Origin of the sequence: Streptococcus sp. SN-1 (assembly GCF_041154385.1) — a bacterium.
In the GTDB taxonomy this organism is placed as follows: Bacteria; Bacillota; Bacilli; order Lactobacillales; family Streptococcaceae; genus Streptococcus; species Streptococcus mitis_CT.
The window spans coordinates 57,672-519,044 of sequence record NZ_AP028929.1 but is presented as its reverse complement, the minus strand read 5'-3'; the positions used below and the strand labels follow the sequence as shown (position 1 = coordinate 519,044).

General features: G+C 40.7%; 383 protein-coding genes, 1 other RNA gene, 16 pseudogenes and 3 riboswitches (2 of these 403 running past the window's edge). Of the genes and pseudogenes, 74 read left to right on the top strand and 326 right to left on the bottom strand.

Annotated features, from left to right (window positions below; translation table 11 throughout):
- Positions 1 to 260: the end of a TVP38/TMEM64 family protein gene (locus ACAM22_RS02285; protein ID WP_000076168.1), read on the top strand. Its footprint begins 358 nt before the window's first position; 260 of the gene's 618 nt are visible here — the last part of the coding sequence; the start codon falls outside the window, past its left edge; the stop codon is at positions 258 to 260.
- A 42-nt stretch (positions 261 to 302) separates the two neighbouring features.
- On the opposite strand, the gene scrK is transcribed toward ACAM22_RS02285, so the two are convergent.
- Positions 303 to 1,190, bottom strand: coding sequence for a fructokinase ScrK (gene scrK / locus ACAM22_RS02280; RefSeq protein WP_000164310.1), 888 nt, complete (start codon positions 1,188 to 1,190; stop codon positions 303 to 305).
- A gap of 149 nt (positions 1,191 to 1,339) precedes the next feature.
- Complete coding sequence (locus ACAM22_RS02275) at positions 1,340 to 3,226, bottom strand: sucrose-specific PTS transporter subunit IIBC (protein WP_045604751.1); 1,887 nt, start codon at positions 3,224 to 3,226, stop codon at positions 1,340 to 1,342.
- 378 nt (positions 3,227 to 3,604) lie between these two features.
- Between ACAM22_RS02275 and ACAM22_RS02270 the strand changes: the two genes are divergently transcribed.
- Positions 3,605 to 5,059, top strand: a complete 1,455-nt coding sequence (locus ACAM22_RS02270) for a sucrose-6-phosphate hydrolase (RefSeq protein ID WP_369606886.1) — start codon at positions 3,605 to 3,607, stop codon at positions 5,057 to 5,059.
- The gene (locus tag ACAM22_RS02265) at positions 5,040 to 6,005 is read left to right on the top strand and encodes a LacI family DNA-binding transcriptional regulator (protein WP_369606885.1); all 966 of its coding nucleotides are present in this window, start codon (positions 5,040 to 5,042) and stop codon (positions 6,003 to 6,005) included. The genes ACAM22_RS02270 and ACAM22_RS02265 overlap by 20 nt, the downstream gene beginning before the upstream one ends.
- Before the next feature lie 231 nt (positions 6,006 to 6,236).
- On the opposite strand, the gene ACAM22_RS02260 is transcribed toward ACAM22_RS02265, so the two are convergent.
- The 29 genes from ACAM22_RS02260 to ACAM22_RS02120 form a co-directional block, all read right to left on the bottom strand.
- Entirely contained in the window at positions 6,237 to 7,511 is a 1,275-nt protein-coding gene (locus ACAM22_RS02260; protein ID WP_261050521.1) for a hydroxymethylglutaryl-CoA reductase, degradative, read from the bottom strand.
- Complete coding sequence (locus tag ACAM22_RS02255) at positions 7,511 to 8,683, bottom strand: hydroxymethylglutaryl-CoA synthase (protein ID WP_261050584.1); 1,173 nt, start codon at positions 8,681 to 8,683, stop codon at positions 7,511 to 7,513. The genes ACAM22_RS02260 and ACAM22_RS02255 overlap by 1 nt, the downstream gene beginning before the upstream one ends.
- A 113-nt stretch (positions 8,684 to 8,796) precedes the next feature.
- The gene (locus ACAM22_RS02250) at positions 8,797 to 9,246 is read right to left on the bottom strand and encodes a threonine/serine exporter family protein (protein ID WP_049550918.1); all 450 of its coding nucleotides are present in this window, start codon (positions 9,244 to 9,246) and stop codon (positions 8,797 to 8,799) included.
- Position 9,247: 1 nt separating this feature from the next.
- Entirely contained in the window at positions 9,248 to 10,006 is a 759-nt protein-coding gene (locus ACAM22_RS02245) for a threonine/serine exporter family protein (protein ID WP_261050523.1), read from the bottom strand.
- A gap of 88 nt (positions 10,007 to 10,094) precedes the next feature.
- Positions 10,095 to 11,996, bottom strand: a complete 1,902-nt coding sequence (gene pknB, locus ACAM22_RS02240; RefSeq protein WP_369606884.1) for a Stk1 family PASTA domain-containing Ser/Thr kinase — start codon at positions 11,994 to 11,996, stop codon at positions 10,095 to 10,097.
- On the bottom strand, positions 11,993 to 12,733 hold the full coding sequence (locus tag ACAM22_RS02235) for a Stp1/IreP family PP2C-type Ser/Thr phosphatase (protein WP_153192268.1): 741 nt from the start codon (positions 12,731 to 12,733) through the stop codon (positions 11,993 to 11,995). Before ACAM22_RS02235 ends, pknB begins: the two co-directional genes overlap by 4 nt.
- A 14-nt stretch (positions 12,734 to 12,747) precedes the next feature.
- Positions 12,748 to 14,061, bottom strand: coding sequence for a 16S rRNA (cytosine(967)-C(5))-methyltransferase RsmB (rsmB, locus tag ACAM22_RS02230; protein ID WP_369606883.1), 1,314 nt, complete (start codon positions 14,059 to 14,061; stop codon positions 12,748 to 12,750).
- Positions 14,054 to 14,989 carry a methionyl-tRNA formyltransferase gene (gene fmt, locus ACAM22_RS02225; protein ID WP_101784412.1) on the bottom strand — a complete coding sequence of 312 codons (936 nt, stop codon included), beginning with the start codon at positions 14,987 to 14,989 and terminating at the stop codon, positions 14,054 to 14,056. The genes rsmB and fmt overlap by 8 nt, the downstream gene beginning before the upstream one ends.
- A gap of 12 nt (positions 14,990 to 15,001) precedes the next feature.
- Entirely contained in the window at positions 15,002 to 17,398 is a 2,397-nt protein-coding gene (locus ACAM22_RS02220) for a primosomal protein N' (RefSeq protein WP_261050526.1), read from the bottom strand.
- A gap of 65 nt (positions 17,399 to 17,463) precedes the next feature.
- Entirely contained in the window at positions 17,464 to 17,778 is a 315-nt protein-coding gene (rpoZ, locus tag ACAM22_RS02215; RefSeq protein ID WP_000979235.1) for a DNA-directed RNA polymerase subunit omega, read from the bottom strand.
- A 24-nt stretch (positions 17,779 to 17,802) separates the two neighbouring features.
- Positions 17,803 to 18,429: a guanylate kinase gene (gene gmk / locus ACAM22_RS02210; protein ID WP_369606882.1), complete on the bottom strand. Its 627-nt coding sequence runs from the start codon at positions 18,427 to 18,429 to the stop codon at positions 17,803 to 17,805.
- A 129-nt stretch (positions 18,430 to 18,558) separates the two neighbouring features.
- Complete coding sequence (locus ACAM22_RS02205; protein WP_000404936.1) at positions 18,559 to 20,172, bottom strand: ribonuclease Y; 1,614 nt, start codon at positions 20,170 to 20,172, stop codon at positions 18,559 to 18,561.
- Positions 20,173 to 20,295: 123 nt separating this feature from the next.
- Positions 20,296 to 23,268, bottom strand: a complete 2,973-nt coding sequence (locus tag ACAM22_RS02200) for a type I restriction endonuclease subunit R (protein WP_369606881.1) — start codon at positions 23,266 to 23,268, stop codon at positions 20,296 to 20,298.
- Positions 23,269 to 23,302: 34 nt separating this feature from the next.
- On the bottom strand, positions 23,303 to 26,044 hold the full coding sequence (locus ACAM22_RS02195) for an SIR2 family protein (RefSeq protein WP_369606880.1): 2,742 nt from the start codon (positions 26,042 to 26,044) through the stop codon (positions 23,303 to 23,305).
- A 53-nt stretch (positions 26,045 to 26,097) separates the two neighbouring features.
- Positions 26,098 to 27,354, bottom strand: a complete 1,257-nt coding sequence (locus ACAM22_RS02190) for a restriction endonuclease subunit S (RefSeq protein ID WP_369606879.1) — start codon at positions 27,352 to 27,354, stop codon at positions 26,098 to 26,100.
- Positions 27,347 to 29,455, bottom strand: a complete 2,109-nt coding sequence (locus ACAM22_RS02185; RefSeq protein WP_369606878.1) for an N-6 DNA methylase — start codon at positions 29,453 to 29,455, stop codon at positions 27,347 to 27,349. Before ACAM22_RS02185 ends, ACAM22_RS02190 begins: the two co-directional genes overlap by 8 nt.
- 215 nt (positions 29,456 to 29,670) lie before the next feature.
- On the bottom strand, positions 29,671 to 29,925 hold the full coding sequence (locus ACAM22_RS02180; protein ID WP_369606877.1) for a Txe/YoeB family addiction module toxin: 255 nt from the start codon (positions 29,923 to 29,925) through the stop codon (positions 29,671 to 29,673).
- Between the two features lie 3 nt (positions 29,926 to 29,928).
- Positions 29,929 to 30,183: a type II toxin-antitoxin system Phd/YefM family antitoxin gene (locus ACAM22_RS02175; protein ID WP_180375037.1), complete on the bottom strand. Its 255-nt coding sequence runs from the start codon at positions 30,181 to 30,183 to the stop codon at positions 29,929 to 29,931.
- A gap of 131 nt (positions 30,184 to 30,314) precedes the next feature.
- On the bottom strand, positions 30,315 to 31,412 hold the full coding sequence (locus ACAM22_RS02170; RefSeq protein ID WP_261050538.1) for a nucleotidyltransferase: 1,098 nt from the start codon (positions 31,410 to 31,412) through the stop codon (positions 30,315 to 30,317).
- Positions 31,413 to 31,421: 9 nt separating this feature from the next.
- Positions 31,422 to 32,162 carry a class I SAM-dependent methyltransferase gene (locus ACAM22_RS02165; RefSeq protein WP_261050540.1) on the bottom strand — a complete coding sequence of 247 codons (741 nt, stop codon included), beginning with the start codon at positions 32,160 to 32,162 and terminating at the stop codon, positions 31,422 to 31,424.
- A 111-nt stretch (positions 32,163 to 32,273) separates the two neighbouring features.
- Positions 32,274 to 32,627, bottom strand: a complete 354-nt coding sequence (gene rsfS / locus ACAM22_RS02160) for a ribosome silencing factor (protein ID WP_261050542.1) — start codon at positions 32,625 to 32,627, stop codon at positions 32,274 to 32,276.
- 11 nt (positions 32,628 to 32,638) lie between these two features.
- A complete protein-coding gene (locus tag ACAM22_RS02155) occupies positions 32,639 to 33,139 on the bottom strand; it encodes a cysteine hydrolase family protein (RefSeq protein WP_369606876.1) in 501 nt (166 codons plus the stop codon).
- Positions 33,140 to 33,733: a bis(5'-nucleosyl)-tetraphosphatase (symmetrical) YqeK gene (yqeK, locus tag ACAM22_RS02150; RefSeq protein WP_369606875.1), complete on the bottom strand. Its 594-nt coding sequence runs from the start codon at positions 33,731 to 33,733 to the stop codon at positions 33,140 to 33,142.
- A complete protein-coding gene (locus ACAM22_RS02145; RefSeq protein WP_261050546.1) occupies positions 33,733 to 34,362 on the bottom strand; it encodes a nicotinate-nucleotide adenylyltransferase in 630 nt (209 codons plus the stop codon). The genes yqeK and ACAM22_RS02145 overlap by 1 nt, the downstream gene beginning before the upstream one ends.
- 51 nt (positions 34,363 to 34,413) lie before the next feature.
- Complete coding sequence (gene yhbY / locus ACAM22_RS02140) at positions 34,414 to 34,725, bottom strand: ribosome assembly RNA-binding protein YhbY (RefSeq protein ID WP_000060169.1); 312 nt, start codon at positions 34,723 to 34,725, stop codon at positions 34,414 to 34,416.
- A 212-nt stretch (positions 34,726 to 34,937) separates the two neighbouring features.
- Positions 34,938 to 36,044 carry a ribosome biogenesis GTPase YqeH gene (gene yqeH, locus ACAM22_RS02135; RefSeq protein WP_261050549.1) on the bottom strand — a complete coding sequence of 369 codons (1,107 nt, stop codon included), beginning with the start codon at positions 36,042 to 36,044 and terminating at the stop codon, positions 34,938 to 34,940.
- A gap of 2 nt (positions 36,045 to 36,046) precedes the next feature.
- Positions 36,047 to 36,574: a YqeG family HAD IIIA-type phosphatase gene (locus ACAM22_RS02130; RefSeq protein WP_261050550.1), complete on the bottom strand. Its 528-nt coding sequence runs from the start codon at positions 36,572 to 36,574 to the stop codon at positions 36,047 to 36,049.
- A 14-nt stretch (positions 36,575 to 36,588) separates the two neighbouring features.
- Positions 36,589 to 37,497: a magnesium transporter CorA family protein gene (locus ACAM22_RS02125; RefSeq protein WP_219599671.1), complete on the bottom strand. Its 909-nt coding sequence runs from the start codon at positions 37,495 to 37,497 to the stop codon at positions 36,589 to 36,591.
- A 51-nt stretch (positions 37,498 to 37,548) separates the two neighbouring features.
- Positions 37,549 to 38,115 (bottom strand): mechanosensitive ion channel family protein, encoded by a 567-nt coding sequence (locus tag ACAM22_RS02120; RefSeq protein ID WP_369606874.1) that lies wholly within the window; start codon positions 38,113 to 38,115, stop codon positions 37,549 to 37,551.
- A 151-nt stretch (positions 38,116 to 38,266) separates the two neighbouring features.
- Between ACAM22_RS02120 and sstT the strand changes: the two genes are divergently transcribed.
- Both sstT and ACAM22_RS02110 read left to right on the top strand, forming a co-directional pair.
- Positions 38,267 to 39,472, top strand: coding sequence for a serine/threonine transporter SstT (gene sstT, locus ACAM22_RS02115; RefSeq protein ID WP_261050557.1), 1,206 nt, complete (start codon positions 38,267 to 38,269; stop codon positions 39,470 to 39,472).
- A gap of 67 nt (positions 39,473 to 39,539) precedes the next feature.
- Positions 39,540 to 40,493: an aromatic acid exporter family protein gene (locus ACAM22_RS02110; protein WP_369606873.1), complete on the top strand. Its 954-nt coding sequence runs from the start codon at positions 39,540 to 39,542 to the stop codon at positions 40,491 to 40,493.
- A gap of 50 nt (positions 40,494 to 40,543) precedes the next feature.
- Here ACAM22_RS02110 and ACAM22_RS02105 read toward each other — a convergent pair whose 3' ends face one another.
- The 19 genes and pseudogenes from ACAM22_RS02105 to ACAM22_RS02015 all read right to left on the bottom strand — a co-directional run.
- Positions 40,544 to 40,768 (bottom strand): accessory secretory protein Asp5, encoded by a 225-nt coding sequence (locus ACAM22_RS02105; protein ID WP_050230870.1) that lies wholly within the window; start codon positions 40,766 to 40,768, stop codon positions 40,544 to 40,546.
- A gap of 4 nt (positions 40,769 to 40,772) precedes the next feature.
- A complete protein-coding gene (asp4, locus tag ACAM22_RS02100; RefSeq protein WP_001287962.1) occupies positions 40,773 to 40,952 on the bottom strand; it encodes an accessory secretory system protein Asp4 in 180 nt (59 codons plus the stop codon).
- A 1-nt stretch (position 40,953) separates the two neighbouring features.
- Positions 40,954 to 42,291, bottom strand: coding sequence for an accessory Sec system glycosylation chaperone GtfB (gene gtfB / locus ACAM22_RS02095; RefSeq protein ID WP_369606872.1), 1,338 nt, complete (start codon positions 42,289 to 42,291; stop codon positions 40,954 to 40,956).
- Positions 42,284 to 43,795, bottom strand: a complete 1,512-nt coding sequence (gene gtfA / locus ACAM22_RS02090; RefSeq protein ID WP_000158475.1) for an accessory Sec system glycosyltransferase GtfA — start codon at positions 43,793 to 43,795, stop codon at positions 42,284 to 42,286. The genes gtfB and gtfA overlap by 8 nt, the downstream gene beginning before the upstream one ends.
- A 13-nt stretch (positions 43,796 to 43,808) precedes the next feature.
- Positions 43,809 to 46,181 (bottom strand): accessory Sec system translocase SecA2, encoded by a 2,373-nt coding sequence (secA2, locus tag ACAM22_RS02085; protein ID WP_369606871.1) that lies wholly within the window; start codon positions 46,179 to 46,181, stop codon positions 43,809 to 43,811.
- Positions 46,174 to 46,614, bottom strand: a complete 441-nt coding sequence (gene asp3 / locus ACAM22_RS02080) for an accessory Sec system protein Asp3 (protein ID WP_369606870.1) — start codon at positions 46,612 to 46,614, stop codon at positions 46,174 to 46,176. The genes secA2 and asp3 overlap by 8 nt, the downstream gene beginning before the upstream one ends.
- The gene (gene asp2, locus ACAM22_RS02075) at positions 46,611 to 48,146 is read right to left on the bottom strand and encodes an accessory Sec system protein Asp2 (RefSeq protein WP_261077491.1); all 1,536 of its coding nucleotides are present in this window, start codon (positions 48,144 to 48,146) and stop codon (positions 46,611 to 46,613) included. Before asp2 ends, asp3 begins: the two co-directional genes overlap by 4 nt.
- Positions 48,130 to 49,710: an accessory Sec system protein Asp1 gene (gene asp1 / locus ACAM22_RS02070; protein ID WP_369606869.1), complete on the bottom strand. Its 1,581-nt coding sequence runs from the start codon at positions 49,708 to 49,710 to the stop codon at positions 48,130 to 48,132. The genes asp2 and asp1 overlap by 17 nt, the downstream gene beginning before the upstream one ends.
- A gap of 9 nt (positions 49,711 to 49,719) precedes the next feature.
- A complete protein-coding gene (secY2, locus tag ACAM22_RS02065) occupies positions 49,720 to 50,937 on the bottom strand; it encodes an accessory Sec system protein translocase subunit SecY2 (RefSeq protein ID WP_369606868.1) in 1,218 nt (405 codons plus the stop codon).
- A 236-nt stretch (positions 50,938 to 51,173) separates the two neighbouring features.
- On the bottom strand, positions 51,174 to 53,813 hold the full coding sequence (locus tag ACAM22_RS02060; protein WP_369607013.1) for a glycosyltransferase family 2 protein: 2,640 nt from the start codon (positions 53,811 to 53,813) through the stop codon (positions 51,174 to 51,176).
- 71 nt (positions 53,814 to 53,884) lie between these two features.
- A complete protein-coding gene (locus ACAM22_RS02055) occupies positions 53,885 to 55,711 on the bottom strand; it encodes a glycosyltransferase family 2 protein (protein WP_369606867.1) in 1,827 nt (608 codons plus the stop codon).
- Positions 55,712 to 55,714: 3 nt separating this feature from the next.
- A complete protein-coding gene (locus ACAM22_RS02050) occupies positions 55,715 to 56,620 on the bottom strand; it encodes a glycosyltransferase family 2 protein (protein ID WP_369606866.1) in 906 nt (301 codons plus the stop codon).
- 14 nt (positions 56,621 to 56,634) lie between these two features.
- Entirely contained in the window at positions 56,635 to 58,692 is a 2,058-nt protein-coding gene (locus ACAM22_RS02045) for an SP_1767 family glycosyltransferase (RefSeq protein ID WP_369606865.1), read from the bottom strand.
- A gap of 26 nt (positions 58,693 to 58,718) precedes the next feature.
- Entirely contained in the window at positions 58,719 to 59,585 is an 867-nt protein-coding gene (locus tag ACAM22_RS02040; protein ID WP_369607012.1) for an SP_1767 family glycosyltransferase, read from the bottom strand.
- Positions 59,586 to 59,954: 369 nt separating this feature from the next.
- Positions 59,955 to 60,956 (bottom strand): annotated as a pseudogene (locus tag ACAM22_RS02035) (sugar transferase); the annotation flags it as partial.
- Positions 60,957 to 61,067: 111 nt separating this feature from the next.
- Positions 61,068 to 61,949 carry a glycosyltransferase family 2 protein gene (locus tag ACAM22_RS02030; protein ID WP_369606864.1) on the bottom strand — a complete coding sequence of 294 codons (882 nt, stop codon included), beginning with the start codon at positions 61,947 to 61,949 and terminating at the stop codon, positions 61,068 to 61,070.
- 29 nt (positions 61,950 to 61,978) lie between these two features.
- Positions 61,979 to 62,857: a DapH/DapD/GlmU-related protein gene (locus tag ACAM22_RS02025; RefSeq protein WP_369606863.1), complete on the bottom strand. Its 879-nt coding sequence runs from the start codon at positions 62,855 to 62,857 to the stop codon at positions 61,979 to 61,981.
- Positions 62,854 to 64,938 (bottom strand): glycosyltransferase, encoded by a 2,085-nt coding sequence (locus ACAM22_RS02020; RefSeq protein ID WP_369606862.1) that lies wholly within the window; start codon positions 64,936 to 64,938, stop codon positions 62,854 to 62,856. The genes ACAM22_RS02025 and ACAM22_RS02020 overlap by 4 nt, the downstream gene beginning before the upstream one ends.
- A gap of 155 nt (positions 64,939 to 65,093) precedes the next feature.
- Positions 65,094 to 66,854: pseudogene (locus ACAM22_RS02015) on the bottom strand (LPXTG cell wall anchor domain-containing protein); the annotation flags it as partial.
- Between ACAM22_RS02015 and ACAM22_RS02010 the strand changes: the two are divergent.
- Both ACAM22_RS02010 and ACAM22_RS02005 read left to right on the top strand, forming a co-directional pair.
- Complete coding sequence (locus ACAM22_RS02010) at positions 66,787 to 75,894, top strand: hypothetical protein (RefSeq protein ID WP_369607025.1); 9,108 nt, start codon at positions 66,787 to 66,789, stop codon at positions 75,892 to 75,894. The pseudogene ACAM22_RS02015 and the gene ACAM22_RS02010 overlap by 68 nt on opposite strands.
- Before the next feature lie 669 nt (positions 75,895 to 76,563).
- On the top strand, positions 76,564 to 76,869 hold the full coding sequence (locus ACAM22_RS02005; RefSeq protein ID WP_369606861.1) for a hypothetical protein: 306 nt from the start codon (positions 76,564 to 76,566) through the stop codon (positions 76,867 to 76,869).
- Between the two features lie 704 nt (positions 76,870 to 77,573).
- Here the strand turns inward: ACAM22_RS02005 and ACAM22_RS02000 are convergent.
- Positions 77,574 to 79,469 (bottom strand): annotated as a pseudogene (locus ACAM22_RS02000) (hypothetical protein); the annotation flags it as partial.
- A gap of 472 nt (positions 79,470 to 79,941) precedes the next feature.
- On the opposite strand from ACAM22_RS02000, the gene ACAM22_RS01995 reads away from it, so the two are divergent.
- A complete protein-coding gene (locus tag ACAM22_RS01995; RefSeq protein WP_369606860.1) occupies positions 79,942 to 80,112 on the top strand; it encodes a hypothetical protein in 171 nt (56 codons plus the stop codon).
- A gap of 839 nt (positions 80,113 to 80,951) precedes the next feature.
- Here the strand turns inward: ACAM22_RS01995 and ACAM22_RS01990 are convergent.
- Positions 80,952 to 83,045, bottom strand: a pseudogene (locus tag ACAM22_RS01990) (sialoglycan-binding domain-containing protein); the annotation flags it as partial.
- A 52-nt stretch (positions 83,046 to 83,097) separates the two neighbouring features.
- On the opposite strand from ACAM22_RS01990, the gene ACAM22_RS01985 reads away from it, so the two are divergent.
- The gene (locus ACAM22_RS01985) at positions 83,098 to 83,391 is read left to right on the top strand and encodes a hypothetical protein (RefSeq protein ID WP_369606859.1); all 294 of its coding nucleotides are present in this window, start codon (positions 83,098 to 83,100) and stop codon (positions 83,389 to 83,391) included.
- Positions 83,392 to 83,945: 554 nt separating this feature from the next.
- Here ACAM22_RS01985 and ACAM22_RS01980 read toward each other — a convergent pair.
- Together ACAM22_RS01980 and ACAM22_RS01975 are read right to left on the bottom strand one after the other, a co-directional pair.
- Positions 83,946 to 84,140, bottom strand: a pseudogene (locus tag ACAM22_RS01980) (accessory Sec-dependent serine-rich glycoprotein adhesin); the annotation flags it as partial.
- 799 nt (positions 84,141 to 84,939) lie between these two features.
- Positions 84,940 to 85,302, bottom strand: coding sequence for an LPXTG cell wall anchor domain-containing protein (locus ACAM22_RS01975; protein ID WP_369607011.1), 363 nt, complete (start codon positions 85,300 to 85,302; stop codon positions 84,940 to 84,942).
- 226 nt (positions 85,303 to 85,528) lie between these two features.
- On the opposite strand from ACAM22_RS01975, the gene ACAM22_RS01970 reads away from it, so the two are divergent.
- Positions 85,529 to 93,709 carry a hypothetical protein gene (locus tag ACAM22_RS01970; RefSeq protein ID WP_369606858.1) on the top strand — a complete coding sequence of 2,727 codons (8,181 nt, stop codon included), beginning with the start codon at positions 85,529 to 85,531 and terminating at the stop codon, positions 93,707 to 93,709.
- A 41-nt stretch (positions 93,710 to 93,750) separates the two neighbouring features.
- Here ACAM22_RS01970 and ACAM22_RS01965 read toward each other — a convergent pair.
- The 3 genes and pseudogenes from ACAM22_RS01965 to ACAM22_RS01955 form a co-directional block, all read right to left on the bottom strand.
- Positions 93,751 to 97,776 (bottom strand): annotated as a pseudogene (locus tag ACAM22_RS01965) (accessory Sec-dependent serine-rich glycoprotein adhesin); the annotation flags it as partial.
- 836 nt (positions 97,777 to 98,612) lie between these two features.
- Positions 98,613 to 100,157 (bottom strand): peptide chain release factor 3, encoded by a 1,545-nt coding sequence (locus tag ACAM22_RS01960; protein ID WP_001025438.1) that lies wholly within the window; start codon positions 100,155 to 100,157, stop codon positions 98,613 to 98,615.
- A gap of 298 nt (positions 100,158 to 100,455) precedes the next feature.
- A complete protein-coding gene (locus ACAM22_RS01955; RefSeq protein WP_232610068.1) occupies positions 100,456 to 100,530 on the bottom strand; it encodes a hypothetical protein in 75 nt (24 codons plus the stop codon).
- A gap of 403 nt (positions 100,531 to 100,933) precedes the next feature.
- On the opposite strand from ACAM22_RS01955, the gene gatC reads away from it, so the two are divergent.
- From gatC to nusB, 6 genes are all read left to right on the top strand, one after another.
- Positions 100,934 to 101,236, top strand: a complete 303-nt coding sequence (gatC, locus tag ACAM22_RS01950) for an Asp-tRNA(Asn)/Glu-tRNA(Gln) amidotransferase subunit GatC (RefSeq protein WP_369606857.1) — start codon at positions 100,934 to 100,936, stop codon at positions 101,234 to 101,236.
- Complete coding sequence (gene gatA, locus ACAM22_RS01945; protein WP_369606856.1) at positions 101,236 to 102,702, top strand: Asp-tRNA(Asn)/Glu-tRNA(Gln) amidotransferase subunit GatA; 1,467 nt, start codon at positions 101,236 to 101,238, stop codon at positions 102,700 to 102,702. Before gatC ends, gatA begins: the two co-directional genes overlap by 1 nt.
- Positions 102,702 to 104,144, top strand: coding sequence for an Asp-tRNA(Asn)/Glu-tRNA(Gln) amidotransferase subunit GatB (gatB, locus tag ACAM22_RS01940; RefSeq protein ID WP_001008656.1), 1,443 nt, complete (start codon positions 102,702 to 102,704; stop codon positions 104,142 to 104,144). The genes gatA and gatB overlap by 1 nt, the downstream gene beginning before the upstream one ends.
- 130 nt (positions 104,145 to 104,274) lie before the next feature.
- Positions 104,275 to 104,835: an elongation factor P gene (gene efp / locus ACAM22_RS01935; protein WP_000568643.1), complete on the top strand. Its 561-nt coding sequence runs from the start codon at positions 104,275 to 104,277 to the stop codon at positions 104,833 to 104,835.
- A 21-nt stretch (positions 104,836 to 104,856) separates the two neighbouring features.
- Positions 104,857 to 105,246 (top strand): Asp23/Gls24 family envelope stress response protein, encoded by a 390-nt coding sequence (locus ACAM22_RS01930; RefSeq protein ID WP_261051358.1) that lies wholly within the window; start codon positions 104,857 to 104,859, stop codon positions 105,244 to 105,246.
- Complete coding sequence (gene nusB, locus ACAM22_RS01925; RefSeq protein ID WP_049552713.1) at positions 105,239 to 105,664, top strand: transcription antitermination factor NusB; 426 nt, start codon at positions 105,239 to 105,241, stop codon at positions 105,662 to 105,664. Before ACAM22_RS01930 ends, nusB begins: the two co-directional genes overlap by 8 nt.
- A gap of 266 nt (positions 105,665 to 105,930) precedes the next feature.
- Here the strand turns inward: nusB and ACAM22_RS01920 are convergent, their stop codons facing one another.
- The 13 genes from ACAM22_RS01920 to ACAM22_RS01860 all read right to left on the bottom strand — a co-directional run bounded on the left by ACAM22_RS01920 (position 105,931) and on the right by ACAM22_RS01860 (position 116,492).
- The gene (locus ACAM22_RS01920; protein WP_261051351.1) at positions 105,931 to 106,698 is read right to left on the bottom strand and encodes an acetyl-CoA carboxylase carboxyl transferase subunit alpha; all 768 of its coding nucleotides are present in this window, start codon (positions 106,696 to 106,698) and stop codon (positions 105,931 to 105,933) included.
- On the bottom strand, positions 106,695 to 107,561 hold the full coding sequence (gene accD, locus ACAM22_RS01915; RefSeq protein ID WP_261051350.1) for an acetyl-CoA carboxylase, carboxyltransferase subunit beta: 867 nt from the start codon (positions 107,559 to 107,561) through the stop codon (positions 106,695 to 106,697). The genes ACAM22_RS01920 and accD overlap by 4 nt, the downstream gene beginning before the upstream one ends.
- A 36-nt stretch (positions 107,562 to 107,597) precedes the next feature.
- Positions 107,598 to 108,965: an acetyl-CoA carboxylase biotin carboxylase subunit gene (accC, locus tag ACAM22_RS01910; protein ID WP_261051343.1), complete on the bottom strand. Its 1,368-nt coding sequence runs from the start codon at positions 108,963 to 108,965 to the stop codon at positions 107,598 to 107,600.
- Positions 108,966 to 108,976: 11 nt separating this feature from the next.
- Positions 108,977 to 109,399, bottom strand: a complete 423-nt coding sequence (gene fabZ / locus ACAM22_RS01905) for a 3-hydroxyacyl-ACP dehydratase FabZ (RefSeq protein ID WP_000565514.1) — start codon at positions 109,397 to 109,399, stop codon at positions 108,977 to 108,979.
- Complete coding sequence (gene accB / locus ACAM22_RS01900; RefSeq protein WP_261070518.1) at positions 109,396 to 109,881, bottom strand: acetyl-CoA carboxylase biotin carboxyl carrier protein; 486 nt, start codon at positions 109,879 to 109,881, stop codon at positions 109,396 to 109,398. Before accB ends, fabZ begins: the two co-directional genes overlap by 4 nt.
- Before the next feature lie 2 nt (positions 109,882 to 109,883).
- On the bottom strand, positions 109,884 to 111,119 hold the full coding sequence (gene fabF / locus ACAM22_RS01895; RefSeq protein ID WP_261070517.1) for a beta-ketoacyl-ACP synthase II: 1,236 nt from the start codon (positions 111,117 to 111,119) through the stop codon (positions 109,884 to 109,886).
- A gap of 21 nt (positions 111,120 to 111,140) precedes the next feature.
- Positions 111,141 to 111,872 (bottom strand): 3-oxoacyl-[acyl-carrier-protein] reductase, encoded by a 732-nt coding sequence (fabG, locus tag ACAM22_RS01890; RefSeq protein ID WP_261070516.1) that lies wholly within the window; start codon positions 111,870 to 111,872, stop codon positions 111,141 to 111,143.
- Positions 111,873 to 111,912: 40 nt separating this feature from the next.
- The gene (gene fabD / locus ACAM22_RS01885) at positions 111,913 to 112,836 is read right to left on the bottom strand and encodes an ACP S-malonyltransferase (protein ID WP_261070515.1); all 924 of its coding nucleotides are present in this window, start codon (positions 112,834 to 112,836) and stop codon (positions 111,913 to 111,915) included.
- Positions 112,829 to 113,803 (bottom strand): enoyl-[acyl-carrier-protein] reductase FabK, encoded by a 975-nt coding sequence (gene fabK, locus ACAM22_RS01880; RefSeq protein WP_369606855.1) that lies wholly within the window; start codon positions 113,801 to 113,803, stop codon positions 112,829 to 112,831. The genes fabD and fabK overlap by 8 nt, the downstream gene beginning before the upstream one ends.
- A gap of 117 nt (positions 113,804 to 113,920) precedes the next feature.
- Complete coding sequence (locus ACAM22_RS01875) at positions 113,921 to 114,145, bottom strand: acyl carrier protein (protein ID WP_000257838.1); 225 nt, start codon at positions 114,143 to 114,145, stop codon at positions 113,921 to 113,923.
- A gap of 59 nt (positions 114,146 to 114,204) precedes the next feature.
- A complete protein-coding gene (locus tag ACAM22_RS01870) occupies positions 114,205 to 115,179 on the bottom strand; it encodes a beta-ketoacyl-ACP synthase III (protein ID WP_153210574.1) in 975 nt (324 codons plus the stop codon).
- Entirely contained in the window at positions 115,179 to 115,613 is a 435-nt protein-coding gene (locus ACAM22_RS01865; protein ID WP_000386355.1) for a MarR family winged helix-turn-helix transcriptional regulator, read from the bottom strand. Before ACAM22_RS01865 ends, ACAM22_RS01870 begins: the two co-directional genes overlap by 1 nt.
- A gap of 93 nt (positions 115,614 to 115,706) precedes the next feature.
- A complete protein-coding gene (locus tag ACAM22_RS01860; RefSeq protein ID WP_369606854.1) occupies positions 115,707 to 116,492 on the bottom strand; it encodes an enoyl-CoA hydratase in 786 nt (261 codons plus the stop codon).
- 209 nt (positions 116,493 to 116,701) lie between these two features.
- On the opposite strand from ACAM22_RS01860, the gene ACAM22_RS01855 reads away from it, so the two are divergent.
- The 3 genes from ACAM22_RS01855 to serS all read left to right on the top strand — a co-directional run bounded on the left by ACAM22_RS01855 (position 116,702) and on the right by serS (position 119,928).
- A complete protein-coding gene (locus tag ACAM22_RS01855; RefSeq protein ID WP_261049193.1) occupies positions 116,702 to 118,066 on the top strand; it encodes an aspartate kinase in 1,365 nt (454 codons plus the stop codon).
- A gap of 2 nt (positions 118,067 to 118,068) precedes the next feature.
- The gene (locus tag ACAM22_RS01850; RefSeq protein WP_000079349.1) at positions 118,069 to 118,440 is read left to right on the top strand and encodes a DUF956 family protein; all 372 of its coding nucleotides are present in this window, start codon (positions 118,069 to 118,071) and stop codon (positions 118,438 to 118,440) included.
- A gap of 213 nt (positions 118,441 to 118,653) precedes the next feature.
- Positions 118,654 to 119,928, top strand: a complete 1,275-nt coding sequence (serS, locus tag ACAM22_RS01845) for a serine--tRNA ligase (protein WP_369606853.1) — start codon at positions 118,654 to 118,656, stop codon at positions 119,926 to 119,928.
- A gap of 24 nt (positions 119,929 to 119,952) precedes the next feature.
- On the opposite strand, the gene ACAM22_RS01840 is transcribed toward serS, so the two are convergent.
- The 6 genes from ACAM22_RS01840 to zapA form a co-directional block, all read right to left on the bottom strand.
- Positions 119,953 to 120,852, bottom strand: a complete 900-nt coding sequence (locus ACAM22_RS01840; RefSeq protein WP_369606852.1) for a TDT family transporter — start codon at positions 120,850 to 120,852, stop codon at positions 119,953 to 119,955.
- A gap of 109 nt (positions 120,853 to 120,961) precedes the next feature.
- On the bottom strand, positions 120,962 to 121,510 hold the full coding sequence (locus ACAM22_RS01835; RefSeq protein WP_000206768.1) for a carboxymuconolactone decarboxylase family protein: 549 nt from the start codon (positions 121,508 to 121,510) through the stop codon (positions 120,962 to 120,964).
- Positions 121,511 to 121,642: 132 nt separating this feature from the next.
- Positions 121,643 to 122,965: a sodium:alanine symporter family protein gene (locus ACAM22_RS01830; protein WP_261070510.1), complete on the bottom strand. Its 1,323-nt coding sequence runs from the start codon at positions 122,963 to 122,965 to the stop codon at positions 121,643 to 121,645.
- A 90-nt stretch (positions 122,966 to 123,055) separates the two neighbouring features.
- A riboswitch (glycine riboswitch) is annotated at positions 123,056 to 123,144 on the bottom strand.
- A 163-nt stretch (positions 123,145 to 123,307) separates the two neighbouring features.
- Positions 123,308 to 125,644, bottom strand: a complete 2,337-nt coding sequence (locus ACAM22_RS01825) for an endonuclease MutS2 (protein ID WP_024057190.1) — start codon at positions 125,642 to 125,644, stop codon at positions 123,308 to 123,310.
- A gap of 218 nt (positions 125,645 to 125,862) precedes the next feature.
- On the bottom strand, positions 125,863 to 126,411 hold the full coding sequence (locus ACAM22_RS01820; protein WP_000624513.1) for a CvpA family protein: 549 nt from the start codon (positions 126,409 to 126,411) through the stop codon (positions 125,863 to 125,865).
- The gene (gene zapA / locus ACAM22_RS01815) at positions 126,408 to 126,710 is read right to left on the bottom strand and encodes a cell division protein ZapA (RefSeq protein WP_088778823.1); all 303 of its coding nucleotides are present in this window, start codon (positions 126,708 to 126,710) and stop codon (positions 126,408 to 126,410) included. The genes ACAM22_RS01820 and zapA overlap by 4 nt, the downstream gene beginning before the upstream one ends.
- An 86-nt stretch (positions 126,711 to 126,796) precedes the next feature.
- Here zapA and rnhC point away from each other — a divergent pair, with 86 nt between their 5' ends.
- The 3 genes from rnhC to ACAM22_RS01800 all read left to right on the top strand — a co-directional run bounded on the left by rnhC (position 126,797) and on the right by ACAM22_RS01800 (position 130,922).
- A complete protein-coding gene (gene rnhC / locus ACAM22_RS01810) occupies positions 126,797 to 127,678 on the top strand; it encodes a ribonuclease HIII (protein ID WP_369606851.1) in 882 nt (293 codons plus the stop codon).
- Positions 127,679 to 127,681: 3 nt separating this feature from the next.
- A complete protein-coding gene (lepB, locus tag ACAM22_RS01805; protein WP_247947692.1) occupies positions 127,682 to 128,296 on the top strand; it encodes a signal peptidase I in 615 nt (204 codons plus the stop codon).
- Between the two features lie 259 nt (positions 128,297 to 128,555).
- Complete coding sequence (locus tag ACAM22_RS01800; protein ID WP_369606850.1) at positions 128,556 to 130,922, top strand: ATP-dependent RecD-like DNA helicase; 2,367 nt, start codon at positions 128,556 to 128,558, stop codon at positions 130,920 to 130,922.
- Positions 130,923 to 130,969: 47 nt separating this feature from the next.
- On the opposite strand, the gene tig is transcribed toward ACAM22_RS01800, so the two are convergent.
- From tig to ACAM22_RS01720, 16 genes are all read right to left on the bottom strand, one after another.
- A complete protein-coding gene (gene tig, locus ACAM22_RS01795; RefSeq protein WP_261051247.1) occupies positions 130,970 to 132,253 on the bottom strand; it encodes a trigger factor in 1,284 nt (427 codons plus the stop codon).
- A gap of 160 nt (positions 132,254 to 132,413) precedes the next feature.
- Positions 132,414 to 133,046, bottom strand: a complete 633-nt coding sequence (locus ACAM22_RS01790; protein ID WP_369606849.1) for a response regulator — start codon at positions 133,044 to 133,046, stop codon at positions 132,414 to 132,416.
- A 13-nt stretch (positions 133,047 to 133,059) separates the two neighbouring features.
- Positions 133,060 to 134,055 carry a sensor histidine kinase gene (locus tag ACAM22_RS01785; RefSeq protein ID WP_369606848.1) on the bottom strand — a complete coding sequence of 332 codons (996 nt, stop codon included), beginning with the start codon at positions 134,053 to 134,055 and terminating at the stop codon, positions 133,060 to 133,062.
- Positions 134,052 to 134,750 carry a cell wall-active antibiotics response protein LiaF gene (liaF, locus tag ACAM22_RS01780; protein ID WP_369606847.1) on the bottom strand — a complete coding sequence of 233 codons (699 nt, stop codon included), beginning with the start codon at positions 134,748 to 134,750 and terminating at the stop codon, positions 134,052 to 134,054. Before liaF ends, ACAM22_RS01785 begins: the two co-directional genes overlap by 4 nt.
- 76 nt (positions 134,751 to 134,826) lie before the next feature.
- Positions 134,827 to 135,837: a type 2 isopentenyl-diphosphate Delta-isomerase gene (gene fni, locus ACAM22_RS01775; protein ID WP_369606846.1), complete on the bottom strand. Its 1,011-nt coding sequence runs from the start codon at positions 135,835 to 135,837 to the stop codon at positions 134,827 to 134,829.
- Complete coding sequence (locus ACAM22_RS01770; RefSeq protein WP_261051203.1) at positions 135,821 to 136,828, bottom strand: phosphomevalonate kinase; 1,008 nt, start codon at positions 136,826 to 136,828, stop codon at positions 135,821 to 135,823. Before ACAM22_RS01770 ends, fni begins: the two co-directional genes overlap by 17 nt.
- Positions 136,815 to 137,768, bottom strand: coding sequence for a diphosphomevalonate decarboxylase (gene mvaD, locus ACAM22_RS01765; RefSeq protein WP_261051201.1), 954 nt, complete (start codon positions 137,766 to 137,768; stop codon positions 136,815 to 136,817). The genes ACAM22_RS01770 and mvaD overlap by 14 nt, the downstream gene beginning before the upstream one ends.
- On the bottom strand, positions 137,750 to 138,628 hold the full coding sequence (gene mvk, locus ACAM22_RS01760; protein ID WP_261051198.1) for a mevalonate kinase: 879 nt from the start codon (positions 138,626 to 138,628) through the stop codon (positions 137,750 to 137,752). The genes mvaD and mvk overlap by 19 nt, the downstream gene beginning before the upstream one ends.
- Before the next feature lie 122 nt (positions 138,629 to 138,750).
- On the bottom strand, positions 138,751 to 139,692 hold the full coding sequence (locus ACAM22_RS01755; protein ID WP_369606845.1) for an N-acetylmuramoyl-L-alanine amidase family protein: 942 nt from the start codon (positions 139,690 to 139,692) through the stop codon (positions 138,751 to 138,753).
- Between the two features lie 99 nt (positions 139,693 to 139,791).
- Complete coding sequence (locus ACAM22_RS01750; RefSeq protein WP_261030145.1) at positions 139,792 to 140,481, bottom strand: response regulator transcription factor; 690 nt, start codon at positions 140,479 to 140,481, stop codon at positions 139,792 to 139,794.
- 11 nt (positions 140,482 to 140,492) lie between these two features.
- On the bottom strand, positions 140,493 to 141,917 hold the full coding sequence (gene gndA / locus ACAM22_RS01745) for an NADP-dependent phosphogluconate dehydrogenase (protein ID WP_000158778.1): 1,425 nt from the start codon (positions 141,915 to 141,917) through the stop codon (positions 140,493 to 140,495).
- Between the two features lie 75 nt (positions 141,918 to 141,992).
- Entirely contained in the window at positions 141,993 to 143,396 is a 1,404-nt protein-coding gene (locus ACAM22_RS01740; protein WP_261051176.1) for a cell division site-positioning protein MapZ family protein, read from the bottom strand.
- A gap of 13 nt (positions 143,397 to 143,409) precedes the next feature.
- On the bottom strand, positions 143,410 to 144,567 hold the full coding sequence (locus tag ACAM22_RS01735; protein ID WP_369606844.1) for a class I SAM-dependent RNA methyltransferase: 1,158 nt from the start codon (positions 144,565 to 144,567) through the stop codon (positions 143,410 to 143,412).
- An 84-nt stretch (positions 144,568 to 144,651) separates the two neighbouring features.
- Positions 144,652 to 145,032, bottom strand: an RNA gene (gene rnpB / locus ACAM22_RS01730) — RNase P RNA component class B.
- A gap of 20 nt (positions 145,033 to 145,052) precedes the next feature.
- Entirely contained in the window at positions 145,053 to 145,382 is a 330-nt protein-coding gene (gene gpsB, locus ACAM22_RS01725; RefSeq protein ID WP_023945225.1) for a cell division regulator GpsB, read from the bottom strand.
- A gap of 69 nt (positions 145,383 to 145,451) precedes the next feature.
- Entirely contained in the window at positions 145,452 to 145,979 is a 528-nt protein-coding gene (locus ACAM22_RS01720) for a DUF1273 domain-containing protein (RefSeq protein ID WP_153193548.1), read from the bottom strand.
- A gap of 66 nt (positions 145,980 to 146,045) precedes the next feature.
- Between ACAM22_RS01720 and recU the strand changes: the two genes are divergently transcribed.
- Entirely contained in the window at positions 146,046 to 146,645 is a 600-nt protein-coding gene (gene recU, locus ACAM22_RS01715) for a Holliday junction resolvase RecU (RefSeq protein WP_153193550.1), read from the top strand.
- Positions 146,638 to 148,803 carry a penicillin-binding protein PBP1A gene (pbp1a, locus tag ACAM22_RS01710; RefSeq protein WP_369606843.1) on the top strand — a complete coding sequence of 722 codons (2,166 nt, stop codon included), beginning with the start codon at positions 146,638 to 146,640 and terminating at the stop codon, positions 148,801 to 148,803. Before recU ends, pbp1a begins: the two co-directional genes overlap by 8 nt.
- A gap of 204 nt (positions 148,804 to 149,007) precedes the next feature.
- Here pbp1a and ACAM22_RS01705 read toward each other — a convergent pair whose 3' ends face one another.
- The 24 genes and pseudogenes from ACAM22_RS01705 to ACAM22_RS01590 all read right to left on the bottom strand — a co-directional run bounded on the left by ACAM22_RS01705 (position 149,008) and on the right by ACAM22_RS01590 (position 176,074).
- Positions 149,008 to 150,987, bottom strand: coding sequence for a peptide ABC transporter substrate-binding protein (locus ACAM22_RS01705; RefSeq protein ID WP_060805239.1), 1,980 nt, complete (start codon positions 150,985 to 150,987; stop codon positions 149,008 to 149,010).
- Positions 150,988 to 151,187: 200 nt separating this feature from the next.
- Positions 151,188 to 152,291: a UDP-galactopyranose mutase gene (glf, locus tag ACAM22_RS01700; RefSeq protein WP_060805240.1), complete on the bottom strand. Its 1,104-nt coding sequence runs from the start codon at positions 152,289 to 152,291 to the stop codon at positions 151,188 to 151,190.
- A 63-nt stretch (positions 152,292 to 152,354) separates the two neighbouring features.
- Positions 152,355 to 153,206, bottom strand: coding sequence for a dTDP-4-dehydrorhamnose reductase (gene rfbD / locus ACAM22_RS01695; RefSeq protein WP_033680692.1), 852 nt, complete (start codon positions 153,204 to 153,206; stop codon positions 152,355 to 152,357).
- Between the two features lie 80 nt (positions 153,207 to 153,286).
- Positions 153,287 to 153,493, bottom strand: a pseudogene (locus ACAM22_RS01690) (dTDP-glucose 4,6-dehydratase); the annotation flags it as partial.
- 48 nt (positions 153,494 to 153,541) lie between these two features.
- On the bottom strand, positions 153,542 to 155,116 hold the full coding sequence (locus ACAM22_RS01685; protein WP_101781619.1) for a hypothetical protein: 1,575 nt from the start codon (positions 155,114 to 155,116) through the stop codon (positions 153,542 to 153,544).
- 71 nt (positions 155,117 to 155,187) lie between these two features.
- Positions 155,188 to 156,237 (bottom strand): dTDP-glucose 4,6-dehydratase, encoded by a 1,050-nt coding sequence (rfbB, locus tag ACAM22_RS01680; protein WP_033680695.1) that lies wholly within the window; start codon positions 156,235 to 156,237, stop codon positions 155,188 to 155,190.
- Positions 156,238 to 156,249: 12 nt separating this feature from the next.
- Entirely contained in the window at positions 156,250 to 156,843 is a 594-nt protein-coding gene (locus tag ACAM22_RS01675; RefSeq protein WP_033680696.1) for a dTDP-4-dehydrorhamnose 3,5-epimerase family protein, read from the bottom strand.
- Positions 156,844 to 157,713 (bottom strand): glucose-1-phosphate thymidylyltransferase RfbA, encoded by an 870-nt coding sequence (rfbA, locus tag ACAM22_RS01670; protein ID WP_101781621.1) that lies wholly within the window; start codon positions 157,711 to 157,713, stop codon positions 156,844 to 156,846.
- A 156-nt stretch (positions 157,714 to 157,869) separates the two neighbouring features.
- A complete protein-coding gene (gene tagD, locus ACAM22_RS01665) occupies positions 157,870 to 158,262 on the bottom strand; it encodes a glycerol-3-phosphate cytidylyltransferase (RefSeq protein ID WP_060956150.1) in 393 nt (130 codons plus the stop codon).
- A gap of 27 nt (positions 158,263 to 158,289) precedes the next feature.
- On the bottom strand, positions 158,290 to 159,102 hold the full coding sequence (locus ACAM22_RS01660; RefSeq protein WP_060956151.1) for a phosphorylcholine transferase LicD: 813 nt from the start codon (positions 159,100 to 159,102) through the stop codon (positions 158,290 to 158,292).
- A 9-nt stretch (positions 159,103 to 159,111) separates the two neighbouring features.
- Entirely contained in the window at positions 159,112 to 160,551 is a 1,440-nt protein-coding gene (locus ACAM22_RS01655; RefSeq protein ID WP_083501010.1) for a lipopolysaccharide biosynthesis protein, read from the bottom strand.
- Between the two features lie 17 nt (positions 160,552 to 160,568).
- Positions 160,569 to 161,729, bottom strand: coding sequence for a CDP-glycerol glycerophosphotransferase family protein (locus ACAM22_RS01650; RefSeq protein WP_060956153.1), 1,161 nt, complete (start codon positions 161,727 to 161,729; stop codon positions 160,569 to 160,571).
- Positions 161,707 to 162,948: an O-antigen ligase family protein gene (locus tag ACAM22_RS01645; protein WP_369606842.1), complete on the bottom strand. Its 1,242-nt coding sequence runs from the start codon at positions 162,946 to 162,948 to the stop codon at positions 161,707 to 161,709. The genes ACAM22_RS01650 and ACAM22_RS01645 overlap by 23 nt, the downstream gene beginning before the upstream one ends.
- 6 nt (positions 162,949 to 162,954) lie before the next feature.
- The gene (locus ACAM22_RS01640; RefSeq protein WP_101781625.1) at positions 162,955 to 163,833 is read right to left on the bottom strand and encodes a glycosyltransferase family 2 protein; all 879 of its coding nucleotides are present in this window, start codon (positions 163,831 to 163,833) and stop codon (positions 162,955 to 162,957) included.
- The gene (locus ACAM22_RS01635) at positions 163,834 to 164,526 is read right to left on the bottom strand and encodes a DapH/DapD/GlmU-related protein (protein ID WP_060956156.1); all 693 of its coding nucleotides are present in this window, start codon (positions 164,524 to 164,526) and stop codon (positions 163,834 to 163,836) included.
- The gene (locus ACAM22_RS01630) at positions 164,516 to 165,787 is read right to left on the bottom strand and encodes a glycosyltransferase family 4 protein (RefSeq protein ID WP_101781626.1); all 1,272 of its coding nucleotides are present in this window, start codon (positions 165,785 to 165,787) and stop codon (positions 164,516 to 164,518) included. The genes ACAM22_RS01635 and ACAM22_RS01630 overlap by 11 nt, the downstream gene beginning before the upstream one ends.
- On the bottom strand, positions 165,784 to 166,956 hold the full coding sequence (gene cps2T / locus ACAM22_RS01625) for a beta 1-4 rhamnosyltransferase Cps2T (protein ID WP_033680706.1): 1,173 nt from the start codon (positions 166,954 to 166,956) through the stop codon (positions 165,784 to 165,786). Before cps2T ends, ACAM22_RS01630 begins: the two co-directional genes overlap by 4 nt.
- A 30-nt stretch (positions 166,957 to 166,986) precedes the next feature.
- Entirely contained in the window at positions 166,987 to 168,354 is a 1,368-nt protein-coding gene (locus ACAM22_RS01620; protein ID WP_369606841.1) for a sugar transferase, read from the bottom strand.
- A gap of 15 nt (positions 168,355 to 168,369) precedes the next feature.
- Positions 168,370 to 169,053 carry a tyrosine-protein kinase gene (locus ACAM22_RS01615; RefSeq protein WP_101781629.1) on the bottom strand — a complete coding sequence of 228 codons (684 nt, stop codon included), beginning with the start codon at positions 169,051 to 169,053 and terminating at the stop codon, positions 168,370 to 168,372.
- A 9-nt stretch (positions 169,054 to 169,062) separates the two neighbouring features.
- Positions 169,063 to 169,755: a capsular polysaccharide biosynthesis protein CpsC gene (gene cpsC, locus ACAM22_RS01610; RefSeq protein ID WP_101781631.1), complete on the bottom strand. Its 693-nt coding sequence runs from the start codon at positions 169,753 to 169,755 to the stop codon at positions 169,063 to 169,065.
- Positions 169,756 to 169,763: 8 nt separating this feature from the next.
- A complete protein-coding gene (gene cps4B, locus ACAM22_RS01605) occupies positions 169,764 to 170,495 on the bottom strand; it encodes a capsular polysaccharide biosynthesis protein Cps4B (protein ID WP_261052782.1) in 732 nt (243 codons plus the stop codon).
- 1 nt (position 170,496) lies between these two features.
- Entirely contained in the window at positions 170,497 to 171,942 is a 1,446-nt protein-coding gene (locus ACAM22_RS01600; protein ID WP_101781635.1) for an LCP family protein, read from the bottom strand.
- A gap of 370 nt (positions 171,943 to 172,312) precedes the next feature.
- Positions 172,313 to 174,271, bottom strand: coding sequence for a peptide ABC transporter substrate-binding protein (locus ACAM22_RS01595; protein WP_261051060.1), 1,959 nt, complete (start codon positions 174,269 to 174,271; stop codon positions 172,313 to 172,315).
- A gap of 195 nt (positions 174,272 to 174,466) precedes the next feature.
- Positions 174,467 to 176,074, bottom strand: a complete 1,608-nt coding sequence (locus ACAM22_RS01590) for an alpha-glucosidase (RefSeq protein ID WP_261051049.1) — start codon at positions 176,072 to 176,074, stop codon at positions 174,467 to 174,469.
- Positions 176,075 to 176,226: 152 nt separating this feature from the next.
- On the opposite strand from ACAM22_RS01590, the gene ACAM22_RS01585 reads away from it, so the two are divergent.
- Positions 176,227 to 177,711 carry a DUF1846 domain-containing protein gene (locus ACAM22_RS01585; RefSeq protein ID WP_261051044.1) on the top strand — a complete coding sequence of 495 codons (1,485 nt, stop codon included), beginning with the start codon at positions 176,227 to 176,229 and terminating at the stop codon, positions 177,709 to 177,711.
- A 94-nt stretch (positions 177,712 to 177,805) separates the two neighbouring features.
- A complete protein-coding gene (locus ACAM22_RS01580; protein ID WP_000032549.1) occupies positions 177,806 to 178,288 on the top strand; it encodes an S-ribosylhomocysteine lyase in 483 nt (160 codons plus the stop codon).
- A gap of 166 nt (positions 178,289 to 178,454) precedes the next feature.
- On the opposite strand, the gene ACAM22_RS01575 is transcribed toward ACAM22_RS01580, so the two are convergent.
- From ACAM22_RS01575 to rsmH, 5 genes are all read right to left on the bottom strand, one after another.
- Entirely contained in the window at positions 178,455 to 180,560 is a 2,106-nt protein-coding gene (locus ACAM22_RS01575) for an ATP-dependent Clp protease ATP-binding subunit (protein ID WP_261051040.1), read from the bottom strand.
- A 339-nt stretch (positions 180,561 to 180,899) separates the two neighbouring features.
- Positions 180,900 to 181,880 carry a phospho-N-acetylmuramoyl-pentapeptide-transferase gene (gene mraY / locus ACAM22_RS01570; RefSeq protein WP_261051037.1) on the bottom strand — a complete coding sequence of 327 codons (981 nt, stop codon included), beginning with the start codon at positions 181,878 to 181,880 and terminating at the stop codon, positions 180,900 to 180,902.
- A 1-nt stretch (position 181,881) separates the two neighbouring features.
- On the bottom strand, positions 181,882 to 184,134 hold the full coding sequence (gene pbp2X, locus ACAM22_RS01565) for a penicillin-binding protein PBP2X (RefSeq protein ID WP_369606840.1): 2,253 nt from the start codon (positions 184,132 to 184,134) through the stop codon (positions 181,882 to 181,884).
- A gap of 3 nt (positions 184,135 to 184,137) precedes the next feature.
- Positions 184,138 to 184,455, bottom strand: coding sequence for a cell division protein FtsL (ftsL, locus tag ACAM22_RS01560; protein ID WP_000227822.1), 318 nt, complete (start codon positions 184,453 to 184,455; stop codon positions 184,138 to 184,140).
- Between the two features lie 9 nt (positions 184,456 to 184,464).
- The gene (rsmH, locus tag ACAM22_RS01555) at positions 184,465 to 185,415 is read right to left on the bottom strand and encodes a 16S rRNA (cytosine(1402)-N(4))-methyltransferase RsmH (RefSeq protein WP_261051027.1); all 951 of its coding nucleotides are present in this window, start codon (positions 185,413 to 185,415) and stop codon (positions 184,465 to 184,467) included.
- Positions 185,416 to 185,581: 166 nt separating this feature from the next.
- On the opposite strand from rsmH, the gene ACAM22_RS01550 reads away from it, so the two are divergent.
- The 6 genes from ACAM22_RS01550 to ACAM22_RS01525 are packed head-to-tail and all read left to right on the top strand — an operon-like array spanning position 185,582 to position 188,107.
- Positions 185,582 to 185,776: a helix-turn-helix transcriptional regulator gene (locus ACAM22_RS01550; protein WP_001082470.1), complete on the top strand. Its 195-nt coding sequence runs from the start codon at positions 185,582 to 185,584 to the stop codon at positions 185,774 to 185,776.
- Positions 185,777 to 185,791: 15 nt separating this feature from the next.
- Positions 185,792 to 186,334: a DUF3278 domain-containing protein gene (locus ACAM22_RS01545; protein WP_261051024.1), complete on the top strand. Its 543-nt coding sequence runs from the start codon at positions 185,792 to 185,794 to the stop codon at positions 186,332 to 186,334.
- 10 nt (positions 186,335 to 186,344) lie between these two features.
- Positions 186,345 to 186,671 (top strand): hypothetical protein, encoded by a 327-nt coding sequence (locus ACAM22_RS01540; protein ID WP_369606839.1) that lies wholly within the window; start codon positions 186,345 to 186,347, stop codon positions 186,669 to 186,671.
- 31 nt (positions 186,672 to 186,702) lie between these two features.
- Positions 186,703 to 187,029: a hypothetical protein gene (locus tag ACAM22_RS01535; RefSeq protein WP_261051016.1), complete on the top strand. Its 327-nt coding sequence runs from the start codon at positions 186,703 to 186,705 to the stop codon at positions 187,027 to 187,029.
- Positions 187,030 to 187,055: 26 nt separating this feature from the next.
- A complete protein-coding gene (locus ACAM22_RS01530; RefSeq protein ID WP_369606838.1) occupies positions 187,056 to 187,634 on the top strand; it encodes a DUF3278 domain-containing protein in 579 nt (192 codons plus the stop codon).
- Positions 187,631 to 188,107 carry a glutathione peroxidase gene (locus ACAM22_RS01525; protein WP_369606837.1) on the top strand — a complete coding sequence of 159 codons (477 nt, stop codon included), beginning with the start codon at positions 187,631 to 187,633 and terminating at the stop codon, positions 188,105 to 188,107. The genes ACAM22_RS01530 and ACAM22_RS01525 overlap by 4 nt, the downstream gene beginning before the upstream one ends.
- A 142-nt stretch (positions 188,108 to 188,249) precedes the next feature.
- Here the strand turns inward: ACAM22_RS01525 and ACAM22_RS01520 are convergent, their stop codons facing one another.
- From ACAM22_RS01520 to ACAM22_RS01440, 17 genes are all read right to left on the bottom strand, one after another.
- Positions 188,250 to 188,543 (bottom strand): DUF5960 family protein, encoded by a 294-nt coding sequence (locus ACAM22_RS01520; protein ID WP_125393558.1) that lies wholly within the window; start codon positions 188,541 to 188,543, stop codon positions 188,250 to 188,252.
- Entirely contained in the window at positions 188,536 to 188,898 is a 363-nt protein-coding gene (locus ACAM22_RS01515) for a hypothetical protein (RefSeq protein ID WP_261038704.1), read from the bottom strand. Before ACAM22_RS01515 ends, ACAM22_RS01520 begins: the two co-directional genes overlap by 8 nt.
- Positions 188,895 to 190,310 (bottom strand): Y-family DNA polymerase, encoded by a 1,416-nt coding sequence (locus ACAM22_RS01510; protein WP_261038830.1) that lies wholly within the window; start codon positions 190,308 to 190,310, stop codon positions 188,895 to 188,897. Before ACAM22_RS01510 ends, ACAM22_RS01515 begins: the two co-directional genes overlap by 4 nt.
- A 3-nt stretch (positions 190,311 to 190,313) precedes the next feature.
- The gene (locus tag ACAM22_RS01505; protein ID WP_261050984.1) at positions 190,314 to 191,000 is read right to left on the bottom strand and encodes an XRE family transcriptional regulator; all 687 of its coding nucleotides are present in this window, start codon (positions 190,998 to 191,000) and stop codon (positions 190,314 to 190,316) included.
- A 417-nt stretch (positions 191,001 to 191,417) separates the two neighbouring features.
- Positions 191,418 to 192,890 (bottom strand): peptide MFS transporter, encoded by a 1,473-nt coding sequence (locus ACAM22_RS01500; RefSeq protein WP_261050982.1) that lies wholly within the window; start codon positions 192,888 to 192,890, stop codon positions 191,418 to 191,420.
- Positions 192,891 to 193,398: 508 nt separating this feature from the next.
- Complete coding sequence (locus ACAM22_RS01495) at positions 193,399 to 195,612, bottom strand: TIM-barrel domain-containing protein (RefSeq protein ID WP_369606836.1); 2,214 nt, start codon at positions 195,610 to 195,612, stop codon at positions 193,399 to 193,401.
- Between the two features lie 15 nt (positions 195,613 to 195,627).
- Entirely contained in the window at positions 195,628 to 195,969 is a 342-nt protein-coding gene (locus ACAM22_RS01490) for a hypothetical protein (RefSeq protein WP_261050976.1), read from the bottom strand.
- On the bottom strand, positions 195,969 to 196,145 hold the full coding sequence (locus ACAM22_RS01485) for a hypothetical protein (protein ID WP_023946673.1): 177 nt from the start codon (positions 196,143 to 196,145) through the stop codon (positions 195,969 to 195,971). The genes ACAM22_RS01490 and ACAM22_RS01485 overlap by 1 nt, the downstream gene beginning before the upstream one ends.
- Before the next feature lie 696 nt (positions 196,146 to 196,841).
- Positions 196,842 to 197,225, bottom strand: coding sequence for a protein-export chaperone SecB (locus ACAM22_RS01480; RefSeq protein ID WP_000433820.1), 384 nt, complete (start codon positions 197,223 to 197,225; stop codon positions 196,842 to 196,844).
- 9 nt (positions 197,226 to 197,234) lie between these two features.
- Entirely contained in the window at positions 197,235 to 197,528 is a 294-nt protein-coding gene (locus ACAM22_RS01475; RefSeq protein ID WP_000054455.1) for a hypothetical protein, read from the bottom strand.
- The gene (locus ACAM22_RS01470) at positions 197,516 to 198,082 is read right to left on the bottom strand and encodes a hypothetical protein (RefSeq protein WP_000800050.1); all 567 of its coding nucleotides are present in this window, start codon (positions 198,080 to 198,082) and stop codon (positions 197,516 to 197,518) included. Before ACAM22_RS01470 ends, ACAM22_RS01475 begins: the two co-directional genes overlap by 13 nt.
- Before the next feature lie 678 nt (positions 198,083 to 198,760).
- Positions 198,761 to 198,943, bottom strand: coding sequence for a transposase (locus ACAM22_RS01465; protein WP_261050971.1), 183 nt, complete (start codon positions 198,941 to 198,943; stop codon positions 198,761 to 198,763).
- A gap of 53 nt (positions 198,944 to 198,996) precedes the next feature.
- Complete coding sequence (gene tnpB / locus ACAM22_RS01460; protein ID WP_000152345.1) at positions 198,997 to 199,347, bottom strand: IS66 family insertion sequence element accessory protein TnpB; 351 nt, start codon at positions 199,345 to 199,347, stop codon at positions 198,997 to 198,999.
- Between the two features lie 22 nt (positions 199,348 to 199,369).
- Complete coding sequence (locus ACAM22_RS01455) at positions 199,370 to 199,513, bottom strand: hypothetical protein (RefSeq protein WP_001136126.1); 144 nt, start codon at positions 199,511 to 199,513, stop codon at positions 199,370 to 199,372.
- 185 nt (positions 199,514 to 199,698) lie between these two features.
- Positions 199,699 to 200,682 (bottom strand): DUF4435 domain-containing protein, encoded by a 984-nt coding sequence (locus ACAM22_RS01450; RefSeq protein ID WP_000508732.1) that lies wholly within the window; start codon positions 200,680 to 200,682, stop codon positions 199,699 to 199,701.
- A 15-nt stretch (positions 200,683 to 200,697) separates the two neighbouring features.
- The gene (locus tag ACAM22_RS01445) at positions 200,698 to 202,167 is read right to left on the bottom strand and encodes an AAA family ATPase (RefSeq protein WP_000705474.1); all 1,470 of its coding nucleotides are present in this window, start codon (positions 202,165 to 202,167) and stop codon (positions 200,698 to 200,700) included.
- Between the two features lie 195 nt (positions 202,168 to 202,362).
- Positions 202,363 to 202,701 (bottom strand): helix-turn-helix domain-containing protein, encoded by a 339-nt coding sequence (locus ACAM22_RS01440; protein ID WP_000397427.1) that lies wholly within the window; start codon positions 202,699 to 202,701, stop codon positions 202,363 to 202,365.
- 840 nt (positions 202,702 to 203,541) lie between these two features.
- On the opposite strand from ACAM22_RS01440, the pseudogene ACAM22_RS01435 reads away from it, so the two are divergent.
- Both ACAM22_RS01435 and ACAM22_RS01430 read left to right on the top strand, forming a co-directional pair.
- A pseudogene (locus tag ACAM22_RS01435) lies at positions 203,542 to 203,838 on the top strand (cytoplasmic protein).
- Positions 203,839 to 203,886: 48 nt separating this feature from the next.
- Positions 203,887 to 204,000, top strand: a pseudogene (locus ACAM22_RS01430) (integrase); the annotation flags it as partial.
- 105 nt (positions 204,001 to 204,105) lie between these two features.
- Here ACAM22_RS01430 and rpsI read toward each other — a convergent pair.
- The 10 genes from rpsI to ACAM22_RS01380 all read right to left on the bottom strand — a co-directional run bounded on the left by rpsI (position 204,106) and on the right by ACAM22_RS01380 (position 212,944).
- Entirely contained in the window at positions 204,106 to 204,498 is a 393-nt protein-coding gene (gene rpsI / locus ACAM22_RS01425) for a 30S ribosomal protein S9 (protein WP_000075964.1), read from the bottom strand.
- An 18-nt stretch (positions 204,499 to 204,516) separates the two neighbouring features.
- A complete protein-coding gene (gene rplM, locus ACAM22_RS01420; protein ID WP_001044624.1) occupies positions 204,517 to 204,963 on the bottom strand; it encodes a 50S ribosomal protein L13 in 447 nt (148 codons plus the stop codon).
- A 215-nt stretch (positions 204,964 to 205,178) separates the two neighbouring features.
- The gene (locus ACAM22_RS01415) at positions 205,179 to 206,378 is read right to left on the bottom strand and encodes an ABC transporter permease (protein WP_261050946.1); all 1,200 of its coding nucleotides are present in this window, start codon (positions 206,376 to 206,378) and stop codon (positions 205,179 to 205,181) included.
- Positions 206,375 to 207,268, bottom strand: a complete 894-nt coding sequence (locus ACAM22_RS01410; protein ID WP_000895303.1) for an ABC transporter ATP-binding protein — start codon at positions 207,266 to 207,268, stop codon at positions 206,375 to 206,377. The genes ACAM22_RS01415 and ACAM22_RS01410 overlap by 4 nt, the downstream gene beginning before the upstream one ends.
- 695 nt (positions 207,269 to 207,963) lie before the next feature.
- On the bottom strand, positions 207,964 to 209,229 hold the full coding sequence (locus ACAM22_RS01405) for a site-specific integrase (protein ID WP_261073153.1): 1,266 nt from the start codon (positions 209,227 to 209,229) through the stop codon (positions 207,964 to 207,966).
- A 92-nt stretch (positions 209,230 to 209,321) separates the two neighbouring features.
- Positions 209,322 to 209,570, bottom strand: a complete 249-nt coding sequence (locus ACAM22_RS01400) for a MerR family transcriptional regulator (protein ID WP_001083626.1) — start codon at positions 209,568 to 209,570, stop codon at positions 209,322 to 209,324.
- Positions 209,571 to 209,575: 5 nt separating this feature from the next.
- Positions 209,576 to 210,772, bottom strand: a complete 1,197-nt coding sequence (locus ACAM22_RS01395; protein ID WP_153193688.1) for a Rep family protein — start codon at positions 210,770 to 210,772, stop codon at positions 209,576 to 209,578.
- 189 nt (positions 210,773 to 210,961) lie between these two features.
- Entirely contained in the window at positions 210,962 to 211,504 is a 543-nt protein-coding gene (locus tag ACAM22_RS01390) for a hypothetical protein (RefSeq protein ID WP_261074552.1), read from the bottom strand.
- Positions 211,501 to 212,610 carry a DUF87 domain-containing protein gene (locus tag ACAM22_RS01385; RefSeq protein WP_000154971.1) on the bottom strand — a complete coding sequence of 370 codons (1,110 nt, stop codon included), beginning with the start codon at positions 212,608 to 212,610 and terminating at the stop codon, positions 211,501 to 211,503. The genes ACAM22_RS01390 and ACAM22_RS01385 overlap by 4 nt, the downstream gene beginning before the upstream one ends.
- Before the next feature lie 10 nt (positions 212,611 to 212,620).
- Positions 212,621 to 212,944, bottom strand: coding sequence for a hypothetical protein (locus tag ACAM22_RS01380; protein WP_000144757.1), 324 nt, complete (start codon positions 212,942 to 212,944; stop codon positions 212,621 to 212,623).
- Positions 212,945 to 213,471: 527 nt separating this feature from the next.
- Between ACAM22_RS01380 and ACAM22_RS01375 the strand changes: the two are divergent.
- Positions 213,472 to 213,768 (top strand): annotated as a pseudogene (locus tag ACAM22_RS01375) (amino acid transporter); the annotation flags it as partial.
- Between the two features lie 128 nt (positions 213,769 to 213,896).
- On the opposite strand, the gene ACAM22_RS01370 reads toward ACAM22_RS01375, so the two are convergent.
- Positions 213,897 to 214,826, bottom strand: coding sequence for a helix-turn-helix domain-containing protein (locus ACAM22_RS01370; protein ID WP_369606835.1), 930 nt, complete (start codon positions 214,824 to 214,826; stop codon positions 213,897 to 213,899).
- Positions 214,827 to 215,015: 189 nt separating this feature from the next.
- Here ACAM22_RS01370 and ACAM22_RS01365 point away from each other — a divergent pair, with 189 nt between their 5' ends.
- From ACAM22_RS01365 to ACAM22_RS01350, 4 genes are read left to right on the top strand one after another with little or no spacing between them, the layout of a single operon-like run.
- Complete coding sequence (locus ACAM22_RS01365; RefSeq protein ID WP_369606834.1) at positions 215,016 to 217,856, top strand: CAP domain-containing protein; 2,841 nt, start codon at positions 215,016 to 215,018, stop codon at positions 217,854 to 217,856.
- 33 nt (positions 217,857 to 217,889) lie between these two features.
- Positions 217,890 to 218,588 carry a hypothetical protein gene (locus tag ACAM22_RS01360; protein WP_261054769.1) on the top strand — a complete coding sequence of 233 codons (699 nt, stop codon included), beginning with the start codon at positions 217,890 to 217,892 and terminating at the stop codon, positions 218,586 to 218,588.
- 52 nt (positions 218,589 to 218,640) lie between these two features.
- A complete protein-coding gene (locus tag ACAM22_RS01355; RefSeq protein ID WP_153193966.1) occupies positions 218,641 to 219,201 on the top strand; it encodes a hypothetical protein in 561 nt (186 codons plus the stop codon).
- Between the two features lie 40 nt (positions 219,202 to 219,241).
- Complete coding sequence (locus ACAM22_RS01350; protein WP_261054770.1) at positions 219,242 to 219,628, top strand: hypothetical protein; 387 nt, start codon at positions 219,242 to 219,244, stop codon at positions 219,626 to 219,628.
- 317 nt (positions 219,629 to 219,945) lie between these two features.
- Here ACAM22_RS01350 and ACAM22_RS01345 read toward each other — a convergent pair whose 3' ends face one another.
- The 13 genes from ACAM22_RS01345 to ACAM22_RS01285 all read right to left on the bottom strand — a co-directional run bounded on the left by ACAM22_RS01345 (position 219,946) and on the right by ACAM22_RS01285 (position 240,951).
- On the bottom strand, positions 219,946 to 228,738 hold the full coding sequence (locus ACAM22_RS01345) for a DUF1542 domain-containing protein (RefSeq protein WP_369606833.1): 8,793 nt from the start codon (positions 228,736 to 228,738) through the stop codon (positions 219,946 to 219,948).
- Between the two features lie 468 nt (positions 228,739 to 229,206).
- Positions 229,207 to 231,612, bottom strand: coding sequence for a phenylalanine--tRNA ligase subunit beta (gene pheT, locus ACAM22_RS01340; protein WP_369606832.1), 2,406 nt, complete (start codon positions 231,610 to 231,612; stop codon positions 229,207 to 229,209).
- 76 nt (positions 231,613 to 231,688) lie between these two features.
- Complete coding sequence (locus tag ACAM22_RS01335; protein WP_033681280.1) at positions 231,689 to 232,198, bottom strand: GNAT family N-acetyltransferase; 510 nt, start codon at positions 232,196 to 232,198, stop codon at positions 231,689 to 231,691.
- Positions 232,198 to 233,244, bottom strand: a complete 1,047-nt coding sequence (pheS, locus tag ACAM22_RS01330; RefSeq protein WP_031237702.1) for a phenylalanine--tRNA ligase subunit alpha — start codon at positions 233,242 to 233,244, stop codon at positions 232,198 to 232,200. The genes ACAM22_RS01335 and pheS overlap by 1 nt, the downstream gene beginning before the upstream one ends.
- Positions 233,245 to 233,514: 270 nt before the next feature.
- Entirely contained in the window at positions 233,515 to 233,964 is a 450-nt protein-coding gene (locus ACAM22_RS01325; protein WP_025171450.1) for a GNAT family N-acetyltransferase, read from the bottom strand.
- A 4-nt stretch (positions 233,965 to 233,968) separates the two neighbouring features.
- Positions 233,969 to 234,388, bottom strand: a complete 420-nt coding sequence (locus ACAM22_RS01320) for a chromosome partitioning protein ParB (protein ID WP_369606831.1) — start codon at positions 234,386 to 234,388, stop codon at positions 233,969 to 233,971.
- A gap of 27 nt (positions 234,389 to 234,415) precedes the next feature.
- Positions 234,416 to 235,066: a phosphatase PAP2 family protein gene (locus tag ACAM22_RS01315; protein ID WP_024056908.1), complete on the bottom strand. Its 651-nt coding sequence runs from the start codon at positions 235,064 to 235,066 to the stop codon at positions 234,416 to 234,418.
- Positions 235,056 to 235,619, bottom strand: a complete 564-nt coding sequence (locus tag ACAM22_RS01310; protein ID WP_000185822.1) for an ECF transporter S component — start codon at positions 235,617 to 235,619, stop codon at positions 235,056 to 235,058. Before ACAM22_RS01310 ends, ACAM22_RS01315 begins: the two co-directional genes overlap by 11 nt.
- A 163-nt stretch (positions 235,620 to 235,782) precedes the next feature.
- Positions 235,783 to 236,001: riboswitch (FMN riboswitch) on the bottom strand.
- Between the two features lie 59 nt (positions 236,002 to 236,060).
- A complete protein-coding gene (locus ACAM22_RS01305) occupies positions 236,061 to 236,564 on the bottom strand; it encodes a tRNA (cytidine(34)-2'-O)-methyltransferase (RefSeq protein ID WP_203175544.1) in 504 nt (167 codons plus the stop codon).
- Between the two features lie 192 nt (positions 236,565 to 236,756).
- Positions 236,757 to 237,587: an energy-coupling factor transporter transmembrane protein EcfT gene (locus ACAM22_RS01300; protein ID WP_261027081.1), complete on the bottom strand. Its 831-nt coding sequence runs from the start codon at positions 237,585 to 237,587 to the stop codon at positions 236,757 to 236,759.
- On the bottom strand, positions 237,572 to 239,254 hold the full coding sequence (locus ACAM22_RS01295) for an ABC transporter ATP-binding protein (RefSeq protein WP_261053509.1): 1,683 nt from the start codon (positions 239,252 to 239,254) through the stop codon (positions 237,572 to 237,574). Before ACAM22_RS01295 ends, ACAM22_RS01300 begins: the two co-directional genes overlap by 16 nt.
- Positions 239,255 to 239,535: 281 nt before the next feature.
- Complete coding sequence (locus tag ACAM22_RS01290; RefSeq protein WP_000403160.1) at positions 239,536 to 240,084, bottom strand: ECF-type riboflavin transporter substrate-binding protein; 549 nt, start codon at positions 240,082 to 240,084, stop codon at positions 239,536 to 239,538.
- Between the two features lie 18 nt (positions 240,085 to 240,102).
- The gene (locus tag ACAM22_RS01285) at positions 240,103 to 240,951 is read right to left on the bottom strand and encodes an S-adenosyl-l-methionine hydroxide adenosyltransferase family protein (protein WP_261014657.1); all 849 of its coding nucleotides are present in this window, start codon (positions 240,949 to 240,951) and stop codon (positions 240,103 to 240,105) included.
- 188 nt (positions 240,952 to 241,139) lie between these two features.
- Between ACAM22_RS01285 and trkA the strand changes: the two genes are divergently transcribed.
- Together trkA and ACAM22_RS01275 are read left to right on the top strand one after the other, a co-directional pair.
- Entirely contained in the window at positions 241,140 to 242,489 is a 1,350-nt protein-coding gene (trkA, locus tag ACAM22_RS01280) for a Trk system potassium transporter TrkA (RefSeq protein WP_261063898.1), read from the top strand.
- A 3-nt stretch (positions 242,490 to 242,492) separates the two neighbouring features.
- Entirely contained in the window at positions 242,493 to 243,932 is a 1,440-nt protein-coding gene (locus ACAM22_RS01275) for a TrkH family potassium uptake protein (protein ID WP_369606830.1), read from the top strand.
- Positions 243,933 to 244,252: 320 nt separating this feature from the next.
- On the opposite strand, the gene pflB is transcribed toward ACAM22_RS01275, so the two are convergent.
- Positions 244,253 to 246,577, bottom strand: coding sequence for a formate C-acetyltransferase (pflB, locus tag ACAM22_RS01270; protein WP_000260628.1), 2,325 nt, complete (start codon positions 246,575 to 246,577; stop codon positions 244,253 to 244,255).
- A 237-nt stretch (positions 246,578 to 246,814) separates the two neighbouring features.
- Here pflB and dinB point away from each other — a divergent pair, with 237 nt between their 5' ends.
- Positions 246,815 to 247,876: a DNA polymerase IV gene (gene dinB, locus ACAM22_RS01265; RefSeq protein WP_369606829.1), complete on the top strand. Its 1,062-nt coding sequence runs from the start codon at positions 246,815 to 246,817 to the stop codon at positions 247,874 to 247,876.
- 139 nt (positions 247,877 to 248,015) lie between these two features.
- Here dinB and ACAM22_RS01260 read toward each other — a convergent pair whose 3' ends face one another.
- Together ACAM22_RS01260 and ACAM22_RS01255 are read right to left on the bottom strand one after the other, a co-directional pair.
- The gene (locus ACAM22_RS01260; protein WP_261068650.1) at positions 248,016 to 248,861 is read right to left on the bottom strand and encodes an undecaprenyl-diphosphate phosphatase; all 846 of its coding nucleotides are present in this window, start codon (positions 248,859 to 248,861) and stop codon (positions 248,016 to 248,018) included.
- Positions 248,862 to 248,921: 60 nt separating this feature from the next.
- Entirely contained in the window at positions 248,922 to 250,811 is a 1,890-nt protein-coding gene (locus ACAM22_RS01255; RefSeq protein ID WP_261068651.1) for a DUF2207 domain-containing protein, read from the bottom strand.
- Positions 250,812 to 250,949: 138 nt separating this feature from the next.
- Between ACAM22_RS01255 and ACAM22_RS01250 the strand changes: the two genes are divergently transcribed.
- Entirely contained in the window at positions 250,950 to 252,515 is a 1,566-nt protein-coding gene (locus ACAM22_RS01250) for an ABC transporter substrate-binding protein/permease (RefSeq protein ID WP_101785466.1), read from the top strand.
- Positions 252,515 to 253,255, top strand: a complete 741-nt coding sequence (locus tag ACAM22_RS01245) for an amino acid ABC transporter ATP-binding protein (RefSeq protein ID WP_033680755.1) — start codon at positions 252,515 to 252,517, stop codon at positions 253,253 to 253,255. Before ACAM22_RS01250 ends, ACAM22_RS01245 begins: the two co-directional genes overlap by 1 nt.
- A gap of 90 nt (positions 253,256 to 253,345) precedes the next feature.
- Here the strand turns inward: ACAM22_RS01245 and ACAM22_RS01240 are convergent, their stop codons facing one another.
- From ACAM22_RS01240 to ACAM22_RS01175, 14 genes are all read right to left on the bottom strand, one after another.
- The gene (locus ACAM22_RS01240; RefSeq protein WP_001130036.1) at positions 253,346 to 253,561 is read right to left on the bottom strand and encodes a hypothetical protein; all 216 of its coding nucleotides are present in this window, start codon (positions 253,559 to 253,561) and stop codon (positions 253,346 to 253,348) included.
- Positions 253,562 to 254,392: 831 nt separating this feature from the next.
- Positions 254,393 to 255,643, bottom strand: coding sequence for a threonine ammonia-lyase IlvA (gene ilvA / locus ACAM22_RS01235; RefSeq protein WP_000952975.1), 1,251 nt, complete (start codon positions 255,641 to 255,643; stop codon positions 254,393 to 254,395).
- A 114-nt stretch (positions 255,644 to 255,757) separates the two neighbouring features.
- Positions 255,758 to 256,780 (bottom strand): ketol-acid reductoisomerase, encoded by a 1,023-nt coding sequence (ilvC, locus tag ACAM22_RS01230; RefSeq protein ID WP_000290683.1) that lies wholly within the window; start codon positions 256,778 to 256,780, stop codon positions 255,758 to 255,760.
- A gap of 169 nt (positions 256,781 to 256,949) precedes the next feature.
- Complete coding sequence (gene ilvN / locus ACAM22_RS01225) at positions 256,950 to 257,426, bottom strand: acetolactate synthase small subunit (RefSeq protein ID WP_001253803.1); 477 nt, start codon at positions 257,424 to 257,426, stop codon at positions 256,950 to 256,952.
- Entirely contained in the window at positions 257,419 to 259,119 is a 1,701-nt protein-coding gene (locus ACAM22_RS01220; protein ID WP_000411736.1) for an acetolactate synthase large subunit, read from the bottom strand. Before ACAM22_RS01220 ends, ilvN begins: the two co-directional genes overlap by 8 nt.
- Positions 259,120 to 259,319: 200 nt before the next feature.
- Complete coding sequence (locus tag ACAM22_RS01215; RefSeq protein WP_369606828.1) at positions 259,320 to 260,987, bottom strand: DAK2 domain-containing protein; 1,668 nt, start codon at positions 260,985 to 260,987, stop codon at positions 259,320 to 259,322.
- 2 nt (positions 260,988 to 260,989) lie between these two features.
- Positions 260,990 to 261,355: an Asp23/Gls24 family envelope stress response protein gene (locus ACAM22_RS01210; RefSeq protein ID WP_000216437.1), complete on the bottom strand. Its 366-nt coding sequence runs from the start codon at positions 261,353 to 261,355 to the stop codon at positions 260,990 to 260,992.
- 156 nt (positions 261,356 to 261,511) lie between these two features.
- Positions 261,512 to 261,700 (bottom strand): 50S ribosomal protein L28, encoded by a 189-nt coding sequence (gene rpmB, locus ACAM22_RS01205; protein ID WP_001140948.1) that lies wholly within the window; start codon positions 261,698 to 261,700, stop codon positions 261,512 to 261,514.
- A gap of 109 nt (positions 261,701 to 261,809) precedes the next feature.
- Positions 261,810 to 262,484, bottom strand: a complete 675-nt coding sequence (locus tag ACAM22_RS01200; protein WP_369606827.1) for a hypothetical protein — start codon at positions 262,482 to 262,484, stop codon at positions 261,810 to 261,812.
- 4 nt (positions 262,485 to 262,488) lie between these two features.
- Positions 262,489 to 262,935: a LytTR family DNA-binding domain-containing protein gene (locus ACAM22_RS01195; protein ID WP_172931855.1), complete on the bottom strand. Its 447-nt coding sequence runs from the start codon at positions 262,933 to 262,935 to the stop codon at positions 262,489 to 262,491.
- 113 nt (positions 262,936 to 263,048) lie between these two features.
- Positions 263,049 to 263,552 (bottom strand): phosphatase PAP2 family protein, encoded by a 504-nt coding sequence (locus ACAM22_RS01190; protein WP_369606826.1) that lies wholly within the window; start codon positions 263,550 to 263,552, stop codon positions 263,049 to 263,051.
- A 95-nt stretch (positions 263,553 to 263,647) separates the two neighbouring features.
- Positions 263,648 to 265,408 (bottom strand): ABC transporter ATP-binding protein, encoded by a 1,761-nt coding sequence (locus tag ACAM22_RS01185; protein WP_369606825.1) that lies wholly within the window; start codon positions 265,406 to 265,408, stop codon positions 263,648 to 263,650.
- The gene (locus ACAM22_RS01180; protein ID WP_369606824.1) at positions 265,398 to 267,167 is read right to left on the bottom strand and encodes an ABC transporter ATP-binding protein; all 1,770 of its coding nucleotides are present in this window, start codon (positions 267,165 to 267,167) and stop codon (positions 265,398 to 265,400) included. Before ACAM22_RS01180 ends, ACAM22_RS01185 begins: the two co-directional genes overlap by 11 nt.
- Positions 267,142 to 267,612 carry a MarR family winged helix-turn-helix transcriptional regulator gene (locus tag ACAM22_RS01175; protein ID WP_369606823.1) on the bottom strand — a complete coding sequence of 157 codons (471 nt, stop codon included), beginning with the start codon at positions 267,610 to 267,612 and terminating at the stop codon, positions 267,142 to 267,144. Before ACAM22_RS01175 ends, ACAM22_RS01180 begins: the two co-directional genes overlap by 26 nt.
- A 224-nt stretch (positions 267,613 to 267,836) precedes the next feature.
- Between ACAM22_RS01175 and ACAM22_RS01170 the strand changes: the two genes are divergently transcribed.
- The gene (locus ACAM22_RS01170; protein ID WP_369606822.1) at positions 267,837 to 268,478 is read left to right on the top strand and encodes a DUF4190 domain-containing protein; all 642 of its coding nucleotides are present in this window, start codon (positions 267,837 to 267,839) and stop codon (positions 268,476 to 268,478) included.
- A 55-nt stretch (positions 268,479 to 268,533) separates the two neighbouring features.
- On the opposite strand, the gene ACAM22_RS01165 is transcribed toward ACAM22_RS01170, so the two are convergent.
- The 11 genes from ACAM22_RS01165 to rpoB all read right to left on the bottom strand — a co-directional run bounded on the left by ACAM22_RS01165 (position 268,534) and on the right by rpoB (position 284,265).
- Positions 268,534 to 269,250, bottom strand: coding sequence for a YebC/PmpR family DNA-binding transcriptional regulator (locus ACAM22_RS01165; RefSeq protein ID WP_261053480.1), 717 nt, complete (start codon positions 269,248 to 269,250; stop codon positions 268,534 to 268,536).
- A gap of 96 nt (positions 269,251 to 269,346) precedes the next feature.
- Positions 269,347 to 270,717 (bottom strand): MATE family efflux transporter, encoded by a 1,371-nt coding sequence (locus ACAM22_RS01160; RefSeq protein ID WP_261053479.1) that lies wholly within the window; start codon positions 270,715 to 270,717, stop codon positions 269,347 to 269,349.
- A gap of 115 nt (positions 270,718 to 270,832) precedes the next feature.
- Entirely contained in the window at positions 270,833 to 271,999 is a 1,167-nt protein-coding gene (gene recA / locus ACAM22_RS01155; protein WP_084890945.1) for a recombinase RecA, read from the bottom strand.
- Positions 272,000 to 272,053: 54 nt separating this feature from the next.
- Positions 272,054 to 273,310 carry a competence/damage-inducible protein A gene (locus ACAM22_RS01150; RefSeq protein ID WP_261053476.1) on the bottom strand — a complete coding sequence of 419 codons (1,257 nt, stop codon included), beginning with the start codon at positions 273,308 to 273,310 and terminating at the stop codon, positions 272,054 to 272,056.
- A gap of 86 nt (positions 273,311 to 273,396) precedes the next feature.
- Positions 273,397 to 274,413: an LCP family protein gene (locus tag ACAM22_RS01145; protein ID WP_261053475.1), complete on the bottom strand. Its 1,017-nt coding sequence runs from the start codon at positions 274,411 to 274,413 to the stop codon at positions 273,397 to 273,399.
- A 7-nt stretch (positions 274,414 to 274,420) separates the two neighbouring features.
- Positions 274,421 to 274,939 carry a GNAT family N-acetyltransferase gene (locus tag ACAM22_RS01140; protein WP_261053474.1) on the bottom strand — a complete coding sequence of 173 codons (519 nt, stop codon included), beginning with the start codon at positions 274,937 to 274,939 and terminating at the stop codon, positions 274,421 to 274,423.
- Positions 274,929 to 275,372 (bottom strand): tRNA (adenosine(37)-N6)-threonylcarbamoyltransferase complex ATPase subunit type 1 TsaE, encoded by a 444-nt coding sequence (tsaE, locus tag ACAM22_RS01135; RefSeq protein WP_261053473.1) that lies wholly within the window; start codon positions 275,370 to 275,372, stop codon positions 274,929 to 274,931. The genes ACAM22_RS01140 and tsaE overlap by 11 nt, the downstream gene beginning before the upstream one ends.
- Before the next feature lie 84 nt (positions 275,373 to 275,456).
- A complete protein-coding gene (locus tag ACAM22_RS01130) occupies positions 275,457 to 276,077 on the bottom strand; it encodes a hypothetical protein (RefSeq protein WP_049520987.1) in 621 nt (206 codons plus the stop codon).
- Between the two features lie 345 nt (positions 276,078 to 276,422).
- Positions 276,423 to 276,836 (bottom strand): nucleoside-diphosphate kinase, encoded by a 414-nt coding sequence (ndk, locus tag ACAM22_RS01125; protein ID WP_261053461.1) that lies wholly within the window; start codon positions 276,834 to 276,836, stop codon positions 276,423 to 276,425.
- A 107-nt stretch (positions 276,837 to 276,943) separates the two neighbouring features.
- The gene (rpoC, locus tag ACAM22_RS01120) at positions 276,944 to 280,621 is read right to left on the bottom strand and encodes a DNA-directed RNA polymerase subunit beta' (RefSeq protein WP_000228746.1); all 3,678 of its coding nucleotides are present in this window, start codon (positions 280,619 to 280,621) and stop codon (positions 276,944 to 276,946) included.
- A gap of 32 nt (positions 280,622 to 280,653) precedes the next feature.
- Complete coding sequence (rpoB, locus tag ACAM22_RS01115; protein WP_261023953.1) at positions 280,654 to 284,265, bottom strand: DNA-directed RNA polymerase subunit beta; 3,612 nt, start codon at positions 284,263 to 284,265, stop codon at positions 280,654 to 280,656.
- 491 nt (positions 284,266 to 284,756) lie between these two features.
- On the opposite strand from rpoB, the pseudogene ACAM22_RS01110 reads away from it, so the two are divergent.
- From ACAM22_RS01110 to ACAM22_RS01100, 3 genes and pseudogenes are all read left to right on the top strand, one after another.
- Positions 284,757 to 285,866 (top strand): annotated as a pseudogene (locus ACAM22_RS01110) (IS30 family transposase).
- 439 nt (positions 285,867 to 286,305) lie between these two features.
- The gene (locus tag ACAM22_RS01105; protein WP_261053038.1) at positions 286,306 to 287,784 is read left to right on the top strand and encodes a M protein trans-acting positive regulator PRD domain-containing protein; all 1,479 of its coding nucleotides are present in this window, start codon (positions 286,306 to 286,308) and stop codon (positions 287,782 to 287,784) included.
- Between the two features lie 113 nt (positions 287,785 to 287,897).
- Positions 287,898 to 291,815 carry a pullulanase gene (locus ACAM22_RS01100; protein WP_369606821.1) on the top strand — a complete coding sequence of 1,306 codons (3,918 nt, stop codon included), beginning with the start codon at positions 287,898 to 287,900 and terminating at the stop codon, positions 291,813 to 291,815.
- 99 nt (positions 291,816 to 291,914) lie between these two features.
- Here the strand turns inward: ACAM22_RS01100 and ACAM22_RS01095 are convergent, their stop codons facing one another.
- The 9 genes from ACAM22_RS01095 to ruvB form a co-directional block, all read right to left on the bottom strand.
- The gene (locus ACAM22_RS01095) at positions 291,915 to 292,964 is read right to left on the bottom strand and encodes an LLM class flavin-dependent oxidoreductase (protein ID WP_369606820.1); all 1,050 of its coding nucleotides are present in this window, start codon (positions 292,962 to 292,964) and stop codon (positions 291,915 to 291,917) included.
- Positions 292,965 to 293,082: 118 nt separating this feature from the next.
- Positions 293,083 to 294,891, bottom strand: a complete 1,809-nt coding sequence (gene glmS, locus ACAM22_RS01090; protein ID WP_369606819.1) for a glutamine--fructose-6-phosphate transaminase (isomerizing) — start codon at positions 294,889 to 294,891, stop codon at positions 293,083 to 293,085.
- A gap of 191 nt (positions 294,892 to 295,082) precedes the next feature.
- Positions 295,083 to 296,462: a 6-phospho-beta-glucosidase gene (bglA, locus tag ACAM22_RS01085; RefSeq protein WP_369606818.1), complete on the bottom strand. Its 1,380-nt coding sequence runs from the start codon at positions 296,460 to 296,462 to the stop codon at positions 295,083 to 295,085.
- A gap of 98 nt (positions 296,463 to 296,560) precedes the next feature.
- Entirely contained in the window at positions 296,561 to 298,414 is a 1,854-nt protein-coding gene (locus ACAM22_RS01080; RefSeq protein ID WP_033682387.1) for a proline--tRNA ligase, read from the bottom strand.
- 12 nt (positions 298,415 to 298,426) lie between these two features.
- Entirely contained in the window at positions 298,427 to 299,686 is a 1,260-nt protein-coding gene (rseP, locus tag ACAM22_RS01075) for an RIP metalloprotease RseP (protein ID WP_369606817.1), read from the bottom strand.
- Positions 299,687 to 299,707: 21 nt separating this feature from the next.
- Positions 299,708 to 300,511, bottom strand: a complete 804-nt coding sequence (locus ACAM22_RS01070) for a phosphatidate cytidylyltransferase (RefSeq protein WP_265472048.1) — start codon at positions 300,509 to 300,511, stop codon at positions 299,708 to 299,710.
- Between the two features lie 8 nt (positions 300,512 to 300,519).
- Positions 300,520 to 301,278 carry an isoprenyl transferase gene (locus ACAM22_RS01065; RefSeq protein WP_261053067.1) on the bottom strand — a complete coding sequence of 253 codons (759 nt, stop codon included), beginning with the start codon at positions 301,276 to 301,278 and terminating at the stop codon, positions 300,520 to 300,522.
- 345 nt (positions 301,279 to 301,623) lie between these two features.
- Complete coding sequence (locus ACAM22_RS01060) at positions 301,624 to 302,196, bottom strand: nucleotidyltransferase family protein (protein WP_261053068.1); 573 nt, start codon at positions 302,194 to 302,196, stop codon at positions 301,624 to 301,626.
- The gene (gene ruvB / locus ACAM22_RS01055; protein WP_080982914.1) at positions 302,177 to 303,175 is read right to left on the bottom strand and encodes a Holliday junction branch migration DNA helicase RuvB; all 999 of its coding nucleotides are present in this window, start codon (positions 303,173 to 303,175) and stop codon (positions 302,177 to 302,179) included. The genes ACAM22_RS01060 and ruvB overlap by 20 nt, the downstream gene beginning before the upstream one ends.
- Positions 303,176 to 303,308: 133 nt before the next feature.
- On the opposite strand from ruvB, the gene ACAM22_RS01050 reads away from it, so the two are divergent.
- Positions 303,309 to 303,401, top strand: coding sequence for a type I toxin-antitoxin system Fst family toxin (locus tag ACAM22_RS01050; RefSeq protein ID WP_000969508.1), 93 nt, complete (start codon positions 303,309 to 303,311; stop codon positions 303,399 to 303,401).
- A gap of 142 nt (positions 303,402 to 303,543) precedes the next feature.
- Here ACAM22_RS01050 and ACAM22_RS01045 read toward each other — a convergent pair whose 3' ends face one another.
- Genes ACAM22_RS01045 through ACAM22_RS01035 form a run of 3 tightly spaced genes read right to left on the bottom strand, consistent with a single transcriptional unit; the run spans position 303,544 to position 305,941 of the window.
- The gene (locus tag ACAM22_RS01045; protein ID WP_369606816.1) at positions 303,544 to 304,224 is read right to left on the bottom strand and encodes an ABC transporter permease; all 681 of its coding nucleotides are present in this window, start codon (positions 304,222 to 304,224) and stop codon (positions 303,544 to 303,546) included.
- A gap of 48 nt (positions 304,225 to 304,272) precedes the next feature.
- The gene (locus ACAM22_RS01040) at positions 304,273 to 305,022 is read right to left on the bottom strand and encodes an ABC transporter permease (RefSeq protein ID WP_265491968.1); all 750 of its coding nucleotides are present in this window, start codon (positions 305,020 to 305,022) and stop codon (positions 304,273 to 304,275) included.
- Positions 305,006 to 305,941, bottom strand: coding sequence for an ABC transporter ATP-binding protein (locus ACAM22_RS01035; protein WP_261053079.1), 936 nt, complete (start codon positions 305,939 to 305,941; stop codon positions 305,006 to 305,008). The genes ACAM22_RS01040 and ACAM22_RS01035 overlap by 17 nt, the downstream gene beginning before the upstream one ends.
- Positions 305,942 to 306,477: 536 nt before the next feature.
- Here ACAM22_RS01035 and ACAM22_RS01030 point away from each other — a divergent pair.
- The 3 genes from ACAM22_RS01030 (at position 306,478) to ACAM22_RS01020 (ending at position 308,283) form a co-directional block, all read left to right on the top strand.
- Positions 306,478 to 307,338: a helix-turn-helix domain-containing protein gene (locus ACAM22_RS01030; protein ID WP_261053080.1), complete on the top strand. Its 861-nt coding sequence runs from the start codon at positions 306,478 to 306,480 to the stop codon at positions 307,336 to 307,338.
- A gap of 441 nt (positions 307,339 to 307,779) precedes the next feature.
- Positions 307,780 to 307,872 (top strand): type I toxin-antitoxin system Fst family toxin, encoded by a 93-nt coding sequence (locus ACAM22_RS01025; protein ID WP_000969509.1) that lies wholly within the window; start codon positions 307,780 to 307,782, stop codon positions 307,870 to 307,872.
- A gap of 318 nt (positions 307,873 to 308,190) precedes the next feature.
- A complete protein-coding gene (locus tag ACAM22_RS01020; RefSeq protein WP_247932529.1) occupies positions 308,191 to 308,283 on the top strand; it encodes a type I toxin-antitoxin system Fst family toxin in 93 nt (30 codons plus the stop codon).
- A gap of 721 nt (positions 308,284 to 309,004) precedes the next feature.
- Here ACAM22_RS01020 and ACAM22_RS01015 read toward each other — a convergent pair.
- The 52 genes from ACAM22_RS01015 to spx all read right to left on the bottom strand — a co-directional run bounded on the left by ACAM22_RS01015 (position 309,005) and on the right by spx (position 344,668).
- A complete protein-coding gene (locus tag ACAM22_RS01015; protein ID WP_173304378.1) occupies positions 309,005 to 309,421 on the bottom strand; it encodes a GNAT family N-acetyltransferase in 417 nt (138 codons plus the stop codon).
- 11 nt (positions 309,422 to 309,432) lie between these two features.
- On the bottom strand, positions 309,433 to 310,128 hold the full coding sequence (locus ACAM22_RS01010) for a GNAT family N-acetyltransferase (RefSeq protein ID WP_173304380.1): 696 nt from the start codon (positions 310,126 to 310,128) through the stop codon (positions 309,433 to 309,435).
- Between the two features lie 94 nt (positions 310,129 to 310,222).
- The gene (locus ACAM22_RS01005; RefSeq protein ID WP_173304382.1) at positions 310,223 to 310,642 is read right to left on the bottom strand and encodes a DUF3021 domain-containing protein; all 420 of its coding nucleotides are present in this window, start codon (positions 310,640 to 310,642) and stop codon (positions 310,223 to 310,225) included.
- Between the two features lie 9 nt (positions 310,643 to 310,651).
- Positions 310,652 to 311,107, bottom strand: coding sequence for a LytTR family DNA-binding domain-containing protein (locus ACAM22_RS01000; protein WP_173304384.1), 456 nt, complete (start codon positions 311,105 to 311,107; stop codon positions 310,652 to 310,654).
- An 18-nt stretch (positions 311,108 to 311,125) separates the two neighbouring features.
- Positions 311,126 to 311,968 carry an ABC transporter permease gene (locus ACAM22_RS00995; RefSeq protein WP_173304387.1) on the bottom strand — a complete coding sequence of 281 codons (843 nt, stop codon included), beginning with the start codon at positions 311,966 to 311,968 and terminating at the stop codon, positions 311,126 to 311,128.
- Entirely contained in the window at positions 311,968 to 312,834 is an 867-nt protein-coding gene (locus ACAM22_RS00990) for an ABC transporter ATP-binding protein (RefSeq protein WP_173304389.1), read from the bottom strand. The genes ACAM22_RS00995 and ACAM22_RS00990 overlap by 1 nt, the downstream gene beginning before the upstream one ends.
- A 166-nt stretch (positions 312,835 to 313,000) precedes the next feature.
- Complete coding sequence (gene leuS, locus ACAM22_RS00985) at positions 313,001 to 315,502, bottom strand: leucine--tRNA ligase (RefSeq protein ID WP_049540605.1); 2,502 nt, start codon at positions 315,500 to 315,502, stop codon at positions 313,001 to 313,003.
- Positions 315,503 to 315,658: 156 nt separating this feature from the next.
- Entirely contained in the window at positions 315,659 to 316,354 is a 696-nt protein-coding gene (locus ACAM22_RS00980) for a histidine phosphatase family protein (protein ID WP_049540602.1), read from the bottom strand.
- 244 nt (positions 316,355 to 316,598) lie between these two features.
- Positions 316,599 to 317,936 (bottom strand): PFL family protein, encoded by a 1,338-nt coding sequence (locus ACAM22_RS00975; RefSeq protein WP_369606815.1) that lies wholly within the window; start codon positions 317,934 to 317,936, stop codon positions 316,599 to 316,601.
- 9 nt (positions 317,937 to 317,945) lie between these two features.
- Positions 317,946 to 318,212, bottom strand: a complete 267-nt coding sequence (locus tag ACAM22_RS00970; RefSeq protein ID WP_000644120.1) for an ACT domain-containing protein — start codon at positions 318,210 to 318,212, stop codon at positions 317,946 to 317,948.
- A 264-nt stretch (positions 318,213 to 318,476) separates the two neighbouring features.
- Positions 318,477 to 318,863 carry a 50S ribosomal protein L17 gene (gene rplQ, locus ACAM22_RS00965; protein WP_000331493.1) on the bottom strand — a complete coding sequence of 129 codons (387 nt, stop codon included), beginning with the start codon at positions 318,861 to 318,863 and terminating at the stop codon, positions 318,477 to 318,479.
- Positions 318,864 to 318,874: 11 nt separating this feature from the next.
- Positions 318,875 to 319,810, bottom strand: a complete 936-nt coding sequence (locus ACAM22_RS00960; RefSeq protein ID WP_000568988.1) for a DNA-directed RNA polymerase subunit alpha — start codon at positions 319,808 to 319,810, stop codon at positions 318,875 to 318,877.
- Positions 319,811 to 319,852: 42 nt separating this feature from the next.
- On the bottom strand, positions 319,853 to 320,236 hold the full coding sequence (gene rpsK / locus ACAM22_RS00955) for a 30S ribosomal protein S11 (RefSeq protein WP_001118385.1): 384 nt from the start codon (positions 320,234 to 320,236) through the stop codon (positions 319,853 to 319,855).
- Positions 320,237 to 320,253: 17 nt separating this feature from the next.
- Complete coding sequence (rpsM, locus tag ACAM22_RS00950) at positions 320,254 to 320,619, bottom strand: 30S ribosomal protein S13 (protein WP_000090781.1); 366 nt, start codon at positions 320,617 to 320,619, stop codon at positions 320,254 to 320,256.
- Between the two features lie 17 nt (positions 320,620 to 320,636).
- On the bottom strand, positions 320,637 to 320,753 hold the full coding sequence (gene rpmJ / locus ACAM22_RS00945) for a 50S ribosomal protein L36 (protein ID WP_001808836.1): 117 nt from the start codon (positions 320,751 to 320,753) through the stop codon (positions 320,637 to 320,639).
- Between the two features lie 24 nt (positions 320,754 to 320,777).
- Positions 320,778 to 320,996 carry a translation initiation factor IF-1 gene (gene infA / locus ACAM22_RS00940; protein WP_001029883.1) on the bottom strand — a complete coding sequence of 73 codons (219 nt, stop codon included), beginning with the start codon at positions 320,994 to 320,996 and terminating at the stop codon, positions 320,778 to 320,780.
- Positions 320,997 to 321,112: 116 nt separating this feature from the next.
- Positions 321,113 to 321,751, bottom strand: coding sequence for an adenylate kinase (locus ACAM22_RS00935; RefSeq protein WP_001050436.1), 639 nt, complete (start codon positions 321,749 to 321,751; stop codon positions 321,113 to 321,115).
- Positions 321,752 to 321,900: 149 nt separating this feature from the next.
- Complete coding sequence (gene secY / locus ACAM22_RS00930; protein ID WP_369606814.1) at positions 321,901 to 323,211, bottom strand: preprotein translocase subunit SecY; 1,311 nt, start codon at positions 323,209 to 323,211, stop codon at positions 321,901 to 321,903.
- 12 nt (positions 323,212 to 323,223) lie between these two features.
- Positions 323,224 to 323,664 (bottom strand): 50S ribosomal protein L15, encoded by a 441-nt coding sequence (rplO, locus tag ACAM22_RS00925; RefSeq protein WP_000766087.1) that lies wholly within the window; start codon positions 323,662 to 323,664, stop codon positions 323,224 to 323,226.
- 144 nt (positions 323,665 to 323,808) lie between these two features.
- Positions 323,809 to 323,991, bottom strand: a complete 183-nt coding sequence (rpmD, locus tag ACAM22_RS00920) for a 50S ribosomal protein L30 (RefSeq protein WP_000057241.1) — start codon at positions 323,989 to 323,991, stop codon at positions 323,809 to 323,811.
- A 13-nt stretch (positions 323,992 to 324,004) separates the two neighbouring features.
- Positions 324,005 to 324,499, bottom strand: a complete 495-nt coding sequence (rpsE, locus tag ACAM22_RS00915; RefSeq protein WP_000874202.1) for a 30S ribosomal protein S5 — start codon at positions 324,497 to 324,499, stop codon at positions 324,005 to 324,007.
- A gap of 17 nt (positions 324,500 to 324,516) precedes the next feature.
- Positions 324,517 to 324,873, bottom strand: coding sequence for a 50S ribosomal protein L18 (rplR, locus tag ACAM22_RS00910; RefSeq protein WP_000624044.1), 357 nt, complete (start codon positions 324,871 to 324,873; stop codon positions 324,517 to 324,519).
- A gap of 83 nt (positions 324,874 to 324,956) precedes the next feature.
- A complete protein-coding gene (gene rplF, locus ACAM22_RS00905) occupies positions 324,957 to 325,493 on the bottom strand; it encodes a 50S ribosomal protein L6 (RefSeq protein ID WP_000086637.1) in 537 nt (178 codons plus the stop codon).
- A 188-nt stretch (positions 325,494 to 325,681) separates the two neighbouring features.
- On the bottom strand, positions 325,682 to 326,080 hold the full coding sequence (gene rpsH / locus ACAM22_RS00900) for a 30S ribosomal protein S8 (RefSeq protein ID WP_000245504.1): 399 nt from the start codon (positions 326,078 to 326,080) through the stop codon (positions 325,682 to 325,684).
- Positions 326,081 to 326,364: 284 nt separating this feature from the next.
- A complete protein-coding gene (locus ACAM22_RS00895; RefSeq protein WP_001085697.1) occupies positions 326,365 to 326,550 on the bottom strand; it encodes a type Z 30S ribosomal protein S14 in 186 nt (61 codons plus the stop codon).
- A 17-nt stretch (positions 326,551 to 326,567) separates the two neighbouring features.
- Positions 326,568 to 327,110 (bottom strand): 50S ribosomal protein L5, encoded by a 543-nt coding sequence (rplE, locus tag ACAM22_RS00890; protein WP_000013542.1) that lies wholly within the window; start codon positions 327,108 to 327,110, stop codon positions 326,568 to 326,570.
- A gap of 23 nt (positions 327,111 to 327,133) precedes the next feature.
- Positions 327,134 to 327,439, bottom strand: coding sequence for a 50S ribosomal protein L24 (rplX, locus tag ACAM22_RS00885; RefSeq protein ID WP_000497691.1), 306 nt, complete (start codon positions 327,437 to 327,439; stop codon positions 327,134 to 327,136).
- A 77-nt stretch (positions 327,440 to 327,516) separates the two neighbouring features.
- Positions 327,517 to 327,885, bottom strand: a complete 369-nt coding sequence (gene rplN, locus ACAM22_RS00880) for a 50S ribosomal protein L14 (protein WP_000616545.1) — start codon at positions 327,883 to 327,885, stop codon at positions 327,517 to 327,519.
- A 25-nt stretch (positions 327,886 to 327,910) separates the two neighbouring features.
- On the bottom strand, positions 327,911 to 328,171 hold the full coding sequence (rpsQ, locus tag ACAM22_RS00875; RefSeq protein ID WP_000440801.1) for a 30S ribosomal protein S17: 261 nt from the start codon (positions 328,169 to 328,171) through the stop codon (positions 327,911 to 327,913).
- Between the two features lie 24 nt (positions 328,172 to 328,195).
- On the bottom strand, positions 328,196 to 328,402 hold the full coding sequence (gene rpmC / locus ACAM22_RS00870; RefSeq protein WP_000772918.1) for a 50S ribosomal protein L29: 207 nt from the start codon (positions 328,400 to 328,402) through the stop codon (positions 328,196 to 328,198).
- Between the two features lie 9 nt (positions 328,403 to 328,411).
- Complete coding sequence (gene rplP, locus ACAM22_RS00865; protein WP_000960946.1) at positions 328,412 to 328,825, bottom strand: 50S ribosomal protein L16; 414 nt, start codon at positions 328,823 to 328,825, stop codon at positions 328,412 to 328,414.
- A 3-nt stretch (positions 328,826 to 328,828) separates the two neighbouring features.
- Complete coding sequence (rpsC, locus tag ACAM22_RS00860) at positions 328,829 to 329,482, bottom strand: 30S ribosomal protein S3 (protein ID WP_000529936.1); 654 nt, start codon at positions 329,480 to 329,482, stop codon at positions 328,829 to 328,831.
- Between the two features lie 12 nt (positions 329,483 to 329,494).
- Positions 329,495 to 329,839, bottom strand: a complete 345-nt coding sequence (gene rplV, locus ACAM22_RS00855) for a 50S ribosomal protein L22 (RefSeq protein ID WP_000818137.1) — start codon at positions 329,837 to 329,839, stop codon at positions 329,495 to 329,497.
- An 11-nt stretch (positions 329,840 to 329,850) separates the two neighbouring features.
- Entirely contained in the window at positions 329,851 to 330,132 is a 282-nt protein-coding gene (gene rpsS / locus ACAM22_RS00850) for a 30S ribosomal protein S19 (protein ID WP_000533766.1), read from the bottom strand.
- A gap of 103 nt (positions 330,133 to 330,235) precedes the next feature.
- On the bottom strand, positions 330,236 to 331,069 hold the full coding sequence (rplB, locus tag ACAM22_RS00845; protein WP_000512911.1) for a 50S ribosomal protein L2: 834 nt from the start codon (positions 331,067 to 331,069) through the stop codon (positions 330,236 to 330,238).
- A gap of 17 nt (positions 331,070 to 331,086) precedes the next feature.
- Positions 331,087 to 331,383: a 50S ribosomal protein L23 gene (locus ACAM22_RS00840; RefSeq protein ID WP_001055347.1), complete on the bottom strand. Its 297-nt coding sequence runs from the start codon at positions 331,381 to 331,383 to the stop codon at positions 331,087 to 331,089.
- Entirely contained in the window at positions 331,383 to 332,006 is a 624-nt protein-coding gene (gene rplD / locus ACAM22_RS00835; RefSeq protein WP_000024537.1) for a 50S ribosomal protein L4, read from the bottom strand. Before rplD ends, ACAM22_RS00840 begins: the two co-directional genes overlap by 1 nt.
- 24 nt (positions 332,007 to 332,030) lie before the next feature.
- Complete coding sequence (gene rplC / locus ACAM22_RS00830) at positions 332,031 to 332,657, bottom strand: 50S ribosomal protein L3 (RefSeq protein WP_000160199.1); 627 nt, start codon at positions 332,655 to 332,657, stop codon at positions 332,031 to 332,033.
- An 82-nt stretch (positions 332,658 to 332,739) separates the two neighbouring features.
- Positions 332,740 to 333,048, bottom strand: a complete 309-nt coding sequence (gene rpsJ, locus ACAM22_RS00825) for a 30S ribosomal protein S10 (protein WP_001284513.1) — start codon at positions 333,046 to 333,048, stop codon at positions 332,740 to 332,742.
- 253 nt (positions 333,049 to 333,301) lie between these two features.
- A complete protein-coding gene (gene nrdG / locus ACAM22_RS00820; protein ID WP_369606813.1) occupies positions 333,302 to 333,892 on the bottom strand; it encodes an anaerobic ribonucleoside-triphosphate reductase activating protein in 591 nt (196 codons plus the stop codon).
- Positions 333,885 to 334,391: a GNAT family N-acetyltransferase gene (locus ACAM22_RS00815; protein WP_369606812.1), complete on the bottom strand. Its 507-nt coding sequence runs from the start codon at positions 334,389 to 334,391 to the stop codon at positions 333,885 to 333,887. The genes nrdG and ACAM22_RS00815 overlap by 8 nt, the downstream gene beginning before the upstream one ends.
- A 42-nt stretch (positions 334,392 to 334,433) precedes the next feature.
- Positions 334,434 to 334,574, bottom strand: a complete 141-nt coding sequence (locus ACAM22_RS00810) for a hypothetical protein (protein ID WP_000521618.1) — start codon at positions 334,572 to 334,574, stop codon at positions 334,434 to 334,436.
- 11 nt (positions 334,575 to 334,585) lie between these two features.
- Positions 334,586 to 336,793, bottom strand: a complete 2,208-nt coding sequence (gene nrdD, locus ACAM22_RS00805; RefSeq protein WP_261053106.1) for an anaerobic ribonucleoside-triphosphate reductase — start codon at positions 336,791 to 336,793, stop codon at positions 334,586 to 334,588.
- A 119-nt stretch (positions 336,794 to 336,912) separates the two neighbouring features.
- Positions 336,913 to 338,451, bottom strand: coding sequence for a damage-inducible protein CinA (locus ACAM22_RS00800; RefSeq protein WP_261053108.1), 1,539 nt, complete (start codon positions 338,449 to 338,451; stop codon positions 336,913 to 336,915).
- Positions 338,452 to 338,705: 254 nt separating this feature from the next.
- Positions 338,706 to 340,238, bottom strand: a complete 1,533-nt coding sequence (gene cls / locus ACAM22_RS00795) for a cardiolipin synthase (RefSeq protein ID WP_369606811.1) — start codon at positions 340,236 to 340,238, stop codon at positions 338,706 to 338,708.
- 139 nt (positions 340,239 to 340,377) lie between these two features.
- The gene (locus tag ACAM22_RS00790) at positions 340,378 to 340,842 is read right to left on the bottom strand and encodes an SP_0198 family lipoprotein (protein WP_000769800.1); all 465 of its coding nucleotides are present in this window, start codon (positions 340,840 to 340,842) and stop codon (positions 340,378 to 340,380) included.
- A gap of 84 nt (positions 340,843 to 340,926) precedes the next feature.
- Positions 340,927 to 342,177 (bottom strand): folylpolyglutamate synthase/dihydrofolate synthase family protein, encoded by a 1,251-nt coding sequence (locus ACAM22_RS00785; RefSeq protein WP_369606810.1) that lies wholly within the window; start codon positions 342,175 to 342,177, stop codon positions 340,927 to 340,929.
- Positions 342,178 to 342,537: 360 nt separating this feature from the next.
- Complete coding sequence (locus ACAM22_RS00780; protein ID WP_000017620.1) at positions 342,538 to 342,843, bottom strand: DUF1292 domain-containing protein; 306 nt, start codon at positions 342,841 to 342,843, stop codon at positions 342,538 to 342,540.
- Between the two features lie 15 nt (positions 342,844 to 342,858).
- The gene (ruvX, locus tag ACAM22_RS00775) at positions 342,859 to 343,278 is read right to left on the bottom strand and encodes a Holliday junction resolvase RuvX (RefSeq protein WP_004239076.1); all 420 of its coding nucleotides are present in this window, start codon (positions 343,276 to 343,278) and stop codon (positions 342,859 to 342,861) included.
- A gap of 3 nt (positions 343,279 to 343,281) precedes the next feature.
- Positions 343,282 to 343,548, bottom strand: coding sequence for an IreB family regulatory phosphoprotein (locus ACAM22_RS00770; protein ID WP_000507059.1), 267 nt, complete (start codon positions 343,546 to 343,548; stop codon positions 343,282 to 343,284).
- Positions 343,549 to 343,634: 86 nt separating this feature from the next.
- Positions 343,635 to 344,204: an SP0191 family lipoprotein gene (locus ACAM22_RS00765; protein ID WP_261053119.1), complete on the bottom strand. Its 570-nt coding sequence runs from the start codon at positions 344,202 to 344,204 to the stop codon at positions 343,635 to 343,637.
- Between the two features lie 65 nt (positions 344,205 to 344,269).
- Entirely contained in the window at positions 344,270 to 344,668 is a 399-nt protein-coding gene (gene spx / locus ACAM22_RS00760; RefSeq protein ID WP_000591165.1) for a transcriptional regulator Spx, read from the bottom strand.
- A 207-nt stretch (positions 344,669 to 344,875) separates the two neighbouring features.
- Here spx and ACAM22_RS00755 point away from each other — a divergent pair.
- A pseudogene (locus ACAM22_RS00755) lies at positions 344,876 to 346,042 on the top strand (IS30 family transposase).
- Positions 346,043 to 346,347: 305 nt separating this feature from the next.
- Here the strand turns inward: ACAM22_RS00755 and mgtA are convergent.
- The 3 genes from mgtA to uvrA form a co-directional block, all read right to left on the bottom strand.
- Positions 346,348 to 349,008: a magnesium-translocating P-type ATPase gene (gene mgtA, locus ACAM22_RS00750; RefSeq protein ID WP_369606809.1), complete on the bottom strand. Its 2,661-nt coding sequence runs from the start codon at positions 349,006 to 349,008 to the stop codon at positions 346,348 to 346,350.
- 193 nt (positions 349,009 to 349,201) lie between these two features.
- Positions 349,202 to 349,354, bottom strand: a riboswitch (M-box (ykoK) riboswitch).
- A gap of 56 nt (positions 349,355 to 349,410) precedes the next feature.
- A complete protein-coding gene (locus ACAM22_RS00745; protein WP_049502620.1) occupies positions 349,411 to 350,472 on the bottom strand; it encodes a Xaa-Pro peptidase family protein in 1,062 nt (353 codons plus the stop codon).
- Positions 350,465 to 353,296: an excinuclease ABC subunit UvrA gene (gene uvrA / locus ACAM22_RS00740; RefSeq protein WP_261150205.1), complete on the bottom strand. Its 2,832-nt coding sequence runs from the start codon at positions 353,294 to 353,296 to the stop codon at positions 350,465 to 350,467. The genes ACAM22_RS00745 and uvrA overlap by 8 nt, the downstream gene beginning before the upstream one ends.
- Before the next feature lie 131 nt (positions 353,297 to 353,427).
- Here uvrA and ACAM22_RS00735 point away from each other — a divergent pair, with 131 nt between their 5' ends.
- The 4 genes from ACAM22_RS00735 (at position 353,428) to ACAM22_RS00720 (ending at position 356,606) form a co-directional block, all read left to right on the top strand.
- The gene (locus ACAM22_RS00735) at positions 353,428 to 354,372 is read left to right on the top strand and encodes a magnesium transporter CorA family protein (RefSeq protein WP_000815623.1); all 945 of its coding nucleotides are present in this window, start codon (positions 353,428 to 353,430) and stop codon (positions 354,370 to 354,372) included.
- An 11-nt stretch (positions 354,373 to 354,383) separates the two neighbouring features.
- Entirely contained in the window at positions 354,384 to 355,061 is a 678-nt protein-coding gene (locus ACAM22_RS00730) for a DUF1129 domain-containing protein (RefSeq protein ID WP_004269735.1), read from the top strand.
- A gap of 141 nt (positions 355,062 to 355,202) precedes the next feature.
- Positions 355,203 to 356,237: a S66 peptidase family protein gene (locus ACAM22_RS00725; protein WP_369606808.1), complete on the top strand. Its 1,035-nt coding sequence runs from the start codon at positions 355,203 to 355,205 to the stop codon at positions 356,235 to 356,237.
- A gap of 105 nt (positions 356,238 to 356,342) precedes the next feature.
- A complete protein-coding gene (locus ACAM22_RS00720; RefSeq protein ID WP_000166114.1) occupies positions 356,343 to 356,606 on the top strand; it encodes a SemiSWEET family transporter in 264 nt (87 codons plus the stop codon).
- A gap of 84 nt (positions 356,607 to 356,690) precedes the next feature.
- On the opposite strand, the gene ACAM22_RS00715 is transcribed toward ACAM22_RS00720, so the two are convergent.
- From ACAM22_RS00715 to mutL, 3 genes are read right to left on the bottom strand one after another with little or no spacing between them, the layout of a single operon-like run.
- The gene (locus ACAM22_RS00715) at positions 356,691 to 357,254 is read right to left on the bottom strand and encodes a DNA-3-methyladenine glycosylase I (RefSeq protein WP_369606807.1); all 564 of its coding nucleotides are present in this window, start codon (positions 357,252 to 357,254) and stop codon (positions 356,691 to 356,693) included.
- A 9-nt stretch (positions 357,255 to 357,263) separates the two neighbouring features.
- A complete protein-coding gene (gene ruvA, locus ACAM22_RS00710) occupies positions 357,264 to 357,857 on the bottom strand; it encodes a Holliday junction branch migration protein RuvA (RefSeq protein WP_261052975.1) in 594 nt (197 codons plus the stop codon).
- Between the two features lie 15 nt (positions 357,858 to 357,872).
- Positions 357,873 to 359,822: a DNA mismatch repair endonuclease MutL gene (gene mutL / locus ACAM22_RS00705; protein WP_261052976.1), complete on the bottom strand. Its 1,950-nt coding sequence runs from the start codon at positions 359,820 to 359,822 to the stop codon at positions 357,873 to 357,875.
- Between the two features lie 205 nt (positions 359,823 to 360,027).
- Between mutL and ACAM22_RS00700 the strand changes: the two genes are divergently transcribed.
- The 3 genes from ACAM22_RS00700 to ACAM22_RS00690 all read left to right on the top strand — a co-directional run bounded on the left by ACAM22_RS00700 (position 360,028) and on the right by ACAM22_RS00690 (position 362,508).
- Positions 360,028 to 360,468, top strand: a complete 441-nt coding sequence (locus ACAM22_RS00700; RefSeq protein ID WP_261052978.1) for a LytTR family DNA-binding domain-containing protein — start codon at positions 360,028 to 360,030, stop codon at positions 360,466 to 360,468.
- A complete protein-coding gene (locus ACAM22_RS00695; RefSeq protein ID WP_261052979.1) occupies positions 360,465 to 360,923 on the top strand; it encodes a DUF3021 domain-containing protein in 459 nt (152 codons plus the stop codon). The genes ACAM22_RS00700 and ACAM22_RS00695 overlap by 4 nt, the downstream gene beginning before the upstream one ends.
- Positions 360,924 to 361,245: 322 nt before the next feature.
- Positions 361,246 to 362,508: an NRAMP family divalent metal transporter gene (locus ACAM22_RS00690; protein WP_219967137.1), complete on the top strand. Its 1,263-nt coding sequence runs from the start codon at positions 361,246 to 361,248 to the stop codon at positions 362,506 to 362,508.
- A 293-nt stretch (positions 362,509 to 362,801) separates the two neighbouring features.
- Here ACAM22_RS00690 and nrdI read toward each other — a convergent pair whose 3' ends face one another.
- The 5 genes from nrdI to ACAM22_RS00665 all read right to left on the bottom strand — a co-directional run bounded on the left by nrdI (position 362,802) and on the right by ACAM22_RS00665 (position 367,504).
- A complete protein-coding gene (gene nrdI, locus ACAM22_RS00685) occupies positions 362,802 to 363,272 on the bottom strand; it encodes a class Ib ribonucleoside-diphosphate reductase assembly flavoprotein NrdI (protein ID WP_000849611.1) in 471 nt (156 codons plus the stop codon).
- Positions 363,273 to 363,349: 77 nt separating this feature from the next.
- Positions 363,350 to 363,883, bottom strand: a complete 534-nt coding sequence (locus ACAM22_RS00680; protein ID WP_369606806.1) for an ABC transporter permease — start codon at positions 363,881 to 363,883, stop codon at positions 363,350 to 363,352.
- A gap of 60 nt (positions 363,884 to 363,943) precedes the next feature.
- A complete protein-coding gene (locus tag ACAM22_RS00675; RefSeq protein WP_369606805.1) occupies positions 363,944 to 365,230 on the bottom strand; it encodes a response regulator in 1,287 nt (428 codons plus the stop codon).
- Positions 365,231 to 365,241: 11 nt separating this feature from the next.
- A complete protein-coding gene (locus ACAM22_RS00670; protein ID WP_369606804.1) occupies positions 365,242 to 366,912 on the bottom strand; it encodes a sensor histidine kinase in 1,671 nt (556 codons plus the stop codon).
- Positions 366,890 to 367,504, bottom strand: a complete 615-nt coding sequence (locus ACAM22_RS00665) for a DUF624 domain-containing protein (protein ID WP_261052982.1) — start codon at positions 367,502 to 367,504, stop codon at positions 366,890 to 366,892. Before ACAM22_RS00665 ends, ACAM22_RS00670 begins: the two co-directional genes overlap by 23 nt.
- Before the next feature lie 134 nt (positions 367,505 to 367,638).
- On the opposite strand from ACAM22_RS00665, the gene ACAM22_RS00660 reads away from it, so the two are divergent.
- Positions 367,639 to 368,208 carry an MptD family putative ECF transporter S component gene (locus ACAM22_RS00660; RefSeq protein ID WP_261052984.1) on the top strand — a complete coding sequence of 190 codons (570 nt, stop codon included), beginning with the start codon at positions 367,639 to 367,641 and terminating at the stop codon, positions 368,206 to 368,208.
- A 40-nt stretch (positions 368,209 to 368,248) separates the two neighbouring features.
- Here the strand turns inward: ACAM22_RS00660 and ACAM22_RS00655 are convergent.
- From ACAM22_RS00655 to ACAM22_RS00560, 20 genes and pseudogenes are all read right to left on the bottom strand, one after another.
- Positions 368,249 to 368,470 (bottom strand): annotated as a pseudogene (locus ACAM22_RS00655) (ABC transporter permease); the annotation flags it as partial.
- 22 nt (positions 368,471 to 368,492) lie between these two features.
- Entirely contained in the window at positions 368,493 to 369,737 is a 1,245-nt protein-coding gene (locus ACAM22_RS00650; protein ID WP_261052986.1) for a transporter, read from the bottom strand.
- 184 nt (positions 369,738 to 369,921) lie between these two features.
- Positions 369,922 to 370,791, bottom strand: a complete 870-nt coding sequence (locus ACAM22_RS00645) for an Rgg/GadR/MutR family transcriptional regulator (RefSeq protein ID WP_261052989.1) — start codon at positions 370,789 to 370,791, stop codon at positions 369,922 to 369,924.
- 129 nt (positions 370,792 to 370,920) lie between these two features.
- Positions 370,921 to 371,613: a methionine ABC transporter permease gene (locus tag ACAM22_RS00640; RefSeq protein WP_000444647.1), complete on the bottom strand. Its 693-nt coding sequence runs from the start codon at positions 371,611 to 371,613 to the stop codon at positions 370,921 to 370,923.
- A gap of 1 nt (position 371,614) precedes the next feature.
- Positions 371,615 to 372,676 (bottom strand): methionine ABC transporter ATP-binding protein, encoded by a 1,062-nt coding sequence (locus ACAM22_RS00635; protein WP_061088505.1) that lies wholly within the window; start codon positions 372,674 to 372,676, stop codon positions 371,615 to 371,617.
- Positions 372,669 to 374,042 carry a M20/M25/M40 family metallo-hydrolase gene (locus ACAM22_RS00630; protein ID WP_369606803.1) on the bottom strand — a complete coding sequence of 458 codons (1,374 nt, stop codon included), beginning with the start codon at positions 374,040 to 374,042 and terminating at the stop codon, positions 372,669 to 372,671. The genes ACAM22_RS00635 and ACAM22_RS00630 overlap by 8 nt, the downstream gene beginning before the upstream one ends.
- 96 nt (positions 374,043 to 374,138) lie before the next feature.
- Positions 374,139 to 374,993, bottom strand: coding sequence for a MetQ/NlpA family ABC transporter substrate-binding protein (locus ACAM22_RS00625; protein WP_061088507.1), 855 nt, complete (start codon positions 374,991 to 374,993; stop codon positions 374,139 to 374,141).
- A gap of 153 nt (positions 374,994 to 375,146) precedes the next feature.
- On the bottom strand, positions 375,147 to 375,977 hold the full coding sequence (locus ACAM22_RS00620; RefSeq protein ID WP_061088508.1) for an amino acid ABC transporter substrate-binding protein: 831 nt from the start codon (positions 375,975 to 375,977) through the stop codon (positions 375,147 to 375,149).
- Between the two features lie 103 nt (positions 375,978 to 376,080).
- Positions 376,081 to 376,404 (bottom strand): AzlD domain-containing protein, encoded by a 324-nt coding sequence (locus ACAM22_RS00615; protein ID WP_023945155.1) that lies wholly within the window; start codon positions 376,402 to 376,404, stop codon positions 376,081 to 376,083.
- Positions 376,394 to 377,089: an AzlC family ABC transporter permease gene (locus tag ACAM22_RS00610; protein WP_000659743.1), complete on the bottom strand. Its 696-nt coding sequence runs from the start codon at positions 377,087 to 377,089 to the stop codon at positions 376,394 to 376,396. The genes ACAM22_RS00615 and ACAM22_RS00610 overlap by 11 nt, the downstream gene beginning before the upstream one ends.
- 240 nt (positions 377,090 to 377,329) lie before the next feature.
- The gene (locus ACAM22_RS00605) at positions 377,330 to 377,842 is read right to left on the bottom strand and encodes an HdeD family acid-resistance protein (RefSeq protein ID WP_023945158.1); all 513 of its coding nucleotides are present in this window, start codon (positions 377,840 to 377,842) and stop codon (positions 377,330 to 377,332) included.
- On the bottom strand, positions 377,842 to 378,468 hold the full coding sequence (locus ACAM22_RS00600) for a TetR/AcrR family transcriptional regulator (protein ID WP_001224323.1): 627 nt from the start codon (positions 378,466 to 378,468) through the stop codon (positions 377,842 to 377,844). The genes ACAM22_RS00605 and ACAM22_RS00600 overlap by 1 nt, the downstream gene beginning before the upstream one ends.
- A gap of 143 nt (positions 378,469 to 378,611) precedes the next feature.
- A complete protein-coding gene (locus ACAM22_RS00595; protein ID WP_004254988.1) occupies positions 378,612 to 379,838 on the bottom strand; it encodes an MFS transporter in 1,227 nt (408 codons plus the stop codon).
- A gap of 71 nt (positions 379,839 to 379,909) precedes the next feature.
- Entirely contained in the window at positions 379,910 to 380,575 is a 666-nt protein-coding gene (locus tag ACAM22_RS00590) for a lysostaphin resistance A-like protein (RefSeq protein ID WP_369606802.1), read from the bottom strand.
- Between the two features lie 66 nt (positions 380,576 to 380,641).
- Complete coding sequence (locus tag ACAM22_RS00585) at positions 380,642 to 380,830, bottom strand: peptide pheromone VP1 (RefSeq protein WP_088777920.1); 189 nt, start codon at positions 380,828 to 380,830, stop codon at positions 380,642 to 380,644.
- 290 nt (positions 380,831 to 381,120) lie between these two features.
- The gene (locus ACAM22_RS00580; RefSeq protein ID WP_369606801.1) at positions 381,121 to 381,984 is read right to left on the bottom strand and encodes an XRE/MutR family transcriptional regulator; all 864 of its coding nucleotides are present in this window, start codon (positions 381,982 to 381,984) and stop codon (positions 381,121 to 381,123) included.
- Positions 381,985 to 382,087: 103 nt separating this feature from the next.
- The gene (tsaD, locus tag ACAM22_RS00575; protein ID WP_369606800.1) at positions 382,088 to 383,098 is read right to left on the bottom strand and encodes a tRNA (adenosine(37)-N6)-threonylcarbamoyltransferase complex transferase subunit TsaD; all 1,011 of its coding nucleotides are present in this window, start codon (positions 383,096 to 383,098) and stop codon (positions 382,088 to 382,090) included.
- The gene (gene rimI / locus ACAM22_RS00570; protein ID WP_369606799.1) at positions 383,088 to 383,525 is read right to left on the bottom strand and encodes a ribosomal protein S18-alanine N-acetyltransferase; all 438 of its coding nucleotides are present in this window, start codon (positions 383,523 to 383,525) and stop codon (positions 383,088 to 383,090) included. The genes tsaD and rimI overlap by 11 nt, the downstream gene beginning before the upstream one ends.
- On the bottom strand, positions 383,522 to 384,205 hold the full coding sequence (gene tsaB / locus ACAM22_RS00565; protein WP_369606798.1) for a tRNA (adenosine(37)-N6)-threonylcarbamoyltransferase complex dimerization subunit type 1 TsaB: 684 nt from the start codon (positions 384,203 to 384,205) through the stop codon (positions 383,522 to 383,524). Before tsaB ends, rimI begins: the two co-directional genes overlap by 4 nt.
- Positions 384,206 to 384,309: 104 nt before the next feature.
- Entirely contained in the window at positions 384,310 to 384,525 is a 216-nt protein-coding gene (locus tag ACAM22_RS00560) for a hypothetical protein (RefSeq protein WP_023945171.1), read from the bottom strand.
- Positions 384,526 to 384,804: 279 nt separating this feature from the next.
- Here ACAM22_RS00560 and ACAM22_RS00555 point away from each other — a divergent pair, with 279 nt between their 5' ends.
- Together ACAM22_RS00555 and ACAM22_RS00550 are read left to right on the top strand one after the other, a co-directional pair.
- Positions 384,805 to 385,038 (top strand): DNA-dependent RNA polymerase subunit epsilon, encoded by a 234-nt coding sequence (locus tag ACAM22_RS00555; RefSeq protein ID WP_000639572.1) that lies wholly within the window; start codon positions 384,805 to 384,807, stop codon positions 385,036 to 385,038.
- A gap of 1 nt (position 385,039) precedes the next feature.
- Positions 385,040 to 386,719: a ribonuclease J1 gene (locus tag ACAM22_RS00550; protein ID WP_004263010.1), complete on the top strand. Its 1,680-nt coding sequence runs from the start codon at positions 385,040 to 385,042 to the stop codon at positions 386,717 to 386,719.
- Positions 386,720 to 386,860: 141 nt separating this feature from the next.
- Here the strand turns inward: ACAM22_RS00550 and mnmG are convergent, their stop codons facing one another.
- The 12 genes from mnmG to ACAM22_RS00490 form a co-directional block, all read right to left on the bottom strand.
- Complete coding sequence (gene mnmG / locus ACAM22_RS00545; protein ID WP_125458047.1) at positions 386,861 to 388,774, bottom strand: tRNA uridine-5-carboxymethylaminomethyl(34) synthesis enzyme MnmG; 1,914 nt, start codon at positions 388,772 to 388,774, stop codon at positions 386,861 to 386,863.
- The gene (locus ACAM22_RS00540; RefSeq protein WP_369606797.1) at positions 388,764 to 389,192 is read right to left on the bottom strand and encodes an NUDIX hydrolase; all 429 of its coding nucleotides are present in this window, start codon (positions 389,190 to 389,192) and stop codon (positions 388,764 to 388,766) included. The genes mnmG and ACAM22_RS00540 overlap by 11 nt, the downstream gene beginning before the upstream one ends.
- A gap of 11 nt (positions 389,193 to 389,203) precedes the next feature.
- Positions 389,204 to 389,659: an NUDIX hydrolase gene (locus ACAM22_RS00535; RefSeq protein WP_369606796.1), complete on the bottom strand. Its 456-nt coding sequence runs from the start codon at positions 389,657 to 389,659 to the stop codon at positions 389,204 to 389,206.
- A 140-nt stretch (positions 389,660 to 389,799) separates the two neighbouring features.
- A complete protein-coding gene (gene mnmA, locus ACAM22_RS00530; RefSeq protein ID WP_369606795.1) occupies positions 389,800 to 390,921 on the bottom strand; it encodes a tRNA 2-thiouridine(34) synthase MnmA in 1,122 nt (373 codons plus the stop codon).
- A 159-nt stretch (positions 390,922 to 391,080) separates the two neighbouring features.
- The gene (argH, locus tag ACAM22_RS00525) at positions 391,081 to 392,472 is read right to left on the bottom strand and encodes an argininosuccinate lyase (protein WP_369606794.1); all 1,392 of its coding nucleotides are present in this window, start codon (positions 392,470 to 392,472) and stop codon (positions 391,081 to 391,083) included.
- A gap of 28 nt (positions 392,473 to 392,500) precedes the next feature.
- Positions 392,501 to 393,697 carry an argininosuccinate synthase gene (locus ACAM22_RS00520; RefSeq protein WP_369606793.1) on the bottom strand — a complete coding sequence of 399 codons (1,197 nt, stop codon included), beginning with the start codon at positions 393,695 to 393,697 and terminating at the stop codon, positions 392,501 to 392,503.
- Between the two features lie 16 nt (positions 393,698 to 393,713).
- Positions 393,714 to 394,520, bottom strand: a complete 807-nt coding sequence (locus ACAM22_RS00515) for an ABC transporter substrate-binding protein (protein ID WP_001038480.1) — start codon at positions 394,518 to 394,520, stop codon at positions 393,714 to 393,716.
- Between the two features lie 206 nt (positions 394,521 to 394,726).
- Positions 394,727 to 395,368 (bottom strand): ABC transporter ATP-binding protein, encoded by a 642-nt coding sequence (locus ACAM22_RS00510; protein WP_224218115.1) that lies wholly within the window; start codon positions 395,366 to 395,368, stop codon positions 394,727 to 394,729.
- Complete coding sequence (locus tag ACAM22_RS00505; RefSeq protein ID WP_224218114.1) at positions 395,365 to 397,473, bottom strand: bacteriocin-associated integral membrane family protein; 2,109 nt, start codon at positions 397,471 to 397,473, stop codon at positions 395,365 to 395,367. The genes ACAM22_RS00510 and ACAM22_RS00505 overlap by 4 nt, the downstream gene beginning before the upstream one ends.
- Before the next feature lie 285 nt (positions 397,474 to 397,758).
- A complete protein-coding gene (locus tag ACAM22_RS00500; RefSeq protein WP_369606792.1) occupies positions 397,759 to 398,346 on the bottom strand; it encodes a hypothetical protein in 588 nt (195 codons plus the stop codon).
- A 506-nt stretch (positions 398,347 to 398,852) separates the two neighbouring features.
- Positions 398,853 to 399,581, bottom strand: coding sequence for a hypothetical protein (locus ACAM22_RS00495; protein WP_369606791.1), 729 nt, complete (start codon positions 399,579 to 399,581; stop codon positions 398,853 to 398,855).
- A 15-nt stretch (positions 399,582 to 399,596) separates the two neighbouring features.
- Positions 399,597 to 400,442: an ABC transporter ATP-binding protein gene (locus ACAM22_RS00490; RefSeq protein ID WP_369606790.1), complete on the bottom strand. Its 846-nt coding sequence runs from the start codon at positions 400,440 to 400,442 to the stop codon at positions 399,597 to 399,599.
- A 180-nt stretch (positions 400,443 to 400,622) separates the two neighbouring features.
- On the opposite strand from ACAM22_RS00490, the gene ACAM22_RS00485 reads away from it, so the two are divergent.
- Positions 400,623 to 401,486 carry a helix-turn-helix domain-containing protein gene (locus tag ACAM22_RS00485; protein WP_369606789.1) on the top strand — a complete coding sequence of 288 codons (864 nt, stop codon included), beginning with the start codon at positions 400,623 to 400,625 and terminating at the stop codon, positions 401,484 to 401,486.
- 50 nt (positions 401,487 to 401,536) lie between these two features.
- Here ACAM22_RS00485 and ACAM22_RS00480 read toward each other — a convergent pair whose 3' ends face one another.
- Positions 401,537 to 402,157, bottom strand: coding sequence for a LysM peptidoglycan-binding domain-containing protein (locus tag ACAM22_RS00480; protein WP_369606788.1), 621 nt, complete (start codon positions 402,155 to 402,157; stop codon positions 401,537 to 401,539).
- 241 nt (positions 402,158 to 402,398) lie between these two features.
- Between ACAM22_RS00480 and sdaAB the strand changes: the two genes are divergently transcribed.
- The 3 genes from sdaAB to ACAM22_RS00465 are packed head-to-tail and all read left to right on the top strand — an operon-like array spanning position 402,399 to position 404,605.
- Positions 402,399 to 403,070: an L-serine ammonia-lyase, iron-sulfur-dependent subunit beta gene (sdaAB, locus tag ACAM22_RS00475; protein WP_000838912.1), complete on the top strand. Its 672-nt coding sequence runs from the start codon at positions 402,399 to 402,401 to the stop codon at positions 403,068 to 403,070.
- A gap of 8 nt (positions 403,071 to 403,078) precedes the next feature.
- A complete protein-coding gene (sdaAA, locus tag ACAM22_RS00470; RefSeq protein ID WP_000500043.1) occupies positions 403,079 to 403,951 on the top strand; it encodes an L-serine ammonia-lyase, iron-sulfur-dependent, subunit alpha in 873 nt (290 codons plus the stop codon).
- A gap of 21 nt (positions 403,952 to 403,972) precedes the next feature.
- Positions 403,973 to 404,605, top strand: coding sequence for an HAD-IA family hydrolase (locus tag ACAM22_RS00465; protein ID WP_369606787.1), 633 nt, complete (start codon positions 403,973 to 403,975; stop codon positions 404,603 to 404,605).
- Positions 404,606 to 404,721: 116 nt separating this feature from the next.
- On the opposite strand, the gene ACAM22_RS00460 is transcribed toward ACAM22_RS00465, so the two are convergent.
- The 3 genes and pseudogenes from ACAM22_RS00460 to ACAM22_RS00450 form a co-directional block, all read right to left on the bottom strand.
- A protein-coding gene (locus ACAM22_RS00460; RefSeq protein WP_115262387.1) for an IS3 family transposase occupies positions 404,722 to 406,070 on the bottom strand; the annotation gives its coding sequence in 2 pieces (ribosomal slippage) (positions 404,722 to 405,629 and positions 405,629 to 406,070; 1,350 coding nt in all).
- An 87-nt stretch (positions 406,071 to 406,157) separates the two neighbouring features.
- Complete coding sequence (locus tag ACAM22_RS00455) at positions 406,158 to 408,008, bottom strand: nucleoside-diphosphate sugar epimerase/dehydratase (protein ID WP_045605200.1); 1,851 nt, start codon at positions 408,006 to 408,008, stop codon at positions 406,158 to 406,160.
- Positions 408,009 to 408,061: 53 nt separating this feature from the next.
- A pseudogene (locus tag ACAM22_RS00450) lies at positions 408,062 to 409,113 on the bottom strand (glycosyltransferase family 2 protein).
- Positions 409,114 to 409,263: 150 nt separating this feature from the next.
- Between ACAM22_RS00450 and ACAM22_RS00445 the strand changes: the two are divergent.
- From ACAM22_RS00445 to ACAM22_RS00425, 5 genes are all read left to right on the top strand, one after another.
- Positions 409,264 to 410,430, top strand: coding sequence for an MFS transporter (locus tag ACAM22_RS00445; RefSeq protein WP_024057315.1), 1,167 nt, complete (start codon positions 409,264 to 409,266; stop codon positions 410,428 to 410,430).
- Between the two features lie 138 nt (positions 410,431 to 410,568).
- Complete coding sequence (locus ACAM22_RS00440; protein ID WP_000273858.1) at positions 410,569 to 410,895, top strand: PadR family transcriptional regulator; 327 nt, start codon at positions 410,569 to 410,571, stop codon at positions 410,893 to 410,895.
- Positions 410,882 to 411,475 (top strand): DUF1700 domain-containing protein, encoded by a 594-nt coding sequence (locus tag ACAM22_RS00435; protein ID WP_223340155.1) that lies wholly within the window; start codon positions 410,882 to 410,884, stop codon positions 411,473 to 411,475. Before ACAM22_RS00440 ends, ACAM22_RS00435 begins: the two co-directional genes overlap by 14 nt.
- Positions 411,468 to 412,379: a DUF4097 family beta strand repeat-containing protein gene (locus tag ACAM22_RS00430; RefSeq protein ID WP_369606786.1), complete on the top strand. Its 912-nt coding sequence runs from the start codon at positions 411,468 to 411,470 to the stop codon at positions 412,377 to 412,379. Before ACAM22_RS00435 ends, ACAM22_RS00430 begins: the two co-directional genes overlap by 8 nt.
- A gap of 57 nt (positions 412,380 to 412,436) precedes the next feature.
- Positions 412,437 to 413,501: a DUF6574 domain-containing protein gene (locus ACAM22_RS00425; protein WP_153192725.1), complete on the top strand. Its 1,065-nt coding sequence runs from the start codon at positions 412,437 to 412,439 to the stop codon at positions 413,499 to 413,501.
- Between the two features lie 70 nt (positions 413,502 to 413,571).
- Here the strand turns inward: ACAM22_RS00425 and ACAM22_RS00420 are convergent, their stop codons facing one another.
- The 11 genes from ACAM22_RS00420 to ACAM22_RS00370 form a co-directional block, all read right to left on the bottom strand.
- Positions 413,572 to 414,432: a DUF4299 family protein gene (locus tag ACAM22_RS00420; RefSeq protein WP_369606785.1), complete on the bottom strand. Its 861-nt coding sequence runs from the start codon at positions 414,430 to 414,432 to the stop codon at positions 413,572 to 413,574.
- A gap of 121 nt (positions 414,433 to 414,553) precedes the next feature.
- On the bottom strand, positions 414,554 to 415,540 hold the full coding sequence (locus ACAM22_RS00415; RefSeq protein WP_004263106.1) for a rhodanese-related sulfurtransferase: 987 nt from the start codon (positions 415,538 to 415,540) through the stop codon (positions 414,554 to 414,556).
- Between the two features lie 132 nt (positions 415,541 to 415,672).
- On the bottom strand, positions 415,673 to 415,969 hold the full coding sequence (locus ACAM22_RS00410; protein ID WP_023947358.1) for a bacteriocin immunity protein: 297 nt from the start codon (positions 415,967 to 415,969) through the stop codon (positions 415,673 to 415,675).
- A gap of 55 nt (positions 415,970 to 416,024) precedes the next feature.
- A complete protein-coding gene (locus ACAM22_RS00405) occupies positions 416,025 to 416,714 on the bottom strand; it encodes a CPBP family intramembrane glutamic endopeptidase (protein ID WP_023947356.1) in 690 nt (229 codons plus the stop codon).
- 231 nt (positions 416,715 to 416,945) lie between these two features.
- On the bottom strand, positions 416,946 to 418,430 hold the full coding sequence (locus ACAM22_RS00400; RefSeq protein WP_000800391.1) for an ABC transporter substrate-binding protein: 1,485 nt from the start codon (positions 418,428 to 418,430) through the stop codon (positions 416,946 to 416,948).
- A 104-nt stretch (positions 418,431 to 418,534) separates the two neighbouring features.
- Positions 418,535 to 419,458: a carbohydrate ABC transporter permease gene (locus ACAM22_RS00395; protein WP_000818353.1), complete on the bottom strand. Its 924-nt coding sequence runs from the start codon at positions 419,456 to 419,458 to the stop codon at positions 418,535 to 418,537.
- Positions 419,459 to 419,471: 13 nt separating this feature from the next.
- Positions 419,472 to 420,401, bottom strand: coding sequence for a sugar ABC transporter permease (locus ACAM22_RS00390; protein ID WP_004254906.1), 930 nt, complete (start codon positions 420,399 to 420,401; stop codon positions 419,472 to 419,474).
- Positions 420,402 to 420,610: 209 nt separating this feature from the next.
- A complete protein-coding gene (locus tag ACAM22_RS00385; RefSeq protein WP_084928737.1) occupies positions 420,611 to 422,491 on the bottom strand; it encodes a beta-N-acetylhexosaminidase in 1,881 nt (626 codons plus the stop codon).
- Positions 422,485 to 423,354 (bottom strand): ROK family protein, encoded by an 870-nt coding sequence (locus tag ACAM22_RS00380; RefSeq protein ID WP_261090641.1) that lies wholly within the window; start codon positions 423,352 to 423,354, stop codon positions 422,485 to 422,487. The genes ACAM22_RS00385 and ACAM22_RS00380 overlap by 7 nt, the downstream gene beginning before the upstream one ends.
- Before the next feature lie 83 nt (positions 423,355 to 423,437).
- On the bottom strand, positions 423,438 to 426,083 hold the full coding sequence (locus ACAM22_RS00375) for an alpha-mannosidase (protein WP_261090640.1): 2,646 nt from the start codon (positions 426,081 to 426,083) through the stop codon (positions 423,438 to 423,440).
- A gap of 98 nt (positions 426,084 to 426,181) precedes the next feature.
- The gene (locus ACAM22_RS00370) at positions 426,182 to 427,462 is read right to left on the bottom strand and encodes a glycoside hydrolase family 125 protein (RefSeq protein ID WP_369606784.1); all 1,281 of its coding nucleotides are present in this window, start codon (positions 427,460 to 427,462) and stop codon (positions 426,182 to 426,184) included.
- A 170-nt stretch (positions 427,463 to 427,632) separates the two neighbouring features.
- On the opposite strand from ACAM22_RS00370, the gene ACAM22_RS00365 reads away from it, so the two are divergent.
- On the top strand, positions 427,633 to 429,729 hold the full coding sequence (locus tag ACAM22_RS00365) for a GH92 family glycosyl hydrolase (RefSeq protein WP_369606783.1): 2,097 nt from the start codon (positions 427,633 to 427,635) through the stop codon (positions 429,727 to 429,729).
- 113 nt (positions 429,730 to 429,842) lie between these two features.
- On the opposite strand, the gene ACAM22_RS00360 is transcribed toward ACAM22_RS00365, so the two are convergent.
- From ACAM22_RS00360 to ACAM22_RS00330, 7 genes and pseudogenes are all read right to left on the bottom strand, one after another.
- Positions 429,843 to 441,275 carry a DUF1542 domain-containing protein gene (locus ACAM22_RS00360; protein WP_369606782.1) on the bottom strand — a complete coding sequence of 3,811 codons (11,433 nt, stop codon included), beginning with the start codon at positions 441,273 to 441,275 and terminating at the stop codon, positions 429,843 to 429,845.
- Between the two features lie 419 nt (positions 441,276 to 441,694).
- Positions 441,695 to 442,075 (bottom strand): annotated as a pseudogene (locus ACAM22_RS00355) (hypothetical protein); the annotation flags it as partial.
- A 7-nt stretch (positions 442,076 to 442,082) separates the two neighbouring features.
- On the bottom strand, positions 442,083 to 443,009 hold the full coding sequence (locus ACAM22_RS00350) for an Rpn family recombination-promoting nuclease/putative transposase (protein WP_265472227.1): 927 nt from the start codon (positions 443,007 to 443,009) through the stop codon (positions 442,083 to 442,085).
- A gap of 100 nt (positions 443,010 to 443,109) precedes the next feature.
- Positions 443,110 to 444,798, bottom strand: a complete 1,689-nt coding sequence (locus tag ACAM22_RS00345) for an alpha-L-fucosidase (protein WP_261052211.1) — start codon at positions 444,796 to 444,798, stop codon at positions 443,110 to 443,112.
- Position 444,799: 1 nt separating this feature from the next.
- The gene (locus ACAM22_RS00340) at positions 444,800 to 448,588 is read right to left on the bottom strand and encodes a sugar-binding domain-containing protein (protein WP_101776905.1); all 3,789 of its coding nucleotides are present in this window, start codon (positions 448,586 to 448,588) and stop codon (positions 444,800 to 444,802) included.
- A gap of 236 nt (positions 448,589 to 448,824) precedes the next feature.
- On the bottom strand, positions 448,825 to 453,495 hold the full coding sequence (locus ACAM22_RS00335; protein WP_369606781.1) for a ZmpA/ZmpB/ZmpC family metallo-endopeptidase: 4,671 nt from the start codon (positions 453,493 to 453,495) through the stop codon (positions 448,825 to 448,827).
- A gap of 308 nt (positions 453,496 to 453,803) precedes the next feature.
- A complete protein-coding gene (locus tag ACAM22_RS00330) occupies positions 453,804 to 454,688 on the bottom strand; it encodes an SPFH domain-containing protein (protein WP_004237018.1) in 885 nt (294 codons plus the stop codon).
- 258 nt (positions 454,689 to 454,946) lie between these two features.
- Between ACAM22_RS00330 and ACAM22_RS00325 the strand changes: the two are divergent.
- Positions 454,947 to 455,803 (top strand): annotated as a pseudogene (locus ACAM22_RS00325) (5'-nucleotidase, lipoprotein e(P4) family).
- Positions 455,804 to 456,232: 429 nt separating this feature from the next.
- Here the strand turns inward: ACAM22_RS00325 and adcA are convergent.
- The 7 genes from adcA to dltB form a co-directional block, all read right to left on the bottom strand.
- On the bottom strand, positions 456,233 to 457,738 hold the full coding sequence (adcA, locus tag ACAM22_RS00320; protein WP_173876681.1) for a zinc ABC transporter substrate-binding lipoprotein AdcA: 1,506 nt from the start codon (positions 457,736 to 457,738) through the stop codon (positions 456,233 to 456,235).
- A 9-nt stretch (positions 457,739 to 457,747) separates the two neighbouring features.
- The gene (locus tag ACAM22_RS00315; protein ID WP_045612455.1) at positions 457,748 to 458,554 is read right to left on the bottom strand and encodes a metal ABC transporter permease; all 807 of its coding nucleotides are present in this window, start codon (positions 458,552 to 458,554) and stop codon (positions 457,748 to 457,750) included.
- Positions 458,547 to 459,251: a metal ABC transporter ATP-binding protein gene (locus ACAM22_RS00310; RefSeq protein WP_042901817.1), complete on the bottom strand. Its 705-nt coding sequence runs from the start codon at positions 459,249 to 459,251 to the stop codon at positions 458,547 to 458,549. The genes ACAM22_RS00315 and ACAM22_RS00310 overlap by 8 nt, the downstream gene beginning before the upstream one ends.
- On the bottom strand, positions 459,251 to 459,691 hold the full coding sequence (gene adcR / locus ACAM22_RS00305) for a zinc-dependent transcriptional regulator AdcR (protein WP_001249311.1): 441 nt from the start codon (positions 459,689 to 459,691) through the stop codon (positions 459,251 to 459,253). The genes ACAM22_RS00310 and adcR overlap by 1 nt, the downstream gene beginning before the upstream one ends.
- 151 nt (positions 459,692 to 459,842) lie before the next feature.
- Complete coding sequence (gene dltD, locus ACAM22_RS00300; protein WP_000919879.1) at positions 459,843 to 461,111, bottom strand: D-alanyl-lipoteichoic acid biosynthesis protein DltD; 1,269 nt, start codon at positions 461,109 to 461,111, stop codon at positions 459,843 to 459,845.
- Complete coding sequence (dltC, locus tag ACAM22_RS00295; protein ID WP_000351967.1) at positions 461,104 to 461,343, bottom strand: D-alanine--poly(phosphoribitol) ligase subunit DltC; 240 nt, start codon at positions 461,341 to 461,343, stop codon at positions 461,104 to 461,106. Before dltC ends, dltD begins: the two co-directional genes overlap by 8 nt.
- A gap of 13 nt (positions 461,344 to 461,356) precedes the next feature.
- Positions 461,357 to 461,373, bottom strand: partial view of a D-alanyl-lipoteichoic acid biosynthesis protein DltB gene (gene dltB, locus ACAM22_RS00290; protein ID WP_369606780.1) — the end only. Its footprint extends 1,228 nt past the window's final position; the window shows 17 of its 1,245 coding nt (coding positions 1,229-1,245); the start codon falls outside the window, past its right edge; its stop codon occupies positions 461,357 to 461,359.

Sequence of the window (461,373 nt, the reverse complement as noted above, 5' to 3'; positions counted from 1 at the left end):
TTGTTCAGTCTGTCGTCAGCAAGCGTACCTACGACAAGTATATCGGCTGGTTGGATAAAGGAAATCGTTTTGACCGTTTCTTTATTTTTATGATGATTTGGCCCATTAGTCCAGCCGACTTTCTCTGTATGCTGGCTGCCCTGACCAAGATGAGCTTCAAGCGCTATATGACCATCATCATTCTGACCAAGCCCTTTACCCTCGTGGTTTATACCTACGGTCTGACCTATATTATCGACTTTTTCTGGCAAATGCTTTGACATGTAAAAAATCCGTTTGGTTTCCCAAGCGGATTTTGTGCTTTATTTTGAAACTTCTTTTGCAAGGACAAAGTTCCCAAGAGTAGCAGAACCATTTCCTGCGACTGCTGGCGTCACAATGTAATCACGCACATCAGGTACTGGTAGGTAACCATTAAGAAGAGATGTAAATTTCTCACGGACACGGTCCAGCATATGTTGTTGAGCCATGACCCCTCCACCAAAGACAATCACATCTGGGCGGAAAGTCACTGTCGCATTAACCGCAGCTTGAGCGATATAGTAGGCTTGGACATCCCAAACAGGGTTGTTGAGTTCAATGTTTTCCCCACGAACACCTGTACGAGCTTCCAAACTTGGACCAGCTGCATAGCCTTCCAGACATCCCTTATGGAAAGGACAAACACCCTTAAACTCTTTTTCAATATCCATTGGGTGTCTAGCAACATAATAATGACCCATCTCAGGATGACCCACACCGCCGATAAACTCACCACGTTGGATGACACCTGCACCGATACCTGTACCGATTGTGTAGTAAACCAAGTTTTCGATACGACCACCAGCATTGTTACGGGCAACCACTTCACCATAAGCAGAGCTGTTTACGTCTGTTGTGAAGTACATTGGCACGTTTAGGGCACGACGAAGGGCACCAAGCAAGTCCACATTTGCCCAGTTTGGTTTTGGAGTCGTTGTGATAAAGCCATAAGTTTTTGAGTTTTTATCAATATCAATCGGACCAAATGAACCAACTGCAAGACCAGCAAGGTTGTCGAATTTTGAGAAGAACTCAATAGTTTTATCGATTGTTTCGATTGGAGTTGTTGTTGGAAATTGTGTTTTTTCTACAACGTTAAAGTTTTCATCACCGACAGCACAGACAAATTTTGTACCGCCCGCTTCCAAGCTTCCATATAATTTTGTCATGATAAACCTCTTGTTTTTATTTTCTTTATTATAGCATATTTCGAAAGGCTAAATTTCTCTATTTTTTAGATTTTCCTCTGTAAATCTTACCATTCAAGCAAAAACGAACAAACATGTCATTTGTTCGTTTTCACATTAGAGAGGATTGATTAGATTTTCACTTCAATAACGGCATCTCCCTTCGCAACTGAACCTGTTGCGACTGGAGCTACTGAAGCGTAGTCAGCTGTATTTGTAACGATAACCATTGTTGTATCATCAAGTCCAGCTGCAGCGATTTTGTTTGAGTCAAATGTTCCAAGAACATCGCCAGCTTTAACCTTATCACCTTGGGCAACTTTTGCTTCAAAACCTTCACCATTCATAGATACAGTGTCAATACCAACGTGGATCAAAACTTCAGCACCATCAGTTGTTTTCAAACCAAAAGCGTGTCCTGTTGGAAATGCAATTGAAACTTCAGCATCAGCAGGTGCATAGACCACACCTTGACTTGGTTTCACAGCGATGCCTTGTCCCATAGCACCACTTGAAAAAACAGGGTCATTAACATCAGCAAGAGCTACAACATCACCAACGATAGGAGTTACAAGTGTTTCATTTTGAAGAGCTGCTGGAATGTTACCAGTTGTTTCTTCTTGGACCAAACGTTCTGTCTCTACTTCAGTAGCAACTTCTTTTTCATCCTCATAACCAAACATGTAAGTAAGAGCAAAACCAAGTGCAAATGATACAGCTACCATAAGAAGGTATAGTGGAAGTTGTCCATTACCTGCATAAAGCATTGTACCAGGGATGATAGTGATACCACTACCAGTACCAGCAAGTCCAAGGATTGAAGCCAATCCACCACCGATTGCACCAGCAATCAATGAAAGGAAGAATGGTTTACGGAAACGCAAGTTCACCCCGAAGATAGCAGGCTCTGTAATACCGAGGAAGGCAGAAAGAGCAGCTGGGAAAGCAAGTGTTTTCAGTTTTGGATTTTTAGTTTTAACACCAACCGCAACAGTCGCAGCACCTTGGGCTGTCATAGCCGCAGTGATGATCGCGTTGAATGGATTAGCATGGTCAGCAGCAAGCAATTGCACTTCAAGCAAGTTGAAGATGTGGTGCACACCTGACACGACAATCAATTGGTGAACCCCACCAATCAAGAAACCACCAAGACCAAATGGCAAGCCAAGAATTGCTTTTGTACCAATAAGGATGTAGTTTTCAACAACGTGGAAGACTGGTCCGATAACAAAGAGTCCAAGGATAGACATGACCAAAAGTGTCACGAATGGTGTTACCAAGAGGTCAATGACATCTGGAACAACCTTGCGGACAGCTTTTTCAAATTTAGCTCCGACAACCCCGATGATGAAGGCTGGAAGAACAGAACCTTGCAAACCAACAACAGGGATGAAACCAAAGAAGTTCATAGCTGTTACTTCACCACCTGAAGCGACTGCCCAAGCGTTTGGAAGTGAGCCAGAAACAAGCATCATACCAAGAACGATACCAACGGCAGGATTTCCACCAAATACACGGAAGGTTGACCACACAACCAAACCTGGCAAGATGATAAAGGCTGTATCTGTCAAGATTTGAGTGTAAGTTGCAAAGTCACCTGGAAGTGGCATTTCAAGAGCGTTGAAAAGACCACGCACACCCATAAAGAGACCTGTCGCTACGATAACTGGGATGATTGGAACAAAAACGTCACCGAAAGTACGGATAGCACGTTGGAACCAGTTCCCTTGTTTCGCAGCTTCTGCTTTCATGTCATCTTTAGATGATGTTGGCAAACCAAGCGCAACAACTTCATCGTACATTTTGTTTACTGTACCAGTACCAAAGATGATTTGGTATTGACCTGAGTTAAAGAAAGCACCTTGAACTTTTTCCAAGTTCTCAATCACTTCTTTATTGATTTTTCCTTCATCTTTGACCATGACACGAAGACGAGTCGCACAGTGAGCTACACTGTTGACATTTTCACGTCCGCCCAAGGCATCGATGACTTTTTTTGCAATTTCCTGATTGTTCATTTGCAAAAATCTCCTTATATAAAATTTTGTTATTGTTTGAAAGCGATTTTATTCGCCCTACGACTATTATTTTATCATGTTTTAGAAATATGTCAAGCGTTTTGCAGAAAAATATTCTATCCACTTAGTGGACACGCTTTAGATTGATTGTTTTTGACTCTTTTATCAGGTATTCCTTGAAAAAATAAGTTTAAAATCTTGGTTTAAAAGGATTTCGCTTCATTTTCTTTCATTTTTTGTAGATAGATGATTGATTTTCTAGTTTTTATTTGTGATAAACGTTTGACAGTTTTTTCTCTTTTTTAACATAAAAGGCTTGCATTTTTTATCGAAAACGGTTACTATTAAAAGTGATAAGATTTTTGGAGGAATGAAAGAATGGAATGGACAACTGAGCGTCGTTACAGACTTTATCAAGATTGGACGCAAGAAGAAATTAAGAATATTAAGGAAAATATGGCACAATCTCCATGGCATACTCATTACCATGTTGAGCCAAAAACAGGACTTCTCAACGACCCAAATGGCTTTTCTTACTTTGATGGAAAGTGGATTGTTTTTTATCAGAACTTTCCTTTCGGTGCCGCCCACGGTTTGAAATCTTGGGTGCAATTGGAAAGTGAGGACTTAGTTCACTTCACGGAAACTGGTGTCAAAGTTTTGCCTGATACTCCATTAGATAGCCACGGTGCCTACTCTGGTTCTGCCATGCAGTTTGGCGATAACTTGTTCCTATTTTATACAGGAAATGTTCGTGATGAAAACTGGATCCGTCACCCTTACCAGATTGGAGCTTTGATGGATAAGGATGGCAAGATTACAAAGATTGACAAGATCTTGATCGACCAGCCAGCAGACTCTACTGACCACTTCCGTGATCCGCAAATTTTTAACTTCAAGGGCCAATACTATGCTATCGTCGGTGGACAGGACTTGGAGAAAAAAGGCTTCGTCCGTCTCTACAAGGCTGTAGACAACGACTATACAAACTGGCAAGCCGTTGGCAACCTTGACTTTGCTAACGACCGTACTGCCTACATGATGGAATGTCCAAATCTGGTCTTTGTAGGGGAACAACCTGTCCTTCTCTACTGCCCACAAGGATTGGATAAGAAAATTCTAGACTACGATAATATCTTTCCAAATATGTATAAGATTGGGGCTTCCTTTGACCCTGAAAATGCTAAAATGGTAGATGTATCTCAACTTCAAAACATGGACTATGGTTTCGAAGCCTATGCAACTCAAGCCTTCAACGCTCCTGATGGACGTGCTCTAGCTGTTAGCTGGCTTGGTTTGCCAGATGTTTCTTACCCTTCTGACCGTTTTGACCACCAAGGAACCTTCTCTTTGGTCAAGGAACTCACTATCAAAGACGGCAAACTCTACCAATACCCAGTCGCAGCTATCAAGGACCTTCGTGCTACTGAAGGAACTTTCTCAAACCGTTCCAAAACCAATAACACTTACGAACTCGAACTCAGCTTGGAAGCTAATAGCCAGAGCGAGATTGTCTTACTAGCTGATCAAGAAGGCAAGGGACTTTCCATCAACTTTGACCTTGTAAATGGTCAAGTGACAGTGGATCGTAGCCAGGCTGGTGAACAGTATGCCCAAGAATTTGGAACTACTCGTTCTTGCCCTATCGACAATCAAGCTACTACTGCAACGATTTTCATCGATAACTCTGTCTTTGAAATTTTCATCAATAAAGGAGAAAAAGTATTTTCCGGTCGTATCTTCCCACATGCGGACCAAAATGGGATCCTCATCAAATCTGGAAACCCAACTGGAACTTACTATGAATTAGATTATGGTCGCAAAACTAACTGATGTCGCCAAACTTGCAGGCGTCAGCCCTACTACCGTTTCTCGGGTTATCAATAAAAAAGGTTATCTCTCTGAGAAAACCATCCAAAAAGTCAATGAAGCCATGCGAGAATTGGGCTATAAACCCAACAACCTGGCTCGCAGTCTACAAGGAAAATCAGATAAGTTAATCGGTTTGATTTTCCCCAATATTTCTAACGTTTTCTATGCAGAATTGATTGATAAGCTGGAACACCAACTCTTCAAAAATGGTTATAAGACCATCATCTGCAACAGTGAGCATGACTCTGAAAAGGAACGCGAGTACATCGAAATGCTCGAAGCCAATCAGGTGGACGGCATCATTTCAGGTAGTCACAACTTGGGAATCGAAGACTACAATCGCGTGACGGCACCGATTATTTCCTTTGACCGAAACCTGTCACCAGATATTCCTGTCGTCTCCTCTGACAACTATGCTGGTGGGGTTCTTGCTGCCCAGACCTTGGCTAAGACAGGCGCCCAGTCTATCATCATGATTACAGGGAATGACAATTCAAATTCTCCAACTGGACTACGCCACGCTGGTTTTGCTTCTGTACTCCCAAAAGCTCCTATTATCAATGTTTCCAGTGACTTTTCTCCAGTCAGAAAAGAAATGGAAATCAAGAATATCTTGACCCATCAAAAACCAGATGCCATCTTTGCTTCGGATGATTTGACTGCTATTCTAGTCATTAAAATTGCTCAAGAACTAGGCATTTCTGTCCCGGAAGAGCTCAAGGTCATCGGCTACGATGGTACCTACTTTATCGAGAATTACTACCCTCATTTGACGACTGTGAAGCAACCTATGAAAGAGATTGCCCAACTCACTGTTGATCTCCTCTTGCAGAAGATCGAAGGTAAAGAAGTTGCGACAACTGGTTACTTTTTACCGGTTACTCTATTACCAGGAAAAAGTATTTGATACTCTTCGAAAATCTCTTCAAACCACGTCAACGTCGCCTTGCCGTAGATATGGTTACTGACTTCGTCGGTTCTATCCACAACCTCAAAACAGTGTTTTGAGCTGACTTCGTCAGTCTTATCTACAACCTCAAAGCAGTGCTTTGAGCAGCTGCGGCTAGCTTCCTAGTTTGCTCTTTGATTTTCATTGAGTATAAGCACAAGAAAACTCAGACCAATTCGTCTGAGTTTTTTATAATCTTAAATTTTCGAGATAGCGCTGGGCTGTCTCTAGGTTAAAGGTTTTATCTGCTATGAGGCGCTCAACTAGGGGAGCAACTTCAGACTCACTAGCACCTGCTAGGAGAGCCAAAGATTTGGCCTGCAATTTCATGTGACCTTGCTGAATCCCTGTACTCACCAAGGCTTTGAGGGCCGCAAAGTTTTGGGCGAGACCGATAGACACGATAATCTGAGCTAATTCTTTGGCAGAAGGATTTCCCAGTAATTCATGACTAAGGGCTACACGAGGGTTGAGACCGATAGAGCCACCTTTGGTCGCTACAGGCATAGGTAGGATCAGCTCACCGATCAATTCTTCTCTTTCAACGTCCAGTGTCCATCGACTAAGACCTTGATAACGGCCATCTCGACTGGCAAAGGCATGGGCTCCAGCTTCGATGGCACGCCAGTCATTACCAGTGGCAATCAACATGGCATCAATACCGTTAAAAATTCCTTTATTGTGGGTAGTGGCTCGATAAGGATCAGCCTGTGCAAATTGGCTAGCCAAAGCTATTTTCTCCGCAATCTCTCGTCCTTTGTCCTTCTGGCGGCTCAAGTAGCGAAAGGCGATGCGACAGCTTGCTGTCACCAGAGAATCGGTCGCGTAATTAGACAGAATTCCCATGAGACTCTGTCCCTGACTGAGTTCTTCTAATATTGGTTTCAAGGCTTCCAACATGGTGTTGAGCATATTGGCTCCCATGGCTTCCTGGGTATCGACATGAAGATAAACGACTAGAAAGTCTGTTTCGCTTTTGAGCTGTTCTACATGTAAATCACGCGCCCCACCCCCGCGTTTAACAATGGAAGGATAGGCTTGATTAGCAAGCTCCAAGAGTTCTGCCTTCTTGCTGGCAATCTTCTCTAGCGCTTGTTCAGGATCAGCAACTTGATAAAGGGCTACCTGCCCAATCATCTTGCGCTCATGGACTTGAGCAGTAAAACCGCCTGCTCGCTTGATGATTTTGCTGGCATAGCTGGCCGCAGCAACCACAGAGGGCTCTTCCGTCACATAAGGAACTGTGTATTCCTGACCATTGACAAGAACCTCTGGAACCAGCGAATAAGGCAGAGAAAAAGTTCCCACTACATTCTCACTCAGCTGGTCTGCCACAGTCACACTCATCTGTTCATCCTGCTCCAAACTCTCTTGTCTCTCAGGACTAAGGAGCGCCTGAGCTTTTAACAGCTCGAGGCGCTCTTGGTATGATTTTTTAGAAAATCCATTCCAACTTATCTTCATTATTTTTCAACCTTGCTATAACGGCGTTGGTGGTCCACAATTTCAACCAAGGCAAAATCTTGATTTTCATAGCCAGCAAACTGGGCAGAGTTTGTTTCATCTAAGTCTACTTCCTCAAAGAAGACTTTTTCATAGTCTGCAACGGATAGGGCAGTTCGTTGGTTGAGTTTGTTCAAGCGGTCTTTATCTAGATATGCTTCATATCCTTCAACCAATTCACCACTGAAGAACTCAGCCACAGCACCACTTCCGTAACTATAAAGGGCAATTTTATCCCCAGCCTTCAAGCTATCTGTATTTTCCAAGAGAGACAAAAGTCCAAGGAAAAGTGAACCTGTGTAGATATTCCCCACCTTTTGACTGTAGAGAATAGACTGGTCAAAATGCTTTTGCAAGAGGTCTTTTTTCTCTTGAGGCAAGCTCTTATCCATAATTTTTTTCAAGCCTTTTAGCGCTAATTTAGGATAAGGCAAGTGGAAGCAAACCGCCGCAAAATTATCCAAAGTAAGCTGGTAGCGTTTTTGGTATTCAAGCCAAGTCGTTTTCAAACTATCCAAGTATTGTTGGGTAGAATAAACACCATTTACATAAGGGGTTGTTGAGTAATTTGGACGCCAAAAATCCATGATATCACGAGTTTGAGCCACATTGTCATTATTAAAGGCCATAATGCGTGGATTTTGTGTAATCAACATAGCCACACTTCCAGCACCCTGAGTTGGTTCTCCTGGAGTTTCAATACCATATTTGGCAATATCACTGGCAATGACCAAGACTTTGGACTCTGGAGAATTTTCCACATGTAATTTGGCATAATGGAGAGCAGCTGTCGCACCATAGCAAGCTTCTTTAATCTCGAAACTACGAGCAAAGGGCTGGATACCCAGCAAACCATGAACAAAGACGGCTGCAGCCTTACTCTGGTCAATTCCTGACTCGGTAGCTACAATGACCATATCGATTTCTGATCTTTCTTGCTCAGTTAAAATAGAGTCACTTGCACTGGCTGCCAAGGTCACAATGTCCTCAGTTAGGGGCGCAATACTCAATTCCTTGAGCAAGAGTCCTTTACTTAATTTTTCAGGGTCAATTCCCCTCGCTTCTGCTAAGTCTTGTAATTTCAAGACATATTGACTGGTCGCAAAACCAATCTTATCAATACCGATTGTCATATTTACCTCTGTTTTATCATTCATTGTAAAAAATCGTTCTATACTATTTTATCACAAATGGCAGTAAAAGAGAGAAAAAAGACTTGATTCACCAAATCAAGTCGCTTAGTAATCTAACTATTATGCTGTTTTCGTAAGTAAGAATAAAGTCTGAGAATCACTGTTCCACTAGCCATTCCAATAGAAATCACCAGAGCCAACATGACAACTAAAGTTGCACTGGCAATGGCATGACTATAATCCCCTGTCACAAAAAAGGCAGTTGTTCGATAGGAAAGATAACCCGGAACCAGAGGTGCCAAGATTGCTAAGATAAAGACTACAGCAGGAGTCTTATAAAGGATACTCAAAATCTGGCTGACACATGAACCGATAATGGCCGCAATGAAGGTAGCTACAATGACATTGGTCGGTTCTTTAAGTAAGAGATAAATTAGCCAGACAGCCATGCCCAAAATCCCTCCAGGTAAGAGCATAGAGCGTTGCACATTGAGTACGATTAGAAAAGTGATAATAGCAAGAAGACTTGCCACTGCTTGTAATAAAAAGGTTGTTAGTGTCATATTAGTTCATCAATACCAAGGCGACAGAAGTTCCCGCCCCTAAAGCAAGAGTAATGAGCAGGGATTCAAACATCTTGCTCATACCAGAGTTTATGTGGTTAGTCATAATATCACGGACCGCATTGGTCAAGGCAATTCCTGGTACAAAAGGCATGACCGCACCAGCTATAATCAAATCTGCCGTTGAAGGAAAGCCTGTGTAGCGAGCCCAAAACTGGGCTATCATCCCAAAGACAAAGGCTCCAGCAAAGGCCGTCACAAAGGGAATTCGGATAAATTTTTCCACATAAAGGGAAAAGGTAAAACCAAATAAGGTAGCCACTCCTGCCCCAAGTGCGTCGTAAATATTTCCACTAAACATAACCGAAAAGAAAGGAGCACTAAAGGTAGCAGCCAGAGTTACCTGCAACTTGGTATAAGGAAGGGGTTGGGCTTGCAAGGCCGTCAATTGCTTGAAGGCTGTCTCTAAATCAATCTTCCCCCCAACCAGCTGTCGAGAAATCTGGTTCACATCGCAGACTTTTTCAATGTTATAAGAAGAGGAAGTCACGCGCTTCATACGCGAAATATTGGTATTTTCAATCGAGAAAAAGATAGCGGCAGGCATGGCAAGAACATTACAATCCATAATCCCCTGCGAATGCGCAATACGAATCATGGTATCTTCTACACGATGAATCTCTGAACCACTTTTGAGAAGAATAGTTCCAGCTAACATAATCACATCGATGACGGCATTTAATTCTTTTGATTCTTCCATGCTTTCCTCCTTTTATCAACTCCCTCTATTCTATCACAAATCCGGACTCAAAAAAAATCTTTGCCATGAAATCATGACAAAGATTCGTTTAATCACGTGAATTTTCGTGGTTGCCTTCACTACTTGATTGAGTATTAGCAGGTGCATTCTCTCGTTGATTTCCTTGTTGGTTCCCCTGACTTGGTGTTGTAGTAGAACCTTGGTTTCCACGTTGGGCTGGTGCCGATGATGACGTTGACGGCGGTGTTTTTGGCTTGTAGATTGAAATCTTGACACGCGTCTTAGTCAAATCAACCTTTTCACCTGCTTTTGGACTCTGTTCAACGACTGTACCTTCAGCAGTTCCAGCGGGAGCTGTCGACACTTCTACAACTTCAATATTGGCTTCTTTAATACCGACAATTTGAACGAGATTGTTTTTAGTAAATTCAAGACTAGATCCTGTATAACTTGGCATGGCAACGCTGGTTACTTTCTTAGCAACGGTTAAGGTAATCGTTGATACCTTGCTTAAATCATAGGTTGTACCGGCAGCTGGACTCTGTCTGAGAACAGTTCCTGCTTCACTCTCACTTGATTCTTCTTCCTCGATCTTGATGAGATTTTCAGGAACCTTCTTCTGCTTGAGTTCTGCGATAACATCTGTCGATTTACGGCCGATATAGTTACTCAATTGGAAAGATTGCTTGCCTGATGAGACAACCAAATTGATTTTCGTTCCTTCTTTTCGACCAGTTCCAGCGTCAGGATCTGTACGAATAATCCGCCCTTCTTCCACCTTTTCACTAGCCTCTGATTTCTCCTCGCCAATCTCAAAATTGGCTTTCTTGAGAGTTTCCTTGGCCTCCGCAACTGTCTGACCTGCCACATTTGGAATAGCAATGGTTGCAGGAGTTCTGGATAGTATCCAAACAAGAGAAGCTGCTACCAATACAATGCTGGCCAACAAAATCATATAGCGAACTCTAAATTTCCGTTTCTTAACAGGCTTGGTTGCGTAATCGTCTTCTGAAACCTGCTGACTCGGCTTCGCAGCCTGTGGCTTCGGACTTTGTGTTTGTACCTTAGGAATCGAGGTCAGAGTACTCTGGGATACCTTTGGTAGAGTCTTGGTGTCTGCCTTAGTAGTATCATTAAATACCAGTTTAGGCTCATTGCGACGATTGTAAGACAAGCTACTAGACAAGTCTACATACATCTCTGCAACTGACTGATAACGATCTGTCAATTTCTTGGCAGTTGCCTTGATGACAACATTCTCCAAAGCCTGAGGCACAGATGGATTTTCAGCTATAACTGACGGCAGTGGTTTCTGGAAATGCTGAAGGGCGATGGTCACCGCACTATCCCCGTCATAAGGGATATGGCCTGTCAGCATCTCATAGAAAATAATCCCCATGGCATAGATATCACTCTGTACAGTCGCCTTAGAACCACGCGCCTGCTCTGGTGACAAGTAATGAACTGACCCCAACATTGAGTTTGTCTGAGTAAGGCTTGTCTCTGCAAAGGCTACAGCAATCCCAAAGTCTGTGACCTTGGCAGTCCCATCTGGTGTCAAAAGGATATTTTGAGGTTTCAAGTCCCTATGGACAATTCCTCTAGTATGGGCCAAACGCATAGCCAAGAGAATTTGTCCCATAATACGGACTGCTTCTTCATTAGAAAGAGGATAGTGTTCCTTGATATAGCGTTTGAGGTCTAGTCCAGCAACATACTCCATTGCAAGATACTGTTGACCGTCTTCCTCACCAATATCTGTTATCCGAACGATATGAGGATGGTCTAGATCTGCCATAGCTCTCGCTTCACGCTGAAAACGAGCTACAGCTATCGGGTCCGTCTGGTAGTTGGTCCTCAGGACCTTCACTGCCACTTCTTCTCCGTCTAGAATTAAATCCTTGGCCAAATAGACATCCGCCATGCCTCCTCGGCCAATCTGTTTCACAATCCGATAGCGTCCGGCAAAAATCTTGCCGATTTGGATCATTCTGCATCCTCCTCGTTCATAGAAACAAGGGCAACCGTAATGTTGTCTAAACCTCCTGCATTGTTAGCAAAACGCACGAGCGTCGCTGTTTTATCTGCCAAAGGAATATCACTAGTTACAATATCACAAATCTCACTGCCTGAAATCATGTTGGTCAAACCATCACTATTGAGCAAGAGATAGTCTCCTGGCTCAAGGGTAATCATTCCAAAATCAGGTTGAATTTCATCTTTTTGACCGATAGATTGAGTAATAATATTTTTCTGTGGATGACTGGCTGCTTCTTCTGGCGTCAATTGACCAGCCTTGAGCAATTCATTGACCAAAGAATGGTCGCTCGTTAACTGATGGTATTCTTCCCCACGAATCAAACCGATACGAGAATCTCCAATATGAGCATAGATAGCCTGATTACCAATAATAGCAACAGCCTCAAGAGTTGTTCCCATTCCTTTATAGGCATCATCTTGTCCAAGTTGATGAATCTTTTGATTTTCAATTTCTAAGTAATTGGCGAACCATTCACGCACTTCATTGACTGTATCAATCTGGGTGTCAACCCAAGCTATACCTAGGTCTGTTACCGCCATTTCACTGGCGATATTCCCTGCGCGATGACCTCCCATCCCATCAGCTAAAATAATCATAGTACGTCCAGCTCTATTGACATAGTGGTTGACATAGTCTTGGTTATTTGTTCGTTTCTGACCAACATCTGTTAATAATGAAATTTCCATGTGTCAGTTCCTTCCTAATCCGATATCTTACGAAATTGACTGATGAAGAATCCATCACTTCCATACAATTCAGGTGTAATGAGGATACAGCCGTCTTTCATGATATCCTTACATTCATGTTCTAGTTTTACCTGCTCGAACTCAGGATGACTTTCTAAAAACGCCTCAACGACTTGGAAATTCTCCTCTGAGACAATAGTACAGGTACTATAAGTTATTATACCACCTTTGCCTAGTGTTTGACAAACACTACCTAATATTTCTAGCTGAATTTCCTGCAAGGACGCGAAATCTGCCGTTTCTTTATTGTATTTGATGTCTGGTTTTCGGCGCAAAAGACCTATTCCTGAACAGGGAGCATCTACCAAAATCTTATCAAATGAATCCTGACCAAAAAACTCATGCACCTTTCTGGCATCTAATTTTTGCCTTTGAACCCGATCTGCAACCCCTAAACGCTCCGCATTTTCTTGGATTAAGTCCAACTTGTGATCGTAAAGGTCCAGAGCAGTAACCTGACCTGTCGTGAGATAAGAGGCTATATGGGCTGTTTTCCCACCCGGAGCCGCACAGGCATCTAGAACCTGCTCATTGCCTTGTAAATCAAGCGTCGGAGCAACCAGCTGACTGGACTCGTCTTGGATGGTAATGGCTCCCTCCGCAAACAAATCATGGCCTGCAAAATGCCCCTGCTCCTTAACCAAACCAGAAGGAGACAAGGATGAATCACTGGCCTCCAACAAGGTTTGGATTTCCTCTTTTCGGCTTAAATCAGTCACACGAATACTGGCTTTGTTTCGCACCAAAAGGCTTTCAAAAATAGCTTGCGCTCGCTCTTCTCCGTATTCTTCCTTAAGTTTAGACACCAACCAAACCGGAAGGGAATAGGCAATGGAATCACGCTTGTTTTTTCGTTTGATGCTAGCAATATCTGGCCACCCTTCACGCAAGATACGGCGAAGGACGGCGTTGACCAATTTTTCACTGCCTTTTTTACGGACTTTGGCCAATTCTACTGCTTCATTGACCACAGCATGGTCTGGGATCTTGTTCAAATAGCGGATCTGGTAGGCACTCATGAGAAGAAGGACATAAAGCCAACTGTCTAACTGGTCTCTGTCTTCGATAAAGTGTGATAGATACCATTCTAAGGTGAGTTTGCGGGCTACCGTTCCATAGACCAGCTCGGTTACCAAACCCTTGTCTGCTGCAGAGAGCTGACTTCCCTTGAGATGCTTATTTAAGGCGATATTTGAGTATGCTTGATTGATAAAGACATCTTCTAATACCGCTAGGGCTAAACTTCTAGCCGTTTCTACTTTAGTCACCAAATCGTTCTCCTACAGTCAATGTACGTCCAACTCCGTTGAGGAAGGAAGCAATGTCCATCTTAGGTTTACCCGCTGGCTGCACTTGTTTGAGAGATAAAGCTCCTTCTGCCGTTGCAACAATCAATTCTTTCTTGCCAATAGAGAGGATCTCACCTGGATTTCCCTGACCTTCTACAGCTAGAGCTTCATAAATCTTAAAGCGGTCGCCCTTAAGGAAAGTATGGGCAACAGGCCACGGGTTCATCCCACGGATCTGGTTAAAAAGTTGACGATTGGTTTTGTTCCAGTCCAGTTTTTCTTCCTCTGGCTTGATATTTGGCGAGAAAGTAACCTGACTTGGATCCTGTGGTTCAGGTTTGATTTCCCCAGCAATATAGGCCGGCAGAGTGTCTAAAAGCAAAGCGCGACCAACTAACGCTAATTTCTCAAACAAGGTGCCAACATTGTCCTCATCCATGATTGGAATACTGCGACGAGAAATCATATCTCCTGCATCCATTTCCTTAACCATTTCCATAATGGTCACACCAGCTTCCTCATCACCTTGAATCAAGGCATAATGGATAGGCGCACCACCACGATGTTTAGGAAGGAGGGAAGCGTGAACGTTGATCGCAAAATCCATGCTATCAAGGAGTTTACTTGGGAGAAACTGCCCAAAAGCAGCAGTCACAATTCCATCTGCTCCTAGCTTCATAATAGCTTCCATCTCTGGACTTCCAGATAATTTTTCAGGTTGATAGATAGGAAGACCTGCTTCCTTGGCAGCCTGCTTGACTGGTGTTTCTTGGATAACTTTTTTACGGCCTACAGCACGGTCTGGCTGGGTCACAACGGCTAGAATTTCGTAACGGTCATCTGTCAAAAGTCCTTTTAAGACTGTTGCTGAAAAGTCGGGGGTCCCCATAAAGATTAATTTTGTCATATCTTCTCCTTCTTATAAAAATTGCTGTGGCTCATGGTCAATGCTGAGACGGAGCTCACTATTTTCCCGTTCTTGAGTCAGGGCCAAGACCTGGTTAAGGGTCGGCCCCAGCTCATCTTCTAAACGGTATTTAATTAAAATCTGGTAATGATAGAGGTTGTGGGTACGGGCAATCGGTTTGGGCGTTGGCCCGAGGATGTTACTGGTTTCAGACAAACCTGACCGCAAAATATTCATGACTTCATAAGCACGTTTGACAACCTCTTCTTCCTTCTTGTGAGAAAGGGTAATGCCAATGGTGAAATAGTAAGGTGGATAGCCTAGTTGTCGTCTGATACCCATTTCATAAGCATAAAAGCCTTCGTAGTCCTGGTCTTTTGCAAATCGAATAGCGTAGTGCTGAGGATTGTAAGACTGAATCAAGACCTGCCCAGCTTTTTCAGCACGTCCTGCCCGACCTGCCACCTGAGTCAAGAGTTGAAAGGTTCTTTCAGAAGAACGGAAATCAGGCAAATTCAAGGCCGTATCTGCATTGAGCACTCCGACTAAGGTAACATTGGGAAAATCCAATCCCTTGGCAATCATCTGAGTACCTAGTAAAATATCTGCTTCCCCTCGACCAAACTGGTCAAGCAGAGCTTGATGGCTACCTTTCTTACGAGTCGTATCCACATCCATGCGCAGAATGCGAGCCTGGGGAAAGAGTTCTGCCAGCTCGTCATAAGCCTTCTGAGTTCCTGTCCCATAGTAACGAATACTTCGGCTCTTACAGTTAGGACAGACCTGAGGAATGTCCTTAGAAAAGCCACAATAATGGCAGTTCATGGTCTTGGTATCCATGTGCAAGGTCAAGGAAATGTCACAGTTAGGACAAGTATCCACAGTTCCACACTCCCGACACATAACAAAGCTAGAATAGCCACGACGATTGAGCATGAGAACTACCTGCTCTTTTTTAGCTAGACGGTCCTGAATAGCTTCTAACAAAGGTGGCGTAAAGTTTGACGTCTCATTTTGTCCGATATAGTCCCGAAAGTCAATCACTTGAACCTCAGGGATCCTAGCTAAAGGATTGGCGCGTTGGGTCAGACGTAAATGTTGATAAACGCCTTTTCCAGCACGCGCCCGGCTTTCCAGACTTGGTGTCGCAGATCCAAGAACCAGGGCCGCTTGATTATACTGGGCCCGTAAAATGGCCACTTCTCTAGCATGGTAACGGGGATTGCTGTCCTGCTTATAAGTCGCTTCATGCTCCTCATCAATAATCATAACACCTAGATTTTTCAGCGGAGCAAAGATGGCCGATCTGGCGCCAACAACAACTTGGGCGTCTCCACGCTCGACCTTGCGCCATTCATCATACTTTTCACCATTGGACAGGCCTGAGTGAAGAATGGCCACTTTCTCACCAAAACGAGCAATAAAACGCTCCGTCATCTGTGGAGTCAAGGAAATCTCAGGCACCAGCAAAATAGCTGTCTTGCCCTTGTCCAAAGCTCCTTGGATAATCTGCAAGTAGACCTCGGTCTTCCCACTTCCTGTAATCCCTTGAAGGAGGAAGGGAGGCTGATGACTGCCAATCGCACTGACAACCGCATCACGCGCCTGCCTTTGTTCTGGATTCAACTCCAAAGGCTGACTTGCCTCAATGCCTTCAAAATAAGCAGCCGAGCGTTGAACTTCCTTTTGGACTATGGTAACAGCACCTTGTTCCACAAAAAAGTTGACTTGCTCCCGCGAGTAGGACTCTAACAAACTAGCCAAGGGAGCACTCTCAGGATGAGACAGCAAATAACCTCTCAATTCCAACTTTTTCTTGGCGCGTGTAGAAATCTCTACACTTTCTAATTGAGCAAGGTCTACCTCATACCAAGACTGGGTCTTGACCTTCTTTTGATCAATCGCCTGATATTCTAGACCAAGCAGGCCTTTTCTAGTCAAACGCATCATTTCAGCTTGTTTATCTAAATCTAGAGAAGAAAAGGCAAGCGAATCTTCTGAACCAAACAAGCGCTCTCGGTCTTCCTGACTCAGACCTGCCTTAGGATAGAGAATTTTATCATAGCTAGAGTTCAGAAACCCTGGTAACATAGCCTTGAGGATAGAGATTTTATAGGAAAAGACGGACTTGCGGAGCTCTTCAGCTAGCCAGAGTTGTTCTTGCGTGAGAACAGGAGAAAAATCCAGTACCTCTGCAATATCTTTTAAATCTTGCTCCATCTCTTCTTCATCTGGTTGGGACTCCAAACCAAGAACAATCCCTTGAATCAGGCGATTGCCCTTACCAAAAGGCACATGAACCCGCATCCCAACTTCCAGCATTCCCTCAAACTCCTCAGGAATCCTGTAACTATAGGGCTGGTCCGTCTGCATCAAAGGCACATCTACAATAATCTTGGCTATGGCCATCTTCTCACCTCCTCCTTGTCAGTACATTCTTGCAATAGAAAAAATAAGATTGAGTCCCCCCAACCTTAAATTTTTTCACCATCTTCTTTTTCTTTAGCTATTTGCTCTTTGATTTTCTTTTCTTCCTCTTCTTTGCGGCGTTTTTCTTCTTCGATACGGCGACGCACTGCTTCACGTTTCCCTTCTGGATCTGGGTGAATTGTAACGTTTCCTGATTCGATTTCTTCTAAAGCGCGAAGAGTTGATTTTTCAGACTTGAAACCTTGAGTTGCTGGCGCACCTGCTTCCAATTCGTGGGCACGTTTTGCTTCCAAGATTACGAGTGAATATTTTGAAGGAACCTTGTCGAGCAAGGTATCAATAGAGGGTTTTAACATCATTTGCTTGTACCTATTTTCTAAATTTTATCGAGTAGTTGGAGATTTTGGTAACATCTCCTGATAGTGACCAATGACACGATCCACACGGAAGTGTTCTGCTTCGATCACACGTTTGACACGCTCAGCAGCTAGGGGCACCTGATCGTTGACAATCGCATAATCATATTCACGCATGAGAGCAATTTCTTCCTTGGCCTTTTCGATTCGTTGGGCAATCACTTCTGCACTGTCTGTTCCACGTCCTACCAAACGATCTTGCAATTCATCCAAATCTGGTGGTGTCAGGAAGATAAAGACAGCATCTGGAACCTTTTTCTTGACCTGAAGAGCGCCCTGAACTTCAATTTCAAGGAAAACATCGATTCCCTTGTCCAAGGTTTCATTGACATAGGTCAGAGGAGTTCCATAGTAGTTGCCGACATATTCTGCGTATTCCAACATCTGTCCTTGACGAATCAGCTCTTCAAACTCTTCACGAGTACGGAAGAAATAGTCAACACCGTCCACTTCTCCAGGACGTTGTGCACGTGTCGCCATCGATACAGAGTATTGAAATTGGTTTTCAGAACTCTCAAAAATCTCTCTTCTAACCGTTCCTTTTCCAACCCCTGAAGGACCAGAAAAAACGATTAGTAAGCCTCGGTCTGCCATTGTGTCTCCTTTTAGTCAGTCTGTGAAATAACATTTCTCTAGAATAATGGCAAAAAGCCAGATTATCCTTTACAGTCTTTCTATCTAGTGTAACAAAAAAGCAGTAATTTTTCAACTGCTCTTTCTTATTTATTTAGCATAATCTACTGCACGAAGCTCGCGAATCACGGTTACCTTGATATTTCCTGGGTAATCGAGATTGTTTTCAATTTTCTCACGAACTTTGTGAGCCAAGATTGTGACTTTGTCGTCCTTGATTTGTCCTGGATTTACCATGATACGAATTTCACGTCCTGCTTGAAGGGCAAAGCTAGTTTGCACTCCCTCAAAGCCGTTCGCAATTTCTTCCAAATCATGAAGACGCTTGATGTAGCTTTCAAGAGACTCACTACGAGCACCTGGACGTGCCGCACTCAAGGCATCTGCTGCAGCAACAATCACTGCAATGACGCTCTCAGCTTCAACATCGCCGTGGTGGCTAGCAATCGTATTGACCACAACTGGATGTTCCTTGTACTTACGAGCCAATTCCATACCGATTTCAACATGGCTACCTTCAACCTCGCGGTCAATAGCTTTCCCGATATCGTGAAGGAATCCGGCACGACGGGCAAGAGCCGCATTTTCACCAAGCTCACTAGCCATGATACCAGCCAACTTAGCAACCTCAATCGAATGGCGCAAGACATTTTGTCCATATGAAGTACGGAACTGCAAACGTCCCATAATCTTCATCAAGTCCGGATGAAGGTTTGGCGCACCAATTTCATAGGCAGCAGCCTCACCGTATTCACGGATCTTATTGTCAATCTCTTGACGGTTTTTCTCAACCAACTCTTCGATACGAGCTGGGTGGATACGACCATCTTTGAGCAACATTTCCATAGTCATACGGGCAATCTCACGACGAATCGGGTCAAAACCTGACAAGGTCACCACTTCTGGCGTATCGTCGATAATGACATCAACCCCTGTCAAACTTTCAAAGGTACGAATGTTACGACCTTCGCGACCAATAATGCGGCCCTTCATAGTATCGTCTGGCAGATGAACCGTTGAGTTTGTTGACTCCGCTACATATTCACCAGCGATACGTTGCATAGCTTGAACCAAGATGTCCTTGGCCATCTTGTCAGAACGTTCCTTGACCTCTTGCTCAGCTTCGCGAATGCGGCTAGCAATCTCCTTGGTCAAGTTTTCCTCTGTCTGTGCCAAGATAATATCTCGTGCTTCTGCCTGAGACAGGGCACCAATACGCTCTAACTCTGCTTCTTTTTGTCTTTCGACTTCCTCTAATTGCTCTTCACGCGCATCAAGGTTTTTCGCTCTATCAGAAATACTTTGTTCTTTTTGTTCAAGTGTTTGTTCTTTACTCGTCAAATTGTCGTCTTTACGGTCAAGGCTAGTAGCTCTCTCTGTCAAACGACTTTCGATTTGTTTGAGTTCTTGACGTTCTGATTTGAATTCAGCGTCCACTTCTTCACGGTATTTTCTGGCTTCTTCTTTGGCCTCCAATAGTGCTTCTTTTTTAAGAGACTTGCTTTCACGTTTGGCTTCATTAACAAGTAAATCTGCTTCACGTTCAGCTTGTCCACGTAAATTAGTTGCTTCTTGTTCAGCATTTAAAAGCATCAACTCTGCAGCTTCCTGAGATGATTTCATCTTAGCTGAGATGCTGACATATCCAATGACTAAACCAATGATGACGGCAAAAACAGCAATCGCAAGCGACATGATTTCCATGTTTTTACCTCATTTTATTGTTATTCCGAATGACATACATTCTTTTACATTCTACCATAAAAAAGTGATTTTCACAAACCTAAAATAGAATATGTTTTGAGGAAATTAGTGTGAATTTTAGGATTACACTTCTTCGGATCCCTTCAAAATTTTGAACACATCATCAATAAATATATCTGCTAATCTCTTCTTGAAAGAATCATTATTTAATAGAGCACCAAATAAATCTTGACTCTGAGAGTATCCTTCTATAAGAGCATTGTCAATCTCTTCTTCAAAAGCAAAAACGAAGTCTTCTCTAGAGTTGACACGGGCAGATTGCTTTAGTCTTGGATTCTTTTTCATCAGTTCACGAATGGATACCGCTCCACTTAGACCGACTTGGTGATCGATATCCAAATCCAACTGTTCGTTAATTTCATCTAAGATTTCAGATAAACGCTTCTCCTGGTCAGTCGTAACACCTCCAGTACTTGGCTTGGTAAGTATTAACTCTGGATGATATTCCAATTCAGAAACTGACCTGAAGGAACCTGTTTTCTTATGTTTCATATAGTCCACTACGATCTTATCTGCGATTGTAAAATCATCTCCTCCAATGCGAACATCAATCATCTTGACAAGACCTTGCAGATAATTATAACGTTCGTGTAGAACTTCATTTTGATAAGCAGTTGCCTGAATCAAGAAAGTATACATTCTAAGAAAACCTCGAATAACCTTTCGAATAGAAAGTTGTTCTTTCTCATCAAACCGTCTAACTTTATCATAACCTTGATTTAACAGAGAAACCATCTTTTGCTTTTCTCTGCTGCTTCTCTTTTCTTGGTATAAGAATTGATTAAACTCATGAATAACATCACTGTCCAAGATACCATACTCATCAATTTTCCGATCCAAGGTCAAGACATCACTAGGTGTGACTGTATCTGCTAAAATAGTCTCACGGTAGTAGGGAGAAAAAGCTGAGCGAATATCGTCATAAGTATTTTTAAAATCAAGGATAAAGGTCTTCTTGTTGTATCCTCTATAGATACGATTCAAACGAGACAATGTTTGCACCGCAGCAACACTTCGCAACTTTTTATCTACATACATAGCAACCAGTTTGGGTTGGTCAAACCCTGTCTGATACTTATTTGCCACAATCAGGATTTGGTAGTCTTCCGTATCAAAATGATCTTTCAAATAATCTTCCTTGACCTGATTCATTTGCGACTCAGTATATTCACCACCTTGGTAATCAACCTTGCCAGAAAAGGCAATCAGTGTTCCAATACTAGTGATACTGTGGTCTTTGAAATACTTTTGAAAGGCCAATTGATACTTAACTGCTACCTCACGACCCGAAGTCACAATCATAGCCTTACCTTGACCACCCAATTCAGCCATAATATCATGACTGATAAAGTGATCCATGATAATTTCAACCTTTTGATTGATATTTTCATCAGATAATTCTACAAACTTTGCAATCTTACGCTTAGCAAGAGTCGTTTTTAGCTCAGGATCTTCTTCGACTGCTTTATTGAGCTTGTAATAGGTCTTATAAGTCGTATAGTTATCTAAAACATCTAGAATAAAACCTTCCTCAATAGCTTGCTTCATACTATAAACATCAAAAGGAGCTTTAGAACCATCTGCTTGTGTTGTACCAAATAGCTGTAGAGTTGTCGCCTTTGGAGTTGCGGTGAAGGCAATGATTGAGACATTGTCCTGCTTACCTGTCCGAGCAATCTCCTGCTCGATAGCATCCGCAACACTTACTTCTTGAATCTCATCGATAGTTCCATCTTCTGTATCTGTTTCTGTCAAGACTTGACTAACCGAACTCATATAGGATCCTGTCGTTGAACTGTGGGCTTCATCAATCAGGATGGCAAATTTCTTTTTCGCAGTGTTCCCTACAGACATCCAGTTGGATTGGTTAATCTGGGCAAACTTATGAATAGTCGTAGCTATGATTTTTGTATTTCCTGCAATCGCATCCGCTAAGTCACTGGAGGTTTCTTTGTCGCCCATTACCTTGACCACTCCAGGCTTGTGGGAAATTTCCTTGACTGCTTCTTGTAACTGACGATCAACTACGATACGGTCTGTAACGATTAATACAGTATCCACGATGTTTTGATTCTGATCATCATGAAGAGAAACTAAACTATGAGCCAACCAGGCAATGGTATTGGTTTTACCTGAACCAGCCGAATGCTGAATCAGATAATTACTGTCAGTATGGTTGACTTTCATGTCTTCTAGGAGACGGCTAACTGCTCTTCGCTGATGGTATCTCGGGAAAATCAGGGTCTTCTTTTTATGCTTATCCATCTCAAAAAAGATAAAACTCTCTATTAACTGGAGAATACTATCCTTGGTCAAGACATCAAGCCACAAATAGTCTGTATCGGCACCATCAGGGTTGTGAGGGTTGCCACTTCCCATCTCAATACCTTCCCCTTTCCCCACATTAAAAGGTAGAAAATAGGTTTCTTGTCCTTTCAATTGCGTCGTCATATAGACTTCTAGGGTATCCACCGCAAAGGAAGCCAAGACTCCCTGTTCAAAACGGAAAAGACGGTTCTTAGGATTGCGCCTCTTGAGCTGCTTGATGGCATCCTGAACAGACTGACCACTGGGATTAAACTTAAGTTCGATAGCAAATAGTGCTAATCCATTGATAAAGATAACAAGGTCAATGCGGTCGCTCTCCTCATAAACCACTTCTTCCATAACAGACAGACAATTGGCTTGGTATTGCTGAACAGCTTTTTCATTAAAACTAGTAGCAGGTTTACGATAAAGAAGACGAAGTTGTTTATTTTCAATAAAAACTCCTTCTTTCAAAGCGAATAAAAAGCCACCCTTGACGATTTCTTTATTAATCAGATTGACTATTGTCTCCTTGCTAAGCTTTTTAAGGAGATAGTCCATGGTCTCCTCTTGGGTCTCCATCAGAAAATCCCACAGGAGTTCCACATCCATGGCTAATCTAGGATCGTAGCAAGTAGCGTCCCGCTGAATATAGTCATTCTTATCTCTCAAATCTTTGATAATCCACTGCTGGAAATCATAGCGCTCCTTCAAGCCCAAATTTGCCATAGTTTCTCACTTTCTAACATTTCGTTGGTTCAGTTCATTTCTTAAACGTAATTTTTTCTTCATTGAGAGTTCTGATTATATACTCATCAATCAATTTATTATCTTCTTCATTTTTTGAAAAATAAGTTTTAATATTAATTGGAGTTCTGTACTCTAATAAACGATGAATTACCTCATCACTTCTATCATCGTACCAAGTCCAGTCTACTTCAGGGTAGAGTCCTCGAATATTTTCTTTGATATCTTTTAAAATGTCAAACTCTGAAAAATATCCCTCTCTGCTTAGATTGTATAAATCACCTACTGACTGTTCTCTTGGATCTGGTATTGTTATTATGCCATCTTCATGCCCCTCATTAATTCTTTTAATTAAGTGTTGATAGATTTTGTTTTGTAGCTTAGGAAAATCATACACTTTTGAAAACATCAGTTCAATTACTTTGTAATAAAAGATATTTTCTGAGTCCTCATAAGCACTTAGGATTTCTAGAACATCTTTTTTAGTATCCTCTTCAAGATTGTTAAATAAATGACGTAACAAATCAGAATACTCCATAATATTTTCAACATCATCATTTTGATATTTAATTTTTAGAATATCTATATTGAGCTTTTCAAGCACTACTCTTGCAGTTTCTTCTTCAGTTGAGCAGTATTCTAATAACTGAGAATATAAAGGATACGATGAATGATATAAAGAAAAATTATTTTTCAAAATTATATTTAAATGTTTATTAACAATATCAACTATCTTAGATTTCAACAAATCATCATTAATAGCGCCTTTATTATCACGGACAACTCTAATGAGACCCTTAATTTCTTTAGCTAAATTAAAGTATAGTGTTTGAGAGTCTAAAATATTTATTATTCTTGATACGTCTACATCATCAATAAAAGGCAGAAAATTTAGCATATTTCTAAGTTCATGGAAATGAGTATCTACATGAGATTTAACCTTTTCTTGCAGATAAGTTATTCTGTTAAATAAAAATTCTTCTGCTTCTACAGTAACTTTAATTTTACTAAATGAGTAATTTCTAAAATATAAATCTACTACTTTAAAATCGATACTAGGAAGAATCAATTGAACATCGTCCAAATCAAGTTCCCTAATTATTGATGCTGTCCCTTCAGAAATAAATTTTTCATGATTTACATATGAATTATCATAACTGAGTAATAACATTTCTAAGTATCTATTAATGATTGATTTAAACATCTTATAATGTTCAACACACAAACAGTTTAGTTTTATAAAGTTATAAAGATTTTTCACTTCAAATTCAGCATTATAGAGATGGTTATTAAAAGACTGTCCTCCCCTCCTATAGTTTTCATGCTCTTCACGAATTTTATCGAATAATTCATTAATCGTTTCTAATTTTCTGTATAAAAAATTGAAGTTAAGGATTGAATCTCTAAAAAATTCTATAATTTTTTTCTCATCACCTGTAACCGAGTTAATGATTTGTTCCGTGAGTTCATTTAGTTCTCCACTATATAATGATTCAGCATAATTAGGTGCTTCTTCAAAAAAATTTATGGGGATGTGTTGAAAATTAAATTCACACACAAGAAAATTAAAATAGTCTTTCTGGCGAAATGCTATATTCGCTAACTCTCTAAACTTTGCTTTTGCGAAAGCATATTGTCTTTCCTCATATAACTCGAACGCCTCCATTAAAAATCTATTTGCTTTGAATTCTCTTGTTTCTTCTAATTCAATATCAAAAAAATGTTTTAAGAGAGATTTGTTAGTGACCATATTTCGTAACTCTTCATGATCCTCAAGTTCAAATCTTAAGCTATCATTTTCAAACCAGCTATAGCTATCATCCCTGTTTAAAGCTCTTCTCTTTAAAGTGGAGTATGTCGAAAAATCTTTCGAATCGATAAAACTAAGCCTATCTAAAAAAGCAAGTTGATTCCATAAATCTTCAGCATTCTTTACCGTGTTATTCCTATTTTCAGAAAGAGTCTCTAAAAATCTCTTTGTACTAATATACTTTTTGTTCTGATTGTCCGTTTCTTCAACTGAAGAAGTTTCGTTAGAAACAATGATAATGCCTTGTTTTTTATAATACTCTCTAATAATCATCGAAGGTTCTTCAGGTGTATAAAAATAGGCGAATTTAGCATCTAATTTAAATGTGTTTTGAATCAATCGAAATATAGAATTAAAAGTCGAATCACCTAAAGAATAGCCTACGAACAATAAGGTATGGTTCATTATCAACGACTGAATTAAAGTAGAAACCATTGGAAAATTTAACGCATAGTCTAAATAATCATCTTCTTTCAAAACAATATTTTTTTTGCTGAAGTCACCATGCATTTTAATTAAATATCTTTCAGAACTTGTATATGGAATATCTTTATCCTCAGCGACGACATTGTACTTTAACAAGCCATTTTCAAACTGATCTTCCAGTAGAGAATCATAGTTTGTCGTAATAATATGTTTCGGAGCTATTTTCTCTATTAGTGTATGTAACTCGTTTGGTTTACTTGTTCCCTTACTAAAAAAAATTTCCTCTATCTTTTTTGTATACTGATTTTTCCCAAATGTATCATAATAATACTGAGCAACTCGTAAATAATCATCCGAATCGCCATCTGGCAAATCCAATTCTTTTTTAAATGATTGAATCAATTCTTTCCAAGTAGGTAAATTTGAATTAGCAGATATCCCCGCACCAACAAATAAGATTAAAGAATTTTCCTTAATCGATTTCTTTATTTGAGATACAGATAGACTATAATTTTCTTTCATATTTTAGGACCATCCTATCATTCACTTGTTTCAACCAGATACAAGTTACACTTCTAAACTCTCCTCTTTCCTGTTACATAATCATAAATAAGAGTTTGTCGTTGTTTGTTAATATTTTTAATTTGTTGGTTCTTGATTTGAATTAATTTATCAATTTGAACCGTTTTTTCGTCTAAGAAATCAGCGATTTTTTTCTGTTCTACATATGGTACATTTGTAAAGATAAGTTCCCCTAACATTTGAATTGTTAATTGTGAAACTGCTGTTTGATTTTTCTCAATTATAGCTGAATTTATCCAATACGTTACAAATCTACAATCCACCTGACTTTTTGGAACACAAACCAATAAGCGAACAACAGGATAAAATTTAATATTCCTATACACTGCTTTTCCAACATCTCCCCTACCAGTCACAGTGACACAATTATTTTTAAATCGATATTTATTAGTGTACCCCAACACACCGTCATTTTCGAGAGAATTAGAAAGAACGGGATAAGGATGACTTTCTGTGTATTCCTCAACTGTATTTCTTTCGTCTATATCCCCTCCAGCATATATATCAAAATAATATTTTAGGCGACTCACTCCCCACCCTTCAGGCACCTGTCCGATCCAGTCGATACCTGAATATTTCATGGGGACGTTTTTATCCAATCCTTTTGTGACAGTCTCATAAATCAAGCTAGCACGGTAGTCTTTGAGTTTTTGAATTTGCTCCTCTAGTAAACTTTTTACCTTATCCAACTGAGCAGTTTTCTTATCAAGATAATTTACAATTTGATGTTGCTCAATATTTGAAGGCAAAGTTACTCTTAGTTTATTAAGAACATTAAATGGAGGTATGTTCTTAATTGCACTTCCGTTACTATATTTGATAGCAGCATACGATAAAACAATATCGAAAATATAAAGAAAATACTCTAAATTAACGCTTTTATTTACTCTCACTCTCATTAGAGCCTGATTAATAATTCCTTGTTCACAGTCTTCAGGTAAAATATAGCATTTTCCAATTGTTCCAGCACAACTAACTATAATATCCAGAGGATATACTGAAAAATTTTTCAGATTATTATAAACACTTTTAGGAATATAAGCTTCACCTATTTCACAATTGCCTCTTATTGCATTTTTCTGCTCGTAAACTTTATATGAGCAAGGACTTTTTTCGATAAACATATCAATAGTAATCGCACTTCCAAATGGACCTTTTCTATAGTTCCCTATATCTTGAAGTCTCACTACTTCCCACTCTTCTGGTATCTGTCCGATCCAGTCGATACCACTCTCTTTCATCCTAGTCATGTTTGAGTTCCTCCAAGAGAGTCTGTAGTTCTGCTTCTAAGTCATAGAACTCTGCCAATAACTTCTCAGCACTTTCTGGTGCTTGGTAGTGATAGAAATAACGGGTAAAAGGAATCTCAGCTCCATAGCCTTTTTCCTCATCAAACCAGTAGTGGGCGTCAGGTACATGAGGATAAACCTCACGCGCAAAGTAGGTTTCCACATCCTCTGTCAGCTTAACGATTTCACTGTCCTTGGTTGTCTTATCATAGACAATCCCATCGGCAATCTCATTTGCCTTATCTTTCCTCTTGGTTCGGATAACCTCTGCTGTCTTGTCCATTTCACTCATAGCTAAGGCTAGCGCATTGATATTAGCAGGCGTAAGCTTAAACTCTCCCAGCAAGTCCTTGATGACTTGGACAAAGTTCTCAAAGTTAGGATAGGTCTTGTCAGAGCTTCCCTTAGCAAGAGCTGTCAGGATAGCTTCTTGCTTGGTCTTGCCAGCTACAAAGTCCTGTAATTTTTTCTCATCCTTGGCTGAACGTGGTTCCATCTCTAGCAATTCTTGGTACTTGTATTCATCAAATAGTTTAGCTAGGAAAGGAACACTTTTCGCTTTCTCAATTGTTTCTTCGCTTATCTGGCCACGACGTTGCAGAGGTTGCATAACTGTAAACTCTCGATAGAGAAACTCTTGATTGTCAAAGATTTTTACATGGTCATTTTCTTGAAAATCATCGTACCAGCGAAGGATCTGACGGATATTATCTTGGGACAACTCACGGCGTTTTTGACCTAGAGATTTACGTAGAGGAACAAACTCCTCCGTCGCATCGATAAACTGAACCTTGTTCTGGCGCTCAGGAGACTTGTTTTTATTATAAATCCAGATATAAATCCCAATTCCTGTATTATAGAAAAATTGACCTGGAAGGGCGACTATAGCTTCTAGCAAGTCATTCTCTAGGATATAACGACGAATCTGACTCTCCCCAGATGAAGTACCACCAGAAAATAGAGGAGACCCATTTGAAATGATAGCAGCTCGACCGTTTTCTTCTAATTTTGCAAGAGCATGAAGATGGAAAAGCAGTTGGGCATCGCCAGTTCCTGGAGTCGCAACAAAACGACCTTGACGACCTTCTGTTTTATCAAAGAGTTGCTGATCTTTCTTAACTGCATCCTCAACCCCATCATCCGCATCCTTACCACCCCAAGCTTGACCGAAGGGAGGGTTAGCGATGACAAAGCTCATCTTAGTATCTGGGAAAGGATCTGGATCTTTTAAGGTATCCACCTTCACAAAATAGTCAGAATCTTCCTGACGAATTAGCATATCTGCACGACCAATCCCAAAGGTTTCAGGCAAAACTTCCTGACCAAAGAGTCGGACAGTGGCTCCTGTATTCAACTGACGGATATAGCTTTTAGCCGTAGCCAGCATTCCCCCAGTTCCAGCCGCCATGTCTAGTATTTTCAACTCTTTTTTATCAACAAAAAGTTCTTCGTCTGCCTCAATCAAGAGGAGATTGACCATCAGAGCAATAACTTCACGAGGGGTATAGTGAGACCCCGCTTCCTCATTTTCAGAAAATCGGCGGATGATATCCTCAAACATGTATCCCATACGCATAGAGTCGACTGAACTTGGAGACAAATCAATTTGAGAGAACTTTTTAATAACCGTGAAAAGGCGACCACTCTGGGCCAGGGTACGGACTTGTTCTTTAAATTTTAGGTTTTCAATGATGTCCTTGACACGACAGGAATAGCCATCCAGATAGGCTAGAAAATTCTCCTCGATTGCATTTGGATCGTTTTGAAGATTTTCCAACGTAAAAGGACTAACATTGTAGTAACGATAGCCTGAAAGTTTCTCCAACACTTTCTCAGGTGTATTGGGATTTGCTTTGTATTGTGCTACCACCTGATCCTTGGTTGGCAGCAAGGCAGCTTCTAAACGAGTCAGGACAAACATTGGAATAATGACATCGCGATACTTATCTGCTCGATAAGCTCCTCTAAGAGTGTTAGCGATAGACCAAACCGTATTGACATCATTAGAAATTTGGATGTCATTTGCTTGGAATAGTGGTAATTTTTCTTTGAAATTAGACATTTACTTCCCCTGTTTTTATTATTAACAATTCTCTTCATTATACCACAAAATACGAGTTATAAAGCGTATTCAAGGGTAAAGATCGAAGTTCATATACTAAATTTCTTTACTGAGTTTTTGTCTTTTGTACTAGGGCTTCTGTCATTTTCCAAAAAACTTTATCTTAAACTTACTAATAAAAATTTAAAAAATAAAAAGCCTACTTCGCAGTAGACTTAGTAATGATCTTTAAAGGACAAGAAAGCCACGCTATCTCCATCCATCATATAAATCAAGCGATTTTCTGCGTCGATACGACGTGACCAGGCTCCTTGGTAGTCATACTTGAGTGGTTCTGGCTTACCTATTCCTGTAAAGGGATCACGTTGAATATCCTTGATTAGGTTATTGATTCTTTTTAACGTTTTCTTGTCCTGAGTTTGCCAGTAGCAATAATCTGCCCAGGCATCTTCTGTAAACTTGAGCAGCATTCCTCACTCCTCAATAACATGGACTTGAGTGCTTCCAGCACGGACTTGAGCCATTCCTCGCAAAACCTTATCAGATAGTTCCTTGTTTTGAGCGATTCTCAGAGTTTCTTGAATACTATCCCACTCGCTCTTTGAAAGAACTACAATGTCCTCGTTTGGATTTTTATTGACCACCGTCAAAGGCTCAAATTCATCATTTACCTTTTTCATGTAGTCTTTTAAATGATTTCGGAATGTTGAGTAAAGAACTGCTTCCATAACCATACCTCGTTTTACCTCTTTTCCACTATTATACACGAAAAGAAAGAAATTGTCAGGAACTTGTACAAGATTTTCTTTTCTATCTATTTATTCGTAAAAAATCTCAAAAAGTCCACCTTTCAGTAGACTTAGTTCTTTTCTATTCTTATCGGCACTCTTCCAAAATTCTGCTCTGCTATACTTGGATTTCCCAGTTGGTAAATCTGGTCTACCTTTTGGGTCATAGCATCCCAAGATTCTTTACCAATTCGGCTGACTAGATTGACCTGCCCTTTCAGAGACTTGAGATGTTGTCTGCCTTTTTCGGTAAAGCCAAGGACATGGATGCCTTCTGGCAAGTCACTTTCTCTAACTTGAACCAAAATATAGGTCAAGAGGCGTCTAACACGCGCCTTAGTATACCGCTTGGTCGCAACAGCCTCGGCCAATTCTTCTACAGACTGAGCTGTCTTGATAGCATCCTTGATGCGCACAGCCATTTCTTGATTGACCTGATAGATGGTAGTTAGGTCTGGATTGGACAAGATTTGATAGCGCAGCAAGGGAAAATAATCTTCCCAGCTCACCTTACTAGCCTGCTCAAAGAGGGCAACAGAAGGCATAAAGCGTTTTAAAAAATCTTGGTCTAACTGATGCTGACGGAGGGCTGTCGCCGAAGCAAAGGCCACATTCTTGTCCACAGAATGATAACCTGCCCCCTGACGCTGAATCGGCTGGAGTTTGATGTTGCGTCCCGCTACTGCCTTAGCATAAGCAAGCGCAAGAACATGATTGGGCGTATTGCCAGAAAAATCAAGACCTGCAAATTCCTTCCACATGGCTTGAGTTTTCTGAGGATAAGAGAGAGAATCTGGCAGATTTTCCACAAATTTCTCCATCTTAGTACCTTGCTCTGTGTATAAGTCAGCAATTTTCTGGTAGTCCAGAACTTCCTCTGTTCCAAAAGCTAGAGTATCAATCCCCAAACGAGCCAAGATATCCACAGCTCCTTGACCAAAGAAATCTGCTGCCTGAACACTGACTAAAAAAGGCAACTCTACTACCAAATCTGCTCCATTTTCCAGTGCCATCTGGGCCCGAGTCCACTTATCTACAATGGCTGGTTCTCCACGCTGCATGAAATTCCCAGACATAGCCACGATTTTCAGCCCCTCAACCTGTTCCAGCAGGTATTTATGCCCATTATGAAAAGGATTAAACTCCACGATAATACCTGTGATAGTCATAGACTTCTCCTACTTCTGCGCCACAAAAAACCAACGGGTGCTGGTTTCTGTTGGCTCCTTGTCCTCAAAGTCCGCATAGAGTTTAAAAGACTTGAAACCAGCCTGTTCCAGCAAAATATCATAGGTCAAGACTTCATAGGTCCGCTCCTCATGCACTTCATCGTGGCGACTAAAGGAACCGTCCGCCTCCTTGATAAAGAAAGTCAGCTCATGGACGATGGAGTGAGGCGCTTCATCCTCATAGGTATCCCAGAGCATAGCAAAATCTTCCGCATTTTCATGGTAGGAATAACCCGGGAATACTTCATCTGTCTGGTAGGTCGAGTGCACGTCAAAGATAAATACACCATCTTCGTTGAGGGAATTATAGACTTCTTTAAAAACGTCCCCTACTTCCACCTCATCCTGCATATAGCAGATAGAGTCCGAATAACACGTGACAAAGTCGTATTGACCTGCCTTGGACAAATCCAGCATATTGCCTTCTATAAAGGCAATCTTTTGCTTGGAGGAAGTTGCTCTATTTTCCGCAATTTTCAACATATCCCCACTCAAGTCAAGTCCAGTTACATCAAAACCAGCTTGAGAGAAGCGCACAGATTGAATTCCTGTCCCACAAGCCAGTTCCAAGAGTTTCTTTCTCTCCTTTGTCTTAGGCAAGTGACGCAGGGAAAAATCCGTCCATTTATCATATAAACTATCGTCCATGACCGCATCATAGATCGCCGCAAAGGTTTCATAAGTTGCCATAAAACATGATACTAAGAGCTCCATGGTAAACACCAGTAGCCCTCACCTTTCTATCCATTTTCTTCTAATAATAAGCAAAGAAACCCAGTTGACTACAACTGAGTTTATCTCCTATGCTAAGATTTCTGAAATATCTACAGAATCCGCCTCATGCCATAGTTTTTCTAGGTTATAGTGGGCACGCATTTCTTCTGAGAAGATATGCACAACAACCCCACCGAGGTCCAGCAAGACCCAGCCTCCAGCTGCATCGCCTTCGACATGGCTACCTTTAAAGCCTGCTTGAGCTACTTTTTCACGGATATTATCAGCGATAGCGTCCAACTGACGGCTATTCATTGAGCTAGTGATGACAAAGTAGTCCGTCACGCTGGTCAAATCTTGTACATCAAGTGCGAGGATATCCTCCGCACGTTTCTCATCAGCCGCTTTCACGACTAGCTCTAGTAATTCTTTTTCGTTCATTTAGTCCTCTTTCAAAAAATATTTTTATAATCTAGGACATCTGCAAAGCGATCCTCCCAAATGTCCTCATAAAATTCATTTATCGTTTCTGCTGGAATGTCATCCCCATCAAAGGTTGTGACAGCACCTTCTGGAATAATAAGCTGATAGCCATATTCAAAGGCAACCTTGACAGAGGTATCCACACAATATTCTGTCTGCATACCACATAAAACTAATTTTTCAATCCCCTGTTTATCCAAGTATTCTTTTAAGCCAGTTTCTTTGAAAATACTATTATACTTCTTCTGAATGACCTTTTCATCAGGTTTTCGATTTAAAAGCGCAGATAACTGCCAATCTTCTGATGTTTGGGCTTCAGGATTCTCAATATGTTGAACATAGATAATTTCGATATTCTTACTTCTAGCCTGGTTTTGTAAATAAGAAATTTTTTCCAATAGACTATTTGTCTGAAAACCGGTTTCCACTAAAATATTCTGAACATCAATGATTATAAAAGCCGTCTTCATTTAGTCCTCTTCCAAATAGTGCACAAAGGCGTTATAGGTTTCAAGGGTTTGGGGATAGATAGGGAATCCCTGATGAGCTAGATGCTCCACGGTACGAGCTGTTTCGTAGGCCACTGCCTTATCAAGCGATAGACTTGCAATCTCACGTGCCACATCCACTCCTGGAAAGACACGATTGTGCTCGATATAGTCTGCGACATAGATTATCTTATCAAGATAGGTCATCTGACCAGCCCCAACTGTATGGATTTCAATAGCTCGTAGAATTTCAGAATCATGCAAATCCAAATCTTCCTGAATCTTGTAGATGCCGACCATGCCATGCCAGACATTATTGCCCCAGTTTTTGAGGTCGGAATCTAGCTGATAACGGTCAATTAATTCAAGAAATTCCTGATCTGACAGCTTCTTAGCATAATCATGGAGAAGACCTGCAAGACCTGCTTTCTCGGTATCAACTCCAAATCGCTGAGCCAGCTCTATGGCTGCACGCTCCACACCCAAGCAATGGGTTAAGCGTTTTTCGGGTAGAAGCTCTGCCATTTTTTCCAACAAAGCCTCACGGGAGCAGTTGATATAGTCTTGATAGGCCATCAGTAGAGTCCCTCCTTCTCGATGTAGTTTAGCACAGGCTGAGGCAGGAGAAAGTTGGGTTTCCGACCTTGGGCAATAAAATCACGCACCATGCTGGATGAGATATCCATGAGAGGCACATCCACCCAGATAACGGGATAGGAAGTCCCTGCCTTGTAGCGTGGGCGCTGAACCCCCACAAACTGAACCATGTCTACCAGCTCATCAATTCGATACCACTTAGGCAGATAGTCCACCATATCAGCTCCGATAATAAAGTAATAATCCGTGTCAGGATGTTGCTCTGTCAAGATTTTCATGGTGTCGTAGGTGTAGGAAATACCCTTACGCTCCAACTCGATGGTTTCAATGGCTAGTCCTTCAATCCCCTCAATCGCCAATTCAAGCATCTTGAGACGATGGTGCTCAGGGATGGTTTCCTTTTTATCTACGTGAGGAGGTTGGTACTCAGGCATGAGCAAGACTTGATCCAGTCCTAACTGCTGGCGTACTTGGTCCGCAACGATCAGATGGGCATTGTGAACAGGGTTAAAATTCCCCCCTAAAATCCCGACTTGTTTGCGTTTTTTCTCCTTGATTTCTGGCTCCAACTCTACCTTAGTAAAGGGAGTCAATAATTCGATTGCCATAGGCTAGTCTCCTTTATTTCTCTGTAAAAACAGTTATTTGGAGTAGGTTTCCTAGATTTCTTTGACTTTTTTAGAAATCTTGCGATTCTCTTTCTTGCTAGACTGTTTAAACAAAATCAAGATGCGTCCGATTTTTTGGACTGTATCCACACCGATTTCTTCTTCCAAGATTTCAGCGACTTCGTGGATATTTTCATCTGTATTTTGCAAGAGAGTTACCTTAATCAATTCGCGGGCGTCAAGTGCCTGACGAACGCTGGTTTTGATTTGGTCGTTGAGACCATTTTTTCCAATTTGGATGATGGGTTTGAGGGTGTGTGCCTGGCTGTTGAGGAAGGCACGTTGTTTTGATGTTAATGACATAATTTCTTCCTTGTTTTTTTGATAGTTATTTTAGGTGGTGAGGGACGGTCGGAACTAATTTTCCAAAGATCTCATCTTTGAAAAATGGATTTCCTGACCTCACAATTGAGCCTTGGTCTCAATTGTGTCCCTTGCCAATCTATCGATTGGCAAGACACCACGGCAATAACTATCTTTGTATGAGCTCACTTTGTTCGCTCAGTGATTTTATTTTAAATAATCGCTTTTCGTGCGACGACTGCGACGCCTTCTGGTGCCCAGACGGCGACTTTGGCAGTGCCTATTACACGGATCCAGCCGAGTCCAGAGATGACTAGGTCTGTCTTTTCCTTGATATTAAAGACATGTTGGACCAATTTTGGAAAATCTTCTTTTTCCTTGCTATTTGGTGGTGTCAGAAGAGTTCCGACGTGCTTATCGTAAAAGGCACTAGCGCCTTCTAGCTTGGTACGGTGGAGTTTGAGTTCATTGTCAAAGAAGGCTGTGAAACCTTGCTTCTCACCTGCAATGAAGTCAAAACGGCCCAAACCACCTAAAAACAGAGTTTGTTCAGGATTAAGCTGATAGGTTTTGGGCTTGATTTCCTTTTTAGGGCTGACATACTTGAGGTTTTTGGCCGTCAAGTAGTGAGCCATCTGGTGACGGTGGATAATCCCCGGTGTATCGTAGATATAAGATCCGTCGTCAAGCGGAATCTCAATCTTGTCCAAGGTCGTCCCTGGGAAGCGTGACGTCGTAATGACATTCTGGTCACCCGTGATTTCTTGGATAATAGCATTGATAAGAGTTGATTTTCCAACGTTTGTCACGCCAACGACATAGACATCACGGCCCTTACGGTAGTGCTCGATTTTGTCAATGACTTCCTTAATGGCATGTTTGTTTTGTGCCGAAGTTAGGACGACATCCACAGGACGAAGCCCTTCTTCGTGGGCACGTTCCATGAGCCACTGGCTAATCTTGCCTGGTTTAACAGACTTGGGCAAGATATCTTTTTTATTTCCCACCAAGAGGACATCATTGCCCGAGACAAAACGTGGCAAACCTGGGATGACAGAGCCATTAAAATCAAAGATATCAATGACATTGACCACTAAGGCATCACTGTCTCCCACCTCGTGCAAGAGCTTGAGGAAATCATCATCCGTCAACTGGACATCCGTGATTTCATTGTAGTGGCGGAGACGGAAACAGCGTTGGCAATAGACTTCGCCTGTCTCCAAACCTTTTTCAAGTGCCGACTGGGGGGTAAACCCAAGACCAGCCTTGTCTGTCGTCTGAATGGTTGCTCCACAACCAATACAGAGAATTTCTTCCATAGTTAAATTCCTTTTTTATATGTAATCGGTCCGTACTTTTCAGTGATCTTTCGCATGACACGGCGCTCACGGGCTCGGTTAATCTGCGTTTTGATCGAGTCATGTTGGACCAAGGGTTTGACTAAAATCGAGCGAATGCCAGCACGGTGGGCTGCTCGAATATCTGTCATGAGCTGGTCGCCGACCATGGCCACTTCACTTTTCTCATAGTGGAATTCCTTCATGGCACGGTCAATCCCAAATGTGAAGGGCTTCAGAGCCCAATAAACGTAATCAATCCCAAATTTCTCAACTGCGCGTTGAACTCGTTTTTTGGTATTATTTGAGACTACGATAATGCGAATGCCCGCGTCCCGAAGATCATGTAGCCATTGCTTCATCTCTGGCGTCCCGTCAGGGTTGTTCCAAGCAATGAGGGTATTGTCCAAATCGACCAAAACAGCCTTGATTCCCTGCGCCTGCAGGCTTGGAACTGTCAGATCATAGACTGCTTCCACAGCAAAATCTGGCATGTAATTTTCAATCGCCATTCTGGCTCCTTTTCTTAACTTTTTTTCGCAATTTTCCTTAGTAGTAATGACAGGATAATCCACAAGCCTGCACTAGCCAAACTGATGTAGAGCCAAGCATGGGGTTCATCTGTTAAAGGTAGGGGAACATTCATTCCGAAAAAGCCTGTCACGACTGCCAAAACCGCTAGCAAGACTGAAATGATGGTCAAGGTTGTCAAATTATCATTCAGATTATTGTTTAGGATGTTGTTGTAAGATGCTGATAGTTGTTGGAGGACTTGAGAAATCAAGTCTGTCATGGACACCAGCTGATGAGCCTCAATCATGGCATCATCAAACTGCTCTCTCTCAATCTCGTTAAAACTGCGATAGAGGGCATGCCCTTGAATATGTTCCAGCAACATGCGATTTTGCTTGGCAGCCGCAGTAAGATAAACCATACCAGTTTCCAAGTCGGAAAGTGCAAAGAGGTTTTTCTTAGTCGTCCGCTGGCGCAAGAGCCCATTGACCTCATCCTTACTCTTGTCCATCTGCTCGATGACAGGGTAGTAGGCATTGCTGATGATTTCCAGACTGGCAAAGAGAAACTTGTAAATCGAAAGCGTGTCATGACTCTCCAGATAACGGGTCATCTGTTCAATGACATAGGCGTTCTTGGTATTACTAATGGTAATCAGGCGACGATGTTCCACGATAAAGGTCATGGGAAAGGCTTCGTAGTAGGCCTTATCCTTTTTCAAGTTCAAGACATTGTAGATAAAGGTCACAGTCCCATTTTCGCGGTGATAATCCATGTGGGCACGCTCATTCCTATCCAGTGCGTACTCAATGGTTTCCTTGTCCAAACCGTAGATTTCAGAAAGGTCCTCTAGTTTTTTCAACTTGTCCAAATCTAGGTTAATCCAGGTACAACCATTGCCCAACTGTTTTTCTAAAAACATCTTCTCTCCTTTACCAAACTCTTCCCATTGTACCATAAATCTACTAAAATTTCAGGCCTGGTCTGTACGAGAGAAATTGCTAACGACGGTGATATTCCGATTGGGAACGAAGTGTAGAACCTGGTCTTCTCCTCTGAGTTGCGTTGTTCGAATGCCAACGCTGACGACCTTGCCCGATACAGTAATAGGCCCATTTGTCAGAACAACCTCATCTCCCACATCCAGTTGACGTTCAAAGAGGATGAAAAATCCATTGATGACATCAGACAGAAATCCTTGGGCTCCCATCCCAATAGCCACCCCAGCGATCCCAGCTCCAGCCAGCAAACTAGAAACAGGTAAGCCTAAAATAGACAAGATACAATAAAGTAAAAAGAAATAAAGAGTATAATTAAACACATTTTCTAACAGACGTGAGATGGTTTTCTGACGCCCGACATCGTGGTGAGACATTTTTAGAGAAGGTTTGACAATTCTCTGCACCATAGTATGGAGCATTTTCTTAGCTATGTAGAATAGCAAAAATAGGAATAACAGAGAAATTAACTTGGTTAAGATATTCTCGATAATCGCTGTTATATCAAGCTTATTGAGGTAGGTTTGAATAAATTCTTGCATAGAAAACTCCTTTCATTTATTATACCATACTTTCATAAAGTGTCATTCTCCATAAATATTCAAAAATAATTTCAAAAATAGACAGAAAATTCTTGATTTTAGTTCATATTTATACTATAATCATAAACATTACACAACAAAGGAGATTGTTATGAAAAAATTTATTCATGCTTGGAATAAGGCAAGCCTAATCAAACGTATCTTGATTGGCATGCTTGTTGGAGGAATCCTTGGACTGACAATTCCTACTGTTTCAGGAATTGGCCTACTAGGAGATCTCTTTGTTGGTGGCCTCAAAGCCATCGCACCCATTCTGGTCTTTGCCCTCGTTGCTAATGCCCTTTCCCAACATCAAAAGGGACAAGATAGCAATATGAAAACCGTTATCTTCCTTTACTTGGTGGGAACCTTTGCCGCTGCCCTTATCGCTGTACTAGCAAGTTTCATTGTACCTGTTGAAATTACCCTAAATAGCGCTAATACCGATATTGCTCCACCAGATGGGATTGGACAGGTCCTCAGCAACCTCTTGCTCAAACTGGTTGACAATCCAGTCAATGCCCTCATTACTGCCAACTACATCGGTATCCTGTCATGGGCAGTTGTTTTCGGGATTGCTATGAGAGAAGCCAGCAAAAATAGTAAAGAATTGCTAAAAACCATGGCTGATGTAACTTCTAAGATTGTCGAATGGATCATCAACCTAGCTCCATTTGGAATTCTTGGCCTTGTCTTTAAAACCATCTCTGATAAAGGAATCGGAAGCCTAGCCAACTATGGAATCTTGCTTGCCCTCTTGGTAACAACTATGTTCTTTGTGGCTCTGGTAGTCAATCCATTGATTGCCTTCCTCTTTATGAAGAGAAACCCTTATCCTCTCGTTTGGAAATGTTTGCGTGTCAGCGGTGTGACAGCCTTCTTCACTCGTAGTTCTGCGGCTAACATCCCTGTCAACATGAAACTTTGCCATGACCTTGGACTAGATCCAGATACCTACTCTGTTTCTATCCCACTTGGTTCTACTATCAACATGGCCGGAGCAGCGATTACTATTAACGTTTTGACCCTTGCTGCAGTAAATACTCTTGGAATTCCTGTTGACTTTGCAACAGCCTTTGTCCTTAGTGTGGTAGCAGCTATCTCAGCCTGTGGTGCTTCTGGTATTGCCGGAGGATCTCTCCTTCTTATCCCAGTTGCTTGTAGCCTTTTCGGTATTTCTAACGATATTGCCATGCAAGTTGTCGGGGTTGGATTTGTGATTGGTGTCATCCAAGACTCATGTGAAACAGCCCTCAACTCTTCTACAGATGTCCTCTTTACTGCCGTTGCCGAATACGCAGCAGCCCGTAAAAAATAACTCATAAAGGCAAGCCTGCTCAGGTCTTGTCTTTTACGCTTTTATTCTAACCTATTAGGAAATTCTTATGTCTATTAGCCAACGTACGACCAAGCTCATCTTAGCTACCTGTCTTGCCTGCCTTATTGCTTATTTTCTCAATCTTTCCTCAGCAGTTTCGGCCGGAATCATCGCTCTCTTGAGCCTATCTGATACACGTAGAAGTACTTTAAAACTAGCTCGCAATCGTCTTTTTTCTATGCTTCTAGCTCTGGCTATTGGTGTTTTGGCTTTTCACTTGAGCGGATTTCATATCTGGAGCCTCGGCCTCTATCTAGCCCTATACGTTCCTCTGGCCTACAAGATGGGCTGGGAAATTGGCATCACACCAAGCACGGTTTTGGTTAGCCATCTCTTGGTGCAAAAGTCAACCTCTCCAGACCTCCTAGTCAACGAATTCCTTCTCTTTGCTATCGGTACAGGATTTGCCCTACTGGTCAATCTCTACATGCCTTCACGAGAAGAGGAAATCCAGCACTACCACACACTGGTGGAAGAAAAGTTAAAAGATATCCTCCAACGCTTCAAATATTATTTATCCAGAGGGGATGGACGCAACCGAGCACAGCTGGTGGAAGAATTGGACACCCTTTTGGAAGAAGCCCTCAGACTGGTCTACTTGGATCACTCTGACCACTTCTTTCACCAAACTGACTACCATATCCACTACTTTGAGATGAGACAGCGACAAAGTCGTATCCTACGAAATATGGCCCAGCAAATCAACACCTGTCACCTAGCTGCCAGTGAAAGTCTGATTTTGGCCCAGCTCTTTTCAAAAATTGCAGGGCAACTGAGCCAGACCAATCCTGCTTCTGATTTACTAGATGAAATTGAACGCTATCTAGAAGTCTTTCGCAACCGCAGTCTGCCCAAGACAAGAGAAGAATTTGAAACTCGTGCCACGCTCCTCCAACTCCTACGCGAAGCCAAAACCTTCATCCAAGTGAAAGTTAATTTTTACAAAAAATATGGACAGTAAAAAAGAAAACTTCAGACAAATCACAAAAAGTGAATATCTGAAGTTTTCTTTTATTTGTAAGTTATCACCATGAAGGTTAATAGTAAAACGAATAGGGCCAAACTCACCAATAAAGTGAGCACCTTTACCAAGGTGTTACTCTGCCAGTAACTCGGCTTACCAATATTACTAGTCGCATCCATGGAAAATAGTTGATTTTGACGGGGTTGGATGGTTACCAATACAATCAAAGCAATAGATAGGACAATAGCTAAAACAATCAGTATTTCAATCATAGGCCTACCTCAAAATTCCCAGCAAAGTAAAGAGCAAACCGATCAGAATCATTAAACCCAGTAAAAGTGAAAAAGTCTTACTAATCTTTTCCCCTCGGGTTTCTTTTTCTTTCTTGATAGGTTTTTGTTTCAACTCTTCCATGCGACCTTCAACGTCTTTATAAAATAAATCTTCCTCTGACATGTTAGCCTCCTAAAACAGTTTGCATGGTTTCCTGATATCGCACCAAGTCAACATAATTTGCATGTTGGCCTTGTTTGCCGAGTGCCTGATTCATTTGTTCAACATCTGAAAGAGCCAATTTAATGGTCTCAACCAAAGCAGAAACTTCACTACTTTCAAATAGATGTTCTGGAGCGATATAAAGTCTATTGTGCACCGTCTGATGAAATCCAAGAATCAACACATTATGCTCAAAGGCCTGACGCACCGCCTGCAACAACTCATTGCTGTGGTTTATATCCAAGTAAATATCCGACAGTTGATACAGCTCCTGAATCTTCTGCGGACTAGCATTCTGGTAAAGGACCACATTAGGATAACGAAGCATGTCTAAGACCTTAGAAGACATCTCTGTCACCGCTGCGATACGGAAAGTGACGTCAGGCAAGGCTTCTACGATTGCTTCTACCTGCTCAATCTGATCTGAATTAGTCAAGATTAAGGCATCTCGTCTTAGGAAATTATCGCGTTTAAACTGGTAATGGTAACCCAAGTGCACAAACTGATCATGGTATTTCTCGTCAGTCAACTCTAAAGCACGTTCATAAGTCGCCTTATTGGGAATGATGATTTTCTTAGTACGCACATCAGCTCTTTCCAAAATCAACTGCATATTGCCTGGAATAGCATCATAGAGAGGTTCCTGCCAAACCAGGATATCTGAGCCAGATTTATCTGGATGATGGAAAGAAACCAAGAAAGGAGTCGCTAGGGTATTAAAGATAAGCTGACTTGTATCTATTTCCAAATCTTGCAAAAAGAAGGTGATAAATTCAACCTTATTTGCAAAGTAACGCATGGATTGACCAGGCAAAGTCAATAAGATATCACCCGTCACTTGATTTTCAAGTAAAACTTGTTGATCATTGACATCTTTGTAAACCGTCATAATCGGCTCGCTATCTACGCTATAGGTCGTTGTAGCAAAACAAGCTCCGAAGCGATTGTAGTGGTCAATCTGACGTACTCGACCTTCCAAGTCTTTCCAATCTACCTGTTTAACCAAGCGGGCCTGCAAACCATCAGCATAATGAATGACGGCTCTCTCCTGTGTCATATCTTCAATACGAGCAGACTGATTATCTCCTGAGATTTCCCAAAAAGCTGGAACAGGAACTTGGTTAAAATAAAGAGGTTTTCCCTTTTCATATCCTAGATAATAAGTAAAAGGAGAGACCAGACCATCAGGCAGAAAACCGTCTGCATCGATGATCACTCCAAGATGAGAAAGACCAGTAGCCACGAGACTTTCATGTAAATCTCGACTTTCCTGACTATAACGATCATAAAGTTCAATCATGGAGCACCTCCTCTACTGTTTTCTTCCACTTTTCTAAAATTTCTTCGGTTAAGAAGCCTTCTGCAATTTGGTAAGAATGGGCACGCATAGCTTCCAAACGATTTTCTTGATACAATTGACAAATCTTAGTTGAAAAAGCTTGCTTGATTTGATCTTCTACATGGTCAGATGAACTTGGAATTAAATAACCATTTTTCCCATCTTCTATAAAGGTCTGATTACCATAAGGCACATCAAAACCAATTAGAGGTAGACCTGAACCAATAGCTTCCATCAAGGTCAAACCAAATCCTTCACTGGTAGAAGCCGTCAAATAGACCTCATACTGGCTATAAATCTGCGAAAGTTCCGCATGCCCCTTGAGTTGGATATAGTCCTCCGCCTGATGAGTTGTAATAATGTCTCTAAGCAGAGAATCTTCTCCACCGCTACCATAAATATCAAAGGTCAATTCAGGTATTTCCTTACGAGCCTCAATGACCGCCTTGACCAACCAGTCAATGTGTTTTTCTTTGGCAAGACGCGAAGCCGTAATCAATGAAAATGGCTTACGTCCCTGACTTGACTCAGTTAATGCATCAATACTTCCTACAGGAATAGTAACAATCTTTGGACGATGCTGGGTGTATTTGGCAAATTGCTCTTGCAGAACTTCTCTCTGTCTGTCAGTTGATACGATAAAGAAATCGACCTTATCCGCATTGGTAAACTGATAGTCATAGTAGTTGTTCCAAAGGATATAGTCCTCGTTTGTAGCATTTTCACTATAATGCTCCGCATGAACAACTACCGCTAAATGCGCTGCTTGTGCTTCCTCAAAAACAACCTGTCCAATGCCTGTCTCCCTATCGAGAATGACCAAATCAGACTTGTTCAAATTCAAGGATTTCATAAAGGCACGCATAAAGGCTTGCTTCCCATAGAAAATCTTATCCTTGAAACGATAAACTTCTTCCTTCCCTTGATTCATCAAGATATCATAGGCCGGAGTTCCGTCTTCATTATAGAAAGTTCTTTGGTATAGGACTGCAACATTATCCTTGGGAGCAAAGTATTCGCTACAATAACGCGTATAAGAAAAGTAATCCTTACGAATCAGTTTTCCTTTAAAGACATACTCGGCATGTTGAACCAAGTCCTTGTCCTCATCAACCAAATAACAGGTTACAAACTTATCTTGGTCAGAAAAGAAGACACGCAAGACCTTACCATTCTTTTCTCTACGACTTTCCACACCGCCGAAAATAGCCAGGACATCATCCACTGTCACGCTAGTAGGTGCAATCTTAATATCTGTAAAATGGTTATAAAGCCAGATAACTTGATCATCATCAAAACCAATATTGGCTGTTAAGTGCTGAATATTATCGGCTAAAATCATATCTGTAAAGATAAACTTAGAGGACAGATTTAATTTCCGAAAAACACCAGCACGATAAGCTTGGGCGTATTCAACACCGCTACTAGCCCAGCCAAGTCCTAAATTTATATTGTAAATTGTCATATTTTCCTCTTTTTTATGGGAAATGGGTCATAATCTCACCCTTAGGAGTGACTTCAACCAAGCCCATCAGGAGATTACGCACCATATCCGCACGAATTTGTTCTTTCATGGTTTCAAAGCCTGCATAGGCTTCTTGATAGTACTCTACGATTGGATTTTTCTGACTATTAGATTGACCACCGATAGCCATAGATAACTGTTGTAGATAGTCTACCTGCTCTACCCAGTTGTCATCAATAGCCTTGAGCATAGAAAGTCGTAAAAACTGTTCATACAAACCATGTTGCTCAAGCAATTCTTTCTTTTCAGAAAGTTCTCTATCAATCACCTGCTTCATAAAGCTACGAACTGCAGTTTTGTCAGTCACATCTATATTATCTGGAACCTCTTTAATATGAAAACTAATATTGGTAACGATAAAGTGGAAGAGTAACTCTCGGTTTTCATATTCTGAAGAAGTCACTTGCTCTATGTAGCTAGCAATGATTTTCTCAACAACATCCTCTAAGTCACGAGAACCATCTATTAGACGATTTCTTTCTTTATAGATCATATCCCGTTGAATATTCATACTCTCAGCATATTCTAGAGTCTGACGACGTGCCGAACGTCCAGCACTATCACTGGCATGCTGAGCCTTTTCGACTAGCCTTCGGTATTTACGACCTTTCAATACTTCCGGTTGAGTCATATCTTGAACTTGATAATCTTTATACTTCTTGTGAACCCAAGATGGACCAAATTTCTTGATAACATCGTCCTCCAAGGATACAAAAAACTTACTCATACCAGGATCTCCCTGACGGCCAGAACGGCCACGAATTTGCAGGTCGATCCGCTGACTTTCCATCCGCTCAGTTCCAATAACAATTAAGCCACCGAGTTCTGCGACTCCCTTACCAAGTTTGATATCCGTACCACGTCCTGCCATAGAAGTTGCCACTGTAACAGCTCCCATTTGACCTGACTCGGAGATAATCTGAGCCTCACGCGCCGCATTATTAGCATTTAAAACATTATGGGCAATTCCCTCTCTGAGCAAGAGTGACGAATAAAGTTGAGACATTTCAACTGAACCTACAAAAACGAGTAGGGGATTTCCCTTAACATGGTATTCTTTGATGTATTCCAAAGACGCATACACTTTTTCAGGTAAAGTGATATATAGATTATCTGGATAGTCAATCCGTTGTCTAGGACGATTGGTTGGAATGCGCACTACAGACATATTGTAAGTTTCCAGAAGCTCTTTTTCTGCAACTTTACCTGTACCTGTCATACCAGAGATCTTATTAAACATCTTAAAAAGGCTCTGATAGGTGATAGAGGCCATGGCCCGTGTTTCTGGAGATAATTTGACATGTTCCTTTGCCTCAATAGCCTGATGGAGACCTCCCTGTAGTTTGGTCATCTCCATTAAACGCCCCGTTCCCTTATCTACTAATACCATTTCATTACCACGAATGACATAGTCTTTATCTTTTGTATAAAGCTTATGGGCTCGGATTGCATAAACTAAATGGCGAGCAAAAACTGCATGTTCTCCATTGTAAAAATGATCTATTCCTAAAAAGCTTTCAGCAGCTTTAGCTCCCTTGGTAGTGAGCCAGACCTCATCCTTCTCCTCTTTAAAGATATAGTCCTCCCCTTCTACCAAAGTCGTTACCAGCGTATCAATAATACCGTAGTGATTAGACTGAACCCGAGGGGCACCTGCAATAATAAGAGGTGTCTGAGCGCTATCCAATAAGATATCATCAATCTCGTCAATAATGACATAATCAAAAGGACGTAAAAATTTTCCCTTTTCATTGGAGGCAAGATTGTCACCCAAATAATCGAACCCTAAACCTCCATTAGTCGTATAAATGATATCAGATTCATAAATCTTTTTCTTCTCTTCCACGCTTAGCTCATCTTTAGAATCATCTGGTAAAGGTACCCCAATTGTCAAGCCTAAGAAGTGATAAACTTGTCCCATCTCTTCGGCATCACGTTTGGCTAGATAGTCATTGGTGGTAATCAGCATGGTGCCTTTCCCTGTCAGGGCATTGAGATAGACAGGCATAGTGGCTGTCAAGGTTTTTCCCTCACCAGTATTCATCTCAGCAACATTTCCCTGATGAATAACGATCCCTCCCATGACTTGGACATCATAGGGAAACATTCCCAGTACTCGCTTATCCGCTTCACGAACAACTGCAAAAGCTTCCACTAGAAGATCATCTACCGTCTCTCCTTTAGCAAGACGTTGGCGAAACTCCACTGTTTTTGCCGCTAGTTCTTGGTCTGATAGAGACTCCATCTTTCCTTTAAGGACATTAATCTTTCTTAAAATCCTTTTGACTTTCCGAAGTTGGAAATCTTGATATAAACCTTTAAACACGATTCATCTCCTTAATAGAAAAAGAATAAAAATCTAAGGACTCAAAACCAGCACTTAGAAGGGAGACTTGGTAGGTATAGGTATCATCAGGATAGGTAAAATCAAAGACTTTCATTTTTTCAATTTTCTCTTCAATCACATCCCCATATCTATCAAAAAAGACAATCTTTATATAGACTCCATTTATAGGATGGCATTCAAAATTCATACATAATTGATAATCCTGTTTTCTTTTAAGTAAGGGAAGACTGGGTTGAGTTCTAAAGGCTTGATAGTTCACACTGGAAAACCATGTTTTTAAGATTTCTCCTGATGGTACCAAGGGATTATATAGACTAATATGTTTATCCTCATGATAAGTCACTTTGCTACCATACATAAATGTTCCCTTAACCTCTCCCCAAGGAATATTTTCTCTTTGATTGATAATCATTTGTCACCTCTTCCAAACTCCGAGCCCAATACCATACTATAAAAATGTAGAAACCAAGCCACATTTGTAGCAGTATCATCATTGTGTCGACCAGATGTTCCCTTGGATAAGATTTTGGCTCCTGTATAGCAAAGATGTTCTACTAACTGATCGTAGGCTCTGCTGTCCATATCTTCATCTTTCATGTAGGAGAGCCCAAAAGTTGTCTGTGTAAAATCAGCCTTTTTAAATGTATTCCAAAAACGCTGATCCAAATCATCCATATGCTGATAACTAACTCCACCAGTCTGATGCTTCAAAACATCAAAACTGGTATTAAATACCCCTGGAGCCTCTAAACGCCCACGTCTTGCAATAGTCCCAATGTTAGCTAGTGGCTTCCCAACAATAACTGCACGCGGTTCAAAAGCGGCTCCATAGTAGAGCGATGGAAAAGTTCCCATTGATAAGCCTGATAAAATTAAATCTTTAGATGTCAAACCAAGATAATCCAAATAATATTGAATGGTTTCCTTAATCTTATTCTCTAATTCTTCACTACCTAAGTAAAAGGCTCCACCCTCCAAACGAGGATCAGAAAACAAAAGGAAAGGACAGCCTAAATTTTTCATCATAAAATATCCTTCAAATCCCTCGGCAGGACGATACCCAGCAAAGTAGACCGCCAAAGGTGGTTTGAAATCCCCTGGATGAAAGAAGTAGTTTATTTCGTCACGATTTTTGTCATGTAAAATATTTCCTCCTAGGAAAAATTTACCAAACTGTCTGCGACTCCAACGTTGGTGCAAATTCCCTAGCGTCAAACTTCCACAACCACGTGCCTCGATTGATACAGATAAAAAAACATCAATCTCTTCATTATCTACGACTATTGCTTTTTTTAATTCACTTTCATTATAGATTTTTTCTTCAAAAAAATCATCAACAGCTCCAGCCCATATCTTACGGATAACAAAACGAAATTCACAGTTTCCTTGCTTTTCAAATTCCAACCATAATTCTATAGGGAAATTTTTATAAACTATAAAATTATCTGGCCAGTAAGCTATTTGTTGGAAACTATCTCCAAAATTCCCTTCCAAATTTACATTGTCGAATCCCTGATAAGAGATAGTCCCTCGAAAACTTGAACGAATTTGTATCGTTGATGGAAATAATTTATCGCCGTAACCTCCACCAAAAAGAGAGGTGGATAAATCATTCACTAATTGCTGAGGATCTGAGAAGTCTATAGCTTGAGCGCACCGTTTCTTTAATAAATCAATAATTGCCAAATCGGTCGTTTTAAAATCTTGACTATAAAGTAAAGTATAGGGTTCTATATGGTGAATAAATGGCAATAAATCCCTTATATACTGACCATCCTCTACCAAAATTGCATGAAAGTTTGTGATGCTATTCATTTCCATCATTTTACAAAGAGCTAGCGGTGAGTTGGGACAGAAATAATACCAATCCATATTTTCAGGAATATCGTAATGATGAGCCCAATTATCAATCCCTATCTGTAGGATTTTATAGTCCTTTGACATTAGTAACCTCCTCAATCCAGTGATGCAATTTATCTAAGAAACGGTGACCAGTATGTTCCTTGATTTTATCAATAGAGTAAATCAAGGCCTGGTTCCATTCTTTCAATCTATCTATATAGTAATGTGCAGCCGTTGAAAACTCTGTCACATCTGAAAGTAAATAGCCATTTTTCAAATGTTCTACATAAACGGTTTCAACCCGATTAATCTGAGGAATTCCTGCACTAATACCTGCTATTTGAGTATAGAGATGAGGTTGTTTATTAAGATCCACAATCAAACGAACAAACTCTAATGTCTTAATCAAATCCAACTCATCATTCATATTGACAAATTGAAAACGTAGTTCCTGCTCTTGATTTTCTTCTAAAGGATTTTCCGCATCTCCATAGTCTATTCCTTTTTCTAAACTATCAGTATGAATTTTCTCTTGAATAATTTCATGAACAAGAGACTCCACATCATCCATTTGTTTCTGGCTAGCTGAGAAAGCTCCGAAAATGATTTCTGTATTTTTAGTTTCAGCAATAAATAACAAAACTTGAGTCAATGCTTCCCTATCAATTTCTTCGTTGAAATAAAGTTGATAGTAAATAATAGACTCTTTTCTTGTTTGACTTCGCCCCAGACGTAAACGTGTATCAAAAGGAGAGAGATGATAAAATTTATTAGAAAGTTCAGGATATAGTTCCTGCAAAAGTTGTAAACTATCCTCTCTATCCACTAAGACTAAGCTAGCTCGATCAACCGATACTGATAACTCTCTAAAGGCATTCTGTGAATTACGATTGATAAAGAGACTCAAAATTTTAGGATTAGTACTTGGAATATGATCAAAGATAAACTGATCATGGTAAGGATGCGACGGAATGATAAAAATATCTTGCTTTTTCTGATTTTTTTTCAAATATTTATCAAAAAATTCTGTCACCAAATGCTCCATATTTCGATAGTTAAGCAATTTAAATCGATAGGCAAAAATCGGATTAATCTCTATTCTACCTTCCTCTTGAATATATTCCCTAAATCGCCAAATTCCTTTAGGATCCAGATAGTCTTGATAAATAGCTTGTCCATCCTCAAAATAGATTACACTGGATACAAATCCTCTGTCATCCATGATATAGCGCTTGCTAATCTGAACATTTGGATCAAAATACCGAATCTCACTAATAAAGCCCTCAACACCATGCTCTACCTGAGCATATTTTTTACCTTTTTTTTGCACGATAATAGCAAAGGGACTATAAAGAAATTGGCAATCACTATCCCACTCTATATCTCCAATATGAAGAACTTGAGTGTGCAGTCCATAGAAATCTTGCATATCATCAAAAACAGAGTAGACATCTGTCTCTAAAACACCATGTCTATGTAAAAAATAACGTAAATGTGGTTGATAAGATAACACTAATAAGCGAGATGATATGCCTTGTCTTTGAAAGAGACGAATTTGATTAAAGGTATCATCAAATTCGAAGCGAAATTGTGAATGGTACCAAGGAATTATATCCGCATGCCACTGACGTTCTGAACCATACCAAGCTGGAATAAAATAATACATGACACCCTCCTAAATCAATGGTTTATAAGTTTCGTTTAATCTCAGAGCTTTCACTTCATCTCTGACTGTAAAAATCATACCTCCGAACATCATAAACAAACCAGGAATCATTGCCAATCTAAGTAGTTTCTCATCAACCAATACAAATAGCATAGGCCCTCCCGCCATCACTACATTAAACACAGCACCAATAAGAGAAAACCTAAGAACCAATCGATTGATGAAACGACTCGTTTCTTCACCTGGATAGACTCCATAAATATATTCTCCTGATTTCTTCATTCGATCTGAAATTTGTTCCCCACTCATATTTACAAAAGCAAAGGCTATACTAAAAATAAAAAGAATAATCATATACATATAAATCCACAATGGTTTACCCATTGTATACTGAGATGAAATTTCAGTGAAAATTAGATTGCTCGGAAAAATCGTCTGTAACAACAACAATACATACGTTGGTAAACTCAAAAAAGTCATTACATACATAAAAGGCATCCCTCCAGCAGGATTAAGCATAATCTCAAAATATGAATATCTCTTAAAACGATTATGTAGGCCAATCTTATGAACTGCTATACGATAACGAGCACGATACAGGAGAGCTACTAGATAAGTAAAAACAATTCCCATAACAATCAAACCAATTAAAACAAAAAAAGGGATGGGAACAGTTCGAAATGTTTCAATCAAATCTTGAGGAATGTTTAAAATCATTCCAATCAATAAAATAATCATAGGTCCACCGATACCTACAGTTGCATTGATGTCTGATAACCACACCAAGAAAAAAGCACCCGCTATCAAAAGGCAGGTATTAAGGACGATAACCAACATTTTAGGTACATTGGACTGAATTGGGAGATTTAACGAAATAGCTAATGCCTGAATCAAAGCAATAAACAAGGTTAAATACATCTGCCTTCTATTTTGTATTTCAATAGCTCCAGATGTCAGATTTAATTTTTTTGAAAAAGAAAGCATCTGCCATAAAATCATCGAAGACATCCAGGGAGATAATCCTACTGAAAACAAGGATAAACTTCTCAAATTTCCACCTGTCATTGCTGTGGAAAAAGCTAAGTAAGCAGCAGTCCCTCCTAAAAATTCCCTATTATTCATATCTACAAAAGGGAGGGTCAATCTACTTCCTGCTATAAATATGAATATAAAAAATAATGTTGCTAGCCCTTTTTTAACTGTGATAGATGAAAAAATACTTTTCATGTTTGGTCCTACTCTCTAAAACTCGTTTCTAGTCTATTTCTACTGAATAATTTATAATCAATATACCATTAGGTATTTTGAGATTTTTTTATTGATTTTTCACATTACCATTATAACAAAAAAAGCAGAATAAATCTGCTTCTAACTCCCTTAGCGAAATGACGGAGAAGGGATACTTTAGTGAATCAAATAGATTATTTTATACACTATCAGCTCAATGGACATCCCTAATTCTTTTAATTATTATCTATAAGATCTAGTATTTCCGTATATCTCCTAAAAATTTCAGTGTCTTGTAAACCAGCTTCTTTTGCTGCTTCCCAACCCTGTCTTATATATCCTAAAGTGTTTTCCTTTTCGTCAAAACTATTCCATCCCTTTATGGTATAGATAGCCAATCGTTCTAATACACACTCCAAGACATCTACTAGAATTTTTTCATTCACTTGGCTACTTATACTCTCGCCACCAATGCGATAATTATATAGTGCTTTATGAATATAGGTACTACGTGAAGATTTTGCGAACAATTTATAATTGGTTCGACTATCTTCAATAATTTTCCCTTTTGGAAACGCAATATTATTAAATAGGTTTTGACTAAAAAGAATACCCCAACTCGTTGTAAAAGCATAATCGCGTCGTTCCAACAAAGGGAGTTCATTAATCAATTCTTCCCCTTCATAGTTCTCTTCATAATAGTCATCCCCTACATGTATTAAATAATGGTTTTCTTTAACATCAAATCGGTTATAGTTTGAAACAACGATTTCAGAATCATTATCTAGAGCGACTTGATACATATCTTCAATATATGTTGGTTCAACCCAATCATCTGAATCTATAAAAGTAAGAAATTTCCCTTTTGCACGAGCTATGCCATAATTTCGTGCATCAGATAGGCCTCCGTTTTCTTTTTCAAAATAGTGAAATCTGCTGTCTCTGGTAACATATTCTTGACAAATCTCTCCGGATGCATCTGGTGAGCCATCATTTATCAATAAAACTTCTATATTTGAATAGGTTTGATGTTCAATGCTATTTAAACACATTCGAAGATAAGTTTCTACTTTATAAATTGGTACTATAATACTAATCAAAGGTTGAGAGTACGTTACAGTACCTATTTTTTCTAAAACAGAGGACTCATAAGATTTCAACATTTGAGAGTTAGGAAATTGTCCCAATCTAAAATATAAAATCATTTTAAATCTCTCTATATAGTGATAATTTGGAATATGCAATTCCATAATTTTTTTTAATATTTTCTCATATATTCTGATTTCAGAAATAGCATGTGATTCTAAGCAATTATTCGAGGCGCTCTGTTGATGTTGCCTATAAATATAAGTGGGTTTGTTCACATAAAAAACAGAGGAAACTTTTAAATACATACTAAAAAAGAAATCTAAATCTTCCCCGTAATTAACAGACTCATCAAACAACAGGTTCTTTACTAAATCTGCCTTGAACAATTTAGAAGCAACACAACTAAAGTCATGACTAACAGAAGATAGTTCTGGAAAAAGTTCTAAGAATTCATCTCTAGCTACTTTTCCAATATCCAAAATATGTAATTGTTCTTCCGAATAAAATGGTAAATAGTACAAATCATCATCCATATTAAAATCTTTATGAGTTGAAATGGCAACATCCACCTTATTTTCTTTAAGAGCATTATACAGTACTTCTAGATAATTTTCTTCAACCCAATCATCTGAATCTACAAAAGTAATATAATTACCTTTTGCATTTTTCAATCCTAAATTTCGTGCTGAAGATACTCCGCCATTCTCTTTTTCGAAATAGCGAATTCGAGAATCTTTTTCTACATATTCTTTACAAATCGTTGCAGAATCGTCCACTGAACCATCATTAATAAGAAGAACTTCAAAATTTTTATAACTTTGATTAATAATACTATCCAAACACTGACGTAAATACTGATCAGTATTATAAATAGGAATGATAATGCTAATTAGTTCTCCATCATTTTCTACTTCAATCTCTTTAACTTCATCTGACAAAAATGGATATTGTCCTTGTTCAGCCAACTCTAATTTTTTACGTACTTCCTTTGCCTCATCAATATAATCATGTTCTTCTAATTGCCCTAATATTCTCTGTAACACATAGCGATACATATTAAAGGAATTCTGAATCTCTATACCTTCAATATCTTTTGTATCTTTTATTCTCTCTTCAAGAGCATCAATATAATCTAAATGCTTGAGAGTGAAAATATTAGACAATCCTGAAGGATTCATACGATAAACATAGGAAGCTCCATTAAAAACATAAATTTTATCAGCTTTCATATACAATCTCCAGATTAAAAATTGATCCTCTGCGTATTTCCCGTAGGGAAAGCGGAGCTCACTGAATAACTCTCGTTTAAATAATTTTCCCCAAGCGGTAGAAAAGGTTATAAATGTAACATCAAGCATTGAATCTAGATATTGAATAGCTTGAAAATCTTTAAATGCTACCAATGAATCACTCTTAAAACGATCATTATAGAAGTAAAAATTCGAGTCACCAAATCGACAATACCCTCCTATTGTGATATCTGAGTCACTTAACCGACTAGCGTAGTATAAATTCTCTAAATAATCTTCAAAGAGAAAATCATCCGAATCTAGAAAAGTGATATAATGTCCCTTAGCTCTATCAAGTCCATAGTTTCTAGCATCAGACAATCCCCCATTTTCCTTTTCAAAATAGTGGAAGCGGCTGTCACGTTCTACAAAATCTTGACAGATAGCTCCTGAGCCATCTGTTGAGCCATCATTTACCATCAGAACTTCAAAATCCTTATAAGTTTGTGATAGGACACTATCCAAACACGATCTTAGATAATTCTCTACATTATACACTGGTATAATGATTGATATTATTTCTGTTTTCAATTCATATCTCGCTTTCTTGCTATTCCTCTTTAAAACTATTAATATTCATCTATATTCTTTTCTTTTTGTTTAACTATATTTAACAACCACAATTGATTCTCTATTTTTTTATAGGTGACTGTATCGGACATATTCCATACTGTCCCCATATTATACTTCATCCACTGTAATAAACCGATATGATGCTCTCTAGCTTGCGTTAAGTCAATTCCAGCCAAAGCAAGATTTAATAAACGATCTTCTGAAACTTTCAAGCTTTGACGAATAGGTTCTTCCCCTGGGACTTTAGAGGCACTATCACCATGATCACGATAACAATATGGAGCTTTATAAAGATAGACAATACATTTCGAAACTAAAAACAATTTATACATTAAATCAAAATCTTCTGCCCAAGATATGTCTTCTGAAAAATAAAGGCGTTCAAATAGGGATTTTTTAAATAATTTACTGCAAGCACTTCCCCACGAAATATCTGTACCAAAGGTTGAAAACATATAGTTAAAAAAAGCATCATCAGGTTGAAATACAAGAGCTTCATTTGTTTCAGCAACATGAAATAAAAACATTGCGTCATTTTCACGGAAAGTACAATAATTTGCAACTATTATATCTGCGTCCTTCTCTTTTATTGTCTTGTAAAAAATCTCTAAATAATTCGGTTCAACCCAATCGTCTGAATCAATAAATGTAATGTACTCACCCCTCGAATGCTTGATTCCAAAATTACGAGCCGAAGAAACACCACCATTCTCGTTTTCGAAATAGCGAATTCGAGAATCTTTTTCTACATATTCTTTACAAATCATTGCAGAATCGTCCACTGATCCATCATTAATAAGAAGAACTTCAAAATTTTTATAACTTTGATTAATAATACTATCCAAACACTGACGTAAATACCGTCCAGAATTATAAATAGGAACGATAATACTAATTAATTCCTCAGAACCTCCCATATCACTATAAGATTCCTCAAATAAAAACGGGTACTCCTCTCGTTCCGCTAACTCTAATTTTCTACGGATCTGAGATGCCTCATCTAGAAATTGATGCTCCTCTAACTGGTCTAGATTTCTCTTTAGAACATAACGATACATATTAAAAGAAAGACCGATATCGATACCATCAATATCCTTAGTAAATTTTATTCTTTCTTCTAATGCATCAATATAATCTAAATGTTTTAAAGAAAATACACTCGACATTCCAGTATTATTAATACGATATACATACGAATCGACGTTAAAGGTGTATATACTACGAGCCTTCAAATACAACTTCCATATAATAAATTGATCCTCTGCATACTTTCCGTACTGAAAACGAAGTTCCTTGAACAAATCTCGTTTAAATAATTTTCCACAAACGATAGAAAAATTTAAAAAGGGAACATCAAACATGGAATCTAGGTGTTGAATAGCTTGAGCACTCGTAAATGATACCAGAGAATCACTAGAAAAGCGATCCTGGTATAGCCAGAAAGTTCCATTCTCAAAACGAGAGAATCCTCCTATCGTGATATCGGCATTAGTCAATCTACTTGCCAAAAACAAATTCTCAAGATGTTTTTCATTTACAAAATCATCCGAATCAATAAAAGTTAAATATTCTCCCCGAGCTCTCTCAATCCCGTAATTACGAGCATCAGATAATCCCCCATTCTCCTTTTTAAAATAATGAAAGCGACTATCTTTTTCAACATACTCTCTACAAATATCCCCTGAAGAATCAGGAGATCCGTCATTTACCAGAAGTACCTCAAAATTTGTAAAAGTTTGTCCTAAAATACTGTCTAAACATTGCCGAAGATAGTTTTCAACATTATATATTGGTACAATAACACTAATTAATTGATTTTCCATATCTTACTCTCTAATATTTTTTAAAAATAGATACTCCCCTTTATCAGCATATTCCACTTTTTCTCGTAATTCCGCTTCTTCTTTAATAAAACCTTTCCCTTCCAACATAGAAAGATTTCTCTTCAAAGCAAATTTATACTGATTAAGTGCTAATTCCATAGGATAATCTAATTCTGGCATCTCCATTAAGGTATGAATACGCTCCTCAATCGCCTCAATAAAATCCAAGTGAGATAGACTATAATTTTGCGTCAATCCCTTGTAATTCATCCTATAGGCATAGACATCTGACTGATAACGAACAATCACTTTACTTGCAAGATATAATTTCCACATGATAAATTGATCTTCTGCATATTTTCCTTTAGGAAAACGGATTGTCTCAAACAAATTCTTTTTAAATAACTTACCCCATACAGCCGAATAACGAAGAAGAGTATAATCTTCCTCATCATCCATTCCCATAATGGCTTCCTTAGAGCTCACTGGATGCAATAGTTCTTCTTTTGGGAATGGATAAAAATAAAACATCCCTTCATCAAATCGGCAAAATGACCCTACAACAATATCAGCATTTGTCAAAACACTAGCATAGTATAAGTTTTCAATACTTTTTTCAAACATAAAGTCATCCGGATCACAGAAAAATATATAATCACCTGTGGCAATATCTAATCCTGCATTTCGTGCATCCGACTGTCCACCGTTTTCCTTATCAATATAGATAAAACGTGAATCGTCTTTGGTCAATTCTTTTGCAATTCTTATACTATCGTCTAAACTACCATCATTTACAATAATAATTTCCAAATTACTATAGGTTTGCGATAAAATATTATGAATACAATGTGCTATGTATTCTTCAACATTATAGACAGGGATAATAATTGATATTAATGGAAAATTCATATATACCTTCCTCACTATTTAGATAAATCTTCAACAACTTGCTGATTGTAATCTTCATCTTCAATCAGTTCAATTTCTTGATCAGAATAATATTCTGCAGTATGCTTATGTTGTAACTGCACCCTAGTTTCTGCTCCCATCTTCATCCATTCATACTCCGAATCAATATGCCCAAGGTCTAAAGCACGATGTCCTAATTGAGATAATTGATAAGCTAAGACCTTAGCTGTTGGGCCTAACATTAATAAAATCAAACGTTCCTCTACATGCTCTAAAATCTTTTCTCGTATCTCCTGAATTTTCGAAAAAGCATTATGAGAGGGGCAAATAATACGCTTAATTGAATTTGATTTATCAAACAAATCATTTCCAACACCTGACCGTGAAGTCGCTCCTTCTACAATTAGTAAGTCTTTGCCTTCAAATAACTGTTTCATTTTCTCAAATTGTTCAAAAGCACGACTCCTATCTTTGTTGTAAATATAAGGCCTTGATATAAAAGCCGAACCATACTTTTTTGATTGGCAATATACTCTAAAAAATGGTGCAAAAGCATCTAATTCCCTCTTCCAGAATACCTCAGAGTTATGATCTTGAGGAAAATTTCCTGTAAAAGCTTCAAAAACTTCTGGCATACAAATTAATATATCTTCATTACTTGCATTCAATAAAATGTCCTTCATACTATTAGATAACTCTTCATTATACTCTTGGAATCCTATATCATAACCATTCATAATATGAATCTCTCCATCTCCAAAACGAATAAGAGATTGTTCCGTTTCCAATAGTTGATCCAAGGTTTCATCTATAGACATAACTGAAATATCAAATAATTCTTCTTGTTTAAATGTTTGATGAAATTTATCGGCTCCAATTTCAGAGAATAAACGGATCGCATCCTCCATTTTTTCTAACTCCTGTCTTAGAAAAAGATATTGAGGTACATTCCCTTTATGAGTAGCATAAAATGAAAAAATAGGCTTATTCATCTCACTCATTCTTTCTAAAATTGTCTCATTTATATCCCCATGATTGATATTAAGATAAGCATCCATATTTTCTAATAATTGATCAAAAGTAGCTGGGACACACTGAGGATGTAGATAAATATTATCTCTTTGGCCCAGAGCACTTAACCACGATCCAAATTCTGTATAAGCAGCTATATGAAAGCGATGTTCTGGAAAACTACTTGCTAAATGTTCAATTCCTTCAAATTGTTCTGTTCCTGTTAATGTAAAGAAATCCAATCCCTGCTTTTCTTTTTGTAAAGAAAATTCCCCTAGATGATGAGCTAAAACTTGGAAAAGTTCTAAATTATAAAAATCCCACCATTTTTCTCTATATCTGTATGATGTTGAACTATTCCATGGTTTTCTATAAGTTGTGTAATGAATAATAAGAGGACTATCCTTCATACAAAAATGCTCTTGCCAGTTACTATAAAATGCTACGATATCATGACCAACCTGAACATTGAATCGCTTATCCAACTCCAACCAATTATCCTGAAAAACAGAGTTCAATATTGTCTGATCTCCATTAAAATGTTCTAATTCCCAATGTTCGCTTTTCTCGCCTTCAGATAATTCTAAGCATTTATCTGAAACTGACAATTCCTTCCATTGTAGATTATCAATGAGCATAACACCAGTATTAAAACTACCATCCACATCACGTACAGCAGCTACTGGAAAGCCTTTTAAATCTGTTAAGAAAAAAGAGGTTAAGCTACCATTAACAATAATATCTGTATCTAGATAAAGCACTCTCTCCCTATCAACAAGACGAGGAATAAAATACTTAGCATAGGCAATCGGACTAATATGATTTTGCGTTCTCCACTCATTTGAAATCAATCCCATATCAAAGGGAATATTGTAAAGTTCCCCTCCCAAATTTCTCACTATACGTCTCATTTTTCTAAACCAATCTGGCATAATACCTTGATTGATGATATAGAAATCAACTGATTTATTGTGATACATGATAGATTTCATGGTCACAGTTAATTGTTCTGTATAAGCTTGGTCAGCAATCAAAACGATTGCAATTCTTTCTGGTGTCATTTCTCCTCCGAAATTTATGATTTATACTATTTTGTACTCAAGTCAACAACAATCTGACTCAAATATGCTTCATCATCTGCTAATTCTATTTCTGTATCTAGATTAAACTCTGCAGTATGTTTATTGTGTAATAAAACCTTATTTTCAGCCCCCATCTGCATCCACTCATACTCAGAATCGACATGTCCAATATCAATGGCCTGCATACCCTTGGTAGCAAGTTGATAAGCTAAAACTTTAGCTGTAGGACCTAGCATTAACAAAACTAAACGTCCATCAGCATGGTTCAGTATTTCTTCCATTATCTCATTTTTCTTATCATAAGCATGGCGAGATGGGCAAATAATTCGCTTGATACTCTTGGCGCCATCAAATAAATCATTTCCTACCCCAGATCTAGAAGTATATCCTTCTACGATAAGGATATCTCTTCCTTCCCATAGTTTTTTCAACTTTTCAAATTGAGATTTTGCTTTTGATTTATCTAAAAAATCAATATAAGGTCTGGAAATAAAAGTTGAGCCGTACCAAGGATTTTTACAATACTCTAGATAAAATTCCTCATAATCTTCTAAATATTGTCTCCAAAAAGCTAGAGCATCTGGAACAAAAGAGAAACGGTTTTTTAAACCTTCTTGTAAACCAATAACTAATGTAGGATTACTCTCTTGATTAAAAATAAATTTCAATTCTTCGGCAAGATTAGGGTCATATTTCTGGTAATTAATAGATTGGCCTAGCATGATTGCAGCCTCGCCATCACCAAATCGAGCTATTGAAGATTGATGCTCCAGAATATAATCAAGTGTTTCATCTATGGTCTGTACTTCAAAATCAAATGATTTATTGGGCAATTGTTTTGTTTCAGCATAATTCCTAATTGCAGCTACCATAGCATCAACATTTTTGATAGAAAAGAGATACTGTCCTTTTTCTCCATTTTGTGTTTTATAAAAGGCAAAGCTAGGAATATTTTTTTCTAATAAACCATTAAACACTCCATCTACTTCCCCACCATAGTTAATATCCAAATATAGATCAGTCTTGTCTAATAGTTTCTCAATCTGTTCTGAATCTGAGGCCGGATATAGATAGACATTTTCTTTCTCAGCCAAGTTTGTCAATCGTGGTCCCATAAGAGTTCTAGCAGCAATGTTAAAATCACACTCAGGAAGCTGTTCTACTAGATATTCAATTTGTTCTAAATCCTGACTATTTGTAACTGTCAATAGTTGGATAGCTCGTGATTGTTGATTGTGGCTAATTCCTAATTCAAAAACTGCTTGCAATAAAAATTGTTTTGCAAAAAAACCTTGACTTAGTAAAAAGGAAAAATAACGTACTCTACTGCACATTTGAAGATAGGCTTCCTCTGATAATTGTTCTACCAAAAGGGGGGCTTCCTCTAAGTTATCAACTACAAATCCCAATCCTTGTTCTACTATAAAGTCAGAGTTAGACAAGGTAGCAGGAATAATGACAGGAATACCTGCCGCTAAATAAGTACTCAATTTATAAGAAACATTCATACTGTAATAATCTATATTTTGTTCCTCATTTTGATGTGTAGTCCAAACCAGCCCAAATCCACCTTTTGATAACTCTAAGAGCATTTCCTCATCAGTTTTCCAGCCCGCAATATGAACTTGATGCGACAAAGAAAGCTGTTCTTCATTTGAAAATACAGTTAGCGGAACTGTCCCCTCCCAAGTTTTTAATTCTGGGAAACGACTTAAATTTCCTGCAAAATAAACTTCTTTTTTAAATATAGGTTCATGTAAGTCCAAATCATGAGGATGATCCCACATTCTTTGAAAAATGACTTTTTTAACATTCAGGCCATTTTGAAGCAGTTTCTCTTTCATAGCTTCTGATGGTAAGATGATACTATCTGCCATGTTGTATAGATTGATATAATCCTGCATCAAAAATTCATTTGCTTTAAACATCAGGGGAATCACGTCATGGACAAATACTATGATTTTTACATTAAGAATTTTCAACTTAGTTAAAAATTCTCTTTCAAACTCTAGACCATTCCAAGTAGGTGTTTGAAAAATGACCACATCTCCCATTGAAACACTGGCTAGAATCCCGTCTAATCTTCTACTTCTCTCTTCTACAGTTTCAGCTGATGCATGGTAAAAATAAATTCCTAACTCTCTAAATCCTAGTTGAGTAGAAATTTTTTGAACAGCATTTTGAGCAATGGTTGCTGTACTTTCTCTAGCCATTCCATATAGATTGGTAATATGTAATTTCATTATTCTTCACTTTCTGATAATTTATTGACTGTCGATATAGATTGACTATTAAACCAAAGTGTTTATCCTAACATAATTACTTCATATAGGAAAACGTCTCAGGTCTATGTTTTAGTTAGTACCTTGCAATAAGAAAATTGTTTCATTAATCCACCTCATGGTTTCAGTCGAGTCTAATTCTACGTTGTTTAGCCATTTTTTCTTTTCATGAAGTTTCTTCAAACATTCATCTACATATCCTTGTGTATCTTTCCCTCTTGATGAAAGGAGTGCGATAAAGTTCAAGCGTTGCTGGATATCACTTCTAACAGCATCTAAAGTAAAATGTTTTGAAATTCTCTCATCTGTCCGATAATTATATGTTTCCTTATTAACATAAACAACTCTATCAGATACCATATATATTTTAAACCAAAATTCCATATCCTCCCCATATGGAGTGGCTACATTAAAAGCAATATTTTCTAGCATGTTTTTATGAACCAATTTACCACTAACAAAACGATAAGAATTATCAAAACCATCTAAAGACAATAACTCATCCATTAACTTTTTATTTGTAAATACTTTTTTATCGTAACCTCTTTGAAATGAATGTATATACCAACAATTGTCTCCCATTTCAAATCTCTTATATGTAGAAACTGATATATCTGCATTCTCATCTATAAGTGCATTGTAAAGGACTTCTAAATAATCAGAATCCACCCAATCATCCGAATCAATAAAGGTGATGTATTGCCCTTTTGAACATTCGATACCTAGATTACGAGCTGAAGAAACTCCGCCATTTTCTTTTTCAAAATAACGAAAACGAGAATCCTTCTCGACATACTCTCTACAAATATCAGCAGAATTATCTGGCGACCCATCATTTATTAGTAAACACTCAAAATTTTGATAAGTCTGACTCATAATACTATCTAAACACTGCCGTAAATAATTTTCTACATTGTAAATCGGTACGATAATACTGATTAATTCATTCCTCATTTATTTATTACCTTAAATATTTATTTTTCTTAATTACGCTCTCTTATAATAAGATTTCTATCTTGATAAACCACACTATTTGCTGGAACATCATTGCGAATAAGACAGCCTGCTCCAATAACGGTATCATCCCCAATAGTCACTCCTTTTAAAATCGTGACATTACTTCCTATCCAGCAATCTCTTCCAACTCTTATTGGCGCTGTGGTCCACTGCCATTTTTCAATTTTTTCAGCAGTATAAACATGGTCGTGGTCGTAAAAACGAACTCCTTCCCCCATCATTGTTCCGTTTCCGATTTCGATTCTTTCCATACAGTTAAAACTACAAGAATTATTGATGAAGACACCATCATTTAGTATTAACTTCCCTGAAGAAACATGGAAATTCTCAAAATTTCTACAAATGACATTGCTTCCCACAATTAGACTAGCTTTACTATCAATTTGAAATACATTCCAATTTCCATCTTGGATGATATTTTCTTGATTATTCACTCCCACTTGGATTGAATTTATACTATCACGAATCCTACTAACCAATCCATCAGGTCTATTTGCTTCAAAAACTTCCTGTCCTTGATTTCCATGGACTGTATTGTCAAAAGCCAAGACCATTTTACCAGCCTGCACAAATTTAGAAACAATAGAATCAACTTCTTGAAAATGATTGATATCTAATAGGATGTCGCACATACTCACTAGAAAATCAATTTGCTGATCAGTTGTAACTGTCATGAGACGGACATTATATTTAGACTCCAGTACTCTTATCTTTTCAGAAAACTGTACAGGAGCGGCAATATGAAAACAAATATCTGGTAAGTTTTCTAGGAGATAATCTAACTGCTCAATCTGATCACTTACAGTTAAGATTAGTGCATCACCTCGCACAATGTTTTTTCTCATCTATTTAACTCTCTTATTCTCTCTATCATTTCTGAAACTTGATCAGTCTGATATATCTCTTGGTTCGCTTCATAAGATTTAGTATTCTCAAAGGCTAAAATTGGTTTACTTTGGGAAATAAATTGTTCTAATATCTCTACTTCCTTCTCACCATAGTTGATATCTAAAAGAAGCTGACAAGTTTCCACCAATTCTCTATCCAATTCCTCTAAAGACACTGTTCCAGAATAGATAGTAACGTTTGGATACACAACAAGCCTAGAAAGATTCTCACTAACGATTACTCTTGCTGCAATCTTAAATTGCACTTCTGGTAAAGCCACTATTAGTGTTTCCAACTGCTCAATTTGGTCTGAAGCTGTATAAATCAAACAAGAAAATGGAACTTTTAGAGGATAAAGATGCAATTTTTTAAGAGAATGTAAATGATGATTTTTCCCCAACTCTGTCCATTCCATATCATGGTAATACCACCAAACATCACGATAGGTTTGTCCAGCGTGTGTATGCCAAGGCTTTCTCTCTGATAAATAGTGGATAATTCCTGGATATTCCTGCCCATATGGAAAATTATAGTTTGCGAAACGTTCATGAATGACAATATGATTATTATCAAAGTCCAATTCCAACCATCTGTTTTCAAAAAGCATATTCAAAATGCTTTGATCAGCCTGATCCACCTTATCATGCCATTCATTGGTTAAGTCAATCAACTTTTGAGTTATATGCTCTTGCTTCCAAAGAGCATTATTAATCAAGAGAACACCTGCATTAAAGATTTCTCGACCAAAATAGGCTCTGCCTCCAAAATCTCGAATAGCAGCCAAAGGATAGTCCTGTAAATCTGTAGCAAACAAGTCATCTAGATTTTTCGTTACTACTAAATCGCAGTCTAAATAAAGAGCCTTATCTTCTTTCACAAAATCAGCCACAAAATAGCGCAGAAAAACAGTGTAACTAATATCCGTTTTATAACGCGAAATTTGCTCAGACGTGACCCGGCAATTAATAATTTCTGAATCAAACTTCTCTAATCGTTTATTTAATTGTTTCAACCATTCATTAGGAAAATCACTATTAATCAGATAAAACCGAATAGAACGATTATGATAACAAATAGACTTAATAGTCGTCAGGACCTGCTCGACATAGGCATAATTTGCTGCAAGAACAATGGCTTTCTTTTCGCTTGACTCTTGTATCGATAACTGATTTAAAAGAGTTTTTTTCATTTCAAACTCTTTATATGTTGCTGTATCAGATAAGCCGCTAGCTTGACCGTTTGCGAGACTGACCTCCAACATCTGACGATAAACTGCCAAGTGCTTCTCAAGTGGATAACCCATATTAGCTAGTAGTGTAATACGCTCAGACATAGCATCAACTAAGGCATGCATCCACTTTTCTGTCCAAATTCTAGAACTACTTCCTTCTCTTTGGCGATAGGCATATAATCCTTTATTCAAATAAATAGTCTTCTCAGCAAGTAAGTAAATCTTTTGATTGAGATAACCATCTTCTCCTAGCTTGCCTATATCAAAACGTAATTGTTTAACCAAGTCTGACTTATAAAGTTTTCCCCAAACAGATATCAAAGCGAAACTCTTCATATACTGAGACTCATACAAGTTTTCAAAGACAGAGACATTGTCATAAACTTTCTCATAATAGGAATCTTCAAATATATAAAAGTAGTACATTCCCTCAGCTTCATTAAAAGAATAATAATTTCCAACCGCAATATCAGCCTGATACTCCGTTATTTTTTTATATAGGGTTTCTACATAATCTAACTCAACCCAGTCATCTGAATCAACAAAGGTCACATAAGATCCTGTCATTCGGTCCAATCCTATATTTCTTGCTTCCGCTTGACCACCATTTTCTTTTTCAATATAGATAATTCGATTATCTTTCTGTGCATACTCTTGACAAATTTCACCCGAATTATCTGTAGAACCATCATTGATTACAATAATCTCAAGATTTTTATAAGTTTGATTAATTAAACTATCCAAACATTTTTCTAGGTAATTTTCAACATTATAAACTGGTACTATTACCGTAATTTTTTCAGTCATGTAGTCGTTCTCCTTTCTTACTATTATAACATTTTTTACGCTATTTTTCCCTTTCCCTTAACTTTTAAAACGCAAAAAATCCCCTGGATGATTTTTCATCCAAGGGATTCTTCATAAATCGAAATAATAATACTTTCTATGTATTTTTAATCCGATTACTCCTCATCATCACGTTTACGGCGTTTCGCAAACAGACCTAAACCAGTCACAGCTGCCAAAGCTCCAAGGAGTACAGATGATTTGGAAGCTTCTGTACCTGTATTTGGCAATTGCTGTCTTGACTTACCTGCTGATTCTGATGGTGTTTCAGAAGATAATGTGTCTGCTGATGTAGATGCAAGTGTTGATTCTGACTCAGAAGGTGCTGTGCTTGGTTTCATTACATCTTCTTCTGTCTTAGTCAAATCTGCACCTGGAATCACCGCTGTCTTACCTGATGGTGTTGTGACGGTTGCGTTACCCTTGTCATCTACCACTACTGTAGAACCTGGGTTAACGGCTTTGACCTTGTCTTCGATCACTTTCTTCTCTTCTGGAGTTAAAGCATCTGGATTAGATACAACTGTCTTATCGGCTGGTGTAACGATGTCATTGCCTTCATTTGGTCTAGTTGTAATGTCTCCTGACTTAGTCAAGTCTACACCTGGAATAACGGCTGTCTTACCTGATGGTGTTGTGACGGTAGTAGTACCATTGTTAGTTACCACTACTATAGAGCCTGGGTTGACTGCTTTGACCTTATCTTCAATAACTTTCTTCTCTTCTGGAGTTAAAGCGTTTGGATCAGATACAACTGTCTTATCGGCTGGTGTAACGATGTCATTGCCTGCATTTGGTTTCGTTACATCTTTTTCTGTCTTAGTCAAGTCTACACCTGGAATAACGGCTGTCTTACCTGATGGTGTTGTGACGGTAGTAGTACCATTGTTAGTTACTACTACTGTAGAGCCTGGGTTAACGGCTTTGACCTTGTCTTCGATCACTTTCTTCTCTTCTAGAGTTAAAGCGTTTGGATCAGATACAACTGTCTTATCGGCTGGTTTAACGATGTCATTTCCAGCATTTGGTGTCGGTACAGATTTCTCTGTCTTAGTCAAGTCTACACCTGGAATAACCGCTGTCTTACCTGATGGTGTTGTGACGGTAGTAGTACCATTGTTAGTTACTACTACTGTAGAACCTGGGTTAACAGCTTTGACCTTGTCTTCGATCACTTTCTTCTCTTCTGGAGTTAAAGCGTTTGGATCAGATACAACTGTCTTATCGGCTGGTTTAACGATGTCATTGCCTGCATTTGGTGTCGGTACAGATTTCTCTGTCTTAGTCAAGTCTACACCTGGGATAACCGCTGTCTTACCTGACGGTGTTGTGACGGTAGTAGTACCATTGTTAGTTACTACTACTGTAGAGCCTGGGTTAACAGCTTTGACCTTATCTTCGATCACTTTCTTCTCTTCTGGAGTTAAAGCGTTTGGATCAGATACAACTGTCTTATCGGCTGGTTTAACGATGTCATTTCCAGCATTTGGTGTCGGTACAGATTTCTCTGTCTTAGTCAAGTCTACACCTGGGATAACCGCTGTCTTACCTGATGGTGTTGTGACGGTAGTAGTACCATTGTTAGTTACTACTACTGTAGAGCCTGGGTTAACAGCTTTGACCTTGTCTTCGATCACTTTCTTCTCTTCTGGAGTTAAAGCGTTTGGATCAGATACGACTGTCTTATCAGCTGGTTTAACGATATCATTTCCAGCATTTGGTGTCGGTACAGATTTCTCTGTCTTAGTCAAGTCTACACCTGGGATAACCGCTGTCTTACCTGATGGTGTTGTGACGGTAGTAGTACCATTGTTAGTTACTACTACTGTAGAGCCTGGGTTAACAGCTTTGACCTTGTCTTCGATCACTTTCTTCTCTTCTGGAGTTAAAGCGTTTGGATCAGATACGACTGTCTTATCAGCTGGTGTGTTTATTGAAGTACTTGTACTTGTTGAAATTGATGTACTTACACCTGTTGAAGTTGACGTACTTGTTGACGCTGATGTAGACGCTACTGCGCTTGTGCTTGCTGATGTAGACGCTACGGCGCTTGTGCTTGCTGATGTAGAGGCTACCGCACTTGTTGACGCTGAAGTAGAGGCTACCGCACTTGTTGACGCTGAGGTAGATGCTACAGCACTAGTACTTGCTGATGTAGAAGCTACAGCGCTTGTGCTTGCTGAGGTAGACGCTACGGCACTGGTTGATGCTGATGTAGAAGCTACCGCACTTGTTGACGCTGAGGTAGATGCTACAGCGCTAGTACTTGCTGAGGTAGAGGCTACGGCACTTGTTGATGCTGATGTAGACGCTACGGCGCTTGTTGACGCTGAGGTAGACGCTACTGCACTTGTTGAGGCTGACGTAGACGCTACGGCGCTAGTTGATGCTGATGTAGACGCTACTGCGCTTGTGCTTGCTGAGGTAGAAGCTACAGCGCTTGTGCTTGCTGAGGTAGAAGCTACAGCACTTGTACTTGCTGAGGTAGACGCTACCGCACTTGTGCTTGCTGAGGTAGACGCTACGGCGCTAGTTGACGCTGATGTAGACGCTACGGCACTTGTGCTTGCTGAGGTAGAGGCTACCGCACTTGTTGATGCTGAGGTAGAAGCTACGGCGCTTGTGCTTGCTGATGTAGAAGCTACAGCACTTGTACTTGCTGATGTAGATGCTACAGCACTTGTACTTGCTGATGTAGATGCTACCGCACTTGTACTTGCTGACGTAGAGGCTACGGCACTTGTTGACGCTGACGTAGACGCTACAGCACTTGTTGACGCTGAGGTAGACGCTACGGCGCTTGTGCTTGCTGATGTAGAGGCTACTGCGCTAGTACTTGCTGATGTAGAGGCTACCGCACTTGTTGATGCTGACGTAGACGCTACCGCACTTGTTGACGCTGAAGTAGACGCTACCGCACTTGTTGACGCTGAGGTAGACGCTACGGCACTTGTTGATGCTGAGGTAGAGGCTACTGCGCTAGTACTTGCTGAGGTAGACGCTACTGCGCTTGTGCTTGCTGACGTAGACGCTACCGCACTTGTTGATGCTGACGTAGAGGCTACCGCGCTAGTTGATGCTGAGGTAGACGCTACGGCACTTGTTGACGCTGATGTAGAGGCTACTGCGCTTGTTGACGCTGACGTAGACGCTACCGCACTTGTTGACGCTGACGTAGACGCTACAGCGCTAGTACTTGCTGATGTAGAGGCTACCGCACTTGTTGATGCTGACGTAGACGCTACCGCACTTGTTGACGCTGAGGTAGACGCTACGGCACTTGTTGATGCTGAGGTAGAGGCTACTGCGCTAGTACTTGCTGAGGTAGACGCTACTGCGCTTGTGCTTGCTGAGGTAGATGCTACCGCACTTGTTGATGCTGAGGTAGACGCTACTGCACTTGTTGATGCTGACGTAGAGGCTACCGCGCTAGTTGATGCTGAGGTAGACGCTACTGCACTTGTTGACGCTGATGTAGAGGCTACTGCGCTTGTTGACGCTGACGTAGACGCTACCGCACTTGTTGACGCTGACGTAGACGCTACTGCGCTTGTTGATGCTGAGGTAGACGCTACCGCACTTGTTGACGCTGAGGTAGACGCTACGGCACTTGTTGATGCTGAGGTAGAGGCTACTGCGCTTGTGCTTGCTGAGGTAGACGCTACTGCGCTTGTTGAGGCTGAGGTAGACGCTACGGCACTTGTTGACGCTGACGTAGACGCTACAGCGCTAGTACTTGCTGAGGTAGACGCTACTGCGCTTGTGCTTGCTGAGGTAGACGCTACCGCACTTGTTGATGCTGAGGTAGACGCTACTGCACTTGTTGACGCTGACGTAGAGGCTACGGCGCTAGTCGATGCTGAGGTAGACGCTACGGCGCTTGTGCTGGCTGAGGTAGACGCTACCGCACTTGTGCTTGCTGAGGTAGAGGCTACGGCGCTAGTCGATGCTGAGGTAGAGGCTACGGCGCTTGTGCTGGCTGAGGTAGACGCTACGGCGCTTGTGCTGGCTGACGTAGACGCTACTGCGCTTGTGCTTGCTGACGTAGACGCTACCGCACTTGTGCTTGCTGAGGTAGACGCTACGGCACTTGTTGATGCTGAGGTAGAGGCTACTGCACTTGTGCTTGCTGAGGTAGAGGCTACTGCGCTTGTGCTTGCTGAGGTAGACGCTACAGCACTTGTTGACGCTGAGGTAGACGCTACCGCACTTGTGCTGGCTGAGGTAGAGGCTACGGCGCTAGTCGATGCTGAGGTAGAGGCTACGGCGCTTGTGCTGGCTGAGGTAGACGCTACGGCGCTTGTGCTGGCTGACGTAGACGCTACTGCGCTTGTGCTTGCTGACGTAGACGCTACCGCACTTGTGCTTGCTGAGGTAGACGCTACGGCACTTGTTGATGCTGAGGTAGAGGCTACTGCACTTGTGCTTGCTGAGGTAGAGGCTACTGCGCTAGTACTTGCTGAGGTAGACGCTACTGCGCTTGTGCTTGCTGACGTAGACGCTACCGCACTTGTTGATGCTGACGTAGAGGCTACCGCGCTAGTTGATGCTGAGGTAGACGCTACGGCACTTGTTGACGCTGATGTAGAGGCTACTGCGCTTGTTGACGCTGACGTAGACGCTACCGCACTTGTTGACGCTGACGTAGACGCTACAGCGCTAGTACTTGCTGATGTAGAGGCTACCGCACTTGTTGATGCTGACGTAGACGCTACCGCACTTGTTGACGCTGAGGTAGACGCTACGGCACTTGTTGATGCTGAGGTAGAGGCTACTGCGCTAGTACTTGCTGAGGTAGACGCTACTGCGCTTGTGCTTGCTGAGGTAGATGCTACCGCACTTGTTGATGCTGAGGTAGACGCTACTGCACTTGTTGATGCTGACGTAGAGGCTACCGCGCTAGTTGATGCTGAGGTAGACGCTACTGCACTTGTTGACGCTGATGTAGAGGCTACTGCGCTTGTTGACGCTGACGTAGACGCTACCGCACTTGTTGACGCTGACGTAGACGCTACTGCGCTTGTTGATGCTGAGGTAGACGCTACCGCACTTGTTGACGCTGAGGTAGACGCTACGGCACTTGTTGATGCTGAGGTAGAGGCTACTGCGCTTGTGCTTGCTGAGGTAGACGCTACTGCGCTTGTTGAGGCTGAGGTAGACGCTACTGCGCTTGTTGAGGCTGAGGTAGACGCTACGGCACTTGTTGACGCTGACGTAGACGCTACAGCGCTAGTACTTGCTGAGGTAGACGCTACTGCGCTTGTGCTTGCTGAGGTAGACGCTACCGCACTTGTTGATGCTGAGGTAGACGCTACTGCACTTGTTGACGCTGACGTAGAGGCTACGGCGCTAGTCGATGCTGAGGTAGACGCTACGGCGCTTGTGCTGGCTGAGGTAGACGCTACCGCACTTGTGCTTGCTGAGGTAGAGGCTACGGCGCTAGTCGATGCTGAGGTAGAGGCTACGGCGCTTGTGCTGGCTGAGGTAGACGCTACGGCGCTTGTGCTGGCTGACGTAGACGCTACTGCGCTTGTGCTTGCTGACGTAGACGCTACCGCACTTGTGCTTGCTGAGGTAGACGCTACGGCACTTGTTGATGCTGAGGTAGAGGCTACTGCACTTGTGCTTGCTGAGGTAGAGGCTACTGCGCTTGTGCTTGCTGAGGTAGACGCTACAGCACTTGTTGACGCTGAGGTAGACGCTACCGCACTTGTGCTGGCTGAGGTAGAGGCTACGGCGCTAGTCGATGCTGAGGTAGAGGCTACGGCGCTTGTGCTGGCTGAGGTAGACGCTACGGCGCTTGTGCTGGCTGACGTAGACGCTACTGCGCTTGTGCTTGCTGACGTAGACGCTACCGCACTTGTGCTTGCTGAGGTAGACGCTACGGCACTTGTTGATGCTGAGGTAGAGGCTACTGCACTTGTGCTTGCTGAGGTAGAGGCTACTGCGCTTGTGCTTGCTGAGGTAGACGCTACAGCACTTGTTGACGCTGAGGTAGACGCTACTGCGCTTGTACTTGCTGACGTAGATGCTACGGCGCTTGTACTTGCTGACGTAGATGCTACAGCGCTTGTTGATGCTGAGGTAGACGCTACTGCACTTGTTGACGCTGAGGTAGACGCTACGGCGCTTGTGCTTGCTGATGTAGAGGCTACAGCGCTAGTACTTGCTGATGTAGAGGCTACCGCACTTGTTGATGCTGATGTAGACGCTACCGCACTTGTGCTTGCTGAGGTAGAGGCTACTGCGCTTGTTGACGCTGAGGTAGATGCTACGGCACTTGTGCTTGCTGATGTAGACGCTACGGCACTTGTTGATGCTGAGGTAGACGCTACGGCGCTTGTACTTGCTGATGTAGACGCTACTGCGCTTGTACTTGCTGATGTAGAGGCTACTGCGCTTGTTGATGCTGACGTAGACGCTACGGCACTTGTTGACGCTGATGTAGACGCTACGGCACTTGTTGATGCTGAGGTAGACGCTACGGCACTTGTTGATGCTGAGGTAGAGGCTACTGCGCTAGTACTTGCTGATGTAGAGGCTACAGCACTTGTTGATGCTGACGTAGACGCTACCGCACTTGTTGACGCTGAAGTAGACGCTACCGCACTTGTTGACGCTGAGGTAGACGCTACTGCGCTTGTGCTTGCTGACGTAGACGCTACGGCACTTGTTGAGGCTGATGTAGACGCTACAGCGCTTGTGCTTGCTGATGTAGAGGCTACGGCACTTGTTGACGCTGACGTAGATGCTACAGCGCTTGTGCTTGCTGAGGTAGACGCTACCGCACTTGTTGACGCTGACGTAGACGCTACTGCGCTTGTTGATGCTGAGGTAGACGCTACCGCACTTGTTGACGCTGAGGTAGACGCTACGGCACTTGTTGATGCTGAGGTAGAGGCTACTGCGCTTGTGCTTGCTGAGGTAGACGCTACTGCGCTTGTTGAGGCTGAGGTAGACGCTACGGCACTTGTTGAGGCTGAGGTAGACGCTACGGCACTTGTACTTGCTGACGTAGAGGCTACTGCGCTAGTACTTGCTGAGGTAGACGCTACGGCGCTTGTGCTTGCTGACGTAGACGCTACGGCACTTGTTGAGGCTGATGTAGACGCTACAGCGCTTGTGCTTGCTGACGTAGACGCTACCGCACTTGTGCTTGCTGATGTAGACGCTACGGCGCTTGTGCTTGCTGACGTAGACGCTACGGCACTTGTTGACGCTGATGTAGACGCTACAGCACTTGTGCTTGCTGATGTAGATGCTACGGCACTTGTGCTTGCTGATGTAGACGCTACGGCGCTTGTGCTTGCTGATGTAGACGCTACGGCGCTTGTGCTTGCTGACGTAGATGCTACTGCGCTTGTGCTTGCTGATGTAGATGCTACTGCGCTTGTGCTTGCTGATGTAGATGCTACCGCACTTGTTGATGCTGATGTAGAGGCTACGGCGCTTGTGCTTGCTGATGTAGACGCTACGGCACTTGTTGATGCTGACGTAGACGCTACGGCGCTTGTACTTGCTGACGTAGATGCTACTGCACTTGTTGATGCTGAGGTAGACGCTACGGCGCTTGTGCTTGCTGACGTAGACGCTACGGCACTTGTTGACGCTGATGTAGACGCTACAGCACTTGTGCTTGCTGATGTAGATGCTACGGCACTTGTTGACGCTGATGTAGACGCTACCGCGCTTGTTGACGCTGAGGTAGACGCTACGGCGCTTGTGCTTGCTGACGTAGATGCTACTGCACTTGTTGATGCTGATGTAGATGCTACGGCGCTTGTACTTGCTGACGTAGATGCTACCGCACTTGTTGATGCTGATGTAGAGGCTACGGCGCTTGTGCTTGCTGATGTAGACGCTACGGCACTTGTGCTTGCTGATGTAGACGCTACGGCGCTTGTTGAGGCTGACGTAGATGCTACGGCGCTTGTTGATGCTGATGTAGACGCTACCGCACTTGTTGAGGCTGAGGTAGAGGCTACTGCGCTAGTGCTTGCTGAGGTAGACGCTACGGCACTTGTTGATGCTGATGTAGATGCTACAGCGCTTGTGCTTGCTGAGGTAGAGGCTACTGCGCTTGTTGATGCTGATGTAGATGCTACCGCGCTTGTGCTTGCTGAGGTAGATGCTACAGCACTTGTTGACGCTGAGGTAGACGCTACTGCGCTAGTACTTGCTGAGGTAGAGGCTACGGCACTTGTGCTTGCTGACGTAGATGCTACCGCGCTAGTTGATGCTGAGGTAGACGCTACAGCACTTGTGCTTGCTGACGTAGATGCTACTGCGCTTGTGCTTGCTGAAGTAGACGCTACCGCACTTGTTGACGCTGATGTAGACGCTACCGCACTTGTGCTGGCTGACGTAGATGCTACTGCACTTGTTGACGCTGATGTAGACGCTACCGCACTTGTGCTTGCTGATGTAGAGGCTACTGCGCTAGTACTTGCTGATGTAGACGCTACGGCACTTGTGCTTGCTGAGGTAGACGCTACCGCACTTGTGCTTGCTGAGGTAGAGGCTACTGCGCTAGTACTTGCTGATGTAGACGCTACGGCGCTTGTGCTGGCTGACGTAGATGCTACAGCACTTGTTGATGCTGAGGTAGACGCTACGGCGCTAGTCGATGCTGATGTAGATGCTACTGCGCTTGTGCTTGCTGACGTAGACGCTACAGCACTTGTTGACGCTGACGTAGACGCTACGGCGCTTGTGCTTGCTGAGGTAGAGGCTACTGCACTTGTTGATGCTGAGGTAGACGCTACGGCACTTGTTGACGCTGAGGTAGATGCTACTGCACTTGTTGATGCTGAGGTAGACGCTACGGCGCTAGTCGATGCTGATGTAGATGCTACTGCGCTTGTGCTTGCTGACGTAGACGCTACAGCACTTGTTGACGCTGACGTAGACGCTACGGCGCTTGTTGATGCTGATGTAGATGCTACTGCACTTGTTGACGCTGAGGTAGACGCTACCGCGCTTGTGCTTGCTGACGTAGACGCTACGGCGCTAGTCGATGCTGATGTAGATGCTACGGCACTTGTTGATGCTGATGTAGACGCTACGGCGCTTGTGCTTGCTGACGTAGATGCTACAGCGCTTGTGCTTGCTGATGTAGAGGCTACGGCGCTTGTGCTTGCTGAGGTAGACGCTACGGCACTTGTTGACGCTGAGGTAGACGCTACTGCGCTTGTTGAGGCTGATGTAGACGCTACTGCGCTTGTTGAGGCTGAGGTAGACGCTACGGCACTTGTTGACGCTGACGTAGACGCTACAGCGCTAGTACTTGCTGAGGTAGACGCTACTGCGCTTGTGCTTGCTGAGGTAGACGCTACCGCACTTGTTGATGCTGAGGTAGACGCTACTGCACTTGTTGACGCTGACGTAGAGGCTACGGCGCTAGTCGATGCTGAGGTAGACGCTACGGCGCTAGTACTTGCTGATGTAGAGGCTACCGCACTTGTGCTTGCTGAGGTAGAGGCTACGGCGCTAGTCGATGCTGAGGTAGAGGCTACGGCGCTTGTGCTGGCTGAGGTAGACGCTACGGCGCTTGTGCTGGCTGACGTAGACGCTACTGCGCTTGTGCTTGCTGACGTAGACGCTACCGCACTTGTGCTTGCTGAGGTAGACGCTACGGCACTTGTTGATGCTGAGGTAGAGGCTACTGCACTTGTGCTTGCTGAGGTAGAGGCTACGGCGCTAGTCGATGCTGAGGTAGACGCTACCGCGCTTGTTGACGCTGAGGTAGACGCTACGGCGCTTGTGCTTGCTGACGTAGATGCTACTGCACTTGTTGATGCTGATGTAGATGCTACGGCGCTTGTGCTTGCTGATGTAGACGCTACCGCGCTTGTTGACGCTGAGGTAGACGCTACGGCGCTTGTGCTTGCTGACGTAGACGCTACCGCACTTGTGCTTGCTGATGTAGACGCTACGGCGCTTGTGCTTGCTGACGTAGACGCTACGGCACTTGTTGACGCTGATGTAGACGCTACAGCACTTGTGCTTGCTGATGTAGATGCTACGGCACTTGTTGACGCTGATGTAGACGCTACGGCGCTTGTGCTTGCTGATGTAGACGCTACGGCGCTTGTGCTTGCTGACGTAGATGCTACTGCACTTGTTGATGCTGATGTAGATGCTACTGCGCTTGTGCTTGCTGATGTAGAGGCTACCGCACTTGTTGATGCTGATGTAGAGGCTACGGCGCTTGTGCTTGCTGATGTAGACGCTACGGCACTTGTTGATGCTGACGTAGACGCTACGGCGCTTGTACTTGCTGACGTAGATGCTACTGCACTTGTTGATGCTGATGTAGAAGCTACCGCACTTGTGCTTGCTGATGTAGACGCTACGGCACTTGTTGAGGCTGATGTAGACGCTACAGCGCTTGTGCTTGCTGATGTAGAGGCTACGGCACTTGTTGACGCTGACGTAGATGCTACAGCGCTTGTGCTTGCTGAGGTAGACGCTACCGCACTTGTTGACGCTGACGTAGAGGCTACGGTACTTGTGCTTGCTGAGGTAGAGGCTACAGCACTTGTGCTTGCTGATGTAGAGGCTACGGCGCTAGTACTTGCTGATGTAGAGGCTACAGCACTTGTTGATGCTGAGGTAGAGGCTACGGCACTTGTGCTTGCTGACGTAGAGGCTACGGCACTTGTTGAGGCTGAGGTAGACGCTACGGCACTTGTACTTGCTGACGTAGAGGCTACTGCGCTGGTTGACGCTGAGGTAGACGCTACAGCGCTTGTGCTTGCTGAGGTAGACGCTACTGCGCTGGTTGACGCTGATGTAGACGCTACTGCGCTGGTTGACGCTGACGTAGACGCTACGGCGCTTGTGCTTGCTGAGGTAGACGCTACAGCACTTGTGCTTGCTGATGTAGACGCTACAGCACTTGTGCTTGCTGATTGAGAGGCTTGTTCAGACTTACGATCAGAATCTGATACCGGTACTTTCACTTCATTCGTTGTACCATCTTTATAGGTAATAATTACTGTTACCTTACCATCTACTACTGCACCATCACCTTTAATTGCATAGTCTCTAATACGGTTTGCATCTTGTGGATTAGATCCCTTCACAGCTGCAAGAATCTTTTCTTTATCATCTGCTGATGGAGTTGTCGCATTGCTTACTTGAACTGTTGCTGGCACTTTACCAGGGAATTTTTCATTCAGTTTTCCTTGGACAACCAAAAATGCTGGTGTTTCCGTCTCATTCTCACTCAAATCTTTCGAACGGAAAGTACGAGTCCAAACGTTAGTAGAAGACCAAGTCTCATTTTCATTAAACTTACCAGTGATTTCACGCTTCGCTGGAGTATCTTTTGTTGCTACAGTTGGAGTTGCTGTGATGTTATTGGCAACCCCACCCGAAGTCCTGTTCGATGACAAGAAGTTTGATTGACCAGTTTTACCATCAAAAAGTTCAAGGTTTCGGATCTTACCACTGTTATCTGTAGAAGTTACTACTACACGATATTCATCACCTGCAAAGATTTCATAACCTTCTGGTCTACCTGTTCGAACAACTTTCTTAGGCGCGTCTTCCCACTCACCTGCTGCATTTTTAATTTGAACTTTGTATTCAACATTAGGCGCTTCTGTTTCCTTAGTAATTGTTGTAGTCGCTGACGCTGTAAAGTCCTCTGTTGCTCCTGTTGTAGGATTTGTAACTTGCTTGGTCTGTGTAACCGTTACGTTTCCTGTTGGAAGCAGACCGTTACTATCTGCTAATTCATCTGCTCCAAATGCGACACTTGTAGCACCAGCTGGCACTGTCTTCGGAATTTCCTTACTTCCTATTCTCAAGGTTACTGTTGCACCTGGTGTCACATTTGTCACAGTAATACCACGGTTTGGAAGACCACCTGTATTTGTTACTTGATCATCTGCAATTTGTGGTGTTGTTAGGTTGACTTTGATAGTTACAGGGATATTAATATCTCTTGTTTTACCACTAGAATCTCTCAAAGTCATCTTGACATTTCTTGTCACATAACCCGGATTCGCCACCGCTGCTGCATCTGGAGTTTGATTAGTATTCCATGCAAATCCAGTAGGAGCAAGAGCTTCTGGACTTCCATCAACTGGCTTAACAGCTTCCTTGGCATTGGCAATAATGCTTGCAAGAGGGGCTGTGTCACCAACTGTTGTTTCAAATACCTGCTTAGCAGTATATTCTAATACAGTGTAGTTAAAGGAAACCTCACTAGAAAGCTCTGTGTTTTCTGGTGTAATAGTTCCAAAACGACTGACACCGTATGTCGCTTTTACAGTATAAGTTTCTTTACCTAATTTATCATTATTCCAAATTGCACTAAAGGTTGGTCTATTAGCCGTTGTTTCTGTAGCACCCTGTTCTGTGTTGTAACGATAAGACCAGTTTGTTCCTGAAGGGAAGGCAGGATCATTCAAGTTTGTATAAACTTGAGTATGGCCACCCATGTGGTTCCAGCCTTTATTGATTTCAAACTCACCTGTCAAACCGTTATTTGTATGCGTCTCAACTTTTGGATAAATTGTGTAGTTATAAGGAATTTCATCCGTTGTTCCGTCTGGATGTGTTACCAATAAGGTTGCTGTACGTTCTCCAAGCGTATCAAACGTTGGCTCACTTCCTGTTTTCCAAGTGACTTGCGTATTATCAGGTAAGGCTTTATTTCCTACTCCACGTACAAATTTTCTTGGATCCAAGTCTGCCAATGTTTCATCACTAATAGCATAGAATCTATCAGAAACTTTTTCTACACCATACTTGACGTTTGGTTGAACTGTATTTGTCGTACCATCTGCATAAGTAATGGTTACAGAACCATTTTCATTTTGAGTGTAGTTTGTAATTTTTCTATCTGTTTGTGGGTTAGCTGCCCTAATCGCTGCAAGTACTTGCACTTTTTCTTCTGGCGTCAAGTTTGCTGCATCTGCAACGACAAACTTAGTCGTTGGATCTACACCTGGGTATTTCTCAGCCAATTTACCTTGTTTCAGACGGAAGCGGCTTCCCTCAGAACGGTTTCCAACTACATCTTCTGCGACAATGGCACGAGTAACGTGTTGACCTTCAGTATGTTGAAGATCAGCCCTAACTGTTCCTTCTTGTACAACTGTTGCTGGTGATGTTGCAGTAGATGGTGTAACTGTTGTGATATTATTTGGCGCAGCAGTTCCCCAAGTACTATGTAGGACGTTATCTGTTGCTGATGCTGTGTTTGAACCTTGTCTTACGACAGTATTCGCAATCTTATCACTGTTATCTGTGAACTTGGTTGTAAAGCGGAGTTTATCACCTGCATAGAAGGTATGTGTCACGAGACCACTTGCATCTGTAGACTTCGGTACAGCCTTCCATGTTTTCGTCTTTTCATCCCAGACTTCTACAACTGTATCCTGAGCTACTGGAGCTACTGTTTCACGAGCAATCGTTCCCGTTGCTGTTGCAGAGGTCAAGACCTTATCTGTATTATCACTAGGATCACGACGTGTAACTGCCTGATTAACAGTGATATCTCCTACAGGAAGAAGACCATTATTAGCTGCATAGACTGGTTGTAAGTCAGTAGCATCAAAGGTTACACTTGTAGCATTAGATCCAGCTGTCTTAGTGATTGTTTTACCAGCAATTGTAAGGCTAACTGTTGCACCTGGAACAACGTTGTCAATCTGAATAGATTGATTTGGCAAACCACCTTTTTCAGAGATTGTATTTTCTACAATAACCGGTGTCTTAGGATTAACTTTCACTAGAACCTTCACTTCTCTATCTACTGGAAGTGTATGCACTGTATTACTTGAGTCACCCGGCAATGTCATACTTATTCGATGGATAGAAAAACCAGGATTTGCAACAGTTGTGTTATCTGGTTTTTCTCCATTGTGCCACACGAATGTCGTACCCTCTGGTACCTCTGTACGACCATCTGTAGGTTTTGTAGCATCTTTTGGTGTTTCCACTATTGAACCCAGACCAGCAAGATCTCCTTGGGTTGTTTCAAACACATCTTTTGCTTTAGTATACTCATAAACGGCATAATCCCATTGCGTTGAAGTTGTCAAGGCAGGATTGTCTGCAGATACTGCACCGAAACGACCAGTTGGATAGGTAGCATTCAATGTGTATCTTGTCTTGTGTGTTTGGTTTTCAGGATCTTTATCTTCTGTATGCCAAACTGAACTAAAGGTTGGATTGTTTCCTGTAGACTTACGTTCAGCACCCTCATTGTTTAGGCGGTATGAGTACTCCCATTTCATAGGAATATCAGGGTTGTTGAAACCTGTGTTAACCCCCATATTTGTATAAACTGAAGTATGTCCACCAATACGGTTATAGTTCTTGAAGGCATGGAAGTTACCTGTTTGATTGTTATTCGTCTTAGTTTCCAGTTTTGGATAGACTTGGTAAGTGTAGTTCAAGTCTGTTGTTGAACGATCTGGGTAAGTGATGGTAAGGACTGCTGTTTTCCCTGAACCAACATCACCTGTCGTTGGTGCTGTTTTCCATGTGACTTTAGCTGTTTCTGGAATAGTACCATTGACAAAGTCTCTCGGAATTAAGTTCGCAACAGCTTCATCTTGAACCGCATAGAAGTTACCATTGTTTTTAGTTGTGACATTGTACTTACTTGCTTGAGTTTGAACAGTGATGGTAATCCTTGTCGGATTCTTAGCATTTGAGTTTCCTAGTTTATCTTTAGCAACGATTGTTACTGGATAACTACCCGCCGGAGCTGTTGTTGTACCTGTGATTTTACCATTTGAATAGCTCAAACCTGCAGGAAGACCTGTAATCACAACACCATTTGTATCGGCAAGACCAACACCCGTATCCACAACTGTCAATGGAATATCCACGTTCTCACCTGTTGTAGCAGTACCATTTGTCGCTATGATAACTGGAGCTTCTTTATCTACTACCAAACGAGTTGAGGATTCATCACTGGCACGATTGTCCGACGTATAAGTGAATGCACTAAGCGTTGAACCATCCTTGGTCACTCTCTCTGGGAGACTTACGACACCAGTTGAAGAATTAATTGTCACACCCGATGGCGTTTCATTCAAGGACCAGGTACCATTTGACGCTTTTCTAGCAGTCAAGGTCTTGTTCGTTGAAGAATCTGTTGGTGTGTAGGTAACTTCCATTCGATTAACTGTGGTCTCAGATGTTTTAGGGGCAACAGTCACATCACCGTTTAGGAGAGGAGTAATCTCTGGTCTACTTGGTTTTAATACAAATCCAACTCGAACTTCTCGTTCACTCGGTGTAAAGGTTGTTCGAGTTGTACTCGCTTCATCCTTTGTATCATCAGGGAAGGTAGCGATAGCATTGTAAGTCCATTTACCAGGGTTTGTATTAATTAAGTCTTCTCTAGTAGCATCTCCCCTTTGAGCATTTTTCCACTTATCGAAGTTCATTCCACCTGGGAAGTATTTATCATCCTCTAGGTTACCATTGCTTGTCGTTCCAATATAGTAGTGGGCATCTCCAAGCTTATCACCCATGTTTTTATAGACTTCACCATTAGTGTCCAAGTTTTTAGGAACAACATCAACAATACGGTACTTCATGTAACGAGTTACTTCAGTTGTTCCATCCGATACGACAACTTCAGCTATGTGAGTACCAAGCGCTTGATTATCATTTACTGTTCCATTAATCAGACGTCCAGAATACTGGTTGCTTTCTGTTTTACCATTTTGCTCTGCAAAGTTTCCTGATGTCACACCACCTGGTAGATTTTTAACCTGCAATTTAGTCAACTTACCTGAGTTATCCCAAGCTTTAACGATTGGGTTAAAGGTAGCGCCACGATAGACTGTAAAGAGCGGTGCATCCGATTCAGTAGGACGAGTTGTAGAAAGAGTTTTTCCTTGAACCGTTACGTTTGGTGCAATATTATCACTAGCGTTAAACTGTACTGTAACTCTATCTGTTGAACCATCTGGGTAAGTGACTATAATATCACGTGTATGTTGACCTGCTGTCCAGTTTGTTGGTTCTGCATCAGCCCAAGCATAGGTTGTCTTAGTCCCAGCTGTTGTTCCGTTAGTTGGGAGACTTGAACGGTTGGTGATATAAGTTTCAGGATTATCAAAACGAACACGACCATCTGCTTTAATATCTACGTTTTGAGTAGCAGCTGTTGGTGCGTACTTCTCCGCTTGCGCACGGTATTCAACTATGATTTTGGCAGCATTGCTATCATTTTTCGTACCATCATCATTTGTCAAACCAACGTGGTCATAACCTGCTACATAACGGGTCCATGAACCTAAATTACCTGTATAGGCTTTTCCGACATGACCGGTCAATTTTACAACACTTGGTTGTGTATCCGTTGCATTATTTTCTTGACCGAGTCTGTTTTGATTTGTTGTGAAATTCATCACTGTTTGTTTTGAATTGTCAACAATATCATTTGTCTCAAATTTGCCACTAGGAGCTGTTGCATTCCCGTCATTGTCACGAACTTTGATCTTATCTAGTCGTTTAAGGTTATCCGTCAACTTGATATCGACATCAATCTCTTCTTCACGATAAACGAGAATCTTACGAGGATTTGTATCATCTACCTTAGCACCCTTATTGACTACGATTTTCGTAATCTTTGGCTTTTCTGTATCTGTGAAGCGAGCTGTGACGGCATTACTAAACTCAGATTCTACATAATTCTTCGTTGCCCCATTCTTATCTTGATAAGAAGCTTGGTTATCAATTTTCACCTTGGCTCTAAAGGTGTCGCCATTTGCCATTGAAACATTATTGAAGGTAGCAACCCCTTGCCCATTAGCAGTAGTTTCTAGTATATCCTCCGGTCTATTGCCACCATTTTTATACAGATATACCTTCTTGTTTGGAGTTGCATTTCCTACCGTGATGTTTTGAGACGATACATTTTCTTGTAAAGTTGTTGTGATTTCTGGAGTTTTTGGTTTTACAACAAACTTAACTGGTGTATTTACCGTTCCTTCATTATTAGGGAAGACACGACGGATGTTGTATTCAAAGACTCCAGGAGTACGACCAATTTGATTTTTTGCAACAAGGTTATTTCCCTGATAGAAGTCTATCTTAGTTCCATCTGGTCCTTTTTTACCAGAATAGTCTTGGGTACCTGGATGTACTAAGTACTGGTTAGGGTCAACATAGGCTTGGTTTGGATCATTATTTGAGTACCACCATTTCAATCCAGCCTTGTTAAACTCAGATGTATTGTAAGGTGCTTCAACCTGATTTACGATATATGTTCCACCATCACGTGCTGCAAACGGATAGGCCTGCTGCACTGTCAATTTCAATGGGTTCTTATGAGCTGCAGAACCTGCCCAAGATGTGGCTTGTGTCCCCTGACCATAGAGGAAGGTCATATCTCTCAACTGAGCATTTGTAACATTAGTAGGAACTGTGGTTTCAAAACGCATGACAGAGACACGTCCCTGATCCCCTACATAGACATGCTTATATATCGTTCTAGGGTCATTGCTCCAGATAATCTTGTCTTTAACATGTTGTTCCCAGAGAGTTTTATATACTCCACCCCAGCCCTGCGTACTGTGGGCAGCAACCTTTTTGAGCAAGTTAAATTGTTGGTCTCCGTTGTTAAGAGAAACTTTGTCAAAATTACGGATTACTTCGACAGAACCATTTCTGTCATTATTTTTATACTCAGTAGGGAATTCTGCAGGATTGTTAGATACAGGCAGATTTGCAAAATCAGCATCCGCTTGTCCTGTCACTCGTCTAGTATATGTCGTTCTATAGATTTCAGTCGGCATATTGACTTCAGTTGGAATCTGGAACCACTGCGTATTTTGCGTTCTATTCATTGTTTGGGCAGGGTTGGTCATGACTGTCCAGACGATAGACGTTACTTTCCCGTTGCTATCAAACTTAGGAGTGGCTTTCATAAAGGTCTCGTGTTCAACACGAGCCTTCACACTGTCACTCTCACCAGAAGTCAAGTAGGTTACCTTTTCCCCGTTACCACGATCCTCTACAAAATGGTTAATAGCATTACTTCCAAGCTGTGGGTTACGAGCTAGCAAATGCACTCCCCGTGCCATTTGCTTACCATTGAGATGGCTACGTTTACCATTGTGGGCACGAAGCACAGCATTGACGATTGAGTTTTGCGCAGATGTGGCTTGCTTGATAACGGCTGTAAGGTCAGCGTTTGGATTTTTCAATGCTTCTTCGATAGCTGTTACAGCAGCATTCACCTTAGCAACTGCTGCTTCTGTATTTGGCAGACCGATAGACTTAGCGAGGTATTCACCCATAGTCGCTGAGATTTTAGATAGACGTTTGCGGTCTTCTTGGGCTTTCTTGTTGCTCTCAGCAGATACTGTAGTCGCTACGGCAGCTGTTGTCGTTGTATCCACCAAACTTGAAGTCGTTGATGTGATTTGACTCAAACGAGTTTCAACTGCTTGTAAAGATGCGAGGCTATCAGTGATAACTTTTGAAAGAGCCGCATCAGCTGTCACGTTAGCTGCATCTTCCTTACGAACAGATGTCTCTTTGTTTGAAGCTGTCTCTGATGTTGCTGGTTTTGCAAGTTCAGAAGTTACTCCAGCTTGTGATTGAGAAGCACTTGTTACAGCCGATGTACTTGCTGATGTAGACGCTACAGCACTTGTTGAGGCTGATGCGCTTGCCGATGTACTTACACTTGTTGAAGTACTTACTGATTGGCTTTCACTTTCTGAAAGATGCTTACTTGCATTCTTGGAAGCTTCCTCAGACAAGGACTGGCTTTGGCTGACAGAAACTGATAAGCTGTCGGCTTGAGCCCCCTCCTGATCTTTTACTGTTCCCAAAGTTACTGTGTCTGTATTCGCAAGTGTTTGATTTGACTCTACTGTCTTTTCAAGAGCGTCGTTGGCATAAACAGTTGTTTGTGTTGCAACTGCTCCTCCAAGTACCGTCCCTGCTGCGGCTATCCCTTTCAGGATATCCAGTCCAGTCAGTGTATTTGCTGATTGCTCTTCAATCACTTCAGTTGTTACCTGAGCTGCATCTACACCACCACGCAAGACTTTAAAGAGACCAAATTGAGAGGTCGAGGCACGCAACCAATGCTTACCCGACTTGATCAACTTGAAACGGGTCACACGATCCGTCTCTCTATATTCACCTTCTTGGCGTCTAAAAAACATATTTTAGATTCCTTTCCACTTATAATTATGTGTATTTAGCAATAAAATACCAATATACATTATACACTTTAGATGCAAGTAATTCAATAAGTTTCAAAACATTTTTACCTAAAAAAAAAAGTATTTTGTATAGATATTATAGGTAAATATGCTACTTTTTATAAATATTAGAAAAATGACAATTTTAAACGTTTTCATAGATATAAAGTCCAATTTTTAAGCGTTTTATGTTTCAAGATTCCGAAATATTAAATTTTTGTTACAAGGTGTTGGATGCGATTTCCTAACGATTATTATAAAATAGTTTATTTTATAAGTATTTTGTTTGAGGTTGATTTCAACATAATATTAATTATATTATATTTTGTGCAAATTCTTTTTCGAAAATACATAATCTGGAAAATTAATTTTATTTCATATCATTATCGCTAAGATGTTTGTATATTTTTATTGAATAGATGAACCATACATAGCTGAAAAATAGCAACCTTAGGTCACCTTTAAAGCAAGAATAAGATATTCCATTTTCATTATTGGAATTGTAGGATTTCTTATTTATTGTGGATGAAAAAAAGATATGAACAAACCGATCAGGAAAGGATTATTAATTTCTAGAAATGTTTTAGTAGCCTTTGTGTACTGTTGTAGTTTCAATTTTCCATAAAATAAAAAAGTGAACTAAACTGAATTCTGATTTCCAGAAAACTAGTTTTGTTCACTTTTTCTTATGATCGAAACTTCTGTTCCATCCACTTTTTCAAACATCTATCCGTAGAGAAGTCTGCTACAGAAAGATTGTTTACATTTCTTCTTCATCATCCCGTTTGCGGCGTTTCGCAATCAGACCTAGACCGGTTACAGCAGTCAAAGCACCTAGAAGTACAGATGATTTAGAAGCTTCTGTACCTGTATTTGGCAACTGCTGTCTTGACTTATCTGTCGATCCGGCACCATTTCCAACGTGTGAAGTCGAATGATCAACATTTGATCCTACAAGCGAGATTGACGTTGAAGCACTCTCAGAAGCTTCACCTGAAAGTGACTTACTTGTCGAAGTCGACATAGACACTGATGTTGAGATTGACACGCTTAGACTAGTTGACTGCGAAGCGCTGTCACTCAAACTAAACTCTGGCTTATCAGTACTATCCGGATTTGACATACTTGATAATCTTGAGAATGATTCAGACACTGAGGTACTTACTGACGCCGATTCAGATACAGAAGTACTAATTGAATCAGAAGCAATTACACTGGCAATATCAAGAGCACTCTTAGAATGGATTTCAGGCAATCCTTTACTTGTAACTACTGATGCTACAGCACTTGTTGACGCTGAAGTAGACGCTACGGCGCTTGTACTTGCTGACGTAGACGCTACGGCGCTTGTGCTTGCTGAGGTAGATGCTACCGCACTTGTTGATGCTGAGGTAGATGCTACGGCACTTGTTGACGCTGAGGTAGACGCTACGGCACTTGTGCTTGCTGAGGTAGACGCTACGGCACTTGTTGATGCTGATGTAGATGCTACGGCGCTTGTTGACGCTGACGTAGACGCTACTGCGCTTGTGCTTGCTGACGTAGATGCTACAGCACTTGTTGACGCTGACGTAGACGCTACCGCGCTAGTCGATGCTGAGGTAGACGCTACGGCACTTGTTGAGGCTGACGTAGACGCTACGGCGCTTGTGCTGGCTGAGGTAGAAGCTACGGCACTTGTGCTTGCTGACGTAGACGCTACGGCGCTAGTCGATGCTGAGGTAGAGGCTACCGCACTTGTTGAGGCTGACGTAGACGCTACTGCACTTGTTGACGCTGAGGTAGACGCTACTGCGCTTGTGCTTGCTGAGGTAGACGCTACGGCACTTGTTGATGCTGATGTAGACGCTACGGCGCTAGTACTTGCTGATGTAGACGCTACAGCGCTTGTGCTTGCTGAGGTAGATGCTACAGCGCTTGTGCTGGCTGATGTAGAGGCTACTGCGCTAGTACTTGCTGAGGTAGACGCTACGGCACTTGTGCTTGCTGAGGTAGACGCTACCGCACTTGTGCTGGCTGAGGTAGAGGCTACTGCGCTAGTACTTGCTGATGTAGACGCTACGGCGCTTGTGCTGGCTGACGTAGATGCTACAGCACTTGTGCTTGCTGAGGTAGACGCTACGGCACTTGTTGACGCTGAGGTAGACGCTACTGCACTTGTTGATGCTGATGTAGACGCTACGGCACTTGTTGACGCTGAGGTAGACGCTACGGCACTTGTTGAGGCTGAGGTAGATGCTACTGCACTTGTTGATGCTGAGGTAGACGCTACGGCGCTTGTTGAGGCTGAGGTAGATGCTACCGCGCTTGTGCTTGCTGACGTAGACGCTACTGCACTTGTTGATGCTGAGGTAGACGCTACGGCGCTTGTTGATGCTGATGTAGAAGCTACCGCACTTGTGCTGGCTGACGTAGATGCTACTGCGCTTGTGCTTGCTGATGTAGAGGCTACCGCACTTGTTGATGCTGAGGTAGATGCTACCGCGCTTGTGCTTGCTGACGTAGACGCTACGGCACTTGTTGACGCTGACGTAGATGCTACCGCGCTAGTTGATGCTGACGTAGATGCTACAGCGCTTGTGCTTGCTGACGTAGACGCTACAGCACTTGTGCTGGCTGATGTAGACGCTACAGCACTTGTGCTTGCTGAGGTAGATGCTACGGCGCTTGTGCTTGCTGACGTAGACGCTACGGCACTGGTTGATGCTGAGGTAGACGCTACGGCGCTTGTGCTGGCTGACGTAGATGCTACAGCACTTGTGCTTGCTGATGTAGAGGCTACCGCACTTGTTGATGCTGAGGTAGACGCTACCGCACTTGTTGATGCTGAGGTAGACGCTACGGCGCTTGTGCTTGCTGAGGTAGACGCTACTGCACTTGTTGACGCTGAGGTAGACGCTACTGCACTTGTTGATGCTGATGTAGACGCTACGGCACTTGTTGACGCTGAGGTAGACGCTACGGCACTTGTGCTTGCTGAGGTAGACGCTACTGCACTTGTTGACGCTGAGGTAGACGCTACGGCGCTTGTGCTTGCTGAAGTAGACGCTACGGCGCTTGTTGAGGCTGACGTAGATGCTACTGCACTTGTTGAGGCTGAGGTAGATGCTACTGCGCTTGTGCTTGCTGACGTAGACGCTACGGCACTTGTTGACGCTGACGTAGACGCTACTGCGCTAGTACTTGCTGAGGTAGACGCTACTGCACTTGTTGATGCTGACGTAGACGCTACCGCACTTGTTGACGCTGACGTAGATGCTACGGCACTTGTGCTTGCTGAGGTAGACGCTACGGCGCTTGTGCTGGCTGACGTAGATGCTACTGCACTTGTTGACGCTGATGTAGACGCTACCGCACTTGTGCTGGCTGACGTAGATGCTACTGCACTTGTTGACGCTGATGTAGACGCTACCGCACTTGTGCTGGCTGATGTAGAGGCTACTGCGCTAGTACTTGCTGATGTAGACGCTACCGCACTTGTGCTTGCTGAGGTAGACGCTACCGCACTTGTGCTTGCTGAGGTAGACGCTACTGCGCTAGTACTTGCTGATGTAGACGCTACGGCGCTTGTTGACGCTGAGGTAGACGCTACTGCGCTAGTACTTGCTGAGGTAGAGGCTACGGCACTTGTGCTTGCTGACGTAGATGCTACCGCGCTAGTTGATGCTGAGGTAGACGCTACAGCACTTGTGCTTGCTGACGTAGATGCTACTGCGCTTGTGCTTGCTGAAGTAGACGCTACCGCACTTGTTGACGCTGAAGTAGACGCTACTGCACTTGTTGATGCTGAGGTAGACGCTACGGCGCTTGTTGATGCTGATGTAGAAGCTACCGCACTTGTGCTGGCTGACGTAGATGCTACTGCGCTTGTGCTTGCTGATGTAGAGGCTACCGCACTTGTTGATGCTGATGTAGAAGCTACCGCACTTGTGCTGGCTGACGTAGACGCTACCGCACTTGTGCTGGCTGACGTAGACGCTACCGCACTTGTGCTTGCTGAGGTAGACGCTACGGCGCTTGTTGAGGCTGACGTAGACGCTACCGCACTTGTGCTTGCTGATGTTGAGGCTACGGCGCTTGTTGACGCTGACGTAGACGCTACCGCACTTGTGCTTGCTGATGTTGAGGCTACGGCGCTTGTTGAGGCTGACGTAGATGCTACGGCGCTTGTTGAGGCTGAGGTAGATGCTACTGCGCTTGTGCTTGCTGAGGTAGACGCTACGGCGCTTGTACTTGCTGACGTAGACGCTACGGCGCTAGTCGATGCTGAGGTAGAGGCTACAGCACTTGTTGATGCTGAGGTAGACGCTACCGCACTTGTGCTTGCTGAGGTAGACGCTACTGCGCTTGTGCTTGCTGAGGTAGACGCTACCGCACTCGTGCTTGCTGAGGTAGACGCTACCGCACTTGTGCTGGCTGAGGTAGACGCCACTGCGCTTGTGCTTGCTGAGGTAGAGGCTACCGCACTGGTTGACGCTGAAGTAGACGCTACCGCACTGGTTGACGCTGAGGTAGATGCTACTGCGCTGGTTGACGCTGAGGTAGACGCTACTGCGCTGGTTGAGGCTGAGGTAGATGCTACTGCGCTAGTACTTGCTGAGGTAGACGCTACCGCACTTGTTGATGCTGATGTAGACGCTACCGCGCTAGTTGACGCTGATGTAGACGCTACGGCACTTGTACTTGCTGATGTAGACGCTACGGCGCTAGTACTTGCTGATGTAGAGGCTACTGCGCTTGTGCTTGCTGAGGTAGACGCTACGGCACTTGTACTTGCTGAGGTAGACGCTACGGCACTTGTTGACGCTGAGGTAGACGCTACGGCACTTGTTGATGCTGATGTAGACGCTACAGCACTTGTACTTGCTGAGGTAGAAGCTACGGCACTTGTTGATGCTGAGGTAGATGCTACCGCACTTGTGCTTGCTGAGGTAGACGCTACCGCACTTGTTGAGGCTGAGGTAGACGCTACCGCACTTGTACTTGCTGAGGTAGAAGCTACAGCACTTGTTGACGCTGAGGTAGACGCTACGGCACTTGTTGATGCTGAGGTAGAGGCTACAGCGCTAGTACTTGCTGAGGTAGATGCTACGGCGCTTGTTGACGCTGACGTAGAGGCTACGGCGCTTGTTGACGCTGACGTAGACGCTACTGCGCTTGTGCTTGCTGACGTAGATGCTACAGCACTTGTTGACGCTGACGTAGACGCTACCGCGCTAGTCGATGCTGACGTAGACGCTACGGCACTTGTTGAGGCTGACGTAGACGCTACGGCGCTTGTGCTGGCTGAGGTAGAAGCTACGGCACTTGTGCTTGCTGACGTAGACGCTACGGCGCTAGTCGATGCTGAGGTAGAGGCTACCGCACTTGTTGAGGCTGACGTAGACGCTACTGCACTTGTTGACGCTGAGGTAGACGCTACTGCGCTTGTGCTTGCTGAGGTAGACGCTACGGCACTTGTTGATGCTGATGTAGACGCTACGGCGCTAGTACTTGCTGATGTAGACGCTACAGCGCTTGTGCTTGCTGAGGTAGATGCTACAGCGCTTGTGCTGGCTGATGTAGAGGCTACTGCGCTAGTACTTGCTGAGGTAGACGCTACGGCACTTGTGCTTGCTGAGGTAGACGCTACCGCACTTGTGCTGGCTGAGGTAGAGGCTACTGCGCTAGTACTTGCTGATGTAGACGCTACGGCGCTTGTGCTGGCTGACGTAGATGCTACAGCACTTGTGCTTGCTGAGGTAGACGCTACGGCACTTGTTGACGCTGAGGTAGACGCTACTGCACTTGTTGATGCTGATGTAGACGCTACGGCACTTGTTGACGCTGAGGTAGACGCTACGGCACTTGTTGAGGCTGAGGTAGATGCTACTGCACTTGTTGATGCTGAGGTAGACGCTACGGCGCTTGTTGAGGCTGAGGTAGATGCTACCGCGCTTGTGCTTGCTGACGTAGACGCTACTGCACTTGTTGATGCTGAGGTAGACGCTACGGCGCTTGTTGATGCTGATGTAGAAGCTACCGCACTTGTGCTGGCTGACGTAGATGCTACTGCGCTTGTGCTTGCTGATGTAGAGGCTACCGCACTTGTTGATGCTGAGGTAGATGCTACCGCGCTTGTGCTTGCTGACGTAGACGCTACGGCACTTGTTGACGCTGACGTAGATGCTACCGCGCTAGTTGATGCTGACGTAGATGCTACAGCGCTTGTGCTTGCTGACGTAGACGCTACAGCACTTGTGCTGGCTGATGTAGACGCTACAGCACTTGTGCTTGCTGAGGTAGATGCTACGGCGCTTGTGCTTGCTGACGTAGACGCTACGGCACTGGTTGATGCTGAGGTAGACGCTACGGCGCTTGTGCTGGCTGACGTAGATGCTACAGCACTTGTGCTTGCTGATGTAGAGGCTACCGCACTTGTTGATGCTGAGGTAGACGCTACCGCACTTGTTGATGCTGAGGTAGACGCTACGGCGCTTGTGCTTGCTGAGGTAGACGCTACTGCACTTGTTGACGCTGAGGTAGACGCTACTGCACTTGTTGATGCTGATGTAGACGCTACGGCACTTGTTGACGCTGAGGTAGACGCTACGGCACTTGTGCTTGCTGAGGTAGACGCTACTGCACTTGTTGACGCTGAGGTAGACGCTACGGCGCTTGTGCTTGCTGAAGTAGACGCTACGGCGCTTGTTGAGGCTGACGTAGATGCTACTGCACTTGTTGAGGCTGAGGTAGATGCTACTGCGCTTGTGCTTGCTGACGTAGACGCTACGGCACTTGTTGACGCTGACGTAGACGCTACTGCGCTAGTACTTGCTGAGGTAGACGCTACTGCACTTGTTGATGCTGACGTAGACGCTACCGCACTTGTTGACGCTGACGTAGATGCTACGGCACTTGTGCTTGCTGATGTAGACGCTACGGCGCTTGTGCTGGCTGACGTAGATGCTACTGCACTTGTTGACGCTGATGTAGACGCTACCGCACTTGTGCTGGCTGACGTAGATGCTACTGCACTTGTTGACGCTGATGTAGACGCTACCGCACTTGTGCTGGCTGATGTAGAGGCTACTGCGCTAGTACTTGCTGATGTAGACGCTACGGCACTTGTGCTTGCTGAGGTAGACGCTACCGCACTTGTGCTTGCTGAGGTAGACGCTACTGCGCTAGTACTTGCTGATGTAGACGCTACGGCGCTTGTTGACGCTGAGGTAGACGCTACTGCGCTAGTACTTGCTGAGGTAGAGGCTACGGCACTTGTGCTTGCTGACGTAGATGCTACCGCGCTAGTTGATGCTGAGGTAGACGCTACAGCACTTGTGCTTGCTGACGTAGATGCTACTGCGCTTGTGCTTGCTGAAGTAGACGCTACCGCACTTGTTGACGCTGAAGTAGACGCTACTGCACTTGTTGATGCTGAGGTAGACGCTACGGCGCTTGTTGATGCTGATGTAGAAGCTACCGCACTTGTGCTGGCTGACGTAGATGCTACTGCGCTTGTGCTTGCTGATGTAGAGGCTACCGCACTTGTTGATGCTGATGTAGAAGCTACCGCACTTGTGCTGGCTGACGTAGACGCTACCGCACTTGTGCTGGCTGACGTAGACGCTACCGCACTTGTGCTTGCTGAGGTAGACGCTACGGCGCTTGTTGAGGCTGACGTAGACGCTACCGCACTTGTGCTTGCTGATGTTGAGGCTACGGCGCTTGTTGACGCTGACGTAGACGCTACCGCACTTGTGCTTGCTGATGTTGAGGCTACGGCGCTTGTTGAGGCTGACGTAGATGCTACGGCGCTTGTTGAGGCTGAGGTAGATGCTACTGCGCTTGTGCTTGCTGAGGTAGACGCTACGGCGCTTGTACTTGCTGACGTAGACGCTACGGCGCTAGTCGATGCTGAGGTAGAGGCTACAGCACTTGTTGATGCTGAGGTAGACGCTACCGCACTTGTGCTTGCTGAGGTAGACGCTACTGCGCTTGTGCTTGCTGAGGTAGACGCTACCGCACTCGTGCTTGCTGAGGTAGACGCTACCGCACTTGTGCTGGCTGAGGTAGACGCCACTGCGCTTGTGCTTGCTGAGGTAGAGGCTACCGCACTGGTTGACGCTGAAGTAGACGCTACCGCACTGGTTGACGCTGAGGTAGATGCTACTGCGCTGGTTGACGCTGAGGTAGACGCTACTGCGCTGGTTGAGGCTGAGGTAGATGCTACTGCGCTAGTACTTGCTGAGGTAGACGCTACCGCACTTGTTGATGCTGAGGTAGATGCTACCGCGCTTGTGCTTGCTGACGTAGACGCTACGGCACTTGTTGACGCTGACGTAGATGCTACCGCGCTAGTTGATGCTGACGTAGATGCTACAGCGCTTGTGCTTGCTGACGTAGACGCTACAGCACTTGTGCTGGCTGATGTAGACGCTACAGCACTTGTGCTTGCTGAGGTAGATGCTACGGCGCTTGTGCTTGCTGACGTAGACGCTACGGCACTGGTTGATGCTGAGGTAGACGCTACGGCGCTTGTGCTGGCTGACGTAGATGCTACAGCACTTGTGCTTGCTGATGTAGAGGCTACCGCACTTGTTGATGCTGAGGTAGACGCTACCGCACTTGTTGATGCTGAGGTAGACGCTACGGCGCTTGTGCTTGCTGAGGTAGACGCTACTGCACTTGTTGACGCTGAGGTAGACGCTACTGCACTTGTTGATGCTGATGTAGACGCTACGGCACTTGTTGACGCTGAGGTAGACGCTACGGCACTTGTGCTTGCTGAGGTAGACGCTACTGCACTTGTTGACGCTGAGGTAGACGCTACGGCGCTTGTGCTTGCTGAAGTAGACGCTACGGCGCTTGTTGAGGCTGACGTAGATGCTACTGCACTTGTTGAGGCTGAGGTAGATGCTACTGCGCTTGTGCTTGCTGACGTAGACGCTACGGCACTTGTTGACGCTGACGTAGACGCTACTGCGCTAGTACTTGCTGAGGTAGACGCTACTGCACTTGTTGATGCTGACGTAGACGCTACCGTTGCTGATGTAGAGGCTACCGCACTTGTTGATGCTGATGTAGAAGCTACCGCACTTGTGCTGGCTGACGTAGACGCTACCGCACTTGTGCTGGCTGACGTAGACGCTACCGCACTTGTGCTTGCTGAGGTAGACGCTACGGCGCTTGTTGAGGCTGACGTAGACGCTACCGCACTTGTGCTTGCTGATGTTGAGGCTACGGCGCTTGTTGACGCTGACGTAGACGCTACCGCACTTGTGCTTGCTGATGTTGAGGCTACGGCGCTTGTTGAGGCTGACGTAGATGCTACGGCGCTTGTTGAGGCTGAGGTAGATGCTACTGCGCTTGTGCTTGCTGAGGTAGACGCTACGGCGCTTGTACTTGCTGACGTAGACGCTACGGCGCTAGTCGATGCTGAGGTAGAGGCTACAGCACTTGTTGATGCTGAGGTAGACGCTACCGCACTTGTGCTTGCTGAGGTAGACGCTACTGCGCTTGTGCTTGCTGACGTAGATGCTACTTTATAGGTAACTGTGACCATACCATCTCTACCTACAGAGACAGTTTTTATCTGCTTGTTAGGATTCGCATCTTCAATCGCTTTTAGAATCTTTTTCTTATCAGCTTCTGTTGGTGTAGTAAGATTCTCCACCTGAATCACCGGTGACTCTGGACTATATTTCTCACTTAATGGAGCTTGTATAATCACAAACTTAGCAACACCCGGATTGCCATTTATATCTCGTACTTTAGCATAGCGTGTCCAAGTATTGTTGGTTGGAGCATTGTTAGGAGTTGCAGTGTTAGTATAATTTTCTTCTGGATTAAATACCTGGTTTGGGTTATAAGTCGCTGTGCCTGTCAACTCGTGAGTATATGGATGATCGTTAGAAGCGTCGATGATTCTGTTATCACTTTCCCTTACTTGATTAGTCGCATCTTCTTTAGCATGTGGGCTTGAAATTAAGTTCCCTATACGATGAGTATTGCTTTCGTTGCTTTCATTATCCCAAGCTTCAACTCTAGTAATTTTGCCACTGTTATCAGATGTTTCAACCCTGACACGGAATTGATCTCCAGCATATATTTTGCTCTTGCCATCTGTCGTCTTCGGAGCTTCTCCCCATTTATTTGTAGACTTATCAAGTACTTCTACCTTAACAGTAACTTTTGGCGCTTCAGTTTCCTTGCTGATTTCAACACGGCTTACATCTGATTCCAATGTCTCATTATGATTTGTTACAGGATTAAGGAATTCCTTACTTTGTTTAACAGTCACTGGCCCTGTTGGAAGTAAACCATTACTGTCTGCTAAGTCATTTGCAGCAAACGTAACTATTCCTCTATCATCTGCCGTTTTCGGTAAAAGTTGTTTGCCATTGATTGTCAAGGTAACTTTCGCACCTGGTAAAGCGTTTGTTACAGTAATATCACGGCTTGGAAGACCACCTGTATTTGTTACTTGATTATCTGCGATTTGCGGTGGGTTTGGTCTAACTTTGATGGTTACAGGAATGTTTGCACTACTATTATTTTTAGTTTGTGCTCCTTTTGGCAAGGTAACTGTGACATCTTCCTTTTTGATACCTGGAGTACTTACTGTGCTATCACCTGGTGCAGATACCCATCTGTAGGTGGTTGTAGTCGCTTCCTCTGGACCGTTAGGAATAGGTACACTAGGATTCGAATTCTTAATAGCCTTGCCTGGGGCATTAATAATCTCATTCAAAGGTCCTGTATTCCCAACTGTTGTCACATATTCTTTTCCTATAGGATCAACTACCGTATACTCAAATGTTGTCTCGCTTGTAAGAGCTGGGTCGTTAGTTGATGCAGCACCTAAACGACCTTTAGGATAAACAGCTTTAATGGTATAAGTCGTCTTATGACTAATTGGTTCTTCTTGCACCACTTCTTTAGTTGTATACCATACTTCACCAAAAGCCGGTGTTCCAACATCGGTTGTTTTCTCCGGACCTGTACCATTTAATTGATACTTATAGGACCACTTAGTCCCTGAAGGGAGCGATTTAATATTAGTATATACAAACGTATCTCTACCATAATTATTAGCCCAAGCTCCACTTTTTATTTTACTGCTATTACCTCCCTCTGTTCTGTCCGCCGCATGTGTTCCTTTAAATGCAAAGAACTTACCAGTAACCTCATTGGCACTTTGAGCTTCAATCTTCGGATAAACTGTGTACTTGTATGTTAAATCTGTTGTAGTCTTTTTATCTGGGTGAGTTACAGTTAAAGTTGCAGTTCGAGTTCCTACTGCCATTGTAGGAGCTTGACCTTGTTTCCATGCAAACGTTGTCCCACTAGGGAAGTCAGATGCTCCGCCAACTGGGCGCACAAGACTTCTTGGATTTATATTAGATAGAGGCTCGTCGCTAACTGCATAAAAGTGCTCAGTTGTTTTCTCTACACCATACTTAACATTGTTTGTGACTGTATCCGTGGTTCTATCACGATAAGTAATGGTAACATCTCCATTATTAGCTACACTGATTGAACCTTCTTCAGATCCTTTTTTGTAATCTGTACTTGAGAGAACGTTTGCATTGGCTGCTTTAAAGTTAGCCAATACTTGGTCTCTTTCTGCCTTACTTAGATTTGTCGTATTATTAACTGCGACAGTCGCACCGCTTATAGGCGATTGACGCTCATTAAATCCGTGAATACGAACAGTCATCGTAGTCATTGTTTTTTGTCCGGCAGTATCATCAGCACCATACGAAATATTGTAATCCCCAGGAGTCATTGGTTTCCAGCCATTTTCCCGACCAATCGTACCATAAATCTCGGTTGTCCACTGCTTATGTTCATAAACATAGGCTGTATTGAGGCCTGTTTTAGGATCTCGTTTAAGAGTCGCAAAGTTGATTTGTCCAGGGAAATTTTTACCTTGTAAACCTGTAATAAAAGGATTATTTCCCGTATAGAACAATCTCAAAGCCTTATCATCTCTAAACACCATATTGATATTTACAGAATCATCATTGAAAACTTCAAGTAATTTTGGCAATTCAACAGTAGGAGGATTATCTGTTGCGCGTCCCTGATTTCTCACAGCATCATTTTGATTCCCTGCTCTACCTGTATGGACATAAGAGGTCATCATATTGGTGTAATTACCAGAAACATTCGTACTTGTAAACGGTTGACTACTTGTAGCAACTCGGGCATCCAATCTGGCATTGCTTGACTTGTCATTCACAATAGCATGAACATCAATCGTTGCATCTAGATTTCTATTTAAATCATGACGTTTGCTAAACACGTACTCATTGCCAGAACCACCACGCTTCTCCATTGGTTGACCATTAAAAGTAACACGGGTGATGGTCGTATTTGGATCCACATTGGCAAGTAAACCAGCATAATTCAGGGCATTATCTGAGTGCATCTTGATGCGCCAAATCACTTCATGTGTATTCTTATTGTACTGACCTGATTCAAGCGAAGCCGATGTTCTATTGCTAGCAAACGTGTTCGTGATTAACGAAGTAGGTAAAGCTCTAGGATGTACCCCATTGCCCATACCTTGACCATTTCGTGCATCACGCGCACCTGAATTGACTCTCAACACAGCATTAGCAATCGAGTTACGAGCAGAGGTCGCTAGTTTTACAGTTTCGGTCAAATCTGCCTTAGGATTAGCAAGGGCTGTCTCGATAGCAGTCACCGCAGCATTCACTTTCGCTATGGCTTCATCACTATTAGGTAGACCAACCGCTTTTGCTAGGTACTCACCCATTTCAGCTGAAAGTTTGGTTAACTTCTTGCGATTTTCATCCTGTTGCTTAGCTGAAACTTCCGATGTTGCTATGGCACCAGCAGTTACTCCCGCCAAACTACTTATTTCTGCATTCGTATCAACCAAACCTTTTTCCAATTTAGCTGATTCCAATACGGGAGCACTTAGCTTAGAGGTAGGTAATTCTTCTTTAGTCAACTGACTTTCTTTTGACACAGACTCTGTTTTTCCAGAAGTCTCAGAAGCAGTAGTAGAATGTACACTATTGCCTGAAGCCACCATCGACTGACTAGAACTTACAGAAGTACTTGCTGAGACGCTAGCCGAAGTTGATGCGCTTTCTGAGGCACTTGTTGACATACTTGCAGAAGTGCTAGCGCTAGCTGATAGACTAGTGGATACTGATTCTGAAGTAGATACACTCTCGCTTACTGAATTAGACAGACTTGCCGAATTCTCCGCATCCACTTTTGCAGTTGTACCAAGGACAACTGTATCATGCGTTGCTAGAGCATCTGAACTATCTAACGTTTTTTCAAGAGCTACCGCTTCGTTTGCAAAAACTTTTGTCTGAGTAGCAACAGCCCCACCTAATACGGCACCTGTTGCTGCAATACCTCTTATAATATCAAGACCTGTAATCGTTTGATTAGTTTGGTTTTCTACTACTTCGGTCATAACCTGAGTAGTATCTACACCACCACGCAAAACCTTGAACAAGCCAAAAAGAGAGGTTGAAGCTCTCAACCAATGCTTACCGGATTTTACCAGTTTGTATCGAGTCACACGATCAGTCTCGCGATATTGACCCTTTTGACGTCTGAAAAACATTTATTTTTTTTCCTCCAAAAAGTGCTACAGTAGCTAGTTTAATGCAATCGTTTTCTATTATACACAAATCATTATGTTAAGTCAACTTATTTTTTAGTATATTTGCTAAAAAAAAAAAGCATTTTCTGTTTGATTTTGCATGGAGGTCTCATTGAGAAATAAAGTTAATATAATAGACAACCGAATCCCTCATTGACTAGGCTATAAAAAAGAGAAATCCATTATTTTTGCCGATGAATACGTCATACTTATCCAAAATTAAAAAGAGCATCATTTTCCTTTGGATAGACATATATATTATCCAAGGAACTCTTCGCTGTTTTCATTATGATTAAAAGATAGTAAATTTCAAAGTATATAGTTTAACTACGATATTTCTTGAGCAAGCTGGCAAGAAAAAAGGTGCACTTTAGTAATGCAAATAGCTCGACCTACTAACTCTTACAAAAAAGCCCACAATACCATAAGGAAAAAGCCCATGAATATAGCATTCCTGGACTTCTCTTATTAGAATATTTAGATCAACCAACATAAAGGTTAGCGATTGTTAGATTACGACGCTGAGTTTTACGAATCGATACCATTCGTGGGCTTTGCCTAGTGAGGCGTTTAGGTAAACCGATTTTTACACCACGACACGGAGTTTGGCAAATCGATTCTATTTGCCAAACGTAGTTAGTAAAGTAGTTAGCTAGACCACTCACTACCCGTTACGACGTAAAGTTTTACGAATCGATATTATTCGTAAAACTTTACTAGTGGAGCGCCTAGCCAAGTTCCATAGAAACTTGGCGTTAGTTACTTAGATTGTTACACAATCAAGTAACTTTGGCGATCTACATCTTCTCCTCTAACTCTACGTCTGGATACTTATCTGCAAACCAGCGAAGGGCAAAGTCATTTTCAAAGAGGAATACTGGTTGGTCAAAACGGTCTTTTGCTAAGATATTGCGGCTTGATGACATCCGTTCATCCAAGTCCTCAGGCTTGATCCAACGAACAGTCTTTTTCCCCATTGGGCTCATAACCACTTCAGCATTGTACTCGCCTTCCATACGGTGTTTAAAGACTTCAAACTGGAGTTGCCCCACAGCCCCTAGCATGTACTCACCTGTTTGGTAATTCTTATAAAGCTGAACGGCTCCTTCTTGCACCAGTTGCTCAATACCCTTGTGGAAGGATTTTTGCTTCATAACATTCTTAGCAGAAACTTTCATGAAAATTTCAGGGGTAAAGGTTGGTAGGGGTTCAAATTCAAATTTATTTTTCCCAACTGTCAAGGTATCCCCAACCTGATAAGTACCTGTATCGTAAACACCGATAATATCACCTGCCACGGCATTGGTCACATTCTCACGACTTTCAGCCATAAACTGTGTAACATTGGACAGCTTGGCACCCTTACCAGTACGAGGTAGGTTGACACTCATACCACGCTCAAATTCACCTGACACGATACGGACAAAAGCAATACGGTCACGGTGACGAGGATCCATGTTGGCTTGGATTTTAAAGACAAATCCTGAGAAATCCTTGTCATAAGGATCCACAATTTCTCCATCTGTTTTCTTGTGTCCATGAGGTTCTGGAGCAAACTTAAGGAAAGTCTCAAGGAAGGTCTGCACACCAAAGTTTGTCAAAGCCGAACCGAAGAAGACAGGTGTCAATTCTCCAGCAAGAATAGCTTCCTCTGAAAATTCATTCCCAGCTTCATTTAAAAGCTCAATGTCATCCTTGACTTGCTCGTAGAAAGGATTGCTACCAAAAAGCTTGTCCCCATCTTCTAAACTGGCAAAACGCTCATCCCCTTTATAGAGCTCCAAGCGTTGGTTATAGAGGTCATATAACCCTTCAAAGGCTTTCCCCATCCCGATTGGCCAGTTCATAGGGTAGCTAGCAATGCCCAAGACTTCTTCCAACTCTTGCAAGAGGTCTAGTGGCTCACGACCGTCACGGTCTAGCTTGTTCATAAAGGTAAAGACTGGAATCCCACGATGTTTCACAACCTCAAATAATTTCTTAGTCTGAGCCTCGATACCCTTAGCAGAGTCCACCACCATGACCGCAGCATCCACCGCCATCAAGGTACGATAGGTATCTTCTGAGAAATCCTCGTGCCCTGGTGTGTCTAGGATATTCACGCGCTTGCCATCGTAGTCAAACTGCATAACAGATGAGGTCACCGAAATCCCACGTTGCTTCTCGATATCCATCCAGTCAGACTTGGCAAAAGTCCCTGTTTTTTTCCCTTTTACAGTACCAGCCTCACGAATCTCACCCCCAAAGTAGAGCAACTGCTCAGTAATGGTTGTTTTCCCCGCGTCTGGGTGAGAGATAATGGCAAAAGTACGACGTTTCTTAATTTCTTCTTGAATATTCATAAGTTCTCTTTCTTTGATTCTCTATTTTTCTTGTTTCAATAGCTAAGAATGATTTCTACATTGGATTTTACCATTCCTTTCAACACTCCATTATATCGGATTTTAGCATTTTTTTCAATTTCTATTTTATGTTATACACTGTTAAAGTAGAACAATTCCCCTTGCAATTTTTAAAATAAATGTTACAATGAATATAGAAAAAGGTGTTGCGTCAACAACACCCCACAGAGCCGTTTAAGACGGTGGCTGTAATTACATAACTAAAAAATAGCTCGTTAACTCGCCAAAGTTAGGACGGCTATTTTTTTGTCTCTTTTACCAATTCAAGGATGAACTTCAGGAGCGTGATAACAAAGTTACCAGCTACAAACATGAGTGTCAAAGCCTCAAAAAGGGGGGGCAAATCTGGTTACTACTTTCTACTAAATACTCTTCGAAAATCAAATTCAAACTACGTCAGCTTCGCCTTGCCGTACTCAAGTACAGTCTGCGGCTAGCTTCCTAGTTTACTCTTTGATTTTCATTGAGTATAAGATTTTACAGGATCTGCACATAAGCATCACCATCCTTTCGATTTCGTAACCACCGTCTTCACTTCTCTATCAAACTATTGTACCATATAATTTCTCCTCTGATATCCTCTTTTCAAACAAATCATCATTAAAACCCGTTCTCCATCCTCTACCTGTCTTTTTTCACCTTTCCCTCCCTTATTTATAGGAAAATATGGTAAAATAGAACAGACTAAAAATCATCATTTCATGAAAGGATGCAAGATGAAAATTACGCAAGAAGAGGTAACACACGTTGCCAATCTTTCAAAATTAAGATTCTCCGAAGAAGAAACTGCTGCCTTTGCGACTACCTTGTCTAAAATTGTTGACATGGTTGAATTGCTGGGCGAAGTCGACACAACTGGTGTCGTACCTACTACGACCATGGCTGACCGCAAAACTCTACTCCGCCCTGATGTGGCCGAAGAAGGAACAGACCGTGATCGCTTGTTTAAAAACGTACCTGAAAAAGACAACTACTATATCAAGGTACCAGCTATCCTAGACGATGGAGGAGATGCCTAATGACTTTCAACAATAAAACAATTGAAGACTTGCACAATCTCCTTGTTTCTAAGGAAATTTCTGCAACAGAATTAACCCAAGCAACACTTGAAGATATCAAGTCTCGCGAGACAGCTATCAACGCTTTCGTCACCATAGCTGAAGACCAGGCTCTTACTCAAGCTAAAGCCATTGATGAAGCTGGAATCGATGCTGACAATGTCCTTTCAGGAATTCCACTTGCTGTTAAGGATAACATCTCTACAGACGGCATCCTCACAACTGCTGCCTCAAAAATGCTCTACAACTATGAGCCTATCTTTGATGCAACAGCTGTTGCCAATGCAAAAGCCAAGGGCATGATCGTTGTTGGGAAAACCAACATGGACGAATTTGCTATGGGTGGATCAGGTGAGACTTCACACTATGGTGCCACTAAAAATGCTTGGGACCACAGCAAGGTTCCTGGTGGATCATCAAGTGGTTCGGCCGCAGCTGTAGCTTCAGGACAAGTTCGCTTGTCACTTGGTTCTGATACTGGTGGCTCTATCCGCCAACCTGCTGCCTTCAACGGGATCGTTGGTCTCAAACCAACCTACGGAACGGTTTCTCGTTTCGGTCTCATTGCCTTCGGTAGCTCATTAGACCAGATTGGACCTTTTGCTCCTACTGTTAAGGAAAACGCCCTCTTGCTCAACGCTATTGCCAGCGAAGATGTCAAAGATTCTACTTCTGCCCCTGTCCGCATTGCCGACTTTACTTCAAAAATCGGCCAAGACATCAAGGGCATGAAAATTGCTTTGCCTAAAGAATATCTCGGTGAAGGGATTGACCCAGAGGTTAAGGAAACTATTCTGAATGCAGCCAAACACTTTGAAAAACTGGGTGCTATCGTTGAAGAAGTCAGCCTTCCTCACTCAAAATACGGTGTTGCCGTTTACTACATCATCGCTTCATCTGAGGCTTCATCAAACTTGCAACGTTTTGATGGTATCCGTTACGGCTACCGCGCAGAAGATGCAAGCAACCTTGATGAAATCTACGTAAATAGCCGTAGCCAAGGTTTTGGTGAAGAAGTGAAACGTCGTATCATGCTAGGTACTTTCAGCCTTTCATCAGGTTACTACGATGCCTACTACAAGAAAGCTGGTCAGGTTCGTACCCTCATCATCCAAGATTTCGAAAAAGTCTTCGCGGATTACGACTTGATTTTGGGCCCAACTGCACCAAGTGTTGCCTATGACTTGGATTCTCTCAACCACGACCCAGTTGCCATGTACTTGGCTGACCTTTTGACCATACCAGTCAACTTGGCAGGTCTCCCAGGAATTTCGATTCCTGCTGGATTCTCTCAAGGTCTGCCTGTTGGTCTCCAATTGATTGGTCCTAAGTATTCTGAGGAAACCATTTACCAAGCTGCTGCTGTTTTTGAAGCAACAACAGACTACCACAAACAACAACCCGTGATTTTTGGAGGTGACAACTAATGAACTTTGAAACAGTCATTGGACTTGAAGTCCACGTAGAGCTCAACACCAATTCAAAAATCTTCTCACCTACTTCTGCCCACTTTGGAAATGACCAAAATGCCAACACCAACGTGATTGACTGGTCTTTCCCAGGAGTTCTACCAGTTCTCAATAAAGGTGTTGTTGATGCCGGTATCAAGGCTGCTCTTGCCCTCAACATGGACATCCACAAAAAGATGCACTTTGACCGCAAGAACTACTTCTATCCTGATAATCCCAAAGCCTACCAAATTTCTCAGTTTGATGAGCCAATCGGTTATAACGGCTGGATTGAAGTGGAACTAGAAGATGGTACGACTAAGAAAATCGGTATCGAACGTGCCCACCTAGAAGAAGACGCTGGTAAAAACACCCACGGTACAGATGGCTACTCTTATGTTGACCTCAACCGCCAAGGGGTGCCATTGATTGAGATTGTATCTGAAGCTGACATGCGTTCTCCTGAAGAAGCCTACGCTTACCTAACAGCCCTCAAGGAAGTTATCCAGTACGCTGGTATTTCTGACGTTAAGATGGAAGAAGGTTCTATGCGTGTGGATGCCAACATCTCCCTTCGTCCGTATGGTCAAGAAAAATTCGGTACCAAGACTGAGTTGAAGAACCTCAACTCCTTCTCAAACGTTCGCAAAGGTCTTGAATACGAAGTCCAACGCCAGGCTGAAATCCTTCGCTCAGGTGGTCAAATCCGCCAAGAAACTCGTCGTTATGATGAGGCAAATAAGGCAACCATCCTCATGCGTGTCAAGGAAGGGGCTGCAGACTACCGCTACTTCCCAGAACCAGACCTACCACTCTTTGAAATCTCAGACGAGTGGATTGAGGAAATGCGGACAGAGTTGCCAGAGTTTCCAAAAGAACGCCGTGCGCGTTATGTATCTGACCTTGGCTTGTCAGACTACGATGCTAGTCAGTTGACTGCAAACAAAGTCACTTCTGACTTCTTTGAAAAAGCTGTTGCCCTCGGTGGCGATGCCAAACAAGTTTCTAACTGGCTCCAAGGCGAAGTCGCTCAATTCTTGAACGCTGAAGGTAAGACACTGGAACAAATCGAATTGACACCAGAAAACTTGGTTGAAATGATCGCCATCATCGAAGACGGTACTATCTCTTCTAAGATTGCCAAGAAAGTCTTTGTCCACCTGGCTAAAAATGGCGGTGGAGCGCGTGAATATGTTGAAAAAGCAGGTATGGTCCAAATCTCAGATCCAGATATTCTGATTCCAATCATCCACCAAGTCTTTGATGATAACGAAGCGGCTGTTGCCGACTTCAAGTCAGGTAAACGTAACGCAGATAAGGCCTTTACAGGCTTCCTTATGAAAGCAACCAAAGGCCAAGCCAACCCACAAGTCGCCCTTAAACTCCTTGCCCAAGAATTGGCGAAGTTGAAAGAAGATTAATATGTAAAAGAAACCAGCCCTGAGGTTGGTTTTTTCTCTCCTACTATCTCCCAATAACTATTTTGGCTTTATTTCCAGAAGATTTTATGGTAAAATGAAGAGTAATAATATTTATTAAAGAGGTAAAAACATGATTGAAGCAAGCAAATTGAAAGCTGGTATGACATTTGAAACTGCAGACGGAAAATTGATCCGCGTTTTGGAAGCTAGCCACCACAAACCAGGTAAAGGGAACACAATCATGCGTATGAAATTGCGTGATGTCCGTACTGGTTCTACATTTGATACAAGCTACCGTCCAGAAGAAAAATTCGAACAAGCTATTATCGAAACTGTTCCAGCTCAATACTTGTACAAAATGGATGAAACTGCCTACTTCATGAACACTGAAACTTACGACCAATACGAAATCCCAGTCGTGAACGTTGAAAATGAATTGCTTTACATCCTTGAAAACTCTGATGTGAAAATCCAATTCTACGGAACTGAAGTAATCGGTGTAACTGTACCAACTACTGTTGAATTGACAGTTGCTGAAACACAACCATCTATCAAGGGTGCTACTGTTACAGGTTCTGGTAAACCAGCAACTATGGAAACTGGACTTGTTGTCAACGTTCCTGACTTCATCGAAGCTGGACAAAAATTGATCATCAACACTGCAGAAGGAACTTACGTTTCTCGTGCCTAATCTCTAGAAAGAGGTCATTCTATGGGAACTGAAGAACAATTTGGCGAAATCGTTATCGCTCCACGTGTACTTGAAAAAATCATTGCCATCGCAACTGCTAAAGTTGATGGTGTCCATTCATTTTCAAATAAATCCGTATCTGATACCCTATCAAAACTCTCTCTTGGTCGTGGCGTCTACTTAAAAGAAAGCAACGAAGAACTAACTGCTGACATCTATCTCTATCTTGAGTACGGTGTGAAGGTACCAAAAGTTGCTCTTACTATTCAAAAAGCAGTCAAAGATGCTGTCCGTGATATGGCTGATGTGGAACTTGCTGCTGTTAACATCCATGTTGCAGGAATCGTTCCAGACAAAACACCAAAACCTGAGTTGAAAGATCTATTTAACGAGGACTTCCTCAATGACTAGTCCATTATTAGAATCTAGACGCGAACTTCGTAAATGCGCTTTTCAAGCTCTTATGAGCCTTGAATTCGGTACAGATATGGAAACGGCTTGTCACTTTGCCTACACACATGACCGTGAAGATACAGATGTGCAAATCCCTGCCTTTCTTCTGAACTTGGTTTCTGGTGTTCAAGCTCAAAAAGACGAGTTGGATAAACAAATCAACCAGCACCTCAAGTCAGGCTGGACAGTTGAACGCTTGACCTTGGTCGAAAAAAACTTACTACGCTTAGGAATCTTTGAAATCACTTCATTTGATACACCTCAGCTGGTAGCAGTCAATGAAGCTATTGAACTCGCTAAGAATTTTTCAGATCAAAAATCAGCCCGTTTTATCAATGGACTGCTTAGTCAATTTGTAACAGAAGAAAATGAATAATCAAAAAGGTGTTTGGTTTTCCAAGCACCTTTTGACTTTCCCCTCTGCACAGAGTAATACTCTTCGAAAATCAAATTCAAACCGCGTCAACGTCGCCTTACCGTATATGTGTTACTGACTTCGTCAGTTCTATCCATAACCTCAAAACGGTGTTTTAAGCAACCTGCGGCTAGTTTCCTAGTTTGCTCTTTGATTTTCATTGAGTATAAGAAGCACATAAAAACTAGAACTGACTGCCAGTTCTAGTTTTTATGTGTTCTGAGGTATTAGTATTTTCTAAATCGTTGATAGCGTTCTTCCAACAACTCTTCTAACGGTTTTTGTAAAAGTATAGCTAGCTCAGCTTGGAGTTCTTTTTTGACACTCTTAATCAGTTCCTTACTAGAAAGTCCTGCTTCAGAAATCACCTTATCCACCACGTCCATTTCTAACAGCTCATGCGAAGTGATTTTCATCAGTTCTGCCGCTTCCATGGCACGAGTGCCGTCCTTCCATAGAATGGAAGCAAAACCTTCTGGACTGAGAATAGCATAAATAGAATTTTCCAGCATCCAAACACGGTCCGCAACGGCTAGAGCCAGAGCCCCACCTGAACCACCTTCACCGATAATGATAGCAATAATCGGAACTTTCAGGCCACTCATTTCCATGAGATTGCGAGCAATAGCTTCCCCCTGTCCACGTTCTTCCGCTCCGACACCAGGATAAGCACCTGCTGTATTGATAAAGGTCACTACTGGACGGCCAAATTTTTCAGCCTGTTTCATCAACCGTAGGGCCTTACGGTAACCTTCTGGATGCGGTTGACCAAAATTCCGTTTTAGATTATCTTGTAAACTCTTGCCTTTTTGGATACCAACCACTGTTACGGCTTGATTTCCAAGCCAGCCAATACCACCAACAACTGCACCATCGTCACGAAAAGAACGGTCACCGTGTAATTGGATAAATTCATCAAAAATGCCTGTCGCAAAGTCCAAGCTTGTCAAGCGACTCTGCTCACGCGCTTCTCTGACTATTTTTGCAATATTCATCTAGGACTCCCTCCATGCAATCTGACTAGACTAGCAATCGTATCTGGCAAGTCTCTTCTTTTGACAATAGCATCCACAAAGCCATGTTCCAATAGGAATTCTGCCTTTTGGAAATCCTCAGGTAAACTTTCACGAACCGTATTTTCAATCACACGACGCCCAGCAAAACCGACCAAGCTCTGTGGTTCAGCCAGAATGATATCTCCTTCCATAGCGAAAGAAGCTGTTACACCACCTGTCGTTGGATCTGTCAAAATGGTCAGGTAAAGGAGACCTGCATTTGAATGGCGTTTAACCGCTGCAGAAATCTTGGCCATCTGCATGAGACTCATGATTCCTTCCTGCATACGGGCTCCACCAGAGGCTGTGAAGAGAACAACTGGCAATTGTTCGACAGTCGCATACTCAAACAAACGAGTGATTTTCTCCCCTACAACCGTACCCATAGAAGCCATGATAAAGTTGGAATCCATAATCCCAAGAGCTACAGTCTGACCTTTAATAAGAGCAGTTCCTGTCACAACGGCTTCATCCAACCCTGTTTTTTCACGCATAGTTGCTAGTTTCTTTTGATAACCAGGGAAATGCAAGGGATCCTTGCTTTCAATCCCTGTAAACAATTCCTTGAAGGTTCCCATATCAATCGTCAAAGCCAAGCGTTCTTGGGCAGAAATACGAAAGGTGTAGCTACAATGCGGACAGGTACGCTCACTTCCCAGATCCTTCTGATAAATGGTATGCTTACAGCCTGGACACTGGGAGAATAATTCATCTGGAACCTCTGGCTTGGCTTGAGGTTTTTCCCTAACCGAACGATTGGGATTTATTCGAATATACTTATCTTTTTTACTAAATAGAGCCATTGATTCCCCTTTTCGGTTTAAACTCTTGAAGTCATTTTATTCTTTTTCTTGATACTTGGGTAAAAAGGTTTCCATCAAGAAGGAAGTATCATAATCTCCAGCAATGACATTGCGATCTGAAATGAGGTCAAGCTGGAAATCAGCATTGGTCTGCACCCCTTCAATCTCTAATTCATAGAGGGCACGTTGCATTTTCATCAAGGCATCAAAACGATTTTCGCCGTGAACGATGATTTTAGCAATCATACTATCATAATAGGGCGGAATGGTATAACCTGGATAAACTGCTGAATCCACGCGCAAGCCAACTCCACCACTTGGCAGATAGAGATTGGTAATCTTACCTGGACTTGGAGCAAAGTTAAAGGCTGGATTTTCTGCATTGATCCGACACTCGATGGCATGACCACGTAGAACAATATCTTCTTGCTTAACAGACAAAGGCTGACCTGCCGCAATGCGAATCTGTTCCTTAACGATATCCACACCTGAAACAAATTCTGTTACTGGATGTTCTACCTGAACACGTGTATTCATTTCCATGAAATAGAAATTGCTACTTGCTTCATCAAGAAGAAACTCAATGGTCCCTGCATTCTCATAGCCAACAGACTCTGCCGCTCGAACAGCAGCAGAACCAATTTCATTGCGCAGCGTTTTTCCGATTGCAATCGAAGGACTTTCTTCCAAAACCTTTTGATTATTCCGTTGAAGAGAACAATCTCGTTCACCTAGATGAATCACATTCCCATGCTCATCTCCTAGGATTTGAACCTCAATGTGACGAGCTGGATAGATAACTCGTTCTATGTACATGGCACCATTGCCATAATTGGCCTTGGCTTCACTAGAGGCAGTTTCAAAGGCTGAAACGAGGTCTTCTGGCTTTTCAACCTTACGAATCCCTTTACCGCCTCCACCTGCTGAGGCCTTGAGCATAACAGGATAGCCAATTTTTTCAGCAACAATCAAAGCTTCCTCAGAGTTATGCACTTCTCCATCTGAACCTGGAATGACTGGAACACCAGCTTTGATCATCTGAGCACGCGCATTGATCTTGTCTCCCATCATATCCATGACATAGCCAGATGGACCGATAAACTTGATACCAACTTCTTCACACATGGTAGCAAATTTGGAATTTTCACTGAGAAATCCGAAACCGGGGTGAATAGCTTCTGCCTCAGTCAAGACTGCAGCTGATAGAACCGCATTGATATTGAGATAAGACTCTGTTGCCTTACCAGGGCCGATACAAACTGCTTCATCTGCCAAAAGCGTATGAAGGGCTTCCTTATCAGCAGTCGAATAAACCGCCACCGTCGCAATCCCCAATTCACGCGCCGCACGGATAATACGAACCGCAATTTCACCACGATTGGCAATTAAAATTTTTCGAAACATGGAGAACCTCCTTAGTTCCCTATTGCAAAGGTAAGAATACCACTAGCTGCAAGCTTGCCATCCACTTCAGCCTTTGCTTCAACCACAGCGATTGTGCCACGACGTTTTACAAACGTTGCCGTCATAACTAATTGGTCACCTGGTACAACTTGCTTCTTAAATTTAACCTTGTCCATACCAGCGTAAAAGACCAGTTTCCCCTTATTTTCAGGTTTTGACAACTCCAACACACCAGCTGTTTGCGCCAAGGCTTCCATAATCAGAACACCTGGCATAACTGGATATTGAGGAAAATGGCCGTTAAAGAAGGGCTCATTGATGGTCACATTTTTGATGGCAACAATGGTATCCTCGCTCACTTCCAACACACGGTCCACTAGGAGCATAGGATAACGGTGGGGAAGGGCTTCTTTGATTCCTTGAATATCGATCATTTGATACGTACCAATCCTTTACCAAACTCAACCATTTCTTCGTTAGAAACGAGAATTTCCGTTACCACACCATCCTTAGGAGCTGGGATTTCATTCATGACTTTCATGGCTTCGATAATGACCAATGTTTGACCTTTTTTAACACTATCACCAACTGAAACGAAGGCAGGTTTATCTGGGCCAGCAGCCAAGTAAGCCACCCCAACAAGTGGGCTCTCTACAAGATCTCCCTCAGCAGCCACACTTGCTTCAGCTGGAGCTGGAACCTCTTCTGCTACAGTTTCTGCTGGAGCAGATGTAGGAGCTACTGGACTTGGTGTTGCTAGAACGGATGCTGGAGCTACTTGAGCTGCGACTTCAGGCACATGTCTCGCTTCATTCTTGCTAAACTGCAATTCATCCGTCCCATTTTTATAAGAAAATTCTCTCAAACTTGACTGGTCAAATTGGGCCATCAAGTCTTTAATATCGTTTAAATTCATACTTATTTATTCTCCCAACGTTTGAAAGCAAGAACGGCATTGTGGCCACCAAAACCAAAAGTATTTGAAATAGCGTATGGAATTTCTTGCTCCAAGCCTTGTCCATAAACGACATTGGCTTCGATATAATCTGATACTTCACTTGTTCCAGCTGTCATTGGTACAAAGTTATGACGCATAGCTTCAATTGTGACGATAGCTTCTACTGCGCCCGCAGCACCCAGCAAATGTCCTGTGAAAGACTTGGTTGATGATACAGGTACTTCCTTACCAAGAACAGCTACGATGGCACCACTTTCTCCTTTTTCATTAGCAGGAGTTGACGTTCCGTGAGCATTGACATAGGCTACTTGCTCTGGAGAAATCTCAGCTTCTTCCAAGGCTAGTTTGATGGCCTTGATAGCTCCCTGACCTTCTGGATGTGGTGAGGTCATGTGGTAGGCATCACAAGTATTTCCGTAGCCAACCACTTCAGCCAGGATAGTAGCGCCACGTTTTTCAGCGTGTTCCAGACTTTCAAGAACCAACATCCCTGAACCTTCACCCATGACAAAACCATTACGGTCCTTATCAAATGGGATAGAAGCACGAGTAGGATCCTCTGTAGTAGAGAGAGCTGTTAGAGCTTGGAAACCAGCAATAGCAAAAGGTGTGATAGAGGCTTCTGAACCACCTACCAACATAACATCTTGGAAACCAAACTTAATCGAGCGGAAGGCATCCCCAATCGCATCATTTGATGAAGCGCAGGCGGTATTGATAGATTTACAAACACCGTTTGCTCCAAAACGCATAGCAACATTTCCTGAAGCCATATTTGGCAAGGCTTTTGGAAGGGTCAATGGTTTCACACGTTTTGGTCCTTTGTCATGGAGGCGAAGCACTTGATCTTCAATTTCTTTGATTCCACCAATACCAGAGGCCACGATAACACCAAAACGATCTTTATCAAGAGCCTCTACATCCAAATTGGCATGATTGACAGCTTCTTGGGCCGCGTACAAGGCATACAAAGAATAGTTATCAAAACGATTGGTATCTTTCTTTACAAAGTATTTATCAAAAGGAAAATCTTGGATCTCTGCCGCATTATGCACATCAAAGTCACTATGATCAAATTTTGTAATTGGACCAATTCCGATTTTTCCAGTTGTCAAACTATTCCAAAATTCTTCTGGTGTATTTCCGATTGGAGATGTTACTCCATAACCTGTTACTACTACGCGATTTAGTTTCATCTTTCTCACCTCTAGCTTCTGCTACATACTTAAGCCGCCATCAATGGCAACTACTTGACCAGTTAGATAATCTTGGCCTGCTAAAAATACTGTCAAATCTGCAACCTGCTCTGCCTGCCCAAATTCTTTCATAGGAATTTGCGCCAGCATGGCATCTTTTACCTTGTCTGATAGGACCGCTGTCATATCGGATTCAATCATTCCCGGTGCGATAGCATTAACTCTGATATTGCGATTAGCCACTTCACGCGCCACAGACTTGGTAAAACCAATCAAACCAGCCTTAGAAGCAGCATAGTTAGCTTGACCAATATTTCCCATCAAACCAACAACACTAGACATATTAATGATAGCACCTTCTCTGGCTTTTATCATCGGTTTCAAGACTGATTGTGTCATGTTAAAGGCACCAGTCAAGTTAACCTTGAGCACTTTTTCAAAATCTGCTTCTGTCATCTTGAGCATCAGGGTATCTTGGGTAATCCCTGCATTGTTGACCAAAACATCTACTGAACCCAGCTCTGCAATAGCTTGCTCAACCATACGCTTAGCGTCTGCAAAATCAGACACATCCCCTGAAATGGGAACCACCTTGACACCATAGTTTGAAAACTCAGTGAGCAATTCTTCTGAGATAGACCCACGACTGTTTAAGACGATGTTGGCTCCTGCTTGAGCAAACTTGTGGGCAATGGCAAGACCAATTCCACGACTCGAACCTGTAATAAAGATATTTTTATTTTTTAGTTGCATTCTTTTCTCCTGTTTTCTCTTATATTTATGGGAGAAGGGATTACTTGTTTTCTAGCAAGGCTTTCAAACTAGCCTGATCTTCAACATTGGCTAGTTTAGCTGTCTTATCAATCTTTTTCACAAAGCCTGACAAAACTTTCCCCGGGCCAATCTCGATAAAGTTGGTTACTCCTGCTTCTTGCATAACTGCAATACTTTCATAAAAACGAACTGGTTCCTTGACCTGACGCGTCAAGAGTTGAGCAATGTCTTCTTTTTGCATAATTGTAGCTTCTGTATTACCGACTAGGGGACAAGTAAAATCTGAAAAACTTACCTGAGCTAGTATTTCAGCTAGTTTCTGGCTAGCAGGCTCAAGGAGAGCGGTATGAAAAGGTCCTGAAACCTTGAGAGGAATCAAGCGTTTAGCCCCTGCTTCCTGCAAGAGTTCGACAGCTCGATCAACTGCAACCACTTCTCCACCAATCACGATTTGTGCAGGTGTATTATAGTTGGCTGGGGTAACTACTCCAAGTTCAGAAGCTTTTCGACAGACTTCCTCAATAACCTCTACTGGTGTATTAAGAACTGCCACCATCTTGCCAGAGCCAGCAGGAGCTGCTTCTTCCATATAGGCTCCACGTTTAGCAACTAAGGCAACAGCTTCTTCAAAATCCAAGGCGCCGCTGGCCACCAAGGCAGAATATTCCCCAAGGGACAAACCAGCAACCATATCAGGCTGATATCCCTTTTCTTGCAATAAACGGTAAATAGCAACCGATGTCGCTAGAATGGCAGGTTGCGTATAGCGAGTCTGATTAAGTTTTTCTTCTTCCGTATCAATGAGATGACGCAAATCGTAACCGAGTACCTGACTCGCTTGATCAATCGTTTCTTTGACAATCGGATACTGATCATATAGATCCCGTCCCATCCCTAGATACTGGGCACCTTGACCAGCAAATAAAAAGGCTGTTTTAGTCATTTCTTACAACTCCTGCCCAACGAGAGGCTTCTTCTTGTATTTTCTTAGCTGCTCCGTAATACAAATCTTTTAGGATTTCTTCAACGGTTTCTTCTTTGGAAACAAGGCCTGCGATTTGACCTGCCATAACAGACCCACCATCCACATCACCGTGAACAACTGCTTTGGCTAGGGCACCTGCTCCCATTTGTTCAAAGATTTCCAAATCAGGATTTTCTTGTTTAAAGGCATCTTTCTCAGCTTTTTCAAAATCACGAGTCAACTGATTTTTAATCGCACGAACAGCATGTCCAAAGTGTTGAGCTGAAATTGTAGTATCAATATCTCTAGCTTTTAAAATTTTCGCCTTGTAATTTGGATGGGCATTAGACTCTTTTGCAACGACAAAACGAGTTCCAACCTGAACAGCTTCTGCACCTAGCATAAAGCCAGCAGCAGCACCTTCACCATCCGCAATCCCTCCTGCAGCAATAACAGGAATAGATACAGCAGCAGCAACCTGGCGCACCAAGGTCATGGTTGTTAATTTACCGATATGCCCCCCAGCTTCCATTCCTTCTGCAATAACGGCATCCGCACCGATTTTTTCCATGCGTTTAGCTAGGGCCACACTTGGTACAACAGGAATAACCGTAATACCGGCTTCATGGAAACGTTCCATGTATTTGCTTGGATTTCCTGCGCCTGTTGTAACTACCTTAACCCCTTCCTCGATAACGAGGTCTACAATATCTTCCACAAAGGGAGACAAGAGCATAATGTTGACACCAAAGGGTTTATCAGTCAATGATTTGATTTTATCAATATTTTCCTTGACAACTTCTTTAGGGGCATTCCCCCCACCGATAATCCCTAGTCCTCCAGCCTTGGAAACAGCTCCTGCCAAATCACCATCAGCAACCCAGGCCATTCCTCCTTGAAAAATAGGATAATCAATGTTCAATAATTCTGTAATACGCGTTTTCATAGTGCCTCCATCGTTTCTTGCTTACGTAATAGTTCGATACCGTCATAATTTGACAATCAAACTATTGCCTAAACAAGAGGGAGCGGGTTTCCCTACTCCTTCTATCTTATATTCTGCTTATTTTGTTTGCTCTTCAACATAGGCAACCAAGTCACCAACTGTTTTCAAGTCATCTTCTGCTTCGATTTGGATATCAAAAGCATCTTCGATTTCTGAGATTACTTGGAACAAGTCCAATGAATCTGCGTCCAAATCATCAAAAGTTGATTCAAGTGTTACTTCTGATGCGTCTTTCCCAAGTTCTTCAACGATAATTTCTTGTACTTTTTCAAATACTGCCATGATAGGACTCCTTTAAAATAAATAGTTTTTTTATAACAATGTGTTCACCACATGATTACCTAAATTGTAAGAATGAGCGTGCCCCATGTCAAGCCTCCACCGAAGCCTGATAGTAGAACAGTCTGGCTACCATCTAAACGGATGAGGCCTTGTTCTACACACTCTGAAAGTAAAATCGGGATACTTGCTGCACTGGTATTGCCATATTCCATCATATTGGCTGGAATTTTATCTCGGTTAACACCGATTTTTCTAGCCATCTTATCCAAAATACGGTCATTAGCCTGATGAAGTAGCAGATAATCCAAGTCTGTCGCCTCTATAGGAGATTCATCAATAGTCTGCTTGATAGACTTGGCTACGTCCCGAATAGCAAAATCAAAGACTGCACGCCCATCCATCTTCAAAAATGAATCTGCACTTTCTTGATCTGAAAATGGAGAATGTAAACCTGAATGTCCGTAGGTCAGACATTCGCTACGACTTCCATCACTATTGAGACTCTCAGCCAAGAAATGCTCTTGCTCGCTAGCTTCTAGCAAGACTCCACCAGCACCATCTCCAAACAAAACAGCTGTTGATCGGTCTGACCAATCGACTGCTTTAGAGAGGGTTTCACTACCAATCACCAAGCCTTTTTGAAAGCGACCAGAAGCGATAAACTTTTCAGCAGTTGAAAGAGCAAATACAAATCCACTGCAAGCCGCTGTTAGGTCAAAAGCAAAGGCCTTATTAGCACCAATATTAGCTTGAACACGAGCAGCTGTAGAGGGCATCATCGAATCTGGAGTAATGGTAGCTAGGATGATAAAATCCAACTCCCCTCCTGTGATTCCAGCTTTTGCCATCAGTTTCTTGGCAACTTCTGTAGCCAAATCACTAGTAGATTCTGTTCTTGAAATATGCCTTTGTCGTATTCCCGTCCGACTTGAAATCCACTCATCATTGGTATCCATAATCTGAGCCAAATCATGATTTGTAACCACTTGCTCTGGCACATAATGAGCAACCTGGCTTATTTTTGCAAAAGCCATTATCTCAAATCCTCCAAAAATTGATAAAGATTGGTCAAACCTTTGCTCATAACCTCAATTTCTTGCTTACTCATACCATCAATGATTTTTTCAACCATGGCCTTGTGGAAGCGTTTATGTAGCCTATGAACCAAGCGACCTTTCTTTGTCAAATGCAGATGTACCACACGTCGATCATGTTCTGAACGAATGCGTTCAATGTAACCCTTACGTTCGAGATTATTCAAACTAGTCGTAACTGTCCCAAGAGTCACCATCAACTCTTTTGACACTTGACTTGGTGTCACATCTGGAACTTTTCCAATCACATCAATCGTATGCATTTCTTTGATGGAGATATCCTTGAAACGACTACCTCTCAAGCTAACTTCCTCAATAACGAGGACATTGTTAAATATAGACGTTAAATATTCATTAATTCGTTGGTAGTCCAATCTTTCCTTCCCTCCTTTTCAAAAAAACTTTTAGAATCAAAACATTTGACAAAAGAATTATATCAAAGTTCAAAGAATGGTGCAAGTATTTTTTTATTTTCCTGTAAATTTAGGTCGTCTTCTTTCCGAATGAGCCCGAACTCCTTCTTTGAAATCCTCTGTTTGAGCTAAGGATTCCTGTAGGTTCAGTTCTAAAGTAGCATAATCTTGCCAATCTTTGAATTGGCTCTCCCACACCAACTTCTTAATGGCAGCATAGGAATTGCTTGAACCACGTCTTAATTTTTTAAGAAGCTGTTCTCTCGTCTTTTCAAGTTTATCAGCTTTACAGACACGGTAAACTAGGCCCCACTCTAAAGCTTTGTCTGCTGTTAAAGCTTCTCCTGTCATAGCTAATTGAACAGCACGCGTCACACCAATACTACGACTCAAGAGATGAATCCCACCTGCATCTGGAGCCAGGCCAACTCCAACAAAAGCTTGGATAAATTTAGCCTTATCCGTTGCCAGACAGAAATCTGCAGCAACAGCCATATTCGCTGCGGCACCTGCAACAGCCCCATCAACCTCCATCAAGACAGGCTTTGCAATCTGCTTGATTTTATAAGAAATAGTATTGACTAATTCTGCGATTTTCGTCAATGATGGAATATCATCCTCATCTACTGCTCGCTTCATCTCTACTAAATCTCCACCAACAGAGAAGACTTTGCCATTCGCGTTGATTAAGACAAAATGCACAGCCGGATCCTCTTCTGCCAAAGTCAGAGCTTCTAAAATCTCCTCGCACATAGGGATATGAAAACCATTTGCGACCTCAGGACGATTCAAGGTAAGAATTGCAAAATCCTCTTCAAGCTGATAAATAATGTGTTCCATCAGGACTCCTTTTTATTTTATAAGCAGTTTAAATTATTCTATTTTCAAAGTATATCTTTTTTAAAATCAGAAAGCAAGAAAAAATCAACTGAAAGTGTCTCAGCCGATTAGAAAGGCTCGCTTTATACTAGAAAGCATCTTATTTTCTTCATTGAAAAAAGGCTTTCTTTCTGCTATAATCGTATAAAATACTTACTTTAGGAGTTCTTATGAAGGTTGTTAAATTTGGAGGTAGCTCTCTTGCCTCTGCTAGTCAATTAGAAAAAGTTTTAAACATCGTAAAAAGCGATTCAGAGCGTCGTTTTGTAGTCGTTTCTGCGCCTGGTAAACGCAATGCTGAAGATACTAAGGTTACGGATGCCTTGATTAAATACTACCGCGACTATGTTGCTGGTAACGATATTAGTAAGAGTCAAAACTGGATTATCGACCGCTATGCTGCTATGGTTAGTGAACTAGGTCTTAAACCAGCTGTGCTAGAAAAAATTTCTAAAAGCATTCGTGCCTTAGCTACTCTTCCTATCGAAGAAAACGAATTTCTCTACGACACTTTCCTAGCAGCTGGTGAAAATAACAATGCTAAATTGATTGCTGCCTACTTTAATCAAAACGGGATCGATGCACGCTATGTGCACCCTAGAGAAGCTGGTATTGTGGTCACAAGTGAACCTGGTCACGCTCGCATCATTCCATCAAGTTATGACAAGATTGAAGAATTGACAAATACAAATGAAGTTCTTGTCATTCCTGGTTTCTTTGGAGTTACCAAGGAAAATCAAATCTGTACCTTCTCACGTGGAGGATCAGACATTACAGGTTCTATCATTGCTGCCGGTGTTAAGGCAGACCTCTATGAAAACTTTACGGATGTTGATGGTATCTTTGCGGCTCACCCAGGAATCATTCACCAACCACACTCTATCCCAGAGTTGACCTACCGTGAAATGCGTGAGTTGGCCTATGCAGGCTTCTCAGTCCTTCATGACGAAGCCCTTCTTCCCGCCTACCGTGGAAAAATTCCTCTGGTTATCAAGAATACCAACAATCCTGATCATCCAGGTACTCGTATCGTTCTAAAACACAGTAGTGATGAATTTCCAGTAGTAGGAATTGCTGGTGACTCTGGCTTTGTCAGCATCAACATGTCTAAATACCTCATGAACCGTGAGGTTGGATTTGGACGCAAGGTTCTTCAAATCCTTGAAGATCTTAACATCGGTTGGGAACATATGCCAACAGGTATCGACGATCTTTCAATCATCCTCCGTTCTCGTGAGCTAACTCCTATCAAGGAAGAAGAAATTCTTCGTCAGTTGGTTCAAAAGGCTGAAGTAGACCATGCAGAAATCGAACACGACCTTTCTATCATTATGATTGTTGGAGAAAAAATGAAGAGCCATATCGGAGTAACTGCTACTGCGACACGTGCTCTATCTGAAAATAAGATCAACATCCAGATGATGTCTCAAGGTTCTAGTGAAGTATCTATTATGTTTGTTGTCCATAAAGACCAAGAGAAAGCAGCTATTAAAGCCCTCTACAATGCCTTTTTCGGTGAAAACAAGGAAGATTAATCATGGCCCAATCTCTTAACAAAACAGTGCTCCTCAATACAACAGGCACCTCCTACCTCTCTATAGCTGGGAAAGTTGGGAAATTCCTTGTCGGAGATCAGGCTTTGGAATTTTACCCAGATGTCAATGTCGAACAATTTATCCAGATTCCTTGGAGCCATATCAACCAAATTGGAGCCAATGTCACTGGTCGCAAAATCAGTCGCCACTTCGAAGTCTTTACAGACAGAGGAAAATTCCTCTTTGCATCAAAAGACTCAGGTGCCATCCTCAAAATTGCTCGCGAAAAGCTGGGAAATGACAAGGTCGTCAAACTTCCTACTCTGATTCAGACCATTGGTCAAAAATTTAAAAATCTATTTGCAAAAAAGTAGAAACTTTAGTATAATTATAGCAACGGATAAGTAGGTTATCTTCTTCTTTCAGAAAGTCTGCGGGTGCTGCGAGCAGATAGGAGGGATAGGTGAAATTCTACCGTTAGTAACAATTACATACACAATCAAGTGCACACCTGTGAAGTTGGATGGAACCGTGGCCCTGCCACTCCAACACTTTGACAGGTGTGCTTTTTTCATAAAGGAGTTCTTATGTTAGATATCAAACGTATTCGTACAGACTTTGATGCTGTCGCAGAAAAATTGGCTACACGTGGTGTAGATGCTGCTGTCTTGAATGAAATGAAAGAAATCGATGCTAAACGTCGTGATATTTTGGTCAAGGTTGAAACTCTCAAAGCAGAACGCAACACAGTTTCTGCTGAGATTGCCCAAGCCAAACGCAACAAGGAAAATGCAGATGATAAGATTGCTGCCATGCAAACTCTATCTGCTGAGGTTAAAGCCTTGGATGCTGAATTGGCAGACATCGATGCTAAATTAACAGAATTTACCACTACTCTTCCAAATATTCCAGCTGACAGCGTTCCTGTTGGGGCTGATGAAGATGACAATGTGGAAGTTCGCCGTTGGGGTACTCCACGCGAGTTTGACTTCGAACCAAAAGCTCACTGGGATCTTGGTGAAGATCTTGGTATCCTTGACTGGGAACGCGGTGGTAAGGTAACAGGCGCTCGTTTCCTCTTCTATAAAGGTCTCGGTGCTCGTTTGGAGCGTGCTATCTACAACTTTATGTTGGATGAACATGGAAAAGAAGGCTATACGGAAGTCATCACGCCTTACATGGTTAACCATGACTCTATGTTTGGTACTGGTCAATATCCAAAATTCAAGGAAGATACTTTTGAACTCAGCGACAGTAATTATGTCCTTATTCCTACAGCTGAAGTTCCTCTGACAAACTACTACCGTGATGAAATCCTGGACGGTAAAGACCTGCCAATCTACTTCACTGCTATGAGTCCATCATTCCGTTCTGAGGCTGGTTCAGCTGGTCGTGATACTCGTGGCTTGATTCGTTTGCACCAATTCCACAAGGTTGAAATGGTTAAATTTGCCAAACCAGAAGAATCTTACAAAGAATTGGAAAAAATGACAGCCAATGCTGAAAACATTCTTCAAAAACTCAACCTTCCATACCGTGTCGTTGCTCTCTCTACTGGAGATATGGGCTTCTCAGCTGCTAAAACTTACGATTTGGAAGTGTGGATTCCAGCACAAAATACCTACCGTGAAATCTCAAGCTGTTCAAACACAGAAGATTTCCAAGCCCGTCGTGCCCAAATCCGTTACCGTGATGAAGCAGATGGCAAGGTGAAATTGCTCCATACCTTGAACGGTTCTGGACTTGCAGTTGGACGTACAGTGGCTGCTATTCTTGAAAACTACCAAAATGCAGATGGTTCTGTGACCATCCCAGAAGCACTTCGTCCATATATGGGTGGAGCTGAAGTTATCAAACCATAAAAAATAAGGCTTAGCTATTTCTAGCTAGACCTTTTTTCGTAACCAATTCAGATAAGCGCCTAATACAAAGAGCAAAATGATTAGGCAAATAACAGTTTCAGCCAGTACCAAATAATCCAAAAATGGAAGTTTCAAGATTCCCTGAGCCATCTTGAGCGAGGTAGCTGTGATAATGGTTGGGAAGGTGAGGGCTGAGAAGGCTGGTTGAAAGCCTTGTTTTAAAATATTGGGCAGACGAGTTAAAACAAAGAAAAAGAAGGATTGGGAAGCCAAGATCATGATGATTAAAACCCAATTCGGTAGGCTAGCTCCTTCAACTCGAACTAGGGAAGCCAAGAGTAGAGAGAAGGGAGCACAATAGATTCCTTCTTGGCCAAGCAAGGCTAGTGGGAGTGGATGTTTCTTTAAATCGCTATAAATAAGCGGGTAGAGATAGAAGGTCAAGAGAAAACCAAAACTCAAGGTCACATAGGCAATCTCGATAATGCCTACCAGAGAATAGGTCAAGGCTGCCACTGCTATCCCCACATAGAGAACCGTCCAGCTAGGAGTCGCATGAACCCTCCGCCCCGGATAGGCAAATTTGATAGTGAAGCCAGCAATCAGAGCCACATCCAAGAGAAATGAAAACCACCAGAGCCCTTGAGCAACCAAAGGGAAATGAGGGAAGACTCGAAAGACATAAGTCGATAAAATCATCCCAGCCATGGGAAAGGTCGCCATTCCTGACAAAAGAGGGGGCTTGGTCAATTCTTGCTTTGTTTCTTTCCAATTAAAGAGATGAAGAAGCAGAAAAAAGAGCCACAAAACCAAACCTGTCAGACTAAAAAGATGTGACAGAACCGGCAACGTATCTAAAATAAGATTTCCAGCTCCTGCCAAACCTAGCAAACAACCAGAAAATACCAAGGGGAGTTTTTTCATCCTAACCTCCAATAATCATGTTAGTTTCAGTATAGCATAAAAGCGCTTAAATGAGGACTTAAAAAAACGAAGTCCGATTATTTCAGACTTCATTTTACTCAGATATGAATTAAGCATAAGGTTGCAATTCTGGATTAATTGGTGTATTGGCTAGGTTGTTGGCATAGTTACAGAGGCTTGCTAGGCTGACACCAAGAACCACATCCAAGGCATTTTGTTGGGTGTAGCCAGCTTCTAAAAACTCAGCTAAGGCTTCATCTCCTACACGACCCTTGGTATTGATAACCGCCAAGGTAAACTTAGCTAGGGTGTCCAATTTAGGATCTGTTTCAATTGGAGTACGATTGCGGAGGGCTTGCAAAAGATCATCGTTCATCTGGATTTGTTTGATGGAAAAGGCGGTGTGACCTGCGACACAGAAGGCACAACCATTGGTCACAGCTGCCGTGATCTGCACCACTTCGCGCTCAACGGGTGTCAGGCTGTTGCGACGGTTGATGGCTCCGACAGTTCGGTAGGCTTCAAGGGCGGTAGGGGCATTAGCCAAGAGACCGATTAGATTGGGAATATAGCCATTATTATCTTTTTCTACTGTTTCAAGAACTTCTTTCACTTCTGCTGGTGCTGATTCGACTGTATGAATTGTAAATGTTGTCATTATAAAACCTCTTTTCATGTTGTTGAAACCTAGTCTATCACAGATTCTATACCATGTATAATATATATTTTAAATTACACTGATAGAAATTTTTTATGAAAGCAAAAAAATCACACGAGCTGTGTGATTTCATTATTTGTCAAAATACTTTTTAGTTTCAGCAATAACGACTGGTGATAAAACTAAGAGGGCAATCAAGTTTGGCAGAGCCATCAAGGCATTGACAATATCTGCGATAATCCAAACCATATCCAACTCGATAAATCCTCCTAGCAAGACCATGAGCACAAAGACCACACGGTAGAGCCAGATAAAGCGAACCCCAAAGAGAAACTCAAAACAACGTTCTCCGTAATAGTTCCAACCTAGAATCGTTGTAAAGGCAAAGAGCACAAGGAAGATGGTCAAAAGGGCAGGTCCAAAGTGTGAAAAGACTGTTGAGAAGGCTGACTGAGTCAAGGCAACTCCATTCAAATCACCACTCCAAACACCAGTTACCAAGATAGTCAAACCAGTCAAGGTACAGATAATGAGTGTATCAATAAAGGTTCCTGTCATGGAAATCAAACCTTGCTCTACCGGTTCATTTGTCTTAGCCGCAGCAGCTGCAATGGGAGCCGAACCCAGACCAGATTCGTTCGAGAAAACACCTCGCGCTACACCATTTTGAATAGCCATTCGAATGCTAGTCCCAGCAAAACCACCTACCGCAGCAACTGGACTAAAAGCCGTTGTCAAGATTAAAGCGATTGTGGCAGGAATTTTTCCAATATTAAAGAAAATAACTGTAAGAGTTCCTAAAATATAGATGATAGCCATAAAAGGAACAACAGTAGTTGACACCTTAGAGATGGACTTGAGTCCACCAAAGACAGCAATCGCTACAAATACAGACAACACAAGAGCTGTGATGGCTGGTGAAATAGCCGTTGTATTTTGGATAGATTCTGTAATCGAGTTGACTTGGGTGAAGGTTCCGATTCCCAGCAAAGCTACTAGCACACCTGCCAGGGCAAAGAAGATGGCAAGTGGTCGCCACTTTTCTCCCATCCCTAGAAGGATATAGTGCATGGGACCTCCCGCTACTGCACCATGATCATCCTTGGTACGGTATTTGATAGCTAGTAGTCCTTCCGCATACTTGGTTGCCATTCCAAAGAAAGCAGCCATCCACATCCAAAAGAGGGCTCCTGGTCCACCGACCTTGATAGCTGTAGCTACCCCGATAATATTTCCCGTACCAACTGTCGCTGCTAGGGCTGTACATAGTGCCGCAAAGCTGGATACATCGCCATGCCCCTTATCCTTGGTAAAAATAAGCTGGAAGGCCTTGGGCAGACGCAAAACCTGCAAGAGGCCTAGACGGGCAGTTAGGTAAATACCTGTTCCGACCAATAAAATCAAAAGGGGTGGGCCCCAAGCAAAAGCATCGATTGATTTAAGCAATTCTAACATTTCCTTCTCCTATCTTTTCAACCCCAAAAGAAAGAGCACATGCAAGATACATGTACTCTGGAATGCTTAGATAAATGCTAAAAAGCGGTCTATCCTAGCTCTGTCCTTTTACCTGAGAGTTTGAGCAGTTGCCTGCCTTGCCCCTTCGGTGCCTTTACGGTCTCTCCAGAGTTCCGTCCATTTACAGTCATGGAAAATCAAACGATTCTCCACTTCTATTAAACTTCATTCGGTGTTGGTATTTAATTGATTCTTATTTTACAAAAAATGTTGGCTTTTGTCAATGTGTTTATTAGTAAAAATTAGTTCAACAGTTTTTACTTTATAAAATCCAGAATACTGCTATCCTTTAAAAGTGACAATAGTCGCACCACTACCTCCAGCATTTTGTGGGGCATAGCCGAAACTCTTGACATGCTTGTTTCTTTGTAGGTATTTGGTGACACCTTCACGGATGACACCTGTTCCGATACCATGGATGATATCAACTTGAGCCATATTATTAAGCAAGGCTTGGTCGATAAAGGCATCTAGCTCATTCATAGCCTCTTCATAACGTTTGCCTCGAAGGTCCAGTCTGGCTTGTGGGCCACGACCAGAAGTTCGTTTCACGACATTGACCTGTTTCTTCTTGACTTGCTTTTCTTGCTGGGCTTGAACGAGGTCAAATTCTTTCTCTTCTAAAGTCATCTTAATCAAGCCAACTTGGGCTTCCCAGCGGCCGTCCTTGAGTTGACTGGTCAAGGTACCACGCTGCCCATAACTGAGAACAACGATATCATCTCCCACCTTTGGAGCACGTTTTTTCTTGGCCTTTTGAAGGACCTTGTTTTTAGACAAATCTACTTTTTCAGGAGCCAATTTTTTCAGCTTGGCCTTGGCTTCAATGATTTCATGAGGTTTGAGCTGGGACTTACTGTGGAGATTTTTGAGAATTTGGTCACTCTCACTTAGGGCCATGTCCACAATCTCAGCAGCCTGTTCACGCGCCTTATTAAGCTCCGTTTCCTTTTCACGATTGAGCTCGTTGTAAAGTTTTTTGAGAGCACGGTTCATCTTGAGATTTTCTTGCTCCACCTCACGGATATTGTCCAAGCGTTTGCGACTCTCTAGCGTCTGCTCTTCTAGTTGCTCAATGATACGGTTGACATCATTGTCCTGATTGACCTGCTGACTGGCATCCCCTACGATAACCTCAGATAGACCTAAACGTTTAGCGATTTCGAAGGCATTGCTTCGACCAGGAACGCCCTGCATAAAGCGATAGGTCGGGCGTAGAGTTGCAGTATCAAACTCCATGCTGGCATTTTGCACAAAAGCTGTCTCAATTCCGTAGGCCTTTAGTTCCGGATAGTGGGTAGTCGCCATAGTCTTGACTTGACGCAGACGAAGGTCCTCCAGAATTGCCATGGCAAGGGCGGCTCCCTCTTGGGGATCCGTACCAGCCCCCAACTCATCCAAGAGCAAGAGTGAATGTTGGTTGACCTTGCCAAGAATATCCACAATATTGGTCATGTGGCTAGAGAAGGTAGACAAGCTCTGCTCAATAGACTGCTCATCGCCAATATCTGCAAAGATTTCTTCAAAAATACCAACACGACTTCCCTTGTCTGCTAAAATCGGCAAACCAGACTGGGCCATCACCTGCGTCAAGCCCAGAGTTTTGAGCATGATGGTCTTCCCACCTGTATTGGGTCCTGTAATGACAATCGCTGTTAAATCTTGACCAAAATGGACATCATTTGCGACGGCATTTTTGACCAGAGGATGACATACATGGAGCAGTTGAATTTCCTGATTTTCTGACAGCTGAGGAACGACTGCTTGCCTTTCTTGGATAAATCGGACCTTGGCACGAATCAAGTCCAGATGACCGATAATCCAAGCGTCATTAGCAATCTCAGCCGCATGAGGGCGAACACGCTCAGAAATTTCTTGAAGAATGCGAAGCATTTCATAGCGCTCATCTGCTCGCAAACTGGCAATTTCTTCACTCAGTTTAACCACCTCACGGGGTTCGATATAGACGGTATTTCCACTAGCAGAAATATCATGAACGACACCTGCAATCTTATTGCGGTAGGTGTTTTTGACTGGTAAAACCTGACGGCCATTTCTGCTGGCAACAATCCCTTCTGTCAACATCTGCGCTTTTTGCTTAAGCAAATCTTGCAAAACATCGCGGACCTGACTCTCGCTATCATGGATTTTTCGACGGATGCGCGCCAATTCTTCACTGGCAAAATTTTCAATGAAACCTGCATCATTAAAGGCTTGGAGATTTCCTTGTAATTGCGGAAAATCATGTAATTTCTCAAACCAAAGGGCTAATTCTTCCAAGCTGACATTTTCCAGATTGGCATAAAAACTTTGCAGTTCTCGGCTAGCAAGAAGCACGCGCTTCAAGAGTAGGAACTCCTCGATATTGAGGTCCGCTCCCATCTCCAACCGCTTGCAGACTCCTGCGATTTCCTTGGTTGCAAGAATAGTAAAATGCGGTTGCTCGACAAAGAGAGCCTGCATCTCCTTCATCTCAGCAAAAGCCTGTTTGATTTTATCTGCTTTGGCAGTCGGAGCCAGCTGTCTCAATTGCTCCAAGCCCTGCTCTGTCAACAAATGAGGCTCAAACAAGGCCTTGACCTTATTGAACTCTAATGTTTCTAATATTTTCTTATTCATCTTTATTTCCTTGTCTTTGAATGTCTAGGTGTGGTATACTCAATGAAAATCAAAGAGCAAACTAGGAAGCTAGCCACAGGTTGCTCAAAACAGTGTTTTGAGGTTGCAGATGGAAGCTGACGTGGTTTGAAGAGATTTTTGAAGAGTATTAGCTTTTTACATTCTGATAGATTCTAGTCAAATCTGTAAACAAAGGGCTAGGAAAACTCCTGCCCTTTTTATCCGATTAAATTTGTCACCCAGATTTGTTTGAGCCAACTGGTTGTTACCGGTATGCTCTGGATGATGTGTTTTGCGACGATACTCTTTTCAAGAGGATTTTGTATAGCTGCCATGGGGATGGTTGCCAAGATTGTCAAGGCCATCTGCAAGACAAACAAGGTCACCAACATGGACAAGATACCTGCTGAAACTTGGAACAACTTACCACCAAGCTTTTTACTAGGAATCAAGTGTAAGAGGAGACCAAGCAAACGACCGATGCTATAGACAATCCCAAATACCAACAAGTAGCCGATACCTGCGTAAAAGACCTTATCCAACTGAAAGAGTTGATCTGATGGGAAAAAGAAAGTCCCCTGACCTTCCTGCGGATTTGCATAAGGGAGTAATAAATGGAATTGTTCTCCAAGCCCCTTGTAAAACTGGCCAGCCACAAAAGCCGATGCCATGGCTGAAATCAGGTAATAAACCTGTAAGAGCAGACCTCTCCGATAGCCGATATAAAATCCCCAAGCCAAGACCAATAGAAGAAGGAGTGAAATCATAAGGAATCCTCAATCTTGCTCTGTTCTTGCTTGCAAGTCACAAGCTTGTGACGGAGTTCTTCTAGTTCTTGTTCTTTATCGTCAAATTCAATCTCACGGCTGAGTTGAGTTGACAAACAGTTAACTACCAACAAAAGAGCGATTGTTTCATCATCTGCACTAGGCATTTGTTCTTTAATTGCTTGGTATTTTTCTGTCGCAACCTTAGCGATTTCCTCCATAAAAAGATTATCATGCTCGCTTGTCAAGGTTAATGATTTTTTCCCGAATGTAAATTTGAATCGATTTAGATTTGCCATAAAATTCACCTCACGATATTATACCAAAATTCGCTAACTTTGTCAGTTTTTACAAATTTGCCTGCTTTTATGGTACAATAGAAACTATGGCAAGTATAACACTCACACCAAGCGAAAAGGAGATTCAGGCTTTTCTTGAACACTATCAAACTAGTCTGGCTCCCAGCAAAAATCCCTATATTCGCTACTTTTTGCGACTACCTCAAGCTACCGTTTCTATCTATACTTCTGGAAAGGTCTTGCTTCAGGGGGAAGGAGCCGAGAAATATGCTAGTTTCTTTGGCTATCAAGTTGTAGAGGAAACTAGCGGTCAAAATCTTCCTTTGATTGGGACGGATGAGGTTGGAAATGGTTCCTACTTTGGTGGGCTTGCAGTCGTGGCTTCCTTTGTCACACCTGACCAGCATGATTTCTTACGAAAACTTGGTGTGGGGGATTCCAAGACTCTGACCGACCAAAAGATTCGTCAGATTGCTCCTATCCTCAAGGAAAAAATCCAGCACCAGGCACTGCTTCTCTCACCAAGCAAGTACAACGAGGTCATCGGAGACCGCTACAATGCTGTTTCAGTTAAGGTTGCCCTCCATAATCAGGCTATCTATCTCCTCCTTCAAAAAGGTGTTCAACCTGAGAAAATTGTGATTGATGCCTTTACCAGTGCTAAAAATTATGACAAGTACTTGGCACAAGAGGCCAATCGTTTCAGCAATCCTATCAGCTTAGAAGAAAAGGCTGAGGGCAAATACTTGGCTGTAGCAGTTTCTTCTATCATTGCGCGTGATCTCTTTCTGGAAAATCTTGAAAATCTGGGACGAGAACTAGGCTATCAACTTCCAAGTGGAGCTGGAACGGCTTCTGATAAGGTGGCTAGCCAGATTTTGAAAGCCTATGGTATGCAGGGACTCAACTTCTGCGCCAAACTGCACTTTAAAAATACTGAAAAAGCGAAAAAACGCTTAGAAAGGTAAGTTATGAATTCATTTAAAAATTTCCTAAAAGAGTGGGGATTATTCCTCCTGATTCTGTCATTACTAGCTTTAAGTCGTATCTTTTTTTGGAGTAACGTCCGCGTAGAAGGACATTCCATGGATCCTACTCTAGCGGATGGCGAAATTCTCTTTGTCGTTAAGCACCTCCCTATTGACCGTTTTGATATCGTGGTGGCCCATGAGGAAGATGCCAATAAGGACATTGTCAAACGTGTTATCGGAATACCTGGCGATACCATCCGTTACGAAAACGATAAACTTTACATCAATGATAAAGAGACGGACGAACCTTACCTAGCTGACTACATCAAACGTTTCAAGGACGACAAACTCCAAAGCACTTACTCAGGCAAGGGCTTTGAAGGAAATAAAGGAACCTTCTTTAGAAGTATTGCGGAAAAGGCTCAAGCCTTCACAGTTGATGTCAACTACAACACCAACTTTAGCTTTACTGTCCCAGAAGGAGAATACCTTCTCCTCGGAGACGACCGCTTGGTTTCGAGCGACAGTCGTCACGTAGGTACTTTTAAAGCAAAAGATATCACAGGGGAAGCTAAATTCCGCTTCTGGCCAATCACCCGTATCGGAACATTTTAAGAGACCTAAGAGGCCGAGAATCAACAATCTCAGCCTCTTCTTCTATCGTGAGACGATGATTATTCACTATCCAGTTTGATTAAGATAGAAACAAAGTTATACTCAATGAAAATCAAAGAGCAAACTAGGAAGCTAGCCGCAGGTTGCTCAAAATACTGTTTTGAGGTTGCAGATGGAAGCTGACGTGGTTTGAAGATATTTTCGAAGAGTATAAAATAAAAACAATCCCAACTCTCACCTATTCATACAAAGGAATTTTATGGAAGTTTATTTTTCAGGAACCATTGAACGGATTATTTTTGAAAATCCCAGCAATTTTTATCGTATCCTCCTCCTAGAAGTCGAAGATACGGACGCAGAGGATTTTGATGATTTTGAAATCATTGTCACCGGCACCATGGCTGACGTGATTGAGGGAGAAGACTATACTTTTTGGGGGCAAATTGTCCAGCACTCCAAGTATGGGGAACAACTGCAAATCAGCCGGTATGAACGCTCAAAACCAACTAGCAAGGGATTGGTTAAGTACTTTTCAAGTAGCCATTTCAAGGGAATTGGTCTCAAAACTGCTCAGAAAATTGTGGATACCTATGGCGACAATACCATTGACGAAATTTTGCAACACCCAGAAAAGTTAGAAGGCATCGCAGGACTATCTGCCAAAAATCGTGAGGCTTTCGTCTCCGCTCTCCGCCTCAACTACGGAACAGAGATGGTCTTGGCCAAACTTGCCAACTACGGCATTCCCAATAAACTAGCCTTCCAGATTCAAGACTTTTACAAGGAAGAAACCCTTGATGTGGTTGAAAACTATCCCTACCAGTTGGTTGAGGATATCAAGGGTTTGGGCTTTACCATTGCTGACCAACTAGCAGAGGAACTAGGTATTGAAAGTCAGGCTCCTGAGCGCTTTCGTGCCGGTCTAGTTCACAGTCTTTTTCAGGCCTGTATGGAAACAGGGGATACCTATGTTGAAGCACGGGATTTGCTAGAACAAACTCTAACTCTTCTTGAATCTTCCCGCCCCGTGGAACTGGACCCCAGCCAAGTTGCTCAAGAACTCTCCTACCTAATCGAAGAAGACAAGGTTCAGCAAATTGATACCAAAATCTTTGATAACAGCCTCTTTTTCGCTGAGGAAGGCATCCGCAGTCACTTGGTTCGTATCCTTGAAAAAGGAAAACAAAAGAGTCATGATTTAGAAACAATTCAAAAACATATCGCTACTGTCGAGGATGAGCTGGAGATTGAGTATGATAGCATTCAAAAACAGGCTATTTGTGACGCTATCCAGAACAAGGTCTTTATCCTGACAGGTGGACCTGGTACTGGTAAGACAACTGTTATCAATGGGATCATAGCTGTTTATGCCCTCTTAGAAGGACTTGACCTCAGGAAAAAAAGCAATTTGCCCATTCTTCTTGCTGCTCCAACTGGTCGAGCTGCTAGGCGCATGAATGAATTAACAGGCTTGCCAAGCGCGACCATACACCGTCATTTAGGAATGACAGGTGACGATGATACCAGTCATCTGGAAGATTATCTGGATGCCGATTTTATTATCGTGGATGAATTTTCCATGGTAGACACTTGGCTAGCCAACCAACTCTTCTCCAACATCTCTTCTAACAGTAAAATTCTCATCGTGGGAGATAGCGATCAGCTACCGTCTGTCAGCCCTGGACAGGTTCTAGCGGACCTGCTTCATATTCCCTTAATTCCTCAGACTCGTTTGGAAAAAATTTACCGACAAAGCGAAGAATCAACCATCGTTACCCTAGCTAGTCAGATTCGACAGGGCATCTTGCCAGCTGATTTCACCCAGAAAAAAGCTGACCGTTCCTACTTTGAAATTGCTAGCGGACATATTCCTGCTACGATTGAGAAAATCTTAGGCGCTGCCCTCAGAAGTGGTATCCCTGCCCGTGATATCCAAGTTCTGGCTCCCATGTACCGAGGGACGGCAGGGATTGATACTATCAACCAGCTCATGCAAGACCTGCTCAATCCAACACAAAAAGATCAACTCAGTTTTGAAGCTCCCCAGTGCCACTATCGCAAGGGAGACAAGGTCATTCATTTGGTCAACGATGCTGAAATCAATGTCTTTAATGGAGATTTAGGAGCCATCACAGACCTAATTCCTGGTAAATATACCGAATCGAAGCAAGACGAGATTGTCATTGATTTTGATGGCAATGAAGTCTCATACCCACGTAACGAATGGTACAAGATTCGCCTGGCCTATGCCATGAGCATCCATAAATCACAGGGAAGTGAGTTCCCTGTTGTCATCCTACCTATCACCAGTGCTAGCCGACGTATGCTGGAGCGCAATCTCATCTACACAGCCATTACACGCGCCAAAAGCAAGCTTATCTTACTAGGCGAATTACAGGCCTTTGACTATGCTACCCAACATATCGGAACTGCCCGAAAAACCTATCTAATTGAACGTTTCAGTGACTTATTGGAAACTGTTGAAGAAAAGCAACAAGCGGTCTCTGAAACTGCCACATCAAGCACCTCTGAACAATCCTACATCCTAACAGAAGAAAACTGGGACAGCATCCCAGCCATGATTGGGATTACTGACGCAGATCTCAAAGAGATTTTTGGAAAATAGTGCAAAAGAAAACCCACCTAATCAGGTGGGCTTTTTGTTTATTAATATTATTTAACTGTTGCTGTGCTTGTAATCAATTCAACAGCTTTTTTGATTGTGATATCGTGTTTCAACATATCAGCTGAAAGCAAGCTTTGTACTTGAGCAACTTCCATGTTGTAGTCTGCTGCCAATTGCTCAACTTCTTTTTGGATTTCTTCTTCTGAAGCATCAAATCCTTCAGCTTTCGCAACTGCTTCGATAACAAGGTTAGTCTTAGTACGTGACTCAGCTTCTGCTTGGTATTGATTATGAAGGTCTTCTTGAGTAGTTCCAGTGATTTGGAAGTACATGTCAGGGTTGATACCTTGACGTTGCAAGTTTCCAAGGAATTCGTTTACTGAACGGTGAACTTCTTCGTGAATCATTTCTTCTGGAAGTTCTACGATTTCAGCGTTTTCTACAGCTTTATCAATTGCTGCACCTTCAACTGCATCTTTGTAAGCTTCTTCTTTAGCAGCAGCCAATTCCTTGCGGTATTTTTCTTTCAATTCAGCAAGTGTTTCAACTTCTTCGTCAATGTCTTTTGCAAGCTCATCGTCAAGAGCTGGAACTTCTTTAGCTTTTACTTCGTGGATAGTTGTCACGAATTTAGCTTCTTTACCTGCAAGGTCTTCTGCTTGGTAGTCTTCTGGGAATGTTACGATAACGTCAACAGTTTCGCCAGCTGAGTGACCTACCAATTGGTCTTCAAAACCAGGGATGAATTGACCTGAACCAAGTCCAAGTGAGAAGTTTTCACCTTTTCCACCGTCAAATTCAACACCGTCGATAGAACCAACGAAGTCGATGACAACAGTGTCGCCGTTTTCAGCAGCAGCGTCTTTGATAACCAATTCAGCCAAGTTGTTGCGTTCGCGTTCAATACGCTCTTCAACGTCAGCGTCAGTTACTTCTTTTTCTACATCAACTGATACTTCAAGGTTTTTGTAGTCACCCAATTTTACTTCAGGTTTTGTAACGACTTCAGCAGTGATAACCCAGTCTTGACCTTTTTCCATTGAAGTTACATCAATTTTTGGTTGAGCAACGACTTCAAGACCAGCTTCTTTTACAGCTGCTTCATAAGCGTTTGGCAAAAGAGCGTTCATAACGTCTTGGTAAAGTGATTCTTCACCAAATTTCTTGTCGAAGATAGGGCGTGGAAGGTGACCTTTACGGAAACCTGGAACATTAAGAGATTTCTTCACTGAGTTGAAGACACGGTCCAATTCTGGTTTGATTTGGTCTTGAGAGATAGTGAAAGTCAAGACACCACGGTTTGTTTCTTTGTTTTCAAATGATACAGACATTCTGTCATTTCTCCTTAAAATTTTTAAATACAGTCTATTATAACATAAATGGTCGACTTTTTTCAAGTAATGAATGCGCTTTTCAATCACGCTAGAGGTACTTGCTTGCTTCTTTGATGCTAAGTTCAGCCATTTCTCCAATATCATTTTTGCATATCTGTTAAAACTCCTCATGCCCTACCAAGTGATGCTGGAAGGCATAGACTGCTGCCTGAGTGCGATCGCTAACCTCAAGCTTGGCAAGAATGTTGGACACGTGGGTCTTGACCGTCTTGAGAGAGATAAAGAGTTCATCTGCGATGCGCTGATTTTCGTATCCCTTGGCGATCAGCTGAAGTACATCTCGTTCACGCGCAGTCAATTCCTCGTGAAGTTCCATATGATTGCGGTGGTATTCGACCTTCTTGCTGACCTCCTGCTCAATGGCTAACTCCCCAGCAGCTACCTTGCGGACAGCATGGAGCAATTCATCTGCACTAGAAGTCTTGAGCATATAGCCCCTAGCACCTGCATTCAAGACCGGCATGATTTTTTCATTGTCTAAGTAAGAGGTCACAATCAAAATCTTGGCTTCAGGCCATTCTTTGAGGATGGCCAAGGTCGCGTCAATTCCATTCATCTCAGGCATGACGATATCCATGACAATGACATCCGGACGCAATTCCAAGGCCAAGTCAATACCTTGAGCCCCGTTGGCCGCCTCACCCACAACTTCTACATCATCTTGGAGGTCAAAGTAGCTTTTCAAGCCCAATCGGACCATCTCATGGTCATCTACTAGTAAAATTTTCATCTTTACTCCTTTATCATTCCTTATCGAGCAGGGGAATACGGATGTCAACCGCCAGCCCTTGCTTGGGAGCTGTCAAGAGTTGAACTGTTCCAGCCATATCTTCAACCCTCTCTTTGATATTTCGCAGTCCATAACTCAAGTCGTCTAAACTCCCTAACTGGAAACCAATCCCATTGTCCACCACCTTCAGCTGCAATTCAAAATCCGTCTGATAGAGATAGACATCCAAACAGGAGGCCTGGGCATGGCGGAGGGTATTGCTGATTAACTCTTGCAGGATACGGAAGATATGCTCCTCGATTTTCTTAGGCAATTTCGTTACATTTTGCTTGAAACTAACCTTGAGATCACTCTTGTCCTCAAGCTCTTTCAAGAGGATTTGGATTCCCTCAACCAGACTCTTCTGCTCCAATTCAACTGGTCGCAAATGCAGGAGCAAGACTCTCAAGTCCTTCTGGGCAGTTTCTAAAATAGCTGTGACACTCTGCAACTGGATCTGCATCTTTTCTCTATCAAGCTTCAAAGCCTGCTGACTGACACCTGACAAAATCATGTGGGCCGCAAACAACTCCTGACTGACCGTATCGTGCAAATCCCGAGCAATTCGCTTCCGTTCTTTCTCAATAATTTCCTCTTCCTGAGCAAGACTGTGATTTTCAGCCTTTTGAAGAGCTTCTGTCAAAAGGTTAAGTTTACCTGACAAGGACTTGAAACTGGCATCCAAATCTGTATCTGCAACCTGAACCACTTCTTGACCTGCCAATAAACGCTTGAGATTAGCCTGCATTTTTCTTAGAGAAAGCTCTTCAATACCTCGCCAAAATAGGGCTAAGAGACAGGTCATGGACATGCTGAAGACCAACAACAAAAAGACAAATTTTTCTGTTTTTTCGACATCATGCAAGAAAATAGACCAGTCAAAATCAAGAATTTCCAGCAAGCTGTGGGAGAAAAATAAGACAAACAGAAAGGAGGTTAGAGCAATCATTACATAGGCTTGTTTTTTCATCCTCTGACCACCTCAACATCCCCAATCATAGTGATCAAGAAAATCTTAACACTCTTATTACTCTTGAGATAGTCTCTTGTTTCCTGATGATAGTGTTCATTGCGGAGGGCTCGCTTGGGCTGGTTGAAGAAAGTCAAATCCCCATAGAGACAGTTAACACTGAGACTGACTTCCACATCTACAGGCACAATGATTTTGGTCGTTCCTACCATCTTTCTGAGGATAATGACATTGTCATGATTGGTTAGGATAACCCTCTCCAGATGAATAGTGTCCTTGCCCATGAGGCGAAAGAGATTGATATCATCAAACTGGCAAGTCTGGTAACTTGAAAAATGATGGAGATTTCCAAACCAACGATTTTTCTCCTTCTTAACCGTCACTACCTCTTCAAAAACCAAATTGGTCTGCTCTTTTTCCTGGTTCATCATCGGATAAAGAAGAAAGAGGCTGTATATAACCGCAACAAAAATAGCTAGAATGACAAAAGGATTGAGCATGACGATGAAAAAGAAGAGAATGGTTGCCACCACCAAAAGAAGGTTATTTCCCTCTTTACCAGTGTAATAGCGAATCAAAAGCAAAAAGAGGAATAAAATCAGCAGAAAACGCGAAAAATGCTCTGATACCATCAAAATCAGAGCTCCTGTAAAAAGACAGGCTTCGATAAATAAAAAGATTTTAAATTTTCTCATAGGTTCATCCTCACCCTTCTATTTTATCACAATTCAAAAAAGTCACCTCGGTCTGAAGATGGAAAAAAGGCGGTGGTTACGCCTTTTTCATCTGATCATTTGCTTCTTTTAATTTTCCATAAAGAAGATAGTCTACTTTTTGTAAATCTACTATAGTGGCACAGTTAAGAGCACACATAATTAAGCGTAGATCTGCTTTCCAGCCTTGGACAATGTCAATCACTTCTTCAACTGTGTAGGTTTCAACCAATTCCAAAACTGTTCGTGACAGTCCCACAGCCTTGGCACCAAAGACCAAACACTTAATCATATCCAGCGGATTGCGAACACCTCCACTGACCAAGAGTTCGACCTTGTCTTTCCATTCTTGGACATTGAGAAGGGCCTGCATGGTGGACTGCCCCCATTGATTGAGGTAATCACGCTGGCCACTTCGACGGTTTTCGATATAAGCAAAGCTGGTGCCACCACGACCTGATAGATCCACTGTACGAACACCCAATTCATAGCCTCTTTCGATGGTTTTCACATCCATTCCAAAGCCCACTTCCTTGAGAACAATAGGTACAGGGATTTGCTTGCTATAGTCTGCCAGATGCGATTGCCAGCTTCTGAACGTTCTTTCTCCCTCAGGCATGAGTAATTCCTGCATAACATTGACATGCACTTGCAGGAGGAGAGGATTCATCTCTGTCACAGTCTGAAGTCCCAACTCAACAGGCTTATCCAATCCAATATTGGTTCCAAGAAGGAGATTTGGATGATTATACTTGACAGAAAAAGAGTCATCTGCTGGATCTTTGAGGGCTGCGCTATAAGAACCCGTCACAAATAAAATTCCACAGGTTTCTGCCACTTGAGCCAACTTTTGATTGATTTCTTTACCTTTTTCACTCCCACCTGTCATGGCATTGATATAAAAAGGAAAATCCCACTTTCGACCAGCAAACTCTGTCGAAAGATTGATTTCATCCAGATCGTAAAGAGGCAAGGAAGAATGAATCAACTCCACCTCATCAAAGCTATTATAGGAACTTTTCTGCTCAAGGGCATAGCGGATATGCTCGTCCTTACGATTTGTCGTCATGTCCTATCCTTTCTTGATATAAGAGCTCAATCCCCAGATCGGCCCAACGATTTTTTAAGGTTTCAGTTGATTGCGTATCAAAACTCAAGGCAATGCCACAGTCTCCACCACCAGCGCCGCTACTCTTGGCAACAGCCTGCAAATCTTGACTGGCTTCTTTCAACTGTCTGAGCGAAGGCGTGTAAATATCTGCGCTCAAACCTTCTAAGAGCTTGCTGGCTGCTTCTACTTGCTCGATACTTTTTTCTACTTTCCCCTGTTCCAAGGCTTCTACCAAAGAAGCCACCGTTTCTTTTGAGGAAGTTAAAAAATTCTGATTGATATTTTGCTTGATTTGCTGGACCATGTGACTTGATACAGCCACTTCCTTGGTCCATCCCACTAGGAAATCACATTCTAAAGTTGGTTTCACTTGTGAAATTGAAAAGCCCCAATCACGCTCTAAAACTGTCGCCAAGTTTTCTTCTTCCAACCAAGCAGCTACCTTCTGGCGATCAAAAGACTGGTAGACAACCAAATCCTCTGCCACGATACAGGCAAGATCTCCCATGGAACCATTATCTCCTCGCTTGAGCAAGACCGCGCTGGCCAACTTGAACAAGAGATTCTGATTAACCGAAAGATTATACAGAGCCAGCAGAGCCTTGACAACCAAGACAACGACGCTGCCACTAGAGCCTAAACCAAACTTTTTCCCTTCTCGTTCCATTTTTCCTCGAATTTCCAAAGAAAAAGGTCGCAAGGTTTGCCCACGATAACTCAGGAAATCTTCCACTAAAGCAATCGTTTCTTGAATCAAGCTATAATCAGGACTTGGTGTCAAATCTACTGCGAAATCAAACATATCCGAATAAATACGGTAACTATCAGAAAAAGCAATCTCCCCCTTCATATAGATGGGAATTGCCTTTATCAAGGCTAACTGCCCAGGCTCTAAAATAGCATATTCGCCTGCCCAATAGAGTTTTCCGCAAGTTTTAACAGCAATCATCTTGGCTCAAATCCTTTGTTTTTGACACAATCAAGCGATAACGTTGACCGAAGATTTCTGATAAATGCTCCAAGTCTTTCTCCTGACAGAGGACCTTGACATTGGGACCAGCATCCATGGTAAAGTAGCAGGCTTCTCCTTGCTCACGGAGCTGGCGAACAAAGTCCATGGCTTCATAAGAGGCATCCGTCAGATAAGAAAAGGCTGGTGATGCTGTTTTGGTCGTAGCGTGCATAGCTAGGGCATTTTTCTCAGTCAATTCCCCAACCTTGGCAAAATTATTTTCTTTGAGATAAACCAGCATATCCTGATAGTCCTTCTCAGACTGACGCACCCAGTCGTCAAAGGTCGTTGAGGTTTCCACACAAAGTTTCATACCGTCACGGCTAGAAATTGGTTTTTTCTTGTCCTCTAGCACCAACATAATCATAGCTAGTTTCAAGTCTGTCTCTACAGGGTAAATTTCTCCGCTATCCTTGTCCCAGGCTCCTAGTGGTCCATAAAAACTCCGAGAAGAAGAGCCTGAAGCAAATTTAGCCTCCTGCGCCAACTGGCTCCGATTCAAACCAAGCTTGAAATAAGCATTACAAGCCTTGACCAAGGCAGACAAACCACTAGAACTTGATGACAAGCCCGCTGCAGTCGGCATATTATTTTGAGTATCAATTCGAACAAAGCCCTCACCAGCTGGACGATAACGGTCAATAATCTTGCTCATCTTGGCATGCTCCGCCTCATTTTGTAGCTGACCATTGATGTAAAATTCGTCAGCCGTTACATTGGCTGGTAAAGGCGACAAAGTTGTCTCCGTATACATATTCTCCAAAGTCAGAGAAATACTGCTAGTAGCAGGCACCATCTCTTTTTCTTTTTTCTTTCCCCAATATTTGATAATAGCAATATTTGCGTAGGAACGTACTGTTACAGGCTCTCTATCCATGTCTGAACAGCTCCTTTCTCTTCTAATCTTTCTGCTAGTTCTTGTGCTTGTGTCAAATTGTCTGCCAAGGCTATGATACAGCCTCCAAGCCCACCACCACTCATCTTGGCACCCAGAGCACCATGGTTAAGAGCCGTTTCTACCAGATGGTCTGCCTCAGGGCTACTAACACCAATTTCTTTTAGATGTAAATGCGCTTGACTAAGGATTTGCCCCAGCCCTTCAGCATCTTTTTGTCTAATCGTATCCTCTGCCTGATGGGTCAATTCTCCCAAAGAATGCAAAAACGGTAGAGCATCCTTGCCCTTGCTCTGAACCACTTGAATAGCTTCACGAGTGTGACCATAGACGCCCGTATCTGCAATCACCAAATAGGCGGATAAGTCCATCTCAAGTTCTGTAAATCCTACGTTCTTGATAAAGCGAATAGGCTGGTCACTGAGACAGGTCTTAGCATCCAGACCACTAGGATTCATATGAGCAATCATCTCAGCCCGATTGACCAAAATTTCTAGTACATCATGAGACAGTTCTGCCTGATAGTAGTCAAAAACCGCACGAATGGCCGCTATGCTAATAGCTGCTGACGAACCCATCCCCCGTTTCTCAGGGATAGCCGAGTCAATCTCGCAGCGAATGCAAGCATCCTTGATATTTAGATGCTCAAGCGAAGCATAAACCGCCATGGACAAGGTATCCTCATCATAGAGACGCCAAGGACTCGCTGCAGGAAGCACCTTACAAGTCACCTCCACTTCCAAAAGAGGTAGGGAAATGGCAGGATAGCCGTAAACGACCGCATGCTCCCCTATCAAAATAATCTTACTATGTGCCTGACCGACACCAACTTTTTTTGTCATATTTTCCTTTTACTAGACGAAAAAGCCGTCTTATTTTTCACACAAGTATTGATTCTTTCCTATCTATTTTATTATATTTTCATAAAAAAAGCGATTGTTTCCATTCACAATCGCTTTTTTAATTATTGAACCCATTCGCCATTATAGTTGACAGAATAGCCATCTACAGTGGTATTCACTGCCAAGGCACCTGAGCTATAAGCATAGTACCATTTACTACCGACCTGGAACCAGCCAGTTGCCATAGCTCCTGATGAACGGAGATAGTACCACTTGTTACCGAGGTATTGCCAGCCAATTTTCATATCACCATTTGACTGGTCTAAATAATACCAAGTTGAGCCTTCCTGATACCAACCCGTCGCCATGGCTCCTGATGAACGAAGGTAGTACCACTTATTGCCAAGTTGTTTCCAACCAGTTTGCATTGCAGCACTTGTTGTATCGAGATAGTACCAAGTTGAGTTATCATGGATCCAGCCACGCACTAGCTCCCCAACCGTTAAACTGTCGATACGAGCATCGAAGCCACTATCCTTCTGTAAATAATACCAATGCCCCTCGTCATAAATCCAACCAGTTTTTAAAGTGTGATAGCTACGCTGATCTTCAAAATAATAAACACGTTTTTCGTCTGGGGTATCATATTGTTCCCCATGATGTTTGTTGGTGTTTGTAGCAGTTTTTGCTTCTAAAACTTGCTTGCTAACAAATTCTTGTAGTACCCCATCTTGATTAAAGTAATACCATCTTGGCATTGGCATAGATTCTAATCTCAAACCATTTGGGTAAGGAGCAATTGTACTACCTTTAGATGGAAACGGGATATATTGCCAGCCGACAACCATTTCTCCTGATACATGATCAAAATAATAGGTCTTGCCATCAATCACTCGCCAGGCCTTTTCTTTGATCTCACCCTTCTTGTAGTAGGTTCTACCATTTTCTTGGACAAATTGCCAACCTTCTGAATCAGCATCATCCGCCAATACTGCACTTGTCGCTAGCAAACCGAAGAAAAAGACTGCTAATGCAATTTGCATCAATTTTTTTATTATTTTCATTAGACCTATCCTCCATAACTGATTGTAGCAAATACAAAATCGCATGTCAACATTTAAAGAACTCATATAAAAAGCAGTTACATAACTGCAACTGCTTTTCTATTCTTGCATGGTGTAACCAACACCACGCACTGTTTTAATGTAGCTTTTTTGACCTTTTACATCAAGCTTGCTACGTAGATAACGGATGTAGACATCCACGATATTTGTTTCGGTCGCACTTTCATACTTCCAGACACTTTCCAACAACTGCTCACGAGTCAGAACTTTCTTGCTTCCCATCAGAGTAGCCAAGAGGTCATACTCGCGACGGGTCAGAGCAATCATCTCTTCGCCACGATAAACGGTATGATGTTCTACATCCATACGCAGATTGCGGTAAGACGTTGGAACCTTCATCTGACTGCAGTGTTGATCGATAAAGTCCCGACCTCGGAAAATCGCTGAAATACGAGCCACCAAATTGTCAATAATAACCGGCTTATAGATGTAAGAAACGGCAAAGTGTTGGATTGTTTCAATCTGATCTTGCAATTCTTCGCGATGGTCCAAGACCATAATGACTGAGGCAGGCTTAGTCCTACTCAGCTTCTCTGCAAAATCCTGGGCTGTCATATCCCCCAGACGAGCATTCAATAAAATCAAGTCATAGTCTGTCTGAAGAGCCGTGGAGAGGGCTTTTTGCCCCTCCTCAACCTGATCAACTCGGTATTGCTCTTTTTGGAGTTCCAAACTTAAAAAATGAGCTAGATTTCGTTCTTTCTCAAGTAATAAAATCCGTTTCCCCATGGCAGACCTACTTATTTTTCGTCATACCAAGAGTAGTGGAATGTTCCTTCTTTGTCTTTACGTTGGTAAGTGTGGGCACCAAAGTAGTCACGTTGCGCTTGGATCAAGTTAGCCGGAAGGTCAGCTGAACGGTAGCTATCAAAGTAAGTAATAGCTGCTGAGAAAGTTGGCACTGGCACACCAGCTTGAACAGCAAGAGCTACGATATCACGCACTGCTTGTTGGTACTTAGCAGTAACATCCAAGAAGTATTCATCCAAAAGAAGGTTAGCAAGGTCTGCATCACGGTTGTAAGCGTCTGTAATTTTTTGCAAGAAACGAGAACGGATGATACAGCCATCACGCCAGATAGATGCGATATCTGCAAATGGCAAGTTCCAGTTATTTTCTTTAGAAGCTACACGCAATTGAGCAAAACCTTGTGCGTATGAAATAATTTTTGAGAAGTAAAGGGCTTGACGGATTTTTTCAATCAACTCAGCCTTGTCTCCTTCAAATTTGAAAGCAGCTGGTTTTGGAAGAACCTTGCTAGCATGTACACGTTCTTCTTTGTAAGTTGAAATGTAGCGAGCAAATACTGACTCAGTGATGAGTGACAATGGCACACCAAGGTCAAGTGATGATTGACTAGTCCATTTACCAGTTCCCTTGTTACCTGCAGCATCAAGGATGTAGTCTACGATTGGTCCATCTTGGCCTTCATCATCTTTACGGCTCAAGATATCAGCTGTGATTTCGATCAAGTAGCTGTCCAATTCACCCTTGTTCCACTCAGTAAAGATTTCAGCCATATCTTCTGCTGAAAGACCTAACAAGTGTTGCATCAAGTCATAGCTTTCTGCGATCAATTGCATATCACCATACTCAATACCATTGTGAACCATTTTCACATAGTGACCAGCTCCATCAGGACCGATGTAAGTCACACATGGTTTGCCATCTTCTGGCGCTTTAGCTGAGATTTCTTCAAGAACGTCAGCAACCAATTCGTAGGCCTCTTTTTGTCCACCGGGCATGATAGAAGGACCTTCAAGGGCACCTTTTTCACCACCAGAAACCCCAGTACCGATAAAGTTGATGCCTGAGTTTGCCAATTCTTCGTTACGACGGATTGTATCTTTGTAGAAAGTGTTTCCTCCGTCAATCAAGATATCACCTTTGTCAAGGTGTGGAAGAAGGGCTTGGATAGTAGCATCTGTACCAGGTCCAGCTTGAACCATAAGCATGATACGACGAGGTTTTTCGATTGAGTTTACAAAACTTTCAACGTCATAGCTTGGTACAAAGTTCTTTTCAGGATGGCAAGCAATTACATCTTCAGTTTTTTCTTTACTACGGTTGTAGATAGCAACTGTGTAACCACGAGATTCAATATTAAGGGCAAGGTTACGACCCATTACGGCCATACCTACGACACCAAAGTTAGCTTTTGTCATTTGACACTCCTCTTATTTAATTTGTTTTATTTTATCATTTTTACTTTTGAAAAGAAAGAATTTTGTAACGACTGCTTAGTAGTCCAAGGCATCCGCATGTCCAGAACCATTTCCAACAAAGTATCCTGTCTTACAGTTAAGGGTAAAGAGATAGGTTCCATCTGGCTTATAGAGGTTGTAATAACCATTACCATTAACGATATTAACACGTTCGAGGATGTATTGGTTACCAGTGATATAACCACGTGAACGTGAAGTCGCTAGAATTTGTTCTAAGACACCATCAGCGAAATCCCAGGCAGAGTTGTTACTATCATCAATAGCAGACTGATTATAGGGAACACGACTCGCACTTCTTTGAACAGCAACCCCTGCACTTGATAGACCCATATTGACTTCACTGCGACTACTTCTAGTCTCATTTGAACTACTTGGTTTTGTCTCACTAGTCGTATTTGAACTTGCTTGACTAGAGTTTGAACTGCTAGTTTGACTTGAGCTTGAGCTCGAAGCGCTTGTTTGCTGGCTCTTACCAAGGCTGATAGCCTTATCTAGCACTTTATCAATCTCAGTATTGCCAGTTTTGATATCTGTAAATTTAGCATCCGATTTGGCTTTGGCATTGGTATCCAAAACACCATCAACAATAGCTGGTTTTTCAAATTGTGCATTGACATCTTGAATGGCCTTGATTTGCGTTGCTAGACTATCATACTTAGATTTGGCAAGCGTATGTTCACGACTACCTTCCAGCTTATCAAGCAAGGTCTTCAGTTGACTCAGCTTATCAAACTGGCTATTTTTCAAAGCCGTTTTATTGCTATCTGTATAGAAGGCATCGTATTGGCTATTGAAATCTTCTAAAATCGGCTGAATATTCTGCTCACTAGACGATGATTGAGCATTTTGGATTTCCTGTGTCGAGCGATTCACTTGACGGTAAACATAATAAGCAGTTCCAAGGATAAGAACCGCTAAGGTTACTAGAATCCCATAAATCACCCATTTCTTCTTATTTTTTTCATCTTCACTATCTGGAACTCGAGAAAGTGTGAGATCCTCTTCCGCTCCAACCAATGGTACTTCTTCAGTCTCAAATTCTTCGACAGGGGAAACTTCTGAATCGCGTGTGAATTCTAAATCATCGAACTGACTCAAGTCATCTTCTGGTACTGAGGACTCATCTTCTGTTGCCTCACGAATCTCTTGAAGCAAATCATCAAGAGTCGAGGTAACAGCTTCTTCTTTTTCGACTAACTCCTCTTTTTTGTATTGACGAGTCGCAAACTTATCCGCCTCAATTTCATCTTTATGTTGTTTCACATACTTGTCCAAAATGGAATCTTCAGGTAAGACCCCTGCTTCCACTTCTTCATTTTTACGAATGGCTTGACCAACTGTTAGCTCTTTTGCTTCATCAAAATCAAATCGCGGTTCTTGGCCTTCTTTTTTATGACGATTCCGTCTTTTCTTAGTCATGAGTATAACCTTTCTATTTTACCTCTTGGCGTTTAACACGCTGACCAAAATATTGATACAGATCCACTTTCAGGGTTCCGTTGTATAACTTACGTTTCTTATCCGCCTGACTACCATACTTGCTTTCAAATGCTTCATCACTAGTTAGGATAAACTTACTCCAAGTTTTCAGTGGTGCAAATACTTGCCCCATCTCAGCATAGAGCTTGGTAACTCCTGCATCATCTGATAAACGTTCTCCATAAGGCGGATTGGAGATAATCACGCCATTGATTTTATCAGAACGTAAATCCTGCACGCGCATCTGCTTAAAAGTAATGTCTCCTGCAACACCAGCTGCCTGAGCATTGGCCTTAGCAATTTCTACCATACGTGCATCGATATCACAGCCCATGATATCCAGTTCCAGCTCACGATCCACTTTTTTGGCCGCCTCTGTGCGCACTTCTTGAATCAAGCGATCGCTGACCCAGTTCCATTCTTCAAAAGCAAAAGAGCGACGAAGTCCTGGAGCCATCTTTCGAGCAATCATAACTGCCTCAATACAGAAAGTCCCCGAACCACAGGTCGGATCAATCAAAGGCTTGTCTGGATACCAGTTAGAAAGTTGTAAAATGGCTGCCGCCATGTTTTCCTTGATAGGGGCTCCCCCTTTTTCGGTACGATAACCACGTTTAAAGAGGCTAGACCCGGTCGTATCAATCATGATAGTTGCCACATCTTTGAGAATAGAGACCTCAATCTTAAACTCTGGGCCATTCTCCATCAGAGGAACACCTTCTGGGCGGGCATAGTGTTTCTGCAATTTCTTGACAACAGCTTTCTTAGAAATAGCCTGAACACTCGGCTCATTGTGAAGTTTAGATTTAACACATTTGGCCTTGGAAATCGGGAACCTAGCTCCGAGTGGTAAATAATTTTCCCAATCTAAAGCAAAAACTCCCTGAAACAGCTCTTCAAAAGTCTTAGCTGGGAAAGTTCCTACGATGATCTTGATACGATCTGCTGCTCGAAGCCAGAGGTTGGTTTCGATAATAGCTCTCACGTCTCCTTGAAAACGAACACGTCCATTTTCAACCTGACAATCGTAGCCCAACTCTCGCACTTCTCGTCCCACAACAGCTTCAAGACCTGCTGCCACAGTTGCAATTAAATTAAATTCTTTTTTCATGTTACAGTCTTGCAAGACCTTTCTATATGTCCACTTTAAAAAATGAGGTTGAGAAAATTTCTCAGCCCCAACCTATATGCAATTTTCTATAAGCCATGTTTTGTTCCAGAAGTGACTAGGACCACTTCCTTCGATAATCATCTGTCTACCACTAACAGCTCTAGCTGATAGCAGTCAGAATACTACGTTCGTTTCCGCGTACTCCATGCCCCGACCAAAATTTGGGTTGCTAGCTTGAGGGGTTTACCGCGTTCCACTCTCTCCGTTTCCAGAAAGACTCCGTCACTGTGGCACTTTCAAGCTTACTCTGGCCTATCCAAGGACTTAGCCATTTCAACTGCCGTAACGATTTCTCGTCCCTAGGCTTATGGTTTCGCCTAGCACAAACACTACAGGCATCACAGCCTGTGCTAGCATGGACTTTCCTCATGAGAAGCAACTCTCCTCACGCGATTATCCAAAAATTGCACATCTCAAATAACTACTTAGAAATCTGAGTTATCTAAAATTTGTTTACCAAAAACTTCTTTTTCAAGACGATTCAGGCGTTTCAAAATATCAAAATTCGTCATAGAACTTGTAGTTGCCGCTTCAAGGGGTTCTGCTTGAACTGGTGAAGGTTTCGGTTTACGAGCTAATTCTTCCTTCAAATCCGCAATTTCCTGACGAAGTGACTTGACCAAGGCAGCATAGGTTTCATAGTCCTTAATGACATCGTCTAAAAACTCATCAACTTCTACCTTGCTATATCCACGGACTTCACGCCCAAACTCTTGTTCAAAAATATCTTTCGCTGAAAAAATAATACTTGCCATGTCTCTCTCCATTCTCGCTTGCTAGTATTATTATATAAAAAAAGCCAAACAAAAATCAAGGTCAAAGCTTCAATTTTCGGAAAAATTTTCAGCAAGTTCATTTAGCTGATCAAATGTTAATCTCTTTATAAAATAGTCCTCTTGATTTTTCATCTTTTGGTAAAAATAAGCTAGTTTCGTTTCATTTTCCTCATCATAAAAAAGATAAGAACTATTCGTATTTTCCAGTAAAAACTGCTGGTAATCTCTTAACTGACCTTTGTGTTCATAGCGAGGATAGGCATATTTGACAAAGTCTACTTGCTTAAAACGACTCAGTTTCATCTGATTGCCTTCATTCCAATTTTCCCCATGGGTTTCAAAAGCAAAAATGGTGGCCAACTGGAAACCGTACTCTGTCTTCATTTCCTGAGCAACCTCTAAAACCCAATATTCAAAGCCCAAAGTCCCTGTAAATACAAGCCAAGTCACCCCATCTGCTGCCATAGCTTCTAAATCTTTACGTATCGCTTTTTTAATCAATTTAAGACGAGGATCCTTGTCAGAAAACAAACCCAAATCAAAAGCAGAATAGCCTAAAACCAAAGCTGTAGTCATTTTTAACCCTTCCTGTGCAAATTTATGATATAATAGAGTGATGTTATTGTACCAATAAGGAGAATTATGGTCAACTATCCTCATAAAATTTCATCACAAAAAAGACAAACATCTCTTTCTCAACCCAAAAATTTCGCAAATCGAGGAATGTCTTTTGAAAAGATGATCAATGCTACCAACGACTACTATTTGTCTCAGGGATTGGCAGTTATACACAAGAAACCAACTCCTATTCAAATCGTACGAGTGGACTATCCACAACGAAGTCGTGCCAAGATTGTTGAAGCCTATTTTCGACAAGCTTCAACGACAGACTATTCTGGCGTTTATAATGGATATTACATCGACTTTGAAGCTAAGGAAACAAAACAAAAACGTGCGATTCCGATGAAAAATTTCCATCCACATCAGATTCAGCATATGGAACAAGTCCTTGCCCAACAAGGAATCTGCTTTGTCCTTCTTCACTTTTCTTCTCAGCAAGAAACCTACTTATTGCCGGCATTCGATTTGATTCGCTTCTATCATCAAGATAAGGGACAAAAATCAATGCCACTTGGATACATACGAGAATACGGTTACCAGATAAAACTAGGGGCATTTCCACAAATTCCCTATCTCGATGTTATCAAAGAACATTTACTAGGTGGTAAACAAGATGAATAAATACATTCTTATGCGAATAGTAAAGTATACTGGAATCTTTTTCCTAACTCTCTTTATCGCATTATTTCTATTGGGCGGGGGTGTTTTCCTCTATTTTGTGAGCAAAGCTCCAGCCCTATCAGATAGTAAATTAGTTGCAACAACTTCTAGCAAGATTTATGACAATAATAACGAACTCATTGCCGATCTGGGCTCTGAACGCCGAGTAAACGCTCAAGCTAACGAAATTCCTACTGATTTAGTCAAAGCTATCGTGTCTATCGAAGACCATCGCTTCTTTGACCACAGGGGAATCGATACGATTCGGATTATGGGAGCCTTCTTACGTAACTTACAAAGTAATTCTTTACAGGGGGGATCAACCCTAACCCAACAGTTGATTAAGTTGACCTATTTCTCAACATCAACTTCGGATCAAAACATCTCCCGAAAAGCACAAGAGGCTTGGCTAGCTATCCAATTGGAACAAAAAGCTACCAAACAGGAAATTCTTACCTACTACATCAATAAGGTCTATATGTCAAATGGTAATTATGGAATGCAGACAGCAGCCCAAAATTACTATGGAAAAGATCTAAAGGATTTATCTTTACCTCAATTAGCTTTGCTAGCAGGTATGCCTCAGGCCCCCAACCAATACGATCCTTACTCTCATCCGGAAGCAGCACTAGACCGTCGTAATTTAGTTCTTTCAGAAATGAGAGGGCAAGATTACATTAGTGCTGAGCAATATGAAAAAGCCGTCAACACACCTATCACTGATGGTTTACAAAGTCTTAAGTCGGCTGCTACTTATCCAGCATATATGGATAACTATCTAAAAGAGGTTATTGAACAAGTAGAGCACGAAACTGGATATAATCTTCTTACTACTGGGATGGAAGTCTACACAAATGTAGACAAGGGAATTCAACAACGACTTTGGGATATTTACAATACAGATGAGTATGTCTCTTATCCAGATAATGACCTTCAAGTAGCCTCAACTATCGTTGATACTTCCAATGGTAAAGTCATCGCTCAACTTGGAGCACGTCACCAAGCAAGTAACGTTTCATTTGGTACCAACCAAGCTGTGGAAACCAACCGTGACTGGGGATCAACCATGAAACCAATCACTGATTATGCCCCAGCCTTAGAATACGGTGTATACGATTCAACTGCAACTACTGTCCACGATATTCCTTATAACTATCCTGGAACAAGTACCCCTGTCTACAACTGGGATCGAGCATATTTTGGTAACATTAGCCTGCAATATGCCCTTCAACAATCTCGTAACGTGCCTGCCGTTGAGACACTAAACAAGGTTGGTTTAGACAGAGCCAAAAACTTCCTAAATGGTTTAGGAATCGACTACCCTGTAATACACTATTCAAATGCTATTTCAAGTAATACAACTGAATCTAGTAAACAATACGGGGCAAGCAGTGAAAAAATGGCTGCGGCTTACGCTGCATTCGCTAATGGCGGTATCTACCATAAACCAATGTACATCAATAAGATTGTCTTTAGTGATGGTAGTGAAAAAGAATTTTCTGACGCTGGTACAAGAGCTATGAAAGAGTCTACTGCCTACATGATGACAGAAATGATGAAAACAGTCTTGACATCTGGAACAGGTTACAACGCCTATCTGCCTGGAATTCCTCAAGCAGGTAAAACAGGTACTTCTAACTATACAGATGAAGAAATTGAAAATCATATCAAGTCAAATCAACTTGTAGCTCCGGATGAACTGTTTGTCGGTTATACTCGTAAATATTCAATGGCCGTTTGGACAGGTTATAGCAACCGTCTCACTCCTATTCTAGGCGACGGTCTCACAGTTGCTGCTAGAGTCTATCGTGCTATGATGAGCTACCTTGCTCAAAATAACCATCCTGGAGACTGGACAATGCCTGAAGGACTATACCGAAGCGGCCAGTTCGTATTCCAAAATGGAGCCAGAAATACATTAAATACTCCTGACACACAACAAACACAATCAGAAGTAGAGAATCCCTCTACCACAAATGAAAATACAAGTACACAAGTAACACCTACTCCTGGTCAACAATCAAATAATCCTGTTCCAACGAATCCAAATCAGGGACAGCCTGGCCAACAAATCCAACAACAACCACAGGCCCCTCAATTTCAACAACCACAACAGTAAATACGAAAAATCCTGAGAGTTAGAAATTCTCAGGATTTTTTTACTACAAGATAGCTAATACTCAACGAAAATCAAAGAGCAAACTAGGAAACTAGCCGCAGGTTGCTCAAAACAGTGTTTTGAGGTTGCAGATGGAAGCTGATGTGGTTTGAAGAGATTTTCGAAGAGTATAAAAGAGTCGGCTACAAACCAACTCCCTTACCTTTATTTTACATGTTTTGCAAGGTCTTCTTGCGCTTTTTTATTGGATTCTTCTTTTTCTTTCATCCATTTATCTTGAGCTTTTTGGTATTCATCTACAGTGACTGCCTTATCTTGAAGTTCCAAGTATTTGTATAGGAGTGGATCACTTGTCCCCTTGTTACCAGAGAAGGCAAACGGCATCGTAAATGGTACCATCTTAGACAAGATTGGGCGACCAGTAAGTGTTGTTGTTGGGATAATCAAGGCACTATCTGTCAACCAAGCTTGGGCTGTAGCATATTTATCATATCGTTTTACTACATCTGTTGTCTCATTTCCAGCTTCAGTTACTAATTTCTCATAGTCGTTTAGACCTACAGTTTTAGCTGCAGCATTATCTGTACCAGAATCGAAGCCAAGGTAGGTTTTAGTGTTTTCACCAACTGATGGTTTGATAATATCGAGATAAGTTGATGGATCCGCAAAGTCTGGAGACCAACCAACATTATCTGAAATATCCCAATCTTCCCCAGCTGCTGTTTCAGCAAAGTAGGTAATATTCAAGACTTCATCTTTTTGTAGTTGTTGAATATCAATTACGACATTATCTGTACCCAAGGTTTCTTCAACCGATTGTTTGAAAGATTGAACACGTTGAACTTTTGTAGTTGCTGTCTGGTCAACTGGCATATCCAAATGAATTGGGAAGGTCACGCCTTCTGCCTGTAAAGCTGACTTAGCCTTGGCAAATTCGGCCTTGGCTTTTTCTGGATTGTAGAGACCATCTTGTGCATCAGCCAGATTAACATCCTTCCATTCTTCCCCATAGGTTACTAATTTTTCTTTGACCATATCGCCAAAGTTTTTCCCATCTGCTTGAACAAATGTTGGTGGCACAAAGAGATTACGCAAGATTTTGCTTGCACCACTGGCACCGTTCACTTGTGAAGCATATGCTGTACGATCAAAACCAAAGGCAATAGCCTGACGGAAATCCTTGTTTAAGAGAGCCTTTTTAGTAGATGTCTTTTGTTCGTCGCTAGTCTTAGAAGTATATTTATAGGACTGACGATCAATATTTGTTCCCACTAGATACGTAGTCGAGTCTTGTTGAGTATAGACAATATTGTCTTTCATACTCTTCTCAAGCTCTGCGAAACTTGCACTTGTTGGATAGAGACGAGCCGCTGTAAAGCTTCCATCCTTAAAGTTTTCTGCTGGTTTGCTGGTATCTTGCCCATCCCAGAATGACAATTTAATCTTATCAACATGAACATTGTCCTTATCCCAGTAGTTAGGATTTTTCGCAAATTCAACGGAAGATTTAGCCACAAGAGATTTTAACAAATAAGGACCATTATACAAGATACTGCTTGGATCCGTAGCTTTGGCAAAATCATCCCCTTTTGAATTCAAAAACTCTTCATTGACTGGCGCAAGTACACCCATAGTTGTTTTAGAATTCCAAAAAGTTTCAGGTTTGTTCAAGGTGTATTGGACTGTTTGATCGTCAAGGGCTTTAATCCCGACTTGAGCAAAGTCTGTGGTCTCACCTTTTGCATAGGCATCTAGACCTTTGATTGAATCTTGTACCAAGTAAAGGGCTTGCGATTTCTTATCTGTTGCATATTTAAGACCTGTCACAAAGTCCTGAGCCTTAACAGGAGCATATTCTTCACCTTCAGATGTGTACCACTTGGCATCCTGACGAATCTTATAAGTGTAGGTCAAACCATCTTTAGAAACTGACCAGTCCTCTGCCATAGAGGGAACAAGATTCCCATAACGGTCATTTTCAAGCAATCCATCAATCACATTACTAGTAATGTTTGAAGTAGCCGCCTTACTTGTTGTTAAGTAGTTGAGATTATCTGGGTCTGTCTCGTAGGTAAATGCAAAAGTCTGCTCACCTTTAGTAGCTGAACCACCAGAACAAGCCGCTAAGACACCAGCTGCTAATAAAGTGACTCCCGCAAGAGCCAATACTTTTCTTGTTTTCATAGTCTTCTCCTTTGTTTTTCTATCCATTATAGACCCTTTTTAAAGTCCTGTCAATATAATTTTCTGAATTTTAGAAAATTATTTTTTAAACAAAAACTTTGCAAAAATATGAATATTATCAAAAATCCCTCAACTACATCACATAGTCAAGGAATTTTTAATACTTTTATAAATGAGAACTGGTGATCAATTTTACTTATTTAATCTAACTCATTTCTTACACACTGTAAAGCTGCTCCAATTACTTGGTGCATATCGTAATAACGATAGTGTCCTAAACGACCACCAAAGATAACATTCCCTTGCTCATCAGCCAATTTTTTATACGATTTATACAAATGATTATTACGATCATTATTAACTGGATAATAAGGCTCATCACCTTTTTCCCATGTTTTGGAATGTTCTTTAGTAATGATAGTCTTTGCTTGACTCCCAAACTCAAAATGTTTGTGTTCAATAATGCGAGTATATGGGGTATCAGCATCAGTATAGTTGACAACTGCATTTCCTTGGTAATTTTCCATATCCAGGGTCTCATTTTCAAAACGAAGACTACGATACTCTAGTTCACCCAACTTATAATCGAAGAATTCATCAATCATACCGGTAAAGACAATCTTAGGGAAGTCCTTCATATATTGCTCTTTATTCGCAAAGAAATCAACATTTATTTCAACATCAATATTTTCATGATCCAACATTTTTTCAACTATTTGAGTGTAGCCACCTATTGGAATCCCTTGATAGGTATCGTTAAAATAGTTGTTATCATAGGTCAAACGTACGGGCAAACGGCGAATGATAAAAGCTGGAAGTTCCGTAGTTGGCTTGCCCCACTGTTTCTCTGTATAGTCCTTAATCAATTTTTCATAGATGTCTGTACCTACTAGAGATATAGCCTGTTCTTCCAGATTTTCAGGAGTTTTGCCATTTAAAACAGCACGTTGCTCCTCAATCTTAGCTTGCGCTTCTGCTGGCGTTACAACTCCCCAAAGTTTATTAAAGGTATTCATATTGAAAGGAAGGTTATAAATCTCTCCCTTATAATTTGCAACTGGGGAGTTTGTGTAACGGTTAAACTCTGCAAACTGATTTACATAATCCCAGATTTCCTTATCCGAAGTATGGAATATATGAGCACCATACTGATGAACTTGAATTCCTTCCTCTTCACGAGTATAGATATTACCCGCGATATGATTTCGTTTCTCAATGACTTTTACTTTTTTTCCTTTTAAGGCTGCTTCATGGGCAAAAACTGCACCAAAAAGACCAGCACCAACAACAAGATAATCGTACATCTTAAGTTCCTTTGGAGTTTATTATCTGCCTCTTTTATTAGACTAGAAAAATCATTCTATTGCTTATCTTACTTCTTGTTTGTAAAATTCTTTCAAGGCATCTTGCCAGGTTGGAATGACAAATCCAGTAGCTTTAGCTTTAGAAAGGCTCATTGTTGAGTTTAGCGGACGTTTAGCTTTTGCTGGAAATTGGCTTGAATCTACTGGCTTGATTTCCACATCTGTATCTTTCAAAATTTCAACTGCAAAATCATACCAAGTTGTGTCTTCTGTAGCATCGTTTGACAAATGATAATAACCAAATTCCTTGCGGTTTTCAGCCAGGTAGGTCATGAACTCAGCCAAGGTACGAGTCCAAGTCGGACGACCGTGCTGGTCATTTACAACTGTTAAAGTCTTATGATTTTTCGCAAGATTTTGCATGGTAAAAACGAAATTTTTGCCATAATTTCCAAATACCCAGGCAGTACGGATAATATAGAAATTAGACACATGCTTCTCAACTAACTCTTCTCCCATACGCTTAGTGCGTCCATATTCTGTCTGTGGATCTGGTCGGTCATCAACTTCCCACTCTTGTCCAACTGGTTTTCTACCATCAAAGACATAGTCGGTAGAAATATAAACTAGAGTTGCACCATGCTTTTCAGATGCTTTTGCGACATTCTCTGTCCCCGTCACATTGATGGCGAAGTCCAATTCTTTCCCTTCATCCTCTGCTGCATCAACAGCGGTGTAGGCTGCACAATGGTAGACTAAAGTCGGTTTCACCTCTTCAAAAACTTTCTCAACCATCTCTGCATTGGTAATGTCCATCTCATCCACATCTACTGCTACGTATTCTTCATTACGCTCATCCAATAAATAACGAAGTTCAGTTCCTAACTGACCTTTTGATCCTGTAATTAAAATCATCTCTATACCTTTCTAATTTGTAACTCTTCTCAATATAGCAATAAAAAGTAGCTATTTCCAGCTTTTTATAATTTAATAATCTACTGATTCTTAGCATAATTGGCTTCAACAGCTTCTTTCCCTACTTTCCACCATTCTTGCTTATCTGTATACCACTTGATTATTTCCTTTAGCCCAGCTTCAAAGTTGGTAAATTCAGGTTTCCACACCAACTCATCACGGAGCTTGCTTGCGTCAATCGCATAGCGGAGTTCATGGTCTCCACGGTCAGTAACCTGATCATAGGCAGGTTCTACTATTCCCTTTATAATAAGTTATAAAATTTACTAAATTTATTATAATTCTTCTTTTAATAAATTTAACGTCAAAATTCTCAAATTATCTGAATTATTAGGATACTGTCTAATTGTTGTAAAGCCTTTATCTAATAAAAGAATAGGCCTAATAGAATAATCTTTATATTTACTTTTCACAAAATCTACTTTTTTCTGAAGTTGTTCTCTATACTTTCCATGGAGGTGAGTTATTCTATTTCTATATGACAAAAAATCTGATGGAAGCTGTAATACTTTACACTCAATAACATAGATAATTCGTTTAGCTTCACTTATTGCTAAACAATCAATTTCTCCTGTATTTTGATTTCGAAAATCATCATTCGCAATTTCTTTAGTCACTAATCCTGTTTCTGTATATATTTGCCAAGCTCCGCTGTTAGTAACACTACCAGATTGATACCCAGAATTACACAATAATTTAATAACTTCTATTTCAAATGGTTTTGAATATATAATCTGAAATAACTCCTCATCTTTTTCAGGTATTGTTCCTGTTGTATTCATTTTAAAAATAAATGATTCAATATAATTATTAAGAGAATCAAACATATTATAACATGATATAAAACAATATTTCTCATTAAATAATGGGATTAAAGGTCTTGAGACAATTTTATTTGGATTTCCTAAATAGTCAATATCTATAAAATCTCTAGTTAACATTAAATTATTTTTAAAGTTTGAATCATAAGTGTACTGAGAAGTAATTCTCTCAAATTCACTCATACTTAAGTAAAATATCCCACCATTATTTTGTTGCTGGACAAAGGAATTAGTAAACAAATTCAATCTTATTTTGAACCCCTTCCAAAAATTTGTATATCTAGTATCATCAACTCCTTTGAAATGTTCAAAAAAAGTTCCTTTAAAATAATCAATATTATTTGGTTCTGCTCCATCGAATATTTTATTTATAGAATCGATGTATTTTCCAGGATCATCAAAAAATAAATTATTATTTATTCCTGTAGACCTTTGTCCATCACCATATGTAACTTCTGGAAAGATATAGTTATTCTGTAAAAATTTTCTAGAAGTTTCGTCCAATTCTACCTCCATTTCAGATAAATAAAGAACTATTTGCAAATCATTTTTCTCACCTGAAAATAACCACTGATAGTGAACAAGTTTTGAATACTTAATCATCTTTTTTAATAAAACAAAAAAAGATCTCTCTAGTACACAAGTATTGCTTAAAAGAGTTTTGTCTCCCTCCGACCATATAATAGCAATCAGATTTTTTAATGCGATACCCTTATCTTTCAAATGTTTCCAATTATCATCAAAATAAATTTTATCTAGAGCTTTGAGAAGTATAGGTATAATGAAATTTATATTGACTCCTTTAGAAAGAAAAATAATATCTTTTTTGAGTTTGTCCATCTCTTCTAAAATATCATCTTTGCTTTTTAAAATGACATACTCAGATGAGGCATCGTTTTTTAGCTCTAACTCCTGTAGAAGATAACTCACATTACTGTACAAATTATCCATACCAATCTTTATCGCTTTTTCTATTGATTTCATCTTTGCTTTTGCCGAATTTCGAATACGTTTTTTCTTCAACTTCATATACTTTTTCCCTTTCAATCGATTAACAACTCTTCCCAATATAGCAATAAAAAGCAGTTATTTCCTGCTTTTTATAATGTAATAATCTCCTGAGTCTTAGCATAATTGGCTTCAACAGCTTCTTTCTCTGCTTGCCACCATTCTTGGTTATCCATGTACCATTTGATAGTTTCTTTGAGTCCTGCTTCAAAGTTGGTAAATTCAGGTTTCCACCCCAACTCATCACGGAGCTTGCTTGCATCAATCGCATAGCGAAGATCATGCCCTGCACGGTCAGTTACATGATCATAAGCGTCAACAGGTTGTCCCATTTCCTTAAGGATGAGTTCCAAAACTTCCTTGTTGTTCTTCTCGCCATCAGCCCCAATCAAGTAGGTTTCACCAATTTTCCCTTTTGTCAAGATTGTCCAAACACCTGAAGAATGATCATTAGTATGAATCCAGTCACGAACGTTCTTACCTTCACCGTAAAGTTTTGGCTTGATTCCACTTAGAATGTTGGTAATCTGACGTGGGATGAATTTTTCAATGTGTTGATAAGGACCGTAGTTATTTGAACAGTTGGAAATCGTTGCCTTGACACCAAATGATCGTACCCAGGCTTTGACAATCAAGTCTGAAGCAGCCTTGGTTGATGAGTACGGAGAACTTGGGTTGTATTTTGTTTCAGCAGTAAATTTCTCACCTGGTCCTTCACCATGACCTGGCAAATCCTCGCGTAGAGGGAGATCACCATAAACCTCGTCTGTAGATACATGGTGGAAACGAAGATCGTATTTACGTGCTGCTTCTAACAGAGTATAGGTTCCGATGAAATTTGTATGGATAAATGGTGATGGATCATTGAGTGAATTATCATTGTGGCTTTCCGCCGCATAATGAACGATAGCATCTGCTTGAGCAACCAACTTGTCTACCAACTCTGCATCCGCAATGTCACCAACAACTAACTCAACACGATCACCCAAAATTTCCTCAATATTAGAACGGTTCCCAGCATAAGTCAACTTGTCTAATACTGTTACGTGAACATCTGGAAAGTTCTCGTAAACATAGTGGACAAAGTTAGAACCGATAAAACCAGCTCCACCTGTCACGATAATATTTTTGTATTCAGTCATATTCTTTCCTTTTTACAAATCTTCTTTTTTCAAAGGTTTTACATCCTTAAGTAGTGGATGATTTTTATCTGCTTCTGAAACCTCTGCTTCTGCAAGATTTTCCCATTCAATGCCAAGGCTTGGATCAGCATAGTTCACAAAGGCATACTTGGGTTTGAGTTCAAGAGCCCAGTAGTCATTGACCAGATAACTATAAGAAACTGTATCTGATAGGACTTGAAAACCATTGGCCACGCCTCTAGGAACAAAAATTCCCTTGCTAGCATCAATAACTGTCTGATAGGTATTTCCGAAGGTTTCTCCTTCACGTAGATCAACCCAAGAACCCAGAACTTTCCCTCCATCTGCTACAGAGATGTACTTATCCCATGGTTCTGCATGCAAGCCACGGAGAACATTTTTGCGTGAGAAGGATACATTGTTTTGCAATTTTCCTTCTGCAAAGAAAGACTCTGGAAATCCAAGTGGCAGCATTTTTTCCTTTTGGAAATTTTCTTTAAACCAGCCACGGTTGTCTCCATGCACAGGGATATCAAACTCCAGCATACCTGGGATTGCATCAACCTTGTGTGCTGCAAGTGTCTTGCCGAAAAATTTATCTGTCATCTATGCTTCTCCTATCAAACGGAGCAGATACTGCCCGTATTCATTTTTCTTAAGTGGTTGGGCTAAGGCCAACACATCTTCGCGACTGATATAGCCCATGCGGTAAGCAATTTCTTCCAAGTTTGCTACCTGAACATTTTGCATACGTTGAACTGTTTCGATATACTGTGAAGCCTCTAGTAAACTTTCATGAGTTCCAGTATCTAGCCAAGCAAAGCCACGTCCCATAACCTCAACGGATAAATCTCCACGATCTAGGTAAGCCTTATTTACATCTGTAATTTCCAGTTCACCACGAGGACTTGGTTTAATACTCTTAGCAATTTCAACTACATCATTATCATAAAAATAGAGTCCTGTAACTGCATAGTTTGAACGAGGGTTTTCTGGCTTTTCTTCTATAGAAATAGCGTTCATATCCTTGTCAAACTCAACTACACCAAAGCGCTCTGGATCCTTCACATGGTAGCCAAAAACAGTTGCTCCTGACTCCTTACTAGCTGCCTTTTGTAGCATCTTCGAAAGGCCAGGACCATGATAGATATTGTCACCTAAGATCAGAGCAACACTATCATCGCCAATAAACTCTTCCCCAATGATAAAGGCTTGTGCCAAACCGTCTGGACTCGGTTGCTCTGCATAAGACAGTTTAATCCCAAACTCAGACCCGTCTTGAAGGAGCTCTTTAAAACGAGGCAAATCTTGAGGAGTTGAGATAATCAAAATATCCCTAATCCCAGCCAACATCAATGTTGAAAGTGGGTAGTAAATCATCGGTTTATCATAAACCGGCATCAGTTGTTTTGATGCAGCTCGAGTCAAAGGATATAAACGTGTCCCCGAACCACCTGCGAGAATAATACCTTTCATAATAGGGTACCTTTCTTTGTTATTAAATTACAATATTTTTTACTATATTGGTATTGTTCTATGATTTTTTCTCTTTTATCTCGATTTTAGCATCTCTACTTTAAGATAAGGCAGTCAATTCAAGAACAATAACAGAACAATGCTTATTTCAGAATATTACTCTGATAAATCTTTTTTTATTTTAGTTGTCGAAATTTCTTTGGTCCGCGGTAAGTAAACAACTTCGACTCCTTCTTCTTTTAGATAATCAAATTCTCCAATCCAATCATCCCCCATCACAAAAGTATCAATATGATACTCTTTGACATCACTCCGTTTTTGTTCCCAACTAGTTTCAGGAATAACAAGATCCACATATCTAATAGCTTCGACTAAACTTTTTCTATGCTCATAATTAAAGTAACAAACTTTATTTTTTTCAATTAGGTTGAATTCATCACTTGAAACAACTACCACTAGATAGTCACCTAATTCTTTTGCACGTCGCAATAAATTGATATGTCCATAATGAAGCAAATCAAACGTTCCGTATGTAATTACTCTTTTCATTATATTCTCCTTCTACAGAATACCCAATTATTTTTTGAATCTAAGTTTTATTGGTTGATGAGTGACTCTTTTTTCTATTGGTGGTAATTCCATATAATCCGAACCATAAAAATATTTTAAATAATCTTCTAATTTCGCAGGAACACTATAAGTCTTTCCTTCAAACACAGCGGATCTAGGCGGGAAATAATAGCTTGAAGGCATGATAGCTCTTTCGCTACTTTCATCATATTGACCAATAAAATCAGCTTTATTCGTTGATGAAATTAAATTATTCGCTAAGAATAGTAATCTCCTATTTGAAAAAAACAGGGTAGGAATACTCATAATATTTTCCATCAAATAACGCACGCTACTGTATTTATTTTTATAAAAACTTCTGCAACTTGAAAATTTTAAAATATGCTTTATATAATTAAAGGTAGCTTTCCTGATCTTAAAATTGAAAGAGTCCGGATTCTCTACGAAATCTAGTGGAAAAATATCAATGTAAATACCGTTATTCTCATATTCAACATCAAGAATCTTTTCAATAAAAATCGTATTATTTTTTCTTAATTTAGCAAATGGTAAAAAATAGTTCGGCTCGTTCTCTTCATTTTGAAGACTAAATATAGATTGTTCCGTTTTAGAAATTATGTCGATCAATATATTATAGTGATCTCGTGGCAACGCAATATCAACATCGTCATCCCACGGAATAAATCCACAATGGCGTTTTGCACCGAGTGCCGTACCATAGACCAAAAAATAAGTTAATTCATGTTTTTCACAAATTTCTTTTACAAAGTCTAAAATTTCGATTAATGTTTCATGTAACTGTTTATTTATTTCTGTCATGCGTGTACCTCACTGTTTTTTTATCATGACTATCGAACTCATTATCTTTCTCCTCTTTAAAAAACATCCTCCTAGGATGAGTGAGATAGCAATATAACGAATCAACACAAATGGATAAATAATCACGATTAGTAGCATTAGAATCAGAAGAAGAAACGAAAAAAAGAAAATATATCGAGAATCATAAATTTGGATACCCGAAAGATTCTGATACAATACTCTTCTCATAAAAATGTAATGTCCCAACGCAAATAAAATATAACAGAATAAAGTTGTATAGCCTGCCGCAATATAGCCAAAGTGTTTTATAAAAATAAAATTCAAAAAAATATTCATAATTGCTCCACCTATTGAAGCCCACATTACAAAATGATTTGCTTCAAAGTAAAACTCAATGTTACCAAAAATGGGATATAAGAACATGAAATAAACTGAAAGAGCAACTGGAGGAATAATCCATATTGCTTCGTAATATTGTTTTGGTGCAAATAATTGAATGATTTCTGGTCCAAGAGAAATAGTTAAAATCGAACCAATGCCTACCAGAGTAATTAAAAGATTTGCACTTTTCCCTAGTTCAGTATATTTCTTATCTCGAATACACTTATATGTGTAAGGAATAAAAGAGCTGTTTATAGCACTTGTCACTAAAACCATCAAAGTTGATATGCTGTAAGCAACACTATAAATAGCTGCTTCTCCCATTCCTACCATTGAATTAATCATTATTCTATCCGATTGGTTTAAAACTGATTGCGATAAATAATGAGGAATAAGAGGTAAATTAAAATTCAAAGCATAGAGCCAATATTTTTTACAAAAAAAATATTTACCTCGGTAAAGGTTCAAAACATAGAAATATAATCCTATACAAGATTGAACTAACACAAATGAGATAACTCTAGCCTCCGCTTTATAAGTCGATAAAACAACTGAAGAAATACCAATAATAGGGCTTCCAATCACTATAATAAATGTGATAAATACTAAGTTTCGATATTGATATTCAAATCTCTGACGCGCAGCCCAAAAAGAATAAGCAGGAGTAAAAAACAAATCAAAGAACATCACTAAGATTAGTAGCGTAGGTAAACCTAACAACGAGTTCCAAAAATCAATCCCTATTAAATATATCACTAAAAATATAGCTGTAACTGTTGTTGTTAGTCCCTGCATAGAGGAAGTAAAGGCGTTTTTATCTTTCTCGTATTTAACCATTCCATTATTAAAGACTCCATAATATAGGTTTAGTGTTGCAAAAACTCCAATTATTGAATACCATGATTGATATACAGAGTATACACCATATTGTTCCGTTGTCAATAATCTAGTAAAAACTGGAACAGTAATCATTGAAATTCCTTTTTGAAGAACATTGCAAATAGTAAACCAAATTGAAGCTTTTACAGGATTAGATAAAGAATAATACTTATTTAATATTTTTTTCATTACAGATTCCAATAAAGTTATAGATTTAGTACGTGATTAATGATTTTTTCAGAAACTGACTTCTGAGTTTCACTAGAATAAAAGAAAGTTTTAATATTTTCACGCTGTTCCCTATAATCATCTTTTCCTACATATAGATTTTGCAAAGTCACTAATAATTCATCAAAGTTTTGACATTTCTCCCCTGGAGTAACCTTCTCATATGGAAAATATAGCGAACGATCCATCCTCAAATAATCATCATAATCATAATTAAAAAATATAATTGGACGATTCAACAATAAGTAGTCAATATAGCAGCTCGAGTAGTCAGTTATTAAGATCTTTGAATATTTGAGTAATTCTTGAGCATCGACCTTCTCATTTGTCACATCAATTATTGATGAATATTCTTTCTCAAGTGTTTTTTCTTTTGAATGATAGAAGTGTTTTTTTATTACAAAAATTGAATTTGTTTCTTCACACCATTTATTTAATCGATTTAAATCCATTAAATTATCTAGATTAATTTGTTTCTTTCCTTCATTGCGATGCGTCGGCATATATAAGATAATATTTTTACTTTTTAATTCTTGTATTAGTGAACTTGCTGGATAAGACTTATCATAAAAATAGTCATTTCTAGGCTGACCAAGTTCTAATATATGAGATTTCTTTACGCGAAAAGCCGACTGATAAATTTGAGTTATTGCAGTACTAGTGGAAATAACAAAATAGTTTCGAAGAGGAATTTTTTCTACCAAAGTCACTAGTTTACTACGGTTGTGAAGTGCTGAATGTTTATCATCATACATGATTTTTTTCAAAGGAATGCCATGCCAAAGGTTAATTAAAAAAGCACCACCAATCAACCTACTATTTTCTACTCCGATATCAAAAATACCTGTAGCTGTAAAAATATATTTAGCTTTCTTTATAATTTTATGAGTTTCACTCTCATCTGCCATCATCACAGGATATTGTTTCTTCTGTAATTCTTTAAAAACATCTTGATTACTCGTAATCCATATAGCTTTTAAATCGGGACGATTCTTAATCACATACTCAAACAAATATCTTGGATTATCTGCATATTTTTCACCCAACCATGATCCAAAAATCAGTATTTTCTCACATCTTGGAAAAGTTGAGGTATAAAGCAGCATTAACATAAATTTAATTCTTTTTAAAATCTTCATCTAATTCTCCATGATTATTACTAAAAAGTGCAAAATAAAGCAAGAAGGTAGCCTGTGAAACAGAAAAAAGAGGACCATTTACAAAATATGTGGTAAATAATATAACCACAGCAAGACCTTTTATAAAATTAGAATCTTGGGTATTATTAATATACTTGCTATAACCAAATAAACTAAGCACCCATAAAACGAATAGTATGACCCCACTAACACCAAAAACAAGTAAAGTAGTGAAATATCCATTATGTAAAAAAAGAAGATACGGTAAATCACTTACCAAATACGCATATTCTCCCATGTATAAAACTGTTCCAAATCCTCCTCCTAAAATTTGCTCAAAAAAACTTGAAGATTTGAAATGATTTAAGGCAGAGTACATTTCATATCCACGCCAATTCCATATGATATCTTTATGGGACCATGACGATTTAGAAAACGTGATTTCCGTCATTGATTGAGATGTTTTATTATAAAAATCTATGACTAAATTTGGAAAATATAAATATAAAACACCTACACCTGCTAATATCAATGTTCCTGCAAATATTATTTTTTTAATATTTTTCATATTTTTTTCAAATCCTGAAAAAAATACTAGAATTAATAAAATAATAAAATGTGTCCTAGAAAAATGTATCAAAATCGAGATTGTAAACAATAGTACCAAAAATCTCTTAAAATTTTTGCTCAACTTTATTTCTCTAGAATAAAAAAGAACTAAATACAGTGCAATAATTGGTACATAGAAACCTCGACCAAATTCTGACCGTAAACTATATAAATCAACAATTTCCTTAGTCCTAGATAAGAAACTAATGATTGATCCTATTAAATCATAAGAAGATAATAGAAATGCTGTTATAACAATTGATTCCTTAATATTTTTTGGCTTGCAAGATAAATTCTCTTTATTTGACAGAATATATCCAAACTGCCAAAAAAATAGAGGTAATAAGTAATAAATAAAGTGCTTTACAAAATTAAATACTGTATTTTCGTTAATTATTACATTCACAATACCTATAAACAGCCCCACTATTAATAAAGTAAAATAATATTTCGCTCCTGGAATTGAAATAGGTAGTCTCCCTCCACGAACTAAAACATAGTATAGTAGAATAAATAGTAATAAAAAAAGATTTGTTTCTTTAGAAAAAAGTTCTGAGCTCGATAAGATTAAAATTAAAATCCAATTATATTTACTAAAGTTAATAACCATAAAAAACTATCCCTTTCGTCTAATATAATCTAGTATCGAATATTCAATGGTAGATAAAAACATGAATAGTTTTAGGAAAATTTTTTTCAAAAAGCTAATATTTTGATACGTCACATTATAGTAATAACGAGCATTATATAGTAAAACTATCTGTTCTTTTTTCTTTTTATATCTCTCATTTATAGAAGTTGAATGATTGTGGTAATATTTCGCTTCAGGCAAAATACCTATTTTTTTATTTGCTCTTTGTAACTTTTTAGCTAATATTCTCTCTTCACAAAAAAGAAATACAGATTCATCAAAATAACCAACATCATGAAAATCAGACAGTCTTACAGCAAAAAACGATCCTTTAACAAGATCTACATCTATTATGGATGATTTAATCATTGACAAATTGATATCTTCTTTTTTTCTTCGCAATTTTCTGGTTAAAAACAGACAATCAAGTAAGTCATCGTAATAAGAATTTTCATGCCAAACAATTGGCAAATCTATCTCCTTCATGGCATTATATTCTATACCTGATAGAAGTGCATATGAACTATTTTTATACAAATTTTGTGCAATCATCAAGGAATCTTTTTCATCAATATCAACGTCTGGATTTGAAATGAAAAGAATATCAACTCCCATATTATAAGCTATTCGTGCTGCAACATTATTCCCAACAGAATATCCACCATTTCTTTGTGTTTGATAAACTGAAATTTTCTCTCCCTCAAGTCTTTTTAAATACTGGTATGAATCATCTGTTGATAAATTATCCACTATTATCACAGATTGAATATGCTGAAATGTTGCAACTTTCTGTGCTAAACTCGCAGTATCTTCCCAAGTATTATAATTTAATATCGCATAAGCAGCTTTAATTTCTTTCCCCATTTAACATCCTATCATTTTTATAATTTTAGCGGGTACTCCAGCAACAATAACGTTATCTGGAAAGTTTTTCGTAATTACAGAATTTGCAGCTACAACACAACCTGAACCGATGCTGGATCCATCCAAAAAAACAGCTCCAGCACCAATCCAACAATTATGTCCTACTGATATTCCCTTTCGAGATACACCTTGTTCAACAATGAGTTTATTTAAATCACTATAATTATGATTTTCAGCATGAAAACGAACATTCTGACCTGCGATAACATTATCACCAATTGTGATACCTCCAGCAGAACCAAATAAACTATATTCTGAAAAAGATGAGTTCTTACCAACTTTCAAGCCAATCCCCATATTTTTTATAGAACCTGTGCCAATAATTTGAGAATAATCTCCAATCTTCACATTATCTGCAAAACGGATTCCTTCTTTCGACAGTGCATCTATAGACACGTTTTTACCAATTCGAACATTTTTCCCAACAAATAATTTACGCTTTGCTAAGATAGAAACTCCTTGTCCAATGAACAAACGCTTCCCTTTTTGACCAAATCCGATTCCACGTACAAATCCACGAAAGAGTCCAAAACCATAGTTCATGCCTCTTTGTAGTATATACGATAAGGGTACATCAGGATGAATGTCTACTGTTTTTCCAGTAATCTTGTTTATTAAACTCTCAACTTTCATTTATCACTCTTTCATAATACTGAATCACTTCTATTGAGTGTTCATCTATAGTTTTTAATTTTGTATTTTCTATTTCATTTTTAAAAACTTTAACTACTAAGTCATTCTGATTTTTAAAAACATGTATTTCTGGAAGTAAGTCTTTTGATCCAACATTTTCACTCACAAAAACATTTACCCCATAGGATAATGCTTCTATTGTTATCAATCCAAATGTCTCCTTCCACTTACTTGGAACAATAAGAATATCAATATTTTCATAGACACTATCAATCGTTTCCTTGGTAAAATATCCTTTTTGTTCAATGAATGAAGGACATTCTTCATTTGGAAAGTGACCATAAGTTGCAACTTCGTATAACTCTAGGTCTAAAGTTTTAGCAAACTCAATAAAATCAAAATATCCTTTATATTCTTCATCTGGACCAATATAAGCAACTCTAATTTTATTATTTGTAGTTGTTAATCTCTGATGAGGTTTAATTGAACTATTCGTTATAGATAATACTGTACTCTGAGTTGGTTTAATTTCATTTTGCTCATATACATTCTTTGTTAGACTACTATTAAACAAATAACCATCTATTAAGTGAAACATCTCATTATAATAGTGTCGAAGTTCACTATAATTCTTTTCCTCAAATATTTCTCGAATAACTAGATTATTTTTTGATTTTGGATTTTTTCCCAATAGTTTCAAAAACTTACGAATAGTTGGATAAAATGGAACTTGAAAGAATCGCAACTTTTCTACACTTAAGGCATTAGAAGACATGATATTCCAAGCCAAGTTTGTATTATTATCACTATAATCCACCCCATTAAAATAGAAATGAGGTACGGGCGCTAATCCATAATAATCATGGCTCGTAAAAACAACTCTAATATTCATGTTTTTAGCAATTTCGATGAATTCTTTATGCAATCCCATAAACGAATGAATATGGATAATGTCGGGTTGTACTTCTTCTAAAAAAGTACTATAAACATTTTTGTCACAAGGGGTCATGAAAGCAATTGGACTGGATATTCCCCCAAATAGAGCCAAAGGTAAGCTATTAAGCAGTTCGTAACACTCAAACTGTCTTGATGATACCTTCTTTATTCCTACTTTTTTCGAAAGTAACCGAATATTACCCGGATATAGGGCAGTCACTTGATGACCTTGAGCAATTTGCTCTAGTATTAAATCCTCAGCATATTTAACCAAGCCACCTGTTCGCTGGGGTTGAAATCCTAAAGTATAATGTAATATTTTCATTTTTTAAATAAATTCTCGTAGTCTGTAACAATCCTTTCCCAAGTGAAAGCATCCGCAATTCTCTGATTTGATTGTCTATCTAACTCATCAATCATTTTTTCATCAAATTGTTCAACTTCCTCAATCACTTGTGATAGTTCGTCTTTTTTCCAATAGATCGCACTTTGCTCCCCAACTTCGCGATTAAAACCAACATCGAGTAGTAAATTTAACTTTGTTGATGCTAATGCTTCCAGTAGCGAAGGGTTTGTCCCCCCCACTTCATGCCCATGGAAGTAAGCAAAGGCATTCTCACGAATATACTTCAGAAGTTCTTGGTCGTAGACTGTCCCTACAAATTTTACTCGTGGATCTTTATCAAAACCAGTTTTTGCCAACAACTGATTATAAAATTTATTCTGCTCTACATTTGTAATTAAAACAAAGTCCTTCTTAGAGTTAGAAGCCAAAAAGCCACGAATCATAGATTCATAGTTATTCTCTGGAACAAATCGTCCTACAACTAGATAATACTCGTTCTCAGAAACATTCTTCTCTTTGAACCAAGAACGTACTTTTTCGTCACTACTCTTTAATATGGAGCGTGTTGTATCAGTCCCATAAGCGATATAGGTTGTCTTAGGTTGATACTGTTTATAATCTTCTTGGATATATTTTTCAATATTCTTACTATCACACACTAAAAGATCTGCATGTTTGACCATAAGACCTTCGGAAATTTTCCAATAACGACGAACTGGAGCGCTCCACTTAGCTCGTAACCACTCGTGACCATCTGGATTAACTAGAAGAGTCCCACCTATCGCTTGGATTTTTTTCTTAATTCCATGGATGAACGGACCGATTCGACAAGCTAATATATAGAAGATTGGAGCTTCATCCTTATTTTCTTTAGCAATTTCAATCGCTTTATTAATTGCTGCTATATCATATGCTATGGCTCGCGCTGGACCAATATTGGGAACATCGACGTTATAACAGATAGCACCATTATGTTCAAAAACATCTTCAGTAATCCCTGATTTTGCAGAGTTTTCACGCATACAAGCCACATAATATTGGATAGCCTTATCTTGTTGAAAGGCTGTTAATTTTTCAACAAAAGTTTCAAATCCTCCATACTTAGCAGGAATTCCTTTTGAACCAATGATATAAACTGACTTTTTCATTTCTCTCCTAATATGATGGACGTGCAGAAATCACTTCGCTCCATCTCTCATAAATACAACTTTAACAGTTTTCAACAAAATTTCAATATCTTTCCAGATTGTCCAATTATCAATATAAGCCACATCTAATTTTACAACATCGTCAAAATCGGTTATTTTACTACGACCACTAACCTGCCATAAGCCTGTAATACCAGGTTTAAAGCTGAGTCGACGTTTCTGTTCTGGAGTATACTGATCATACTCGTCTACTGTCGGTGGACGCGTCCCCACCAAACTCATATCTCCTATAAAGACATTCCAAAATTGTGGCAATTCATCCAAACTGGTTTTACGAATAAAGTGACCAATTTTTGTAACACGAGGATCATTGTCCATCTTAAACATACCACCTTGCATCGTGTTTTGATCCATCAACTGTTCTTTGATAGCTTCAGCATCGATCCGCATCGAACGGAATTTATAAAAGGTAAAATGTCGACCATTTTTCCCTATACGAGTTTGAGCAAAAATAGCTGGTCCGCCATCTTTACGAATCAATGGAACTAAAACTAGACTAGCTATACCAAAAAGAATAAGGCCGATAGTGGCACCACAAATATCGAGAATTCTCTTTGAAATCACATGACTAGTTTTATAAAAATTTGTAGAGAAAGTGACTACATTCAATCCTGCCATCTCATGAATTTGTTTATTTCGACCCAAATTCTTATCAAATGCATTAAGATTGACAGTTATATCTATCCCCATTGTCTCAAACTTAGAGATAATTTCTCCAATATCGTAGCTCTCTCCCGGAAGATTGATAAACACCTCATCCACAACTTCATGCGTTGCAAATTCAATAATTTTTTCCTTTTCAATCACAGGTATTTGATCATGTTGAAAATCAGATTTATCCAAAACACTTACTGCTACCAAGTTCCATGAAAGTTCATCAGAATCTAGCAATTTATCAAGAACTTTTTCTATATTTTTTGTTACTGTTAACAGTAACATTTTCTTGCTATTTTTTAGATTGAAAAATACATGCTTCCAATATTTCTTTACTAAGAAATTTAACAAGTATAAGGATATTCCTTCTAAAGTTAAGAAGTATACCATTCCTCTTCTAGAGATACTAAACCGTTCCTCTATAAAAAAGTTTAATACACTTATAGCTATTGCAAAGAAAAAAATATATCTTATAGTACTATTAAACTCAACTAGGTACCCTCTTTTAAAAAAATTGTTACCATAGAAACTAAAATGGAATACAAAAAAGTGGAGAAGGTATAGTATAACCATCGAAGAACGTTCAATTTCTGTCTCTCTAACAAAGCTAAGAAAATAAACCAATAAAATGACAATAATACTCTGTAATACTGCCAGAAAAATCTTCAATCCTTTTTCATCCATAAAATCTTCCCTAGGTTATTTTTTACCATAATTACCATAACCACCGTAAGAACCATATTTTTCACGTTGAACATCAAATTTATTGAGAACGACACCTAAAAATGGTTTTCCTGTTTGCTCTAATTGTTGTTTCGCTTTTTGGACATCACGCTTATTCGCCTCACCCATTGCAGTTACCAAGATGGACGCATCACACTTTTGAGTGATAATTGCCGCATCAATAACAATTCCAATAGGTGCTGTATCAACAATGATATAATCAAAATATTTACGCAATGTTTCAATCATGTCATTAAAAATTTTACTTTGTAACAAGGCTGTAGGGTTTGGTGATACAGATCCCGATTGAACTACAAATAAATTTTCAATATTTGTATCGCATAACCCGTGAGATAAATCCGTTGTCCCAGATAAAAATTCTGTTAGCCCTGTAATTTTTTCACGAGATTTAAAAACTCCTGACATAACTGAATTTCGAATATCGCCATCGATCAAAAGAGTTTTATAGCCTGCACGCGCAAAAGACCATGCTATATTTATGGAAGTAGTTGATTTTCCTTCCCCAGGGTTAACAGAAGTAACGGAAATTACTTTTAGTTTATCTCCGCTCAACTGTATATTTGTACACAAGGCATTGTAATATTCTTCTGTCTTCTTAATGAACTCCAGTTTTTTTTGTGCTATTTCTAATGTCGGCATCTCTCTCTCCTATTTCAACTTATCCAAGTTTGGTACAACTCCCAAAAGCGTCATCTGCAATGCATCTTCGATATCTTCTGGACGTTTCACATGAGTGTCCAAAAGTTCAAGAAGAAGAACTATAACACTGGTTCCAATCCCCCCTGCCAAAAAACCAATTAGTGTATTGCGTTTAATATTTGGCGAAGATGGTGATATAGCCGGTCTTGCCTCCTCCAGTGTTGTCACATCAGAAACACGAGTAATACTGATAATTTTTTGAGCAGCTACTTCTCTCAAAGAGTTAGCGATACGGCTTGCCTCTTCAGGAACTCGATCATTAACTGAAATAGAGACAATACGAGTATCAACTGGTACTGTCACTTTAATTTTATTAGCCAAACCTTTTGGCGTCAAATCTAGTTTCAAATCAGAAACAACTTTCTCCAAAACATCCTGCGATAGGATAATTTCACGATAGTCTTTAACCAAGTACGATCCTGCCTGCAAGTCTTGATTTGTTAAACCAGACTTCTCTCCTTGATTACGGTTAACTACATAAATCCGAGTCGTACTAGTAAACTCAGGTTTGATAACAAAAGTACTGTAGGCAAAAGCAACTGAAGAAGTTATAATTGCCACTAATAAAATGACTAACTTTCTTTTCCATAAAGTTCTGAATAGTTGAAATACATCGATTTCCAAAGTGTTTTGATCTTTCATATTTTCTCCTAAATTAATTGATCCATTATAATTTTTCTGGGATTTTCTACAAAAAGTTCTTTCGCTTTTTTCGCTCCATATTTCTTAGCAATGATATCGTATGCCTGTTCCATATATGGAGGTCTGCTGTCTAAATTGTGCATGTCACTTGCAATTACATGAACTAAATCACGTTCTAAAAAATACCGAGCTCTCTTTTTCATGAATTTATATTTTTCACCAAAGAACTTAGGTTTTAAAACATGATAACTATTTATCTGAGTATAGCACCCCATATCAATCAGTTCACGAACTCGTTTTTCATTATTCTCTAAAGCATCATAACGTTCAATATGAGCAATTACTGGTGTTATTCCCAACATCAAAATATTGCTCAAGCCCGTATGAATCTCACGATAGGGAGTATGCATGCTAAACTCAATCAAAGCATAACGGCTATCATTAAGAGTAGGAATTTCTTTTCTTTCTAGCTTTTCTAGAACATCCAGAGTATAGTATATCTCTGCGCCATAAGCAATGACTAAATCATCTGCTACTTCTTTTGCAATTTCACGAACCTTAAGAAAATTTGTTGCAATTTTTTCTTCTGGAGTCTCAAACATCCCTTTTCGACGATGCGAAGTAGACACAATCATTCGAACTCCTTGATTATAAGCTTCTCTTAAAAGCGCCTTGCTATCCTCTATCGACTTTGGCCCATCATCTACATCAAAAACGATATGCGAATGGATGTCTATCATTTTATCTACCCTCCATCACATCCTGTATAGCTACTTTAACTGTAGCTAAACTACTCTCATCTATTTCCATCATATAGAGACTACTGTCTGGCATTGCATAAGAAGGAAGATCCATCCGACCTGTCCCTTTTAAATCTTGAGAATTTACTTTATAGTTTCCTCCGCTTTCCAATTGAGTATTCACTAGATCCATCATAGTCTCAATCGGCATATTTGTCTGAAGGGAATCCTGCAATCCTTGAAGAATACTATTATAGTTTTTCAATGCCTCTGTAGAAGTTAACTTCTGAATGATTGCTACAATAACCTTTTGTTGGTTGCGACCACGATCACGGTCTCCATCGGCTAGTGAGTAGCGTTCACGCACAAAACCTAGAGCTTGCTCAGAGTCTAGATGGACATTTCCCACTGGAAAATGGAACTTCCCATGTAGAGCTGTAAATTCTTGATCGTTATAAACATCTACTCCTCCCAATAGGTCAATCAATTTCAAAAATGAGGTGAAATTCAAACGAACATAATAATTAATATCTATACCATAAAGGTTCTCTAGGGTATGAATAGATGAATCAACCCCGTATATACCAGCATGAGTCAATTTATCCTTTTGATTGTTTCCACCATCAGCAATAGGAACATATGAATCTCGTGGAGTTGTTGTAAGAAGGATTCTCTTCGTATCCCTATTGACCGTCATCAGGATATTGACATCTGAGCGTGAAACTGAACTAATGGCACCGTAAGTATCAATACCACTGACATAGATATTAAAGAAGCGATCTTTAGATACCTTAGGGGTCTCAACATCCTTGGTCATTTTTTTAGTGTAAATTTTCTTAATTTTAGAAGCATAGTCTGGATACTCTGCCTCAATAATATTCTCAAATACACTATTTAAGACAATAGCTTTGGCTTCTCCAGAAATCAAACTTTTATAAGTTGACAAGTAAGAAGTACTTTTATCAACTGTCAAATCCTTATTTTGACTCGTCTTAATATCAGCTATTAACTTTTGAATATTCTCATTATCCGTATCTGTTGGCCCCATAACACTAGATAATTGGGCAACATTATTGATATCGCTATCCTTTAAAACAACAACACTGAGGGAATACTCTGAATAATTTGAAGTTGCATTAATATGACTTGTAAATCCTACAAATTGCTGCAGAGTAAATAAAGAAACTGAACTCACTAAAACAGCTAGTGTCAAAAAGAAAATCGTGAACTTTTCTGCTTTTTTATAGATTATTAATAGTGCGGCAGTCACAGCAACAATCAAGGCAAAAGCTGCTACCACTATATTAACGTGCCTGAAAGCAAGTATATTGTACTTAAAGATTAAGAACAATAAAAAACCAACTAACAATAAATAAATAGTCAACAAAACTATATTAACACTTCGCTTCACTTTCTGTGAACGTGATTTTTTAAAACGTCTACTCATGATTAACACCTATACATTTAATGCTACTATTATATCACTTTTTTACGGTAAGTTCTACATTTACCGAGTTTATAAAGATATAGATTATTTGGACCTCATAAGCACTGATACTATTCGAAAACCTCTTCAAACCATACCAGTAGCATCGTATTATAGTTATCTGTTACTGTAGACAATCTCAAAACAAGTCTTTGAGATTCTATGTATATCTTCCTAGTTGCTCTTTGATTTTCATTGAGCATTAAACCATCAAAATCAATACAGCATTTCATTTACAATTCAACGTAACTAGACAACTACTAGCCCATATAGCAAAAAAAGTCCTATTAGGACAACTTTATAAAAAATTATCCAATAGAACTGTTCATCATTATTTAACATGATTTTCTGCTTCTTTTTGAGCTTTTTCGATGGCTTTTTTGCTTTCTTGCTCCCATTTAGTCTTAGCTTCTTCATACTGTTTGGTTGTAACAGTATCTTTTTGCAGTTTCATGTACTTGTAGTTATTGCCGTCACCCTTGATACCGACCAGTGAATACCCTCTTGTAAATGGCGTTACTTTGGTTACAGATGCTGTACCACCACTTGACATTGCTGACATAATCAGAGAATTGTCAATCATCCAAGCCTGTGCTTCAGCATATTTTTCATAGCGTTTGGCTACATCTTTATTTTCACTATCTGCATCTTTGAGCATCTTGGTGTAGGTATCAAGCCCCAGGCTAGCAATCTTAGCTTTATCTTCCTGAGCATCTAGACCAAAGATCTTGAGATAGAATCCATCCTCTGCATTGAAAGGATTGAGATAAGTTGATGGATCCTGGTAGTCACCTACCCAACCATCAAAGTTCAAATCATAGTCACGATCAGCTGGTGTCGGTGCCAAGAAGGCTACGTTATTAAAATCATCTGTTGAAAGTTGTTGAACATCAATGACAATGTTATCGGCACCTAAAACTGACTCAAGGGTCTGCTTAACTGAGTTCATGCCTGTCACAGCATTTTTACTTGTCTGATCAACTGCAACATCCAAGTGAATAGGGAAAGTCACACCTTGACTTGCCAATTCTTTTTTAGCTTCCGCAAATTTTGCTTGGGCTTTTTCTTTGTTGAAATAGGCATCTTGAGCATCTGCCAAGTTAATACCTGACCATTCTGTACCATAGTTGACCAATTTAGAAGCAACTACTTCTCCAAAGGTCTTGTCTCCCACTTGAACAAATGTAGGAGGTACTAGGGTGTTACGAAGGGTCTTGCTAGCCGCTTCTTCCCCATTTGACTGAGCAGAATAGGCTGTGCGGTCCAAGGCAAAGTTCACCGCTTGGCGGAAGTTTTTGTTCAAGACAGCTGTCTCAGTTGACTTCTTCTGCTCGTCTGTCGTTTTAGACGTATGGTTGTAAGCCTTACGGTTGACGTTGAAATTAAAATACCAAGAAGTCTTGTCCTGCAAGCTATAGACGATATTATCCTTATATTTTTCCTTGGTCTTAGCAAAGTTTGAACTATTTGGATAAACCCCAGCGATAGAATAAGCTCCACTTTCAAAGTTACGGATGGTCAATTCTTGGTCTGAACCATCAAAATAGGCCAATTTCACGTGTTCAATCGATACTTTATTATGATCATAGTAATGCGGATTTTTCACATACTCGATCGATGATTTTGATGTGAAATCTTTTAACAAATAAGGTCCGCTGTAGAGAATGCTATCTGGAGATAGGGTACCAAAATCTTTCCCTTTTGAATTTAGAAACTCTTCGTTGACTGGGAAAAGAATACTATTCATTGTTTTTGAATTCCAGTAGGGTTCTGGACGTGCCAAAGTATACTCAACAGTCTGGTCGTCAATGGCCTTCACCCCAACCTTAGAAAAGTCAGAATCCGCTCCTGTAATATAATCATTCAAGCCCTTGATCGAGTTTTGTATCAAGTCAATGGCCTGTGATTTATTGTCCACTGCGTACTTAATCCCTGTCACAAAATCCTGTGCCTTGACTGGGGCGTACTCTTCACCGTCAGCTGTGAACCATTTGGCATCTTTTCTCAGTTTATAGGTGTAAGTCAGACCGTCGCTTGAAACAGACCAGTCTTCTGCCAAAGATGGAACTAGGTTTCCGTGGTTATCATTTTCAAGCAAACCATCAACTAGGTTAGTAATAATAGCTGTATTATCAGCGTAGTAGTCTAACAAGTAGTTAAATGTAGTTGGGTTTCCACTAAAGGTTGATGAGTAAGTTTTTGTATCTGAACCTGATTGTCCGCAAGCAGCTAAAAGCAAGGCAGCCGCAAAAGTCAGGCCTGCACTAAGGACACGCTTTTTTGTAGTCATCTTCTTTCTCCTTTATGTTAGTTTTTATAACATATGTTTATTTTACCAAAATAGTGGGAATTTGTAAAGTTAATTGAATTTTGAGAATGAAAGTTTATAAACTTTAGTCATAAAAAAACAAAGGATTTCTGTCTTTCATACAGTCCTCCCTTGTTTTTATACGATTTCAATTTTAAATTTTTCTGTAAAAAATATTTATAGTAATTCCACACAGAAAGCATCCCATGGAGCCAAGATTTGTCTTTCAAAGACTTCTTGAGCCGCGGTGTTTTCAATCAAAACAGATTTGATGTTTCCTTCTACTGTCAAGTCTTGCTCTTCATTGGACAAGTTAGCCACAACTAGGAAACGACGGTCGCCATCTTTACGGATATAGGCGAAGACCTTATCAGCCGTATCAAGCAATTCAAAGTCAGCTCGAATCAACCAGCTGTTCTCCTTACGGATTTGGACCAACTTCTGATAAGTATAGAAAATAGAATCTGAATTTGCCAGCGCTTCTTGAACATTAATTGCTTGATAGTTTGGATTGACTGCCAACCAAGGATGACCTGTTGAGAAACCAGCGTTTTTGCTTTCGTCCCATTGCATCGGGGTACGGGCATTGTCACGTCCAATGACACGGATACTGTCCATAATTTCTTCCAGCGGAACGCCTTTTTCAAGAGCCTCACGCGCATAGTTAAGGGATTCAATATCTTCTACTTGATCCAGCGTTTCAAACGGATAGTTGGTCATCCCAATCTCCTCACCTTGGTAAATATAAGGAGTTCCTCTCATGAGATGAAGTAAGATTGCAAAGGCTTTGGCAGATTTTTCGCGGTATTCTTGGTCATTTCCCCAGATTGAGACGATACGAGGGAGATCATGATTGTTCCAGAAGAGCGAATTCCAGCCGTCCTCAACGCCTAACTCTGTCTGCCATTTGTTGAAGATTTCTTTTAACTTAGGAATATTCAGTTCTTTTTGATAGTGCCACTTAGGCTGACCTTCCTGATACTGAAGACCGATATGTTCAAAATGGAAGACCATAGACAATTCTTGCCCCTTTGGATCAGAGTAGAGCTTGGCAATCTCCGGCGTTGCTCCCCAAGTCTCCCCTACTGTCAAGAGATTCTTATCGCCAAAAGTGGCCTGATTCATCTCCTTGAGATAAGGGTGGAGCATAGGACCATTATTGACTACTTTCTCGTCAGGAATTTTCCCAATCATATCAATAACATCCATACGGAAACCGCCAATGCCTTTATCAATCCAGAAGTTCATCATCTCATAAATTTTCTGACGAAGTTTTTCATTTTCCCAGTTGAGATCGGGCTGTTTCTTACTGAAAAAGTGGAGATAGTATTGACCTGATTTTTCATCGTATTCCCAAGCAGAACCACTAAAGATAGAATCTAGGTCATTAGGTTCATCCCGCCAGATATAGTAATCTCGCTCAGGGCTATCAGGATTTTCACAGGCCTCGACAAACCAGGCATGTTCATCTGAGGTATGATTGACCACCAAGTCCATGATAATACGAATATCACGTTTCTTAGCTTCCGCGATCAGTTGGTCCATATCCTCCATGGTCCCAAAAATAGCCGCAATCGCTTGATAATCAGCAATATCATAGCCATTATCATCCATAGGACTGTCATAAACAGGAGAAAGCCAAATCGCTGTAATTCCTAACTTGGCTAGATAGTCTAACTTACTGGTAATTCCTGGCAAATCGCCAATTCCATCTCCGTTGCTATCCATAAAGCTCTTAGGATAGACTTGATAGACTACGGCATTGTGCCACCATTTTTCTTGCATCTTCTTACCTCATTATTTTAATAATCTATAGTCTATGATAGCGCTTTTTAAAATTTTGTGCAAGCGTTTGCCTAATCTTTTTGATTCCTTTTTTAACTCCATAGTTTCCTAACTTCCAATTTTTTATTATAATAGAGGTCAGAGGTAAAAAAATGAAAAAACAAGCTTTTAGTTCTGAACAATATTTGAATCTACAACGCGACCACATTTTGGAGCGCATTAACCAATTTGACGGCAAACTCTACTTGGAGTTTGGTGGTAAAATGTTAGAAGATTTCCACGCTACTCGTGTCCTTCCTGGTTATGAGCCTGACAACAAAATCAAGCTCTTGCAAGAATTGAAAGAGCAGGTTGAGGTTGTGATTGCTATTAATGCTAGCAATATCGAGCATTCCAAAGCACGTGGTGACTTGGGTATTTCTTATGACCAAGAAGTTCTTCGTTTGATTGACAAATTCAATGAATTGGGAATTTTTGTTGGCTCCGTTGTCATCACACAGTACGCTGGCCAACCAGCTGCAGATGCCTTCCGCAATCAACTCGAGAAAAACGGAATTGATTCTTATCTCCATTATCCAATCAAAGGATATCCGACGGATATGGATCACATTATTTCCCCTGAAGGTATGGGGAAAAATGATTACATCAAAACCAGTCGCAACTTGATCGTCGTAACTGCTCCTGGACCTGGTTCTGGAAAATTGGCAACTTGTATGTCCAATATGTACCACGACCAAATCAATGGCATCAAGTCTGGCTACGCTAAATTTGAAACCTTCCCAGTTTGGAATCTTCCCCTTCATCATCCAGTTAACTTGGCTTATGAAGCTGCCACAGCTGACCTTGATGATGTCAACATGATTGACCCCTTCCATCTTCAAACCTATGGAGAAACCACTGTCAACTACAACCGTGATATCGAGATTTTCCCAGTGCTCAAGCGCATGTTGGAACGCATTCTAGGAGAGTCTCCATACGCTTCTCCGACTGATATGGGTGTCAACATGGTTGGTTTCGCTATTACAGATAATGAGGCTGCTATTGAAGCCTCTAAACAAGAAATCATCCGCCGTTACTATCAGACTGTTCTTGATTTCAAAGCAGAGAAAGTTGGTGAAGCAGCTGTCAAGAAAATCGAGTTGCTTATGAACGACCTCGGTATCACACCTGCAGACCGTAAGGTTGCTATCGTTGCCCGTCAGAAAGCAGAAGAAACTGGCGGACCAGCCCTAGCCCTTGAATTACCAAATGGGGAAATAGTGACTGGTAAAAACTCAGAACTCTTTGGTCCTACAGCCGCTGCTCTTATCAACGCCATCAAGAAATCAGCTGACATTGCTAAAGAAGTAAAACTAATCGAACCAGAAGTTGTCAAGCCAATCCAAGGTCTTAAAATCGATCATCTGGGTAGCCGCAATCCACGCCTTCATTCAAATGAAATTTTGATTGCACTGGCTATCACAGCTACAGAAAATCCTGACGCTGCTCGCGCTATGGAAGAACTTGGCAACCTCAAAGGAAGCGAAGCCCACTCAACCATCATCTTGACCGATGAAGACAAGAATGTCCTTCGTAAACTAGGTATCAATGTAACCTTTGACCCATACTACCAATACGACCGCTTGTATCGTAAGTAAAGCTTCGAACCTCTCCACCCTCGGAGAGGTTTTCTCTCTGTCTCAAGAGCCAGCTTTATGTTATAATGAAAGAAGAAAACTGAAAGGATTTACCATGTCAAAAGAAGTTATTGTTGAAAGTTTTGAACTTGACCACACTATTGTTAAAGCACCCTATGTTCGCTTGATTGGGGAAGAAACAGGACCAAAAGGAGACATCATCTCCAATTATGATATTCGCTTGGTGCAACCAAACGAAGACTCTATCCCTACTGCTGGCCTTCACACTATCGAGCACCTCTTGGCCAAACTCATCCGCACCCGCATTGACGGTATGATTGACTGTTCACCATTTGGTTGCCGCACAGGCTTCCACATGATTATGTGGGGACGTCACACTAGTGCTGAAATCGCTACCGTTATCAAGGATTCGCTCAAGGAAATCGCTGAGACTACTACTTGGGAAGATGTTCCTGGAACAACCATCGAATCTTGCGGAAACTACAAGGACCATAGCCTCTTTTCTGCTAAAGAATGGGCAAAACTTATTCTAGAACAAGGAATTTCAGATGATGCCTTTGAGCGTCATGTCATCTAAACACAAAAAAGGAACCGGCTTTTCAGCTGGCTCCTTCTTTTTTATTCTCAAAATTTTGTCTTATACTCAATGAAAATCAAAGAGCAAACTAGGAAACTAGCCGCAGGCTGTACTTGAGTACGGCAAGGCGAAGTTGACGTGGTTTGAATTTGATTTTCGAAGAGTATTAGGCTTTTTCACGAATAACTAAACCACCCTCTTCCATATCTGCTTCTAGGTGTTTGGCATCTAAATGATCCAAGTGGAAGTCTGTCACCTTATCACGAATTTCTTGTTCAACCACACGACGGAGAGGACGAACACCCATGACTTCGTCATAGCCTTCTTCTGTGATATAGTCCTTAGCCGCTTGACTGACTGACAAATCAATGTCTTTCTTAGCCAAGGTTTGGTTGACTTCAGCCAACATCAAGTCCACAATCTTAGAAAGGTCTTCTTTGCTCAAGTGTGAGAATTCGATGACAGCATTGAAACGGTTAAGGAATTCTGGACGGAAGTAAGGTTTCAAACGATCCATCAATTCTGGTTTGTCCGCATCTTCTGTCAAGTTAGCTTCGTAACCAAAGCCTGCGTTTGAAGTTGCGATAATCACCGTATTCTTGAAGTTGACAGTGTTACCTTGACCATCTGTCAAACGACCATCATCCAAGACTTGGAGGAGAAGGGTAATGACTTGAGGATCAGCCTTTTCAATTTCATCCAAGAGAATGATAGAGTAAGGATTACGACGGACGCGTTCTGTCAAGGTATTGTTGTTGTCATCGTAACCAACATAACCTGCAGTTGTACCAATTAGCTTAGAAACGGCTGTGCGGTCACTGAATTCAGACATATCCAAACGAATGATTGCGTCCTTAGTTCCAAACATATCAAGCGCTAATTGCTTAGCAAGTTCTGTCTTACCAACCCCAGTTGGACCTACAAAGAGGAAGCTACCGATTGGACGATTGCCTTCATCAAAACCAGCACGGTTACGACGGATAGCACGAGATACCGCTTCTACCGCCTTGTCTTGACCGATTACCTTATCTTGCAAGCGATGAGCCATATCTTTCAAACGTTCGATGTCTGATGTTCCCATTTGTGATACTGGAATTCCCGTCATTCGTTCTACAGATTCAGCCACATCATTGACACTTGCAGTCACTTTCATATCTTCTGTGTGATTTTCGATTTTCTTTTCCAATTCTGCAATGCGTGTTTTATAGTTTAGAGCTGCTTCAAAATCTTCTGCCTCAACAGCTTTTTCTTGCTTGTCTTTTTCTGCCTCAATTTCACGTTCAACAGCATGTACATCTGTTACTGGATGCTGAGCTGCTAAGTGAGCTGCCGTTACATCGACAAGGTCAATAGCCTTATCTGGCAAACTACGTTGTGGAATATACTGAACAGAATAATCCACTGCTGCTTTCAAAACTTCGTCTGGCAAGATAACATTGTGGTGTTGTTGGTAGAGGTCACGAATTCCTTGAAGGATTTTAAAAGTGTCCTCTGCTGAAGGAGCATTGACCTTGACTTCGTTAAAACGACGAGCAAGAGCCGCATTCTTCAAGATGGTGTTACGGTATTCGTCTTGAGTTGTCGCTCCAATAACGGTCAATTCACCACGAGAGAGAGCTGGTTTGAGAATGTCCGCAAGCCCTTTAGAACCACTATCTCCACCAGTGCTACCAGCACCGAGAATTTGATGAATTTCATCAAAGAAGAGAATGATATTTCCCGCTTCTTTTACTTCATTGACTAAATTTTGAACGTTTTCTTCAAAGCTACCACGATATTGAGTACCAGCCTCAAGACCTGAGATATCAATGGAAATAATTTCCTTATTCTTAATAGCAGCTGGAACATCACCGTTCACAATGGCTTGTGCCAAGCCTTCGACAACTGCTGTCTTACCAACACCTGCATCTCCGACTAAAACAGGATTGTTCTTGGTACGGCGTGAGAGGATTTCAGATGTCTCTTGAATTTCCTTGTTTCGTCCGATGACTGGATCCAGCTTGCCCTCACGCGCTTCTGCTGTTAAGTTTCGACCCAGTTTAGCAAGGACACCATCTTGTTTCATACCTGAAACCTGTTGTTGCATTTGTCCATCAGCTTCTGCATTTCCTGGTAATTGACCAGTCGCACGATAGTGAGCAAATTCCTCAGGTGTCACTTCACGTCCATTAATCAAGTAACGACGATTTTCAGAACTGTAGCCTCGCATACCACCCATCAATTGGTTAAATAAATCATCCATGTTGTTAAAATTATTAAAGTTGTTGTTCATATTCTTTACCTCTTTTTGTTTACTTAGTTATGATTACTGATATTGACTATCTTTGACCTTTGTTTTAAAAAATTTAGACTAGCTAAATCGCTACTCTACGTACTATTTCTGGTTTTTCTTTTTCAAGCAGGAGTAGACTATCTTTACTTCTGAAGATTTCTAGATTAAACATAGACCCCACCTCTTTCTATTTTACTTTAAATAAGTGTTCTAGTAAGGCTTTCATTTACCTTACGTTCATAATATACTACATTAGTCAGAAAAGGTCAAGGATTTTGACTTTAATTGACCAATATTTTTTAGAATGCAAAAACACCCTGAAACATCAGGGTGCCATTCTTACATCAAATATAAAATTGCTAGGGTCAGGAGACTTGCTAGAATCCCTATTCCCCAAAAGAAGAAATCAACCTTCCACTCGCTCCAAGGATTTCCTTTACCAGACAATCCTCCAAGCTCAAAATGGTGATGTACAGGCGTCATACGGAAAATACGTTTGCCACCTGTCAGTTTGAAATAACTGACTTGCATCATGACTGAGGTTGTTTCAAAGACATAAATAATTCCGATAATCAAGAGAGTCCATTCTTGGTGGAGGGCCATAGAGATAGCTGCCAGCATTCCACCGAGAGCCAAACTTCCCACATCTCCCATAAAGACTTTAGCAGGCTTATGGTTAAAGACAAAGAACCCAAGCAAACCACCAATCATAGCAAGAATCACTAGAAGGATATCCATCTGACCTTGCACATAGGCAATAACTCCATAGGCAGACAAACTAATCACAACGGAAATACTAGCTAAACCATCAATACCGTCTGTCAAGTTTACTGCGTTTGAAAAACCGACTAGCCAGAAAAGAGCGAAGACAATATAGAAAATCCCTAGATGCACTTGGTAACCAAAGACAGAAAGCATATCTCCACCGCGCTCATAAAAAAGGTAGAAAATGACACCACCTAGAAGCTGAAGAGCCAATTTCTGTTTGGGATTAAGACCCTCATTGATTTTACGGAAGACCTTGAGGAAATCATCTAAAAATCCGATTAAACCATAAAGAACCAAGATAAATAAAATCATACCGACATTATTGCTGAGTTGATTACTAAATAAGGTAAAAAAGAAGGTAACCAAAACAGAAGCAATTAAGAAAACCAAACCTCCCATTGTAGGAGTCCCAGCTTTTGCCTGGTGCTGTTTGACATCCTCATGCATCTGCTGGCCTGTAATTTGCGCCTTTCTATAAAATTGGATAAAGGCCGGAATTCCTACTAAAGTTAGTAAAAATGTCACAATTCCAGCACTGATAGAAATAAACATATTAGTCTCCTAAAGTTAATTTAATTTTTTTAATGTTTTTGATAGCTGTATTGGTCCGAACGTCTTGCTTCTGAACAACAGAACCTGAACCTTCAAATTCCAGCTCAATATCCAACCATTTAGCAAAGGCCTCAGCAGTCTCTTTTTTCCAGCCATACATATCTGGAATTTCTTCTACCTTATCCGATAAAAGGAGAACTTGTTGGTTTGGTGCAAGATTTTTTCCTTCTTCTACAGAAGTCTCTTTAATCTTTGTTCCAGTACCAACAACGATTGGTTGCACAATATTTCGACGTAAGGCTTCCGCCAAATCACCAGGTGAAATATCCTTGATGCTAGGCATTGCATACGAAGATTCTGTCGTCACTTGATCTAAATTCTTAGCTGGAGATTGAAGGTTCAGAGATTCTTTCATCGCTGAAGCCCGCTCCAAGATTGGATTGGAAAACTCTCCCAACTGGACAGCTGAATAATGCTCAGGCTGTTGAACCGTTACATACAAGATAAAATCAGGATTTTCAGCAGGATTCATAGTCACAACTGAGAAAATATAATTGGTAGAACCAACCAAGTAGCCTCCATTTTTCTCATCAGCGATTTGAGCCGTACCGGATTTAACTGCTACATTTTGTCCAGGAACTGTTATAATTGGCTTTCCTGTTTGGTGATTATACATAGTTCCATATAGAGGGTCCGTCCCAACTAATATCATGTTAGTACGAGTCAAGCTTGCTGCATCTTCAGATACAGGTTTTCCTACAATCTCTTTTTGAGACTTTCGTACAGACTGATTGTTAGTATCATAAATAGCACTTATAAATTTTGGCTCCAGCATAACTCCATCATTAGCAATAGCTGTAAAGGCACGAATCATTTGCGTCTGGGTCACTGAAATCCCTTGTCCAAATGAACTCTGAGCAATATTTACGATATTGTCAGCCGGAAGTTGGCCTGCATATTCATCCGTCAAGCCAAAACGAGTCGGAACACCAAATTTAAAGCGACTTAGATAATCCAGCCAGGTAGCATCTCCCATCTTTTGCTCAAGAAGCGTCATCCCAACGTTACTTGAGTGCGCAAACCCTTGAGAAAAGGTCATCATTCCTCCGCCAGTTAATCCTTCATTGACATCCCAATCTCGGATAGTAGCATCTGCTACTTTTAACTCACTACTATTGAAGACTTCTCCTCCTGGGAAAGTATTATTATCAATAGCAGCAGCGAGCGTCATGACCTTCATGGTTGACCCTGGCTCATAGTTACTTTGATAAAGGATATCACGCCAAACAAAGTCCTTGGTAAGTCCTTCCTTAGTATCGGCATCAAAGGTTGGTCTCTGCGTCGTTGCAAGAATTTCCCCCGTTTTAGCACTAACCAAGGTAGCCGTCATATACTTGCCTTTTACTTTTTCTTGAAAGACATTCATCTGTGTTTCCATGAAGGACTGAAGGGTGCTAGAAATAGTCGTATAAACATCCTTGCCATCTACCGTTTGCTGAGACACTTGTTCAGTTCCAGGGACAATATTACCCAGACGATCTTTTTCATAGGTAATAATACCGTCTTTCCCTGCAAGAATACTATTCAAGGAACTCTCCATCCCAGAAGTTCCCAGCAAACTCTTGCTACCATCCTCATTTTCATGGAGTTGAGCTAAACCAATAAAACTAGAAGCGAATTGTCCATTTGAATAGCTTCTATTAGGGCTAGTTGTGAAGTCAATTCCTTCCACACTAGCATCTTTCAAATCTTTTTTAATAGCCATCATATTGGCATAGGTAATCCCATTTCCTTTTGCTCCAAAGGAAACCTGGGTCAGATTTGGTTGAGCTAATTGCTCTTTCACATAAGCCTCATCCATATCCAAATACTTATGGAAAACCTCTGCTACCTTATTAAACTGGGCATCTTCTACATAAAGAATTTTACCCGTTGCTGATTTGTATTTTTTATCAATGACAGCATAGACATTATAGGAGGTTGCGTCCTCAGCAATCGGGACTCCATTTCGGTCATAAATAGTCCCACGTTTGGCAGGGACTATACGGGTTATTTGGTGAACTTTCTTAGCCTCTTTGACTAGATCCGTTCCAAATTTACTACCACTCCCGATAATAACAGCAAAATTGACCAAAAAGACAGCGAAAAGTACGACAGCTAACAAGCTGATGTACTTCCCCACTATTTTACGGTTTTCTGCTGGAGATTTACGGTTTCTAATCGCAAATCGGGTTATTCTTTTTGTCCACTTCATATCTTACTCCGCTGATCGAATATTCTCATTATTCAATTTTAAGTCCTTAGAATTTGCGATTTCTTTCAAGCGTTCTGCCCTCAACAATTCATTTACCTCTTGTTTGGCATCATCCAACTCTGTCTTCTTCTCCTCTATCTGTGCATTGATTTTTGTCAGATCATTTTGTACTTGTAGGAGTCGAGTCTGCATAAAGATAATACTCAGCGCCAAAACGAGAGCTGTAAACGCAATGGAAAGATAAAAAGCCTTCTCCACACGGGAGAATTTTTTTATACGATTCTGCAAGAATTGACTGGTTGTTTCTTTCTTATCTACCATTTTTTCCTCTTACTTGTGAATTTTTCTGGCCACGCGCAACTTGGCTGAGTGCGAGCGGTTATTGGCTTCTAATTCTTCTGCACTTGGCAAGATTGGCTTACGGGATACCAATTCCATCTTGGGCTTGAGATCATCTGGGATGAAAGGCAAACCTTTGGGAACTTCCACTGTTGAAGCTTCCTTGAATAACTGCTTAGTCAAGCGGTCTTCTAAGGAATGAAAGGTAATCACTGAAATTCTACCATCCAGAGCCAACATATCCATGGCCTGCTGGATGGACTCATCTGCTGCTCCCAGTTCATCATTGACTTCAATTCGAATAGCCTGGAAAATCTGCTTGGCAGGATGACCCTTTTTCTTGAGTTCCTTAGCAGGTTTGGCTGACTTGATAATCTCTGCCAGCTCAGTCGTTGTCTCAATTGGCTTGACTTCACGTGCTTGTTCAATCTTACGCGCAATCTGTTTAGAGAATTTATCCTCGCCATACTTAAAGAAAATACGAACCAAGTCATGATAGCCATAGTGGTTCACCACTTCATAGGCTGTCAGACTAGCATCCTGATTCATGCGCATGTCCAGTGGCGCATCCTTTTTATAAGAAAAACCACGCTCACGCTGGTCCAGCTGAGGACTAGACACTCCCAAGTCATAACAAATTCCATCAATTTCTTGAACACCAGCTTCGCGCAAACGTGCCTGTAAATGACGGAAATTATCCTTGATAAAGGTTACCATCCCTTTTTCGATATAGGGTGCCAAGCGTTTTTGCGCATTATCAATGGCATTCTGGTCCTGGTCAAAGGCATAGAGATGGCCTTTTTCACTTAATTTACTTAATAAATATTCGCTATGGCCCGCTCCACCCAAAGTCGCATCAACGTAGATACCGTCAGGCTTTACGTCGAGCATATCAATCGTTTCGTGGAGTAAGACCGTTACATGATGAAATTCTTTTGTCATATCCTATCTATTTTACCACAAATCTGACTAGCTTGCACTAGTCAGACAAATAGGTCAAAAACAAGTAAGATTTCTTTAAGAAATATGTCAAATATGCTTGACATTCTCTCTATAGAAGAATATAATGTAGTCAAATATATACGACACACTTCAGAAAGGAGAACAGATGAATCGTGTGAAAGAATTTCGCAAGGAACTGGGCATTTCCCAGCTCGAGCTCGCCAAGGATATCGGTGTCTCGAGACAAACCATCAACATGATTGAAAACGACAAGTACAATCCGACTCTGGAACTCTGTCTCAATCTCGCCCGCAGCCTCCAAACTGACCTCAACAGTCTCTTTTGGGAGGATGATTTTTAAAAAAGGAGCCAACTCATGAAAAAAGAAACCTTCACTGAAAAACTGATCAAGCGTACATACGGTATTTCTGATCCACTTGACGAATACAAACGACGCGAGGCTGATCGTATCGGCAATCAAGTCTTTATCTTCCTCTTTTATCTGATGATTTTCGGAAATCTTATTCCACTCCTTCTGGCCTATAAATATCCTCAAGAAGTGGCTCTAATCTATCCTCCTCTGATTTTAGTGATTGCCCTCATCGCTGCTGGCTATGTCACCTACCAAATGAAAAAAACAGGGATTACAACTATTGAACCAGATATGCTGAGTGAGAAAGAAAGTAAGCAACTTCGCTACCCAGGTCTGAAAGCAGGTTTGTTCTTTGGTCTATGGATATTTTTTATAACTCCTCTTCTCGATATACTCATAGGTGAAAGTCAGGACTATTTTCAGTCTCTTCTCACTATAAGAAATGGTGTATCAAGCATTCTCGGTTCTATCTTCTTCGGGGCAAGCATACAGTTCCTCATCTCCCGTCGCATTGCAAAAGCCAAGAAAGATCAGGATAATGATTAGGAGGAAACTCATGAAAAAAGAAAAGAAACAGTTACGTCATCCTGGTCTGAAAGCAGGTTCGATTTATGGAACAGTAATATTTTTTATAATTCCACTCATTGATACCCTAACAAGTGAAAATCCAAATTTTATCACTTCTCTTTTAAATGCAAAACATATTTTTAAAACTATACTGGGAGCTTTCTTTTTCGGAGTGATGATGCATATTATCGTCTCACTTCGTATTGCAAGAGCTAATACTCTTCGAAAATCAAATTCAAACCGCGTCAACGTCGCCTTGCCGTACTCAAGTACAGCCTGCGGCGAGTTTCCTAGTTTGCTCTTTGATTTTCATTGAGTATAAAAAAGACCAGGATTAGGAGGTACCTATGAAATCATTACTAACTTTACTTACCTATCATCTTTTGTTCAGTTCTCTGCTCATCTTCATCATAGTTTCAGGGAACTTGCCAATCAGCGAGATATTCCTCCTTCTAGTCTTTATTCCAGCCCTCAACAAAGGACTAACTTATCTAAAGATTGACTCCCCAAAAACACGCATACTCAACTTAGCACTGTGCTTTATGATTCTATCTTTACCACAACTGATGCTCATCTCAAGCGATTGGAAATATTATTTACTGCTCACTATCGCTATCCTTTCTTCTATCACTTATCTTTATTATCTCTATCAATTCGTAAAAGAAAGTCAGTAAAACCACTCATTTAGGAGGTTACTAACATGAAAAAAGAAGACTTCACCACTCGCCTACTTCGAAATCTCTTTCATATCCAAGGCCCTTTTGATGAATGCCGACAAGAAATTATCTACAAGGCTTGTGCCCGTTCCATGGTCCAAATCGTTTATTCTTCCTTCTTTCTCTTCTTGTTTTATCTGTTATTTGGACGCTTCATAGAGATTGTTCGTTATGCTATGCCTTACGTATACTCTGGACTCATTTTTTTCATTACTTTAAAAACTCAGAAAGCCGTCAAAGAACTCCATCTGGAAAAAGATGACAAGTCAGAAATCATCCTCAAAACCTACAGCAAAGCCCAAATCAAATTTCGAAGCTGGGTTGTGTTTATCGGTATTCAGATTGGCCTCTTTACCTTACTCATCTTTCATAAAGTCTTCGTTCAGCAGATGTCCCTTTCAGATTTTGGGAAGTTGCTCATGCAATTCGATAAAAGTGGTCCTTTCCTGATGTATGGCCTGATTATCGGTAGTATTTTCGGAACCCTGACCTACGGATTTCTATCACTACAGGAGGAGAAAACTCCTAAAAATACCAAACAGAAGGAGAAAAGCAAGCAATGACTTCACTATACGATTTTTCAGTCTTAAACCAAGACCATCAAGAAACCCCACTAGATGCCTATCGTGGAAAAGTTCTCTTGGTTGTCAACACTGCTACTGGATGTGGTTTAACACCCCAGTACCACGGTCTCCAAGAACTCTATGACCGCTATCAAGAACAAGGTTTCGAGATTTTAGACTTCCCTTGCAATCAGTTTATGGGACAAGCACCAGGTAGCGCAGAGGAAATCAACGTCTTCTGTAGCCTACATTATCAAACCAGCTTCCCACGTTTTGCCAAAATCAAGGTCAACGGTAAGGAGTCAGATCCCCTCTATGTTTGGTTGAAAGACCAGAAATCTGGCCCACTAGGAAAACGAATCGAATGGAATTTCGCTAAATTTCTCATCGGTCGTGATGGGCAAGTCTTTGAACGCTTCTCTTCAAAAACAGCCCCAAAACAAATTGAAGAGGCGATACAAAAACTACTATAATTTACAATCTCACTATGATTAGGTTTCTTTTAGCCTGATGAATAGTGAGATTTTTTGATGGGCTTTGACTTAAATAGAAAAACACCCCATGATATGAACCATGAAGTGTTGTAAAAATGATACATTCATAGCAGACAAGGCACTACTGACTGCTATTCTTGACTCCTGAGTATGTATAGGTCCTATTTCTAGGACACTCTTTTTCTGTCACCACCCTAAAATAAAAGCTATGCTCCCGCCCATCCTTGGCATTTTCCTTGTTTAAGACAAAGTAGTTTTTCTGATTCATCGCCATGGTTCGTAGGATGTCATCAATCAAGAAAGTCAAGGGCACGTTCATGGCAGAATATTTTTGAAAATCCTCTTCAAAATGAATATAGTTATCTGAAAAATAATCCATCTGTAGTTTGTTTTCATACAACTCTTTTCTAGTCATAAACTCCCTCCTCCCACAGCCGAATTTCTAGGATATCTTCTAGCTCTATCGATCTATATCCCTCATTTGTCCTAATGGATAAGTTCTGATGTGATAACTCTCTTACCTCACCGATGATAGTGGTTTTCTGCTTCTTTTCCTTGACCACAAAACTTCCCTTAAGTTGGCCAACATAAAGTTGAGAAAGCAAATGTAGTTTCTCAACTGGGTCCAAATCTATCGAAAAATCAACACGTTTTTTTTCTTCACTGAGCGAACTGGTGTGTTCTGAGAGGTAAAACCCCATCCACTTCTGCATACCTGGATCTTGATAATCTCGCGCAGATTGAAAAGGTAAATAAGAACGATCAATCATTTTAATCCATCTAATCCTCCAGCAGAATGTCCTCCAATCAGCTTGCTTCTGGCAAGACTCCTAGAGGCTTCTTCCAGTGCATTGGCTCTTAAAAGGGAAGTGAAACCAAATTGTTCCCGAATGGAGTCAATGGCCGTCTGGAGCCTTTCTTCTTTTTCTAACTTATCAACATCATCAAAGAGGGAAATCAATCCAAAGGACTCGTCTACAAAGTCTGAATAGTTAACTCCGACACTTCTAACCGCTCCAGAAGTGTATTTGTTATGAAATAGCTTCAAAACATAATCCGTTAAGACAGCTGTTTTATTGGTCGGTTCGACCTTCATTTGTGTGTGAATAGACGACCTAACCTCCTGTTTAGAGAAACCGACATAGATAGAGACAAGGGTTGTTTTCTTGCCAGACCTTCTCAGTCTAATAGCTACCTGCTCCGCCATTTCTCGGAGAATAATTTCAATATCCCGTAGCTTCACGTAGTCTCTCGGCAAGATTTGAGAATTCCCCAAGCCCTTGGATTTGGCTTTATAGGGCTTGTGAACATTACTCTCATCAATCCCGTTAGCATGAAACCACAAACGCAAGCCAGACTGACCCAGAACTTTCTTTAGCTGGTCGGGATTACTGGTTGCCAATTCCTTGATGGAAAAAATCCCCAGAGCATGCAAGCGTTTCTCCATCCGCCTGCCAATCCCCCAAAAATCCGTCATCTTAGGGATTGTCCAGACCTTCTCTTCCACATCCTGGTAAGACCAGTTGGCCCTCATGGTCGGAGTGTGCTTGGCTTCATTATCCAGAGCCAACTTGGCCATTAAAGGATTGGCATTTGACATGCCCACTGTAGAGTATATCCCTGTCTGCCTCCAAATATCCCTCTGAATACGAGCAGAAAGCATATCCAGCTTGTCTTTGCGAGAAAGACTCTTATCTGGGATGAAATAGTTGAGCGAACTAGTCAGGTCAACAAAACCCTCATCGATAGAGTAAGGATAAATATCATCTGGACTGCCATAGTTTTGAAAGATTCGCTGGATTTCCATATTGACTGCGATGTACTCATCCATCCTGGGTGGCACAATCAAGGTCACTTGAGCCCAATCTTCGATGTAGCGAACATAGTCTGAATCAGTAGGCAACCCCTGCTTTCTAGCATTATAGTAGGAAAATTTTCGCGTTTTGATATCAAAAGGCAAATCATAGGCCCGACCAACATTTGACTTTCCAAAAATCTTCTTAAACAGGGGAGAGGAGGCTAGGATAAGACCAGTTGAATTATCCGCGCGACTCATGACACAAAGCGAAGTCTTCAGCGGATGCAATCCTCTTTTCACGCACTCAACACTAGCATAAAAAGATTTCATATCAACAAAGGCAATGTCACTTTTGGGCTCTCTGGAATAATCAAAGTAGCCCATCATCTAGCCCTCCATCGGCACAAAGTTCCCAACGATAATGCCAACAATCCGAGGATCTTCCTCATAGGAGATGAAAATATCCTTGTATTTAGGATTGATAGAGACCAGACGCAAGCCATCCTTCTCTCGATAGACTCGTTTGATATAGGTCTGGTTATTGCAAACCACTGCATAGACCGCCCCGTCATAGTCAAATCCTGTCTCTCGAATCAGAGCCACTGAACCATTTTGGTATTTAGGTTCCATGGAGTCCCCAGACACCCATGACGCAAAATCATGAGCCAACTCCTCATTAAAGTAAACCGTATCAAAATTCTGATCATCGTAGACTGAGGCTCCAATCCCTGCTGACATGCGTTCGTAGACACGGTATTCGTAGAGTTGGACTGATATGGTCGTCTTCTTCTGAGTTTGTTCCTCTCGAGCCAGATTGCGAGCATACAGCACAACTTTTTCCTTCCCTTTAGTGGAAAGGCTATTGTAAAGACGAACAATCTCAGTTTGAGTAAAATATCCTTTGGGTACTTTTAAAATGTTTTCTAACTGACCAACTTTCTCTTTTGACGGTTCTTTGATTCCACGTTCCCAAGCTGAGTAAGCCTGGAAACTAATCCCAAGTTGCTCTGCAATTTCCTTCTGTGTCAGTTTTAACTCTTTCCTCCGAGCCTTTAATTTTTCTGGCTGATACATACTTCACCTCCTATTATGATACTTTAATGGACATTATCTCCCTTAGAAAGACTAATCGATGCTTGAATCCATATTTTTTAAACTCAACCAATATGGTTTAGTTTTATTATATAAAAAAAGTGGACGGTTGTCTACTAGGAATATCAGAAACATCATGAGTTTTATACTCAATGAAAATCAAAGATCAAACTAGGAAACTAGCCGCAGGTTGCTCAAAACACTGTTTTGAGGTTGTAGATAAGACTGACGAAGTCAGTCACATATATACGGCAAGGCGACGTTGACGCGGTTTGAATTTGATTTTCGAAGAGTATTAATCAAACTAAAAGGACCTAGCCCTGCACCATACAGAACTAAATCCTTTGAATAAATAATTGATCTAACTTTTAAAATTCCTACAGAAATTCCAGTTTTTCTCTATTTGATACCAGACATTAGTTTTTCAATACGTGGAACGTAGAAGAGTAAGATAATACCGAATACAATCGTAATTCCTCCAACAATTCCATAGTAAGCTACTTCAGTTTCGCTTGTATAAAATTTTACAATTTGAGCATTGATAGCTTGGGCAGCTGCATTACTCAAGAACCAGATAGACATCATTTGTGCTTGGAAGGATTTTGGTGCTAGCTTAGTAGTGACTGATAGACCAATAGGCGAAATCAACATTTCCCCCACAATCACAATAGCCCAACTCATAATCAACCAGAAAGGACTGACCTTAACATCTGTCCCAAAGAGCATCCCTGGTAACATCATCCACAAGAAGGATAAACCTGCTGCTAATAAACCGTAAGCAAATTTCTTAGAAGAGGACGGTTGCTTTTTACCCATTTTCCCCCACAACCAAGCAAAAATTGGTACATAAATCATAATGAAAAGTGGGTTGATACTTTGGAAAAAGCTAGATGGGAAATGAATCTGATTCCCAAATACATTAAAGTAAAGTCGAGTTTGATCATCCGCAAATAGAGCGAGAACAACAGATCCCTGCTCCTCAATAGACCAGAAGAGTACTCCAGCGATAAATAGAGGAATGTAAGCAAATACTCGGGATCTCTCAGTAGCAGTTATTTTCTGACTAGATAAAATTTTGAAGAAATAGTAGATTGGAATGATTACCGCAATCACTGTAAAGATATTAACAATCATATCCACGTTAAACTGGTGAGTAAAGACTAAGCCTATAATCACCAGAATAACCATGACAAGTGTAAGTAGCAAGCGTTTAATCAAGGTCTGCCGGTCCTTCTGTGAAAGTGGATCAGTAGGGTAAAGACTTGATTCAGGCAGGTATTTCTTCCCATCTAAAACATACTTCACCAGACCAAAGAACATCCCAACGGCAGCTAATGAGAAACCTAGATGGAAATTGACTTCCTGACCTAGATAACCTACTAAATAAGGGGCAACGAAGGCACCTAAGTTAATACCAAAGACAAAGATACTAAAACCTGCATCCCGTCTATCATCCTCTTTCTCATAAATTCCCCCAACCATATCTGAGATATTGGGTTTTAAAAATCCAGTTCCAAAGATAATCAAGGCAATAGAAAGATAGAGAGCCACTTGTCCAAAAGGTGTTGCCAAAGCAATATGCCCTAGCATAATCAGAATCCCACCGTAAAAGACAGTCTTACGGCTTCCTAAAATACGGTCACTGACAAAACCACCGATAACCGAGGACAAAAATACCAGCGAGCCATAAATCGCCATAACCGATGCAGCCGTGGTCTTATCCATTCCCAATCCACCATCTTGCACACTGTAGTACATATAGTAAAGTAGGATAGCTCGCATCCCATAGTAAGAAAAGCGTTCCCACATCTCTGTAAAGAAGAGGGTGGACAAGCCCATAGGATGTCCAAAAAATGTTTTCTGTTTTTCCATATATATTCTCCTTTAACGATATAATAATTCATTTTACAGAATTTTCAAACAAATGTCAAACAAATCCTGTTTGTTTTAGAAAATTTTCTGAAAAAATCACACGTCTCATACTTAATTCCACCATAAAAATCCGTTTCAGACTAACTTCCACTTCGGTCAGGCAAGCGAAAGTTACTTTAAAAAATCACCTTTAAAAATTTGCTCTTGTTTAGTTTAAAAATGTTTCAAACCTTGAAACATACTTATCTTATCCTTTCCTCTTCAGTAAACAAAAAAACATCCCTATGCCAAACTTGTAATTACTAAAATACAAGTCATACTCAATGAAAATCAAAGAGCAAACTAGGAAACTAGCCGCAGGCTGTACTTGAGTACGGCAAGGCGACGTTGACGTGGTTTGAATTTGATTTTCGAAGAGTATCAATAAGCATAGAGATGTAAAACTATTACACATTAAAAAATAATAATTAGTAATTAAAGAATAGAAATTGTGTACGAAATGTCTCAATTAGTTTTCATTAGTAAATATCATTTCCAACAAACGCCCTCTCAATTCCTTATCCTGATGATGCAAGATATTCATTAACTCATGAGAATTTTTGGCATTGATGAATTGATTTAACAATCTATCTTTTAATTCATATGGAAGAGAAGCTGTCTTTAGTAGTCTGAAAACTTCGTCATTCAGAGATGTCCTTTTATTATCTTTCCATTCAAATCTAGCTGTATCATTCTTATTTGGCAATTCAATTATAGACACATTCGTTCCTTTAAAATGAATTCTATGCTTTCTATTACTTGGAACGATACTAGAATCTCCTTGTAATGCTAACTCTAGCATTCCCATTTCCCAATCGATTGATAATCTTGTTTTATATCTTTGACCATTTTGATCTTCAATCATTTCAAAAGAATGTTGTTTGCCTGGGAATACATACCAATCTACAACTTCAGGTAAATCAACACCCATATCTATCTCAGAACCAACCAAGGGAATGATTGCACCACTTTTTGCAAACACAGGTATCGTCGAAATGTCTCTATAAACACTCAACTTCACACCACCTGTGTACTTTTTCTCTGAAAAGAAGTCACACCATTCACCTTCAGGGAACCATACATCCACTTTTGCAGATTGGAATGCCAAATCCATCTTTTCTACGATGGGAGCCACCATCAGTTCTGTTCCAAAAAAGTATTGATTTGGAACATTATAGCTCTCATCATTTTCTGGGTAGAAATAATACATTGGGCTGATTAATGGAGCACCTTCCTCGTGTGTCTTTACATTCATGGTATATAGATATGGAATCATCTGATGTCTCAAACGAAGGTATTTCTTCATAATCTTAGATGTTGTTTCTGAAAAAAACCAAGATTCTTTACTATTAAAGGGACTTCTAGAACTATGTAATCGAGTAATCGGACTAAAAATGCCAAACTGTAGCCATCTGGTTTGTAGCTCTTCGTCATAATCCCCCAGCATGTGTCCACCGATATCATGGCTCCACCAACTATAACCGATATTTGATGCTGTCGCTGTAAAATAAGGTTGAAATCTTAAGGAATTCCAACTAATAATGGTATCTCCTGAAAAACCAACAGGATAACGGTGACTACCAGGACCCGCATACCTTGATAAAATCAAGCCACCTTCTTCATTTTTACAACTGTCCTGATAGTGATAATGGTTTAAAAGCCATAGTGGATCCAACATGCCTTGAGTCCCCTGTTGCCAGTCAATCCACCAAAAATCTACTCCCTGCTTTTCTAGCGCATAATGAACATCTTTAAAGTAGGCTTCTCTAAAAGAGGGATTAAAAAAATCAAAAATGGCAGGTTCCTCTAATTCTACATTTAACCCCAATCGTTTTGCGACCCGAGGATAAGCTTCTTCATAAGCCCGTATACCATCAGCAGGATGGACATTTAAAGAGAGTTTTAACTTTCTATCATGAAGTTGTTGCAATAACTGTTCTGGATTAGGTATTAAGTTTCTATTCCAACTATATCCTGTCCAGCCACTTCCAAAACGGGCTGGAATTTCAGTTATATGCCAATCCATATCTAAAACACCAATAGATAACGGAATTTTCTCTGTTTTAAATCTATCTATTAAATTCAAGTATTCATCCGACGTATAAGGCCAATACCTACTCCACCAATTGCCTAAAGCATATCTTGGCAACAAGGGTGTTGAACCAGTCAAATGGTAAAAGTCTCTGATTGCTCCTCTATAATCATGCCCATAGGCAAAGAAATAGAGATCAATTTGATTTTCTCTCTCAATATAACCAGACTGTTCATCCCAAATAAATCCTTGAGAATCATCCAATAAGGCTATACCATTTCGGCTAATAATTCCATCTTCTAACGAGATTGCTCCATCTGCCTTATCCAGAGTCCGAGCTGTTCCTTTTAACGTTTCAATAGATTCACCAAAATACCAGCGACTACCATATACGGCAAAATTTCCTTTTAATTCTATAAATAAATTTTCGGCGTTAAATTCTCCTTTATTAAAGTGCAGATGAAAATAGTCCGTCATAATATCTAGTACGTTTGATGTCTCGATATAATCTAACGAAACTTGACCAAAATCTCTATTATAGATAAGTTGTGTAGTTCTATCCTCAAAACTTCCAGTTTGAGAGTATTCTAACCTTACTAACTTGTCTGTTAATACAGAGATTCGATAAAACTCTCCCTTAAAAATTTTCAATTTGTTGTCCTCCTTTTATGGTAGCATAAAAACAGAACGCACCATTTTGATGCGTTTTTCATTATTCTGAATGCAATGTTCTATCTGTGACAAATGATACTCAATTGAAAAAATGTAGTGGACAAAATATCTTTTAAAAAACCAAAAGTTTATTAAAGAGTTATCACTTTTCAACTTTTCTAAGATAGGATTGATAAATAATTTCAAACTCTGACTTGCTACCATATGATATTCCAGCTCACATGCTTTTTGCTCATCTCGTTCTTCCTGCTTATTTCTTAGAACTGAAGAAACCGGATAGGTATATAAATCATCTGGATCAATATAGTCATAAGAATAATAACATTTACGCTTCATTAAGCCATTCCCAGATCAAGAGCTTCATCTCGTAATTTTTCAACATCACTAACCGTAGGTCGCCATCCTTCAATCATACTTGTACTTAAAGCATACCAAACACTCTTAAAAACGGATCGGTTTTCAAAAGCTACTCCCATGATTGTCATCTTTTCTTTATCTATATCTAAGGACATATGCTACCTCCTTTAGTTACATTATACCATGTTTCTCTGTAGCTTTTAAAAATTTTATAAACTTCAAATCCAAATATAAAACTAGTTCTTTTTCCTTTTTAACTAATGATTCTGAGTAAAAACTTAACTTCAGGGGAAAATGAAGTAAGACAAGACAAAATTCAAAAACTGATTTCGTACAACTCAAAATACTGATTTTAGACTGAAGATAATACTAGAATGCTAATTAATGTTTTTATAATAAAGAGTTGACGACTTATGTTGCTTTTGATTTCTTAAGAATATAAAAAGAAACAATAAGGTAAACTTTCGAGTGATTTGAAACGTTGATAGTATAGTATTGATTAACGTTTTAAGACAACTGACTTGTCCGGTTGCAGCCACATTTGCAAGCGACTAAAGTCGCAACAACTGTGTCAATTGCACCAATTTAGTAAGAAAGTACAAAAAGAACACCCCTAAAGGTGCTCTTTGTAAGTATAGTAATTCTTTCGAATTAACGTTTACTAAATTGTGATGCTTTACGAGCTTTCTTAAGACCTGGTTTAACAAGAATAATTTTCAGTTGGACTAAAAACAGCGCAATATCAAGGTTTTTCAGAACGATATCTTCTTATTAATTTCATAAAATATGAATCAGTATTTTTTAAATAAGGGAATAGTTTAACGCTGTAAATAATACATAACAAAAATTCTTCACTCTTCTTGATTTTCAAGTATTGATAAAACATTTATTGTGGGAATTAAAACAGCATCCTGACTATCTAGAGTTGAAATCATTGATATTGCACTCCGCAAATAAGGAAACAATATTGCAGTTCCATTAATGGCAATATATTTTTCACTATCTTCTTCTACATTGATTGTATAATAACCACTGATTCTAGCTGAAACTTTTTTATTTTTTTCATCGTCAAAAAATTTAGCTTCCAATGTAACTTTACCAAATTTTTTATCTTCAGTTAAGCCTGACTTAACTGAAACTTGCAAATTTTCTGATTGAAAATCTGACTCGTCGACTATTCGTGAATAGGTGATTTCTTCAATCTCATACTTTTCTAAAGAAATTGTTGGTTCCATTTTCTCTCCTTACGCTGCACCATTATAATCGTAGCTACTTAAAGATTTAATAGAAATACTTTTATAATTTTTACCGTATCTTTTTTCTCTAATGAGGGTTCTATCCAGACATTTACTTTTCGATGGTAAATTATTCTTTTTCGCCATCGTTGACATCTGTATACTGATACCAGGAATTACCGTATTCTTTTTCTCTTTTTCTTCACAATACTTTTGAAATTGTGAATCAAGATCTTTCAGAAATTCTTGATCATCAGATTCTAATTTAGCAATAAACTCATTCATTCTTTCTAATAACGACATCTATACACCTCTTCTATACTAACTACCTCTATATCACCTTTTATAATATTTATCCCCGACTCTTTGAGACAATAAATAACTTTTACCTGATTAGTAATTTTTTGATTTGTATCGTCTGAATCAAATAAGCTAGTCTTAGGAGTATTACAATACTTCCCAAAAAATTTTACTATTTTTATATCAAAATACTCACAATAAAAGTCAATCTTATCTCCAATAGGGGCAGTAGATAATTTTAATTTTTTTTTCTTTGGTAATAAATTAAGAGTTTTTTGAAACAGCTCCTCGATGTAATAATTTGTTAAATCTAAAATATCATTATCAACATCAAACTCAACATGACATTTTGTAATTTCTATTGGTGAAGCTGTGCTTTTTTTTTTCTTCTGATCATACCAATATTTTGCATTTCCAGTGTTGTCCCAGAAGTACATCCCAGTTCCACCCCATTCCTTATCGTCGGCATGGCTACTTACTTTTAATTCTTTTGTTTCTTTAAATGAACTAATGGATGATTCAAAATTAGTATGATACAAAGAAATTACATTTTTCACAAATATATCCTCTTAGTTTCGTTTAAATTTACTAATAGTAATTGTATCACAATTATAGTATTTTTTCATCTAATTTCTCTTTTTCTAGATTTTTATATTATTAGATATATAATAAAACTATCATTCTGGGTTCTGTTTATTATTACATTTTTTAATTTTCATTAACCATATCCGATAAAAAATGAAATTCTGAGAGATCCTTTAGATTATCAAACCCCTTACCTTATCTAGTTTTTATAAACTAAACGAAATACCTAAAAACTGGAAATTTTTGTACTTTTCCCTAGATAGTGGATAAACCCTTGATACGACTGAGTTTAAAGCATAATGTACAATATTTAAAAAATGTACTTTATAATTGAAATGTACTTTATTTTAAGGCAAGATAAAGTACATTTTTTTATTTTAGCGGCTTAGATACAGAATGTACAAAATCACCCCCTTTTAAATCCCTTATAAGCCTAAAAACCTTGATTTAACAGGATTTTGAATTTTATCAATAAACACTTTCATTAAGGTGTACATTTGAAAAAATTCCAGTTTTCACTTTGATAACGTACATTTTTAGCTATTTTTGTTCAAAAAATTTTTTTTAGTTATAGTTTAACTTAATTTTTACAACTTTGAATTTGTAAAAATAATCATGACCACCCGTCTAACGGGTGGTTTGAACCAGGGCTACAAGCCCAAATTACCAGAGTCTAGATTGAGTTGTCCAGAGGGGCATACACCTTTCTCAGAGGATTTTACATAGAGCTTTTGAGTCAGATAAGTCACTTGTTCACGAAGAAGGGCAAGTTCATTGGTGAGACCATTAATTGTAACACTCTGTTGTTGAATGATTTTCAATAATTCTTCCATGGGCTTCCCTACTTGTTTTCTAACTTCATTATACTAAAAAGAAAGTCCTCATTTCAATAGAAATCACGACTTTCTGATGAATTTATTTGGGGAGTTATAGAAAAGCCCTTCATAAGCCAATCTACTTGTTCAGGTGTGAGAGCTTTGACATCCTTTTCTGTACTTGGCCAAGTCAGTTTACCATTCTCAAAGCGTTTATAAAGTAGCCAAAATCCTTGACCATCCCAGTAAAGGGCTTTAAAGCGGTCTTTACGTCCACCACAAAAGAGAAAGACTTGACCTGAGAAAGGATCCAATTCAAAATGGGTTTTAACGAGATAAGCCAGTGAATCAATGCCTTGCCTCATATCCGTTTTCCCACATACGAGATAGACTTGCCCTAGGCTAGATAGATGAATTGTCATAGAGCAACACCTTATCCAAAAGCTATTCTATCATTTCGAGATTGAGAGATTGAAAAAAACTTAGTTCAAGCTTGCCAATACGAATTTTAAGCAGAATATCATTTCTCTTTTTAGAATCAAAACAACGAGATTGTCTAAGCTCTACAGGAACAATAGGTTGTGGCATTTAAATATCCTCCAATAGTTTTACTTTACTAATAGTATACAGGAGGAGCTCCATGAATAATAGATACCTTGTTATGACGCGCTTACGAAATACCTCCTTAACTATAGTTTATCACATAAAAAAGAAACCCAAATACAGAATTGTATTTGAATTTCTTAACTTAATGACATTGGACGGATGTCTACTTATTCACTAGCCGAATGATTAATCATTATTCTGTCAATCCTCTCTTTTAGGAAATTCAATTTATTAATATCAAAATCACAAATTAGATTCCATTCAAGTTGTGGAAATTTAATATCTTTTCCACAAATATTTTTCAGATACTTGTGGAGACTCGTCAGAAGGAATTTCCCACAAATTAGATTGTAGTAGTCATTGCCATTTATATTTTCATAATCATTTTTTATTTTTTCCAGTTCTTCATCAAGATCAAGTCCCGGATTTTCCACACTGAGTCCACCAAGAACTTCTCTTTTTAATTCATCATACTCGTTTGAGTCATTTTTAAATCCAGTTTTTGAATCTAAAAATAAAAATGGCGGTCGATCTACAGTGGAAATTGATAATCTAGAGGTAGCCCCATTGTATTTGGAACCATATAAATTTCTATATTTAATTAAAAAGCAATATAAGAGAAATAAATCCTTAGACTCAGATACAATTCTATTTTTCCAACATTCAAAATTCAGAATTACAGACAACTCCATATCAGTTTTACGAAGCATACCTTTAATAAATTTTTTTGAAGCATTCTCATCTACATAATAACTCTCAATATTATATGTTTCCAAGTAGATAACTGAATCTGAATTGATAATTTTATTACTTACAAACTCTTCTAAATTAGCTTCTGTCTCCTCAGGAAAGTCACCTTTTCCAACAACATCATAGCTAATATACCTATCAAAATCACCATCTACTAAAAATATATTGGGCGTTCCTCGATTATCAAATTCACCCTTTATTATATATTCTTTTAATACATTGGTTTTTCCTCCCAAAGGAAGTATTGTTTCAATTCTGTAATCATTTTTTAGTAATCTTTTAAATATCTCTTCATAAACATATTCTTTGCCAGTATCTTCGACATATATATTTATATCTTGTCTGTAAAAAATACTTCTATTACGAAGCCCCGCATCACTATATGATAATCCACCACCCATTATACTCTCCTGAAGTTACAAATTACTCTCTAATTCATTAAGGAAGTTATCTAAATCATCTAGTCCCTCCATACCATCTATCTTCTCTACCAATTTCTCAACAGGCTTATAATGTTTTTCTAGTTCAAATGCTTTTGATGAGTATTTACCAATAATTTCTGGCGAGTGAGTCGCAAAAACTAATTGCATATTTTTATTTATTTCATGAATTGTTTCAACAATCTTTTTTTGCCAACTTAGATGTAATGATAACTCAGGCTCATCAATGATAAAAATTGTAAACTTAGATCTATCGACCTTAAATATTAAATTAGAAATCAAGGTTACTATATGTTTTTCACCAGATGAAAGATACTTTAATCTAACAGGTTCCTTGGTATAGTTCGTTATAAAGAAAACCTCACCTAATGAATTAACTATAATTTCTTTCTCATCTTTTCCATCTTTTAAAAATATATTTGTATATTTCAAAAAATCATTAATCGGAGTCTTTAATTCTAAAATATTATCTTCAATATTCTCATAAATCTTTATAAGTTTTTTAATTCTAATTAACTCTACATAAGTACCAATTAATTGAGCTGGCAACTGCCTCCTAACCCCATTTTTCTCACTGGCATTTACACTTTTTTGTACTTGATTAATTAAATCATTGAAATATTTATCATACTCTTCTTTTTGATCTAATGTTGTTATTGTTTTTAAATCCTCAAGAAGCTTAATATATCTCTTCTTAGTATCTTCTAATTCTGAAATCAAATCATCTTTTGCAAAATATTTAAAAAATTCATTCAAATCAACATCGTCTCTACTCATTTCTAGAGCTGATTTTAAAATGTCTTGTCGCATCTTTGTATTCAGTTTATTTATACTACTATTAATCTGAGAAACCGATTCGCCTACTAATTGCTCAACAGAATGCATACTCTCACTGTTATTAAAAACATAATTTGGATTATGCATTGCTTTATTTCTAATCATTCTAAAATCCATATTATCAAGGTCTTTAATTTTATAATTTAGTCTGTTGAGTGGTAAAAATAAATAATTAAAACAATCTTTTATTTCTTCTGCTAACTTAAAAGAATCAAAAAATCTCTGTCTTATGTCAAATGAACTCTCAAAAAAATCAATTTCTCTGGCATAATCTCTATCATATTTGATGGTCCCATCTTTTTCTTTAAACTTAACAATTAATTGTTTAACTTGCTGCCATCTACTTTTTTTTAAACGAACCTCCACTCTATTTTTATCCTGTGCTTCTGAGTGAGTCATATCGTTCTCCTTGAAGAAAACTGTTATATTTTTAAACTCATAATCAAATAGTTTATACAATTCCCCTGAAATAACATGGTCTAACATACTCAAAACCGTTGTTTTTCCACTTCCGTTCTCACCAAAAAGAAAAGTTATATCCTCATTTAAATTTACATCATAATCAAAAAAACCGTGCAATGCTTTGATTGTAAATCTTGTTATTTTCATTTTAACATCCTCTCTCTATATATGTAATTGTCAACATAATTTAACTCTGAATAAAACAAAGTCAATATTCTCACACTGTATTTAAAACTAGGTTATTCAGAATCTTTTGATACTTCGCCCTGATAACCAGGTTATTTCACTACTCAACTTCCTACAGTTCAGCTTAATTTTTAGATCCCTAAATGTATTTTATAATTATTCACTATCAAAAGCTTTCTTCCTTTCTTCCATAAACTCAATCAATTCCTTCTTGAAAATTTCTTTTTCTTCGTCAGTAAGCCCTTTTGAATTCATTCGGAATAGCAATTCAATATTATCTAATTCATCTGATTTTTCTTCTGAGTTTCCAACTAAATAATCAACGGACACATTTAAAACTTGTGCAATCTTAACAAGATTTTCTTGTATCGGTTTTTTTGTTCCACGTTCCCATGAAGCATATGCTTGTTGGGAAATATCTAGTTTTTCAGCTATTTGAGCCTGTGTTAGTTGTACTTGTTTCCTTAATGTTTTCAAGCGTTCTACGAATTCCATATGTGACCTCAAAAAAATATTTTAAATTTTTGCAGAAAACCGTTGACATTAACAACTAATGGTTGTATAACAATTGAAAATAATAACCTTATCTTCAAGGCTAAATCACGATCTTTGAAAACTAAATAAAAAGTGCGTCTGACAACCAGAGAACTGATTGCCAAAACTACACTAAACTTCGTACCTTTATTATAAATGTTTTGGAAAGAAAAGTCAAGCCTCTTTATGGTTGAAGTGAAGATATAAAACATTCTTGTGGGCTTCCACGCATTTCGGACTTTCGCACTTTTCCGTATAGTAAAGTGAACTGGCTTCGCCAAAGGGCGTAAGAGAATCCATGGAGTATGATAATGACTACCTTTTGAGATTGGCCGGGAAAGCGATGGTAATTTACGCAAAGCACCTTGCTAAACGTTGCCACCGTGGAAAGAGTATTTTTTCCAACCAAATAACTTTTCTTTACTGCTGTCTATCCTTATTAGATAGACTTACTCTCAAGCTACTAAGCCATCCCTAATTCCTTAGTAGCTTTTTTACTTTACAATAAAGGAGAAATCTATGACAAACTTTTTTCGCATTACAATGTAAACGACTTTATAATAATTACCTTTTCACTTATAGAATGTTCCGTTCATCTGAGAAGCTAATCGCAAAGCTACATACTCAAGCTTTGAATGATTTAGATTCTTTAGCAAAGAAATCACTCATCACAGGATTTTCTCATGCTGAAGTGGAATTCTATACTATAATGTTTAAACGTAAACTCTCTTCTCACCACTACTCAAGAGTGAAGCTACCAGCTTAACTCTTTTTATTTTACAATCAGAAAGGAAAAAACTTATGATACCAGACACTTTAAAAATGAAACCAGAATTTATCGGTTCAGCTTACTACGAAAAACTATGAAACGCTCCTCGTTATGTCTTTGGTAAAGAAGGAAAGTAGCAACGACATATTCTAAATAGTGAAACTCATGGTGCCTTCCACGTTATTACACCTGCTTCTACCACCGTCTTTCCAGAAGATGCTCTTGTTGAGGCAGTCAACCCTATTTTCTTATCAGATACTTCGCTGAATGGAAATTCTATCGCACCTGCTCTCAACGTTTTTGCTGAGAAGCTAATACTCAAGAAATAATAAAATAAAGGAGAAAATAAAATATCTAAAACTGGATTAAACTATGGAATCTATAAAGCACTAACGCATAGTGACACGATTACAACAAAGACTTATATCAACAGTTCTAATGTAGTTCTTATGGCAGTTGGTGCATTAGCTTTAGAATCTCTAAATCAATAAGGTGAAAATAAGGTGAACTTTGAGGTAAACTTTTCAAAAAACATAAAAAAAGCACCCATGAGATAAACTCTTGAGTGCTTTGAAACGTTGATATAATCGTATTGATTAACGTTTTGAGAATTGTGATGCTTTACGAGCTTTCTTAAGACCTGGTTTCTTACGTTCAACTTTACGTGAGTCACGTGTAAGAAGTCCTGCGCGTTTCAATGAATCGCGGAAGTCTGGGTCTACTTGAAGAAGGGCACGAGCGATACCGTGACGGATAGCTCCTGATTGACCAGCGTATCCACCACCTACAACGTTAACGAAAACGTCGTATGAACCTGCAGTTGAAGTAACTGCGAATGGTTGGTTGATTACAAGACGAAGGTCAGCGTGTGGGATGTACTCTTCAACATCTTTTTTGTTAACAGTGATTTTACCAGTTCCTGGAACAAGGCGAACGCGTGCAACAGCGTTTTTACGACGTCCAGTACCTGCATATTGTGCTTGTGACATACTTTATTGTTCCTTTCCTTAGATAAGTCCTGAAATGTCAAGAACTTCTGGTTGTTGTGCAGCGTGAGTGTGCTCAGCTCCAACAAATACTTTCAATTTCATACCTTGAGCGCGTCCAAGAGTATTGTGTGGAAGCATACCTTTAACTGATTTCTCAATCAAACGTACTGCATTTTTAGAACGAAGTTCACCTGCAGAGATTTGTTTCAATCCACCTGGGTGGTTTGAGTGAGTGTAGTAGATTTTATCAGTTGCTTTTTTACCAGTCAATTTAACTTTTTCAGCATTGATAACAATCACAAAATCACCTGTATCAGTGTGTGGTGTAAATGTTGGTTTGTTTTTTCCGCGAAGTACGCTAGCAACTACTGCAGAAAGACGTCCAAGTGGTACATCAGTTGCGTCAACTACGTACCATTTACGTTCAACTTGGCCTGGTTTAGCCATAAATGTTGTTTTGTTCATGATTTCTCCTATATATAGTTCGATTTTTGTTTACGGTGATGGGTGTTCCTTCCCATCGAAAAGTATTTGGAAGGTTCCGGGGCCTTTCAAATGGGGTAAACAATACCGCCTACTATGATACCAAATTTCACCCCTAAAAGTCAATAGATATGAAAAATATTTTTCTAAATTCCACTCTTTTTATCTCTAAAAAACCTCGCTTTCGCGAGGCTCTTCTATTTATAAGATAAGGCACGTTTAAAGGTTTTCCAAGGACCTAAATCATCTGTTTGAAGGACTAGGCTGGCATACATGCGTCCGATAAATCCTGTTGCTACCACTGCAAAAATCACTGTAATAGCAAGCGAAATCCATGCTTCTACTCCCCCTGCATAGCCATTAATGGTTCTAAATGGCATAAAGAAGGTCGAAATAAAGGGAATATATGAACCAATCTTCAAGATGAGATTGTCACCCGCTGCACCTAGAGCTGTCACTCCAAAAAAACCACCTAGAATCAAAATCATTAAAGGCGACAAGGCTTTCCCTGCATCCTCAGGACGAGAAACCATAGAACCTAGGAAGGCTGCTAAAACAACGTACATAAAGAGGCTAACCAAGACAAACAATAAGGTGTTGAGCGAGAAAGCCTCTCCTATATGGTTTAAAATACCAGATTGTGCCAAGATTGGTAGGTCTTTAAAGAGAAGAATGGCAGCAAGTCCACCCACGACGTAAATGCCAATATGGGTCAAAATCACAAGCAACAAGGCAAGCATACGAGCATAGAAATAATGACTGGCTCGAATGCTGGAGAAGACCACCTCCATGATTTTAGTACCTTTCTCACTAGCCACTTCCTGGGCAGTGACACTAGCATATGTAATTAAAATCATATAGAGAAAGCCACCAACCGCTGTAGCCGCGATTGTTTGAATTATTTTTTTATTTTCCTTGGATTCATCAATTTTCTCCGTAAAGTTAACTGTTTTCTCCAAGCGTTTTTCCTGCTCTTGTGACAAATTAGCTGCCGAACGATTGAGTTGACCTTGAAGATCATTTAACTTACTCGTTACTCCTAGCTTAATAGCAATCTCAAGGGAAGTTTCGCCATGATAAACTGCCTTTAGAACACTATCTTCTTGATCAATGGTCAGATAGCCTTTTAATTTTTCATCCTTGATAGCAGCTTGAGCACTTGCTTCATCCTGATAATCAAAATTGAGACCATTGGTAGATTTAAGACTGTCTGTCACAGCTGGAACAGTGCTGACTACTGCTATCTTGCCACTCTGAGCCATAGAAGAGCCTTGGAGATAGCCGATTCCTCCAGAGAGACCGATAAACAAGAATGGTGAAATCACCATAAAGAAGAAACTCCACGATTTGACATGTCGAAGATAGGTTTCCTTCATTACAACCCACATATTTCTCATACTTCCACCCCTGATTCTAGTTTAAAGATTTCATCGATTGTCGGCGCTTGTTGATCAAAGGTTGCGATATATTGCCCCTGAGTCAAGATTGGGAAGAGTTCTCTTCCGGCACTCTCGTCCTCCAAGATCAATTTCCAACTGCCTTGTTTGGTCAAGCTCACCTGTTTAACATGAGGAAGGTTTTCCAATTCTTCCTTGCTTCGTTCACTTGAAACAAAGAGACGCGTTTTCCCGTATTGATTGCGGACATCCTGAACTGGTCCATGCAAGACCACACGGCCATCTCGAATCATGAGAATATCGTCACAAAGCTCCTCGACGTTGGTCATGACATGGTCAGAAAAGATAATGGTTGCCCCACGTTCTTTTTCTTGAAAAATGACTTGCTTGAGCAATTCTGTATTGACTGGGTCCAATCCACTGAAAGGCTCATCCAAGATAATCAAGTCTGGCTCATGAATCAGAGTAATAATGAGCTGAATCTTCTGCTGATTTCCTTTTGACAGACTCTTGATTTTATCAGTCAGCTTCCCTTTCACTTCCAACCTCTTCATCCATTGAGGGAGTTTTTCCTTGACCTCCTTGGCATCCATACCTTTTAGAGTCGCCAAGTAGCGAACTTGTTCAAGAACTGTCAATTTAGGCATGAGACTGCGTTCTTCAGGCAGATAGCCAATCCGAGCGTAGGTCTCTTGACGAATATCCTGACCATCTAGACTGATTTCTCCTTGGTATTCTAAAAACTTCAAAATACTGTGGAAAATCGTTGTTTTCCCAGCACCGTTTTTTCCGACTAGTCCCAAAATACGACCTGGTCGCGCTTGAAAGTCAATACCAAACAAAACTTGCTTGGATCCAAAACTTTTCTCTAGACTTCTTACTTCTAGCATCTTTCACCTCCGAAATGTCTTGCACTCATTATACTCCTTTTTGATAGCCTTTACAATAGCTTATGTCCATTTTTATAAGACTATTGCTGTGTAAAATATGGCCTGGAGCGTTTTTAGTGATAAATCCATTATACAGTAGCAAATTTAATTTATCACCTCCGCTCCTCAACTGTCTATTTTTGATCCTGAATTGTTATTTGAGCAACTCCTTTATTCCAAATAGCTTTTCCCTAAAAATCATTACATCATATGTTATCATTTGTCAAAAATAAAAATCCTATTTATTTACTTTGACATAAAACATCATCAAATAGCAACTATTATCAATTAAAACATTACTTAACAACTATCGTCCTCTATATGACTACCATCTTTGAAAAATTACCTATCTCTATATGAATAGTCATCCCTAAACCTAAAAATTTTGAAATCAAGTTGACCTAAACCTCTCATTACCTCATGAAATTCCATGAAATTTAGAATTTAGATTCACTACTCAATTTACCTGTATCAAAAATCTCCTAGCAGGCTTTCCTGCTAGGAGATTTTCTTGTGAGAGGTACTTGTTTAAGCTTTGAAAATCGGACTTATCATCTGTAAGGAGTAGACAGAGTTCTATATAACCCCTCAAAACCTTTATTTTAAAGGCTTTATAATTTATTGAAGAAAAAATGTAGAGACAAATGTAGAGACGATTAAGTAGATAGTTCAGCTATTTTATCTAAATAAATATTTACTGCCTCTAATTTCTTCTTCGGTGCTAACTCGGCGTATGTATCCATAGTTGTGTTGATAGATTTATGTCCCATACGAACTTGTAGTTCTTTCCAGTTTGCCCCAGCATTTAACATCATTGAAGCATGAGTATGTCTGAAAATATGGAAACCGTAATCAGGTAAGCCAAGAGAAGTTAGTCGTTTTTTTAAAGTAGCACGTTCGTTTCTATCGCACATATAATTTCCATAAATCGTTGGAAAGATTAACTTGGATTGAGGTAGACCTTGTTTTTTGAAATAGTTATTCATTTCTGTGTAGAAATCCCTAAGGTCAGTGAGAGTAGAGCTTGGAACGGGAACCTGACGATTACCAGAATCGGTTTTTGCGGTTGGTTTACAAATCATACATCCTTTAGTACCAAGTTTCTTATTGGCACTTTTCCACATCAATGTTTTATTTACAATAATTTCATTGTTTGTGAAATCCAAGTCATTTATTTCTAATGCTAGAAGTTCATTGATTCGCAATGCAGAAGCGAGTAAGGAATTGCAGATGGTAATAAATCGTCGATTAGCTCTGTTATTAGGTAAAGTTTTTAAGAATGCTAACCATGTTTTTAATTCTTCATCATGTAAGACCATAGTTCTACGAGAAGCTAATTTAGGCTTTGGAGGGATTTTAATAGTTTTCACTGGGTTTTTAGTTAATCCAAAATGTGTGATGCCAAAATCGAAAATATCACTAAGTTTGTGAGTGACTGCTCCAAAGTCTTTTGCACTACCTTTTTCAGCACGTTTTTTCCCTGATTCAATCGATGTTCTAGCTTTTTGGGCGAGATTGTTAACCCATCTTTGAATATCGGCAGATGTGATTTTTTCAGGAATGTAATCCCCGAATGCAGGGATGATGTAATTATATACGTATCCCTTCACTCTATTGATTGTATTATGAGAAGTAACCCAAACTTGATAATTATTGAACCATTCTTCTGCAAGTTCAGAAAAAGTGGATAATTGTTTATCTTCTTTCCTCGTTCCACCTGCTTTTTCAAAATTAACTCTAGCCGTTAGGATTTTACGGTCAAGTTGCCGTAGTGTTTTAGCTGTTATAGACGTTGTTACTTGTTTGCCTGTTTTTTCATCGATACCTAAGTAAAGGCCTCGTAAAATATAACTAACCTCTCCGTTTGAATTTGTTTTTTTAATAACTTTTTTGTTATTGTAAGTTATAGTTTCAGATGTCATAATGCCCTTTCATTATACGGATATAAAATAAAAAGGCTAAAATAGAACATTTTCTATACATAACAGACAGTTCTATTTTAGCATAATTCATGTTATTTCTCTAAGAATTGGAGAACATTTTCAAGTTTATAGTAAACAGTTCTGGTTCCTTCTATAGGTGGTTCCAGTCGTTTTAGTCCTTTCTCTTCCCAAGATTTCAATGTATTCGGAGAAATTTGAAGGAGATTCAACAGGTCTTTTTGGGTATATAGACCACAATAATTGAAGATGTGGGTTTCCTGTTGTAGGATTTGTAAGAGATTTAGTAGTAGGTTTTTAATTTCAAATAGTTCTGAGTTCATTATTGTTATTCCTTTCTTTGAATAGTTGTTTCAAACTGTGTGAAGAAGCTATTAGCACGATGTATTGACTGAGACTCAAAGGGGTTCGTGAAAAAGTTGCTGTCATCTTTTTCGTATTCCCGACTCTCATTGTTATAGTGTGTATAAAAGATATTATCCTTTTCAACTAGTATGGCTGTTTGTATTCGTCGTTCTAGCTGGTCGAAACGGTCAATTCGTTTACTGGTTTGAAAATTATCATACAACTCCTTTGGTGAGTAAGGGCTAGTTATGAAGATTAGTTCAGCGGTTAATGCTTTATCTATATATCTAGAAGGTAAGAAAACATCGAAATTATAAGGGTCTAGAATTTTCAAAAGGTCATCATATCGAAAGCTATCTGGTCGCAGTTCGTCAATAATGATAGTTTCCTGGTTTTGATAACTCTGAAAAGGATCGCGACTTGAGCCTGTTACAAAATAAGAGGTATTTTTATTTTCTGCATAAGTCTTAGCCAGTCTTGTCTTACCAAGTCCAGACTCACCATAGATATAGACTACTTGTTTTGTCTTTTGTTCATACTTCATACGATTCAGGAATTCTCTTCCTAATCTTTCTTGCCTTTTTTCGGCAACAGCTTTAAGTCGCGTACTTGCTTTTGCATATTGACTTCCCGTTAGCTCAGATTCAATCTCTTCTAGAGTTAATAAACCGTCATAAAGCATATCTAGATATTCTCGTATTAGTTCCCCTTCTTTTTTACTTTGGTTTCGCTCTACTTGTTTTCGAATGTTTTCTAATTTTTTAGCAAAATCAAAGTTACTTATTACTTCCGAAATAGGGTACTGATATTTATTTTGAGCATCTTTAGTTTGGTGAACAAGATAACTAAAACCATTATTAGGATGCTTGAAGAATTCTAATCGTTCGATTTGAGAATCTTCACGCTTACCATTTCGTTCATTAATTTCCCAAGCTATGCTATGTGGGCTACGAGCATGTTTGAAATACATCATGAGATGAATATGGGGTTCTACAGTTTCTCCATCTTCATTAACATCTTTATCATGTAAAATGCCTGCCCAGAGTAATGGCTCTAATAGCTTAACGATTCTATCAATTTCTTCTTTCCAATCAGATAAAATAGCTAGTCGCATTTGTTGTGTATACATGATTGCACGCTGTTTAGGGATTTTTTTATTTGTTTTTTTCTCTGAAGACATTTCAAGAATTTCCTTTCGTTTTGTTTTTGGCACATTGGCACAGTTTGAATGCGAGACAATGCCAAGACCAGTCTCGCAGGATTGTTAGTATTAAGGATATTTAGAGTAAGTAGTATCATTGGCACAGTTTTGTAATATAAAAAAATGGTGGAAGGACTTTTTGTCTTTGACAAAGTCCTTCCACCGATTTTAATTGTAAGAGCCTGTTGCTTGATACCAACGACCGTTACTAGGCGCTATGTTGGTAAAGAACAATTCGGGTTCTATAGTGTGTAATTTTGCTTTAATAGCAGGGAATATTTCTTGTACTTTCAAGAAACTTTCGTGATTGTTTGGAACTTTCCACCGTAATATAGCCCCATCTTCTGTATAAATCATCGATAAGGTTAACAAAGAACGATTGGCTTTGTTGACGATTGATTTTTGAGTAGAAATCTGTTTATTTTGAGTATCGAGAATAGAATCGGATTCAAAATGGGCAAATTTTCTCAGTTCGTAGGTTGCTCGTAATCCTTTGAGCATGTATTTTATATCACTTTTAAACCAGTGATAAAGGAAAAAAGAGAAAAGTAGTATTGAAAAAATTATCAAAGGATAGAAAAGAAAAACAACATTTTGATAATTAATTTCAATGTTCAGATTCTGTTGAATCAAGATAAGTATAAATATAGGGAAAAAGCTTACTACAGTTCCTATACATAAGATTTTGAATAGATTATACTTGTTTATCATAAGCACCTCTTGTTATAGTATGGGGTGAGGAGTGGCATGATGTTGCTGTCATGCTTTCCATCACTAAATTTGACAATTCCTGTCCCTATTCCGCTAGGAACAACAATATTTTCAATATGAGCGTTTGGCAATAAAAACTGAGTGGTGTTAGTATTTATCTCTCCCAAAATAATAGAACAGTTAATTTGTTCTCTAACTGCTAGATTTCCTCCAAATGCGGTAGCATCAAAACGTTGGGAAACTAGGATAAGTGAAACTTTGGTAGCTCGACCTAGGAGAGCCACAGTTCCTAATAGTTGTGCAAACGTATCTCGTGCTTGTTTTGAAGAACCCTGAACAAGAGCAAGTAGCTCATCTATGATAATATATTTGCGTTTTAATGTAGCTTTTGGGTTTTCTAAAAGTATTTCTTGACGTTCGTAAATCTTATTGATAGCATCCCCCAGAATTTCATTTACTTCTGTGATAAAACTATTTAAGTTAGCCCCTCTTTTCGGAGACAGGACAGACAGATTTAATTCACGACCTAGAGAATAAATATCGGCACGTTTAGGGTCTACTGCTACAATATCGTCAGTTATTTTCCGAATACACCGAATAAGGTATTCTAGGAAATAACTTTTTCCTGAACCAGATGAACCACTGATAGCTAAATGAACAACATCATTTAGATTGATACTAACTTGGTTTGACATGAGCGGAACCCTAATCTCACTAACTTCTTGATTTATAAAATGTTGGATATCAGGAATAGTTAGTCGAGTTGGAATACCATTTACCCAAGGGAAGAAAAAACCTCTAGCAAGATTAGGGTCACCTGTCTTGTAGGGGATAAAAATTGCATTACTTTGTAACATAAGCGTTTTATAAGGGTAAAGGATGCCAGAACAGATATCTGCTATCTTAAAATACAGATTTTTATCTAAAACATAGGAAACAGGAAGATTGGGAATGAAAAACATTCCCTTATCTTCTGCCTCTAAAGAAATGGAGAAAGAGTTTGTAAAGCTCGTTTCTCCGTTGATATCTAGTGTATTGTTGAGATTGCTTGTAATGAATTTAGCTAATTCATTTTCAGACATAGGCATTTTAATAGGGATAGTCATAAACTACCCCCTAAGCTTTGTGAATGCCTGTGGCACGGAAATACGCATTTGATTTAATCTGAATTGCTTCTAATTTATCAAATGCTATTTTCTCACCAATGTTAAATTCAGATAAATCTGGTTTGTTATCTGGAAGGAACTTCACTTTAAAAGGATTATGAGTATCCGTAGCAATCCAAATCTGATAACCAATAACTTTATCTGTCCGCTTATCGTCTTTATATTCATACTGTGTTTCTATTTGCAGTCCTACAATATAAGTTGTTTCATTTCCAAGAAGTTTCTCAGCATTTTCTGAGCTATAATAGCTTGATGATTTGACTGTGAATGTCATATTTTTGACCTTTCTTATTAAGGAGGAGAATAATTTTTATTCTACAGGAGTAATAGTTGTATTTAACAACTATATGTTGATTTATCTCATGACGCCCATCTCTTATATATATATATATATATTTTTTTTTTTTTTTGAGTGCCACGCGTGGCGAAGGGAGTTAAGGTCAAATGAGTTTATGTCATCAAAAATTAACAAAAACGTAACATAAAAACACTTGACAAGGTGTTAATTTTTAGGTTATACTCCCTTTAGGGAAATAAGATAAGAGATGGGCAAGAGATAAGAAAAAAATTTTTTTCATAAAGAAAAAGGGGAGTCGGGGCGTAGCCCCGTTAGATAAGTTAGTTTCAGGTACCTGAAACTAACTAGAATGGGTTGTTGCATAAATTTTCATGCAATATTAAAAATGCAAACAGTTGAGTTTTTCTTGGCTGTTTTTTTGTTTTCTAAAAGAAAAAATTAAAATTTTTCAACTTTAATCTATAGTAATATTCGTGAAAAATAATTGACAAAATCCACGTCAGGTCTTGCCAGGAGTTTCGGATGCCTTTGTCTTGATTACGGCATCATCATCAGGTGTCTATATCGCCATTTATATCTTGATTATGGTGGCTCACCTTAAATACCGCAAGTCGCAGGACTTTATGGCGGATGGCTATCTCATGCCCCATTATCGTTTCCTAAATCCCTTAACTATGCTTTTCTTTGTCTTTGTCTTTGTAACCCTCTTTTTACAAGAGTCTACCTTTGTAGGAGCAATCGGATCAGCTATCTGGATTATCGGTTTTGGGATTTATAGCCAGTGGAAATTTAGAAAATAGATTAAGAACTCATCAACTAAGCTTGGTGAGTTTTTTTCTTTAAAATCAAGTCAAAAAAGCACCAGAGTCTAAAGTGACTTTGGTGCTTTTGAAGTTATAAACATGTTGCTCTAAACTGGTGTTAATAGTTATTCTTCATCTTCCGTAGGGAATGGAATGCCAGTTTTATTTAGTCGTTGAACTTCTTTGACGAATGTGTTCTTTTCTTCAAACATCTTTGCTAGTGGGAAGAGGTTGTTTTGGGCATCAATGTAGTGAAGAACAGTATTAGCTAGTTCAATCGCCTTAGGATTATTTTGTCGTAGTAGATTGAAAACTTCGAATATGTTTAAATAAATTAGGGGATATATTGAATACTCAAGAGAGAATTTTTCAGATATATTTATCTTCAACTTATAGATGAGTTTTTCAGCTTTATCATAATAGCCATAGCGAGAATATGTTCTAACTAAAAACATTCCAGTAATAGCATATCTGTAAGGAAAATCATAAGTTACATACTTAGTTTCTTCCAATCCTTTAAGAATTATCTTTTCGAGGTATTCAAGGAATTTTAACTCAAAACATTGAACCTTATGTCCCAAAAGAATTTCAATAACAGTAAAATCACGAATATAAAGAGTATCAATACTAAATATATAGTCGACCAAGTAATGAATAGCTTCTACTTCATCAGGAGCCAATTCATCTATTTTCTTTCCTTGAGTTTGTAAAATAGCTAATTTTAGTGTGTAATAGTCTATGATATTTCCCCAGTCACTTTTCTTTCCTAGTATTTGTCTAGCTTTTATTCTATCATTTTTAATTAATGCATTTATAATTTGCTTTGCTCTTTGGGCATTCTCATCTTGAATATGAAGAACTTCATTAAAGTCGTCTCCATCTAAATTAAATCTACTCAAAATTTCAAAAAAAGTATCGACTTTGATAGAAGATAATCCTTTTTCAAAGCGACTGAGGTTATTGGGAGTAATGACATCTCCAGCAGCCTCTTTGAGGGTCATATTACGATCTTGACGGATTTTGTGGATAATTTCTCCATAGTGTTTGAATTCCATGATAGTCTCCTTGAGTTTTATTGGTTTTATTATAACTTAAATTTCTCCATTTTTGGGAAAAACTACTGTTTTTAGTAGATTTTTATTCTAAAATCAAGATAAGGAATAAAATTATACTGTTTTCAATAGAAAGTTCCAAAAAGGGGATTATTTACTGTATACTATACAAAAAAATAAAAAGGAGCCAATATGAAGAAAAAAGATATTTTGTTAGGTGCTGGTTTAACAACTATTTTTGTAGGTGCTGGTGCTGTAAATACAACTGCCCATGCAGAAGAGGTTGATTCTGGTAAACCCAAGCCAACTGTGAAGACGACCCCTGTTTATGTTACTGAACAAGACGTTAAAAATGCTAAAGCTGATGTAGATAAGGCAAAAGCTGATGTCGACGCAAAACAAGATACTGTTGACCGAGCAAAAGCTGACAAGGTAAACGCTGATGACAAAATTGACTCAATCAATAAAGACATCGACACCGCTAATAACGCAAACAAAATTATCAATGCTCAAAACGATATTATCACTAGCAAAACTTCAGACAAGACAAACGCAACAAACGATTTGAATACCGCTAAAGATGGTGAACGTGATGCGCATATAGCACTAGACAATGCTAACACAGCAAAAACAGAGGCTGATAATGCTCGTGACACTAAGAAAGCTGATGTGGATACGAAACAAGCAGACCTTGACGCAATCACAGACACTAATGTACGTAAAAACATCACAAACACAACTAGCAAAATTTCAAACATAGATAATGATTTGAATGCTAAAGGTGCGCAAATCACAGCTACAGACGCTAAAATTGCTGCTAAACAAGGGGAAATCGATAGCTACAAAGTTAAAGTTATTTCAACAGATTTAAACCCTGATGAACGTAATCACACCGCTCATGATAATCTTAATGATTATGAGTATAACCATGGATTCTTCCGTAACAACCAAATGGAACCAGTTAATTTCCAAGGTGTCGACATCAAAGAAATTGATGCAACTAAAGACATGATTGACTTCACAGAGTATTTAGCGGATTATAAGAAAGAACCATTTGACCGTGTAGCTCGAAAATTAAAAGAACGACCAGCGTATCGTTACAAAGTTGACAACAAAGGTATTTCAGAAGCCTTTGTCAAATTGCTTAATCAACTACGTGTTAATAACAATTTAAAGGGTGATATGGTGGTTGACGATGAGTACCTTTCATACGCACAAAAACGTGCTGATGAAATGCAGAATACGGGCATCTTGACACACAGAACAACATTAACAAACAAACCGGGCTACATCGAAAGAGTGCAACCCGACCAGAACGTCGAAAACATCGTTGGTGGCGCATACGGTCAAATTATCAGTCGTGAAGGTGAATATTTAACATTTGACCACATTGTAACTAACGAAACATTAGCCTATGAAATGCTATTAGGTTGGTATAGTGACTACAATAATGTTAGAGGTTTAAACTACGGACACCGCAAGAACTTATTAACACCAACAGGTGGTAAAATGGGCCTTGCCATTTCAACCATTGACGGAAAAGACAAAACAACTTATTTCGGTTCATTCAATGCTAGTGCGCACAAAGGTTCAACCTATGGATGGGACGAAGATAATCAAATGTTCTATTCCCTAAATCAAAGCCAAGATGAGAAGGATTATTGGAATAACAATAACAACTTCAAACAAGATGACCCAATGAACCCAACATTCTATGGTAAAAAGATGAAGTTTATCGCAGACACTCATTATGTGTTTGTTAAACGTCAAATCATCGATGACCGACCAAAAATGCAAGCAGAGTTGGACGCTTTGAAAGCTCAAAAAGCTACACAAGAACGCGAACGTGACGTATTAGTTGCGAAGAAAGCTGATTTGACTCAAGAGTTGGATGCGTTAAACAATCAATTGAATGATATTGCTACAGCGCGTACAAATGCGACAACAGCTCTAAATCAAGCAAAATCTGATTTAGCTACACTTACAGCGACCGCTCAAGACAAAGCAGATGCTGTTATTCAAAAACAAAAAGAGTTGGATAAAGCAACTGCTCGTGTAAACGATGTAACTGCACGTATCAACACAATTCAAAGTGAAATTGATGCGGCAACAAGCAAACGTGATAATGCTATGCGTGTCCACGCGCAATTACCACAATTGCGTGCAAGTTTAAAACAGGCAGAAGCAGATAGAACAAACGTGGAACAACGCATCACAGTTGCAGAGCAAGACTTAGCGGATGCCAAAGCTCGTTTGACACAAGCACAAGCTGACCACAAATACAAATCAGATATCTTTTCAATCGATAAGATGCTAAATGTATATACTGATGGTAACCGTGTCATTTCAGCAACACCGAAAGTAGCCCCAACAGTAGATGAATTGCCAGAATTGGATATCACAGCAGACATTCCAAGTGATTTGACTACAAAACAAAATCCTGACGGTATCGGTGCGACACCAAAAGTAGCTCCAACCGTAGATGAATTGCCAGAATTGGATATCACTGCTGATATCCCTAGTGATTTGAATACAAAACAAAATCCTGACGGTATCGGAGCAACACCAAAAGACGCACCAGTTGAGGATGAATTACCAGAGTTGGATCCAAGTGCTATCATTGATAATCCAGCGGACAAGCCAGCAGATAAGCCAGCAGATAAGCCAGCGGATAAACCAGCGGATAAGCCAGCGGATAAACCAGCGGATAAGCCAGCGGATAAACCAGCGGATAAACCAGCGGATAAACCAGCGGATAAACCAGCGGATAAACCAGCGGATAAACCAGCGGATAAACCAGCGGATAAACCAGCAGATAAGCCAGCAGATAAATCAGCAGATAAGCCAGCAGATAAGCCGGCGGATAAGTCAGCAGACAAGCCGGCAGATAAATCAGCAGACAAGATAGCAGAACAACATGCTCTACCAAATACAGGAGAAAATTCTAGGGTAGCAAATTCAATTGTTACAGTTGGCTACGGATTATTAGCAATGATTGGTCTAGCAGGATTATTTATTAAGAGGAAAAACTAAATTAAGGGTGATTAATTATAGGAGATTTGAAGTATGAACAAATATAGTAGAGAACAATTGATTGAAATGTTTGGATATAGTTTCCAAGTTTTGAAAGCTGTATCTGACTTGAATAAAGCTATTTCAGCAGAACAAAATAAAGCATATAGTGGTATTATGGGGAACTATGGCAAGCTTAAAAAAGTATATAATTTAAGTGTATTAGGTTTTATAGCATTTTGTGCCTTATTAGGAATACTTCAAGGAACTGTACTATCATTAACCGAATATATTATTGGAGGTGTGCTTGGTTATGTGGTTTTCCAACTTCTGTTTTCCCCACTTGTTCTGATTGTAAAAGCTGTGTATAAGCACATTGCAAAAAAAGAATTTACAAATGCTGCGAATAATGATGCTTCTAATGCTTATCGCCAAAAAGGTATTGAGTTGATGAAAGATGAACAGTTTTTGGCATATAAAAGAGAAATTCCAGAAACTTACTTTAATATGAATGACCTTTATTTACTTTATAGCTATTTAGAAACTTATAGAGCAGATAATTTTAAAGAGGCAGCAAACTTATTGGCCGAGGAGAAACACCGTGATAAGATAGAGTACAGTCAAGAAGTTATGCAAAAGAGTCTTGCTTCTATTCAAGCAAATGCTACTTATCAATCTGTCATTCAAACAATTCATCTATTAGAGACTCAGAAATTACATCGTACAGTGAGAATAGGAGTCTTTGGGGAATAAAAAATGGGAACTATCTAGTTATAACTAGGTAGTTTCTTTGGAAAGGTGTATAATGATGTTATTTTTTAGAAACGTAGTCAATTATGTAACAAAATACTCAGAATTAGAATATATCCTAGAGAATGATAAACTTGTGATAAAGAACTATTATAAACAAAGTGCAGGAGAACGAGAAGCGTTTGAAGAATATGTTAGACAACGTGGTGTAAGAGTTTATCGTATACTTTCGTTCAAAAAAGTGCCTCTAGAAAGGTTTAGTGAGCTGATTAGGAAAGTTAAAGACTATTGTAAACAAATAGATACGCCTCTTGAAGAAATTGACAATGCAAAGTTCCCAGACTACAAGGATAAAAGTTATCGAGTACCAGAAAGATTATATGGGATAGACTATTATAAAAATGGTAGTTTGTTAGTAAGTGGTAGAATGCAAGATGTGGCAGTTATAATGAGATTTAGGCCTAATCTTAGAGAATTTATAAAGAGTGATAATCTAATAATTGAAGTGGAAGAACGGGACGGGAAACCAATTGGTGAAAGTGTAAAATCTATTTGGTCGCAAGGGTTTACGACAATGACGAAAGAAATTGAATCAAATAGTGTATCTGAAGATTAGTTTGCTATTTATATAAAAATAAATAGTACGAGGTGTTAAAATGCAACTGATAAATTATGAAGCATTTTTAAGTGCTAAAGATGCTCTAACTTTTGAAGAATGTCAAAACATTCATCAGACAATTCTAAACAATACTGGTAACGATGAGGAAATTTTAGAAGTATGGTCTGAGTTTTTGCAAGCTAGTATAAGCTATGCTCATATTCGTAGCCAGTGGTTGCTATGGGAACGTGAAGAGCGTCAACAAAAAGATGAAGGTAGAACAGCAAAGCATGAGCGAGTAATATATTGTCTAAAGCTTCTTAGTCGTTATCTAGGGCAAGAAGGTGTGGACGTTTCATGGTTTGATGCTATAGAGGATAACAGAAAGCAAATAGGAGATTTTGCTTGTTATATAGCTTATATTTACTCTATAAATGCTAGATAGAAAATGCAGGCTGATTAATGCCTGCATTTTGGACTTCAATTATTCATTCAAAAGATTTTACTATTTTCATGAATAAATTGAAGTGAAAGAATAAAAAAAGAAGAGCTACTCATCTGTGAAGTAGCTCTTCTCTTATATCCGTAATCTCTTTTTATTTATCTGAAAATGTAGAGAAAAATGTAGAGATTCGGCTGATTTGTATTGCAATACATTGAAATTTGAAATCTCAAGAATCGCTTAAAATCAGGGATTCTCACGCCTGCTGACGTGTAGTGAATCTCTATTTAACCTCTGATAATTATCAAATAATCTACCAATTAAGCTTCTTCGTCTTCTTTACGACGACGGCCTGCAAGACCAAGACCAAGTAATGCACTTGCAGCTGCTGCTACCATAGCCACAGTAGAATCCACTGTACCTGTATTTGGCAATTCTTTAGCCGCTTTACGCGCATTTGCTTGTGCTGATAATGTTTGGCTAGCATTAGCTGCTGCTTGAGTAGTAGCTGGAGCTACAACTGTTGTTTGCGCAGATTGGTTGTTAGCTGGAACTACAGCTGGTGTTTGAGCAGATTGATCGTTAGCTGTATTTACATGATCCGTTAATGGAGCAACTTTCGCCATGAAGTCTTCGATACGTTTAACCATTGCATCCACTTCTGCTTGAGTTGCGTCTGCATTGGCAAATACTTTCTTAGCATCTGCTGATAATACATTCGCTTCTTTTGCAGTTTCTGCATCAAGCTTAGCTGATTCTTTAAGGAGCAATTCATCTAATTGATGGATAGCACCTTCTAACTTAGCTTTATTAACTTTGGCTTCAGTGTTATTAGCTCCGTTATTTGCTCCATTTCCTTCATTTCCATGATTTTGTGGAGCAACAACTTCAACAGGTACGTTGATTTCTTCTACACTGCCATCTGATAACTTAAGTGTTACTTTAGCTACTAGTCTACCTAAAGCTGATGTTGTAGGTTTTTCAACTTTAATAACCTCTACATCCTTCGGTAAGTTTACTTTAGATAGTACTTCTTGATCTGTTAAAGTTTCTCCTTGTTTAACAGTTACAGAACCATTTACAAACAATTTTGATAAATCATATTCTTCTTGCTCACGAATAACTGCTGAAATACGGTAAACAAAGTTACGAATCGCTTGGTCTACATCTGCTTCTGTTGCTGCTTTTTGAATCGCTTCAATTGCTTCCTTAGCTTTGTTGACTACTTGTGCTTTTGCCGCTGCTTTTTCTGCTTCTGTTAAATCAGTTGCATTCTCAAGTTCAGCTAATTTCTTAGCTAGTTCAGCTTCTACTTCTGCTTTGGCTTTAGCCTTGTAATCTGTTGTTGCTGGTGCTACTTTAGCGATTTCTGCTTTTCCTGCTTCTTTCGCTACTTCTACATCTGCTTCTGTTGCAGCTTTTTCTATTGCTTCGATTGCTTTCTTAGCTTCAGCTGCTACTTGTGCTTTTGCTGCTGCTTTTGCTGCTTCTGAAAGTTTGTCGTTAGCTTCGATGGCTGCTTCTTTGGCTTTTGCTGCTTTTTCGATTTCCGCTTTCGCTGCTGATTTTCCTACTTCTACCGCTGCTGCTGGTGTTACTTTAGCGATTTCTGCTTTTCCTTCAGCCTCTTTTGCATCTACTCCAGCTTGGTCTGCTGCTGCATCAATCGCTTTCTTAGCTTCGTCTGCTGCTTTCTTAGCTTCTTCTTTCGCTGCTGATTTTTCTGCATCTGAAAGTTTGTCGTTAGCGTCGATCGCTTTGTCTTTTTCTGCCAATGCTGCATCTACTGCCGCTTTAGCTTTGTCTTTTCCTACTGGGTTTACTGCCGCTACTGCATCTGTTCCTTCAGTTGCTTTTGCGTCTACTCCAGCTTGGTCAGTTGCTTCATCGATTGCTTTCTTAGCTTCGTCTGCTGCTTTCTTAGCTTCTTCTTTCGCTGCTGATTTTTCTGCATCTGAAAGTTTGTCGTTAGCGTCGATCGCTTTGTCTTTTTCTGCCAATGCTGCATCTACTGCCGCTTTAGCTTTGTCTTTTCCTACTGGGTTTACTGCCGCTACTGCATCTGTTCCTTCAGTTGCTTTTGCGTCTACTCCAGCTTGATCAGTTGCTGCATCGATTGCTTTCTTAGCTTCGTCTGCTGCTTTCTTAGCTTCTTCTTTCGCTGCTGATTTTTCTGCATCTGAAAGTTTGTCGTTAGCGTCGATCGCTTTGTCTTTTTCTGCCAATGCTGCATCTACTGCCGCTTTAGCTTTGTCTTTTCCTACTGGGTTGACTGCTTCTACTGCGGCTGTTCCTTCAGTTGCTTTAGCGTCTACTCCAGCTTGGTCTGCTGCTGCATCGATTGCTTTCTTAGCTTCGTCTGCTGCTTTCTTAGCTTCTTCTTTCGCTGCTGATTTTTCTGCATCTGAAAGTTTGTCGTTAGCGTCGATCGCTTTGTCTTTTTCTGCCAATGCTGCATCTACTGCCGCTTTAGCTTTGTCTTTTCCTACTGGGTTTACTGCCGCTACTGCATCTGTTCCTTCAGTTGCTTTTGCGTCTACTCCAGCTTGATCAGTTGCTGCATCGATTGCTTTCTTAGCTTCGTCTGCTGCTTTCTTAGCTTCTTCTTTCGCTGCTGATTTTTCTGCATCTGAAAGTTTGTCGTTAGCGTCGATCGCTTTGTCTTTTTCTGCCAATGCTGCATCTACTGCCGCTTTAGCTTTGTCTTTTCCTACTGGGTTTACTGCCGCTACTGCATCTGTTCCTTCAGTTGCTTTTGCGTCTACTCCAGCTTGATCAGTTGCTGCATCGATTGCTTTCTTAGCTTCGTCTGCTGCTTTCTTAGCTTCTTCTTTCGCTGCTGATTTTTCTGCATCTGAAAGTTTGTCGTTAGCGTCGATCGCTTTGTCTTTTTCTGCCAATGCTGCATCTACTGCCGCTTTAGCTTTGTCTTTTCCTACTGGGTTGACTGCTTCTACTGCGGCTGTTCCTTCAGTTGCTTTAGCGTCTACTCCAGCTTGGTCTGCTGCTGCATCAATCGCTTTCTTAGCTTCGTCTGCTGCTTTCTTAGCTTCTTCTTTCGCTGCTGATTTTTCTGCATCTGAAAGTTTGTCGTTAGCGTCGATCGCTTTGTCTTTTTCTGCCAATGCTGCATCTACTGCCGCTTTTGCTGCTGGTTTTGCTTTTGCTGCTGGATCTACATCTGCTACTTTTGTAGTTCCTTTGTCTTCTGCTGCCGCTACTGCATCGTCTGTTTTCGCTTTGTCAACATTTGCTTTTGCTGCATCTGCCAATTTACGTGCTTCTGCTTTGGCTGCTTCTTTTTCTTCAGTAGTTAACTCAGGACGTTTCTCAATTTCTGCAACTTTTGCAGTATAAGCATCTTCAATCGCTTGTTTTGCGGCTGGTTTTACTTCTGCTTTTGGTTCTACAGGTGTAATTGTTCCTACTCCTGCTTCTTTAGCTGCTGTTACGTTCGCATTAGAAGTTGCTTTATCGATGGCTTCTTTGGCTGCTTCTGCTTTCGCTCTAGCTTCTTCTTTAGCAGCTTCTTTTTCTTCTGTTGTTGAATCTGCTTTTGCGTCAATCGCTTTTTCTTGTGCTTTTAATGCGGCTTCTACGGCCTTTTTAGCTGTGTCTTTTTCTACAGCTGCTGGATCTACTGCTTCGACTTTTCCTGTTCCAGATTCTTTTGCTGTTTCTACTGCATCGTCTGTTTTAGCTTTATCAACATTTGCTTTTGCTGCATCTGCCAATTTACGTGCTTCTGCTTTGGCTGCTTCTTTTTCTTCAGTAGTTAACTCAGGACGTTTCTCAATTTCTGCAACTTTTGCAGTATAAGCATCTTCAATCGCTTGTTTTGCGGCTGGTTTTACTTCTGCTTTTGGTTCTACAGGTGTAATTGTTCCTACTCCTGCTTCTTTAGCTGCTGTTACGTTCGCATTAGAATCTGCTTTATCGATAGCTTCTTTGGCTGCTTCTGCTTTCGCTCTAGCGTCTGCTTTAGCTGCTTCTTTTTCTTCTGTTGTTGAATCTGCTTTAGCATCGATAGCTTTTTCTTGTGCTTTTAATGCGGCTTCTACGGCTTTTTTAGCTGTGTCTTTTTCCACACCCGCTGGACTGTAAGCATCTACTTCATCAACGCCTGAAGCTTTAACTGTATCCACTCTATTGTTTGTTTTTGCCTTATCAACATTTGCTTTAGCTGCATCTGCCAATTTACGTGCTTCTGCTTTCGCAGCTGTTTTTTCTTCTGTTGTTAACTCAGGACGTTTCTCAATTTCTGCAACTTTTGCAGTATAAGCATCTTCAATCGCTTGTTTTGCGGCTGGTTTTACTTCTGCTTTTGGTTCTACAGGTGTAATTGTTCCTACTCCTGCTTCTTTAGCTGCTGTTACGTTCGCATTAGAAGTTGCTTTATCGATGGCTTCTTTGGCTGCTTCTGCTTTCGCTCTAGCTTCTTCTTTAGCAGCTTCTTTTTCTTCTGTTGTTGAATCTGCTTTTGCGTCAATCGCTTTTTCTTGTGCTTTTAATGCGGCTTCTACGGCCTTTTTAGCTGTGTCTTTTTCTACAGCTGCTGGATCTACTGCTTCGACTTTTCCTGTTCCAGATTCTTTTGCTGTTTCTACTGCATCGTCTGTTTTAGCTTTATCAACATTTGCTTTTGCTGCATCTGCCAATTTACGTGCTTCTGCTTTGGCTGCTTCTTTTTCTTCAGTAGTTAACTCAGGACGTTTCTCAATTTCTGCAACTTTTGCAGTATAAGCATCTTCAATCGCTTGTTTTGCGGCTGGTTTTACTTCTGCTTTTGGTTCTACAGGTGTAATTGTTCCTACTCCTGCTTCTTTAGCTGCTGTTACGTTCGCATTAGAATCTGCTTTATCGATAGCTTCTTTGGCTGCTTCTGCTTTCGCTCTAGCGTCTGCTTTAGCTGCTTCTTTTTCTTCTGTTGTTGAATCTGCTTTAGCATCGATAGCTTTTTCTTGTGCTTTTAATGCGGCTTCTACGGCTTTTTTAGCTGTGTCTTTTTCCACACCCGCTGGACTGTAAGCATCTACTTCATCAACGCCTGAAGCTTTAACTGTATCCACTCTATTGTTTGTTTTTGCCTTATCAACATTTGCTTTAGCTGCATCTGCCAATTTACGTGCTTCTGCTTTCGCAGCTGTTTTTTCTTCTGTTGTTAACTCAGGACGTTTCTCAATTTCTGCAACTTTTGCAGTATAAGCATCTTCAATCGCTTGTTTTGCGGCTGGTTTTACTTCTGCTTTTGGTTCTACAGGTGTAATTGTTCCTACTCCTGCTTCTTTAGCTGCTGTTACGTTCGCATTAGAAGTTGCTTTATCGATGGCTTCTTTGGCTGCTTCTGCTTTCGCTCTAGCTTCTTCTTTAGCAGCTTCTTTTTCTTCTGTTGTTGAATCTGCTTTTGCGTCAATCGCTTTTTCTTGTGCTTTTAATGCGGCTTCTACGGCCTTTTTAGCTGTGTCTTTTTCTACAGCTGCTGGATCTACTGCTTCGACTTTTCCTGTTCCAGATTCTTTTGCTGTTTCTACTGCATCGTCTGTTTTAGCTTTATCAACATTTGCTTTTGCTGCATCTGCCAATTTACGTGCTTCTGCTTTGGCTGCTTCTTTTTCTTCAGTAGTTAACTCAGGACGTTTCTCAATTTCTGCAACTTTTGCAGTATAAGCATCTTCAATCGCTTGTTTTGCGGCTGGTTTTACTTCTGCTTTTGGTTCTACAGGTGTAATTGTTCCTACTCCTGCTTCTTTAGCTGCTGTTACGTTCGCATTAGAATCTGCTTTATCGATAGCTTCTTTGGCTGCTTCTGCTTTCGCTCTAGCGTCTGCTTTAGCTGCTTCTTTTTCTTCTGTTGTTGAATCTGCTTTAGCATCGATAGCTTTTTCTTGTGCTTTTAATGCGGCTTCTACGGCTTTTTTAGCTGTGTCTTTTTCCACACCCGCTGGACTGTAAGCATCTACTTCATCAACGCCTGAAGCTTTAACTGTATCCACTCTATTGTTTGTTTTTGCCTTATCAACATTTGCTTTAGCTGCATCTGCCAATTTACGTGCTTCTGCTTTCGCAGCTGTTTTTTCTTCTGTTGTTAACTCAGGACGTTTCTCAATTTCTGCAACTTTTGCAGTATAAGCATCTTCAATCGCTTGTTTTGCGGCTGGTTTTACTTCTGCTTTTGGTTCTACAGGTGTAATTGTTCCTACTCCTGCTTCTTTAGCTGCTGTTACGTTCGCATTAGAAGTTGCTTTATCGATGGCTTCTTTGGCTGCTTCTGCTTTCGCTCTAGCTTCTTCTTTAGCAGCTTCTTTTTCTTCTGTTGTTGAATCTGCTTTTGCGTCAATCGCTTTTTCTTGTGCTTTTAATGCGGCTTCTACGGCCTTTTTAGCTGTGTCTTTTTCTACAGCTGCTGGATCTACTGCTTCGACTTTTCCTGTTCCAGATTCTTTTGCTGTTTCTACTGCATCGTCTGTTTTAGCTTTATCAACATTTGCTTTTGCTGCATCTGCCAATTTACGTGCTTCTGCTTTGGCTGCTTCTTTTTCTTCAGTAGTTAACTCAGGACGTTTCTCAATTTCTGCAACTTTTGCAGTATAAGCATCTTCAATCGCTTGTTTTGCGGCTGGTTTTACTTCTGCTTTTGGTTCTACAGGTGTAATTGTTCCTACTCCTGCTTCTTTAGCTGCTGTTACGTTCGCATTAGAATCTGCTTTATCGATAGCTTCTTTGGCTGCTTCTGCTTTCGCTCTAGCGTCTGCTTTAGCTGCTTCTTTTTCTTCTGTTGTTGAATCTGCTTTAGCATCGATAGCTTTTTCTTGTGCTTTTAATGCGGCTTCTACGGCTTTTTTAGCTGTGTCTTTTTCCACACCCGCTGGACTGTAAGCATCTACTTCATCAACGCCTGAAGCTTTAACTGTATCCACTCTATTGTTTGTTTTTGCCTTATCAACATTTGCTTTAGCTGCATCTGCCAATTTACGTGCTTCTGCTTTCGCAGCTGTTTTTTCTTCTGTTGTTAACTCAGGACGTTTCTCAATCTCTGCAACTTTTGCAGTATAAGCATCTTCAATCGCTTGTCTTGCGGCTGGTTTTACTGCTGCTACCGGCATTATTGGCGTTATTTGATTTACTCCAGCATCTCTTGCCTCATTTGCTTTTGTTTTATCAGTTGCATTATCAATTTTATCTATAGCTTTTTTAGCTTCGTCTTGAGCTGCTTGTTTTGCTATATCTTTTTCTTCTTGCGTAGTAACTGTTGAAGTTTCAATTTCAGATAACTTCTCTTTCAGTTTTTCTGTTACTTGTTGTTTAGCGGCGTCTTTTACTGTTTTCTCTTCATCTACCAATGCTGTTTTTTTAGCTAACACTTCCGTTAAAGCTTCTTTATAATCATCTGTAGATTTAGAATTATCTGAACCTGAGATCAAACTTTGAATTTTTGCTAATTGTTCCTCATATGCCGCCTTACTATCATCTGTTCTCCAGCTTACATCTGACGCTTCAGTTTCTTTTAATTTATTATAAACCCTTGTCAACAAATCTTTTGCAACATCTCTTGTATCTTGAGAAAGAGTGAAGTCAAGTCCTGATATCGGCAGTGAATATTTTATATCCCAAGCTTGATAACTCATACCTGTTCTATTTTCATCTGCTAAACTGACCCTTACTTTATATTTTTCAACACCTTTATCTAATACAATATTTTTACTCGTAAATGTTCCCGATTTACCATTCGGAATATTACTAGCTTCAGCAATTTTCTTCTCAGCTTGTTCTTTACCTATAAACTTGTTACGAGTCTTAGTTTGTCCCTGCACAAAACCATTCGAAGTTTCTGAAATTCTAATTATATCCTTATTAGTTCCATCACTCGCCTTGGTCACTATTTTATCTTGATCACTATAATTCTTAGACGGATCAAAAGTAGTCTCATAGACCTTTTTTTCAGTGCTTCCAACTATACTGAATACTTCTACTTTATAGTTAGCTTTATATCCTTCAGAATCTCCAGCATAACCTGTCTTAAATTTCACAACAACACTCGATCCATGTTCTTTGGAGTAAGCTTTAAAAGTCTTTTCAATACCATTGAAGCCTACCACATTCTTTGTTATACCACTCCCTTCATTTGAATCTCTGTATTGACTATTGTCTTTTACTAATGCATCTTTGTTTGCTCTAGTTCTACTTTTTGATAACAGTAAGATATATTGGCTTGATCTATCAAAGGCTTGTTCTCTTAGCCAAACTTTATCATCTAATGTTGAATTTATAGTCTCTAGTGGAAAAACCCCGTCTATTGTTTTTCTTGCGATAGCAAAAACCCCTCCATTAACCGATGTCCAACCACCAAATTCGTTAATTTCTGCAACCGTCCCTTCTTTAAGACTTTTCTCTTCTCCTAGCTTATCCATATTTTGTAGCTTGCTATTATTTTCTACCTTACTCGGTAATCCTTGTAACTTTTTAGATAACTCCTCTAAAGTTACATTTTGATTTGGTGTTTCAAAAACTTGATTTGCCGCCTCATCACTTGTAGTATTCGGTGCTGTTGAACTAGTGTCTGCGGCACGTCTTTTTCGTGATTTCGGCTTATTGCTTTCTGTTACTGGAGTAGCAGCTTTCTCTTCAGCTTTCACTGTTGTTTGTTCTTTGTTTTCTACGCTATTTGCTTCTGCAGATGATGCCTCAGTGTTTTTTTCTGCTAATTTTTCTTCTGTTGTTGAAGTAGTAGATGATACTACTGGCGCTGGAGTAGCATCAGCAGGTTTTGAAGTAGTTGTGTCTGCTTGAGCTTTCGAAACAGTAGATGACTCTACTGATGTTGAGCTTGCATCAACAGGTGTTGGAGTAGTTGTGCCTGCTTGAGCTTTCGGAACAGTCGAGTCACTGGCACCAGAATTTTCATCCAACTGATTATTTGCTGGAGTAGCTGCTAGGGCAGAACCTGTTGCTGTTACATTTGGTGCTGCTGCATACACTGCACCATTTCCCAAAAACATGAAAAATGCTGCAACCGCTACACTGGCCGCACCAAAACTTACTTTTCTGACAGAGTAACGAGTTACCTTCTCACGACGTGAGCGTTCTACTCGACTCATAGAATGATTATTTTCCATCTATAAAGACTCCTTTATAATTTATTAAACTAGTGAAGACGGTAATGCTAGTTAATATATATATATATATATTAACTGAAAGAATCACATATACACTATTTTAATTCTAATTTTATCATTGTTATGCTAATAAATCAAGTATTTTGATTTATTAGACAGAAAAATAAAAATACACTTAGATTTTATTTCATGCCGAAGTTGAAACAGCACATTGAAACTTCTAAAACATTGCTATAAACTTGTTTGAATTCCCCAATAGATTTGTTCGCAGTTTATTTCAATCTACTGTAGTCTTAAACAGTTATAAAAGCGAAATCAAGAAAGTATATAAGAACAGCTTCATTCACACTAACAAGACCTAAGATTTAAAAACAAAAAACGAACAAAATAGAATTCTAACCGTCTAGAAAACTAGTTTTATTCGTTTTTTATGTTTAAGTCTAAACTTTCATTTCAAACTCTAATAACTTAACGCACTTCTGCATTGACTTTTTCTTCAAGCGATGCTTGGATTTTTTCCATGTAGCGTGCTACTTCTTCGTCCGTCAAGCTATCTTCTGGATTTTGGAAGGTCAAGCTATAAGCCATCGACTTCATACCAAGTCCCAATTTTTCGCCTGAGAAGACGTCAAAGAGTTTGATATCTGTCAAACGTTTCACGCCGGCAGCTTGAATAGCATCTACAACTTCTTGATGAGTCACTTCTGCCTTGAGGAGAAGGGCAACGTCACGGCTGACTGCTGGGAATTTAGTAATTTCTACAAATGGAGTAGCTGGTTGAAGCGCAGTTTCGATGGCTGAAAGGTTGAGCTCAGCTACATACGTTTCTGGAATATCGTAAGCCTTAGCAGTGACTGGGTGTACTTGACCAAGGAAACCAAGAACTTGGTCACCGAGTGAAATCATAGCTGTACGACCTGGATGAAGGCTAGCAATTTCAGATGTTGCTGTATAAGTTACTTGGAGTCCCAAACGAGCAAAGAGGGCTTCAAGGATTCCTTTAGCATAGAAGAAATCAACTGGAACTGCTGCTGTTTGGAAATCTTTTTCAGCAACCAAGCCTGTCAAGGCAAAGGCAAAGCTGTTGATCTCATTTGGAAGTTCTTCTTTTGGATTACCTGTTTGTTCAAAGACTTTTCCAATCTCGTAAAGGGCCAAGTTTTTGTTCTTACGAGCCACGTTGTAAGCAACTGTATCTAGGATACCTGAAATCATATTTTGACGGAGGACTGAACGGTCCACTGTCATTGGCCACATAAGTTCAGTAAGGTTACTTGGTTGAGCCGTAAACTCAACTGCTTTTTCAGGAGTTGTTAGAGCATAGGTGATGATTTCTGTCAAACCTGCTCCTTCAGCAATCGTACGAACTTGACGGCGGAGTTTTTGTGTGGCTGTCAATTCACCAGCTGTACCATCATCTTTTGGAAGGCTGGTTGGCAAGCGGTCATAACCATAGATACGAGCGATTTCTTCAAAGAGGTCTGCCTCGATTGTGATATCCCAACGACGACGTGGTACGCTGACTGTAAAGCCGTCTGCATTTCCAGAAAGGCCAAAGCCAAGACGACGGAAGACGTCTTCTACATCAGCATAAGAAAGATCAGTTCCGAGGACACGGTTAACATCAGCAAGAGTTGAAGAAACTTCCACATCAGAGGTATCAAGTTCACCCGCTGAAACGATACCTTTACGCACCGTCGCACCTGCAAGTTCTGCAATCATGCTAGCTGCCGCATCAAGGGCTTCGTTAACAGTTGCCACATTGATACCTTTTTCAAAGCGAGAAGATGACTCAGAACGAAGATTGAGACGTCCGCTAGTCTTGCGGATTGATTTTCCGTTGAAGACTGCAGCTTCAAGGACGACACGACTAGATTTCTCAGAGATTTCTGTTGCTTGACCGCCCATGACACCTGCAAGGGCTACTGGCTTGTCTGCGACAGTGATAACTAAGTCATTCACGTCCAAGTCACGTTCTTCGCCATCCAAGGTCACCAATTTTTCACCAGCACGCGCTTCACGCACACGGATGTCAGTCCCTTCAAAGGTATCCAAGTCAAAGGCGTGCATTGGTTGACCAAAGTAGAGCAGGATGTAGTTTGTCACGTCCACTACGTTGTTGATTGGACGGATTCCTTCGTTCATGAGAAGGTTTTGCAACCATTGTGGACTTGGTGCGATAGTCACATTGTCCAAGATACGAGCGGCATAGTAAGGCGCCTTGTCTGTCTCAATGCCCACAGAAAGAGCATCTGCTGCAGCTTGGTCAGTTTCTGAAAGAGTAAATTCTTTAAAGTTGACTGCCTTATCATAGATGGCTGCCACTTCGTGAGCCACCCCACGCATAGAAAGAGCGTCCGCACGGTTAGGTGTAATTGAAAGTTCGATGATTTCATCATCCAAGTCTAGATATGAGAAGACTTCATCCCCAGGAACGGCATTTTCTGGCAAGATTTGGATGCCATCTGCGAATTCCTTAGGCACAACTGAGTCAGAAATTCCCAATTCACCAAGCGAACAGATCATTCCAAGTGACTCTAAACCACGGATTTTTCCTTTTTTGATCTTGTAATTGTCAGCGATGCGAGCTCCTGGAATAGCCACCATAACCTTGATACCAGCACGCACATTTGGGGCACCACAAACGATTTGACGGGCTTCTTCTTCGCCAACGTTAACCTGACAAACATGAAGGTGAGTTTCTGGCACATCTTCGCAAGACAAGACCTCACCGACGACAATTTTTGAGAGACCAGCAGCAGGTGATTCGACACCTTCTACCTCGATCCCTGTAGTTGACATTTTTTCAGCCAACTCTTGTGATGGCACAGCAATGTCCACCAATTCTTTTAACCATTTATAAGATACAAGCATAATTTAGTTCTCCAGAATGACAGTTGCCACTCTGGTTCTTTTCCTTTCCTATCATTTCAATAGAAGAATCATCTTCTTACCTTAATTTCTTTCTCAGTAACCAATCTGTATCTACTTTTTGACCAACCATAAAATGATGTTGGCTAAATTTTTCAAAACCATATCGATTATAAAACGCTTGAGCTTTTGTATTATGCTCCCAAACACCTAGCCAAGCCCAAGAAAAACTATTTTTGGTAGCAAGTTCAAGAGCGAATTCAAACAGTTGCTTACCTAGTCCAAATCCTTGGAATTTTTGTAGCACATAGAGGCGTTGAATTTCAAAAGCATCCTCTAATTCTCTCTCAGTCTGAGCACTTCCCCAGTTGACTTTGAGAAAACCAGCTATCTCCTCTTCATGCATAATGAAATAGGTTTCGGATTCTGGCTTTTCCAACTCAGTTGACAAAACTCTCAGACTATAAGCCTCTTCAAAGTATTCCTGTAACTGCTCTTCTGTATTATCATGAGCAAATGTTTCACGAAAGGTTTGTTTGGCAATTTTGGCCAACACCCCAACATCTGCCAGTTCTACTTTTTTAATCATTATTTAAACTGTTCTGAGAAGCGGACATCTCCTTGGTAGAATCCACGGATATCGTTGATTCCGTAACGGAGCATAGCTACACGCTCTTGTCCAAGACCAAAGGCAAATCCAGAGTAGACCGTTGCATCAATTCCACTCATTTCGAGAACACGTGGGTGAACCATACCAGCACCCATGATTTCAATCCAACCAGTTTTCTTACATACGTTACATCCTTCACCACCACATTTGAAGCACGAAACATCCACCTCAACAGATGGTTCTGTGAATGGGAAGTAAGAGGGGCGCAAACGAATTTGACGCTCTTCGCCAAACATTTTTTGCACAATCAACTGAAGGGTTCCTTGAAGGTCTGCCATAGAAATGTTCTTCCCAACAACCAAACCTTCGATTTGGTGGAATTGGTGACTGTGGGTCGCATCGTCTGTGTCACGACGGAAGACACGCCCTGGTGAGATCATTTTCAAAGGGCCTTTAGAGAAATCATGAGCATCCATAGCACGCGCCTGCACAGGAGATGTATGAGTACGGAGCAAGATTTCTTCAGTGATATAGAATGTGTCCTGCATATCGCGGGCTGGATGATCTTTCGGAAGGTTCATACGTTCAAAGTTATAGTAGTCTTGCTCCACTTCAAAACCATCCACGACTTGGTAACCCATACCAATGAAAATATCTTCGATTTCTTCACTGGTTTGTGTCAAAACGTGGCGGTGACCCGTCGCAACAGGGCGACCTGGAAGTGTCACATCGATACTCTCGCTAGCCAGTTGAGCTGCGACTTTCTTTTCTTCCAATAGTTTAGCTGTTTCTTCAAAGGCTGCTGTCAAGACATCACGAGCTTCATTGACGTGTTTCCCGATAATCGGACGCATCTCAGCAGAGACATCTTTCATCCCTTTGAGGATTTCAGTAAGTGAACCCTTTTTCCCAAGGACAGAAACACGCAAATCTTGCATCTCTTTTTTATTTTCAGCAGTAATCTGCTTCAAGCTAGCCAGCGTTTCTTCACGAAGCGCTTTTAATTGTTCTTCAATAGTTGACATAATTCCTCCATCAGTCTCTCGTAGATAAAAAGAAAACCACATGCCAAAAACTCCACTCGGAGCGTTGACACGCGGTACCATCCGTTTTTATCTGACAAGTCAGACCTTCATTTCTAAATCCATGCACAAGTGAATTCACCCAGCTTTCATATAGAGAGCTTGCAGTCACGGCTCTCCTCCCTGATATACTTCCCTTGAGTTACTAGTCTTGCAGATTTCTATTCAATTACTACATAGTTTATCAGATTTTGAGTTAAAAAACAAGTTAGATTAGATTAATTTCAATACAAAACTCATTCCTTTTTCTGTTGCTCCATTTTCCACAAATCCAAGCGACTTGAAACACCTCCTAGAAGCATGATTGTAGGTGTAGATTTCCTTGACTCTCAATTCTTTCCATCCTTTTACTCGAGCCAATTCAATCAAAGCACTTAGAATCTTTTTTCCAAGTCCTCGATGTTGGTAAGCGGAATTCCCAATCACAATGGGGAGATTATCCTGAGATAGTGTAACATCCCCAATTGGAAACCATTCTCCCTTCTCCTTGACTTCAATCCAAAAAAGTTCACCATGCTGATCCAAATGGGAATACATAGCTTCCAAAGTTTCTTGACTATAAGGTTTCTTCACACCATCTACGAGGTGAACTAAGTTCACATCCTGATACCAAGCAAAAGCTTCTTCACAATGATTGACCTTATAATAAGGAACAAGACGCAGTGCATTATCTATTTGTAAAATCCGTTTCATCTGCTTTCCTTTTCCACAAAATAGTTGCTGCTTGATTAAAACCATCACACCAGTTATACCATTTTGCTTCATACTCATCTTGAGCTAAGATATGATTTTTTAAATCCAGAACAGAGTAAATCATTCTTTCCTCACAAGATTGCGCATAGAGATGATATAGTTCATCACCACCATCTCTATCCCACTCAGCAGAAATCGTATCCCGACCTGCCAATAAAGCCTGATAAGCCCTGTGATGTCCATCTGTAATCAACAAGCAATTTCCAAAGGCAAGAATACTGATTGGATCGACTTGGATTGTTTCTGCCGACTGGTAAAGCATCTGAATATCTTGCAACTTCTTTTCTGATAAGTATAGTTGAGTCGGATGAAGATCTGCTATATTGACTTTCATTTCTTTCTCCTCAAAGGAATTTGATACTCACTTCTGCTTGCCTTTAAATCGCCATTGGAATCGGAGCTTGTCATAGAAGGGAAACTCGATAAACAGGACTCCCAAGCCCACACAGAGACTGGCAAGGACATCTGATGGATAGTGAACTCCCAGATAGACCCTTGATACCAGCACACTGACTAGGTAGAGACCAAGGACGATTTGTACGATTTTTCTCCAGACTGGATTTTTCATCCGTTGACTGAGAATGATAATCAGAGAACCGACCATCAAGGTTACAGCCAGAGAATGGCCACTTGGAAAGGAAAATCCCTTCTCCTCAACCAAGTGTAAAATAGCTGGTCGTGGGCGCTGGTAGATATTTTTAAAGGTCACGATTAAAAGACCTGCCAAAGCCAGATTTCCCAGCATGAAGAAACTTTCTACCTTCCACCGCTTACGATAAAAGACAAAAGCTGTAATGACAACCCAAGTGATAATCACTGGAATATCAATCAAGCGTGTGATGGCCCTAAAAAGAATAGTCAAGTAATCTGGCAAGTCTCCTCGAACGGCAGTCTGTATCGGTTGGTCAAAACCGACCAGCGTTTCAGGGTAAAATTTGACCATGTAGCCAAGAATAACGAAAAGTAAAAGGGCAAAACTGCCCTTCATTAAAAATGTTTGTTTATCTCTCATAATGTTTTAAGGTTGGTTTCAAGAGAATATACAACAACCAGAATGAAACGGAAAAGATTACACCCTCAATCAAGTTAAAAGGTAATACCATGGTCATTAGGTAGTTGGAAAGTCCCAAAATTTTTCCAATATCAAAGTTAGCAAACTTAGCGTACAAAGGAACAGCATAAACATAGTTGAGAACCAACATAGCCACGGTTAAACCAATAGTCCCAGCTAGAGAGCCTAGTAGGAAACGAAGAGTTGTCCGTTCCTTTTTCCAAATCAAAGCAAATACGATGACAAAAACTCCTAAAGCTACGATATTCATCGGCAAACCAATGTAAGTATTCACACCTTGACTATTAAGAAGCAATTTCAAGAGTGAGCGAAGCAAGAGAATTCCTAGAGCAGCAGGCAAATCCATGACCACCAAACCCACAAGGACTGGCAAGATACTAAATTCGATCTTGAGGAAGGACGCCGCTGGCAAAAGCGGAAAGTCAAAGTACATCAGCACAAATGAGATGGCTGATAAAATCGCAATGGTCGAAAGTCGACGTGTGTTTGTCATAACAGGTTCCTCCAATTTTCTATAAAATCAGAAGAAGTTAGAAAGGATTCCTCTATCTATTCTCACTTTTTATATCCCAAAAGTTCCCTCTCACTCTATTAAGGAAATTCAAGCAAGCGGTTACAGTTCAGCTATAAATCTATCAGAACAGACAAAGCTATTCTTTCGTCTTCTCCCATCCAGACTATACTGTCGGTTGTGGAATCTCACCACATCAGCTTGCGCTCGCGGACTTATTTGGCTAAGATATTTTAGATTTATCTAGGCGTCGCAGTCGAAGATAATACTTAAAGTATATCGAGACCAGACAACGACGAGAAAGCTAAAATAGCTAGTCAAATTTACCGCCGGTCGGGAATCACACCCTGCCCTGAAGACTCTTTTATCATAACAAAAAACGCTTGCAAGCGCAAGCATTTTGTTTATTTTCATTTTCATTTTTTATTTCAATTTATCTGCTTCATAGGTATGAACGAGCTCAAGACCTGCAAAGTTCTGCTGGCGGAGGGCTTCGTAGACAATCATGCAGACGGTATTAGACACATTGAGACTGCGGACATGTTCATCATTCATAGGAATACGGAGAGCCTTCTCAGGATGTTCTCGCATAAAGTCCTCAGGCAAGCCCTTGTCTTCACGTCCAAATAGAAAATAATGGTCTTCGTTAGTCGATAAATCCACCTCAGAATAGACTTTTTCCGCGAATTTTGAAATCAGATAGAGTTTTCCCTCCATCTGAGACATGAAATCCTCTAAACTCTCGTAAAAATAAATCTCTAGTTTATCCCAATAATCCAACCCAGCTCGCTTCATCTTGCGGTCATCGATAGGAAATCCCATAGGCTTTATGATGTGGAGGGGAGAATTGGTCGCAGCGCAAGTACGCGCGATATTGCCTGTATTTTGTGGAATTTGAGGTTCAAATAATACAATGTGATTTGTCATGACTTGCTTCCTTTCACCATTGCAAAAAAATAGCCACACTGCCCGGAGTCAAGCTCAGCAAACAGCGTGGTTAAGGCATCGTTAACTTACCTCACAACAGGTTTGAAGTAAATCAGCGAAACTACTTTCTTAGTATAACACTTTCAGAATCATTGTCAATAGAAACGACTTGATTTTTTCAATTTTTTCAAGCTATTTCCAAGGGTTGTAAAATCGTCCCTGATTCTGCAAGATAAGTAGTAAACTGGTTACTAAAAACAAGGTTGCCAAGAGCAAGGTAATATAGTCTCCTTTTTTCAAGGCCTGATAACTATACCAAGTGCGTTTCTTCTCTTTCCCAAAGCGTCGAAGCTCCATGGCGGTCGCGATGGTATCAATGCGTTCTAGCGAACTGAAAATCAAGGGAGTAATAATGCGCAGATTGCCTTTGATTCGTTGCATAAGAGAAGCTTTCTTGGATAATTCCATCCCACGCGCCTCCTGAGACATCTTGATAGTAAAGAATTCTTCCTGCAAATCTGGAATATAGCGCAAGGTCAGGCTTACAGAATAGGCAATCTTGTAAGGCACACCAATTTGATTTAAACTAGAAGCAAACTGACTAGGATGAGTTGTCATCAAAAAGATAATAGCCAGAGGAATAGTACAAAGGTACTTAATGGCCAAATTTAGCAGATAAAAGAGCTCTTGACTGGTCAGAGTGTAGGCACCGATTCCCTGCCAAATCACACTTCTCTCTCCGTAAAGTCCAACCCCATACTCAGGAGAAAAGAGATAGACCATCAAGACGTTTAAAACGGCAAATACCGTCGCAAAAACAGCTACAAAGGAAACATCTTTAAAGCGGATTTCTGACAAATAGAGGAGAAAGACCGAAAAGATGGCGATCAGAACAAGCAATCTGGTATCATAGCTAATCATGGCCGCCAATGACACGAGAATGAAAAAGAGGAGTTTCCCAGCACCTGACAAGCGATGAATCACAGTATCTCTATGCTGGTAACCGATTAATTTAGCTTGCATCCTTCTCTCCTTTCTTTGTAAAATGCCGTTAAAGCAAGTGGATCCACGTCTAGTTTCTTGGCCAAGTTAAAGATTGAAGTTTCTTTTAGGTTGGCTTTTACTAACAGCTCAGGATTGCTCAACAGACTAGCTGGATCAGTATCAGCAATCAATTCCCCATCCACCATGACAAGGGCCCGATCTGAATAATCCAGCATCAATTGCATATCATGGGTAATCATGACAATGGTATGCCCTTTTTGATGCAGTTCTTCAAGAAATTCCATAATCTCAGTATAGTTCTTCTGGTCTTGACCTGCTGTCGGTTCATCTAAGAGGATAATTTCAGCCCCTAAAACCAAAATCGATGCAATAGTCACACGTTTTTTCTGCCCAAATGACAGGGCAGAAATAGGCCAATTACGGAATTCATAGAGACCACAGATTTTCAAAGTTTCATAGACTCTCGTTTCAATTTCCTGCTCGTCTACACCTCGCAAACGAAGTCCTAGAGCCACCTCATCAAAAATCATATTGGTTGAAATCATTTGATTGGGATTTTGCAGCACATAGCCTACTCGTTCCGCCCGCTCTGCAACAGAATCTCCTTTGATATCCTGTCCTTCCCAAAGATAGCGGCCTTCCGTCTGGATAAAGCTACTTAAGGACTTGGCTAGGGTTGATTTCCCTGCTCCATTTTTTCCGACAATGGCAATTTTTTCACCCTTTTTAATATCTAAATGTAGGGATTTTAAAATCGGTCTATCATCATAAGAAAAAGACACATCATCTAGTCTAAAAAGTGACTGCAAATCTGGTGTCTCTTTTACCAATTCAGTCTGCAACTGAACCTGACCTTTTGAGATAGACATGTTATCCAGATTTGCTAACTGTTCTTCCTTGACTAAATCCACACCCAATTGACGTAAAGTAGTTAGATAAAGGGGTTCGCGAATCCCATTTTGGGTCAACAAATCAGTCGCCAATAACTGATCAGGACTCCCATTAAAGAGGATACGGCCATCGTTTATCAAGACAATCCGATCCACAGGGCGATGCAGAACGTCCTCTAAACGGTGCTCGATAATAAAAGTCGTCGTCCCCTCTTCCTTATGAATCTGGTCAATCAATTCGATAATATCCTGACCTGACTTGGGATCCAGATTGGCGAGCGGCTCATCAAACAAGAGAATCGGACTCTCATCAATCAAGACACCAGCTAGACTAACTCGCTGCTTTTGTCCACCAGACAAATCCTGAGGACGCTGATTCAGTAAAGAAATAAGGTCCAGCTTTTCAGCCCATTTATGAACACGATTTTTCATCTCATCTAGAGCTGTCACATCATTTTCCAGAGCAAAAGCCAAATCCTCTGCTACGGACAAGCCGATAAACTGCCCATCTGTATCCTGCAAAACTGTACTGACTAGATGAGATTTATCATAGATACTCATATCAAAGGCTGCTTGCCCCTTGATCAAAAATTCTCCAGACATCTGCCCCTTGTAAATATTGGGAATAATTCCATTCAAACACTGACCCAAGGTAGACTTGCCTGACCCAGATGGCCCAACAATTAAGACTTTCTCTCCCTTGTAAATAGTCAAGTCTACCCCTTGCAAGGTCGGTTCTTGTTGTGTTTCATACCGGAAAGAGAAATCCTTCCACTCAATTATAGCTTCTTTCATCTTACTCTCTTCATTCGCTTCTTCTACTCAATGAAAATCAAAGAGCAAACCAGGAAGCTAGCCGTAGGTTGCTCAAAACACTGTTTTGAGGTTGCAGATAGAGCTGACGCGGTTTGAATTAGATTTTCGCAGAGTATTAGACTTCTATTTTATCATAAATCGAACCCTTCTTGCAGTCTCTTCTCTTAAAATCTTAGCGCCAAAAAATTCCTATCCTAAATTGCTTACCCGACTAGCCTATAAACAGCAAAAAGACTGGTTGCCCAGCCTTCCCCATCATTTTAATCCTTTTTCAAACTTCCTGCACGAGTTTGAGTTCCTGCATAGGCAAGCAAGAGAAGAGTTCCTGCAATAGCTACAGATACACCATTAGCAATTCCCGCAACAATCCCTTGGGCAAATACTTTTTCTGCAGCTTCTTGATAAATCACAACATCTCCAAGTGGTGCTAAGACACCCCAAACAAGGGCATTTGCAAGTAGTTGAATGAGGTTAAAAATAAGAATATCTTTCCAGTCAAAGACACCATTGATTACGCGAACGTACTTTCTAAATAGCCCCACAGCTAGACCAAAGAGCCCACTAGCGATAATCCAAGTCCACCACAAACCGTAACCAGCAAGAGAGTCCTTGATTGCATGACCAATCAACCCGACAAGCAAACCGATAATCGGTCCAAAAATAATAGAAAGTAGCGCTTGTACCGCATACTGAAGCTGGATGCTTGTATTTGGAACAGGGGTCGGAATGTTGATCATCCCGATGACGACAAAGAGGGCAGCGCCAATTCCGACAGCAACAACTTGTTTAATTGTAAATTTGATTTCCATACTATTTATTCTCCTATTTTATCCTTCTATTTTCTTTATTTCAATGGTCCAAGATGAACCGACACCCACATTATAGGCCTTGGCAAAGGAACCTTGGTTGATAGCCAGACCTAAACGATAGAGGGAGTTGATGTAGAGGATGGGTTGCCCAATTCTCACATCTGCAAATGATTTGCCATAGACAACCTGATTTTGATAGACCAGCATATCTGCATGATAGATGGTCACTTCAAAACGGTCACCAAACTCTGGTTCCAACTTGTAAAATTCTTCTCGCGTGATAGAGGTCCAAAGCGAACCAAAACGCACATCCAGAATATCAATAGCTCCCTTCACCAGATGATCTTCAATGATGGTCTCTACGACTGGAAGCTCCACAATCTGATCTACACTGAGCTCTGGCCCCACTTCCTCAAAACTAATATGACCACTGGCCAGTTTAGCACCAGTATAGGCATAGACATCACGACCGTGGAAGGTATAAGAATGCTCTGTATTTTGGCGTCTATTGGCCACTTCAGAAATTTCACGAATGGCTACAATACCAACGTGTTTCTTGATAAAAGAAAGCGTCCCATTATCTGGTGTGACAATGTATTGATTTTTTGCAGTCTTGGCAACTACACTCTTACGTTTCGAGCCAACACCTGGATCGACCACCGATACAAATGTCGTTCCCTCAGGCCAGTAATCCACCGTCTGAAAGAGACGATAGCTCCCCTCAAAAATATTATAAGGCGTGATATCGTGCGTCAAATGATGAATTTTTAAGGTTGGAGACTCTTCTAAAGCCACTCCAATCATAGCCGATACCGCACCATCAACCAGACCAAAGTCTGATTGTAATACCAGTAAATTATTATTCATTTTATCTCCTTGTATATCCTTTATCATACCATATTTCAGAGAAAGGTGCTAATAGCTATTTCAATTGATTAGGGTATAGTTTTACCTTATAGCAAAATTCCTACTAAAAGCTCTTGCTATTAGCTAGTAGGTGCATTTTTTCTTGAAAAAAGGTATGATAGTTACATCATGAAAAAGTAGGTTTTAATATGAAAATTATCCTTGTCGGAGGGGGAAAAGTTGGTTTTGCCCTCTGTCGCTCCTTGGTTGCAGAAAAGCATGATGTTTTGCTGATTGAGCAAGACGAAGCTGTTCTCAATCATATTGTTAATCGCTTTGATATCATGGGTATCCTTGGTAACGGGGCCGATTTTACCATCCTTGAGCAAGCCAGTGTCCAGGATTGTGATATCTTTATCGCTCTGACTGAATACGATGAAGTGAACATGATTGCAGCCGTTCTAGCCAAAAAAATGGGAGCTAAAGAGACCATCGTTCGGGTGCGGAACCCTGAATATTCTAACTCTTATTTCAAGGAAAAGAATATTCTCGGTTTTTCTCTTATCGTTAATCCTGAACTCTTGGCTGCCCGCGCTATTGCTAATATCATTGACTTCCCCAACGCCCTATCTGTCGAACGTTTCTTTGGTGGACGGGTCAGCTTGATGGAATTCACTGTTAAATCCTCAAGTGGTCTTTGCCAAATGCCCATTTCTGATTTTCGGAAAAAATTTGGCAATGTCATTGTATGTGCGATAGAAAGAGATCATCAAATTATCATCCCAAGTGGTGACATGACCATACAGGATAAAGATAGAATCTTTGTCACTGGTAACCGTGTTGATATGATGCTCTTCCATAATTATTTCAAATCACGTGCTGTGAAGAGCCTTCTCATCATCGGGGCTGGAAGAATCGCTTATTATCTTCTAGGTATCCTCAAAGATAGTCGAATCGATACCAAGGTTATTGAAATCAATCCTGAGATCGCCAGCTTCTTTAGCGAGAAATTCCCAAATCTCTACATCGTTCAAGGAGATGGGACCGCAAAAGACATCCTACTGGAAGAAAGTGCTCAAAACTATGATGCCGTTGCGACCCTAACAGGAGTCGATGAAGAAAATCTGATTACTTCTATGTTCCTTGACAGGGTAGGTGTACAGAAAAACATCACCAAGGTCAATCGTACCAGTCTCCTCGAGATTATCAATGCGCCTGATTTTTCAAGTATCATCACACCTAAAAGCATCGCTGTAGATACGATTATGCACTTTATTCGTGGTCGGGTTAATGCCCAGTATTCAGACCTTCAAGCCATGCACCATCTAGCCAATGGCCAAATCGAAACCCTGCAATTCCATATCAAGGAAGCTAATAAAATGACTGCTAAACCACTTTCTCAACTGAAATTGAAAAAAGGGGTTCTTATTGCAGCCATCATTCGAAAGGGCAAGACTATTTTCCCTACAGGGGAGGATATGCTTGAAGTCGGAGACAAGCTCCTAGTAACGACCTTGTTGCCAAACATCACCAAGATTTATGACTTGATCGCGAGGTAAGAAATGAATAAAAGTATGATTCGTTACCTCCTTTCAAAGTTACTTTTGATTGAAGCTGTTCTCCTCTTGGTTCCTGTAGCTGTAGCTGTCTATTACCACGAATCGAGCCAAGTCTTTACAGCCCTCTTTACAACGATTGGGCTTCTCGTATTACTAGGTGGTTCAGGAATTTTACAAAAGCCAAAAAATCAACGAATTTACGCCAAGGAGGGAATCTTGATTGTTGCTCTCTGTTGGATCCTTTGGTCTTTCTTTGGTGGTCTCCCCTTTGTCTTTGCTGGACAAATTCTCAGCGTTATCGATGCCTTTTTTGAGATTAGTTCTGGCTTTACAACTACTGGGGCAACTATTCTGAACGACGTTTCGGTTCTCAGCCGTTCCCTCCTCTTCTGGCGAAGTTTTACCCACTTGATTGGAGGGATGGGGGTGCTTGTTTTTGCACTTGCTATCATGGATAACGCCAAAAATAGCCACCTAGAGGTGATGAAGGCTGAGGTTCCTGGCCCTGTTTTTGGTAAGGTTGTATCCAAACTAAAAAACACTGCCCAGATTCTCTATCTCCTTTACCTAGCTCTCTTTTCCCTCTTTGTCATCATCTATTACCTAGCCGGTATGCCCCTATTTGATAGTTTTGTCATTGCCATGGGAACAGCAGGTACAGGAGGCTTTACCGTCTATAACGACGGGATTGCCCACTATGGCAGCTCACTGATTACCTATCTGGTTAGTATCGGAGTTCTGGTTTTTGGGGTAAATTTCAACCTCTACTACTACCTCATGCTCCGTCGGGTCAAAGCCTTCTTTGGAGATGAAGAACTCAGGGCTTACTTGGTCATCGTACTGGTTTCTACAGGCTTGATCAGCCTCAATACCCTCTATCTCTACCCAGGATTTTCTAAGAGCTTTGAAATGGCCTTCTTCCAGGTTTCCAACATCATTACGACGACTGGTTTTGGTTACGGAGATATTACCAACTGGCCCCTCTTCTCCCAGTTTATCCTTCTCTTCCTCATGGGAATCGGTGGTTCTGCTGGATCAACCGCAGGTGGACTCAAGGTTATTCGAGGCCTCATCCTTTCAAAAATTGCTAAAAACCAGATTTTGTCAATCCTATCACCCCACCGTGTTTTGACCCTCCATGTTAATAAAACCGTGATTGACAAAGATACCCAGCATAAGATTCTCAAGTACTTTGTCATCTATTCTATGATTTTGCTAGCGCTTATCTTTATCGTCAGCCTAGATAGCAATGATTTCCTGGTCGTTACCAGCGCTGTCTTTAGTTGTTTCAATAATATCGGACCTATTCTAGGAACGACATCTAGTTTCTCAATCTTTAGCCCTATCTCAAAAATTCTCCTCTCCTTTGCAATGATTGCAGGGCGCTTGGAGATTTATCCAATCCTACTTCTCTTTATGAAGAGAACTTGGTCTAAGAGATAAAATATAACCACACCTTGTGTCTTACAAGTGTGGTGTTTTTCGAAAATAAAATTCAAACCACGTCAGCTTCGCCTTGCCGTATATATGTGACTGACTTTGTCAGTCTTATCTACAACCTCAAAACAGTGTTTTGAGCAACCTGTGGCTAGCTTCCTAGTTTGCTCTTTGATTTTCATTAAGTATCAAATACCTCCCGCAACTCAACAAGTATCTTTGAATCCCGGTCAGACATTTCAGTACCTGACTTAAGGAATTTAAGAGCCCAAAAACAACCCTCAGTCGACTGACCGAGGGTTCCTTTTTATTATTCAAGAACTAGATTAGCTCAATGCATCCAAGGCATCATCCATTGAAAGAACTTCGTGGAAGACACGTTGCGTCAATTCAGTTTTTTGTTCTGGAGTGAGGTATTTAGTGTTTACACAGTATCCAGAGATACGTACGATAACGTCTTCGCCTGACATGATCTTTTCGTAAACATCGTTCAAGTCCATAACGTTCAAGTTAACGTGTTGTCCACCGTTTTCGAAGTAACCATCAAGGATTGTTACCAAGTTATCAACTTGTTCGTCACGAGTCTTACCAAGAGCACGTGGAGAAACCTGAGTAGTCAATGAGATACCATCAGCTGCATAACTAAAGTCAAGGCTAGAAAGTGAGTTCAAGTTTTGCAACCATCCACCTTTAGCTTTGTTAGATGGGTTAGCACCTGGTGAGAAGAATTCAAGTTTAGACAAGTTCACAGAACCATCTTCGTTGAGGTATACACCTTTGTGGACTGGTGAGTTACCAGTTTGTTTAGAGTAAGCAACGTTAGATGTGATTGTCAAAAGTGATACTGTAGCTTCAGCGTCTTTGTAAAGTTTGTGGCTACGTAGACGAGTTGTGTAAGCTTCGATCAACCATTCTGCCAATTCGTTTGAACGTGGGTCATCTTCACCCCAACGTGGGTATTCACCGATTGTTTCGTAATCGTAGATGTAGCCATTTTCGTCACGGATTGGTTTAACTGTAGCGTATTTGATAGCTGACAATGTGTCAACAGTGTTGGCAAATCCACAGATACCGAATCCCATGTTGGCACGTTGTTTAGTTGGCAAGAAGGCCATTTGAACAGCTTCGTAGTTGTACTTATCAGTCATGTAATGGATGATGTTCAAAGCATCTACGTAAGTATCAGTCAACCAGTCAAGAGATTTTTCAAAGTTAGCTTTAACTGATTCGAATTCAAGAACTTCGTCACGGATTGGTTCGATGTCAAATACTTTGTAGTCTTTGTGAACATCGTCGTAACCACCGTTCAAACCAGTAAGAAGGGCTTTCAATACGTTTACACGAGCACCGAAGTACTGGATGTTGTGACGTTGTTCTTCATTTTCTGGGTCAAGTGGAGACACACAGCATGAGATACAGCTCATTTCACCATATCCGTCTTTAGCCATTGTTGTTACACCTTCGTATTGGATAGAAGAGTGTTTGTGGCTCATGTGCATACAGTAGCGACGGAAGTTGTATGGCAATTTGTCAGTCCAAAGAACTGTCAAGTTTGGTTCTGGTGAGTTACCGATGTTGTCAAGAGTGTTCAAGAAACGGTAGTCCATCTTAGTAACACGGTGACGACCGTCGTTACCCATACCAGCCATAGAAGTTGTGATGAAAGTTGGGTCACCTGAGTACAATTGGTCGTAAGCTTTTGTACGAGCAAATTTAACTGTACGAAGTTTCATAACGAAATCATCAACGAATTCTTGGATTTCTGATTCAGTAAATGTACCACGAGCAAGGTCACGTTCTGCAAAGATATCCAATACGATTGGCACACGTCCTAGAGATGTAGCAGCACCGTTGATAACACGGCAGACAGCCATGAAAGCGATGTTAACCCATTGGATCGCTTCTTTAACGTTCATCGCTGGTTTGCGAACATCAACCCCATAAAGGTCACCCAAGCGAACAACTTGTTGCAATGCTTGGTATTGAAGGTTGATTTCTTCACGAAGACGGATTGTTTCTTCATCGATTTCTTCAATTGCGTTCCAGTCGTTTACTTTTTCTTGCATCAAGTAGTCTGCACCGTAAAGAGCAAGACGTGCGTAAACACCGATGATACGTCCGCGTGAGTATGCATCTGGAAGACCAGTTACAGTGTGAGCGTGACGAGCGCGACGGATGTTTGAAGTATAAGCACGGAAGATACCGTCGTTAACTGTTGTCACATATTTAGTGAAGATTTCGTGAACAGCTGGATCTGGTTCGTATCCATTTTCTTTCAAAGTAGTTTCAGCCATACGGATACCACCTTTTGGCATGAAGTTCAATTTGAAGAGCTCATCGTTTTGGATACCGAAGATAACTTCGTTTTCTTTATCGATAAATCCTGCTGGGATATCAGCGATAGATGTTGGACGAGTGTCCATTGGGAAACGAGTTTCTTCGTAGTGAGCCTTAGTTTCTTCTACAATTTTTTTGATGTGAAGTGAACGTTCTGTTGGTCCTGCAAGGAAGCTTTCGTCTCCATCGTAAGGTGTGTAGTTAGCTTGTACGAAGCGTGATACACTTGCTTTTTCTTTCCAATCTACGCCTTTGAAGCCTTCCCAAGCTTTATCAAAAATATCTTGTGCTTCAACAACTGTCTTAACAACCATGTTAATGTCCTCTTTTTTCTTTCTAGTAACAGTCATCTGTTACATTCATGAGACAAGTATACCACACAGTAACCGATTTCAACAAGTGGAAAAGGCCTATTTTTACACTTTCTTTTCTAAAACAGTCTATATTTCGCCCTAAACTGTATTATATTTTTGAAAAAAATAAAGCATTTTTTCTTTTTTTCAGAAAAAAGGGTATAATAAAAGAAAATAAGCAATAAAAAGGTGCTAGGCATGTTGATTTTTCCTTTGTTAAATGATTTGTCAAGAAAAATCATCCATATTGACATGGATGCCTTTTTTGCTGCCGTGGAAATCAGGGATAATCCTAAGCTCAGAGGAAAACCTGTCATTATCGGAAACGACCCTCGGCAAACAGGTGGGCGGGGAGTCGTTTCTACCTGTAGCTATGAGGCGCGAGCTTTTGGTGTCCATTCAGCCATGAGCTCTAAGGAAGCCTATGAGCGTTGTCCCCAGGCCGTCTTCATCTCAGGAAATTATGAGAAATACAAAGCTGTGGGACTCCAGATTCGAGCTATTTTTAAGCGCTATACAGATTTGATTGAACCTATGAGTATTGACGAAGCCTATTTGGATGTAACAGAAAATAAACTCGGTATCAAGTCAGCGGTCAAAATCGCTCGCCTCATTCAAGAGGATATCTGGCAAGAACTCCATCTAACTGCTTCTGCTGGCGTTTCTTATAACAAATTCTTAGCTAAAATGGCTAGCGATTATCAAAAACCTCATGGTTTGACAGTGATTCTACCTGACCAGGCTGAGGATTTTCTCAAACAAATGGATATTTCCAAGTTTCATGGAGTAGGAAAAAAGACAGTAGAACGTCTGCATCAAATGGGTGTTTTTACTGGCGCTGATTTACTTGAAGTTCCTGAAGTGACCCTAATAGACCGCTTTGGCAGACTGGGCTATGACCTGTATCGAAAGGCTCGTGGTATTCACAATTCCCCCGTCAAATCCAATCGCATCCGTAAATCAATCGGGAAGGAGAAAACCTACGGGAAGATTCTCCGTGCCGAGGAAGATATCAAAAAAGAGCTGACTCTTCTATCAGAAAGAGTCGCTCTCAATCTCAATCAGCAAGAAAAAGCTGGAAAAATTGTCATTTTGAAAATCCGCTACGAAGACTTTTCAACTCTTACTAAACGAAAAAGTATTGTTCAAAAAACACAGGATGCTAGTCAGATAAGTCAAATAGCCCTGCAACTCTATGAAGAGTTAAGCGAAAAAGAAAGAGGTGTCCGCCTGTTGGGGATTACCGTGACTGGATTTTAATACTCAATGAAAAATCAAAGAGCAAACTAGGAAGCTAGCCGCAGGCTGTACTTGAGTACGGCAAGGCGAAGCTGACGCGGTTTGAATTTGATTTTCGAAGAGTATAAAACCTTGAAGAGCTGCCCCTTCAAGGTTTTTCTTATACAAATAAACGGACAAAACTGTAAAGTAGCAAGATACTACCAAGCACGATACGGTATTTACCGAAAAGGGTAAAGTCGTGTTTTTTCACATAACTGGTCAAGAAACGAATAGCCACCATGCTGACCGCAAAAGCGACTCCCATCGCAACCAAGAGCAAGAACAATTGCCCAAAGTTCAAGAGTTGTCCTGCTTTTATAAATTTGAAAATCTTTAATGCACTAGCTCCAAACATAACTGGAATTCCAAGATAGAAGGTAAATTCTGTCACAACAGAACGACTGGTTCCATTTAACAAACCACCGACAATCGTTGCTCCAGAACGGCTAGTTCCTGGTAAAAGGGCAAGAACTTGGAAAAGACCGATATAGAAGGCTGTCGTATAAGGAAGCTTGTCCAACTCTGTTACACTTGGTTCAATAGCACGAGCTTTATTGCGCTTTTCCAAATAGATAAAGGCAATCCCATAAATAATCAACATGAGAGCAACTGAAACCATGTTATGGAAGTGGGTATCAAACCAATCATCAAATTTAAAGACGGCAAGCAAAGGTAAAGTGGCAACCAAGACCTTCAACCACAGTCTCCAAGTCTTACGAACTTCCTGCTTGTCCTTTGTCGATTTAAAAGGATTGAGCTTATTAAAGTAAATGACCATGACTGCTAAAATAGCACCAAGCTGAATCACAACATTAAACATAGACATAAAGGCTTCATTCTGATTTTGGTATTGGATAAACTCCTCTGCTAAAATCAAGTGACCTGTACTGGAAATCGGCAACCATTCCGTAATTCCTTCAACAATACCGAAGAAGATAGATTTTAAAATTTCAATAAGATACATAGATTACTCCTTTTTCTATCTTCCATTATAGCATATTTTTTCAGCCAGTGATAGCTCTCTTTAAAAGGCGCCGATACTGCCGCCACCTCCGCCTCCAGAGAAGCCACCGCCAGAGCTTCCACTTCCAGAAGATACGGAGTAGGTACTTGCTGTATTTGCGACACTGGCATAATGGCTCATTTGCGCGCTTGAATGATAAAACATACTGTGCCAGCCATAAGCTACATATAGATTGATATCTGGATTTTCCACTTGAATCTGATGAACCTTCATCAAATGGCTGACCTTGTCCGCATAGCCAAATAAGGTCGCATAGACCAAGAGGCGATTCCAGACCACAATACTTTCCAACTCTGCCTGATCCAATCGCGCAATCTCCCGCAACATATTTTCAAAACTGGTCCAGAGGTAGTATACTTCTGCTCCTGCTTCATTTAGGACACCATCACGATTATCTAGTCGAAGCTTCCAATAATAGAAAACAGCCAAAACCAAACCTAGAAAACCAAGTATTGGCAAGGGGATGTAAAGATAGCCATAAACATCCAAACTGTACAAGAACAAACCAAATCCGATAAATAGGGACAAGATAGTCAAGACACCCATACCTACTTGCAAGGCCTTTTCCCCACCGGTTAAAGGACGATAATAATCTGGAAGTTCCCAGAAGGAAACTCGATTTCTCACTCCTTCTTGCATCTGGTTCAATACTTCTTCAAAAGAAGATTTGAGCTGACGCCCCTTTGCTTGAATCCGTTTTTCATCAGAGACTTTTGCTCTACGATAAAGACTATCAGATACCTTGTAATCCGCAAACAAATTGGAAAGAGTTTCTTCTTTTTTGCCTGAAAAAGCTAGATTTAGGCAGTCTTTCTCAAAACTGGACAAACCATCTTCTTTTACTAGCCTCAAGCCAACTGCATCTCCTTCTGAAATGATAGAGACATTCCCACGGTCTATCACATCTAGCAAGGTAGCTTGAATAAGTTGGTCAAAGGTGAATTTTCCAGCTCCCTTGACCAAGGGACTCACTTCCTCCAAGGAGGTAGAGTATACAGCCTCTGATAAAACCATAGGCTCTAATTCCATTGGTGGTTCATAGATACGATGATTTTTGGCATATTTGACCGAAGGAGTGGTCTTCCTTCTATAAATAAAATAGAAGCAGACACTCAATAACAAAGAGATGGAAAGTATGGAAGGAAACACCCAAGTAAGGAGTTGTTTACTCTGATCTTTTTCTCTAACAATCGAGTCTTCTATCTTATTAAACTCTTCTAAACGATTCCCTTTCAAGCCCTGATCCCTAGCGCTAGCAAAATCGGTCCGAGGCCAGTAGGCATGCAATTCAACCCCACGCTTAGCTGGAAGATTGTCTAAACGGATAGTATAATCAAGATTACTCTTTTCAACCGTTCCCTCTCTAAAAAGTTTTCCTGTGTGGAAAAAGAGTTTTTCAGCTCCCTTATCTCCCCTTACATGAAATTCAAACTTTCCAATAGCCCCTGAACTATCTGTTAAAGGTTGCCAATTTAATTCAGCAATGTCATCATATAGAAAAAGCAAATTCTTTAAGTTCCAGACAAGGTCAACTTCAACTGTGTCGCCTTCTTGACCTGGATTATAAACTTTAACAGTATAACCATCTGCTCCTTCTATCACTTCGCTAGTAACGTCTGCTAGTTCAGCACCATTTTTCGCAGCCTGAACCTTTGGATGAGGATCAATGTCAAATCCGCTAGGCATCTTGCCAGCACGTCCAAGTCCCACAATTTGGCCCTTAAAGTCCTCCTCAAACTGGTAAACTATCTTCTGTCTAAATTCTGCCGTATTGTCTGCATGAATATACAAATCACCTTGATAAGAGTTTATCTTGAAATCAATGGCAAAAACAGAGAGTGGCAGAAGGCAAAACAAGCCTAAGACCAGTAAGAAAAAAGTTTTTTTCATCAACTAAGCCCCCTTTTTATCTTTGCTATCATTATATCATTTTTTATCAAGTAAGGGCTTACCTATATTGAAAAATAGAGTTTTTTTCGATAAAATAGGAGACAGTTATTTTTTAATAGATTAGAAATAGGAGAAATCATGAGAAAAATATACTTATCTATTTTCACAAGTCTCTTGCTGATGCTAGGACTTGTCAATGTTGCCCAAGCCGATGAATATTTACGCATCGGGATGGAAGCAGCATATGCTCCCTTTAACTGGACTCAGGACGATGATAGCAATGGAGCTGTCAAAATCGATGGAACTAACCAGTATGCTAACGGATACGATGTTCAAATCGCCAAGAAAATCGCTAAGGACTTAGGTAAAGAACCTTTGGTTGTTAAAACCAAGTGGGAAGGTCTAGTCCCTGCCCTTACTTCTGGTAAGATTGACATGATTATCGCAGGTATGAGTCCTACTGCCGAACGCAAACAAGAAATTGCCTTTTCAAGCAGCTACTACACTAGCGAACCTGTCCTACTAGTCAAAAAAGATTCTGCCTACGCAAATGCTAAATCTTTGGATGACTTTAACGGTGCAAAAATCACTTCTCAACAAGGTGTCTACCTTTATGACTTGATTGCACAAATCCCAGGCGCTAAAAAAGAAACTGCCATGGGAGACTTCGCTCAAATGCGCCAAGCTCTTGAAGCTGGTGTCATCGATGCTTATGTTTCTGAACGCCCAGAAGCACTGACTGCTGAAGCTGCGAACTCTAAGTTTAAGATGGTCCAAGTAGAACCAGGTTTCAAAACTGGGGAAGAAGATACAGCTATCGCCATCGGACTTCGTAAAGATGACAATCGTATTAGCCAAATCAATGCCAGCATTGAAACCATTTCAAAAGACGACCAAGTTGCCTTGATGGATCGTATGATCAAGGAACAACCTGCCGAAGCTACAACAACTGAAGAGACTAGCAGTAGTTTCTTTAGCCAAGTCACTAAAATTCTTTCTGAAAACTGGCAACAACTCTTGCGTGGTGCTGGTATCACTCTTTTAATCTCTATAGTCGGAACCATCACAGGTCTCATTATTGGACTTGCCATTGGTGTTTTCCGTACTGCTCCCCTCTCTGAAAATAAAGCTATCTACGGCCTACAAAAACTAGTCGGCTGGATCCTCAATGTCTATATTGAAATTTTCCGTGGTACACCAATGATTGTTCAATCGATGGTTATCTACTATGGAACTGCCCAAGCTTTCGGTATCAACCTTGACCGTACACTGGCTGCTATCTTCATCGTTTCAATCAACACTGGTGCCTACATGACCGAAATCGTCCGTGGTGGTATCCTAGCAGTTGACAAGGGACAATTTGAAGCTGCGACTGCTCTTGGTATGACTCATAACCAAACCATGCGTAAGATTGTCCTACCTCAAGTAGTCCGTAACATCCTACCAGCAACTGGTAATGAATTTGTCATCAATATCAAAGATACATCTGTATTGAACGTTATCTCTGTTGTTGAACTTTATTTCTCAGGAAATACCGTGGCAACTCAAACCTATCAATACTTCCAGACATTTACAATCATCGCCGTGATTTACTTTGTCCTCACTTTTACCGTAACACGTATCCTACGCTTCATCGAACGCCGAATGGATATGGATACCTATACTACAGGTGCTAATCAAATGCAAACGGAGGATTTGAAATAATGACACAAGCAATCCTTGAAATTAAACACCTCAAAAAATCCTATGGACAAAACGAAGTGCTAAAAGACATTTCTCTCACTGTCCACAAGGGAGAAGTTATCTCTATCATCGGAAGCTCTGGAAGCGGAAAATCGACCTTCCTCCGCTCCATTAACCTACTTGAAACGCCAACTGATGGACAAATCCTTTATCATGGACAAAACGTCCTCGAAAAAGGCTATGACCTCACGCAATACCGTGAAAAGTTGGGAATGGTTTTCCAATCCTTTAACCTCTTTGAAAATCTCAACGTTCTTGAAAACACAATCGTCGCTCAGACAACAGTCCTTAAACGTGAACGTACAGAAGCTGAAAAGATTGCCAAAGAAAACCTTGAAAAGGTCGGCATGGGGGAACGCTACTGGCAAGCCAAGCCAAAACAACTCTCAGGCGGTCAAAAACAACGTGTGGCCATCGCTCGTGCCCTCTCTATGAATCCTGACGCTATTCTCTTTGATGAACCAACATCAGCTCTCGATCCAGAAATGGTTGGAGAAGTCCTCAAAATCATGCAGGAACTGGCCCAAGAAGGCTTGACTATGATTGTCGTGACTCACGAGATGGAATTCGCTCGTGATGTCTCTCACCGTGTTATCTTTATGGATAAGGGTGTCATTGCTGAAGAAGGAAAACCAGAAGACCTCTTCACCAATCCCAAAGAAGACCGTACAAAAGAGTTCCTTCAACGCTATCTCAAATAAAAAGAAAAGGCTGCATCAATCGTGCAGTCTTTTTGCTGTCCTCAAAATGAAAAGGCAGACTCTACTCAAGAATCCACCATTATCCAAAGATTAATCTTCAAATTTTTCATGATTTTTTTCATAGAAATCAATTAAACCTAGAGCTGTTTCAAATGAAATATTTTTTACTTTTGCACGACCCTGCGCTAGAGCAATGATAGACATTTCACGCGCATTCGTTTCTTTAGAGATACGGTAGCCTGTGATTTTCTTATCACGAACCCAGCCAACAACTGATTCTACTTTTTCAAAGTTTGACTTAGCCATGTTCTTCTCCTATTTTCTTCTTTACGTTATATTATTCTATACGTTTTTATGTCTTTTGTCAATAAAAAAACATATATTCAATAAAACAAATGATTTCGAATCTTCTTACTTCCTTTTTAAAGCCGATAATATATAGGTTTTTACTTACTATAACCCAATAGTATACTCCTAAAAAACAATTGCATTATTAAACTTTAAATTCGTAAAAATATTCATACAAACCAAATGCTAGTTTCTTAATAGGATAGACAGGATTTACTATTTCATTCTATATATTCCTTTTAAATCAACAAGTCCACTAAAGATAGTCTTTCACTCCACACTATCTCTAAACCATTCCGTTTTTCTTTCTCCTTCTTTGGTTCCTTTCCTGTCCTTATCTATATCTTATTCGTTTTACAACCGGTACTACTTACTTTGTCCAATCTTGCACCTTCTGATTACATACCCGCTTCCCAGCTAGTCATTTGAAAACAGCAGCACTTGCCGTTTCATGTCTAGCACTATTGTTTATCTCACGAGTTTTTTCAGCCGACTCACCTAGCAACCATCTCACAAACATTGATTATTTTTTCTGATTCCTATTATATTTAGTGAAAGTTCAAATTAGGGATATATACAATTGGGGATTTCAAAAAATTTCCTCATATATAGTAAGTAATTCTGTCGCCTCAATATAAACAGAATCAAAAATAATAGGTGCTATAGTGAGTTGTAGTAGAAATAGCACGATAGATTTCCTAAGTCCATAGGAATCGCCCCCTTTCTTCACCCTCATTATAACACCTATACATCGGTTGTGCAAATAATATGATATTTTTTTATTAGTCCTCAGACAAGCATATTATAGAGCGTTTCATTACCATTTAAGTTAATATAAGCTGGATCAAAACCTTCCATTCGACGAATCAATCCTGCATAATCATGCTTATCTGCCAAGGCAATCCCAATTAATACTGGACCTGTCCCCTTGCTAGCTCGCTTAATATACTCAAAACGTGTGATATCATCATTTGGCCCCAAGATATCATTTACAAACTCACGCAAGGCCCCTGGACGCTGTGGAAAATTAACCACAAAGTAATGCTTGATCCCATCATAAATCAAGGCGCGCTCCTCCATTTCTGGCATACGGTTGATATCATTATTTCCTCCAGAAATGATACAACAAATGGTTTTCCCCTTGATATATTCAGCTAAAACCTCTAGAGAGGCGATACTAGCTGCTCCAGCAGGCTCTGCGACTATCCCTTGCTTAGAATAAAGGTCAATCAAGGTTTCAGAAATCAATCCCTCATCGACACCTACCAAAGTTTGAACATGTTGACGAGTTGCTTCATAGGTCAATTGACCTACCTTTTGTACAGCAATCCCATCCGCAAATTTGTCAATTTCTTTGAGTTTGACTGGACCACCAGCTTCAAAGGCCGCCTTCATGGAACGCGCTCCATTCGCCTCTACTCCGATAACCTCAATCTCTGGACTTGTTTCCTTGATATAGGTAGAAACCCCAGCAATGAGACCGCCACCACCAACAGGAACCAAGACAGCATCAAAATCAATCGATTCTTTTCGAGCTTCTTCTAAAATCTCATAAGCAACTGTCCCTTGACCAGCTTGAACATGGGCATCATCAAAAGGATCAATAAAGGTACGATTTTCAGAGACTGTAAATTCTTGAGCTGCTTTGGCTGAGGCATCAAAGGTATCTCCAACTAGTTTAATGGTCACGAAATCCCCACCAAAAAAGCGAACTTGACCAATCTTTTGTTGCGGAGTAGTAATGGGCATAAAAATAGTAGCAGGAATTTTCATTTCATTACAAGTATAGGCTACTCCCTGCGCATGATTTCCCGCAGAAGCGCAGACTACCCCACGTTCACGCTCTTCCTTGCTGAGCTGAGAAATAGCATAATAGGCACCACGAATTTTAAAAGAACGAACACGCTGGGCATTTTCCTTTTTCAAATAAATCTTAGCACCATACTTCTCCGATAAATAATGGTCATAATCAAGCGGTGTATTGACGACCACACCATTCAAGACCTTATGAGCCTTGATGATATCTTTTGAACTTAACATCTTTTTCTCCTAGACTATTTCATACTATCGCAATCCATCCTCTTAAAAAGAGATATGAATTGATTATAAAAGCGAGTTAGTCCCCCAACTCGCCTTCACCTTAATTTCTATCAATTAGTTATAGATTTTAAATGCATCATCGTCGTTTTTACCAACGAATGGCATTGCTTTACGCAATTCTGCACCAACTTTTTCAATTTCAAGGTTAGCTGCTTGTTCACGGTAAGCAGTCAATTTTGGACGTCCAGCTTTATAGTCATTTACAAAGTCATTTGCAAATTTACCATTTTGGATATCAGCCAAGACAGCTTTCATGTTTTCTTTAACTTGCTCAGTAATTACACGTGGACCTGATACATAGTCACCGTACTCAGCAGTGTTTGAAATAGATTGACGCATTTTCTTGAATCCACCTTCGTAGATCAAATCAACGATCAATTTCATTTCGTGAAGAACTTCAAAGTAAGCCAATTCTGGAGCGTAACCTGCTTCTGTCAAGACTTCGAAACCTGCTTCGATAAGGGCAGTCAAACCACCACAAAGTACAGCTTGTTCACCAAACAAATCTTCTTCAGTTTCTTCTTTATAAGTTGTTTCAAGAAGACCTACACGAGCTGCCCCAACACCTTTACACCAGTCCATGGCAATGTTTTTCGCATTTCCTGTTGCATCTTGGTATACTGCGTAAAGAGCTGGAACACCAAATCCTTCTTCATAAGTACGACGTACCAAGTGTCCTGGTCCTTTAGGAGCACACATGAAGACATCTACATCTGCAGGAACTTTGATAAATTCAAAGTGAATGTTGAAACCATGAGCAAATCCAACTGCATTTCCAGCTTCCAAGTTTGGAGCGATTTCTGCTTCGTACAATTCTTGTTGGATTTCGTCTGGTGCCAAAATCATGATAACGTCAGCCAATTTAGTAGCTTCTGCTACTGTGTAAGTGTCAAATCCATCTTCTTTTGCTTTATCAAAAGATTTACCTGGACGTACACCGATGATGACATCGCGACCTGAATCACGCAAGTTTTGAGCATGCGCATGTCCTTGTGAACCATAACCGATAACGGCGATTTTTTTACCGTCAAGTGCTGCTACTTTAACATCTTTTTCGTATTCCATTTGAACTGCCATAGTTTTTTCTCTCTTTTCTATTTTTATTGCCTGTTAGGCTAGTTTAACAAATTTAAAATATTTTTATACTCAATGAAAATCAAAGAGCAAATTAGGAAGCTAGCCGCAGGCTGTACTTGAGTACGGCAAGGCAAAGCTGACGTGATTTGAATTTGATTTTCGAAGAGTATTAATCGCGGGTAAATCCAGTTGCACCAGTTCGAGCAATATTACGAATACCGTATGGTCGAATGACTCGCAATAGAGCTTCACTCTTTTCAGCATTTCCTGTCATCTGAATAGTAATCGAGCTTGGCGCTACATCTACCACCGTTGCACGGAAAGGTTGAATAATCGCTAGAATCTCAGCGCGCTTCTCGGCTGGCGCTGACATCTTAACCAAAATTACCTCGCGCTCCAAATGAGGCTTGTCTGTAATATCTCGAATGCGAATCACATCAATCTGACGATTAAGTTGCTTAATGATTTGCTCCACCTCATCATGTGAAGCAACATCAATAATAATGGTGATACGTGATACATTCGGATCTTCTGTTGCTCCAACAGAAATGCTTTCGATATTAACCTGACGGCGAGACAGGACACCGGTAAAGCGATTGAGGACTCCTGAACGATTTTGTAGTTTTGCTGTTAACATTCTACGCATGGAACTTCACCCCCAACATCTCATGATTACTCTTACCAGCTGGCACCATTGGCAACACCTGCTCCTTACGAGAAATATCTACCTCGATTAGCATAGGAACATCCTCAGTGATGACTTCAAGGTCTTGATCCAAGGTCTCAGGATTATCAAACTTATAGTTTTTAATACCGTAAGCTTGTGCCATCAATTGGAAATCTGGAAGGGTATCAAAGACTGACTCTGATGTTCTACCTTCATAGAAGGATTCCTGCCACTGGCGAACCATTCCAAGTGAGTGGTTGTTCAGCATAACCACCTTGATTGGCACCTTGTAAATGTTCAAAATAGCCAATTCCTGGTTAGTCATTTGGAAACCACCATCCCCAACAAACAAGACTACTTCCTTATCTGGGTTAGCAATTTTAGCCCCGATTGCTGCTGGAATTCCAAATCCCATCGTTCCCAAACCACCTGAAGTCACTAACTGACGTTCATTTTGGTAGGGATAATACTGAGCTGTCCACATTTGGTGTTGACCAACGTCTGTTACCACAATGGCATCTCCATTCGTCAATTCACCAATTCGTTCAATAACGGCTTGCGGTTGAACCACACGCTCTTTCTTGTCATAAGAACGAACACGGTTCTTGTCTTTAGTGACTTTTTCAATCCATTTCTCAGTATTGTTATGAACTGTTGGTTCGGCCAGCAACATTTGCAAAGCTTTCTTAGCATCTCCAACTACAGGAATATCTGCACTGATAATCTTGCCAATCTCGGCTGGGTCAATATCAATGTGGGCAACCTTAGCATTCTTAGCGAAGGTCTTAGGATTCCCCGTCAAACGGTCATCGAAACGACAACCAATACTAATCATAAAGTCCGCTTCCGTCATGGCAATATTAGCTGCGAATGACCCGTGCATGCCTCCCATTCCAAGGAAGAGTGGATGACTCGTTGCAATCGTTCCTTGTCCCAAAAGACTGGTTACCACCGGAATTTGATAGCGTTCTGCAAATTCATTTAATTCTGCAGCTGCTTCAGCATAACTAATTCCACCACCAGCTAGCAAGACTGGCTTTTTAGCCTTGGATAATTGCTTCAAAATTTTCTTGATTTGCATATCATTTGGCTCAAGAGTTGGCTGATAACTTGGTAGGTTCACTTCTGGTGAATAGATGAAGTCCGTTTCTAAAGCAGATACGTCTTTAGGTAGGTCAATGACAACTGGCCCTGGACGTCCTGTAGTTGCGATATGGACAGCTTCCGTAATGATTCGAGGGATATCAGCTGTCTCACGAACTTGGTAATTGTACTTAGTGATTGGCATGGTAATTCCCACGATGTCTGCCTCCTGAAAGGCATCTTTCCCAATCCCTGCTCGCGCAACCTGTCCTGTAAAGACCAAAAGGGGAACGCTATCGCTCATGGCATCCGCAATCCCTGTAATGGCATTTGTTGCTCCTGGTCCACTAGTGACGACAGCAACACCCAACTTTCCAGTTGATTTGGCATAACCTTCAGCTTCATGCAAACAACCTTGCTCATGGCGCCCTAGAATGTGGCGAATGCCTTTAAAATTATATATCGCATCATAAAAAGGCAAGACCGCACCACCAGGATAACCAAAGATGGTATCAATTCCTAAATCACGAAGTGTTTCCAAAACTAGGTCCGACCCCGTCTTAGGAGATTCTAAACTGATTTTCTCCATTGTTCCCCTTTCTCTTCTCTTAAAAATAACTTGTTACTATCATACCACTTTTTCAAAATTTTTCAAGACAAAAGAAGAAATTTTCTGAATTTTCTATTTTAACGTTTATTTATGAATGTTATTTTTGTTTTTATTAAAAAGATACCGATTTCATTTACTGAAAAAGAAAAAAGAACTGATTTCTCAGTCCTTCATTAATCTTATTCCACACTAAATAGATATGGGTAAACAGGTTGTTGACCTTGGTGAATCTCGACTTCAACGTCTTCGAATTCTTCTGCGATTTCTTGGGCAATTTCATTAGCAAGTTCTTCGTTTCCATCCTCACCGACATAGAATGTTACGATTTCACTATCTTCATCCAACATATGTTTCAATGTTTCAGTCAAGGTTTGGTGCATGTCAGGGTTTGACACGAGAATTTTCCCATCGACCATACCAAGATTATCGTTTTCATGGATTTCTAAGCCATCAATCGTTGTATCACGCACAGCTGTTGTGACGCTTCCGCTAACGACATCGCTAAGAGCAGCTGTCATACGCTCTTGGTTTTCTTCAATGGACTTGCTTGGATCAAAAGCAAGAAGACTAGTCAATCCTTGAGGAAGAGTACGAGCTTCCACCACTACTGCTGGTTGCTCCAAAACTTCTGTTGCAGATTGAGCTGCCATGAAGATATTCTTGTTATTTGGCAGGAAGATGATGTTACGGGCATTGACCTGTTCAACAGCCTTGATAAAGTCTTCTGTTGAAGGGTTCATGGTTTGACCGCCTTCGATAACATAATCCACACCTTGAGAACGGAAGATATCTGCTAGCCCTTTACCAGCCACCACAGCAATCAAAGCATACTCTTTTTCTTCAGCTGGCTTGCTAACTTGAGCAGCTTCTTTCTCAACCTGTGCTTCGTGTTGGTTACGCATATTGTCAACTTTTACCTTGACCAAGCTACCATATTTGAGACCTTCTTGCATGACAAGTCCTGGATCTTCTGTATGGACATGGACTTTGACGATTTCATCATCATTGACAACGAGGAGAGAATCCCCGAGTTCATTCAAGTAGTTACGGAATTCGTCGTAGTCAAAATCTTTGGCATAGGTTGGACCTTGCTTAAGGGCTACCATGATTTCAGTACAGTAACCAAAGGTGATGTCCTCAGTCGCCACATGACCAGCCACAGACTTGTGGTGCTCTGCATTGATCATTTCACTCATATTGGCTGGAGTGGCTACAAAGTCCTCAGATGCAATATATTCACCAGTAAGGGCTGAAAGGAAACCTTCATAGATGAAGACCAGTCCTTGACCACCTGAATCCACAACGCCAACTTCTTTCAATACTGGAAGCATGTCTGGTGTTTTAGCTAGAGCTGTTTTAGCGCCTTCCAAGGCTGCGCGCATGACTTCAACAGCGTCATCTGTTTGCTCAGCTTTTTTCTTAGCACCGATAGCAGCTCCACGAGAAACTGTCAAAATCGTTCCTTCAACTGGTTTCATCACGGCCTTATAGGCAACTTCCACACCTGATTGGAAGGCAAGGGCCAAGTCTTGACCTGTTAACTCGTCTTTATCCTTGATGGCTTGTGAAAATCCGCGGAAAAGCTGAGATGTAATAACTCCTGAGTTCCCACGCGCACCCATCAAAAGCCCTTTGGCAAGAATGCTTGCTACCTCTCCAACTGTAGAAGCTGGCTTGTCTGCAACTTCCTTAGCTCCATTTTCAATGGTCATTCCCATATTTGTCCCGGTATCTCCATCTGGAACGGGGAAGACGTTTAATGAATTGACATATTCAGCTTGCTTATTCAAGCGAGTTGATGCAGCTTGCACCATTTCTTGAAATAAGCTAGTAGTAATTTTTGACACGGTTATTCTCCTACAACTTTGATATTTTGAATGTAGACATTTACAGTCTGAGCAGTAATTCCAAGTTGGTTTTCCAAACTAAAACGAACACGCTCTTGAATGTTTTTTGACACTTCGCTAATCTTTGTTCCGTAGCTCAACACGGTATATACATCAACTGCAATACTGCCATCTTCGGCCGCCTTTACGACGACACCTTTGGAATAATTTTCCTTACCTAGAAGGGCTTGGAAATTATCTTTGAGGGCATTTTTACTAGCCATACCGACCACACCAAAAATTTCAGTTGCTGCTCCACCTACGACGGTTGCAATCACTTCATCTGTTAGTTCGATTTGACCATCTTTTGTATTAATTTTTACAGTCATCCTTTTTACCTCAACTAGTTGATACTCTATTTTATCATATTTCAGCCCAAGTGTAAAAGCAGAATACTGTATCAGCGGATATTTACTCCGTTTTTCAAATGATTTTATACCCACAATAAAAGAAAAAAGACCCTAAGGTCTCCTTTGCTTTTATTATTAAACGCGTTCAACTTTACCTGATTTCAAAGCACGAGCTGAAGCCCAAACTTTTTTAGGTTTACCATCGATAAGAACAGTAACTTTTTGAAGGTTTGGTTTTACGGCACGTTTTGTTTGGTTCATCGCGTGTGAACGGTTGTTTCCTGATACAGTCTTACGACCTGTAAAGTAACATACTTTAGCCATTGTGTTTTCCTCCTATTAGATCTAATATAGCGGATGTGCTAGCACCACATACCGTACTATGTTATCACACTTTCTCTTTTTTTGCAAGGGAATTGGAAGATTTATTTTTTTATTTAACGTAGACCACACCCAACTTCCCAAAAGCCACATCTCCACGGATAATCAAGGTTTTACTGGTTGGAGCTAGAGAAGTATCTGCCTTGGCTACACCACAGAAAGTTTCCACCTTCAAATCAACTCTCCAATGTTGGGGAACATAGATAACTGCATTGCCAAAACCAACTTCCACTTTCAGGGTTGCGCTATCTCCTAAAATTTCTGCATTGTCATAATATATCTTGGCATTGCCAAAACCAACTTCTACTTGGTCTTCTACCAATTCTTGGTTTTGCTTGTAGAAAGTCCCCGTCCCAAAAGCGACTTCCTTGTCTATAAAAATGGTTTTTTCACCATCATACCACCATTTTTTCCCATTCCAAGTTCTGTTAGAATGAGTGAGTGCGCTGACACCCATTACGATTAAAATACTAGCCCAGAACAATGACTGATTTGGAATCGGTAAAATATCATAAAAGTGGTTGGCAATTAGTAAGGCTACTAAAGCTGTAAAAGAGGCTGAAGTTAAGTGGCGACGCAACAAAGCTCCAACTGATTGGTAGGCAAAAAAAGCAATACCAATCAAGGGCCAAATTTGCCCTCCAAGAGAAGGGATTCCAAAATTCCCCTGCAATAATACTAAAGCCGCCAAAACAAGCAACACAATACCAAATGCTTTCTTTTTCATCTTATTACCTCATGTTTCTTAGATTTTCTTTTAGGAGGGATTGGTAATGTCGTGAGACATGAACCTCCTTGTGGGTTTGATAAAAGGAAATGGTGCCCGTTCCTGAAAAGGACTTGTCCACCGAATAAATCTGACGGATATTTGCGATCGTTGACTTGGATACTCGACTGAAATAGCGAGGAAGGATAGCCTCTAACTCATAGAGTTTAAGCCGAACCTCGTAGGCATCTTTCTGGGTATGGGCATAAATCTTGCTACCTTCCGTCTCAAAGAAGAGAATTTCCGACAAGTCCAGATAATATTCACCCGTCCCCTTGTAAAAAATCAACCTAGGAGACTTGGATTCTTGCAAGAGCCGCTGTAAATCCGCAATCTCATCTGTCAAAGCCGCTGCCTTGATGATAATTTCAGTTTCCTCTAAATTGCTGTCAATTTCGATTCGTAACTTCATTCCATCTCCTTTCTGACTCTACTATATCAAAGCCAAAATAAGAAAACAAGAGCAAAAAAGCAAGTGGTTGCTTTAGACCCGTAAGTGGTTCTAGGATCAGCTTAACATACAGGTCAAAATAGAAAGAAAATCACACCCCACGCAAGACCACAAATATAACCAACCACTACATCCTTGGGGTAGTGTACACCCCCTAAGACTCTCACTGCACCGAGAAAAGCTGAAAAGACCAACAAGATAACCCCTAGAGATAAACTAGCATGAAAGCAAGCCATGGAAATAATGGTTGCTGAAAAGACATGTCGACTGGGCATAGACTGACCAGGACTATCTCTGTCAAGCAAGGGTTTAATAGTCCATTCCTCATAAGGCCTAGGAGCATTGATTTTCTTACGAAGAAGGGATAAAATCACAAAACCTGACGCAGGGATAAACACATAGATCAAGACCTGTTCCCCTAAGCCTTCTTGGAAATAGGTAGTGGCTAACAAGGTCAGATAAACTATAGGCATAACTACTGTCATAAACCGATTGAAAGTTCTTAACAACTTCAGAAGAATGGGCTTATTTTTAATGTTAGTAGCAATATGGTCATACCATTCTTGATAATTTTTCATATATTTTCTCATCACTTACTCAAATTTTGCTTATAGGGAAGCACTTGTCTTCTAGTATAGTGCAGAAAAAGAAGGCCGTCAAGCCTTCTTTTGGTTTATTCTTCTGCTTCATCTTCTGTAAACTGACTGTTGTAGAGGTCAGCGTAGAAGCCTGCTTGCGCCATTAGCTCCTCATGATTTCCTTGCTCGATGATATTGCCATCCTTCATAACAAGAATCAGGTCAGCATTGCGGATGGTTGACAAGCGGTGGGCGATGACAAAGGAAGTTCTACCTTCCATCAAACGGTCCATGGCTTTCTGAATCAATTCCTCCGTCCGTGTATCAACCGAAGAGGTCGCCTCATCTAGGATTAGGAGTGGCGCATCTTTCAACAAAGCACGAGCGATGGTCAAGAGTTGTTTTTGTCCGACAGACAAGGTCACTGTATCATCCAAGACGGTATCGTAACCATCTGGTAGGGTCATTATAAAGTGGTGAATCCCTACAGCCTTGCTGGCTTCAATCACGCGCTCATCACTAATATCCTTTTGGTTATAGATAAGATTGTCTCGGATAGTGCCTTCAAAGAGCCAGGTGTCCTGCAAGACCATTGAAAAGGCATCGTGTACTTCCGAACGCTTCATAGTCTTGGTATCCACGCCATCGATGCGGATACTTCCCTTATCAATCTCATAGAACTTCATCAAAAGATTGACAATGGTTGTCTTACCAGCCCCAGTCGGTCCGACAATGGCAACCTTTTGACCTGCATGAGCAATCGCAGAAAAGTCATGGATAATCGTTCGCTCTGGTGTGTAACCAAAGGAAACTCGATCAAAGACCACTTGACCTTTCATAGCGGTTAATTGTCTTTCTTTATGGGATTCATCTTCCATTTCCTCTTCACCTAAGAATTCGAAGACACGCCCCATGGCTGCGCTAGCTTGCTGAAGACTAGTAATCCCTTGAGCAATTTGGGAAAGGGGCTGAGAAAAGATACGAACGTAGGCCATAAAGGCAACGATAATCCCGATACTAATCTGCCCATTCAGAGCCAAGGCTGCACCAACGATAATCACCAAGGCATAGCTAAAGTTCCCAATAAACATCATAATCGGCATCATAATCCCTGAAATAAATTGAGATTTCCAGATACTATCATACAGACGATTGTTTAATTTCGCAAACTCTTCTTTTGTACTCTCGATGGCATTGTAACTGGTCACAACATTATGGCCAGAGTACATTTCTTCCACATAGCCATTGACAGCTGCCAAATCCTGTTGCTGACTCTTAAAGAATCCCTGTGATTTGCCCATAAAGACAGACACGAAAGCAAAACCAATGAGAGTTGAAACAACCGTCACCAAAGCTAAAATCCAGTTCATGCCAAACATGGTTACTAAGACCGCCATGACCAGTAAACTAGATGAAAGAACTGTTCCTAGACTTTGATTGAGGGACTGAGCTGCAGTGTCAACATCATTGGTTACACGAGACAAGGTATCCCCTTGAGAGTGTCCATCAAAATATCTCAATGGTAGGCGATTGATTTTATCTGCAATAGCTGTTCTCAAACGCTCTGAAAAACGTTGAATGGCTGATGTAAACAGAAAGGCCTGCAAATAATTTGATAAAAGTCCAATCACATAGATGACGGCTAAAAAACTACCAATAGCTGCAACCGCAGCGACATCCACACTTGTTTCCAGACCACTGGCAATGATATTAGTCATTTCCTTGATGCGGGTTGGGCCATAAACAGTAATGATATTGGATACGATTGTTGCTAGAAAGGCTATCAGAAGGGCAAACTGGAGACCTGCAAGATAGGGTTTACTTTGTTTCCAAAGAGACATTTTTTTATTTTCCATGTTCCAATTCCTCCTTCGATAGTTGTGAATAGGCAATTTCTTGGTAAACTTCGTTGGTAGCTAGAAGTTCCTTGTGGGTGCCTTGTCCCACGACTTTACCTTGATCCAAGACCAAAATCAAATCAGCATCCATAATCGTTGAAATACGCTGTGCGACGATAAGCTTGGTCATAGACTTGGTTTTCTCTGCTAGCTCTTGGCGTAGGACACGGTCTGTCTTGTAGTCCAAAGCTGAGAAGGAGTCATCAAAGATGAGGATTTCTGGCTTCCGAGCTAAGGCACGCGCAATTGCTAGACGCTGTCTTTGGCCGCCTGAGAAGTTGGTTCCTCCTTGGGCCACTTCTGACGCCAAGCCAGCTTCCTTGTCTTCGATAAAGTTCTTAGACTGGGCCAATTCCAAGGCTTGCCACATAGCCTGCTCACTAAGCGGTGTTTCTTGACTGTGTCCAAAGTCTAGATTGCCCTTGACATCACCTGAAAAGAGAACCGCTTTTTGAGGGATATAGCCAACCTTGTTGCGCAAGTCTTCCAAGTCATAGTCTTGAACATTGACACCATCCACCAGAATTTCTCCTGCTGATACATCGTAGAAACGTGGAATCAGATTGACTAGAGTTGATTTACCAGAACCCGTTGACCCTATAAAGGCCACTGTTTGACCAGCTTCTGCCTTGAAGCTAACATTCTCAATAACCGCCTCCGAATTTGCCGCATAGCGGAAGGTCACATCCTTAAACTCGACCTGACCTTTGAAGTTTTCATCAGCCTGTTGCACTTGAGCAGGATTTTGGATAGAGGAATGCAAATCTAGAACTTGATTAATCCGCTTAGCAGAAACCATGGTTCGAGGAAGAACGATGAAGAGCGCCCCCATGAGAAGGAAGCCCATAACAACCTGCATGGCATAAGACATGAAAACAACCATATCACTAAAGAGAGGCAGACGCGCCGTCGGAGTAGCATCGTTGATTACATAAGCCCCAATCCAGTAAATCGCCACACTCAAACCACTTGAAATCCCCATCATGATAGGATTTAAAATGGCCATAAGACGGTTAACAAACAAATTCAAGCGTGTCAGCTCATCATTTGCTGCAGCAAATTTTTCATTTTGGTAATCCTCTGCATTGTAGGCGCGAACGACACGAATACCTGTTAAACTTTCACGAGTGATACTGTTCAGTTTATCTGTCAGCCCCTGAATCAAGGACTGTTTTGGAAAGGCTAGCGTCACCAAAACGATCGTCATCAAAACGTTGACAATCACTGCCACAAGAACGGCCCAGAGCCAGTATTCTGAATGGCCTAAAATCTTCCCGATGGCCCAGATAGCCATAATCGGACCACGCGTAACCACTTGCAAGCCCATGGTAATCAACATCTGAACCTGAGTAATATCATTGGTGGTACGAGTTAAGAGACTAGGGATAGAGAATTTCTTAATCTCTGTCTGCGAGTAGTCTAAAACTCGGTTAAAAATATCACTTCTTAGCCTACTAGTATAAGAAGCAGCCACTCTAGACGCAAAAAATCCAACTGCAACTGCGGACAAGAAGGCCAGAAAGGACATTCCCACCATCATGCTTGCTGGCTGCCATAACTCATCTAAGTTGCTACCCTGAGTTCCTAGTAAATCCGTAATTTTCGAGATATAGGTCGGCACTTCCAACTCTAGATAAACTTGAAAGCAGGTAAAGAGAATGGCTAGTAAAACAATCCCCCATTCTTTTCCACTAATTCGTTTTGCTAATTTCTTCATTATCTCCTCCTATTCCCTTGATATTTTCCTGTAGTTGACTGAGGACTTTCTCAAAGATCAGTAATTCATCTTCATCTACGTCTTCTATCAACTGCTTGTCAATGCGCTCAAAGAAGGCCTTAACCTGCTGCATTTGAGAGCGCGATTTGTCCGTCAGACGAACAAACTTAGCCCGCTTATCGACAGGACTCGCCTCCAATTCCACCAAATCATTTTGCACCATACGCTTGACCAGGTTACTCGCCACAGACTTGGTAATATTGAGTTCCTGCTCGATATCTTTAATCAAGACCAAGTCTTGGTTTTTCTCACGATTATCTAAAAAACGCATAACCTGACCTTGAGGTCCACCCATAAATTCAATACCACAACGTTTGGCTTCCTTTTGCACCATCAGGTGAATTTGATGACCAAAACGCTTAAAGACTAACATCGGTTTATCCATACTAACTCCTTTCTAACCATTGCATTTAGTTCTCCTGGGAACTAAATAAGTTTTCATGAGAACTATTTTATCATTTTCAGAAAAGATGTCAAGAAAAAAGTTTCCAAGAGAACTATCTTAGTTTAAATTGACATTAGGCAATATTTTTTATATAATAAGCACTCACTACTGTGGGTAGAAATCCATTCACTTAATGAGGAGAGAAAACTTTCAAATGAAACCAAATGAAACCAGAAGAACAAAGAGTTTTAGGAATCTTAGCAACCATTTTTGGAGCCATCGGACTTTTAGGATCCTGGATCCCGTTTATTAACTATCTATCGTTGTTCATCGCCATCGTCGCATTTATCTTGGGGATTATCGGCCTTATCGTCAACCTCAAAAAACGGAAAACAATGGCTATTATCGGAACATCCCTGGCAGTTGCCTCTGTTGTACTTTTCTTTACGAGTCAGGCACTATACGCTGATGTCTACAAAGAGTATGCCAAGGAGTTTAACCGTTCCTACAGAGATACGAGTGCATCAATGGAACGCGAAGAAAAAAGCGGCTTGACAGACGATACCTTCGCCTGGACCCAAGAACAGTTCGACGTCTTAATCGAAGGTGACCTTGAAAACAAAGGAAAAGGTGGTACCAACTACGAGGATATTATCAACAAACACGGAAAGCCAGATTCCGAGTTTGACTTCACTCTTGGGGGTTACGATACGAAAAAAATCTCCTATATCTCTATTGGAGACAAGATTAAGACTGTTACCTTAACTTTTGCAAAACAGGACAATGGAGAACTCTTGCTCGTCCAAAAACATGCAGTCGGTCTAGGTCTAGAAAAAAGCAAGCAACAAAACGATTCTGAAACCTGAGTCTAAGTTCAAATATCAAAAAAACGAACAGCTAGTAAAACTGTTCGTTTTTCTATTAGAATCCGTCTACGTTTGTGTAGATCTTTTGTACGTCTTCGTCGTCTTCAAGAACGCTGTAAAGTTTTTCAAAAGTTTCAAGGTCATCGCCTGACAATTCCACTTCTGACTGAGGAATCATTTCCAATTCAGTCACTTGGAATTCTTGGATACCTGATTCACGCAAAGCAACGATAGCCTTATGAAGGTCAGTTGGAGTTGTGTAAACTGTGATTGTACCTTCTTCTGCTTCTACATCGTCCACATCCACATCTGCTTCTAGCAATTGCTCAAAGACTGCGTCCGCATCTTCACCAGCAAATACGATAACACCCTTGTTGTCAAATAGGTATGAAACCGAACCTGAGGCACCCATGTTTCCGCCATTTTTACCAAAAGCTGCACGGACATTAGCCGCTGTACGGTTAACGTTTGAAGTTAAAGTATCAACAATCAGCATAGAACCATTTGGTCCAAAACCTTCGTAACGTCCTTCTGTAAAGGTTTCATCTGTGTTTCCTTTTGCTTTATCAATCGCTTTATCGATAACGTGTTTTGGCACTTGGGCTTGTTTAGCACGGTCGATAACGAATTTCAAAGCAGTGTTCGATTCTGGGTCTGGATCACCTTTTTTAGCTGCTACATAGATTTCTACACCAAATTTTGCATATACTTTAGAGTTAGCTCCATCTTTAGCCGTTTTCTTGGCTACGATATTGGCCCATTTACGTCCCATTAGGAATCTCCTTTTTTCACATTTTAATCTTTCTTATTATAACACAAGTTTTTTCGATTTTCACTAGAGGAAATGGATTTTATTTAGCAAATCAAGCTAGGATGGTACTTTTGTTGCCAAGATTTCCTTGCCTTCTTTTATCAAGGGGTGACGGAACAGTGAGAAGTACAGCTGAATGGTCATGGCAACCCAGATAAGGGGTTCACAAAGGATAACACCCTTATAGCCTGCCCAAGGGATAATCAAGACCACAAAAGTGATTTTCCCGATTAGTTCGATAAAGCTAGAAACCAGAGGAAGGATTTTTTGCCCCAAGCCCTGCAAACAATTGCGATAAATCAACAAGAGGCTCAAAATTGTATAAAAGGCTGAGCTGATTTGCAGATAGAGACTTCCATTTTCTACCAAGTAGCTATCCGTCGAACTAGCCAAGAAGGAAACCAAGGCAGGACTGGCAAAAAAGAGAAAGACACAAACAAAAACTGCCCAGGATATACTTAAACGACTGCCGATTCGAAGTCCTTGAACAATCCGGTCTGGGCGCTTAGCTCCTAGATTCTGAGAAGCAAAGGTCGTCATTGATGCAGAAATAGCGGTCATAGGAAGAAGGGCGAAGGCCATAATGCGTCGAGCCGCCGTCTGGGCGCTAATAATTACTGCACCAAAGGTATTAACTGAAGACTGTAAAATCACACTGCCGATGGACACAATTGAACTCATCAAACCCATAGCCAAACCTTGCTCCAAGAGATCCGCGTACAAGGCCTTATCCCATTTGAAATGCTTGAGTTGAGGCAAAAGTTCTGGCACACTCTTGCGGATATAATAAAAGCAAAGAACCGCTGATAAGCCTTGCGAAATGATGGTAGCAAGTCCCGCAGATTGAACTCCCAGTTGCAGTTGCGTAATAAAATAGAGATCCAGAACCACATTGACAAGAGCAGAGAAAATCAAAAAACCAAGCGCAGCCAGACTGTCCCCAATAGACCGCAACAAGCCTGCAAAAAGATTATAAGCAAAGCTGACACCAACACAGGTCACAATCATAGAAATATATTGATAGGATTGAGGGAGGATTTCAGCAGGGGTATCTAGGTACTGTAAAAGAGGATACAAACCAAGAAATCCCAGCAACATAACCACAATACTCAAAAGAGCGCCTAAAATCCAGGTAGCTGCTACCGCTTCTTTAATTTTAGTGAAATTCCGAGCCCCATAATAGCGAGCAATGACAATCCCCATCCCATTGCCAACACCAAGAGTAAAACCTACAATCAGGTCAAAAATGGCCGTTGTAGCCCCTACTGCCGCCAAGGATTCTTGACCAAGAAAACGCCCAACAATCAAGACATCAGCAGTGTTATAGAGTTGTTGAAAAATATTGGACAGCAGGATTGGAAAGGCGAAGCTTAAGAGCGAGGGAAGAATTGGACCATGAATCAAGTCTACTGTTCGTTTTTTATTCATAAGGCTATTATATCAGCTTTCTAGAGGAGCGACAAGAAACAGCAAACTATGCGTGAGCTAAAAACCAGAACAAGGCAACAAAAAAGTAGCGGATGTTCTCCACTACTTTGACAGCTTATTCTTCAATTTCGATTTCAAGTTCATCGCCTAGATCAAGTGTGACTTCTTCATTCACAGAGTCTGCTTGAACTGCTTCATCTTTTTTAGTTTCAACACCTTCTACAGAAGCTTCTTCTCCATCAACCAAACCAAATTGAACACGGACTTGATGGTCAATTTCATCAAAGATTTCTGGGTGATCTGCCAAGTATTTCTTAGCATTTTCAGAACCTTGCCCGATTTTCTCATCCTTGTAAGAGTACCAAGCTCCTGCTTTTTTGATGATATCCAAATCGCTTGCGATTTTCAAAAGCTCACCAGTCTTAGAAATCCCTTCTCCGTACATGATTTCAACGAAAGCTTCCTTAAATGGTGGAGCCACCTTGTTTTTCACGACCTTGATTTTAGTTTCCTTACCGACATTGGTATCTTTTTGGTCACCAGTTCCCTTGATTTGTGTACTTCCACGAACATCCAAACGGACTGATGCGTAGAATTTCAGAGCACGTCCACCAGGAGTTGTTTCTGGATTTCCAAACATGACCCCAACCTTTTCACGCAATTGGTTGATAAAGATGGCAATAGTTTTTGTTTTATTGATAGAAGCACCGAGCTTACGCATGGCCTGGCTCATCATACGAGCCTGCAAACCAACGTGGCTATCACCGATATCTCCATCAATTTCCGCACGAGGTACAAGGGCCGCAACTGAGTCGACCACGACAAGGTCTACAGCACCTGAGTCAATCAATTTTCCTGCAATCTCAAGACCTTGCTCTCCTGAGTCTGGTTGAGACAAGAGCAATTCGTCAATGTTGACACCAAGAGCCGCAGCATAAGCTGGATCGAGGGCATGCTCCGCATCGATAAAGGCTGCAATACCACCTTCTTTTTGCGCTTGCGCAACTGCATGAAGGGCAACCGTTGTCTTACCAGATGACTCTGGCCCATAGATTTCGATGATACGCCCCTTAGGATAACCACCTGAACCAAGGGCAATGTCAAGGGCCAAAGAACCTGAACTCATCACTTGCACCTTTTGCTCGGCACGTTCACCCAAACGCATGATTGATCCTTTACCAAAGTCTTTCTCAATCAATTTAAGAGCATCATTCAAGGCTTTTTCACGTTCTGCCCCGAATTTTTTTGAAATTTCATCTAATTTTTTTGGTTTTTTCGCCATTCTATTCTCCTACATTCTAATGGTCCTCAGACCTATCTACTATTATATCAAAAGTTAGTCACTTAATAAAGCCTTGCGAACTAGGTTAAAGGCATGCATAACCGCAATGTGACGTACATCCGCTCGACTTCTGCCTCCAATATTGACCTTGATGACCTCAGTTCCATGCTCTTGAGCCAAGCCTATGAAGACTGTCCCAGCTGGGTGCCCTTCTAGGCTATCTGGTCCTGCCACTCCAGTCAAACTAAGGCCAAAATCAGACTGGGTCTTGCTTCGTGCCTGCTCAGCCATCTTTTGAGCTGTAAATTCAGACACTACACCATGTTCTTCCAAATCCTTGACAGGAATATCCAACATCTTTGATTTTTCCTCCAAGCTATAGGTCACAAAACCACCCTTAAATATACTTGAAGCTCCAGAAAAATCCGCCACGGTAGCTTGGAAAAGACCTGCCGTCAAGCTTTCTGCAGCTGTGATAGTTTTCCCTTGCCTTTTCAGTTCTTCTACCACAATGCTGGCTAAACTAGTTTCTTCCCCATACCCATAACAAAGCTCTCGTAAAGAAAGGCCTTCAAAAGTCTGGCGATTCAAGATTTGATTCTCCAAGATATTCAGCACTCGATTAGCCTCTTCTTGACTGCTAGCTTTTGTTGACAAGCGCAGTGTTACCTCTCCTGTCTTTGCATAAGGCGCCAAGGTCGGATCTGTTTGATTCTCAATCAAATCAGCCAAAATCGTCACCAGCTGACTTTCGCCAATTCCAAAGAAACGAAGAACTCGGGAATACAGCTTGCTCCCTGTCATCAACTTAGGTAGAAGTTGGTTTAAGACCATAGGTTTCAATTCACTTGGTGGACCTGGAAGGACGACGTAGGTCACTCCATTGACTTCCAACATTCCTCCCACAGCCAGCCCTGTTTCGTTTGGCAGTGGAGTCGCTCCTTCTACAATCTGAGCTTGTCTTTCGTTATTCGGTGTTCGGGCATAGTCTGGTCTCTGGGCAAAAAAGACATCCAACTTATCCTGAGTCTGAGAATCAAAGACTAATTTTTTCCCTAAGAATTTAGCTAGGGTTTGTTTAGTCAAATCGTCCTCAGTTGGCCCCAAACCACCTGTCAAAATCACCAGATTACTACGTTGACTGGCAATCTCAAGCAGGGATAAGAGACGAGTTTCATTGTCTCCTACAGCCGTCTGAAAATATACGTCTACTCCAATCTCTGCCAGTTTTTCCGACAAAAACTGAGCATTAGTATTGACAATCTGTCCAGTCAAAATCTCTGTTCCAACAGCAATGATTTCTGCTTTCATGTTTCCTCCTACCTATCTATTCGTATTTTTTTGAAAAAATCGCAGGAAATTTCCCACGATTGATTTTTTTATTTATATCAAGAAAATTAATTATCTTCGTCACCAACAGGTGCTCGTCCAAATAAATCTTCAAATAAGACAACATTTGTTTCAAGCTGAGTAATCTCTTCTTGTCCTAAAGAACGTCTCAAAAGATTCTGCATTTCCAACATATGGTTTCTCGTAACAATTTGATAAGAAACGCCTTGTAGCATCTCCCCTTCACCCTTCAACTGTTGTGTTTCAATGGTTTTAAATGAATCTTTGTAGCCCAACAAGCTTGGAATACTTTTCGCAGATAAATCAATATTAGTCTGCATATTAGTACTTAGGGCTTTTAAGATAGACTGATAGTGACTAACACTATTCAAGCTAAGAACTTTTTCAACAACTTTTTGAATGACTTCACGCTGACGCTTTTGACGACCGTAGTCTCCTTCTGGGTCTTGATAACGCATGCGTGAATAAACAAGCGCTTCTTCTCCATTTATTGTCTGCTCTCCAACACCGATAGAAATGGTGTTAAATTCTTCTTGGTCACTGATAGAGATCGGGAAACCTAGTGTATTATTGACCGTAATTCCACCCACTGCATCGACTAATTGTTGCAATCCTTGCATATTAACCATAATGTAGCGATCGATATGGATATTCATCATCTTTTGAATTGTTTCTATAGCAAGTTCTGCACCGCCACCAGCATAGGCAGCGTTTAACTTCGCTTCTTCAATACTACCATCTTTATGTTGAATTTTAGTCAGGATATCACGCTCCAAACTCAGCATCATGGTCTTCTTAGTATGTGGATTGACAGTCAAGAGAATCATGGAATCACTATTTCCAGCCCACTGATCTGTACGCTCTACATTCCCAGTATCAACCCCCATTAACAGAATGGTCAAAGGTTCTGTTGCTTCAATAACCTTGGTTTCTTCTCCGATTTTTTTATAGGTCTTTGATAAGGTTTGTGTGCCTTGCTGATAAATAGTATACGCAAAAACACCGACACCTAAAACTGTCACAGCTAGAAAAGCTAATACCATTCCAATAATTTTTTTAACCATATTTCTACTAATCTATCAGTTTACCCATCAAGTAAACATCGATAAATTCCCCTTCTTCTATATATGCCCCACGCTCTTGGCGACCTTCGATTATAAAGCCATGCTTTTGATAAAGATGGATTGCTGCTTGATTACGAGTTTGGACAGTCAGCTGGAGACGACGCAGAACGCCACTAGCCTGTGCCCATTCTATCGCTTCTTCTAGCAACAAACTTCCCAAGCCATTATTCCAATATCTTTTTCCAATCACAATGAAGAGATCTCCAATATGACGGACTCTCTTGCGCTGGTCAGCTGTAATATTTACAATACCAGCAATTTTATCATTTAAAAATGCAAGTAAGGTTATCTGATTGTCCGAACTAGCCTGCTTGTTGAGGAATATTTCCATCTCCTCACTGGTCAAGAGAATACCATCTCCGTCTAGGCTGGTAAAGTCTGTCTCCAAACTCACACGATTTAAAAAGGCCACTAATTCAGCTGCATCTTTAGGCTCCGCTTCCCTGATGAGCAATTCATACTCCATGTTGAAGCTCCTCTAACAATTTCTCAGCACGCAATCCCTTTGCCTGAAAATTTAAACGGCGTCCATCTGCTTCTTTTAGAATTTCCAATTCTAAATAAGTATCTGGTAAAGCATCACCTAAAAGATGCCCCCACTCAATAACAGTCACGCCTCCACCAAAGAGAAATTCATCCAAATCAATGGAATCCGCATCTCCCTCAATACGATAAACATCTAAATGGTAAAGCGGAAGACGCCCCTCATATTCTCTCACAATAGTATAGGTTGGACTTTTAATCATCTGAGAAATCTGTAAGCCTTTTGCAAGTCCTTTAGTAAAGGTCGTTTTACCTGCGCCCAGTTCTCCAGTTAAGATTAAAACATCATTCTTTTCTAATAGATGACCTAAACGCTCCCCTAAGGCTTGCAGTTCTTCTTCATTTTTTGTGTACATATTCTTATTATACCAAAAACTTTTCTTTTGTGTCTATTTTCCTGCTAAACTTACCATCATAACATCCATAAAAACAAGCTTTCTCTAAAAGAAAATGAGCGTAGCAATGACCAATACAAGATCTCGGAAAATATGACCATAAAAGGAAACTTCCTTCTTAACCGAATTTGGGACAAGATAGGCTGCAAAAAACAAACCCAGTCCAATATACATCAGAAGTGAGACAATAGTCATTGGATTTCTTAAGAAGAGAAGTGTTGCTAAAATAGTCACTAACACTGTCTTTTTTCTGTCTAGCATAGCAAGCAAATCGCGCATGTATTTTTTCAAGGGTAAAAAAATCAGCAAATCTAGTCCAAATAGGAAAAAGAAGGATGGCAATAAAAAGTCAACTAATTCTTGCTGCAACGTATTTTTGATGAACAAGTTGTCTGACAAAACAAGGACAGCTCCTAACAAATTAATTAAGAGCAGGATACTGTAAAAAAGCTTCACTGACTGCTTACTGGCTAGGACACTATGGACTTCTTGCTTACGGGTATAAAGATAATTTACTCCAGCACAGATTCCTGAAACGAAGACCATACTTCCGATGAAAAAAGCTGTACTTTGTTTAAAGGACAAGATGCATTCTTTCCATAGGAAACAGCTACTCAAACTGATTTGAATTAAAGCTAACAAAAATAAGATTCTCATTGATTTCATCTTTTCTCTCCCTTCCTACCAATCATTATACTAGGAGAAAAGAGAGAACTGTTTCTAATCTTCTCAAATGTCTTTTTAAGACGCTAAACAAACATGAGAGACTAATACTCAATGAAAATCAAAGAGCAAACTAGGAAGCTAGCCGCAGGTTACTCAAAACACTGTTTTTAAGTTGGAGATAGAACTGACGTGATTTGAAGAGATTTTGGAAGAATATAAATTTGAAATCAAAAAAGCACAATATCACAGACTAAATAGTTTGATATCATGCGTCATGTCTTAAACTAATTGACTATACTTTCTATTCAAATGAGCTTTTAACCAATTGATTGAGCCAATCCACTCTTAAAACCAAAGAGCAATTTCTCGCTTAGCTGACTCTTCTGAATCTGAACCATGTACAATATTTTGAATAGCTTGGTTTTCACCAGCCGCTTTTGCAAAATCACCTCGAACAGTCCCTGGTAAAGCTTCTTCTGGACGAGTAGCACCCATCATAGTCCGCCAAGTTTCGATTACTTTAGGACCAGAAATGACACCCACAAGAACTGGGCCTGAAGTCATGAATTCACGAATCGGTGGGTAAAAACTTTGACCAACCAAGTCCTGATAGTGCTGGTCAATCAGCTCTTCTGAAATCTTTGTACGCAACTCCAATTTTTCGATTGTAAACCCACGTTGTTCGATGCGTTTCAACACTTCACCAACTAGCCCTCTTTTTACACCATCTGGTTTAATGATAAAGAATGTTTGTTCCATACCCGTCTCCTTTGTCAGCTTCTTTCTTTTATTTTACCACATTTCATGGAAAAAGGGAGAAAGTTTTCAGAAAAGAGAAAGAGAACCCTAAGGCTCTCTCATTTCTTTTATTCCACTGTTTCTTCCACAGTTTCAACGGCAGTATCCACAACTACTTCTGTTGTTTCTTCATTTCCTTCTTCCTCTACTGGAGGGTTAAGGTATTCTTCTTCGTTGATAGCATGTGGTTCAAGGTTACGGTAACGGGCCATACCAGTACCTGCTGGGATGATCTTACCGATGATAACATTTTCCTTGAGTCCAAGGAGATGGTCTTTCTTACCACGGATAGCTGCGTCAGTAAGGACACGAGTTGTTTCCTGGAAGGAAGCTGCTGACAAGAAACTGTTGGTTTCAAGTGAGGCTTTGGTAATTCCCATAAGGACTGGTCGACCAGTCGCTGGAACTCCACCTGCGATAAGGACATCTTTGTTAGCATCTGTAAAGTCATTGATATCCATGAGAGTCCCCATAAGAAGATCTGTGTCACCTGGATCCATGACACGGACTTTACGGATCATTTGACGAACCATTACCTCGATGTGTTTGTCACCGATTTCTACCCCTTGGCTACGGTAAACTTTTTGTACTTCACCGAGAAGGTAAGTTTCAACTGACAAGACATCACGAACTGCAAGGAGACGTTTTGGTTGGATAGAACCTTCTGTAAGAGCAGCACCACGCGCTACTTGGTCTCCAACTTCGACACGCATACGAGCTGTAAATGGTACGACGTATTCACCTTCGCCAGTTTCGCCCTTAACAAAGACTTTCTTAGTACGAGTTGAGGCATCTTCTTCGATAGCAGTAACTTGTCCTTTAACCTCTGTGATAACCGCTTCCCCTTTAGGATTGCGGGCTTCAAAGATTTCTTGGACACGAGGAAGACCCTGAGTGATATCGGTATTTGAGGCAACCCCACCCGTGTGGAAGGTACGCATTGTAAGCTGTGTACCAGGTTCCCCGATAGATTGAGCAGCGATTGTACCAACTGCTTCACCAACTTCAACCGCATCACCAGTCGCCAAGTTGATACCGTAACAGTGACGGCAGACACCGTGACGAGTGTTACATGTAAATACAGAGCGGATAGTCACTTCTTCCACACCAGCATTCACAATTTCACGCGCCTTGTCTTCTGTAATCAACTCATTTGGACCAATGATAACTGCACCAGTTTCTGGATGTTTAACAGTTTTCTTAGTGTAACGACCGTTGAGACGTTCTTCAAGAGACTCGATCATCTCTTTTCCTTCTGCGATAGAGCGAATCAAGAGACCACGGTCTGTTCCACAGTCGTCCTCACGGATGATAACGTCTTGGGCAACGTCAACCAAACGACGAGTCAAGTAACCTGAGTCGGCTGTCTTAAGGGCCGTATCGGTCATACCTTTACGCGCACCGTGAGTTGAGAAGAACATTTCGAGTACTGACAAACCTTCACGGAAGTTTGAAAGGATTGGCAATTCCATGATACGTCCGTTCGGAGCAGCCATCAGACCACGCATACCGGCAAGCTGTGAGAAGTTTGAGATGTTACCACGGGCTCCAGAGTCCATCATCATAACGATTGGGTTCTTAGGATCTTGGTTGGCAATCAAACGTTTCTCTAGTTTTTCACGGGCAGCACGCCATTCAGCTGTAACAGCATTATAACGCTCATCGTCTGTGATCATACCACGACGGAATTGTTTTGTGATTTGTTCTACACGTTTATGCGATTCTTCAATGATTTCAGCCTTGTCATCAACAACTGGAATATCGGCAATACCTACTGTCAATCCTGCAAGAGTTGAGTGGTGGTAACCGAGATTCTTCATGCGGTCAAGTAGGGCAGAAGTTTCTGTAGTACGGAAACGTTTGAAGATTTCAGCAATGATATTTCCAAGATTTTTCTTCTTGAATGGAGGGTTAAGTTCAAGATTGCTGATTGCTTCCTTGATATCTCCACCAAGTGGCAAGAAGTATTTAGCTGGAACGCCTTCTGTCAGGTTAGCATTGTTTGGTTCTTGCAAGTATGGTAGCCCCTCTGGCATGATGTCGTTGAAGAGGATTTTACCAACTGTTGTAAGCAAGACTTTATGTTTTTGCTCTTCTGTCCAGGGTTTGTTGAGGCTGTCTGTTGCAATACCAACACGTGAGTGGAGGTGAACATAACCATTACGGTAAGCCATAACCGCTTCGTCACGGTCTTTGAAGACCATTCCTTCACCTTCACGACCAGCTTCTTCCATGGTCAAGTAGTAGTTACCCAAAACCATGTCCTGAGATGGAGTAACAACTGGTTTCCCATCTTTGGGGTTCAAGATGTGCTCAGCAGCCAGCATCAAGATACGAGCTTCTGCTTGAGCTTCTTCTGAAAGTGGTACGTGGATGGCCATTTGGTCCCCGTCAAAGTCGGCATTGTAGGCTTCACAGACAAGTGGGTGCAAGCGAAGAGCCTTACCATCAATCAAGACTGGCTCGAAGGCTTGGATACCCAAACGGTGAAGGGTAGGTGCGCGGTTCAAAAGTACTGGGTGTTCTTTAATCACTTCTTCAAGGATATCCCAGATACGCTCATCTCCGCGTTCCACCAAGCGTTTAGCCGCTTTGACGTTTTGCACGATATCACGGGCAACGATTTCACGCATCACGAATGGTTTAAAGAGCTCGATCGCCATTTCACGTGGCACACCACATTGGTACATCTTAAGAGTTGGGCCAACGGCGATAACGGAACGTCCTGAGAAGTCAACACGTTTACCGAGCAAGTTTTGACGGAAGCGTCCTTGTTTACCTTTAAGCATGTGACTCAATGATTTCAGTGGACGGCTACCTGGTCCTGTGATTGGACGACCACGACGACCATTGTCAATCAAAGCGTCAACCGCTTCTTGAAGCATACGCTTCTCATTTTGAACGATGATACCTGGTGCATTCAACTCAAGCAAACGAGCCAAACGGTTGTTACGGTTGATAACACGGCGGTAAAGGTCATTCAAGTCAGATGAAGCAAAACGACCACCATCCAACTGCAACATTGGACGAAGATCTGGTGGAATAACCGGAAGGATGTTGAGAATCATCCATTCAGGTTTATTTCCAGACTTGTAAAAGGCATCCAAAACATCCAAACGACGGATAGCTTTGACACGTTTTTGTCCAGTCGCTGTTTTCAACTCTTCTTTGAGTTCAGCAATTTCTTTTTCAAGATCTACTTGTTTCAAAAGGTCTTGGATGGCTTCGGCACCCATTTTGGCAACGAATGATCCATAACCATACTCACGCAAGCGCTCACGATATTCGCGCTCTGTCATGATAGACTTGTGCTCAAGTGGTGTATCCTTAGGATCAATCACCACATAAGCCGCAAAGTAGATAACTTCCTCGAGAGCACGAGGGCTCATATCAAGGGTCAAGCCCATACGGCTTGGAATCCCCTTGAAGTACCAGATATGAGATACAGGAGCTTTCAACTCGATGTGCCCCATGCGCTCACGACGAACTTTCGTACGCGTTACTTCAACCCCACAACGGTCACAAACAATCCCTCTGTAACGAATGCGTTTGTACTTACCACAAGCACATTCCCAGTCTTTTGTAGGACCAAAGATAACTTCATCAAAGAGTCCTTCACGTTCTGGTTTCAAGGTACGGTAATTGATTGTTTCAGGTTTTTTGACTTCTCCATAAGACCATGAACGGACTTTACTTGGAGAAGCTAGGGTGATTTGCATACTTTTAAAACGATTTACATCAACCACTATTTCTTCCCTTTCTATTCTAAGTGAACTGCTTATTCTTGTTCAGCAGCTTCTTCTGTTGCTTCCGCTTTCGTTGCTTTCTCAGCTTCTTCAGCTTCAAAGGCTGCTTTAGCCTCTTGTGCTGCTTTTTCGCGGGCTTTTTCAAGATCATCTACGTGGATGACATCTTCGTCCATTCCTTCATCCAAGTCACGAAGTTCCACTTCTTGGTCATCTTCATCAAGAACACGCATGTCAAGACCAAGAGATTGCAATTCTTTGACAAGAACTCGGAAGGATTCTGGAACACCTGGTTTTGGAATTGGTTTTCCTTTTGTAATAGCCTCATAAGCTTTCAAACGTCCGTTGATATCGTCAGACTTGTAAGTCAAGATTTCTTGAAGGACATTTGAGGCACCGTAGGCTTCAAGAGCCCAAACCTCCATCTCACCGAAACGTTGTCCACCAAACTGAGCTTTACCTCCGAGTGGTTGTTGAGTAACGGTTGAGTAAGGTCCAACTGAACGCGCGTGCAATTTATCATCAACCATGTGGTGGAGTTTGATCATGTACATGACACCAACTGACACACGGTTATCAAATGGTTCACCAGTACGTCCATCGTAAAGGATTGTTTTAGCATCACTATCCATACCTGCTTCTTTAACAGTTGACCAAAGGTCTTCAGAACTTGCTCCGTCAAAGACTGGTGTTGCAATGTGGATACCAAGAGTACGAGCCGCCATACCAAGGTGGAGCTCCATAACCTGACCGATATTCATACGTGATGGCACCCCAAGTGGGTTCAACATGATGTCGACTGGAGTTCCATCTGGAAGGTAAGGCATGTCTTCTACAGGAACGATACGAGAAACAACCCCTTTGTTTCCGTGACGTCCGGCCATCTTATCTCCGACCTTGATCTTACGTTTTTGAGCGATGTAAACGCGAACCAGCATGTTAACACCTGATTGCAACTCATCTCCATTTGCACGTGTAAAAATCTTCACATCACGAACGACACCATCGGCACCGTGTGGTACACGAAGAGAAGTGTCACGTACTTCACGAGATTTGTCTCCGAAGATAGCGTGCAAGAGACGTTCTTCAGCTGAAAGGTCTTTCTCACCCTTAGGTGTTACTTTACCTACAAGGATATCGCCTTCTTTAACCTCAGCACCGATACGGATAATACCCATTTCGTCAAGGTCTTTAAGGGCATCTTCCCCAACATTTGGAATTTCGCGAGTGATTTCTTCAGGCCCAAGCTTTGTATCGCGCGTTTCTGATTCGTATTCTTCAAGGTGAACAGATGTGTAGACATCGTCTTTAACCAAGCGTTCACTCATGATAACGGCATCCTCGAAGTTGTAACCTTCCCAAGTCATGTAGGCAACGATTGGGTTTTGTCCAAGCGCCATTTCTCCATTTTCCATAGAAGGTCCGTCAGCGATGAAATCGCCTTTTTCAACGACATCGCCAACTTTAACAAGCGTACGTTGGTTGTAGGCAGTACCTGAGTTTGAACGACGGAATTTTTGGATGTGGTAAACGTCCAATGAACCATCTTCACGACGAACTTCTACCTTGTCAGCATCTGCATAGGTAACTTTACCATCATACTGAGCAATCACAGCAGCTCCAGAGTCGTGGGCTGCTTGGTATTCCATACCAGTACCAACGTAAGGTGCTTGAGGATTGATCAACGGAACAGCCTGACGTTGCATGTTGGCTCCCATGAGGGCACGGTTGGAGTCATCGTTTTCCAAGAAAGGAATACATGCTGTCGCAACGGCAACTACCTGTTTTGGTGAAACATCCATGTAGTCAACAACATTAGCTGGATACTCTTGGTTGACCCCTTGGTGACGTCCCATGACAACTTTCTCAGCAAATGTTCCATCTTCATTCAGACGAGAATTAGCCTGCGCTACAGTATATTCATCTTCTTCATCGGCTGTCAACCAAACGATTTCGTTCGTGACAACACCTGTTTCACGGTCAACTTTACGGTATGGTGTTTGAACAAAACCATATTTGTTCAAGTGTCCGTAAGATGACAAGTTATTGATCAAACCAATGTTAGGTCCTTCAGGTGTCTCGATTGGACACATACGACCGTAGTGAGTGTAGTGCACGTCACGTACTTCATATCCAGCACGGTCACGAGTCAAACCACCAGGTCCTAAGGCTGACAAACGGCGTTTGTGAGACAACTCAGAAAGCGGGTTGTGTTGGTCCATGAACTGTGACAACTGTGATGAACCAAAGAATTCTTTAACTGCAGCTGTTACAGGACGGATGTTGATGATTTGTTGTGGTGTCAAGACTTCGTTGTCCTGAACAGACATACGTTCACGAACATTACGTTCCATACGAGAAAGTCCAAGGCGTACTTGGTTAGCAAGCAATTCACCAACCGCACGGATACGACGGTTTCCAAGATGGTCGATATCATCTACACGGCCAAGTCCTTCAGCCAAGTTGAGGAAGTAGCTCATCTCAGCAAGAATATCTGCAGGAGTGACGATACGAACCTTGTCATCTGGATTGGCATTACCGATAATCGTTACAACACGATCTGGATCAGTTGGAGCAACAACCTTGAATTTTTGAAGAACAACTGGCTCAGTCACAACCGCTGCATCATTTGGAATGTAGACAATCTTGTTCAAGTCGCCATCCAAATAGCTTTCAATGCTTTCAATCACGCTACGAGTCATGATTGTACCAGCTTCTACCAAGATTTCTCCTGTTTCAGGGTCTACCAATGGCTCTGCAATGGTTTGGTTGAGCAAACGTGTTTTTACATTGAGTTTTTTATTGATCTTGTAGCGACCAACTGCTGCCAAGTCATAGCGACGTGGGTCAAAGAAACGAGCTACAAGCAAGCTACGTGAGCTTTCAGCAGTCTTAGGTTCACCTGGACGAAGACGTTCGTAAATTTCTTTCAAGGCTTCATCGGTACGAGAGTCCATTGGGTTCTTGTGGATATCTTTTTCAACAGTGTTACGAACCAATTCGCTGTCACCAAAGATATCAAAGATTTCATCATCACCTGAGAAACCAAGCGCACGAACCAAGGTCGTAAATGGAATCTTACGAGTACGGTCGATACGAGTGTAGGCGATATCTTTTGAGTCACTTTCAAGTTCCAACCAAGCTCCACGGTTAGGAATAACAGTTGAACCGTAGCCCACTTTACCGTTTTTATCAACTTTATCGTTAAAGTAAACACCTGGTGAGCGGACTAACTGAGATACAATGATACGTTCACCACCATTGATGATGAAAGTACCCATTTCTGTCATGATTGGGAAATCACCAAAGAATACTTCTTGAGTCTTGATTTCGCCTGTTTCTTTATTGATCAAGCGGAAGGTTACAAAAATTGGTGCTGAGTAGCTAGCATCGTGGATACGTGCTTCTTCTAGCGTGTATTTTGGTTCCTTGATTTCATATCCAACAAATTCCAACTCCATTGTATCTGTGAAGTTTGAAATTGGCAATACATCTTCAAACACTTCCTTAAGACCGTGGTCTAGGAAAGCTTTGAATGAGTCAGTTTGAATTTCAATCAAATTTGGTAAGTCAAGAACTTCTTTGATTCTTGAAAAACTACGACGGGTACGATGTTTCCCGTATTGAACGTCATGTCCTGCCAAGATGATTCTCCTTTGTAAATAAGTTCCAAGCCTTGTCAATCAGGCTTTTCTAATCGTCATATGGTTGTAAAACCCCTATCACCGTGTCCTCTTGACAAATTTTCAGAATCTTTAAGTCTTTGTTACAAGTACTCAAAATCCTGAAAAAAAGCACAAAAAGAGCAGCTAAATCTGACTTTTTCAGAAGATTTAACTGCTGTGAGCCTTGTCTGGACAATATTTCAGACAAAACCTACGACAAATGATCACTCATATTATACCCTATTTCGCTAGATTTTTCAAGAGGATTAACGATTTTTTGACAAAATCTTTTCCTATAAAAAATTACGTAACTTCTCAAAGTAACTTCCATCTCTCTCCCAAAACTGGAAGTTACTCTCAGACGACGAATTATGCTAGAATTAAGTCTGAGACTTTTCGTGAGGAGGTACCTCATGCCGAAAAAACAAAAACATCTCACTCTAGAAGACCGTATTGACATCCAAACTTGAATCGGTCAACAAGAAACTTTCCGTTCCATCGCTGAGAAGATGGGAAAAGACCCGTCAACGATTTCAAAGTAAATCAAGCGCAATCGCATCATGCATCCAATATCCGTCAAATCTGATTGCACGGATTGCCCTCTTCTCAAAAAAGCTCCTTATGTCTGTAACAACTGTCCAAAAAAGAGGAAGGATTGTGGGTTTAACCGCTATCTTTACTACGCGAAAAAGGCACAGGAACAGTACGAGACTATGTTGAGGGAATCCAGACAGGGCATCCCCCTAAACAAGGAAAGTTTTTATCAGATGGATAAGGTCTTAACCCAAGGCATCCAGAAGAAACAAAGCATCTACCATATCATTCAGACACATAACCTACCTGTGTCGAAAGCTACGGTGTATCGGCATGCCAAGCTGGGATATCTGACAGCCAAGCCCATTGATTTTCCTCGGATGGTCAAGTTCAAGGAACGCAGAAAATCCAGAAAAGTAGCTATTCCCAAAGAGCTAAAAATTGGGCGAACCTACCAAGATTTCCAAGAGTTACGAGAAACAGATGATTTCTTCAAATGGTTGGAAATGGACACGGTCATCGGCAGACCTGGTGGAAAGGTGCTACTCACCTTCAACGTTTCCTTCTGCAACTTCCTCTTCGCCTTGCTTTTGAACAACAAGACCGCTCTGGAGGTCGCCACTAAATTCGCAGCTTTGAAAGAAAGAGTCATGGACGGAGGGGTTGCGTTCCATCAGCTGTTCCCTGTCATTCTCACGGACAACGGATCTGAGTTCTCCTATGTGGAGGAGCTTGAGCGAGACATTGATGGGAAGTCTCACCTCTACTTCTGCGACCCTAGCCGTCCTGACCAGAAGGGGCGGATTGAGAAGAACCATACAGTTTTGCGAGCCATTCTTCCCAAGGGCACTTCCTTTGACCAGCTGACTCAGAAAGACGTCAATCTAGTCATTTCCCATGTCAATTCCTTGAAACGAGAAGAGTTTCAAGGAAAATCTGCTTACGACGTCTTCACCTTCAACTTTGGCGAGGACATCGCTGCTCTTCTGGGGTGCCAATTTGTCAAACCAGAAGACACACACTTATCACCTGATTTATTGAAATAAAGGGAATTTTCCCCTCTAACTACACATCTTATCACCATCGAAAAGTCTCACACTAAACGCTAGCAACTGGAAGTTACTCTAAGACGACTCTGTTTTAAGGCTATTTGTCGTACACTTTTTTCTGAGTCTTTTCGCTTTTGAACCCTTATATATCAAGAAAAAGAAAACCAGCGGACGTTAGTCTAAGAAGAATTTCCACTGGTTTTTACGATTTTTATCATACTAAAGGCTAGGTTGTGGGAAACTGGAAGTTAGTTTTAGAAGTTACCCTATAAAAAATTAAATTCAATGATCGCTTTGCAAACTTCATTTTCAGCCTAATTATCTACGAAGAAGATAGTAAATTACAGTTATCCTATTTTATCTTATCCTGTTTTTCTTGACTTTACTTGCTTTTTCTTTTAATATATATATGTATAAATATATAAGGAGATTTGTTATGGATATTTTGCTTTCTGAAACAGAACAAAATCTGCTAGTGTTACTGGAAGAATTAACCAAACACCATGATTGGATAGAGTTCCCAGTCTTTGCTGAAAAGCTGAATTTTTCAACAGAAGAATTGCAAGAACACCTTTTTAAACTTGAGCAATTATTTCCAAACCTCCTTATTCAATCAACAAAAGAAGGTATTCAGTTGCAGTTTGAAGCCCGAAACTCCTTAGACCCTAGGATTGCTATCTTTGAACAATCCCCAACTTATTCTTTTTTAAACCAACTTTTTTTCAAGGACAGCCAATCACTTGACCAAATATGTCAGGTACTTTCGTCTAATCCAGAGCAGATTGAGGAAATCATCCAACATCTAAATACTAAACTCCCGCAACACTATGGCATCAGCATACAACCTTCCCCTTTGAACATGATGGGGGCAGAAGAGGACATTCGCTCCTTTTATCTGGACTACTTTAGCCAAAGTTACAGCTTTCTTGATTGGCCCTTCCCTTCTATTTCCGAAGAGTATTTGACTGATTTGATTCAGTTATTTTTGAAGGCCCAACAAATTTCACTCAACCTCAGCAGTCTACGACAAATCAAATATACCCTAGCTATCAATCTGGAGCGGTTTAATATGAGTCATTTGATTGAAAATCCTACTCCCCTTTTAACCAGTCACTACAGCTCTCTGATGCAAATTCCGCAGTTCGAACAAGATATCAAAAAACTGGCTAAAAAACTCCATTTTGAACCTACAAAAGAAGCACTGGAACAGCTATTTTCAAACCCAGTAAAGTCGCCTCAAATCACAAACAATCCTAGTAATGGAGCTTTAGGAGACATTCATCAGATTCAAAAATCCTATCGTTTATTGAGTCAAATCTTAGAAGAATTGGCTAAAGAATTTCACCTACAAATTGCAAATCGAGAAGAATTGATTTGGCTCCTCCACTACACTGCCCAAGCTGATTTTCTACACCCACTTAGCAACAAGTCTCTTGAAAAACAGAAGTCTTTACTTTTAACCAATTATCAAAAAGAATTTCCAAAACTATTTGAAGTAAGTCAACACAAATTCCAATCTTACCTGACTGAAATGGGGCTAGAAAATCATCCAAGTAAGCTACAAGACCTAGTTTATGCCTTTTCTATCCAAGGACAACGCATTTTAGTCCAATTACTTCAAAAACTTCCCAAAATTCGTGTTTTGGTCATTAGTCATCTAGATAGTGAGCACGCACAAAACCTAATTGACACCCTTTCCCACTACGGTAACAATCTCTATCTATTTGATTCTTGGGAAGAATCTACGATTTCTTTCTCGATTCTCAATCAAATTCCGCACGATATTGTTATCACTACCTTTCCTGTTTCCAACTGTCCGAAACCCATTATTTGTAGTCGGAATCTTTCTACTGTAGAACTATTTTACCACCTCCACCTTTTGGGTTCACAAATTCATAAAGAAAGACTAGCTTAGTCGTAACAGAAAACCTGTTGCGATTTTCTTTTGTTTTAATTTCGAGAAAACGCTTGCATATTGTTTTACTACATGCTATACTGATATAGAAATTTATTGATTGGAGAATCATCATGAGAAAAACACCAGCTCAAACTGAGAAAAAAATGGTCTACAGCATCCGTTCCCTCAAAAATGGAACTGGTTCTGTCCTTATCGGCGCAAGCCTTGTCCTACTTGCTATGGCTACGCCAACTATCTCAGCCAACGAAAGTACACCAACCACTAACGCAAGTAATAGTGAAACTACTACTGTCCTTGCCCAACCTCTTACTGATGCAACAAACATCGCTGGCAAGAACGAAAGCGATTTTTCTTCACCTAACAATGCAAACGCTTCCCTAGAGAAAAAAGAAGAAAATCCTGCAACAGAGCCAACCACTCCTGTTGCAGGCCCAGCCGATTCAGCACCACAAACCGAGCAAGATCGTTCAAGTGAGCCAACTACTTCTACGAATCCAGTAACAACTGAAACTAAGGCAGAAGAGCCCATCGAAGACAACTACTTCCGTATCCATGTCAAAAAACTTCCTGAAGAAAACAAGGATACTCAAGGACTATGGACTTGGGACGATGTTGAAAAACCTTCTGAAAATTGGCCAAACGGAGCCCTGTCCTTTAAGGATGCCAAAAAAGATGACTACGGCTATTACCTAGATGTCAAATTAAAGGGAGAACAAGCCAAGAAAATTAGCTTCCTCATCAATAATACAGCTGGGAAAAATCTAACCGGCGATAAATCGGCAGAAAAACTGGCACCAAAGATGAATGAGGCTTGGTTGGACCAAGATTACAAGGTTTTCTCTTACGAGCCACAACCGGCAGGAACTGTTCGCGTCAACTACTACCGTACAGATGGCAACTATGACAAGAAATCTCTCTGGTACTGGGGAGATGTAAAAAATCCAAGTAGCGCTCAATGGCCTGACGGAACAGACTTTACGGCTACAGGCAAATATGGTCGCTATATCGACATTCCTCTTAAGGATGCCGCCAAAGAATTTGGATTTTTACTATTAGATGAGAGCAAACAAGGAGACGACGTGAAAATCCGTAAAGAAGATTATAAGTTTACAGATTTGAAAAATCATAGCCAAATTTTCCTAAAAGATGATGACGAAACGATTTACACAAATCCATACTATGTCCATGATATCCGCATGACAGGGGCTCAGCACGTAGGAACTTCTAGCATTGAAAGTAGTTTTTCAACACTTGTCGGTGCTAAAAAAAAGGATATCCTCAAACACTCTAACATCACTAATCACCTAGGAGAAAAAGTAGCTATTACCGATGTCGCAATCGATGAGGCTGGTAAGAAAGTGACCTACAGCGGAGATTTCTCTGACACAAAACATCCTTATACTGTTAGCTACAATTCCGTCCAATTTACTACCAAAACAAGCTGGCGTCTTAAAGATGAGACTTACAGTTATGATGGCAAACTTGGAGCCGACCTCAAAGAAGAAGGAAAACAAGTTGATTTGACCCTTTGGTCACCAAGTGCTGATAAGGTTTCTGTCGTTGTCTACGACAAGAATGACCCTGAAAAAGTGGTTGGAACTGTCGCTCTTGAAAAAGGGGAAAGAGGAACTTGGAAACAAACTCTGGATAGCACAAGCAAACTAGGAATCACAGATTTCACTGGATATTATTATCAATACCAAATTGAGCGTCAGGGTAAAACTGTTCTTGCACTCGATCCTTACGCTAAATCCCTCGCTGCTTGGAATAGTGACGATGCCAAGATTGACGATGCCCATAAAGTGGCTAAAGCCGCCTTTGTAAATCCAGCTAAACTCGGACCTCAAGACTTGACTTATGGTAAGATTCACAATTTCAAGACTCGTGAAGATGCCGTTATCTACGAAGCTCATGTGCGTGACTTCACTTCAGATCCTGCCATTGCAAAAGACTTAACCAAACCATTTGGTACTTTTGAAGCCTTTATTGAAAAACTAGACTATCTCAAAGACTTAGGTGTGACCCACATCCAGCTCCTTCCAGTCTTGTCTTACTACTTTGTCAATGAATTGAAAAACCATGAACGCTTGTCTGACTATGCTTCAAGCAACAGCAACTACAACTGGGGATATGATCCTCAAAACTACTTCTCATTGACTGGTATGTACTCAAGCGATCCGAAGAATCCAGAAAAACGAATCGCAGAATTTAAAAACCTCATCAACGAGATCCACAAACGTGGCATGGGAGCTATCCTGGACGTAGTGTATAACCATACAGCCAAAGTCGATATCTTTGAAGACCTAGAGCCAAACTACTACCACTTTATGGATGCTGATGGGACACCTCGCACTAGCTTTGGTGGTGGACGTTTGGGAACAACCCACCATATGACCAAACGGATTCTAGTTGACTCTATCAAATATCTGGTCGATACCTACAAAGTTGATGGATTCCGCTTCGATATGATGGGAGACCATGATGCCGCTTCTATCGAAGAAGCTTACAAGGCTGCACGCGCCCTCAATCCAAACCTCATCATGCTGGGTGAAGGTTGGAGAACCTATGCTGGTGATGAGAACATGCCTACTAAAGCTGCTGATCAAGATTGGATGAAACATACCGATACTGTCGCTGTCTTCTCAGATGACATCCGTAACAACCTCAAGTCTGGTTATCCAAACGAAGGTCAACCTGCCTTTATCACAGGTGGCAAGCGTGATATCAACACTATCTTCAAAAATCTCATTGCTCAACCAACCAACTTTGAAGCAGACAGTCCTGGAGATGTGATTCAATACATCGCAGCCCATGATAACTTGACCCTCTTTGACATCATTGCCCAGTCTATCAAAAAAGACCCAAGCAAGGCTGAGAACTACGCTGAAATCCACCGTCGTTTGCGACTTGGAAATCTCATGGTCTTGACAGCTCAAGGAACTCCATTTATCCACTCTGGTCAGGAATATGGACGTACTAAACAATTCCGTGACCCAGCCTACAAGACTCCAGTAGCAGAGGACAAACAACCAAACAAATCTCACTTGTTGCGTGATAAGGACGGCAATCCATTTGACTATCCTTACTTCATCCATGACTCTTACGATTCGAGTGATGCTATTAACAAGTTTGACTGGACTAAGGCTACAGATGGTAAAGCTTATCCTGAAAATGTCAAGAGCCGTAACTATATGAAAGGTTTGATTGCCCTTCGTCAATCTACAGACGCCTTCCGACTTAAGAGTCTCCAAGATATCAAAGACCGTGTCCAACTCATCACTGTCCCAGGTCAAAATGGTGTAGAAAAAGAGGATGTAGTAATTGGCTACCAAATTACTGCTCCAAACGGTGATATCTACGCAGTCTTTGTCAATGCGGATGAAAAAGCTCGCGAATTTAATTTGGGAACTGCCTTTGCCCACCTCAGAAATGCTGAAGTTTTGGCAGATGAAAACCAAGCAGGACCAGTAGGAATTGCCAACCCGAAAGGACTTGAGTGGACTGAAAAAGGCTTGAAATTAAATGCCCTTACTGCCACTGTTCTTCGAGTCTCTCAAGGCGGTGCCATCGTTGCCCCAGCTGTGGAAGAAAAACCAGAATTTGACCTTTCAAATTCTAGACAAGAACAAGGTCAAAGTCAAGAGCACAGTACAAGCGATATTCCAAATCGATTAAACAAACCTGAACATCAAAATACAGATCCAGCTCCACAAGCTAAACCTGATTCTACTAAACCAGATACAAAAGTAGCTGATGAAGAAAATAAACCTAGCCAAGCTACAACTGATTCACAAACTACACAAGTTTCACAACCAGCACAAGAAGTACAAGCATCATCTGTAAGTGAAGCTGTTCGAAACGAATCGGTAGATAACTCTAACAAGGAAAATATACCTGCAACTCCAGCTAAACAAGCTGAACTTCCAAATACAGGAACCAAAAACGATAACAAACTCCTGTTTGCAGGAATCAGCCTCCTTGCACTCCTAGGTCTCGGTTTCTTGCTAAAAAACAAAAAAGAGAACTAAACTAGCCCTCCTATAGAAAAATCCCCCAAGCATTATAGCTCGGGGGATTAATTTTTGTACAATATTTGTTGTCCTAATAAACTTGATTAGGATTTTTTATTAAGCCTCTTTCATGGCGAAGTATGCCCGTACTTTTGGAGCCACTTGCGTGCCGAAGAGTTCAATAGCTCTCAGAACCTGGTCATGAGGCATGGAACCAAGCGGTAGATGGAGCATGAAGCGGTCCAAACCTAAATCCTCAATCATGCGAATCAATTTTTCTGCCACCTGATCTGGATTGCCCACAAACATGGCACCATTTGGCCCAACTTGCTCCAAATATTGTTCATAACGCAATTCCTGCCAGTGCGGACGGTCTTTAGAGATAGCATCCACCACTTGCTTGGTCGGATGGAAATAATCTTTCACAGCCTGCTCGCCATCTTCAGCAATCCAACCCCAAGAATGAGCTCCAACCTTTAGTTCCTGACTGGCATGACCCGCTTCGCTCCCAATCTCACGATAAGCCTGAATCAACTTTTTAAAATAACTCGGATTGCCACCAATAATGGCATAAACAATCGGTAGACCAGCCTGAGCAATCTTCACTGTTGATTCGACATGACCACCTGTCGCTATCCACAAGGGCAATTTGTCTTGAACTGGACGAGGATAAACTTCTTTGCCAGAGATTGTTTGGGTCAATCGACCTTGCCAGTCTAACTTGGTCTTTTCATTGACTAATTGAAGCAAGTCTAATTTCTCATCAAAAAGGGCTTCGTAGTCTTTCAAATCATATCCAAACAAGGGAAAAGATTCCGTGAAAGAACCCCTTCCAGCCATAATCTCCGCTCGTCCATTTGACAAAGCATCGATAGTGGCATACTGTTGGAACAAGCGAATCGGATCCATACTTGAGAGAATGCTGACTGCACTGGTCAAACGGATTTTCTTGGTATTGACTGCACCTGCTGCCAGGACAATCTCTGGGGCTGATACCGCAAAATCCGCTCGATGGTGCTCACCAATACCATACACATCCAAACCAACCTTGTCAGCCAGTTCAATCTCTGCCAGCAACTGGCGAATGCGTTCAGCATGACTGTAAGTTTTCCCAGTCCCTTCAAGCTCCGTTGTTTCTCCAAATGTTGAAATTCCCAATTCTACCACAGTGATTCTCCTTGTCTATTCCGGTCCTTCATTTTGAAAAATTATTCTAACACGAATCTTGAGTACAAGCAACCGATTTGCTCACAAGAAAAAGCCTAGATAACTAGACTTTTTAAGCTTATTCTACCGTTACTGACTTAGCAAGGTTACGTGGTTTGTCCACATCAAGGCCACGGTGGAGTGTTGCAAAGTAAGCGACCAATTGTGTTGGTACTACCATTGAGATTGGTGAGAGGTAAGGGTGGACGGTCGTAAGAACGATATCATCTGTATCTTTGGCAACATTTTCTTCTGCGATAGTGAGGACTTTGGCACCACGGGCTGCCACTTCTTGGATATTTCCGCGAGTGTGGTTGGCAAGGACTGGATCTGACAAGAGGGCCAAAACAGGTGTTCCTTCTTCAATCAAGGCAATGGTTCCGTGCTTGAGTTCTCCTGCCGCAAAGCCTTCACACTGGATGTAAGAAATCTCTTTGAGTTTAAGGCTTGCTTCCATAGCCACGTAGTAATCTTGACCACGCCCAATATAAAAGGCGTTGCGAGTTGTTTCAAGAAGCTCACGAACCTTGGCTTCGATGGTTTCTTTCTCTGAAAGAGTTGATTCGATAGACTGAGCTACGATTGACAACTCATGAACCAGGTCAAAGGCTTGCGCTTTAGCATTGCCATTTACTTCTCCGACTGCTTTTGCAAGGAAGGCAAGGGCTGCAATTTGTGCTGTATAAGCCTTTGTTGATGCTACGGCAATTTCAGGACCTGCATGAAGGAGCATGGTATGGTTGGCTTCACGTGAAAGAGTTGAACCTGGTACGTTTGTCACTGTCAAGCTTGGGATTCCCATTTCATTAGCCTTAACCAAAACCTGACGGCTATCCGCTGTTTCACCAGACTGACTGATAAAGATGAAGAGTGGTTTCTTGCTGAGAAGTGGCATACCATAGCCCCACTCAGATGAAATTCCCAGTTCCACTGGTGTATCAGTCAATTCTTCCAACATCTTCTTAGAAGCAAATCCTGCGTGGTAAGATGTTCCAGCTGCAAGGATATAGATACGGTCTGCGTCTTGAACAGCCTTGATGATGGCTGGATCTACGACAACTTGACCAGCCTCATCTGTGTAGGCTTGGATGAGTTTACGCATAACCGTTGGTTGCTCATCGATTTCCTTGAGCATGTAGTAAGGATAAGTTCCCTTACCGATATCTGACAAATCAAGCTCAGCAGTGTAGCTAGCACGCTCACGACTGTTGCCATCATAGTCTTGAACTTCCACACTATCAGCCTTGACGATTACCAACTCTTGGTCATGAATTTCCATGTATTGGTTGGTCTCACGAATCATAGCCATGGCGTCTGAACAAACCATGTTGTAGCCTTCCCCAAGACCAATCAAAAGCGGTGATTTATTTTTAGCCACGTAGATGACTTCAGGATCTTGTGAGTCAACCAAGGCAAAGGCATAAGAACCACGGATGATGTGAAGGGCTTTTTTAAAGGCTTCAAGAACTGAGAGACCTTCTTCTTCCGCAAATTTTCCAATCAAGTGAACGGCAATTTCCGTATCTGTTTGCCCTTTGAAGTGGTGACCTGCAAGGTATTCTTCCTTGATTTCAAGATAGTTTTCAATCACTCCATTGTGCACTAAAACAAAACGTTCAGTCTCAGAGCGATGTGGGTGAGCATTGTCCTCAGTTGGTTTCCCGTGAGTTGCCCAACGAGTATGTCCGATACCAGCTGTTCCCTCAACACCAGCTGTCTTGGCAGACAATTCTGCAATACGACCTACAGCCTTGACTAGATGGTTTTCAGCACCACCTAGGACAAAAATTCCCGCAGAATCATAGCCACGGTATTCGAGCTTTTCAAGCCCTTGAATCAAAATATCAGTTGCATTTGTGTTTCCAATAACACCAACAATTCCACACATAGTATATACGACACAGACCAGCTGTGCTTTCTCCTTAAAATTGGTATAGTCTAATTCCTCTGTTACGGAATCAGCAAAAACAGTATATACTTGTTTCTTTCACTTGTCAAGAGTTAAAATTGGTATAGTTCAAATTTATCTCCTGTAAGCAAAAAACTCTGACCAATTAGGATAATCAGTCAGAGTCCTTTTTAAAATCCATTATTATCGCTTAATTCCTTGAACCAGTGCCCTGATTTCTTCAGACGACGCTCTTGCGTTTCCAAGACTAATTCGACCAAACCATAGCGATTTTTATAGCTATTGAGCCATGACCAGCAATCGATAAAGGTCCAAATCAAGTATCCCTTACAATTGGCTCCGTCTTCAATAGCACGGTGCAGTTCACGAAGATGACCTTTTACAAAGTCAATACGGTAATCATCTTGAATCATCCCATCTTGACGGAATTTGTCTTCCCCCTCAACACCCATACCATTCTCTGTCAACATCCACTCAATATTGCCATAATTTTCCTTGATATTTTGGGCAATGTCATAAATCCCTTGCTCATAAATCTCCCAGCCACGGTGAGGATTGATTTTACGTCCAGGCATCACATAAGGCTCATAAAAATGTTCTGGTAAGAGAGGACTCTCTGGATGTTTAGCAAATCGAGGTGCCATAACACGCAAAGGTTGATAGTAGTTGACACCAAGGAAGTCTACCGTATTGTCACGAATGAGCTCCAACTCCTCCTCTGTAGTATCAGGTAAAAGGCCGTGTTCATGAAATATTTCTACCAATTCCTGTGGATAAGTACCCAAAACAGACGGATCTAAGAAAGATTGGGCCTGAAAAAGGTCTGCAATACGAGCAGCCTTGACATCGGCAGGATGCTGGCTACGTGGATAAGCCGGTGTCAAGTTGAGGACAATCCCAATTTTGGAATTAGGCAAGAGTTCATGACAAGCCTTAACCGCCCGACTGCTAGCCAATTGTGTATGATAGGCTACTTTAACTGCCGCCTCTGCATCCACCTTATGTGGATAATGAGCATCGTAAAAATAGCCAAATTCTACAGGAACGATTGGCTCGTTAAAGGTAATCCACTGATCCACTAAATCTCCATAAGTCTCAAAACAAAAACGAGCATAGTCTTCATAGGCTGAGACAGTCGCCTTATTTTCCCAACCATCACCAACTTCTTGAAGGGCAAAAGGCAGATCAAAATGATAGAGATTGACTAACAGACGAATCCCTTTGGCTTTAATAGCCTCAAAAACCTTACGATAGAAATCCACACCTTGAGCATTGACTTTTCCACGCCCTTGTGGAAAAATCCGTGACCATTGAATAGAAGTCCGAAAGGCCGTGTGACCAGTTTCTACCAGTAGCTCAATATCCTGCTCCCAATTTGCATAAAAGGTCGATGTCTTATCTGGACCAATCCCATTATAGTAACGATTTGGCTCCACTTGATACCAATAATCCCAGAGATTATCTCCTTTACCGTCACCAGCTACACGTCCTTCTGTCTGTGGTCCAGAAGTAGAGGATCCCCAGACAAAACCCTTTGGAAATCTTAGCATACATTTACCTCTTTATCTACTCATTTTTCCCATTATACAGAAAAAACAAGGTAAAAACTAGTTACATTTTTTCCTTGTTTTTCTTCTGATTATAGTTTTTATTTCTTGCTGAGGATTTCAAGCGTTTCAAGCAAGTTATCTGCATGAACTTCGATGGTGTCACCAGTCGCTTTAATCTTAACTTCGACGATGCCATCAGCCGCTTTTTTACCAACAGTGATACGGATAGGCAATCCAATCAAGTCACTATCGCTGAATTTAACACCGACACGTTCGTTACGGTCATCTGTCAAGACTTCGTAACCAGCTCCCATCAAGCTTGCTTCAAGCTTTTCTGTCAAAGCTTGGGCTTCTTCATCCTTAACATTGACAGTAATCAAGTGCACATCAAATGGTGCCAATTCTTTAGGGAAATTGATTCCCCAAGCGTAACGGTATTCACCTTTTGGAGTTTTGTTAACAAAGAGGCGAGCGTGTTGCTCCATGACAGCTGAAAGGAGACGGCTGACACCGATACCGTAACATCCCATGATGATTGGCACAGCACGGCCATTTTCATCCAAAACATCTGCTCCCATGCTTGCTGAATAGCGAGTGCCGAGTTTGAAGATGTGACCAATTTCGATACCACGCGCAAAGTTAAGGACACCTTGTCCGTCTGGAGAAATTTCACCCTCACGAACTTCACGGATATCCACATATTCTGCAGTAAAATCACGACCTGGGTTCACACCAGTCAAGTGGTAGCCATCTTCATTAGCTCCCACAACCGCATTGCGAACATCTTGCACTTTACGGTCTGCGATGATTTTAACATTCTCTGGCAAACCAACTGGGCCAAGTGAACCAAATCCTGCTTGAACAACATTTGCCACTTCTTCTTCGCTAGCAACGTCAAAGAAATCTGCTCCCAAGTGGTTTTTCAACTTAACTTCATTAAGCTGATCATTTCCAACTAGAAGGGCGGCAACAAGCTCACCGTCTGCCATATAGAAAAGGGTTTTAATCGTTTGTTCTTCTGGAACGTTGAGGAAGGCGGCAACTTCATCGATTGATTTAACATCTGGTGTTGCAACACGAGTCACTTCTTCTTCAGCGACAACACGGTTGCTTGGTTTGTACTCGTTTGTTGCCATTTCCAAGTTAGCAGCATAGCTAGACTCACTTGAGTAAGCAATGGTATCTTCACCAGAGACCATCCATTTGAGCAATTCTGCCTTGATTTCTTCTTGCACTTCTGCAGGAATTTCGTCAAATGAGGCAACTGACTTGTCCAAAACAACCCAGCGGTCAAGGTCCGTACGGGCAGGTGTAATGGCCATAAATTCTTGGCTGTCCTTACCACCCATGGCTCCACCGTCACCGATGATAGCCTTGAAATCTAAACCACTACGAGTGAAAATACGCTCATAAGCAGCCTTATACTCATCGTAAACACTGTCCAAGCTATCGTAGTTAGCGTGGAAACTGTAAGCATCCTTCATGATGAACTCACGTGTACGAAGAAGTCCATTACGTGGACGTTTTTCATCACGATACTTAGGCTGGATTTGATAAAGGTTAAGTGGCAATTGCTTGTAAGACTTAACAGAATCACGGACAATAGCTGTAAAGGTTTCTTCGTGAGTTGGACCTAGGATAAAGTCTGATTTTTCACGGTTTTTTAGTTTGTAAAGGTCTTCACCGTAAGTTTCATAACGACCTGATTCGCGCCACAATTCTGCACTAAGAAGAGCAGGAGCCAACATCTCAACGGCACCAATCTTGTCGAATTCTTGGCGCATGATGTTTTTAGCTTTTTCAATCACACGGTTGGCAAGTGGTAGGTAAGAGTATACACCTGCAGATACTTGGCGAACATAACCAGCACGCAACATAAGAGCGTGGCTGATAACTTGAGCATCGCTTGGCATTTCGCGAAGCGTTGGGATAGGCATTTTACTTTGTTTCATAATATTCCTCGATTATCTAAAAAAGAGTCGCATGATGTCATTCCAGGTCACAGCAATCATCAAGACAACCATGATGACCACTCCGGCCAAGGTGACATAGGTTTCAATTTCTTGTTTTAATGGTTTGCGGCGAATGGCTTCCAGGATATTGAGCACAATCTTACCACCATCCAGAGCTGGAATCGGAATCAGATTAAAAATCCCAATATTGATAGAAATCATTGCCAAGAAGTACAAGACATTTTCAATTCCATTTTTAGCAGCATCACTACTTGCCTTAAAGATGGCAACAGGGCCACCTAGCTTGTTCAAATCTGGTTGGAAAATCAGATTTTTCAAAGCTGAGAGAATTCGGAGAGCTGAGTCGGCAGCGGTTGTAAAACCACCTACAAACATGGATAGAAAATCTGACTTAATTCCCGGTTGAACACCTAGAAGGTAACTACCTTGATTTTCTTCTGGGGTAACCGTTACTTGTTTGTCACTACCATTTTCAGAAATAGTCACATCCAAACTTGGTGCCGTCTTATCTTTGGTTTCTGTTTCCACAGCCTGAATCAAGTTTTCCCAATTGCTAATCTCATGTGAGCCAATCTTAGTAATCTGTGCCGTTTCTGGCACTCCTACCTTAGCCAAGGCCCCTTGAGGCATGACATGGAACTGGTTAGTAGCAACATCTCTGACACCACCTTGCATAAAGATTAAAATCCAGAAAACAACGACACCTAAGATAAAGTTGTTCATAGGTCCTGCAAAGTTGGTAATCAGTTTGCCCCAGATAGTCGCATTTTGATATTGAACATCCAAGGGAGCAATCCGAACCTCCGTTCCATCTGCTTCCACAACTGTTGCATCGTGATCCACTGCAAATGTTTTTTCTTCTTCCAGAACCAAGCCCTTGATAAAGAGCTTGTCTTCAAAATCAAACTGGGTCACCTGCATAGGAAGAGCTGTTTGATCCAATTTTTTACCTGAAAGATTGATACGTTTAACCTTACCGTCCTCAGCAAGTGTCAAACTGACAGGAGTTCCTGTCTTGATTTCAGTTGTATCATCACCCCAACCGGCCATGCGGACATAGCCACCCAGAGGCAAGATTCGAATGGTATAGGCCGTCCCATCCTTGCCAATATGAGCAAAGATTTTAGGTCCCATACCGATAGCAAATTCACGCACTAGAATCCCTGATTTCTTGGCAAAGTAGAAATGTCCGAACTCGTGCACCACCACAATAATCCCAAAAACCAGAATAAAGGTTAAAATTCCGAGCATAGTATTTCCTCCGTCTTTTGATTAAAAGAGTCCAAACAAGTGCATGATTGGAAATACAAGCAACATACTATCGAAACGATCCAAAACACCACCATGTCCAGGGATAAATTTCCCAGAATCCTTGACACCAAAGTGACGCTTGATCGAACTTTCTAGTAAATCACCAAATTGTCCAGCTATGCTAAAGAAAATAGCAAAGATTGACATCTTGTAAATTCCATAGGGAAGGGCAACTGTCCTGTCAACTATCATAAAGATGATGGTTACTAAAATAGCGCCTAAAATACCACCCAAGGCACCCTCAAAGGTTTTATTTGGAGAAACTGTCGGAGCTAATTTTCGTTTACCATAGTTCATCCCAACAAGATAGGCACCACTGTCGGTCGCCCAGACGATACACAAGGCCAATAGAGCCTTATCTAAACCTGCAATACGAGCATCTAGTAAAGCATTAAATCCAAAGCCTACATAGAAACTCATAGCAAGAGGGAAAACAGCGTCCTCAATCGTATAAGACTTGCTAAACACAGTCGTTCCTAACATGATTGAAATCAAAACACTATAAGCAACCACATTCCCATCAACTGGTAAAAAAGTCAGGTAATTCTCCAAAGGAATGGTCAAGGCAAAGGTTGCAAAGAGGGTCAAGAGGCCTTCCATAGTCATGGTCTCTAAACCTCTCATCTTCAAAAGTTCATGCATTGCCAGCATGGCTATGATTCCAATTGCTATCTGAAGCAAGAGTCCCCCAATCATTAAAATTGGTAGGAAAATAGCCAGGGCAATCCCTGCAAACAAGGTTCTTTTTTGTAAATCCTGTGTCATATTTCCTCCTAAACTCCTCCAAATCGACGATGACGACGATTGTAAGCAAGAATGGCTTCCTGCAAGGCTGCCTCGTCAAAATCAGGCCACAAGGTATCCGTAAAATAAAGCTCACTATAGGCTCCCTGCCATGGAAGGAAATTGCTCAAACGCAATTCTCCACTAGTGCGGATAATCAAGTCTGGGTCTCGTAAGTCCTTAGGCAAATGCTGGGTGAAGAGATAGTTATCAATCAATTCTTCTGTGATGTCACCTGGGTTGATTTTGGCATCTAAAACATCCTGGGAAATCAACTTAAGAGCCTGTGTAATCTCAGCACGTCCACCATAGTTGAGGGCAAAATTAAGAATCAAACCTGTGTTGTTCTTAGTCAATTCCTCAGCCTTAGTCAGAGCTTCAAAGGTTGGCTTAGGCAGTCGGTCTGTCTCCCCAATCATTTGAATCTTAACATTATTCGCATGCAGTTCCGGGACATAATTGTCATAAAACTCTACTGGCAAGTTCATGATAAACTTGACTTCCTGATCTGGACGGGTCCAATTTTCCGTAGAAAAAGCATAAACTGTAATAACCTTGACGCCTAGTTTGTTGGCTGCCTTAGTCACAGCTTGCAATGCTTCCATGCCCGCCTTGTGTCCGAAGACCCGTGGTTGCATACGTTTTTTAGCCCAACGGCCATTCCCATCCATGATGATGCCGATATGAGCAGGAACCTGTGTCGGAACCTCTACTTCCACAGCCTTATCTTTCTTAAAAAATCCAAACATGATCTTATTCCTATTCAAAAATCTATCGTTTCATTATACCATATTTCCCTATTTTCTTCTATCACTAAGCTATTTATACTCTTCGAAAATCTCTTCAAACCACGTCAGCTCTATCTGCAACCTCAAAACAGTGTTTTGAGCAACCTGCGGTTAGCTTCCTAGTTTGCTCTTTGATTTTCATTGAGTATTATTCTCAGGCACAAAGCCCATTTTTCAAAAAAATAAGTCGCCTGATTGGGCGACTTTATTTTTTATAGGGAGATTATTATGAAAAAGTTTTAGGAGTTTAAGTTAAGGTCTTCTTAACTTATGAACTTAGTATACACTTCCTAGCTTAAAGTTTCCTTAAGTATTTTTAAAAATCAAATTTTTCCATTTCTCCTGCCAATTTTTCTTGGATAGACGTGTTCGATAGAGCTTCATTCGGTCTTCATTCTCTAAAAAATGAGGAGTTGGACGAACTTGAAAATTCAAAATATCCTCCAGACCATATGGAGTAAAGAGTTCCAAAACGGATTCTTCATTCAAGCGTAGTCCAACAGCCGTACATCGTTCTGGATACTTACTCATAGCATCACAAGAGCTGCTATAGGGAGCAGTATGAGGGCTGTGCTGGTGCATATAGACTTGATTTTTCAATTCCCACTGGTACTGAGGAAAGTCCTCTCTCAGTTTTTTCTCTAGGGACAAGGTTGCCTCATAAGAAATATCTGGATCAAAGAAAATTACATCTACATCTGTTTCGCAGTCAAAAGGGGATTTGTCTGACAAGAGATTCCAGATGAAATTTTTGACAGAACCTGCTGCCAACCACGAGTCTTTCAGACCAAGATTTCGGATGATCGTCAGAATAGCCATCATATCCGGATTTTCTCTAAAAGCCTCTAGAATTTCTTGCTTATTTTTCACTGTATTCATAACCTAAGTGTTCATATGCCTTGGCTGTTGCCACCCGTCCAGACCGTGTCCGCATGATAAAGCCTTTTTGAATCAAGTAAGGCTCATACATGTCTTCGACAGTCTCGCGCTCCTCGGCAATATTAACAGAAAGAGTTCCTAATCCGACAGGACCACCACCGTACATCTCAATCATGGTGCGAAGGATTTTTTGGTCCACATAGTCCAAACCTTCATGGTCAACATCCAGCATGGTCAAAGCCTTATCGGTAATAAGATCATCGATAGTCCCATTCCCCATTATCTGGGCAAAATCGCGCACTCGCTTGAGAAGACGATTGGCAATACGAGGAGTCCCACGACTACGTAGGGCCAACTCAGATGCTGCCTCATGAGTAATTTCCATCTCAAAAATATCTGCCGTCCGCTCGACAATTTCCGTCAAGTCAGCATGAGCATAATACTCCATATGACCTGTGATCCCAAAACGTGCCCGTAGAGGATTTGAAAGCATCCCGGCTCGAGTCGTCGCACCAATCAAGGTAAAAGGTGGCAACTCCAAATGAACACTGCGACTGCCTTCACCAGCACCAATCATGATATCAATGTAGAAGTCCTCCATGGCACTATAAAGCACCTCTTCCACCGACATAGGCAAGCGATGAATCTCGTCAATAAAGAGAACATCCCCAGGCTCTAAGTCATTCAAAATCGCTACTAGATCTCCGGCTTTTTCAATGACAGGCCCAGACGTCTGCTTGAGATTGACACCCAGTTCGTTGGCGATAACAAAAGCCATGGTCGTTTTTCCCAAGCCTGGAGGCCCAAATAAGAGCACATGATCTAGCGCTTCATCCCGCATTTTGGCAGCCTCGATAAAGATTTGAAGCTGATCCTTAACCTTATCCTGCCCGATATATTCACGTAAATACTGAGGACGGAGCGTGCGTTCTACTAACTCCTCGTCCCCCATTATCTCATTATCTAAAATCCTACTCATGGCTCTATTATATCAAAAATCCAAGCCACAAACAAAAAAGCCACCCGATTGGGTGACTCCTAAGTTTAGCACATATGTGGTATAATATTATTCGGCACTTCTACACCGCCTGCGAAAGGAGGTGAGATAGCCCATGATGGATACAATACTTAAAACTATCATCGGACCAATTGTGGTCGGTGTCGTTCTTCGTATAGTCGATAAATGGCTAAACAAGGACAAATAGTGTCAAAAAGACCCCAAGCTTATTTGGACGTGAGCTTGGGGTCTTTTCTAGCCTATGATATAGACACAATACTTAATTCCTTTTTATTATCCCACAGTTCACAAATTTTGTCAAAAGTTTACATTCTCATCTACTCAGCTTGTCATTTATAAGCAAAAATAATGTTCATCATGCGTTTATCTGCCAACAAATAAAGGAGACATGCCACCAAGGTAATCAGCCACACGGCATATACAGAAACTGTTAAAACCGTGAATTCCTCTATGATGATTAGTAGTAAATTTGCCAGATAATATCTCCCAACAACCGTTGTTAAAGTAAACAAACCTGCAAATGACAATAAAAAGGCAAGTGGTAGGGCAAGAATAAGTTCCTTCCGATATTTTCCTAAGAAGAGGACAATAATGCCAGCAGACAGTGTATAAGCAAAAGCAATTACTCCATAACCAAATCCCCACGATAAAATTGTAAGACTAGAGAAAGCAAAATCACCATCCATTAGCTCTAGGACAAGCATAGTTAAAAAGGTGCATTCACTGACTAGTAGATTAATCAACAAAGCAAGCATAAACTTAGCTTGGAGTAATTGTTTCAAATCGACAGGAATCAGTCTGAGATTTGAAATCGTTTTAGACACTTGTTCTATTCTTATCAAATCCACTAAAATCATGCTCGCAAAAGGGAGGAGAAAATAGTAGTTCAAAAAGAAGAAACCATTTTCTACATACCAGCCATTCACACTACCGAACGAATGCCCTTGATAAATCTGATGACCAACCATAAACTCTAACAAAAAGAGCAGGATGGCTACAAAGGGAATCATATACAGTATCTTTCGCCTTCTTAGTTTAGTCAATTCTAGCATCAACATTTATTCATCCACCTTTCTTAGCCAAGATTTAATGGACAAGAAAGACAAAACAAGTAAAGATAAACCTAGTACAATAATCGATAAGATAGCTGGCTGTTGAAGCACCACTCCTTCTCTGTTTCCTTCCCAAATTAAACTGTTAGCACTTGTTACTGGACTGATATTTGGACTCGTCCTTGCTAAAAAAAATGACACTAAAACATACATGACACCGACCAAATTCCCAACTATCTCCTTGCCTCTGACTTTTATCATGATCAAAGCAACTAAAGGAAATACTCCCATGGGAATTAAGATACCACTACTCATACAAAGATAGAAGAATCTTAATAATAAAGACAAACTGACTGTCGAAGAAAAGCGGGATAGTAGTGCGAATAAGGAAACCGAAATATAGGTGAATAACATGATACACAGAGCGTTGATTTCTATATACAAAATCTTAGCCCAGAATGTCTTCATTAGATTTGCTGAAGCGAGTTTCAAGTTGTTCATGATGCGATAGCGATATTCTACACCAAATGCCTGTATTGTATAGGAAACACAATACAAAGGGAGAATCAAAAAGTTTAAATAAGACAAAGAAAATTTATAGACAAAGGGAAAGGAGTCAAACAAGCCTCTCGCATCATTTACATAATAACAGATGAGAGCTAGGTAGAGGGAAACAACACCATATACGACAAAATTCAGTTTTTGATGCCTTTGTTTGAGAAATTCAATCTTCACTAAATCAAGCAATTCCCTCACCTCCTGTTATCCGCTTAAAGTAATCCTCTAAACTTTCATTGTTTTTATAAGAATATTCTTTTAGAACTATTCCGTTGTCTTTTAAGGAATTAGATACGACTGCAATGTCAAAAGTAGGTGATTCTCCCTGAAGTTCAAGTTCTATATCCGAAAGAATACTAATCTGTTCTTGCAGATTTATCCTGCAAAGCACTTCCCTAGCTTGAGAAGCATCCGAAACAATTAGGTGGATTTTCCTTTTATCTGCACCATCTATTAATTCCTGCATAGTCTTTTCAGCCATAAGGTGGGCATCATGCAGTATCCCAACTCTATCTACAAGCTTTTCAAGTTCTGAAATAATGTGACTGGATATTAAAATCGAAATGCCATGATTGGTACTGAGTTCCTTTAGATAACGACGCATTTCAAGGATACCAATAGGATCCAAACCATTTGTTGGTTCATCTAATATCAGAATTTTCGGCTGATGCATAATAGCGTTAGCAATTGCTAACCTTTGCTTCATTCCCAGAGAATACTGCTTGAATAGTTTTTTATTTTCCCCATCTAATCCTACCACTTGTAAAGCTTGCTCTACCTGTTTTAGCGAAATTCCTCTCAATCTTGCAAAAATAGAGAGATTTTCAGGTCCCGTTAAATTAGGATAAAAAGAAGCACTGTCCAATACCACTCCGATTTGAGATAGCAAGTCTTTAGAAAAGTCCCCTGATAGTTTTTCAGATAGAATCTTCACTTCACCACTATCCATCGCTGTCAAACCTAAAATAGCTTTGATAAAGGTAGTCTTTCCAGCGCCATTTCTTCCTAGTAAGCCATAGATTTCTCCCTGTTTTAGCGTAAAGTCTATCTTATCTAAGACAATTTTCCCATCATAGGATTTTGATAAATTAGATGTCTGTATTACTGGATTTCTCATTTTATTCTCCTCCTAACATCTATACACCCACATCAAAAGACATAATAGAGTAGTTCCTGTATAACTACTTATAGGAGAGGGTAATAGGGTATAGCAAACTTACAATCCCCCTTTAAGTCCTTCAATCTGTGGCACGATCCATTTTATAAATGTTACTTCACAAAAAGTTTAATAAATCAATCCGCCAGCTCAAGATCAACTCCACTAGTTGTTGCAGCTTATTGTATAACTCTCGAACCCCAAATATATTATGATTGATTTACAGTTTTTAAACGCAACCGCTTACAAACAATTCTGAAAAAAGATAATCTAAAAATGATTTTACGAAACTTTACTAAAATACTCATATTAACCACCTTTTTCTTATCTTTACACTTGTAAGTGTACTACTTTAAATATTCTTTGTCAATAAAAAGTATTCTTTTTTTCAGTTTTTTTTCGATTTATTCTTTTGAGACTATTTTATGTTGAAAAGTTGAAAAATAGAGATTAAAAGTATATAATTAATCGTAAATTTATTTAAAGAAGGTTTAAAGATGAGCATATTATCTGATAAACTAAAATCCAAGAGAAAAGAAAAAGGATTCTCACAAAAAACACTTTCCGAAGGAATTTGTGAGCAAAGCCAAATCAGCAAAATAGAACGTGGCAACTATATGCCTGCTGCTGATTTACTCTATAAACTTGCAAATCGGCTTCAAGTTCCCTTAGATTATTTTTTCGATGAACAGATTGAAATGACTTCCAATATAACACCGTTTAAGAAATTAGCAGAAAAATTACTTGAAGATCGTAATTACGAGGATTTAGAATACCTCTTAAACTTAGAAAAAGAAAAGTCTCAGTATCTATCTACTGAGGATGAATTTTATCTTCTATGGATTCAAGCGATTATCCTTTTCTACTTACATAGTTCCAAAGATGAAGCTATCGCCAGTCTAGAAAACGCTTTGCCAAAGCTTTCAATCAGCTCATCTGTGTATCTTAAACTCCTCAATACTTTATCTAATTTTTATTTTTCTGTAGGGCGTGATGCAGAATACGAAGAAAACAACTCACTTCTTATCAGTTTGTATCAGGAAAAAGATTTAAACCACCAAGAGTATTTATTTGGTTATATTCGAGTTAAACATAATTTCGCCTATTATTTACACTCTAAAGGGAAGGAATTAGAAGCCGTCCAAGAAGCCTTAGAAACCATTGACTTTTGTAAACAAAAAGAGACCAGCTATCAGCTGGCGCCTCTTTTAACTATCGTTGCAAATGCCGGAAAAGATTTTTTAAAGCACGATGAAATTCTTGACTATTATTTACAGGCTCGTGATATCTGTAAAATATACGAGCACAAGCTCATGATGGCTAAGATTGATCATTTTTTGAAAGATAAGGATAGGTGACTTCAATCGTAATAAGTTATAATTACCAATTAGCTAGAAACGTAAAAGTGGAGAGGAACTAATGTAGTTTTCTCCACTTTTGTTAATATCCCCTCTTCCACTTGTAACCGGTCAAACTTGCTAATACAAAAAACTAAATTAAAGATGATAAAGAAAGTCGTAAAACCAAATAATCCATTTTATGCCAAATCTGCCGTGTAAAGTTCAGTCTCTGTAAAGAGAAGGTAAGAAAACTGACAAAACCAATCATGAGTCTGAGAAAAAGTCTTTAAAATCAAAAAACGCATAATATCAGGTGTTGAAAAACCTTGATACTATGTGTTTTATTGTGGGAAGATTTACTTCATTTTCTCTTGAAATTGAGTTTTGTCCAATTTCTCTTTTATGGTATAATATTGTTCGGCACTGCTACACCGCCTACGAAAGGAGGTGAGATAGCCCATGATGGATACAATACTTAAAACTATCATCGGACCAATTGTGGTCGGTGTCGTTCTTCGCTTAGTCGATAAATGGCTAAACAAGGACAAATAGTGTCAAAAAGACCCCAAGCTTATTTGGACGTGAGCTTGGGGTCTTTTCTAGCCTATGATATAGACACAATACTTAATTCCCTTTTATTATCCCATAGTTCACAAAATTTGTCAAAGGTTTATATTCTCTTGAACCTCTGTACGACAAGACGCTAAATTAAGAGAAAGTTATCGGAAAATTATTTTTAGAATAGTCACCAAAAGCCTGAAATAGAGCCAAAAAACTCCACCTGATTAGGTGACTCCCTAGTTGAGCACTTATGTGGTATAATATTCTACGGCACTTCTACACCGCCTACGAAAGGAGGTGAGATAGCCCATGATGGAACTAATCCTTAAAACTATCATCGGACCAATCGCGGTCGGTGTTGTTCTTCGCTTAGTCGATAAATGGCTAAACAAGGACAAATAGTGTCAAAAAAGACCCCAAGCTTATTTGGTCGTGAGCTTGGGGTCTTTTCTAGCCTATGATATAGAACTAATCCTTAATTCCCTTCCATTATCCCACAGTTCACGAATTTTGTCAAAAGTTTACATTCTCTTTAACCGCCGTACAGCAATATGATGCGTCACTCATGGACAAGCAAAATCGTTATTACAGCAGTTCTAACCCTTTAATTCACAGTCACTTACAATCAAATTGAGTTTGAAGTAGCCGAAGCAACAACAGACCTATTTCTTAGTCATATTTCCTAAAAAAGTCCCCTCCAATTCCCCGACCAAAATCCGAAAATACCGGAAAATATCGGAAAATTATTTTAGAATAGTCCTCAAAAGCCCGAAATAGAGCCAAAAAACTCCACCTGATTGGGTGGAGTTAAGGGAGATTATTATGAAAAAGAAAAGTTTAGGATTTTATTAAATAAAGTTAGGAGGTCTTTATTTAATGATTATATGATACAAGACGAAACTTAAAACTAGCTTAACTTTTCTCAAATTCTACCATTTTTCAAAAAATTTCTATCAGCATCTCTTCACCCCACAAAAAAAGCCACCTGATTGGGTGACTTCATTAGGAGATTATGATGAAAAAAAGTTTTAGGATTTCATTAAATAAAGTTAGGAGGTCTTTATTTAATGACTATATGATACTAGACCATCCTTAAACTTTGCTTAAGAAAAAACTAGTTTTGTTATTTTTCTCGATTTACCCAAGTCATCCCTATACAATTATAGGTGGATAAGATTTCAAAGCCCATAGAACGATAGAATACCAAGGTTTTTTCTGTCTGTTCTGTCACCAGCTGGACTTGATAGACATCTTTGTAATCCTCTAAAGCCTCTTTCATTAGGGCTCTACCAATCCCTTTACGCTGATAGATAGGTAAAACGATCAAATCCTGGACAAAAATCGATGAGAAACCATCTCCGACTAAACGGACCAAGCCCACCACAGTATCACTATCAAGCGCCACATAAATCGCTAATGAATGAGATAAGGCCTGCTCCAGCATCTGAGGTTGATGGGTATAATTTGTCCAACCGACAGCCTGATAAAGATGCAAAACATCCTCTAGCTTGACAATGTCTTGCTTTTTAATAGTAATCATCTCAACACCTCTTAGAGTTCTCTCAAGCTCTTATACTGCCGCCCATTTTTATCAAAATTTTCAGGATCCAACCATGCTTCCAAACGAGCTTTGACTTGTGGCCAGTCCTTATCAATCATAGACAACCAATCCGTATCCCTCGTACGCCCCTTATAAACGACTGCCTGACGGAAGGTTCCTTCATAGACAAATCCCAAACGCTCCGCAGCTCGTCTGGATGGCAGATTAAGAGAATCACATTTCCACTCGTAGCGACGATATTTAAGCTCCTCGAAAACATAGCGCGCCAGGAGATACTGAGCTTCTGTCCCTATTCGTGTTCCCCTGAGTTCTGGAGAAAAGGTGACGGCACCCACTTCTATTACTCGGTTATTTTGGTCAATGCGCATAAGAGAAAAAGTTCCCAAGGCCTTACCAGTTGCCTTATCTACAATCGCATAGTAAAAGCGATCCTTACGAGCTAACATCTGATTTAAAAGGCTAACCAGCTCCTCCATATCTGCCACTGACTCCTGAAAGAGGTAAGTCCACATCTCCCGAGGAGTATCTGGACCATAAACAGCTAATAAATCCTTCGCATGCTTTTCCACCGAAAGAGCCTCTATCCGAGCATAACGCCCTTCTAAGAAATCAATAGAAGGCAGTGCACCGGATGTATAACCTTCCATTGACTCACCAATCATCTGACCATATTCATTTACTGGCATAGCTTTCTCCTTGTTTTTACACTGAAAATACTATATCATAAATTACTCTAAATGGAAACTAGCACTCTCCTCCAACTTCATACTAAACACTTCACTATTTATCCTTTTTCTGTCTTTTATCCTCTAAGGCTTGATTAATTCGTTGGGTGAGTTTGTGAGTTTGCCAGATTTGATACAACCATATCAATCCATAAATTAACAAGAAAAAGAACCAAAGCAAGGGACTCCACAAGGCTGAACCCCAACCAAAAAATAGAGAGGTCAATACTAAAATAGTAGCTGTCACTAATAAATGAACTCCTACGCGTATACTAAAAGCAAGAAACTCTAGCTTTTCAAGTATTAAAGTCAATACCCCCATAATTCCACCCATTAAAAACAGAGCTAGAATATTTTTTATCATTGGTTCAGGATAGGTAATACCTGGATAACACTGAGCTAATAACATCATACTCAAATAAAAGAAAGAAGCCGTACGCATTCCCGATACAAAATAATCAATTAATCGTTTCATGATTTTCTCCTATAAACCTAGATAATTCATTAAGGACTTAACGTATTTCCGACTCACACTAGATTTGATGCCCCGAGTCATTTTAGCCATCATGTTCCCTGAAAAACTATCTGATAACGATTCTAAGTGGTCAATGTTTATAATTGAATGGCGTGATATCTGTATAAAGTTACGCCGATTAATCCGATTCTGAAAGTTTGTCAATGTTTCCTTAGTTTTATAAATCCCGTCTACCGTATAAATGGTTAATAAATTCTTGTCAATATCAGCTAGAATAAGATCCTCAATTTTCACCATAACCAGATAATCATCCGTTCGAATAGGAATGGCCACCTGATTGGTCGTTGAAAATTGTTCTAAATACTCCATGATTTCCCTTGCTTGGCCGGTTAACTGAGCTGCCTGAATTACAATATGTGGGTCCTTTTCTGAAAACTCTGCCTTCATTTCAAAACGAATCTTCATTTTCTCTCCAATATACTTTTATTTTCTCTTGCTAAATACTTTAACAAATAAAAGCCAAAGAAGAATAGCGACGAGACATATAATAACCACTATAAAGTATGTCTCTTCCTTTGTCAATAGTTCTTGCCAGTTGATTTGGATTCCCATTTTTTCTTGAAATTCCTTTAACAATCTGCTATTTCCTGTAAATGCAGTCTCTAATGGTTCTTTCATTAAAATTTGTCTATAGAGAGAAGCAATATAAGTTGCAGGGGTACACTTCATGATAATCTGTGCAAAATCAGGTAATACTCCAATAGGGACATAAGTTCCTACTAAAAATCCAGAAGCAGTTCCCACTATAGTTGCCAGTTTGCCAAGGCTATCTACAGATTGAAAACGGTAAATCAAGAGAATATTTATCAAACTTGAAAGCAGACTACTTAACAACATAATCAAAGCAATTTCCGGTAAATGACTGATAACTGGACTCTCTTTAAAATAAAGCCCCATAACAGCAAACATAAACACCTGCATGACAAAAGAGATGGCAATACTACTGATTAGATAGGACACCTGTAAACCCCAGCTACCCAAATCTGTCAAGAAGAGATCTTGATCCACTTGATTTTCACGATCCTGTACCATTTGTGTAAGAGCCGTAAAACTGGTTGTAATCCCAGTCACAGCCAAGGTCCCACCCATCAGCCAGTTATTTAAAAGGTTCGTATTATCAGGGAGTTGGGACCAAGCATCTGTCAAGTTCTTCTGCAAAAAAATGATATAAAGGAGGAAGGAAATCAATGCCCCCAATAATGAGAAAAATACTCCTGAACGATTACGAAAATATAAGATAAAATTCCGTTTCAATAAAGATAACATTAGCGAACCTCTCTTCCTGTAAGTGCAATAAAGGCATCATCCATGGTACCTGGACGAAACTCAAAAGAATCAATTTCTTCTCGTACTTTTGCCAAATATTCAATAGCTTCCAGTGATGTCCTTGGATAAAAAAGATATTCCAACTCATTTTCTTCCTTTACTGTCATTCCAGTCTGTAGCAACTTTTCTAAATCCTTCATTTCTTTAAAACGAATTTTTAGAATATTAGATGCATACTGACTTTTAATAACCGTCGCAGAACCTTGCGCAATCATTTTCCCATGATCAACGATATAAATCTGATCCGCTTCATCCGCTTCATCCAGATAATGAGTCGTTAAGATAATAGTCATCCCTTCATCCTTTTGTAGTCGAGACAGTAAATCCCAAATGGCTTTGCGAGTCTGAATATCTAGACCTGTCGTTGGTTCATCTAAGAAAAGAATATCTGGCTGTGAAAGAAGAGCACGCGCAATATCAACCCTACGTTTTTGCCCACCTGACAAAGTCCCATATAGTTGCTTCTGGAAAGCAGTCAAACCCAGTTGATGGATCAAATCATCCACACGACTTGCAACAATCTCCTTATACTGTTGAGCACGAATCGTAAGATTTTCCCTAACCGTCAACATGTCATCCAGTACACTAGCTTGAAAAACTACTCCGATTTTCGTATTTGGCGCATATCGAATCTGACCTTTTGTAGGCTTTTTCAAACCGATTAACATGGAAATGGTGGTTGATTTTCCTGCACCATTTGGACCCAAAATAGCATTAAAACTCCCTTTTTCAAACTCTAACTGAATATCGTCAACAGCCATATGATCGCCGTACCATTTAGTCAAATGTTTAGCTTGTAAAATCATATTTATTTCCTCCTCTTTACCTAACCAGTTTAACAAAAAGTATGAAAGAAAAATCGACTTTTGAGATAAGTGGTTAAAATGAGAGGTTAAGTGGTGAGATGATGGAAACAGAATTATATTTTTCATTCAAAAAATCCTCCAGATTCTACTCTGAAGGATTCTTATCTTATTTCACAACAATATTAACCAATTTATTCGGTACCGCAATCACTTTCACGATTTCCTTACCGTCAATTTCCGCTTTGACTTTTTCGTCAGCGAGAGCAATTTCTTGTAATTCTTCGCGTGATAGATCTTTAGCGACCATCAATTTGGCACGGACTTTCCCTTTGATTTGGACAACGATTTCGATTTCGTCTTCAACCAATTTACTTTCGTCCCATGTTGGCCAAGCCACGTAAGAGATTGATTCACCTGTCGCTGCAACAGTTTGCCAGAGTTCTTCTGCCAAGTGAGGTGCAAATGGAGCAATCAATTGGATAAAGCCTTTGGCGTAGTCCACATAGAGTTTGTCTTCCTTGTTAGCAGCGTTGACAAAGACCATGAGTTGGGCAATAGCTGTGTTGAATTTCATAGACTCGATTTGCTCTGTGACAGCTTTAACGGTTTCGTTATAAACCTTGTCGAGAGCGCCATTGTTTTCTTCGACGATTTCTTTACTTGTAATCAAACGGTAAACACGGTCAAGGAATTTACGGCTTCCTTCTAGACCTTCTTCAGACCAAGCGATAGACGCATCAAGTGGGCCCATGAACATTTCATAGACACGAAGAGTGTCGGCACCGTATTGTTCCACCACGTCGTCTGGATTAACAACGTTCTTAAGAGATTTAGACATCTTAGCTGGTGCTTGCTCCAACTCTTCTCCTGTTTCTACATGGAAGAAGGAACCGTCACGTTTCTCAACCTTGTCAGTCGCTACAAGCGCGCCACGGTGGTCACGGTAGCTGGTTCCCAAAATCATTCCTTGGTTAAAGAGTTTTTGGAATGGTTCCTTAGTTGGAACAACACCGAGGTCATAGAGGAATTTGTGCCAGAAGCGAGCGTAAAGCAAGTGAAGTACAGCATGTTCCGCACCACCCACGTAGATATCTACTGGCAACCATTGTTTGAGAAGGTCCTCATCAGCCAATTTCTCAGTATTGTGTGGATCAATATAGCGGAGGTAGTACCAGCTTGATCCAGCCCATTGTGGCATGGTGTTTGTTTCACGACGACCTTTGACGCCATCTTCACGAGTCACTTCAAGCCAGTCTGTCAAGTTAGCCAATGGACTTTCCCCTGTACCTGAAGGGCGAATATCCTTGGTTACAGGCAAGACAAGTGGCAATTCATTTTCAGGGACAGTTGTTGAAGTTCCATCTTCCCAATGAATGATTGGGATTGGCTCACCCCAGTAACGTTGACGACTAAAGAGCCAGTCGCGGAGACGGTAAGTAACTTTCTCTTGTCCACAACCTTTCTCTTCCAACCAAGCCACAATCTTAGCAATAGCATCTTCTTTATTCAATCCATTTAGGAAGTCTGAATTGACATGAAGTCCATCTTCTGTGTAGGCAGCTTCTGCTACATTTCCACCTTCCAGCACCTCTACGATTGGAAGGTCAAATTGTTTGGCAAATTCCCAGTCACGTTGGTCATGAGCAGGTACAGCCATTACCGCACCTGTCCCATAGCTAGCAAGAACATAGTCCGCAATCCAGATTGGAATTTCCTTGCCATTGACAGGATTGATGGCATAAGCACCAGTCCAAACTCCTGTTTTTTCCTTAGCAAGATCTGTACGAGCCAAGTCAGACTTGAGACTAGCTTGGTGTTTGTAGTCTGCTACAGCCTCTGCTTGCTCCGGACTTGTGATAGAGTCAACCAAGTCATGCTCAGGAGCCAAAACAGTGAAAGTCGCACCGAAAAGGGTGTCCGGACGAGTCGTAAAGACTGTGAATTCCTTGTCTGTTCCCTTAACTTTAAAGGTTACATTGGCACCAGTTGATTTACCAATCCAGTTGCGTTGCATGTCCTTGATAGACTCTGGCCAGTCAAGTTCATCCAAATCGTTAAGCAGACGCTCTGCATAGGCCGTGATTTTTAGCATCCATTGGCGCATCGGTTTGCGGACAACTGGATAGCCTCCACGCTCAGAAGTTCCATCAGGAAGGACTTCTTCGTTGGCAATGGCTGTTCCCAACTCTTCAACCCAGTTTACTGGCACTTCCGCTTCATAAGCCAAGCCCTTTTCGTAAAGCTTTGTGAAAATCCATTGAGTCCACTTGTAATAGTTTGGATCTGTTGTGTTGACTTCACGATCCCAGTCGTAAGAGAATCCAAGCGCATTGATTTGACGTTTGAAGTTGGCAATGTTTTCAGCTGTAAATTCTGCTGGGTCATTACCTGTATCCATAGCGTATTGCTCTGCAGGCAAACCAAAAGCATCCCAGCCCATTGGGTGAAGGACATTGTAGCCTTGCGCACGTTTGTAACGGCTGAGGATATCAGTTGCGGTATAGCCTTCTGGGTGTCCTACGTGCAGACCCGCTCCAGACGGATAAGGGAACATATCGAGAGCATAAAACTTCGGTTTTGATGCATCTGTTCCTGTCTTAAATGTATGATGTTCTGCCCAGTAGCCCTGCCACTTAGGCTCAATTTCTTTATGATTGTAAAAACTCATGGTCTCTCTCCAATTTTGTGATGTTACTATTATACCATTTTTGAGGGAATTTGAAAGATGAGAAATGTTCTTTTGGACTTGGATGGCAAGAAAGACCGAATCGCAAATCCAGATTATGTAGCAGTATAAAAAATTAGCTCCATTTGGAGCTAACTTCTATTGATTATTTGTCTCTCGCATCTTCTCCCGTCCTAGTTCTCGGTAACTACGGTCACCAACAACCTCAACGCTAAACTGGCCGTCCTCATATTCAAGGATCGTCACGCTACCATTATCGAGACCATGCGGGTGCATGCCATTAATCAGATAAACAATGGTTCCAATGGTCATTCCATGGCTAACAACGAGAGCATTGCCCCCACCTTGTTCTTCCATTTCTTTGCCAATCGCTTCAAAGCCTTCCTTGATTCGACCACTGAGTTTTTCCCAGCCTTCAGCCCAACCAGCTGTATCAACCTCTACCAAGCCCTCAGCCAGTTCAGCATAAGACAATTGGTGAACGTGGTCCACATTAAAGATACGAGGAATAATACCCATGAAAAGATCACCATCGTAGGCTCCATCAAAGCTACCGAAACACCATTCTCTGATACGCTTGTCCATGCGATATGGGATTTTCCCCTGCAAGCCCAGTTCTTCAAGTATGATTCCCATTGTCTGAATGGTGCGACCAGAATCACTGGAATAAGCGCGCTCAAACTGTAGACCAGACTCTCGCAAACCAATCCCTAATTCTTGAATTCCTCGCTCACCTTCAGCTGTTAAGGGAGTATCGCTCCAACCTTGCGCGCGACCAATCGTGTTAAACATGGTCTTGCCATGACGTACCAAATACAATCGTACTTTTACCATTTTCCGTCCTCCGTTTGCTTCTATTATATCATGGATGATAAAACAAAAGCCACCCAGACAGGTGACTTTTGCAGGAGATTATTATGAAAAAGTTTAGGAGTTCTATTAAATAAAGATATTAGATGAAAATCAAATTCAAACTAAATCAGAGTTATCTGTTTCAAATAATATTAGGAGGTCTTTATTTAATGATTATAGTATACACACCTAACCTTAAATAGAACTTAAAATTTCTCCTATTTTCTTAATTTTTAAAACTATGAATTGGTGCTGGGATTTGTCCTCCACGAGAGATGAAATCAACAGAAGAAGCTCCATTGACCTTCATAACTGGAGCTGTACCAAGAAGACCACCAAACTCAATCATATCGCCTTCTTTTCCTTTGGGAATGATACGGACAGCTGTTGTTTTCATGTTAATGACACCAATTGCAGCTTCATCTGCAATCATAGCCGCAATGGTTTCAGCAGGCGTATCTTCTGGAATGGCAATCATATCCAAACCAACAGAACAGATAGCCGTCATGGCCTCCAGTTTTTCCAAATTAAGAGAGCCATTTTGCACTGCAGCAATCATCCCCTCATCCTCGGAAACAGGAATAAAGGCACCAGACAAACCACCAACTTGGTTGCAGGCCATCACTCCGCCCTTCTTAACTTGGTCATTCAAGAGAGCCAAGGCAGCTGTCGTTCCATGCGTGCCAACTTTTTCTAGACCCATTTCCTCAAGGACACGTGCTACAGAGTCTCCAACCGCAGGGGTTGGCGCCAAACTCAAGTCCACAATACCAAACTCCACACCCAGTCTCTCGCTGGCCATCTGACCAACCAATTGACCAATACGAGTGATTTTAAAGGCAGTCTTCTTGACAGTTTCGGCAACTACATCAAAGCTCTCTCCACGAACTTTTTCCAAGGCACGCTTGACCACACCAGGACCCGAAACACCGACATTGATGATAACATCTGCCTCCCCAACACCATGGAAGGCACCCGCCATAAACGGATTGTCCTCAACAGCATTAGCAAATACAACCAACTTAGCTGCGCCCATATCAGATAGATGAGCCGTTTCCTTGATAATACGTCCCATATCTGCCACAGCCGTCATATTAATACCAGACTTGGTTGAACCGATATTAACTGACGAGCAGACCTTGTCAGTTTCTGCCAAAGCACGAGGAATAGAATTGATGAGAATCTCATCTCCCTTTTGATAACCCTTCTGTACCAAGGCAGAAAAACCACCAATAAAATCCACACCGATTTCTTTCGCAGCTTTATCAAGCGCTTTTGCCAGAACCACATAGTCTGTCGCATCTGTCGCTGCACCAATCAAAGAAATAGGAGTCACAGATACACGCTTATTAACGATTGGAATTCCCAACTCCGCTGCAATTTCATCCCCAACAGCCACCAAATTAGCTGCCTTGGTCGTAATCTTTTGATAAATTTTCTCTGCAGCACGATTGATATCTGGATCGATACAGTCCAAAAGGGAAATCCCCATGGTAATAGTTCTGATATCGAAGTTTTGCTCCTCAATCATGGAGATGGTTTCAGTAACTTGTCTAATATCCATGATAACCTCCTAGATATTATACATAGCTTCGAAAATCGCTGCACTCTGAATGTTGATTTTCACATTCAAAATTTGCCCAAAAGCTTCAAATTCATTACGAAGACGTGTAAAATCTTGCTTTTCATCACTAGAGACGACAGCCATCATCGTGAAATATTCATCCAAGACAGTTTGAGAGATATCATCAATATTCAAACCCAATTCTGCTATTTTACCAGAAACACCTGCAACAATTCCAGATTTATCTTTACCAACAACAGTTATAATCGCTTTCATAAGCAAACTCCAATTCTTCTTTTAATAGGAAACCTGAACATTAAACAGGATTCTTTTCAAATAGTATAGCATAATTCTAACTAAAATACTCAAAAACGCCTGCTTACGAAGTTGTTCTTAAGAAAAAAACAATTTCGTAAACAAGCGTCTACTATCCCAACTTATGATGAGTGTTCCCGCTAGGACCGAAATCCTAGCGGTAGACCAGAGCTAGACTAAGAGCACAAGACTCCATCATCATAACACTCAACAAAATTGATGATTTTATACTAATTCGATGATCGCCATTGGCGCTGCATCACCACGACGTGGTTCAGTTTTAAGGATACGAGTGTATCCACCGTTACGTTCAGCATAACGAGGTGCAATTTCTGAGAACAATTTTTGAAGTGCTGTAGTAGAAGTGTACTTATCAGTTGCTTCATCATAGTTTTCAGATGCGATTTCATTACGTACGAAAGCAGCTGCTTGACGACGTGCATGCAAATCACCACGTTTACCTAGAGTAATCATTTTTTCAACAGTTTTACGGATTTCTTTAGCACGAGCTTCAGTTGTCACGATTGATTCGTTGATCAAAAGGTCAGTTGTCAAATCGCGAAGCATTGCTTTACGTTGTGAGCTAGTGCGTCCTAGTTTACGGTAAGCCATTTATTCCTCCTTTATTTATCTTTTAATCCAAGACCCAAATCAATGAGTTTGAGTTTCACTTCTTCCAAACTCTTGCGTCCAAGATTTCGTACTTTCATCATCTCTGCTTCAGATTTTTCTGTCAAATCATGCACAGTATTGATACCGGCACGTTTCAAACAGTTGTATGAACGCACAGACAAGTCCAGTTCCTCAATCGTACGATCCAAAATACGGTCGTCAGATTCAGTATCAGCTTCTTTCATCACTTCAGTTGACTTAGCAATCTCAGTAAGATTTGTAAACAAATCAAGATGTTCTGTCAAAATACGTGCTGAAAGCCCTAAAGCATCTTCTGGAATAATTGTTCCATTTGTCAAGATTTCAAGGGTTAATTTGTCAAATCCATCATTGCTACCTACACGAGCAGGTTCCACTTGATAGTTGACTTTTGTAACTGGTGTATAAATAGAATCTACAGCAAGTGTTCCAACTGGTGCATTATCTTTTTTATTTTCATCAGCAGGTACATATCCACGACCACTGTTAACAGTCATAGTCGCTTTTAGGGAAGAACCTTCACCGATTGTAAAGAGATAATGATCTGGATTTACAATTTCAATATCGCTATCTGTCAAAATGTCACCAGCTGTTACCTCAGCAGGACCTTCAACATCCAGTTCGATGATTTTTTCGTCTTCAACGTACGATTTCACTGCAATTCCTTTAATGTTCAGAATGATTTGCATCACGTCTTCACGAACACCTGGAACTGTGTCAAACTCATGTAACACACCATCAATATTGATAGATGTCACAGCTGCTCCTGGTAGAGAAGCTAGAAGTACACGACGAAGAGAGTTACCAAGAGTTGTACCGTAGCCACGTTCAAGTGGTTCGATTACAAACTTGCCATAATCTTTATTTTCATCAATTTTTGTTATATTTGGTTTTTCAAACTCGATCATTTAGTTACTCCCTCTTAAACGAAAAGCAGTGTAATGCGATGATTATACACGGCGACGTTTTGGAGGACGAGCACCATTGTGTGGCACTGGAGTCACATCACGAATTGCTGTTACTTCAAGACCAGCGGCAGCAAGCGCACGAATAGCTGACTCACGACCAGAACCTGGACCTTTTACAGTAACTTCAACTGATTTAAGACCGTGTTCTTGTGCAGATTTAGCAGCAGCTTCAGAAGCCATTTGAGCAGCGAATGGTGTAGATTTACGAGAACCTTTGAAACCAAGAGCACCAGCTGATGACCAAGCAATTGCATTACCATGCACATCAGTAATCATAACAATAGTGTTATTAAATGTAGCGTGAATATGAGCAATACCAGATTCGATATTCTTTTTCACACGACGTTTACGTGTTGGTTTAGCCAAGACTTTTACCTCCTATATTATTTTTTCTTACCAGCAATCGCAACAGCTTTACCTTTACGAGTGCGAGCGTTGTTTTTAGTGTTTTGTCCACGGACAGGAAGTCCACGACGGTGACGGATACCACGGTATGAACCGATTTCCATCAAACGTTTGATGTTCAAGTTTACTTCACGACGAAGGTCACCTTCAACTTTGATTGCATCCACTTCACGACGGATAGCATCTTCTTGATCTGATGTAAGATCACGTACACGAACATCTTCTGAGATTCCAGCAGCAGCCAAAATTTTCTTAGATGTTGCAAGTCCGATACCATAAACATAAGTCAATGAGATTACTACGCGTTTGTCATTTGGAATGTCAACTCCAGCAATACGAGCCATGTTTTCTCCTTTCTATCTTATCCTTGACGTTGTTTGTGTTTTGGATTTGCTGGGCAAATTACCATAACACGACCATTACGACGAATAACTTTACAGTATTCGCAAATTGGTTTGACCGATGGTCTTACTTTCATTTCTTATCCCTCCAAGTTTTTCGATTATTTAAAGCGGTAAGTGATACGTCCACGTGTCAAGTCATATGGACTCATTTCGACAGTAACACGATCTCCCGCTAAAATACGAATATAGTTTTTACGAATTTTACCAGAAACTGTTGCTAAAATCTGATGTCCATTTTCAAGTTCAACCGTAAACATTGCATTCGGCATTGTATCAACTACTTTGCCTTCAACTTCAATCACATCGTCTTTTGCCACGCAAAAGCACCTCCATAAATTTCGATTCGATGCCTCTAGACACAGAGACAACAATTATAAGTCAGACTATCTCAGTATAACATTTGTAGCGGATTTTTGCAAGTGTGAAAAACGCTTTATTTCAAATTTGTCAATACTTTTTCGATATCTGAGAAGACATCATTGATATCTTGATTACCTTCGATGTCATGAACCAAACCTTTGGCACGGTAGTGAGCAATGATTGGTTCCCCTTGAGCAATATTCACATCCAAACGACGTTTGACTGTCTCAGGCTTATCATCTTCACGTTGGTAGTAATCTTCTTCTTTATAGTCAACTGGTGGGTTAAAGACCTTGTGGAAAGTTTCTCCAGTTACGCGGTGGATGATACGACCACTCAAACGTTCCAAGAGGCTATCTGGATTCACTTCTATGTTGATAACACCTTCTAGTTCGATGCCAAGTTCAGCCAATGTTTTGTCCAAGGCATGAGCTTGTTCGATTGTACGTGGGTAACCATCCAACAAGAATCCTGTTTCTTTAATATCATCTTGTGAAAGACGTTCTTTTACGATTCCATTTGTAACTTCGTCAGGAACCAATTCACCCTTGTCAATGTATGACTTAGCAAGAACACCCATTTCAGTTTGATTTGCCATTGCAGCGCGGAACATATCACCTGTTGAGATATGTGCAACATGGAATTGTTCTACGATTTTTGCTGCTTGAGTTCCCTTACCTGCACCAGGTAAGCCCATAATCAAAAGATTCATGATTTGATCTCCTTATTTTATTTTTAAATAGAAGCAAAAAGTCTTTTCACCCCTATTTAAAAACAAAATAGAAGAGGGGAGACCAAACTCTCACAAATGTTAGAGTTAAACCTCCACTCCCTCAGTAATTACTGATTCAGTAATTACTTTTATTCTGTTCTGTCCATGAAACCAACATACTTACGTTTCAATAGGTAGCCTTCCAATTGTTTGATTCCTTCAATACCTGTAGAGATAATGATCAAAAGACTGGTTCCTCCAAAAGCAACTGCTTCTGAAAGTCCGAAAACATCTTTTGCTACGATCGGTAAAATAGAAATCACACCAAGGAAGAGAGAACCAACAGTTGCAAGACGACGAAGAAGTTTAGACATATATTCTTCTGTACCTTTACCAGGACGAACTCCGTGGATATAGGCACCGCTCTTTTGTAGATTCTCTGCCGCTTTTTCAGGATTAATCTGTACAAACGTATAGAAGAATGTAAAGAGAATAATCAATAAAGCATACATAGCAATACCAGTTGGTGAAGTTGTTGCCAGCATTTCTTGTGCTGTTCTTACCCAAGCCCAATCATGACCTGTAGCACTCAAAAACTGAAGAATAGCCGCAGGCGCTGCAGTAATCGAACTTGCAAAGATAACAGGGATAACTCCAGCAGGGTTTACCTTCAAAGGAAGGTAAGAGCTAGATGGAGCACCTTGTGCAACCTTAGTATATTGGATTGGAATTTTGTATTCTGCTTGTTGAACATAAGTTGTAAAATAAATGATCAACAATACAGTAATAATCAAAATGATTACGAAAATGATGGATGAGTTGATACGGCTACTTGGGACGTTCACAAAGTAGTCCACATAGATGTCCTGAATCATCTCTGGAATTGAGGCAACAATCCCGGCAAAGATAATCATAGAAACACCATTTCCGTATCCCTTATCTGTAATTTGCTCTCCCAACCAAGTCACAATCATACTACCAGCTGTTAAGATGATACCAATCATGATAAAGACTTGTGGAGTAAGAGCTGTTTTCAACAATTGAGCTCCAGCCAAAGTATTAAAACCAGCTGTAATCCCGATCGATTGCACAAAGGCTAGAACAAGAGCAATATAACGAGTAGCTTGATTTAATTTTCTTCGACCTACTTCCCCTTGTTTACCCCACTCTACAAATTTGGGTAAAATATCCATTTGCAAGAGTTGGACAACGATAGAGGCCGTAATGTAGGGGCTAACACCAAGAGCAAAAACTGAGAAGTTTTTCATGGCATTCCCTGACACCAAGCTCAACATGTTTAAGAAGGATAATCCACTTAAAGCATTCAAGCTATTGGCATTCACACCAGGAACTGTAATACTAGTTCCGATACGAAAGACCAAAACGATAAAAATTGTAAATAAAATTTTTGATCGAACCTGCTTGACTTTAAGAGCTTCTCTTAATAATTTAAAAAACATAGGTCACCTCTCTTAGATGACTTCTACTGAACCACCTTTAGCAGTGATAGCTTCTTCAGCTGATTTAGAGAATTTAGCTGCTTTTACAGTCAATTTCTTAGTCAACTCACCGTTACCAAGAATTTTAATACCTGATTTTTCAGCTTTAACAATTCCTGCTTCGATAAGAACAACTGGAGTTACTTCAGCACCATCTTCAAAGACGTTCAATTGGTCAAGGTTCACAATTGCGTATTCTTTAGCGTTGATGTTAGTGAATCCACGTTTTGGAAGACGACGGAACAATGGAGTTTGTCCACCTTCAAAACCAAGGCGAACTCCGCCACCGCTACGAGCTTTTTGACCTTTTTGACCACGACCAGATGTTTTACCGTTACCTGATGAAGTACCACGACCAACGCGGTTACGTACTTTACGAGAACCTTCTGCAGGTTTCAATTCATGAAGTTTCATTTTTGTTTTCTCCTCTTTTGTAAAATGCTAGCGCCGATAAGGGAGAAAAGGTTGTCTCCCCCATCAACTCGCCTATACGACGTCATCACAGATGACTATATCTAGTTTTAGGGGATGGTATAGTGCACATCCCCTAAAAATTCATTAGTTTACTTCTTCAACTGTTACTAAGTGAGATACTGCTGTGATCATACCACGGATAGCAGCGTTATCTTCTTTAATAACAGAGCTGTTCAATTTGCCAAGTCCAAGTGCTACAACAGTTTTACGTTGTGATGGAATGCGTCCGATTGGAGACTTAGTCAAAGTAATTTTAATTTGAGCCATTTTATCCCCTTTCTTATGCCAAATCAGAAACTGAAATACCACGAAGGGCAGCAACTTCTTCAGCGCGTTTCAATTGTTTCAAACCTTCAACAGTTGCACGAACAATGTTGATTGGAGTGTTAGAACCAAGTGATTTAGATGTAATATCTGCCACACCTGCCAATTCCACAACGGCACGAACTGCACCACCAGCGGCAACTCCAGAACCTTCTACAGCAGGTTTCAACAATACTTTAGCTCCACCGAATTCTGAAAGAACTTCGTGTGGGATTGTTGTTCCAACCATAGGAACTTCAATCAAGTTTTTCTTAGCATCATCTACTGCTTTACGGATTGCTTCTGGAACTTCTTGAGCTTTACCAGTACCAAATCCTACGCGACCGTTGTGGTCACCAACAACAACAAGAGCTGCGAAACGAAGACGACGTCCACCTTTAACAACTTTTGTAACACGGTTGACAGCAACTACGCGTTCTTCTAATTCAACTGCATTGTCTTTAAATGCCATTTTCTAGTGTCCTCCTATTAGAATTTCAATCCGTTTTCACGAGCTGCATCAGCCAAAGCTTTCACACGTCCGTGATATAGATATCCACCGCGGTCGAACACCACTTCTGAAATACCTTTAGCGTTTGCACGTTCTGCAACGAGTTTACCGACAGCAACGGCTTGTTCAGTTTTAGTTCCTTTTGAAACTTCTTTGTCAAGAGTTGAAGCACTTGCGAGCGTTACACCCGCTACGTCATCAATCACTTGAGCGTAGATGCCTGTATTAGAACGGAATACGTTCAAACGTGGGCGATCAGCAGTTCCAGAGAGTTTTCCGCGAACGCGACGGTGGCGTTTTTGGCGGAGTTTGTTTTTATCTGGTTTTGAAATCACAGTTTTCACCTCTTTAGTTTTAAATCGTGTGCTATGCACAAAGTTGGAAAATAGGTTGGTAGTTGAAAATCAACCACTCAACATTATTTACCTGTTTTACCTTCTTTACGGCGAACGAATTCACCAACGTAACGGATACCTTTACCTTTATATGGTTCTGGTGAACGAAGGCTACGTACGTAAGCAGCTGTTTGACCAACTACTTCTTTTGAAATTCCGCTAACAACGATTGTTGTTGGGTTTGGAAGTTCAAAAGTAATTCCTTCTGGAGCTTCAACTTCGTCTGGATGAGATTTACCAACAGCCAAAACAAGTTTAGATCCTTGAAGTTGTGCACGGTAACCAACCCCACGCATTTCAAGTTCTTTCTTGAATCCTTCTGATACACCAACAACCATGTTGTTCAAAAGGGCACGAGTAGTTCCGTGGATAGTTTTCATTTCTTTTGAATCGTTTGGACGGTGAAGAGTTACTTCAGCACCTTCCACACGGATTTCAATATCTTTTGAGAACTCACGAGTAAGTTCTCCTTTAGGTCCTTTTACAGTTACAACGTTGTCATTGTTAGTGAGTTCAACACCAGCAGGCAACACGATAACTTTATTACCAATACGTGACATGTTTATTTTCTCCTGTTAAATTGTCAGGCCAGAACGGCCAGTTTTCACGGGGGCTAAATCGATTTCTCGATTTAAAGGAACATTTAGGTTTCAATTTCAAAGTGAATCTAGACATCGTCTCGCAGGCATAACTTTGGGTTAGGCAAGAGACGATAACGACGAGTCACAAAGAAATTGGGAGCTAAATATTACCAAACGTAAGCGATAACCTCACCACCAACATTCTTTTGGCGTGCTTCTTTATCAGTAAGCAAACCTTCAGAAGTTGAAAGGATAGCAATTCCAAGTCCGTTAAGAACTTTTGGAAGGTCTTCACGTTTTTTGTAGACACGAAGTCCTGGTTTAGAAACACGTTTCAAGTTAGTGATAACTTTTTCACCGTTTGGTCCGTATTTAAGGAATACACGGATGATGCCTTGTTTGTCATCTTCGATGATTTCAACGTTTTTTACAAAACCTTCGCGTTTAAGGATTTCAGCAATCCCTTTTTTGATGTTTGATGCAGGTACTTCAAGTACTTCGTGTTTAGCTTGGTTAGCGTTACGAATACGAGTTAGGAAGTCTGCGATTGGGTCAGTCATAACCATTTTATTTTTCTCCTCTTACTAGTAGTTTGCAAGTTGCACTTGCTAGTTAATACATGATACAAAAAGCGTAACAGCAAGAGCAAAAATAGGCAATTTGATGCAGGAGCGATGCTCCAAAGAAAATTGGCCTTTTTTGCCAAAGCTGTAGCTCGTGTTCAAATTGGAACCCCCAACTGAACCCGGGCTAAACTCTGTGTGAAAAAGATAAACTTTCCTAGAAACTTCAGTTTCTTCGCCAAGTTTCCTATTTTCACTTAGAGTTTTGACGCCCTTAATATCTTAAATTACCAAGATGCTTTTGTTACACCAGGGATTTGTCCTTTGTAAGCTAATTCACGGAAGCAAACACGGCAAAGTTTAAATTTGCGGTAAACTGAATGTGGACGACCACATTTTTCACAACGAGTATAAGCTTGAGTAGAGAACTTCGCTGGACGTTTGTTCTTAGCAATCATTGATTTTTTAGCCATTAGATTTACCTCCTATATTATTTTGCAAAAGGCATTCCAAGGCCTGTAAGCAATGCACGTGACTCTTCGTCAGTGTTAGCAGTTGTTACGATAACGATGTCAAGACCACGAGTTTTGTCAACGTCATCGAAGTTGATTTCTGGGAAGATCAATTGTTCTTTCACACCAAGTGTGTAGTTTCCGCGTCCATCAAATGATTTTGTTGGAACACCGTGGAAGTCACGTACACGTGGAAGTGAAACTGAAACCAATTTATCCAAGAATTCGTACATACGTTCACCACGAAGGGTAACTTTTGCACCGATCGCAACACCTTCACGAAGACGGAAGCCGGCGATTGATTTTTTAGCTTTAGTGATAAGTGGTTTTTGACCTGAGATAAGTGCTAATTCTTCAGCAGCTTTTTCAAGGCTTTTAGCGTTTGATACAGCTTCACCAACACCCATGTTCAAAACGATCTTATCTACTTTAGGCACAGCCATCACTGATGAGTAGTTGAATTGTTCTGTCAAAGCAGGAACTACTTCATTAAGATATTTTTCTTTTAAACGATTTGCCATTATACTTCTCCTTTCCTTCGTGATTAATCAAGCACTTCGCCTGATTTTTTGTTGTAGCGAACTTTTTTACCGTCTACAAATTTGTAACCAACACGGCCAGCTACACCATTTTTGTCCAAAACTTGAACGTTTGATACGTGGATAGCTGCTTCTTTCTCGATGATACCACCTTGAGGAAGCTCGTTAGTTGGACGTTGATGTTTCTTAACGATGTTAACACCTTCAACGATAACTTTGTTTACTTTTGGAAGGGCAGTAAGGACAACAGCTTCTGTTCCCTTATCTTTACCAGCGATTACGCGAACTTTGTCGCCTTTTTTTACAAACATTAGGTTTCTCCTTGATTTTTCTTACGCCCATAAGGGCACCCTAGCTTGAAGCTAGGGGACTAGTTTGTTTCTAAAAATTAAAGTACTTCTGGAGCAAGTGACACGATCTTCATGAAGCCACCTTCACGCAATTCACGTGCAACTGGGCCAAAGATACGTGTTCCGCGAGGAGTTTTATCTTCACGGATGATAACTGCTGCGTTTTCGTCAAATTTGATGTATGAACCATCAGCACGACGAGCACCTGATTTAGTACGAACGATAACTGCTTTAACAACGTCACCTTTTTTAACCGCACCACCAGGAGTAGCTTGTTTTACAGATGCCACGATAACATCACCGATGTTTGCAAATTTACGTCCTGAACCACCAAGAACTTTGATAGTCAAGATTTCGCGAGCACCGCTGTTGTCTGCGACTTTCAAACGAGTTTCTGTTTGAATCATTTCAGTTTTCTCCTTTCAGGTTTGATTAGATGATGACCGCTTCTTCAACAACTTCTACAAGACGGAAACGTTTTGTAGCTGAAAGCGGGCGAGTTTCCATGATACGAACGATATCACCTTCTTTGGCAACATTGTTTTCATCATGAGCTTTGTATTTTTTAGAGTAGTTAATACGTTTACCATAGACTGGGTGGTTACGTTTTGTTTCAACTACAACTGTGATTGTCTTGTCCATTTTGTCAGATACAACACGTCCAACAAGAACTTTACGATTATTGCGTTCCATTGAAATTTCTCCTTCCCTAGTCTATTATTTCGCTTCAGATTGAACTGTTTTGATACGAGCGATTTGTTTTTTAACTTCTTTCAAGCGAGCTGTTTGTTCCAATTGACCAGTAGCAGCTTGGAAACGAAGTTCAAACAATTCTTTTTTCAATTCGTTTTCGCGCTTCGCGAGTTCTTCTTGAGAAAGACCACGAAGTTCTTTAACAAATTCTTTTACTTCATTAAGTTTCATGCCTTCTCCTTATTCTGCTTCACGTTTTACGAATTTACATTTAACTGGCAATTTGTGGCTAGCAAGACGAAGCGCTTCGCGTGCAATCTCTTCAGATACGCCAGCGATTTCGAACATCACTTTACCACGTTTAACTGGTGCTACCCAACCTTCAGGTGCCCCTTTACCAGATCCCATACGCACACCGATAGCTTTAGCAGTGTATGATTTGTGTGGGAAGATTTTAATCCAAACTTTACCACCACGTTTCATGTAACGAGTCATGGCGATACGAGCAGCTTCGATTTGGCGGTTAGTGATCCAGTGGCTAGTTGTAGCTTGAAGACCGTATTCACCGAATGCTACTTCTTTTCCACCTTTTGCTTCACCGCGCATTTTTCCACGGAATTCACGACGGTGTTTAACACGTTTAGGTACTAACATTGGTTATTTACCTCCTTTAGTGTTTTTGCGAGCTGGAAGAACTTCACCACGGTAGATCCATACTTTAACACCAAGTTTACCGTATGTAGTATCTGCTTCTTCCCAAGCGTAATCGATATCTGCACGAAGTGTGTGAAGTGGAACAGTTCCTTCAGAGTATCCTTCAGCACGGGCGATATCTGCACCGTTCAAACGACCTGATACTTGAGTTTTGATTCCTTTAGCTCCAGCACGCATTGCACGTTGGATTGCTTGTTTTTGTGCACGACGGAAAGCAACACGTTGCTCTAATTGACGAGCAATTCCTTCACCTACAAGGTGAGCATCCAAATCAGGTTGTTTGATTTCGATGATGTTGATGTGTACTTGTTTTCCAGTCAATTTGTTAAGTTTCGCACGGAGTGCATCAACGTTAGCACCACCTTTACCGATAACCATACCTGGTTTAGCAGTGTGAAGTGAAACGTTAACTTTGTTTACTGCGCGTTCGATTTCGATAGTTGAAACTGCTGCGTCAGCAAGTTCTTTTTGAACGAATTTACGGATTGCAAGATCTTCATGAAGGTAATCCGCGTATTCTTTTTCAGCATACCATTTGGCATCCCAATCACGGATGATGCCGACACGCATACCAATTGGATGTACTTTTTGACCCACGATTTTACCTCCTTATTTTTCTGCAACAGCTACAGTGATGTGAGCTGTACGTTTGTTGATTGGTGAAGCTGAACCTTTCGCACGTGGACGGAAACGTTTCATAGTTGGTCCTTCGTTTGCGAATGCTTCAGATACTACCAAGTTAGCTTTATCCAAACCAAAGTTGTTTTCAGCGTTAGCTACAGCTGAGTTCAAAACTTTCAAGATGATTTCAGCAGCTTTGTTTGGAGTGAATGTCAAAATTGCGATTGCATCGGCTACGCTTTTACCACGGATGTTATCAAGAACAAGACGTGATTTACGAGGTGAAACACGTACTGTACGAGCCATTGCTTTAGCTGAAGTAATTTCTGCCATTTATGTTCTCCTTATTTTCTACGTGTTTTCTTGTCGTCTGCAGCGTGACCTTTGTAAGTACGAGTTGGTGCAAATTCACCAAGTTTGTGACCTACCATGTCTTCTTGGATGTAAACAGGTACGTGTTTACGTCCGTCATAAACTGCGATAGTGTAACCAATGAAACTTGGGAAGATCGTTGAACGACGTGACCAAGTTTTAATAACTTTTTTCTTTTCGTCGTTAGCTTGAGCTTCAACTTTTTTCATCAAATGCTCATCGACGAAAGGTCCTTTTTTAAGACTGCGTCCCATTTTTATATTTTCTCCTTTAAATGTTGTACCACAGCGGCTTGCGCTCCTATGGAGCGCTACCGAGCTGGCGGATTTACTAGTTGCTTAAGCGACTAGTTTAATATTATTTCTCGTTGCGACGACGAACGATAAGTTTGTCAGATTTCGCTTTCTTGTTACGAGTTTTAAGACCAAGAGCAGGTTTGCCCCATGGAGTAGATGGTGCTTTACGACCAACTGGTGCTTTACCTTCACCACCACCGTGTGGGTGGTCGTTAGGGTTCATTACAGAACCACGAACTGTTGGGCGGATACCTTTCCAACGGCTACGTCCTGCTTTACCAAGGTTTACAAGTCCGTGTTGTTCGTTTCCGACAACACCAACTGTAGCGCGGCAAGTTCCAAGAATCATACGAACTTCACCTGATTGAAGACGAACAAGAACGTATTTACCTTCAGAACCCAATACTTGAGCAGATGCACCAGCAGCACGTACCAATTCACCACCACGACCTGGTTTCAACTCGATGTTGTGGATCAAAGTACCAACTGGGATGTTAGCAAGTGGAAGAGCATTTCCGACTTTGATATCTGCTTCTGGACCTGAAACGATACGTTGACCTACTTCAAGACCTTTTGGAGCGATGATGTATGCTTTCACACCGTCAGTGTAGTGTACAAGAGCGATGTTTGCAGAACGGTTTGGATCGTACTCGATAGTTTTAACAACTGCTTCAACGTTGTCTTTGTTACGTTTGAAGTCAACCAAACGGTAGAAACGTTTGTGTCCACCACCTTGGTGACGAACAGTGATACGACCGTTGTTGTTACGACCAGCCTTGCTCTTCAATGCAACAAGCAATGATTTTTCAGGAGTGCTTGTTGTGATTTCAGCGAAATCCAAAGAAGTCATATTACGGCGACCGTTTGTTGTTGGTTTATAAACACGAATTCCCACGATATTTCCTCCTTAGATTATTCAGCTTCAGCAGCAAACAACTCGATTGCTTTTGAATCAGCTGTAAGTGTGATGATAGCTTTTTTAGTTTTGTTAGTAAAACCAGTGTAACGTCCAACACGTTTAGCTTTTGGTTTTACGTTGATTGTGTTAACGTTGGCAACTTTAACACCTTCGAAAGCAGCTTCAACAGCTTGCTTGATCAAAAGTTTGTGTGCACGAGTGTCAACTTCAAATACATATTTCCCTGCTTCAAGTTGAGCCATTGAGCTTTCAGTGATGACAGGTTTTTTGATAACATCATACAAATTCATTATGCAAGAACCTCCTCGATTTTAGAGATAGCTGCTTGTGTGACAAGAAGTTTGTCGCTATTTGCGATGTCAAGAACACTTGCAGTTGTAGCAGTTGCAACTTTCACGTTTGGAAGGTTACGAGCTGAAAGAGCTGCGAATTCATTTCCTTCTTCAAGGATAACAAGAACTTTAGAATCGATGCTCAATGCTGCAAGAACTTTTGCAAATTCAGCAGTTTTTGGAGCTGTAAATGAAAGAGCGTCTACAGCTACGAATTTGTTTTCAGCAACTTTTTCAGAGTAAACTGATTTAAGAGCTAGGCGACGAACTTTTTGTGGAAGTTTGTAGCCGTATGAACGTGGAGTTGGTCCGAAGACAACACCACCACCACGCCATTGTGGTGAGCGGATAGAACCTTGACGAGCACGTCCAGTTCCTTTTTGACGCCATGGTTTGCGTCCACCACCTGATACTGCAGAGCGGTTTTTAACAGCGTGTGTTCCTTGACGAAGGCTTGCGCGTTGGCTGATGATCACATCAAACACAACTGATTCATTTGGTTCGATACCAAATACTGCATCGTTAAGAACAACTTGGCCAGCTTCTTTACCAGTTTGGTCAAATAATGTTACGTTTGCCATTGTGACTGATTTCCCCTTTCTTTATTATTTACCAGCTTTAACTGCTGATTTGATAGTGATAAGAGATTTCTTAGCACCAGGTACGTTACCTTTGATAAGGATAACGTTCTTTTCTGGAACAACTTGTACAACTTCAAGGTTTTGAATTGTTACACGGTCGCCACCCATACGTCCTGCAAGGTTTTTACCTTTGAATACGCGGTTAGGCGCAACAGGTCCCATTGAACCTGGACGACGGTGGTAACGAGAACCGTGAGCCATTGGTCCACGTGATTGTCCGTGGCGTTTGATAACACCTTGGAAACCTTTACCTTTAGAAGTACCAGTTACGTCAACAACGTCTCCAGCTACAAATGTTTCAACTGTGATTTCAGCACCAACTTCCAAGCCTTCAACGTTTTTGAATTCACGAATGAAGCGCTTAGGAGCCGTGTTAGCTTTCGCTACATGTCCTTTAGCAGGTTTGTTGCTCAATACTTCGCGTTTGTCATCGAAACCAACTTGGATAGCGTTGTATCCGTCTGTTTCAACAGTTTTAACTTGAAGAACAACGTTTGGAGTTGCTTCAATAACTGTTACAGGGATCAATTCGCCAGCTTCAGTGAAGATTTGAGTCATTCCCACTTTTTTCCCTAAGATTCCTTTTGTCATGAGAAAATAGTTCCTTTTCTATATTTTTTATTCAAAAAGTTTTTAACGAGCGTTTTTTATGCTCAAGGTATCAAGCTTTAGATTAAAGTTTGATTTCTACGTTTACACCACTTGGAAGATCCAATTTCATCAAAGCATCAACTGTTTTTTGAGTTGGATTAACGATATCGATCAAACGTTTGTGTGTACGCATTTCAAATTGTTCGCGAGAGTCTTTATATTTGTGAGTCGCACGAATGATTGTGTAGAGGCTACGTTCAGTTGGAAGTGGGATTGGACCCGCAACTTGTGCACCTGTACGAGTAGCTGATTCTACGATTTTTGCAGCCGCTGTGTCAAGCGTACGGTGTTCGTAAGCTTTCAAACGGATACGGATTTTTTTGTTTGCCATCTTTTTCTCCTTTTCGTCTATTTAAGATAATAGGCTAGCTCCACAAGAAAACCGACGCGGTGTTGTGTGGCAATGCAACCGAGCGTGTCGCAACCTCTTGCATCAAAGCTAAAGCTGTAATTTACAGCACCATAATAGAATAACACAAAGCCCCTGCGATTGCAAGGGATTTGTTGCTGTTTTTTAAAATTTTTAACATGAAAATGTTTTCTTTTTTGACAGGTCATTTATTTAAGTATTTTATGGAAGAAAGTTACTCTCTCTTCACCTGTTCATAGCTTTCTTTCCCGTCATTGAGCTTATCCCAAATCATTACTTGCCCACTTTTGAGCGATTTTTGTACATCGATAATTCGTTGATTGGACGAACCTCGAAACTGAAGCATGAGATTTCTCTTAGTTCGATCATACCGTCCATCGACAAGAATGTCAATCAGTGACAAGAGTTCCAGTTTATCTGGAGTTTCCAACATCATTTCTTCCCAAGTATAGCCCGTCCAGGACCAGATGTCTTTATCTGGCAATTCCTTCCGGATACGTTTCACGAGTGGCAAGAGAATTCCCGTATTGAGAAAGGGTTCCCCTCCCAGTAAGGTTAACCCCTGAACATAAGGCTGGGCAAGATCTGCCATGATTTGCTCTTCTAATTCTGCTGTGTAGGGAATTCCTGCATTGAAAGACCAAGTCGCAACATTATAACACCCCTCGCAGTGAAACATGCAGCCTGATACATAGAGAGAGTTACGCACACCCTCTCCATCCACAAAGTTGAAGGCCTTGTAATCAATAATACGCCCTTGACTGAGTTCCTCACTTTTCCATTCTTGTGGTTTTGGATTATTCATTCGCTACCTCTATCCAATAACGCTCAACTCCATTACGAACATCTTCAAGAATTCCTCCATTTGCTAGAATGACTGCTCTGCTAGCAGAGTTATTCACGCTACAGGTCACCAGAGTTTTCTTGATGTTCTTTGCCTTAGCAACGTGCAAGCCCTGACGGAGAGTTTCCTTAGCATAACCTTTGCCTCTTTCAGATGGGCGAATGGAGTAGCCAATGTGACCAGCATAATTCAGTAAACCCTCATTCAGTCTCAATCGCAGATTCAAAAATCCTAGAGCACGACCTACATCATCAAATGATACAAATTGAATAGAAGGAACACGATTTTCAGGCAAGTTTATTCCCATTTCTTTTTGCATATTTGTTTCCAACCACTCTTCATACACAAAGTTCTCTGTATCCCAAAATCCTCCATCATGGGCTGATTGGCTCTTTTCAAACTCTGCCATCATCTCTAAAACTGTTTCTTTATATGCTAATATCGGTCTGCGTAATTCCATTCTTACCCCCACTAAGAGAAAAGCGAGAGCTGACTCTCACTTTTATTTTTTCTTATTCTTGTTTAAAAATTGTTCTCTGAGGTTGAGCAAGCGTTCTTTTTTACCAGCTCCACCTTTAGAGTGTTTCTCGTGATAACGAGTCACTTGTGCGCGACCCTTATCGTCTAATTGATATTTTCCCATTTCATTTCTTTCTAATTTGTTACTTGATGGCCAGCTATTTTAATCGTTGAGCCATTCATATGTTTGACACGCGCAGCGATTTCCTTGTGACGGCCGTTAACCATAGGTCTTGCTTGAGGATTGCCAAGATAGCCACAAGTTCGTTTAACAACGTCTACTGTTTTAGGGTCACTATTGCCACAGTTTGGACAAGCAAATCCTCTCTCAGTTGGTTCAAAATCCCCTTCAAAGTCACACTTGTAACAACGGTCAATTGGTGTATTGGTCCCCAGATAACCGACACGGTCATAGGCATAGTCCCAGACTGCTTCCAGAGCTTTTGGATTTTGTTGAAGAACTGGATACTCACAATAGTGGATAAAGCCACCTGATGCACCTGCTTCTGGATAGACTTTCTCAAAGTCCAATTTTTCAAACGGTGTTGGATTTTTACGAACATCATAGTGGAAAGAGTTGGTGTAGTATTCCTTATCTGTAATATCAGGAATAGAGCCAAATTTCTCTGTATCTAATCGGCAGAAACGATCTGTCAAACTTTCAGACGGTGTTGAGTAGATAGAGAAATGGTAGCCATATTGGTCAGACCACTCTTCTACACGGCGTTTCATATCTCGAATAATGTCTAGCGTGAATTCCTTAGCATCTGGATTACTTTCCCAGCTGTTACCAAAGAAGACTGTCGCTACCTCGTACAAACCGATGTAACCCAGCGAAACGGTTGCCCGACGATTCTTAAAGAGCTGGTCAACACTTTCTTCTTTACCTAGACGATGGCCAAAAGCACCGTACTGATAGAGGATAGGAGCATTTGCTGGCGTCGCTTCTTTAGTACGTTCGACACGGTAAACCAGAGCATCTTCTGCGATATTCATACGCTCGTTGAAGATTTCCCAGAACTTATTCATGTCACCATCAGACTCGAGAGCAATACGAGGTAAATTAACCGTCACAACTCCTAGGTTCATGCGACCTGAATTGACTTCTACACCATTTTCATCCTTCCACCCTTGAAGAAACGAACGGCAACCCATAGGCACCTTAAAAGAACCTGTCAAGTCAACAATCTTATCGTAAGACAAGACGTCTGGGTACATCCGCTTGGTTGCACACTCAAGAGCCAACTGCTTAATGTCGTAGTTGGGTGACCCTTCCTCTAAGTTGAGTCCTCTTTTAAGCGTGAAGATAAGTTTAGGGAAGATAGCTGTACGGTGTTCTGAACCAAGCCCCTTGATACGAATGTTTAAAATTGCCTTTTGAATTTCTCGTTCAAAACGATTGGTTCCCAGACCAAAACCTAGTGAAGTAAAAGGTGTTTGTCCGTTTGAAGTGAAGAGAGTATTGATTTCATACTCGAGAGATTGCATAGCATCATAGATGTCTTTTTGGGTTTTCTTCCAAGCGTAATCTTCCCGTTTTTCAGATAAAACCCACTCTTCTGCATCTTTGAGGTGTTTTTGGTAATTCTTCTCTGCATAAGGCGCCAAAACTTCATCAATACGGTCAGCTGAACAGCCCCCATACTGGCTAGAAGCAACGTTGGCAATGATTTGGGAAATCTGAGCTGTCGCAGTCTGGATAGACTTGGGACTTTCTACCTCTGCATTTCCAATCTTAAAACCATTTTCCAACATACCTTTAAAATCAATCAAACAGCAGTTGGTCATAGGAGTATAGGGGCTGTAGTCCAAATCATGATAGTGGATGTCCCCTTTTTGGTGGGCATTGGCTACGTGCTTAGGAAGCATTTGCAGTCCGATTGATTTCCCAACAATACCTGCTGTCAAATCACGCTGAGTGTTAAAGACATCACTGTCTTTATTAGCATTTTCATTGACAACTGCTTGATCTTTGTTGAGAAGTTTATGGATACTAAAGTTAATATCTGTCGCTTTTGAGCGCTCAAAATCCCTTTGTGTCCGATAAGTAATATACTCCTCAGCCAGTGCATATTCTTTGGCTTCAAGCAGTTCATGTTCTACGATATTTTGAATTTCGTAAATCTTAACCCCCTGTGGAAAGCGACTATGAATTTCTGTGACAATTCGCTCGGTCAGAGCATTTAGGCGTTTTTCGACCAAGGGTGTCACATCCATAACCTTGTCTGCCGCCTTGTGGAGAGCCTTGTCAATCTTGTCCACATCAAATACAACACGTCTCCCATCTCGTTTCTCGACGAAGAGAGTTGGCAAAATTGTAATTTTTTCTTCTAGTGCAATCATATGCATGCTCTTTTCTAAAATGTTCTTTCTAAAAAGTATTATACCACTCTAAAAAGAAAAATCAATATCTTGTGTTAAAAATCCTAAAATTTTTAAAAATACACAAGATATTGATTTAGTTATTTGATTTTATAGACTTTGAATTCTGAGTAATCTGTCTTTACTGGTTGATAATTTTCTTTCAAAATTGTTTCCACTTCAGACCAGACTGCTACCTTATCATTCACCACAATCACCTTAGGTTGTTTTTCTTTCAAGTCATTGAGTAGCTTATTCCGATTTTCCTCAGTTGCTGTATAGTGCAACGGGGACAAAATAGCCGATGGCGACAAGCGCTCACTCTTACGATAAAGAGTTGCAGTATCATCCCATGCATAGACAGCATCTTCCGTACTTGTCTCCTCTTTCACTAAATCAGCAAGACGCTCACGTTCTTGATAAGGTACTGGATAAAGGACAAACCTCATCAAAAAAGGAACAGCCAAAAGATATAACAAAGTTAAAATCGGTAAGTAAAGATTCCCCTTAGTATAGCGATGCCAGAGACTAACAGGCTCTTCTCTGCGTCTTCTTCTAACGCTACGACCACTCTGTTGCCCCTTGATATTGGACACTAAAAGCAGAAGAAAGACAGGGAAAATGAGCATCAAACGGGATGCATGTAGAGGATCCTGTGTAAAGAAAATCACTACCAAACCTAAAATCAGGAAGAGACTCGCAGGCACTGAGATGACATATAGTTTAGAGGATTTAGATTGAAAGAGACCTAAAAAGACAAAAACCAAAACTCCCATGCCAAGAGCCAACAACCCATAAAACAAAATATTTTCTAACAATGCCGAAACAGAAGTCAAACGAATGGAATGAATTGGATACAAAATTCCACTAATCGCATCCTCAAAACTTCCTGTTGCAACACTATAGTAAGCGGTTGGATAAAAGACCAGTGAGAAACCTAAAGCCACTGCAAGAAACTGATAAAATCCATGCGCAAAGCGTCTATGCCCAAGGTTAAAGACCAACAAGCCTAAACTCACTACAGCAATAAACAGGAGCGATGACAAAGGAGCAAAGAAAAATCCGCCTGCCAAAGCCAGCCCAATCCGTACAAACCCCTTGTCATGACTTGGATTGCTTAGATAAGCCGCAACTAAACTAAAGGCCGCGAATAAGAAAGGAAGCGCTAAAAGAGTCGCATAACCTCCACCAAAAGCAAGACCTGTAACCAGCATGTAAAAAATAGTCACCAGTTGTCCAGCTTGGTCTCCTTGCTCTGTCAAGGTGTCTGCCGATCGAAAGAGGAAAAATCCTCCTGCTACCAAGGCTAACCACTCAAAGATGGCAAAGAAAAATCCGCCCTGAGTCACGTAAGTCAGCAAATAATAAAGCAACCCCTGACTTCCATAATAGTCGCTGTAAATCTTCCCTGTCTGATGAAGGGCCCAACCTGCATAAAAATCCTGCACTTCCTGTGCACTCATTAAATCGAGTAATAGCGGTACTCCTAGAGTTATCCCCGTTACAAGCGTACTCCATAGTAAAATTTTCACCAAAGGAAGACGACTTGATTCACGATGATGCGATTCTTGTTCGATTTGGTATTCTAGAGGTTCATGATTTTCCTGATGAACTTCTTCTACTCTACCATACACACTCATATCGTTTCTCCTATTCAATTTATCTGTCTTAGTATATCAAAAAGACCTAGAATTGTCAGCTTGCGATGGGTGTTTGAGTGATTTTTTGCATAGTTTCACAAAAGTTTCAATTTCCCGAAATCGGTGTAAATGCGTCTGTTTAAATGTCAGGATATAATCCAATTCTTTCTGAGTCAGCATCGTTCCTCCTACATCTTCTTATTCGTAAAAGGCAAGAAAAATAGGACTGGTTTGTGTCCTAAGTCCTAGATTTCTTATAAGATAGGGGCGAATAACTGGGCGATTTCCTTAATCAATTTTTGATACCAGCTATTTTTTATCGTATGAGGGAAAATTTCTTGAGATACTGAAAAAATCTCCTGAAAATCTTTTTGAATCTCTGTGATTGACTCTGTTTTATATAGCAAAACTGCATCTTCATAGTGATGAAGCAAACTTCTATAATCTAAGTTAATGGTTCCAACTGCAGCAAAGTCCTTGTCCACTAAGATTTGTTTACTGTGGATAAAGCCTGGACTGTACTCAAAAATCCTTACTCCTGCTGACAACAAATCCAGATAGGCCCCTCTTGTGATGAGTTGGATTAATTTCTTATCTGGAATGAAAGGTGTCACGATACGGACATCAACACCCCTCATGGCTGCATTTTTAATACTCTCTGTTAAATCATAGTCAATAATCAAATAAGGCGTTGTGATATAGACTGAATCAGTGGCCTGATTAATCAAACTTTGATAAACTTTTTTCCCTACCTGAGTACGGAAGATGGGCTTGGGTCCACTACCGTAAGGAATGCAGAGTCCTTGGCTAGAACGAGGTTGGTTTTCCAAGTGATACTGGTCAAAATCGCTGATTTCCCCACGATTGATATACCAAGTCATCAAAAAGAGACGGGTTAGAGCCTTGACACCAGGGCCATCTAAGCGAATCCCAGTGTCCTTCCAATAGCCAAAGCGTTCTACATGATTGATGTACTCATCGGCTAAGTTAATCCCTCCTGTATACGCTATCTGACCATCTATGACAAGGATTTTACGATGGTCTCGATTATTGTAAGCTACTGTCAAACGAGGAATCACCTTATTAAACTTATGGACCTCAATTCCTCGACTACGAAGCTGAATAGTATAATCCCCAGGTAAAGTCGCCATACAACCGATATCATCATAGAGCATCTTGACCTCGACACCCTGAGCTGCCTTTTGCTCTAGTATATCTAGTATACTATTCCACATCAGACCTTCTTCGACAATATAGTACTCTAGAAAGATAAATTTCTCAGCTTTCTTGAGATCTTCCAACATATGTTGCCACATGCTTTCACCCGAAGAAAAGAATTGTGAGTCGGTTCGATCATACACATCAGCATTGCTATCCATACTCAACAAAGATTTGATAACTCCGTAAGCTGCCTTATCATCTTCCTTCAATTTCTGGCGGAGTGCTTTACTGTTATCCTCCCGAAAATGCATGGAACCAAGTCTGTCCAACTGCTTGATTTCTTTTTTGGACAATCGCCTTTCCCCGAACATCAGATAGAGCAGGGGGCCAATGATAGGAACAAAAGTTACCACTAACCACATTACTTTGCTTTCAGGTGTCATAGAACGATTGACAATCGCGACAATAGTCGCCATACTCATAATGATTAAGAGAATCACCCAAAGAATAGGGGCCATACGCCCTAAATAAAGAAAGAGACCAAAAACAAGACACAGTTCAAGCAGCATAATCGAAAGACTAAAGCCATACTTGGACATTAATAATTGAAATTTTCTATATTTCATATCCCCTCCTTGATAGTTTGAATGCTAAAAACAGGTAATTGATACTAGTATAACTCAGGTATTCGACAGAAGGCAAGTATTTATGATTATTTTTCTGAGTAATCATAAAAGAGACCGAAAAATCCAGTCTCCTTCTAGTCTATTTTGATAAAACGATTCGATCAGACGCTTCTCTATCCATATCGTCGATAATCATCTGGTTACCATTAATTGTATAAATCTTGGCATCATCACCAATAATCATGCGTTGATTGGCTGCATCGAAGCTAACCTGCTTGATCTTTTGATCTCCGTCAGTCTCAACCTGTGTCCATGTACCAGTTGTTCCAGTCACTACCAAAGTGATGCGGTCTCCGTCATCCTGACCAGTATAAGTTCCATCAATATTAGTTGGTTGGGCTGTAACTGTATTTTGTGAAGAACTTGTTGCTGCCTGGTTGCTATTTTCTGTTGAAGATGAAGCAGCAGGTTGCGATTGCTGAGTTTGTTGTGTTTGCTGTTGAGCTGCTGGTTGTTGAACCTGTTGAGCTCTCTGTGAACAAGCTACTAAGAGACTAAGACTTGCTAGAGAAGCAAGAGAAAGTGTGAATGTTTTTAATTTCATGATGAACTTCCTTTCTTCTACCAATTTAGAGCAATTTTCTTCTAACTGGCAGTTCCCCTAGTATAACAAGTTCAAAAAAGGAGGTCAATTTATCTGCTCATGCTCCTGTAGGTGAATCCGTACTTCTGAGATAAAATAGAGAGACCCTGTAATGAACAACAAGTCCTGCGCGTCTGCCCTTGCTTCAAAACTGCTGATAAATTCTCGGTAAGAAGGAATTATATGGTAGCCGATCACATCTGTCTCGTCCAAGGACCCTTGATAGTCAAAGCCTGTCACCTTGAGTTCTACCTGAGGTAAATTTTCAGTCAGATAGCCCAACATCCCTTGATAATCCTTCCGTTTCAAGGCTCCAAATAGGATTTGAGGACGATAGCCTTCCTGCTCTTTTTCTTTGATAAACTCAACCAAGCGAGTCAAGGCAGGGAGGTTATGAGCACCATCCAAGTAAATCTGCGGACGAATACGCTCCAAACGGCCAGCCCAATGGGTCTTCTCCAAAGCCTGTCTTACAGCTTGCTCATCAACAGATTCCCTTCCTTCTCTCATAAAGAGAAGAAATGCTTGCAATGCCAAGGCGGCATTCTCCTGCTGATAGGCTCCTTCCAATCCTATTTTCAGCTGTGGAAAATTCCCCAAAGAACTTGAAAAACCGCCATTCAGCATTGAAAAATCTTTACCTGCCTGATAAAGGTCAACAGCTAAAAATCCTGCTTTTTTCTGACAAACAAGCCTAGCTTCTGGAGGCAATTTCGCAATCACTGCCTTCTTACCAGCCTTAAAAATACCAGCTTTCTGCTCTGCAATTGCTGCTATACTGTCACCCAGAGTCTCCTGATGGTCAAATCCGATGGAAGTGATGACAGCAATCTCTCCAGTTACCACATTGGTCGTGTCAAGTAAGCCACCAATTCCCACTTCTAGTAGAACCAAATCCACCTCTTGCTCCCTAAAATAAAGAAAAGCAATCAGGGTCAGCAATTCAAAAAAGGACAACTGGTCATGGGTTTGCAGAAGCGTCTTTTCCATCTCCTTGACCTGCTCAGCTAAACGGATAAAGTCTGCATCAGCTATTGGTTGTCCATTAATGCAGATTCGATCATTGATAGAGACGATATGAGGGGAGGTAAAGGTCGCAACTTTTTTGCCATGTCCCATAAATAACTCCCTCATAAAAGCAATGGTAGAGCCTTTCCCATTAGTCCCTGTTACGTGGATAATAGGGTAAGACTGCTCAGGATTTCCTAACAAATCCACCGCTTGCTGTATTCGGCCCAAACCTGATCGAAAATTCAAACCAATCCGACTATGGAGCCATTCTTCTACTTCAAACATACACATCTCCTTAATTACAGGTTCAATCAACTGCTTCAATAAAGTCTCATAACTAACAAAAAACGAGGCCAGGATTTTCGTCCCGACCTCTTACCTGGTTAGCTAATCACTAGCAACTATGAATATTAACTTGGACTAAAAACATCCACTGGATGTTCCAACTCTTCCCAATTTCTAGGAGTTGGGGTGATACAGTCTCCCAGACTTACCAGCTCTTTTTTATTTCAAAGAGCTGGGCTAAAAACATCCACTGGATATTCCTGCGTTTTTAATTTCTAGCGCAGGGCTAAAAACGTCCACTGGATGTTCCAACTCTTCCCAATTTCTGGGAGTTGGGGTGATACAGTCTCCCAGACTGTATCACTCCTCCATAAAACTGTTGAAGACTTCTTCAATCATGTTCCATTCGTCTTCTGAGTCTTCTGGGATTGGTTGCAATTCGCCTTCTGTTCCATCTTCGTTTTCGATGAATGAGTAAGCTTGGATTTCAACTTGTCCGTCTTCGTCTTCTTCTGCGTTAACTGGTACTAGAAGAACGTAGTTTTTACCAAATTCTTCTTTTCCGTCAATGGTCAAAAGGATTTCAAACAAGGTTTCGTTTCCTTGCTCATCTACTAGTGTGATTAGTTCACGTTCTTCGTGGTCGTGGTTATGATCGTGTGACATAGCCTCTCCTTTATATTAAAATTTTCTATCTAAATAATTTTGTAAAATCAGCTGAGCTGCTAACTTATCAATGACTTTCTTGCGCTTATTGCGACTGATATCTGCTTGTTCAATCAACATGCGCTCAGCAGCCACTGTTGTCAAGCGTTCATCTTGATAGTCTACTGGTAAACCAAAAAGCTCTTCTAGCTTTGCTCCGTATGCTTGACTAGCTTCCACGCGCGGTCCGCTTGTATTGTTCATGTTTTTAGGCAAGCCTACTACAAATCGTTCCACCTTGTAAGTATCAACCAATTCCTTAACGCGATCAAAACCAAATTGGCCTTGCTCCTCATTGATTTGGATGATTTCAAGTCCTTGAGCTGTAAAACCGAGCGGATCGCTAATCGCCACCCCTACCGTTTTTGAACCGACGTCCAATCCCATAATTCTCATAGGTTATAGATCGACTCCTTGTCCTTTAAGGTAGTAGCGGACCAATTCTTCAACGATTTCATCGCGCTCATACTTACGGATTTGATTTCGTGCATTATTATAACGAGGAACGTAGGCAGGGTCTCCACTCAATACGTAACCTACGATTTGGTTGATTGGGTTGTAGCCCTTATCGTTCAATGAAGCATAAACATCAGTCAGAGTTTCGCTAATTTCTTTTTTATTGGAATCGTCCAATTTAAAACGTACTGTTTCTTCAGTAAATCCCATTCTAACACCCTCTTTCCTTAGAATAGTACCATTATAGCATAATTCCTTACCTTCTACAATTCAGGCAGTCTATTTATTTGGATTTTCTATTGTTCTGTCGCGCCATTTGCCAATCTGTCTGAAATATATTTGCTCGGTTCATTCTTCAAGAGATTCTCTAAACCAATGTTCTTCAAATATTCAGTCTGAGAAGCCTTCTTGACATCCAAAACTTGAAAATCATAACTGGTCGTTGTTTGAAGTTCTGTTGCACTCAATAATTTGGTTTCAAGCTTAAAGCCTGCCAATTTACGTGCTTCTATGATAGATTGATCCTTCTCCTCCGCCTCAAGAAGAGCTTTTTGAGTTTCCTCCACTCCATGTTGGTCAATATAGGTCTTCAACTCATCAGATACTGGACGTTTTTGTTGAATGGTTAGGCTCAAAAAAGTCTTGTCCTTGTATGTAATGGTTTGGGTTTGCTGGCTACCATCATCTGACTTAGGCAAGACTAAAGTCTTGGTTACAACTGTATTCTTCTCAGCATTCTCAATAACTGGCAATGCCGACTGAAGCGTATCCTTTTCTGTTTTTGTAGCTGTTCCAGTTTCTTTTTTCTGTCCACAACCAACCAGGACAAAAAGGAAAGCAAGACTAACAAGAATTATTTTTTTCATTTCCTTCTTCTTTCTTTTTGAAATTAAAATAGAATAAGACTGGGAGTTGCTCCCAGCCTTGATGTTTATAGAGCTGCACGCAAACGTGCTTCTGCATTTTCTACATTACGGACAGAGCGTGGTAGGAAGGCACGAATATCGTCTTCCTTATAGCCAACTTGCAAACGTTTTTCATCTACAAGGATTGGGCTCTTTAAAATTCTCGGTGTTTCCATAATCAGATTGAGGACTTCGTTGACACTCAAATCTTCAATATCCACTCCAAGGGCTTTGGCATAGCGATTTTTAGACGAAACGATGCTGGCTATTCCATTATCTGTTTTTGTCAGAATATCCAGTAATTCTTCTCTCGTAATTCCTTCTTTACCAAGGTTTTGTTCTTTATAACTTAACTGGTGGGCATTGAGCCAGGTTTTTGCTTTTTTACAGCTAGTACAACTTGAGACTGTATAAATTTTAATCATGTACCTACCCCTTTCGCTACATGTTACTATCAGTTTAGTCTATTATACCATAAAAAACATCCGACTTGCGACCTATTTTTAAATTTTTTTGACTTGGTAACTTCTCAAAGTAACTTCCACTCACCTGACCAAAGTGGAAATTAGTCTAAAACGGATTTTTATGGTGGAATTAAGTGTGAGACATTTGAGTTAGAAATGAGGTCTACTATGACAAAACATAAACACCTTACCCTTTCAGACCGTAATGATATCCAATTAGGCTTAGAGCGAGGTGAAACCTTCAAAGCTATCGGACAATCCATTCTAAAAGACCCGACCACTGTTTCCAAAGAAGTCAAACGAAACAGACAAGTCCGAGAGTCTACATGCGATAAGCTTCCTTGCCCTCTACTCAACAAAGCTCCCTTTGTCTGTAATGGATGCCCTAAAAGAAGACAGAATTGTGGCTATAAAAAGATCTTCTACCTCGCTAAACAAGCTCAAAAACAATAAGAACAAACTCTTGTCGAAGCTCGTGAAGGAACTCCCCTCAATTCCAAGACCTTCTGGGACATGGACAAAATCATTTCTGATGGTGTTAAAAAGGGACAACACATCTATCATATCCTCAAAACTCACAATCTTGATGTCAGCTCCTCAACTGTCTATCGACACATCCGAAAAGGATACCTATCTATCGCTCCTATTGACCTAGCCAGAGCCGTTAAATTCAAAGAAAGACGGAAAAGTAAGCTACCTTCCATTCCTAAAGAATCTAAAAAAGGACGTTCCTATGAGGATTTCCTAAATTATTTGGCTCTTAAGCAACTGAATTCTTGGCTGGAAATGGACACCGTTATGGGCAGGATGGGAGGTAAAGTCCTACTCACCTTCAATCTCTCTTTCTGTAACTTTATCTTCGCTAGACTACTGGATAATAAAACCGCCCTTGAGGTTACCAAACATCTCTATGATATCAAGAACACTCTTCACCAAGCGGATAAAGATTTCTTTCAACTCTTTCCTGTCATCCTGACTGATAATGGTGGAGAGTTTGCCAGGGTCGATGACATCGAAATGGATGTTCGAGGAGAGAGTAAACTCTTCTTTTGTGATCCTAATCGCTCTGACCAGAAAGGGAGAATTGAGAAAAATCACACGCTGATTCGCGACATTCTACCAAAGGGAACTTCTTTTGACAACTTAACTCAGGAAGACATCAATCTAGTTTGTTCGCATGTCAACAGCGTCAAACGTGCTGCTTTGAATGGAAAGTCAGCCTATGAACTCTTTGCCTTTACCTATGGAGAAGAAATTCCTAAACTTCTCGGCATTTCTAAAATACCTGCAGAAGACGTCTGCCAGTCGTCTACATTACTCCAACATAAGTTCTAAAAACTAATCTTCAACCCCATTCAAACGTCTCACACTAACTTCCACCATAGCGGAACTTAATCTGAAACGCTTTCAGATGAGGGGATTTTGTGCGCTCTTTTTTTCGATTCATTTTGGTTACAAAAGCGATGAAATCAAGCATGATTAAAACCAGTGGAACTTACCCTGACACGGATTTCCACTGGTTTTTAGAATTTTTATCAGACTAACTTCCACTTGGATTAGCGGTGGAACTTAGTTTGGGAATTTACCATTTTTTTGACTTTTTTCGTCATTTTCGTACTTTTTTCTTGACAAAATAAAATTTACAGCCATTCTTTATATTTCTTGATATAGATTTTTTTCACAATTGTCACGCTAATCATGTACAAAATGATGATGAAAAGCAAAAAGATGAAATAGATCGGCTTCAAAGGAGTTAGATGAAGAAGGCTAGCTAGTGGACTGTAGGGAAGGAAGGTCACAAAGGCTGCAGCCAATAAGGTTGTCACAAGGACTAGCCAAGCTGGACGACTTTGTAAAAAAGGAATTTTGGCTGAACGCAACATATGAATAACCATAGTCTGTGACCACATGGACTCGATAAACCAACCTGTCTGAAACAAGACAATAAATCCTACGGCAGACTCCGCTCCATGGACATAGGCTTGACCTGTCGTCATGGGTACAATGATAAAATAGAGCAAACTGAAGGTCAAAATATCAAAGGCAGAAGAGATAGGTCCCATCCAAATCATGAAACGTGTGATGGACTTAGCTTCCCAGGTATGCGGATTTCTCAAAAAATCTTTATCCACCTTGTCAAAAGGCAAGGCAATACAAGACAAATCATAGACTAGATTTAGGATAATCAAATGGACTGGTGCCATTGGTAAAAATGGTAAAAAGATTCCAGAGACTAATAGGGATAAGATATTCCCAAAATTAGAACTCACTGTCATTTTGATATATTTAGTCATATTGGCATAGACCTTACGCCCTTCAACAAGTCCTTTTTCAAGCACCATGAGATCCTTATCAAGTAGGATAACATCAGCTGTTTCTTTGGCAATATCTACCGCTGTGTCAACAGAAATCCCCACATCTGCAACTTTCATAGAAGGAGCATCATTGATTCCATCTCCCATATAGCCAACAGCATGACCATTAGCCTTAAATTGCAAAATAATCCTTGCTTTTTGGTCAGGAGAAAGTTTGGCAAAGACTGTTACCTCCTCCACGGCTTGAGCCAATTCTTGATTACTCATCTGATCAATTTCAGATCCTAACAGCATCTGATTGATATCCAAACCAACCTTTTCACAGACTGCTTGGGTAACTTTTTCGTTGTCTCCCGTCAAAATTTTTGTTTGAACTCCATGTTCTAACAGAGCCTTAATTGCTGGTGCTGCAGATGGTTTAGGAGGATCTAGGAAGGCTAAATAACCAGTTAGAATCATATCCCCTTCATCATCAACTGTATAGGCATGACCTTCCCTCAAACCTGACTTATAGGCCACTCCCAAGACACGCAAACCTTGTTGATTTAGTTGTCTGACTTCTGCTAAAATTTCTTCTCTAATAACATCTGTCAAGGGAGTAATCACTCCTTGATATTCCGCATAACTGGAAATCGTCAACATTTCCTCTAGAGCACCCTTGGTTACCAAACTAACAACCTCGTGTTCATCCTTAACGATAACACTCATCCGTCTACGTTCAAAATCAAAGGGAAGCTCATCTATTTTTTGAAAAGTTTGAGCCAGATTTTGCAAGAGGGCGTGTTCTTTTGCTTCCTTTTCAGTCCGTTTGATGATGGCTCTGTCCATCAAATTTTTCAAGCCCGTTTGAAAATAAGAATTGAGATAAGCTCGTCTCAAGACGGTCAAATCCAAGCGTCCGTGGATGTCCAAGGGATATTCAAGGACAATCTCGTCTTGGGTTAGAGTTCCTGTCTTATCTGTACACAAAATATCAATCGCCCCTAAGTCCTGTATGGCATTGAGTTTTTTGATAACCACTTTTTCCTTGGCCATGATAATAGAACCCTTTGCTAGGCTAGCGGTAATAATCATAGGTAGCATCTCAGGTGTCAATCCAACACCGACACTCAGTGCAAATACACCTGCTTCTAACCAATCACCATCTGTTAAACCATTGGACAAGAAGACGATGGGAACCATAACCAACATCAAGCGAATCAAGAGCCAAGAAATACTATTCATCTCCCGTTCAAACGAAGTGGGCTCATCATAGGTGTTTAGAGTCTGCTCAATAGCTCCCATCATGGTAGCATCACCAACCGCCAAAACCACGGCCTTAGCACTACCAGACAAGACATTAGTTCCCATAAATGCCAAGGATTCAGCTTCAAGAAGGCTATCAGATTGTTGGTCTGTTGCCTTGGTCAAGGCCAATTTTTCAACTGCATCACTTTCACCTGTCAAGCCCGACTGTTGTACAAAGAAATCGCGCGACTCAAATAAAAGAAGATCTGCTGGAATCATGTCTCCAGCGCTTAATTTAACCACGTCACCCACTACCAAATCATCGATAGGTACTTCTTGGATTTCTCCTTGACGAATGACAGTCGCTGTGTTGACAATCATTTTTGATAGATTGGTCGCAGCCTTATCACTACGGAGTTCTTGGACAAAGCGTATGCCACCAGAAATGAGGACTAGGACAACGATGATAATAGAAGTCGTCGGATCCTCTTGACCTGGTTTTGCCAACCAGACATTGGTCACCAAGGAAATCACGGCGATGACCAGTAAGATGATCGTAAAAGGATTGATAATGGATTCGTAAATCTTTTTGAGGATACTGTCTTCTTGACCCTTTGTGATGGTATTTTCGCCATATAGGTCACGATTTTTCTCCACCTGCTCCTCAGTCAATCCTGTTAGACTTGTCTTATAAAAAGATAGAGTTTCGTTTAAAGATGTATGAATAGCTATTGCTAATCTTTCTTTTGTAGTTTTCATTGGTTTCTCCTATCTGTATGAATGATGTGTTTCATACACAGAGACCAATCACTTTATAAGGGCAGAACGACACAAATCAGCGATTGGCTGTGTATGTGCGGTTCCGGATGGTCGTCAATTTGCATCGTCTATCTCCTTTCTTTGATTTAAACAGTAGAAAATCCCACCATAAAATGGCAGGATTAAAAAACTAACTATCTGTTTTTCGTTCAAGCTTTAACTCCATAGGGCAATGTAATGAGCTTAGTCTTGGCCTTCGCGACCAGGACTGTTGACCAACGAGTAGTGTCTCCACTGCTTTGCGGTAGTCATCCGTATCCCTATGGTAGCCTCACCTACCGTTTTCGTCTTTCAGTATAAACCTTTAAAATTTAAAAGTCAATCATTTAAGTTGTTTAACTCTTAGATAACTATCAACTCTTTTGGAGCTAGGGTCAATAATTCACAACCGGTCTCTGTAATCAGGATATCATCCTCGATACGAACCCCGTATTTACCTTCAATATAGATACCCGGTTCATCGGTCAAGGCCATACCTGCCTTAATAGTTTCTGTAGAAGTCTGGCTAAAGTATGGTTCCTCATGGATATCCAGTCCAATACCGTGTCCGATACCGTGAGTAAAGTAGTCGCCATAGCCTGCCTCGATGATAATATCACGAGGGATCTTGTCAAAGTCACGGAAACCTAAGCCAGCCTTAGCCTGATCAATCAAGGCTTGGTTTGCTTTGAGAACTGTATTGTAAATCTCTGCCTGCTCGTCGCTAACATGCCCCAGATAGATAGTCCGTGTCATATCGCTGACATAGTGGTCGTAGAGGCATCCGAAGTCCATTGTAATAGCTTCTCCCAGCTCCACTGGTTTGTGCATGGGATGGGCATGGGGTTTGGAAGAGTTGATTCCGCTAGCTAAGATAGTGTCAAAAGACAAGCCAGATGCTCCCAACTCACGCATGCGGAAGTCAAGGAAGTTGGCAATCTCAATCTCAGTCTTTCCTGGCTTAATAAAGTCAAGCGCGTCGCGGAAAGCTTGGTCTGAGATAGAACAAGCCTTGCGAATAGCTGCAATCTCCGCTTCATCCTTAATCATTCGAAGACCTTCAACAAACTGAGTCTGTGGAAGCAAGTCAATTCCTTCAAAGGTAGCCTGCATACGATGATAATAAGACACTGAAATCTCATCTTCAAAACCAATTCGAGACAAACCCATGTCCTTAACAATTCCTGCAATGATAGCTAATTCATCGCGGTCAGCTACAATCTCAAAGCCACTGGTTTCTTGCTTGGCTGCAATGATATAGCGAGAGTCTGTCACCAAGACCTGACGGTCACGGCTGATAAAGACTGTTCCGTTTGAGCCCCAAAAACCAGTCAAATAATAGACGTTTTTAAGGTTATTAATGATGATACCATCTAGTTCTTTTTCTTGCATTTTATCTAGAAATGCTTGTACGCGTTTATTCATGATGTAATTTTCCTTTCAAATAATGTCCTGTGTAGCTGGCTTCGTTAGCAGCTACTTCTTCTGGAGTTCCTGTTGCGATGATGGTTCCACCACCGACACCGCCCTCAGGTCCCAAGTCAATAATATGGTCTGCCGTCTTGATAACATCCAGATTGTGCTCAATGACAAGAACTGTATTGCCATCGTCAACAAAGCGAGCCAAGACTTTAAGCAAGCGAGCGATATCCTCTGTATGGAGTCCTGTCGTCGGCTCATCCAGAATGTAGAAAGATTTTCCTGTCGAGCGTTTGTGGAGTTCACTAGCCAGCTTCATACGCTGGGCTTCTCCTCCAGAAAGGGTGGTAGCTGGTTGCCCTAGCGTTACATATCCCAGTCCCACATCCTTGATGGTCTGGAGTTTGCGTTGAATCTTTGGAATGTGTTGGAAGAATTCCACCGCATCGTTGACGGTCATATCCAAGACCTGCGAGATATTCTTTTCCTTGTAATGAACTTCTAGGGTTTCACTATTGTAGCGAGTCCCGTGGCAGACTTCACAAGCCACGTAAACATCTGGCAAGAAGTGCATCTCAATCTTGATAATCCCGTCACCTGAGCAGGCTTCACAACGACCACCCTTGACATTGAAACTGAAACGTCCCTTTTTGTAACCACGAATCTTAGCCTCATTTGTCTGGGCAAAGAGGTCACGTATATCGTCAAAAACTCCCGTATAGGTAGCAGGGTTAGACCTCGGCGTTCGTCCGATAGGGCTCTGATCAATATCAATCAAGCGGTCTACATGCTCAATCCCTGTAATCGTTTTAAACTTACCAGGTTTGTCTGAATTGCGGTTGAGCTTCTGGGCAATAGCTTTTTTGAGAATGCTATTGATTAGGGTCGATTTCCCTGAGCCCGACACCCCTGTCACTGCGATGAATTTTCCTAGTGGGAAGCGAGCTGTGACATTTTGCAGGTTGTTCTCACGCGCTCCCGTCACCTCGATAAAACGACCATTACCAACACGGCGTTCTTCTGGTACTGGAATGGCACGTTTGCCTGACAAGTACTGGCCTGTGATAGACTTACTGTTACGAGCTACCTGTTTGGGCGTACCTGCCGCAACAATCTCCCCACCAAAAACACCCGCACCAGGACCAACGTCAATCAGATAATCAGCCTCACGCATGGTATCTTCGTCATGTTCCACCACGATAAGAGTATTGCCCAAGTCACGCATCTTTTTGAGACTGGCAATCAGACGGTCATTATCCCTCTGGTGAAGACCGATTGACGGCTCGTCTAGAATATAAAGAACACCTGATAGGTTAGAACCAATCTGGGTCGCCAAGCGAATACGCTGACTTTCCCCACCTGAAAGAGTTCCTGCCGAACGTGACAGGGTCAGATAGTTAAGACCCACGTTATTAAGGAAAGTCAAACGGTCCTTGATTTCCTTGAGAATGGGCCGAGCAATGATGGCTTCATTTTCAGAAAGAGTCAACTGACTGACTAATTCCAAGTGATCTGCGATAGACAGGTCTGAAATTTCTCCGATATGTAGCCCGTTCTCGCCACCCACACGGACAGACAAGGCCTGGTCATTGAGACGATAGCCGTGACAGGTTCCGCAAGTCAGCTCATTCATGTAGAGGCGCATTTGGGTGCGCGTGTAGTCACTATTGGTTTCATGGTAGCGACGCTTGATATTATTGACAACTCCCTCAAAAGGAATGTCGATATCGCGCACACCACCAAATTCATTCTCATAGTGGAAATGGAATTCCTTACCATCTGAGCCGTAGAGAATCAAGTTCTTATCTTCTTCTGACAAGTCCTCAAAAGGCTTATCCATATCCACTCCAAAGGCTGTCATAGCCTGCTCTAGCATGTTTGGATAGTAGTTGGATGAGATAGGATTCCACGGAGCCAAGGCTCCCTCACGTAAGGTTTTGCTGGCATCTGGTACTACCAAATCAGTATCCACCTCCAGCTTGATGCCCAAACCGTCACACTCACTACAAGAGCCAAAAGGAGCATTGAAAGAGAAGAGACGAGGCTCTAACTCTGGAACAGTAAAGCCACAAACTGGACAGGCATAATGCTCAGAAAACAACAACTCAGAGTCGTCCATAGTGTCGATAATGACATAACCTTCTGCAATACGAAGGGCAGCCTCAATGGAATCAAAGAGACGACTACGAATGCCCTCCTTGATGACAATACGGTCAACCACGACATCGATATTGTGTTGCTTACTCTTAGACAACTCTGGCACTTCGGTTACATCATAGACTTCACCATCCACACGGACACGAACATACCCATCTTTCTGAACCTTCTCAATAACACTCTTATGTTGGCCTTTTTTCTTGCGGATGACAGGGGCCAAGATCTGCAAGCGCTGGCGTTCAGGCAATTCTAAAACCTTATCCACGATTTGCTCCACAGAAGAAGCCTTGATAGCTCCATGCCCGTTAATACAGTAAGGCATCCCCACACGTGCGTAGAGGAGACGCAGATAGTCATTGATTTCAGTCGTTGTTCCCACCGTCGAGCGAGGATTTTTACTAGTCGTTTTCTGGTCGATGGAAATAGCGGGGCTGAGACCATCAATAGCATCTACATCAGGCTTCTCCATATTCCCCAAGAATTGACGAGCGTAGGCTGACAAACTCTCCACATAGCGACGTTGACCCTCCGCATAGAGGGTATCAAAGGCCAGACTGGATTTCCCTGAACCTGACAAGCCGGTCACGACAACCAACTTGTCTCGTGGAATTTCCACGTCAATATTTTTTAAATTATGGGCACGCGCCCCATGAATGACAATTTTATCTTGCATCTTTGTTCTTTCTAGTCCATTATTGCTTACCATTATACCAAAAAAAGTGAGATTCTATTACCCAAAAGGCTGAATTTATAGTATAATAGTACGGTGTGAAAAAATCTGAAAAATGAGAAAGGATAAGGGATATGAAACAAGTTTTTCTCTCTACAACAACTGAATTTAAAGAGATCGATACGCTTGAACCGGGTACTTGGATCAATCTCGTCAATCCGACTCAAAATGAATCACTCGAAATCGCTAACGCCTTCGATATTGATATTGCCGACCTTCGTGCACCACTCGATGCGGAAGAAATGTCTCGTATTACCATCGAAGATGAGTATACTTTGATCATCGTGGACGTGCCGGTCACAGAAGAAAGAAATAACCGCACCTACTACGTCACCATCCCGCTTGGTATTATCATCACTGAGGAAACCATTATCACTACTTGTTTGGAACCATTACCGGTCCTCGATGTCTTTATCAACCGTCGCTTGCGTAATTTCTATACCTTCATGCGCTCACGTTTTATCTTCCAGATTCTCTATCGCAATGCAGAACTTTACCTAACAGCCCTTCGTTCGATTGACCGTAAGAGTGAACAAATCGAAAGTCAACTGCATCAATCAACTCGTAATGAAGAATTGATTGAGCTCATGGAATTGGAAAAAACCATCGTCTATTTCAAGGCCTCCCTCAAAACAAATGAGCGCGTGATTAAGAAATTAACCAGCTCAACCAGCAATATCAAGAAATACCTTGAAGACGAAGACCTGCTTGAAGACACCCTGATTGAAACCCAACAGGCCATCGAGATGGCAGACATTTATGGAAACGTCTTGCATTCTATGACAGAGACCTTCGCCTCTATCATTTCCAACAACCAGAACAACATCATGAAAACCTTGGCCCTTGTGACCATCGTCATGTCCATCCCAACCATGGTCTTTTCTGCCTACGGGATGAACTTTAAGGATAATGAAATCCCCCTAAACGGCGAGCCGAATGCCTTCTGGTTAATCGTCTTTATCGCTTTTGCTATGAGTGTCTCGCTCACTCTCTATCTCATCCATAAAAAATGGTTCTAAGAGGAGTTCCTATGTCTCAGATTGATCTACAAAAATTAACCAAGAAAAACCAAGAGTTTGTCCACATCGCTACCCAACAATTCATCAAAGATGGAAAAACAGACGCTGAAATCAAGGCTATCTTTGAGGAAGTTATTCCCCAAATCCTTGAGGAGCAAGCCAAGGGTACGACTGCTCGTTCCCTCTATGGCGCACCGACCCACTGGGCTCATAGTTTCACTGTCAAGGAACAATATGAAAAAGAGCATCCAAAAGAAAATGATGATCCAAAACTCATGATTATGGACTCAGCCCTTTTCATCACTAGCCTCTTTGCCCTCGTCAGCGCCCTCACAACTTTCTTTGCAGCAGATCAGGCTTTCGGCTATGGACTTGTCACTCTCCTGCTAGTTGGACTTGTTGGTGGATTTGCCTTCTACTTGATGTACTACTTTGTTTACCAATACTATGGACCAGATATGGACCGCAGCCAACGTCCACCTTTCTGGAAATCTGTACTGGTTATCCTAGCTTCTATGTTCCTTTGGTTGCTTGTCTTCTTTGCAACAAGCTTCCTACCAGCTAGCCTTAACCCAGTACTTGCTCCATTGCCACTGGCTATTATCGGAGCAGCCCTCCTAGCCCTTCGCTTCTATCTCAAGAAACGCTTGAATATCCGTAGCGCAAGTGCAGGACCAACACGCTATTAAGAAGAATCATAAAAGCAACTGCAGGTGCGGTTGCTTTTTCACTTACTTTTTTGATTTTAAAGAATTCTTCTGACATCCCACATAGCTCTATCTAATCTTTTATGATAAAATAGGCTCAATCAATTTCTAGGAGGAAGAAATATGGTTTCTACTATTGGTGTTGTTAGTTTATCTAGTGGCATTATCGGAGAGGACTTTGTCAAACACGAAGTGGACTTGGGTGTCCAACGTCTCAAGAACCTGGGACTCAATCCTACCTTTTTGCCTCATTCGCTAAAAGGATTAGACTTTATCAAGGACCATCCTGAAGCTCGTGCAGAGGATTTGATTCATGCCTTTTCTGATGATAGCATCGACATGATCCTATGCGCCATCGGTGGAGACGATACCTATCGCTTACTACCTTATCTTTTTGAAAATGACCAACTACAAAAGGTTATCAAACAAAAAATTTTTCTTGGCTTCTCGGATACAACCATGAACCATCTCATGTTGCATAAACTAGGAATCAAAACTTTTTATGGTCAATCCTTCCTAGCAGACATTTGTGAATTGGACAAGGAAGTGCTGACCTATAGCCTCCACTACTTTAAAGAATTGATTGAGACGGGAAGAATCTCAGAAATCCGCCCTAGTGACGTTTGGTATGATGAAAGGACTGACTTCAGTCCCAAGGCTCTGGGGACACCTCGTGTCAGTCATGCAAATACTGGTTTCGAGCTGTTGCGGGGAAATGCCCAGTTCGAGGGAAAAATCCTCGGTGGTTGCCTCGAATCCCTCTACGATATCTTTGACAACTCTCGATACGCAGATAGCACGGAGCTCTGCCAAAAATACAAACTTTTCCCTGACTTGTCAGACTGGGAAGGAAAAATCCTCTTGCTAGAAACAAGCGAAGAAAAGCCTAAGCTGGAAGACTTCAAAAATATGTTGCGGACTTTAAAAGACACTGGTATATTCGAGGTCATCAGTGGACTCTTGGTCGGAAAACCTATGGATGAAACTTTCTATGACGACTATAAAGAGGCACTATTGGATATTATTGACAGCAATATCCCGATTATCTATAATCTAAATGTCGGCCACGCAACTCCAAGAGCAATTGTACCCTTCGGAGTTCACGCCTATGTAGATGCAAAGGAGCAAATCATTCGCTTTGACTATAACAAAAAATAAATAGTTTCTCTATTTTTGTGCTTTTGTATTCGTTTTCGTTACAATTTGTATCTGAATTTATTGCATTTCGCTAATTTCTATGATATCCTTTTGAAGGAGGTGTATATGACAAAACAAAAAATTAATCGAATCGTAGGTTCTATTGGTGCCTTTATTGGAATTATAGTATTTATTGCCTACATACCTCAAATTATCGCTAATTTACAGGGAAATAAAGCTCAACCATTTCAACCTTTATCAGCTGCTATATCTTGCTTAATCTGGGTTATTTATGGATGGACAAAGGAACCTAAGAAGGATTGGATACTAATCATTCCAAATTCAGCTGGTGTTATTTTAGGTGGAATCACTTTTTTGACTTCACTCTAACAAATCTAATAGTATATATAAAAAGCTGGGAAAAATTTCTCAGCTTTTTTCTATATTCTCAGATATGCTAGTTACCTGTACATACTAACGACCGCTTTTCCACTCACAATCATTCTCATGGTCATCAACTAGCCCTGCAGCCTGTAGAAAAGACAAGACAGCGACTGGGCCTGTGAACTTGAAGCCTCGTTTTTTGAGATCTTTGGCTAATTTCTCAGACAAAGGTGTTTTAGCTGGGGCTTGGCGGTAATCGGGAACATTGTTAACGATCGTTTTCCCCTCAACAAAAGACCAAAGATAGGCATCAAAAGAGCCATATTCTTCCTGTAGTCGTAGAAAGGCTTGGGCGTTAGCGCGTGTAGCAAAAATCTTGGCTCTATTTCGGATGATGGCTGGATTCTCCAGCAAGTCTTCCAGTTCGGTGTCGGTCATCTCTGCGACTGCGTGAATTTGATAGCCATAAAATGCTTCTCGGAAAGCCTGGCGTTTGTTGAGTACCGTTTCCCAAGACAGGCCTGCCTGATAGGTTTCCATACACAATAACTCAAACAATGCTTGGTCATCATGGAGAGGTTGGCCCCACTCCTCATCATGATAGGCAATGTAGAGCGGATTGGTCATCTTGACCCACGAACAACGTTTTGTCATGCTCTGCTCCTATTTGACCAACATCTTAAGGGCCGACTTGATATAGTTCTCAGCTGTATCTGTCGTTCCTTCGAAGAATTTCTTGATTTTCTTGAGTTCGGTCGCCTTGTAGCCCAGTGCCAACATGGCTTCCATAGCTTCTTCCAGTTCTTGGTTTTCAGCGCTAGCTTGCACTGCCACCTTGGCAGGAAGGTCATCTCCTGCAACTACTACCTTGCCTTCCAAGTCCAGCACCATCTGCTGGGCTGTTTTCTTGCCAATTTTAGGGAACTTTGTCAAATAGGTGATGTTCTTGGTTTCGATGGCTTGAACCAAGCCAGCATTGTCATCAGCAGCGATAATAGCAAGAGCTGATACAGGGCCAATCCCAGATACCGAAATCAGACTGAGAAAGAGCTTTTTCTCTTCTTCTGAGCGAAATCCATAAAGTAGATGGGCGTCCTCACGTACAACTTGATGCACATAAATTTGAGCTTCTTGGTTAACCTGACCTGAATAAGCATAAGGATTGGCCACATGCAGGATATAACCAATACCGTTGGTTTCAAGGACAATGTATTTGGCAGTGATTTTGGTAATGATTCCTTTTAAATATTCGTACATAGTTTTCCTTTTAGTTTAATATTTCCCCAACTCACGGAGACTGGTGTGATTTTCCTGAATGCGTCGGAACATCTTTTCCATATCCGACTTGGTAAAATGCACCAAAACAGGACGTCCGTGGGGACAGTTATAGGGATTGTCACATTGAGAAAGTTGATAAAGCAGCTGTCTAGCTGAATGGTCATCGATACGATGGTTGGCCTTGATAGACCGCTTGCAGGACATCATGATAGCCAGCTCCGCTCGGTATTTCTTGATAGAAACTTCCTTGGTCAAAAGGAGCATGTCACACATTTCATAGATGCCTGACTCAATCTCTTCTTCTGCCATCCAAATCGGATGTTCACGTAGGATAAATTGATTTTCTCCATACTCTGCTAGAAAGACGCCCACTTCCTCCAAATGTATCATTCTTTCCTTAAGACGGAGAGCATCATCCGCCGGAAATTCGAAAATATAGGGCACTAGAAGTTGCTGCTGACTCTGGTCAACATTGCCAATGCTTTCACGGTATTCCTCGTACTTGACTCGTTCCTGAGCCGCATGTTGGTCTATGATATAGAGCCCATCTCGTCCTTGGGCAAAGAGATAAGTCCCGTGCATTTGCCCGAAAAATTCCAACTCTGGGAAGCTGGATGATTCTTCTCGCTCCAGCTTGTCATAAGCCTTATCAAGACTTACTAAGTCTAACTCTGGGTGATCTAGCTGGTCGTAGTTAGCAGGCTTTCTCTCTGCAAAATGCAGTTTAGCTGGCTTGGTCAATTGATCCAAGGTTTCTTTGGCAAATAGGGTTAAATCCTGCCCTTCCTCAGTCAATTCTACCTGATAATCAGCCACCTCAGCTTGACTAGGTCTTGTCGGCTCAGTTTTCTCATAGTAGAGCGTATTTTCTTTGAGTGGGAGAATGGTCTGCTCCACCTTTTGATGATTCCTAACGGTAGACTTGGCAAGATTTTCTAAGGCATCTGGTATCAAGGTTTGTTCCTTGAGACTATTAGAAATAGCTTCTGAGACCAGCGTCATCAGTTCTTTTTCCTTAGAAATCCGCACCTCTTGCTTGGTTGGATGCACATTGACATCAGCCAGATAAGGGTCGATATGAATGTGAATGACGGCCAATGGAAAACGTCCCACCATGAGCTTACTGCCATAGCCGTCAAGAATTGCACGATTGAGCAGGAAATTCTTGATATAACGGCCATTGATGAAGAGGCTGATATAATTGCGGTTGGCCCGAGTTAATTCAGGCAAGGACACAAAACCTGAAATTTCGAAATCTAGGTCAGAATTCTCAATTTCAATCATCTTCTTGGCACTGGCTAAACCGTAAATCCCTGCAATAGCTTGACGCAGTTGACTAGTACCTGCTGTCCGCGTCATCTCCTTGCCATCACTAATCAAACTGAAGGAAATCTCAGGATGGGCCAAGCCCAAACGGTTAACAATATCAATGATATGAGACAGCTCCGCTTGCTGGCTCTTCATATACTTGAGGCGGGCAGGCGTGTTGAAAAAGAGGTCCTCCACACAAACCTTGGTTCCCACAGGACTAGTCGCTGGGATGACTTCCTCAACTTCACCCCCACGCGCGACTAACTTGGTTCCGTGACTTGCACCCTCAACTGCTGTCAACAGAGTTAAGACACTAACAGAAGCTATAGAAGGTAGGGCTTCACCACGAAAACCAAGCGTCCGAATTCGAAAGAGGTCTGCTTGATTTTTTATCTTACTGGTCGCATGACGACGCAGGGCCAACTCCACCTCATCGTGGGCAATTCCATGACCATTATCTGTGATTTGGATTTTCTTGAGACCAGCTTCCTCAATCTCAATGATAATCTGACTAGAGCCCGCGTCAATAGCATTTTCTACCAGCTCCTTAACAACACTAGCTGGACGCTCAATGACCTCTCCAGCCGCGATCTGGTTTGCCAACACCTCTGGCAATTCAATAATATGAGACATCTTTCAGCCCCTTTCTGTATCTGTTTTCCTAGAAATTGATTAGTGCTATTATACCATATTTCAGACAGGACAGAAAAGCTCCACCACATAGGAGCCAAATCCCTCCACATAGACAAAGTCCCTTGCAAGGGGGCATAAAATAGTGTTTAATAAAGGTATACAAGAAGTGATCACAACCTTGTATAACTAAAAAGGAGAAAAATTTATGAAAGTAGAACTACAGATTAGTGAGACTTACGAAGAGGAAAAGCTGATTGTTCAAGCACCTCAGCCGACAGATAAAGTCCAGAAAGTCATCGATTTCGCAGAAAATCTGGACCGAACAGAAAAAATCAAAGGAAAAATCGATGATCAGGTCTATCTAGTTAAGATTGGTAAGATACAACGCTTCTATATCGAGAATCGGAAGGTTCTAGCAGAAACCGCGAGTCAGACCTACAGCATTGATTTGCGACTCTATCAGATCCTTGAACTCTTGCCAAGCAATTTTATCCAAATTTCCCAATCAGAAATCATCAATATCGACTCCATCTCTCATCTCAAGCTCACGCCCAACGGTCTGGTAGAAATCTTTCTAAAAAACGAAAGCTTCACCTACTCTTCACGCCGTTACCTAAAAACCATCAAGGAGAAATTAGAACTATGAAAAAACAAATCTTCCACGACGCAGCTACTGGTGTCCTCATCGGCCTCATCCTCTCTATCATCTTTTCACTCATTTATGCACCAAGTACCTACGCCCCGTTAAGTCCCGACTCTCTCATCGGACAAGTGATGACTCAACATCAAGTTCACGGTGCCCTGGTCTTGCTCTACTGTACACTTATTTGGGCAGCCATCGGTATTCTCTTCAACTTTGGCAAGCGATTATTCAGCCGTGACTGGAGCTTACTCCGTGCGACTCTGACTCATTTTTTCCTCATGCTAGTAGGCTTTATCCCACTAGCAACCCTAGCAGGTTGGTTCCCCTTCCACTGGATTTTCTATCTCCAACTCATTATTGAGTTTGCGATTGTCTACCTCATCATTTGGACTATTTCCTATAAAAGAGAGGCTAAAAAAGTAGATCACATCAATCGACTCTTGGAGCATAAAAAGTAAGAACCTCATAATAAGCAAATCCGAGAAAGAAACTTCTCGGTTTTTCTTTATCCTGCTGCACCTTATACTCAATGAAAATCAAAGAGCAAACTAGGAAGCTAGCCACAGGCTGTACTTGAGTACGGTAAGGCGACGCTGACGTGGTTTGAATTTGATTTTCGAAGAGTATTGCTATCATAGCGGTTATTTTCAGACCTTCTTTGTAAATTTTCTGTAATTTTCTATCTTTTTTTCAAAATATTCTTGCATTTTCCCAAAGTTTTTTGTAGAATATAGATTACATATCCAGATTATTCTGAAAATTCAAAAAGGAGTACTTATCATGTCACAAGCTATTTCGTTAAATCAATCAACCTGGACAAGTAAACTAAAAGCAATGGGACCTGGAATCCTAATGGCTTCTGCTGCTGTTGGAGGTTCTCACATTGTATCTTCCACTCAAGCTGGTGGTTCTTACGGTTGGTCTCTACTCCTCTTGGTCATCTTAGCCAATGTCTTTAAATATCCATTTTTCCGTTTTGGTGCTGAATACACCGCTGATACTGGAAAGACTTTGGTTGAAGGTTATGCCGAAAAAGGAAAACTCTATCTCTGGATTTTCTTTATCCTCAATGTTTTTTCGGCCATGGTCAACACAGCTGGTGTCGCCATTCTGTGCTCAGCTATCATCGCCAGCGCCTTCCCAATGATCGGTCTTAGCATCACTCAATGGTCCCTCATTCTCGTTGCAATCATTTGGGCTATGTTACTCTTTGGAGGCTACAAACTCTTAGACGGCATGGCAAAATGGATCATGTCAGCTTTGACCATTGCAACTGTTCTTGCAGTTATCATCGCGGCGGTCAAGCATCCAGAATACAGTTCTAATTTTGTCGAGAAAACACCTTGGCAAATGGCAGCTCTACCCTTCATCGTTTCCCTCTTAGGATGGATGCCAGCTCCTATTGAAATTTCAGCTATCAATTCACTTTGGTCTGCTGAAAAGAAAAAGACCGTCAACTTTAACACCGAGGACGCTCTATTTGACTTTAACGTTGGTTACATTGGAACAGCTATCCTAGCTGTGTTCTTTGTAGCACTGGGAGCATTGATTCAATATCCTACAGGGCAAGCAGTTGAAGCTGCTTCAGCCAAATACATCTCTCAATTCGTGGGCATGTATGCCTCTGTTCTTGGCGAATGGTCCCGTTACTTGATTACCTTTATTGCCTTCCTGTGTATCTTTGGAACAGTTATCACTGTTATCGATGGCTATTCTCGTGTCAATCAGGAATCTCTCCGACTGCTAATCAGTCAAAAAGAAGACAGTAGTAAATCTTTGAACATCTGGATGACCATCACTGCTATCATCGGTATCGTCATTATCAAGTTCTTCGCTGGTCAGGTTTCAACCATGCTCCGCTTTGCTATGATCGGTTCTTTCCTGACAACACCATTCTTCGCTCTTTTGAACTACGCCTTGGTAACGCGTGAAAACAAAAATCTTCCTTCTTGGCTCAAACACCTTGCCATTGCAGGATTGATTTTCCTCTTTGGCTTCGCCATCTTCTTTATCTACGCACTCGCAATCGGAAAAGCAGGATAATCGACAAAGCGCGAGATGAAGATAAGGTTTCATTTCAAGAGAACATTCAGCAAATATTTCTATGATAAAAAGCATAAGAACAAGGTTTTGAAGACCTGAACTTATGCTTTTTTACGTTCTCAAAGACTGTTTATACTCAAAAAACAGTTGAACAACTTCAACCACCTCTTATAAGAACTTTATACTATTCGAAAATCTCTTCAAACCACATCAGCTCTATCTGCAACCTCAAAGCTGTGCTTTGAGCAACCTGCGACTAGCTTCCTAGTTTGCTCTTTGATTTTCATTAAGTATTAATTCTCTCTTTCCAACTCATACAAATCTGCGATAATTGCTGCGACATGTTTGATATCTCCCAGCATGCCTCGCATTTCAAAGTCAGCCAATACAGGGAAACCAAAGCGTTGACTGTATTGCTTGGCTGTCAGGCAGTATTGGTTATTAAAGTTACGATTTCCTGAACCAACTACGCCAAAACACTTACTAGCATTGTCACCATAGGCGATAAAATCCCCCACTGGTGTTGTCAAAATCTCAACATCTCCGTTATCAACGCCATTCCCACCTTCAAGGTAGGTCGGTAGAAAGGCGACGTAAGGGTGATCCATTTCATAAAAATCTTGGCCTTCCTTGACCAAATCCTTGATATGAATCTTTTGAACCTCAATCCCCTCGTACTGGGACAAGAGATAGTCTTTCAAGCGTGTCACAAAACTCTCAGTGTTGCCACTCAGACTGATATAAACTAAAGAAATTGTCTTCATATTTACCTCCATGATTTTATTTTTAATCGAAAAAGAACTACCAAGATTGTAACTTGATAGCTCTTTTTTGTCAATACTTAGGCAAGTTCTTCTGTTTCCTCTTCTTCAGCCAAGGCTTTTTGTTGACGCCATATCTTGTAGAAGACAAGAGCTAGGAAAAGAACATTGATGACGATAGAGAGAATGCTAACGGCTTGTGAAATAACACTTATCCCTAAACGCATGGTCTCATCGTGAACTAACTGCACAGCGTCCTGTAAACTAACATAGCCATAAATCGAACCAATAATGGCTAACAAAACATAGCCAACGTAAGTATAGTTTGCATATTGCAAATTCTTACGAATAAGGAATACAATCGCTACTACCACTAAAATAGCAGATAGCACAATCAAGGCCATATTAAAAATAGAATGAGTTGATTCTGCTACTCTATAGGTGTAATTGATGTTGTCTTCTAATTGCTGAGCACTGACCCCTGCAACTTGTTTCTGAGCGGCACGAAGGGCTTCTTTACTAGGCAAGGGACTCAACATTCCAAACAGAGACATAGCTGAAATAAGAGCAGACAAGATTAGCAAGACCCATAGATAAATCGGTTTCTTTTTCATGATAGAACCTCCTGATATTATTATTGATATTATAGCACCTTTTGTAAGGGAATACAAATCTTATAGTATAGTTTCTACCTGTTTTCGGTAGGCTTTTGGCGATTTTCCGCACAATTTTCGGAACACTTTATAGAAATATCCCACGTTACTGTAACCAACAGCATAGCAAATATCTTCAATACTGTCACTGGTTGAAAGTAAGAGTTGCTGGGCAGCCTTAATGCGTTGTTTGTTTAGTAACTCTGCGAAGGTCGAATTGGTTTCTCGCTTAATCAACTGACCTAGATAGACAGGATTGATAAAAAGATCCTTACTGATATCCTTGAGCGAAAGTTCTTTCTGATAATCACGCCCAATAACTTCCAGTACACTGACCACATTTTCATTCATGCGATATTGCCCAAAAAAGCGGGTCAGAGTTTCCTTGATATAAGGAACCAATTCATCGAAGGATTGAATAGCATGAATCGTTTTGACAATATCCGTTAAATCATCAGCTTTTAGATGTTCAAACAAGTGAAAGACATCCATGACAAACTGGATAAAAAGCTGTTTGGTAATCGGAACACGGGGTGTATTTTCAAGAACTACCTTCTCCAAGAGGTTTAACTCTTCCACGATTTGGTTGAGATCCCCCTGAATGATAACCCTATAAATCGGTTCGTAATAGGCAAAGAGACTCTCCGACTGCTGTAGATTTACTGAGCCGTAAAAGATGGCTTTCTCAGCATTCAGCTTCCAGCGTTCAAAGTGTTCTTGATAAGGAGCTTCAAAGGGAGTAACGACTAAACCATCTAGGGGTTGATCAGAAATAAAAATCTGCCAATCTTGTCCTAACACATAGTAGGGAATGGTGAAAGAGCCTTGTTTTTCCTTGGATAGGCCTATCCACCAATTCTCCTTACCTCCTAGATAACTAACAAATCCAGCCTCGTCTAAATCTTGACTAAGGGTCTGAATTTTCTTTCCTCTCTCTCCAAGCTGACCTGCAATCTTCTCCAGCAGATTTCCCAACTCTACCTTGTCAACAGGCTTAACCAGATAGTCCACCACACTAAGGTTCATTGCTCTTTTTACGTAATCAAATTCCTGATAACCTGAGAGCAGGATATAGGCAACATCTGGTAAGATTTCTTTCATTTCCCGAATCATGTCAAGCCCTGTTTTGTCGGGCATGTTGACATCTGAAATGACCACATCTACTGGATTTTCTTGAACATACTCTAGAGCTTCATCGGCATGACTGGCTGTTGCGACGACCTCCATATCCCACTTATCAAAGGGAATCAAACGTTTCAGACCTTCTGTCACCATGTACTCATCATCTACTAATAATACTTTATACATTTTCTCCCTTTCTACTCATCTTGAATTGTAATACGATACTGAACACCTGCTTGCTCCGCAGACTCTATAGTAATATCATAGCGGTCCCCAAAATAGAGCACAAAACGCTCATGTACATTGACAATCCCAATAGACTGCCTTTGATCACTATAGCTGGCTTGGTGTTCAAACTGTCTCTGACTTAATTTTTCTCGGAGATTTGCCAGCTTTTCAACTGACATTCCACGGCCATTATCGACCACTAAAATTTCCACAAACCCATCCTGTTTAAGTGCCTTGATGCTAATCACATTATCTGTCCGTCTATGGTCAACACCATGCGCGAAATAGTTTTCTACCAGCGGTTGCAAGGTAAACTTAGGAATCTTCATATTTTCTAACCCTGGATCTATCTTGAAACCATAGGCAATGGATTTAGGATAGCGAACCATGCAGAGATAGCTATATTTACGACAAAATTCTAATTCCTGTTTGAGAAGGGTTTCTCTTTCGTCGGAAATATTGTTACGCAAGAGACTACTGAATTCATAAATGATATCTGCTAACTCATCTTGACTCTGCATAACTGCATACATGCGCAAAAATTCCAGCGTATTATACATAAAATGAGGATTGATTTGCGCCTGCAAGGCTCGCATATTGGCATCTTTTTGACTAAGTTCTAACTGGTAAATATCATGGATATTCTTTTCCAATCGATCCAACATATCATTGGTGGTCTCTGCGATTAAGAGCAATTCCTGATCCTTTTCAAGCGTAGCAATGCGAAGACCTTCTTCCCCTTGGGCAATAGCCTGAATGGAATCCACCAAATCCACTACCTGCTTTTGGTAATTAGCAAAGGTCTGCCTCAAAGTCAGATAGAGAATAACAATAAAGAGAAGGCTTAAGCCCACAATCAAAGCAGAGCTAGTCACTGTTCCTTGTAAAACAAAGTTTTTGGGAACTGCTACCTGAACTTGATAGCCATGAGAGGTTACACCAACAAACCAGTTCTCATGTTCCCTATTGACCCTCTCACCAATATGAAAAATCTCCGTATCAAAAGGCGATGTCACAGTAACAGCCATCGGGATATGACCTCGGGTATTGTCTACAGCATGGTATAAGATTTCTGGATCCAAGGAAATATAAACAACCCCTATCGATTGATCCGTCGCTGGTTCTAAAATAGGAACCCCAAAACTATTGGCCTCTGGTTTAAAGCCTTCCGCAAGTACCGAATGACCACCTCTCTCATTTCTGCTCGAAACATAAACTTCTTTAAAGTCCTGCAAGACGATTGCAACACCCGTTATATAGTCATTCTGAACATACAGGTCATCGATATTTTCATACAGAGAAATAGAAGTTGACGAAGCTGCTTGATGCTCTAACAGCCAATAAAAATACTCAGAAGTTGACAGGCTAAAGTACTTATAAACCCCTTGTATCCGGTCTTGATTGGCTACTAAATCTTGAGCTAGCTGGGCTGACTCGCGATAATAATATTCCACCTCTTCGACTGTTCGAGTGGTTACACGCTGGGCTACTCTCTGAGCTTCCTTTTCCCGTGAATCCCAGTCAGCGTAAGAGAGTAAGATTGCAAAACTCGCAATAATAATCATCATAACTGAACTGTAGGTTCTCAGAAGCGTATGTAGCCAAAACTGCTTCATTCTATTTTGTCGCCAATTTTTCATGGATACTTTCATAGACCGGTTCCAACATATCACTGATAAAGAAATGCCACATCCCAATTCCTACAAAGAAAAGTAGGGCAGGCATATAGTAACCAATTACCACAAGTAGTACGGTCCCAAGGAGAACCTTGGCCACGGCTGCTAGACTCATAAAGATGCCAATCAAGGATAGTTTGAGACGATTTCGATAGGACAAATCAAAATAAACTTGTAATTTCAAAGATACTGTATAAGCCAGAAACAGCAGGGCAACTACTAGAACATTCAAAAAGGTCGCAATCAAATGAATAATAGTCTGATGAGGCAATTGCACCAAGAGATACAGTCCGTAGACCAAAACTAGATCCACCCCTAAAAAGCTATAGAAAATCAGGTTGCTTGAAACAAAATTTTGCTTATAAAGAGACCAAGCCTCCTTCAAGCTATATTCCCGAAAACTATAACCATGTTCTGCATATAGGCTCATCAAGGTGGCACTAGCCGGCGCTAGACCAAGGATAATCCCTCCTGCCAAGGTTAATAGCCAAAAGAAGGCTGTCGCAATCATCCCTAAAAAGAAACGATTAAAGACAAAGTCTAAAAATCTCCCCATGATATCCCCCTAAAAATAACTATGAAACCATTATATCATATTTCAAGCGTTTTCAAAAAATTCTAGTGCCCATTTACAATCCCATCAAACCGTGGTACAATGAGAATTGTGAGAAAATGATCAGGAGACAATTCATGAAAAAATCTATCTTAACTACACTACTTTTTGCAGTTCTTTACTTCCTCTGTATGGGGATTGGTGTCCTTTTGGGCAATCTCTTTGACCAAACTGGAAACATGTTTTATGCGCCTGCCTTTACTGCCCTTGTCGGCGGTAGCGTCTATATGATCCTAGTCGCAAAAGTTCCGCGCTTTGGAGCCATTACCACTATCGGCCTTGTCATTGCCCTCTTTTTCTTGGGGACTAAACACGGTGCCGGTGCCTTCCTTCCTGGAATTATCTGTGGCCTCCTAGCAGATGGAGTAGCTAATCTAGGAAAATACAAGGACCAAACAAAGAACTTCCTTTCTTTCATACTCTTTGCCTTTAGCACATCAGGACCAATCTTACTTATGTGGATTGCCCCCAAAGCCTATATGGCAACCCTTCTAGCAAGAGGAAAATCGCAAGAATATATCGACCGTATCATGGTCGCGCCAAATCCTGGAACCATCCTTCTATTTATCGCAAGTGTTGTCATCGGAGCCCTAGTGGGTGCCTTGCTTGGACAAGCCTTGAGTAAAAAATTTGCACAGAAAATCTGATTACTAAAAAAGAGCCAGGCGGCTCTTTTTTATTTATGACTCAAGACTTAGTCAAGAAATCTCCCAAGAATTGGATTGCAAAGATAATCAAAATGATAATGATGGTTGCCAAGATGGTCACATCGTGATTGTAACGGTTAAATCCATAAGCGATGGCTACGTTACCAATACCGCCAGCTCCAACCGCACCAGCCATAGCTGTTTCCCCAACAAGGGAAATCAAGGTCACAGTTGTCACACGAATCAAATCTGGAAGACCTTCTAGTAAGCCTGATTTCCCTAGGTTAAAATTTTTTACCCGAAAAACTTCTTTTTTCTAGTGATAAAATCAACCCTATCACACTCACTACCAAAAACACCCACCAACAAAGCCTGATATCTTGTAAAGCTAAGAAGGAAAATACAGACATCCCCAAGGGTAATGTTAGGGAAAAAATCATACTCAAGAGATTATTACTTCGAGCTAATACATCCGCACTCAAATTAGACAATAACAGAGTATCTAATTTAGGCATTGATTTCGACATCAAATACATGACAAAGGCTAAGCAAGCAACACCTACTAGAGGAGGAAAATCTAAAATATTAGCAGTAGCCAGCAAGACAAACAGAATTGCATTGAGCGATAGCAAACTTGAGAAAGACAATTTCCCAAAATAATCATGGGGAGTTAGGCTACCAAGAATAGCTCCTCCCAAACTAACACATTCAATTAAAAATAGGGCTTGAGCATAGCTGAGATGATAGATAGTATGGTCTAATAAATAAAAGTGATAAATACCTCCAACAGCTCCTCCCAAAGTATTCATTACCAAAATGACAAGGATCATTTTAAGCAATGATTTACTTTCTCTCTGCCTAAAGATATCATCCATGTCCGCATAGATTGCCTTAACTTGTTGAAGCAAACGAATAGGCTCATTCTCTACCTTTACAGACAAATGTGTCAATTCTCTGCTATTTTTGAACAAAATAAGAGAAGATAGTAAAAAGAAGCCAGCGTTCACAATTGCAACAAAAGAAAAATTTTGATGGCTGGTTGTGAGTAACCACACTCCTAAGGCTTGACCTCCTAGATTTGATAAATAGGAAACAAACTGAGTAAAGGAATAAGCTTCATAGAGTCTATCTTCCGAAATATTATGCTGGATAATCGGCATACGAAGGCCTGCTGTATAATCCGATAAAATATCCGAACAGATATTAACCATACAGATAAAAGCAAACGTTACGAAGTTCTGGTCATGAATCACACTAGCAATCAAAAGAAATAGGAGACTTTGCACACAACCAACCCAGATAATTGTCCCTGCTTTATTCCGAGTATGATCAGCCTTAATCCCAACATAAAAAGTAAATAGGAAAGGTAAAATCGTAATCATATTCGCCATAAATACAGCTATATTTTTAAAGGGTAGACTCGCAGCATAAACGATAAATACCAGATTATAAATATAAGCTCCACTTGAGCTCAAAAACCTTGATAAGGTAAGTATCCTAAATAAATGGTGGTTTAAGAATAGTTTCATAACAGGCCTTTCTCACATTTCAAAGAGTATTCTATTGAATTCAGTCTAACAAAAAAAGCGGGACTCCCCACTTTTTTGTAATATATTTTTTCTGAAAATAGGAACTCTAGCTCCTAGATACTGCTATTTATCACTCCATCTACAAACCCATTTATTTTTCATCAGTCGATGTAATTGGAATATATTACAAATCTTTATTTGAGAGCTGACTTGCAAAATAGTTTTCATAGTATCTTGCACCATCTACATACTCTAAATCTTGTAAGATTGTAATGCCTCTTTGGATTTTTTCAAGCCCCTTATTTTCTACTTTAAAAATAGTATCATAATACCCTTTAGCAATCATATAAATGATTTTAAGATAAGCTTCAGATTCTGGTAAATCGCGTTTTTCAATCTGAAAGGTAAAATAGTCTGCTTTTAATTTATCCTTTTCCTCTATCGCTTTAAAGAGTCCATTAATTAAAATGGTGTCAATACCAACTTTGTTACTAGGTAAAGAGCCTAATAAATCCGTCTTTTGCAACATCTCCCTAGAATATTTAAAATAGAGGGGCAGAGGAAACAAAGTAGAAATCGTTGAAAATAGTTCCAATTCATAATTTCCCCAGATGTCAATAGTAAAAAAATAGTCATAGAGAAAAGTTAGTTCTTCATCCGTTGCTCTTATTTCTGAATCAAAAAATACAAGAAGGCTCTTGATACGAATCATTTGTAAGAGATAGCTTTTTTCACCACTTGATCTATACTTTTGAGTCTTCTGTTCATACAAGGAGTGGAGAGAATCAATCCCTTCTCTGTCATATAGATCCCAGAGATTTTCTTGAAAAGCCAAAACCTTTTTCTGAGAAAAACCACGTACCAAGTACATAAATTCATTCAAATCAGAGTGGATGTTATCTAAAGCAGTAATCAATTTCATAGAGGATAAGTCTGCTTCTCCACGCTCAAATTTACTCAGCATGGAATAAGTAAACTCTCCTCCCGTCGCTTCCTGTAGAGATACATTCCGACTCTTTCTCAATTCTTTAAAAACTTCTCCCAGATTTTGCATATTGACTCCCCACAATTCTTAACTCTCTAACTCATAAAAGCAACGATTGATAGCAACCAGTACAGAGAATTTTAAGTCTTGACTATAATGACAACTCTTATGAATGATGTACAGATGTCCTAGCTCTTTTTATTTATGACTCAATTTCTTAGTCAAGAAGTCTCCCAAGAATTGGATTGCAAAGATAATCAAAATGATAATGATGGTTGCCAAGATGGTCACATCGTGATTGTAGCGGTTAAATCCATAGGCGATGGCTACGTTACCGATACCACCAGCTCCAACTGCACCGGCCATAGCTGTTTCCCCAACAAGGGAAATCAAGGTCACAGTCGTCACACGGATCAAATCTGGAAGACCTTCTGATAGGTAAACACCCACGATATCCCAGAAGGTCGCTCCGCTCGCTTGAGCCGCCTCAATGACACCGCCATCTAACTCAGCCAAGACCACCTGCACCTGACGAGCAAAGAAGGCAAAGACTGCAAAAGATAGGGGTACGATAGCCGCATTTGGTCCGATACTTGTTCCTACGATTAGATGAGAGAAGGGTGACAAGACTGCCAAGAGGATGATGAAAGGAACTGCACGGAAAATAGAGGTAATCTTATCTAAAATCCAGAAGACGACCTTATTTTCCAAGACACCACCTGGCGCTGTCAAGACAAGGAAGAGACCTGCCACTAGCCCCAAGAACCCTCCGATGATGAAGGAAAGAACTGTCATATAAAGAGTTAGGTAGATGGCTGTTCCCCAGCCTGCTTGACCAGCCCAGCCCATTTTATAGACATTTGGTAAATAGGTTTGAATCAATGATTCCATCTTACTGTCCTCCCTTCAATACTTTTAGCTGCACGCCTGCTTGACGAATGGCTTCTTGGGCACCTGCCAACGCTGCTTTTTCACCTGACAAGACTACAACCAATTCTCCAACAGGAGTGCCATCTAGGATTTCGATATTTCCATAGAGGATATTAGCCGTTACTTGGTAATTCTTGTACAATTCATTCAAAAGTGGCTCATCTGTTGAAGCCCCTGCATACTTGAGTTGCACCAAGAGACTGTTTTCAGACAAGTGTTCCACGATTTCTTGCTTCTCGATTTTGACCATGGCTTCGTCAATTCCTGTTGCTGTTGAGATAAAGTCTTGTGTCAAAGGTTGTTTAGGGTCTGAGAAGATTTCAAGGACACTGCCCTCTTCAATCAAATGCCCATCCTGCATAACTGCCACACGGTTGGCAATATCTTTGACAATCTGCATTTCATGCGTAATCAAGACAACCGTCAAGCCTAATTTTTGGTTCAAATCTTGCAACAAGGCCAAAATCTGCTTGGTTGTCTTAGGATCAAGGGCAGAAGTTGACTCGTCCGAAATCAAGATTTTTGGATCATTTGCCAAGGCACGCGCAATGGCCACACGCTGTTTTTGCCCCCCAGATAGTTGTGAAGGATAATTTTCAGCACGATCTGCCAAACCAACCAAGTCCAACAACTTAGCAACTTTAGCCTTCTTTTCTTCCTTGCTGAGCCCAGAGTGTTTAAGTGCAAAGGCTACATTCTCCTCTGCCGTCTTTTGGCTCATCAGATTGAAATGTTGGAAAATCATCCCGATATCCTGACGTTTACGACGCAACTGCTCTGCCGTCAAGGTCACCTTGCCATCAAAAATCACATCATCGTCAATGGTAATTTTCCCTGCAGATGGTTTTTGCAAGAGGTTAATCACCCGTACAAGGGTTGATTTCCCTGCTCCAGAATATCCAACGATTCCGTAGATATCCCCTTCTTGGATGTGAATGGTCACATCCTTAACCGCTGTGATGCTTCTCTTCTTTTGGTGAAAAGTCACATCGATCTGATCTAACTTGATAATATCTCTACTCATAGCTTCTAATCAGCTCCTCTACTAATTCAATATGGGTGTAATAATCGGCGATTCGCACGTTTTCATCTCCACCGTGATCTCGGCTATTGGCATTTCCTAGACCGAAGGCTACCATAGGCACCTCTAGGGCATCAAAGACCGTATGCATAGGCCCTGTCCCCGCTGTGGTCGGCAAGACTGAAACGCCCTGTGGATAGAATTTCTTGGCCAACTCAATCACATTGAGAATAGATGGTGCGCTCATATCGCTTCGATAGCTCATCTCTCCCAAGGTATAGTATAATTCTACCTTATCAAAGCCATTTTTGTCTAGCTGTTTCCGAATTTTTTCCAGAACATCATGCGATTCTAGGCCAGGAACCAAACGAACTTCTAACTTAGCACTGGCTTCTGCAGGCAAAATCGTTTTGACTCCTTGCCCTTGGTAGCCTGACTGAATTCCTTCGATATTAAGGGCTGGCTCGAAAAAGAAACGTTTTAGAAAGGCTGCGCGGTCCTCTTGTAAGAGAGGCAATTCCAAACCATAAATCTGGCTAATTTCCCCTGGATTTCGTTGAGCGTAGGTATCCACCAAGGCCAACTCCCGTTCGTTTGGTTCTTGCACCTCTTCGTACAAGCCTTCAACCAAGATACGGCCATCTGCAGCGCGAAGAGACTGTAAGGCTTGAAGGAGATACCAGGGAGCTGATTCCACAACCCCACCATAACTAGAGTGGATATCCACATCGGCACTTTTTACCTTGGCATCAAAGGTCACAATTCCTTTGTTTCCACCAGAAATTTCCAACTGTTCCAAGGCATTTTTAGTCCCTTGTTCCCAGACCAACAAATCCGCTCCACGGAGTTTATCCGCATGTTTTTCCAGATACTTATCTAGGTCTGTCGAGGCAGATTCCTCTGCTCCCTCCATGATAAAACTAATGTTGACAGGCAGATCATCATGGTGTTGCATATACTTTCTCAAAGCACTCAAACGAGCTGTGATATGACCCTTGTCGTCGTCAACCCCACGCCCATACATAAAACCATTACGGACCGAAAGCGTAAAGGGATCCTCTGTCCAGACCTGATCCCCATCCGCTGGCACAGTGTCATAGTGGTTATAGAAAATCAAGGTCTTGGCATCTGGACGCGAACTCTTGAAATGCGCCATGACAAAGGGCGCCGTATAAGTCTCATCAATCTCCACTTCAGCCCCAACACGCTTGAAAATCTCACCCAGATAGTTTGCGACTTCCTTAAGTCCGACCTGCTGGGCAAAGACTGATTTCTTAGAAATCAAGGTACGCAAAACCTCAAAATAATGCTGTGCTACATGATCCTTTTCAAATTTTTCAATCTGTTCTTGTTCGCTAGGAAAAACCATATTCTCTCTACCTTTCTATGAACTACTCTTCCTGACAATCCATGCTCTATACAAAAGCAAGAGGTGGAATTTTCTCTCCCACCTCCCTGTTTCTTATTACCAAACTGGTTGATCCAAACCGTCTGATGTTTCTTCGATAACTTTTTTCACTTCATCTGTGTGGTAAGCTGCGATTACTTTCTTGATAGCATCAGCCTTAGGTGATGTTTCCCAATCTTTTTTCGCAACGATGATGTTGTACCATTGTTTTGAGTTTTCATCAGCTTGTTCTTTGAAAAGTGCTTTCTTGTAGTCCAATTTTGCTTCTGTAACGAAGGTATTGTTTACAACGGCAGCGTCAACTGATGACAATGAACGAGCTGTTTGGCTAGCGTCCAATTCAGTGATTTTCAAGTTCTTTGGATTTTCTTTGATGTTAGCAACTGTTGCAAGAGCAGTTCCTGAAACATCCAATTTAATCAAGCCAGCTGATTGAAGCAAGTAAAGCGCACGGCTTTCGTTTGTAGCATCGTTTGGTACAGCGATTTCTCCGTTTGCTGGGATATCTTCTACTTTAGTGTACTTGTTGTCACTTCCATTCAAACCTGAGTAAAGGCGGATTGGAGAGATGTAAGTATCTGCAATCGCTACAAGGTCTTTTCCGTTTTCTTTGTTCCAGTTGTTCAAGAAGTTATAGTGTTGGAAAGCGTTCAAGTCTACTTCACCATCAGCAGTTGCCTTGTTTGGTTGTGAGTAGTCTGTGAACTCTGTAAATTCCAAAGTAATACCGTCTTTTTTAACCAATTCTTGAATTTTGTCCCAACGTTTTTCTTCAGAACCGCTACGGTTAACAGTTGCGATTTTAACAGTTGTTGCATTGTCTGCTTTCTTTTCTGAGTTTCCGCAAGCTGCAAGAGCCAAACCTGCGACTGTAGCAAGAGCTGCCACACCAAGCCATTTTTTAATTTTCATGATTCTTTCTCCTTAAAAATAATACCGTACTAGTATCTCACAATTTGTTTAATTTCACAAATTGTTATTAGATAGTCAGATATATAGTTTAAAACTATATCCCTAAAAACTGAGAAATCACCCACCTTACTCAGAATGGATGATTTCAAGAAATTATTTAATATCAGCTTCTGCTGGTAAATAAGTGTCTCCAAAGAATTGTTTAGACAACTTTTCAAGAGTTCCGTCTTTGTAGAGTTCTTGGATACGTTTGTCTACAAATGATTTCAACTCATCTTGACCTTTAGCAAGAAGTGGGTAAACGTAAGGCTGTTGGTCGCTTGGAAGTTCGATAACTTTCAAGTTGTCCAAACCTTGGTCCTTAATGACTGTTTCAACACCGATTTTATCAAAAATCTTGTAGTCAAACTGGCCATCGCTCAAGCGTCCCATGATTTGTTGGAAGTCCGCTTTAGTATACTTTAGGACAGTTGGATTATCTGAGTGTTGTTTGTTGTAATCTTCTAGCTGTTTAGCAGATGTTGTCCCTTGAACAACTTCTGTTGATTTTCCACCGATATTATCAAGCGATTTGATGCTAGGGTCATCTTTTTTCACTACAAGAACGTTAGGGTTTTTAGCAGTTGGAGCTGCATAAAGGTATTTTTCAGCACGTTCTTTAGTGTAGCTGATGTTGCTAACAGCCATATTGTAACGGTCAGCATCAAGTCCTGCAAAGACTCCTGACCACTCTGTCTTCTCGAACTTGACATCATACTTGTCAGAGTCTTTAAAGATAGCGCGAACCACTTCAATTTCGTAACCAGTCAATTCGCCATTTTCTTCATAGTTGAATGGTTTTGGTGTAGCATTAGTTGCAACGATAATTTCTTTCTTGCTAGCTGCTTCTCCTTCTTTTTTCGCACCACCTGAGCAAGCCGCAAGCACACCTGCAGCAACAAGCCCTAGGGCAGCAAGAGATGAGTATTTAACGATTTTTTTCATGTCATTTCCTCCAAAATAGAATACCTTATTATCTTATCAGAAAAAAAGTAATTATGCCATTATATGATATCTATCTCTGTGATAGATTTTCTTTATAGCCCATTTAAAATAGTAAACGTAGGACGGCAATCAAGACAACTCCAAAGAGAACTGTTCCGACTAGATTGCGGTAGCGAAAGGCTACCCAAGCTGTTGGAAAGACTGCTAAGAAGTCCAGCCATTTGATTTGAGGAAGACTCCCAACCTTGCCTGTCACTACGCTTGAAAGAATCAAGGCAAAGATAATAGAAACGGGCAAGAATTTCAAAAAACGCTCAACGATTGCAGGCAAGCCCTTATACTTGACCAAGATGAAGGGAATCATACGGGGAATCCAAGTCACCAAGCCAGAGAAAATAACTGCTAATAAAAGATACTTACTGACCATCTAAAACCACCCCCATTGTACAACCTAGCAAGGTCGCAAACAGAACAGCTAGCGACTGAGACACCACTGTTAAGAGTAAAAAGAAGGACACCGCAACAACTGCTAGGATAATGAGCAGATTGCGGACAGGAATCCGTCTTTGCATAATCTGGAATTGCGAAGCAAAAATTCCAATGAACATCCCAACCAGGGCAAAATCCAAGCCAAAGATTTCTGGATTTGGCAGCAGACCACCCAGAGCCGTTCCGACAACTGTTCCCACAAACCAAGCCACATAGCTGTTGAGATTGTTTCCGTGCATCCACATAGGATTGACCTTGTCTGTATGGGCTAACTCGCCCATCAAAACGCCATAAGTCTCATCCGTCAAGAGACTAGACATACCGATATTTTGCCAGAGACTGGTATGACGGAAATAGGTTGACGCATGCAAACTCAACAAAAAGAGACGCAAATTAATCAAAAAGACCGTCATAGCAATAGCTGCCACAGGTGCTTGAACCGCAATCAGTGCCAACATGGCAAACTGGGCACTCCCAGCATAAACAAAGAGGCTCATCAAGCCCATCTCAACAGGTGTCACATAGGGCGCACCAATAATCCCACAGGCCAAGCCAATACTGACATAACCAAGGGCCGTTGGCATGGCCGCCTGCGCCCCCTCCCAAAATCCTTTTTCTTTCATCTTTCTCCTCATATTGTCTTAATAATACTCAATGAAAATCAAAGAGCAAACTAGAAAGCTGGCCACAGGTTGCTCAAAACATTGTTTTGAGGTTGCAGATAGAAGCTGACGCAGTTTGAAGAGATTTTCGAAGAGTATAAGTAGGCTGAAAAGGCTCCAGCCATAGCATGGACTATTATAACACATTCAGGAAAGAGAAAAAAGTCTGCTGATTGTAATCAGACAGACTCCATTTTATTCTTATTTAATCTTGAAGAATTGAACAATTGCCACAATACCTTGATAAATAAAGACAAAGGCAATGGTGTAACTAATATAGAGACCGGTCATCAATGGGTGTCCCATCATGATTAAACCTGCTACGATTCCTAAAATCCCCATCCAAACTAGAGGGGTACCTACCGATTTATCCGTCTTACGAACCTTGAAACCAACGATAGTTTTTGTAATACCATTTGTCAAGGCCCATAAAGAAATGATAAATGGTACAAATGTTACCATTTCAATAAAGCTACCTGAGAACAAGGTAAGAGCGAGGATGAGGGTAACAATTCCTCCAAATAAATTCCAGCCATGCTTTTCTTCTGATTTGAAGTATTGTACAATCTCAGAAATCCCTTGAACTGCAAATACAAGTGCAAACCAGAAAGTCATGGAAGCCAAGCTAATAAGAGGATGTGCAAACATATTAAAACCTGCAAAAACTGCAAAAATACCCGCAATTAGTAACAACCATTTCCAAATTTTCGACATTATTTTTCTCCTTTTTTAGAGGAATCTTCCTCTAGTATTCCATAAATCATCATATCCAAAACCTGTGATAATTGATGTTCATATCCTGAAACCAAGTCAGGCAAACTGCTATCTGACGAAACAGTTAAATAATAGGAACGAAACATATCCTGAATCAATCGCAGATAGTCCATAGCTCGTTTCTCATCAATATGCTCTTTCAGTTTGGATTCTGATATAAGTTTTTGACAAACTTGTTCATTCAAGTCCAAAAAGATAGCTTTCTGTGGTGCAATGTCTGCTTCCAATTCTTCTGGTGTCGCAATCATTGCCTCAAAGAAAATGTGGCTATGTTCTGGGTATTGCTGATAAAATTGGTGACGTCTTTCCATATAATCAGCTAAGGAGGGCACTTGACCTTCCACCCCCAGAAACACTGCCAAAGCTTTCTCAAAACTCTCCTGAAAACAAGTTAGATAGAGGTCTGATTTCCCTGAAAAATTATGATACAAAACTCCTTTGGAAATACCATCCACTTTACAAAGTTCATTGATGACAAAACCTTGATAGCCTTTTGTAGCAAATTCAAACAAAGCAGCGGTAATGATTTTCTCTCTTCGTAGTCTTGTTTTTTCTTCTTTTCTCATGTATTTATCTCTACATTTTTTAATTATAAACCGATTGGTCTGAAGTGTCAAGCAACTTTCTCAAAAATTTAACAGTCTGCTGATTGTAGCCATCATAAACAGACTGGAATCCAGTCTCAAACATATAATATACACATTCTTCGCTAAATGTTTTCACGGATATTCAAGAGTATGATAAAGGCAGCTAGAAGAAATAGCAATAAAACAAAGCTAACTGCCAGAGTTCCAAAGCTAGTAGCAATGGTTACCAAAGCTATTGTAAATAAGCTAGGTAAAACAACTGTAATGGCACCGATAGAGGATTGAACTGCTCCCATTGACTCCTCAGGTATTTGTTTAAAAATGAGTTCCTGTAATCGAGGAGAGAGGATACCTGCGAAAAAGGCATCCAAGGCACTAAAGATAAGAATCCAGTCAAAACGAACTGCCACAAAGCCAACTAAAAGGAGTAATTGGATAATAAGCGAGGCATATAGGGCTAGTTTTATGGAGATTGTATTCTTCAGATAGCCACTCACAAGGCTTCCGACAATAAGGGCTGACAATTCAAGGGTGGATAACAAGGCAAGAGATTGACCTGTTTGTAAATTCAAAAAGGGCTGATTCCTCAAAAACAGAGTAGAAACAGGAACTGTAACATTTATCACTGCTTGACTAATAGAGATAATAAACAAAACCAAGAGCACCTTATTCATATTCCATATCAATTTTGATGATTGGAGCAGATGCTGGCAAAAGGATTTTACAGAGAGTCCTTCTTGATAGCTAATCGTTTTTTCTACTTTCAAGAGGTCTGTTTTTATGAAAAGAATACCTAAAAATGCGATTAAAAAGGTCAGAGCATTCAGTAAGGAAATAGACTGGATAGATAGAATACCTAGTAAGACTCCTCCTAGAATATTACTGATTGTTTTCACTAAACTAACAGTTGACTGTTTAAATCCAATAGCTTCTGCCAGATGGTCTTGCCCAATAATTCTAATGAAAATCGGAGTGAGCATGGCGCCTGAAAAATAACTCAATGTGTCAGATAAGAGGTTAATCAGACAAATAAATGCTACTAATAACAAGGAAAAGGACTGCCCTGAAAGTGATAAAGAAACGATAGAGTAAAGCAAAAATTTTGCAAAACTAATCATTGTATATTTTAGGACACGATGATGTTGAAAATCCGCCAAAACTCCCAGAAAGATTTGCAGAACTTGAGGAAGGGTTTCTGAAATCGTGATCAGTAAAATCGCCAAAGGGGCAAAAGATGCATCTGCCACATAATTCAAAAAGGCCAGATAAAAAATCGTATCCCCAACCGTTGAAATCCACTGGTTGATGGTTAATTGCCTAAAATTTCTATTTTGAAGAAATACTTTCATCACAACTCCTTTTTAAATTCAAATGGGACTCTTTCCCCAAGGATAGACCGCGATACTACTAACAACCAAAATTACAGTAACATCAAAATCTGACCAATGCCATTGTAGACTATATGCAGCCCAATAGGCCAATAAATGGACTTGGTCACTCTAAACAAGACAGCAAATATGAGTCCGCCACCCATATAGAAGACAAAGTCTGTCAATACCCAACCGTGATTACTAATGTGCGAAACCCCAAATAAAACAGCGGAACCAAGTACATCTAGCCCCCATTTCTTTCCTTTTTCCAGAGCAGTCATCACTAATCCACGATAAATCATGTCTTCAAAAATGGGACCTGCAATCACAGGATAAAAAAAATACATCAAAAATGCCGTAGCTCCTGTAAAAGTAGGAGCAGCATGTTGATAAGAAATTTCATTTCGAGTAGGTGGGAAAAGAAAAAAGGTGACAAAATTCCAAGCAACAAAAGCAAGCAGAGCTAGGAAGGAATAGAAAAGATAGGATCTTTTAAACTTTCTATTGTTGATTTTCTGCCATTTCCCCGACCAAATCATAACAATAAGAGCAAATAAAACCACAAGAAAATTCAACATCATATCCGACAGATAATAGGTAAAGTCAGATAGACCAAGAGCAAAGTCGCTAGATAAAACCAGACCACTGAACTTCTGGTCAGCAATAACTAGTAGAGCAGCTATAATAAAGTAGTAGCGTGAGATTATCTTTTTCATCCTATTTTCTCCTATATTACGAAATAAAGAAAGCCCTAACCCAAACAAAGGCAAGGGCTTTAAATATCAATGACGACGATTAACAGTGGAAGAATCATGGTTAAAATATTTCTTCCAGAAATTAGTGATTGACCAAGGTGCTCCTAAGCCTACTCCAATTCCACCGCCTGGGTTAACCACAGTGTTGCCTCCTCTAACATCTTGCAACTCATCTTCTGTCAATTCCATCGTTTCTGCAAATTGTAAATTTAACATCTTTTATACTCCTTCAATTGTTTTCTTCTTGTAAACCACTTCTGCGACCTAGGATTTGCTTCAAATGTTTTACAAGGACAGTATAACATGGAAATTGGCTTATTTTAGAAAATCGCATATTTGATATTTTTTCTTATAGAAATTTCACATTTGCGATTTTAGTAGATTTGATTATTTCACTGGTATAATAAAGTTATTACTAACAAGGAGGGATATAATGATGAAAAAAAGAAAAATCCAACTGATACTCCTGCTTATTTCGGAGTGGGTTATCGTCTTCCCGTTTCTAATCAATCGATAAGTTCTTTGTATTGCTGAAAACGCAATTCAAAGAGGGCTATCAATTGTGGATTTTCTAATACTTGCAGAGATTGGATAAAGTGTTCAATCTCTTTTTGATTGCTTCCTTTGGTTTGAAGAAAGACACTCATCTTCTTTAAAAATTGCCACGATACTTTCTCAAAAACATCATATGGTCGCAACATGTTCTCCAACTCGGCTTCAAAGATTGGGATGTAGGAGAAAAGTTTACGCTCCATGAGTTCTGATAAGATATTTAAGAGTCCTTGCTTCATATACAATCGATTATGTACTAACTCTTTAAATTCTTTAGATTTCTCAATTAAAGCGGTTGATAAAAATATCAAATCTTGATTGCTTAGGAAAGGCATGGTATTGCAAAAAAGATAGAGCTCAAACCAGGTCCAGGACTCAATAGCGTAGAGATAGCTAGTCAAAAATTCGCTATCCTCCTCTGCCAGTGGGCAGCTTTTATCTAGTGAATGGAGTGCGTTTTTAATTACAATAGCATTCAAACGACGATAGGTCTCTGCCATCTGTTCTCGCTCGACTTCCTCCAACAGTTGCTCTAAGCCAGCGATATCTTGGTGGGCAAAGCGATCCACAACCTTTCTGCCAAATCGCATATGTGGAGATTCTTGATAATTGTTGAGCTTATGACCAAACTCATCGAAGGTCACATTGATTCCTTGGATGGCTAAGATCAGCTTGTCCGCAGATAGCATAGACTGTCCTAGTTCAAACTTGGACAACTGAGAGGCTGTTAGACCAGCACAAGCCACATCTGACTGCTTGAGCTTTCTAGCCAATCGCAATTCCTTGTAAAATTCTCCCAATTCCATTCTCTCAATCATCTGACCACCTCCTAGCTTTTGCATATTATATCATTATTTACAATCATTTGTCAAAATATTCTGACATTTAAGAGGGCAAAAAAGCCAGCCCTAAGCTGACTCCTTATTCCATGGTATCAAAAGCAAGACTTGGTTTGGCATTGAGGTCCAAGCTTGCAAAGTTTTCTTTGTTCCACTCGCTGACGCTGGCGTAGGCAATCATACCTGCATTGTCTCCGCAGAGGCGCAGTGGTGGGATGATAACCTTGACATCTGTGATTTCAGCTGCTAGGCGTTCTCTGAGGCCTTTATTGGCTGCCACGCCACCTGCCACAACTAGAGTTTTAACAGGGTATTTTCCCAAAGCTTTCTTGGTTTTAGCCATAAGAATATCCATAACTGCTGCTTGGAAGGATGCACACAAGTCCTCTGTTGACAAGCTCTCTCCCTTTTGCTCGGCATTATGGTGAAGATTGATAAAGGCAGATTTCAAACCTGAGAATGAAAACTCCAGATTATCTTCCTTAATCATGGCACGAGGGAAGTCATAAATATCCTGTCCCTGATGAGCTAGCTCATCAATCTCACGACCTGCAGGATAGGTCAAGCCCATGACACGACCGACCTTATCATAAGCCTCACCAACCGCGTCATCTCGCGTTTCCCCGACAATCTTGTAATCACCAGCCTCGGAAACATAGACCAACTCTGTATGTCCACCACTGACCAAGAGGGCGAGTAAGGGAAACTCCAAAGGTTCCACACTCTGAGCTGCCATGAGGTGACCAGCCATGTGATTAACAGGGATAAGTGGAAGTCCATGTGCCCAAGCAAAGGCCTTGGCAGCTGACAAGCCAACTAGCAAGGCACCGACCAAGCCTGGTCCATAGGTAACCGCCACAGCTGTCACATCCTCTTCGGTAATCCCTGCTTCGGCTAACGCCTCCTCGATACAGGCTGTAATGACCTCGACATGGTGACGACTGGCTACTTCAGGCACTACGCCCCCAAAACGTTTGTGACTCTCAATTTGACTAGCAATGACATTGGACAAGAGCTCATCGTCGTTTTTCAAGACGGCGACACTGGTCTCATCACAGGATGTCTCAAATGCTAAAATATATCTATCCTTCATCTATTTCTCTCTTCATGATAATGGCGTCCTCGACTGGGTCATGGTAGTAGGCCTTTCGCTCAGCGATGACCGCCATCTTTTCTTTCTTGTAAAATGCTTGCGCTCGGTGGTTCGACTTTCTGACTTCGAGGAAAATTTCCTTATCTGCCGGCAATTGAGCAAACAAGGATGACGCAATTCCCTGACCCTGATAGGGTTGTTTGACAGCGATTTGCAGGACTTCTGCTTCAAAGAGATTCTCCTGAACAGCTAAAAAACCTATCACTTCTGCTCCATCATAAGCCAGAGCATACCAAGTCTGATCTTGGGACAGGTCTGCTTGGATTTGTTCCAGAGTCCAAGGACTGACTGGGTAAACAGCTGCCATGACAGCGTAGATGTCTTGAGCCAAGTCAGGTTGCTGTTGGATTCGTTTGATTTCTATCATAGGCGTTTAATGTAAGACTCGCCAGATTCGGTGTGATTCTTGAGCCAGTTTTCCTCAGCCTCGACACGCTTGAGGTAGTTCGGCACAAAGTCGTGCAAGGAGTCTGCTTCCTTGTCCCAAGCCAAAAGAGCCAGATTGGCTGCATTTGGCAAGGTTTCTTTGTAATTAGTCCTTGGCAAGTGTTCTTGAATCTGCTCCACAAAGGGGCCAACTTCTCCGACAAAGGTTACCTGACTAGCGCCCTTGATTAGCTCAATCACTCGCTCAAAAGGCAGGTGCGCTTCTGTCATGACAGATTTAGCATTTTCATAAAATCCTGCGTAAACATTGTTGCGACGCGCATCCATCAAAGGAACGAACAAGCCTTCTTGTTGATATGGCACCAAAGCCAAAAGGCTAGACATGCCAACTAACTCAATGTTCAGAGTATGAGCCAGCGTCTTAGCAGTGGCTACCGCGATTCGCAAGCCTGTGTAGCTACCTGGTCCTTCCGCCACCACGATTCGGTCCAAATCCTTGGGCGTCCAATCCAAACTTGCCATCAAAAAATCGATGGTAGGCATGAGGGTAATACTGTGATTTTTCTTGATATTAATCGTCGTCTCGGCAAGAACCTGCTTGTCCTCTAAAATAGCGAGAGAAAGAGCCTTGCTGGACGTATCAAAAGCTAATACTTTCATAACACATTCCTATCTTTTGGTCTGCTTACTATTATACTACAAAAGCTGGCACATGGGAATTTTCTTTACCCCCAAACAAAAATGCCCCAGCATAAGCAGGGCATCTAAGCATTTAATCCAAAGTAAAATACAAACCAAACGACATAGGTTACGAGGAGGAGAAAAAGCGAGTAGAGAGTCACAAAGGTAATTTTCCACAAGAACTTGGTTTGTCGTCGTTCCAGTTTGGCAAATAGAAGATTCCCCGCATAAACGCAAGCAACAAAAACAATAAAAGCTACCAAACGAACTCCGATAGCAAAAGCAAATAAGTTATACATAGGGCAACCTCCTTGACTTAAAAACTATATGGAATTATGACAAGCAATAAATTCCACTCCCGTTATCAATATAACATATTTTCTTTATTTTTGCAAGCGCTTACCAAAGAAATCGTCCCCTGACTTTCTCGTTTCCGTCTTTTACTAATTTTTCATTTTGTGGTATAATTGAAATAATTGTAACGAATCAAGGTCAATCTAGACAAAAAATGGAATGAAATCAAGCAATTCTCTGCTAAAAGTTTGGAATAAGCTGACCTGTAAATAGAAAGGAACTATATGATTTACAAAGTTTTTTATCAAGAAACAAAAGAACGTAGCCCACGTCGTGAAACTACACGCGCACTTTACCTAGACATCGATGCCAGCTCAGAACTTGAGGGCCGTATCGCTGCTCGCCAACTTGTCGAAGAAAATCGCCCAGAGTACAATATCGAGTATATCGAACTCTTGTCTGACAAATTGCTAGATTACGAAAAAGAAACTGGCGCCTTCGAAATTACGGAGTTCTAATATGGCCTACACTCTTAAACCTGAAGAAGTCGGCGTTTTTGCCATCGGTGGTCTGGGAGAAATCGGGAAAAACACTTACGGGATTGAATACCAAGATGAGATTATCATCGTCGATGCTGGGATTAAATTCCCAGAAGATGACTTGCTGGGTATCGACTACGTTATTCCTGACTACTCTTACATCGTGGATAATATCGACCGCGTCAAGGCTGTTCTAATCACACACGGACACGAGGACCACATCGGTGGGATTCCATTCCTGCTCAAGCAAGCAAATGTCCCTATCTATGCTGGACCACTTGCCTTGGCTTTGATCCGTGGGAAACTCGAAGAACACGGCCTCTTGCGCAACGCCAAACTTTACGAAATCAACCATAATACTGAGTTGACCTTTAAAAATCTCAAGGCAACTTTCTTTAGAACGACTCACTCTATTCCAGAGCCTTTGGGGATTGTCATTCATACTCCTCAAGGAAAAATCGTCTGTACAGGTGACTTCAAGTTTGACTTTACACCAGTTGGAGAACCTGCGGACTTGCACCGTATGGCGGCTCTTGGTGAAGAAGGCGTACTCTGTCTCCTGTCTGACTCAACAAATGCGGAAGTGCCAACCTTTACCAACTCTGAAAAAGTCGTTGGTCAGTCCATCATGAAGATTATCCAAGGCATCGAAGGACGTATCATCTTTGCATCCTTTGCCTCAAATATCTTCCGTCTCCAGCAAGCAACTGAAGCTGCTGTTAAAACTGGACGTAAGATTGCGGTCTTTGGTCGTTCTATGGAAAAGGCTATTGTCAACGGAATTGAGCTTGGTTACATCAAAGCTCCTAAGGGAACCTTTATCGAGCCAAATGAAATCAAAGACTACCCTGCAGGAGAAATTCTGATCCTCTGTACAGGTAGTCAAGGCGAGCCTATGGCAGCCCTCTCTCGTATCGCCAACGGAACCCACCGTCAGGTGCAACTTCAACCAGGTGATACCGTTATCTTCTCTTCTAGCCCAATCCCTGGAAACACTACTAGCGTCAACAAGCTGATTAACATCATTTCAGAAGCTGGTGTCGAAGTTATCCACGGTAAGGTTAACAATATCCATACATCTGGACACGGTGGTCAGCAAGAGCAAAAACTCATGCTCCGCTTGATTAAGCCAAAATACTTCATGCCTGTCCACGGTGAATACCGCATGCAAAAAGTCCACGCTGGACTAGCAGTGGATACTGGTGTTGAGAAGGACAATATCTTTATCATGAGCAATGGTGATGTGCTTGCCCTTACTGCTGACTCAGCTCGTATCGCAGGTCATTTCAACGCCCAAGATATCTATGTCGATGGAAATCGTATCGGTGAAATTGGCGCAGCTGTCCTCAAAGATCGTCGTGATCTATCTGAAGACGGTGTCGTTCTGGCAGTCGCAACTGTTGACTTCAAATCACAGATGATTCTGTCTGGTCCAGATATCCTCAGTCGAGGCTTTGTCTACATGAGAGAGTCTGGCGACTTGATTCGCCAAAGCCAGCGTATCCTCTTCAATGCAATTCGTATCGCACTGAAAAACAAGGATGCTAGCGTACAATCTGTCAATGGTGCCATTGTCAACGCCATTCGACCATTCCTTTATGAAAATACAGAACGTGAACCGATTATCATCCCGATGATCCTCACACCAGATGAAGAATAAAGCAAGAAAACAGCCCCGATTTTTCGGAGCTGTTTTTCTCTATGCTTTCTTTTTAGATTAAAACTCAATAAAAATCGAAATCAGACTAGAAGGCTAGGCGAAAGCATAACTTAAGTTAGGTGAGCCGAAGCCGACGACGTATCATTTTGATTTTTGAAGAGTTTTAGAAATACTACGATTTTTACCTTCCAGATACACCATCAGAATCGAAATATCTGCTGGGTTTACTCCCGAAATACGGCTGGCTTGGCCGATGGTTTCTGGATTGATGAGTTTGAACTTCTGACGAGCTTCTGTCGCGATAGAATCAATATCATCCCAATCAATATTGGCTGGAATGCGTTTTTCTTCCATGCGTTTCATCTTGGCAACCTGGTCCATGGCTTTGGAAATATAGCCTTCGTATTTGATTTCTGTTTCAATCAATTCGATAATCTTGTCATCCAAGTCCTCAGCAGCTGGCCCGATGAAAGCCACCACATCTTGATAAGAAACTTCTGGACGGCGAAGGAATTCCTTGGCTGTCACTGCATCGGTCAACGGCTTGAAGCCCATCTCCTCAACCTTGGCATTGGTTTCCTTGACTGGCTTGAGTTTGATACTATCTAGGCGTTTCATCTCATTTTCAAATTGATTTTTCTTGATTTCAAAGCGAGCCCAGCGTTCATCATCCACAAGGCCAATCTCGCGTCCCATCTCTGTCAAACGCATATCGGCATTGTCATGACGGAGAATGAGACGGTATTCAGCACGACTGGTCAAAAGGCGATAAGGCTCAATGGTTCCCTTGGTCACCAAGTCGTCAATCATGACCCCAATATAACCGTCACTACGCTTCAAAATCAACTCAGGCTTGCCTTGGACTTTCAAAGCTGCATTGATCCCAGCGATAATCCCTTGGCCAGCAGCTTCTTCATAACCTGATGTTCCATTTGTCTGACCAGCAGTGAAGAGGCCTGAGATTTTCTTGGTTTCCAAAGTCGCACGCAACTGGTGAGGCAAGACCATGTCGTACTCAATGGCATAACCTGTTCGCATCATCTCTGCATTTTCCAAACCTTTGATAGAATGAACAAGTTCACGCTGGACATCCTCAGGCAGACTGGTTGAAAGTCCTTGAACATAGACTTCCTCAGTATTGCGCCCTTCTGGCTCAAGAAAGAGTTGGTGGCGTTCCTTGTCCGCAAAGCGCACAATCTTGTCTTCAATTGACGGGCAGTAACGAGGTCCCACTCCCTTGACCACACCTGTAAACATAGGCGCACGGTGGAGGTTGTTTTGAATAATCTCATGACTGGTACCATTGGTATAGGTCAACCAGCATGGCACTTGGTCCTTTACATAGTCCTCATCACGTGAAGTGTATGAGAAGTGATTAGGCGCTTCATCTCCTGGCTGAATCTCGGTCACATCGTAGTTGATAGAAGAAGCTTTAACACGTGGAGGGGTTCCTGTCTTGAAACGACCGATTTCGAGGCCCAGTTCCTTGAGATTATCAGCAAGGTTAATAGAAGCTAGGCTGTGGTTAGGACCTGATGAATACTTAAGGTCTCCAATGATAATTTCCCCACGGAGGGCTGTCCCTGTCGTCACGATAACAGCCTTAGCAGCATACTCTTGATGGGTTGCTGTACGAACACCGACAACTTTGCCGTCTTCCACCAAAATCTCATCGATCATGGTCTGACGAAGGGTCAGATTTTCTTGATTTTCAACTGTCTTGCGCATTTCCTTAGAGTAAAGTTCCTTGTCAGCCTGCGCACGAAGGGCACGAACGGCAGGACCCTTACCTGTGTTGAGCATCTTCATCTGGATGTAAGTCTTGTCAATGGTCTTAGCCATTTCACCACCGAGTGCATCGACTTCACGCACAACAATACCCTTGGCAGAACCACCGATAGAGGGATTACAAGGCATGAAAGCCAGCATCTCAATGTTAATGGTCGCAAGCAAGACCTTACAGCCCATACGACTAGCGGCCAATGAAGCCTCAACCCCAGCGTGTCCCGCACCGATTACAATAATATCGTATTCTTCTGTAAAATTATATGTCATTTCTTAACCTTTCAAAAATTTCTCGCAAATAAGGAACTAACTTCTCCTCCTCTAGAGCTTGATCCATAGTGACCCATTTAAAGTGCATATGCTCTTCAGGATCTAATCGGATAATTGGCTTCTCCCCAACCCACTCTGCCTTATAAACTAAGCGAGTAAAGACCGTATCCTTAGAGGTATCCAGTTGACTATCTTCGTGAAGAAGTTTGAGCGAACTGCTATCTAGCCTAACTCCCGCTTCTTCAATGCATTCTCTAAGAGCACCATCTCGCGGAAGTTCACCCTTTTCAACCCCACCACCAGGAATATCCCAATAAGTTGGATAAACGTTAGGTTGTCCTCTTTTAATTTCCGAACGCTGAATGAGCAAATAATCATCACCACTATGAACAAGTACATGGGCAATAAGCTTAACCATCCTTTTCTCTCCTATTCCTCAAGATGAATGTGTCGCAGTTGACCGTCCCAATCTGGTAGGGCTGTTTTTAAAAAGGCTGGAACTAGCTGGAAATCCTCAAGCTTATCCAAGTCAAGCCATTCGCAGGGTTGCGTCTTCTCATCTTCCTGCATGGTCAATGGGGCATCTTCAAGTAAGTCCACCAGATAATGAAACTCGATATTGTGATAGGAAACACCGTCCTGTTCAAAACGATTTTCAACCACAAAAGCTAGCTGACCAGCTTGAGCTTTGACACCCAGTTCTTCCCTCACTTCACGGACTACCGCGTCTTCCGTTCTTTCATTGACTTGAATCGCACCGCCGATAGTGTAATACTTGCCCTTGTCTTTGGTGACTAGAAGCTTGCGATTTTGGAGAATCAAGGCTGTCGCCCGAACACCAAAAACCGTATTTCCTACTTTTGTCCGAAAATCTTGCTGAGTCATTTTTGTCCTTTCCTCTAAACGACACAAAAACAGTCAAAACTCCAAAGAAGTGCAGGACAAAAAAGCCTGCAACATCCATGAGCTTTGACCATCATTTCTATTGCTTTTATTATTGTAGCAAATTGAGAAAATTTGTCAATCTAAATGTACTGACAAACTTGTCCATCGCGGTAAGCATTGTCAATCAAACCACCACCCAGACACTCCTCGCCATCGTAAAAGACAACTGCCTGACCTGGTGTGATGGCGCGTTGCGGTTCTGCAAAGATAACCTCTGCCTTGTGTCCTTTGACATGGACGGTCACCTTAGAATCAGGCTGACGGTAGCGGAATTTAGCCGTACATTCGAGCGTAAACTCCTCTGGCATGCCACGAGTAAAGTGAACTTGACTAGCCTCAAGGCTGGTTGACATGAGCGAATCATGGTAGAATCCTTGGCCAACATAGAGGATATTTTGGCTGAGGTCTTTTCCGACAACGAACCAAGGGGCATTGTCACCACCGTGTTGTCCACCGATACCAAGCCCGCCACGCTGACCAATCGTATAGTACATAAGACCTGCATGCTCACCCATATCGCGACCATCTACAGTCATCATACGACCAGGCTGAGCTGGCAGGTAGTTGCTGAGGAAGCTTTTAAAGTTCTTTTCCCCAATAAAGCAAATCCCTGTCGAGTCTTTCTTCTTAGCAGTCGCAAGGCCTGCTTCTTCTGCTAGTCTGCGTACTTCAGGCTTTTCCAAATGTCCCAAGGGGAACATGGTTTTTTGGAGTTGTTCTTGCGACAGTTGGCTGAGGAAATAGGTCTGGTCCTTGCCATTGTCCACGCCACGAAGCATGTGAACTGTCCCGTCCTCATCACGCGCTACTCGGGCATAATGCCCAGTCGCTACATAGTCTGCCCCCAAGGTCATGGCATAGTCCAAAAAGGCCTTAAACTTGATTTCCTTGTTGCACATAACATCTGGATTTGGCGTGCGCCCTGCACGGTATTCCGCTAGGAAATACTCAAAAACGCGGTCCCAGTACTCTTTTTCAAAATTGACAGAGTAGTAAGGAATGCCAATCTGGTCTGCCACCGCAGCCACATCCTTGTAATCTTCGGTCGCCGTACAGACGCCGTTTTCATCTGTGTCATCCCAGTTCTTCATGAAGATACCGATCACATCGTAGCCCTGCTCCTTGAGAAGAAGAGCCGTCACCGACGAATCAACACCACCACTCATCCCCACAACAACACGTGTTTTAGAGTTATCACTCATGGTAAGTCTCCCATCTATTCGTTTATTCACGATTGAAGGTCGTGTGTGCTTTAACGATTGAAGGTCGCTTGAGCAGTATTCATTATAACATGCTTGGTTGGAGAAGACAAGGAAGAGGCTGTCAATCGACCAACCTCTTATCCTGAACCTATCAATCTATCACTTTCTAGCTTCATTCGCTTTCTTAGCGACTGCAATTTGGTATTTCACTTGGTCAAACCCTGTACCTCCCAAGGAATTTCGTCTTTGAACAGCAGTTTTAGGTTGCAAGTAAACATAGATATCCTCGGCAATGAGGGAATGATAGGTTTGTAATTCCTCCAAAGTCCAATCTTGAATATTTTTAGCAGACTTGATAGAGTCTAGCACTAATCTTCCCACAACCTCATGAGCTTCTCTAAATGGCAAGCCTTTCCCTGCCAAATAATCTGCCAACTCAGTCGCATTTGAAAAGTCCTTCTCTGTAGACTCTTGCATTTTTTCCTTGTTTACCTGCAAACTAGATAACATACCTGCCAATACATCGAGAGAATTTAAAATCGTCTCGACCGTGTCAAACATTCCTTCCTTATCCTCTTGCAAATCCTTATTATAAGCTAAGGGCAAGGATTTCATGACTGTCAACAGTCCAAACAGATTCCCATAAACTCTACCAGTCTTTCCTCGAATCAACTCAGCCATATCTGGATTTTTCTTTTGGGGCATAATAGAGGAACCTGTTGTAAACGTATCTGACAAGGTAATGAATTGGTACTCAAAGCTACACCAATTGATCATTTCTTCACAAAAACGGCTCATATGCATCATGAGTATGCTGGCATTGGACAGAAATTCTAAGATAAAATCGCGGTCACTAACAGCATCCAAAGAATTTGTATAAGGTTGCTTAAACTCTAACAAATCGCTAGACAATTGGCGATCAATGGGGAAAGTCGTCCCTGCCAAAGCTGCCGCACCTAGAGGGCATAGGTCTGTATGCTTCTGGTTAAATTCAAAACGTTCACTGTCTCTCTGAAACATATTGTAGTAAGCCATCAGGTGGTGGGCAAAACTAATAGGCTGGGCATGTTGCAGATGGGTATAGCCCGGCATGATAGTCTCCACATGATGTTCCGCCAAGTCTAATAAAACACCTTTGAGATGAGTCAGTTTATCTAGGACATGGCCTAGTTGTTCCTTGAGATACAAGTGCATATCTGTCGCAACTTGGTCATTTCTAGAACGAGCCGTATGTAGCTTCCCTGCAAGGGGACCAATTTTTTCTGTCAGCAATACTTCCATATTCATATGAATATCTTCGTTTGCGATATCAAAGTCAAGTTGGCCTGCCTCTAGCTCTTCTAAAAGCTCTTTCAAACCTGCTTGAATCTTTTCTGACTCCTTCAAACTCAAAATGCCCGTCTGACCCAACATCTGAACGTGGGCTAAAGAACCAATCACATCAAATTTAGCTAATTTCTGGTCAAAAGATATACTCGCACCAAAGCGCTCTACCCAGTCTTCGACAGTACCTTCAAAGCGACCACCCCATAATTTTGTATTCTTAGCCATATCACATCCACCTCTCTATCCAATCGCCCTATTTGGCGCTTTTTTGAACCTCAGAATGAACCTTGGTTGGAAGTCCCCACAACTTAATAAAGCCAACAGCCGCATCTTGGTCAAAGGTATCTGCACTGGTATACGTCGCCAAATTTTCATCGTAAAGAGAATTTGGTGATTTCCGAGCTACGACCTGAGCACTTCCCTTATAGAGTTTGACTTTTGCAGTCCCATTGACAACTTTTTGAGTCTCTTTAATATAAGCAATCAAGGCTTGTATAGCCGGACTAAACCACAAAGCATTATAAATGAGATTTGATAATTCATTTTCTATGATTGGTTTAAAATGAGCCACTTCTCTCACAAGCGTCAAATCCTCAATTTCCTTATGAGCTGTCAGCAAGGTCACTGCCCCTGGGCATTCATAGATTTCTCTTGATTTAATCCCAACCAAACGATTTTCCACGTGGTCAATCCGTCCGACCCCATGTTTTCCAGCTATTTCATTGAGTTTTTGAATCAAATCTGCCAATTTTAGCCCTTCTCCATTGAGGGAAACTGGAACACCTTCACTAAACTCAATCTCAATGTATTCTGGGATATCTGGAGCTTGCTCTGGAGAAGTTGTGATACCAAAGGCTTCTTCTGGAGCCTGATTCCATGGATTTTCCAAAATACCACACTCATTGGCACGTCCCCAAAGATTTTGGTCGACAGAGTAAGGATTGTCAAGGTCAGCAGGAACAGGTACCCCATTTTCCTTGGCATAATGAATTTCTTCCTCCCTAGACCATTTCCATTCACGAACTGGCGCAATCACTTTTAAATTGGGATCCAAGGCTGCAATCGATACTTCAAAACGTACTTGGTCATTCCCCTTACCTGTACAACCATGAGCAATTGTAGTCGCTCCTGTCTGATGCGCTATTTCAACCAATTTTTTAGAAATAAGAGGGCGACTCAAGGCAGATACCAAGGGATACTTTTGTTCATAATAGGCATGTGACTGAAGAGCCACTAGCACATAATCTGTAGCAAATTCGTCCTTAACATCAATGACATAAGATTCGACTGCCCCAACCTTAAGAGCCTTATCATGGATGAAATCTAAGTCTTTCCCTTCACCCACATCCATACAAACTGCAACAACATCATAGTCTTTCTTTAGCCAGGTAATAGCAACTGATGTGTCTAAACCGCCAGAATAGGCCAAAATTACTTTTTCTTTACTCATGTTCTTTTCCTTCTTTCTATTTTTCAATGGATGCTTTAAAGGCATCCTCAATGAGTTTGTCTAATTCCCCAGACTCCTTCAACTTTTGAATGGTTTTATCGACTGCCTCTTTCAATTCCTTGCTATCTTTTTTCATGGCGACCGCGTAGGAATCATCTTGCTCTTTTTCAAAATTGAGGTCTGCGATTGCTAAATCAGGATTATTTTCCACAAATCCCTTGGCAACTGGTTCTTCAAAGATAACGGCATCCACTTGTCCTGATTTTAAATCTGTGATTAAATTCCCATTTTTAGGCAGAGATACGAGGGAAGAATTTTGTAGCAAATCTTTCGCCATCGTCTCTTGAATAGAACCTTTCTGCGCTCCGACCTTTTTCTGCGCTAAGTCGTTGACAGACTGATAAGTGGCTAAATCAGATTTTTTGACAATGAGCTTATTTTTTGAAGTATAGTAGGGAGTTGAAAAATCGAACACCTTACTCCGTTCATCTGTCTTAGAAACACCTGATATGGCAAGATCGGCTTTTCCTGATTGAACACTAGCCAGTACATTGTCAAAACTCATGGGAGATAGTTCCAATTCGACACCTAGTTCTGTTGCGATAGCCTTGGCTAATTCGATATCTGAACCCACAATCTGATTTTTCCCATCAACCACTTTTTGATATTCAAATGGAGCAAAATCTGGATTGAGGGCTACAACCAATTTTCCTTTGGACTTGATGGCTTCAATTCCAGCCGATTGATTGTTACTACAAGCAAATAGTAGGGGGAGCATCACTAAACCAAACATCGTCATCAACACCTTCTTCATCTTATTCATAACAAAGCCTCCTTTATGTTTATTCTTTTTGGTTGTATAAATAATACTCCTATCCTCATCGTTTGTCAAGCCTAAATTGAAAAATTTTTCAATTTGAAACAAAAAAACCTAGAAATACTACATAAAAATGTCATTCCTAGGCGTATTTATGCTATTTCTCTCTGAAAAACATGAGTATTCAGCCAGTCAAAAGGAGCTGAATGAACTCATTTCCCCTCGCCCAATTCAATGATCCGATGACATTGTTGGGCTACATAAGCATCGTGGGTCACGATAATGACTGTTTTCCCCTCTCGATTCATCTCTAAGAGAAACTTCAAGACCAAGTCTCTATTTTCAGGATCCAGAGAACCTGTTGGTTCATCGGCTAAAATCAGCTGGCTGGGTTTTAAGATGGCTCTAGCAACTGCAATTCGTTGTTGCTCCCCACCAGACAACTCGGAGACCTTTTGATGCAAAGTAGCTGACAAACTTACTCTCTCTAAAATCTCTTCCACCTTTTTGAGCTTGTCTTTCTTAGACAATTTCACATATTTCAGTGCCAGCATGAGATTATACTCGACCGTTTCATCATCAATCAGGGCAAAATTTTGAAATAGATAAGAGATATGTTCACGGATTATTGTTTGCGACTTAGCAGAATTGACCGCTAGATTTGTCTGACCAAAAATCTCATACCGTCCGCTGTAATCACCATCTATCAAACCTAATAAATTTAACAAGGTCGACTTGCCACTGCCACTTTTTCCAACGATAGCAACTAAATCCCCCTGATCAATCCTGAGAGACAAGTTATCCAAAATCACTTTTCCTCCAATGGTTTTGGTAATATTTTTCAACTCAATCATAAGATGCCCCCTTTCAATAACTCTGCTAGGCTTCTTTTCTCCATCCTAGAAGCCAAAACTAGCACAAACAGTATATCCAGACATGTAAAACCTGCAAACAGTAGGAATGGCAAGAACGCATGGGCAAAGAAAATCAATACTAGAAGAGGAAGACTATAGCCCAGCAAGAGCAGAACGAGGAGAGGGCGATAGCGATCGACCAGTTTCCACCCCATAAACTTCTTGGTAATGATATCCCTGCGCTTCAACAAGAAAGTGGTAACGAGTAAAAAGTAGGAGACAATCATACTGAGAAGAGCAAATAAGGCAAAAAGAACGTTAAAATTACGAACAGAATCCCGATAGGTATCAACCATCCCCTCTTGAATTGCTTGAATCGATGAAAATTTTAAATAGCTACCATCAGATAAGTTATCGACTAACTCTGTAATCACTTTTTGATTTTGTTCTGTATTTTCAACTTTCATCGGGTTGTTTAAACCTGTCGTTGACAAGTGAGTCTTTTCTTCCCACATCATGTCTTGATCATTTACCAGACTAATGATTGGATTGTGGAGATTTTCCTTTCGCTCATTATTATAAGGGAAGAAAGACCAATCTCCTTCATAGTAAGCAATTTCTACATCCATATCTTCTATTGTTTGCTTTTGCTGATCTTCATACCTCAGAGAAAGATAGGCGATGGATTTTCCCAAGAACTGATTCTTGCCTTCTTGTCCTTTATCACTGGCTGGCATCAAAATAACTTTTTTAGTGCCGGTATCTGGTAACTTGAATCCCTTGCTCTTTAGAAAATTGCTATTAGCATAGTAAACATCTACCTTATCAGGTAGTTGGTAGTTCTGCACTTGTTCAGCTTTGATGACTGGTTTGATAGGAAGACTCGCACTTCGAACATAATTTACTTGTATTTTTGCTAGCAAGTCTTGATAAAATTGATAGAAATAATCTGTAGATTTCCCTGACCCTGCTAGCTCTTCTTGCCACAGGTTATCATTGAGTTTGAAGGTTTCTAAGGTCAGGTAATTGCCTTGGCTTACCCACTGTTTCTGATAAGCAAGTTCTTTGTTTTCTTGTTCTAGACTTCTGCCTACCCCAATCAGTAAGGCCGTCAGTAAAATAGTTGTTCCTATTTTCATCACATAATTGAAGATGAGACCAAGTTTGACAGATGAAAAACCTTTCAACATGGAACTGACTGTCATTTTCTGAATCATCAGGTAGGTCAGCCAACTGATGAACAAATACAACTGTAAAAGCAGAAATTGGGATAAGAGTAAACTTGGGAACAGAAGTTTTGGCCTGTAGTCCAGCACTAAAAATAGTCCCAAGTCAATGACAAGACTTCCACCCAAGAGAAGATAAAAATTAGTCTTTACAAAACCAGCTAAAATCGCCCTGCTTTGAAAACCAAGTAACTTTTGAACCCCCACTCGTTTCATCTCCATCATCGGCTGATAAACTGTCATTAAAATCACAAGCAAGATTGCCAAGATAAAGATAATGATAGATAGTAACAACTCTTGATTTAGCACTCCAACCTGACTTCGGTAAGTGGGTTCTAATAAAATCGTCTTATCTATCTGGAAAAAATCACTCCACTTTTGTAGAATGGTATCGCGATCTATCTCTTTGCTGGAGGTAATCATGTAGCGCCCATTTACAGTATGGGATTTATCCTCAATGTAGGATTGAAAGGTCTGGAGTCGAATGAGTTTCACCTTTAAAAAGGTGGGAATGGTTCCTAGATTATTGGGAAGATCCTGGTTGCTGTAGACCCCCTTCTCATTCTTTGAAAAATCAAGAGAAGTCAGACCGAACTCTTGATAGGGGAAGGTTTCCTTATCAAAAACACCAGCCTTGACGGCCTCATCGCCATTATCTACTTTGATAATAGAGACCTTGTCTTGACTTGCAACCTCTTCAAAAAACTGGAGAATCGTTTCTGTCGGTTTAGTGACATCTTTCAAGTACAAGTCAAATGAATAAGTTGTCTTGCCCATCTCCTGAATCCGCACTATTTCACGTGTAACATTTACATTCAGGACAAAAAACGTAGTACACAGCAAGAGCAGGAGCATACAAAGATGACTGATTTTTTTCATAGAGATACCTCCCGTGAAGAGACGAAAGCGAGATAGGTGCAGGTACTTTTTATTTTTTGCTAGACCTTAAGTAGGTGTAAATAAATCCTGCACTTATAGCCAGAGTTGTCCACCATTTAAAATCAATATGCAAAAGTGAAAAGATTATAAAACTGATGATTAGCGAGGCTAAAATATAAACAATGATTAAAATTTTATTTTTCATAGGAATTGCCTTTCTGAATGAATTCTAGTGTTTACAGCTCATTTGTAAAGTTTACAATAAGCCACTAGGGCAATTGTCAATCAGAATGTCCGTTTATCTGTCAATAATCCGAGAAAATCTTGTCGTTTCAAGTCAGAGAAATGTTTGGTAGAAAGACTTCCTTTTTGAAGTCCATCATCTCTAACCTGTAAATAATAGCTATGTTGGCTTGTTTTAATTGTTAAAAAATCGCCAAATACAAAAAATTTTTTCCAGTTACGAATCTCAAATTCTTTCATCTCTGATTTTGGAATGCGGATAAGTCCTTGCCGCAAATCACGATGATGCTCACTTGTGAAAGTCATCCCATTCCCAAGATTTCTTATCAGTAGTTCATCTGGAGTTACCATCACCAACGCTATTTTAGTTAAGAAAATTTCAACTGTTGGTGGTAAAATCGCCAAATTAAACCAGGGATGTAGGTAACGATAAGCTAAGAAATAGTGAGGCTCCTCACCCAATCCTAGTTGTTTATATAAGGCCTTGACCTCACTATCCAACCTCGTTTCAAAAGACACATCCGAATACTCTTCTTCCTTTCTCTGATTAAAATAACGCATCCAGACTAGGAATCCTATAAAGACTAGGACAAATATTCCTGATAAAAGATATTTTAAATTGTAGTTCATCACTTAACCTCCTGATTAACTACTCTACCTAAAGCAGAAGAATCGTATTTATTTTAAAAATAGTTCCATAACAACTTTAAATAAAACTGGTGACATTGTATCAAGCTAGAATTCTTTCTTTTCTAGTTGCATCATAATTCTTTGCTGAATACAAAGTTAAGGGTACTGTATTTGTTAACGCTTACACAATCCCTGTTTTACCTATATTATAAATCAACATATATAACCTGTCAAATAATTAAAGAAAAATATTAAATATTTTCAAGTAGTTTCAGTCTTGAATACAATCAAGTTGAAAGGAATACCGTGTGGTTTTTGAATTTTTGAAGTTTCATAGGTCAGTTTGTTGGATAATGTTATAAGAAAATTCATGCTCATCAATAGAAGGCTTAATTCCCCTACAATTATCTGTTTACCTCTGTTATACATTCTAATTTTCTCTAGTCAGCGCAACATCTTTTTATTTTTTGCTGGATTTTAAGTCTGCAAAATAATACTAAACGAAACTAAAATGAATACTCCTTACTTTTCTTGAGAGTGAAAAAATACAATAAAATGATTGTAGTGATTACCACAAGATACTGACTAATAGACATCGTATTCGAAGCCACAAATACAGGTAAGGAATAAAAAGGAAGAAGTTCAATTGCTTTGATAAACAAATCATTACTAGTATTCATCATAATCGTATTTAATATATTAGGGATAAAGAGTAGTAAAGCTACTAAAATACCAAATACCAAGCCACTTTTCAATTTGTATAAATAGAAAATGTAAGATAATAGAAAATAAAATAGGACTAACAAAATTGTATTGACTACAATGGCTACTATAAAATCTAATCCTAACTCACCTGGAACACCCAATTTACTTACGATGACTAGTAACACAATACCATTCAAAGCATAGATAATGGAAACTGAGATGGCATATAGAAAATTGGACAAGACATAAATCATCCGATTTTTCTGTTGATTATAAAATAAACTGATCGTATTGTGGGAAAAATCCCTGCTAATAATTCGGTTAGCATGTATAACAGCCATTAACATACCGAGCATAGCATAAAAGTTTGAAATATGCTTAATACCAAGCGATGTCCCTTGAGTCTTTAGAATAAAGAATGTAACCAATATCGGCGGTATAAACGAGATAATCAAACCGAGATATATTACGCCTGATGAATATAAATCCCTTATATTTTCCTTAAGAAAATTCAATTTATTTAATTTCATGATTATAACCTTCCTTTATTTTGAACGATTTAGATAAATATCTTTAAGCGTCTCTTTTTTAGTTTCAAAATCAATTACTTTAATAGAGTTTTCGTTAAAAAATTTAAAAAGCTCACTACTTTGAATATTCCCAGACATAGTAACTCTCAGTCTCTCTTCCTGAACAATATCCCCAAATTCTTGTTTGGTAATGAAAATGTCTCTATCTGTAGCTGATGAGAAAGCTATCTCAAACAAGTAATTATGACTATCTTTTCCTACTTTTTGAAATGTCAAAAGCCCGTTCTCCAAGAAAAGAACTCTCTCACAAATTTCTTCAATATCTTCTAATTTATGACTCGATATTAAAATTCCCACATTTTCATGTAAAGCTAAATTTTTTAGAACCGCTAAAACTATTTGTGATGATTCAATATCTAAACCATTAGTCGGTTCATCTAAAATCAATATATCGGGTTCCGTAACAAGAGTTAGAAGCAAAGCTAATTTTTGTTTTGTACCCAAAGAATAGGTCTTTACTTTTTTATTAATAGACTGAGTCAAATCTAACTCTTGAATCAAACTCCCAAATCTTTCTTGATTGTAGTCAACACCATATAAATTTGACAAATATTTTAAATTCTCTAAACCTGTTTTAGATAAAAATAATTTTGGTTCTTCGATTAAATACCCAACATTATCACTACTTATAATATTCCCTGAAGTCGGTTGGTTATTCTGAACAAGAATTTTCATCAACGTACTCTTGCCAACTCCGTTTCTCCCTACTAGACCAACAATTTCACCCTTATTAAGTGCAAAATTTATATCTTTGAGAATGATTGAATGACCATAATGCTTACTTACATTTATAACTTCCATTTTTTATTCCTCCCTGTATTTTGTATCTACAGTATACCTCTTCTTTATTCTATTTTAAAATTAGTTAACTTTTTTCACACAATATTTTAGTTTTCTTTTTTACTATTCCTGTTATTATGATACAATATTTTTAATAGGATTTTATTCTTTGTTAATTTTTTTCACGAAAAGGAGAAAATTATGCGTTATGATTTCGGGAAAGTATATAAAGAAATACGTGAGTCAAAAGGATTGACCCAAGAAGAGGTCTGTGGAGATATCCTTTCAAGAACCAGCCTATCAAAGATTGAAAGTGGCAAGGTAACTCCCAAATATGAAAATATGGAGTTTCTTCTCCGGCAAATCAATATGAGTTTTGAAGAGTTTGACTATATCTGCCATCTCTATCAACCGAGCCAACGAACAGAAATCATGCAAACCTATCTCAATATGAGCTCAACCCTAGGGACTAGTGAACTCGAAAAACTATTTCAAAAATGCCAAGACTATCTCAAAACCCACCACGACCTGCCCATAGAAGAAATCAGAGATATGTTGGAAATTGTCATTCATATCCGTCAACATGGTACAGAGCAACTGTCAGACCAAGTGAAACAGACTGTCAAAAAACTTTGGGAAAAAATTGAAAAACAAGATACATGGTATGAAAATGATCTAAAAATCCTCAATACCATCCTTTTCAGCTTTCCCATTGATCACCTCCATCTCATTACTGGAAAAATCCTGCAACGCTTGGAAGTCTATAAAAACTACCAACATTTATATGACTTACGAATGGCAATCCTACTCAATCTGTCCACCATTTACTTATACCATCAAGACAAAAACATGTGTCAACAAATCTGCTATACTTTACTAGAGGATGCCAAGAAAAAGAAGCACTACGATAGGCTTGCTATCTGCTATGTCCGTATCGGGATTTGTAGGGATGACGCTAGACTTATCCAAAAAGGGTTCTCCCTTCTGGAGCTGACCGAGGAAACTTCTATGCTGTCTCATCTCAAAAAAGAAGTGGAGAACTATTATCAACCGAAAGAAATATAAAAAGTCGAGGGATTTCCTCGACTTTTTCATATTATTCTGTTCGTTATTTCTTAATACCAGCCGTTGTTAAGCCAGAAGTTTTTAGCGGCTGTCCATGAACCGTAACGTCCTGCAACGTAGGCATCTGCTACACGTTCTTGGTTTTCAGCTGAGTAGTCACCATTCAAGTATGAATCTGTCAATTGGTAACGTCCGATATAACGTCCATTTGTAGCTGTATAGCTACCGCCTGATTCTTTTTGAGCGATCCATTCTTTGGCTTCTGCTTCAGATCCGCTTACAGTTGAAACAACTGTTGCTTCTGCTACTGTTTCGCTTGCTACTGGAGTTTCCTCCTCTACTTCTGTAGTTTCTGCTGCTGGAACTGAAACAGTTTCATCTTGAGCAGCTGGTGCTGCATAAGTCGTTGAAGCTGGTGCTACTGGCGCTGCTGGACCGTCGATAACCAACTCTTGACCAACATAAATCATATGGATGTTGTCAATGTGGTTGTTTTCTGCCAATTTCTCAACTGTTGTGTTGTGAGTTTCAGCGATTTCTGAAAGTGTATCACCTTCTTTAACAGTGTAAGTTGATGATTCTTGAGCAGATACAAATGATGGAGCAAATACTGCAAACAAGGCAGCTACTCCTGCAAGAGTTGTTTTAATCTTTTTAGTTGTTGATTTCATATTTGAAAATTCTCCTTCTTTCTATACTTCTATCATACCCTTTAAATATTACTGTTTCTTGACACTTTTATGTAGAAATATTACAAAATTATTTTTTATTTCCCTAAATAATGTGTTTTTTGTCATAAAAGATACTATTTTTATGCTATTTGAGGTATTAGAAAGGTTTTCGTCCACAATTAAAGTCAAGACCTTTATTCTTTGATATAATAGAGATAAGAATTTTTATAAGGGGAAACTGATGAAATCACTTCGTTTTCAATCTGTCTTTGATATCATCGGACCAGTTATGATTGGCCCATCTAGTAGCCATACCGCTGGTGCTGTTCGTATTGGGAAGATTGTCTCTTCCATTTTTGATGACACTCCGACAGAAGTCGAATTCCAACTATTTAACTCATTTGCCAAAACCTATCGAGGTCACGGAACAGACCTAGCCCTTGTTGCAGGTATTTTGGGCATGGATACAGATGATCCTGAAATCCCAAACAGCCTGGAAATTGCCCACAAGCGTGGTATCAAGATTGTCTGGACTATTCAGAAAGACAGTAATGCTCCTCACCCAAACACCACTAAAATTACCGTCAAAAATGCCCACAAGACCATCAGTGTGACTGGTATTTCTATCGGTGGAGGAAATATTCAGGTAACTGAACTCAATGGCTTTGCCGTCTCTCTCAATATGAATACACCGACTATCATCATTGTTCATCAAGATATTCCAGGTATGATTGCCCTCGTAACAGAGGCACTTTCACGCTATGGTATCAATATCGCCCAGATGAATGTTACTCGTGAAAAAGCTGGTGAAAAAGCTATTATGATTATTGAAGTCGACAGTCGTAACTGTGATGAGGCCATCGAAGAAATTCGAAAAATCCCTCATCTCCATAATGTCAATTTCTTTAAATAGGAGGAAGCATGTTTTATTCTATCAAAGAATTGGTTGAGCAAGCAGATCTGGACTTTCAAGGAAATGTCGCAGAACTCATGATTACAACCGAGTTTGAATTGACCGGTCGCGAACGTGAAGAAGTCCTCCTTCTCATGGAACGCAATCTAGAAGTCATGAAAGCCTCTGTCCAACTTGGCCTCAATGAAAATAAATCTCGTAGTGGCCTGACAGGTGGAGATGCTGCCAAATTGGATCACTACATCAAAAACGGAAAAACCTTGTCAGATTATACGATTCTCTCGGCTGCCCGAAATGCCATCGCAGTCAATGAACACAATGCCAAAATGGGCTTGGTCTGTGCCACTCCGACCGCAGGAAGTGCTGGCTGTCTGCCTTCCGTTCTCACTGCTGCTATTGAAAAATTAGACCTCAGCCACGAGCAACAGCTGGATTTCCTCTTTGCTGCCGGTGCCTTTGGACTAGTCATCGCAAACAATGCCTCTATCTCAGGTGCTGAGGGCGGTTGCCAAGCTGAGGTTGGTTCAGCCTCTGCTATGAGCGCTGCCGCCTTGACTCTAGCTGCAGGAGGAACACCTTATCAGGCCAGTCAGGCCATTGCCTTTGTCATTAAAAATATGCTAGGCCTCATCTGTGACCCTGTTGCCGGCTTGGTTGAAGTTCCCTGTGTCAAGCGCAATGCTATGGGAGCTAGCTTTGCCTTCATCGCAGCAGACATGGCCCTGGCAGGTATCGAATCTAAAATCCCTGTGGATGAAGTTATCGATGCCATGTACCAAGTGGGAGCAAGCATGCCAACTGCCTTTCGTGAAACAGCTGAAGGTGGACTCGCTGCCACACCTACTGGTCGTCGCCTCCAAAAAGAAATTTTCGGAGAATAAGCTTATCAAATAGGAGAAACCATGACCTCTATCTCAGCTATCTTTTTCGATCTGGATGGAACCCTCGTCGACAGTTCTATCGGAATTCACAATGCCTTTACCCATACCTTTAAGGAGCTGGGGGTGCCTAGTCCTGATGTCAAAACGATTCGTGGTTTTATGGGACCGCCCCTTGAAAGTAGTTTTGCGACCTGCCTGCCCAAAGAACAAATTTCTGAGGCTGTGCAGATATACCGTTCCTACTATAAGGAAAAAGGCATCCATGAAGCTCAAATTTTCCCTCAGATTGTAGAATTGCTTCAAGAACTATCCAAGAATTACCCTCTCTACATCACCACTACAAAAAACACTCCAACCGCTCAAGACATGACTAAGAACTTGGGAATCTATCATTTCTTTGCTGGCATTTATGGTTCCAGCCCTGAGGCACCCCATAAGGCAGATGTCATTCGCCAAGCCTTGCAGACACATCAACTAGCACCAGAACAAGCCATCATCATCGGAGATACCAAGTTTGATATGCAGGGGGCTCAAGAAACAGGCATTCAGAAATTAGCTGTCACTTGGGGATTTGGAGAGCAAGCAGACTTGCTAAACTATCATCCTGATTTTATCGCTCACAAACCCATAGAAGTTTTGGAGTATTTTCAATAACATAGACTGGGCGACAACCCAACCCCATTTCAGAAGAAAAGAAAGTAAGTCTCTACATAACAAAACGCATATTACCAAGGTTTTTCTGTACTGACCCCAAAAAGTTAGACAAATAATTATTGAAAGGATTTAGTTCTGTATTGCACAGGACTGAGTCCTTTTAGTTTAACCTTAATTCGTTTGTTGTTGTAGTAATCAATATAGTCTACAATGGCTTGTTCCAATTGCTTAAGCGACTGAAATGACTTCTCATAACCATAAAACATCTCCGATTTCAGAATGCCAAAGAAGGACTCCATCATACCGTTGTCTGGGCTGTTACCCTTGCGCGACATAGATGCTTGAATTCCCTTACTCTCTAGGAACCGATGATAAGAGTCGTGTTGGTATTGCCAACCTTGGTCACTATGGAGAATCGTATCCTCGTAGTGTTTCTCTGTGAAGGCCTGTTCCAACATCGTTTTTACTTGTTCTAAGTTAGGTGAAGTTGAAAGATTATAGGCGATAATTTCGCTATTAAAACCATCTAAAACTGGTGATAAGTAAAGCTTTTGAGTACTTGCTGGAATGGCAAATTCTGTCACATCTGTGTAGCACTTTTCCATTGTTTTAGAGCCTTTAAATTGACGTTGAATGAGATTCTCTGCCTTCTTACCAACATCTCCTTTATGAGAAGAATATTTTCGTTTCTGTCGCACTTTAGCTTGTAAATTGAGTACTTTCATCAAGCGTTGAACTCTTTTCTGATTTACCAGATAACCACGATTTCTTAGTTCTAAATGAATCCGACGATAACCATAATTTCCCTTGTGTTCGATAAAAATGGATTGAATTTCAGCTTTAAGCTCTTGGTCCTTATCTGGTTTGTCTAGTTGTTTCAAGTGATAGTAGTAGGTCGAACGAGCTAGTTTAATGGCTTTTAGAAGAATATCTAACGAAAACTCAGTCATTAATTCTTGAACAATTTCTGTCTTTCTTCTTTCTCTTTTTTCTCCTTCAATCGGAGTTCTCTCAACTTTTTTAGGATGGCATTCTCCGCTCTCAGGTACTCATTTTCTGCTTGAAGACGTTCTAATTCTGTCCTCTCTTCAGGTCTCTTTTTTGGCTTACGTCCCATTTTAGGTACTCTCCCTCTTGTTTTCTCAACAATAGTATACCCATTTTTCTTGTATTGTGCTAGCCAATTAAGAAGTATCGTACGACTTGGGAGGCCGTATTCAAGAGAAACTCTATCTTTAGTCCAGCCTTCATGTAAGACTTTATGAATCATTTCTTGTTTTAAATCAGGAGAATAGTAACGATTTTTTCCTTTTTTGACGAACTCTATTCCGTAACGATCAATCAATTTAATCATATACCTAAGATTAGAATTATTTATCCCAAATTTATTTGAAAGCTTCTCTAAGCTATAGCCTTGTTTTCTAAGTTCATAGATCTGAACTTTATCATCATAAGTTAATTTCATAATAAAAATACCCCAAAAGTTAGATTTTCTCTGTCTAACTTTTGGGGTGCAGTTCATTCAAGACCTAATAATATGCGTTTTTCTTTTTTATTCAACGTGGGTTGTTTGATTGGCAAAGGCGATAATAGCTTGCTTCAACTCATCTCCACTAAGAGTGCGGAACTCTTCAATCTTTTGATCGATTGCTTCTAGAGGCATGACATTAACTTTACCAACGAAAATCTTATCCATAACTTGATTATCAACAAGTTCGGTTGATACCAAGAGTTCTTCGTAGAGTTTTTCGCCTGGGCGGATTCCAACTTCAACAATTGGAATTTCGCTTTCGGTGTGTCCACTTAGAAGGACCATTTTCTTGGCCAAGTCATAAATCTTGACTGGTTTGCCCATATCAAGGATAAAGACTTCTCCATCCTTGGCATAAGCACCAGCATGGATAACCAAACGGCTAGCTTCTGGAATAGTCATAAAGTAACGGGTCATGCGGAAGTCTGTCACCGTTACAGGCCCACCTTCAGCAATCTGGCGTTCAAAGACTGGAATGACACTACCACGGCTACCAAGTACATTCCCAAAACGAACTGCACAGTAGGTTGATTGGCTACGTTGGTTGAAACCAGTGACAATCAACTCAGCCACTCGCTTGGTTGCTCCCATAACATTTGGTGGATTAACCGCCTTATCTGTCGAAATCATAACCATCTTAGGTACTTTGGCTTCATCAACAGCCTTAGCAACATTGTAAGTTCCACGAATGTTATTTTTGAAGGCTTCTTTTGGATTGCGCTCCATCATAGGAACGTGCTTGTGAGCAGCCGCATGATAAACAATAGCTGGCTTGTACTGCTCAAAGACTTGCAAGAGGCGGTCATAGTCTTGAATGTCCGCAATCACAGGTACATAATCAATCCCTTGGAACTTGCGAATCAATTCATGATAAACAAGGTAGATTGAGTTTTCCCCATGACCGAGCAAGACGATACGTTCAGGATTGAAGCGACTAACTTGGCGACAGATTTCAGAACCGATTGAGCCACCAGCACCTGTGACTAAGATTGTCTTACCTGTCAGTTCTGCGCCCAGACGCGATTCATCAAGACGAATTTCCTGACGTCCCAAAAGGTCTGTGATATCAATCTTCTGGAATCCTCCACCTGCTTGGTGAAGTCCCTGAACAACCGTTTCAACCTTAGGCATCTTGTAACATTTGACACCCAGCTTATTACACATCTGCAAGATACGTTCATATTCTGACGGGTCAAGCGACGGAATCGCAACGATAACACGCTCGATTTGATGGCGTTTGGCTAATTCAGGCAGATCATCATATGAACCCAAAACAGGGATTCCACCAAGTTTTTGACCCTTTTTCTTAGAATCCTTGTCCAAAATACCAACAAGTTCTAATTCACTAGTTGGATGTTGGTAACTATCCATAAAGAGAGCTCCACCATCACCGGCACCAATCAAGAAGGTCCGACGGTGTTCTCCATCACCGCTTCCCTTTTTGCGTTTAGAGTAGATTAACTGCCAAGTAATCCGTGGTAATAAAATCAAGAAAGTACTCAACAAGATAAAGAGCACAATAAAACGGATGGAGAAGAGGGGCAAGAAGGCATAGCAGATACTATATGACAAGATACTGCTAGCAGTCACACCAAAAAAGATTTTCATAAAATCCGTAATCTTGCTGTAACGACTAATACTCGCGTTCAACCCCCAAAATCCAATCATCAATTGATAGAACAGGAAGGCCAAACTCGTATAGATAATGTAGTCAACAGGTGCTGGATTAATCAAGCCGTAGAATAAGATATAAGATACAATGATGGAAACCACCATACTCAAAATATCAAATATTCCCCAGAAAACCTGTTTTTGTTGTTTATTTAAAATTTCCACCAGATCAATCACATAATCTGTGAGTTTTTTATTCATAGAAATTTACTCCTCCTTAAAAGAGTTTTACTATATTGTTATTGTAGCATATTTTAATTTATTTGGCTTATTTTTCCAAATAAATAACCGTTCCCTTGTACTCCTTCTTCCATTTAACCCCTCTAATTAAACCTATAATCGTCCCAAGGCCATAAGCAAAGTGAATGGAAAATAAAAGAAAGGGCATCACAATTAGAAATCCATTTTTATGTTTTAATAAAGTCAGAAAAGTGAGCAGTAATAAAAGTAGAAAATAAGCACCTAATTGTAAAGTTATGAATACGAATGTGAATGGTAACAATGCTAGGCTAAACACAAGACTCAAAACAAATAAACAAGGGACATAGTGAAATAGTGATAAACACTTAGGCTGAACATGAGTTGTCAAGCCAATCCACAAACCATTTGAATACTTTTGATGCAGCATTTTCTTGAATGTTGGTCTAATATACTGATAAGATAGAATACTTGGGCTATAACGGATTTTATAACCATGCTCTCGAATTCTATAATGAATATCATTATCTTCAGTTCGGCCAAGTTGCTCATTTACTAAACCGACCTTCTGGAAAACCTCTCGTTTATACATCCCATGAAAAATGGAAGAAACATATCTATCCTCAGAACTATTTCGGTAATTGGCAATACTACTACCAAACATATTTTCCTCGACAAGATGCAAGGTCTCTGCCCATTTTCCCTTTCCTTCAACAATCGTCGGTCTAGGTCCCCCACAGACAGATTCACCTTGTTGAATAACAGCCACATTATTCATTACAAAACTTTCAGTAACTTTTGAATGGGCATCAATTTTTAAAATAAGGTCTCCTACAGAATGTTTAACGCCCAAGTTAAAACCACTAGCTTGATTTTTCTTAGGATTGTTATACAATCTAATTGAGTTAAACTCTGTATCTTCTTTTATAAATTCCTGAATGATAGCTGTGGTCCCATCCGTGGACATAGCATTTATAAATAGAATTTCAATATTTTCTTTAGGATAGGTTTGATTTTTTAAGTCTTCAATTAGACCAGGCAAATATTTTTCTTCATTGTATGCACTGATTACAATGGATACGAGAAGACTTTCAACATTTTGAGTCACTACTACTCTCCTGAATTTTTCCTTCCACTATTTTATCATAATTTTCAAGACTTTCCCATTTTTATCTTGAAAGCCCAAAACCTTACTTGACATTATAAGGAAAAAACCTTAAAATAAGCTGTTATTAAAATCAGCTAGAAGAGGTATTATATGAAAAAGCAATCACTCTTTTTTGTTCCAGGTATTATACTAATTGGTGTTTCCTTGCGGACTCCTTTTACTGTTTTACCCATTATTTTGGGAGATATTTCGCAAGGACTGGGAGTAGAAGTTAGTTCGCTTGGTGTCTTGACCAGCCTTCCTCTCCTCATGTTTACCCTCTTCTCGCTATTTTCTACCCGACTGGCTCAAAAAATCGGCTTGGAGCATCTCTTTACCTATAGCCTTTTCTTCTTGACCATCGGTTCTCTCATTAGACTAATCAATCTGCCTCTGCTCTATCTAGGAACCTTGATGGTTGGGGCAAGTATCGCAGTCATTAATGTTCTGCTTCCTAGTCTTATCCAAGCCAATCAACCAAAGAAAATTGGTTTTCTGACTACCTTATATGTAACCTCTATGGGGATTGCAACGGCTCTGGCCTCCTATCTGGCTGTGCCTATTACACAAGCCAGTTCTTGGAAAGGACTTATCATCCTCCTCACCCTGCTCTGCCTAGCAACTTTTTTGGTCTGGCTGCCTAATCACCGCTATAATCACAGACTGGCTCCACAAACCAAACAAAAAAGCAAAACAAAGGTCATGCATAATAAACAGGTCTGGGCAGTGATTGTCTTTGCAGGTTTTCAATCCTTGCTCTTTTACACCGCTATGACCTGGCTACCTACCATGGCCATCCATGCAGGCCTATCCAGTCACGAAGCTGGCTTGCTAACCTCTATCTTCTCCCTGATTAGCATTCCTTTTTCAATGACTATCCCAAGCCTGACAACCAGCTTGTCTACTCGCAACCGTCAGCTCATGCTCACTCTGGTTTCACTGGCTGGCGTGGTCGGTATTTCCATGCTCTTTTTCCCAATCGGTAATTTCTTTTACTGGCTTGCCATCCATATCCTCATCGGAACCGCGACCAGCGCCCTCTTCCCCTATCTCATGGTCAACTTTTCACTCAAGACAAGCGCCCCTGAAAAGACTGCACAATTGTCTGGTTTATCTCAAACAGGAGGCTATATCCTAGCAGCCTTTGGGCCAACCCTCTTTGGTTACAGTTTTGACCTTTTCCACTCTTGGGTGCCAGCTGTAGCTGCCCTCTTACTCGTCGATATCCTGATGACTGTGGCCCTCTTTACAGTGGACAGAGCTGATAAAATCCTTTAAACTTCTAGTTTTGGCTAGAAGTTTTTTATATATAAAAATTTTACACATTTCTCTTGACAGGGCTTTCATTTAGATGTACAATGTATGTGTAGAAAAATTATATATAAAAATCTTACACATTAGAAAAGGAGGTTCCCCATGTACTTTCCAACATCCTCTGCCTTGATTGAATTTCTCATCTTGGCTGTACTGGAGCAGGATGATTCTTATGGTTATGAGATTAGCCAAACCATTAAGCTGATTGCTAATATCAAAGAATCTACACTCTATCCTATCCTAAAAAAATTGGAAGGCAATAGCTTTCTGACAACCTATTCTAGAGAGTTCCAAGGTCGCATGCGCAAATACTACTCCTTGACAAATGGTGGTATAGAACAGCTCGTGACCCTGAAAGATGAATGGGCACTCTATACAGACACCATTAATGGCATCATAGAAGGGAGTATCCGCCATGACAAGAACTGAATACCTGACTCAGCTAGAACTCTATCTCAAAAAACTGCCTCAGGCTGACCAAATTGAAGCCATGGACTATTTCAGGGAACTCTTTGACGATGCTGGAGTCGAAGGAGAAGAAGAACTCATCGCTAGCTTGGGAACTCCCAAAGAAGCGGCCCACGAAGTTCTCTCCAATCTTCTCGATAAAAAAATCAATGAAGCACCCGCTCAAAAGAATAACCGACAAATTTTGCATATCGCCTTGTTAGCTCTCCTTGCGGCACCCATCGGTATTCCTCTGGGAATCGCCATCCTCGTGTCCCTGTTCGCAATCCTTGTGGCAGCCTTGACTGTCATCTTGGCTTTCTTTGCGGTTTCCATACTTGGTATCATCGGCGGATTCCTATTTTTAGTTGAAAGTTTTACTGTCCTAGCCCAAGCTAAATCAGCCTTTATCTTGATTTTCGGTTCTGGTTTACTGGCTATCGGTGCTTCTTCACTAGTCTTACTAGGTATTTCCTATGTAGCCCGCTTCTTCGGCCTACTCATTATTCGCCTGGTGCAATTTGTTCTCAAAAAAGGAAAGAGAGGTGACCAGCATGCGTAAATGGACAAAAGGATTTCTCATTTTTGGTGTGGTGACTACTATTATCGGATTTATCCTGCTCTTTGTAGGTATCCAATCTGACGGGATCAAGAGCCTACTTGCCATGTCCAAGGAGCCTGTCTATGATAGTCGACTGGAAGAGCTGACATTTGGCAAGGAAGTCGAAAACCTAGAGATTACTCTCCACCAACACGCGCTCACCATCACAGACTCTTTGGATGATCAAATCCACATTTCTTATCATCCATCTCTTTCTGCTAACCATGATCTTATCACAAATCAAAACGATAAAACGCTGAGCCTCACTGATAAGAAACTGTCTGAAACCCCATTTCTATCTTCTGGAATTGGCGGAATTCTCCATATCGCAAGTGGTTACTCTCGTCGTTTTGAAGAAGTTATCCTCCAAGTTCCAAAAGGAAGAAGTCTAAAAGGGATCAACGTGTCAGCCAATCGTGGACAAACCACCATCATAAATGCTAGTCTTGAAAATGCAACTCTCAATACAAATGGCTATCTCCTCCGAATTGAAGGAAGTCGTATCAAAAACAGTAAACTCACAACCCCTAATATCGTCAATATCTTTGATACAGACCTTACAGATAGTCAGCTAGAGTCAACAGAGAAGCACTTCCACGCTGAAAATATTAAAGTATATGGTAAAGTAGAACTATCTTCTAAAAATGCGCTCAGTATCATGCTAACTCAAAAAGAAAGCCAAGAAATTAACTTAGACCTCTCGAGTCACCATGGTCCTATTTATCAGTTATCGAGAGATGAGAGTCAACGCCACCCCAACGAATTAAGCAACCCTTACAAAACTGAAAAAACTGATGCAAAAGGTCAACTCATCGCTAAGGCTGATGATTATATTAGTCTTGAAACTACAGCTAACAGACCTTAATAAACCTATTTATATCGACCACTATGACACATAACCCACTAAAAAGGAGGTTCTACCATGAAACAAGAATGGTTTGAAAGTAATGATTTTGTAAAAACAACAAGCAAGAACAAGCCTGATGAACAAGTCCAAGATGTTGCAGACAAGGCTGAAGAAACTATAGCCGATCTCGATACGCCAATTGAAAAAAATACTCAGTTAGAGAAGGAAGTTTCTCAAGCTGAAGTCGAATTGGAAAGCCAGCAAGAAGAGAAAATTGAAACTCCTGAAGACGGTGAAGCGAGAACAGAAATAGAAGAAAAGAAGGCATCCTATTCTACTGAAGAAGAGTCAGACCTTCCTAGTGAAACCGAAAAAGTCACTATAGCTGAAGAGAGTCAAGAAGCACTTCCTCAGCAAAAACCAACCACGAAAGAGCCCCTTCTTATCAGTAAATCCTTAGAAAGTCCTTACATCCCCGACCAAGCTCCAAAATCGACGGATAGATGGAAAGAGCAAGCGCTTGATTTTTGGTCTTGGCTAGTGGAAGCAATCAAATCTCCTACGAGCAATCTTGAAACAAGTAGCACACACAGTTACACAGCCTTTCTCTTGCTCATTCTGTTTTCTGCATCTTCCTTTTTCTTTAGTATCTACCACATCAAACATGCTTACTATGGACATATAGCAACTATGCATAATCACTTCCCTGAACAATTTGCTTCATTAAATCTCTTTTCGATTATCTCTATCCTAGTAGCAACAACACTCTTCTTCTTTTCATTCCTCTTGGGTAGTTTCGTCGTGAGACGATTTATCCACCAGGAAAAGGACTGGACGCTAGAAAAGGTTCTCCAACAATATAGCCAACTCTTGGCAATTCCAATCTTCCTCACTGCTATTGCTAGTTTCTTTGCCTTCTTTGATAGCCTACGATTTACAGCCCTTTTGTGTGTGATTAGCATTGGAATCATTCTACTTGCCAGTCTCCATATCATTACAAGACCAAGTCAAGCAAGTGAAACCGACTCCTTCTATCAGTTATTCTTGTCTGTCCTTGTGAACGGAGTCATTATCCTCCTCTTCTTTGTAGCTGAAGTGGCACTGATTGGAGATTATCTTCGTATCTTGGCCTTTCTTTAAACTTCAATCCTGTCTTTCATGGCAGGATTTTTTATATGTAAAAAAGCAAGTCGATTGACCTGCTTCTGCTTTACTTTTCTTGTGCTAATGCTTTAAAATCTTTGTCTAAGATGGGTTGCACTTCTAATTGATTGGCATCTAGTTGGTGGTAAAATGCTGATGGTAGTGACTCTGGGAATTTTGCATAGTTCAAGCGGGCAATAGCTTCATAGTCTTCTGGTTTAGAGCCATCTCCTGTGATTTGAACCAAGTCAATCTCCCACTGGACTTCCTTATCCACCAATTGCTCAATATAGGCTGCAGGAACAAATGGTTCTCTCGGCAAAACAGTCTTGACTCCTTGAGCCAGATGGTAAACACCGTGCACTTGGCCTTCTCCATCCTGATAGAAGGAAACTTTTGCAAAGTAGGCATCTGTCTCTTGAACCGCACGCACACGCGCTTCAAACTGAGCCAAGCCATCTTCTTCTAAAAAGCTTTTCAAATCCTCATGACTAAAGAAAACAGGATTAAAAATTCCTTGGCAAATCGTAAAACGAGCTGCAGTGTCTGCTAGATAGGCTTGAATACTTGCTTGGAAATAAGCTTCAAAATCAAAACCATCTAGTCCTTCAATCTCAGTTCCTGTATAAGCAAGCAGGGCATCTAAAAATGACTTGATGATTTCCCAGTCTGTCTTCGTTAGTAGGTCAGGAAGATCAATACGGTAAGCCTTGTGATCATCAGCATAGCTAACTTTAAAGAGAAATTGTGATTGTCCCACTATCGCACACTCGATATACTCAAGACGGCTAAGAGGTTGACGGAGATAGACTGCATCATAGCTATGTGACTCCAAACCATCTAGCAAGGCCAAGATCGACTTGGCAGTCAAAATCTCTTGTTCTCCTAAAATGCTCTGTTTATTTGGAATAAAAAATGTTTTCGTCATAACTGGACTCCTTTGAAATCGTTTACATATAGTATACCCTATTTTCCTGAAAGATACAGAAACAAACTTTAGATTTTTTAGTAAAAAGCATAGAAAAACAGCCCCTAAGGACTGTTCAATCTTATACAGTAGCTGCTTGATCCAAGCTTTCACCGATAGCGGCTAGGCGCTCGACAACTTCAGCTTGTGTCAATTCATTTTCTGAAACATAGCGGTTACGTGGGTGAACACGGCACTCGTGTGAGCATCCACGAAGGTACTTGTCTTCATTTTCTTCTGATGTCAAGATACGACGGTTACAGAATGGATTTCCACAGTTTACATAACGTTCACATGGTGTTCCATCAAACCAGTCTTTCCCTACGATGGTTGGGTTGACATGGTTGACATCGACTGCGATACGCTCGTCAAAGACGTACATTTTCCCATCCCAAAGCTCACCTTGGACTTCTGGGTCTTTACCGTAAGTTGCGATTCCTCCGTGCAATTGGCCGACATCTTTGTAGCCTTCACGGACCATCCAGCCTGAGAATTTCTCACAGCGAACCCCACCTGTACAGTAAACCACGACACGCTTGTCCATGAATTTTTCCTTGTTATCACGGACCCATTGTGGCAACTCACGGAAGTTGCGGATATCTGGGCGAATAGCCCCACGGAAGTGTCCTAGGTCGTACTCATAATCGTTACGTGTGTCAAGGACAACTGTATCTTCGTCAAGAAGAGCTTCTTTGAACTCTTTTGGAGACAAGTAAGCACCTGTTGTTTCAAGTGGGTTGATGTCATTGTCAAAGTCGTTGTCTTCCAAACCAAGGTGGACAATTTCTTTTTTGTAGCGAACGAACATCTTCTTGAAGGCTTGTTCATTTTCTTCGTCAATCTTGAACCAGAGTTCTTCCATACCTGGGAGGCTGTGAACGTAGTCCATGTATTTTTGAGTTGTTTCGTAGTCACCTGAAACTGTTCCGTTAATTCCCTCGTCAGCGACTAGGATACGGCCTTTAAGGCCGATTGATTTACAGAAAGCCAAGTGGTCTGCAGCAAATTGCTCTGCATTTTCAATTGGAGTGTAAAGGTAGTAAAGTAAGACACGAATATCTTTTGCCATAAGATTTGTTCTCTTTTCTATTCTTAAATTTTCAGAATTTTTCATCTAACTATACTAGTATACCTGCTTGAGAAAACGAATGCAATTTATTTGACTGGAAATTTATAGAAAGAGTCCTATCCCTGTACTTCATCAGTAGCCATAGCGAATAGCAGATAATTCTCTCAATTTTTTGATCTGATCGGCTTGATTTTCTGATAACATCAACTTATTATCAATCAACACACGTGAGATGTCAACATTCATTTGACTCAAAATAAATGGGGTAGAGGTCCCATCGTCCTTTAATCGTCTTTTATAACTCACTAACTGATTTTTCAAGGGAGTCAGTTGAGGCGTATCCTTTATATCTTCCAATAGATGATTTATGATAGTCATGGCTTCACAACGTCTTTCGCTTCCTCCAGCAAACCATTTTAATGGTGTCATACTTATTTTCCTCCTTAAGTTTAAAAGCTATCATTCCTAACTCTCGCGCCAGTATTTACCCAAACACCCTCTGTAAAAAAGTCAGCAAAAATGGTAATGTTGCGAAAATATTATTAATCACATGCACCGCATAGGATGGATAAATGCTCTTGGTATAGCGGGTCAAACTAGCAAAGATGATGCCAGATGTTGCAAAGACGAAGATATCTAACAAACTAGGCAGGCTTGAAAAATGAGGAAGAGCAAATAAAATGGACGGAAGAAGCAAATCAAGGCCAAATCTCGAATGCTTAAAAAAGGCGTGTTGCAGTAATCCTCTATAGATTAGCTCTTCCATAAGTGGAGTCAGAAAGAACAAAGTTATATAGATACCTAGCTCAGCAAAGTTGGTCCCACTATAACCGATCAATACAGCCCAACCTTCAGCAGTTGACTGAACATGTTTAGCTGTCTGAACGTTAAAAGAGATCTGGAGCACTACCACTAATACTGTCAAAATCGAATACCAAAGCCATTTTTTTCTTGGAATGCGAAAGAGATAGCCGTGCCCTGTCTTAACCAGAATCCAAATCATGACTCCACTAAATAGCAAACTCAAGAGATTTTGAATCCAGACGAAATTGCCAATCTGGGAAGAAAATTGCCAATAATTTTGAACAATAAGCGTCAGCTGAGAAAGACCAAATACGAAAAATAAGTAAGAGAAAACTGCACTTATTTTGAATAGAAGTTGATACTTCTTCATATGAACTCTCCTTTGTAAACTCGATACATCTCTAATATAAGCTATATTTTCCTAAATCCTTACTCCAAATCCTAAATGGTACTTGAGATTTCCTGAATGGTTAAATAGTGATAAAAAACCTAGATATCTATGCTCTTGTTTCAAAAAATCACTGCCTCCCCCAGATAAGCCTGAGGAAAACAGTGATTCAGTTTTTAGGAATTAGGAATGAATACACGAAATCAATTGATCTTATGATTTTTTGTTTTTCAAGAATTCATCGTATTGTTTTTGCATTTCGTTCAATACTTTATCGTAAGCACCTTCAGATTTCAATTTTTCCATCAATTCTGGAATAGCTTTGTCTGGGTCTACAGTACCAGTGTTGATAGCTGTATCGAATTGTTGCATTGTGTTAGAGATTGCTGAGATTTCAGATTTCACATTGTCAGTGTTAAAGATGAATCCAAGTGCTGGAGATTCTTTAGCTTCAGCCAACTGTTTCTTAGAATCTTCGATTTGTTGGTCTGTAACGTTTTCGTTGATGTAAAGAATCCAGTTGTTACCAGTGTTCCATCCACCCATGTGAGTGTTTCCTTTGTAGCCATCAAGGACTTTAACACGGTTTTCTTTACCTGGAATTTTTTCCCAGTTCTTGCCTTCTGGACCATAAACAAGACCGTTCAAGAGTTCTGGGTTAGTGTTCAAGAGGTTTAACACTTCCATTGATTTTTCTTTGTTCTTAGAGTTGTTTGAGATGACAAAGTTAGCAACTTGTGTTGTTTGGTTTTTCTTGATGAAGTTAGTGATTGGTTTGATTTGGATGTCTTTGTTAGCAACACGTGAAAGCAAGCTGTTACCGTAGTCAGCTGGTCCTACTGTTTCTTCACGAACGAACCAAGTATCTTGTTGAAGGTCAAATGAAGTATCGCTTGTTGCTACGTCTTTTGGAATGTATCCAGCTTCATAGAATTTGTGAAGAGTCTTCAAGTGTTCTTTAAAGCGAGGCACTTCGTAACGGTTTACGATCTTAGTAGTGTCTCCTTCAAGGTCGATAACGAATGGAAGTCCATTTGGAACTGGGTAGTCAAAGTTATCAGATGGGATGAAGTTCTTAGTAACCGCAAATGGCACTACATCTGGAGCTTTTTCTTTGATTTGTTTCAAGACTGGTTCAAGTGTTTCATATGAAGTGACACCTGAAATATCGATACCATATTTAGCAAGAAGAGTTCCGTTGAAGGCAAAGTTTTGAGATGATGCAACGTTGGCTGCAACTGGAACTGCGTAAATTTTACCGTTAATGCTGTTACCTTTGATGTAAGCTGGGTCAAGTGCTTTATAAAGCTCTGCCCCTTCTTTCTTATACAAGTCAGTCAAGTCAGCATAGGCACCTTTTTGAGCATTTACAACATAGTTAGATGCAAAGGCGATATCGTAGTTTTCACCAGATGATGTGATAACTGACATTTTCTTATCATAGTCACCCCATCCAAGATATTGGATATCCAATTTAGCACCAACTTTTTCACCGATGATTTTGTTAGCATTTTCTAGCAATTCATCTAAGTTATCTGGTTTGTCACCGATTTGGTACATTTTGATAACAGTTTTTTCACCTGAAGCTGAGTCAGCAGCTTTTTTACTGTTACCTGAAAGGTTTCCACAAGCAGCAAGACCAGCAGCCAAAGCGACTACGCTAGCAGATGCAAAAGCATATTTTTTCCAGTTTTTCATGACAAAAACTCCTTTTTTTTATTTTTAAACTTATAAACAATGTAATGATCTTAACTTCACACAAGGGAAGTTTGGAAACGAGAAATGATTTTTCTCAACAAGCACTATTCTTTCACACCACCGATAGTCAAACCTTTTACAAAGTAGCGTTGGAAGAATGGATACAAAATCGCGATTGGAAGTGTTGCAACCACAACCATGGCCATACGTCCTGTTTCTTTCGGTAGAGCAACTCCCAGTTGACCAGACAGGCCGACTGCTTTGGCGATGTAGTCCATATTTTGTTGGATTTGCATGAGCAAATATTGCAATGGATACAAGTTGTCACTCTTGATATAAAGAAGGGCGTTGAACCAGTCATTCCAGAAACCAAGAGCTGTTAAGAGCGTGATGGTTGCGATACCTGGTAGTGACAATGGCAAACAGATTTGGAAGAAGATCCGGGCCTCACTAGCACCATCGATACGAGCGGATTCTAGAATAGCTTCTGGAATGGTCTTCTTGAAGAAGGAACGCATCAAGATGATGTTAAATGGTGAGAGAAGCATTGGAACAATCAAGGCCCAAACTGTATCACCAAGTTGAAGTAAACGAGTTACCACGATATAGCCCGGTACCAAACCCGCGTTAAACAACATACTAAGAAGGGCAAAAATCGTAAAGAATCTGCGATACTTAAAGGTTGTCCGTGAAATAGCGTAGGCATAAGTTGTTGTGATAAAAACGTTTGTGATAGTCCCCACCACTGTTACAAAGACTGAGATGAAGAGGGCTTGGAGGATTTTATCCTTAAACTGTGCCAAAAACTCAAAACCGTCTAATCCAAATTGAGATGGGAAGAAGCTATATCCATTTTGGAGGATACTCTTTTCATCTGTCACCGAAATAACGATAACGAATACAAAAGGTAGGATACAAGAAAGGGCAACCAAACCAGAAATGGTACTAAAGAAGATATCTGCTTTCTTACTGAAGGAGTGAATGCCGACATTATCAATTTTTTCTTTTTTAATTTTCTTTTCTGCCATATTCTCCTCCTTTCTAGAACAAGGCTGAGTTTGGATCAACTCGTCTTGCCAGTAAGTTTGATAGGATAACCAGAATCAAGCCGACAACTGATTGGTAGAGACCTGCTGCTGAAGCCATCCCGATATCCGCTGTCTGAGTCAAACCGTTATAAACATATACGTCCAAGACGTTGGTTACATTATAAAGCTGACCAGCATTGTGGGGGATTTGGTAGAAGAGACCAAAGTCTGCACGGAAGATGTTTCCGACTGCAAGGATGGTCAATACAGTTACCAATGGTGTCAACTGCGGAATAGTTACATTGCGAATTCGTTGCCATTTGCTAGCCCCGTCCACTGTCGCTGCTTCGTAGTAGGTTGGATCAATTCCCATGATTGTCGCATAGTACATGACACTGCTATATCCAAAGCCTTTCCAAATACCAAGGAAAAGTAGGAGATAAGGCCAGATGCCCAAGTCAGCGTAGAAATTGACTTCCTTCATTCCGATAGATTCTAGGAAATGGTTGAATACCCCTTTATCAATGTTTAGGAAGGCATCTGTAAAGAAACTGATGATAACCCAAGACAAGAAGTAAGGGAACAACATAGAAGTTTGGAAAATCTTAACCATTCTCTTAGAACGGAGTTCACTTAGGATGATAGCAATCCCTACAGATACAATCAAACCGATAAAGATAAAGCCGAGATTGTAGAGGACAGTATTTCGAGTGATGATAAAGGCGTCTTTTGAACTAAACAAGAATCTGAAATTATCGAGTCCGACCCATTTACTATTCACGATACTATCTATAAATCCATTACTGGTCATGTGGTAGTCTTTAAAGGCAACCACGTTCCCAAATACTGGAATGTAGAAGAATAGAATCAACCAGAGTGCCCCTGGCAAAACCATCAAGAGAAAGATCCAGTTGTCTCTCAAGGTTTTTGAAAACTTATTCATAATTTCCTCCCCTTTTTATTTTGATATCCATCTAAAAATTCCTTTTTAGACTTTTGATAACGATTACATTATTAGTATACTCCTATTTGAAGGTTAGGTTAAACTACTAATTATAGAAAAAACTCCACAAATTATTTTATGTGGAGTACTTTTTTAAGAAAGGGATGTTTCACGAGAAACACTCTGCTCAAGGCAAGGTGTTCTTGTTTTTAGGTTGTATAAATGGTTGAAGCTGTCGCAATGGTATGCCACTGGTTGGCTGTTGTGGCTGCGAAGTCCTTGTCTGCGTAGAAGTCTGTAAATGGTAAGATTTCCACTTCTAACTCATCGATGCGGTCAATCTGACCAGCTAGATAAGCCTCGATGCGGCTTTCTGCTCGCTTGATGCGTTGCAAGAGTCCGCCCATACGGATATCAACTGTGTCCAAGCCAAAGACCTTGTTTTCTTTCAGCCATTGGTTGCTAAAGAGAGCATGGAAGTCTTCAATTTGGCTTCTGAGTTCTGGTAATTCTTGTCTGGCAATTTCTTGCAGGCTTTCTTTATCACCTTCTTGGTAAGCCTGACGAATGCGCCGTCCCACATCGACTTTGCTACTTAAAATCTGATTCAACTGGGCCTGAGTTTCAAAGAGGTAGGCATAGTTGCCAGCTTTTTCTTTAATGTTAGCAAGCGTCTCAGCAGCCTGAGCGAAGTGCGGTTTGTCCTGTTCAGGTGTCATGTGTCGATCAAGGATCGGACAGAGAATATCCTGATAAAAGACATAGCGGTTAGGATTGATCCCGCTGAGATTACCCGGTAGGTCTGGCAAGAGATTAGCTAGGTCAATCTGCATAAAGTCCTCAACCGATAGACCAGTATTAGTCTGGAAATGAGCAGACAAATGGTCTAGGTCATTGCGATAGCTGAGTTCAGCCCAGATTTGCAAGCTTGGGAGAATAGAAAACTGGGCTGTTTCCCCACCATTGTCCCCCCAACCCGTCACGATGACTTCTTTGATATCATTGGCACGGCAGGCTTTATTAGCTTCGACTGCGATGAGACGGCTGAAATGGTTGTTGGGTGTGAAACCAATCCACTTCCAAGCTCCCCCTGCAAAGGCAAGATCATGGCTAATCTTATGATGATTGCGGAAATTGCGGTTGTATTTTTCCTCGCTATCCTGATAATAGTCCCAGTAAACTAAGGTCACACGATCTTTGAGACGGTCCAGGTAGACACGAGTTTCTTCAGGAATTTCCACATCACGGTCGTACTGGCCATCTGCTGACATAAGTTTAAAGAACATATCGCTCCACATCTGGCAGTGGAAACCATATTTGTCAGCAATATCCAGCACGCGCTCCAAGTGTTGGCACATGAGGAGACTACGATCCACAACACCGTTCAGAATCAAGTAGCGTCCCAAACCAACCAAGTGGGCTTCGTCCATCCCGATATTGACCTTGCGAGTTTGTAGTTTAGACAGAGTAGCAAACATACCATCAATCAGGTCATAAACCTTTTCTTCGCCGATAAGAAGGATATCCTCCACATCACGGAGCTCCTGGACTTCTTTGACACCCCATTTGACGAAAGCTGACAAGTGAGCCAAGGTCTGGATACATGGCACAAAGATCATGTCAAACTGCTGGGCATAGGTTTCAATTTCCTGCAATTCCTCAGCTGAGTAGGCTCCACGGAAATAGCCAAAGTAAGGCTGCCCTTCAATCTGGTAAGTGTCTTCCATGTAGAGCTCAAAAGTTGAGTAGCCCATGAGAGCTAAGACCTCAATCATCTGCTTGGCAGAAGCCACATTCAGCACCGCATTTCGAGAACAGTCAGCCATGTAGGCTAAATCTTCATAAGCCGCCTTCTCCTTAATCTCTACTTTATCACCTTCTGCTAGAGCTGTTACCAACAAGGACAAGGCGCGATAGAGTTGGTGAGGTTTGCGATAGGTTAGTTGATAGTGTCCACCCTCACCCTTGATAGAGATAGAGGCTTGGTCAGATTGGGCGACAGCTACTTCGACATCTGGTAGAGAAATGTGCTTTTGAAGCAACTCTATAGCTTGATGTTGTTTACTGCTAATTCCTGTAAATCTTACCATTGATTTTCCTCCTGTAACCAGTTGACAAGGGCACCGTAGAGATTAGCATCTGCATGATAGGTGCAGGCTTGGATAACGGGTGCGACCGTATATTCTTCGTAGGTGTCAACAAAGTCATCTACAGCCTTCTTGACACCTTGAATAAAATCTGGATTTTGACTGATAGAGCCTCCCAGACTGATGACATCTGGATCGATGAGATACTGGATATTAAGCAAACCTTGCGCCAAATTACGATTCATCCGCTCAATGGCTTCTTGACAAAGGGCATTGCCTGCTGCAGCCTCTTGGTAAATCTTGCGACCGTCCCAGTCAGTCTGACCAGATTTTTCAATCACGTATCGCACCATATTTCCAGTTGACGCTAGTTGCGACCAGTTGTTGAGTTTTTCAGCAGGGGCAAGGGTTGTCATGTAGCCAAATTCTCCACCTAGGCCGTGGCGACCTCGATGAAGCCTTCCATTGATAATCATGGCTCCGCCAATTCCAGTCCCAATCACGACACAGGCTGCATTTTCAAGCTCTGGATGAGCAAGCAATTCACTGAGCCCAACGCAGTTGGCATCATTTTCAAGATGGACAGGTAGCTGATGATGGGCAAGGGCTTCATACCAAGAAAAGCCGTGGATATAAGGAACGGCACTGAAGCCATCAATCACACCTGTTTCTTGATTGACCGCTCCTGGAACGCTCATAGCAATCCCGCTGTAATTCTGCTCTAACAAGCACTGGTCTAGCCAAGCTAGTAAATCCTCCAAACTTTCTGGCGTTGGAATGCTTGTCTTATTCAGTATTTTCCCATCAGGAGTCAGACTAGCAAACTTAATCCCAGTCCCTCCGATATCAATCGTTGCAATGGTCATTGTTTTTACCATAAAAAGGGGCGAATCAGCAGTTAGTTCTTACTTTTTCGCCCCTCCTTTCTTTTTATGTTTACTTTTTGAAATTAAATTTCTTCTTTTTTGATCAATTCTGTACGAATCTCTTGCGGTGCAATGAGGCCTCTATGAACTGGGTATGGTCGTTCAAGTAGGTCAAGGAAGAGATGTTGACTTTCCGGTACACGTACATTTTCACTACACATATTGTAGTAGCGAAGAACATAGCCTTCTTCATTTTCGGCTACCTTAAAAGCTGTTGGACAGATTTGCGGTATGCTGAGAACAGAATGGCTCAAGAGGCTACCAGTCGCAGCCACGCTTCCTTCCTGTCTAGCAAGCTGAAGGCTGGTAAATTGTGTCTGCAAGGCTTTCGCGCGACGAAAAGCTGAAAAACGTTCTTGGGCTTGGTGGCATTCAATCGCAAATTCGACTTCAAACTCACGCAAGCACTGAGCCTCTGGTGTTGGGAAGTAGCCCCAGTCACCCAACTCACCTGATGCACGCAAAATAGTCACGGCAATGGTGTCATCTCCTAGAATTTCGTATTCATTCAATCCCTTGTTAGATACAGTCACACCTTTTTCATCGTCATACAGACTAACAAAGGCTTGTTGGTGTTGAGGATTTTCAGGATTTTCCCATGAAGCTGCTGGTTTGTTTGGTCGTGTCACCACTTCATAGATGCTTTCAGAATCATTGCTTGGACGCGTGTTATGAGTCTTGACCAAGAGACGGATACGGTGGTCTTTGGCAGTGTTGGTAAATCGAGTCTTGCAACGGATTTGTGGATTGTCAACAAAGACAGTCAACTCAGTTTCAAGAGGAATGCTTGTCAATTCTTCTGACCGTCCAGCTTCACGCTTCATAAACTCGATGATGCCTTTTTGCTCTTCTTCTAGCTTTTCATCGGCACTGACAGGCATGGTCAATTCATGTTTGAGCAAAATCTTAGCGTAGCGAGCTGTGTTTTCCAAGATCTCATAACCCTTAAGCTCTGCATAGATGGGCTCTGTTCCTTTTGGTTGGAAATAAATGTACTCGTTTCCGATGTCACCACGGTCTTCGAAGCGGATAAAATCTTCATAGGCTTCGTGAGTTGTCTTGTCATAGACTGTGATGTTGTCATCCACACTCACCGTTACAAATGGCGTATCAATCGCTCCGTTTTGGTAGATGCCATCACGGTGTTCTTGTTCTCCTTCCAGCAATTGGAAGGTTGTCCAAGAAAGCGGTGCTAGGTGAACGGGGATGGTCACGCGCACTTGACGGGCAATACGAGCTTGGCGGAACTTGTCTTTTGGTAAATCATACTCAAAATTAGCCCCAAGGTCTTCGATTTTAGCCTCTACAGGACGACCATCCAAGTCTTCCACACGGTAGCTTGGCAAGGTTAAGGCAGCCATCTTCTTATAGCCTTCTGTTGGGTGCAATTCCTTGAAATCACAAGTCGCCACATCAATCACTGTGCTGACCGTATCAACCTTATCATGCAAGCCTGTGTTAATGACAGTAAAGAGATAATCACTTTGAGCCTTAGCTGTAGCGATTTTACCCTTCCACTCGTTAAGAAGATTGCTCTTAACAAAGTTTCCGACCTGATTGACCTTGGCAAAACGCGTTTCCATCTCGCGGTGAACTTCGTCCACGCTACAGCCACAGATACTATCATGCGGCGCATTCTGCAAAAGTGTTTTCCAAGCATAGGTCAACTGGTCCTTGTGGTTGTGTCCACCAGTGATAATGGTCAAGGGTTCCACCACTTGTTCTAGCAGATTGCTATTTTCTTGAAAGGCTTGTTTGAGATAAATACGAGATGAAGAAGTGTTGGCAAGTGTGTACCAACCATCAGTTTCCTGACTGGTCAACTCACCTGTAACCGTTGATAATTGCTCTGGTAGGGCACTTTCCACGGCTTGGACATATTCATCAAAAGAACTATGAACAAAGGTTACATCTGGGAAGAGTTCATTTGCCACACGAATGGCTTCACTCAAATTTTTCTGGACAGGCTGGTGGTCACAGCCGTTCATCATCAACCATTGGTTGGTCGAAGCATAGGCACGCACATCTGACAATTTTTGTTTCCAGAAGGTCAAGGCCTCTTCTTTATCAACTGGGATTTCATTCCCATTACTGTACCAGTTGGCAAAGAGAATCCCGAGGACACGACTTCCGTCCGCACCCTGCCAGTACATTTCTGAAAACTGAGAAGTAAACTGCTCATCTTCGAGGACTTGGTTATCAAATCCAATCGGCTTCACACCACGACCAAAAGCGGCCACGTGAATGCCTGATTTTTGAAGGATTTGAGGCGCTTGCCCCATATTTCCAAAGGTATCTGGGAAGTAACCAATCTGGGTTGATTTGCCCCATTTTGCACATTCTGCTTGACCAATCAAGGTATTGCGGACGTTGGCTTCACTTGAAATCAAGTAATCATCCTGCAAGATGTAAAAGGGACCAATTTTAAGTTTGCCTTGGTCGATGTATCGTTGGACTTTGTCGCGATTTTCAGGGCGAATTTGCAAGTAGTCGTCAAGGACAATAGTTTGTCCATCCAAGTGGAAACTCTTGAACTCAGGGTCATTTTCAAAGAGATCAAAGAGATTGTCAAATAATTCCACCAACTGCATACGGTGGCTTTCAAAAGGCAAGTACCACTCACGGTCCCAGTGACTATGTGAGATAATATGTACGACAACATTTTCCATGAAGTAAAACCTCATTCTAAATTTAAATTTTTATTGTTAACGTTTTAAATGTAAATTTGTGATTCTTTCCAAGAATCAGTTGCGCTAAAGCGTGTTCCTTAGCGGATATCCAAGTAATCCAAGACCAACTCACAGAACATCATATTAGCCCAAGAGAACCATTCACGAGAGTAGAGAGTTGGGTCATCTACGTGAAAGCTTTCGTGCATGACACCTGTTCCCCCATCACAAGCAACCAGCTGATCCAGCAAGAATTTTTTCTCTGCCTTATCTCTTGTTGTCAAACCTTGGATAGAAAGGGCGATTGGCCAGATATAGCGATAGAAGGTATGAGAACTTCCGAGACCACTAGCGTATTCTCCTTGGTAGAAGTAGGGATTTTCAGGGCTCAGAATGGTACGACGAGTTGCTTGATAAACTTCATCATCGACCGAACAGTAGCCCAGATAAGGCACAGCCAACAAACTTGGTACATTTGGATCATCCATGATGCTAGCATTTCCTAGACCATCCACTTCAAAGGCGTAAATCTTTTCGCCCTTACTGTTGGTGGTGTAGGCGTAGTTTTCGATTCCTTCTTGGATTTCATCCTGAAGACGCTTAGCGTCTGTGATAACACTCTGGCTATCAGCTAGGTTTAATGCTGCGAAGATCTCTTGCACATAACCCAAGACTACTACAGCAAACATATTTGACGGTATCAAGTAGCTATACTGGCAACAGTCATCACTCGGACGAAAAGCTGACCAGGTCATGCCTGTCACTGCAAAATCAGGGCCAAATCCATCATTTACCAAGGTGTCTTCCTTACGATCGGTATCACGAACAAAACGATAAGGTGAATTATTGTGGTCTTGTTCCACCGTCCACAGATGAAGAATTTCCTTGGTCGCTGCGACAAAAGTCTCATCAAACTGACTAGTCTCGCCAGTCTCTTTCCAAAGGAGATAAGCCAACTGCAAAGGATAGCAAAGCGAGTCCACCTCGTACTTGCGTTCCCAAATCCAGCCATTAAGGTCTGTGTGGTCGGTCTCGTGATGCCCCTTCCAGTTTTCCTCGATGTTAAAGGAATTGGCATAAGGATCCTTGAGTATCAAGGTCATCTGACGTTTAACCAAACCTGCAATGGTCTGACGCAGGAGGGCATCTCTTTTAGCAACATGCAGGTAGGGTCTGAGTTGGGCTGTCGAATCCCGAAGCCACATAGCAGGAATATCCCCGGTCAAGACAAAGGTCGAACCATCTTCTAGGATTTCAACCGTATTGTCCAAGGTGTCGGTGTAGCAACGCTCGAAAACATCCACCCACTCTGGATGGTCCTTAGCCTGCTCTGCCACTTCATCTAGCCATTCTCTAACAATTTCTTTTGAATAAATCATCGTGCAGTATCCTCTTTCAAACAAGTTTCATTTTCAGTATATAGCTTTTGAGACAGAAAATACATACACAAATGATAGTCATTTTTCTACAAAATAGTTATCTTTGAAACTCCTTTTCTAAAGGCCCTCTTTTTCTGATATAATGTAGAAAAACAGCTAAAGGAAAGACTATGAAACCACTACTTGAAACCATCGATACCCGCTTTGGAACTTCCAGCAAGCATGCCTTTTCTCGGGGAAATACCCTGCCATACACAGGCGTTCCTTTTGGGATGAATTACTTTGTGCCCCAGACCAGTGACCAGGAGGGAGCTTGGTTTTTCGATCCGCATCTGCCCATCTTTCAGGGAATTCGATTGACCCATCAGCCCAGTCCTTGGATTGGCGACTACTCTTGGCTCCTTCTGACACCTGCCACAGGCCAGCTAGGTGGAGACAGCCTCTTTCACCGCCAGTCTTCTTATGATATCGAAAAAGCCTCTTTCCAACCTCATTATCTGAAGATTTTCTCCCTGCGCTATCAGATTGAAACCCAGCTCACACCGACTTACTACGGTGCTTCTATTCGTTTGGAGCAAAAGCAAGGCAAAGCACTCTCCCTCTATCTTCACGCAGCAGATGAACTGACCGTGGAGCAAGTAGATAAGCGAACTCTTGCCCTGCGACAAGAAGGTAAAACTGAGACCAACAAAAATCCACTAACGATGTTCACATCCCTGCAAATGAATACGGATATTCTTGCTATCAGCCAAGAAGACGGAGACTGGCGAATTGACTTGGAAGATAGTCATGCCGAGATTCAACTAGCGACTTCTTTCATCTCCCCTTCTCAAGCTCTAGTCAATCTACCTCAAGAAGATTTTGATAGCTGTAAAACAAATGCCAAATCGGACTGGGAAAATCTCCTCCATCGTTTTGATGTTATCGAGACAGGAGAGGCTGACCGAACCTTCTTTGATCACTGCCTTTACAGACTCTTCCTCTTCCCACAGACTTTTTATGAGATTGATGAATCAGGGCAAGCCATCCACATGGATCTGGCTACTGGTACTGTCAAGCCTGGTATACTCTTTAGCAACAATGGTTTCTGGGATACCTTCCGCACCATCTTCCCCCTCTTTGCCCTTATCATACCAGAACACTATCACCGCTTTTTAGAAGGTTTTCTCAATAGCTACCGCGATACTGGCTTCCTTCCAAAATGGCTGGCTCCAGATGAACGGGGTATGATGCCAGGTACACTTTTAGACGGTATTATCGCAGATAGCGCCTGCAAGGACATGGCTCCCGACTTGGAAGAAGAACTCCTCCAGGCTATGCTTGAAACAGCCACCAAATCCGACCCTCTCGGCATCAATGGTCGCCACGGACTAGCCCAATACCAAGAATTAGGTTATCTCTCTACCGACCACCACGAAAGTGTCAGTCACACTCTTGACTATGCCTATAGCGACTTTTGTATCGCCAGCTGTGCCGAAAAACTTGGTCAGAATGACATCGCGGAAACTTATAGAACTGCGTCACAAAATTACCGCCATCTATTTGATGCTGAGACAGGTTACATGCGAGCGCGAGACAATCAAGGAAACTTCCGTCCTGACTTCTCTCCTTATAGTTGGGGACGTGATTATGCCGAATGTTCAGCCATCCAAGCAACTTTAGGTGTCCTCCACGACATCCCAGATTTAATCCAACTTATGGGTGGAAAAGAAGCCTTCAGCAACTATCTTTTGAAAACCTGTCAAGATGCTCCCCTCTTTGAGACAACAGGCTATGGTTACGAAATTCACGAAATGAGCGAAATGGCTACTGCTCCTTTTGGACAACTCGCCATTTCTAACCAGCCGAGCTTCCACATTCCTTATCTCTTCCGCTACAGCAACTACCCTGACTATACTGCCCTTCTCATCAAGACTCTCCGTCAGAAAGCCTTTCACCCAAGCTGGCAAGCCTATCCTGGCGATGAGGACAATGGCAGTCTCTCAGCCTGGTACATCTGGTCAGCTCTCGGTTTTTATCCGACCTGTCCAGGAAAACCAAGCTATGATCTCGGAATCCCTCTCTTTGACCACCTCCGAATCTATCTCGCTAAAGAAGATAAATGGCTAGATATTCATACTGAGCAAAACCACAACCATTTTAACTTTGTCAAAGAATGCCGACTGAACACAACTCTAGTATCAACTATTCAACACCAAGACCTCCTAAAAGCTGATCAGCTAACCTTCACCCTCAGCTGGTTACCAAGTCAGCCGTCCACTTCCTGAAATACAAAAATCTCCTAGCAGACTTTCCTGCTAGGAGATTTTCTTATGAGAGGTACTTGCTTAAGCTTTGAAAATCGGATTTATCATCTGATGTTTATCAAACAATCTACCAATTAAGCTTCTTCGTCTTCTTTACGACGACGGCCTGCAAGACCAAGACCAAGTAATGCACTTGCGGCAGCTGCTACCATAGCTACAGTAGAATCTGCTGTACCTGTATTTGGCAATTCTTTAGCTGCTTTACGCGCGTTTGTTGTTGCTTCTTGGCTAGCATTAGCTGCTGCTTGAGCAGTAGCTGGAGCTACAGCTGGTTTTTGAGCAGCTTGGTCGTTAGCTGGAGTTGCATGATCAGTTGATGAAGCAACTTTCGCCATGAAGTCTTCGATACGTTTAACCATTGCATCCACTTCTGCTTGACTTGCGTCTGCATTAGCAAATACTTTCTTAGCATCTGCTGATAATGCATTCGCTTCTTTTGCAGTTTCTGCATCAAACTTAGCTGATTCTTTGATGATCAATTCATCTAATTGACGAATAGCACCTTCTAACTTAGCTTTATCCACTTTTGCGTCAGTGTTAGTAGCTCCGTTATTGCCTCCACCATTTGATGGTACATATGGACGTTGTTTAAAGATATCTTTAGCTACGATTGTGTAAACTTTACCATCTTTAGTAATTACAGTTGCGTTTCCTGCTTTGTCGAAGATAACTTCTAATACATCAGCATTTGCTCCTTTAATCTTAGCTTTTGCAGCTTCTTTTTCTGCATCTGTTAAGTTATTGAAGTCTGCTACTGTTTCTTTTTCGAAGTCAAGGTTGATGTTTTCACCATTGTTCTTAGCTGCAACATCTTTAGCATCTTTAACTAATCGAGCTGCTGGAATTGTTGCTGTCTTACCTTCTGGAGTTGTGACTGTCGCATTTCCGTTTTCGTCTACTACTACAGTTGATCCTGGGTTGACTGCTTTAATTGATTCTTTAACTTTTTCAATTTCATCAGCTGTTAATTTAGCTTTATCTCCAACTAACACTCTAGTTGCTGGTGTATTTACACCATTTTGTTGAGTTGGATCAGTTAATTTATCTTCTGGAATTACTAAGTCAAGTTCTGGGATTACTAATACTGTTCCATCACCTTTAGTAACGATTACATCACCTTTATCATTTACTACTACAGTTGATCCTGGGTTTACATCCTCTACTGCTTTCTTAACTTTTGCTTTTTCTTCATCTGTTAAGTTAGTTGGATCTTTTACTACTGTCTTAGTTGCTGGTGTATTTGCTCCATTTCCTGCATTTGCTTTACCTGCGTCTGATGCTGACTTAGTTAAGTCTGTTGCTGGAATTGTTGCTGTTTTACCTTCTGGTGTTGTTACTGTTGCGTTTCCTTTATCATCTACAACTACTGTTGCATCTGGGTTTACAGCTTTAACTTTATCTTCGATCGCTTTCTTCTCTTCTGGAGTTAAGTTAGCTGGATCTTTAACTTCTACCTTAGATGCTGGTGTGTTTACTGCATTTCCTGCATTTGCTTTACCTGCATCTGCTGCTGACTTAGTTACGTCTGCTGCTGGAATTACTGCTGTATTTCCTTCTGGGGTTGTTACTGTTGCGTTTCCTTTATCGTCTACTACAACTTTAGATCCTGGGTTGACTGCCTCAATTGCTTTCTTAACTTTTGCTTTTTCTTCATCTGTTAAGTTGGCTGGATCTTTAACTTCTACCTTAGATGCTGGTGTGTTTACTGCATTTGGTTTAGTTGCAGCTGCTGGATCTTTCGTCAAGTCTGCTGCTGGAATTACAGCTGTCTTACCTTCTGGAGTTGTGACTGTCGCATTTCCTTTATCATCTACAACTACTGTTGCATCTGGATTTACAGCTTTAACTTTATCTTCGATCGCTTTCTTCTCAGCGTCTGTAAGTTTTTCTGGATTTGCTACTGCTGTCTTATCTGCTGGTTTAACGATGTCGTTGCCTGCATTTGGTTTAGTTGCAGCTTCTGGATCTTTCGTCAAGTCTGCTGCTGGAATTACGGCTGTCTTACCTTCTGGAGTTGTAACTGTCGCATTTCCTTTATCATCTACAACTACTGTTGCATCTGGGTTTACAGCCTTAACTTTATCTTCGATCGCTTTCTTCTCAGCGTCTGTAAGTTTTTCTGGATTTGCTACTACTGTCTTATCTGCTGGTTTAACGATGTCGTTACCTGCATTTGGTTTAGTTGCAGCTTCTGGATCTTTCGTCAAGTCTACTGCTGGAATTACAGCCGTCTTACCTTCTGGAGTTGTGACTGTCGCATTTCCTTTATCATCTACAACTACTGTTGCATCTGGATTTACAGCTTTAACTTTATCTTCGATCGCTTTCTTCTCAGCGTCTGTAAGTTTTTCTGGATTTGCTACTACTGTCTTATCTGCTGGTTTAACGATGTCGTTACCTGCATTTGGTTTAGTTGCAGCTTCTGGATCTTTCGTCAAGTCTGCTGCTGGAATTACAGCTGTCTTACCTTCTGGAGTTGTGACTGTCGCATTTCCTTTATCATCTACAACTACTGTTGCATCTGGATTTACAGCTTTAACTTTATCTTCGATCGCTTTCTTCTCAGCGTCTGTAAGTTTTTCTGGATTTGCTACTACTGTCTTATCTGCTGGTTTAACGATGTCGTTACCTGCATTTGGTTTAGTTGCAGCTTCTGGATCTTTCGTCAAGTCTGCTGCTGGAATTACGGCTGTATTTCCTTCTGGAGTTGTAACTGTCGCATTTCCTTTATCATCTACAACTACTGTTGCATCTGGGTTTACAGCTTTAACTTTATCTTCGATCGCTTTCTTCTCAGCGTCTGTAAGTTTTTCTGGATTTGCTACTACTGTCTTATCTGCTGGTTTAACGATGTCGTTACCTGCATTTGGTTTAGTTGCAGCTGCTGGATCTTTCGTCAAGTCTGCTGCTGGAATTACGGCTGTATTTCCTTCTGGAGTTGTAACTGTCGCATTTCCTTTATCATCTACAACTACTGTTGCATCTGGGTTTACAGCCTTAACTTTATCTTCGATCGCTTTCTTCTCAGCGTCTGTAAGTTTTTCTGGATTTGCTACTACTGTCTTATCTGCTGGTTTAACGATGTCGTTACCTGCATTTGGTTTAGTTGCAGCTGCTGGATCTTTCGTCAAGTCTGCTGCTGGAATTACAGCTGTCTTACCTTCTGGAGTTGTGACTGTCGCATTTCCTTTATCATCTACAACTACTGTTGCATCTGGATTTACAGCTTTAACTTTATCTTCGATCGCTTTCTTCTCTTCTGGAGTTAAGTTAGCTGGATCTTTAACTGCTGTCTTATCTGCTGGTTTAACGATGTCGTTGCCTGCATTTGGTTTAGTTGCAGCTTCTGGATCTTTCGTCAAGTCTGCTGCTGGAATTACAGCTGTCTTACCTTCTGGTGTTGTGACTGTCGCATTTCCTTTATCATCTACAACTACTGTTGCATCTGGATTTACAGCTTTAACTTTATCTTCGATCGCTTTCTTCTCAGCGTCTGTAAGTTTTTCTGGATTTGCTACTACTGTCTTATCTGCTGGTTTAACGATGTCGTTGCCTGCATTTGGTTTAGTTGCAGCTTCTGGATCTTTCGTCAAGTCTGCTGCTGGAATTACGGCTGTATTTCCTTCTGGGGTTGTTACTGTTGCGTTTCCTTTATCGTCTACTACAACTTTAGATCCTGGGTTGACTGCTTTAACTTTATCTTCGATCGCTTTCTTCTCAGCGTCTGTAAGTTTTTCTGGATTTGCTACTACTGTCTTATCTGCTGGTTTAACGATGTCGTTACCTGCATTTGGTTTAGTTGCAGCTTCTGGATCTTTCGTCAAGTCTGCTGCTGGAATTACAGCTGTCTTACCTTCTGGGGTTGTGACTGTCGCATTTCCTTTGTCATCTACAACTACTGTTGCATCTGGATTTACAGCTTTAACTTTATCTTCGATCGCTTTCTTCTCAGCGTCTGTAAGTTTTTCTGGATTTGCTACTACTGTCTTATCTGCTGGTTTAACGATGTCGTTGCCTGCATTTGGTTTAGTTGCAGCTTCTGGATCTTTCGTCAAGTCTGCTGCTGGAATTACAGCTGTCTTACCTTCTGGGGTTGTGACTGTCGCATTTCCTTTGTCATCTACAACTACTGTTGCATCTGGATTTACAGCTTTAACTTTATCTTCGATCGCTTTCTTCTCAGCGTCTGTAAGTTTTTCTGGATTTGCTACTACTGTCTTATCTGCTGGTTTAACGATGTCGTTGCCTGCATTTGGTTTAGTTGCAGCTTCTGGATCTTTCGTCAAGTCTGCTGCTGGAATTACAGCTGTCTTACCTTCTGGGGTTGTGACTGTCGCATTTCCTTTGTCATCTACAACTACTGTTGCATCTGGATTTACAGCTTTAACTTTATCTTCGATCGCTTTCTTCTCAGCGTCTGTAAGTTTTTCTGGATTTGCTACTACTGTCTTATCTGCTGGTTTAACGATGTCGTTGCCTGCATTTGGTTTAGTTGCAGCTTCTGGATCTTTCGTCAAGTCTGCTGCTGGAATTACGGCTGTCTTACCTTCTGGAGTTGTAACTGTCGCATTTCCTTTATCATCTACAACTACTGTTGCATCTGGATTTACAGCTTTAACTTTATCTTCGATCGCTTTCTTCTCAGCGTCTGTAAGTTTTTCTGGATTTGCTACTACTGTCTTATCTGCTGGTTTAACGATGTCGTTGCCTGCATTTGGTTTAGTTGCATCTACTTCTGATTTGAATAAATCTTCTGATGGGATTGTCGCAGTAGTTCCATCTTTCAGTGTAACTGTCGCATTACCATCTTCATCAAATTTAACAGATTTAGTTTCTGGGTTTAATTCTCTTAATTTTTCTTCTACTTTAGCTTGATCATCCGGATCATTTGCTTCACCGGCTACTTTGTCTGCTGGTTTAACAATTTTACTATTTCCTGCATCTGGGTTAGAAGTATCTTCTTTAGTTCTTACTAATTCTGATGCTGGAATTGCTGCAGTTTTACCATCTGGAGCAGAAACAGAAACAGTTCCATCTTCATTGATTGTTACGATAGCATCTGGATTTACCTCTTCAACTTTAGCAACAATCTTAGCTTTCTCTTCGTCAGTTAAGTTCGATGGATCTTTTACGATAACTTTATCAAGTGGTTTGTTAATGTCATTTCCACCTTTACCGTTATCTAATTGGTCCTCAGTTTTCACTAATTTTGTCGGATTGATAATTCCTTTATCGCCAGCTTCTGTTGTTACTTCGATGTTTCCATTTTCATCATATTTAACTTCTTTAGCTGTTGGGTTAACTTTCTTAACTTCTTCTAAGATTTTAGCTTTTTCTTCATCTGTTAATGCACTTGGATCTTTTACTAATACTTTATCAATTGGTCTGTTTACTTCTCCAATTGCTTTAATAGCCGCCTTATCAGCTTCTTCTATTGTATTAACATCGTCTACACTACTTACTGCATCAATTGCTGCTTTAGATTTTTCAGCAGCTTTATCTACTTTAGCTTTTAATTTAGCTTTAGCTTCAGGAGTTAGATCGTTACGCGCATCGATTTCTGCTTTCTTAGCTGTTGCTTCTTCATCAATTGCTTTACGAGCATTTGGTTTATCTTCTACAACTGGTACAGATTTTTCAATTTCACCTTCAGCTGCTTCTTGAAGTTGCTTAACTTCTGCATCTGTTCCAGCTTTATCGATTTCTTCCTTAGCTTCTTCTGCTTGAGCTTTAGCTGCATCTGCTGCAACTTTCTTCTCTTCATCAGTAGCATCTGGAGTATTAGCAATATCTTCCAATTGTTTTGCTAATTTATCTTCGATTGCTTTCTTGGCTGCTGGTTTAGTTACTGCTTCTGGATTTACAGCTTTAACATCTGCTACACCTTTATCTTTTGCACCATCTACTGCTTTTTGAGCTTCTGCTGCTTTTTCTGGTGTTTCTGCATTAGCTGGTTGATCATTGATCGCATCTGTTGCTTCTTTAGCTTTATCTTGAGCTTCTTTCTTAGCTGCTGCTTTTTCTTCGTCAGTTAAGTCTTTACGCCCGTCGATTGCTTCTTCTTTCTTAGCTAACTCTTTTGCAATTTCTTCTTTAGCTTTTTCTTTCGCTACTGGATTTACTTTCGCAACTTCTCCAGTACCAGCATTTTTCGCTGCATCTACTGCTGCATCTGTTGTTGCTGCATCGATTGCTTTCTTAGCGTCATCTGCTGCTTTCTCTGCTGCTTTCTTAGCTTCATCTTTTTCTGCTGGAGTTAAGTCTTCACGTGCGTTAATTGCGTCTACTTTAGCTTTAAGAGCTGCATCTACTGCTTTTTTAGCTTCTGGTTTCTTAGCCGCTACTGGATCTACAGCTTTAACATCTGCTACACCTTTATCTTTTGCACCATCTACTGCTTTTTGAGCTTCTGCTGCTTTTTCTGGTGTTTCTGCGATAGATGGTTGAGCGTCGATTGCATCTGTTGCTTCTTTTGCTTTCGCTTGCGCATCTTTCTTAGCTGCTGCTTTTTCTTCGTCAGTTAAGTCAGGACGTGCATCGATTGCTTCTTCTTTCTTAGCTAACTCTTTTGCGATTTCTTCTTTAGCTTTTTCTTTCGCTACTGGATTTACAGCTTTAACATCTGCTACACCTTTATCTTTTGCACCATCTACTGCTGTTTGTGCTTCTGCTGCTTTTTCTGGTGTTTCTGCGTTATCTGGCTGTGCGTTAATAGCATCTGTCGCTTTTTTAGCTTTTGCTTGAGCATCTTTCTTAGCTGCATCTTTTTCTTTGTCAGTTAAGTCAGGACGTGCATCGATTTCTCCAACTTTCTTAGCCAATTCATCTGCGATTGCTTGCTTAGCTGCTTCTTTCGCTACTGGGTTTACAGCTTTAACATCTGCTACACCTTTAGCTTTAGCTGCATCTACTGCATCTTGAGCTGTTTTAGCTGCTGTTGGTGTAGTTGCTACATCTGGCTGCTTGTTAATAGCGTCTGTTGCTTCTTTTGCTTTTGCTTGTGCTTCTTCCTTAGCTTTTGCTTTCTCTGCATCTGTTAAATCTTTACGTGCATCGATTGCTTTTTCTTTTTCTGCTAATTCATCTGCGATTGCTTTTTTAGCCGCTTCTTTAACTACTGGAGTTACATTTGCAACTGCTGTAGTTCCATCTGCTTTAGCTTTATCAACTGCTGCATTTGTAGTTGCTGCATCAACAGCACCTTTAGCTACGTCTGCTTGCGCTTTTGCTACTTCTTTCGCTTTAGTTTTCTCTTCTGGAGTTAAATCTGTGCGAGCATCGATTTCTTGGTTTTTAGCTTCTAACGCTTTATCGATTGCTTTTTTAGCTTCTGGTTTAGCTTTAGCTACTGGATTTACTGCAGTAACTTCATCTACACCTGTTTCCTTAGCTGCATCTACTACATCTTGAGCTGTTTTAGCTGCTGCTGGTGTAGCTGCTGCATCAGGTTGTTTTGCAATTTCAGCTAATTGAGCGTCAGCTTTATCTTTTGCTTCATTCTTAGCTGCTGTTTTTTCTTCATCAGTTAAGTCTGTACGCTTATCAATTTCGCTATTTTTATCTTCTAATGCTTTTGCAATTGCTTTCTTAGCTTCCGCTTTGGCTACTGGAGTTACATCTGCAACTGCTGTAGTTCCAGCTTCTTTAGCTTTAGTAACTTCTGCATCTGTTTTTGCTGCATCGACAGCTTCCTTAGCTTTATCAGCTGCTGCTTTTGCTGCTTCTTTAGCTTTAGTTTTCTCTTCTGGAGTTAAATCTGGACGAGCATCGATTGCTTTGTTTTTCGCTGCTAACGCATCGTCAATGGCTTGCTTAGCTGCTGGTTTCTTAGAAAGTACAGGATTATCTGTTTTAATCTTGTCAGTTCCTGCTTTTTCTACTTTATCTAACTCAGGTTTAGTTGTAGCAGTAGAGTTAGCAATATCTTCAAGAGCTTTAGCTTTATCTGCATTTACTTGCTCGATTGCTTTATCTTTTTCTTCTTTAGTTGCTTCTGGGTTATTGTTAATAGCCTCAATTTGTTTCTCAGCTGCTTTATTAACCTCATTGATAGCTGGTTGTTTATCTAGAGTTACAAATTCTGACAATGGTTTTTTATCTGTAGAACCGTCTGTGTATGTTACTACAAGATTTCCTTGGTCATCTTTTGTTACTGAGGCAATCTTAGCCTTAGCATCTGCAGCATCTACAGTTTTACCTTTTTTGTCAGCTAAGTTAGCATCATCATTGTTATTAGAGTACTCAATTTGTAGTTTTTCTTTGATTTTCTCTAATTCTGCTTCTGTTACGTTAGCTGGATCTGTTACAGCAACTTTTTCAGTTGGAGCTGCAATGTCATATTTAGATGTTTGGTTTTTAACGATGAACTGAACATATCCTGGTTTTTGTTGACGTACTGCATCATCAGTTGTAGCGTCATAGTTTTGACCTGCTGGGAATGAGCTTGCATTATCATTGTCATTAGCAACAACAAAACTTGTCCATTGGTTTGGAGCTGTAAGTGTTGTAACACCTGTCATCTTGATAGTTGCTGTTCTCTTATCGTCAGATACTTTTCCTTCGCCATTTGTAACTACATCGTTATCAATCTTACCTGTTGTAAATCCATAACCTGCAGTGTTATCATTTCCAACACCACCTGGTCCACGTAGGTACAAATCTTTAACTTCTGCATCATCTGAAGCTTTGAATGTTAAGTCAGTATTTTCACCAGTATAAACATAGATTTGTTTCTTATCTGGGTTTGAGTATGGAAGTTCTACTGTTGGTGCTGGGTTTGTACGTGCAAAGTCAGTTAATGGTTTAGTATCTTTAGAACCGTCTTTATAGGTTACTACAACATTGTTTCCATCTTTAGTGATGCTTTCAATACGATCATCTTGATTTTCTACTTCTGTACCTTTTTTATCAGCTAGATTTTTATCTGGGTTTTCGGTAGAGTATTGAATTTTAATATTTTTCTTAATCTCATTAAACTCAGCTTCTGTGACATTATTAGCATCTACTACAGGAACTTTTGTCTCTGGAGTTTTAATGTCATATTTTGCTGTTTGAGCTTTTAGTTTGATAGTGAATGAACCTGGGTCTTTCGCATATGAATCACTAGTTGCAATATTAGAAAGTTCTCTTCCATCAGTATCTGTAGCTGTTGCATAACGAGTTACAATTTTAAGTTCTTGATCTGGCTCTTTAGGGAAGGAACTTGCAGGAATTCCAGAGTTATCTTTTGAAATGTTCCCTTGAATTTTTACGATAGCAGGATTCTCAGCTGTTGCTACTGTTTCAGTAGAAATTTTTTCAACTGTTGTATTGAACTCATTATTCAATACATTTGGATTTGATGCATCTTTAACTGGCGATTCATTATTTCCACCACGTAAAACGTTTGCTGATGCTATTTTTCCTGAATCATCTGTAAATTTAATAGGAATTTCAAAATCTTCGTTTGCATACACGTAAACATCTTTTTTACCATCTAATGAGTATGGAATTTCAACTGTTGGAGCTGCGTTAGTACGGGCAAATTTAGTTAATGGTAATGTATCTGTAGATCCATCTTTATACGTTACCACCATATTATTATCTACTTTTGTAACAGATTTAATCTTGTCTGCTTTATCGTCAACATTTTGACCTTGTTTCGCAACTAAGTTAGCATCTGTATTCGTTTTAGAATAGTGAAGTTTGATATTAGCATTGTTTGCACCAACTAGTTTCTTAAACTCTGCATCTGTTACGTGATTAGCATCAACTACTGGGAGTTTATCAGCTTCGTTTTCAGGTGTTGTAACATCATATTTTTGAGTTTGTGGCTTAAGCATGACACGGAAGGCACCTGGGTCAGTTGCATTTCTTGCACTTCCTCCAATTTCTCCTCCATCAGCATCTGCAACTCGTAGGAAACGCCATCCTAAAGCTACTCCTGGAGGATTTTCTCCTCTAGTCGCTGCATTTAAATTGTCTTGTGTAAATGTCCCTTCAGGTGCTGGTCTACCTGAGTAAGTAATTACCGCTGGATTTGCATCTGTTGCTGGCGTCTCAGTAGTAATAGTATTCGCTGTGTATCCATATTGAGTACTAATTTTATTTGTCTCACCCGGAACTGTAGCAAATTCTTGGTTACCACCTTGTCTTAATGTTGCGCTTGAAATTTTTCCGCTATCATCTTTGATTTTAATACCAAATGAGTTTTCTTCCGCACCGTAAACATAAATTTCTTTAGCCGCTGCATCAGAGAAAGGAAATTCAGCTGTTGGTTTTGCGTTTACACGTGCGAAGTCAGTTACTGGTCTTTCAGCTGTTGTACCATCATTATAAGTAATAACAACTTTATCACCTTTTTGAGTAACTGTATCAATCTTACCGTTAAGGTTGTTTCCGTCACCTGCTTGTAATCCAGCTTTAATTTTATCTAATTCTGCTTGTTGAAGTTGTGCTGGGTCAGCTACCGCAACTTTATCAAAGTTTGCAGCTTTATTTGCTAAATCTTCTGTGTATTTTACGTTTTGTGAACGAACTTTGAAGAACACTTGATATGCTGGATCAGATGCACCTTCGTTGTCGATTTCATTGTTACTTGCATCTTTAGCACGAACTTTACGTGATACTACTGTTGAACCATTAGGCCATGGCTTACCATTAAGGCGTGGTTGTAAAACCCCTGTAACAGAAAGTGTAGCTGGTTGGGCAGCTGTGGCAGTTGTTTCACCATCAATATTAGAGTTATTTAATCCATAACCTATATTAACGTCTTTTCCACCTCCCATTTTTTGCATCCAACCTTTAACAATCTTACCGCTGTTATCTGTAATCTTGATACGGTCAATAATCTTTGTTTCTTCTGTTGGAGTTACCCAGAAAGTTTGAGATGCTGGATCATCATAGTCAATTGATACTTTTGGTTTTTCTGTATCAGTTTCCGCACGGAAAGCATTATTTTTGTCTAATTCTTTACCGTTACGAGCATCATTAGATCCTGTGTTTTCGATTGAGTTAGATTCTGATTTTTTCTCAGTGTTTTCTGCTGTTTTACCTACAGTTTCTTTACCTTCAGTTGTATCTACTGCTGGAGTTTCTTTTTTCTCTACAGGTTTGTTTTTTAATTTAGAGTTAACTGTAGTGACAAGTTTGCTGTAAGCTTTTTTGAGTTCAGCTTGAGTAGTTGCGTTCGCTAATGTAGCTTTTGCAGATTCTAGTTCAGCTTTTAATACTGCAACACTTTCTTCTGTTTTGTTATCGTAAGAACCGTTAGAAAGTTTTGTTTCAATTTCTGAAATGTAGCTTTCAAGTTGGGTCTTGTCCAAAGCTGGAGTTGCTGGCTGAGCAGCAGCTGTGTCTCCAGGTTGGATTTGATCCGCTTGAACAGATACAGCTCCATTCCCTAAGAACATGAAAAGAGCAGCGACCGCTACACTAGCCGCTCCAAAACTATATTTACGGATCGAGTAACGCGTGACCTTTTCACGGTGCAGACGTTCAACACGACTCATAGATGGTTTGTTTTCCATTATTTTCTTTTCTCCTTTTATGAGGTTAATTGTCTTGATTTCCACATGACACCTGCATACAGAAATCTACAATTTACATTTTATCTTATTTTCAATATATATGCAAATGATTTGATTTTAAATTTTCGCAAAAAAAAAAAAAAGCGTTTTGGGAAAGTAAGGAATTTTCAGATAAATTGGTTTTGTATGTTTTCTCGTTTTTGTAAATAAATAATTCACATGTTTTTATAACGAATTTGCTTTTATTTTAATTCCATCCATAAAGATAGCGCATTCATATAGGATTGGTAGTAAAATAAATAAGTTTGAAGGTTGAAACAAATTATTTTTGCACTGCATAAGAAAAAATTATTGGTAAAACATATAGACAAAAAATAAAACATGCCACCTCATTTCGGTAACATGTCATCGTTTTCTACTTACAACAAGGCCTCAAACTCAGCCACGGTCATTCCCAATTGATGGCTAGCAACCTCGGAAGTCAGAAAACCTTGACGAACTAGATTTACTAGCATAGACAAACTTCCTTCAACTTTTCCTCGTTCAAGTCCACGCTCTAAACCTTGTTCAATACCTTCAGCCCTAGCTGTTTCCAGGGCATAAGCATGTGCTAACAAGGCTTGTTCTTCGCGCATACGTAGTTGACTAAACATTTTCCTGTCCTCCTCGGACCAGCTCTTGTAGTCCAGCAGTTGGTCTGCTTGGCTGATGGCTCGCTCGGGTTCTTGGGTAAAGGGTTTATTCCCAAAAAACTCCAACCACGGCTTGCGAACCTCATCTTTGCTGGTTTCTCTGTATTTTTAGGTCTTATTTATGATGGTCTTTCAATAGCTCCTCAAACTCAGCCACGGTCATGCCTAATTGATGGCTGGCAACTTCAGGTGTTAGAAGACCTTGACGTACTAGATTTACTAGCATAGACAAACTTCCTTCAACTTTTCCTCGTTCAAGTCCACGTTCCAACCCCTGTTCAATACCTTCTGCCCTAGCAGTTTCCAAGGCATAATCATGTGCTAACAAGGCTTGTTCTTCACGCCTGCGTTGTTCACTAAACATTCTCCTGTCCTCCTCGGACCAGCTCTTGTAGTCCAGCAGTTGGTCTGCTTGGCTGATGGCTCGCTCGGGGTGCTGGGTAAAGGGTTTATTACCGAAAAACTCCAACCACGGCTTGCGAACACTATCCTTGCTGGTTTCTCTGTATTTTTTTAGTTCTAAGAACGCCATCTTAACCAAATGGTTTTCTTGACCGTTACTTGTGATAGTTAAGACTTCACCCGTCGTGTCCTCTCGCATGCTGAAACTGTGGAAAGCCAAGTCATCTGAGAAGTAATTACTATCGACAATAGCAATAGCGTATACTGGGGCAATGTGTTTGTAGCTCTGGTGAGTATCACCTTCTCGTTGGCGGATTTTTTCAAGATTTTGATTAACCTGACTGCACAAGTAAGCCCACAGGCGATTGATGAAAAAATTCTGATGATGAACTTGGATTTCAATAATTACTTGCGTTCCATTATCTAGCTCCGCCAAGACGTCTATACTAGTATAGAAATCCTGTGCCGAGTAAGGTACGGAAGGCAAGACGTGAATGTTACTTCCCTCCAAAATGGTTACATTTTTGGCTGGCAAGTCCAACATATCGCGAATAAATTGACAAGTGATTTCTGGATTGCTAAAGATTTTCTTAGCTACCAAGTCATTTGTTGGGCTGATGCCCGGATGTCTTAAAGTCATCCATTTCCTCCTTCTATTATACCATATTTTTAAATCTAATTTTGCTAGATTCGATGGTTCTAACTATTTATTCGAAAAGGAAATGAATTGTGAAGATATTTTATCTCGTTTCAACTAAAATATGAGCTTGATCAATCAACTGTCCATCAACAGTCATATTCAGATAGAAATCCAAGGTCTTATCAGCAGCAAAATACAGGGTTGGTATGCTCAAATCTTTTTTGCATTCCCCAGCTTGGAATTGAAGAACTTGAATCTCGTCCTGATAGGCGACACCATGGACACCTGTCCCCGGTTGAATCGAAATCTTAGCCTCCAAAGGAGTGTCACTTTCGCTACGTTCAATCCTAAAATGAAGAGTCTCTCCCTTTGCCACAGCTAGACTTTTTTCTGCAAATGCTAGTCCCTGAACAACTTCTTTTTTTGATAAGCTAGGAGTTTTATAGAGTGAAATCTTGGTCAGTACAGGTAAATCCTGCGACTCTGTAATCATCACGCGCACCTTCTGTGCCTCTACTAGCGGACCTCGCAGGAGACGCTTATGACCAACTGTGAAGCCCGTACCAAATTCTTGCCAGACGCCGTCCACCTCTACTTGCACATGAAAAGCAGCGATTCGTTGCCCTAGCTTCAAATCTTCTCTTAACTCAATTACATCAAAAGTTTTAGGAGATCCTAAGTCGAGTTCTAACTGGATTGGCAAGCCTACGTCGCTTGCCCAAGAGCTGGTCTTAAGACCATCTGTCAAATGGTGACAGGCAAAGTCTGCGGAAAGAGCTGGACCAGATACCTCAGCTCCCAGAGCTAAATCTTCTTTATAGAGCTCATTGCGATAAGCCGCAAATTCATAGAGGCGCTTGATATCTTTATCGTCAAAGAGCCCATCTTGATTCGGCGGAATATTAAGTAGGAGCGGGGTTCCTCTCCCCACTGAGTGAAAGTAGATTTCGACCAACTCCTCAAGAGACTTAGGATCCTGCTCTTCATGGTAAAACCAACCCGGCCGGATGGAAACATCTGCCTCTCCGATTGAAAAAATCGTTCCCGAGGGATCTCCGTGCTGAAGATAGTCCAGCTCTGCTTCTGTTCCTAGTTTGTCAGGATTCACCTTTTGCCATAGGGGATCACCTGCATACCCTCGTTCATTGCCAATCCAGCGGATACTAGTGCCTTCTGTTGAAAAAATTAAGCAATCTCCCTGCAGGTCACGAATGGTTTCAAACCATTTTTCAAATTCATAATTAACCTTTTGAGCGCCCTCTCCTCTGGCACCATCCATCCAGACCTCAGCAAATTTCCCTCCATTTCCATAGGCAGGATTTGATAAAATTTCCTTCAGCTGAGCCAGATAATAGGCATTATAATCCGCTTCTCGGTCCACATGATAGAGTGGGCTGTGGGCATCCCAGGGTGACAGGTAGACTCCCATATCCATATCAAACTCTGTGACAGCCTGGGATACTTCAAGGAGCAAGTCCCCCTCTCCATTCCTCCAAGGACTGGCCTTGACCGAATAATCTGTGTGAGCTGTCGGATAGAGGACAAAGCCGTCGTGGTGCTTGATCACCAAAATCAACTTTTTAAAGCCCATTTCCTTGAGCACGCGAACCCACTCACGCGCATCTAACCTGGTCGGATTAAAGCGTTCAGGTTCCTCCTGACCTGTCCCCCATTCCTGGTCATAAAAGGTATTAGGCCCAAAATGGATAAAGGCTGCTAGTTCATCCTCTAAATAAGCTAGCTGGGCCTGACTAGGCAAGGGCCCATGCGGTTTTATTTCTCTTACCATACTACTTCCTATCTACACTTTTCTTTACTTTTTTGGCATATACTTGCAATTCGGTTAAGGCTAGGGGACTAGTCAAACTTTCAAATCGAAGACGAAGGGCGTAAGTCTTCACCTTATCAAATTCAAAACGAAGCTCTTCATCCTTGTCACTTGACACTTTTCGGATGCCTGATACAGGGCGCCAATTCTCCTCTTGTTTGAGTAGAGAATCCTTGTCCAAATGGTTGGGAGTCCGAGGCAAGGCAGGCTCATTCCCTACATAATAATCGATAAAGGTCGGCTCAACGGCCACATATTCTTGATTTTCAACATAATACAAGGTCAGGTTATCCACAAATCGCGGTTTTAAAATCCCTGCATCTCCAAACAGAATACCCACGCTGGCTTGCTCTGACTTGGCAATCCAAGTATTGGCTGTCGATTTCTTCCGAGCAATAACCTTGTCATTGAGATATGAGGCTGGGTGATTCGGCTCTGAATGGGAAGCAAAGACCAGAGGCAGGTTGGATCCTGTCCACTGATCGGAAATAACTTCCCCATCTACACTGACATCTGTCACATGAATGGTGACTGTTGCTGGCAACTCACAGCCCGCTACTTGTCCTGTGAGCACACTTTCTCCTACCTGAGCATAGACTTGAGGTTCGAGTTCATCCCAAGTCACCTTGGCCGTATCTCTTCTGCCATCTGATAAGACTAGCTTGACTCGATCTGGTAAATGTGGGACTTCCTTGACAAGCGTCCAAACCTTTTCAGGCTCAATAGCGCAAATCCCTTGGACACAAACCTGAGCAGAAGCCTTTATATCCAGCCCCTCAAGATGACCAGATACCGTAAATTTATGAAAGCTTGCTATATCTTCTTCGGAGATTGCCTCCCAAACAACCTTGACTCGTTTTGCACCACCGAACTCATAGTCCACCAAAACTGAAGATGGCAGCTGTGGATAAGTTCCCTTAGCTGTATACAAGCGAAGTGATCGTACAGAAACTGCCTGCCCTAGTGAGGTATTTTCTGCCACCTGAAAATGAGTTTGATAGGCCTTCCCTTGATAAAAGGCGCGAATAGCCAAGTCCCCTGCAGACAAGCAATAAAGCACTCCCTGCTTGATAATGGCGTGGGCACTACCACTCGTCTCCCAAATCACTTCACTATTCCCCACCTTGTTCACAGGGTTATCCACAGTTTGTGGATAAAGTCCAATAGCTGGGGAATCTCCTTCTTGTAATCCGGCCTGCTTGTCCACTCGAATCTCAAATAAGCGCTTATTTCTCACTGGTTGGGTAGCCAAAGCCTCTCCCACTAAGATATCAAAACTTGCTGGCTCTAGCCCTCTGGCACTGGCTTTTACTCTTACGTGACCTGCCTGATCTAAACTCTGAATCAAAAGGACACCTCTGCCATGAAAGGCTTGCCGCTTAAACCGACCATTTTTCTGAGCCTGGTAACGTTCACGACTAGCCTGCCTACCATTATCCACACCTACAATACGAGCAGGGCCTTCAATTTTAAAATGAAGCTGATTGGAAGCACTCGGTACCCAATTTCCATCCTTGTCCAATACATCAAAATAGAGATAAAGGAGGTCTTGCCCATCTGGCTCCAGTTTTGTTTTCTCGGCATGTAACCCGATTTTGGCTGGCTTACCTGCAGTCACCACCCTATCTTCTGCCACAATCTGACCTTGATAATCATAGGCTACAGCATGCAATTCTCCTGGTTGATAAGCCAAACGCCATTCGAGATAAAGTTGTTCAGAACTTGCTCCCTCTTGGTATTTTCTACCATCTGAAGTCCATTTTTCCTGAAAATTCTTTCTGCCTTGGGATTTTCCATTGAGAAATAGCTCTACTGAACCAGCATTTGAATACACTCGAACAGGGATATCCCCACACTTATCCACAACTTGTTGATAACTCTTGTGGATTTCCCAATTCCAGTGGGGTAAGATATGAACCATGGGATGCTGATCTAGGTCCAACCACTGACTTTGATAGAGATAATAGTCATTTTTAGGAATCCCTGCCGTATCCACGATCCCAAAATAGGAACTCTTTACAGGCGTATCATTTTGATTGTGCCAAGGAGTCGGCTCACCGATATAGTCCACTCCTGTCCAGATAAACTGACCTGCATAGTCCAGCCGATTCCTATCTGCTATCCAAGAAGTTGTCGCTGTCTTCCCCCAAGGAACCCGATCATTGCCATAGTCCGACTGTTCAAAATTCCGCACTCGACGATTATCCCCAACCCATTCCTTATCTGGGCGAAAATAGCTGTCACGCGTCCGTGTAGCCGATGAGGTTTCAGACCCATAAAGACGCCACTTGGGATGTCTTTTGCGAATCCCGTCAATATTGTCTTCTGAGTAATTCAAACCCACCACATCCAGCAAATCAGCAATCTTTTCATGACCTCCAGAACCATTGCCAAAGCGGAATTGATCCATTCCCATAGTCACAAAACGACTATCATCCACCTCCTTTACCCTTCCTAGCAAGCGTTTGATAGTCTTCAATGAATGAGCATCGCCATTTGCTTCGCTGACTTCATTTCCCAAGGACCACATAAAAATCGCTGGATTGTTGTTGCCACGCTCAATCATAGTGCGCAAATCGTAATCTGACCAGAAATCGCCTGCTTTCGCTTCTGGGTGAGTCGCTTCTTCCTCAAAAAAGCGACCATAATCATATTCTTTCTTGCCTCCATACCAGGTATCAAAGGCTTCTTCTTGGATAAGTAAGCCCATTTTGGCAGCCACATCCAGCAAGATACTACTGGCTGGATTATGCGTGATTCGAATCGCATTGACCCCCATTTCTTTCATCTGGCGCAAGCGTCTCTCAGCAGCTGACCTGTTTTCCACAGCTCCCAGCGCTCCATAGTCATGGTGCAGACAAACTCCATGAATCTTCAAACAGCGACCATTGAGAAAGAAGCCCTTATCCGCTTGCCAATCCATATAGCGGTAACCAAAGGTCTCCTCTTCTTCATCAACCAAAATGCCATTTTTATAAAGGCGAGTCTTCAATTGGTAAAGGTAGGGATGGTCAATATCCCAAAGCAAGGGTTGAAAAATTGATATGGCTTGTTGGAAAGAATATTTGTCCTCAGACTCAATCATTACAGAATCAGTCGCCTGCCAGTCTGACAGCTGTTGGCCATCATACCAGATACTCTGCTCCAAATACACCGACACGGACTGAGGCCCATCATTTGAAACCTTGCTTGTAAGCTGGGTTTCCACCCAAGATTGCCTTTGTTCCTTTAGCTTGGGACTTTCTATCTTAATTCCATATAAATCCAGATGCACCGAATCTGTAATCAATAATTTTACTTCTCGGTAAATACCGCTACCAGAGTACCAACGACTGCTAGGTTGCTTATTTTCCACAAAAACCGCAAGCTGGTTGGCCGTCCCATCATTTCTTAGATAAGGCGTGATATCATAAGAAAAAGGTGTGTAGCCATTGGGATAATAGCCCAGTACTTGCCCGTTAATATAGACTTGGGCATTCATGTAAACTCCATCAAACAACAAACGCACCGATACAAGACTGGCATCTTCTTCCAAGTAAAACTGCGTACGGTACCAGGCTTGACCCCCGTTTAACTGCCCACCCTCATTTTGCGCTGGCGAATACTGGTCAAAATCATTGTAAATACTCCAGTCGTGTGGCACTTGAATAGCCTGCCAATTTCCCCTCTGAAAATCCGACGCCAAGGCCTCTTCCTTCCCCACCTCTTGGCTAAAAAACCAGTGATTTCGTAAAACTTCTTCTCTTCTCATACAAGCATTCCTCTTTAAACGAATCGATATACTTGACTATAGCACAAAACAAAAGCGCTTTCAAGACTTCCTCCATCACTCCCTAAATACTCAGAAAAGATTCTATAATTTGTGGAAAAGTCTGAAAATCACTCCATGTTCATACAAACTATCATTTGCAATAAACAATACAAACCTCAAAAAAGACCAAAAAACACCCCTCTGAATGTTCATTCCAGAGAGATGTTCCTTTTGTCTTAGCTATTGTAAATCGATTGTCTAAAGTCATCTGAATCTTTGAGATAAGCTTTATAAATCGCTTTTTTCAGTTTTTGCACTGGTGTTTCTATAAACTCAAACTTTTTAGCCGTGGTATTTCCTGCTTTTATCTGGGCTAGTTCAGCTAAAACAGCTTCGTTCATTAGTGATTGTAGTTTTTCTTTACTTGCAATTACTTCTGATTTTCCGTTGTAATTTATCGTAATAGATTTCAGGCTATCTAATTTTGCAACACGTTCATTAATTTGATCTTTTTTGAACTCCGCATATGTTTTTCCTAGAATTTTTTCAAAAATATACTTATCAGATAATGGTTTTCCTGCCGCTTCAGCTTGGTTTTTATATTGATTTGACACATAAGGAACAAATCCTTCATAATAGCCCAAAGCAGCCATCAATTCAAAGGCTTGTTTTCTAAAGGTGATGTCCCCACTCATACCAGAGTCATTTTGACTAACACCATAAATGGTGTCAAACATATCAACAGTATAATAACCATTTGCTGCAATTTTACCTTTATCTGAAAAACCAGCAATGATATAACGATTGACCAGGATATGATTGTCAATCAAACTATCAATATCTGTCAATTTTTTGGCATCTTCTAAGGTCAGAGTTTGAATCTCCTCACTCTTATGAGTCGGTTTAACTGCTGTATTACGGTAATCTACCCAAGTTCTAGGACCTGTTGAAGTGATTGGCGTTATTTTTTTGAAATAACTCATCTTGTCTTCTGCAGATAAGCCTTTACTTGCCTCTGCTTCTAGATAATCTAGAGTATAAAGGACATCAAAACTTCCCTTCATATAAGATTGCAAATCTTCTGCCGTTTTAAATCGATCAGGTGTTCTATTGTAAAATCCATTCTTATCACTCTCATCATATACAAAGTTGAGATTGAAATAAGTATCCTTTTCTGGATTATAGGAGTTTTCAAAAATACCACGGGCATAAAACTCTGCTCCTGTACCATCTCGACGACCGTGATTATTAAACAAGACCGTTCTATCTAGTAAGTGCGTCATTTCATGAGAATAAGTAGCTGAACCTCTATCATCCAGAACCCTATCTATAAAGTAACGGACACCTAATCCATTAGCCTCAGCTCCCACCTTACTTACTGGAGAATAGTAATTCATAGGAGTCATAAATTGGTCAACTCCCTTATCAGCTCCATTACCAGTAGCTGGTGACCAAGTACTATCAATCTGGGCATTTGGATTGCTTGTATATTTCTTCATCGTATCAATAATCAAGCGATTTGTCAGTAACTTATCACGATTTTCGGGTTTTGTTATACGATAAAGAGTATCAACATAGTTGGCTTGTTGTACAGCCGCCTTTTCAATTAAAGACTTGACTCTAGCAAGCTCAGCCTGATACTTAGTTGAATTAGACTGGGCAAGAGAAGTATCTATATAGGAACCAATATTACCATAAGTAATCGTCGCCATATTACTAATCACGTAAACATTTGGTTCTTTCACATTCAAAAGTCCCAAAATAGCAGCCATATTAGCCTCTTGTTTACGAGGATCCTTTTCCCCAGCTGTCAACTTGCTATACAGCCCGACATGCGCTGAAGGATTTTCCTTAGATGATTTTTCAACAATCATAGCTTGGCTAGATTTTTTAAGCCAGGTATCCGCATCATCTGACGTAAAGAGTTGGCGATTGCTGTCTAAAAATTCCTTCAAGCTAGCCTTACCTGTAATAGTAGATAAGTATTTTGTAAATGTTTGAGGACTATTGGTCAATTTCATCTCTTCATAAGACATGGATCCTAATTTTTTCAAACTATCCAAGGCTGTCATTGTCTTATTGCCAAATGAACTTGGATTAAAGGCCAGAATATCACGAATATTCGTGTCCCCAAATTGAATATTATAAAAACGATTGATATAAGACAGGCCCAACAAAATCTGCTCTTTGTATTGCTCCAGCTCTTGTTTGACCTTGCTACGATTTTCAGGGGTATCTCCTATAATTCCCAAAGTATGTGAGGCAATCTTTTTGAAACTTGACTCAGCTTGCGTCTTCGTCTGATCAAAGCTTTCTTGAATTGACAGTTTTTGAAGATACTCTGTGCGCAACATATCTTTGACTTCTTGGTCAGTGATATTTGGGTGTGTTTTTCTGAGCGCAATTTTCCTTGTTATAATATCTCGATGATCATAGGTAGGCTCTAACTGTGCTTTTAATTTACTGTCATGTAAGAAGTCTACTGACCTCGCGCTTGTAGTCAGAGCAGACACATCCACAGCATCTTCTCTCTCACTATTGGCTGGAAGTAAGTGTGGTTTATCCTCCTGACTACCAACTAAAATAACTCTCGGTTTCATTGGTTTTGTTATTTGACTCACTTCCTGAGGATTAACCAATTCACCAGTTTGTTCATTGATAGCGTATGTTCTGGTAAGTGTAGTCTCACCAACTTCTCCTTCAGAGACTACCTTTTCTATATTTTTAGCAAGTGAAGAATCCTCTCTTCGCTCCTCAGTAACAGCAATCGGTTGTATTACTTTTTCCACATTACCAACTTGAATCACTTTATCGACTGCTGAATTTACTTGTTTAGTAGTATCAGATACCGTCACCTGACCTGTTGCCTTGTCTAGTTGATAAGTCGTCCTAGTTTCCACCGAACCATCACGCCCCGCAACCGCTACTTCCTGTCGTCTGAACTCCAAAGCAGGATTCACTTGGTAAATCGTTTTATGAGATAAGACAGTAGTTTCAACACTCGGTTTAGTTCCAACTTCTACAACTTGATCAACTTTATTAACTACTATTTTGACAGTTTTATTCTCAGAAATATTTCCACTTGCTTGATCTTTAGTATAGGTAGTAGTAACTTGTTCTTGTCCCTCAGCACCCGGAATCTTTACTCTTGTAACTCCGTGGTCTAGTGCCTCATTCTTTTCATAAACGATTTCATAAGGAACAGCTTTGGTCTCCACTTTGGTCTGAGGAAGTTGAGTGTCATCTTTATACTCTGGGAGAGCCTCCTGTATCTCAGGCTCGCCGGAAACGCCACCTTCATAAGAAGGAAGAGACGGCTCTACCGAAGGCTCACCGGAAACACCACCCTCATAAGATGGAAGGGACGGTTCCACCAAGGATGCACCGGAAACACCGCCTTCATAAGATGGAAGGGACGGTTCTACCAAAGGCTCACCAGAAACACCGCCTTCATAAGACGGAAGAGATGGCTCTACCGAAGGATCGCCGGAAACACCACCTCCATAAGATGGAAGGGACGGCTCTACCAAGGACTCACCGGAAACACCGCCCTCATAAGACGGAAGGGACGGCTCCACCAAGGATTCACCGGAAACACCGCCCTCATAAGACGGAAGGGACGGCTCCACCAAGGATTCACCGGAAACACCGCTCTCATAAGACGGAAGAGACGGCTCTACCGAAGGATCGCCGGAAACACCGCCTTCATAAGACGGAAGAGATGGCTCTACTAAGGACTCACCGGAAACACCGCCTTCATAAGAGGGGAGAGTTGGCTCTACCGAAGGATCGCCGGAAACGCCGCCTTCATAAGAGGGGAGAGTTGGTTGGACTTCCGGGGCTGTGCTTATGCCATTTTCTTGAGGTTCCTTCTCTTTTGTCCCGACCAGAATCACCTGAGTAACTGGTTCACGAAGCACTTCTCTCCCTACTTCATTTCGCGTAACAATACCATCGACAACCCTTACTTCTGTTAAGATTCGTGCTTGTCCCTTGGCACCTTCTATAGAAATTCTTTTTTCTCCCTTAGCCAGAGTTGGGTCAGACTGAAATTGAGTTTCAAATTCTATCTCCCCTATCCTCACTTCCAGTTCTGGCTTGTCTTCAATAACAGTTTTCATTCCTTCATCTGGTACTTTTTTAGACTCAATACTCATACTTTTTTCAGGAGTTGGATTTAAAACAGGCTCAACTGCGTAAGATGGTTGAGGAGATTGCACAAGATCTTTAGTCGAGCTAAAATGAGATGCAGTCTGTGGTACAATCTTCTTAGATTGAGGTTCTAAACTTTCCTCCTTTTGAGATAATGCTGGCGACTCTACCTTATCAACAGAAAGTTCCTTGCTAACACTATCTCTTACCAAATAATATCCTGTAAATTCATATCCTTGGACTGTTTCAGGACTTGGTAAAAACTGACCTTCTACTCTCTTAACAAGGGCTGGTTGCAATTCTACCAGATTTTCTAAAGCAGAGATGGATGCTCCCCAACCACCAACAGTAAAGACGCTCACAAGGAAGTAAGACGCTCCCTTTTTTCTCTTGATTAAAGTGAAGGAAAGCAATAATAATCCTGCTCCCAAGATAAACATCTCATCATTAGAAAACAGACCTGTTTCTGGTAATCTTGTAGCCAATTTTCGATAGACAAAATAGTATTCTTTTCCCTCTTTTACCTCAATCTTATTTTCTTCAAACCATTGCAACTCTGATTTCAGCTTTTCAGATAAATCCTGCTCATCCAAATAATGACTTGAAATTAGTGTTGAACTCGTTTCGGTAGCCTGTACAGGTTGAGCACCCATACCAGCAAAAAATAAACTCGTTCCTAGCAAGATCGAACAAGCTCCTATTGTATATTTTCTCAAAGAAAAACGCTGCTTTCTCTCAAATTGAAATTCTTTCATCCCATATCCTATCATTCATTATTACTGTATAGTTAGTATATCAGAAATAGTTTGTATTCACAAATCTTTCTAGTTATTCCCTTATCATCCCAAGTTAAGGGAGACAACATACAATAATTTTTATTTAATACTCTTCGAAAATCAAATTCAAACCACGTCAGCGTCGCCTTACCGTACTCAAGTACAGCCTGCGGCTAGCTTCCTAGTTTGCTCTTTGATTTTCATTGAGTATAAATGTATATCAATGTTCTTTGCTTTTCTTAACAAATGCAATGCAAAAAGAGCCTGTTGCCAAGCTCTTTGGTCTATTATTTCTTCTCAGCACGGAGGGCTGACAAGATTTGTGTACGGATATCATCTACACCATTTGGAGTATTTGGTAAAAAGATAGTTTGGTTTCCTTTAGAGGCAAAGGTATTCAAGGTATCCAAATACTGGTTGGTCAAGAGGATAGACATGATTTGTTCTTCTGTCATGCCAACATTTGCTTCCTTGAGTTCTGTGATAGACTCTGCCAATCCATCCACAATCGCCTTACGTTGTTGGGCAATCCCCACACCATGAAGGCGGTCTTTTTCTGCTTCGGCTTCAGCTGCAGTGACGATTTTAATCTTGTCAGCTTCTGCCAATTCTTGCGCTGCAACCCGCTTACGTTGCGCCGCATTGATTTCATTCATGGATTGCTTAACTTCTGCATCTGGTTCCACCTTAGTAATCAAGGTTTTCACGATAATATAACCGTAAGTTGTCATTTCTTCCGCCACTTGGTGTTGGACTTCAAGGGCAATCTCATCTTTTTTCTCAAACAATTCATCCAAGGTTAATTTGGGAACAGAAGAGCGAAGAGCATCTTCGATATAAGATTTAATCTGAGATTCTGGACGCATGAGTTTATAGTAGGCATCTGTCACGCTCTGTTCGTTGACACGGTACTGGGTCGCTACATTCATCATAACGAACACATTGTCCTTGGTCTTAGTCTCAACAACAATATCGCTTTGCAGCAAGCGCAACTGAATCCGAGCTGCAATCGAGTCAATCCCAAAAGGCAAGCGAATATGAATACCGCTATTGGCAACCTTTTGGTATTTCCCAAAGCGTTCAATAATCGCCACCGACTGCTGACGAACCACATAAACTGTACTCAGTGTGACTATCAGCAATAGGAGCACACAAACCACCACAAAAATCATCAAAAATGTTGCCATTATCGTGACCTCCATTATTATTTTTTCCTGTATTATAGCACATTTAAAGAAGGCTGTGCAGTTTTTACTGCGATTTTTCCTGAAATGTCAATAATTAGAGGTGAAACTACATTTCAAGTCAGTAATCGCTTTTTTCATTACATTAACTTCTATAGAATCTACATCAATAGTCAGGGAATAACTTGCCTTAACTTTTCCCTCGTGCTATACTATTTATTGAAATGAATAAATAGGAGATATTTCATGAAAACAGCAAAAACTACTGTTACAATCCTTTCTGCACTTGCTTCTGTCGTCTTATTGGCTAGTTGTTCAACAAAGTCTACAGAAACACAGACAAGCAATAATAGCTCATCTGATAATCAGATTACATTGACATATGACCAACTACGGTCAAGAGAAAATACTATGTCAACCCTTTGGTATCAAAAATCAGCTGAAACTAAAGCTTTATACATACAGGGTTATAACGTTGCAACAAATCACCTAAAGGAATTGCTCAAAACAGAATCAGACAAACCTTACTCCATCGTTTTAGACTTGGATGAAACTGTCCTAGATAATAGCCCTTATCAAGTACAAAATGTCAAAGACGGTACAGCATTCACACCCGCAAATTGGGATATTTGGGTTCAAAAAGCTGCAGCAAAAGCTGTCCCAGGTGCCAAGGATTTTCTTCAGTTGCTGATCAAAACGGTGTCCAAATCTACTATATTTCTGACCGCTCAGCTAATCAAGTAGATGCTACCATTAAAAATCTTGAAAGTGAAGGAATTCCTGTTCAAGGACGTGATCATCTCATGTTCTTAGAAAGTGGTGTAAAATCCAAAGAAGGTCGTCGCCAAAAAGTTCAAGAAAAAACAAATCTTATCTTATTGTTTGGTGATAACCTCGTAGACTTTGCAGATTTTTCTAAGACTTCTGAATCTGACCGTGATAAACAACTTGAAGAATTGCAAAAAGAATTCGGTGAAAAATTCATCATCTTCCCAAATCCAATGTACGGATCATGGGAATCAGCTGTATACGGTGGTAACAAACTAGATGCTAAAGGTCAAGTAGAAGAACGCCAAAAAGCCTTGCAAGGTTTTGATAAATAAAACAAATAAGCTGATTCTACATAAAATTAGGCTAACTTACAATCTTCAAAAAGTGGATAGGAAGGAATTCTGATAATCAGAAAACTTTCCTATCCACTTTTATAATTGATATAACATCAAGCTTTTATACATCTGATACATTTTCTGATTTTAAATATAGTAGATTGAAATATGGTAAGAAATAGACCGAATGACTAGCCTATCAACACCCGTTAAATCGCTAAGATACGTCAAAAAAGCCCTTAACTACGGCAATAGTTAGGGGCTTTGGTGTTCTAATGAACCTTATACACTAACAACATTCTAGCATATAAGCCCAGATATTTCAAGAGTTTTATTTATTTTTTAAAGTTCTGGAAAGGTCTATAATGAAGTTAGCCATCTAATATCTAAAAACCGACTAGCTCCTATGAACTAGTCGATTTCTCATCAATGCGCCAGCATTTCTTGGGCAATTTCTTGGCCAGATAGGTTATCTGGGTAGTAGGTTGGCCAGTTATCCATTTCTTCAAAGAGGGCTTCTTGGCTTGTGCCTCCAAAGAAGATATGGAAATGTTCTGCCTTAACTGGGGCGATATTGTGGTCACTAAACTGAACATACTTGAACTGTCCAGCGTCTGCATCTGTGGCTTCAAAGAGGAAGCGCACGCCACGATTTCCTTTCTTATAAGTTAAGATTTTCTTACCAACATACTTGTAGGTGAATTTCTTACTTTGTCCACCTTGAACAAATTCCATAGTGTTATCAGTAATGTTAATCTTAGTCACATCTGTCTGATAGCCTTTTGTATAGTAGGCCTTGTACTCAGCCTGAGTCATCTTACCAGTCAACTTAGCCTTGTAGTCAAAGACTTGGTCAAAGGTTCCATCTTCAAGGAAAGGATAAACTGATTGCCAGTTACCTGCATAGTCACTCAAGGTACGGTCCTTGACAGCTGCATCCTCAAAGTAACCATTTTGAACTGTCTTGGTATCCTCTGCCTTTTCAGGCTCGATTGCTGGGCCTTCTTGGTCCGTTGTTTGTTTCAGAGCCTTGAGGTTTTTCTCCATCACGGAAATGTAGTTTTCTCCAGCCTTGGTGTCCTCTTCTGTCAGACTTTCTAAAGGATTGAGGACATCTGTTTTGACACCTGCCTCTTTTGAAAGTGTGTTAGCAAGGGCTTGTGAAGCATTTTCCTCAAAGTAGATATAGGCAATTTTATTTTTCTTGACGTACTCTGTCAATTCTGCCAGACGAGCAGCTGATGGTTCTGCATCTGGAGAGAGACCTGAGATTGCGACTTGTTTGAGTCCATAGTCCAAGGCGAGATAGTTAAAGGCTGCGTGCTGCGTTACAAAGCTCTTTTGTTTGGCTTGAGACAAGCCTTCTGCATAAGCCTTATCCAAGGCTTGTAATTTTTCGATATAGGCAGCAGCATTCTTCTCAAAGGTCTCTTTTTTATCAGGATAATCTGCTGATAAACTGTCACGGATATGCTCTACTAGTTTAATAGCACGAACTGGTGATAACCAAACATGGGGATCGAACTCATGGTGATGACCTTCTTCTCCATGGTCATGGTCTCCCTCTTCTTCCTCACCACCTGGCAAGAGCAACATATCGCCTGTCGCCTTGATGGTTTTCACCTTTTTCTTATCCAAAGTATCTAGCAATTTAGGTACCCATGTTTCCATGTTTTCATTTTCATAAACGAAGGTATCTGCGTCTTGGATTTTAGCAACTGCCTTGGCAGACGGTTCATATTCATGAGGTTCTGTCCCAGCACCGATGAGGAGCTCTACATTAGCCGTATCTCCTGCGACTTGCTTGGTAAATTCATAGACAGGGTAAAAGGTTGTCACAATATTTAGTTTGCCATCTGCCTGCTTTTGATTAGAACAAGCCACTAAAAACAAGGCACATAGACTGGCGAGTAATAAGCTAATTTTTTTCATGTTCATCTCCTATTTGATAAAACGTCTTACTAAACTGATTAGCAAGAAAACAGTTACAAAAATAATGGTAATACTTGCACTTGCAGGTGTTTCTGCATAGTAGGAAATGTAAAGTCCTGCTACCATTCCCAAAAATCCAATAGCACTGGCAAGCAGCATAACCGATTTAAAGTTTTTCCCCAGACGCAGGGCAATACTAGCTGGCAAGACCATAATGGTCGATACCAGAAGAGCTCCCGCAGCTGGAATCATAAGGGCAATGGCCACCCCCGTCACCATGTTAAAAAGAATGGACATGGTACGAACTGGCAAGCCATCCACAAAGGCCGTATCCTCATCAAAGGTCAGGATATACATAGGACGAAGGAAGAGGAAGGTCAAAATCAAGACAACCGCCGCAATGACAAAGAGGGAAATGACCTGCTCTTCACTGATAGTCACGATTGAACCAAAAAGATACTGGTCCAAACTCATTGAGCTAGAGCTTTTACCCTTGCTCATGACAATCAGAGAAACAGCCAGACCTGTTGACATGAGGATAGCTGTCCCGATTTCCATAAAGTTCTTGTAAACCGTACGGAGATACTCCAGGAAGACTGCCGCAATCAAGACAATAGCAATCGTAGAAATAGTCGGAGAAATCCCCAGAACCAGACCAAAGGCTACACCCGAAAGCGAGACGTGGCTGAGGGTATCACTCATCAAACTCTGACGACGCAAGATAAGGAAGGTTCCAAGAACTGGCGAGAAAAGACTCATGGCAATAACAGCCAGAAAGGCGCGTTGCATAAAGTCATAAGATAATAAACTAAGCATGGCCCACCTCCTGGTCATTCTCATGAACGTTGAAACAACGCCATGGCGAGTCTTGGTTACGGACTAGATGAATATTGCGGTCCGCATAGTCCTTAACTTCTTCAGGGTCATGAGTAATCATCAAAACAGCCTTGCCATGATGATGGGCGCTGTGGTGCATGAGTTCGTAAAATTCGTTTTTACTTCCTGCATCCATCCCCGTTGTCGGCTCATCTAGAATAAACACATCTGGATCCGAAGCAAACATGCGCGCAATCACCGCTCGCTGCTTTTGTCCTCCGGATAGAGACCCCAAGCGTTTGTCTCGGTGTTCCCACATACCAACTGAGTCCAAACTAACCTTGATATGCTCCTCATCATGAGCATTCAAACGACGGAACCAACCTTTTCGCGGGTAGCGACCCGACTTGACAAATTCATAAACTGTACTTGGAAAACCTGCATTAAAACTGGCAATCTGTTGAGGCAGGTAGGCTATTCTCAATTTCTTACCCTGCGTATTTGTCTTTGAAATAGTCACCTTACCAATGCGTGGTTGGAGAATTCCAAGACTGGCCTTAATCAGTGTCGTCTTAGCTGCCCCATTCTCCCCTGTCAAGGTAACAAATTCCCCACTATCAACACTATAATTGATATGTTCAAGAACGGGCTCCTTATCATAATAGAAGGACAAATCCTCTACCGTAATATATCTCATTATTTGATTTCTCCTACTAAAGCAGTCAAAAACCGCTGGATCACTTTTTGTTCATTTGGAGTAAACTGAGTTGCCACTTGTTCATATGTTAAAAGCGTATGCTCATGGTGATGGTGGTGCTCCTCAGCGATTGGACGAGCCAAATCAGTCAACTGATAAAAAATCACACGCGCATCCTTAGGATCTTTAGATGTTTCCAACATCCCTTCCTTGACCAAAGACTTAATGGCCTTGGTAACTGCCGCCTGACTGACATTGAGACGACGAGCCAACTCTGAATTTGTTAAAGAATCCTCTGACAAAAGCATGAGGATATGCTCCTGGGTATTGGTCAGAGCTACCTCGCTAGTACAATGCCCTATTAGGATTTCATGTTGGTTTTCCGCCTGTAAAATCACCTCATTCAAAAAGCCATCGATATCCTTCGCTAGCTGTCTCATATCTGACTCCTTTCCTTTGGGACTTCTCTTTTTAAGAGAAAAATACTATTCTTTGGAATTTTATTTACCAGTTAATTATATCACAAGCAAAAAAAGAGTCAAGAAAAAACGTGAAAATAGGCTTCATTCTTGAACTCTTCTACATTATTATCTATTGAAATTCTTTGACATCTCCATCATAAGTCGCCCAATCTTTGCTGAAAAAGCGCTCATTCAGATGGTAAGTCGGAGCTGGTGTGGGATTGGATAGGAAAGGATCAACTGCCTTGTCAAAAGCCAACCAACCCAACCAACCAAGGTGAATAGTATCCTTCATAAAGAAAGGTTCCCCACCATCCTTAGAAAAATCGGCTATATTTGTAAAACCTTGACTTTCTAGCTGGTAGCGAATCTTCTGCACCGTTTGTTGGTACATATCCTCTCGTAGACCAGCATAGTCCATCCATTTTTTATTAACAGGTGGAATGATAAAAATCGGGTTTACTTTAGATTTGGAAAATTGAGTTAAAACCAACTGCAAGTCATTATACTCTGGCGACTTAAGATAGGTAAAGCTTTTCTGAGAGTCCTTTAATTTCTTCAAATCCTTCTTGATCTGCGTATTATAGAAATAATTTTCCATTCCCAAATCATTATTGGAAGTATTCTTTTCAGCATCTGCTTTAACAATATCTTCTATGGCTTGATAAGAAAACTGGTCTGGCAATGTCTTTAAATACTTAACTACATGCTTATCATAATTGACATAGCCTCTAACTGAAAACTGACCAAAAAAGGAAGCTTGGTGTTGGTTAAAACGAGCCAATAATTCAATCATTTCATTGTCTGCCGTCGACAATTCTTCTTTACTTGCCAACTTCTGAACCTGGTCCTTCATAGCTACGTTTGGGAACTGCTGTAGTAAGCGAGTCGCTGCATATTGACTAGCCTGATCTCCAGATTGATGTGCCAGAAAACTGGTCAACTGGTCTCCATTAAAATACTGCTGAAAAGCTGCTGGTTCATAGCCATATTTACTGAACCACTGAGGTGAGATAACATACACAACTTGTTTATTCTCTAGCTGTGGCAACATCTGTTGCATTCCAAAATACTGGTTAAGCGATGCAGCTCCCCTCTGTCCTAAAAGATAAGGACGGTAGGAGCGATTGTATTTCTCAGCTAATACCGCAGGATGAGCACCGTCAAAACGAAGCCATTCACTAGAGCCAAAGAAGGGAACAAAACGCATATTTGGATCAGATAAAGCTCTGACCTTTTGACTTCGCTCCTTAAAACTATCGATAGTAGTAGCCACCGCTGAACGCTTTTCAGCTCCTAGATTATGACGCATCTCAGTAGGATAAAAGAAGATGAGCAGAAAAACCAACAAACCAGCTATCAAGACCGGTCCGAAGATCATCCATAAGCGTTTAAGCATTTTGTAGCTCCACAATACCAGCTATGATTTTATTAGCTGTATTCCAGTCGTCGCGACCAAACTCTGTTACAGGGACACGAATGTCAAAACGGTTCTCAATCTCCACAATCAATTCAACCGTTCCCATACTATCCAAGACACCTGCATCAAAAAGATCTTCATCCATCATGTCAGAAACATCTTCCATAAACAACTCGTCAATAATTTCGATAACTTCTGATTTGATATCCATATTTTATTTCCTTTTATTTTTTAAACCATA

Excerpts from the sequence above, each read along its gene's own strand:
- adcA (WP_173876681.1), bottom strand. The coding sequence starts at position 457,738 with ATGAAAAAAATTAGCTTATTACTCGCCAGTCTATGTGCCTTGTTTTTA.
- ACAM22_RS01380 (WP_000144757.1), bottom strand. The coding sequence starts at position 212,944 with ATGACATTCACAGTCAAATCATCAAGCTATTATAGCTCAGAAAATGCT.
- ACAM22_RS02235 (WP_153192268.1), bottom strand. The coding sequence starts at position 12,733 with ATGGAAATTTCATTATTAACAGATGTTGGTCAGAAACGAACAAATAAC.
- ACAM22_RS00990 (WP_173304389.1), bottom strand. The coding sequence starts at position 312,834 with ATGATTTTACAAGCTAAACATTTGACTAAATGGTACGGCGATCATATG.
- dinB (WP_369606829.1), top strand. The coding sequence starts at position 246,815 with ATGTTGATTTTTCCTTTGTTAAATGATTTGTCAAGAAAAATCATCCAT.
- ACAM22_RS01505 (WP_261050984.1), bottom strand. The coding sequence starts at position 191,000 with ATGTATCAGCCAGAAAAATTAAAGGCTCGGAGGAAAGAGTTAAAACTG.
- ACAM22_RS01100 (WP_369606821.1), top strand. The coding sequence starts at position 287,898 with ATGAGAAAAACACCAGCTCAAACTGAGAAAAAAATGGTCTACAGCATC.
- ACAM22_RS01365 (WP_369606834.1), top strand. The coding sequence starts at position 215,016 with ATGAAGAAAAAAGATATTTTGTTAGGTGCTGGTTTAACAACTATTTTT.
- ACAM22_RS01370 (WP_369606835.1), bottom strand. The coding sequence starts at position 214,826 with ATGGAATTCAAACACTATGGAGAAATTATCCACAAAATCCGTCAAGAT.
- ACAM22_RS00445 (WP_024057315.1), top strand. The coding sequence starts at position 409,264 with ATGAAAAAGCAATCACTCTTTTTTGTTCCAGGTATTATACTAATTGGT.
- ACAM22_RS01705 (WP_060805239.1), bottom strand. The coding sequence starts at position 150,987 with ATGAAAACAAGAAAAGTATTGGCTCTTGCGGGAGTCACTTTATTAGCA.
- ACAM22_RS02180 (WP_369606877.1), bottom strand. The coding sequence starts at position 29,925 with ATGCTGCTCAAGTTTACAGAAGATGCCTGGGCAGATTATTGCTACTGG.
- gtfA (WP_000158475.1), bottom strand. The coding sequence starts at position 43,795 with ATGACAATTTACAATATAAATTTAGGACTTGGCTGGGCTAGTAGCGGT.
- ACAM22_RS01240 (WP_001130036.1), bottom strand. The coding sequence starts at position 253,561 with ATGGCTAAGTCAAACTTTGAAAAAGTAGAATCAGTTGTTGGCTGGGTT.
- rfbD (WP_033680692.1), bottom strand. The coding sequence starts at position 153,206 with ATGATTTTAATTACAGGATCAAAAGGTCAGTTAGGAACTGAACTTCGT.
- ACAM22_RS01835 (WP_000206768.1), bottom strand. The coding sequence starts at position 121,510 with ATGACAACATTTACAATTCATACAGTCGAATCAGCACCAGCAGAAGTG.
- mnmG (WP_125458047.1), bottom strand. The coding sequence starts at position 388,774 with ATGACATATAATTTTACAGAAGAATACGATATTATTGTAATCGGTGCG.
- ACAM22_RS00785 (WP_369606810.1), bottom strand. The coding sequence starts at position 342,177 with ATGTTTGAAGTAGAAGAATGGCTCCATAGTCGGATTGGTTTGAATTTT.
- ACAM22_RS02130 (WP_261050550.1), bottom strand. The coding sequence starts at position 36,574 with ATGGCGATTGAAAATTACATGCCAGATTTTGCTGTGGAAGCAGTCTAT.
- ACAM22_RS01130 (WP_049520987.1), bottom strand. The coding sequence starts at position 276,077 with ATGAAATCAATGAGAATCTTATTTTTGTTAGCTTTAATTCAAATCAGT.
- ACAM22_RS00980 (WP_049540602.1), bottom strand. The coding sequence starts at position 316,354 with ATGGTAAAAGTACGATTGTATTTGGTACGTCATGGCAAGACCATGTTT.
- ACAM22_RS01060 (WP_261053068.1), bottom strand. The coding sequence starts at position 302,196 with ATGAATACAGTGAAAAATAAGCAAGAAATTCTAGAGGCTTTTAGAGAA.
- ACAM22_RS01145 (WP_261053475.1), bottom strand. The coding sequence starts at position 274,413 with ATGGTTAAAAAAATTATTGGAATGGTATTAGCTTTTCTAGCTGTGACA.
- cps4B (WP_261052782.1), bottom strand. The coding sequence starts at position 170,495 with ATGATAGACATCCATTCGCATATCGTTTTTGATGTAGATGATGGGCCA.
- ACAM22_RS01440 (WP_000397427.1), bottom strand. The coding sequence starts at position 202,701 with ATGGAATTCGTAGAACGCTTGAAAACATTAAGGAAACAAGTACAACTA.
- ACAM22_RS00730 (WP_004269735.1), top strand. The coding sequence starts at position 354,384 with ATGTCTCAGATTGATCTACAAAAATTAACCAAGAAAAACCAAGAGTTT.
- ACAM22_RS02125 (WP_219599671.1), bottom strand. The coding sequence starts at position 37,497 with ATGTTTTTAGAAAAACAGTTGGGCAATGGTTGTACCTGGATTAACCTA.
- ACAM22_RS00650 (WP_261052986.1), bottom strand. The coding sequence starts at position 369,737 with ATGAAACTATTCTTAAACCACCATTTATTTAGGATACTTACCTTATCA.
- pknB (WP_369606884.1), bottom strand. The coding sequence starts at position 11,996 with ATGATCCAAATCGGCAAGATTTTTGCCGGACGCTATCGGATTGTGAAA.
- gndA (WP_000158778.1), bottom strand. The coding sequence starts at position 141,917 with ATGACAAAAGCTAACTTTGGTGTCGTAGGTATGGCCGTAATGGGTCGT.
- ACAM22_RS00480 (WP_369606788.1), bottom strand. The coding sequence starts at position 402,157 with ATGAAATCAACAACTAAAAAGATTAAAACAACTCTTGCAGGAGTAGCT.
- ACAM22_RS02105 (WP_050230870.1), bottom strand. The coding sequence starts at position 40,768 with ATGATTGAAATACTGATTGTTTTAGCTATTGTCCTATCTATTGCTTTG.
- ACAM22_RS01005 (WP_173304382.1), bottom strand. The coding sequence starts at position 310,642 with ATGAAACGATTAATTGATTATTTTGTATCGGGAATGCGTACGGCTTCT.
- tsaE (WP_261053473.1), bottom strand. The coding sequence starts at position 275,372 with ATGTACACAAAAAATGAAGAAGAACTGCAAGCCTTAGGGGAGCGTTTA.
- ACAM22_RS02170 (WP_261050538.1), bottom strand. The coding sequence starts at position 31,412 with ATGACTATCACAGGTATTATCGTGGAGTTTAATCCTTTTCATAATGGG.
- ACAM22_RS01140 (WP_261053474.1), bottom strand. The coding sequence starts at position 274,939 with ATGGAGTATGAATTGCTCATCAGGGAAGCGGAGCCTAAAGATGCAGCT.
- rplQ (WP_000331493.1), bottom strand. The coding sequence starts at position 318,863 with ATGGCTTACCGTAAACTAGGACGCACTAGCTCACAACGTAAAGCAATG.
- rfbB (WP_033680695.1), bottom strand. The coding sequence starts at position 156,237 with ATGACTGAATACAAAAATATTATCGTGACAGGTGGAGCTGGTTTTATC.
- rsmH (WP_261051027.1), bottom strand. The coding sequence starts at position 185,415 with ATGACAAAAGAATTTCATCATGTAACGGTCTTACTCCACGAAACGATT.
- efp (WP_000568643.1), top strand. The coding sequence starts at position 104,275 with ATGATTGAAGCAAGCAAATTGAAAGCTGGTATGACATTTGAAACTGCA.
- ACAM22_RS00780 (WP_000017620.1), bottom strand. The coding sequence starts at position 342,843 with ATGTCACACGATCATAACCACGACCACGAAGAACGTGAACTAATCACA.
- fabK (WP_369606855.1), bottom strand. The coding sequence starts at position 113,803 with ATGAAAACGCGTATTACAGAATTATTGAACATTGATTATCCTATTTTT.
- ftsL (WP_000227822.1), bottom strand. The coding sequence starts at position 184,455 with ATGGTAGATAAGAAAGAAACAACCAGTCAATTCTTGCAGAATCGTATA.
- ACAM22_RS00630 (WP_369606803.1), bottom strand. The coding sequence starts at position 374,042 with ATGGTTTTTCCTAGCGAACAAGAACAGATTGAAAAATTTGAAAAGGAT.
- ACAM22_RS01385 (WP_000154971.1), bottom strand. The coding sequence starts at position 212,610 with ATGACTATCCCTATTAAAATGCCTATGTCTGAAAATGAATTAGCTAAA.
- rpsJ (WP_001284513.1), bottom strand. The coding sequence starts at position 333,048 with ATGGCAAACAAAAAAATCCGTATCCGTTTGAAAGCTTACGAACACCGT.
- ACAM22_RS01820 (WP_000624513.1), bottom strand. The coding sequence starts at position 126,411 with ATGATTTCACTCCTTCTTCTATTGGTCTTGGCTTGGGGATTTTATATC.
- ilvC (WP_000290683.1), bottom strand. The coding sequence starts at position 256,780 with ATGGCAGTTCAAATGGAATACGAAAAAGATGTTAAAGTAGCAGCACTT.
- ACAM22_RS01850 (WP_000079349.1), top strand. The coding sequence starts at position 118,069 with ATGGCCCAATCTCTTAACAAAACAGTGCTCCTCAATACAACAGGCACC.
- ACAM22_RS00510 (WP_224218115.1), bottom strand. The coding sequence starts at position 395,368 with ATGATTGAGTTGAAAAATATTACCAAAACCATTGGAGGAAAAGTGATT.
- ACAM22_RS01445 (WP_000705474.1), bottom strand. The coding sequence starts at position 202,167 with ATGAAAATAACAAGATTTACAATCAAAGCATTGCACGGTTTTTTTGAT.
- ACAM22_RS01830 (WP_261070510.1), bottom strand. The coding sequence starts at position 122,965 with ATGTTAGAATTGCTTAAATCAATCGATGCTTTTGCTTGGGGCCCACCC.
- tagD (WP_060956150.1), bottom strand. The coding sequence starts at position 158,262 with ATGAAAAGAGTAATTACATACGGAACGTTTGATTTGCTTCATTATGGA.
- ACAM22_RS01825 (WP_024057190.1), bottom strand. The coding sequence starts at position 125,644 with ATGAATAAGAAAATATTAGAAACATTAGAGTTCAATAAGGTCAAGGCC.
- ACAM22_RS01655 (WP_083501010.1), bottom strand. The coding sequence starts at position 160,551 with ATGAAAAAAATATTAAATAAGTATTATTCTTTATCTAATCCTGTAAAA.
- rplX (WP_000497691.1), bottom strand. The coding sequence starts at position 327,439 with ATGTTTGTAAAAAAAGGCGACAAAGTTCGCGTAATCGCTGGTAAAGAT.
- ACAM22_RS02250 (WP_049550918.1), bottom strand. The coding sequence starts at position 9,246 with ATGACACTAACAACCTTTTTATTACAAGCAGTGGCAAGTCTTCTTGCT.
- ACAM22_RS01220 (WP_000411736.1), bottom strand. The coding sequence starts at position 259,119 with ATGGAGAAAATCAGTTTAGAATCTCCTAAGACGGGGTCGGACCTAGTT.
- rplF (WP_000086637.1), bottom strand. The coding sequence starts at position 325,493 with ATGTCACGTATTGGTAATAAAGTTATCGTGTTGCCTGCTGGTGTTGAA.
- ACAM22_RS02020 (WP_369606862.1), bottom strand. The coding sequence starts at position 64,938 with ATGACTGAAAAAATTACGGTAATAGTACCAGTTTATAATGTTGAAAAT.
- ACAM22_RS00675 (WP_369606805.1), bottom strand. The coding sequence starts at position 365,230 with ATGTATAAAGTATTATTAGTAGATGATGAGTACATGGTGACAGAAGGT.
- ACAM22_RS00335 (WP_369606781.1), bottom strand. The coding sequence starts at position 453,495 with ATGAAAGAATTTCAATTTGAGAGAAAGCAGCGTTTTTCTTTGAGAAAA.
- fni (WP_369606846.1), bottom strand. The coding sequence starts at position 135,837 with ATGACGACAAATCGTAAGGACGAGCATATCCGCTATGCCCTTGAGCAG.
- ACAM22_RS01740 (WP_261051176.1), bottom strand. The coding sequence starts at position 143,396 with ATGACTAAGAAAAGACGGAATCGTCATAAAAAAGAAGGCCAAGAACCG.
- ACAM22_RS00715 (WP_369606807.1), bottom strand. The coding sequence starts at position 357,254 with ATGACAAAACGTTGTTCGTGGGTCAAGATGACCAATCCGCTCTACATT.
- ACAM22_RS01650 (WP_060956153.1), bottom strand. The coding sequence starts at position 161,729 with ATGAAGATTTTAAAAAGAATTAAATTTATGTTAATGCTGCTTTATACC.
- ACAM22_RS02185 (WP_369606878.1), bottom strand. The coding sequence starts at position 29,455 with ATGTCTAATTTCAAAGAAAAATTACCACTATTCCAAGCAAATGACATC.
- ACAM22_RS02030 (WP_369606864.1), bottom strand. The coding sequence starts at position 61,949 with ATGAGGAATGAATTAATCAGTATTATCGTACCGATTTACAATGTAGAA.
- ACAM22_RS00515 (WP_001038480.1), bottom strand. The coding sequence starts at position 394,520 with ATGAATAAGATGAAGAAGGTGTTGATGACGATGTTTGGTTTAGTGATG.
- ACAM22_RS00380 (WP_261090641.1), bottom strand. The coding sequence starts at position 423,354 with ATGACCATTGCAACGATTGATATCGGAGGGACTGGGATTAAGTTTGCT.
- accB (WP_261070518.1), bottom strand. The coding sequence starts at position 109,881 with ATGAATTTAAACGATATTAAAGACTTGATGGCCCAATTTGACCAGTCA.
- ACAM22_RS01395 (WP_153193688.1), bottom strand. The coding sequence starts at position 210,772 with ATGTCTTCAGAGAAAAAAACAAATAAAAAAATCCCTAAACAGCGTGCA.
- ACAM22_RS00440 (WP_000273858.1), top strand. The coding sequence starts at position 410,569 with ATGTACTTTCCAACATCCTCTGCCTTGATTGAATTTCTCATCTTGGCT.
- yhbY (WP_000060169.1), bottom strand. The coding sequence starts at position 34,725 with ATGTCATTAACATCAAAACAACGTGCCTTCCTCAACAGCCAGGCACAC.
- fmt (WP_101784412.1), bottom strand. The coding sequence starts at position 14,989 with ATGACAAAATTAATCTTTATGGGGACCCCCGACTTTTCAGCAACAGTC.
- ACAM22_RS00360 (WP_369606782.1), bottom strand. The coding sequence starts at position 441,275 with ATGGAAAACAAACCATCTATGAGTCGTGTTGAACGTCTGCACCGTGAA.
- ACAM22_RS00590 (WP_369606802.1), bottom strand. The coding sequence starts at position 380,575 with ATGAAAAAGATAATCTCACGCTACTACTTTATTATAGCTGCTCTACTA.
- ACAM22_RS00815 (WP_369606812.1), bottom strand. The coding sequence starts at position 334,391 with ATGGAATTACGCAGACCGATATTAGCATATAAAGAAACAGTTTTAGAG.
- rplV (WP_000818137.1), bottom strand. The coding sequence starts at position 329,839 with ATGGCAGAAATTACTTCAGCTAAAGCAATGGCTCGTACAGTACGTGTT.
- rpmB (WP_001140948.1), bottom strand. The coding sequence starts at position 261,700 with ATGGCTAAAGTATGTTACTTTACAGGTCGTAAGACTGTATCAGGAAAC.
- ACAM22_RS00560 (WP_023945171.1), bottom strand. The coding sequence starts at position 384,525 with ATGTATAACTTATTTGCTTTTGCTATCGGAGTTCGTTTGGTAGCTTTT.
- gatA (WP_369606856.1), top strand. The coding sequence starts at position 101,236 with ATGACTTTCAACAATAAAACAATTGAAGACTTGCACAATCTCCTTGTT.
- bglA (WP_369606818.1), bottom strand. The coding sequence starts at position 296,462 with ATGCTAAGATTTCCAAAGGGTTTTGTCTGGGGATCCTCTACTTCTGGA.
- ACAM22_RS01255 (WP_261068651.1), bottom strand. The coding sequence starts at position 250,811 with ATGAAAAAAACTTTTTTCTTACTGGTCTTAGGCTTGTTTTGCCTTCTG.
- ACAM22_RS01195 (WP_172931855.1), bottom strand. The coding sequence starts at position 262,935 with ATGAAGTTACGAATCGAAATTGACAGCAATTTAGAGGAAACTGAAATT.
- ACAM22_RS01510 (WP_261038830.1), bottom strand. The coding sequence starts at position 190,310 with ATGGGCTACTTTGATTATTCCAGAGAGCCCAAAAGTGACATTGCCTTT.
- gtfB (WP_369606872.1), bottom strand. The coding sequence starts at position 42,291 with ATGATTGAACTTTATGATCGTTATAGTCAGGAAAGTCGAGATTTACAT.
- ACAM22_RS01455 (WP_001136126.1), bottom strand. The coding sequence starts at position 199,513 with ATGCCACAACCTATTGTTCCTGTAGAGCTTAGACAATCTCGTTGTTTT.
- ACAM22_RS01855 (WP_261049193.1), top strand. The coding sequence starts at position 116,702 with ATGAAGGTTGTTAAATTTGGAGGTAGCTCTCTTGCCTCTGCTAGTCAA.
- pbp2X (WP_369606840.1), bottom strand. The coding sequence starts at position 184,134 with ATGAAGTGGACAAAAAGAATAACCCGATTTGCGATTAGAAACCGTAAA.
- ACAM22_RS00330 (WP_004237018.1), bottom strand. The coding sequence starts at position 454,688 with ATGATTTTTGTGGTGGTTTGTGTGCTCCTATTGCTGATAGTCACACTG.
- trkA (WP_261063898.1), top strand. The coding sequence starts at position 241,140 with ATGAAAATTATCCTTGTCGGAGGGGGAAAAGTTGGTTTTGCCCTCTGT.
- ACAM22_RS00690 (WP_219967137.1), top strand. The coding sequence starts at position 361,246 with ATGTCACAAGCTATTTCGTTAAATCAATCAACCTGGACAAGTAAACTA.
- rpsH (WP_000245504.1), bottom strand. The coding sequence starts at position 326,080 with ATGGTTATGACTGACCCAATCGCAGACTTCCTAACTCGTATTCGTAAC.
- ACAM22_RS00680 (WP_369606806.1), bottom strand. The coding sequence starts at position 363,883 with ATGAAAAAGAAACCGATTTATCTATGGGTCTTGCTAATCTTGTCTGCT.
- ACAM22_RS00490 (WP_369606790.1), bottom strand. The coding sequence starts at position 400,442 with ATGGAAGTTATAAATGTAAGTAAGCATTATGGTCATTCAATCATTCTC.
- ACAM22_RS01310 (WP_000185822.1), bottom strand. The coding sequence starts at position 235,619 with ATGACAAACACACGTCGACTTTCGACCATTGCGATTTTATCAGCCATC.
- ACAM22_RS02220 (WP_261050526.1), bottom strand. The coding sequence starts at position 17,398 with ATGGCCATAGCCAAGATTATTGTAGATGTGCCTTTGATGCAGACGGAC.
- gmk (WP_369606882.1), bottom strand. The coding sequence starts at position 18,429 with ATGGCAGACCGAGGCTTACTAATCGTTTTTTCTGGTCCTTCAGGGGTT.
- ACAM22_RS01735 (WP_369606844.1), bottom strand. The coding sequence starts at position 144,567 with ATGAAAAAAGAATTTAATTTAATTGCAACTGTGGCAGCAGGTCTTGAA.
- ACAM22_RS01545 (WP_261051024.1), top strand. The coding sequence starts at position 185,792 with ATGAAAAAAGAAACCTTCACTGAAAAACTGATCAAGCGTACATACGGT.
- ACAM22_RS00495 (WP_369606791.1), bottom strand. The coding sequence starts at position 399,581 with ATGAAATTAAATAAATTGAATTTTCTTAAGGAAAATATAAGGGATTTA.
- ACAM22_RS00345 (WP_261052211.1), bottom strand. The coding sequence starts at position 444,798 with ATGGTAAGAGAAATAAAACCGCATGGGCCCTTGCCTAGTCAGGCCCAG.
- ACAM22_RS01590 (WP_261051049.1), bottom strand. The coding sequence starts at position 176,074 with ATGCAAGAAAAATGGTGGCACAATGCCGTAGTCTATCAAGTCTATCCT.
- ACAM22_RS01520 (WP_125393558.1), bottom strand. The coding sequence starts at position 188,543 with ATGACTAGAAAAGAGTTGTATGAAAACAAACTACAGATGGATTATTTT.
- uvrA (WP_261150205.1), bottom strand. The coding sequence starts at position 353,296 with ATGCAAGATAAAATTGTCATTCATGGGGCGCGTGCCCATAATTTAAAA.
- ACAM22_RS00735 (WP_000815623.1), top strand. The coding sequence starts at position 353,428 with ATGAAACAAGTTTTTCTCTCTACAACAACTGAATTTAAAGAGATCGAT.
- ACAM22_RS00700 (WP_261052978.1), top strand. The coding sequence starts at position 360,028 with ATGAAAGTAGAACTACAGATTAGTGAGACTTACGAAGAGGAAAAGCTG.
- ACAM22_RS00595 (WP_004254988.1), bottom strand. The coding sequence starts at position 379,838 with ATGAAAGTATTTCTTCAAAATAGAAATTTTAGGCAATTAACCATCAAC.
- ACAM22_RS00745 (WP_049502620.1), bottom strand. The coding sequence starts at position 350,472 with ATGAATAAACGCGTACAAGCATTTCTAGATAAAATGCAAGAAAAAGAA.
- ACAM22_RS01250 (WP_101785466.1), top strand. The coding sequence starts at position 250,950 with ATGAGAAAAATATACTTATCTATTTTCACAAGTCTCTTGCTGATGCTA.
- ACAM22_RS00550 (WP_004263010.1), top strand. The coding sequence starts at position 385,040 with ATGGCCTACACTCTTAAACCTGAAGAAGTCGGCGTTTTTGCCATCGGT.
- ACAM22_RS02265 (WP_369606885.1), top strand. The coding sequence starts at position 5,040 with ATGGTCGCAAAACTAACTGATGTCGCCAAACTTGCAGGCGTCAGCCCT.
- ACAM22_RS00895 (WP_001085697.1), bottom strand. The coding sequence starts at position 326,550 with ATGGCTAAAAAATCAATGATTGCTAAGAACAAACGTCCAGCGAAGTTC.
- ACAM22_RS01490 (WP_261050976.1), bottom strand. The coding sequence starts at position 195,969 with ATGAAGCGTAAATGTTATTATTCTTATGACTATATTGATCCAGATGAT.
- ACAM22_RS00310 (WP_042901817.1), bottom strand. The coding sequence starts at position 459,251 with ATGAGATATATTACGGTAGAGGATTTGTCCTTCTATTATGATAAGGAG.
- ACAM22_RS01345 (WP_369606833.1), bottom strand. The coding sequence starts at position 228,738 with ATGGAAAATAATCATTCTATGAGTCGAGTAGAACGCTCACGTCGTGAG.
- zapA (WP_088778823.1), bottom strand. The coding sequence starts at position 126,710 with ATGGCAAATCTAAATCGATTCAAATTTACATTCGGGAAAAAATCATTA.
- secY2 (WP_369606868.1), bottom strand. The coding sequence starts at position 50,937 with ATGAAAAGTATTTTTTCATCTATCACAGTTAAAAAAGGGCTAGCAACA.
- mutL (WP_261052976.1), bottom strand. The coding sequence starts at position 359,822 with ATGTCTCATATTATTGAATTGCCAGAGGTGTTGGCAAACCAGATCGCG.
- ACAM22_RS00670 (WP_369606804.1), bottom strand. The coding sequence starts at position 366,912 with ATGAAAAATTGGCGACAAAATAGAATGAAGCAGTTTTGGCTACATACG.
- ACAM22_RS00520 (WP_369606793.1), bottom strand. The coding sequence starts at position 393,697 with ATGAGTAAAGAAAAAGTAATTTTGGCCTATTCTGGCGGTTTAGACACA.
- ACAM22_RS00315 (WP_045612455.1), bottom strand. The coding sequence starts at position 458,554 with ATGCTTAGTTTATTATCTTATGACTTTATGCAACGCGCCTTTCTGGCT.
- gatC (WP_369606857.1), top strand. The coding sequence starts at position 100,934 with ATGAAAATTACGCAAGAAGAGGTAACACACGTTGCCAATCTTTCAAAA.
- sdaAB (WP_000838912.1), top strand. The coding sequence starts at position 402,399 with ATGAAATCACTTCGTTTTCAATCTGTCTTTGATATCATCGGACCAGTT.
- rplE (WP_000013542.1), bottom strand. The coding sequence starts at position 327,110 with ATGGCAAATCGTTTAAAAGAAAAATATCTTAATGAAGTAGTTCCTGCT.
- ndk (WP_261053461.1), bottom strand. The coding sequence starts at position 276,836 with ATGGAACAAACATTCTTTATCATTAAACCAGATGGTGTAAAAAGAGGG.
- glmS (WP_369606819.1), bottom strand. The coding sequence starts at position 294,891 with ATGTGTGGAATTGTTGGTGTTATTGGAAACACAAATGCAACTGATATT.
- ACAM22_RS00395 (WP_000818353.1), bottom strand. The coding sequence starts at position 419,458 with ATGGCAGAAAAGAAAATTAAAAAAGAAAAAATTGATAATGTCGGCATT.
- ACAM22_RS02195 (WP_369606880.1), bottom strand. The coding sequence starts at position 26,044 with ATGAAAGAAAATTATAGTCTATCTGTATCTCAAATAAAGAAATCGATT.
- ACAM22_RS02110 (WP_369606873.1), top strand. The coding sequence starts at position 39,540 with ATGTCTATTAGCCAACGTACGACCAAGCTCATCTTAGCTACCTGTCTT.
- pflB (WP_000260628.1), bottom strand. The coding sequence starts at position 246,577 with ATGGTTGTTAAGACAGTTGTTGAAGCACAAGATATTTTTGATAAAGCT.
- ACAM22_RS01685 (WP_101781619.1), bottom strand. The coding sequence starts at position 155,116 with ATGAAGTTGAAGAAAAAACGTATTCGAAATTCGGCAAAAGCAAAGATG.
- nusB (WP_049552713.1), top strand. The coding sequence starts at position 105,239 with ATGACTAGTCCATTATTAGAATCTAGACGCGAACTTCGTAAATGCGCT.
- rseP (WP_369606817.1), bottom strand. The coding sequence starts at position 299,686 with ATGCTCGGAATTTTAACCTTTATTCTGGTTTTTGGGATTATTGTGGTG.
- ruvB (WP_080982914.1), bottom strand. The coding sequence starts at position 303,175 with ATGAGTAGGATTTTAGATAATGAGATAATGGGGGACGAGGAGTTAGTA.
- secY (WP_369606814.1), bottom strand. The coding sequence starts at position 323,211 with ATGTTTTTTAAATTATTAAGAGAAGCTCTTAAAGTCAAGCAGGTTCGA.
- scrK (WP_000164310.1), bottom strand. The coding sequence starts at position 1,190 with ATGACAAAATTATATGGAAGCTTGGAAGCGGGCGGTACAAAATTTGTC.
- ACAM22_RS00420 (WP_369606785.1), bottom strand. The coding sequence starts at position 414,432 with ATGACGAAAACATTTTTTATTCCAAATAAACAGAGCATTTTAGGAGAA.
- ACAM22_RS02260 (WP_261050521.1), bottom strand. The coding sequence starts at position 7,511 with ATGAAGATAAGTTGGAATGGATTTTCTAAAAAATCATACCAAGAGCGC.
- ACAM22_RS00975 (WP_369606815.1), bottom strand. The coding sequence starts at position 317,936 with ATGGATATTAGACAAGTTACTGAAACCATCTCCATGATTGAGGAGCAA.
- ACAM22_RS02165 (WP_261050540.1), bottom strand. The coding sequence starts at position 32,162 with ATGGCAACTTATGAAACCTTTGCGGCGATCTATGATGCGGTCATGGAC.
- ACAM22_RS02040 (WP_369607012.1), bottom strand. The coding sequence starts at position 59,585 with ATGGTAGCTGCAATTAGGAATTATGCTGAAACAAAACAATTGCCCAAT.
- ACAM22_RS01190 (WP_369606826.1), bottom strand. The coding sequence starts at position 263,552 with ATGAAAAATTATCAAGAATGGTATGACCATATTGCTACTAACATTAAA.
- ACAM22_RS00435 (WP_223340155.1), top strand. The coding sequence starts at position 410,882 with ATGACAAGAACTGAATACCTGACTCAGCTAGAACTCTATCTCAAAAAA.
- ACAM22_RS00800 (WP_261053108.1), bottom strand. The coding sequence starts at position 338,451 with ATGAGTGTGTATGGTAGAGTAGAAGAAGTTCATCAGGAAAATCATGAA.
- ACAM22_RS00350 (WP_265472227.1), bottom strand. The coding sequence starts at position 443,009 with ATGACTTTAAGACATCCGGGCATCAGCCCAACAAATGACTTGGTAGCT.
- ACAM22_RS01210 (WP_000216437.1), bottom strand. The coding sequence starts at position 261,355 with ATGACTGTAAAAATTAATACAAAAGATGGTCAAATCGAACTAACAGAT.
- mraY (WP_261051037.1), bottom strand. The coding sequence starts at position 181,880 with ATGTTTATTTCTATCAGTGCTGGAATTGTGACATTTTTACTAACTTTA.
- asp2 (WP_261077491.1), bottom strand. The coding sequence starts at position 48,146 with ATGTCAAAGGACTATAAAATCCTACAGATAGGGATTGATAATTGGGCT.
- ACAM22_RS01415 (WP_261050946.1), bottom strand. The coding sequence starts at position 206,378 with ATGAGAAATATGTGGGTTGTAATGAAGGAAACCTATCTTCGACATGTC.
- ACAM22_RS01800 (WP_369606850.1), top strand. The coding sequence starts at position 128,556 with ATGGAAGTTTATTTTTCAGGAACCATTGAACGGATTATTTTTGAAAAT.
- rpsQ (WP_000440801.1), bottom strand. The coding sequence starts at position 328,171 with ATGGAACGCAATAATCGTAAAGTTCTTGTTGGACGTGTTGTATCTGAC.
- ACAM22_RS01500 (WP_261050982.1), bottom strand. The coding sequence starts at position 192,890 with ATGGAAAAACAGAAAACATTTTTTGGACATCCTATGGGCTTGTCCACC.
- accD (WP_261051350.1), bottom strand. The coding sequence starts at position 107,561 with ATGGCTCTATTTAGTAAAAAAGATAAGTATATTCGAATAAATCCCAAT.
- rpmJ (WP_001808836.1), bottom strand. The coding sequence starts at position 320,753 with ATGAAAGTAAGACCATCGGTCAAACCAATTTGCGAATACTGTAAAGTT.
- ACAM22_RS01770 (WP_261051203.1), bottom strand. The coding sequence starts at position 136,828 with ATGATTGCTGTTAAAACTTGCGGAAAACTCTATTGGGCAGGCGAATAT.
- ACAM22_RS00455 (WP_045605200.1), bottom strand. The coding sequence starts at position 408,008 with ATGAATAAAAAACTCACAGATTATGTGATTGATCTGGTGGAAATTTTA.
- recA (WP_084890945.1), bottom strand. The coding sequence starts at position 271,999 with ATGGCGAAAAAACCAAAAAAATTAGATGAAATTTCAAAAAAATTCGGG.
- ACAM22_RS00615 (WP_023945155.1), bottom strand. The coding sequence starts at position 376,404 with ATGGTCAGTAAGTATCTTTTATTAGCAGTTATTTTCTCTGGCTTGGTG.
- ACAM22_RS01585 (WP_261051044.1), top strand. The coding sequence starts at position 176,227 with ATGAAAAAACAAGCTTTTAGTTCTGAACAATATTTGAATCTACAACGC.
- ruvA (WP_261052975.1), bottom strand. The coding sequence starts at position 357,857 with ATGTACGAATATTTAAAAGGAATCATTACCAAAATCACTGCCAAATAC.
- ACAM22_RS00375 (WP_261090640.1), bottom strand. The coding sequence starts at position 426,083 with ATGGAAAATGTTGTCGTACATATTATCTCACATAGTCACTGGGACCGT.
- serS (WP_369606853.1), top strand. The coding sequence starts at position 118,654 with ATGTTAGATATCAAACGTATTCGTACAGACTTTGATGCTGTCGCAGAA.
- glf (WP_060805240.1), bottom strand. The coding sequence starts at position 152,291 with ATGTACGATTATCTTGTTGTTGGTGCTGGTCTTTTTGGTGCAGTTTTT.
- rplD (WP_000024537.1), bottom strand. The coding sequence starts at position 332,006 with ATGGCAAACGTAACATTATTTGACCAAACTGGTAAAGAAGCTGGCCAA.
- ACAM22_RS00400 (WP_000800391.1), bottom strand. The coding sequence starts at position 418,430 with ATGAAAAACTGGAAAAAATATGCTTTTGCATCTGCTAGCGTAGTCGCT.
- ACAM22_RS00765 (WP_261053119.1), bottom strand. The coding sequence starts at position 344,204 with ATGAAAAAAATAATTCTTGTTAGTCTTGCTTTCCTTTTTGTCCTGGTT.
- rplO (WP_000766087.1), bottom strand. The coding sequence starts at position 323,664 with ATGAAACTTCATGAATTGAAACCTGCAGAAGGTTCTCGTAAAGTACGT.
- tig (WP_261051247.1), bottom strand. The coding sequence starts at position 132,253 with ATGTCTGTATCATTTGAAAACAAAGAAACAAACCGTGGTGTCTTGACT.
- ACAM22_RS00605 (WP_023945158.1), bottom strand. The coding sequence starts at position 377,842 with ATGTCGAAAATTTGGAAATGGTTGTTACTAATTGCGGGTATTTTTGCA.
- ACAM22_RS00405 (WP_023947356.1), bottom strand. The coding sequence starts at position 416,714 with ATGAAGAAGTATCAACTTCTATTCAAAATAAGTGCAGTTTTCTCTTAC.
- ACAM22_RS00645 (WP_261052989.1), bottom strand. The coding sequence starts at position 370,791 with ATGCAAAATCTGGGAGAAGTTTTTAAAGAATTGAGAAAGAGTCGGAAT.
- ilvA (WP_000952975.1), bottom strand. The coding sequence starts at position 255,643 with ATGTTAAGTTCAAAAGATATCATCAAGGCTCATAAGGTCTTGAATGGT.
- ACAM22_RS01960 (WP_001025438.1), bottom strand. The coding sequence starts at position 100,157 with ATGAATATTCAAGAAGAAATTAAGAAACGTCGTACTTTTGCCATTATC.
- ACAM22_RS01530 (WP_369606838.1), top strand. The coding sequence starts at position 187,056 with ATGAAAAAAGAAGACTTCACCACTCGCCTACTTCGAAATCTCTTTCAT.
- ACAM22_RS00370 (WP_369606784.1), bottom strand. The coding sequence starts at position 427,462 with ATGATTTATTCAAAAGAAATTGTTAGAGAATGGCTAGATGAAGTGGCA.
- rpsI (WP_000075964.1), bottom strand. The coding sequence starts at position 204,498 with ATGTCACAAGCACAATATGCAGGTACTGGACGTCGTAAAAACGCTGTT.
- rpoZ (WP_000979235.1), bottom strand. The coding sequence starts at position 17,778 with ATGATGTTAAAACCCTCTATTGATACCTTGCTCGACAAGGTTCCTTCA.
- gatB (WP_001008656.1), top strand. The coding sequence starts at position 102,702 with ATGAACTTTGAAACAGTCATTGGACTTGAAGTCCACGTAGAGCTCAAC.
- ACAM22_RS02050 (WP_369606866.1), bottom strand. The coding sequence starts at position 56,620 with ATGAATTTTCCATTAATATCAATTATTATCCCTGTCTATAATGTTGAA.
- ACAM22_RS01020 (WP_247932529.1), top strand. The coding sequence starts at position 308,191 with ATGATGGAACTAATCCTTAAAACTATCATCGGACCAATCGCGGTCGGT.
- ACAM22_RS00365 (WP_369606783.1), top strand. The coding sequence starts at position 427,633 with ATGAAACCACTACTTGAAACCATCGATACCCGCTTTGGAACTTCCAGC.
- rpsE (WP_000874202.1), bottom strand. The coding sequence starts at position 324,499 with ATGGCATTTAAAGACAATGCAGTTGAATTAGAAGAACGCGTAGTTGCT.
- ACAM22_RS02190 (WP_369606879.1), bottom strand. The coding sequence starts at position 27,354 with ATGACTAGGATGAAAGAGAGTGGTATCGACTGGATCGGACAGATACCA.
- rpmD (WP_000057241.1), bottom strand. The coding sequence starts at position 323,991 with ATGGCTCAAATTAAAATTACTTTGACTAAGTCTCCAATCGGACGCATT.
- ACAM22_RS01525 (WP_369606837.1), top strand. The coding sequence starts at position 187,631 with ATGACTTCACTATACGATTTTTCAGTCTTAAACCAAGACCATCAAGAA.
- ACAM22_RS00415 (WP_004263106.1), bottom strand. The coding sequence starts at position 415,540 with ATGGCAAAAGATATTCGTGTCTTACTTTACTACCTTTACACTCCAATT.
- cls (WP_369606811.1), bottom strand. The coding sequence starts at position 340,238 with ATGAAATATAGAAAATTTCAATTATTAATGTCCAAGTATGGCTTTAGT.
- fabZ (WP_000565514.1), bottom strand. The coding sequence starts at position 109,399 with ATGATCGATATTCAAGGAATCAAAGAAGCCCTTCCCCACCGTTATCCT.
- rplP (WP_000960946.1), bottom strand. The coding sequence starts at position 328,825 with ATGTTAGTACCTAAACGTGTTAAACACCGTCGTGAATTCCGTGGAAAA.
- fabG (WP_261070516.1), bottom strand. The coding sequence starts at position 111,872 with ATGCAACTAAAAAATAAAAATATCTTTATTACAGGTTCGAGTCGTGGA.
- ACAM22_RS02205 (WP_000404936.1), bottom strand. The coding sequence starts at position 20,172 with ATGGAAATCATGTCGCTTGCGATTGCTGTTTTTGCCGTCATCATTGGT.
- ACAM22_RS00505 (WP_224218114.1), bottom strand. The coding sequence starts at position 397,473 with ATGAAAAAAATCAGTCATCTTTGTATGCTCCTGCTCTTGCTGTGTACT.
- ACAM22_RS01015 (WP_173304378.1), bottom strand. The coding sequence starts at position 309,421 with ATGATTACTATTAAAAAGCAAGACATTGTCAAGCTAGAGGATGTTTTG.
- ACAM22_RS02025 (WP_369606863.1), bottom strand. The coding sequence starts at position 62,857 with ATGAGAAAAAACATTGTGCGAGGTGATGCACTAATCTTAACTGTAAGT.
- pheS (WP_031237702.1), bottom strand. The coding sequence starts at position 233,244 with ATGTCAACTATTGAAGAACAATTAAAAGCGCTTCGTGAAGAAACGCTG.
- ACAM22_RS00840 (WP_001055347.1), bottom strand. The coding sequence starts at position 331,383 with ATGAATTTGTATGATGTTATCAAAAAACCTGTCATCACTGAAAGCTCA.
- dltC (WP_000351967.1), bottom strand. The coding sequence starts at position 461,343 with ATGGATATCAAATCAGAAGTTATCGAAATTATTGACGAGTTGTTTATG.
- ACAM22_RS00635 (WP_061088505.1), bottom strand. The coding sequence starts at position 372,676 with ATGAGTAGAGATATTATCAAGTTAGATCAGATCGATGTGACTTTTCAC.
- yqeH (WP_261050549.1), bottom strand. The coding sequence starts at position 36,044 with ATGGAAGAAATTCTCTGTATTGGTTGTGGAGCAACCATTCAGACGACA.
- sdaAA (WP_000500043.1), top strand. The coding sequence starts at position 403,079 with ATGTTTTATTCTATCAAAGAATTGGTTGAGCAAGCAGATCTGGACTTT.
- ACAM22_RS00995 (WP_173304387.1), bottom strand. The coding sequence starts at position 311,968 with ATGTTATCTTTATTGAAACGGAATTTTATCTTATATTTTCGTAATCGT.
- ACAM22_RS01185 (WP_369606825.1), bottom strand. The coding sequence starts at position 265,408 with ATGGAAAATAAAAAAATGTCTCTTTGGAAACAAAGTAAACCCTATCTT.
- ACAM22_RS01070 (WP_265472048.1), bottom strand. The coding sequence starts at position 300,511 with ATGACACAGGATTTACAAAAAAGAACCTTGTTTGCAGGGATTGCCCTG.
- ACAM22_RS00695 (WP_261052979.1), top strand. The coding sequence starts at position 360,465 with ATGAAAAAACAAATCTTCCACGACGCAGCTACTGGTGTCCTCATCGGC.
- pheT (WP_369606832.1), bottom strand. The coding sequence starts at position 231,612 with ATGCTTGTATCTTATAAATGGTTAAAAGAATTGGTGGACATTGCTGTG.
- ACAM22_RS01360 (WP_261054769.1), top strand. The coding sequence starts at position 217,890 with ATGAACAAATATAGTAGAGAACAATTGATTGAAATGTTTGGATATAGT.
- mvaD (WP_261051201.1), bottom strand. The coding sequence starts at position 137,768 with ATGGATAGAGAGCCTGTAACAGTACGTTCCTACGCAAATATTGCTATT.
- ACAM22_RS00425 (WP_153192725.1), top strand. The coding sequence starts at position 412,437 with ATGAAACAAGAATGGTTTGAAAGTAATGATTTTGTAAAAACAACAAGC.
- ACAM22_RS00665 (WP_261052982.1), bottom strand. The coding sequence starts at position 367,504 with ATGGGGAGATTTTTAGACTTTGTCTTTAATCGTTTCTTTTTAGGGATG.
- ACAM22_RS01405 (WP_261073153.1), bottom strand. The coding sequence starts at position 209,229 with ATGACATCTGAAACTATAACTTACAATAACAAAAAAGTTATTAAAAAA.
- ACAM22_RS01920 (WP_261051351.1), bottom strand. The coding sequence starts at position 106,698 with ATGAATATTGCAAAAATAGTCAGAGAAGCGCGTGAGCAGAGTCGCTTG.
- ACAM22_RS01515 (WP_261038704.1), bottom strand. The coding sequence starts at position 188,898 with ATGATTGATCGTTCTTATTTACCTTTTCAATCTGCGCGAGATTATCAA.
- sstT (WP_261050557.1), top strand. The coding sequence starts at position 38,267 with ATGAAAAAATTTATTCATGCTTGGAATAAGGCAAGCCTAATCAAACGT.
- nrdI (WP_000849611.1), bottom strand. The coding sequence starts at position 363,272 with ATGAAGACAATTTCTTTAGTTTATATCAGTCTGAGTGGCAACACTGAG.
- ACAM22_RS00935 (WP_001050436.1), bottom strand. The coding sequence starts at position 321,751 with ATGAATCTTTTGATTATGGGCTTACCTGGTGCAGGTAAGGGAACTCAA.
- ACAM22_RS00790 (WP_000769800.1), bottom strand. The coding sequence starts at position 340,842 with ATGAAATTAAAAACATTCACACTTTCTCTTGCTTCTCTAGCAAGTCTT.
- ACAM22_RS00585 (WP_088777920.1), bottom strand. The coding sequence starts at position 380,830 with ATGTTAAATTTACAATTTGCAGAAACGATGGAATTGACAGAAGATGAG.
- ACAM22_RS01640 (WP_101781625.1), bottom strand. The coding sequence starts at position 163,833 with ATGGGGAAAGAAATTAAAGCTGCTTATGCGATATTAAATTATAATACT.
- ACAM22_RS00610 (WP_000659743.1), bottom strand. The coding sequence starts at position 377,089 with ATGAAAGAAAAAGGATTTTGGGAGGGGGCGCAGGCGGCCATGCCAACG.
- ACAM22_RS01675 (WP_033680696.1), bottom strand. The coding sequence starts at position 156,843 with ATGACAGATAAATTTTTCGGCAAGACACTTGCAGCACACAAGGTTGAT.
- ACAM22_RS01000 (WP_173304384.1), bottom strand. The coding sequence starts at position 311,107 with ATGAAGATTCGTTTTGAAATGAAGGCAGAGTTTTCAGAAAAGGACCCA.
- ACAM22_RS00620 (WP_061088508.1), bottom strand. The coding sequence starts at position 375,977 with ATGAAAAAAATCGTTAAATACTCATCTCTTGCTGCCCTAGGGCTTGTT.
- mvk (WP_261051198.1), bottom strand. The coding sequence starts at position 138,628 with ATGACAAAAAAAGTTGGTGTCGGTCAGGCACATAGTAAGATTATTTTG.
- ACAM22_RS00660 (WP_261052984.1), top strand. The coding sequence starts at position 367,639 with ATGAAAAAATCTATCTTAACTACACTACTTTTTGCAGTTCTTTACTTC.
- gpsB (WP_023945225.1), bottom strand. The coding sequence starts at position 145,382 with ATGGCAAGTATTATTTTTTCAGCGAAAGATATTTTTGAACAAGAGTTT.
- spx (WP_000591165.1), bottom strand. The coding sequence starts at position 344,668 with ATGATTAAAATTTATACAGTCTCAAGTTGTACTAGCTGTAAAAAAGCA.
- ACAM22_RS01170 (WP_369606822.1), top strand. The coding sequence starts at position 267,837 with ATGAAACCAGAAGAACAAAGAGTTTTAGGAATCTTAGCAACCATTTTT.
- ACAM22_RS02255 (WP_261050584.1), bottom strand. The coding sequence starts at position 8,683 with ATGACAATCGGTATTGATAAGATTGGTTTTGCGACCAGTCAATATGTC.
- ACAM22_RS00625 (WP_061088507.1), bottom strand. The coding sequence starts at position 374,993 with ATGAAAATTAAAAAATGGCTTGGTGTGGCAGCTCTTGCTACAGTCGCA.
- ACAM22_RS00725 (WP_369606808.1), top strand. The coding sequence starts at position 355,203 with ATGGTTTCTACTATTGGTGTTGTTAGTTTATCTAGTGGCATTATCGGA.
- ACAM22_RS01860 (WP_369606854.1), bottom strand. The coding sequence starts at position 116,492 with ATGGAACACATTATTTATCAGCTTGAAGAGGATTTTGCAATTCTTACC.
- ACAM22_RS01045 (WP_369606816.1), bottom strand. The coding sequence starts at position 304,224 with ATGATTCCCTTTGTAGCCATCCTGCTCTTTTTGTTAGAGTTTATGGTT.
- ACAM22_RS00810 (WP_000521618.1), bottom strand. The coding sequence starts at position 334,574 with ATGGGAAAATATCAATTAGACGATAAGGGTCGCGCACAAGTGACTCGT.
- ACAM22_RS01930 (WP_261051358.1), top strand. The coding sequence starts at position 104,857 with ATGGGAACTGAAGAACAATTTGGCGAAATCGTTATCGCTCCACGTGTA.
- tsaD (WP_369606800.1), bottom strand. The coding sequence starts at position 383,098 with ATGAAGGATAGATATATTTTAGCATTTGAGACATCCTGTGATGAGACC.
- ACAM22_RS01875 (WP_000257838.1), bottom strand. The coding sequence starts at position 114,145 with ATGGCAGTATTTGAAAAAGTACAAGAAATTATCGTTGAAGAACTTGGG.
- ACAM22_RS01615 (WP_101781629.1), bottom strand. The coding sequence starts at position 169,053 with ATGCCGACATTAGAAATAGCACAAAAAAAACTGGAGTTCATTAAGAAG.
- ACAM22_RS02045 (WP_369606865.1), bottom strand. The coding sequence starts at position 58,692 with ATGACACCAGAAAGAATTGCAATCGTTTTGATTGCTGACCAAGCTTAT.
- rpsS (WP_000533766.1), bottom strand. The coding sequence starts at position 330,132 with ATGGGACGCAGTCTTAAAAAAGGACCTTTCGTCGATGAGCATTTGATG.
- ACAM22_RS01315 (WP_024056908.1), bottom strand. The coding sequence starts at position 235,066 with ATGAGAGATAAACAAACATTTTTAATGAAGGGCAGTTTTGCCCTTTTA.
- asp3 (WP_369606870.1), bottom strand. The coding sequence starts at position 46,614 with ATGATTATCAATCAAAGAGAAAATATTCCTTGGGGAGAGGTTAAGGGA.
- ruvX (WP_004239076.1), bottom strand. The coding sequence starts at position 343,278 with ATGAGAATTATGGGATTGGACGTCGGTTCAAAAACGGTAGGGGTGGCG.
- ACAM22_RS01105 (WP_261053038.1), top strand. The coding sequence starts at position 286,306 with ATGGATATTTTGCTTTCTGAAACAGAACAAAATCTGCTAGTGTTACTG.
- ACAM22_RS01485 (WP_023946673.1), bottom strand. The coding sequence starts at position 196,145 with ATGTCCTTAGATATAGATAAAGAAAAGATGACAATCATGGGAGTAGCT.
- ACAM22_RS01475 (WP_000054455.1), bottom strand. The coding sequence starts at position 197,528 with ATGTCGTTATTAGAAAGAATGAATGAGTTTATTGCTAAATTAGAATCT.
- ACAM22_RS02175 (WP_180375037.1), bottom strand. The coding sequence starts at position 30,183 with ATGGAAGCAGTTCTTTACTCAACATTCCGAAATCATTTAAAAGACTAC.
- ACAM22_RS01540 (WP_369606839.1), top strand. The coding sequence starts at position 186,345 with ATGAAAAAAGAAAAGAAACAGTTACGTCATCCTGGTCTGAAAGCAGGT.
- cpsC (WP_101781631.1), bottom strand. The coding sequence starts at position 169,755 with ATGAAAGATCAAAACACTTTGGAAATCGATGTATTTCAACTATTCAGA.
- ACAM22_RS00485 (WP_369606789.1), top strand. The coding sequence starts at position 400,623 with ATGCGTTATGATTTCGGGAAAGTATATAAAGAAATACGTGAGTCAAAA.
- ACAM22_RS01635 (WP_060956156.1), bottom strand. The coding sequence starts at position 164,526 with ATGAAAGTTGAGAGTTTAATAAACAAGATTACTGGAAAAACAGTAGAC.
- dltD (WP_000919879.1), bottom strand. The coding sequence starts at position 461,111 with ATGCTTAAACGCTTATGGATGATCTTCGGACCGGTCTTGATAGCTGGT.
- ACAM22_RS02245 (WP_261050523.1), bottom strand. The coding sequence starts at position 10,006 with ATGGAAGAATCAAAAGAATTAAATGCCGTCATCGATGTGATTATGTTA.
- rnhC (WP_369606851.1), top strand. The coding sequence starts at position 126,797 with ATGGCAAGTATAACACTCACACCAAGCGAAAAGGAGATTCAGGCTTTT.
- ACAM22_RS00970 (WP_000644120.1), bottom strand. The coding sequence starts at position 318,212 with ATGAAAGCGATTATAACTGTTGTTGGTAAAGATAAATCTGGAATTGTT.
- ACAM22_RS01620 (WP_369606841.1), bottom strand. The coding sequence starts at position 168,354 with ATGGATGAAAAAGGATTGAAGATTTTTCTGGCAGTATTACAGAGTATT.
- ilvN (WP_001253803.1), bottom strand. The coding sequence starts at position 257,426 with ATGCGTAGAATGTTAACAGCAAAACTACAAAATCGTTCAGGAGTCCTC.
- ACAM22_RS01165 (WP_261053480.1), bottom strand. The coding sequence starts at position 269,250 with ATGGGACGTAAATGGGCCAATATCGTAGCCAAGAAAACGGCTAAAGAT.
- ACAM22_RS01975 (WP_369607011.1), bottom strand. The coding sequence starts at position 85,302 with ATGTCAAATCCGGATAGTACTGATAAGCCAGAGTTTAGTTTGAGTGAC.
- ACAM22_RS02155 (WP_369606876.1), bottom strand. The coding sequence starts at position 33,139 with ATGAAGACGGCTTTTATAATCATTGATGTTCAGAATATTTTAGTGGAA.
- ACAM22_RS02145 (WP_261050546.1), bottom strand. The coding sequence starts at position 34,362 with ATGGCAATCGAATTATTGACTCCCTTTACTAAGGTAGAGTTGGAGCCA.
- mnmA (WP_369606795.1), bottom strand. The coding sequence starts at position 390,921 with ATGAGTGATAACTCTAAAACACGTGTTGTTGTGGGGATGAGTGGTGGT.
- lepB (WP_247947692.1), top strand. The coding sequence starts at position 127,682 with ATGAATTCATTTAAAAATTTCCTAAAAGAGTGGGGATTATTCCTCCTG.
- mgtA (WP_369606809.1), bottom strand. The coding sequence starts at position 349,008 with ATGAAAACTACAAAAGAAAGATTAGCAATAGCTATTCATACATCTTTA.
- ACAM22_RS01410 (WP_000895303.1), bottom strand. The coding sequence starts at position 207,268 with ATGCTAGAAGTAAGAAGTCTAGAGAAAAGTTTTGGATCCAAGCAAGTT.
- ACAM22_RS00720 (WP_000166114.1), top strand. The coding sequence starts at position 356,343 with ATGACAAAACAAAAAATTAATCGAATCGTAGGTTCTATTGGTGCCTTT.
- ACAM22_RS01050 (WP_000969508.1), top strand. The coding sequence starts at position 303,309 with ATGATGGATACAATACTTAAAACTATCATCGGACCAATTGTGGTCGGT.
- ACAM22_RS01840 (WP_369606852.1), bottom strand. The coding sequence starts at position 120,852 with ATGAAAAAACTCCCCTTGGTATTTTCTGGTTGTTTGCTAGGTTTGGCA.
- ACAM22_RS00580 (WP_369606801.1), bottom strand. The coding sequence starts at position 381,984 with ATGATTGAGAGAATGGAATTGGGAGAATTTTACAAGGAATTGCGATTG.
- ACAM22_RS00540 (WP_369606797.1), bottom strand. The coding sequence starts at position 389,192 with ATGGTTAAGCTTATTGCCCATGTACTTGTTCATAGTGGTGATGATTAT.
- ACAM22_RS00430 (WP_369606786.1), top strand. The coding sequence starts at position 411,468 with ATGCGTAAATGGACAAAAGGATTTCTCATTTTTGGTGTGGTGACTACT.
- ACAM22_RS00410 (WP_023947358.1), bottom strand. The coding sequence starts at position 415,969 with ATGACACCATTAAAATGGTTTGCTGGAGGAAGCGAAAGACGTTGTGAA.
- rfbA (WP_101781621.1), bottom strand. The coding sequence starts at position 157,713 with ATGAAAGGTATTATTCTCGCAGGTGGTTCGGGGACACGTTTATATCCT.
- ACAM22_RS01150 (WP_261053476.1), bottom strand. The coding sequence starts at position 273,310 with ATGAAAGCAGAAATCATTGCTGTTGGAACAGAGATTTTGACTGGACAG.
- ACAM22_RS01305 (WP_203175544.1), bottom strand. The coding sequence starts at position 236,564 with ATGACAAATCACATTGTATTATTTGAACCTCAAATTCCACAAAATACA.
- rplN (WP_000616545.1), bottom strand. The coding sequence starts at position 327,885 with ATGATTCAAACAGAAACTCGTTTGAAAGTCGCAGACAACAGCGGTGCT.
- rpsM (WP_000090781.1), bottom strand. The coding sequence starts at position 320,619 with ATGGCTCGTATTGCTGGAGTTGACATTCCAAATGACAAACGCGTAGTA.
- ACAM22_RS01720 (WP_153193548.1), bottom strand. The coding sequence starts at position 145,979 with ATGACTACAGCTTTGGTTTTAGGCTATTCTGCTTTTGATTTGGGTTTG.
- ACAM22_RS01080 (WP_033682387.1), bottom strand. The coding sequence starts at position 298,414 with ATGAAACAAAGTAAAATGCCTATCCCAACGCTTCGCGAAATGCCAAGC.
- ACAM22_RS02120 (WP_369606874.1), bottom strand. The coding sequence starts at position 38,115 with ATGCAAGAATTTATTCAAACCTACCTCAATAAGCTTGATATAACAGCG.
- recU (WP_153193550.1), top strand. The coding sequence starts at position 146,046 with ATGGTCAACTATCCTCATAAAATTTCATCACAAAAAAGACAAACATCT.
- ACAM22_RS01295 (WP_261053509.1), bottom strand. The coding sequence starts at position 239,254 with ATGAAAGAAGCTATAATTGAGTGGAAGGATTTCTCTTTCCGGTATGAA.
- ACAM22_RS01350 (WP_261054770.1), top strand. The coding sequence starts at position 219,242 with ATGCAACTGATAAATTATGAAGCATTTTTAAGTGCTAAAGATGCTCTA.
- ACAM22_RS01285 (WP_261014657.1), bottom strand. The coding sequence starts at position 240,951 with ATGAATAATAATTTACTGGTATTACAATCAGACTTTGGTCTGGTTGAT.
- ACAM22_RS01645 (WP_369606842.1), bottom strand. The coding sequence starts at position 162,948 with ATGGTTATTAACTTTAGTAAATATAATTGGATTTTAATTTTAATCTTA.
- asp4 (WP_001287962.1), bottom strand. The coding sequence starts at position 40,952 with ATGTCAGAGGAAGATTTATTTTATAAAGACGTTGAAGGTCGCATGGAA.
- ACAM22_RS01450 (WP_000508732.1), bottom strand. The coding sequence starts at position 200,682 with ATGGGTGGTGGATTATCATATAGTGATGCGGGGCTTCGTAATAGAAGT.
- ACAM22_RS01065 (WP_261053067.1), bottom strand. The coding sequence starts at position 301,278 with ATGTTTGGATTTTTTAAGAAAGATAAGGCTGTGGAAGTAGAGGTTCCG.
- ACAM22_RS01390 (WP_261074552.1), bottom strand. The coding sequence starts at position 211,504 with ATGATAAACAAGTATAATCTATTCAAAATCTTATGTATAGGAACTGTA.
- ACAM22_RS01335 (WP_033681280.1), bottom strand. The coding sequence starts at position 232,198 with ATGATTAAAAAAGTAGAACTGGCAGATGTTGGGGTGTTGGCCAAAATT.
- ACAM22_RS00640 (WP_000444647.1), bottom strand. The coding sequence starts at position 371,613 with ATGGAATCATTGATTCAAACCTATTTACCAAATGTCTATAAAATGGGC.
- ACAM22_RS00340 (WP_101776905.1), bottom strand. The coding sequence starts at position 448,588 with ATGAGAAGAGAAGAAGTTTTACGAAATCACTGGTTTTTTAGCCAAGAG.
- ACAM22_RS00555 (WP_000639572.1), top strand. The coding sequence starts at position 384,805 with ATGATTTACAAAGTTTTTTATCAAGAAACAAAAGAACGTAGCCCACGT.
- fabF (WP_261070517.1), bottom strand. The coding sequence starts at position 111,119 with ATGAAACTAAATCGCGTAGTAGTAACAGGTTATGGAGTAACATCTCCA.
- ACAM22_RS01180 (WP_369606824.1), bottom strand. The coding sequence starts at position 267,167 with ATGAAGAAATTAGCAAAACGAATTAGTGGAAAAGAATGGGGGATTGTT.
- ACAM22_RS01550 (WP_001082470.1), top strand. The coding sequence starts at position 185,582 with ATGAATCGTGTGAAAGAATTTCGCAAGGAACTGGGCATTTCCCAGCTC.
- ACAM22_RS01630 (WP_101781626.1), bottom strand. The coding sequence starts at position 165,787 with ATGAAAATATTACATTATACTTTAGGATTTCAACCCCAGCGAACAGGT.
- rpmC (WP_000772918.1), bottom strand. The coding sequence starts at position 328,402 with ATGAAACTTAATGAAGTAAAAGAATTTGTTAAAGAACTTCGTGGTCTT.
- ACAM22_RS02270 (WP_369606886.1), top strand. The coding sequence starts at position 3,605 with ATGGAATGGACAACTGAGCGTCGTTACAGACTTTATCAAGATTGGACG.
- accC (WP_261051343.1), bottom strand. The coding sequence starts at position 108,965 with ATGTTTCGAAAAATTTTAATTGCCAATCGTGGTGAAATTGCGGTTCGT.
- ACAM22_RS01030 (WP_261053080.1), top strand. The coding sequence starts at position 306,478 with ATGAGCATATTATCTGATAAACTAAAATCCAAGAGAAAAGAAAAAGGA.
- ACAM22_RS00770 (WP_000507059.1), bottom strand. The coding sequence starts at position 343,548 with ATGGGATTTACTGAAGAAACAGTACGTTTTAAATTGGACGATTCCAAT.
- rsfS (WP_261050542.1), bottom strand. The coding sequence starts at position 32,627 with ATGAACGAAAAAGAATTACTAGAGCTAGTCGTGAAAGCGGCTGATGAG.
- ACAM22_RS01175 (WP_369606823.1), bottom strand. The coding sequence starts at position 267,612 with ATGGATAAACCGATGTTAGTCTTTAAGCGTTTTGGTCATCAAATTCAC.
- ACAM22_RS01260 (WP_261068650.1), bottom strand. The coding sequence starts at position 248,861 with ATGTATCTTATTGAAATTTTAAAATCTATCTTCTTCGGTATTGTTGAA.
- fabD (WP_261070515.1), bottom strand. The coding sequence starts at position 112,836 with ATGACTAAAACAGCCTTTTTATTTGCTGGTCAAGGTGCCCAGTATCTA.
- ACAM22_RS00960 (WP_000568988.1), bottom strand. The coding sequence starts at position 319,810 with ATGATCGAGTTTGAAAAACCAAATATAACAAAAATTGATGAAAATAAA.
- ACAM22_RS00535 (WP_369606796.1), bottom strand. The coding sequence starts at position 389,659 with ATGACTCAGCAAGATTTTCGGACAAAAGTAGGAAATACGGTTTTTGGT.
- ACAM22_RS01580 (WP_000032549.1), top strand. The coding sequence starts at position 177,806 with ATGTCAAAAGAAGTTATTGTTGAAAGTTTTGAACTTGACCACACTATT.
- ACAM22_RS00600 (WP_001224323.1), bottom strand. The coding sequence starts at position 378,468 with ATGAGAAAAGAAGAAAAAACAAGACTACGAAGAGAGAAAATCATTACC.
- ACAM22_RS01600 (WP_101781635.1), bottom strand. The coding sequence starts at position 171,942 with ATGAGTAGACGTTTTAAAAAATCACGTTCACAGAAAGTGAAGCGAAGT.
- tsaB (WP_369606798.1), bottom strand. The coding sequence starts at position 384,205 with ATGAAAGTATTAGCTTTTGATACGTCCAGCAAGGCTCTTTCTCTCGCT.
- ACAM22_RS01660 (WP_060956151.1), bottom strand. The coding sequence starts at position 159,102 with ATGACAGAAATAAATAAACAGTTACATGAAACATTAATCGAAATTTTA.
- cps2T (WP_033680706.1), bottom strand. The coding sequence starts at position 166,956 with ATGAAAAAGTCAGTTTATATCATTGGTTCAAAAGGAATTCCTGCTAAG.
- ACAM22_RS01245 (WP_033680755.1), top strand. The coding sequence starts at position 252,515 with ATGACACAAGCAATCCTTGAAATTAAACACCTCAAAAAATCCTATGGA.
- ACAM22_RS01035 (WP_261053079.1), bottom strand. The coding sequence starts at position 305,941 with ATGAGAAATCCAGTAATACAGACATCTAATTTATCAAAATCCTATGAT.
- ACAM22_RS01320 (WP_369606831.1), bottom strand. The coding sequence starts at position 234,388 with ATGAAAGTCAATATAGCAGATCTTCATCCGACTCAACTATACTTATCA.
- ACAM22_RS01870 (WP_153210574.1), bottom strand. The coding sequence starts at position 115,179 with ATGGCTTTTGCAAAAATAAGCCAGGTTGCTCATTATGTGCCAGAGCAA.
- ACAM22_RS01290 (WP_000403160.1), bottom strand. The coding sequence starts at position 240,084 with ATGGAAATCAAATTTACAATTAAACAAGTTGTTGCTGTCGGAATTGGC.
- ACAM22_RS01785 (WP_369606848.1), bottom strand. The coding sequence starts at position 134,055 with ATGAAAAAACAAGCCTATGTAATGATTGCTCTAACCTCCTTTCTGTTT.
- ACAM22_RS01275 (WP_369606830.1), top strand. The coding sequence starts at position 242,493 with ATGAATAAAAGTATGATTCGTTACCTCCTTTCAAAGTTACTTTTGATT.
- tnpB (WP_000152345.1), bottom strand. The coding sequence starts at position 199,347 with ATGACAATTCATCTATCTAGCCTAGGGCAAGTCTATCTCGTATGTGGG.
- ACAM22_RS00385 (WP_084928737.1), bottom strand. The coding sequence starts at position 422,491 with ATGGTAAGATTTACAGGAATTAGCAGTAAACAACATCAAGCTATAGAG.
- ACAM22_RS01355 (WP_153193966.1), top strand. The coding sequence starts at position 218,641 with ATGATGTTATTTTTTAGAAACGTAGTCAATTATGTAACAAAATACTCA.
- leuS (WP_049540605.1), bottom strand. The coding sequence starts at position 315,502 with ATGAGTTTTTACAATCATAAAGAAATTGAGCCTAAGTGGCAGGGCTAC.
- ACAM22_RS00390 (WP_004254906.1), bottom strand. The coding sequence starts at position 420,401 with ATGAATAAGTTTTCAAAAACCTTGAGAGACAACTGGATCTTTCTCTTG.
- rplM (WP_001044624.1), bottom strand. The coding sequence starts at position 204,963 with ATGAACAAAACAACATTTATGGCTAAACCAGGCCAAGTTGAACGTAAA.
- ACAM22_RS01755 (WP_369606845.1), bottom strand. The coding sequence starts at position 139,692 with ATGAAAATAATAAAAAAATTGATGCAAATTGCATTAGCAGTCTTTTTC.
- ACAM22_RS01010 (WP_173304380.1), bottom strand. The coding sequence starts at position 310,128 with ATGCCAGTAAATGAATATGGTCAGATGATTGGTGAGTCAATGGAAGGT.
- ACAM22_RS00500 (WP_369606792.1), bottom strand. The coding sequence starts at position 398,346 with ATGAACTACAATTTAAAATATCTTTTATCAGGAATATTTGTCCTAGTC.
- pbp1a (WP_369606843.1), top strand. The coding sequence starts at position 146,638 with ATGAATAAATACATTCTTATGCGAATAGTAAAGTATACTGGAATCTTT.
- argH (WP_369606794.1), bottom strand. The coding sequence starts at position 392,472 with ATGGCTAAGAATACAAAATTATGGGGTGGTCGCTTTGAAGGTACTGTC.
- ACAM22_RS01595 (WP_261051060.1), bottom strand. The coding sequence starts at position 174,271 with ATGACTACAAAAAAGCGTGTCCTTAGTGCAGGCCTGACTTTTGCGGCT.
- nrdG (WP_369606813.1), bottom strand. The coding sequence starts at position 333,892 with ATGAATAATCCAAAACCACAAGAATGGAAAAGTGAGGAACTCAGTCAA.
- ACAM22_RS02200 (WP_369606881.1), bottom strand. The coding sequence starts at position 23,268 with ATGGCAAATTTGGGCTTGAAGGAGCGCTATGATTTCCAGCAGTGGATT.
- ACAM22_RS00465 (WP_369606787.1), top strand. The coding sequence starts at position 403,973 with ATGACCTCTATCTCAGCTATCTTTTTCGATCTGGATGGAACCCTCGTC.
- ACAM22_RS01160 (WP_261053479.1), bottom strand. The coding sequence starts at position 270,717 with ATGAATAAAAAACGAACAGTAGACTTGATTCATGGTCCAATTCTTCCC.
- ACAM22_RS01465 (WP_261050971.1), bottom strand. The coding sequence starts at position 198,943 with ATGGAAGAATTATTGAAAATCATTCAACAACAGAGTGTTACAATTAAT.
- ACAM22_RS01480 (WP_000433820.1), bottom strand. The coding sequence starts at position 197,225 with ATGGAACCAACAATTTCTTTAGAAAAGTATGAGATTGAAGAAATCACC.
- rimI (WP_369606799.1), bottom strand. The coding sequence starts at position 383,525 with ATGATAGAAATCAAACGAATCCAACAGCAACCTGACTTGGCTCAAGAC.
- ACAM22_RS02055 (WP_369606867.1), bottom strand. The coding sequence starts at position 55,711 with ATGGAAAATCAATTAATTAGTGTTATTGTACCAATATATAATGTTGAA.
- liaF (WP_369606847.1), bottom strand. The coding sequence starts at position 134,750 with ATGAGAAAATTTAAAATCTTTTTATTTATCGAAGCCTGTCTTTTTACA.
- ACAM22_RS01400 (WP_001083626.1), bottom strand. The coding sequence starts at position 209,570 with ATGAACTCAGAACTATTTGAAATTAAAAACCTACTACTAAATCTCTTA.
- asp1 (WP_369606869.1), bottom strand. The coding sequence starts at position 49,710 with ATGTATTATTTTATTCCAGCTTGGTATGGTTCAGAACGTCAGTGGCAT.
- ACAM22_RS01575 (WP_261051040.1), bottom strand. The coding sequence starts at position 180,560 with ATGAACAACAACTTTAATAATTTTAACAACATGGATGATTTATTTAAC.
- ACAM22_RS01790 (WP_369606849.1), bottom strand. The coding sequence starts at position 133,046 with ATGAAAATTTTACTAGTAGATGACCATGAGATGGTCCGATTGGGCTTG.
- adcR (WP_001249311.1), bottom strand. The coding sequence starts at position 459,691 with ATGAGACAGCTAGCGAAGGATATCGATGGCTTTTTGAATGAGGTGATT.
- nrdD (WP_261053106.1), bottom strand. The coding sequence starts at position 336,793 with ATGATTGCACTAGAAGAAAAAATTACAATTTTGCCAACTCTCTTCGTC.
- yqeK (WP_369606875.1), bottom strand. The coding sequence starts at position 33,733 with ATGGCCTATCAAGACTATATCAACTGCTCCCGTGAGGCTTTGTTGGAA.
- ACAM22_RS01300 (WP_261027081.1), bottom strand. The coding sequence starts at position 237,587 with ATGCAAGCTAAATTAATCGGTTACCAGCATAGAGATACTGTGATTCAT.
- ACAM22_RS01535 (WP_261051016.1), top strand. The coding sequence starts at position 186,703 with ATGAAATCATTACTAACTTTACTTACCTATCATCTTTTGTTCAGTTCT.
- ACAM22_RS01200 (WP_369606827.1), bottom strand. The coding sequence starts at position 262,484 with ATGAAAAAGAAAGCATTTGGTATTGTGTTGCTTGTTTTGGCGGCTTTA.
- rplC (WP_000160199.1), bottom strand. The coding sequence starts at position 332,657 with ATGACAAAAGGAATCTTAGGGAAAAAAGTGGGAATGACTCAAATCTTC.
- ACAM22_RS01750 (WP_261030145.1), bottom strand. The coding sequence starts at position 140,481 with ATGGGGAAACGGATTTTATTACTTGAGAAAGAACGAAATCTAGCTCAT.
- ACAM22_RS02275 (WP_045604751.1), bottom strand. The coding sequence starts at position 3,226 with ATGAACAATCAGGAAATTGCAAAAAAAGTCATCGATGCCTTGGGCGGA.
- ACAM22_RS01025 (WP_000969509.1), top strand. The coding sequence starts at position 307,780 with ATGATGGATACAATACTTAAAACTATCATCGGACCAATTGTGGTCGGT.